We start from the raw sequence: 461,373 nt of genomic DNA, 5'->3' as shown, positions 1-461,373 counted from the left end.
GCTGGAGGAAATCATGGGCGGAAAAGACACGGTTCCCCGCTGCGAATGCGGCGGCATCATTAAGCCGGATGTCGTATTGTACGGAGAAAGTTTGGATAACGAGGTCATCGATGCGGCGGTGTCCGCCATCGCTGCGGCCGATCTGCTGCTGATTGGAGGAACGTCTTTGACGGTACAGCCCGCGGCTCACTTAGTCACGTATTTCCGCGGGGATAAAACGGTGCTCGTCAACGCCTCATCCACCGCTTACGACCAGCGGGCCGATCTGCTGATCACGGAACCGATCGGCGCCGTATTCGGCGAAGTGAGCAGACATCTTGGGTTACGTTAGCGGCAAGCCCCATCTTTTCATGGATGAGAGGATGGGGCGTTTTTGGGTTCGGCCTGAACCGGCCCTGTAACCGCCTTGCGGTATTCGCTTGGCGATTCGTGATGGAAGCGGCGGAACTGCCGGGAGAAATACAGCGGGTCGGTCAGCCCGACGGAGGCGGCGATCTGCTCGATCGACAGCTCCGGCCGCTCCCGCAGCAGCTGGCGGGATTTATCGATGCGCAGCTTCAGCAGATAGGTCACGGGGGTCAAGCCGGTCGCTTTTTTGAAAATGCGCGATAAATACGCCCGGTTGTAGCCGAGGGAGGAGCACATCTGCTCGATCGATACCGGGTGCGCATATTGGCTGGTCATATAGTGAATCATTTGTTTGACGATGCGCTGGACCCCGGATTCGCCGGATGGGAGCGGCGATTCCTTCGCGAGCGCCTCCTGGGCCTCGGCCATCAAGAGATGCAGCAGGCCAAGCGAAAGCAAGTGCGAGCTTGGTTTTTTCGCTTGGAAAGCCTGCAGCACGTTTTGCAAAATCCCGGGAATTTTGCTGTCCGCGCCGTGGCGGAACACCGGAAGCTCGGGCGTCAGGCCGGCCCGGCGGACCAACTCCGCGGCTTTGGCTCCGGTAAAGGCGATCCAGCGGTAGCGCCATGGCTCGGACAGATCGGAGCCGTAGCTGACGAGCTGCTCCGGATGAATCAGGAAGCAGTCTCCTTTGCTTAAGCCGAAGGCGGCGAATTCCGTGCGGAAGTTTCCTTTGCCGCTCTCGACAAAGTGCAGCAGAAAATAATCGTATACTTTGGGGCCCAGCCGGTGATCGGCGCGGGTTTGGCTTTCGCCTGCAAACAGGACGTGCAGATCGCCGGATTCATAAATATCGGGATTGGCTGCCGCGCTGTAGGTTTCTTGGATTTTTTGCATTATATCGACTTCTCCTTCTAATACCTGTCCCCATTTTAACCGGAAAAGTCACATTTATCTATATAGAACTCGCAAAGATGCATTATCAAAGCGGAGCGTTTTCATTATACTGGGAACAAGAGGTACAGATTCTTTGACGATGGGGTGTACGTTGATGAGAAAACAGGAAATGGAACAATTGTTTATATCCAAATACGGCGAAAGCACGGAAATGCTGCGAATTTTCAACGCGCCGGGACGCGTCAACCTGATCGGCGAGCATATCGACTACAACGGAGGATACGTATTTCCCGCGGCGCTCGAGTTCGGCACCACGCTGGCGCTGCGCAAACGCGCCGACCGCAAAATGTCATTTGCTTCCATGAATTTGCCTTATACGGCGGAGCTTGATTTGGATGAGCTCGGCAAGGAGAAATCGGGCGAATGGATCGATTACCCGGTTGGCATTATCCTGGAATTGGAAAAACTCGGCACCCGGCTTAGCGGCGGTTATGATCTGCTGTTCCAAGGCGAAATCCCAAACGGTTCGGGCCTGTCCTCCTCCGCTTCGCTCGAAGTGGTAACGGCCTACGCGCTGCTCAGTGCGGAAGGAAAAGAAACCGATACAGTGGAAATCGCCCGCTTATCCCAACGGGTCGAAAACGGTTATGTCGGCGTCAACAGCGGGATTATGGATCAGTTTGCGGTGGCGAACGGGGCGAAGGACCACGCAATCCTGCTGATGTGCGATACACTGGAATATAAACTCGTTCCGTTCCGGACGGGGGCATACAAGCTTGTAATCAGCAATACGAAAAAACGGCGCGGGCTGGTCGATTCAAAATACAACGAGCGGCGTTCGCAGTGCGACGCGGCGTTGGAGATTTTGCGGAAGCGCGAGCCCGGCCTGGAGTACCTGGCGCATCTGAAGCCGGAGCAACTTACCGCATGGCGGGGGGATTTTCAGGATGAGGTGCTGTTCAACCGGGCCAAACACGTTGTGGAAGAAAACGCGCGCGTGCTGAAATCGGCCCATGCGCTGGCTGCAAACGATCTGAAAGCCTTCGGCGAACTGATGAACGCTTCGCACGATTCACTGCGCGATCTGTATGAAGTCAGCTGTCTGGAGCTGGATGTGATGGTGGAGGAAGCGCGCAAAATCGAGGGGACGCTGGGCTCGCGGATGACCGGTGCCGGTTTCGGCGGCTGCACCGTATCCCTTGTGCATGAGGACGCGGTGGAACGGTTCCTGGCCGAGGTCGGCAAAGCTTATCGGGAGCGGACCGGCATCGAAGGCGAGTTCTACGTTTGCGGTGTAGGCGATGGTGTGCATGAAATGAAAGGGGAGAACTAATCATGGCGATTTTGGTTACGGGCGGAGCGGGTTATATCGGCTCGCATACGGTGGCGGCGCTACTGGATCAGGACAAGGAGGTTGTCGTCATCGACAATCTGCAGACCGGACACCGGGGAGCTTTGCTGGGCGGCAAGCTGTACGAAGGGGATTTGCGGGACAAGGAGCTGCTGAAAAAGCTGTTCTCCGAAAACGACATCGAGGCGGTCATTCATTTTGCCGCGAACTCCCTGGTCGGGGAAAGCATGAAGGATCCGGTCAAATATTTCGACAACAACGTTTACGGCACGCTGTGCCTGCTAGATGCGATGAATCAGGCGAACGTGCGCAAAATCGTCTTTTCTTCCACGGCGGCGACCTACGGCGAACCGGAAAAAGTGCCGATCGAAGAAAGCGACAAAACCCAGCCGACCAACGTGTACGGCGAAACGAAACTGACGATGGAGCGGATGATGGCCTGGTTCGACCAAGTGCTCGGGATCAAATACGTTTCGCTGCGGTACTTTAACGCGGCCGGGGCCCACGAAAGCGGGAAAATCGGCGAAGACCACCGCCCGGAAAGCCATCTGATCCCGCTCATTATTCAGGCGGCTTTGGGGCAGCGCCCGTCGATCCAAGTGTTCGGGGACGATTACAATACGCCGGACGGCACCTGCGTCCGCGACTATATCCATGTCGGCGATTTGGCGGACGCCCATCTGCGGGCGGTCGACCACCTGCTGCGCGGCGGGGAGAGCGAGGTGTTCAACCTCGGCAATGGACAGGGTTTTTCGGTCAAAGAAGTGATCGAAACGGTAAAAAGCGTGACCGGCCGCGATTTTCCGGTCGTTATCAGCCCGCGCCGCGCCGGCGACCCGGCGGTGTTGATCGCCTCATCCGACAAGGCGCGCAGCGTGCTTGGCTGGCAGCCTTCAAGGGGCAAGCTGGAGGACATCATCGAGAGCGCCTGGGCATGGCACAGCAATCACCCGGACGGCTATAACGACAACTAAGGGGTGAGTTAGGCGATGGGAGTTGAAGAGAAAAACCGTCTGGACGCTTTGCACGCGATCGAACGGCTGGTCCATTACGCGCTGGAGCAAGGCATGATCGATTGGTGGGACGTGGATTACTCGCGCAACCGCCTGCTGGAGCTGTTTTCTTTTGACGAGCCGTTTGCCGGTGCGGTGGCGGAAGAGCCTTTGCCCGGGCCGCAGGAGCCGCTGGAAATTTTGATCGATTACGGCTTTGCCATCGGGCTGATCCCGGAAAATGCCGCGACATACCGCGACCTGCTGGACGCCAGGATTATGGGCCTCTTGATGCCGCGCCCTTCCGAAGCGATCGCCGCCTTTCGCAAAACGGAAAGCGAACAGGGGATCATCGCTGCGACGAACGCGTTTTACAAGCTGTCGGTGGACAGCAACTACATCCGGATGGACCGGGTGCGGCAAAATATTTATTGGACCCAGTCTACGCCTTACGGCGAGATGGAGATTACGATCAATCTGTCCAAGCCGGAAAAAAATCCGCAAGAGATCGCCATGGCCAAGCTGCTGCCGCCACCCGTGTATCCGAAATGCCAGCTTTGCCGCGAGAACGTCGGCTATGCGGGAAGGCTCAACCACCCAGCCCGGCAAAATCTGCGCGTCATTCCGCTGGAATTGAACGGGGAGCCGTGGTTTTTCCAGTATTCGCCATACGTGTACTATAACGAGCACTGCATCGTGTTCCATCACGACCATGTGCCGATGAAGCTGACCCGGGATACGTTTAAACGGCTGCTCGATTTTACGGCGCTGTTCCCGCACTACTTCATCGGTTCCAACGCGGACTTGCCGATCGTCGGCGGCTCGATTTTGACCCATGACCATTTTCAGGGGGGCCGCCATGCGTTCCCGCTGGAAAAAGCGCCGATCGAAGCGGCTTTCGCCCATCCGGGGTTTTCCGGCGTAACGGCCGGCATGGTGAAATGGCCGATGTCGGTGCTGCGCCTGAAAGGCCGCGACCCCGGCGTGCTGCTGGAGGCGATGGACGATCTGTACGAGAAGTGGAAAGCCTACAGCGATCCTAATGCCGAGATCTGCGCGTTTACCGAACAGGACGGGCAAAGCGTACCGCACAATACGGTGACTCCGATCGTGCGGCGCAGTGCGGACGGCGGCTTCGAAGCCGATATCGTGCTGCGGAACAACCGGACGAACGAGCGGCATCCGGAAGGTATTTTCCATCCGCACCGGGAAATGCACCATATCAAAAAAGAAAACATCGGTTTGATCGAGGTCATGGGCCTGGCGATTTTGCCGGGACGGCTGAAGGAAGAGCTGACGGAGATCGCCGGCATCCTGTGCGGGGACAAGGCGTTGTATGATCAGACGGTAACCGACCCGAACGCCCCTCTGGCCGTCCATGCCGGCTGGGTGAAGGAACTGGTTGACCGCGCCGGAACCTCGCTGGCCCGAGAAGCGGCCGATGCGCTGCTGCGGGACGAGGTCGGGCGCAAGTTCGCGCAAATTTTGGAGCACGCCGGCGTGTTTAAGACGACGGAAGCCGGGCGTGAGGCCTTTGAACGCTTCGTCTACTCGGCGGGTTACCGGAAGCAGTAGCATAAGGTTTATTTAGAGATGTATCAGGGGGCTGTCCCGGGCAAGCATGTGGCTTCGGGACAGCTCCCATTTTTATGGTTGAGCCCCTCGGCGAAATCGGCTCTTTGCTAGCCGGCTACTGGAACGATCGACCGTCGGCTTTCAAAATAGCGGCATAAATTCCCTCTATTTCTCTCAAATGGACGGATATCGCCGGAATAACGACATTTTTTGCCCTTATTTTTCACTGTGGGTTTCTCAGGCAGCCTGGCCTTTCCCGAGCAGGCCCGGTCCCTCAATGTGACGGCTTCCCGCGGTGCCTCCTTCGTGGCGTCATTCCCAAGACAGCTTAACCACGGATCCTCTTTTCATTGTTTTCTTTTTCCGGTTGGAAGTATAATAAGGTCGTAATTTCTACATAAAACAGGTTGGAGGGAGCTTGGCATGGACAATTTTGTGTTTCGTAATCCGACGAAGCTGATTTTCGGCAAAAACCAGCTGGAAGCTTTAAAAACCGAGGTTCCGGCTTACGGCAAAAAAGTGCTGCTGGTGTATGGCGGCGGGAGCATCAAGCGCATCGGCCTATATGATAAAGTGATGGCGATTTTGGGGGAAATCGGCGCCGAAGTGACGGAGCTGGCCGGCGTGGAGCCGAATCCCCGGCTGTCCACGGTTCACCGTGGGGTCGAGCTGTGCAAAACGAAGGGCATCGAGCTGGTGCTTGCCGTCGGCGGAGGCAGCGTGCTGGACTGCTCCAAGGCGATTGCGGTGGGCGCCAAATATGACGGAGACATGTGGGATATCGTAGATCGCAAGGCCTCGGCGACGGCGGCGCTTCCGCTCGGAACGGTGCTGACGATGGCCGCCACCGGCTCCGAAATGAACGGCGGCTCGGTCATTACGAACGAAGCGACGCAGGAAAAACAAGGATGGGGCAGCCCGCTCGCCTATCCCGCTTTTTCGATCCTCGATCCGCAAAATACGTTTTCGGTGCCTTTGGATCAGACGGTCTACGGGATGGTCGACATGATGTCGCACGTGCTGGAGCATTATTTCCACCAAGCGACCAACACCCTGCTGCAGGACGGCTTTTGCGAGGCGCTGCTGCGCACCGTGATCGAAACGGCGCCCCAACTGATCGCCGATCTCGAAAGCTACGAACATCGGGAAACGATTTTGCTTTGCGGTACGATGGCGCTGAACGGCGTGCTGAATATGGGCTATGCGGGCGACTGGGCGACCCACAATATCGAACACGCCGTGTCGGCCGTATACGATATTCCGCATGGCGGGGGGCTCGCCATCCTGTTCCCCAACTGGATGAAATACAACCTGAAGCATGACCTATCCCGCTTTAAACGCCTGGCCGTAAATGTGTTCAACGTAAATCCGGAGGGCAAAAGCGACGAGGCCGTAGCGCTGGAGGGCATCGAGGTGCTTCGTTCGTTCTGGAATTCAATCGGCGCGCCAAGCCGGCTGGCGGATTACGGCATCGACGGCAGCAAACTTGAGGTCATGGCCGACAAGGCGGTCAAATTCGGTCCGTTCGGCCGGTTCGCATTGCTCAATAAGCAGGACGTGGTGGAAATTTACCGGATGTCGTTGTAAACATATGATAGGGGCCGTTCCGTTTTTTGGGGACCGGCTCCTTTTGTTTTCAGGGCGAAGGATTGCCGGAAAGACGCGCTCCGGCCGCCTTTGGGCTTTTTTTGTTGAAACAAATTCCCTAAAATAACGTATGAAATATATAGATTTACATATTTGTTTATCGAAAGGAGGGACGGCATGGAAACGCTGTTTTGGTCCTGTTTTATCGGTGGAGCGCTGTTTGCGCTCGTCAGCGCGCTGATCGGAGACTTGATCGGAAGTTGGATAGACGGGATTTTCGACGCGGTGTCCGCCGATTTCCTCAAACCGGTCGTTACGGCTTCGGCGGTAACCAGTTTTGGCGGGGCCGGGATTTTATTGAATCGTTATACCGGACTCAGCAGCGCCAACGTGATCTTGCTTGCGCTCGTCATCGCTTTGGCACTGGCCGCCGCAGTTTACTTCGCTTACGTTAAGCCGGCGGAAAACAGCGAAAATTCCACCGGTTATTCGACCGCGGAACTGCCCGGTAAAGTGGGCGAGGTGACCGTGCCGATTCCTTCGGAAGGTTTCGGCGAAGTGATGGTAACGCTGGTGGCCGGCAACACGATTCATATCGCCTCCAGCTTTGATCATCGGGAAATTCCCGCCGGAACGCGCGTCGTCGTCGTGGATACGAAGGACGGAACCGTTCAAGTATCCGAGTTGTATGAAAACCAATCTTTAAGAGGGAGCTGATGTGATTGTTTGAAACCATTCCTGACATTATCCTGATTCCCGTTGTTGTGATCGCGGTCATCATCGTGCTGGGCCTGGCTTTTTGGGCCAGATACAAAACCGTAAGCCCGGATGAAGCGATGATCGTGACCGGTTCTTTTCTCGGCAACCGGAACATTTCCGATGACCAGTCCGGCCGCAAAATTAAAATCGTCCGCGGCGGCGGGGCGTTTATCTGGCCGATTTTTCAGAAAGCGGAGTATTTATCGTTATTGTCCCATAAACTTGACGTAATGACGCCTGAAGTGTATACCGAACAGGGCGTGCCGGTTTCGGCGGACGGCGTGGCGATCATCAAAGTAGGCAGCTCGATCGAAGACGTGGCTACCGCGGCCGAACAGTTTATGGGCAAGCCGATCGAATCGCTGAAAGGCGAAGCCCAGGAAGTGCTTGAGGGGCATCTGCGCTCAATTTTGGGCTCGATGACCGTCGAGGAAGTGTACCGCAACCGCGATAAATTTGCCCAAGAGGTGCAAGGCGTGGCGGCGCGCGACCTCAAAAAGATGGGGCTGCAGATCGTCTCGTTTACGATCAAGGACGTCCGCGACAAGCATGGCTACTTGGAGGCGCTGGGGAAACCGCGGATCGCGGCGGTTAAACGGGACGCCGACATCGCCGAAGCGGAAGCGCTGCGGGACGCGCGGATTCAAAAGGCGATGGCCGAAGAGTCCGGACAGAAAGCCGAGCTGCTGCGGGACACGAATATCGCTGAAGCGGAGAAGGAAAAAGAGCTGAAAATCGCTTCCTTCAAAAAAGAGCAAGATACCGCCAAGGCCGACGCCGACCAGGCTTATTTTATCCAGGAGGCCCGGGCCAAGCAGATCGCGGTCGAGGAGCAGATGAAGGTCGAGCTCGTGCGCAAGGAACGGGAAATCGACCTGCAGGATAAAGAAATCAACGTACGTCAGAAGCAGTATGATGCCGAAGTGAAGAAAAAAGCCGATGCCGACCGTTACGCGGTCGAACAGGCGGCGGAAGCCGAGAAGGCGCGGAAGATGCGGGAAGCCGACGCGCTGCAGTACTCCATCGAAACCCAGGCGAAAGCTTCGGCCGAACAGAAACGGCTGGAAGGTTTGGCCATCGCCGAAGCCGAGCGGGCCAAAGGGACCGCGGAAGCCGAGATTATCCGCCTGCGCGGGCTGGCGGAGGCCGAGGCAAAGGAAAAGCTGGCCGAAGCTTTCTCGAAGTTCGGAGAAGCCGCGGTTTTGGATATCGTTGTCAAAATGCTTCCTGACTTGGCCGGCCAGATCGCAAGTCCATTGTCCTCCATCGATAAATTGACGGTGGTCGACACGGGCAAAGGAGAAGGGGCGGCCCGCGTCAGCAATTACGTCACCGAACTGATGGCGACGGCTCCGGATATGCTGAAAAGCGTGTCGGGCATCGAACTCGATCGCTTGATTCAGGGATTGACGAAAGGCAAAGTGGCTGCGTCCGCGCAGCCGGCGGAGGCGGCGCCCGCAGCGGCCGCGCGAACCGGCGAGGCTGGCCGGGAGGCGGTTGTACTGGAAAGCGCGGCTTCGCGGGAAGATAAAGAGTAACAGACTCTTCTTTTCAATTATTCCGCAAACGGCTGACAAGGGCTCGGCCAATCGTTTATAATGGGCGTACATGTTTTCGGAGAAAAGACAAGAAGAGGTGCAATCTGTGAACAGTCTACGCATAGCCAAAGTGTTGAATAACAACGTCATTATCGCCAACCATCCGGATCGTGGCGAAGTCGTTGTGATCGGCAAAGGCATCGGATTTAACCGCAAATCGGGCGAGTCCATTCCTCTTGAGGCGGTAGAGAAACTGTTCATTCTTACGAATCAGCAGGAACAGGAACAATACAAACAGCTCATTCCCCAGGTGGACGAACAACTGATTGAGCTCATTGGCGAAATCATCATGTATATTTCCAGCAAAACGCAAGCGACATTGAATGAGCACATCCATATTGCGCTCACGGACCACTTGGCGTTTGCCATTAAGCGGGCGGAGCAGGATCTCGCCTTCCACAATCCGTTTCTGTTTGAAACGAAGGAGCTTTATCCGCTGGAATTCGAGTTGGCCGAATACGCCATCGATTTGATCCGCCGGAAAATGGGCGTCGATCTCGGCCAGGATGAAACCGGATTCGTGGCGCTTCACATCAACAGCGCCTTGACGAACCGCCACATCAGCGAGGTGCGGGGGCATGCCCAACTGATCGCCGACTTGGTCGGCATTATTGAGGATGAGCTGCATTTTTCCATCTTGCGGCACTCGCTCGACTATTCGCGGCTGCTGACGCACCTGCGGTTTGCCATCGAACGGGTCCGCCGCGGCGAGCGGGTGGCCGAGGTCGATAAGCTGGAAAGCTTGCTTAAGCGCGAGTATCCGATCCTGTATTCGCTGGCTTGGAAATTGACCAAAGTGATGGAAAAACGCCTGAAAATGCCGGTTTATCAGGCGGAAGTCTCCTATTTGACAATGCATTTGCACCGCATCGTACCGCCCGAAATAAATTAGACCTCTTGCGTAAGCAAAATAGGTCTGCTATAATTTCAAATGCATTAACAACAATATCAAATCACAATGTGTAACTGATTCGATCAGGCATGAGTTGATAAAAGGTTTTTGAGTGTATCGTTGGATTACGGGGTACTATATCCCTAACGAAACGATAACCGAAAGTCTTTTTTAACTCATGCTTTTTTGTTGTTATGATCAATTTAATATTTCAGGAGGGTGCATTATGTTCAAGCGTTTCTTTGGTGTTTTGCAGCGGGTCGGGAAAGCGCTTATGCTGCCCGTCGCGCTGCTCCCTGCTGCAGGACTGCTCCTGGGGATCGGCAATATGCTGGTCAGCCCGGACTTTCTTGAACGGGTTCCAGCCTTGGACAACCATACGATTCATGCGATAGCGACCGTTATGATGAACGCCGGACAGATCGTGTTCACGAATCTGGCCTTGCTCTTCGCCGTCGGCGTTGCCGTTGGTCTGGCCGGAGGCGAGGGTGTCGCCGGCTTGGCCGCGATTATCGGCTATCTCGTGATGAACGTAACGATGGGTACGGTCATTGGCGTAACGCCATCGATGATCGGAACCAACGCGGCCTACGCCGATGTGCTGGGCATTCCGACACTAGCCACCGGCGTGTTTGGCGGGATTATCGTCGGGATATTGGCCGCCGCCATGTATAACCGCTTCTTTAAGATCGAACTGCCGTCTTATCTCGGATTTTTCGCCGGAAAACGGTTTGTTCCGATCATGACGGCGGCCACCTCGGTGCTGCTTGGTTTGCTGATGGTCGTCATCTGGCCCCCGATTCAATCGGGTCTAAACGCCGCGTCCCACTTTATGCTGGATCAGAACCGGACGTTATCCGCGTTTGTGTTCGGGATTATCGAACGCGCATTGATTCCGTTTGGTCTGCACCACATCTTCTATTCGCCGTTCTGGTTCGAATTCGGGGAATACACCAATGCGGCGGGCCAACTGGTGCGCGGCGACCAGAACATCTTTATGGCCCAGCTTCGCGATGGCGTGCCGTTTACGGCCGGTACGTTCATGACCGGCAAATTCCCGTTCATGATGTTCGGCTTGCCGGCGGCGGCGCTCGCCATTTATCACGAGGCCAGACCCGAGCATAAGAAATATGTGGCGGGGATTATGGGCTCGGCGGCGTTGACCTCGTTTCTGACGGGGATTACCGAACCGCTCGAATTCTCGTTCCTGTTCGTAGCTCCGGTCCTGTTCGCAGTGCACTGTGTTTTTGCCGGTTTGTCGTTTATGACGATGCATCTTTTGGGCGTAAAAGTTGGGATGACTTTCTCCGGCGGTTTGATTGACTACCTCATTTTTGGGGTTATTCCAAACCGCACGCCTTGGTGGTACGTCATCATCGTCGGCTTGATTTTGGCTGTGATCTATTATTTCGGATTCCGGTTCGTCATCCGCAAGTTCAACCTCAGGACGCCGGGACGGGAAGACCCGGCTGATGATAATGAAGATGCGGAAGCCAGCCGGGGAAAAGTTACGCAGGATGAGCTGCCGCACAATATTTTGTCCGCCCTGGGCGGACAGGAAAACATCGTCCACCTGGACGCTTGCATCACGCGGCTGCGGGTTGAAGTCAAGGATAAAGCGAACGTAAGCAAGGACCGGATGAAAAATCTGGGGGCTTCCGGTGTCCTGGAGGTCGGCAACAATATCCAGGCGATCTTCGGCACGCGCTCCGATACGATCAAGACGCAAATTGCCGATATTATGAGCGGCAAGGCGCCGAGAGCCGCCGAGAAGACGGAGGCGGACAAACCCGCCGAAGCAGAGCAGCAGGCGGCCCAGGACGGCGACGCTATCATCTACGAGGATATCGTGATGCCGGTCAACGGCGAACTGATGGATATTTCCAATGTGCCGGACCCGGTGTTCGCGGAAAAAATGACGGGCGACGGCTTTGCGGTTTTGCCGCATGACGGCGTCATCGCTTCTCCGGTCTACGGCAAGGTGTTTAACGTATTTCCGAGCAAGCATGCCGTCGGGATCATGTCGGACGGCGGCAAGGAAGTGCTGGTGCACATCGGGGTGAACACCGTGAAGCTGAAAGGACAAGGCTTCAACGTGCTCGTGAGCGAAGGCGACCTGGTTTCGGCCGGACAGCCGATTATGGAGGTCGACTTGGATTACGTGAAAGAGCACGCGCCTTCGATTATTTCGCCGATCGTGTTCTCCAACCTGCCGGAAGGGGCAGCGGTCAAGCTGAACAAAACCGGTAAGCTGGCGAAAGGCGAACCTGGTATCGTCACAATCAAATAAGAACCGCCAAACGCTTTGGCGTCACGGGCGCCAGTAAAAAATTTGGAATTGTAACCTCGTTCCCTTAAAATAAAAGGGAGCGTTGATATACATTTATACTACATTGATGAGAAAGCGAGAGGATTTTATTATGGAAAGAACCTTTAGAATTACGGATGAAGACGGTATTCATGCACGCCCTGCTACGGCATTGGTAAATACGGCTAACAAGTTTAAAGGAGCTGAATCCTTTGCCGAAGCGAAGGGTAAAAAAGTGACTCTGAAATCGATTCTCGGGGTGCTGTCCCTGGGACTGGAGCAAGGGGACACCATTACGTTGTCCGTAGAAGGAGAACAGGCTGCAGAAGCTCTTCAAGCGCTCACCGACGTCATGGTTAACGAGGGGTTAGGAGAAGTAAATGCTTAAGATCGACGGCATCGCCGCTTCGGCGGGCGTGGCCATCGCCGAGGTATTCAAACTGGAGCATCCCGATTTTACGGTAAAACGCCGGGATGCTTCCGATCCTGCCGCCGAACTGGCGCGGCTGGACGATGCATTGGCCAAATCGCAGCAGGAGCTTGAAGCGATCAAAGAGCGCACGCTTCAAGAGCTTGGCGAGAAGAAAGCGGAAATTTTCGAATCCCACCTGCTGATTCTAAACGATCCCGAGCTGCTGGATCCGGTGCGGGACAAAATTTCCAGCGAAAAAGTGAATGCGGAATACGCGCTGAACGAAACGGCGAACCAGTTTATCGCTATGTTTGAGAACATGAAAAGCGCGTACCTGCAAGAACGCGCCGCCGACATGCGGGACGTCACCAAACGGGTGCTAACCCATTTGCTGGGCCTCACCTATGTCAATCCGGCGGAGATCGACCGGGAAGTAATCGTTGTTGCCGAGGATTTGACACCGTCGGATACCGCTCAGCTTAACCGGAAATACGTCAAAGGCTTTACGACGAATATCGGCGGCAGAACGTCGCACTCCGCGATTATGGCCCGCTCGCTGGAAATTCCGGCCGTTGTCGGAACCAAAGAGGTGCTGGGCAAAGTAAACAACGGCGATCTGGTGATCGTTGACGGTTTGGACGGCCTGGTTATTATCAATCCGTCCGACGATGTGGTGCAGGAATACACGCAAAAACGCGACGACCACCTCAAACAAATCGAGGAGTGGAAGAAGCTGCGCGGAGTAGCGACCACGTCGAAGGACGGCGTGCACGTCGAATTGGCGGCCAACATCGGCACGCCAAACGATGTTGCCGGGGTGCTCGACAACGGCGGCGAAGGCGTAGGCTTGTACCGCACCGAGTTTTTGTACATGGGCCGCACCGAACTGCCGTCGGAGGAAGTTCAGTTTAATGCATACAAAACGGTGCTGGAGAAAATGGAGGGCAAGCCGGTTGTCGTCAGAACGCTAGACATCGGCGGCGACAAGGAGCTGCCTTACCTGAATCTGCCGAAGGAGATGAACCCGTTCCTCGGCTTCCGCGCCATTCGCCTTTGTCTGGAGCAAAAAGACCTGTTCCGCACGCAGCTGCGCGCCCTGCTTCGGGCAAGCGTTTACGGCTCGCTGCGGATCATGTTCCCGATGATCGCCACGCTGGACGAGTTCCGCGCCGCCAAAGCGGTGCTGCTGGAAGAGCAGGAGAAGCTGGTGGCCGAAGGCGTCCAGGTCGCAAGCGATATTCAGCTCGGCATTATGGTGGAGATTCCTTCGACCGCTGTTCTGGCCGATCAGTTCGCCAAAGAAGTGGATTTCTTCAGCATCGGCACCAACGATCTCATTCAGTATACGATGGCGGCCGACCGCATGAACGAACGCGTCTCTTATTTGTATCAACCGTATAACCCGGCGATTTTGCGCCTGGTGAAAATGGTGATCGACGCCGCGCACAAGGAAGGCAAATGGGCCGGCATGTGCGGCGAGATGGCCGGCGATAAAGTGGCGATTCCGCTGCTGCTCGGCCTCGGTCTGGATGAGTTCAGCATGAGCGCGACCTCGATTTTGCCGGCACGCTCACAGATTTCCAAGCTTTCCAAAGCGGAGATGGAAACCTTGGCAGCCAAAGCGCTGCAAATGCGGACCGCGGAGGAAGTCGTGGAATTGGTGCGCAGCATCGGCGAGTAAGAAGTTCTATCTATTCTTTTCCAACTAGTTTTGCGGGTTTCTCTGTTAAGCCGGCGCCTTTAGAGGCGCCGGTTTTTTCTAGGTGAATTTATGTACTGGCGTTCCCATTGGATATTTTCCAGTTAGCTTTAAAAATGGCGCGTTCTATTTAGTATTCGTGCCTTGGTGTCTTGGTGTCCCTGCATGCTGCTTTGCACGATTATCCCTTTCATTCAGTGGACAGGTGTTAGGGGGTAGGACAAGGATCAATGGGGAAAAAATGAGGCGGTTCAGGTGAGATGTTCGTTTGATAAGAGAACGAATGTTTGGTAAAATGAAGTAAAACGAACGCTCGTTCGTATATTCTGCATTCTGGATTCGGAGGGCGAGCGGATATTCAAATCATTCAGCAGCCGTTATTACAGCGAGCAGGCCTACATGGAGGCGCTGATCGCGATGAAGTGGCCAAGCGGCTTCGTCTGCCCGTGGTACGCTTACACCCGATGCAGATGCCTGACCTCCCGGCATATCCCCTTATTCGAGTGCGGAAGGTGCAAGCATCAAACGTCGGCTTTGGTCGGTACGATTTTTGAAGGAACGCATTTGCCCCTGCTCAAGTGGTTCCAGGCGCTGGAGTTGCACAAAATACGCTATGCCATCGGCGAGTTCGATGCCCAGGAGCTACTCTGCGGAGAGGTGAAGGTGAACAGCGATGTATATGGGCGTAATCCGTCCCGGTATCAGTTTTCCCATCCGTATGCCTCGGCGGTCGTAGCCGGCTGCACGGTAACAGAGTCGGGCGATCCCGGAGCAGGTCAAAATCCGCCTGGTGCCGCATAAGCGGGGAGGCGAAAAAAGAGCAAACTGTCACGATCTAACCGCGTTCATCAACGGGCATGTGGATGTCCGTACAACGGCGGTAGAGTCGTTCCCCCTAGCCTTTCGGCTGTATGCGCCCTTGCGGAAAGTGGTGAGAGAGGCGTGGGAATCGCTGAAGAGTACATATATAGCCTTGGGACTGAAGCATCTGCAGGCGTACCTGAACGAGTACACCGGACACCGGCGGTTGCCTGTCCGGAGTGGAAGAAACGATGTGGCAGAAGTTGTTGCGTATGGGTGTGGCGATGCCGGTGCTCACCTACAGCCGCCTGATCGTGCGCCGACCGAATCAGCCCCTTGCGGCTGCAGCCTGATCGAAGTGCTTGAACGGTGCCGGCATTGATGCAGACGGATTCAGGTTGCAGCAATAACCTGTCTAATGATCTCGAACATGACTGCTACTTACAAATATATCTTTTTCTCCTGAATTTACCTTCTGCTCTGCTTCCCTGATCAAACGGGATAATCGTGCAAAGCGTCCGGACAGCAGATATTGATCTGCCGACCAACCGATCGGCCCCCCTGCCCTGTACGCTTTCAACGCCCTTCCAGCTTTTCTTGCCACGACCGGTTGCCGGCTAGACTTTCTAATCAGAACGATCACACTACCTAAACTTGCGAAAAGCTGAAAATGTTGCCGAATTAACCGCGGCAAGGTTTATTTTTGGACGAATTTGGGATAAAGTGAGGTAAAACTTACTTTTATGTCGTGTTTAGGAGCAAACTATGGAAAACAGCCGCATGACGATCGGAATCATTGACATCGGATCCAACTCCATCCGTCTGGCTATTTATGAAGCGACGCCGCAAGGGGAGTACCGGTTAGTTCAGGAAATTAAAGAGTCCGCCCGCCTCAGCGAAAAGATGAACGCGGGGGGAGCAATGGAGCGGAAGGACGTCCTTTCGATCGTACCGATTCTGGAGCAATTCAGGGAAATTTGCGCAGTGTATGGCTGCCGGCAAATCCGCGTCGCCGCGACGGCGGCGATCCGGAACGCGGCCAATGCGCGGGAAATTGCCGAATTGCTTAAGGAGCGTACCGGTCTTGAGATCGAAATCCTCACCGGGGAGCAGGAAGCCTATTTCGGCTTTCTCGGCGTCGCCGGAGCCATGGCGGAGGAGGACGGTTTTATCATTGACATTGGGGGCGGCAGCACGGAGATCACCTTGTTTCGCGCCCGCAAACTGCTGCATAGCTTCTCGCTCCCTTTAGGGGCGGTGAATGCCCAGGTCAGGTTCGGGAACGGAAAAGAACCGTGGACGGCCGAAAACACGGCCAGTCTGGCGGCCGAGATTGAACGGATGCTGTCGGGGCATCCCTGGGTGTCCGCTCACCCGGGGTTGCCGTTAATCGGCCTGGGCGGCACGATCCGCACGCTCGGCAAGCTGGACCAGCGCCGGCGCAAATATCCGCTGCGGCTTGCCCACTATTACAGGCTGGCCCCGGAAAGTATCCGCCATTATGCCGAGACGCTGCCGTTCATGCCGCTCGAAAAACGCAAGCGCCTTGACGGGTTGGCCAAAGCGCGGACCGATATTATCGCTCCCGGGCTGATTATTCTGCAGGCCATTTTCGCGCGTATCGGGGCGGACTGCTGCCTGGTCAGCGGATCGGGCCTGCGGGAAGGCCTGCTGCAGGATGCGCTGGGCCTCAAGGCTCCCGCCGCCTCCGAAGTGTTGGCGCGGCAGGCCCAGGGCTTGCTCGCTTTTCATATCCAGGCTCCGCACGCTCATTTTCAGCAGGTCAGCCGGTACGCCATCCGGCTGCATGATCTCCTGCTGGGAGCCACCGTCGGCGAACCGAAAACCCGGCAGCTTGCGGCTGCGGCTGCGATGCTGTACAAAATCGGCGGCACCGTACGTTATCACCAGTACGACAAGCATACGTTATACTGGCTGACGCAAGCCCCGCTTGGCGCTTTAACCCACCGCGAGGCCGTAATATGCGGGTACGTGGCGGATTATCCGGCCAATCACGGAAAAAAAATGAACCTGGGGATTTACAGGGAACTGCTCACGGAGGAGGACGAAACGCTGATTCAGAAGCTGGGCGCCATTGTGGAGACGGCCGTCGCCCTGGATGCCAGCGAAACGCAATGCGTCGAACTGCTCAAGGCCGAAGCTGCCGACGGCGCGCTGCTGTTGACGCTAAAAAGCCGCAGTCAAGCTTACCTGGAAATCAGGCAGCTCGAAGCTGCGGCAAAAAACTTCAAAAAAGCGTGGGACCTCAGATTGGAGTGGGAGGTTCGCCCTTCTTCCACACGCTGATGTCAAGCGCGTCAAATTGGCTGCGGCAGACGGGCTGGCTGCCGGAGACCGGCTCGTATTTGCCGCTTGGCACAAGCCGCTTCGCTTTGACGTTATCGGAGAGCGACAGCATTAAAATCTGCACGAGCGCCTCCCGGGTCTCCGGTTTTGTCACGGGACACATCAGCTCCAGCCGGCGCGTCAGGTTGCGCGTCATCCAATCCGCGCTGGACAGCCAGACCTCCGGCTCTCCTCCATTTTCAAAATAATAAATACGCGAATGCTCCAAAAAACGGTCGACGATGCTGCGCACCGTAATTCGTTCGCTTAGGCCTTCCACACCGGGGCGCAGGCAGCAGACGCCGCGGACGATCAAATCGATGTACACCCCGGCCTGGGAAGCGGCGTACAGTTCGTCGATCATCTCCTGGTTGGACAGCGAATTCATTTTGGCGATGATTTTGGCCGGCCTTCCGGCCGCGGCGTGTTCGGCTTCCCGGCGAATCAGCGCAAACAGTTTGTCCTTCATCCCCGTCGGCGCCAGCGTAAATGCCTGCCACTCGCCGGCGTCCGAGTATCCGGTGATCAGGTTAAACAATTGCGAGGCGTCCTCGCCGATCGCGGAATCCGTCGTAAACAAGCCGATATCGGTATACAGGCGCGCGGTGATGTCGTTGTAATTCCCCGTTCCCACATGCACGTACCGTCTTAAATCACGGCCTTCCTGCCGGACGACGAGCAAAATTTTGGCATGGGTTTTGAGACCCACCAAGCCGTACACGACGTGGCATCCCGCTTTCTCCAGCGTGCGGGCCCAGGCGATATTGCGCTCTTCGTCGAACCTCGCCTTGAGCTCTACGACGACGGTAACCTGCTTCCCCGATTCCGCGGCCCGGGCGAGCGCCCGGATGAGCGGCGAATTGCCGCTGACCCGGTACAACGTCATCTTGATCGCCATCACGGCCGGGTCCTCCGAAGCCTGGCTGATGAAATCCGTCACGGCGTCGAAGCTTTCGTAAGGATGGTAGACCAGCACGTCCCCTTGCTTAAGCACTTCGAAAAAATCGTCATCGGCTTCGAATTCCCGGGGGTACACCGGATCGATCTGCGGGTAGCGGAGCTTCGGATACCCTTTGACCACGCCCGGCAGCTTGCCGAGAAAGCTTAAATCAAGCGGCCCGTCGATCTCAAATACGGCGTCCGTAATTTCGAATTCCTCCTTCAGCACCTCCAGTGCGTAAGGATGGATGCCCTTTTGGATCTCCAGCCGCACGGGCGCCCCCCACCGGCGTTTCCGCAGCTCTTTTTCAATCTCCTCGAGCAAATCCTCGGCCCCTTCTTCGTCAAACGCCAGATCGGCGTTTCGGGTTACCCTGAACTCGTGTACGGCGAGCGATACATAACCGCTGAACAGCGTTTGAATATGATGGCGGATCAGCTCTTCGATCAGAATGAAAGACTGCTTTTTGCTGTTGGAATGATGCGGCAGCGGAATGATGCGGGACAGGTTCGAAGGAATTTGCACGATCGCGAAATAAGGCTCCTTCTCCTCCTCGCCGTCCGGTTTCCGCGCCTCTTTTTCCCGCTCCAGCACGACGGACAAATACACAAAACCCGTATGAACCAGCGGAAACGGTCTGCTCTGGTCGACAGCCATCGGCGTCAGCACCGGAAAAATAATATCGTGATAATACGTTTCCATCGATTTGCGCTGCGTCGAAGTCAGCTCATCGTATTTCAGGAACACGATGTTCTCTTTGGCGAGCTGTCTCGACAGGTCCCGGAATGTCCGGTACTGCTCGCCGACCATCGCCGAGATTCGCGAAATCAGGCGTTGGTATAATCCATCAGGCGTATAGCCGGTAAAATCTTTTTTGGTGTAACCCGCGCGGATCTGATCCTGGATTCCGGCCACGCGCACGCTCATGAACTCGTCCAAATTGCTCGACACGATTGAGAGAAACTTGGCTTTTTCCAGCAAAGGCGTCTCCGGATCTTTCGCTTCCTTCAGCACGCGGCGGTTGAATTCCACCCAGCTTAAATCCCGGTTTAAATATCTTGAACCTTGGTTTTTCGTTTCTGCAAGCGCCATCTCTACCATGACCTCCATTGGCCGAAAAGCTGTCTTATAGTTTTTGTTTTTGGGCTAATGCTTTATTCTTTTATTTTACAATGCCGATATGCCGGCGAAATACCTCCTTTTGTAAAATCTATGTAAAAAATATAACTCCATGTAAAATCGCCCTTCCGAAAAATGATCCGCTGCTTGTACATTTCCGAGAAAAAAGGAGTAAAATGGAATTACGACGTCTTTTGACGCCTGCCATGAAGTTTATATATTTCAAGGAGGTAGTTTCAAGATGAATGCAAACCATCACGCTTATCATTTGAATGCGGCGCCACGAACGGAGTTCAACCGTTCGTCGCTGCGCCGGCTGAGACAAAACGGCCGCGTGCCCGCGGTGATCTACGGGGCGGAAACCGAAAATCTGGCGGTTCATGTGGATGTGAAGGAGCTGCTGCAGGTCGTTCGCACCGGAAGATCGGAGTTTTTCGACTTGGAGGTGGAAGGAGGACCGGTTTTACCGGCGCTGATTAAGGATATTCAGCAGCAGAACGGGAAAATCGTCCATGTCGATTTTCAGCAGGTGACCAAAAACAAGCCGATCCGCGTAAAAATGCCGGTGCACTTGGTTGGTACGGCGAAAGGCACAAAGGTTGGCGGGGTTCTGCAAATCCAAGAAACGGAGCTGGAAGTGGAAGGGCTGCCGGATATTTTGCCGGCCAGCCTGGACATAGATATTTCATCCCTGGATGCGGGCGGTAAATTGCTGGCCGGAGACGTACGGCTTCCGGACGGCGTTGTTTTGCATTCGCAAGCGGACGAGCTGCTGGCTTCGATCGTCCTGCCGCGTGCTGCGGACGCGGATGCGGCCCGGAATGCCGGCGAGGAACCGGCCGAGGGCGCCGGCGAATAACGGATCGAATAAACAGCCGGCAACATCGTAGGCCTGGAGTCCAGACAGCTATCAGGCGGGCCGTTCCCTGCGCGATCACGTGGGGAGCGGCCCGTTTTTCAAAAAAATACCAGAAATTATAAAATTTCCAGCGGGTAGAGGATTATGCACAGGAAGAGAGGGGAGGAGAAGAGGATTCTGATGGCTAAGGGACACCAGAGCTGTTATCCGCGGAAAAACGAAGGTTTGAAAATGTAACGGACACAGATGACCTTATTTACCTCAAATCGGCCCGGATAAACTGGTTTTGAGTCAAATAGAGTCATGTGTGTCCGTTAGCCTGGGAAATACCCGGGAAATGGGCGAATAAGGTCGCTGGTGTCCCTTAGAGTCCCGCGCATCAAGGTATGGGATTGCGCAGGCAAAGACCTCGCTTGCGGCGATGTTCGTCTTAGGGGTGTCCAAGCTTGACGAAACCCGCTTTTGTAACTAGAATGGTTGCAGGATAACCGGAATTTAATAGAATTTTATATCAGAAAGAAGGGTTCGAATGCCGCCGAAAACGAAAACCAACGCTTTGGCCCAGCGCAAAGCCGAGCAGCTTAAGCAGCAGCAAAAACAAAAAACGAGAAGATTGATCTGGTTCAGCACGGTGGGAGTCCTGCTCGTGCTGATCATCGCCGTCCTGGCGATCCAGCCGAAAGCAAAGGCGACGTCGTTTGATTACGCGAATCTTCCTGTGTTAGGGAATGCCGAAGCGCCGGTGAAAATCGTAGAGTTTGGCGACTTCCAGTGTCCGGCTTGCAAAAACGTAAATCAACTGATCAAGCCGGAACTGGTTAAGGATTATATAGATCAAGGCAAAGTCGCCTTTTATTTCATGAATCTGCCGTTTATCGGGACGGATTCGACGACGGCCGCCCTGGCGGCGCAGGCGGTATATCATCAAAACAGCGACGCTTACTGGACTTATTTCGATGCGATTTATGAGCGCCAAGGCGATGAAAATGCCGGATGGGCTTCGGCGGAGTTTTTCGTCGAATTGGCCAAAGAGCTGAAGCTGCCGATCGATTACGACCAGTTGCAGAAGGACATTGCGGAAGCAACCTATCAAAACGAAGTCGAGGCGCAATACGCCAAAGGGAACAAGCTTGGCGTCGACAGCACGCCGACGTTTTTCATTAACGGGTTGGAGTATGCGGGCAACGTTGGCGATTACGCTGCTCTGAAAAAATATATCGATCAGGAACTCCAAAGCAAATAACGAACGGGGAGGAACGGGCGTGCGGGCTTTTCTAAGGGATTACGGCATTTATCTCGCTTGGCTGGTCGCGCTGGTCGCTACGGCGGGCAGCTTGTATCTCAGCGAGGTGCTGCACTATGAACCGTGCCGGCTCTGCTGGTTCCAGCGGATATTCATGTATCCGCAGGTCATTTTGCTGGGCATCGCGGCCTACCGGAACGACCGGAGCATTATTCCGTACGTGCTGCCGCTCAGCATTATCGGCGGGGCGATTTCGCTTTATCACTACGGAGAGCAAAAAATACCGGGTCTGGCGCGGCTGCTTCCTTGCAAAGTGGGGGTTCCCTGCAACGTGGATTATTTGGGCAGCGGCTGGTTTGGTTTTATTACCATTCCGTTTATGGCGCTGGTCGCTTTTGTTCTGATCGTCTTGTGCCTGCTGGCGGCGCGCCGTAAGGCCGAGGCGGTGGAGACGGAAGAACTTGGCGGCTTGTCGTGACGCAACCTTTTGGCCGGGAAGGGCGTTTAAGGTTGCGGAGGTGTTGTTTTTGAACAAACATACGAAAATGATCGGGATCGTAACCGTGAGTTTGCTGGCAATCTCGCTTGCCGCCTGCAGCGGCAAACCGGCAAACCCGGGGAACCCGGGCAACGAAGGCAACGGTAGCGCAGGCAATCAGGTTCAAGAAAACAACGGCAGCCAGACCACTCCCGAACAGGCGTCAGAAACCAAACAAGCCGTAGGGACTTTCGTTGGCCTCATCGACAATCATTCGGTGGAAATCAAGCTGAATGGAGTGCCGACCGCTTTTCAAATGGATGAAACTTTGTCCGCAGCCGCTCAGGAAATCGCTGAGGGCACGGCTGTGGAGTTTGAATACGTGGAGAAGGCCATAGAGGGCGATCCTTCGGTGAAGCAGTTGGTCCTTACGAAGCTTTTAGCGGCCGGGGATGCCGCCGCTGGCACCAAACAGGACGCGGCGGTAGCCGATTTGCCATCCGCCAAAACGATCGAGGTTGAACTGGAGGGCATGAAGGAAGAGCGTACGGCCCAACTTGCTCAAGGCAACGGTTACGCTTTGTATACGTTTGACGGGTTTTCGTTTGACGCTAAAGCGAATCGGCTGATGATGAACTACGATAACGAGTACCACGTGGACATCGTCAAGCTTCCGGCAGGATACAACGTGGACGATTTGGCGGAGGAAGCTAAAGCGGAGTTGTCCAAAACGGGCCAGGTGGAAGAGCGCTCGGGCGATGAAATTTACGAATCGATGCGTGATGCTTCCTTGTTCCTGATTGCCAGCGGAGATAAACTGACCCGGGAGTACATTGTGAAGGATATCGGCGGCCAGGGATACGCGTTTAAGATCAACATGCCGCATGGCGAAGCTTCGGAAGGCTTCGGTCCATTGGCGTACGCTTCCCTGAATTCGATCGTGGCAACGGCCGATTGAACCGCAAAAGGAACCGTGTCCTTCCATTATCAGGTTTAAGCCGGCAGGACGGCGGCGGCTGGACCCGAGGATAACTGAAACCCCTATCCCTCTTGACTTGAGGGATAGGGGTTTTTTGCTGTTTTACCCGAGCAGCTTTAAACAATCGTGTTGCCGACATTGGTGTCCGTGTCTTTATTGAGGAACATGTTGCCTTTGATCAGCAAGTTGTTTAGAACCTTGGTTCGTTTCGCCTTTTCGGTTACGATCGAGTTGGATATAGATTTACCGGTATTGGAATAAATCGTGTTTTGAGCGATGATCGCATCTTCGGCGTCATCAGTTAATGAAATGCCGTACCCGGTGTTATCCGTTCTTTTGAAAGTGATGCGGTTGCCGACAATCTCGGCGCGTTGTCCCCCTTTGATTTGAATCGCCGAAGCGCCCGCGGTGTCCGAAATATCGTTATCGGCGATTTTAACGGTTTTGCCGGCGCTGCACTCTCCGTAAATGGCGACGGATCGGGAGCCGAGTATATAATTCCCTTTGAGCGTAACGTCGCTGTTTTTGTCGAAGCTGATCGCGTAATTATTGGTTTGTTTTCCTGTGTAGCTGGCGCAGTCGATATAATTGTCTTCCGCAAAAACCGATGTCCCCTTTGTCCCCCAGTTTTTGATGGATATGCCGCCATTGCACTGGCCAAACGAATTGCCCCGCAGCACGACATTGGTGGACTTGTCCAGTTCGAGGCCGAAGCGTTCCGAATGGAGGGCCTTGTTGTTCAGGAATTGCACGTCATTGCAGTTGTCGACCTTGTATGGCAAGCCCTTGCCGCGATGCACGACATTGTCCGCGATCAGCACGTTTTCCGCTTCCCATGCGCCGACGCCCGTTCCTTCGCCGAGATGAGAAACCGCATTTCCCGTCACGACCACGTCTTTGCCGCGGGCGTCGATGCCGCTGCTGAAGCCTTTGATGGTGTTCCCGGTAATCGCCACGTTGTTGCCGTCTAATCCGTTCGATACCTTTTCCCCTTTAATGGCGGTATTGGCTTTGTCCGTCCGCACCAGTACATTGTTGGAAATAATCGTATCCGTACCGCAGCCGTAGGAAAGCGTATTGTCCGAATGGTTCCCATCAATCACGACCTCGTAACCGCTGAAATTGAGCACGGACGATTCGGCGTTCCCGCGGAACACATTGCCGCGGATGACCACTTTGCGCGGCTCCTCGTAGTCGATATCGTCTTCGCCGTATCCTTCAATGTCGATCCCGGCTTTCGGGGTCGTTCCCTTTACGGTCCCCGCGTTGGTAATTTCGTTGTTCTCGACGAAGACACCTTCGCCGGCCGTGATCGAAATGTTATTCCGGCGCGCCCCGTCCAGCGAACAATTACGGATGGATACTAGTCTTGGGCAGTCATAGTTGGGGTCTACACCCAAAAGCCCCACCGAGCCGAGAAAGATGCAGTCGCCGATGCATTTGCGGATTTTCATATTTTCGATCGTAATATTCTTACCGCCGTGGACGTAAATCCCGAAGCCCCATTCATACGTCGATTTCGGGAGTTTGCTGAAATCGTGCTGGTCCAGATCCCCGGTGATGATCCCGCCAGAAATCGTGACATTTTGCACTTTGCGCAGATAGATACACGAGTAACCTCTCTCCGCGTTTGGCTGAATCTTCAGTTCCGCCTCGTGATCCAGAGTAAGCTTCATATGGGATGGCACCACGATGCCGCCGCCTTTCTCCGGGGCGGGATAACCGGTCCCGACGGCTTGAATCAAGTACGTCCCTTTCGGAATAAACGCTTCGTTATACCCGGCGCTTTTCGCGTGGGCGATTGCCTTGTTTAATCCTTCCGTCGTTTTCACCGCTTCGGTGCCATCGGTTTTGATGCCCCACTGCGCCGGATCGATGACGTAGCAGGTGGTCGTTAAGGCCGAAGCCTGTACGGTTTTGTTTTCGAATTCGTTGTTCATCATGATTCCTCCTTGACTTTTGCCTTTTTGATTTTTGGCTTGTTTACCTTATGGCCGTTTAAGTATTCCGGCAAGTTTCATCTCCTTCGCGCAAAGACTTTAAGTAACCGGGTGGTGTTTTTCAATCGGGATCCAAAGGAGCCGGTTCCCTATAGTTCCCGCACTACCAATGTAGCAGAACCGAGGAGCGGCGAACGGACAAGAAGCGGACAAGGAGGGGACAAAGAGCGGACAAAGAGCGGACAGGTAACGGACGGGAGAAGGGGAAGGGAAGATGGAAGGGACAAGGGAAAAGGGGAGCGAAATCTGCAAAACCTGCAAAACCTGCGGTTCATTTCGTCCCACCTAGAAATCGGCGCTTGACAGCCGGCTAATGGAACGACGAACCGTCGGCCTGCAAAATAGCGGAACTTTTTGTACTTATTATCCGGAGCTAGGCATGTTCATCTCCATTAGCGGCATTTTATGTTCTTATTTTCCTATGAAAGGCCCTGAACGCGGACATTTCCTTGCGACGGGGGAAAATAGCGACATAAATTACCTCTATTTCTCTTAAACGGATGGATACCGCCGAAATAACGACATTTTTTGTCCTTATGTTCCGGGAGCCCGCCGTCTCCCGCTCCGCTATACTCGCGTTATTTTAGGACACCTACGACGTGTACTGTTTGCGGAACTGGCGCGGTGAGCAGCCGTTTTTGAGCGCAAAGCGGTTGGAGAAATACGGCGTGCTGCCAAATCCGACATAAGCGGCGATCACCGAGATCGGCCATTCGGTTTTCAGCAGCAGCAGCTTGGCCTGCTCCAGGCGGTAATGCAGCAGATAATCATTGGGCGTCATCCCGTATACCTGCTTCATGCAGCGCGTAATGTAGTTGTAGTGGTAGTGCAGCGCCTCGGACATCTGCTCGCTGCTGATTTCCGCGCGGTAATTGTTTTTGATGAACGCTTCGGCTTTTTCCGCCACGGTGACGACCGGGGAAACGTACGACTCCAGCTGCCGGAGGTCCATCGTACGGAGCAGCTCCCCGAACAGCTGCTGCCCGGCCCAAAAAGCGCTCGACTGGCGTTCCCCCGAATGATGCAGCAGTTGGCGGAACAGGCGGTACGTCTGCTCGGGGTACGGCATCGTCCACATTTTCGGCAGCTGAATGGAATAAGGCGAGGCCAGGAACCGCCGGTAGTGCTCCTCCGCGCCGGGGTACGGGAAATCCGGTTCCTCCGCGGGAATCTGCTGCCAGGAACTGACCATGTAAAAATGCAGCCAATAAAAAGCCGCAGGTTCCTCGCACGGCCCCGCCGCATAGTGATACTGGTCGGGGAGCAGCAGCAGCGATTGGCCCGCCGTCAAGCTCCACCGCTGCCCGGCTTCGCCGATATGCAGCGTGCCGCTCTCCATGACGAGCAGGTCGAAAATGCCGAGATTCCTGCGGCTTGGATGCTCCTCCCCGGGCTTGTAAACGGTATACCCGCATTCGAGAAAATAGGGCAGAGGAGGAGCGGCGATTTGCACGATTTCCGCTGCTTTCAGCATGGAACGATCCCTCCGGGATTAGTGTGAAATATTATAACTTTTAAGTTGCTGACATCCATATTATGAACCAAATCTATGAGATAGAATAGGGTTGGTTAGTATGATATTTCAAAAAAAGAGGAGGATTCCCTGGCATGTTCCAAACAGACAAAACGATGCGTTCCGACAGAGTGCCGTTAAACCGGGTACGGATCCGGGATGATTTTTGGAGCTACTATATTGGGCTTGTGCGCGACGTGGTTGTCCCCTATCAATGGGAGGCGCTGAACGACCGGGTGGAGAATGCCGAACCGAGCGGCGCCGTCCGAAATTTCCGGATTGCGGCCGGGCTTGAGCAAGGGGATTTCTACGGCATGGTGTTTCAGGACAGCGATTTGGCGAAATGGCTGGAGGCCGTATCTTACTTATTGGAAGCGGATGCAAATCCGGAGCTGGAGGAAATCGCCGACGGCTTGATCGGCATTATTGCCAAGGCCCAGCAGGATGACGGGTATTTGAATACGTATTTTACGGTGAAGGAACCGGACAAACGCTGGACCAACCTGACGGAATGCCACGAGCTCTACTGCGCGGGGCATATGATCGAGGCGGGGGTGGCTTATTACCGGGCCACGGGAAAAAGAAAGCTGCTCGATGTCGTCTGCAAGTTTGCGGATTACATCGACACCGTGTTCGGAAGCGAGCCGGGGCAATTGCCCGGCTACGACGGCCACCAGGAAATCGAGCTGGCGCTCGTCAAGCTGTACGAAGTGACGGACAATGAGCGCTATTTGCGCCTGAGCAAGTATTTTTTGGATCAACGCGGGCAAAAACCGGACTTTTTTGAAGCGGAGCTGCAAAAACGGGGCGGCAAAACGCATTGGCCGGGAGCCGGCAAGCATGTGGATTTGGCCTACCACCAGGCGCATCTGCCGGTGCGGGAGCAGGAGACCGCGATTGGGCATGCGGTACGGCTCTTGTACATGCTTACCGGGATGGCCGATGTGGCGGCGCTAACGGGAGACGAGTCGCTGCTCGCGGCGTGCCGCAAGCTGTGGGACAACATCGCCGGCAAGCAGATGTACATCACCGGCGGGGTTGGCTCGATGCCCCAGGGCGAGGCGTTCTCCTTCGACTATGATTTGCCGAACGATACGGTGTATGCCGAGACATGCGCTTCGATCGGGCTCATTTTCTTTGCCCAGCGGATGCTGCGGCTCGCCCCCGAATCGAAATACGCCGACGTCATGGAGCGGGCGCTTTACAATACGGTTGTCGGCGGCATGGCGCGGGACGGCAAACATTTTTTTTACGTCAATCCGCTTGAGGTGAATCCGAGAGCCTGCCATGGCGCCAACCACAAATACGACCATATCAAAACGGTGCGTCAGGAATGGTTCGGCTGCGCCTGCTGCCCGCCCAACGTCGCCCGGCTGCTCGCTTCGCTCGGGGAATACATTTATACGGTGCAGGGGGATACGGTGTATACCCACCTCTACATCGGCGGGGAAGCCGAACTGCAAGTTGGTGGAAGCAGGGTGAAGCTGGTGCAGACGGCCGATTACCCGTGGGACGGCCTGGTGCGCTTTACGGTCCACCCGCAGGAGGGCGGAGAGTTTGCGCTGGCGCTGCGGCTGCCGGATTGGTGTCCGGAAGCGAGCCTCTCCGTCTGCGGCGAAACGGTTCCGCTGGACGGCCGCACGGTCAAGGACGGGTACGCCCGGGTGCTGCGGCGCTGGCAGGAAGGGGACGTCGTAGAGCTGCGGCTTGCTATGCCGGCGACGCGCGTATACAGTCATCCGCTGGTTCGCGCAAACGCCGGAAAGGTTGCGCTGCAGCGGGGACCGCTCGTGTACTGCCTCGAGCAGGCGGATAACGGAGCGAACCTGCACGGGCTGGTGCTGCCGAAAACGGCGGAGCTTTCCGCCCGGCGGGAAGAGGAACTGCTCGGCGGCGTCGTCACGATCGAGGCCGAGGCTGAGCGCCAGGACGAAGGGGCGTGGGCCGGCGGTTTGTACAGTCCGCAGGCGCCTTCGGCCACCCGGCCGGCGACGCTTAAATTTATCCCGTATTATGCTTGGGCAAACCGCGGGGAAGGCGAAATGACCGTATGGGTGCGGGAGCAGTGACGATTCCCGCATAAACATCCATAGATTCGTTACGAGTAATTGGCGATATGCACATCATCAATCCGCGGATTCGGTACGCAGGCCGTATCCGCGGATTTTGGCGTTTGGCGCGTATTGCGTTTGTTACACAATGTTCAGGAGGCGAATTCGCAAGTATGCGAGCAGGACGGCCCAATGATTGATTTTTTTGCTTTTTTGTCAGGTCATCGGCAGCTACGGGGAAAGTCGTCTGTGACGAGTGCCTATACGCCCGCATATGATACCAGAAGAGATGATCATCTTTTGGTAAAGGAGCGAGCGGTCCTTGAGAAAAAGCAAAGCCATGAAATCCGGCAGGGCGAGAAAATCCTCACTCTACTATGTGGATAATCCGGATATGAACGAGTTGATGTTGTTGGAAGAAAGGAAGGGAGTACGGCCGGAGGAGCCATCAAAGGAGATCCAGATTCATCAGAACGCCTCTTCGCTATTGTCCGCCCCCGGAGAGGAAGAACTGGAACCCCCTTCACCCGAAAAGGAGGCGATAGAAGCCCCTCTATACGTTGAGGAGGAGCTAGTGGCTCCCCCACCCGGGAAGGAGACGATAGCGGCTTCTCCGCCCGTAAAGGAGACGATGGCGGCTCCTCCGCCCGCGAAGGAAACGATGGCGGCCCCTCCACCCAGGAAGGAAACGCCGGAATACCCTACCGGCGAGCGTGTGCTGCAGGTACAAAACACGCAGATAGAAAGAAACGTACTGAAACAGGAACTGGGAATTATTTACACGGACGATATTATGGATGCGGCGGTGACCGGGGAAAAAATCGCGCCCCATACGATCGACGCTTCGCGGATTATGCGCGGCAGCATCGGTACCGCATGGATTGCCGATTATGCCGTGGACACCATCAAATTGGCCGATGGAGCCGTCACTTCGAGCAAGCTTGCCCCCTTGTCCGTAACCGGCAGTCATCTGGTGGACAGCGCGATCGAGGGCAGAGCGATCAAGGATCGCTCCGTCGGCGGGGAAAAGCTGGCGGACGGCAGCATCACCTCGGATAAATTGGCCGACCGGGTCATCGCCGGCGAGAAGCTGGCAGACGGTTCCATCGAAAGCCGGCATTTAAGCGAATGGATCGTCACGACCAATTTGATTCAGAACCAGTCGGTGACGAGCGAAAAAATCCGCAGCGGGGCGATCGAATCGGTCAACCTGGCGAACGGTGCGGTGGATACCTCCAAATTGGGCGATGAATCGGTCACGACGTCCAAGCTGCGCGACGGCGCTGTGACAAGCGCCAAGCTGCGGGATGGCTCGGTGGAAAGCCGGCATCTGGCGAAAAATTCCATTACCGCCAGCCACCTCGCTCCCGGACTGATCGGCGGCGAGATGCTGGCTCCCTCCAGCGTCGGTACCAAGCAGTTGCGGGAGGGAAGCGTCGGCACTGGCCATATCTGCGACCAGGCGGTCGAATCCCGCCATATTCGCTCGGGAACTATCGGAACCGTCCATTTGCAACCCGGCAGCGTCGGAGCGGAGCAGCTTGCGGACGGTTCGATTAAAGGCCGGCATTTGGCCGATAAATCGATACTGTCCACCAAATTGTCCGATCAATCCATCGGTACCGCGCAAATCGTCGAACAGGCCGTCACGTCGTCCAAAATCGCCGATCAGAGCATTTTGCCGGGAAAAATCGCCGACGAGGCCGTGCAGTCCCGCCATCTGGCCAAATCCGCTGTCCATTCGCCGCAGCTTGCGCCATCTTCCGTTACCGGGATGCATCTGGCGCCTGCCTCGGTCCAAGGGGAGCATGTGATGCCGGAAGCGATCCAGGAATGGCATCTGGCGGATGGGGCCGTCACGGGAGAAAAGCTGGCTTTCGGTGAAATTGCCGGGCATCACCTGACGGAGGGCGCGGTGGGGTCGGCTCACCTTCAGCCCGGCAGCGTCACCGCCGACAAGCTCACGGAGGGCAGCGTGACCAGCCGCAGCCTGGCTCCGGGCGCGGTAACGGGATACGCGATCGGCCCTCGCCAGGTGTCGTCGGAGCATTTGACCCCGGGCGCGATTCAAAACATTCATCTGGCCAAACAGAGCATTGACGGCAGCCTGCTGCAGAACGGTGCTATCCGGGAGGAGCATCTGGGGGCCGGATCGATCTTTTCTCCGCATTTGCAGGATCATGCGGTCACGTCCCTGAAGCTGTCGCCGGAAAGCGTCACGACCGACAAGCTGGGCGATCTGGCGGTAACCACCGCCAAAATGGCCGACGGCAGCGTAACGGCGGCCAAGATCGCTCCGCAGGCTATCCAGCCCCGGCATCTGGCTCCGGGCATCGTGCAGTCGGAGAACCTGGCCGCGGGTGCCGTTTTGCCCTTGCATCTGGCGGACGACGCTATCTCCTCGGCGCATTTGCAAATGCATGCCGTTGACGAGGGTCATCTTGCTTCCGGAGCCGTTTCGCCGCGGGTGCTGCAGGACGGCGCCGTTTCGGCCGGAAAACTGGCCGCCGAAGCGGTCCAGGCGCGGCATCTTGCGGAGGACAGCGTAGAGGGCCGGCATATCGGCGAGGCGGTGGTTGCATCCCGCCATCTCGCGCCCGAGACGATCGACTTCTGGCATCTGTCGGCCGAACTGCAGCGAAGCGGGCTGCTTCCGGAAGATGGCGTCGACGGGGAGGATATTCAGCCGTTGTCGATCGAGCGGTCGCATCTTCAGTCCGGAGCGGTGGATGCCGATGTGCTGGCCGGTGAAGCGGTCGGTTCCGAGCATCTGCAAAGAGGGGCGGTACAAAGCGGCCACATCGCTGATGAGGCCGTTCAGAGCGACCACCTGGCTCCGGAGGCGGTGCACGCGGAGCACCTGGCGGAGGAGAGCGTAGAAGGCCGGCACATCGGTGAGGCGGCGATCGGATCGCGCCATCTTGCGACCGAAGCGATCGACTTCTGGCATTTGTCGGCCGAATTGCAGCAAAGCGGGCTGCTTCCGGAAGACGGGATCGATGGGAAGGACATAAAGCCCTTGTCGATAGGCCGATCGCATCTTCAGTCCGGAGCGGTGGATGCCGATGTGCTGGCCGGGGAGTCGGTCGGCGGCGAGCATTTACAGCGGGGCGTCGTGCAAAGCGGGCATATCGCCGACGAGGCCGTGCGGAGCGCTCATCTGGCCCCTGAGGCCATACGGTCGCTCCATCTGGCGGAAGCCAGCGTAGAGGGGCGGCATATCGAAGAAGCGGCGATAGAATCCCGGCATATCGGACCTGAGTCGATCGATGCCCGGCATTTGTCGGCCGAATTGCACAGAAACGGGATGTTGCCGGCAGACGGGATCGGCGGGAAGGACATTCACGCGTTGTCGATAGACCGGTCACATCTTCAGTCCGGAGCTGTAGACGGCGACGTGCTGGCGGAAGAATCGGTCGGCGGCGAGCATCTTCGGCGGGGCGCGGTGCAAAGCGGACATATTGCCTCCGAGGCCGTACAGAGCGATCATTTGGCTTCTGAGGCCGTACGTGCGCAGCATCTGGCGGAGGCTAGCGTAGAGGGGCGGCATATCGGAGAAGCGGCGATCGGATCGCGTCATCTCGCGCCCGAAGCGGTTGGGGGTTCGCACCTGTCGGCCGAATTGCGTAAAAGCGGGCTGCTTCCGGAAGACAGGATCGATGGGAAGGATATAAAACCCTCGTCGATAAGCCGGGCACATCTTCGGTCCAGAGCCGTGGATGCCAACGTGCTGGCCGAGGAGTCGGTCGGTGCCGAGCATCTGCAGCGGAGCGCGGTGCAAAGCAGGAATCTCGCCGCGGAGTCGGTGCAGAGCGCCCATCTGGCCCCTGAGATCGTAAGGTCGCTGCATCTGGCGAAGGAGAGCGTAGAGGGGCGGCATATCGAGGAAGCGGCGATCGCATCCCGCCACATCGCCGCAGAGTCGGTGCAGAGCGCCCACCTGGCCCCTGAGATCGTAAGGTCGCTGCATCTGGCGAAGGAAAGCGTAGAGGGGCGGCATATCGAAGAAGCGGCGATCGCATCCCGCCACATCGCCGCGGAGTCGGTGCAGAGCGCTCATCTGGCCGCTGAGGCCGTGCGGTCGCAGCATCTGGCGGAGGCTAGCATAGAGGGGCGGCATATCGAAGAAGCGGCGATCGCATCCCGCCACATCGCTGCGGAGTCGGTGCGGAGCGTCCATCTGGCCGCTGAGACCGTACAGGCGCAGCATTTGGCGGAGGCTAGCATAGAGGGACGGCATATCGGAGAAGCGGCGGTCGAATCGCGTCATCTCGCGCCCGAAGCGATCGAGAGTGCGCATCTGTCGGCCGAACTGCGCGGAAGCGGGCTGCTGCCGGAAGCAGGGATCGACGGCGAGGATATTCACCCTTTGTCGATAGGCCGGGCACAGCTTAAGTCCGGAGCCGTGGACGGCGAGGTGCTGGCCGCAGAGTCGGTCGGCGGCGAGCATCTGCAGCGGGGAGCGGTGCAAAGCGGGCACATCGCCGCGGAGTCGGTACGGAGCGCTCATCTGGCCGCTGAGGCCGTGCGGTCGCAGCATCTGGCGGAGGCTAGCATAAAGGGACGGCATATCGAGGAAGCGGCGATCGCATCGCGTCATCTCGCGCCCGAAGCGATCGAGAGTGCGCACCTGTCGGCCGAACTGCAGCGAAACGGGCTGCTGCCGGAAGCAGGGATCGACGGTGAGGATATTCATCCGTTGTCGATAGGCCGGGTACAGCTTAAATCCGGAGCCGTGGACGGCGAGGTACTGGCCGCGGAGTCGGTCGGCGGCGAGCATCTGCAGCGGGGAGCGGTGCAAAGCGGGCACATCGCCGCGGAGTCGGTAGGGAGCGCCCATCTGGCCGCTGAGGCCGTACAGGCGGAGCATCTGGCGAAAGAAAGCGTAGAAGGGCGGCATATCGGAGAAGCGGTGATCGCATCGCGCCACATCGCCGCCGAGTCGGTGGGGAGCGTCCATCTGGCCGCTGAGACCGTACAGGCGCAGCATCTGGCGAAGCAGAGCGTAGAGGGGCGGCATATCGGGGAAGCGGCGATCGCATCGCGTCATCTCGCGCCCGAAGCGATCGAGGGTGCGCACCTGTCGGCCGAATTGCGCAGAAGCGGGCTGCTGCCGGAAGCAGGGATCGACGGTAAGGATATTCATCCGTTGTCGATAGGCCGGGCGCAGCTTAGGTCAGCAGCCGTGGACGGCGAGGTGTTGGCCGAGGGAGCGGTTAGCGGCGAGCATCTGCAGCGGGGAGCGGTGCAAAGCGGGCATCTTGCCGCGGAGTCGGTGGGGAGTACCCATCTCGCTCCTGATGCCGTACAGGCGGAGCATCTGGCGAAAGAGAGCGTAAAAGGGCGGCATATCGGAGAAGCGGCGATTGAGTCCCGCCACATTGCCGCCGAGTCGATCAATGCCTGGCATTTGTCGGCCGAATTGCAGCGAAACGGGCTGCTGCCGGAAGCAGGGATCGACGGTAAGGATATTCATCCGTTGTCGATAGGCCGGGCACAGCTTAAGTCCGGAGCCGTGGACGGCGAGGTGTTGGCCGAGGGAGCGGTTAGCGGCGAGCATCTGCAGCGGGGAGCGGTGCAAAGCGGGCATCTCGCCGCGGAGTCGGTGGGGAGCGCCCATCTGGCCGCTGAGGCCGTACAGGGGCAGCATCTGGCGAAAGAGAGCGTAGAAGGCCGGCATATTGAGGAAGCGGCGATCGCATCCCGCCACATCGCCGCGGAGTCGGTGCAGAGCGCCCATCTGGCCGCTGAGGCCGTACAGGGGCAGCATCTGGCGAAGCAGAGCGTAAAGGGGCGGCATATCGAGGAAGCGGCGATCGCATCGCGCCACATCGCCGCGGAGTCGGTGGGGAGCGCCCATCTGGCCGCTGAGGCCATACAGGCGCAGCATCTGGCGGAGCAGAGCGTAGAGGGGCGGCATATCGGGGAAGCGGCGATCGGATCGCGCCATCTCGCGCCCGAAGCGATCGAGAGTGCGCACCTGTCGGCCGAATTGCAGCGAAACGGGCTGCTGCCGGCAGACGGTATCGGAGGAGAAGATATTCATCCGTTGTCGATAAGCCGGGCGCATCTTCAGTCCGGAGCTGTGGACGGCGAGGTGCTGGCCGCGGAGTCGGTCAGCGGCGGGCATCTGCAGCGGGGAGCGGTGCAAAGGGGGCATCTCGCCGCGGAGTCGGTGGGGAGCGTCCATCTGGCCGCTGAGGCCGTACAGGCGGAGCATCTGGCGAAAGAAAGCGTAGAAGGGCGGCATATCGAGGAAGCGGCGATCGCATCCCGCCACATTGCCGCTGAGTCGATCGACGTCTGGCATTTGTCGGCCGAATTGCAACGAAGCGGGCTGCTGCCGGAAGCAGGGATCGACGGCGAGGATATTCACCCGTTGTCGATAGGCCGGGCGCATCTTCAGCCCGGAGCTGTGGACGGCGAGGTGCTGGCCGCTGAGTCGGTCGGCGGCGAGCATCTGCAGCGGGGAGCGGTGCAAGGCGGGCATCTTGCCGCGGAGTCGGTGGGGAGCGCCCATCTGGCCGCTGAGGCCGTACAGGGGCAGCATCTGGCGAAAGAGAGCGTAGAAGGTCGGCATATTGAAGAAGCGGCGATCGCATCCCGCCACATCGCCGCGGAGTCGGTGCAGAGCGCCCATCTGGCCGCTGAGGCCGTACAGGCGCAGCATCTGGCGGAGGCTAACGTAGAAGGGCGGCATATCGAGGAAGCGGCGATCACATCCCGCCACATTGCCGCCGAGTCGATCGATGCCTGGCATTTGTCGGCCGAATTGCAGCGAAATGGGCTGCTGCCGGCAGACGGTATCGGAGAAGAGGATATTCACCCGTTGTCGATAAGCCGGGCGCATCTTCAGTCCGGAGCCGTGGACGGCGAGGTGCTGGCCGAGGAGTCGGTCGGCGGCGAGCATCTGCAGCGGGGAGCGGTGCAAGGCGGGCATCTTGCCGCCGAGTCGGTGCAGAGCGCTCATTTGGCCCCTGATTCCGTCCGGGCGCAGCATCTGGCGAAAGAGAGCGTAGAAGGCCGGCATATTGAGGAAGCGGCGATCGCATCCCGCCATATCGGCCCCGAATCGATCGATGCCTGGCATTTGTCGGCCGAATTGCAGCGAAACGGGCTGCTGCCGGCAGACGGTATCGGAGAAGAGGATATTCACCCGTTGTCGATAAGCCGGGCGCATCTTCAATCCGGAGCCGTGGACGGCGAGGTGCTGGCCGAGGAGTCGGTCGGCGGCGAGCATCTGCAGCGGGGAGCGGTGCAAAGCGGGCATCTCGCCGCGGAGTCGGTGGAGAGCGCTCATTTGGCCCCTGAGTCCGTCCGGGCGCAGCATCTGGCGAAGGAGAGCGTAGAAGGGCGGCATATTGAGGAAGCGGCGATTACATCCCGTCACATCGGCCCCGAATCGATTGATGTCCGGCATCTGTCGGCCGAACTGCAGCAAAATGGACTGCTGCCGGAAAACGGGATCGGCGGTGAGGACATTCAGCCATTGTCGATAGATCGGGTGCACCTTCAGGCCGGTGTTGTGGATGCCGATATTCTGGCCGAGGAGTCAGTCGGCAGCGAACATCTGCAGCGGGGAGCGGTGCAAAGCGGGCATATTGCAAACGCGGCAATCGGCAGCGCACAGCTTGCAGATGAAGCGGTTGCCTCGCGCCACCTGAAAATCGGCGCGGTTGGAGCTGAGCACCTTGCCTTTACTCCGGTTCAGACGCTGCTGGACCAGCCGGCCAAACAGCAGTTTGGGATGTCGGCGTTTTTGTTGCAGCGCGATGAGGCCGAAACGCAAGTGATGGTTGAATTTGAAGAGCCGTTTGCCAATCCCAACTTTGTTATCGTCGCGATGACGAACCATTCGGCTTTTTACGCCACGTTAAGCGAACAAACTCAGGAATCGGCCGTCATCACGATTTCCAGGCTGAAGGAAAGCCATATCCACTATGGTTTCGTCATGTGGATTGCCATCGGTAACACGCATTAGCGACTAGAGACGGCAAGGTTGAAACAGGGCCGCCGAGTTATTCGGCGGCTTTTGCCGTGTCTGCCGGGCGGGGATTCATCCCTGCCGGTGCCCGGAACTGCGTCGAATTACCCAAGGGATGGCCGTGATTCCGGCTCGGAAACCGCTGCGTATTTCGCCGGTCCATCGGGCTTGCTCACGGCTCAAACCGGCCGTTTTTTTAGTATTTACACAATCTGCTCAGGCGTGTTAGTATGAAACCAACTAAAAAATAGCAAAGACTAGAAGGGCAAACTTGCCGAAAGACAAGGACGCAAAGCCACGGGCCTAAAGTACCAGCAACAGCTACGGCAGCCGGGTTTCTATAGTTAGATAGGCGTCCTCTCTTTCTTCGGGTTCTCTTTCTTCGCTAGAAGGTTCATGAAGAAGGAGTTTTTTTATGCCTGAAATTTGTCGAAAAAACATCAATAGTGTCGAATTATGTAAAACGGGGAGATAGTTTATGGCAGAACGAGAGAATAGCGATCCGTTATTAGAAGTCTATCTTCACGAAAATTCGCAGCTGCTCGAGCAGTTGGAACAGATCATCCTGGAATGCGAAGAGCTTAACGCTTTTCCGTCCGCCGCCATCCACGACATTTTCCGCATTATGCACACGATCAAAGGCTCCTCCACGATGATGAATTTCGATAACATCGCGGCTTTGTCGCACATCATGGAAGATTTGTTTGCGTTTATCCGCGAACATCAGCCCCGCTTGGCCGATTGCACGGCATTGTCCGAGCTGGTGCTGCAGGGGGGCGATTTCATTAAGCTTGAGCTGTATAAGATCAGGCAGGGCGATTCCCCCGACGGGGACGCATCTTCGCTCAAAAGCAGCATTACCGGATATTTGGAAGAACTAAAAGCCGCACAGCATGCCGGGCCGGCCGTTTCCCCTCTTGAAGGCCCCGAGACCGGCAAACGTCAGGACGGTGAGGATTCCGCCCCCGGCGCTCATTTAAAAGCCGTTCTTTATTTCGATGACGATTACAACATGGAAAATGTTCGGGCATATCAAGTCGTTCACAGCCTGCAGGAAATGACCGAGCATTTCGCCTACTGGCCCGAGGACATTGCCGAAAATCCGGAAACTGCCTCGCTCATAAGAGAGCAGGGCTTCCAAATTCTGTTCCGGAACGGCGAATCCGCGGACACGGTAGCTTCTTACCTGTCGCAGGCGCCATCCTTAAAGCATTTGGAAATGATCGATTTGCCGGAACAAAGCCGGGCCGAGCCAGAGGCTGAGACAGCCGCCGCGGCTGAGACGCTTCGGCCGATACCTGAAGCGGAAGCACGAACAGGAGAGCCTGCGGCGGCACGTTCTCCAGGGCACGCAGCAGCGCTTTCTACGGCCCCTGCCCCAGCCGCCCCTTCCGAGCCGGGCGCCGCCGGACCCTACCCGGTGCCGGGAGCGGCCGCCCGCACTCCGCAGCCGCCGGAGGCCAAAACGCAGGATAACGCCAGAGCTAGTGCCTCGCAGCACTCCAGCTTCATCAGCGTGAATTTGGCCAAGCTCGACGAGTTGATGGACTTGGTCGGCGAACTCGTCATCGCCGAATCGATGGTCACGCAAAACCCGGAATTGGCCGGACTGGAGCTTGAACAGTTTGAGAAGGCCGCCCGGCATTTACGGAAGATCACCGGCGAAATCCAGGACAAGGTCATGTCGATCCGCATGGTGCCGCTGGTTAATACGTTTCAAAAGATGAACCGCATCGTACGGGATATGTGCAGAAAACAGGATAAGTCGGTCCGGCTGGAACTGCTTGGCGAGGATACGGAAGTGGACAAAAACATCATCGAGCATATTTCCGATCCGATCATGCACCTTGTGCGGAACGCGATCGACCACGGCATCGAGACACCGGAGGAACGCCTGGCGGCGGGCAAGGAGGAATCCGCGACGCTGACCCTTGAAGCGAAAAACGTCGGGAGCGAGGTGTTCATCATCGTACGCGACGATGGCCGGGGGCTGAACAAAGCGAAAATTTTGCAGCGCGCCCGCGAGCGGCAAATGCTGTTCAAGGACGAGTCGGAGATGAGCGACCGCGAGATTTACAATTTGATCTTTCACCCCGGCTTCTCCACGAAAGAGGTCATTACCGAATACAGCGGGCGCGGGGTCGGCATGGATGTCGTGATGCGCAATATCGAAAGCGTCGGCGGCAATGTGTCGGTGGACAGCTCGGCGGGCGAAGGAACGACGATTACGATCCGCATTCCGCTGACGCTGGCGATTATCGACGGCATGAACGTGAAGGTGGGAAAGGCGAGATATACGATCCCGACGACGGCGATCAAGGAATCGTTCCGCGCCGCCCCCGGCAGCGTGGTCACCGATCCCGACGGCAACGAAATGGTTATGGTGCGCGGACAGTGCTACGGCGTACTGCGCCTTTACGAACGGTATAAGGTCAAGACCGGGATTACCGCGATGGAAGACGGGATTTTGATCATGGTGGAACAGGACGGGACCCCGTTTTGCATTTTTGCCGACGAATTGATCGGGCAGCAGCAGGTTGTGGTCAAGAGCTTGCCGGCGTATATCCGCAAAATCCGGAACATCGGGGGTTTGGCCGGCTGCACGATGCTCGGGGACGGAAGCATCAGCCTGATCCTCGATGTCGGGGGACTCGTCAAGGCATCGGCATCATAGGACAACCAAGCAAAGGAGAAGGAGACATGGCGAATCAAGAGTCAAGCTTGCCGCTGGAGCAGGACGACGACACGCAGAAAGGGAAGTTTCTCACGTTTATGATCGGGAGCGACGTTTACGGCATCGAAATCAAATACGTCACCGAAATCATCGGCATCCAGGCGATCACCGAGGTGCCGGAGCTGCCGGAGCATATCCGCGGCATCATCAATTTGCGGGGCAAAATCATTCCGGTCATGGACGTGAGGCTGCGCTTTAAAAAGCCGTTCCGGGAGTATAACGACCGGACCTGTATCATCGTCGTGGATATGAAGGACATTTCGATCGGGCTGATCGTCGATAGCGTCGCCGAGGTCGTAACGATTGCGGAAGAGGATATCGTTCCTCCGCCGGAAATCAAAAGCGGCAACCAGCAAGGTTTTATCAAAGGGGTGGGAAAAGTAGGCGGCGAAGTCAAGCTGCTGCTGGACGGCGACAAGCTAATTCATCATGATGAAGCCGAAAATTTAAGTCAACTGTAAGCGAATACCACAACGGGGGTTATGGAAAATGATGAAGCTAACGATCAAAGCAAGATTAATCCTGTCCTTTAGCTTTTTGGTACTTTCTCTTGTCGGCCTTGGCATCTATTCGATCAACTCGGTCAACAAGGTCAATTTGCAGTCCACGATCATCAGCGAAAATTGGCTGCCGGCGATGGATTCGGCCCATTCCATGAACACGCGCACGTCCGATTACCGGGTCACCGAATTGCGGATCGTCCTTGCGGCCGGCAATCCCCAAGAATTGAAGGAGTTGAAAGACCGTTTAGGCACCGAAGGGGGAGAGCTGCAAGAGCTGATTACCGGTTATGAGCAGAAACTCCAAAACGACGAGGACACCCGGCTGTTCAACACCTTCAAACAGGATTGGGCCGGTTATTTGCAGGCCAGCAATCAAATTATCGGATTGATGGATCAAAATAAAGCGGATGAAGCGATGGAAATTTTGCGCGGGGAATCCAAAACATTATTCGATCAGGCTTCGAACTCTTTGCTCGAATTGGTTAAGTATGATCAGAATCATTCGCAGCTGGCGAGCGATGCCGGCGATAAAACGTACGCCAGCACGATCACCATCCTGACCACGCTTATTATCGTCATCACGCTGATCGCCATCGGCCTGGCTTTCCTGATCGTCCTCGGCATCACGAAGCCGATCCGCAAGCTGTCCGAGGCGGCCGATGAGCTGGCGCTGGGCAATGTAAACATCAACGTGGAGACGAAGAGCAAGGACGAGATCGGTCAATTGATGTTGTCGTTTGCCCGCATGATCGCCAGCATCCGCGAGCAGGCCCAGGCGGTGGAGATGGTGGCGAGCGGGGATCTGACCGTGCAGGTGAAGGTAAGGTCGGAAAACGATCTGATGGGTAAAAAAATCCAGGAAATGATCGAACGCAACAACGAGATATTGACCAGCATCAATACGGCCGCGGACCAGGTGGCTTCCGGCTCGAAGCAGGTGTCCGATTCCAGCATCGCGCTGTCGCAAGGGGCCACCGAGCAAGCCAGCTCCGTCGAGGAACTGACCGCCTCGCTGGAAGAGATCTCCTCGCAGACGAAGCTGAACGCGCAAAACGCGAACGAAGCGAACAAGCTCGCGGCCGATTCGAAAAACAGCGCGCTGCAGGGCAACGAGCAGATGAAGGATATGCTGACGGCGATGCGCGAAATCAACGACGCTTCGAGCAACATTTCGAAGATCATCAAAGTCATCGACGAAATTGCTTTCCAGACGAACATTTTGGCGCTCAACGCCGCCGTGGAAGCCGCCCGGGCCGGCCAGCACGGCAAAGGCTTCGCCGTCGTGGCGGAGGAGGTCCGCAACCTTGCGGCCCGCTCGGCGAACGCGGCCAAGGAAACGACGGATATGATCGAAGGGTCGATCGACAAAGTGCAGGAAGGCACGAGAATCGCCGACCAAACGGCCGCAGCGCTGCAATCGATCGTGGGCGACATCGAAAAAGTGGCCAACCTGGTTGGCGATATCGCGATGGCCTCGACGGAGCAGGCGGCCGCGATCACGCAAATCAACCAAGGCATCTCGCAGGTGTCCCAAGTTATCCAAACCAACTCGGCGACCTCGGAAGAAAGCGCCGCCGCCAGCGAGGAGCTGTCCAGCCAGGCGGCTCTCTTGAAGCAGCAGGTTGCGCAGTTTAAGCTGAAGCGCAGCGGATACGGAGGTTTTGCGGGATACAGCGGCGGACTTGAGGAATTGAATTCCGACGTGCTGCGCGTCCTGGAGAACATGAATCATAAAGAGCGGAACCACGAGCCTTCCGGCGCTTCCGCGGCGCCCAAAATTCTCCTCAGCGACTCGGAATTCGGAAAATATTGAGGTATGATCCGCATTACGAACCAGGAGTTTCGGCAACTGTCGGATTACATCCAGCTCCATTACGGGATTCACCTCAAGGAAGAGAAGCAGGCGCTGGTGATGGGCAGGCTGAACAACGTATTGATGAGCAAAAACTTCACCAGCTTTAAGGACTATTTTGAATACATCATCTCCGACCGGACCGGAGAAGCGGTCATGACGCTGGTGGACAAAATCACAACGAACCACACGTTTTTTATGCGGGAAAACGATCATTTTCAGTTTTTTCGCGACAAGGTGCTCCCTTACCTGGAAGCCGCGGTAAAAGACAAGGACCTCCGCGTTTGGAGCGCGGGGTGTTCCTCGGGGGAGGAACCCTATACGCTGGCGATGCTGATGGATGAATATTTTGCCCGGAACAAGCCGCTTTGGGATTCGCAGGTGCTGGCCACCGATATTTCCCGGCAAATTTTGGACAAAGCGCAGAGGGGCGTATACGCCAATGAAGACATCGCCGTTCTTCCTCCCGCCTGGCGGATGAAATATTTCACCGGGGTGGATCAAATGTACAGCGTCGTGTCCGATAAATTAAAAAAAGAGGTTATTTTCCGCAAATTTAATTTGATGGAGCCGGCGTTTCCGTTTAAGCGGAGGTTTCACGTCATTTTTTGCCGGAACGTCATGATTTATTTCGACGCGCCTACCAAGCAGGCTTTGGTGGACAAGTTTTACAGGCATTTGGAGCCGGGCGGCTATTTGTTCATCGGCCATTCCGAATCGCTGCAGCGGGAAACGACGCCGTTCAAATACGTGATGCCCGCGGTTTATCGAAAAGAATAAGATTTGTGAAAATGAGGAGATCGTATGGGAGTATCCAGGAAATTGCGCGTGCTGATCGTTGATGACTCCATGATGTACCGGGAAGTGCTCTCCCTGGGTCTTTCATCGGATCCGAATATTGAGATTGTCGGAAAAGCGATTGATCCGTTCGACGCCCGCGACCAAATCGTCAGCCTGCGCCCGGACGTGATGATCTGCGACGTGGAAATGCCGAAGATGAACGGGATTGAATTCATTCGCCGCCTGCTTCCGCAATACGCTTTGCCTGTCATCGTGGTGAGCACGATCAGCGACGCCGTGTTTGAGGCGATGAACGCCGGGGCCGTCGATTTTGTCGGCAAGCCGGATCCAAGGTCGCCCAAAGGCGTGGAGCTGTTTATCCGGGAATTGATCGAAAAGGTGAAGATCGCCGCCGTTACGAATGTTGTGCGGCCCGGGTTCCGAACTGCGGGAACCGGTGCCACCATCCCGGAGCAGCCGTTTATCGCCGACCGCATCGTAGCCATCGGCGCTTCAACCGGGGGGACGGAGGCCATTTCGCATATTTTGAAACAGCTGCCTTCGTCGTTTCCGGGCATGGTGATCGTACAGCATATCCCGCCGCTGTTTTCCAAAATGTTTGCCGACCGCTTGAATCTCAGCACGAAATTTACGGTCAAGGAAGCGGAATCGGGGGACGTCGTGGAGCCGGGAAAAGTGCTGATCGCACCCGGAGACCGGCATATGCGCCTCCGCAAAGTGGGCGGACGGTTCAAGGTCGAGTGTTTTGAAGGCGACAAGGTCAACGGTCATTGTCCGTCGATTGACGTGCTGTTCGAATCGGCGGCCAAGGAATGCGGCTCGCGGGCGGTTGGCGTGATCCTGACCGGCATGGGATACGACGGCGCCAAAGGGCTGCTGTCCATGCGCCGCAAGGGCGCCCGCACGCTGGGGCAGGATGAGCCGTCATCCGTCGTGTACGGCATGCCCAAAGTCGCTTATGAGCTGGGGGCGGTCGATAAGCAAGTTTCGCTGGAACGGATGGCGCGGGCGTTATGTTCGGCGGTGATTGAGGATTAAGGCAGGCAGAGAGTTCCTCCCGGGTGGACGGGAGGGCTCTTTTTTTTGCTCCATGCCGGTTTGCCCGATCCCGTAGTATAATGGATGTATCATTTGGGGGAGGAATTTGGAAGTGACTTTAATTAAGCAGCTCAAGAACCAGGATGAATTCGTCGGCTTTTATCTGCTCAAGGAGCTGGAAGTGAAGCAGACGAACGCGAATCCGCCTAAGGACTATTTGGACATCGTATTATGCGACGCAACCGGGGAGATGCCGGCGAAATTTTGGGACGCTTCGCAGACGGACAAAGAGACGTTTTTTCCGATGGGGCTCGTAAAGGTGCGCGGGGTTGTGCAAACCTACCGGGAAAAGCTGCAGGTCAAAATCATGCAGCTCCGGCCGGCCAAAGCGGAGGATGGCGTGGCGCTCACGGATTTTATCCGCTCCGCGCCGATTTCACCGGACGATTTGATCTATACGATTCAGGCGGTTATCGCGGACATCGATGATGACGAAATTCGCGAGATCGTTCGATATTGCGTCGGCAAGGTGAAGGAGAAGTTGTCCCATTATCCAGCGGCGAAAACTCATCATCACGCTTATTTCGGCGGGCTGGCGTACCATATGGTGCGGATGCTGGAAATCGGCGATTTCCTGTGCCGGCAGCGGCCGTTCCTGAACCGCGATCTGCTGAAGGCGGGCATTATACTCCACGACATCGCCAAGCCGGAGGAAATGGTCGCCCAGCTCGGCATCGTGTCCGAATACAGCGTGCAGGGCAAGCTGGTCGGGCATATCGCGATGGCCTCGAGCTGGATCACCGAGGCGGCGCTCCGCGTTGGCGTTGATCCCGATTCGCCGAAGGTGCTGGGGCTGCAGCATTTGGTGCTGTCGCACCACAACCTGGGCGAATGGGGGAGCCCGGTGCAGCCGCAAATGGCCGAAGCCGTCGCACTGCACCATATCGATGCGCTGGACGCCAAGCTGCAGATGGTGGAGGACGCGCTGAATACGACGCCGGAGACCGAGGATTGGACGCCGTTCATCCGCGGTTTGGAGAACAAGGCGATCTATCGTTTAAAGTGGTGAGTAATCCTGCGGCCCGGCTATTCCACGTCAAAATCGAAATAAGTCGAGGGATAAGGTTCGTTTTTTAACGTGTAATGCCACCATTCCTTGCTGTACGATTTAAAACCTTGCTTGACCATCGCGGTTTTCAGGATGTAGCGGTGTTTGCGCTGCTCTTTGGTCAGCCCTTTGGCTCCGTGGGCGGAAATCGGCCCCAGGAAATCGACCCGGCTGCCCATATCGACCTCTTCTCCGGTCCGTTTGTACACCATGGTGAGATCGACCGTGCTGCCGCGGGAATGGCCGGATTTGGAGGAGAGATAGCCGAGCTTGAACAGGTTTTTCTTGTCGACGTCCGGGTAAAATTTCTCTTTCATCAGCGTGTCCTTCGGTTTTTTGGACCAGGCGGCAAAGTGGTCGACCGCTTTTTGCGGGCGGTAGGCGTCGATGATTTTGAGCCGGTAGCCTTGCTTCTCCAGATCGTCATTGACTTTCTTTAAAGCGCGGGCCGCTCGTAAAGTCGTTATGGCAAAAGGGCCGTTATAGCCGTCGATCCGTTCGCCGATAAAGTTGTCCCCGGTATAATAACGGATGTCGTAAACGGCATCCGGGATCACTTCATCGAGATATACGAACCCTTTGCCTTTGGGCAGCTGATTCAGCTTTTCGACAGATTCGCCCGGCGATGCGTCTGGCGATGCGTCCGGGGAAGGTCCGCTTTGCGGTGAACCGGGGGCGGCCGTTTCTTTTTCCGCTTGCGCGGCTACGGCGGCCTTGTCCGGGCTTGCTGCGGTTTTGCCGGTCCCGGCGGTATTCCAGTTGACGAACAGCAGCAGCGCGGACAGGCCAAACAGGAGAGCTCGCCGCCAGTTGCGCCGGGTGGACCGGGACGTTCGGGCCCGGGATTGAGCCGGAACGGATGTATCGAGGCGGGCGGGCCTGCGATTACGGGATAACATATTGTAGTGCTCCTTTCCTTTCTTACATAATCTTAAGGTAATACTACCCCAAGGAGAGAGCTTTTTGAAGCTAACCGTCAAGTCCGACTGGCTTTTGCAATTATTCGTCCCACTCATTTAAAATAGCGGAACTTTATGGTCTTATTTTCCGGAATTGAGCATGTTCAACCATAGTAGCGGAATTTTATGGCCTTATTTTTCAATGAACGGTACAAAATGCGTCCAACTCCCTGCGATTTGAGAAAATAGCGACATAAATTTCCATTATTTCTCTCAACACGGGGGGATCGCCGAAATAACGCCATTTTTTTCCCTTATGTTTCAGCTTGAATTTTTCAGCAGCCCGAGTCTTGAACAACTAGCGGCGGTTAACATAATGACATAATTAGCCGGAAGGCTTCTCCTCAAACCGCAAGGCTTCCCGGAACAGCCGGTTCAAATCGATGGAAAGACAGGGGAGCAGCGGCGAAGTGATCGTTCCCTGATCGTCATACGTGGCGGCGAGCGTGTATGCTCCGTCGGTAAGCACAAATTGATCGACCGTGGCGTACAGCGGGTCAACGATCCAGTATTCTTTGACGCCAAACCGCTCGTACAGCGTTTTTTTGACGACTTTATCCTTGGAACCGGTACTGGGAGAGAGGATCTCAATCAGCAGGTCGGGAGCGCCTTTGACAAAACCGTCGCGGATAATATGCAGGTTCTCGTGTCGGATGAAAATAAGGTCAGGCTGGACGATGTTCTCCTCGTCAAGATGGACGTCCATCGGCCCGACGATCGTGATCCCCTGGGAATGGCAGGTTTCCCTGATCGATGCATTTAATTCCGTCACTACAATTTGGTGGGATATTTTGGGTGAGGACAGAAAATCGTAACGTACGCCTCCGATAATTTCGAATCGCTCTTCGATCCAATAGCTGCCTGGAGTTTCTTTGACGAAGGTGCGCGGTTTGTCCTGCTTCTTTTCGCTCATGCTAGACCTCCTTAGGGCGTATTTACTTCTATTTTAATCCATGCGGATAAGGGCGTACAGCCTACCTGAAGTGAGGCGCGGGATGTGAGACTTTGATCACTACCGCGAAAGAAAGTTCTATTATATTCTCGTAGGAGGGATTGTCTTGGCAAAGATCAGAATCGGGAAAATCAGCTTTTGGCATGTGCACGCTTGGGATTATACCAAGGAGGCGCTCGCTCATCCGGATACGGAAATTACGGCAGTGTGGGACGAAAATCCGGAAAGAGGCCGGTCGGAAGCGGAAAAGCTGGGCGTTCCTTTTTATGCTTCGCTGGAGGAACTGCTGGACAGCGGGATCGACGCGGTGATCGCCGATGCGCCGACCCGGATGCATCGGGATGTGATGGTCAAGTCCGCCCGGGCGGGTAAGCATATTTTTACGGAAAAGGTGCTGGCGCCTACCTTGCGGGAAGCAAGGGAAATCATGGATGAAGTCCGGCAAAACAACGTGAAGCTGACGGTTTCTTTGCCGCGGCTCAATGACGGATATACGCTGGCGATCTTGCAGGCCCTGAAGGAGGGACTGCTGGGGCGCGTGACGCAGGTGCGTGTGCGCCTATCCCATAACGGGGCGATTGCCGGCTGGCTGCCGGAGCATTTTTACAGCCTGGAGGATTGCTGCGGCGGGGCGCTGATCGACCTCGGCTGCCATCCGATGTATTTGGCGCGGCTTTTTTTGGGCGAATTCCCGGTGGTGGTGTCGGCTCGCTTCGGCGCTTTGACCGGAAAGCCGGTGGAGGATAACGCCGCGGTGCTGCTTGGCACCGGATCGGGAGCGGTCGGCATCGTGGAAACCGGCTTCGTCAACAGCTTCTCGCCGTTTACGATCGAGGTGCACGGCACTGACGGCAGCTTGCTGTACGGCACGCCGGAGGAGAAGTTGCTTGTGCGGACGCGCGCCAAGGGGGAGGAATACGCGGCAAAATGGCATGAACTGCCGGTTCATGGCAGCCTCCCAAGCGCGTTTAAGCAATGGGTCGGCCATATCCAAAACGGTACGGAGGCCGAGGAGAACATCCGGGCCGCCGTCGAACTGACCGTTTTGATGGAGGCCTCGTACCGCTCCGCCCGCGAAGGCGGCGCGGTTCGCCCCGAATCGCTTTAGCGCCGGAGCGCCGGAACTGCTGCCGCCGGATGACGGCGGAAAGCCATGCGGGCCGTTCCTCAGCAACCACTGAGGCGCGGTCTGCTTCCATGTTCGGTCCGCTTGCGTGTTCATGGTTTTGGCGGTTGTACCCCCAAAAAAAGAGGCCAATTCAAAACTCCTTAAAAATGCCATTAATGCAAAATGCGGTAAATTGGTTAAAGATGAGATGAATGGGAATTTTTTTGAAAGGGGTTATCGCGTGTGAATGGTTCTTCTCTGGAAATGGACAAGGAGGCTGTTTTGGTGGAGATGAAACGGTTGAAGCAGAAAGCGGACCGGCTGCTCGCGACGTCGATCAGGCTGGGTCAGCCCGGGCTGGCCGTGGAAGCGGAGCAGTTGTACCAGGAAATCGACAAGCTGTCGGAATATTCGGGATAAATCGGATAATCTCATATTCATATAATGTTAAATAACATATATAAAAATATGTTATTTTTTTTGAAGCAAATATATTGGCAGGCCCTCGGATTCGCCACTTGCCTCGTCCTGGTGCTGTTCACCCTGCTGCTTCTGCTCTTCACCGTGCGTCAGGCCAGACATCGCCATAAGGAGACGATATCGTCGAAGATTTGATATACAGTAAAGTTGTGATTGGATATATCCAATAGAATTGGAAATTGGGTGGTAAATACGGCCGCCTGATTGGATATTTCCAATAGAAGAGTCTCGGTAGGGGGCAAAACGGGCAATTTTAGCAGAATCTATTGGATATTTTCCAATGAGAGTGCAAATTTACGTACAAAGTCCGTTAATCTATTGGATTTTTTCCAATCACAGCTACCCACCTCCGCCTAATTCCAGGATAGGGAGAGGGCTCGGGGGAGTACCGTATAGAAGAATTTCCCGCCAGAGGCAGGTTTTCGAGCCGATACTATTGCCTGCCGGAAATTTAACGGTTGTAGCAGCGGCTATTTTACGAAAAAAGACCTTTTTTACATTCTAATGGTTGTGAGCGACGTGATTTGCCTGAATTTAAGCAAAATTAGCTGGGTTCAAGCGAAATAAGCGCCAGGGCAACCGTTAGAATCGTTTTGTGCAACGCCCACACGATGGATGCCCGAGGCCCCCGGCCTCGGGCATTTTTAGTGCGCGGCATCCAAATTGTCCAGGTCATTTCCTTTCCTGTGCTACTTCCGTAAGTCCGGTCAAATGCAGCTTCAATTCCGGCAGGGAAGGGGAGGGCTTGAGCGCTTTGGCGACAAGTCGGGCGATGTGGCGGGCCCCGGTGTCGGAAAAATGGGTGTCGTCCCGAATACCGTCCGGATAGTTGGGATGGGCCCCTTCGGGCAGATGCATGAACAGATGCCGGGACCCGTCCTCGCCGAGCGCCCGGTACAACTGCTGGGATGCCGCGAAAATATCGAGCAGCGGCGTTCCGGTTTCCGCGGCGACCTGCCTCATCGCTTCGGGATACCCCTCCACGGCTTCGGGATCCGGGCTTCCATCCGCGAGAAACCGGCGGCGGCTGACCGAAGTCAGCAGCACCGGCGTCCCGCCGCGCTGTCTGGCGCTGGCGATATACCGCTTTAGATTGCCAGGGTACGCTTCTTCCGGATCGGCGTAACGGGAGGGATCCTCCTGTTTGCCGTCATTGTGCCCGAACTGGATGAACAAGTAATCCCCCGGCCGGAAATCCCGTTCAATGTCGGCAAGCCGGCCTTCGTCCAGAAACGATTTGCTGCTGCGCCCGTTAATGGCGCGGTTGTCGACCTGGACAGACGAATCGAAATAATCCTGCAGGTATTCGCCCCAGCCGGTCATTGGCTTTTCGGCGGCGCCTTTTAGCGCAGCTGTGGAATCTCCGGCGATATATACGGTGATCTTCATTTTCCCATTCCTCCTGTGGGTCCGATTTACAACGTAACTCCGGTTTTGAAAATCGCCAGCTCGCGCACTTCGTTTTGCTCGTTCCGCGTTTTTTGGCCGCTGGCCACCGCGATCACATAGGCGATGAACTCCTCGAGCACTTCTTCCATCGGTTTCTCCAGCAGCGGGCCGGCGTTAAAGTCCATCCAATGCCCTTTGCGGGCAAACAGCTCGTTGTTCGTCGCCACCTTCACCGTCGGGACAAAGCTGCCGAACGGCGTTCCCCGCCCGGTCGTGAACAAGACGAGCTGACAATCCGCGGCCGCAAGTGCCGAGCTTGCGACCAAATCGTTGCCCGGCGCCTGGAGCAGACTGAGGCCTTTTTTGCGCAGCTTCTCGCCGTACTGCAGCACGTCGACGACCGGAGCGGTTCCCGCCTTTTGCGTGCAGCCGAGCGATTTGTCCTCCAGGGTGCTGATGCCGCCGGCTTTGTTGCCGGGGGACGGATTTTCGTACACCGGCTCGCCGTGAGACAGAAAATACTGTTTGAAGTCATTGATCAGGGTGACGATTTGCGCAAAAACATCCTTGTTTGCGGCGCGAGCCATCAACATTTTTTCCGCGCCGAACATTTCCGGCACTTCGGTCAGCACCGTCGAGCCGCCCTGGGAGATAAGAAAATCGGAAAACGCCCCCAGCAGCGGGTTGGCCGTAATCCCGGAAAATCCGTCGGATCCGCCGCATTTCAGGCCCACGTTCAGCTCGCTGACCGGCACCGGTTCACGCCGGTCGTGCTTGGCTGCTTCATACAGCTCTTCGAGCAGTGCCACACCGGCTTCCGCTTCATCTTCCACCTCCTGGGCGACGAGGAATTTGACCCGGCTTTCGTCAATATCGCCAAGCAGACTGCGGAACTCGGCGACCACGTTGTTTTCGCAGCCGAGGCCGAACACGAGCACGCCGCCGGCGTTGGGATGACCTACGGCGTCCAACAAAATGCTGCGGGTCATCCGATGGTCGTCGCCGAGCTGCGAGCAGCCGTACGGGTGCTTCAGCACGGTCACGTTATCGAAAGGGCCGAGGTCCGGATGCAGCGCCTTGAATTCGGCGATGATCTGCTCGGCGATGCCGTTGACGCAGCCGACCGTCGGTACGATATATAAATCATTGCGGATGCCGACTTTGCCGTTTCGGCGGCGATAGCCGTCAAAGGTCAGATTGCGTTTGGGATAAGTGACCGGATGGAGATCGGGATGGTATTCGTACGTTTCTTCCCCGGCCAGACCGGTTTTTACATTGTGGGTATGCACCCAATCGCCTTGCGCGATATCCGCCGCCGCGCGGCCGATCGGATAACCGTATTTGGTGACGGCGGAGCCGGCCGCCATATCGGCAAGCGCGATTTTATGGCCCTGCGGGATCGCTTCCCGGGCCTTGATGGACAAAGCATCAAACGAGATTTCTTCCCCGGCCTCAATCGGGCGCAGAGCCACTGCCACCGTGTCGCGGGGGTTCATTTTCATCAGTCGTTGCATGTGATTTCTCCTCCTAAACGCTGCCGCAGGGCGGCGCGGCAACCAATTTCGTCAAGCTGCCTTAAATCGTCCTTCAGGGCTTCGGTAAGCTGCGGGATGTCCGACAGGTCCAATCCCCATAGGACTTCGCTCTTCAAGATGATCCGGATAAACAAGTTCGGATCCGAGGTTTTCCAGGCCTCGTCAAAAACGTCCAGCACTTCCGGGCTGTCCTTCCGCTCCAGGCGGTCTCCCCGATAACCAAGCAGCAGGGCGGCGAAGGAGAGGGTAATGAGCCTCGGCAGCTTCCGGGTTTCCTGCACATGACGCAGCAGGACGGGCAGCAGACGGGTTGTAAATTTGGAAATGCTGTTCAAATAAATCGCTCCTAGTTCATGCCGGACAAACGGGTTCATAAACCGTTCCCGCACGGTCCCGGCATAAGCTTGCAGTTCCGGTTTGGGCAAATGGAGCCTCGGCAGCAGCTCGTCATCCATCAACTGCCGCACGAACACGGAAAAATCCGCGTCCTTCATGAGCTCTTCCACCGATTGCAGCCCGGCGAGCAGCCCCAGGGAAGCCATCGCCGTGTGCGGGCCGTTCAGCAGATGGACTTTTTGTTCGCGGTAAAGCTTCAGATCCTCGGTAAAAACAACATTTAATCCCGCCTGGACGAGCGGCAGGCGCTTGGGCAGCCAGGGCGGGCCTTCGATTACCCAAAGCAGGTACGGTTCGGAGGCCACCATCAACCGGTCTTGATAGCCCAATTCACGCTCCAGTTCGCTCGCTTGCTCCCGCGGATAACCGGTGACGATCCGGTCGACCAGGGTGCAGCAAAACGTATTTTCCCGGTCCAGCCAGGCCGTAAAAGGTTCGCCGAGCCCCCAATCCGCGGCGTAGCGGAGCACGATTTCCCGCAGTCTTTCGCCGTTGCGGTCGATCAGCTCGCAGGGGAGGATGACAAAGCCTTTTTTCCCGAGCCGAAAACGCCGGTAGAGCAGGGCCGTCAGCTTGCCGGGAAAGCTGCTGGGGGGGCGGTCGTTCAGGGTGTCGGCAGGATTGTAAGCGATTCCGGATTCGGTCGTATTGGACGTGATGAATTCCAGGTTATCGTCTTCGGCCAAAGCCAAAAATCCTTCATAGTCGCTGTAAGGGCTGATCAGGCGGCTGGCGCTCGTGATGATCTCGCGTTCCCGCACCGTTTTTTGTCCGGCGATGCCGTTGATCACGACCGTATAAAGGCAGTCCTGCTTTTCGAAATCCTCGCTCACCGGGCTGTTCCGGGGTTTGACCATCACCACGCTGCCTTGAAACAGCCCTTGCTTATTCATCTGCTGCAGCTGCCACGGGACAAAAGCGCGCATAAAGTTGCCTTCCCCGAATTGAATCACACGCTCGGGATAGGAAGGCAAATCCGGGTACATGGTTCTGGAAAGCAATCGCGTCATCCGTCATCGCTCCTTTGCTGAATCGTATAGATTTGATGCACACGTTAACAATTTTGCGTGAAAATCGAGAATCGGCTGTGCCGGAAATCTAACGGTTGTAGTAGCCGCTATTTTCCGAAAAAAGGCCTTTTCTAAATCCTAACGGTTGTGAGCAACGTTATTTGCCTTATTCCAGGTAAAAAGAGCCGGTTTTAAGTGAAATAAGCGCGGCGGCAACCGTTAAAATTTGAAACCAGCGTTTTAGGAACCAATAGCGGTTGTGGCAACCGTTAGAGTAGTTTGTAGCCTTACTTTTGCAGATTTTCGCCCTTAAGCCCTTAAACCTTCGCCACCGTACCGCGCACCATTAACGATGTGGGAACGAGCAGCTGCTCCGGCTGGGCGTCCGGCTCCTGCATTAGTTCGATCAGTTTGCGCATGCCGAGTTCGCTAATGCCGGCAATCGGCCTGCGGACCGTCGTCAGCGCCGGGTTGGTGTATTTGGCAAACAGGATGTCGTCGAAGCCGATGAGCGAAACCTGGTCCGGTATGGCTACCCGCCCTTCGAAGCAGGCGTTCATCGCGCCGATCGCCATATCGTCATTGGAGCAGAACACCAGCGACGGCGGCTCGGGCAAGGAAAGCAGCCGGGCCATCATGACGTGCCCGCTTTCGATGCTGTAATCCCCGAGGGCGATATACTCGGGAGAGATCGCAACGCCATGGGCCAGCAGGCTGTCGAGAAAACCTTGCCGGCGCTCCGCCGACGATTTGAAGCCGGGTTTGCCTTCGATGATCGCCAGCCTGCGGTGGCCTTGCGCCAGGGCGTAATCGATCGCTTCCCGCACCCCGTCGCGGTCGCCTGCCGCCACATTGGGAATGCTGCGGTCCTCCAGCAGCCGGTTCAATACGATTAGCGGAATGCCCATGCTTTTGACGTGATAAATGAAGGCATTGTCGGCGTCGCTTTGGCTCATGACGAGAATGCCGTCAAACCGGTGCGGGGAAATGCCGTCCAGGTGGCGGATGCTGTCGATCCCGTGCACCGTCAAGCTGTAGTTTTCGTCCAGCACGGCGTTGATGCCTTTGATGGCGTCGACGAGAAAGCTGGACGAAGTCCCTTGGTCGATGCTGGAAAAAAACAGTCCGATCGTATACGATTTTTTCATGACCAGGCTTTTGGCGTTGAAATTCGGAACGTAGTTCATCTCCGCGGCGATTTTTTCGATTTTGTCGCGCGTTTCCTTCTTGATCAGCGTACTTCCGTTCAGCGCCCGGGATACGGTGGTGTGCGATACGCCGGCGACGCGTGCGATGTCTTTGATCGTGACCATACTACCTCTTCTTCGTCAATTAAATTTTTCACGTTTTCATTCTAAATCCACATTTCTTTTAAAGTCAAGTAAAATATCATTTTGCACACGTGAAAAATAAATTGCCTCAAAAATAATGTAAGCGCTATAATAAAAATGATCACTTGAGAGAAGGAGCGCCGGCCCATGCATAAAGGAAGTTTGTTTTATAAAATATTCATCCCGATTCTCGTGCTCGGCATTGGTCTTGTGGTCAGCTTTGCCAGTTACATCTATATCAGTACGGTCAATTCCGTGAATGAACGGATCGCCGGCGGCAAGCAAAACTTTATTTTACAGACGAAAAACAATTTGGAGCAGCAGATCCGGTCGATCGAATATGCGTTTGATACGTACAGCACAACGACATCGTTTAGTGAAATCGTCAAAAATCCGATCACGGAGCAGGACTTCATCGCGTACCGGAACGTGAATAGCCAGCTTAACTATATCGCCACCTTGGGGATGGAGCGAACGGAATACGCGCTGATCAGCCTGGAGCAGAACTGGCGGATTTCGAACGGCAGGCTGGCCAAACTGAGCGAAGAAGAGAGAAACGAGCTTATCGCAACCTATGTGCAAGATAAAAACCAAAGCCTGTTCTGGATCAAAACGGATACGGGGATTCGGTTCGTCAACACTTTGCCGGTGTCCTCCAAGAGCAAACAAGCGATCGCCATGTCGGATATCTCGCTGGAGACGCTGAACCAGACGATTCAATCCGGTGACGGCAGCGGCGTTTATATTTTGAATAAGCAGGGCGAACTCATGTATACCAGCCATCCGGAGGCCCCCGGGCTTACTTCCGCGCAATTGAAGGAGGTTATCACCCGGATTGACGAAGATCGTGAGCCAACGGGAGTGCTGTCCCTGCAAAAGGCCGGCGATCCTACTTCCCCGCCAAAAATCATTTATGCCGTATCGGATTATAACAACTGGATCTATCTGACTTTGCTGGATCAACAGGAAGTCGCCGGCGCCTTGAAGCTGACCAGGTTCGGGATCATCACGATGGGGACGGTCCTGACGTTGTTGATCGTCATAGTGGCTTATATCCTGGCCGTTTATTTTACCAGGCCGATCCGGCAAATCAAACGCAGTCTGTCGCTTGACGATCAAACCGGCTTCAAAGATGAAATCAAAACGATTATTCATTCCATCGATACGATCATAACCGAAAAGGAAAGTTTAGAAAACCTGATGGAAGCGGAAAAACCGCAGCTGGAAACACAGCTCGTCATGAATCTGTTCCGGGGCCGCGTCTCCGCGGACGAACTGGACGTAAAGCTGCCCAGGCTGGGATATCGGCTGATGGAAGGCCGCCTTTACGTAACGATGCTGATCCAATTGGACAATTTGGGCGAACGTGAAGCTTCGGACAAAGATGTGTTGCTGCTGGCGGTCAATAAATTGGTGGAAGAGCAAATTCCGCCGGAGCAGCGGATGCTGCCGATTATTTTGAACGATAAGACCCAAGCGACGATCCTGATGTTTACGGGCAAAACCGAACAGGAGATCCGCAAACCGCTGTTTGAACAAGCGACGGCCTTGATGAAAATGGCCCGGGAATATTTGAAGGTGTCCATCAGCATCGGCATCAGCAACCCGTACGGCAGTTTGCCGGGCAGTAAGGAAGCCTGTGAAATGGGCAAACAGGCGCTGCATCACCGGCTTAATTTGGGCAAGGAGTCGATTATCTTTTATGAGGATATTTCGCAGGGCGTCTCGGGCCCGGTGCTGCTTCATTATCCGGCGGAGCTGGAATCCCAGCTCTTCGATGCGATTCGTCTCGGCGATGAGGAACAGGTTAGCCGCAGTTTGTACTTGCTGCTCGCAGAGATGATGAAAAAGAACAAACATTCCATGAATTTCGAGGTGGCCTTGGTCCGGTTCGTGAACAATCTGATTGAGCTGGAGCAGCTGCTCGGCATCGAGGTTCTGCTAAAGCAGGACAATTACGCTCTGTATCATGTGCTGCTGGATACGCGAAATCCCGAAGAAATCGAACGGATGCTGGTGGACGAAATTATTTTTCCGATGGTAAGAAGCATGAAGGATAAGACGAACAAGCAATTCCGCAGCCTGTCCGAAGAAATCGCCGTCATTGTCAGGGCCGAATATGATCAGGAGTTAACGCTTGAGCAAATCGCTGACCGGCTGCATTATAATCCGAACTATTTAAGCAATATTTTTAAAAAGGAACATGGCACAACGTTTAGCGAATATCTGATGAACTACAGGCTGGAAATGGCCAAAAAGTGGCTGGTCGAAACCGACATGACCGTCAGGGAGATCGCGGAGCGGCTCCAGTACCATAAACCGCAAAACTTTATCCGCTCATTCCGCAAAAAAGAGCATGTCACCCCTGGAGAGTACCGCAAGGCGAGGCAAGCGGTTTGAAGGATATAAAAAGGAGCTTTTCCATGGGCGGAAAAGCTCCTTTTTGTAATGATCAATCTAGAAATCGGCGCTTGCAGACCGCCTACCGGAACGATCGACCGTTCCGGTAGGCGGCCTGCAAGATAGCGACATTTTATGTACTTATTATCAGGAATCTGGCTTGTTCATCCCCATTAGCGGTATTTTATGTACTTATTTTCCTATGAGTGGTCCAAAACGCGGGCATTTCCTTGCGATGAGGGAAAATAGCGACATAAATTGTCTCTATTTCTCTCAAATGATGGATATCGCCAGAATAACGACATTATATGTCCTTATTTGTATTTTTTGGTGCTGCTGATTAAGAAAGAAGGGGAAGGGTGCTCGCCGTAGAACCAAAGAAGGATGGGTATGGGGTTCCACCCCATACCCATCCTTCTCATCCTTCCAAAGTAGAAATCATAGCCATCCATGAACGCCGTCAGGCAGTTTTTTAGTCACTTTGCTGGGAAGTGTTAGCCCTTGACCGAGCCGAGCAAGGCCCCTTTCACGAAGTGGCGCTGCACGAAAGGATAGGCGATCAGCATCGGCAGGGTGGCGACGACGATCACGCCCATCTTGATCGCTTGGGCCGGCGGGACGATATCGACGACACTGTTGTCTCCCTGCATGCCGCTGGACACGATAACGATCTGGCGCAGCAGCACCTGAATCGGCCATTTCAGGGAGTCGTTGAGATACAAAATCGCGTTCATGTACGTATTCCAATACGCCACCCCGTAGAAGAGCGAGATGGTTGCAACCGAGGGCAGCGACAGGGGCAGCATGATTTTGAAGAAAACACCGAAATCGGTGCAGCCGTCGATTTTGGCCGATTCCTCCAGGCTGTCCGGCAACGCTTGGAAAAAGTTGCGCATGATGATCAAGTTAAACGCATTGATGGCGGTCGGAATGATCATGGACCAGTAGGAATCAATCAGATGTACGCTTTTTACGACGAGAAATGTGGGAATCATCCCGCCGCTAAACAGCATGGAGAAAACGACGATAAAATTGATGGAGCTTCTGCCAAACAGATATTTGCGGGATAATCCGTAGGCCATCAAGGCGGTAAGGGCCATGCTCACGAGCGTTCCGACCAAAGTGACTCCGATGGATACGCCCAATCCTCTGAAGATCGTTGGCGTTGAAAAAATGTACTTATAAGCGTCCAGGGAAAACGTGGTCGGAAACAAGATGAATTTCTTTTCAATAATTTCCTGGGTTGAAGCAAAAGAGCTGGCGATGACATTGACAAAAGGCAAGAGACAAGCCAGAGCAATGAAGGCTAACAAAGCACTGTTGACTATCGTAAAGATACGATCGCCGATAGACTGTTTTTTGCGTAAAGTTTGTGCCACTTAAGTTTCCTCCTCTTCGTCTGTTTAACATTTTCACCTTACCAGCGAAAGGAGGATTACGTATATAATCCCCAATTGAGGTCTTGTTCGGACTGTGAAAAAGGGGGCAAAAAAGCATATGCTCACCAGCTTAGCTCGTAATCAGCAAATGAGGCTAAATCGCGGAAAAGGCCCGTCCCCAGCCGATTTTGAAACCGCTGTCATCTGGTGATTATATACGGAACGCCGCTCATCCATTACGCTTAAGGACGTAAAAAGGATAGTTCCGAGCCCATGCTTCCGAGTTGAGTTTTGTCGAAGTCTACTCAGGAAGTAATGCTCACAAAACTAGGCCTATGCTTCCGAAGCGAGTTTTGCTCGAAGCTCATTCAGGAAGTAACGCTCACAAAACTTTTAGGAGGTTGCTCTAGTGAAAGCATCAAGTGTCGCACCGATGGATGGGGGGATGGAGCCCGGACTTAAGCGAAACTCTTCCCCGATTCTCAAAGGCTTAAATCGCAACAAACTTTTGTATCTGATGATTTTCCCCGGGCTTGTCTATTTCCTTATATTTAAGTACTTGCCGATGGGGGGGCTGGTGATTGCCTTTCAAGATTATCAGCCTTTCCTGGGGATTGCCGGAAGCCCTTGGGTGGGGCTTAAGCATTTCATCCGTTTGTTTACGGAGCCTACGTTTATTATGCTGCTGAGGAATACGCTCATCCTGTTTGCCATGAACATCGTATTTTTCTTTCCGCTGCCGATCATTGTGGCGCTGATGCTGAACGAGGTGCGGAACAGATGGTTTAAAAACGCGGTGCAATCGATCATGTATCTTCCTCATTTCATGTCATGGGTCATCATCGTGTCCATCACGTATGTGTTACTGAATGTGGACGGCGGGGTAATCAATGAATTTCTGGCCGCGCTGGGCTTTAACAAGATCAGCTTTTTGACTTCTCCGGAATGGCTGCGGACCGTGTATATCCTGCAGATCATTTGGAAGGAGCTCGGATGGTCGACGATCATTTATTTGGCCGCCATCACGGTCGTGGATACGCAACTATATGAAGCGGCTGAAATGGACGGCGCCGGGCGCTGGAGAAAAACGTGGCATATCACTTTGCCGGCGATCCGTCCCGTGATCATTACGCTGTTGATTCTAAAAATCGGCAGCACGTTGGATCTCGGCTTTGAACACATGTATTTGATGCTTAATTCCCTGAACCGCGAGGTAGCGGAAATTTTCGACACCTATATCTATACCGCCGGTTTGAAGAACGGACAACTAAGCTTTAGTACAACGGTCGGGTTGTTCAAAGGTGTGGTCGGTTTGATTTTGGTGATGCTCTCCAACAAGCTGGCCAAAAAATTCGGGGAAGATGGAGTGTACTAATAAGTGCAATCTATAAATTTATGAAAAGAGAGGGGCATAAAAATGAAATTGAAAATGAAGCAATTGGCAGTTTTAGGGTTCGCCATCATCCTCTTGTTGTCCGCCTGCGGCAACGGGAAAAGCGCAACCACCGGCGCGGGCGAAGGAGGCGGAAGTGCTGGAGGTGAAGAGCCGGCTAACATCACCTGGATGAATATCTTGCATACGGCTACTACGCCTACGGGCGATATTCAGAAGCTCATCGAGGAAAAGACGAATACGAAAATCAAGTTTTCCTGGGTTCCCGACGCGAGCAAGGAGGAGCGGATCAATACCGCGCTTGCGTCCGACTCGCTGGCCGACATCGTTTCCCTGACCATACTTGAGAACGCATCCGTACGCAACGCGCTTAAATCGGGGATGTTCTGGGAGGTCGAGCCTTACCTGAATGAATTCCCGAATCTGGCGGCGATTTCCGAGGAACAGCGGCGGGCCGCTTCAATCGCCGGCAAGCTGTACGGGGTTCCTTTTCTCAAGGACGTGGCCCGCAATGGCGTGGTGATCCGCAAGGATTGGCTGGATAAGCTGGGCCTGGAAGTACCTAAAACAACCGATGAATTAATGGCTGTAGCTAAAGCTTTCACCGAGCAGGATCCGGACGGCAACGGGAAAAAAGACACGTACGGATTTATCGACCGCAGCGATTTGATTTACGGAGCATTTAAGACGCTGAGCTCTTATTTTGGCGCCCCCAACAACTGGGAAGTCAGCGAAGACGGTAAATTTACACCGGAGTTTGAAACCGAGGGATACATCAAAACGATGGATTATATGAAAGAATTGTATGAAAAAGGCTATATTAACCAGGATTTTGCCGTTACGGCCAAGAAGGATCAACAGGAGGGCTTTAACCAAGGGAAGGCAGGGATTTATGTCGGCGCCTTGTTTGACGGCAAGAACCTGCTGAATGGTGCAAAGGGAATTCAGGACGATATGGAGATTGCCCTTGTCAACGACATTACTTTCACCGGCAACGAAAGCGACCGGGCGATCTGGGCGGGGAACGGCGGAATTGGCGGGCTGCTGGCCTTCCCCAAATCCGAAGTCAAGGATGAAGCGGAATTGAAGCGTGTTCTGAAATTCGTGAACGATCTGATGGATGAAGAGATCTTCACCTTGATGACCTATGGCATTGAAGGCGTTCATTATTCCATTGACGCGAATAAAGCCGTAACGATTACGGATCAGGAAAAGTGGGAGCAGGAAGTCCAACCGTTCTCCTCTTCCCGTCCCAAGGAGCCCGGTTATAAAATTCACGATGCCGATCCGCTGAAGGTCGAAGCCGCCGCACTGATTTTGGAAAATGAGCAATACGCGGTCTACAATCCGGCTTATTCGCTGGAATCGGAAACCTTTACGACCATGGGGTCGGAGCTGCAAAAGATTATTACGGACGCCACCTATAAATACATTTTCGGCTCCCTCGACTTAAACGGGTTCAAGGCGGAGGTTGAGAAATGGAAGCAATCCGGGGGCAGCAAAATTATCAGCGAGTATGAAGCCGCATATAAATAAGCTTTCGACGGGAGGATGCAATGATCGATGAATCAGATGAAATGGGCTGTAAAAACCGCGTTATCCGTGATGGAGCGGACGCCGAAATTGTACGAGAAGGGGTATAACGGCAAATGGTCCTACGATTACGGCGTGGTGCTAAAGGGCTTTGCGCTTGTTTGGAAACGGACGGGGGAGCGCAAGTATTTTCAGTATATCCGCGATCATATGGATTATTTTATTGGGGAAGACGGAAGCGTGCGGGGATACCGCAAGGATGAATACAATATTGACCACCTGAATAACGGCAAGCTGCTGTTTTTGCTGCACCGGGAAACCGGTTTGGAGAAGTACCGGCAAGCGGCCGCCCTGCTGCGATCGCAGCTGGCCGCGCATCCGCGCACATCGGAGGGGGCATTTTGGCACAAGCAGATTTACCCTTATCAAATTTGGCTCGATGGCCTTTATATGGGGGCGCCGTTCTATTTAGAGTATTTGCTCACTTTCGAAGATGGAAACGGCCTGGACGATGTGACGAAGCAGTTTATTTTGTGCGAAAAGCATACGAAGGACGCCGATACGGGGCTGCTCTATCATGCCTGGGATGAAAAAAAAGTTCAACCCTGGTGCGATCCCGCCACCGGTTTGTCCCCGAATTTCTGGGGCCGGTCCCTGGGCTGGTACGTCATGGCCTTGGCGGATGTGCTGGAGCTGCTGCCGCAAGGGCATCGCGATTACTCCGAGCTTGTCCGGATATTCGCCGAGGTGCTGACGGCTTTGCGGAATTACCAGGACGAGGCAAGCGGCGTTTGGTATCAGGTCGTGAATATGGGCGGACGTAAAGGCAACTATTTGGAAGCGTCGGCTTCCAGCATGATCGTGTTTGCCATCGCTAAAGGAATCCGCCTTGGGGTGCTGAATGCTGACGGTTGGCGGAAAACGTTGGATAAGGCTTACCGGGGGCTGATTAACGAATTTGTGCTGGAAACGAAAGAAGGCTGGGTCAATCTGAACAAAAACTGCCAGGTGGCCGGGCTGGGCGGAGAGGATCGCCGGGACGGCACCTATGCTTATTACATCAGCGAGCCGATCATTACAAACGATCTAAAGGGAGTTGGGGCGTTTCTGCAGGCCTGCGCCGAGGTGGAATGGCTCGAGGATATGAAAGGGGCCCCTTGAACAGGAGGAAAAAGGATGCAAGTGTACAACATTGCCGATTTAGGCGCGATCGGTGATGGTATAACGCCCACGACCGCAGCGATTTAAGCCGCCATCGAAGCCGCGAGCGCGGCGGCTGCTCAATTGCCTGGGGGGTTATCGCATCCGCGAGGGCAACAAATCAAGCGAAATCGTGATTCAGGAATATGATCACCGCCTGGGCGAACTGGTCGGCGAGCCCAATGTCCCTTCGCCGCGATCTTCCGAAGGCAGCCGGTGAAACTCGCGTTTGTACAGCCGCGTGAAATAAACCGGCTCCAGGCCGACGTAGGACGCGGCTTGGCTGACGGTTAGCTCGGGGTGATCCTGCAGCAGCAGGCGCGCGGTTCTGAGCCGGATTTGCTGCAAATACTGCAGCGGCGTCAGGCCGATCGACTGGCGGAACAGGCGGGTCAGTTGTTTTTGCGAATAGCCGACATGCTCCGCCAGCCGGGCGATGGTGATCGGCCGGTTCATATGGTCGTGAAGGAAGCGGACGGCCACGTCAACGACCGATTCCCGGTAGGAAGCGGGCGGCAGGGCGTGCTGCGGTGATTCGGGAGACGGTTTGCCGGGCGTCCCGGCGGCGGCGGTATCCTTGACGATCGCCAGCAGCAGGGACAACAGCAAATCCGTCGTTTGCCACGGATCGTTATCCGCGCCGGAGCGCTCCCAGATTTCCCGGAGCGGACCGGTAAACAGGGACACGTCCGACAACTGCAGTTTTTTTGGAGCATGATGGAATCCCCACCGGCTTAGCAGGTCTCCGAAATTCTCCACCAGCGTAACGTACCCGACGTACCAAGGTTGTTCTCCATACGGCATATACTCATGCGCGCAGCCAGCGGGGATGTACAAGAGTTGCCCTGCGCTGAGTGTGTCCCATTTGTCCTTATCTAACTGTAGCTGGCGAAACCGCCCCGAGCCGGAGAGCGTAAGAAACAGCTGATGGGCGGAAAAACCTTTCATTCGCGTGATCGGCGGCTGAATTTCTGTGCCCGCGGTATAAACGGATAGCGGCAGAAACTCGCGCAGGGAATGGGTCAAATTGCTTCTGAGCGGGAGCAGTTCCATGGGGCGTCACCTCTTTTTGTCCATTTTGTACGGTGTTTTGTCCGATTTGTCGCTTCCGCCCGATTATAGCTCACATCTATAATGAGAGCAAACCTGTTAGGAGAGTGAAGCCATGATCGAGTTGGAAAAATATTGGGAAACGTTGTCCACCCTGCACGTAAATCGCCTGCCGGCGAGAGCTTCCTTTATTCCGTACGCGGGAGCCGAAGCGGCCAGGGCGGGAAGACGCGGGCGTTCGCCTTTTTACCAGACCTTGAACGGCGCCTGGAAGTTCCGTTATCACCGCAGCTTGCGTGAAATCGATGACCGTTTTTTTGAACAAGACACGGATCCCGCCGCTTGGGACGACCTGATCGTGCCTTCCTGCTGGCAGACGAACGGGTACGACCAGCTTCATTATACGAACGTCAACTATCCGATTCCTTATGACCCGCCCTTCGTGCCGGACGACAATCCCGCGGGCGTTTATGTAAGGGATTTCAATTTGCCGTCTGATTGGATGAAACGGGAAACCTATATCGTGTTCGAAGGGGTGAACGCCTGCTTCTATTTATGGGTGAACGGCCGGTTTGCCGGCTACAGCCAAGGCAGCCGCGTTCCGGCTGAGTTTGATCTTTCCCCGTATGTGCAGGCCGGCCGCAACCGCATCGCGGTTCTGGTTCTGAAATGGTGCGACGGCACTTACCTGGAGGATCAGGACGTTTGGCGTTTTTCCGGCATTTACCGTGATGTATATTTGCTGTCCCGGGACAAGGCGCATGTGCGCGACGTGTTCAACAAACCGCTGTTATCGGATGATCTGGCCACGGGCAAGCTGCGTTCGGAAATCGACACAACCGGCTGCATCACGGTTAAAGCCGAACTGTGCGACCCGGACGGGAACCTTGTTGGGGAACAAAAGGCTGAGATTGACGGCCAGGGCGCCATCGAGCTGGACGTGCCGCAGCCGCAGCTGTGGAACGCCGAGCAGCCCAGGGCTTATGAGCTTTTGCTGTATGCGGGAGCGGAGGTGCTGCGGTTCCGGGTTGGTTTTAAAAAGGTAGAGATCGCGGGCGGCGTCTTCCAAATCAACGGCCGGGCCGTCAAGCTCAAAGGCGTTAACCGCCACGATTCGCATCCGGCGCTCGGGCAGACCGTTCCGCTGAACCACATGATCCGGGACCTGAAGCTGATGAAGCGGCACAACATCAATACGATCCGCACCTCGCATTATCCGAACGATCCGAGATTCCTCGAGCTTTGCGACGAGTACGGGTTTTACGTGATCGACGAGGCGGATTTGGAATGCCATGGGGTGACGCAGACCGGGAAAATCGAGGAGGGTTCTTTTCATAAATTAACGGTGGACTCGGCCTGGAAAGAAGCTTTTGTCGAGCGGGCGGTGCGGATGGTTGAACGGGACAAAAACCACGCCTCGGTCATCATCTGGTCGATGGGCAATGAATCCGGCTACGGCCCGAACCATATCGCGATGGCGGAATGGACCAAGGCGCGAGATGCGTCGAGACCGGTCCACTATGAGGGAGCGGCCGCTCGGTATCATGGCGATCCCAATACGGAAAACCTCGACATGGACAGCCGGATGTATGCGCCGGTGCCGGAAATCGAAGCATACGCCAAGGACGAAAACAACACGAAGCCGCTGTTCCTGTGCGAATACAGCCATGCGATGGGGAACGGCCCGGGCGATTTGCAGGATTACTGGAACGTTATTTATGCCTATCCGAAGCTGATGGGCGGCTGTGTATGGGAGTGGTGCGACCACGGGATCGCGGCCAGAACGCCGGACGGTGAAAGTTATTTTGCATACGGCGGCGACTTCGGCGATAAGCCGAACGACGGCAACTTCTGCATCGACGGCCTCGTGTCACCGGATCGTAAGCCGCACACCGGGCTGTTGGAATTAAAGCAGGTGATCGCGCCGGTGCTGATCGAAGCGGAGGATGCCGAGCAAGGCCGGTTCCGGGTGCTGAACCGCTACGATTTTCTGGACCTGTCGCACCTGGCGGTGAGCTGGAAGCTGGAGCGGGGCGGCGAAACGCTGCAGCAGGGCCGGACGGCTCCGCTTTCGGCGCAACCCGGGGAAACGCAGCCGCTGACGATTCCTTTCTTGCTTCCGCAGGAGCTTCATCCGGGGCCGTTTGTGCTGACCTGCTCGGTGCGGCAGCAGCAGGATAACCGCTGGGCGGAAGAGGGCTACGAGATCGCCTTCTATCAATTCGAGTTTTCGGGAGCGAAGGCGGCCGCGCTGGAGGTTCAACCGCCGCTAGGCGAGCATTACGCCGAGTTTATGGGCGCCAGGGAGCACGACGGCCTGCTGACGGTGACTGGCTTCGATTTCGAGCATGTTTTTGATTTGCGGACCGGGGCAGTCAACCGTATATCGAAGCATGGCGTTTCGCTGCTGCAGCAACCTGCCCGGTTCAACATCTGGCGGGCGCCGATGGACAACGACATGTACATTCGTAAAGCCTGGGAGGCGGCGGGACTGGACCGCGCCGGCATGAAGGTGTACGGCAGCCGGTGGCAACAACGCTCGGACGCGGCGGTCGAGGTGAGCATCGATTTTTCGCTGGGCGGATATACGTTTAGTCCGTTCCTGCGCGGGCAGGCGGTATGGACGTTTGTGCCGACCGGTGAAGTGAAGCTGGCCGTGCACGTCGAGGTTCGCGAGGATCTTCCGTTTTTGCCGCGGTTTGGCCTGGAGCTGACGATGCCGAAAGGGACCGAGGAGATCGAGTATTACGGCTACGGTCCGCATGAAAGCTATGTCGATAAGCGGGCCAGCGTCCGCAAAGGCAAATACCTGCTTACCGTGGACGACATGTTTGAATCTTACATTATGCCGCAGGAAAACGGCTCCCGCTACGGGACGGAATGGGCGATCGCTTCCAGCGAACTGGGCATGGGGCTGGAATTCCGCTCGCCGCAGCCGTTCTCCTTCCAGGCCCTGCATTACACGCCGGAGGACCTGACCGGGGCCCGGCATATCTACGAGCTCACGAGACGTGACGAAACGATCGTGTCGATCGACTACAAAATGAGCGGGGCAGGCTCGGGCTCATGCGGACCACAGCTTGCTGAGGCATACCAGTTCAAGGAGAAATCGTTTGATTTCGAGCTGACGGTGGCGCCGGTGTTTAAGGGGGATTGATATAATCGAAAATTTCTAGGTGTTTATTTAAAGGGAAGCTCCTGGTTATAATTACGGGGCTCCCTTTTTTGTCTATTAAAATATAGGCTGATTAATTGATATTTTTTATTTACACGCCTCTATTCAAGGATGATAATGATAAAAAAGGGATAATCAGGATTGAGGGTAAGTCAAGTTTATCAGTATGATAATAATGAGAATTTGTCCAATGTATCTCATAAAAGCAATCTACTAAATAATCCTGATTTTGAAACTTTCGATAGTAATGGAAATGTAGCGAATGGCTGGAATATGTACATAGGGCAGGGAATTAACGAGACATACGAGATGCTGGCTATTTCAGCGGTTGAAGAGAAAAGAGCTCAACAAATGACCGCTACGGGATTGCCTGTGGAAGATGGAATGAACATATGGCAGAACTATTATACTCAGGGGGGGCGGTACATATAGTGTAAAAGGAATGCTTAAGCTGGCAAACATGCGGAATGCAAAGTTATCGATCATATTTTATTTTTATGATGCGACTAACCAAGTTGTAGGCGTTCAAATCTGCTGTCTTTGTTTTTGTATTTATCTTAATTGGAACATTGTTTCAGTCTTGAGGGGGAGAGTAGAGCTTGTTTAAAGTATAAAATCTATTTTTATTACTATTAGGCTCAATGATATTTCTTTCACCTAGTCCGGCATTCGCAGAAAATAGTGAATCTAAAGATGTCCAACAATTTGTGGCGGATACAGGGAGAAAAGGTAACGGATGGGATATGGAAGGCCACCATCTTGTTAAGCAAGCACCATAATGAAACAGGTACATATAACACACATGTTTACGTAGATGGAAAATTTTATGGGGGAGTAGTTCCGATAATAAAACCGTCATCGGCAGTGGTAACAGCCCCTTCTAGTGTAAACCTTAGTGAAGGCTCGTATGAAGTAACTATAGACGGGGTTAATAGCGAAGTGGCTCAAGTACTTTTTCCGACTTGGACTGAAGCAAATGGTCAAGATGATCTGGAACAGCCATGGATTCAGGGAACAAAAGTCAATGAACATAAATGGAAGATAATAATTCCGTTCAGTAAGCATGGGAATGAATCAGGAAAATATATCACGCACATTTATGCAAAGGATAACTATGGAAATGTGACTATCATTGGAGCGAACTTAACGGATGTAATATCCTAGAACTTTTTTTAATTGTTCGCTAAAAATAACTAATTTAGGCTTAAATTATATTTTTAAACAAAGATAGATTGTAAAGTATTAACTATGTTCAAAGGAGATTTTTTAGATGAAAAAATGGATCTCATTATTATTATCCATTGTTTTGGTAGTAGATCTTGTATTTTTGAATGGGGGATATGTGTCTGCAGAAGAATCCGCCGCTTTGCCGGATTCGGTAGAATCCGACATTTCTACGGTCACCTCCAGCGTCTACGATGAACTATTGGACAAGCTCTCCGATTCGCTTGATCCCGACGAGATTATCACCATCTCCACCGTAGTGGACCGCTTTGGTGTAGATCGCTCTTGGGTCGCGTCTGAACTGGTGAAAGGCTACAAACTGAGCGATATTTTTCAAGCGTTGTTGTTCCAAGAGGAAGGGGGAGAATATCAAGCCTACCTCGACCGGTTGTATCCTAACATGAAACCTGATCCGCTCACGGCTTTCAATCAACAAAGCGCCACAGATGCGGTCTACCGGGTTACGGTAACAGAAAGTGTCTACCCGGAGACAGTGACGGAGGATACCTATGGTTTTTTTAAAACCTTGGCTGCGACGTCCAAATACGATGAACTTGCCCTGCAGCGGGCGCCGCTAAAAATTGACCAAGCTCCTTACAGTGTAGGTTCCGTCAACGATAGCATTTCCACCGTAGACGGTTCGCTTAGTATCCGGAGTACCGATTTGTTTATCAAGGGAGCCAATGGACTTGATTTTGCCCTGACCCGGATGTATGACAGTTCTTTAAGCAAAGACCGGATTTATGTAAGCAGCCGGGATAAAAATATCACCGGGGTTCCCACGGAAGAGAAACGTTTTGGACTGGGTAAAGGCTGGATCTGGGACATCCCTTACATGAAAACGGAATCGGGAATCCAGTATGTCTATATCCCGGGAATCGGCACCTACGCCTTGGATGGGGCTAAACTCGAAGGCTACCCTTGGCGCAGCCCGCAGGTAGGGAGAGTCGGCGAAAAAACCGCAGAAAAACTGGATGATCTATTTGGCGTGTCGGATGCGGCTTATCAATTGGTGGACTATACAGGAGGTACGAGTTGTTACTTTGACTCACGCGGCTATCCGCTCCTGATCACGAACCGATATGGCAATTATATTGAGTTTTCCTGGAACAGCGACGGATTAAGAAGGGTTATTACCTATCCCGGAGCAGGACAATTAGGCAATTTTATTAGTTTGAGTTATTCTTCTGGCAAAATCACAGCCACGTCTTACGATTCCAATACCGGTGAACAACAAACCGTACAATATATCAAAGGCACGGTAGAAGCCAATAACCGGAACCAGGAAATTTTGAAACAGGTGATTGATCCAGCAGGAAGAGTAACGACGTATAATTATAATATTTTGTCCGGTACATTGTTTAACCTGATCCGTGGTTATGAAAACTACCAAGGGAGCAATCGGCGACTCAACTGGGGATGGAACGACTGGGTGCTGCTTACATCAATAGAACACCCCACAAAAGCGATCACCCAGTATTCGCTGGATGATGTCGTGTTGCGCCGGATGGGGCAATATGCTGCGGAGGAAGAGCCGCGTTATGGAAGTCGCATCGTCTCTTACAGTACGCAAACGGAAACGATATCCAAGGCCATGACGATTAGCTATACAGGAGACGTTGGGGAAACGTACGGAAAAAATTTTACGTTTTCGGTGGCCGTCAATGACGGACTAACTGAAACGGCCTATAGCTATAAAAAGGTCTTTATTGGAAACCGAGTGCCGGACATCCTGTATTTGAATACCGTGGATTCCAGATCCTTGGACGGTACCTTGCGGAATGTAACCAGCTATACGTACGATGAAGCGAATCGCCGGGCCGTTCCAATCGCCACGTCCCAACGAAGTTACACAGGTTCCAGCGGTTCCTCCGCAATCACGACAAGGACACAATATGACGAATGGGGACTGGTGACCGCGGCGACAGATCCATTTGGGGTCACGAGCACGTACACGTATACTTTAAAACCGGCGAATACCGTTCAACAGTGGGTTCCCGAAATGGTCAATGTGCCGGTCAGCGCGAGCAACACTTTAACGACGAATCATACTTACGATCCGAATACGGCCACCTTGACCCAAAGCGCCGTAGTGGATTCAAGCGGCAAGCTGTGGGGGCAGACCAATTATGGGTACGATACCTTTGGAAATCCGACCTCCATCCGGTTAAGAGGGGATCAGGCGGATACCGTCCTAACGCAGGAGTTTGGCTACCGCTCGATACTGCCGTCGAGTCAAACGGTGACGGTCACGGATGCGTCCGGGACCGCCGTGCCAATTACAGTACGGGCCGACTATAACCAGCGAGGAGATATTACCCGTTACGTGGATGGGAACGGCAATGGGACCACAAGCCAATACGATGGTGTAGGCCGGATTATTCAGGAAACGTATGCGGATGGAAGCAGCATCAGAGCAGCGTATGACGATGCCTACAATAAAATTACGGTCACCCAGCCGAATGGCAGCCAGATCACATATGAATACGACCCATTTGGCAGACTGGTCAAGGAAACGGACGCCCGGGGAAGCAGTACTTATCTTTACGATGAATTTGACCGGATGATCGCCAAAACGGATGCCGAAGGTCAGACCACCCGTTATACGTACGATGCCTATGGCCGAGCACTGACCGAAAATGACGGAACCAGTACGACAACGTACATCTATAATGATGCGGCCCGGTCTAAAACGACGATTGACGGGGAAGGCAACCAAATCCGTGAAACTTACGATATCGCAGGCCGGGCGATTAGAACGGAGGAAATAAGATCTTCCGGCAGTGTGGTTTTGTCGAGCAACGAGTATAACAACTATGGGCATCTATTGTCTACAACGGATGCGAACGGGAACAAGACAACGTATACGTACGACGCCTTGTCCCAATTAATCGCGGTGACCGATGCGGAAGGAAAAACAACCAGCTACAGCTATAATATGGCCGGGGATATGTTCAAGCTGACGTACGCCGACGGGAAATCCCTGACCAAGAGCTATGATGAAATCGGGCGTTTGTTAAAACGGACCGATCCGCTGGGACAGGTAGAAACGTACAGCTATGACAATAACGGTAATGTCATCCGGCATATCGACCGGAAAGGCCAAACGCATACGTATCAGTACAACAATCGCGATCTTTTGATCCAAGATCAGGCAAGCGACGAGACGATTACCTATACGTACGACAGCATGGGGAACCGGCTGACGATGACCGATGGAACGGGGGCAAGCGTGTATGCATATGCACCAACCGGAGAGCTTACGAGCCTAACGTACCCGGATGGCGCGAGTCTAACGATGGATTATGACCGGCGCGGAGCACGGACAAGTCAAACCTTTACCCTGGGCAGTTACCAACTGTCTTCCAAAACAACGTATCAAGGAGCGTCCGCGCTGCCGCAGCAATTGCAGGTACTTAACAGCGGTGGAACAGAAATCTCGACCGTAGCCTATACGTACCGAAAGAACAACAGCTTGGCCCAAACGACAACTGCCACGGGGCTCACGAAAACCTATACTTATACAGGACTCAATTTAACGGGGCTTCAAACGACCCAAAATGGGGCAACGCTTAAGCAATATACGTATGGTTATGACAACAACCGGAACATCACAAGCCAAAATGATAACGGCACCGGCTACACTTACGGCTACGATGCGCTGAACCGAATTAAGACGTCCAGCCAGTTCAATGAACTGTACGCTTACGACCAAAGAGATAACCGGAGCAGCCTAACGACCGATCGTACACCGGAAATCCCGACTACGGCATCGTACCAATACGATGCCAAGAACCGGCTAAAGGGCGCTACGGTAGACGGAATGAGCATTACTTACAGCTACAACGGTGATGACCTGATGGTGGGCCGTACGAAGGATGGCCAGACGATCAAGTATTATTATGATGATCGTGGACTCCTTGTAGCGGAAGGAACGGTAAACTCCAGAACGGTAGCCATTACTTACGGCTATGTGTTTGATGCGACTGGAAAACTGGTGAGCCGCCAGGGCGCAAATGAATCGGGCCTGCAATATTATGTAACCAATGGTCATGGTGATGTCACCGAGCTTCGGGATGCTTCAGGCAACTTGCTGAACAGTTACAGTTACGATATCTGGGGCAATCCGTTAACGGTACAGGAAACCGTACCGAACGCGCTACGGTATGCAGGTGAATACTGGGATGCGGATACGAAATTGCAATATCTGCGTGCTCGGTGGTATGATCCGGCGACGGCAAGGTTTATTGGGGAGGATACGTATGAGGGAAGCTTAATTAATCCAATGAGCTTAAACTTGTATACGTATGTGGAAAATAATCCATTAATATATGCTGATCCCACGGGAAATTGGTGTACAGCCACAGTAAATGGAAAATATTATTCCCACCCTGGGAAATGTAGCGGCAGTGGCAGCGGACAATACTATATTCCGGACGATAACGCAACGAATTTTGGACGGACTATTATTGATGCAGGAAAAGCAAAAGGTAAGTGGTATCCTGAAGGAGCCGTTTATATTAAAGGAGACCCGACAGGGATATCGGATGCTTTTATTGGTTGTGCTTATGATAGCCAGTGTTTAGGATTTGTGGGTGGAGCGGTATCGGAAGTTCCTGCAGCTTATAATGGAGTGAAAACCGGGGTTTCAAACGGTGTTAAGTTGGTAAAAGGGTTGATTGGAAGTAAAAAGGACAAGGGTAATGTAAATCTCTTAACAAGATATTCAAACTTTAACGACTTAGCAAAAAACACTAATCCAAAGGACTTGATTAGAAATTTAGAAAACCAAGGATGGAATAAGGTAGTTGAGCCAGGGGGGAGAAAAAGTGGTCCTGCTACAATATTTACAGACCCGAGTACGGGGAATAAAATACGTATACACGCAAATCCTGGAGAAGGAACCCCATATTTTAGGGTGCAAAATAAAGGAGGAAACTATTTAGACCAAAGTGGGAATTTTCCTTCTAACGCTTCTAGGCAGGAATTAAGAGAACTGACACATTTTTATTTTGGAAAGTAGGTGACTGAACTGATAATTGCAAATAATATAGAAGAAATTGAAAGAGAGTTTGATTTTACCGACAGTATAATAATAGATGTTAAGTGGATTAATAATCTAACAGATTTATTAATAGGTATTGATTACTATTGGGATATTCAAGATGCGAAGAGTCAAACAAGAGAATTAGCCTTGATATTTAAAGATTGTTTGAAAGCCGATTTTTGTATTAACAATAATTTATTATTAATGCCAAAAGAAGAGATTAATTTTGACAGCTGGAACACAATAGTATTATTCAAAAGAGTTCCCAATAATCAAGGCCTGCATCAAATAAACATAAATACGTTTGACTACTCTATTCCATGGGCAAAAATATTTTGTAAAGAAGTAATTCTTGAGCAGAGATAATTTACATAACCTTGATTGGTTACTCGCCTTTCAAGGTTTGTTTTTTGGCGGGGTTACCTAGTGCCGAGTAAAACTGAATAACCTATTAATTGTATTATTTAGGTGAAGACGGAAATATAAACTCAATATGTATTTTGCGTCACGGCATACCATTATCGCAATAAGGGGAGTGAGAGATATAAGAGTAGGTTAACAGCTGAGCGTACACCGGAAATCCCGACTACCGTGTCGTACTAATACGACGCTAGAAACCGGCTAAAGAGCACTACGGCAGACAGAACGAGTATCACCTACTGCTACAACGGCAATGGCCTGATGGTAGGCCGCAAAGGGAAGAAAGATGACCAGATATTATTATGATGATCGTGGACTCCTTGTAGCGGAAGGAACAGTAAACTCTGGAACGGTAGGCATTACTTACGGCTATGTGTTTGATGCGACTGGAAAACTGGTGGGCCGCCAGGGCGCAAATGAATCGGGCCTGCAATATTATGTAACCAATGGTCATGGGGATGTGACAGAGCTTCAGGCAACTTGCTGAACAGTTACAGTTACGATATCTGGGGCAATCCGTTGACGGTACAGGGAACCGTACCGAACGTACTGCGATATGCAGGAGAATACTGGGATGCAGATACGAAATTGCAATATCTGCGTGCCCGGTGCTATGATCCAGCGACAGCAAGGTTTATTGGGGAGAATACGTATGAGGGAAGCTTAATTAATCCCCATTGAGCTTAAACTTGTATACGTATGTGGAAAATAATCCATTAATTTATGCCGATCCTACGGGAAATTGGTGTACAGCAACAGTTAATGGAAAATATTATTCCCACCCTGGGAAATGTAGCGGCAGTGGCAGCGGACAATACTATATTCCGGACGATAACGCAACGAATTTTGGACGGACTATTATTGATGCAGGGAAAGCCAAAGGTAAGTGGTATCCCGAAGGGGCCGTATATATTAAAGGAGACCCGACAGGGATATCGGATGCTTTTATCGGATGTGCTTACGATACCAGTGTTTAGGTTTTGTGGGTTGAGCGATATCAGAAGTTGCTGCAGCTTAATTAAGTAAAAACCGGGGTTTCAAACAGTGTTAAGTTGGTAAAAGGGTTGGTTGGCGGTAATAAGAGGAAGAGTAAAGTTAAGTTTTCTACAAATAACTTACCGAAAGATCCACAGGAATTGGTTAAAAATGGATGGAGAGATATAACCCCCGAGGGGATGGCTAAAAATACAAGATCTAGAGAGTACATCGACCCTGAAACTGGAATGAGGGTTAGGTTTGACCCTGGAAGACCAGGTACAAATGGCTTTGAAGGAAAAGATCATTACCACATATATAATCCAAATCGTACCACAAAAGCAGATTATTACCTTGATGTTAATGGTAATTCTGTTGGAAAAGGTTCAAAAGCATCTCATATTGTCCCATAGGAGGGATTGAAATTAAACTAGAAGAGTTTATTGAAACGTACGATTTACATGATAGCATTATTGAAAATATCGAGTACGTTCCAAATGAGAAAAAACTGTATGTTTTCCTTGAACTGTGTCAATGGAAACAATCTTTTTATGATGAATCAAAACCAGAAATGAAGGTTGGGATGTTAACTTTCACTGGGGTAAAGTCTTTTCAAATCGAACCAGTTGCATTCACGATAGAAAGTAATGAAATTCTTGATGCAAAAGTATCACCCGCCACAGAAGATATTGAGATTATTCTTACTGGTATCGACGACGTGGGATTAATTAAGATTTGCGCAGAGGAAGTTAATTGGGACGATACTATTGATTAAATACTGGGCGGTTTTCGACCTGGAAGTACAGACGGTCGCCCAACACTTGAGATTAGATATTCTAACGGAAGGGGTATAGAGATTAGATATGGAGAATAGAGCCATTGATATGCAAGAAGAATGGATTCGGTTGGAACAAGGTGTAATTCCAGAAGGGCAATTTATAGTTACAAACCTTATCCAAAATTCGGATGGAACAAAAGTAGTTTTAGATGATGAAAAGAACGTTGTCGAAATAACTTTTGATGGAATACCATCGTTAATAAGAATCTCTACAGAGGGTATTAGAATGAGAACTTGGAGTGAAGTCCAATTAAAGTATCAGAACAAGTTTTTCTTTCAAAATTGGTTTTTCTATCAGGTTCAAAATTCTAAATTATCGAAATGGGCTAAAGAAGAAAGCTGTAATTTTTATGAAGAGAAGCAATTAAATCATTATTGTATCGTTACAAGCGAAGAAGTAGTTGACATTTTAGCAGCATTTAAACCAATAGTTAAAGTATCAAAAATATAATATGCTATTATGGTTTGCGGAGACTTATTGGTAATAAATGCTAATTTTATCAAGAATAATGTGTTTGTATAACCTTGGTTGGCTTCGGCTTTTCAAGGTTTTTTCTTAGGTGGTGGCTACTGAGAGCTGAGTAAACAAATTATCCAACCAATTTGGAGTTTGTCTTACTCAAAATGGGGCAACGCTTAAGCAATATTCGTATGGTTATGACAACAACCGGAACATCACAGGCCAAAATGATAACGGCACGGGCTACACTTACAGCTACGATGCGCTGAACCGAATTAAGACGTCCAGCCAGTTCAATGAACTGTACGCTTACGACCAAAGAGATAACCGGAGCAGTTTAACCACCGACCAGACACCGGAAATTCCGACTACGGCAAGATCCGTTCAGCGACAATAGGAGCAAAAAGAAATAAACCAGTTTAACTGGTAAGTGAAAGTGACAAATTACACTGAGCCTGAACAGATTTGTGGTCAGGCTAGCGTCTTTAGGCGCAGTTTGGCACCAAGGGGTTATACCCCAAGAGCAAACCACCCGTTATACGGGTGGTTCTGATTAGTGGCTTTAGCTAGTTGAGCACGCGGATCGTGCGAAACAAAAAACCACCTGATCACGAACGTTATAATAGAGTTGTTCAAGCTACTATTAATAATGAAAGGAAAAGGTGGATTAATGGCTAATCGAAGTGAAATGTCACATACGAAGTGGATGTGCAAATATCATATCGTATTTACCCCAAAGTTTAGACGAAAAGCAATCTATAATCAATACAAAGAGAATATAAGGGATATTCTCAAGCAAATGTGTAATTACAAAGGCGTCGAGATAATTGAGGGGCGCTTCATACCAGATGGGCCTGTCCTATGCTGTACTTGTGATTATGCCCATTTTAAGCTCTGCGAAAGTTGAGTTAATAAGAATGACCCTCTAAGAAAAAAAGTTTTATTTACACCCACTATATCCAAAGATGATAATGAAAGAAAAGGGATAATCAGGATTTTGTCAAATGTAATGGGCAATAAGTGATAGCTGACGGTAATACGGCCGGAGAAGGGTATGCAAAGGGATTGAGTTTGGAGCCTGCTCGGAATTAAAAAATTTTTTATAGCGAGGAACATTTAGATATGAATAAACAAAAATTGATAGTTTTATGTTCCGTTGTTGCATTTCTTTCCCAGTTTCTATTTAATGGATTGTCTTTTGCTGAAAGTAATAATATAGATAAGCAAGGCAAATACTTTGACGGAACAAGTCAAATCAGTTTGGATAATCTGCCCATTAATGCAACTGCAGGTGCTAAGACAACTGTGGAGTTTTGGATGTATTGGGACGGAGGTAATTACGAAATGCCTTTTAGCTGGAGCTCCTGGTATGATCTTTATTTAGCAGATGGGTATTTTGGGTTCAATACATTTGAAGGCAATATGATAGGAACCCCAGCGGAAGGGTTAAAACAGAAATGGGTGCATGTAGCTGCGATTTTTTATAATGGAGTTCCTGATCCGACGAATAATGAGCTGTATATAAACGGAGTCAAACAAGATCTGCATGCACTAGGTCCAAAGCCGGGGTCCAGAACCGTCTTTCCTTCAGCATTTATATCAGGCTTTGCTGATGAAGGTTATAAGTTCAAGGGGAAGATTGCAAATTTACGCATATGGAACAAAACTTTAAATGCTAAAGAGATTAAGGAAAACATGCAAAAAACACTGCTTCTTGGTAAACAGGACGGATTAGTAGGGACATGGGAACTCATAGATGAGCCTCAAATTTTTAAAAACTTTGATGGATCAGATCAAATCAGTTTAAACAACTTACCGATCAATACATCTGCAGGTGCTAAGACAACCGTAGAATTTTGGATGTACTGGGATGGAGGTAACTACGAAATGCCTTTTAGCTGGGGCTCCTGGTATGATCTTTATTTAGCAGATGGGTATTTTGGGTTCAATACATATGAAGGAAATATGATAGGAACTCCAGCGGAAGGGTTAAAACAGAAATGGGTGCATGTAGCTGCGATTTTTTATAATGGAGTACCTGGTCCGACGCATAATGAGCTATACATAAACGGGGTCAAGCAAGATCTGCATGCACTGGGCCCAACACCGGGAGCCAGGAGCGTCTTTCCTTCAGCATTTATATCAGGTTTTGCCGATGAAGGTTATAAATTCAAGGGGAAGATTGCAAATTTACGCATATGGAACAAAGCTTTAAATGCTAAAGAAATTAAGGAAAACATGCAAAAAACACTGGTTGTTGGTGAACAGGACGAATTAGTAGGAGCATGGGAACTCATAGAGGAACCTCAAATTTTTAAAAAATTTAACGGTTCAAACCAAATCAGTTTAAATAATTTGCTCATTAATTCTGCTGCAGGAGCCAAAACAACGGTGGATTTCTGGATGTACTGGGAAGGAGGCAACTACGAGATGCCTTTTAGTTGGAACTCCTGGTATGATCTATATTTAGCGGATGGGTATTTTGGTTTCAATACATATGAAGGTAATATGATAGGAGCTCCAGCGGAAGAGTTGAAACAGAAATGGGTGCATGTAGCTGCGGTTTTTTATAATGGGGTACCGGATTCAATAAATAATGAGTTGTATATAAACGGCGTTAAACAAAAACTTTATGCCTCAGGCCCAGCACCAGGAGCAAGGAGTGTTTTTTCCTCAGCGAATATATCGGGCTTTGCCGATGAAGGCTATAAATTCAAGGGTAAGATTGCACATCTCCGGATTTGGAATAAAGCACTTTCGGAGGACGAGGTCCGGAGCTATATGTATCAGCCAATGTCTGTAAATCATGCAAGTGATTTAGTTGGTGTTTGGCATATTAACGATGATCCCTCAGGAAGTATTGAATATATTTACGATGCTTCAGGACGTATTAAATCTATTAAACTACCATCCGGCCAAGAGTATCAGTATAGATATGATGCCAATGGAAATTTGATTGATATTGTCGGGTTATAAAATTACAACTGAATTACTCAGTTCGATACAAAATGGTTTCTTTTCACTGTAAATGAAATGATGAGCCCTGACAACATATTGTTAGGGCTCTAAATTTTGTATGCTAAGAGAACTGAAAAGATCCCCTCTTCTTATTCAGGATTCACAATTATTTCCGCAAACCGCCTGTCTACGATTGCAAGTAATTTTTTATTTCCTCATTTAAAACAAAATTCCCTTGCTCATCCCTCAAAAACGGCAAGACTTTAATGACGGCGCTCAGGTTTAATTCGCCATAGATATGCGGATAAACTTGCCCATAGTTGCCGGTGTCTTCCCATTTTATCGGTGCTTCGACTTTGTCCGTGTCAATGCACAAGAGGAGTAATGGTTCATGAATATCCTTGAAATTTGGAGCGACCCGCCAAAAAGTTTCAATCGAAGAACAGTGGATAAATCCGTCACGCTCAATAGATTGTTTTCCGTAATATAAACGATCCTTGACCTCTTCCCATGTAGTTTGTTTCAAACAATGCAGTATGACCATTTTACGCTCCCCTTTTATGAAATTTCATAGACCTGCAATATCAGCAAGCTCATGCAACAGCTGTTCTTCCAAATGCGCAAGCTCGAATAATTTTTGATGGACTTTTTTTCGCTGACTCGGTTTGTTTCCGGAGCTCAAGCACTTGATCATCCATTGATGGATGAAAAGCCATTGTTCCGCAGCCTCCTGATATCTAACGGATATTTCCTGAAGTGCAGGCAGGCTTAATTCTTCAGAAACAGCCTCTAGAAAAATGCTGTATCTTGCCCGGCTTATGGGGATTTTCATGGAGCGCATGAACATATATTCGGGAGACTCTGAAATAATCATATCGGTTTCCAGGTACGCGTCGGCATACGCTCTGATATGCTCTCCAACAAGGGAGGGCTGTACATGTTCTTCAGTGCTTGTCAGGGTTGTCCGCAGTATGTTGGACCTGTCGATGGGGAGGAGCGCCTCATCGCAAAGCGTAAAAAGTCCATAAAAGTGGCTGGATTGCTCGAAATAGTCAAAATCCAGGGATTCTATCGGCCTTCCGTAGTAGGCGTCCATTAAATAGATCTTGTTGCCGGAGCGATCCAGCCCGATAGCCAGGCAGGCGTGACTGGTATGCAATCTTTTGTAGGCCTTGCACCAAGGGCAAGAGTAGGAATCGAATCCGAGCAATACGGGCATGCCGGAGGCCAGCCTTGTTTCCAGCAGGTTCAGCATGAAGGTTCTGTCCATAGCCGGATCATCACGCTCCACAAAGCGGAGGTTGATCCCGTGATAAGCAGCCAGGTATTCCATGCTGGTTTGGGGAATGGATACACATTCAATCAATGGCTGACCGGGAAGCCGCTGCTTCGTAAACGATAACTCCCAGGCATTCCCATACATATACTTGCAGTCTCTTCCAAGCCATAAAGCTACGGAGAAAATAACATCGTCGATGCAATTGTGAATACTCGGATGAGGTGTGCTTTTAACGGGCTGAATGTCGAGCACTATAAATCATCCCCTCTAGAATCGAATGATAGTGATATTGCTGCCAATGGCGGTAGCTGGCCGGAGTCATTCCGCTGTACTCGCGGAATAAACGGTAGAAATACTTCATATCGCCGATTCCAACCTCCAGGGCAATATTCTGGATGCGCATATCCGTAAAGGCAAGGAAAACGCAACTGTACTTCATGCGGATTTCCTGAAGCATCTGGATGAAGGATTTCCCGGTTTTGTATTTGAACAGGCGTTGAAAATGACGGGAGCTGATGGAGATATATCGGCTGATTTCCTGAAGCGAAATACGCTGGTTGAAATGGTTAAGCATGAACAGAATGACATCGTGAAAAGGGTCATTTTCCATCTGAGGCTCCTCATGAAACGGAACCTGCATATGCGGGTCAATGCTGGAAAAAAGCTGGCACAATAAGGAATACATCGCCGGCAGGCTGGTGGAGGTCTGGTTGGAATAAGTTTTTTGCAGGTTGTTGAACAAATCGGTAAGCTCCATAGCTTTATCCTTATACCCGGACCAGCTTGTCTGCTTACGGAAGAACGCTAATCGGGCAAGGTCTGCTTCGGAGAGGGACCCGGTTAATTCCGGGGGAATATCGAAAACTTCACGCTTGAGCAATACATTCAGAATGCGAAGGGGCCGTGAGCCTGTAAAGTCAAGCGGCTGGAAGACATGAGTTACACCGGGGGGAATGACAAACAAATCTCCCGGTTCTACCCGAATTTTATCCTGGGCAATATAGTGGATACCCTCTCCCTCATAAACGTACGCCACAACCATAAAATCATACTGATGGCATACGGAAGTCAGTGTTTCCTCCGATAAGAGCATTTGCAGCGGCGAATTGCGGTCGAATAGATAGTCTGCGGTTAATACTGGAAACCCCCCCATGGACAAACCTCGCTTTCTATTCTTTTGTTACATAATATTACAAATATATAAATTACTCTCTAGTATAACTAAATAGTTTGGCGTATTCAACCATATATTGGAAAGTTAAATTTTGCTATATTCAAGTTAAAAACCACAAAGAAATGAGGGCAAATACGATGCAGAAAAAAATAATAGCCATTATTGCCGAAGTCAAGGAAGACCCTGAACTCATCTGCTCTCTTAACGGCTCATCCGATCTGATGCTTGATGCTGCGCTGGATTCTTTGCAAATCATAAATTTTATTCTGCGGGTTGAAGATGAGTTTAATGTGGAGATTGATTTTGACACCTTTGAACAGGAGCATCTGAAATCCGTAGAAACCTTCTCCAACTATATTGCGGAATTAGTCAGAGTACAGGTATGAGCAGCTCCGTTCATTGCGGCAGCTTCGAAGCGGAGCGCTATTGGCGGGAGGAAGAGTTGGCTGCGTTGCCGGCCTTGCCCGATGCCGGGGCCATGTCGGTCATTTCAGCGCTGGATGAAATGCTGTTTGTGTTTTGCCGCAGCGGGGATATATTGCTGACCCGCCATGGCATGAACCGGGCCCAGTACGATTATTTGCATTCCCTGGGTTATGCGTTCAAAGTCAATTTGGAACCGCTTACGACGAACAGCGGGGAAGGGTCTGAGGCGCAGGAAGGAATGAATGTTTTTCAATTATTGGAAGGTTTAACGCTGGAAGACCCGGCTGGCGCACTCATCCCCGAAGGGGCTGCGCTTGAGCCTTTCGCTGTTTTGCCCGGGGCGACAAGGATGGTTCAGCGCTACCGTTTATTGCCCGATCTTCCGGATGAACAAACGGTTCGGAGGGTAAATACCAAAGTCTATTCCATCGCCATGCGGGACAGGCTGTCCTTGCCCAATGTGGGAATTGTAGTCCGCAGCAGTGAGGATTTGCTGGAAAAGGGACTGGAATTGCTGGGAAATGGGCCGTTCCTGATTAAGGATGACTATGGGGTATCCGGCAAGGGAAACCAGACGGTAGATTCGGAGAGCATCTTGCGCAGATTGGCCAAATACCTGGAATCCGGCAGAAACAAAGCCAAGAAAATACGTTTTGTACTGGAGCCTTTGCTGGATCGGGAAACGGATTTCTCCTGCCAGTTTTGCATTGATCAGGCCGGTACGGTTACGATTCTCTCCGTGCAGCAGCTTATCAATAACGGTTTTGCCTTCGGCGAATCCCAATCTCCTTACGCCGCTTTACTTGAAAGGCTGAATCGGGAGCGCTATTTTGAACTGATGCACAGGATTGGAAATGAGCTTTACGCAGACGGCTATTTTGGACATGTATGCGTTGACTCGATGTTGCTGCGCGATGGAACTCTGGCACCTTTGGTAGAGATCAATGCCAGAAAGTCCATGAGTCTGATTAAGTACGGGTTTGATTGCTATCTTGGTGAGGCGGACATTCGAACCTGTCTGATTCAGGCGGCGCTTCTCGCCCGGGAGGATGCCTGTTATCCGGCTCTGCTGGAGCAAATGGAGCAGGCTGGCATTTTGTTTGCCAAGGAAACCGGGGAGGGTGTGCTGCCGTTAACTTCGGGAGCTCTGAACCCGCCAGGTATGGCCCGTTCCTCCGGGCCCCGCAAAGGCAAGCTGTATGCGGCTCTTGCCTATCATGACGAAGGCCACAAAAAGCAGTTATTGGATAAGTTGGGTCCGGCTCTGCAAAGCACCGGGTTTACCATGCTCCGTTGATGAACGGCCGCAGGAAGCAGTATGGGTTATACAATAAAAGAAAAGGAAGCGAGCAAATGAACAATACCGTGACAATACTATGCTCCGGCTTTGGACTAGGCTTCTATGTTCCCGGATTGCTGATTGAGCGGAAGCTTCATGCCCTTGGGATCAAAGCGGAAACGGAGGTCTTCGAAAGCCTGATGGCCGATGACAAGCGGAGGATGACGGACAATAGCCGTAAAGCGTATCAGCAAAACTTTTCCGTAGCGCTGGGCTCGCAAAAAATACCGGGAGACATTCGCAACAGTCTTGATCTGGCGGAGGTGCAAAGTTTATTTGAGCGTTGGCGGAGTGAAGGCCGGCAGCATTTCATCGCTCTGTCCGGACACTGGGTTCACATCCTTGACTTGTTTCGGGAAGCTGCGGACTACCCGGTGTATGCCGACTTGCTGTATGTGGATTCCGATCTGTCTCCTTCCTGGAAAAACCTTCGCAAACTGAATCCCGGATATGCGGAGCCATATCGGGAGGTGAGCATGTACGACCGCGAGAACAAGAATGTGCTGTGGCGATTGGATGTGGAGGGGCTGATGCCGCTGCCTTATACGGCAAGAAACGGCCGGCTTGTGGTCCATGGCGGTGGCTGGGGCATTGGAACCTTCCGTCAGAAGATTGATGAGATGGAGGCTGCGGGGTACGAGCTGGATATTTCCGCTTACAGCGTGGACGAGATTGGCGAGGATACGGGCGGGAGGCGCTATTACATGATAGACCCGGAGTGGCGCACCTGGCTCCGCGACAGCGGCGGGACACATACGTTTCCCCGGTTCGGCAGGGTAAGCCGGAGCGAACAGCACTTTCAGGCCTGTGCGGAATATGGTCAGGGGCTGTACGGCATCATCCGGCAGTCGGCCGCGATTATCAGCAAGCCGGGGGGAGGAACTTTGCTGGATTCCCTCTCTTCGGCTACTCCGCTTGTGCTGCTGGAGCCTTTTGGCCCTCATGAGAAGATCAACAGTGACATCTGGGAATCTCTTGGTTTCGGTATTCGTTATGACCGATGGCGGGATTCGGGCTTCGCGGCGGAACCTTTGCAGCAGTTGGCCCGCAATTTAATGCAGGCCAGAGAGCGTTATCCCGACTATATCGCCAGCTATGCGGAACGGCTGTACGCCATGGAAGGAAGAGAATGAAGCAGGGCGAGGGCAAACGGAAGGAGGGTAAAGCATGCAACCTAACAGCAAGGTGGCTTTGAATGACAAATCGTTCGAGGCGTTAAAACGGACGATTAAAAACGTAGTTATCCCCCACAGAAGGCGGAAGCTGAATCCGGGGTTCAAGACAGCCATGCCGGAAATTATGTCCTTGAAGCTGACCAACCGCTGCAATCTTCGCTGCAAGCACTGTTATCAATGGAATGAATCCGGCTATCACCATGATATGGACCAGGCGGAGCAAAATCTGGATATGAGCCTGGACATGATCCGCGGGCTGCTGGAAGAGACGAATGAAGCGGAATCCCGTTTGTATTTGTGGGGAGGGGAGCCGCTTTTTCACAGAAATTTTAGTGAGATTCTGGATTTATTGAAGGAGCATCCCCGGGACACTACGATTTGCACCAATGCGTATTTGATCCAGCAGTATGAGCAGGGGATTTGCCAAATATCAGATCATCTGGAGCTGCTGATTCCGATTGAGGGTTTCGCCGAGGAGCATGATTTGCTGCGGGGAATAGGATCATTTCAAAAGGTAATGAACAGTGTGGACCGCCTGCTTGAACTGCGGGAGCAGGGACTTTTTCGCGGCAGAATTTCGGTACACAACGTGATCAATGATCATATGATTGGAAGGCTGTACGAACTGGTGGAATTTCTCGAACAAAAGGGCGTAGATTTGGTGCTTCTCTGCTTTCCATGGTACATCTCCAACGAGACGAGTCTGGATATGGATCGGTTTTACAACGAACATTTTCAGTGGCTTGGGGAACTGGATCCGCATCATCGCAGCAGCTGGCATGCTTTCAAATATCATCTTCAGCCCGAAAAAGTAGAGGCTCTAATGGCGGACTTGGGGCGAATCAATGGCCGAACTTGGCACAATACACGAATTCGTTACCAGCCAGGGCTTGATTTCGATGAAATCGAGGCTTTCGTGTCCGGTAAGCCAATGGCGCCCCGCAGTTCGTCTCAATGTCTGGCGCTAAGTACTAGAGTGGATGTTTCACCCAATGGCAATGTGAGCGCATGCAAGTTTTTCTCAGAGTTGTCGATCGGCAATGTGCAGCAGCAATCGTTGACGGAAATATGGAATTCCGAGCGTTACGATCGGCTGCGGTGCATTTTGGATAAAAATTTGTCCCCGGCTTGCTCCAAATGCAATGTATTATACCTGAATACTTCGTCATCGCTGGTACACCTATGAAGACCGAAGGCAGTAAGCTTCCCTGCCGGCTGGGCATACTGGGCGCTTCGGCTATAGCCGGGCCCGCCTTGCTTGATCCTGCGCGGGATGTTCCGTCCGTCACCGTACACGCCATTGCCAACCGTACGTTGTCGAAAGCCGAGAGGCTGGCGGAAACGTACCGTATTCCGAGAATCGCAACCCATTTGGATGAGCTGCTGGACATGGAGGAACTGGACGCGGTCTATATCGCCCTAAGCAATGAGCTTCATGCCGAATGGGCTATCAAAGCGCTGGACGCGGGCAAGCATGTCCTGGTCGAGAAGCCCATTGCCCTCAATCCGGATGAAGCGGACCGGCTAAGACAAGCCAAGCTTCGCAATCCGGCGACGAGGCTTGTGGAAGGTCTGATGGTGGCGCATCACCCTTGGCAGGAGGCCTTGAAATCTATCGTGGAATCCGGACAATACGGGCAGCTTCACCATATTCGCACCCGGATTTCCATACCTGCCAGGGACAGGCACTCAGGAAATTACCGCAGCGTCAAGCATCGGGGTGGAGGGGTTTTTGCCGATCTGGGCTGCTATTGGCTGCAGTTTGTGCAGAGGCTGGTCGGGCTTGATTGTACGGACATCTCCGCCCAGTCCGATTTTGACGGCCCGGATGGGTGCGATTGGACCTTTCAGGCGGAGCTGGGTTATGGCAGCAAACTGAAGGCGGAATGCCTTGTCTCTTATGACTTGCCTTACCGGGCTTCGCACACCCTTTATTTTGATCAGACCGTATTGCTGGTTCCGGATTTTCTGCGGGCCATTAAAGGGTTTTTCAAACTGAAAATTCGCCATGACCTGCCCCATGACCGCGGCACCGTTGTGGAATTTGAACCGATGTATTATTATGTGAACCAACTTCAGGCTTTTACGGAGGTCATAGGCGGCGTGCGTGCGGAGGAATATGAAAAAGCGTTGGAACGGGTGGAGCTTCAATCTACGATTCTGGCGGCGGCTGAACAGCGCAGCGGCTGCCGGTGAGGAAGCAGAGCCGTGAATCAAAAAGCCTGCATTCTGCGGTACAGCCGTACAGGATGCGGGCTTTATTTGTTTAAAGAGGCTAACGGTCCTGCAGGGGAGGAGCCTGGTTCACCCAGTTCCGCTCGTTGTTCTCGACGTAGATACCCAAAGCCTGCTCGAAGGATAGCCCAGGATTATAATAAACCAGCATCATCGTTGCGAATCGCGCACATTTCTCCGCGCTTGGCTGCTGCAGAAGCTCTGTGGCCAGCTTCCGGAAATTCTTCGGCTTTTGCGGAGCAGCTTCAACAGCTTCCATGAGGGACTTATGCCCGGAAAACAGAAGGCGATTAACAGCGAGAATGATGCGGCTGCCGAATAATACCAGATTGCTTACGGCATGGGCCATCAGATAGGGATCATCCTTCTTGCCGGCTTCCTTGGCGAAATAAAAGGCGTGCAAATATAGCTGGGCGGAAAAGTCCCGCAGATTGTTCTCGCGGTTCTCCTCGGGATAAACGGGAATTCGGGACAACAGCTCATCTAATCCGGTAATGGTGGAGTACACCGCTTTGGAACCGATAAACGAATGCCTTGTCGGTTCGCTGCCTTCCTTGGCGGCAAGCTCCAGAAAGGGCAGGGAAATGACCTTCACATCCACATAACCTCCTTCATATACGCTGACGGAATGATCCGCAAATGATAAATGATGGTCCCTGCGCCTTATCTCATAAGCCTCATCCTCCATCAGCAGATAAACATCCACATCAGAGGTTTCCTTGGCCGTTCCGTGAGCAATCGATCCGCCGATCATAATGGCCAGGCAAGAGGAATCGGACTTCCACTTTTCTATAAAATTGTCCAGCGTCTGTTTATGATGATAGAACATTCGCATCGGATGCATCCTGCGTGTCCCCTTTTTATAATGAAATATATGGAAAAATAGTTTGATTCAAGGTATCATCTTTATATTCTTCCATCAACTATGAAAATACCCTTCTGCTAAATATTACAAAAAAGGGGCAATATTAAAATGTTTAAGAGAATCTTTACTCTGTTTATGCTGTGTATCCTATTTACCGGGTGTACTGCAAAAGAAGAGGAGCAAGCCAATGTTACCTTAAAAGTTCTTGCTTGGAATGAAACCATCTTTAATCAGCAATATGGTAATTTTTTTCTGGCGACGCATCCGAATTATACTTTGGAGGTCATTTCAATCATTGAAAATATGGAACCGATGACCAATATTACGCAATCCATTGAGGATCTTCTTGTTAAGGAAAACCCGGACGTCATATCCATTCCTATGGAATCCTATGTGGTGTTAAAAGATAAAGGGAAGCTGTCCTCACTAACAAAACCGCTTCAAGGCGCAAACTTTGACCTAACCGGTTTTTCCCCGGCAATCATCGATTTTTTACGGGATGAACAAGGGGAATTGTACGGGCTGACGCCGGTCTTTACCGGACAAGCGCTTTATTATAATAAAAGTCTTTTTGATCAATACGGGATTGCATACCCTCATGATTTCATGACTTGGGAAGAGATGTTCAAGTTGGCTGGGCAATTTCCTGCGGTTAGCGAAAATCATGAGCCTCAATACGGGCTTTATCATAGAGACTCGGCCAATCCTTTTATGATGGCGTTGAAAATCGGAGAATCCAGCGGTTTGTCTTTTAATAATAGCGAGCATATTACCTTAAACACGGAATCCTGGAATCAAATTTTCGAAAATGTCACGGATTGTTTTAAAGCCAAGGTTTGTTACGACCCTAACCAGGTTCCGAGCAGCGACTCTATGAAAATGAAGGATATTAAAGATATGGAACCTATATCGTATCCTTTTTTACGCGGAAATATAGCCATGGCTTTGGACGAATCAAACTTATATAGAACATTGATGAGTAAAAGCGAACCGACGTCAAAACCGCTGGCATGGGAATGGGGAATGGTGACTCTTCCGGTCAGCGCGGACAACCCTCATATGGGGAATGGCGTTTATATGAACGATATTTTTGCAGTTCCCCTGGAGGCTGAAGAAACTGGAGGGGCATTGGAATTCATTCAATATATTTGCGGTGAAAGTTACGCGAAGTTATTGCCGCAAATCGATATGACCGTCCTGCCGACAAGGCCTAATCTGGACGCGATGGATGAACCGTTGAAAACCTTTTACAAACTTGAACAGGTTAATGTTACGCTCACTAATCAATTACGCAAGTTTCCCGCTTCTTTTTTGCCCAAAATAGACGAAATCTCGCAGAAGCATATGGAAAAAATCATGTCGGATCAGAGTGCGGTTCGGGAATCGCTTCAATCGATGGAAGAGGAGCTTGAACAGGCGCTTAGGCAATCGGACAACTGAGTGATCGGCGCTTGACCGGGGGACAAGTTCGATAGCGTAAAAAAGCGCTAAAAAAATCTAATGGTTGTGAGCGACGCTATTTGGGCAAAAACGAGCGGATACAAAATGTAACGGTCGCCAGCGAGCTTATTTCCTTTTTTTTTTGGCGGTAATGGGGCGGTTTCGCCTAAATAAGCGCGGGTGGCAACCGTTAGCGTAGAAAAAGTTCCGTATAGCTTGATCATTCGAGATTAACACGTTAGTCAAGCACCGATTTTTTTGGTTAAGCCCCATCTCGAACTTAAATTTTTTAAGTAAAAGTGTTGCATTACAAACGGCTTTGTTTATTTTTTTAACCACGAATGGTAAATAAATTAAATATTTATTGAAATAGTAGGAATATATTTTCATTTTTTATGAGTGAACTATAATTAACTTAAAAAGTGCTGATGAACCAAATTCATTTACTCTGGAATTATACGTCCAAACCCAGAATGGGTGCATACCGAATTTTTTCTGCCGCCCTAAAGTTAAACGAGGTAAACTTATGACAAATTTAAATACAGCTCCATCACGAAAGGCTAAGGAGCAGGGGCCGGCGAGTCAATCTCCTGCTTTCCAATTGCTGCAACGGCCCTTTTCTTATCTTCGTTTTTTAATCGGGATGTTTATTTCACGAGTGGGAGATTCGTTATTTACTTTTGCAATTCCATGGATCTGCTACAAATTAACTCAATCCAGCATCGTAATGGGCTCTATGTATGCGGTGAGTGTTCTCCCCATTGTTCTGTTTGGCCCGGTTGTAGGCAGTATGGTTGACCGCTGGGAACGAAAAAAGTTGATGATCCTTACCGATATTTTAGAGCGTTGCTTGTCGCTTTGATTCCGGTCTTACATTTTATGGGTCTACTGCAGATTTGGCATCTGTATGCCATTTCATTTGTACTCACGATACTCTCACTGATGTTTGATGTATCGATTGTAGCAATTATTCCATCTTTGGCTCCAAAGCAGTTGACCCGTGCCAATGCTTCTTACCAGTTCATCAATCAAATTGCGGAGTTGACGGGTCCTTTGCTGGCTGGGGTGCTGATCGTGTCCATTGGCGGGTTTAATGTTCTTTGGCTCGACGCCATTTCATTCTCGGGCACATTTATTGTTCTTATGCTGATGCCAAGCTTTAGTAAGCCCGAGTCATTGACAAGTGTTGCGCAAATTTTTAAAGATATCAAAGACGGGTTTTGGTGGCTGATTCGTTCCAGAATAAATTTATCATTTTCTTTACAAGCGATGATCGGAAATTTTGGGTTCAGTGCAGCATTCGGTGTGCTGATGTTCTATTTGCTCAACACACTTCAGTTGAACACGCAGCAAAGCAGCATGAACTATACGTTGCTAGGATTAGGAGGGATTATCGGCAGTTTATTGGCCGTGCCGTTGGAGAAACGATTTCGCCGGGGGGCGTTAATCCCGGCTCTTCTGGGCATAGGAACATTGGGCTTTGTTTTTGCTTCTATCAGCCAATTCTGGCTGACGCCCGGTATAGCTTTTTTAGCGGTAACCGTGTGTAATGTCGCCTGGAATACGATCGTCACATCAGTCCGTCAAGAAACGATTCCTTCCGAAATGCTTGGCCGCGTGCTGGGATTTTCCCGGGTGCTGACCCGTCTGGCGATGCCTTTAGGTGCAATGATGGGAGCCGCGCTCGCGGAATGGACGGATCCACAAGTGGTATTCGCTGTTGCAGCTGGAGCAAAAGCTCTGGAAGTCGTTATAGCCCTTGTCACACCGATTCGAAAGCTTTAGTTTAAGGAGTTAGGAGGAGCAGTGAATGGATGAAATCGACCTGCAGATTTTGCGAATTTTAAAAGCTAATAGCCGTACTACCAGTTCCGACATCAGCAAAATGATTCATTTGTCCGTTCCTTCCATTGCGGAAAGAATCCGGAAATTGGAGAAAAACGGAGTCATCGATCAATTTACCGTCAAGCTGAACCGGCGGGCGATGGGGCAGCATTGTATCGTGTATATTTTCGTGCAGTTGGACGGTTCGGCGGAAACCCACAAATTTCGCGAAGCCATCGTTCAATCGGAACATGTGCTGGAATGCCATCACACCTCCGGAGAATACGATTATTTGCTAAAAGTGGCGCTTGCGGAAATTTCCGAACTTGAGGGGTTTATCATGCACACTTTAAAAGCTAACCACAATATCGTCAGATCCAACACCGTCTTTATTCTCTCCACATTGAAAGAAGAGTAGGGGGAGTAGGCGGTATGGCTTGGGAATGGTTGTTCAAAGGCGTATTATTGGGTCTTGCGATTGCTGCGCCGCTTGGTCCGATCGGCATCTACTGCATTCAAAAAACCTTGTCGTCGGGATTTAAAAGCGGACTGTTTAGCGGTCTGGGGGCGGCAACGGCAGATGCCGTTTACGGCAGCGTCGCCGGGCTTGGCCTATCCTCCTTCATCAGTTATTTGATGGGGTATAAAGCCCTTTTTCAAGGTTTAGGCGGATTGTTTATTTGTTACCTCGGCATCAAATTTTTTATTAACACTCCACAAGTCCATCTCCAAAAACAACCGGTGCCAAAAAGCACGTTAAACTCCTATACCGTAACCTTTCTTCTCACCTTGTCCAATCCGATGACGATCGTTTCTTTTCTGGGGATTTTCAGTGTTTCCGGTATTGTTTCTTCATCGGCCAGCGGCAAGGGGATTCCTTTATTGATCTGCGGTATTTTCCTGGGATCAGTGCTTTGGTGGCTTTTGCTGGTGAGTGCGGTAAGTTTCTTCCATGCCAAGATTCTAAATGCCCCCAGGTTGTCCATATTCAATAAACTGTCAGGCCTAGTTATGCTAGGGTTTGGTGTCAGCGCGCTCATACAATTAATTGTAGGGTCATAAAAACCTAATGAGCTTGACGAACCGCATCAACAGCGTTATAGTATGTAAATGCTCTAATATTTTAGTTCTAAATTAATTAGTTATTAAATAGTTTTGAACTACCTCTAGAACGAAGGGAGGAGGAATGCATGGTCAAAAAAGAAGAACTGTTTGAAGTGACCTCGATGTTCCGCACCCTGCTCAAATCGATTTCACAGGAGTGGAACAAGCGCGGCAGGGAATACAACCTAAGTTTTCCGCAATACAAAATGCTCTATATTTTGGATATGTCGGGAACGCAAAAAGTGTCGCAGCTCGCAGAATGCCTCGGAATCACGCCGGCGGCCATCACGGGCATTACCGACAAGCTGCTTACGGAAGGTTACGTCAAACGCGAACGCGCGGAAAATGACCGCAGGGTCGTTAATATTTCGATTACTGAACTGGGCAAAGATATCATCCGGCAAGTGAACGAAAACCAAAAGGAGATGATTGACGGGATGTTCAATCAGCTCCGAGAGGAAGATTTGCAGCATTTACGGCGGATATTCGGCCTATTGCTGGCGAGTTTAGAGCAGACCAAAAATTAATGGAGATGAAACAGACAACAATGGAACACCTTTCTTTAAAGCGGAAAATCACGATTATGATCGCCATTATGGCGGCGATGTTCTTCGCCGCGATTAACCAGACGATCGTAAGCACGGCGATGCCGCGGATTATTTCGATTCTTGACGGCATGGATTATTATACCTGGACGATCAATATTTACTTGTTAACCTCAACGATCGCCACCGTTCTGGTCGGCAAGCTGTCCGATATTTACGGGCGGAAGCCTTTTTTGCTGATCGGGATATTATTTTTTATGGCCGGGGCTTTCATGACCGGGACTTCATCCAATGTGTTTCAGTTTATCGCTTACCGGGGGATTCAGGGGATCGGCGCCGGGATTATTCAATCAACGGCCTTTACGGCCGTGGGCGACTTGTTCCCGCCGCGTGAACGCGGCAAATGGATGGGCCTGATGACTGCAGTGTTCGGGTTCTCCAGTGTGCTGGGGCCGACGCTCGGCGGATATTTGGTCGATCATATGGATTGGCACTGGCTGTTCTGGATTTTCCTCCCGCTCGGCATCGTGGCTTTCTTCATGATCCTTACTTTGTTTCCAAAAATGGAACGCGGCAAGTCGCAGGCAATCGACTACCTCGGTTCGCTGTTCATGACGACGACGCTTGTGCCGCTGTTACTCACATTCTCATGGGGGGGCACGGAATATGCCTGGAATTCGGCGCCGATTATCGGCTTGATCGCGGCCACGGTGATTTCCGCCATCATTTTTATATTCGTTGAATCCAAGGTGAAAAATCCGATCTTGCCGCTTCGCTTATTCAAAAACAGCATCGTCACCATCTCAAATATTATCGGCTTCCTGATGAACTTCGGGATGATGGGCGCGTTGGTCTATCTGTCCTTTTTCGTGCAAGGCGTACTTGGCATTTCGCCGACCTATGCCGGTTACGTGACGATGCCGATGTCGATCGTGATGGTCGTATCCAGCGCGATTACCGGGCAGTTGATTGCTAGAAAAGGAAAATACAAATCTTTTGCCTTGCTCGGGGTGCCGATCATGATTGCCGGCATGGCCATTATGATCTTTATGAACAACGTGCCGCTGGCCGTGCTGAGCATGATCGTGTTCGGCTTCGGGCTTGGCCTGGGGATGCCGGTGTTCTCGCTCGCTGCGCAAAACGCGGTGCCGCATCAGGAGCTCGGGGTCGTCACCGCTTCGACCCAGCTGTTCCGTAACCTCGGGGGAACGATCGGGATCGCGGTCATGGGGATGGTGATGTCCAACAACCTGACGAAAAATTTGCAGGCGGAGATGCATTCCGCTTCCGCTCCGGATTTGAGCCAGGTGGATCCGAAAATGTCCGAGCAGATTTTGGCCTTTGCCAATCCGCAGACCTTGATGAACAAGCCGCTGCTGGAGCAGACGCAGGCCGGCCTGCCCGCCGATGTGCAGCCGCTGTTCGCGCAGATGATTCAAGGAATCCGCGATGCGCTCGGAACGACGTTGTCCACGGTGTTTTTGACCGGGACGCTCGTACTCGTGGCAGCTTTTATTCTGGTGTTTTTCCTGAAGGAGCTTCCGCTGCGGTCCACGAACCAGGCACCAAGCCCATCGGCCGCTGCGAGCGGAGGGCCGGAAGGCGCGGTTCAAACCGCCGCCCCCAATCAAGCGTAAATAGTTTTTCATACGGAAGAGGGTCACGTCTTTTAGGCGTGGCTCTTTTTTTATAAAATTTCCGGCACGGTAGAGGGCGATGCGCAGGTAGAGAGGGGAGGAGAAGAGGGGGACCTCGGGGCTAAGGGACACCAGAGCCGTTATTTTCGAAAAAACGGGAGTTTGCAAAATGTAACGGACACAGAAGACCTTATTTACCTCAAATCGTCCTAGATGAACGGGTTTTGAGCGAAATAGGGTCGCTGGTGTCCGTTAGGCTGGGAAATACCCGGGAAATAGGCGGATAAGGTCGCTGGTGTCCCTTAGAGCGGCGTCCAAAGTTTGGGAAGAGCCTCTAATCGCTCCAAAGTAGAAGTCAGAGCCACTAAAGGACGCCGTCAGGCGTTTTTCTTAATTGGATTGACCGATCAGCTGCAAAAGTGCACTCTATCCACCACATATTTCTATTTTAGAGCGATTGAAATGCAAATGTACATTTGATTTAGGGTTATCCGATAAAAAAGGGTGTTCTGACCGGAAATGAACTGCACTTCTGCAGTTGAACCGCCTGCTTCGAGGAATTTCGACGAAAATTGCATGCACATTTGCATTTTGTGAGGTTTCATTCTCCTAGATATTTTTTCTTAATTTTATTTTGTCAAGAAATTGTCTAGTTCTACAGAATTTATGTATACTTGATGTAACATATATCATATACATACCTGAGGAGAATAATATGAACGTTGTCCTAATCGATGATGAGAACCTGGCTTTGAACTACTTGGAGCATCATTTGGAAAGCATGTACGGGATTCATGTCGTTGGCAAGTTTATCAGCCCGGTTGTGGGCAAGGAATTTATTCTTCGAACGGACATCGATGTCGTGTTTTTGGATATTCATTTGCCCGAAATCAGCGGAATTGAACTAGCGGAACAACTGCTGCAGTTTAAGCCTCGGCTCAATATCGTTTTCGTGACGGCTTATGATCATTATGCCATTAAAGCCTTTGAATTGAATGCGCTTGACTATATCATGAAACCGCTGCGAAAAGAACGTCTGACGATCACCCTGGAACGCATCCGGGATCGCCTGGAAAGAGTACCGTCGGCAGCGGACATGGCCAAAGAAGAGCTGCGCGTATGCATGTTCCAGCAGTTGCAAATGACATCGAAGAATCATCCGCATGCACCGATCCGCTGGCGAACGTCCCGGGCTCAGGAATTGTTCCTTTATTTGCTGCAGCATCGCGGCCAGCTTGTGCGAAAGTCGGCCCTGATCGAATTTCTCTGGCCGGAATACGAACCTGGCAAGGCCTTTTCCCAATTATATACGGCGATTTACCATATTCGGAAAACCCTTGAGTCCTTTGGTCCTTATTTTCATATTTCGAATGCAACGGACGGGTACGTGTTGAATCTGGAGCATGTGCGGTTGGACGTGGAGGAATGGGAACGTTTCATCCTTGTGGGGTATCCGGTGGGCGAAGCAACGATCGGCGAATACGAGGAGGTCATGGAGCTGTACCAGGGGGATTACTTGCAGAATTACGAGTACTGGTGGGCGGAAAGCGAACGATTCCGATTAAAAACGCTATGGCTCCGCGCCTCCTTTCAAATGGCCGAGTGGTACGATTCCAGCGGACATCGGGAGAAAGCGATCGAAAAATATCTCGAAATTTGCAATCGGTATCCTTTGGCGGAGGAAGCGCATTTTGCGCTGATGAAAATTTACGGGTCGTTGGACAATCACCTTTCCGTCCATCGTCAGTACCGTTTGCTGACCGCGATTCTGACGGAGGAATTAAACGAGCGGCCAAGTCCATACATAACCGAGTGGTACCAGCAGTGGGCCGACGAAAACCAAAAGGCTCTCCCCGGACAGCTTTAAGCTGGGGGAGAGCCTTTTGGCTTACATCGGAATGCAAAAGCGGACGGTCGTTCCTTGACCGGGGGCGCTTTCGATTTCCAAACGGCGGCCGTACAGCTGCGCGAGGCGCCGGTCGGTGTTGCGGATGCCGACCCCCGTGTCGCGGCGTTCCGGCGGATCAAGGATCTGGCGGACTTGTTCTGCGCTCATGCCAAGGCCGTCATCGCTGACGGATACCTCATATTCGCCGGCCAAACGCTTGATGCGAATAACCAGCTTGCCGCCCCGGGATCGCTTAAGGATGCCGTGATTCACGGCGTTTTCCACCAGCGTTTGGATGGCCAGCGGCGGCAGGAAAAAGTGCAGTTCCGAATCCAGCTCCCACTGTACCTGAAGCCGTTCGCCAAATCGTTCCTTCTCGATAAACAAATACGAGCGGACCAGGGAAAGCTCGCGGTAGACCGGAACCTCCCAATCGCAATTGTGGAAATCGAAGCTCGTCCGCAAATAGTTGCTGAACTCCTCCAGCAGCGCCTGCATTTTTGACAGATCCATAGTTGCCAGCGCGGCGATGGAATTGATCGTATTGTACAGGAAATGCGGTCTAATCTGGGCTTGCAGCCAAGCCGCTTCCATCCGCAGCCGCTCTTCAATTGACAGCTTTAACTGGGTTAATGCCCGGACCCGGGACCGGAGTTCCCAAGAATCCACCGGTTTGGTGACGTAATCGTTGGCGCCCGACTGAAAGCCGGTAAAAATATCCTCCGGACGATTTCGCGCCGTCAGAATCAGGATCGGAAGCTCGGAAATCGAAAACCGCTTGCGAATTGCCTGCGTAAATTCGTATCCCGACATGCCGGGCATCATCACATCCGAGATAATGAGATCGAATCGCGCGTTGTCGAGCAGGGGCAGCGCTTCGTCGGCGCTCACAGCGGTGGTGATCTCATATTGGACAGGACCGAGAATGTCCGCGAGAATTTTCAGGTTTAACCGGTCGTCGTCCACGATGAGCAATCTCGGTTTGCTGCCCGCTTCCGGCGGATGTCCCACAGCTTGGGCCATATGGCCCGCCGCATCCCGTATGCCGGCTTCGTCGGCAAGCGTCGCCGCAGTTTCGGCATAGGAAGGGAAGGCACCATGGGCGAAAATCGGTTGCTCAGCAACTTCGGCTTCTTCCCCGGCAGCGGGGAGCGTAAAGGTGAATTCCGATCCTTGGCCGAGTGTGGACTGCACCGTGATCGTCCCGCCGTGAAGCTCTACCAGCTGCTTGCAGATGCTGAGGCCCAGTCCGAACCCCCCGCCGGCTCTCGCAGCGGTTGTATCTCCCTGTTCATAGGGCAAAAAGATCCGCTGCCGGGTTTCCTCGTCCATGCCGGTCCCCGTATCCCTGATGTGAATATAAGCCGTGCCGTCCACGACTTCCGCATCCAGGGAAATTTTCCCGCGGTCCGTAAACTTAATCGCATTGTGCAGCAAATTGAACAAAACTTGAATGAGCCGGGTTTCGTCCGCTTTTACGGCGGGAAACCCGTCCGGGATATTCACTTCAAGCTCGATCGGTTTGCCGTTTAACATGAATCTGAGCATTTCAAAAATACCGCCGATAACGGATTGGACGCGAACCGGTTTGATTTGCAGCCGGACGGTGTTTTGTTTCAGCCGCCCTATGTCCACCAGATCGTCCAGCAGAAGCGACATGCGCCTGGCGACGGACAACTGAATCTCCAGCTTTTGGCGATGCTCCTTGCTCGTATGGTGAACCGGATCGTCCAAGACGCTTTGCGTGATATTCATAATCCCGTGCAGCGGATTTCGCAGTTCATGCGACGTATTGACGAGAAAGTCGTCTTTTTGCTGGTTGGCGAGCTGCAGCTTGTCGGCCAGCCGCTTCGTTTGCGCCGTCGCCTTGAAAAACCGCCTGAACCAGAAGGCCGCAAAGGCCAGCACAGTGAAGATCAGATCGAACGGATAAAACGTCAATTCAATGGAAAGTTTGGCCGCAACAACGATCCAAACGATATTGTTCCCAAGGATGGCGCAGGCCAGCAGCAGGAAGAAGACATCCTTCTGCTTTCGGGCGGCGGCTTGCAGAATGTACCCTGCGATCGAGACCGACAGCAGCAAAATGGGCGCCAAAAAGATTTTTTTCGACGGTATGACGTATTGCAATGGCGCGATCAGCACGAACAGGGCATAGCCGGAAGCGAAATAGGCGAACCAGCGCACCATTTTCAGCTGGCCGTATTCGGGAAACATGTTTTTGATGAATGGCGGGATGAAGGAAACGACCCCAACGTAAGACAATAACACGATTTTCACGTCGGCTGCATACGGCATGGACGGTAATAATATGAACAGAATCTTGTCGTCAACGCCCAAAACGCTGATCACCGCGCATACGATAACCGCCGAAAAATACAACAGACCTTTATTGGCGGATCCCAAAAAATACAGCATCAAGGCATACAGGCCGTGTACCAGAAAAACGATACTAAGCAAGCCTTGCAGTGCGATGGAAAGCACAGTTCGCTGATTGATCGCCTCCAGCGTACCGAACCGGATCGATTTGGTAATTCCGCCTTCTCCGATATGGTTCGCGGCTTGAATCACGATTTCATAGGTATCGCTGCCTTTAGGGAGGCTTACGGTGTAGGGACGAGGCCCCGGCTTGTACGTTTCGCTGTGTTCGGAAGGGGTTCCCTTGCCGCCGGTGGGTTGGCCGTTGACGTAAACGGCGGAGGCCCGCGTTATTTCGGCGATGCGCAATGCAAGCGTTTGGGAGGCTGGTTTGTCCAGAAAAATTCGCAGCCGGTATGTTCCGTAAGTATAGCTTCCTGGATGATCGTCCGGAAAATATTTATCCCAAGCGGCGGGCACCGGAACAACGACTTTCCCGGGCTTAGCGGACGAGGGGGGCTCCGGGGCCGGCTCCGAATCCGGTGCGGATTTCAGCCGCTGATTCGGATAAAATTCCCACTCCCCGTTCAGGGTGATCGAATGGTCTGGCGGAAGCTCCCATCCCCGCAAATCAAGAATGCCGTTTTCGGCGGCGACCGGCTGCTCGATCGTATGATGAAAGCTAAGCCAGACAAGCCGGATTCCGTTGATCGCGGCTAGAAATAGCAAAATGAGTATAATTTGTTTTTTGTACGTTCTCATAATCTATGAAGATTCGACATTTGCGGCGGAATTCCTTTTGTCCTGATTGATGGCAAGCGTTTAACCGGTGGCGTTATATTGGATAGTTTTTAAATTTATTGCGCATTTCCGTCTGTTTATACAAGCAAAATCGGATGATGTCGGAACGGAAAGAATCTTTGATTTCGACAAACCTCAGGGCGATCCGGTATTTTTGATCGGAATGTTTGACGCAGCTGATAATTTTACCGGTGAACGGAATATGCTTTTGGTAGATACTCGTTTTTAAATAAATGGACCCTTGAACTTCTTCTTCCGGTTCCAACGGATCCGGACAAAGAAACGAAAGACCGCCTCCGCTGATGTCGAGGGTGGTCAAAACAAGCTGCTTATCCTCGCCGGCGGCGTGATCAACCGGTTTCGTCCGCAGCTTTAATTCGATTTCCAGAGCAACGCGGTAAAAATGCCGATTCTGCGCTTTTTTTCGCTCGATTCGCAGGTTTTTCAGGTATGCGAAACCATCGCCATCGCCGATGTTCATTGCGGTCCCTCCTCTGTAGTCTGTGTCAACTGGAAGCAGTAGACTATACTATAGTAGACCATACAAAACTCTACAATTTCTAAAACCGGTCCGGCGCGCGTGAATAGGGACATTTTTTCTGATAAAATATTTTGTGCATTCAAGCACATTTATAATTAAAGGATGTTATGTTTATGAACCATACGAAAGTGGCGGTTATCGGCAGTCTGAATATGGATATCGTCGTGGAGACGCCGCGTCATCCGCAGGTGGGAGAGACGCTGCTTGGCGACCGGGTCCGGTTTATTCCCGGAGGCAAAGGGGCCAACCAAGCGGTTGCGGCGGCGCGTCTCGGGGCGAAAGCCCTGATGATCGGGGCCGTGGGGGACGATGCTTTTGGCCAGGAGCTGCTAAGCGCTCTTGAGCGGGATGGCGTCGATGTAACCGGCGTAAAACGCCTGAGCGGGACGGCGACGGGCATCGCTTCGATTTACGTCAGCGAGGGTGACAACAGCATCGTGGCGGTTCCCGGGGCGAACGGACAGGTTCAGCCGGAGGACATCGACCGCAATGCGGAGAAGCTGGAGCAGGCGGATATCGTGCTGTTGCAACTGGAGACCCCGGTCGAAACTGCGCTCTATGCCGCCCGGAAAGCCAAGGAACTCGGCAAAACGGTGGTGCTGAACCCCGCCCCGGCGCAGCCGCTGCCGGAGGAGCTGTTCCGCTGCGCCGACTTCGTGACGCCAAACCGGACCGAGCTAAGCGGCTATACCGGCATCGCGGCCGATGGAAACACGCTCGGGGCGGCTATGCGGCGCTTGCAGGAGCTGGGCGCCGCCAACGTCGTTACGACGCTGGGGGCCGGCGGGTCGGCTTATTTGGACGAAAACGGCGAGGTGCGCCTCGCTATGGGCCATCCGGTGCCGGTGGTCGATACGACGGGGGCGGGCGATTGCTTTAACGCCGCGCTGGCCGTTTCGATCGCGCAGGGACGGAGCCTGCGGGAAGCGGTCGAATACGCGGCGCTGGCTTCCGCGCTGGCCGTCACGAAGTTTGGCGCCCAGGCGGGGATGCCGACGGAGGAAGAGGTCCGTTTGTTTGCGGCTGAACGGGCCTAAAACGAAACCGGGGCTTGAGCTTGACAAACTATTCGGAGTACGTGGGGCCGGCAAACGGACCGAACCCTGTCCGTTAAAGAATAAAACGCCGGCTTTTTCGGCAAATAAGGGCGCTCCTGTCCCTTAGCAAGCCCAGGATAAGTCCCACCGTTCCCATGGCCGTCTGCGAAAAAAATCTAGCGGTTGTGAGCGACGCTATTTGGGTAAAAACGAGCGGATACAAAATGTAACGGTTGCCAGCGAGCCTATTTCCCGTTTTTTCGGCAATAATGGGGCGGTTTGGCCTAAATAAGCACGATTACAACCGTTAAAAAAGAAACCATGGCTTTTTCGTTCGAATAAGCGCGATGGCAACCGTTAGCGTAGAAAATGTGGAAAGGATGCGAATATCGGATGGATTCTGTGATGGAAAGCCGGATTGTTGTGAAGCGTGTTTATGAAGCGTCTGCTCCTGGGGATGGGTACCGTATTTTAGTGGACAGGCTGTGGCCGCGCGGAGTTTCGAAAGAACAGGCCGCGATTGACGAATGGATGAAAGCTATCGCGCCCAGCCCCGAGCTTCGCAAATGGTTTAATCATCAGCCGGAGCGCTTTGCGGCTTTCAGCGAAAGTTATGTCCGCGAATTGGAGACGGATCCGGAGCGGGCCGTACTTGCGGCCCGCATCCGCGAGATGGCGGAGAAGCAACGTGTGGCGCTCGTTTATGCCGCCAAGGATTCGGTCTGCAATCATGCGGTTGTGCTGCAGCGCTGGTTAACCAGCTAAGCTAGTAGACGATTCTGGAAATAACGTTAGCATGATGGCAAGTGAAGACTTGAGAAAACGGCAAAATCGTCTATCGAAGATCTCGGGTGACAACATAAAGGAAAAAAAGGGCGCTATTTCAGCGATATCCCCCATGTTGCGTGCAATAGAGGAATTTTATGGCGCTATGTTCACGATTTAGTGGCGAAAGACCGCCTTAGCCACAAGACTAATATAGAACAAAGTGATCCATCGCCCCTGTCCGCAGATAAGCCATATTATTTCCGGATCATTCTACTAGTTATTAAGCGAGTGATCGTTATTCGACTTTCTCGATGATTGGCATGACGCTTTGGCCCTCTATCACGAGAAAGATGTCCCCTTCATAAGGAAAGACGATGACTTCCGGATTGGATACGCTGGCGTTAGTCGCCTGATCGCTGATTTGTTTCCATTTTTGGCCGTTGGCCAGCTCGTAAATTTTGCCCTGCTGGAATCCGGTGAACTCGCCTTTCAGGCTGGTTTCGGCATAATTGGGATCTTGTTTGATCGAATCGGCGATATTGTTTTTGTTGGGCAATGAGAAGGGCGCTTCGGTCTGCTTATTGATCGTCTCGTACGGTACTTTGATGTCCACGAAACCTTCCGAATAAGGCGCGACCTCGTAAGGCTGGAACCGGTACACGATGCCTTTGTCATAGAAATAAAAACTATTGTCCATGTCCAAAGTGAACGAATAGGCGCTGTCCGGAAATACGTTTTCCCCTGCGGCCGATTTTTTGGCCAGTTCGTTCGCGAGCGCGATCTCAAGATTGTCCTTCTGATAATCCTTGGTGAGGATATCCTTCAGCTTGATCTGTTTCCCGGTCTGCACGTCAAAATTGTAGGAAACCGAAGCGAGCATCCCGTGTGCTCCGCCCGCGTAGTAGTAATCGCTGTACACGATGGACAGGCGGTTGTTTTTGTTGTATTTCGTGCTGGGCGTGGTTTTGAACGAACCGTTTTTGGACTGCTTTTTGGCGGAGCTGTTGGAAACGGCGGCGTTTACGGCGTGCAGCTTGAGAATTTTATTGATTTGCTGCGTGACGGTTTTACTGGCCCCGGAGATTTGTACGTACTGCTGGCCTTTATAGGACAAAGCCTTGGTCGTAATCGCGGACGCTTTGTTATCCGCCTTGACATACTGGGGCTGCGCGGCCAAAAGGATGAACAACGCCAAAGAACATAGAACAGCCAACGTTTTTTTCATGAAAATTCCCTCTCTCTAGTTGAATAGTTATGTCTCAAATACACTTATCGGTTATATGGCCGTCTTTGTGAAGGACGGTTTTATTGCTTTGGGCTGCACGCCTGTACAAATGCTTTAAAAAGCCGGAAGCTGCTGTCGTCGATCTGATAGTTGAATTCCGGATGCCACTGTACGGCCAAGACGAATCTCTTTTCCGGCATGACGACGGCCTCGATCAGTCCGTCCTCCGCGACCGCAGCGGCCACTAACTGACTGGACAATTTTTTGATCCCCTGATGATGATAGCTGTTGACCTTTAAGGACTCCGCCTTCACGATCTCATACAGCGGGTTTCCTTGTTCAATGTAGACGTTGTGGACGGGGATTGTGTATGGCGGGGTTTGCTTATGTTCGATCCGCACGGCGCTTGTTCGCTGGGTTGGAAGATCCTGGTACAGCGTCCCGCCGAGCAAAGCGTTGAACAATTGCAGGCCGCGGCAAATGCCGAAAGCGGGCTTATCCTGCTCGATCGCGTGGTTAAACAGCAGCTTTTCCATGACGTCCCTTTCCTCGCACCTTGCCCCGCAAACCGGATCGACCGGCTCCCCGTAAATTTGGGGGTTAATATCGTGCCCGCCCGTAAACAAAAACCCGTCAAACGTATCGGCAATACTCAAAATAGCATCCGGGTCCGTCGTTAATGGAAGCATGACCGGAATCCCGCCGGCCGCCTCAATGCCTTTCATATAACCGGGCAGCATCCAGTAGCTTTCTTTCTCCTTGTCGTACAGAGGCAAAACCCCGATTAGCGTTTTTTTCATATAAATGTCCTCCCCACCCCTATAAGGGTCGAATCTATGAATTTAGTAGATATTATACATGATCAGGATTGATTACTCCTTGCAAATAGGCAGGACAAACTTCTTCTGGCGTGGGGAGTGAAGCCGCATAAAAGACATTGGCAACGTCTAGTTCAAATTAAAGATCATTGGCTTTCGTTAATTCAAAGCTCGGGTATCCCATCCTTTGGAAAACCACATCCAACACGAAAATCAGGCTATTATTACTACCATCCGTGTCCCCAAATTCCAAAACAACGTCCGTTCATTATCGATGATTTAAATGAATTATATCAAAGAACTGTGGCTAAAAAATAGAAAGCCCATTCGCTGACAACTACTAGACACTAAATCGTAGTACAATACTACTAGAAAAATTGTTCAACAAAAGAGCTACCCATAATCAATCTATCCCATTACCTGCAAATCTTTGAAATTGAAAAAAACACTGAACGATGCAAAAGGGTATACGAAACGATGGAGCCGCCATGGAAAGCAGAAATGGATCGTTTGGCCGTGGAGTTGCTGAGCGAGGATTGCAAGGTAGCTACTTACAGTCAAACGCTAAATATTACTTACTACGATTCGCTGAACCCCAAATAATGTCCCTCGCGTACGGAAGGGGAAGTTTGGACGCTATTGGAAGAGGCGTATTTAGGCGGCGAAGGATGATTGGAAGTTTGCCAACAAAGCTCTTGGAGAGATGCTAAATACAGGGATGGATCTTGCTGGCGGGCAGCGATCAACGGGTGGTGGATAACGTGTTTATCGTGACTTCGATTAGGGATGAGGATCTCGATTTTTTTAAGCCGGATTTTCACAGGAGATACAATATGGGAGCTATCGGGTTAACTCAAGGTGGAGACCGAAGCGCTTTAATGGAGTGGGTGGATCATATTTTGTCCATAGGAGGGGAAGTGGATTGATTGCTGAAATTCACAATAAAATTTCACATACTGGAAGCAATTTGTCCGATCGGCTGGAAGACCAACTGACCGGGGACTTTTTTGGGGCGATTCGTTATCTGCCTTTTCAACAGGGGCTGAAACATGTACTTGCTGCTGTTCGGTTTGAAGATGATGTACAGGCTCCTGATTCAAGTTGGCGTAAGCTTCTTGATTCCATTCAAGATTTTGACTATACACTCCATTTCTGGCCGCGACATGCAGAGGGGGAAATCGATCTCATCATAGATCATCCCGAAGTAGTGATTGGGATTGAAGTCAAATATTATAGCGGAATTTCGTCGGATGATGAAGATTTGAAGGAGGTTTCTCCTGAAGCGAGCAGACATCAGTTAGCCCGATATGCCAAAATGCTCGAGGACATTCGAAACGGACGCCCGGCCTACCTTGTCTTCTTGGCTCCTTTTGGTGTTTTGTTGCCCGTGGAAGCCGATATAAAGAGTCGGGCGATTATTCCTTTGGGCATCCATTTGGGCTTTTTGGCGTGGCAGAACGTATTGGAGCAAATACAAACGGTCGATACCGCTTCTTGTGACAGGGGACAGCAAATGATCATTCGGGATTTAACAGATTTGTTAAAGAAAAAGGGATTTGAGCGGTTCCGCGGGTTTTTAACCGGAGAAGTTCGACAATTAACTACTCTTGAACAGGTTTATACCTTTAAAGCCAAGGCACATGAATACCAAAATATGATCTGGCCTACAAAAACGGCCATTAAGGAGGAACATTGTGTCTTCAACAAATGAATATGGCGGGAATATTAGTCTTGCGGTAAAAGTGATCCGGGAAACGTACAAAAATGTGAGCCTGCTCTTGGGCGAAATGGACATGGTTGGACGGGAGCAAGGGTTCGTCTCCCTTAACTCCAAATTTTTGCGTTGGAAATCGGACAGTTACGAGGATGGCTGGCTGCTCAGTAACTTTATTAAATTATATCAGTTGGAAGGCGAATCCGCCGGCAACGATCAAGTTCCAGATTTAAAGGATGGGCCGGTATTCGTGGTGGAGATTGATTTGGAGGGAGAAGAGGAGTATCCGCAAATCACTTTGTCGCGTTTTCATTACGACTTGTCCAAATGGGAACGTATGCCCGCCATTTCGGATCACTGGTTGTTTCACGATCCTTACCGTTTAGAAAATCATTTTATCACTGAAGAAAATAAAGGGCTGTGGAAAAGCAAGACAAGAGACAAGTCCGTAAATCGGTATTGGGGCCTTCAGCAGGCAGTTGGAAAGGTAATCCCCCTTGTTGGCGTATGCGACGCAGCATCCATCAAAGGACAAATTTTTGAATCCCTATTAAAGTTGCCGCAATTGTAATAGAAAGGAGGTTTCCATTTGTTTTTATAACTTATTAAATTATTAATAACGAGGTGTGAAATGGAGCTATTATATATCTATTTAAACAACTACAGAGGTGTATTTAAGGAACAGCAGTTTAATTTCAGTAGTGAGCTGCGTTTTAAATATAACAAGGCCTCAAGGGAATTACGGGTTGAGAGGAATGATCAGTATCTCCCTCAATTCTTTCAAATCGGTAATGAACGCGATCCTGAGCATGGTAAAATCGTGAACGTTACGGGTATAATCGGTAAAAATGGAGCTGGCAAAACAACCATTCTGGAATACATAAAGGAGAACTTTGTAGATGAAGTAGAAAGGCGTTTAGACAAAGCAATCATCATCATGCGAAATGAGAAAGGGAGAGGGATAATTTTTGTTCATTCCGACCTAAGGATTGAAAAAGGTAACTTTTATAACTTCGATTTTGAAGAACCCTATTATTATGATGAATATGCAGATAAAATGCTGCAGTTGTTTACTTCTATCATAAGCGACACAACTGTTGTGTTCTATTCGAACATCTTCGACGCCAGACAAGAATTTGAATGGGATGGAATGCGCAATATTTCCACGAATTACTTAGTGAAACAATATAAAAGTGGCATAAAAGAAAAGGATCAAGATTTTTCGATTAGCGAAACTGAATTGTATCGATTGGAGGAAATCCGAAAACAACTTCATTTTATTTATAGCACTCGAAATGAATTGCAAGATTTACCTTTCAAACTACCAGATCATGTGATTGTAACTATGCGGTCCACTCGATTCGATATTCAGGCTGTAGATTCGAAAAATAAAAGGAAAAAAGACAATTCTAATTTTAATTACATCATAAGACATTTAGTGAATTCGCATCCAGAACAAAATTGGACCGATAAAGTAAAAAAACACTTTTGGGTCTCACTTTTAGATACATTCTTTCAGGAACTTCAAGAAATGAACTTAGAGTTAGTGTTAGATGAAACTGTGTTAAACTATGCATTTAACGAAGAGGATAGTCTTTATAAAAAACTAACACTTGTTCTCCAGACCATGATACAGGGTATTAAAAATAATAAGTACAGTTACGATTCACTTTGGCATTGGTTTGATTGCATCAAGCAATTACTTGATTTTTTCGAAGTACATATAACTAAAGATACTGTCAGCCCTGTAGATTACTCGTTTGTTATTCCGCTTAATGGATCAGAAAATGAATCCGAATCTCCTTTAAAAAAACTACTAGATTTACATGCGGAAGTGGCACGCTTTACCCCTTTCCTCGATTTTAACTGGGGGGATTTAAGCTCTGGGGAAAAAGCATTTTTAAGTTGCTACGCAAGATTTTATGCCTTAGCTGACAATCAACAGATCGCTAGCAATATGCATCTAGAGAGAAATGTGCTAATTCTTATTGATGAAGGCGAATTGTATCTACACCCGGAATGGCAAAAGAGTTTTTTATACAATTTGATTCGATATTTACCGTCCATCTATACCAATAGGAATATACAAATCATACTTACTTCCAATTCGCCTATCATTGCTTCAGATTTGCCTAAGGCTAACCTTATTTTTATAGATAAAGGAGAAAGCGGATGCCGGGTCATTGATGGGCTGCAGGAAACCAAACAAACCTTTGCCGCTAATATTCATACATTATTTGCCGATGCCTTTTTTATAAGGACCGGGCTTATTGGTGAATTTGCGAATCAAGTTTTGTTATCGCTTATCAACACCATAAACGAAACCCCGTCCCCGGAATTGATTGAACGACGGGTTGAGCTTGAATCTCTAATTGGGCAAATCGGGGAACCTATACTGCGAACGAAAATCTCTAGTATGCTGAAAAATAAAATTCAAGATTACGTGGACAATACTCAAGTCAACAGGCAACTTGTTGAAATGATCAGAAAGATGCAAATCGAGATTGAAGAGTTGAAAAGAGGGAGAGGCAATGATTTTAATTAATGCGGATAATCAAGTCAAAATGGCTGAAGTTGAGAGGGAACATCTAAAATATTTTAAAACAAAGATTATTCGCAAGTTAAGCTTCAAAATTGGAATCAAGCACGGTCGAAACAAACCCTTTTATACATATCTTCGAGATTATATTGACGATATTCTAATCGGTAAACCACAGAGATTAGATCAAATAGCTAAGGAAATTAAAGGTTCGTATGGAGTCGCGTTCGAAGATAAATCCTCGAGAAAAACCGTACTATACAGGGAATTACTTCAAATATTTAATTATAATACTTTTGTTACTAGCTATCCGCCGGCAAAATGGGGAGCCTACCAACTTGTTTCCAAGTTGAATGTAAAGGTTTGTCCCTATTGCAATCGCCAATATACGTTTATGGTAATCAGCGACGACCCGGCCTACAAAGGGAAAACGCGAGCTCGGCTTGATCATTTCTATGATAAAGCGACGTATCCCTATCTTGCTACATCCTTATACAATCTGATTCCCTGTTGCAGTATTTGCAACTCCGATCTCAAAGGAACCGAAGATTTTACAATAGACACGCATTTAAATCCATACGTAGATGAGTTCGGTCAATATTTCAAATTCGGAATCGATATGGTTGACAAAAGTAAATTAGAACCAGGTGTTACCTCTCGGATTGATTATTTGTTTGGGAAAGGCGAAGAATTTGAAATCGTCATACGGGACAAATGCACGGATCCTGTGTTGAGGCAGAAAGTAGAAAATAACCTTCAGGTATTTAAAATCAAGGAGTTATATAATCACCACAAAGATCATGTGCTCGATTTGATTAGAAAAAAGGTCGTCTACACTGAATCACAAATTGATGAGTTGTACAGTCTGTACAGCGGTCGGCTCTTTTCCAGCCGTGAAGATGTGATCCAAATGATTACATCGAACTACGTTGGACATGAAAATCTGGATAAAAAGGTGTTAGCCAAAATTACACAGGACATTTGCGAAGAGTTGGAACTGTATATTTTGTAATTTTTAACTTAGGAATGGTGTTTAAATGAAAAGTTACATGGCACTTCAAACCATCTGCATCATAGTGATCATTTTAACGGTTTGTATCATTGTCACCGGATGCTCCGGCTCGAGGGAGACGAAGGAAAAGCGGGTGAAAAAAGAGCTGGCCCAAATAGCTCAAATTTACGTCATGGAAAAATACGGGATGAACGACGCGAAAGTGGTGGAAGTGAAGCTGTCCTATGCTGGGCTAAACGGGCCGATTCCCGTTTTTAAGCGTGAAGTTCCCAAAAGCGGAGCGGTTACTTTGGAGTCTAATGGTACCTCTTTTCGAGTGTTGGCCGGACCCACATGGAATCGGTACAGCGATGAGTTTAAAAATGTACTTTCGGATAATTATCAAACCGAACGGATCAAAGCCGATATTAAAGAGCAGCTGATTGACAAATTTAAAGTAACTGATGAGTATTACGTCCAAAAGTACAGCATCTCCAGCGAACTTGACCACGGAGGTATCGATTATTTTACGCTGGAGCAAAAATATGACGGCGATTTGGAGACTTTTTTGAAGGGCGGCAATTTCGGCTTGGAACTGGAGGTTTTCTTCAAAGGCGGCAAGGCGAATCAGGATCAACCCCGAAAGCGATATGGAACCGTTGAAAGTGAAAGAAAACCATTTTGAATATGTTGATGTCGGAGAGGGGATTAGCCTGGCCTCTATGTTGCAAAATGTGGAGTTTCAAACTTCCGAAGATGTCGTTTTTTCCGTTCGTCCGCTGACGGAAGACGATCCCTTTGCCGGGGCCGACTATGGTGCTTTGGCTCCAGACAGAGAAGAGCAATATGACTACAAGCTGCTGAGCAGTAATGTTTACCGCGTGAATTACCCCAAGCAAGAATACAATGGCCTTGAAGTAGACTGGGATGATCCGATTGCCGTAAAAATAAACCGAAGCCAAGTGCCCGAATCGGCCGATCAACTTTTTCTGGTTTACAATGTTATATCCGATGAAAACCCCGGGAAATTAATCATCGACTTAGATGATCCGTACTTCCTTACTAGCGGTGATTCTTTGATTGCCCCTGCGGAGACGGACAGCGATTTTATGATCGTTTACCGGACACAGAAAATCAGTATAAGGTAGGTGGCGTTTCGTGAAGATATACCTAAAGAAAGGCGCAGACCATGAAATTGCGAATCATAATTTTTATGCCGCTTATGACGGATTTAAACAAATGGGCTTTGAATTATGCTATTTTCAGGATGTAAATGAATTGTCCGATCATCAAAAAGAAGATATTGTTGTTAGTTATGTCGCTGACGTTAGATCGATGCTTCGCAAATATGATATTGCCGTGCCTGAGATCGATTATCCTGAAGAATTGGCAGCGTATCTGGGAAGGAAAGTATGGAAATCAAAACTGAGTGTGGTCGCCAATAATCCCGAGAATTGGAACGTGTTTATTAAGCCGGTTGAGGATAAGAAGTTTACAGGCGTTGTGGTTCGAAGTACGAAAGAACTTATGGGAATCGGGACGTACGGTGAAGATCCTGAAATCTTATGTTCCGAAGTGGTCAAATTCGCAGCGGAGTGGAGATGCTTCGTGAGGTATGGACAGATCTTGGATGTTCGCAGGTACAGAGGAGACTGGAGACTGCATTTTGATCATCAAATCGTTCAAAACATAGTTGCACAATTCAAGTCTGCTCCAAAAGGCTACGCGGTAGATATCGGCTTGACGGATAAAGGGGAAACTTTATTAATCGAAGTTAATGATGGGTATGCACTTGGGCATTATGGTTTATTTTCTATAGACTATGCGAAGTTATTGTCTGCAAGATGGGCCGAATTAACGAATACAGATGATGAATGTAATTTCTAGAAAGAATGGAAAAGGTGAATTCTTTTCTCTCCCGTACAGGCACGGTTGGGCCTCTGCCCACATACAATGAAATGACCCAAAATGAAGCAGGTTTATTTTCATTGCCATGTGATTCAGCAGGAGGTGTCATCTATGCCAGGATTGTTTACCGCCATAGCACTGTTCATCAAACAGTTGACGCTGCTCGTCTCTTATGTGAAAAACAACGCGTTTCCCCAGCCGCTCACGGAGGAGGAAGAAACGAAGCATCTTCAGCGGATGGCTGAAGGGGACGCGGTCTCCCGCAACATTTTGATTGAGCATAATTTACGGCTCGTGGCGCATATCGTGAAGAAGTTCGACAACACCGGCGAGGATCTGGAGGATTTGATCTCGATCGGCACGATCGGGCTGATCAAAGCGATCGAAAGCTTCCGTCTGGGAAAAGGCACAAAATTGGCAACGTTTGCGGCACGGTGTATCGAAAACGAGATTCTCATGCATTTGAGATCGCTGAAAAAAACGCGCAAGGACGTATCTTTGCATGATCCGATCGGGACGGATAAGGAAGGCAATGAAATTACCCTGATCGATATTTTGGGGACGGAAGCGGATGACGTGGTGGATCGGGTACAGCTCAAAATGGAAAAGAGCAAAATATACCGGAACCTCGATATATTGGACGCGCGGGAGCAGGAAGTGATCAAAGGGCGGTTCGGGCTGGAACATGGGGGAGAAGAACGGACCCAGCGCGAAATCGCTAAGGAACTGGGGATCAGCCGGAGTTATGTATCGCGGATTGAGAAAAGAGCGCTCATGAAGCTTTATCATGAGTTTTATAAGCAGAAGAAGTGAGGGCCACTATAGAATAACACCGCCCCAACTAAAGCCGGTTACCAGGTTCATCCTGAGTAACCGGTTTTACTATTTTAAAGGGTGGATTTCGGAACGGTTTTGTCACTCCTGATCGAGCCAAAACAACAATTACTTAAATCGATTGGCTGGCGGTAAGTTTCTTGGAAAACAAGAATATTAGTTTCTGTTTAAACGTAGAAAATGTGACAAATTTAAGTAGTTTCTATAAAAGAGAGTTATTTCCAAAAATTAATTACAAAATATGATACTAAGGTTAGTGATTATCTAATTAATCCTATTTCAAAACTTTCAACCATCAGTCCTAATTATTGCTCGAAATTTTTATGGCAGGCATATTATTATGGAGAGGGAATAGATATAACTGACCTGAATTTCGACGACACCTATAATACCTATATTTTACCGATTCAGTTTACTAATAGTTCATCATTCGTGCATTATTTAACCTTTGAAGTCGAATATTTCTAAATAATTAACGCTGCTTTAATGCTGAAATGGAACATAGATCATAAGATCTATATAAAAAATATTCAAGAAAAGGAAAACATACAGTACAATGACTAGGAAGAAAAAAGTTCTGATTATTATTGCTGCAATTGTTATTTTGGCTGTATCGATTTTCTTTATCCGTGACAATTTGAAACTCAGAGCATTGGAAGGAAGTCTGGAAGATTACCTGATTAATGAAAAAGGCTATGCGAAGTCTGATATTATTAGCATTAAAGCTCGGCATAGCAAAATGCCCGAATACCCTGTTTATGTAAGATTCAAGAATGAACCGGATGTTGTCTATCTTTTTACGGATTTAGGTAAGTCGGAATGGAAACAACTCGATAAACTTAAAGGTAAATAAAGTAGTAATACATTGTAGGAAAATATGAATGTGCATCTTACAATGAAAGCCGGTTCCCAGGTTCATCCTGAGTAACCGGCTTTCATTTTTTAGAGATATTCGCAATTAAACTTTGAAAACTCAGCCATAGAGCCTTCCCCATACGCATATAAACCGATGAGTACGCCCGTAAATCCCCCCGCAACTTCAGAGGAAAGGTATCTGGTTTGTGCCGTGCCTAAGAGGATGTCCTTGCCGTTTGCGCGAATGAGGAAACTATAACGCTCATGACTTGCCCGTATCATCAGAGTAGCATGGTCGTCGTTTCCTAGGTCTACTTCATATTCAATGGATTTAATATCACCGATATTCAGGCGCTCGATCACTTTATACCCGTGCTCATCTTTACGTACAGCCAAATCATAATGATGATGTTCATCCATATAAAGTGTGATGCCGGCTTCTCCACTTGTAAGCTGTACATCGCAAGAGATTGCCGCGTTGAAGTCCCTTTGGCGAATGCCGATAAAAGTTGGGGATGCCGGAACATCCAGTGTCACTTCGGTTCCTTTAAGCGTTGCCTTATCGAATTCTAATTGATAGTTCTCTGCAACAGGATGACGGAGATAACACCAGTCCAGATTCCACTCCGTGTTCTCGAATGTAAAGATCTTTTTCTCCTGCTGGATGACATCACTTGGGATCCGGTCGGTTTCAAAACTCGTAAGGGTGGTGCCGTTATGTCCTGCCGTAAACCAGCCATCCTCGTCAAAAGTAACCGGCGTAAGGAAAACTTCACGTCCTAGATGATGGTAGGTAAGCCATTGGCCGATTTGCCGGAAGCCCAGATGGAGCATCCACCAATTTCCGTCGTTATCTTGAATCAGATCGCCATGGCCAACCCCCTGCAGCTCATAACCGCCCAGATTGCGATTGGTCAGCACGGGATTGTGCGGATAAGCCTCGAACGGACCGGAGATGGAGTCTCCCCGTGCATAAGTGACCATATGTCCATATTCAGTTCCGCCTTCAGCCGCCATGAGGTAATACCGGCCATTGATTTTATACATATGCGGGCTTTCCAAATATCGCCCGCCTGTTCCTCGCCAAATCGAACGGCTTGGCGACAGCTTGCCGCCTGTTTCAATGTCAATTTCACACTGAACAATCCCGCCGATCCCGTTATCGTCTTTCCCGTTGCTCATAAAGAAGGCCTTTCCGTCTTCAAAATACAAATCGGGATCGATTCCCCCCTGATCCACATAGATCGGTTCGGACCATTCACCGTAAATATCGTCAGTCCAAACATAAAAATTCTGACGAGTGGTGTCGTTGGTCGTGGTCATGTAGAATCTCCCGTTGTTGTACCGGATCGTGGGAGCGAAAACGCCGCCGGAACTGCCCACTTTGCCGAGCTGAATCTGACTCTCTCGGGTTAGGCAAAAACCAATTTGCTTCCAGTTAATCAGGTCTTTACTCTCAAAAATCGGAACGCCGGGGAAGTACTGAAAGGTACTGCATACCAGATAATAGGTATCTTTTACTTTGCATACGCTGGGGTCGGGATAAAATCCTTTGATGACCGGGTTATTGTATTTCATATCTCCACCTCTTTCATAAATTCACATATATATAAATCTAATGTGATTGGCAGCTAAGGAAATTAAACACCACAGCTTAAGTTCTTGCAATGGATTAAGCTTGAAGGTTCATGTTAAATCTTTTAAATTAATATATATGTGAATTTAATAGATTCGATTAGGAGATTATGATGATCATTAAAGCAAATGGGGAAACGAAATTTATGCCGTTATACGAAGCGTTGGCCAGTGAAGTCCGATGGAAAATGATGAGTCTCCTTGCCGATCGCGAGATGAATGTGAAGGATATTGCGGATCGGTTGGAACTTAGCCCCTCGATCGTTACCATGCATATCCGAAAACTCGAACGAGCCGGGCTCATCGGAAGCCGCAGGGTACGGCTGAACGGGGGGACGCACAAAATGTGTTTCCTCAAGCAAAAAACCGTCGAGATTGAGCTGCCGTCTGCCGGTCACACTGCAAAGGTCAGAGAGCAGAGTATTTCCGTCGGTCATTACACCGCTTTTGAAGTTCATCCCACATGCGGGCTTGGTACGCGCGAGAAAGAAATCGGAGTTTGGGACGATCCGCGCTATTTTCTCGATCCCGAGCGGGTTCAGGCCGCCATTCTGTGGTTTGGGCGGGGTTATGTGGAATACAAAATGCCTAACTTTTTGCTGGCCGATCAAACCGCGGACGCCATCGAAATCTCCATGGAGATCGCTTCGGAAGCTCCAGGTTTAAGAGATTATTGGCCTTCGGATATTGAGTTCATATTTAACGGGATCTCCCTTGGCACATGGACAAGTCCGGCTGACTTCGGAAGAGCTGCACGGGGTAAATTTACACCCGAATGGTGGCATCGGAATGTGAATCAATACGGGTTATTGAAGACGATCCGCATTGATGCGTCGGGTACATTTATGGATGATGAACGGATGTCGGAGGTGACCCTCGCGGATATCAGGCTGCGGGAGCCGTTCTGGACGCTTCGTTTCGCGGTGGATGAGCAGGCTGTTAACGTAGGGGGATTGACGTTGTATGGTTCCGGATTCGGCAATCACGATCAAGACATTGTCATCCGTGCGTATCTTAACGGCCCCAATAATTGCAAGTATGCAGTTGGCACACCAAGGTAAAAGTCAGGGCCAGATAGTAACGCCGATAGACGTTTTTCTTGCGATCAACACTCGCTGTCCGGACGCTTTGCACGATTATTCCGTTTGATCAGGTAGCAGAGAAATATTCTCCGACGGTATGGTATCAACCCCTACCCCTGAATGAGAGGGATAATCGTGCAAAGGCAGCATGCGGGGAACCCTATAGGGGGTTACACGGTAAAAGACCTCGCCAGTGGCGGGATTTTTCTTATTGCTGTATTTTCAAAAAAACGATAGAGACGCACCCCGTGCGGCGGCACAGTGGCTCGCAGCACGCCTGCCGTAAGCTCGGCCGGCGCTCCGCTCCATAGCTCGGTGCCTGCGGCGGTACCTGTCAGACCGATCTGTTGAAGGGCCAGGTCCAGCGGTAGCGGGCTCTCGCCGATGTTGAATACGGCAGCGTAGCGGGAGCCTTCGGCGTCTTCGGCCGTCCAGACGATGAGATCTCCTTGGCGTAACGCTTCCTTGGCTCCGCGGCTCTCCCGGTGCATGCGCAGCACCTCGCGGTTGGTAAGCAGCGACAGTGTCCAGTCGTCACAGTCCCGCAATTCGCCGCCAAAGATGAGCGGCGAGCGGAAGATGCTCCAGAGCGACATCATCGTTAGCTGCTCGTCGCGCGTGAACCGGGTCCAGCGGTCCGAACCCCCGCCATCCACCGAGCGAATGCCGATGTGGCCGAGCGGCAGCATGTCGCAGTCCGGCCAGGAACCTGCCTGCGGTATGCCCTGCCAAACCCGGCAACGGTCGAACATATCCAGCAGGAGCGGCCACTGGTCCCAGAAGTCATCCGTGACTCGCCACATGTTGGCATGCTCGGCGAAGAACGCAGAGTATGCCACCGGAGCGGGGCCGGGAGATAGGCTTAGCACCATGGGCCGGCCGCAGCGTTCAATCGCTTTGGAGATCAGAGTGATCTCCGGCTGATGGGTGTCATACAGCTTGGAAGCTGCTATGTCGTCCACCTTCACCAGGTCGACTCCCCACTGGGCGTATAGTTCAAAGAGAGAATCGTAATAGGCCTGTGCCCCTTCCTTCGAGGCATCCACGCCGTACATATCCGTATTCCATGGACAGATCGAGTTCGTATGCGCGATATCGCGTGCCGTCGCGGACGTACCCAGGATTGGAGCGGCGGCGTGAACAGCCTGCCGTGGAATGCCGCGCATGATATGAATGCCGAATTGCAGTCCAAGGCTGTGTACATAATCGGCTAACGGCTTGAAGCCTTGGCCGCCCGCCGCGGAGGGAAAACGGTTTTCAGCAGGCATGAGCCGGGAATAGTCATCCATCACGAGCGGAACAAACGGCCTGTATTGGGAGGAATTCGCATAGGGCTCGTACCATTGAATATCGACGGTAATGTAGCTCCAGCCGAATGCTTTGAGATGCTTCGCCATGTATTCCGCGTTGCCCCGAATCTCGTCTTCCGTTACGGCCGCGCCGTAGCAGTCCCAACTGTTCCAGCCAAGCGGCGGAGTAGGCGCTGCAAGCTTATGATCCATTTGTTAATCTCCTTTACTGATTAATTATTGCTCTTGACATGTTCATCATAATAAAGGAGATTAGCAATATCTATAGTAATTTTGAAAGCCGATAGTACAATATTGCGGTCAATCGAAGAACAGCTTGCGATAAGCAAGGCTTTCACCCCCGCTGCGGAATTCTCCCGGGGTAAGCCCGGTCAAGCCGCGAAACGCTTTAATGAAATAACTTCCGCTGGAGTAGCCGATCCGCTCGGCAATGGCCTCAATGTTAAGGCCGGTTCCCCGCAGCAGTTCCATCGCTTTCTCGGTGCGGACGCGGGTCAAGTAAGCGCCGGGCGTCAAGCCCGTGCTGGCCGAAAACCGGCGGATCAAGTGGTATTTGGACAGGGAGACATACTCGGAAAGCTGATCGATGCTGATCATCCGTGAATAATTGTGCTCTATAAATTCAGCTGCGCGCCTCACGTTCTCCGGCCAATTCTCCCTATCCCGCAGCGTTGTGACCTGCAGTCTGGCCAGTTCGGTCACAAACTGATAGACGCAAGACGACGCGATCAGGGGATCGTTGATTCTGCCCGCTGCCGCATCGGCCACAATCATTCGCAATAACCGGACTGGCGCACAGTCTGCCGGCAGATGCGGAACCTCCCCCGCTTCACGCAGGAACTTACGCCAATGGGGTAATATCAGATCAGGCCGGAACAGCAGGAACAGAAAATCCCAAGGCTCTTTAGATTCCGGGGGATAATAATAGCGATGGGGTCCCGGAATTTCCGCGAGAAAAGCCTGCCCGGCGGTGACGCGGTGAGTCCGGTTCCCCGACTCATATACGCCTTCGCCGGAGAGGGTGTATTGGAACAGCAGGAGGGGCCCATCGGTCCGCTCCAGTCCGTCCCAGCGATAAGAAGCAGTGGTGATGGAATCACAGCCCGCCGCAAATAATCTGCATAACTGGAGCTCCTTATCTTCCGCGAACCGAAAACCGTAGGTGCCTTTGGGGATGTCCATAAATGTCCTCCTTAGAGTGAAAGCTCCATAGTGGTTGGAACGATGAGTTTTTGAATCCTGTTACATTCTTCCTAACAAATCCCGTTGAACTTAGTATAATAGACTATGAAAAAATTTCGAGATGGGGGCGGCAAAAATGAGGATCGTTAACTTGAACCCGAATCCCGGCAGCGGGGCCAGACTGGTCGGTTATTTGCACGATATCGAAAAAGAAAGCATGGGCAACCGCTTGGAGCGGCCCTGCGTGGTGATCTGCCCCGGCGGCGGCTTTGAAATGCTCTCCCCGCGGGAAGCGGACCCGCCGGCTGCGGCTTTTTTTGCCAAAGGATATCATGTGTTTACGTTGTATTATTCCATTCGCGAGGATGCGAGCGAACTGCGGCCCGTCATGGACATATCGCTGGCAATCGGGAAAATCAGGGAAAACGCCGCGGAGTGGGGTATCATTCCCAACAAGATCGCCGTTTGCGGTTTTTCGGCAGGCGGGTATGTAGCGGCTTCGTCGGGGACCTTATGGGACCATTCCAAGCTGCAGGAGGCCACCGGCGGCAAAGGCGAACAAGGCCGGCCGGATGCGATGGTGCTGTGTTACCCGGTTATTACGGCAGGTGAGTTTGCGCACCGGGGGTCCATTGAACGTCTGGGTCCCGGATGGAATGAGGCGGAAAGAGAAGCGGCTTTTTCGCTGGAAAAACAGGTAACCGCTTCGACGCCGCCGGCCTTCTTGTGGCATACAGTGGAGGACGCTGCCGTGCCGGTGGAAAATTCCATGCTGTTCGCTTCAGCGCTGCGGCGAGCCGGCGTACCGTTCGAATGCCATCTCTACCAGAACGGCAGACACGGCATGTCGATGTGCAGCACGGAGGTAGGCGATCCCGACGATCATCTCGCCACCTGGTTTCCGCTCTGCCTGGAGTGGCTGGGCCGGCAGTTTGCATTTGAATATTGAGCGGTTATAATTCCCGCAGGTTGCCATGTGTAAAAGCATGGCAGCCTTTTTTTATTTCGGGACAAGGTATGATGTGGAATTTCTGTATCCCTCTTAATAGCAAATAATAGAAAATTAGAGCAAGATTGTGATAATGCTATAAATATATAAAGGAGTGTCTTTCTATGAAAAAAGAAAAAAGACAACGATTAATTAAGCAATTGGTGAGCGAATATGAAATAGAAACCCAAGAGAAATTAGTAGAATTGTTGGCAGAACAAGATGTGATGGTAACGCAAGCTACAATTTCACGGGATATCCGTGAGCTGAATTTAATCAAAATAGCTTCTCCGAAAGGATTTATGATATATCATGTTTCTTCAGAAATGCCTTTGCAAACGGATTTGAAGTTAAAGAGGAAGTTGCAAGAAGTTGTTGTAAGGATTGATTATGTTGATCAATTAACGATTATTAAAACGTTGCCTGGCAATGCACATGTTATCGGTGTTTTATTGGATGATCTAAATTGGAAAGAAATGGCGGGTTGTATATGCGGGAATGATACCTGTCTTGTCATTTCCCGGACCCGATCGGAGCGAAAGATTTTAGAAGAAAGATTTAATTTGATTTTTAGATAAAATGAGCTGGTAGATTGTTAAGTGAGAATACGAGATTACTTGAAAAGAGCGTAGGCTGCCTGAAACGGGCATTCCTTCGCTCTTTTACTTGTTATTCATCATATATGCGCAGTATAAAATAGGTTTCGCAAAAAAAATGGAAAAATCTTTTATAAAAATACAGATTTTTATGATTTTAAAAATAAAATTGTGCAATATTTCACGACAAATATGCTGGCGTTTTCACGAGGCGGAAAGCATGGACCCTTTATGATGTCTTTGTAAACATCAAAGCATACAAAGGAGGTACATCAAATGGAGCATCCCATGCATGTTGCTTCGGAAATTGGGGAATTACAAACGGTTTTATTAAAACGCCCTGGACAGGAATTGGAAAACTTAACGCCGGATTATTTACAGCCATTATTATTTGACGATATCCCCTATTTGCCGGTGATTCAAAAAGAACATGATTATTTTGCCCAAACATTACGCAATCGGGGAATTGAAGTTCTTTATTTGGAAAAACTCGCGGCTGAGGCATTGGCGGATAAGAAATTGAGAGAAGAATTTGTTGATCGTGTTTTAGAGGAAGCGAGGGCTGAAGGAGATATTTCACAGCAAATTTTAAAAGAATATTTACTTTCCTTCGCCAATGAAGATTTAGTTCAAAAAATAATGAGCGGGGTACGGAAAAACGAAATTGAAACCAGCAAGAAAATACAACTCTATGAATTTATCGAGGATCATTCCCCATTTTATTTGGTTCCCATGCCGAATTTGTATTTTACCCGTGATCCCGCAGCGGTCATTGGCGATGGATTAACGATTAATAAAATGAGAGAAACCGCACGCAGACGTGAATCACTGTTTATGGAGTACATTATCAATCATCACCCGAGATTTGCCGGTCATCATGTGCCGGTTTGGCTGGATCGCAACTATCAATTTCCCATCGAAGGCGGCGATGAGCTTATTTTAAATGAAGAAACGATTGCCATTGGCGTGTCTGCCCGCACTTCAGCTAAAGCCATCGAACGTTTAGCCCTAAATCTATTTAGCCGCCAAGAAAAGTTCAAGCGAGTGCTAGCCATAGAAATTCCAAAATGCCGCGCATTTATGCATTTGGACACCGTATTTACGATGGTTGATTATGATAAATTTACCATTCATCCGGCGATCCAGGGACCGCAAGGTAATATGAACATTTATGTTTTGGAGCAAGGTCCGGATGAAGAAACGCTTAATATTACCCGCCACACTTCTTTAATGGAATCGCTAAAAGAGGTATTGGGCTTAAAGGATTTGGTTCTCATTCCTTGCGGAGGAGGAGATGAAATCGCCTCGGCTCGCGAACAATGGAATGACGGATCCAATACATTGGCCATTGCGCCGGGAGTAGTTGTTACGTATGACCGCAACTATGTATCAAACGCCTTATTGCGTGAACACGGCATCGAGGTCATTGAAATATTGAGCTCGGAATTATCCCGTGGCCGTGGGGGCCCGCGTTGCATGAGCATGCCAATCGTTCGCAAAGATATTTAAATTACGGAGAAAGCAGGGATAAATATGGGAAAAATGAGTTCAAGCTTAAAAGGCAGAAGTTTTCTGGCGGAGATCGATTTTACGGAAGAGGAATTGTTGTATCTTCTGGATTTGGCGGGGGATTTAAAAGAGAAGAAGAAAAACGGCATTCCCCATCGTTATTTGGAAGGAAAAAATATAGCTCTTTTATTTGAAAAAACTTCTACTCGCACCCGGTGTGCCTTTACAGTAGCTTGTACGGATTTAGGCGCACATCCCGAGTATTTGGGTAAAGGTGATATCCAGCTCGGCAAAAAAGAATCCGTAGAAGACACGGCGAAAGTGTTAGGCCGGATGTTTGACGGCATCGAGTTCCGCGGCTTTGCCCATAAAACAGTGGAATCAATAGCTCAGCACTCGGGTGTACCGGTATGGAACGGTCTAACGGATCTATGGCATCCCACCCAAACGCTCGCTGATTTGTTAACCATCCGGGAACATTTAGGGTACTTGCGGAATGTGAAGCTCGTTTATGTTGGCGATGGCCGGAACAATGTGGCCAATAGCTTATTGGTCGGCGGTTCAATCGTTGGCATGGAAGTTCGGATTTGTGCGCCAAAATCATTATGGCCGGCACAAGAAGTCGTTTATTTGGCCAAAAAATTTAGCGACCGGGTCATGGTAACCAGCAGCATTGAAGAGGCCGCTTTCGGCGCGGATGTAATCTACACGGATGTTTGGGTATCGATGGGGGAAGAAGATAAATTTGCCGAACGTATTGAACTGCTTTCCCCTTATCAAGTAAATAGGAAAATGATTAAAGAAACGGGGAATAGTGATGTGATTTTCTTGCATTGTTTGCCTGCCTTTCATGATCTGGAAACCGCGTATGGCAAAGAAATTTACGAAAAACATGGATTGAGAGAAATGGAAGTCACCGATGAGGTGTTCCGCAGCAAGCATTCCAAAGTATTCGATCAAGCGGAAAATAGAATGCATACCATTAAAGCGGTTTTAGCGGCTACTTTGGGAAGTGAGCGCAATGGGTGAAGATAAGAAATTAGGATTATTTACACTAACGGCTCTAGTTGTCGGTTCGATGATCGGCGGCGGAGCGTTTAACCTGGCAAGCGATATGGCCAAAGAAGCCGGCGCCGGAGCGATTATTATCGGGTGGATTATCACAGGAATCGGTATGATTGCGCTTGGATTATCCTTTCAGAATTTAACTAATAAAAGACCGGATTTGGATGGCGGTATTTTTAGCTACGCCAAAGCTGGATTTGGAAACTTTATGGGATTTAACAGCGCATGGGGGTATTGGGTAGCCGCTTGGCTTGGCAATGTAGCTTACGCGACCTTATTATTTAGTGCGTTGGGGTATTTTTTTCCCATTTTTGATGGGGGGCAAAATATAGCCTCGATTATTGGGGCGAGCATATTGCTCTGGTGTGTTCACCTGCTGATTTTACGAGGCGTACAATCGGCAGCGCTTATCAACTTAGTAACTACAATCGCGAAATTAGTACCTGTGTTTGTGTTTATTGTTGTGGGAATCTTTGCTTTTCGAATCGATATATTCATAGACGGATTTTGGGGACAAGGCGGTACTTTTGCTTGGGGGGCGGTAGGCAGCCAAGTTAAAAGCACAATGCTTGTAACTCTCTGGGTATTTACTGGTGTTGAAGGGGCTGTTGTCTTATCCGGCCGCGCCAAAAATAAACGTGATGTCGGGAAAGCGACCGTCATTGGATTGATAGGCACACTTATTATTTACGTGTTGATTACATTATTATCTCTCGGGCTGATGCAGCAAGCGGATATTGCCCAGTTAAAAAATCCGGCTATGGCCTATTTATTTGAAAGTGTTGTTGGAAAATGGGGCGCTGCATTTATTAACCTGGGTTTGGTTGTTTCCGCCTCAGGCGCTTGGCTAGGGTGGACTTTGCTTGCATCTGAAATTCCCTATTTAGCCGCTAAAGATGGTGTATTTCCAAAATGGTTTGCAAAAGAGAATAAAAATAAAGCTCCTGTAAACTCATTATGGATTACCAATGGTTTAATTCAACTGTTTTTATTAACTTTCATGATTTCGGATCAAGCGTATAATTTTGCGTTTTCTCTAGCATCTTCAGCTATTTTAATTCCTTATGCGTTTTCGGCGTTCTATCAATTGAAGTATAGCTTGCGATCCAAAGAAAAAGACCGAACCATCAATATAATCATTGGTATAGTCGCAAGTATTTATGGAATTTGGTTGGTTTATGCGGCTGGGCTGGATTACTTGTTATTGGCCATGACCTTATATGCACCTGGCATTTTCATCTATTATAAGCTGCAAAAGCAAAATCATCCCAAGCGGATCTTTACTCGGGCGGAACTGATCTTATCCGTTGCTATTGCTGCTTTGGCAGTATTCACCATCTATGAATTAGTTACGGGGAACATTACGATTTGAAGTTTTTGGAAATGAAAAACTATTGGAGGGTTGAAATATGACACGAAGAAAAATTGTAGTGGCACTAGGCGGAAATGCGATACAATCCGGTAATGCTACGGCAAAGGCACAGCAAGAAGCATTGGAAAAAACGGCGGAACAACTTGTGAAAATTATAGAAAATGATGTGGATGTCGTATTTGTCCATGGGAACGGCCCGCAAGTGGGGAATATTTTATTGCAGCAAAAGGCGGCCGAATCGGAAAAAACGCCCGCCATGCCGTTGGATACTTGCGGTGCGATGAGCCAAGGCATGATCGGCTATTGGATGGGAAATGCGATTGCGAAAGTATTGAGAAAACAAAATATAAATAAAGACGTGGTAACCATCGTAACCCGAGTGGTCGTTGATGAAAAAGACGAAGCCTTTAATAACCCCACAAAACCAATCGGGCCTTTTTATACAGAGGACGAAGCAAGAGCGTTAATGAAGGAAACCAAAGTAGTATTTAAAGAAGACGCAGGAAGAGGATGGAGACGGGTTGTACCGTCACCAACGCCTGTAAGCATTCTTGAATATAAAGTGATCGATTCTTTGGTAAAGGCCGGGAATATCGTCATTGCTGTTGGCGGCGGCGGAATTCCGGTCATTCATGCTAAAGAAGGAGTAACGGGGACCGAAGCGGTGATTGATAAAGACTTCGCCGCTCAGAAATTAGCTGAATTAGTAGAGGCCGATACGCTTGTCATTTTAACGGCAGTGGATTTTGTGTATGTGAATTTCAATAAGCCAAATCAAAAAAGGTTAGAGTCTGTAAGCGTTGATGAATTAGAAGGATATGTAAAGGAACAACATTTTGCGGCGGGAAGTATGCTTCCCAAAATTGAAGCTGCCATCAATTTTGTGAATGCAAATTCAGAACGAAAAGCTATTATTACCTCTCTAGACAAAGTCAATGAAGCATTGGAAGGAAAAACGGGTACGGTTATTTCTAAACAAAAGGGACCTGTGCATGCATAAATAAGATTTTTAAATACTACTTTTAATCAAAATGGTCGAATTTGGGCTCATATTTACTCCCGAATTCGGCCTGCTTGTTTCATTGATGATTTCCGGTTTATGATAAAATTCTAATTAATTCCATTATACAACAAGAGAGGTGTATTTATGAATAAAAGGAATGTGGTTGAAAATTTAAAACAGTTTGACTTATTTGCTGATTTAACAGAAAAAAAATTACAAAGCATAACGGAGTTTGTCTATTGGCGAACTTATAAGAAGGGTCAATTTTTATTTTTGGAAGGGGATTCAAGGGAACGAATCTACCTTATGTTGGATGGCTTTGTAAAGTTAGAGCGGGTCAATCAAAGCGGAAATTTACTCTATGAGGATTATGTAAAACGATTTTCAATTTTTCCTTACGGCGGTATGTTTACGGATAAAAGATATACTTACTCGGCGGAAGCTTTGACAGATGTAGATGTGTATTATATTCCTGCGGCGATTTTTGAAGATATGTTGAAGGCCAATCAAAAGCAATTAATATTTGTTGTTCAGCAGTTTTCTTTGATCTTAAAACTTCATGAACATCGTGTTCAATATATTACAACACCCAATGCACAGGATCGGGTAATTCAGTCACTTAATTATTTAAGACAGGATTTAGGGGAACAAAACGGTGAAGAGATTGTCATTTCGTGTCCACTGACAACCATCGAAATCTCCAAAATATCCGGAACGTCACGAGAAACGGTTAGCTGCGTGTTAAATCAGTTAAAGAAAGATCATATTATCACCGTATCAGGTAAAAAAATTATAATACATGACCCCGCTTATTTCGAGAAAATCTCGATATGAACGAATAGCGGATTTCGGCTGTCGTATTTTATTCGGGGCGGGAAGATGTTTGTGAAAAATGTTTATTGCACGACAACGGTTTGTTCCTTGGCGTTTATAGGACTGGGCTTCCGGTTTATCGAGCGGAAACTAGTTTATTGCCTCCGGCCGATAGACGCTGCCATACTGACTGTTTTTAGTGCGGCAGGCCATGGCGGAGATGGACATCCATTATGATGAAGAGATGCACATGCTGTGGAACGTGGAGGATGGCGGGGGCAAGCGGCACTCCACCCGCGGCAGCGCCCATTATGCTGTTGGCCTGCTGATCAGGAACGGCGCAGGAGACCTGGAAAGAGCCTGTGCGGTTTTGAACAAAGTGCTGGAGATGCAGCTTGACCGTCCGGATGAAATTTACCACGGCACTTTCAAAACCTCGCCGGAAGCGGCGGAGCCTCCAGCTGGCAGCTTTCCGTGGAAAAGCTTCGGCCCGGGCTTTGCGTATTACATGGCCCGCACGCTGGAGGCGATTTCCGCTAAGCTGGCGGATGAGCTTGGCGCCGGGAACGGGCAGTGGAGGCGGGTGGAGGAGGTTTTTGCGAACGCCGCCCGTCAGGTGCTTCCTACGGTTTGGCAAACCTATGATCCGAACTGGCGAGAGTTTATTGCCAGCGCCTTTGCGGCCATTCTGGAGCATTTCGAGCAGCAGCTTCCAGGGGAACTGGTCATCCGCATGGATGAAGCGATGAAAAAGGCCGTCGCCGGCTCCATCGACCGCCGGCTGTCGGACGTGGTTCCGATGAACACGAATATCGAGCTGATGCATCTTTTTATCGTCCATTATTACGGCTGTCGCTACGGCAATGAGGCCTGGATCCGGCATGCCGACCGGGAAGCCGCGAGATTCCTGGAAGCCTTTGCGGAATTCGGCACGCTTGCGGAATTCAACTCTACGACTTATTACGGAGTTGATCTCACCGTGCTCGGGATGATCCGGAAATATGCCCGGACGGAGAAGTTCAAAGCGATGGGGCGTACAGTGGAGCAAGGACTTTGGGAAAACATTGCGTTGTTTTACAACCCTCATCTTGAAAATATGGCTGGCCCCTTTGCCCGGGCTTACGAGATGGAGATGACCGCTCACAGCTCGCTGGGCGTGTTTCTCTATTTGGCGTTTGGCGAGAGTTTCAAGCATTTGGCGGGCGTCAATTGCGAGACAGGCCATGACCCGATGATTGCGCTCGTCGGCGCTGACGTGCCGGAACATGTGAAGCCGATGCTGCTGGCCCACAAGGAGGATCGCCTGGTTACCAGGCGGTTCCGCGAGCTGTGTGAACGGGATCAGCCGGGAGAGAACCGGTTCGTGTGCACAGCGACAGCTTGGATTGAGCGGAATCTCATGATCGGCGCACTAACGGGAAGCCGGAATACCAACGGCCAGCTGCATCCGGCGACGATACATTGGCGGAACGACTCAGGCGGTCGCTATTATTTGCGGTTAATCCGCAGGGAACCGGAAGGCGGCTGGAATACGCATTTGCGCGGCTATTATGTGGATGCGGAAGCGTCGCGGGGCAAGTTGACCGCAGCCGTAACGCTTGCCACCGGCAAAGCGCTCGATGTCTGCTTCGAGGTGTGCGGGCCGGGGGTATCCGCCGCGGGAATTACGCCTGCAAAATGGGTGTTCCCGGGGCTGTCGATCCGCGTCGAGGCGAACGCTCCGGAGCCGCTCGTCCGGGAACGGGACGGCTGCGTGGAGATCGTTTATCCTTATCGCCCGGGATTTACGGGCAAGCATATGGACCTCAAGCTTGAACTGCAGTCCGGAGATTGATCGCCAGCGCATGCCGCTCATGCCGACGCCAGGTGAGGGGGGTGTCTAAAGGGTTCGTGTCTTGGTGTCCCTGCCTGCAGCCTGCCTTTGCACGATTATACCTTTCGTTCAGGGAGCAGTGGGGCTAGAGCAAGGGGTGCAAAAAAAGAGATAAGAAAAAGAGAGGGAAAAAATGAGGCGGTTCAGGTGAGATTTTCGACTTGATAAAGGAACGTACGTTTGGTATAATGAAATATATGGAATTTATGTTCGTATATTCTTAATTCGGGGGCGAGCAAACATGGAGATCAATGCGGGAACGGAACTTCAACCATTCACCAGCCGTTACCACAGCGAGCAGGACTGCATGGAGGCGCTGATCGCGATGAAGTGGCCAAGCGGCTTCGTCTGCCCGCGCTGCGCTCACACCCGGTGCAGCCGTCTGACTTCCCGGCATATCCCTTTGTTCGAGTGCGGAAAGTGCAAGCATCAAACATCGCCTTTGGTCGGCACGATTTTTGAAGGAACGCGTCTGCCCTTGCTCAAGTGGTTCGAGGCCCTGGATTTGTTCCTGCTCCCGGGCGGCATCTCGGCGCTGCGGCTGCGCCAGGTGATCCGGGTCACCTACAAAACCGCCTGGTTGATGCTGCACAAAATACGCCATGCCGCCCTAGAGTTCGATGCCCGGGAGCTGCTCTCTGGAGACGTGAAGGTGAATAGCGATCAGTATGGGCGTAATCCGTCCCGCTTTCAGCTTACGCATCCGTATGCCTCGGCGGTCGTAGCCGGCTGCACGGTAACAGAGTCGGGCGAGCCGGAGCAGGTCAAAATCCGCCTGGTGCCGCATAAGCGGGGAGGCGAAAAAAGAGCAAACTGTCACGATCTAACCGCGTTCATCAACGGGCATGTGGATGTCCGCACATCGGCGGTAGAGTCGTTCCCCCTCCCCTTTCGGCTGTATGCGCCCTTGCGGAAAGTGGTGAGAGAGGCGTGGGAATCGCTGAAGAGTACATATATAGCCTTGGGACTGAAGCATCTGCAGGCGTACCTGAACGAGTACACCATACGCCGTTCGCTGCGCCTGCCCGGAGCGGAAGAAACGATGCGGCAAAAGTTGCTGCGCATGTGTGTGGAGATTCCTGCGATCCCTTACCGCCGGCTAATCGCGCGCCAACCGAACCAGCCCCTTGCGGCTGCAGCCTGATCGAAACGCTGGAACGGTGGGGGGAGTTTGATGTGGATCAACTTGATGGGTGGGGGTGAGCATGAACAGTGCGGGCGTTGCTGCAGACGGAAGAGTTCAGGCTACAGCAAAATCACGGTCTTTTCATTTCCCTCGCGTCTTGTCCTTGATCTCCTGTCCGGTCTGTTTCACCTCCTCTAAACCTGATTTCTTCTCCTAAACCCGTTTAAATTATCTCGAACCTATCTGCTTCTCCACCAAATATTTTTTCTCTTGAGCTTGTCTTTCTCTCTGTAACCTGATTAAACGGGATAATCGTGCAAAGTCTTCGGACAGCGAGTGTTGATCTGCCGCCCACCCCACTTCCCTATCCTCAAGCTTTCAACGCCCCTCTGTGTTTCTTGCCACGATCGGTTTTCGCCGCAGGCTATCCTTTGTCCAAAAGAAAGCTGAATGGCCGCAAGCTGTTTATGACGATCGTGGTCATTACGATGTTCTTTAGCGGCGGCATCATCCGGAATATATTTAGGTTTGCAACCTGAACCTGTTGGACACGATCTGGGCGCTTGTGCTTCCGGGACTTATCAATCCTTTTTATTTAATTATTTTGATTACCTTCTTTAACAATATTCCGGAGAGCCTGGAGGAATCCGCGGAAATTGACGGCAGCAGCCATTTTCGGACTTTGCTCAGCATAATCCTGCCGCTGTCGCTGCCGGTTATCGCGACGCTTAGTTTGTTCTATGCGGTAGGCCGGTGGAACGGATTTCAGGATACGCTCATGTACATTAACAGCCCGGAGCTTTATCCGCTGCAACTCAAGCTGTACCAGCTCATCCAGAACAATATGACTTCCGATCTTCTGGAGGCGGAAGGCGCCGGTGCCGTCTCCAGGCTTGTTCCGGAAGGCTTGAAGTCGGCGAGCGTCATGTTCGCAACGGTACCGATTCTGCTCGTTTACCCGTGGCTGCAGCGTTACTTCGTAAGCGGCGTGATGCTTGGCGCGGTAAAAGGCTGACATGGTCAAATAGATGAGCTGGACGACGGCTAAAGAAAGTGTGGGGAAACATGTGGAGAGTTATGAAAAAATCGTGTTAGCGAACGATGATTTCGTACAAGATGCGATGGAGCGTCAAGTGCTTGACACAGCCAGCCGATTCTAAGGAGGCGTGACCGATCCGGCGAACGGCATTGCCTGGCCAAGCCACGGCGGAACGCCGAAGGAAATGACCATATGGACATCTGCTCTCATTAACGAAGATTCCCGATTTTATCATCGTGAAGAACTGCTGCATCGTTTGGAGCTGGCGGCGGAATTCATGCTGCGGTCGCAGCATGCCGATGGTTCGATTTCGCCGCCGTGGACAAATCTGCATTCGCCGCTTTCTGGAACGAACTATTCCCGTCTTGCTGACGGGAGGATGCCATACCCCGAATCGCCGGTGGGTCATCGCTTCGGCTCTCGGGTTTATGTATAAGCTGACAGGGCGAGCGGAGCTGAAGGAGCGGGAGCGATGGCTTGCGGAAGGCATCGACTGCACGGAGGACGGGAAGTGGACGGAACGCAGCAACGGCATTTACAACGCGGTTAGCGACCTCGTGCTGTATTATGCGGCGGAGCTGTTGGACCGCCCCGAGCTGCTGGAGCCGGTTCGTCGGAACTTGCGGATGATGGCGTACCTGATCCATCCCGGCGGGGACGTGGTTACGGATTATTCCGGGCGCCAGGATTTCGGCCGCAAATCCGATTTGAGCGGTTATTTTCTGATCCTGAAGCTGATGGAGGAGCACGATCGCGATCCGCTGTTTGCGGCGATGGCCGGTCTCGCCGGTGAGGCGCTGGCGCAACCCGGCATGCTGCCGAACAACGCGCTGATCGGCTATCTGCGTTACCCGGAGCTGCGGCGGCGCCAGGTGGAGCCTGGCCCCTTGCCGGACCGGTACAAAATGATCATTAACGGGAGTTTTCCGCGCGAGCGCTATTTGCAGGCAATGGAGGCGGCCGGACATGGCGGCCGAATTTATCACAGCCGTCTGCATCCCGATTTTGGCGCTCCGGTCGCCCGCCAGCGGGAAGGAAAAACGAGTGTGACCGTCATGGCCGAAGCGAATTCGTTTTTCGCCCTGTGGCATGGTGAGGTCCGGCTGCTTGGCGTGCAGATCGGCACTTCCTTTGGGCCCGGGTTCGTCAAATTTCAGACGCTGGAGCGTCGGGGGCAAGGTTATCGTTTGCGGGCCGAGGAGTTAAAGGTTACTATGGCCCCGTACCGGCCCGGAATTTGCCTGCCACGGTGAGGGAAGCGGTGAGTCCCTGGTATTTGCTGCCGCATCAGCTTCGGGAAGTCACCCATGAGCAGAAACATGAGGTGGAGATCGAGTTTGCGGAAACCGGGCAAGGCTGGAGCCTCCGCCTCTGCTGCCACCTGCCGGAGGTGCTGATGACGCAGGTTTCCTTCATCTTCGGTAGCAATAGGGCATTATCCGGGCCGGGGCTTGCACAGGCGGACGAAGGAACGTTCTTTTGGCAGGACGGACCCGTCCGGTATAGATCGGGAAGCGATTGGATCGAACTGGAGGGCGGCGGCCATGAGCACCGAGCGAAAGAACTCAACAACCTAAGTTATCCGGCCCATTGCCGGACTTTGCTGGTCAACCTGCTGACACCGTATGACCGTACGTTTCAATTGCGGCTGTCTCCCGCCCAGGAATAATCGCTTGTTGGTAAGCGCGGCTTGCAGGTTTGCAGCTTGTTAGCGGGTTTCAAAAGCAAAAGTGCATTTGATTTGGGGCTATTCGATAAAAAAGAGCTTTTTGGCCGGAAATGAACTGCACTTTCGCATTTGAACCACCCGTTTCGAGGAATTTCGACGAAAATCGCATGCACTTTTGCATTTCGTGGATTTCGTGGGATACGGACTCGCCTGAACCGGCCACGCCCGAATATGGCTCCACATGAATATGGCTCCGCACGAATATGCCCGCCCGAATTGGCGCTCTAATCACATGCTCTTCAAACTTCAACCGCTTGACGGCCGGTATCCGCCGCCCGCTCAAGGCTGTGCGCACGTTTCGGTTTTTGCTCCCAGTCCTTCTGCTCCAAGTCCTGATGTTCCCGCCGCAGCTTAAGCATAAACGCACTTCCCGCGTCCGTACTGCTGTCCAGCAGCAGGTCGCCGCCTTGGGCGCGGGCAAGCAGCCGGCTGTAGGTTAAGCCGAGCCCCAGCCCGCGTACTTTCCGCTTCTTGGCTTGCCCGCGGTAGAACTGTTCGAAGATATGCGGCTGTTCCTCCGCCGGTATGCCGCCGCCGTTGTCGCGGACGAGGATATCCAAGTATCTGTCGTACGGGATCAGCCGGACCTCGACGCGGAGCGGGCGTTCGTCCGCCGCTTGCAGGGCGTTGTTCAGCAGATTCACCACGATTTGCTGAATCCGCAGGGCATCCCCGAGGGCGACAAGCTCCTCCCCGCCGGGTTCGATCGTCACAGAGACCTGCTCTTCCTCATGGAACAAACCCCATTGATAAACGATTTCTTCAATAAGCAGCTTCACATTAATAGGGCTGCTCTTCACTTCCAGGCTGCCGGAGGAGAGGGCGTTGTAGTTGAGCAGGTCGGCGACCATCCATTCCAACCGTTCCGATTCCTTCAAGGCGATATCCAAAAATTCCTCGGCTTCCTCCCGGTTTACCACCCCTTCGCGCACCGCCAGAAGCAGGCCTTTGATGGAGGTGACCGGGGTTTTCAACTCATGGGTTACGCCGGCGAGCTGCAGAGCCCGCCACGCTTCCAACTGCTTAAGGCGAACGGCCATGTCTTTAAAGGAACCGATCAGCTCCTGGATTTCGCGTTCCGGCGTGGCGATATCCAGGTTGACGTCGTAAGAGCCGGCGGCGATCTGCCTGGCGCTCAGGGCCACCCGGCGAATTGGGCGCGACAGCTTGCGGGATAAAGCGTAAAGCGTGATCCACCCGCACAAAATGAGCGTCAGCAGCAGCAGAACGACCAAAATGATCTCGTTCGGACTATAGGTCAGCGAGCGCTCGGATTGAAGCAAGGCGACCTGTCCCTTTTTTTCGCCCCCGCTCATGATCGGAGTCGTCACCGCCATAAACCGGCTGTCGCGCGACTCGGCCAGATCGTCCGTCAGCTTGTACTTTAGATCTTTATCGCTGATTTTCGGCTTGGAGAACACGAGTTTCCCCTGATCATCGGTAATAATCAGACAAAGCTCGTCTTTGTCCAGATTAAAATAAACAAACCGGCTTTTCAGCAAATGCTCAAAATCGGGAGGAATGGCAATTTCCCCGCTTGGGGAGGTGACCCGTTCCGAAATTTCCTGACCGAGCAGCCCGGTCGTTTTCAGCCGGCTATCCCTCGCCGTTTCCCGGATCCAATACACCGCGGCCACGGTGATAATGGCGAGACCCAGGCACAAGATGGCAAAATACCGCAGGGTCCAGTAAGACAGGATCGAGATTTGCTTAGGTTTAGGTTTTATTCTTTGACCCATAATTGATACCCCATTCCCCGCAGTGTGCGGATTTCTCCGTCTTTCTCCGACCAGTGCGACAGCGCCTGGCGCAGCCGCTTAATCGACAGATCGACCGCCCGGTCGCTCCCGTCGTAATCCATCCCCCAAACTTGCTCGATCAACTGTTCACGGGTAAAAGTCCGGTTGGGCCGCTCCGCCAGGAAAAGCAGCAAAGCCAACTCGCGGGGATTTAACGCGACCTCGGCCCCGTTGACCAGAACCTGCTTGGCGGCCAAATCGATGTGCAGGTTGCCGTAAATTCTTGTACTGCGGTGGTCATTCCAATGGGGCGGCCTGCGCAGCACGGCGTTGATCCGGGCGATGACCTCCTCCGGGACAAAAGGTTTGACCATGTAATCGTCGGCCCCTCCGTTCAAACCGTTGAGCCGGTCCGATATTCCGTCCCTCGCTGTCAGCATAATGACGGGGCAGGCGCTCTTTTTTCGGATCGCGGTCAGCAGGTCCATTCCGTCCGAATCGGGCAGCATGAGATCCAGCAGAATCAAGTCCGGGGGCTTGCGGTCGAATTGCTCCATCGCTTCCGCGCCGGTGGCCGCTCTGACGGGGAGGTGGCCCGCTTTTTTTACGTATGCGGCGAGCACGCGCGAAATAGCTTCCTCGTCTTCGATAATTAATATAGTCTTCACGGAAATCTCCTTTTTCTCCAAATCTCGTTGTTTACATCAATACCACATGCTGAATCCAGCCGCAAGCTTTTCCAAACAGAACTATGTAGAACCAATCTAAGGAAGAATAATCGTTTGACATCATCCCGACACATTCAAATGGTAGTTTATGTGATAAATAGGGATTAGGAGGTTTTCTGAAAAATGAATAAAAAAACGAGAAACTGGATCATGGCTGGAGCTGCTGCAGTGATATTGATAGGAGTAGGCGGTTATATGTTTATGGACAGTTACCTGGGGAACAAGGTGGAAATCGTGGAAGCCATTCCGGCAAGCGGGGCTGTGGCCGATGCTTCGTCAAACGGTGAAAAACCGGCCGTAACCGCCGACCAGTTGAACGGGGAATGGAAGATGACCGATGCTTCCAAGGTTTATTTTTCCGTGACGACTTCGCGCGAAACCGTAAACTTTGAAAATGCCGCGGTCAGCGGAACTTGGACGATCCAGTTGGACCAGCCCGAAAACATGAAGGCCGAAGGGGCCTTGGAGATGAGCGAAGTCAGCTCCGGGAACGGCCAGCGTGACGAACATATTAAAAACGCGGACTTTTTTGATGTGCCGCAGTATCCCCAGGCTACATTTACAGCCGCCTCTTTTGAAGGGCTGCCCGCCGAATGGGAGGAAGGGACAGTTTACGACTTTAAGATGGCCGGAACGATGAATGTCAAAGGGATCGACAAAGAGGCTACGTTCGATGGACAAGCGCTTTACCAGGACAACCAGGTGAGACTGTCCGGAACAACGACCGTAACCTTCGCCGATTTCGGCCTGCAAAATCCGCACAACGTTGTCCTGGAAACGGAAAACGATATTTCGGTCCGGTTGGAATTGGTGCTTGAGAAATAGATTCCACGCCAAACAAACATATTTGGCCGGCGAGGCGAATAGGATCAATTGATTAAGGAAAATGATGCCGTACTTTCGGCAGAGGAGTGATTGATCCTTATGGAGAACCGTTTTCCTGGTGAACCTCGTTCCGGTGGCGTGGCTATTCCAGAGCCCATTCGTCCGGACGGCAGCGGGGCGACGGACCCGGGTCCCCGGGACATAATGCGGGACTTGGAAAATCCGGATATGCTGGTTCCTCCGGTCACGGACCAGGGGTTGATTCCTAATTTAAAATTTTCGTTTTCCGACACGCACATGCAATTGAATCACGGAGGCTGGTCGCGGGAAATCACGATACGCGAGCTTCCCGTCGCGACAACGCTGGCTGGCGTGAACATGAGGCTGACGCCGGGCGGGGTGCGGGAGCTTCACTGGCACCAACAGGCGGAATGGTCGTTTATGATCGATGGCAAAGCCCGGATCACGGCCGTGGATCAAAACGGGAGAAATTTTATCGCCGATATTGGCGTGGGGGACCTCTGGTATTTTCCGCCCGGCATCCCCCATTCGATTCAAGGGTTGGAAGAGGGATGCGAATTTCTGCTCGTGTTTGACGACGGACATTTCTCCGACATGAATACGCTGTCGATTTCGGATTGGTTTGCGCATACGCCCAAAGAAGTGCTGGCCGCCAATTTCGGGGTTCCCCGCAAAGCGTTCGATCATATCCCGAAAGAGCAGGTATATATTTATCAGGATCGTGTCCCCGGTCCGCTGGAAAGCCAGAAGATTACTTCACCGTACGGCGAAGTTCCGGTCAGCTTCAAGCACCGCATGTTGGCGCAAAAGCCGATAAAGACCCCGGGCGGAAGCGTCCGCATCGCCGATTCTTCCAACTTCCCCATATCGAAAACGGTTGCTGCCGCCCTGGTTGAAATCGAACCCGGAGGCATGCGCGAGCTGCATTGGCACCCGAATAATGACGAGTGGCAATATTATTTGTCGGGCCAAGGCCGGATGACCGTTTTTGCCGGACACGGAGCGGCGCGCACGTTTAACGTCCGGGCGGGGGATGTAGGTTATGTACCGTTTGCCTTCGGGCATTACATCCAAAATACGGGCGACAAAAGCATCTGGTTTTTGGAAATCTTCAAAAGCGACCGGTTTGCGGACATCTCCTTGAATCAGTGGATGGCTTTAACCCCCAGGGAACTGGTGCAGAGCAACCTGCACGCCGGCCCATTGCTGATGGACTCGCTGCGGAAGGAAAAGTGGCCGGTGGTGAAATATTAGCGATTCCGCTCGTATTTCAATACTTCTTCCACATCGGCCATCTGGACCACCAGTTGCTGGGTGTCTTCCACATTTCCGTGCCTGTGGGCAATTTGGGAGAGAAGGATGCCGATGATTTTGACCGACGCATGTTCCGGACTATCCAGCGTTTCCCCATCCGCCCACGGCATCTTAGGAAGCACCAGATCCTCCAGCAGGACGGACACGCCGGGAAGATCGCCAAAATCCTCGGGTTCGAACGGTACAAACGGACCGGAAACAGGTATGTATATGGTTTGTGTCCAATCGAGCTCCCCGGGCCGGGCCCGGATCACAAGCTGCAGAGGACGGGGGGCGTCATCGTAAAAATCGCAAAAAGCCGCGATCCGCATCCGTTACATTCCTCCATTTCCTTTAATTTGACGCTCCAGTTGGGAAAGCACCCGTTGGGTTTCGCTCGACCATCCTGGGGCCGTTTGCTTTTGCCGCCGATTCGCCGCCTGGGCCGCCGCGATTAGGCTGCCGTGCAGCACCCGCCGCTGGATTTGATCCAGCCGCTGCTCGGCCAGCGTAAGCGGGACCTGAAACTGTTCGGCGATATAGGGAATCGCTTCACCGCGATGGTCAGGCACGGGCAGCCTGGCGAACATGTAAAACGGCACGGCGGCGTAGAGCACGAATTGCTCGGCTTCGCTTTCCTGGGCGTTTTTGAACAACGCGGTCATGCGCCGCTGATCCCCGGCATGCCGGAGCACGTGGCACAACTCATGGAAAAAAATAACCCGGGCTTCCGCCGCATCCTTGTATTTGTTCAGAAAAATCACTTTCTCTTCGTTATCGGAAAAGGATGGGTACGACCCATAAACCAGCTCCACGCCAAAAGCTTCGGCCACCCGCTCAATGTCGAGATCCGCCGGGCTCTTAATCCCATGGTTCAGGCATTTCGTATTAATCCACTGCTCCAGAAGGGTCTCATGATAATAGGCGTATAACATCCAAAAACCACCTCAAATAAGAATGTATGTTCGGTTTGGAGCCCAAAATAAGGGCCCCGCAATCAGGGCCGTAACGTGCATTATGTAAAAACCGGATGTTGATCGGCATTCCTTTCGGCGTTCCTCTTGATTACTTCTGTTCATCTCCATCTCCGCCCAGCAGTTTCTTTTTCTGCTCACGGTATGCTTTTAAGGCAGCTTCCATCATGGCGATTTCATCGGCCGTATACGCTTCGGGACCGCCAAAAAAAGACATATTGGTCCCTTTCTCCCCGGAAGGGGACGGGTCCTGCGTACGGCCCAGCAAATAGTCGGCGTTCGTATCCAGGGCGTCAACAATCTTCCGCAGTGATTCCGGATCGGGCTTACGGTCGTTCGTTTCGTATCTGGACAGCTGCGCGACCGACATTTCCGCTTTGGCAGCCAGGTCTTTTTGCGTAAGGTTATTTTGTTCTCTTAAGATTTTGATCCGCTCGCCTAGCGTTTGCATACATACTCCTCTTTCGCCGTTTAATCCAGTATATCACAAATTGACAAAATGGTAAATAAGAAAAGATGTTTTTGGATGGGATGACGAATTGGCAAAATTAACCGCCCCCTGCGCTTTAACTTTAATGTGAATTCCGTCCCCCTTTTACCTTGTCCGATAGCAATTATAAGAGGAATTGGGTAAATCAGTTAAAGCAGCTTATTTTGGGAGGTATACCTAAAGTAACATTTTTTGCTATATGTTCGTCTATATAATAAATGGAAAAATTAAGGTGATCACAAAATTACCGAAGTGGCAATTTAATATATTGACATTACCAAAATGGTAATCTATAATTAGGATACAACTTACCAAATTGGTAAAATTGAGGAGGGAAAATAGATGAGAAGGAGGTATGCGAAACGGCAGCGGACAAGCAGAGGTTGTTTAGAGTTACCAAAATGGCAATGATTTAGAACCCGTTTTTATAGATCCGAGAACCGCGGCATTCATTTTAGCATAATGGACAGGAGGGCTTCTAATGGGAAGAAGACGGATTCATGTATATACTACATTTTTTAGTTCGGTGCCGGTCGATGAGGCAGCCACCCGGTTGGCGGTGGAAAAACGGCTGGAGGAAGTGAGGCAGTTCCGGCAAATCGGAATGATCCGGCAGGAGGCGATGATTACGCCCGGATACGAACCCCGGTATCATGGCGCTACCTATCAGGTCAGCAAACCAACCGAGCACCTGGCGATCCGGAATGCCGACAAGGAAGCGGAGCTGATTCGAAAATCGGAACTGCTCGACATGGCGATGGAGAAACTGTCGGCGGATCAGCGGGAAGTGATCGAGCGCAGCTATCTCAGCCCGGAAGGGGAATATGATTTTATCAGCTGCGGGGAAATGGGCATCAGCGACCGGACCTACCGGCGGATCAAAGCCAGCGCCATCCGCATATTAGCGGCGGCGATGAGGCTGGAGGTCTATGAGGAGCAGGAAGAGGCGAAAAAAACGAAACACGAGGTCGGCTGATGCCGGCCTTTTTTTAACCTTATAGAAATTATAAAATTTTGGGCATGGTAGAGGGCGATGCGCAGGTGGAGAGGGGAGGAGAAGATGGACGTGGGGGCTAAGGGACACCAGAGCCGTTATTTTCGAAAAAACGGAGGTTTGCAAAATGTAACGGACACAGATGACGTTATTTACCTCAAATTGCCCTGGATGAACGGGTTTAGAGCGAAATAGGGTCGCCTGTGTCCGTTAGGCTGGGAAATACCCGGGAAATCGGCGGATAAGGTCGCTGGTGTCCGTTAGAGCAGCGTCCAAAGTTTAGGAAAAGTTTAGGAAGAGCCTCCAATTGCTCCAAAGTAGAAGTCAGAGCCATTAAAGGACGCCGTCAGGCGTTCTTTCTTATTTTTCAGATGAGAGGGAGCACGTTGCCTGAGTTTTTTTGTGGGAGGCGCAAATAGCGGCAAAAAAGGGTGCAGCCTAGAAATTGATGCATGACAGCCGGCTGCCGGACCAGCCAGCGTTGGCTGATTGCGGGCCGGCCGTAGCTGGGGCTGTTGGCTGACCGTCGGCTCGACGTGGGCTGGCCGTTGGCTCACCGCCGGCCTTCAAAAATAGCGGCACTTTATGTGCTTATATTCCGGAACCTAGCAGGTTCATCTCCATTAGCGACATTTTATGTACTTATTTTCCAAAGAATAGTCCGGAACATGGGCATTTTCTTGCGAGGAGGGAAAATAGCGGCATAAATTTCCCCTATTTCTCTCAAATGGATGGATGTGGCTGGAATAAGGACATTTTTTGCACTTATTTTTTACGCCTGAGTTTTATGCCGGAGTTTCTCAGGCAGCGTGGTTTTTGCAGAAATTTTTCCCGGTACTATACCTTTCCTATGCGCTTTTCACACACTTGTCCGTTAGCTGTCCGGTGAATGTCCGCCGCTTGTCCGTTGCTTGTCCGTTGCTTGTCCGTTCGCTTGGGTTTATCCGTGATAAATTGGTAGTGTGGAAATCAGGGACACCTGATCCCGACTATAAAATTTTGCGAAAGCCGCTGAGTCATCAGCGGTTTTTGTTTTGGAAGGAAGGATGCGTGTGCGGAAAAAGAGCAATAGCCCGCCGATAAAGGCTTCGGCGCAGGTCTGGGCTCAGCCGGAACGCTGCCGGGACTGCATTTGGGGACGTTTTGAAGGAACCAGACAGTTTTGCAGCCTTCCGCGCTGCGTGATCAATGAGATTCACCTGGAAAGGAGGTGAGCATCATTGCTAGAGATGCAGTAAGCGTAATTCGCGGCAAACTGCTGGAATCCGTGCCGGAGTTGAAGGAAATATACGATTCGCCTCCTCCGGCCCAAGCGGGAAGCACGCTGCCTTTTGCGGTTGTGCGGCCGGGCGGCGGGGACAGTGCGGGCAGCCCTTGGAAAGGGCTCAGGCTTTTAAATGAAATCGATCTCTATGTATCCGCGGCTGTCCCGGAGGAAGTGGATCGACTGGGCGAACTCGTCATCAATGCGCTCGACAAGCAGCTGTTGCAGGCGGAAAGTGGAGAGCTTTGGGCTGGTTTGTATATGGGGATGCCGAGCTCAGGGGACGTCATTGACGAAACACGTGGAGCGGTGAAGCGTGGGGTGCAGATCGCGCTGCTGTCGCCGCAGCCTGTCGCGCAGCCGGTGCAGATTACCGGCGATTCGTGGCTTACGGCGTTAGCCGACTGGACGAAGCAGACGCTTGGCCCGGAATGGTCGGCGTTCTGCGGCGCTTGGCCGCCTGACCATGCAACGCCCGCAGTGCTGTGGCAAATGATCGGCATGGACGTGCGGACGCTTGGTCCGTCATCCTATGAGATCGAAAAGCGGATGACCGCGTTTTTCCGGGCGGAGGATGCCGACCGGGAGCACGCGGGCATGTTGAAGTTGCTTGAGGCGTTGGGCGCTGCGGTGAAAATCCCGCTGGACCGCGCGGAACGGACGTTTCTACGCATCGGCGAGCCAAGGGGGAGCGTGCCGGCGGCCGGCTCGGGAACCGGGGCGGCAACGGGGACGACGGCGGCGGTGGGGCCGCTGACCGTTTCGCTGATCCGGCGTACCGCCAAACCGGCGGAGGAAGCGCCGCTCATGCAATACGTCCATTATCAATCCAATATGAGGTGAGGCAATTGGCAGGGAAAAAAGGAACGACGGCCACGAAGGCAGTACAAACGAAGGCAGCACAGATGAAGGCAGCTCAGGAAGCAGCCGCTGCGAAAGTCGTAGAAGCTGGAGCTACAGTTAACAGTTATCCGCTTCATGAACTGATGGCGGCGTCCGAAACGCTGCTGGGGGTCAAGCCGGAGGTGCTGGCCGGAGCTGTGGCTGGAGCCGGAGCCGGAACCGGAACTGGCAAAGAGATGATGCAAGTAGAGATGCAAGTGGATGAAGCCAAGCGGCTCGTCAAACAATTTTTGGGGAAGAAGGTGCTGTAAAAATGGCAGGAGGAACATGGAGTTTAACGGATCAGCCGGTTTTGCCGGGACTGTATATGAATTTTGTGAGCGCGGCGGGGACCGCGATTGGGTCGGGAGCGCGCGGCGTTGTCGTTGCTCCGGTTAAAGCCCACTGGGGGCCGGTGGAACAATTCGCGGAGGTAGCGAATGAAGCGGCGATCCGGGAGCTGTTCGGGGAGGATGAATCCGATGGGGCGACCGCGTTGACGACGCTGTACCTCGCTCTGTTGGGCGGACCAAAGAAGCTGCTCGCCTACCGGATCGCCGACAGCACGTCGGCGGAGGCGTCGCTGACGCTGAACAATGCGGAAGGTACCGCTTCGCTTTTGCTCAAGGCCAAGTACCCGGGCAAACGCGGCAACAGCTTCAAAGTTACGGTTCAACCGAGCCTGTCTGTTTCCGGCAGCAAGGAATTGAAGCTGTATGAAGGTTCGACGCTGCTGCGGACGTTTGCGCTGGGCAGCGGATCGGCCGAGCTTGCGGCGGACGCGATCAACGCGGACACGGCCAACCTCTGGATTACGGCGGAGGTGGCTGGCGAAGGCACGCTGGCCGATGTGTCCGGCGCGGCTTTGACCGGCGGAGAAAGCGGCATTTCCGGGGTCACGAACGCCAATTATGTGGCGACCATCGCCGCTTTTGAAACGCAGGATTTCCACGTGCTGACGCTTGACGGTGTTTCCGACCCGGCACTCCGCACAAGCATCGTAGCTTGGGTGAAACGCGTCCGTGAAGAGGGCAAAGGCGTCCTCGCGGTGCTGGGCGGCTCGGCGGCCGACGATACCGGAGCCGACGCGGTGAGCAAAGCGATCGCGCGCAGCGCCGTCATTGATTATGAGGGCATCGTCAACGTCGGCACCGGTGCGGTTCTGAACGGCAAAGAATACAGTTCCGCGCAGATCGCCGCTTGGGTTGCCGGGCTGATCGCCGGTCAGTCGCTCAAGGAATCGACGACGTATGCGGCTTCGCCTTTCGACGATGTTACGCGGCGCTGGACCCGCTCCGAACAAGAGCAGGCGGTGCAGGGCGGCGTTTTCCTGCTCGTCCATGACGGCCGCAGGGTGAAGGTGCTGCGCGGCGTGAACAGCTTGATTTCTCCACGCCAAGGCCAGAACAGAGGCTGGAAAAAAATCCGCAAAATCCGCGTCATCGACCAGATCAACGCCGATTTGCAGCGCACCGCCGAGGACTATTACATCGGCAAGGTGAACAACACCGAGGAAGGCCGGCTGGCCCTGATCGGCGCCGGGAAGCAGTATTTGCAGACGTTGGCCGCGGAGAGCGTCATTGAGGCGACGGGTTTTGACGTCACGCTTGATCCGCGTTTTTACGGCAGCGCGCCGCAGTTTGTCCCTGAGGACGATCAGGTTTTCCTGGCGTGGAAAGCGGACGACACCGATGTGATGGAACAAATTTTCGGCACGTTTTACGTGCAATAATTTTTGAGGGGAGAGCTTATCTATGGCACAATTTCTTGATCCCGGCCGCGTTATTATGGGTACGTACGGGCAAATTTTTATCGAAGGCCAATGGCAGTCGAATTTGAATCACCTGGAGGCGAACGTTGAGGCGGAGAAAAAGGAGCTGAATCTCGTCGGCACCGACTATACCGTTTACAAACTGGGGCGCAAAAAGGGAACCGGCACGATGAGCGGCTACAAAGTGACGTCCGATATGATCGCGCGGGGATTCCAGAAGTTTTCGATCATCCATAAGCTGGACGACCCGGAAGCTTACGGCTTCGAGCGGGTTCAGCTGAACAACTGCATGGTGGACAAAATCCAACTGGCCAACTGGACGGCCGGCGAAGAAGTCACCGAGGAAACGCCGTTTACGTTCGAATCATACGAGCTGCTGGACCCGATCGTGGGGTCTTAATTTGGGTTAATAGACCAGTTACGAAAAAGAAGGAGGAACCATTTTGAGTCAGGACGGGCTGTTGAATGAGCAGGAAATTTTGGACGGTCTTTTTGAGACGGCGGCGAATTTGCCGGAGGAGACCGTTTTTATCGGACGGCTGGGTTTGCGCGTGACTTTGCGGGGACTGACATCCAGCAAGGTGGACGCGATCCGGGAGCGGTGCACGATCCGCAAGACGACGAAAGGCCAGGTCACGGAAAAAATCGACAGCGAGCTGTTTAACGCCGCGTTGATCAAGGAAGCGACCGCCTCGCTCGAGGTGGTTAAGAAGGGCGAGGACAGCCGGGAAACGCAAAGCTTGAAGCTGAGCGGCTGGGGCGACGACCGCCTGATCAGCCGGCTGAAGCTGTCCGGCGGGGAAGAAGCGGTGCGCCGCCTGCTGCTGGCCGGGGAACTGGACGCCGTTGGCGATAAAGTGCTGGAGATTTCCGGCTTTGGGGTCGACATCGATGACCTAAAAAACTGATCGGCTCCGGCGGCACGACGACGCTGCTGTTCCATTTGTGGACACGGCATCATCTGCGCCCCGGGGAATACTGGTCGCTCCCCAAAGGAGAGCGTCTGCTGCTTAGAGCGTTTGCGGAGCGGGAGCTGGAGATGCAGTGAGCGTCTCCCGGCTCCCGGTTTTCCCGCTTCCGGGCAGGCAGGCGAAGTACGGAGAAAGGAGGTAACGAATGGCCGACAAAGAGATCTACGAGCTCGATATCGAGATCGATAACCGCGACATCGACAAAACGCAAAAAAAGCTGCGCTCCTTGGATAAGCTGCTGCAGCAAACCCAACGCCGCGCCGGGCTTTTGGGCAAAACGCGAATCAAACCCGCCGTCAAGCTGGACGACCGCTTCTCCTCGGCCGCCCGTAAAATCGGCGACACGCTGACGCGGCTGCACCGCACCACGGTCAAACCGACCGTCCAGCTCGACGACCGCGCGTCCAAATCGGCGGTGAAGCTTTACGCCACGCTTGCGGCGCTCAGCGCCCCCCGCTGGCGCGTTTCAGTCGCCGGAGTCGACTGGGAGACCGCGGTCGGGGATTCTTTTACGAAATGGATAAGCTCCGACGGCAAAAGCACGATGCAGCGCATCTCCGCGTCGATCGCCAGCGCGCTTGGCGGTGGATTGAAGAATGTTATGATGCAGGCGCTGGGGTTGGGGGATGCGGTAAAGGCGAGCGGGGCAGGCAATCCTGCGACATCAGGCAATACCACAAACCGGATAGGCGAGAAGTTGGGTAAGGCAAGCCCGGCAGAGGGAAACAAGGCGTCGGAAAACGACAAGAAAAGTGAAGGGATTTTGAAAGGAGCCGTAGATTTTGTTAAAAGCATCGGCGAGGATACGGCTAAGGACTACGCCAAGGATGGCTTAAAAGGGCTGATCGATAAAATCATCGGCAAAAAGGACGACTCCAAAAAAGAAAAATGTACCTGCATATGTATTTGTAAATGCGGCAATGGCGGAAGAAATTCCGGTGGAAGAAACTCCGGCGGGAGAAGGGGGACCAATGCCCAGGGAAACACAGGAAGAAGGGTGAGAGGCAATAATCAGAACAGTTCAGGCTCAAGAACGGACTTTGGGAGAAGAACGGGAAGAGTCGGCGGTTCAGCCGGCAGAAGAGCTTTGGGGAGAGGTTCTATAGGACAAATGGGATTGGGCCTGCTAATGAATACGGGTATCGATCTACTCACCGAAAAAGGTCCCGGACTACTGGAAGGCGCCAAGAACCTGGCTGGAAAAGGAATCTCTTCCATAAAGAAAGGGGCCTCCCGGGTGGGAGAAAGCGGCTCAAAGATCATTAATACGAGTAAAAATTGGATCGCTGAAAATGGCCCGAAGCTCATGGATAAGGGGAAAAGCTTGATCGGCGGTAAGGTGCCCAAATTAATGGATGTAGGAAAGAGCTTAATTAGCGGAAATGGACTATCATCGCTCATGAAGGGTGCAGGCTGGCTTGGAAAAGGGGCGAAGTTCATCGGCAAAAATTTGCCCGGTCCTCTCGGGCTTGTGGGAGATGCGGCCGCGATAGCATCTGCGGATTCGAAGAAAGATCGTTTTAAAGCGACGGGTTCGGCTGTCTTATCGGCGGCAGGGGGCGTCGTCGGAGGAATGATCGGTTCCGTCATTCCTGGGGCAGGTACGGTTATCGGCGCAACCCTGGGATCGATCGCCGGTGATTTTTTGGGGAACAAAGTCGGAGGATTTTTGCACGATACATTTTTCTCCAAGAAAAATAAAGCTTCGTCAAGTGCGAGCAAAGCGATGAACACTCCGGCAGCTTCCTTATCACAAAGCGCTTCAAATCAGGCGATGTCTCCGCAAGCTGCTTCAATTCCTGATACTAACGGGCTTAGAACCTACAGACGTTTCGGAAATGGGCGGAATGAAGGGGTGCAAAAACAAAACTCCACGCCGTTTCAAATCAACGTCTCCCTATCCCAAGGCGCTCTCAACCTCACCGTCAACAAAGACGAGATCAATTATGACGAACTTGCTAAGGCGGCGGGCTTGAGAATCGCCAATGAGGTCAGGTTCGCCATGCAAAATCTGAAGTAAGGGGGCGATGAGGAAGATGGAAATCCATTTGATTGACGGAGCGGGCAATGACTTTTATTTTCCGGTGAATCCGGACGAAATTTCGATTTCCCGCGGGAAGGCGCTGGAGACGGTCAATATTTTGTCGCTGGGGGAATACGATTTCCCGGCTGGTGAGAAGGTGAAAGAGATCGCCTTCTCTTCTTTTTTTCCGGCGGTCTATGATCCGGGATACTGCAATTATGAAAATCTCCCCGACCCGCAGGAGGCGATGAATCAGCTGACCACGATGATGAACAGCAAATCGCCAGTGCGGCTGATTATTTCCGGAACGGCGGTGAATGTGCTGGTTATGATTGCTGCGCATAACAGCAGCTTTAAAGGCGGGGAACCGGGGGACGTATACTTTGACCTGACCGCCCGCACCTGGCGGGAGATGAAGGTCCATACGGCTGCTTCGGCTGGGGCTTCGGCTAAAAAATCGACCCGTCCGGATACGAAAAAGCCGGCGAAAACCTACGTCGTCAAATCCGGCGACACGCTGACCAAAATCGCTAAACTGGAGCTTGGCGACAGCTCGAAGTGGCAGCAGATTTACAAAGCGAATCAGAAAACGATCGGCAAGGACCCGAACAAAATCAAGCCCGGTCAAAAGCTGGTGATGCCGCAGTGAGTTACGAAGTGGTGCTGCAGAACAAATATTATTTGCGCGAACTGGTGGAAGGGATCACGCTGAAGGATTCGCTGGACCAGATTTCTTACCAGGGGACGATACAGCTGAAAATTCCGGCGTCTTTTCCCGGCATTGAACCGGGGCAGGAAATCCGCATCAGTGGAGTACCGTTTAGCGGGGATGGCGGCGCTTCAGGCGCTGGCGGTAAAAGCATGGTGTACTTGCTCCACCCCGGCGTCGTCTGGGAATGCACAAGCTCGATCAAGCAGACGAAACACATGACGGTGACGGTTTACGACCGGACGATATATTTGGCCAAATCGGAGGATGAGTGCCTTTTTCCGGCCGGAGGAACGGCCAGCCAACGCCTGCGAAAATACGCTGCGGACTGGAACATCAAGCTCGATTCGGTGCCCGACACGAAAACGAAACTGAAAAAAGCCGTCTACCGGCCGCAGACGCTCTACAGCATGATCATGTCCGATCTAAAAGAGACGGTTAAGGCTGGGGGCAATATGTACATTCCGCGGATGACGCCTGCCGGGCTCACGTTTTTTCAAATCGGCAGCAACAAAACGGTCTGGGTGCTGGAGCAGTTGGAGGAAGCGACGCAAAACCGCACACTGGAAGGCTCGGTCACAAGGGTGAAGGTTATCGGGACCGAGGATCAGAAGGAAAATGCGCCATCCAAGGTGCTGGCCGTAGCGAACGGGGAGACCGCCAAATACGGTGTACTGCAGCGGATTGTTCAGGACGAAAACGTCAAAACCGCCAGCGCAGCCAAAAAATTCGCCGAATCCATGCTGATGGGTCTGGGACAGACCTTTAGCGTCACCTGTGTGGATTTGAACACGGTTCGCGCCGGAGATAAGGTGAATTTTAACGGATTGAATCTGATCGTGACGTCGGTGTCCCATGAGCTAGGCGAGCCTGGTCATATGACGCTGGAGCTGGCGACGGAGGCCGACGTGAAAAGGAGGTATTTTCTTGACAACTGATCCATATGCGGCATTGGCTGTTTCGCTGCGGGAAAATGCCGTTAGAAAAACGGCGGAAGCTTTGGCGGGCGTTTCGGCCGAGTTGGGAACCATTACGGGATCGGGACTGAAGCTGGATAGCTTCAAACATGAAATCCAGGATTATTTGGTTGCGGAATTTCCGGGGACGTTGAAACTGCCTGATGTTAAGTTGACAGGTACCGTTGACGGATTGAAGGACAGCAGGGATGGCGCCGTGTCGGGACAGGGGAACTTTTCGTTCGAGCCTTCGGAAACCGAAAAAGCGCTGCTCACGTTGCGGTACCAGCCGGGCGACCGGGTGCTGGCGCTGCCGATTAATGGCGGGAATGATGCGATCGTCATTTGCAGGGTGGTGAGCGGGAATGGCTAATCTTTTTCCGGAAGCGGTGGTGGATTTGTGGTCCTCTGCCGAGGGGGAAACGCTGGAAACGACGAATGATGAGGTGGCTTTTGGGCGAAGCTGGCGGTTTGATTTCGACGCCGGGGAATTCGTGATGACGCCCACGCGAAAAATCGCCCGGGCCGACGACACCGCCGCTTGGGTGGTGTGGTGTGAAAAAGCAATCCGCACGCCGCGCTACCGGCATCTGATTTATTCGCGGTCGTACGGTCAAGAATTCGAAGAACTGATCGGCAAAGGCTACAGCCGCGCCGTCCAGGAAAGCGAGATCGAGCGGATCGCGACGGAGACGCTGATGGTGGATCCCCGTACTTTAAGCGTGGGGGATTTTGCTTTTTCGTGGCAGGACGATGGATGCCGGTTTAGCTGCCGGGTGAAAAATGTCCGGGAGGAAGAGATTATCGCGGAAGGGAGTGTGACATGATGGCGGAACTGCCGCTTTATTTGCAGGATCAAACGGAAGAACAAATTATGGAGCGGATGCTGGCTCGGGTGCCTTCGGATATCGATAAATCCGAGGGTTCTTTTATTTGGGACGCCGAAGCCCCGGCGGCTTTTATGCTGGCGGAGGCGGCGGTGTGGGCCCGGCAGGTGCTGGAGCGCGGGTTCGCAAGCACGACGTACGGGGAGTACCTCGATTTACGGGCCGCGGAGCATGGGGTGACCCGGCGGCCGGCCGTGGCGGCGGCGGGCGTGGTCAGGTTTACCGGGACGCCCGGGAGGACGGTTCCGGCGGGAACGATCGTGGCGACGCCGGCCGACGAGGTTACGGCGGAAGCGTCGATCGAATACGAGACGACGATGGCGGTAACCCTGGATGATAACGGTGGGGGAAGTGCCACGATTCGGGCTGTTGTTGCCGGGCAAGCGGGCAACGTGCCGGCGGGCGTGATCGAGATTATCGCAACTCCGGTGAGCGGCGTCACGGCGGTGACAAACCCGGAAGAGACCCGGGGCGGCGCCGATACCGAGTCGGATGAGCTGCTGTTGGAACGTTTTTATTCCCAGGTGCGAAACCAGGGGACGAGTGGCAACAAAGCGCAGTATATGAAATGGGCCGGAGAGGTGCCCGGCGTTGGCGGGGTGCAGGTGGAGCCGTTGTGGAAGGGGCCCGGAACGGTGGGGATTTATTTGCTGGACACGGAAAAGCGTGCAGCCAACGGGGAAATCGTCGCGGCGGCGCAGGCCTACATTGATCCGACTCAGGATGGACAGGGAGAAGGCATGGCGCCGGCAGGCCCGATCGTCACGGTGATGGCGGCCGATGAAGTGCCGATCGACATCCGGGTGAAGTTGACGTTAGCGAGCGGGGCGACGCTGAACGAGGTGCGAAAGCGTATCGAGGATGGTGTGCGCGCTTACTTGAAGCAGTTGGCCTTTGCCGATCCGTTGGTGCGGTTTACCCGGATTGCGGCGATTCTGCTCGACATTCCGCCGATCATCGACTACGCCGAGTTGACGGTGAACGGGAACGCGGATACCAATTTGGAGATTTACCCGGGGCAGGTCGCGGTGCTGGGGACGGTGGAAGTGTATGAGTGAGCATATGCTAACGGACATGAGGAGCATGGGCGAACCTTTGCTGGCGGATAAGAGTGGAGCTTTGCCGAGAAGTGCGGGCGAGCCATGGCCGGCAAGTATAAGTAAACCTTTGCGTACGAGCCCGCGGGGGCGCGAAATGTTTTCCTATCTGCCGAGTTATTACGAAAACTCCCGGGTCATGCAGGTGGATATGAATGCCAAAGGCGTTGAACTGGATCGGCTATTCGAGGCGTTGGACGAAACGCTGGAGCAGTTTTTTGTGCGGACGGCCACCTGGGGCCTTGAGCGCTGGGAGAGCGAGCTCGGCATCGAGACCGATCCTAGTAAGCCGCTCGACCAGCGACGCGCCGTCGTCGAGTCCAAGCTGCGGGGCAGCGGGAAGTTTTCGGGGCGGTTAGTGAAGAATGTGGCGGAGGCGTATGATCGCGGCGCGGTGGATGTGATTTTTCAGCCAGACAAGTGGAGCTTTACGGTTAAATTCCTTGACACGATCGGCGTCCCTCAGAATCTCAACGATCTGAAGGCAGTGATTGAGGAAATCAAACCTGCCCATATGGTCGTGGACTATCGCTTTAGGTACCTGACCATCGCTGAAGTTGAGGCCATGACCATCGCTCAGATAGAATCCACCACACAAGACAAATTTTTAGGAGGGGGAGCATAGTGGCAAATCCTATAACGCCAAATCTTGGACTGAACAAAATTGACCGAACATCGCCGGAAACCACCTATTTCGATCTGGAAAAATACGTAGATCAAAACGCGGATAAAGTAGACGCTTTTGCTGGCAATGTAGGGGAGAGCCTTAACGAGTTCAAAGAACGTTTTGATACCGCAGATACTAAGCCGGTAACGTTGCAGCCAGGGTTGCAGGTAGTCAACTCGCCAAAGGATGCGCGATTTCGGCTTGGGGAGGTGCGGGGGCGGACGCTGATAAATTTGTTGGGGAATGCGGGAAGTTGTGACTCACTCCAATCGTGGCCCAATACGGGACGTCTCTCTCTCGATACAGCTAATAATGTAGAAGGGATAGCCAGTATTAAAGCGACTATAGGAGATACGGACCAATATGTCGATATGTACCGTGAGTTTCCATACGATCCGGATAAAATGTACGTTGCGGTTGGGGAATTAAAGGTCCCGAGCGGAGTAGAAGCAAGGATACGAATGATTGAGCTGAATAACCCTTCGTCTGAAATATCTTCAGAGCAAATAACATCAACAGGGAGTAACTTCAAAACTGTTTTTATTCGAATTCCGAAAAATGCCTTCTCAGGATCGAAAATCGTGTATTTCGGAGCTGTATTTGTTGGCAATCCGGGAACGGGCGGAAATGCTGATGCATTAAGGATATTTGAAATTTCTTCAGACGAATACGCGGTATTGGATGGAATGAAGGCGGAACAAGTTGCTGAAAAATATCCTTTTGTCTCTTCCGGTATTCATGGTGTAGACGGTCCTTATGCTATTGGGTATGGGGAAAATCTGCTGCCGCCTTTTTATGAGTATTCAGCAAGCGGTGCGTCTTTAAGAATTATTGATCCATACGAATCTGAAATAACCTTAGCAACAGCTTACAATTCCTATTATGTGGATATCCCTGCTATTCCTAGCACCACTTACACAATGAGCTGCGAATCCATTTCCGGGAATAATGGCGAAGGTTTTGTTAATGCGGCGGAGTACGAAGGGGATACGGAGTTATTAATTAGCAACACGGTCACCAGAGGAAATGAGACAATAACGTTTACTACGAGTTTAAAAACAAATAAACTACGTATTTTTATATCCGCTAATGTAGCTGGAACGTACAGATTTAAAAAACCAATTCTCGTTATTGGTTCCGGGCCCAAACCATTCAAGCCGCAACAAAAATCTATGCTCGCTTTTCAAACTGAATTACATGCAAATTCCGTAGGCGGTTGGGAAGCTGATGTATTGTTTGAAAAAGAAGGGCAATATTTTAAACTGGCGAAGTGGAAAAAGGTTGTGTTGGATGGATCATTGAGTTGGAACGTTGATACAGGGCACGTTACTTCCAGCTATAAGCCTGTTTTTGTTCGCGACGGGACAATCTCGGCTGTAGACTACATCACCTATGTAACCAAATACACCGGCGCACTTCTAATAAATAGAACAACCGCCTCTTATACTGGATCTGATCAAAGCTTAATGTATCTAAACGGTATCCATGTCTCCATTGCTAATACAGACAGTGGATGGGGGCCGGACTATTTTCCGTCTCAAGACGAGATTAAGGCGTATTTTATGGGCTGGAAGATGTATACTTGGGGCGCATCTGATCAACTTTACAACGGAACAGGGAAAAAAGGTTGGGGGAAAATATATTGTGGTATTGGAGCGCCTGATGGAAACGGGATGATAATGGGAAGCGGAGTGGACACTTTGCCGACGGAATCGAATGATCAAGGATATACACCCTACCAACTCCTTTATCGCCTTGCCAAAGAAACCGTCGAGCCCGTTGTATCCGAAGGCGCTTTACTGCTATCCGAAGGCGACAACATGGTTGAAGTTGGTACGGGGATTGTGCTGCGGGAGCTGGCGAAGCCTATGTACTATTCACCCAACGGAAACTACTATATTAACAATACCGCAGTAAGTGGAAGTCTATTGAAGAACAGGGTGTCTCTCACATTGCGGGTTTACCGTAACGACCGGGCTGATAATTTTGCAAAGATCGAAAATGATACTAACGCATACGGCAAACAGCACATCAGATTTTTGTCATCAGACTTCGACCCAACCGCCGCCTATTCAGTCACATACATCAAGAAAGATAAATCACCGATCCAGCCGATTACTGGCATGCTGGCCGCAAACGAAAAGGCGCAGTTCAGCGACCTGACGGCAGGCGTGGCCGAAGCGTTGCAGCGTGTCTCCGTGGTCGAGCAGAAGAAAGCGGAGGAGGATGCTCCTGGGTGGATTGCGCCGACACTACTTAATGGGTGGGTAGCATACGACGCAACCACATATCCAACGGCTGAATTTACAAAGGACTCTCAAGGTTATGTACATTTACGGGGGATGATTACAGGCGGTTCGATTGTTGCTGGGACCGTTATTTTTAGATTACCTATCGGATACAGGCCTAAAAAATACGTTATGCTGGATGCAGCTTGTTCTGATGGGGATGGAGTTTACCCAGCTTTAGTGAATGTTTCCCCTGGTGGCGTTGTTTCACTAAATCGTATTTGGTATAACGGGTTTCTCTCTCTATTCCTACCGCCATTTTTAGTCGAGCAATAAGGAGGCGTTCACATGAAAGTAGTACCTAAAATTAGTCTTGATGGCCTTTACTTAGAGGATACAATCACGGACGATACCTTTTCCGGTATCGTCCCTTTTTATGCCGATGTGCCAGCGCCGGGGGAATTACCATTTGAAGTTGTTGCCAGTGAAAATGAGCACCCGGTGGAGGAAACGCGGCCGCAGCCCGCCGGGTATATTATCGGAGTGCCTATTCCGCCGGGCCTGTATTTGCCACGCTTTGATCTGGCGTCGTGGCTGGCGCACCAGGATGCGGTTACCATTGCGCAAGAGGCGTACCAAAAAGCCTATGCCGAATGGTCCGCCTTGCCGGAAGACAAGCGTGGGGAGATTCCGACTTATACACCGCCGGAGCAGCCGAAGCAGCTTTGGACCGAGGGTCTGGCCCGAGAACAAATCGAAGCCATGGATCCACCGCAAGAACCAACCGAACTGGAGCGCTTGCAAGCAATAAACACGGAACTAAAACTTGCGATCGCCGAACTGGCCGAAGCAAGCGAAGCCGACAAGACGAAAATACAACTCGCCCTCACGGAGTTGGCTGAAATGATTGCCGCCGGAAGAGGAGGTGAAAAGGTTGGCTAAAATTTACTATGATTTGATCAAAAAAGAACTCAAATCGATCGATGATGTGCCGTTGCACTGGAAAGAGCAAGTACAAAAGTTATTGGAAGCTGACGCCAATTAAGGCGTCTTTGATGATCCCCTGGAACTTCCGGGGGATTATTATTTTCTACTTTAAAGATTGAAAAGAAGGTGAATTTATGGATATAACAGCAATCACGGCGATTACGTCCGTTCTGGCCGCGCTGAGCGGTATTGCTTTAGGGTGGGCGGGGCGCGCAAAGGCGATGCGGCAGGAAGCGGAAGAGGCCGCGGAGCTGGAGGCGGTGCAGCGCGCCGACGTCGAATACATCAAGCGCGGCGTGGACGACATGAAAATCGAACAAAAGCTGCAGGGGCAGCGGTTCGAGGCATTTTCCGAGCGGCTGACGCGCGTCGAGGAATCGACCAAGCAAGCGCACAAGCGGATCGACCGGTTGGAAGAATAGATTGTATCATGGAGGTGATAGTTTTGGACGCTAGTAAATATAATATAGAGCGCCGTTACATTGCAAAACGAGCAAACGTAAGACCCGGCACGAGGCTGAAGACAGGAACGCCGGAGTTTTTTGTGGCACACGACACAGGTAATCCGGGGGCTACGGCGGACAACCACTACAGCTATTTTAACTCGCAAACCGACCGCTCGGCCTCGGCCCACGTTTTTATTGACGATACGAAAATTTTAGAAATCATTCCGACCGGCACCGGATCCGATCCAGCGGAAAAGGCTTGGCATGTGCGGTATGATGTGACCACCGACAACGACACTTTTGGCTACGACGCCAACGACGCCGCGCTGGGCATTGAACTGTGTTACGGCGGGAAAATCAACTTTACCGAAGCGTACAACAGATACGTTTGGTATTTGGCTTTTTGCTGCGACAAGTGGAACAAAAATCCTTACACCTTTATTCCCACCCACAAACAGCTGGATCCGGCGCGGAGGAGCGATTGTGAGCAGGCTTTGGCCACCGGCAGCAAAACTTTAATAAATTTGCTGGATGACGTATCCGCTGAAATAAAGTCCACCAGATCCGCAGGTTCGAATCCAAACACCAACGCTAACGGAAGTTTCACTCCATTGCCGGCCTACATTGCACAAGCGCTGATCGACAACTACGTATCCCCGGCATGGTTTGCGTCCCAACGGAAAAACGATGAAGTCGGCAAAACCCATTTTCATAACCTGGCGAACAATCTGCGTTTAGCTGCCGGAATCCCGCTTGCAAACGATGCGGCCGCAAAACCGCTCACCCGGCTTCCCAAAAGCAACGCCCAGGAAATCATTTTCCGCTGGCTCTCCCCCGCATGGTTTAAAGCGAAAGCCGAAGGAAACGACCCGCGGGCTCAGCATTTTCACAATTTGGCGAATTACCTGCGGCGGGCGGCGGGGATTCCCGAGGAATAGGAAAGGAGACGATAAGAATGCAAAATGAAATTTTGACCAATGTCCTAGCCTTTGCTTCGGTCTTATCTGTATTTGTTTTAGCTGTCGTACAGCTCGTCAAAACAACGATAAACCTGCCGAAAAATTGGGTGCCGTTCATCGGTGTGATCATCGGCGTGTTGATCGGTGCGGCGGCGTATCCTTTTACCGACTTGGACCTGGTATTGCGATTGTGGGCAGGCGGCTTGGCCGGCTTATCGGCAACCGGGTTGTTTGAGCTTGGCAATAACCGTCCGGGAACGACGAAGGACAAGTAACCGCTTTGTAAGAACGGTTGGCTGTAGTTAACGGTTCCAGGAAATAGGCCGTCACCTACCTCTGGGGTGGCCTATTTCTTTTTATATTTTATAAGGGGGTTACATATGGATGATACATTAGGTGTATACATGTCTCAATACGGTGTAGTATCAAATGGACAAGATCAATCTGCAAATATTGAACTAGCACTTGCTTCAGGTAATACTAAATTTATTTTTCCAAAAGGGCCCATTAGAGTTGATAGAAAAATACAAATAAACAATCGGGCTGTGGAGTTTATTGGCCATAGAAATGGAAGAAAAGAAGAAAATGCTACAATACTTGAGTTTTATGGAGAAGGTGAGTTTATTTGTCTGGGCGATGAGACTACTCCCAGCTTCTCTGGTCAGCAAGGATTCACTCTTAGACAGATTTCCTTAATCTATAAGGGATCAAACAGAGGCTCTCTAAGGAATCCCTTCGCTGTGAATGCTTATAATGGATGGTATGGAGTTGGCACATATGGAATAAGAGATTGGAGAGGGGGAGGAATAAATCTGGTTGATACTCAAATTGAGCACTTTGAGTATGGAATATGGGGTACTCAGAGTGATATAAATAGATTCAACAATCTCCAACTTTTTTATAATAAGTGTGCAATTTATCTGGAAGAAAAAAGTGATCAATTTCTAGGCGATGGGCTATATACTTTTGGTAACGATAATACAATTACAATGGTTAATTGTACGGGAGGAAGAATCTTAAATTGTCAATTTGTTAAGGAAGGTTCTGCAACTACTTATCCAATAGAGTTAAATGGATGCTTTTCGATGTTACTCGATGGAAACTGGTATGAATCAACAGGGAACTATGGAGCAACAATTCCTGCATATATTAGACTAGGCGCAAATTCAGAATGTAGAAATATCGTAATTCGTTCAAGCACTTTAGCTATTGGTGCAAAAATCAACGAAACAGTACCACAACTGAACTATTTTGTAGATGTTGTAAAAGGCAAGTCAACAGTGATTGACGAGGTAGGTGGTTACCTAAGTAATTTAAAAAAATTAGTTAGCTTTTCAGGCGGATCTTCAATTCAAGATGTATATGTTAAGCTAGCTAATACCGTTCCTTATTCTGATGGAAAGTATCATGACCAGAATGGTACGGGAAGAGCCTCTATTATAGTTGAGCAGTATAATGAGAACGGCAAAACCGTAATGGGATTAACTAGAACGAAAACTCAGGTTGGGTCAACTCAACATATAACAGACGGTATATGGACAAGGGTAAAATTAGATGTGATCTCCTTTGATGAACTTGGAGAATTTGATAGTGTCAATTATCAATGGGTTGCAAAACATACCGGATATTACAGAATTACTTCGTTGCAGATGACTGGCGTTCAACAAGTTGGAAATAGACTTCAACTAGCATTATTTTTAAATACGAACAATCCAACGGGAGGGACACCTTGGGCTTTTCTTGATGATCGAACGAGTCCTATTTCAGGGGGAGGATCAGTATCTGGTTCAATAGAAGTGAAGGTTAATGCAGGATTTAAAATTGATTTAAGAATGTTATCTACTTACGAAACAACTTTGTTAAGTGGAAGTACTAATTATTTAATTATAACTCGTATTTAAAAGAGTTATCGGCGAAGTATGCTTTATTTGTAAAAAAATGATTAAATCATGTTTTCTAATATTGTCAATACGTTTTTTACTATGTTAGAATGAAATCAAATGAAACTGCATAAAATAAAGAGTGAAGATGCGCACATCTTCACTCTGGCAACAGCCGCTTTGAAGAGCAGTCAGCTGTAGTCAATGGTAAAGAAATAGACCATCTCCTAGCACGGGCGGTCTATTTCTTTTTGTTTTGGTTTAACGTAGCAACTATCGTAATGACCAAACCGATCAGCGCTATTAAAAACGCTCCGAATTGAATCATTAAAGACAGTACGTCCTTAACCTCCACAGGCATCACCTCCCTTCAAGGGAGACTAGCCGACCACCCATCTCAGCCATTCTGTTGTTAGGGGTATTATACCACAAATTGGAAAGCTACAGAGAGAGGATAATAGAAAACAATGGCAATATTAGCAATCTCTCAAATTGATAATATCTTGTATGCTCGTTCAACTCTTCTCCCCCGGTAAGTCATCAGGAAAATGGCTTAGCATGTTGGCAAGTTCATTTTTGCCCGTTAAAATTTCTGCCATCAGCCCTGCTCCAAGTCGAAATCCGTAGGTGAAAGTTGAAGTCAACTCCATATCATGAATCTGAGCGTACAAATCCAGTAGAGCCTCAAGCTCCTTAAATTCCTCTTCGGAATGCCGTTTTTTCCAGTCCGTCATCGTTTCGGATACATCTGTGTTTACCTGACGATACTGCGGATCCTCGGGAACTATCTTTTCAGCCGGACATAAAATGCCGTTGTAAAGCTGCTCTATAAGACTGTTCATTTCTCCCCATCCTTTCAGAACATGATTTCAAGACAATACCTCTTTTTGGATTTATTATCCCGTTGTCTACAACAACAATCCACGGAGTATACTCTACAAAATGATATTTTTTAATGTTTTGATTCATTTAAGTAAATATCAATCTTTCTATAAGAGTCTTATAAAGAAACCGCTACTTTAAAGCGGTTTTTCTATTTTTATTTGAGGACCAGTCCGTATGGGATGGTCAAATATCAAGGAGGATTAACATTTGATTTAATAAAAACGGCACTAAGCCGAGATCAGTGCTTGACGATATAAATTATGACTCAAGCTCTATTGATTCGAGATGCCGGACTGAGGACTGAGGTGGCTGTCTATATATAGCATTCGTGTCTTGGTTTCCCTGCAGGCTGCTTTGCACGATTATCCCTTTCGTTCAGAGGGCAGGGATTGGGGGCTAGGATGTGAAGGATTAATAAGGAAAAATATCTGCTTCTTACAAACCTATCTTTTTTCCTGAATTTATCTTCTTCTCTGCTTCTATGATTAAACGGGATAATCGTGCAAAGCGTCCGGACAGCGGATGTTGATCTGCCGACCAACCCACTGGCCTCCCTGTCCTCACGCTCTCAACGCCCTTCCGGCTTTTCTTGCCACGACCGGTTGCCGGCTTGATGTCAAGAACTGATTATTAGGTTGAGTCATAAAAACATTATTTCCCTGTTGAATAAAGAACGTATGTTTTCATATACTACAAACAAACGTTCTTATTTGGAGATGGTACTGGTGAAAAAATACATCGGCCGGACCGTTGAGATCATTTACATGGACCGCTTGGGAAAAATCACCCAGCGAAAGATCGAGGTTCATGACGTCCGTGAAGGTCTGGTGCGGGCAACTTGCCTTGCTTCCGGCGAACCCCGGGCTTTTCGGCTGGATCGGATTTTGGCCTGTGTCCCGGTTGAACACCGGGGCCATGATGCTTCTTAACCTGGGGGAGGAGTCCTGGCCTTCCGGTGTTTTTCAACCGTTCATACTGCATAGCATGCTTCAGGCGGAAACGTTATCATGGAAATACAAAATAAGTTGGTTGGAGGTGTAGACGTTGAAGTGGGAGGAAGTTCGTAGGCTGTACCCAAACCGTTTTGTTAAACTCCGTATCTTGGAGGGGCGCATCGAAAATCAAGTGCGATATGTTGACGATATGGCAATCATTCAGGCTTTTGACGATAATGTAGAAGCCACACGAGAGTTAGTTCGAGCAAAAGACGACATTCTCGTCTACCATACGGGTAAAGAGAAAATTGAAGTCCCCATCAAACAGTTGTTCGGACTAAGGGGTTAATTATGATAAACATCGTGTCTAAAAACGGCCTTTTGTTCACGTCAGTAGAGAATTTATTTCGAGGACGGTCGAAGCAATCGAAATCGCAACCTAGATTAGTAAATTATCCTCATAAATGTGTCCGGGGCAGCTCCACGCTGCTCCGGACTTTTTGTTCATTTATATAGGTGGAATGGATTATTTGTGGGATATTATCCCAACTGAGGAATTGTGAGGCCAGCGGTGGGTTGATAGAATGTATTGAAGTGTCTTTTCCATAAAATATCTAAATGTCCACGGAATGAATAGGACTAACTATGTGCTGTCGAATGATGAGTGGTTTTACCTATGCTTGCTTTCCGGAGCCACTACCTTGTTCGGTTTGGAAAATGTGCTGGATGGCCTTGATTTGCAGGAGGCCCGCCAACGATGGGAGAAGGTGTCCGGCCGGCTGAAAAGTAAACATATTTTGACGGAGGAAGATGAGGATCAACTATACATAGAGCGTAATTATGCTGCGATTGCGAAAATTTTGTCGTTCCCGGACCAGGTGTTTGCCTTCTTGGTGGAAAAAAACGGGGAAGTCTCCATGGAATTTATCCATTGCCGGGCGGGGATGTTCACGCGCTTAGCTGGGGAAGGGACTTGCGAGGTCCAGTTTTGTACCGGGCGGGAAGAAGCGATTGCTATGCTTCGGGAGCAGTTTTTGCTTAGCGATTGTGAGCAGGAGATATCTTACCGTCTACCCGCGACGGAGGCCAATTATGCTCTGGCGCTTGCAGGTGCGGGAGAACAAGGAGCAGCAACGGCTCTTTTGCAAAAGCTCGGGATAGATGCCCAAACCTCGTCAGACTTGGCGGAAGCCTTTGGACCCCAGTCCGATTGCCGGGTCATTGCAGGTTACCATTTGGCTTCCGGAGAGGAGGCCGAATCGTTGTTTACCTGCGCTCGAACAGAAAAAGGAACCTGGATGCTGGGGATGATGCCGGAGCGGGATCAGGTCCTTTTGTTTCGGCGCAAACCGCTTTCCGCCCTTGAACAACTTTTTGCGTTTCCAAGCATGTTGGCGAAAGGAGGGGAACGTCTTGGAACTGAAGGTCGATCCGGCCCGCATTAACGGGCTCGCAGACGAAGTACGCCGGTTGGAGCAACAGTTCGGGGATCAAGTCACAGTTACGCTAAAAAGAGTGTCGGAGGTAATCCGCAAAACAAGCTCGGCTTATTCCGAGTCGGGAGTCCGCTTAGCAGTATCTGAAGTGGAGCGGCTTATGGAACGGATTAGGCAGCTGTCCCGGGAGATTGGCGATGAATTGCGCACGAAAGAGAAAACGCTGCGTTGGGCGGCGGACGAGTATACTCGCCAGGAGCAGGAGTCCTCTTTGAAGGCGAAGCAGTTAAAACTTCCGGTTACCTTAAACAAATTTGCCGCACTCCCAACGATTTCAGGGAATAAAACGACCGTCCTACCTTTTCCGTTTTCGGCGTTTTCCTTGTTCTCCCGGGCGGCGGTTTATCTCCCTATCACGGTGGAGCCGCTTACGAAAGAACTGACCCTGGACCCGGAGCATAAGAGCGATGAAGTGCTAAAACTGCAGGAAAGATTGCACGAGATGGGATATGAGCTGGAAGCGAACGGTTATTTTGACTCGGCCACGCTAGAAGCAATTAATCGGTATAAGGAAAAATACGAACTGGACAATGCTGGCGATCGGCAAGGAATCGTGGATGAAAATGTGTGGCGGACCTTGTTCGGGACGCTGAGCGGGCTGCTGACGAAACAAATGCATGGTCAGACCTACTCCGAGCCGGTGAAAATGGCGCAGCTGCGGTTGCAAGAGCTGGGGTTTGAGGTCGAGGCGAACGGCTATTTTGATGAAGCTACCGTACGCGCGTTGAAAGGGTTCAGGGAGGTTTACGAGAAGGATCAAGACGGGCTCGAGGGTGTAATCGGGCCGGCAACCTGGCAGGCGCTGTTTAACATGCCGAAAGTGGAACCGGTTGAGGAATCCAAGAGCGAACCGCAATACTATATCACGTCGGTAGATCCGCGAAGCTATTCGATGGACGATGTGCTAAACCGCGATAATCCGGAAGTTCAGGAGCGGCTAAAGCAGACCTATTGGGCAGATTTGACCAAGGAAGAACAAGACAGGATATATAACGAGCTGAAAGAGCTTGAGAAAAAAGAAGAAAACGAGATGCGGCAAAAGCGAAGCGGCATCGGTAATCCGTTTGTTGCTAACCTGATGGTCGGCGGATCGAATGCTGTGGTGAACACAATCAACACGGCCTCGGCAGGATTGCCGGAGCTGCTTGCCGAATGGATTATGGGACCGGAACCGGAAGGTTACGTAAATCCGTTGGACGATCCGTACGGCAAAGGAGTCGGTGAAGCTGCCGGAAATGTAGTCGGGTTCTTGTTGCCCTTTAAATATTTGAAGGCTGTGAAAACCCCGGCGGTTCTCTCTAAGCTATCGCCGACGGTGGTCAGATCCATGACGGCGGGAGCGATTTTTGGCACGGCCACCGAAGCATCTGACGCGGTAACCGACTTCAAGAATGACGGTGAACAAAACCTCACAGACCGCGCCCAAAATATCGCGCTCGATACCGCTTTGGCCGGAGCCGGGGACGTGACCTTCACCTATGCATTTAAGCTTATCTCCAACGCGCTCAAGAGCACAGCGGGACAAAAGCTGACCGGGTGGTTGAAGCGATCGGAAGTGGATGAGGTGCCGGCAACAAAGAATGTAGAGGTGTCAGGCAAGGGTGCGATTGTCGGTGTAGATGAACAAGCAGTTAAAAATGCACTTGAAAAAGGAAGTGAAAAAACCTGGAAAGAGTTTTTGGCTGCAAACCCTGGGAAAAGTGTAGAAGATGCCTCAAAATCATACATCAAATTAATAGAAGAACAGTCCCCATGGCCTGAGGGATTCGATATAAAAGCTAACATGACTACACTTAAACCGGGGGATACATTCCAAATGGCTCTAGATAGTACACAACCCTTAACATCACCAGGTAATTTTGCTACGTTTGATGATATACTCAATACTGAATTTGTTAGAAGCAATTTAGCAGTTAAGTCTGATTGGAAAGCCGATTGTAGTAAAGTTGTTACTTATAGGGTTAAAGAAGGCGTAGAATTGCCTGTAGTTAATGGCCCAGTTGGCCCACAAGTAGACTTAAGTATCGATAAATACTTACCGGGCGGAAGTAATCAAATACAGATGTTACTTGATAGGAGCATTAATAAAATGGATTACCTAGAGATTGTTTCAGTACGCCAGATAAATTAATTTTTTATGAGGTGAAAACTTTGGATGTAGAAAACTTTAAATGGGATAGCGAGAATCAAAATGTAAGTTGGTCATTTAACGGAAAATCTATTATTAAAACCTTTCATAATGCTTATTTTGCTTCTATAAATAATCAGAGACAATATGTAATTGTCGAGGCTGGCCAAAATTATTCCCAGGATCAAATTTATTACCTTTCTTTCGATGGCTCAACTTTATTTACAATGGATAAAAGTAATGGAAAAATTAGCTGGCAATTAAAAGACCAACACGTTGAATTAAATTGCAAAGTTATTCTTCATGCGCAGATATACTTTGAACAGAATTTAGTTATTATTCTATCTTCAGAAAAACAAAACGAAAAAGTACTTAAAGGTTTTGCGCTAGATGGTACACTACTTTTTGTTAATCAACCGCCACAAGGTTTTGATTTTAATTATTTGTCAATTTCTAACAATCAACCCTCTGTCGTCTGTGATGGGGACAAGGCCCACACTGATTCTTACAACAGGAACCGTTGGCATTTTATTATTAATAACCAAACTGGGGAAATGACACGAGGAAATTTAGCGCATTGATTTTGAAAAGTCTTTTTGGAGGTTAGAGACAACAACAGCGCTCGAGCATCCGGTAGGCACAAACCCAAAGCGCATCATCACTCTAACGGTTGTGAGCGCCGCTATTTTGGCAAAATCAAGGAAGAATAAATCGTAACGGTTGTAAGAGAGCTTATTTAGCATTTTTTTAGGCTTCAGGAGCATTTTTACGCTAATTAAGCCCCACTACAACCGTTAGAAATCGAACCGCCCGTTTTTTCGCCAAATAAGCGCGTCCGCAACCGTTAGAAATCGCCGTTAGCGCGGACATTTACTATGACCCCTTTAGTATCCAAACATCCAGGCTTACTCCCCTTCGGAATAAGCCTTTTCATTTGCCGCCACGCGAGTTTCATCCGCCCTCACATAAACCCACCCGAGCCTATTCTCCCAAGCCTTTATACCCAATTCCTGGGATGTATCAAGTAGGAAGGGTATATATTTTTAACCTTGGATTTATAGTAAAATTAATCCAAACTGCCGTAATTTTATTTCCTGAATTTTCCTAAGGTTAAGGTTGGTGCATAGGGTGACTGTGCTTCGCATATCAAGAATTGTGGAAAAAACAAAAGTCGAAGGGCCCGGGTTGCGTTATGCGGTATGGGTGCAGGGGTGTCCGATACGCTGCGCGGGATGTTTTAATCCGCATACGTGGGAGATGGACGGCGGGGAAATCCGCGACATCGACGAGATCGTTTCAGATATACAGGCTGTCCGAAATACCTCACCTGAACTGGAAGGTGTAACTTTCCTGGGGGGCGAGCCGTTTAGTCAGGCGTACGAGCTAAGCGTCTTGGCCAAGGAGGTCAAGGAGATGAAGCTATCGGTCGTCACTTTTTCGGGTTATGAATATGACACCATCCGCAAATCCGGCCATCATGGTTGGCAGCAATTGCTGAAGGAAACCGACCTGCTGATCGATGGTCCATATATCCAAAGCCAGCATGATTTAAGCCGCCCGTGGACCGGTTCGCGAAACCAGCAGTACCGTTTTCTCACGGATCGATATAAAGAACTGGAGGCCCGTTTGCCTGCCATCGCGAATAAAATAGAAATACAACTGCACGCCGACGGCACCATCACTGCGAACGGAATGGCTCAATTGGCGGATTTGGAGCTTTTGCTGGGACTGGGTTATGAACGTAAGGAGGATAAAAAATGAGTCTGGAAATTGTGCTGATTCCCGTCGCGATTGCATTAACCAAGGAAATTGCCGAAGGGATCTCCCGCAAACTGGAAAACAAGGAGAACAACCTGCTGATCCTGGAAACGCGCATGAAGGATGAAGCTTTGCTGAAGCAAGCGCTCGAGGAGTGGGATTGTTCGTTCCGTACCGCTGAGGGGGTAGAGGCCGTGGAGTTTGCTTCATCCGTCACAAACGAAGTTATTTTTACGGTCAATGAAGCGGGCTGCTACACGCTGATTCTGCCTGAAACGGCGGACCAGGCCGCTTACGAAGAGTGGATTGCCAACGTTGAGCAATCTTATACCCGTCACCTTCAGCAAAAGGTCTATCAGAATCTGGTGGAGAAGGCGAGAAGCCAGGGTTTGATCCTGGAACAGGAGGAGCGGCTTAGGGATCGTTCGATCCAACTGACGTACATATTGAATAGATAAGGAGATAGGCATGTTTAGAACGTATACCGAGCGCGGGAAAGCCTGGGAAATCACCAACAGCTGGTGGATTCTTCTGACTTTGGTTCCTTTTGCGATGACAAGTTTTATCGCTTTTTTGTACATAGGACTCCGGGTAAAGCTTTGGCGTTGGCAAATCTGGGGAATTGTTTATTTGGCAGCCATGATTACCGCTTTTTCCACCACAGCTATTGGGATTGGCGCGGCCATCGCGCTGTCCGTGTGGGTTGCGAGCATTATACATGCTTTTAACGTAAGGCCGGTTTTTCTGATTCAAATGGATGTGTATAAGGCTAATGAGAATGTAAGGAGCCAGCAAAAAGTCACCCAATTGAGACAAGAGGCGGAAGCGAAGTTCCAAGCGGCGGGGAGTGCGACCCAGTTTAAGCCTCCGGCTCCCAGACAGAAGGCGGAGGCGGAGCAGCCGGAGCGTACGGGGAACGAGGAACAAGATGCCGAACATCGCGAAAAGACGGATGGGCCCGCAGCAGAAGCGCCCGCAACCAACTTAAACCAAACCGGCAACGGACGCCGGATCGATTACTGATGAGATGGGGATGAAGAAATGACAGCGGCGAACCCAACCAATAAAACTAAAAAACATCTGGCCAATTTGTTCCGGGCGAGATTTCCGTACCTTTACATTCAGACCTGGGAGGAGAACCGGATTTTATCCTTGATTCGCGATGTTGCCCAGGACGCCGAACTTATCAAAACGCCGCGGGAAGTGATGCTGTGGCGGATAACGACCGGCATGATCGATGGGAAAGGCCAGGCGAAGGGAGATACAAAATCTCCCCTTAAGGCGCTGGAATTTATCGAAAAATACGATAAGCCGTGCATTTTTGTGCTGCAGGATTTTCATGTGTTTTTTGGCGGCGAGTGGCGGGCACCGGATTATCAGATTATCCGCAAGCTAAGGGATATGCTGACCAATATCAAGCAGAGCGAGCATCCGATCAACGTTATTTTTACATCCCCGTTTCTGACGCTTCCGGATGATTTGCAAAAGGACGTCACGATCGTCGATTTTGAGCTGCCTTCTTTTGAAGAGATCAAGGCTGTGCTTGAGGAAATGATTCAAATTAATGAGCAGAGCGGGCGGATTCAGATCGATCTGGATGACGAGGGCAAGGAGCGGTTAGCCAAGGCAGCGCTCGGCTTGACGCTTTCGGAGGCGGAAAACGCCTTTGCGCGCGCCATGGTCGAGGACGGAAAGCTGGATATTCATGATGTCGAAGTCGTCCTGCAAGAAAAAGAACAAATCATCAAGAAAACCGAGATTTTGGAGTTCGTGCGCAGCGATCTGAAAATGGCGGATGTCGGCGGGCTGGAAAATTTGAAGCGCTGGCTGTCCAAACGCAACAAATCCTGGCTGGATTCGGCCCGTAAATACGGATTGCCGGCTCCCAAAGGGGTACTGATTACCGGCGTCCCGGGCTGCGGCAAAAGCTTGATTAGCAAATCGATCAGCTCGATGTGGCAGCTGCCTTTGCTGCGTCTGGACATGGGCAAAATATTCAGGGGCATCGTCGGAAGCAGCGAAGAGAATATGCGCAAAGCGATCAAAACGGCGGAGGCGATCTCCCCTTCGATTCTGTGGATCGATGAAATCGAGAAGGGCTTCAGCGGTTACTCCGGGGGCGCCGACAGCGGCACCTCGGCCCGGGTGTTCGGGCAGTTTCTGACCTGGATGCAGGAGAAAACAAGCCCCGTGTTCGTGATCGCGACGGCGAACAACATTTCCGCGCTGCCCGCCGAACTGATGCGCAAAGGAAGGTTCGATGAAATTTTCTTTGTGGACCTGCCGACCAAGCGGGAAAGAAAAGATATTTTGAAGGTCCATATTTCGAAGCGGTTAACGGACCCGGACGTTTCCGGCGAGTTTGAGCTTACGGAAGAAATCCTGGAGTATTTGTGCTCCAGATGCGAAGGTTTCGTGGGTGCGGAGATCGAGCAGTTGGTGATCGATGCTTTGTTTGAGGCCTATGCGGAAAATTCGGCGGTTCGCCTGGAGTTTTTTGAACGGGCCATCGCCAACACCGTGCCGCTTTCAGTGACGCTTGCCGAACATATCCGCGGCATACGGGATTGGGCGAACGTTCGGGCGGTAGCGGCAACTCCCCGGGAGGACCGGGAAGAGTACGCGAATGAAGGCCTCGCCAACCCTTACGGGGGAATTCTGGCGGGCACGGGCGAGTTTGATGATGTCCGTTTTAAACGCGGCGGAAGAACGGTCGATTTTTAAGGAGGGCATCATGATGATGGAAAAAATACAAATCCGGATATGTCCCGATGGCCGGATCGAAGCGGAAACGCTGGGCATCAAAGGGGAGAAATGTAAGGATGTGATCGGGCTGCTTGAAGGGTTGCTGGATGCTGAAGTGGTAGAGACCAATTTAAAGCCGGAGTTTTATGAAACGGCTGGGTTAAAGTTACGCGAAACGTTAAGGCGGGAGGAATAAGCGGTGTATTCAACGAGTGAAATCCGTTCGGCCGCGAGAAGAACGGCGCAAGGAGAAGCGGACTTGAGAAAGACCGAGAAACAGCTTGGCTCCCATGTACAGGAGACGTCTTCCTGGTGGAAAGGAAAGGCCGGGACTGCGTTCAAGGATGATTATACAGGAAAAACCAGGAATGAAATCAACCGGCTGTGTTCGGAGATCCGCGATATAGAGTCGGGACTTGAACGGCTGGCCCGGGAAGTCCAGATCGCCGATGACCGGCGCAGGGCTGAAGCGGCAAGAAAGGCACAGGAGCTAGAGCGAGAGAAGCAAAAGAAAGCCAAGAGATAATCCGAGATACGGAGTGCGATTGAATGATACTGAATGAACAACAATACCTATGGTTATGTGAATTGACGGGCACCGGGCTGCTGACTTCGCAGCACACCGGCAGTGTGAAGGAAATCGCTCGCAGCCTGCAGCCCTCCCTTGCGGATCGGGGGCTGGGGGATTTGGCCGAGGCTATTCTGGAGTCCGCGCATTTAGCGGATTTGGAGCTGGCCTTCCAGGGCGGCGAACGCGGCGCCGAGTGGGTTCTTTTTACGGATCAAGCGCATCGTCAAGGCGTAATCACCGTTTCGGACCCTAAGGTGTCCGAAGATGATGATACATATTCGTTCCCGTTGGATGGAGTGGTCCATAAACTTCGGGAAGTGCTGGTCCCCGGGATAAAGCATGTGTTTACCGGTCTGGGGCAAAGAGGCTGGCATGCCGCTTTGCTCGCGGAAGCGCTGGAGGCGGAAGCCGTCGTTTTTGGCGCCCCGGCCATGGAAGAACTTCCGGGGAAGTCCGTCAACTTTGTGGGAGAAGATGATCCGGTAGGGGACCATACCAGGAAGGTTGTTTTTGTGAAGCAGGCCGAGGACCTTGGCGAAGAGGACGAAGCCTTTTTGTATAGAAAGCTGGTCTTTGAAGAAAGCGGGAAAGCGGTTGTATCGGGACAAAGTGAATTTTCCCGGTTTGTGAGCTGGTTTTATAATACAGCCGGGACCGTGGAACCCGAGGTATGGAAAATCTTTTTTCCCGGATCGGAAGAAGAGGAAGCTATGCTGCTGGCGGATCTTGGGGTTTACTCCGTTTTCATGAAGGTCGGTGAACTGAATAAAGAGAAGCTTCTACACGCCATTGACGCAACAGTGCGATATGCCGCCGGACAATTGGAAGCGGGCCGCGATCAGTTGGCAGCCGAACTGGATAAACTGCCTGATGACAACTATGAAACCTTAGTTTCGGAGAAGGCGGAAAAATATGCGATGAAGGCAACGGATTTCGTGATGCGTATCTTTGAAAGCGTCCAGACGGTGCTGATGGGAGTCACTCTGTTTACGCTGGAACAGGAAACGTTCGATATGGATACCCCGATTGACAGTTTCCGAACGCAGATTTATGACTTGCTGGATCAGGAATTGGAGCGGGTGAAGGCTTGCCTCGACCAAGCAATCGCCCGCCGGCTGGAAGATTCCTTCCAGATTCCCGATTTCGGCTTTGAATGGTAAGGGGGAAAACGGATGAGTCAACGGGCGGTACGAATTTTGCTGGTTGTGTTGGCAGGAATGATCATTACTTTAGGAGTGAGCGGATGTATGGGTAAGAAGCAGGAACAGCAAGCCGGGGAAAACAAACCAAACCCGGAAGTCATTAAAGAACGGGTTCTGACTCATTTGCAGGAGAAATATGGGGAAGAGTTCGTGGCGGTGTCCTTTAGCGGCAGTGGTTGGGCTTACCCTTATAACCAAATGTATTTGTATCCAAAGAATGGTTCGGAATCAAATCGTTTTGAAGCTCGCATTGTGATTAATAAAGATGGTACCTACGATATTAGCGACGGGTATTTTGGGGTTTTAATCGCTCCCGAATACGCGAAAATGGTTTCCGGATTCGTGGGAGGAATTTATAAAGATTTTAAGTTTTCCGTCGATTTTGGGGAAGGTGTGTTTCCGGACCGTTTGAACAAGAACACGAAACTGGAAGAAATTTATAACGAAAACGAATATTTCAATGCGGATATTACGGTTTTTGTAAAGGAAGAATCGGCCAAGGGAATTGATACTACTGATAGTTTAAGTAAGGTTGCTGCGAAAATGATAGAAAAGAAATTGGTCGGGAATGTATCCATTTATATAGTTAAGGATGAAAAGTTTGATTCTATAACGATGGAAGCCTTGAATGCGGTAAACGAGGATGAATACTTCATTGGAGATAGCAACACTGTTATGATCGGCAACGATTTGAAGATTTTGGATTTGGAGTAGGAAGGAGGCGGAACAATGGGGGAACTAAGTGAAAGTCAGTTAATACTTTTGGATAATTTAATATATCTTGATGGTGTGGCAAACAGAAACGGTAAAACCGTTAAAGTGATTGTAAATGATCTTTTGAAGGGCGGGCTGGACAAAAACCGCACCGTAAAAGACGGTATTGTCAGCTACCCCGGTCAAATGTCCAGAGAAGAATGGATTACTGTATTACAAGCCATTAAAAAAGATCCCCAATTAATGAATTTAAAAGTTAAACATGGCGAAGTCGGGAACGTATATGACAAAAGTGGCAATCTTATCACTGATGGGCATGGGAAACCGTTGGAAGTTGGCGCCCGGATGGCTACTTTTGTCGAGACGGGGACAGATGAGGCTGGTAAACCGATAGTAAAGGAAGCTACTGTTGTTTTCCGCGGTACTTCCGGGGATCTCGAATGGCATGACAACGGTACAGGCGGATATTTAACCGATACCGAGATGCAGCAGCGCGCTTTGGCATATATTGAGAAATTGCCCTATAGCAACATTACGGTTACCGGCCACTCCAAGGGAGGCAACAAGGCTCAGTATGTCGGGATTCTTTCCGATAAGGTGGATCGGGTTGTTTCCTTGGACGGACAGGGATTTTCCAAAGAGTTTGTTGAAAAATACAAGGATCTGATCGAAGCGAATAGTCATAAAATCACATCCGTTTCCGCGGAAAATGACTACGTAAATTGCCTGCTGATTCCGGTGGCGGGAAAAATCATCTACATCGATACCGAATATCAAAAAGATTTTCTCAGAAATCATAGTCCAGGCATCGTGTTGGATGAAAACGGGCAGCTGCGGGAGGTCACTAACCAAGGGGCGATTCCTCAGCTCGTAAACGACTTAACGATTTATTTAAACGCCCATATGGAAGAGCCGGATCGAAGTTATGCGATGGACGGATTGTTGGCTTTGATGGAAAGCGGGGAAGAGGGGTTTCAAAAAGAGAGCCAATCCCAAACCGATCAAAGCATCAAAATTGTGCTGCCGTATGTAGGGGATTACCTGCTAGAGAAAGCTGCCCAGGGAGGCAAAGATTTTGGGGGCCTTTTGGCAAGCGCTTTGGGTGCCGCAGTCATGCCTCGGGAATATCTGGATGATTTTTTGCGTTATTTGAAAATCAATGCCGACAATTTCGGCTACATGTTTCAACTAGGGAAAGAAGTCGGAACGATCATTAAAGACATTGTCCTGGAGAAATTATCGGGTTTCTTGTCCGATTTGGCGGATAAAATTTCGGATAAAGCCAAAGCGATCGGGGATGCCATCGCCAGCTTCGCCGGCAAAATCAAAGACGGTTGGGACGCTATGGTCCGCGGTATCGAAAATTTTTTCGCGGATGTCAAACATGCCGGTGAAGCCGCAATGCAGGCAGTGAACCGGTTTATGGACAAGCTCGTTCAGGGGGTTCAGAATTTCTGCAACTGGATTGCCGAGGGAACCAGAAAGGCGATCGAAGCTGCCAAAAATGCCTGGAACAGTTCCGTGGATAAGGTGAAAAGCTGGTTTGGGGACGTGAAAGAGAGCATTTCCAATAAAGTGGGTGCCCTGAAAAACGGGATAAAACATGTAGTCGAACTAACCCGGGAGGGCTTCCGTAAATTTATTGACGCGTCGGTAACCAAAGCGAAGGAGATCGGGAATTGGCTCGTTACCAAGCTGGATCAGGCCCGGAACACGGCGATCGAGATCGGGGCCAAAGTCAGCGCGGCCTTTACGGCGATGGCGGATAAACTGAAGGCAGGTTGGGAAAGCGTGAAGACCGGCATGAAAAATTTGGCCGGGAACATTAAAGAGACCGCTGTCCGGGTTGCCGAGGCGATGGCGCGTTTTGCCCAAACGTTGAGCCGGGCGGTTAAAAGCTTCTGCGATAAAATTGTCGCAGCCTATAAACGGATGATGGAAGGCCTGAAACAGGGCTGGGATAACCTCGTCGGCAATATCTCTACGCTTTTCAGCAAAGCGACAAATTTGATCCGGCAGGAAGTCGATGAATTTAAAGACAACGTGAAGTCGGCGGTAAGCATGACCAGGGGCAAAGTGAAGGATTTCGGTAAACAGGCCGTTAAGGGAATCAAGGGATTTACGGGCAAAGTCGTGAAGGGAATGTCCAAAATCTCCGGCGGGCTGCTAATGGTCAGCGTAAACCGGCTTACCGACCTGCAGAGCAAATTTAAACGAATGGACGATGATTTTGTTTCCACAACCAGCCGAATTGTGAACGATGCGGAGCGGATCGCGTCGAACGTCTCGCGCGCCTATAGCGAGTCTAACGTGCAGAGTCAAATTCGCCAGCTGCAAAGGGCGATCGACGATGTCCGGAACCGCCGCAATCAAGTCGCTGCCGAAATGCAGCGGAAAATCCGTTCCCTCTCGATGGCGCGGGATCAATACGTGAAGATCGAACGAATGTTGAAGAGTAATATCGGGAATCTGACGTAATCCAAGGCAACTTGCAAGAATAGCTTAGCATCCTGGGAAACCAAGGAGGGCTAAGCTTTTTTTGTCTCTATGAATATATAAAAATATAACTAAAATCATTGACAAAATATAGTACATAAGGCAAATTATAATCGTAGAATTGCCTGCATTTTACATAATAAAAAATAACTAGATAGCTTACCAGGCGATTATACGAGATTTTGACGAACAGGGAGGGGATAGCGGATTCATCAAGGTATCACTTTACGTTCCCAAATGAGAAGGAGGAATACTATGACAAAAAAATGGCTTCAGCGCAGCACCGTTTTGTTCATCGCTTTTCTTTTATCTTTCACTATGAATGCCTCTTCTATGAACGTCTCCGCAGCGGAGGATTTTACTCAGGGCGTTGACGTATCTGGCAACAACGTGACTTTATGGTTCAAGTCAAAGGTCGATACGACATGGGTGGATGTCCATTATACGGTGAATTCGGGCGTTCAGCAAAATCTCAGAATGACTTACAACGCCGGAGCCGGAAGATATGAGCAATTTATCGATTCGGCCGCCGGAGCCGTGATTGAATATTTCTTCACTTATAATAACGGCACTCCAGCTTATGACACGACGACCTTCACCTATCGAGGTACAGGACAAACGGACCCAACGGACCCAACGGAACCAACGAAGCCAACAGAGCCAACAGGCGGCTCAATTTACTCGATCCCGGCTTCTTCGATTCCCAATCCTACCGGAGGCGGGGTTAGCCTCAAAGTCATGAACGGCACGGGCGGGGCCTATGCCGACAATCAAATTTACTGGGGAGTTATCGGCAAAAATCCGGCCAACGGCCAATGGAGTTATTTGAATCTGTCCGGTCAACTCGTGCCCATTTCAACCGCTTTAAACGATGCTCCCGGTCATTTAACGAAAAATGGCGCCAACTATGCCAACATCTATCACAAGGTCAGCGACACTTCCTGGGTTAATCTTCCCAAGATCACTTCAGGCAGATTGTTCCTTAGCGTAGGTTCTCCTTTGTATATTAAAACCTTTGACGACGGTTTCGCCGGTCCGGATCTCAACAATCCTACCGATCCCAACCTCGATGTCTATTTCGACTTTGCCGAATTTACGGTCGATGATGCCGGATATCACGGGAACACAACAAGGGTTGATCAGTTCGGCTTCCCGATTCAGCACCGCTTGGTCAACAAAGCGGGAAACTACGACCGGACCGTAGGCGAATTCGAATCGGAAACCCGTTCCGGCCTGTTTGCAAAATACCAGAAAGAGGTGCCTACCGAGTTCAAATCGCTGGGAACCTTGCAGGCGCCCTATCGCATAGTCAGTCCCATGATCGGGCCGTTTAAGTCCGGGGGAGCCTATGAAAACTATTTTGCCGGCTATTCCAGCATCTCCACCCGCGACATCCTGCTCGGCATCGGCGGCGCCAGCGATCCTCAGGTTTGCGCGGCGCTCAACCGGCACGTATTTACGTCTTCCAATTGGAATGATGTCAGCCAATACTATAAGGCCGCGCCGGCCAACTATTATGCAAAATTTTGGCATGATCACAGCATCGACGGCCTGGCCTACGGTTTCGCCTATGATGACGTAAACGGACAAGCCGCTTACCTGGAAGTCGGTGATCCCAAAGGTGTGATCGTTAGAGTAGGCTGGTAGATTGCTGCCTATTTCAATTTAGTAGATTGTTAAGAAGAAAGGATTGAATATATGAGGAATCATAAAAAGAAATTCTCTTTTTTAGTCGTATTGGCATTATTGATTTCACTTTTCACACCACTAGGATTAAACGCACAGGTCTCCCAAGCGGCAGCCGATCAAGCTGCGACCGTAGCCGATACCGGCCGGGTTTTGCTGGCCAGCGCCTATCCGGAATGGGATAGCAGCAAAGTCTATCTCGGCGGAGACATCGTCTCCTATAACGGGCAAGAATACAAGGCCAAATGGTGGACTCAAGGAGAAGCTCCCGGTACATCGGAGGTCTGGGAACTAAACGCACCATCGGACGGCACCCATCCGGCATGGAACAGCGGAACGGCTTATGTTGCCGGTAATATCGTTTCTTACAACGGCCAACTGTACAAAGCCAAATGGTGGACTCAAGGGGAAACCCCCGGCGCTGCGGACGTTTGGGAGCTGATTTCGGGCAATCCCGATCCTACCGACCCAACGGATCCAACCGATCCAACCGATCCAACCGATCCTACCGACCCAACCGACCCAACCGACCCGACGGATCCGCCCCTTTCAGGCGGCTTCAAAGTAGTGGGATATTACCCAAGTTGGGAACCCGGCAAGATCAACACGATTCAATATCATAACCTGACGCATATCAATTATGCGTTCGCCATTCCGACCAGTGAAGGCGGGCTTCTGCCGCTGGAGAATGCCAGTGCCGCCAGCCAAATTATCCAGACGGCTCATGCCAACGATGTGAAGGTCCTGCTTGCGATAGGCGGCTGGTCTTACAATGGAACCCCGCTGGAGAACACCTTCATGGCGGCGACCAGTACGCCGGAGAAGATTAAAAAGTTCGGCGACGCTATCATCACAATGGCTAAGCAATACGGGTTTGATGGCGTGGATATGGACTGGGAGCACCCGAGAACGGACGGTTCGAGCAAGCAGCAGTATGAAGATTTGATGGTGTACTTGAGCAAGGAGCTTAAAAAGCAAAACATGCTCCTGACCTCCGCCGTCCTTAGCGGTGTGACTCCGGAAGGCGTGATTTATTGGGATGCGGCGGCTCACACTGACAAGGTCATCAATGCAGTGGACTGGTTTAATGTGATGGCTTATGACGGAGGCGACGGGAACAGGCATTCCACCTATGATTTTGCCGTGCTTAGCGGAAAGTATTGGAAGGAAACGAGAAAAATGCCCGCGGAAAAAGTCGTTTTGGGCGTTCCTTTCTACGGCAGACCTTCCTGGGCTTCCTATGCCGCTATTTTGCAAGCCAACCCCAATGCCTATAACACCGACGTTTCTATGATCAACGGTATGGAAGCTTACTATAATGGTGTTCCGACCATTAAGAAAAAGACCCAATTTGCGCTGGAGCAGCTTGGAGGCATCATGGCCTGGGAGCTGACCCAGGATACCACCGATTCCAGCAAAAGCTTGCTGCAGGCCATCGGTGATACCGTAAGAGCCTCTAATAAATAGTCATAAAAAGCGCGAGCAGCAAGGGAACTAATCCCCTGCTGCTCGCGTGCTTTTCACTGTACGGAACCCTTATTTGATCACCAAATGGAACCCGTTCTGAATGTAATACAGATCAGGATAGGCGATATTGCGGGTAATTAGGTTATTGAATGTGGCGGAACCGTTGTTCGTGTAGGCAAAGATCGCCGCTCCCGGATGCGGTCCCGAGAAGCGCGAGGTCGTTACCCCGTCCAGGCCGGTGCCGTCGATCGTGATGTTGTTGAACACGATGTTTTGGAAGCCGCCGCCGTATCCGAGCTGGATGGCGTCGCGTTGGCTGTTGATGATATCGATGTTGTTGAACGTGACGTTCCGGATGGCGTCGGTCGAAGCTTCCAGATCGATGGCGCCGCGTTCCCCGTTATATAGGTCTTTGCTGGTGCCGCTGTTGATGATCGTGGTATCCGAGAACTCAATGCCGGTGTTGTTTTGGAAATGATAACCCGGGAACACGGTGTTCATACGGATGCCGGAGCCGCCGACAGCGTCGATGATCAGGTTGTGGGTGGCCTTGTGTCCGCTGCCGCCAAAAATGCCGATGCCGCCGGCGCGCCAGTTGTTTTCGATCGTGTTGTACGAGAACGTATTGTTCACGCCGGCGGGAGCGCCGTTTACGTTACTCGTCCAGATCGCCAGCGCGTCGTCGCCGTTATTGCGCAGGTTGCTGTTGCGTACGGTCGAATGGCTGGTACCCTGGGCGAAATTGACCCCGTCGGCAAGGTTGTTGCGGATGCGGCTGTTTTCGATGACCAACCCCGTTGCGATCATGGCCGGCGTATGGGCGTAGTCCCCGACCCAGAACCCGCATTCAAAATGCTCCACCCACACGTTGTGGATCTTCGAGTTCGTGCCGAAATTGTCCATGAAACCTTTATAAACGGCCTCCTGGTTGTACCGCGACCGCAAATTCGAGTTCATGTATACATTACTGAAGTCAAGCTGACCTGAAATGCGGAGCGAGATCCCGCCGGACGCCCGGTTGGGATTGGTGAACTGCAAATTCGTATGCCAGATCCCCGCGCCCATGACCTTGAGATCATCGATCATTTTGCTCGCCGAACCGATTTCCCACATACCTCCAAGATGGAAGGTGCCCTCCGGAATATACAGGGTTTTGCCTTCCGCCACCGCGGCATTCACGGCTGCTTTAAAAGCGGTAAGGTCATCTTGACCATCGTCCGCGACAGCGCCGTAATCGGTGACGGAAACCGCATTGGCCGGACGAGCGATAGGATCGGGTACCCGCTCAATTTCAATGAAATCTACACCGTATTCGATGTTGTCGTTGCCCTTCTGAATGCGGATAGTGTCGCCGGGTTCAAGGGGCGTGTCCAGCTTCCAGTGCACTTCATCAAAACGGAAAAGCGGGCGTCCCGCGCCGGGCGTATCTCCGGGCTGATCGCCCGAGAAGTATTGCCAGTTATAGTACGAGGTCAACGGTACGGCCTTCACCTTGGCGCCGTTGACGTAAACGTCAATTGAGCCGTTTTGTCCCATCCCGTCGGAGGAATCGGGCATCGTGAAGCGTATCGTTACGCCGTCTCCGCCTTGCCCCGGTTTAACCTTCCATTCCAAATAGGAGCCGCTTGAAGGCAGGGCGACGTATTTTTGACCGGAGGCCTCGGATGCGGTCAGCGCCTGATCGAAGTTCGGCGCGCTCATCAGTACAGCACCGCCGCCGCGGGCAGCCTCGTCGGTGTCATAGCGGAAATACGGCATGCTTGCCCCGCGCTGAGCGTACACGGCCAGGTTGGCCGAACTGGTGTTGTTTTCCCGTTTCGCCGCAGCTTCATTCTTGTCCGGGGCCACGGTGATTTGCACCGTGTAGTTTCCGTCCGCTGCCGTCCACGTTCCCGGAATCGCGATATCGGCGTCCGCACCTGCCGCCAATGCGCCTTGATAAGCTCCGGTTAGCGTTTGCAGCGTAGTGCCGGCGGTATTTTTAAGCGTCAGCGTGACTTCATGAGCGCCGCCGGCCGTTGCAATCGAGCCTTGGTTTTTCAGGTTTACATGAAAAGATACCGCGTTCCCCGCAACCGGGGTGCTCGGCGTCCAGGAGACCGTTCCGACCAAGTCGGAGCTGGCTATGGGCGCGATGACAAGCGGCGTTGGATTCGTAAATTCGTTGTTCGTCTCATCCAGCTCAATCACTGAATTACGCTCGTCGGCCTTGGCGCTGACCGAGTAAGAAGCGGCGGTTTTCGCGCCGGCATTTAGCGATACCGCCGCCACAGCGCCGGCGTTCAGCGCTTCGACAGGGGAAGTGCCGGCCAGTGTTCCGTTCAGGTAGAAGCCGACATCCGTCGCCGGGGAGGGGGCTGTGCCGATATTTTTCACGGTTGCGGTTAAAGTGACGGCATCCGTTTCCCCCGGGTTTTTCGGCGTCCAGGATAAATCGGTCACGGTTAAGTCCGGGTTGGCCGCCGGGACACCGAAAACCTGGAACTCGGCCACTTGCCCGCCGGGTGCGCCAGAGTTCGAAGTAAACTTGAGCTGCACGCTGCTCGCCGTCCCGCTGACGGGAATCGTTACGGTGTTTTGCGTAGCCGGGTTAAAGGTGTACTTTGCCTCGGAAACCAGGCTCGTAAAGGTCGAGGAGCCTTGCTCGCGGCCCAGCACCTGGATCGTTTGCGTGCGCGTTCCCCATTCGCTTGACGGATTCAGTTTGATCACTATCGAGGAAAGGTTGGCGTTGGCTCCCAAGTCTACGGTTAATGTGCTTGGATGGCCGTTTCCTTCCCAATACGTGTTGATGTTGTCATCATTGGCATTGGCGGCCACATAATTAAAGGTGGCAGAGGAGGCCTCAATCGGTTTGCCGGCCGCCAGATTCGTCCCGTCGCCTGGCTCTTCACCAGGATCGGTACCGGGATCGGGATCGCCGCCCCCGTTCTCGCTCCCGTATACCTCCACTTCGGAAAATTGCGCCGCCGGCCAGCCGGTATTGGCCGTCACATGGATTCGAACGTAACGGGTGGTCACGGCTGCGAAATCAATCTCTACCGTATTGCCGGCCGCCGGATCAAACGTATACTTGGCGGAATCGACGATAGACGAGAAGCTTGCGCCGTCATCGCTTCCCTGAACCGATAACGTCTGCGTGCGCTGCTCCCAGCCCGCCGGCAGCTTCAAAACAACCCGGTCGATGCTCGTTTTGCTGCCCAGATCGGTTTGAATCCATTGCGGGAACGCATTGTTCGTACTCTCCCAATAGGTGTTCTGATTATTATCGAAAGCATTTGCAGCAACATAAACGTCGTTATGTCCGCTTGCCGCATTGGCTTTTCCCAGTGCCAGATTCGCCCCTTCGGCGGCCTGAACCGCAGATGAACCGAGCGGGAGCAGAACAGCCCCTACCAACAATGCCATGATGCTTAACCACACCCAATATTTTTTCATCAGTACCCTCCCAATTTTTTCAGAAGTTCAACAATTTCAGACTAATAAAACTTACGATATATTCACTCCTTTACTATAATTTATAAAATAATAGAACTTAATGTAAGTTATCATAAACGCCAATTCTTCTAAAAGGAAGTAGTTTCTCTACGGAAATGATGTGTAATTTTACGAAAAAACGGTAATTTTTACTGACTAAATGCTCTCGACATTTTTTTGCAAAAGAACTCTTGACTATCTAGTCTATCGGACTTATTCTAAAACTAGATTGGTAGATTTATGAAAGTTAAATATTTTAGTGATTGATAAAGGCAAATCCATCGAAAGGTGGAGACGCAAAACTATAGGGGTTAAGGCGGCATGTCCGCTATACCAGCCAGTTACCGATCAAGAGGCCAGCGTTTCTTTAACGTTGCACGGCGGACCTTCTTATTTCGGTAAGAAGGTCTTTTTTGTTGGCTTGGACTTCATTTTCATATTGATAAAGGCAAATCCATCGAAAGATGGGGACGCAAAGCTATAGGGGCTACCACGGGAATCCGTAACGCCAGCCAGTTGCCGATATGGAAGCCAAACGTAAATACGCGGTATTTCGTTTCTTCCTGACTCGGTTGAATACGCATCGTATTCGGTGCGCTTCGGGAGGAACACGGGATGAAACGAATCGTTTATTTGGCGTTTGCACTTATTTTTACTATGAATCTAGCGGCAATTCCGGCTTATGCGGAAGATAATCAAAGTTTGGTTGCTGATATTGTCGTGTTGCCTAAGGGGGACTACAACAAGAGCGACGCAGGCAAAATGGTAAGCCGACTCTCCGAAATCCCGGCTTCTCTTCTGGAGGGCTTGAAGGACAACGGCGTCAAAATCAAGCTGGTCAACGGCAAAATTACGGATGAACCGGAATTTGCCCAGTACAAGGGCGTTACTCCGAGAGGCTGGGAAAAGACTGGGCTGACCTGGGACGATGTGCCGGGCGTCAGCATGAACGTGGTTATCGTACGAATCGGGTACAGCAACAAGGGGAAGGGCCACAACGGACAAAATCTGGAGCTTCATGAAACGTTCCATGCGATTGACCGGATTGTACTGAATAACATTAGCTCTTCGCTTGAATTTACGGAAATTTGGCAAAAAGAAGCTAACAATGATTACAGCGGTGACGGTTATCTCTCGGCGTATTCGAACGAATATTTTGCGGAGACGTCAACCTTGTATTTTTACAGTGAAGAAACAAAGAAGAAGCTGAAAGAGGACATGCCTTTGACCTACGAATTTTTGGACAAGCTGTACGCAAACGCCAATTAAACGTAAAAAAACAGCTCCCCTCCGGTTGGCTTAACCGGAAGGGAGCGTGCTTTGTTTTTATTAAGGATAGACGCGGCTAGGTTTTACTTCTTCCCAAACCTCGACTCCGGATTCATTTCTGGAGTATTCATGATGATTGGTGGCTTCAAGAATATCGTAGTAATACCACATGCTAGTGATATTGTCCGGCCACTGCTTCGTATCCTTATGAATTCCGTCCTTATCGACTTTTCTGTTCAGTACGCTGTTGATGAATTTCGCGGCTTCAGCCCGGGTAATGTATTGATCCGGTTTGAAGGTTCCGTCCGCGTAGCCTTTGATCCAGCCTTTGTTGGCTGCGGAGGCGATATATTTTTCCGCCCAGTGTCCCGTGATGTCCGTGAACATATCGTTTGGCCGTTCGTCCAGCTTGTCAAAGCGGGAAGCGATCGCCGCAAACTCGGCTCTGGTAATATATTGCCCCGGTTTAAAGGTGCCGTCCGGATATCCTGTAATAATTCCGGCATTCTCCATCGTGGAAATGTGCTTATTGGACCAGCGCGTATTTCCGACGTCGGAGAAGGAATAACCGGTTTTCAGGTAGGCGGAGCGGCTTTCATCATCCAGCAACCGGTAGAAGATCGCCGCGACTTCCTCACGGGTAATATTGTTCAGCGGCTTAACCGTGCCGTCCGGATACCCGTTAATGTAGTCGTAATGATTTTCCGTTTCAAGCGTTGGCGGAACGGCAGGCAGCGGCGGCAACGGAGGAAGCGGCTCTTGTTCGCCCGATGGTTCAGGAACTGAGCTTACCGGAACCCGAACGCTTTTTCCGCCCGAGCTGGACGAATTTTTAGTGTAGTAGAAAATATACTCTTGGCCTTCCTGATCACTAAACGTGTAGGAATCGGTTGCTTTTACCGGAGTGTAGCCGGATACCGATACGGCCGCCAGTGTTTTCGTCTCTCCTGGTTTGCCGGAAACTGTGGTCGGGTTTGCCAGTTGACGATTCGTGCCGTTTTCCAAATACTTGACGGTTAATTGACGATCCACCGCTGCGTTTTTCGTGTAATAGAAGACGAATCGCTGCTCCGGATCATCGCCAAACTTGTAATTATGGCTTGTTACTTCAGGAGTGTATCCAGCAACGGTTTTCGCGGTGAGCGAAACTTCCGATCCCGTTCTGCCGGTGATTACCGTCCGGTCGGCAAGTTCGGTACCCGTATCTTTATCAAGATAGAATACCGAAAGCTGTACCAGATCCTCAGGATCTCCTTTGCTGTAATAGATGGTAAATTCCTGTTCCGGATCTAGTGTAATTTCAAAACGGTATTCGGCTTGTTCCGGATAATATACCGCGTCGGTAGCCGAAATCGGTTCAGGATACAAGACCAAAGCTGTTCCGGCAATGCCTTTGGAAGTTGTAGGGGCGATAAGCTCTTCATTGGTCTCCCGATCCACATGGTGGATCGTTACATTGCGTTCCTGACCGGTATCACCTTGGGTATACTCAAACACGAATTGCTGCACTTGATCTTCCGTGAAGGTATACGGTACTTCATAAACGTGCGGTTTATAAACCGCCCCCGTAACGGTGTCCGTATAATCTTCGGCTGTCAGGGTAATTTTTTCGCCTACTTTGCCCGAACGTTCGGTCGGATTCAGCAGGTCTTTGCCCGTCTGCTGATCCACGTATCTGACAGTCAAGGTTCTGCTGTCATCCGGTTCGTTGGCGGTGTAGTAGAAGACGTAAGGCGGATTTTCAAGGCCAAGCTTGTAGCTGAAGCTCGACTCAACCGGGGTGTAGCCCGGGATGTCAATGGCTTTCAGCTCAACCGTTTCACCGGTCGCGCCTTTAACCGTGGACGGTTTGGCGAGTTCTTTTTCAGTGCCTTGTTCCAAGTACCGCACTTCCACACTTTGCTCATCGCCTGTGTAGTAGAAGATATACTCGTTGTTGCCCTCGGCTTTAATCGTGTACTCATACGACTCGTTTTCCGGGGTGTAGCCCGGAACTTCAGCTGCTTTGAGAGTTACGGTTTCGCCGGTCACACCCGGAACACTTTGAGGTGGAAGCAGCTCTTTCCCCGTGTTCTTATCCACGAATTTCACCGAAACGGTTTGTTCGCTTGGTGTGTAGTAGAAGATGTGCGGAGCATTTTCCAGGCTAAGCTCATAGTTGTAAGTTGACTCCACCGGGGTGTAGCCCGGGATGTCAAGAGCTTTGAGCTCGAGTGTTTGCCCAGTCACGCCTTCAACCTTAGTTGGGTCAGCGAGTTTCTTGTTCGTGCCTTGCTCGAGATACTGCACTTCTACGCTCTTCTTATCAGCGGTGTAGTAGAAGGTGTACTCATTGTTACCCTCGGCTTTAATCGTGTACTCGGCAGTTTTGTTTACCGGAGTGTAGCCCGGAACTTCAGCTGCTTTGAGAGTTACGGTTTCGCCGGTCACACCCGGAACACTTTGAGGCGGAAGCAGTTCTTTCCCCGTGTTCTTATCCACGAATTTCACCGAAACGGTTTGTTCGCTTGGTGTGTAGTAGAAGATGTGCGGAGCATTTTCCACGCCAAGCTCATAGTTGTAAGTTGACTCCACCGGGGTGTAGCCCGGGATGTCAAGAGCTTTGAGCTCGAGCGTTTGCCCGGTCACGCCTTCAACCGTAGTTGGGTCAGCGAGTTTCTTGTTCGTGCCTTGCTCGAGATACTGCACTTCTACGCTCTTCTTATCAGCGGTGTAGTAGAAGGTGTACTCATTGTTACCCTCGGCTTTAATCGTGTACTCGGCAGTTTTGTTTACCGGAGTGTAGCCCGGAACTTCAGCTGCTTTGAGAGTTACGGTTTCGCCGGTCACACCCGGAACACTTTGAGGCGGAAGCAGTTCTTTCCCCGTGTTCTTATCCACGAATTTCACCGAAACGGTTTGTTCGCTTGGTGTGTAGTAGAAGATGTGCGGAGCATTTTCCACGCCAAGCTCATAGTTGTAAGTTGACTCCACCGGGGTGTAGCCCGGGATGTCAAGAGCTTTGAGCTCGAGCGTTTGCCCGGTCACGCCTTCAACCGTAGTTGGGTCAGCGAGTTTCTTGTTCGTGCCTTGCTCGAGATACTGCACTTCTACGCTCTTCTTATCAGCGGTGTAGTAGAAGGTGTACTCATTGTTACCCTCGGCTTTAATCGTGTACTCGGCAGTTTTGTTTACCGGAGTGTAGCCCGGAACTTCAGCTGCTTTGAGAGTTACGGTTTCGCCGGTCACACCCGGAACACTTTGAGGCGGAAGCAGTTCTTTCCCCGTGTTCTTATCCACGAATTTCACCGAAACGGTTTGTTCGCTTGGTGTGTAGTAGAAGATGTGCGGAGCATTTTCCACGCCAAGCTCATAGTTGTAAGTTGACTCCACCGGGGTGTAGCCCGGGATGTCAAGAGCTTTGAGCTCGAGCGTTTGCCCGGTCACGCCTTCAACCGTAGTTGGGTCAGCCAGTTTCTTTTCCGTGCCTTGCTCGAGATACTGAACCTCTACGCTTTGCTTATTAGCCGTGTAGTAGAAGATGTACTCGTTGCCTTCAGGCTGAATCGTGTACTCGTAAGACTCGTTTACCGGGGTGTAGCCCGGAACATCGGCAGCCGTCAGAGTCACTTTTTGTCCAGCAGCACCTTTTACCGTGGTCGACTGAGCGAGTTCTTTTTCAGTTCCCTGCTCCAAATAATGAACGGTGACTGTCCGTTCAACCGCTTCCTCATATCCAAACCAAACCGTTGGTGTTGGATTGGTGGCGGTGAGCCGGATGCTTGCAGGATTTTCCCCTACTTTCAATTGATACCCGGCAATGTTTTTGGCTGTTACGGAATATTCCGCAGCCCCGATCGGCAAAGCCTCATTCCCGTTTTGATCCTTGTAATACTCGCTATAAAGCAATTCCGCGAATTCCGGCCCTTCCACTTCAACGCCTTCGGCATTGACGGGCTTGCCGTGCGCATTGACTTTATAGCCCTTCATGAGGATGGAACCGTTGCCGATGCTTACTTTCGGCACCTCAAAATCCTTCGAAACTTTCTCGTTGTTAACATTCGTATATTCGATTGTCGTTTTGCCGTTCGTAGGATAGAGGGTGTCAGAAACGGGGTTTTTGGATTGGTCCAAGACCACTTTGTAAGTCAGTGTAGCAGGTTCACCTTCGGCGATATTGCCGATGTCCCAAGTAAATGTCTCGGTTGCGGCGTTCCAAGTTACCGTACCTTGCGATACGGAATAATCCTGAGGACCGACTTGTGCGCCTTGCTTCTTGAGATTGAACATATCTCCCATCGGATCAACGACTTTGGCATTTTGAGCCGCATAGGAAATTTTTCCAGCCATTTCGCGGAAAATTGTGTTCAAATCATCGCTGTTGGCAGGGAAGTAACCTTCGCTTTGAACATCTTTCAAGACGTTCATCGCGTTGCTGTTGTTCGAGACTTCCAAGCCTACCGAAAAAATCTTGAGTCCTGCATCTTTGGCGATTTTTGCTTCGGAAATGGTACCGATGCCGTTATCTCTAACGGAAAAATTATTAATGTTATATCTTGAAGATCGCGATAATTCATAATCTCCGCCACTTCCAAGCCTATTCCCATAATTAAATTTCGTGATCGCAAATTTATAATTGCTGTTAGTCCAATCGAAACTCGTAGCCTCTGTTCCTTTGAAGCTGAAGGTCGGCTCGCCGTCGCTTAATACAACGATGAACTTATTTTGCGCCGAACTGCTGCTCAAAAGCTCGCGGGCATTTTTCACCCCTGCCTGAATATTGGTGCCGCCGTTGGCATTAATGCCGTCAATGGCGTTCTTCAACGCTTCCTTCTGCGCCGGTCCCTTAAAATCGGAAACCAGCGTGGCGGATTCGTTAAAGGATACTACCGCAATCCTGGTGGACGATTCGGTTAACAGCAAATTATCCACGAATTTCTTCGCGGCCGTTTTTGCGTTGGCCATTTTTTTATTGGTTTCCCAAGGCCAATTTGTATTCACCATACTCCCCGACTTATCGATGACCAGCACCACGTCTGAGCTAGTCTGGACGTTTTTTCCCTCAGCCTTGAGCGTGATTTCCCATTCGCCCGGGTTCCCCGTAGGTTGGGCGGTTTTGCTCAATTGAATGGCTCCGGGATTCGGCCAGACGGGATCCCCCGAACTTGCGCCGAAGACGGAGATGGGGCTCGCAAAAAGCGAAAACATGCAAATCCAAGATAATATAATTTTTAACCCGCGTTTCATTGGTTCCTCCTCATTTTTTCATAGAATTCCTCCCTTTCAGGCACTAAGATCTACCCTCCCTTGCTGCTTGGGTATTTTATATATCTCACGGAAAAAATCCGTTGAGAACGAGGGGAAAATAAAAAGGCTGCATAAACAATTACATTCATTGTTATGCAGCCGGACGGTCATTAATTCTTCACAAATTGTTAGACTCCAAGGCTTTGCGACCTAATCTTTCGATTAGTGTGCCAAATATTCGATTATGGTTAAAAAGGCCTAGCGATTAGTTAGATATTACCAAACAGATATTAAACAATTTCAATATATTTCAAAAAAAAGCACTTGTCAACAATGAAATTGATAAAAAAATCACAGCAAAGATGATACAAGCCTCCAAAAAACGGAAAATACTCGCAAGCAAGGGGCATCTTATATTTGACCATGAGAGTACCGAACAACAATAAGGATGAAATAAACATTATAACGTTATATTTACTATGCAATATTTCCGTGTTATGCTAAACACAGTTTAAACATTATAACGTTTATCCAAAAGAGGCGATCAAAGTGAAGGAAAGATTCGTTCTCCGCCATCTCAAACGGGTGACCGGAGAAGAGATCGACATCGTGATCGAGGACGGGAAAATCTCCGCGATTACCGCAGCCGGCCAGGCTCATGGAGACATAGGATGGAGCGGACAGGAGCTTGCGGGCGCGCCGGCAACATCGGAGGTGTCCAGTCTACCCGGGCGTGTGGACGCCACCGACGAAACGGGAATGGCCAGCGCTTCCCCCGTCTACGTATCCAGCGGCTGGATCGACATGCATGTCCACGCTTTTCCGGAATTCGATCCGTACGGCGACGAAATCGATGAGATCGGCGTCAAGCGGGGCGTCACGACGATCGTGGACGCCGGCAGCTGCGGCGCGGACCGGATCGGTGATCTCGTGGCCGGCGGGAAGCAGGCCGACACCAACCTGCTGGCGTTTTTGAACATTTCGCGGATCGGGCTGAAACGCATCGATGAATTGTCGAAATTGGCTTGGATTGACCGGGAAAAAGTAAAGCAGTCGATTGCCGCATACGGCGATTCCATCGTCGGTCTCAAGGCGCGGATTAGCCATAGCGTGGTTCGCGAAAGCGGGGTGGAGCCGCTGCGCATCGCGCGGGAGCTTTCGCGGGAGACGGGGCTGCCGCTGATGGTGCACATCGGTTCCGCGCCGCCCGATATCCGGGAGGTAATCCCGCTGCTGCAGCGAAAAGATATCATTACCCATTACCTCAACGGCAAAGCCAACAACCTGTTTGATGCCGCGGGCGAACCGCTTCAGGTGCTCCGTGACGCCATCAGCCGGGGCGTTCACCTCGATGTCGGCCATGGCACGGCCAGCTTTTCCTTCCGGGTGGCCGAGGCGGCCAAACGGCACGGCATCGGCCCGGATACGATCAGCACCGACATCTACCGGGGCAACCGGCTGAACGGCCCGGTGTACAGCATGGCGAATGTGCTGAGCAAGTTCCTATATCTCGGTTACCCGCTTGAAGAAGCCATCGCCGCAGTCACCACCCGAGCGGCGCAGTGGCTGGGCAGGGAGGAGCTTGGCCGCATCAGGGTCGGCGATCCCGCTAATTTGACGCTTTTCACTGTAGAGGATAAACCAATCACGCTTGTTGATTCAGAAGGAGAGCAGCGCGTCTCGGACCGCCGCATCGAAGCCAAAGGAGTGATTACCCATGGAAAATTCATTAAATGCGAAGTACGGGCTTAAACGCGTCATTAACGCCAGCGGGCGGATGAGCATTCTGGGCGTATCCGCACCGAGCGACACCGTCATGGAGGCGATGAAGCGGGGCGGCCAAAGTTATGTGGAAATCGCCGACTTGGTCGACAAGGCAGGCGATCATATCGCAAACCTTATCGGTTCCGAGGCGGCGGTCATCGTAAATTCGGCCTCGAGCGGCATCGCCCTGTCGGTTGCGGCGATCGTGACCCGGGGCGACCGGCGCCGCAGCCTGCGTCTGCACCAGGAAGAAATTCCGCAAAATGAAATCATCATTTTGAAAGGCCATAACGTGCAGTACGGCGCGCCGGTGGAAACGATGGTTTATCTCGGCGGCGGTAAGCTGGTGGAAGTCGGCTACGCCAACGAAGGCCGGGCGGAGCATATCGAAGACGCGATCGGCGACAAGACGGCGGCGATTTTGTACGTCAAATCTCACCACGCCGTGCAGAAGAACATGATCTCCGTCGAGGAGGCGTGGGAGGTGGCCCGGCGCAACAACGTGCCGATGATCGTAGACGCGGCGGCGGAAGAGGATCTGCAAAAGTACGTGAAATATTCCGATTTGGCGATTTACAGCGGTTCCAAGGCGATCGAGGGGCCCACTTCGGGGATCGTTGCCGGGAAGCGTACTTGCGTCGAATGGGTGAAGGTGCAGCTGCACGGGATCGGACGAAGCATGAAGGTGGGCAAGGAAACATCCTTTGGCTTGCTTCAGGCGCTGGACGAATACGCCGTCAAAAAGGATAACAGCGAGCAGGAAAAAGCGGCCTTGCAGGCGCTGCTGCCGCTCGGCAGCATCCCCGGGGTCCGTGTGACCATCGTGCAGGACGAAGCCGGCCGGGCGATTTACCGGGCTCGGGTACAAATCGATCCGCAGCAGGCGGGTATCACCGCCAAGGAAATGGCCGAGCGGCTGCAAAACGGCGAGATCGCCATCTATACCAGGGACTACGGGGTAAGACAGGGGTATTTCGATATTGATCCGCGTCCGCTATTGGGCGACGATATCCTTGTGATTGCCGCAAAAATACGCGAATTGGCAGGAGGACGTTAACATGTCGCAGATTGCAAAAAGATTTTACAAACAACGTGTTGCCCTTAATGTGCTGGCAAAAGATATCGCCAATGCCAAAGAGGTTTTCGAAGCGGCGGAAGGCAACGTGCTGGTCGGAGTGCTGTCCAAGGACTATGCCACGGTAGAGGAAGCCGTGACGGCGATGAAGCAGTACGGCCGGGAAATCGACGACGCGGTGTCGATCGGCCTCGGCGCCGGCGATAACCGCCAGGCGGCGGTCGTCGCGGAGATCGCCAAGCATTATCCCGGCAGCCACATCAACCAGGTGTTTCCGGCCGTCGGAGCCACGCGGGCCAATCTTGGGGCGCAGGACAGCTGGATCAACAGCCTGGTGTCGCCGACGGGCCAGGCCGGGTACGTGAATATTTCCACCGGCCCGGTCAGCGCCGCGCAGCAGGAGCTTGCGGTCGTTCCGGTTAAGGCGGCGATCGCGCTGGTGCGCGACATGGGCGGCCACGCGCTGAAATATTTTCCGATGCAGGGGCTCAGCCGCGAAGACGAGCTGCGCGCCGTAGCAAAGGCCTGCGCCGAAGCGGATTTTGCCCTCGAGCCGACCGGCGGCATCGACGTGGACAACTTCGAAGCTGTTTTACGGATCGCCCTGGAAGCTGGAGTTCCGCAGGTGATTCCGCATGTGTATTCCTCGATTATCGACAAGGCGACTGGCAAAACCAGAGTCGAGGACGTGCTGCTGCTAACCAAAATCATGAAAAAACTGGCGGATCAATATGCCTAAGCGCATTGCGGCGTTCGGCGAGGTTATGATGCGCCTGCAGGTGCCGGGGTATGAGACGCTGCAGCAGGGAGATACGCTGAAATACTCTTTTTCCGGCACAGGCGTCAACGTCGTTTCCGCTTTAACCCGCTACGGGCATACGGGATGGTTGATCACCCGCTTGCCGGACAATCCGCTGGGCACCGCCGCCACCGTCTACCTGCGTAAGCTCGGCATCGATACCGCCCGCATCGTTCGCGGCGGCAAATACATCGGCATATACTTTTTGGAAAATGGCTTTGGCGCCCGGCCCAGCCGCGTTACTTACACGAACCGTCTGGAGAGCAGCTTTAACACCGCACCGGAAGGGACTTACGATTTTGCGGAAGTCGCGGCCGGCATTGATGGGGTTCATTTCTGCGGAATTACGCTGGCGATGAATGACGGCGTACGCGCGCAGATGAAATCACTCGCCGAAGCGGTCAAACGGCGGGGTGGCCAGGTGATTTTCGACTGCAACTACCGCCCCTCCCTCTGGGGAGAAGGCGGCTATGCCAAAGCCAAACCGCATTACGAGGAGATGCTGCGGCTGGCCGATATCGTGATGATGAACGAAAAAGACGCCATGCTCACCCTCGGCATGAGCACAACGAAGCGGGAACGGGAAGAGCAGCTCGCGGAGCTGATTCCGGGCGTGGCGGCAGAGTATGGCATTTCCTTGATCGCCGGAACGCACCGCTCCATCCACGGAGACAATTCTCATTCACTGCGCGGGTTTATATATAAGGACGGGCGGCTGGTCTTTTCCGAGCGGCTGACGTTTTCCGTTTATGATAGAATAGGGGCAGGAGACGCTTTCGCCAGCGGGATCATCCATGGCGAGCTGGAGGGCTTCGCCCCGGAGCAAACCGTCCGGTTTGCGGCCGCGGCGGGGATGCTGGCGCATACCGTGCCGGGCGACACCCCGATGGCGACGGAGGCGGAAATCCTCCGGGCGATGAAGCAAGCTTCCCCCGGCGATGTGGAAAGGTAGGGAACAGGGCCGTGAGTTTGTCCCGTAAAGATAGACCGCTATACTTGCAAATTAAAAACATCATTAAGGATCGGATCCTCCATGGCGTTTACCCGCTGGGGACGAACATCCCCTCCGAACCGCAGCTTGAGCAGGAATTTGCCGTAAGCAAGATCACCGTCCGCGGAGCGATCCAGGAGCTTGTTCAGGAAGGTTTTTTGGAAAAGGGCAGCGGCAAAGGCACCCGGGTGATCCGCAACAAAGCGGCCTCCAAATGGTCCAAATGGAAGCATTTCACGGAGATTTTGGTGGAGGATGGCCACCGTATCCAAAAAGAGTGGCTGAGCGCCGAAACCGTCCGCAACACAACGGAGTCGGAGCTTTACGGGCTGTTTGGGGAACGCTGCACCAAGCTGGAGCGGGTTTATTTTCTCGACGGCAAGCCTTATATTTATTACGTGCATTACGTGGCGCCGACGCGAAAAGAGTTGGAGCTGGCGGATTTGCGGGGTCACTCGTTCTACGAACTGCTGGAAGAGCAGGGCATTGTCCTGGATAAGCTTCGGGACGAGTTTGCGGTATCCGTTCCGCCGTCCGAAGCAAGGGAGTTTTTGCGCCTGGCCGAAGGGCTGCCCGTCCTGAAACGTTCGCGTTATTCGCGGGATGCCCAGGGCAAAGTGGCCGAATTCAGTATCGGGTACTACAATACGGAATTGCAAAATTACGTCGTCGATTACGATGCGTAACTGTAGCGTTCATTCGATTGAATAAAGGCTGTCCCGGCAGGCGGTTAAGGCCGCTTCGGGAGAGCCTTTTTTAAGATTACAATTTATAACTCTACTTTTGGTGCGGCCGGCTCTATAGCGTTCGTGTCTTGGTATCCCCTGCATGCTGCTTTGCACGATTATCCCTTTTGTTCAGGGGCAAGGGTCGGGGGCTCTTTCTAATAAACCTGTCTAATAATCTCGAACCTGTCTTCTTCACCCAAACATATCTTCTTCTCTTGAATAGATCTTCTTCTCTGCTTCCTGATCAAATGGGATAATCGTGCAAAGCGCCCGGATAGCGGATGTTGATCCGGCCAACCCACCGAAATAATTCGGACGTTTTCGAAAGTTTATGGGATATTTCCTCCGAAAAGCCGGGGCTATAATAGCAGTAGGGCATATATAAAGGGCTTACATGAGGAGGAACACAGATGAAGATTACGAGGCATCCGGACAATCCGATCGTGGTACCGGGAGGTTTTGAATGGAGAAAAGTAACCGTATTCAACCCGGCGGTGATTATCGATAACGGCAAATTTTATATGATCGAGCGGACGGCGGGATCGCTGACCCCGTGCAAAAACTTTCTGGGGCTGTTGGAAAGCGAAGACGGTGTGCATTTCACCCATGTGAAGGACGAGCCAATCGTCACGCCGGACATGCTCGGATTCCCTTACGGCAGCGTCCAGGACCCGCGGATCGTCAAAATCGACGATACGTTTTATATGAACTACGCGCTGCGTCCGTGCGCGATGAGCTACTATCCGACCGGCCGGGGCGTGCCGGAGCGCTCGATTCCCGAATATCCGGACGGCTGGGGCGAGCAGGAGGGGCATTGGCTGACGCGCTCGTCGATCCTCGCCTCCAAAAACCTGATCGACTGGGAGTTTGTGTCCGACACGACGCCGCTGGACATTAACGACCGCGACAACATTTTGTTCCCGGAGAAAATAAACGGCAAGTTCGTGCTGCTGCGCCGGCCGGAGGAATATGTGGGCGAAGCCTACGGCACAGAAAAAGCGGCGATGTGGATCACCTATTCGGATGATCTGATCCATTGGGAGGAGCCGAAGTTGCTGGCGAAGGCGGAAAACCCGGCCTGGGAATCGCGCAAAATCGGCGGATCGACACCTCCGGTACGCACCGATCGCGGCTGGCTGGTGTTGTACCATGGGGTGGACGACGAGGTCGTGTACCGGGTCGGCGCGATGCTGCTTGATCTGGATAATCCGGAAAAAATCATCGCCCGCACAAAAAACTTCATCATGGAGCCGGAAACGTATTACGAAAAATTCGGCTACCAGATTCCGAACGTCATTTTCCCGACGGGGAACGTGGTGAAGGACGGCCTGCTCTACATCTACTACGGGGTGACCGACACGGCGATCGCGCTGGCCACAGTACCGGTAGAGGAACTGGTCGACTACATCCTGAACGAACCTCAAGCTTGAAGCTTGTTCCATGGAATGACCGCGTCAGAGCGGTTATTCTCAGAAGGGATTTGCAAACGCTTACTGAGGCATCGTAAAAATGAAATAAGAATGTTAGATTATATAACATATTTTTCTGTGACTAAAACCTGAACCGTCAAAATCACCTAAATATTTTGGATATAATCAAACATTTGTGGGATATAGTCGAATATCCGCTCCTTTTATAATAGGTAATATAACGGATGAAGATAAGAAACGGATCATCATTTGTTATGTTTCGGAATTAATTTTAAAATAACATGAGAAGAGGGTTGATTATGGGCAAAACACAGAGAGGCAAAAAAGTGGTACTGCTCGGTTTGGTTGCGGTGCTGTCCCTGTTTGCGGCGGCTTGCGGCAACGAAAATGCGGCCGGAGGCGGCAGCGGCAACGCCGGCGCGTCAGGCGGGACGGAAACGATTACTTTGAACATGATGCATCCGTGGACGTCCCCGAACGTGGACAACGAAGTGTACAAGGCGCGGATCGCCGAATTCGAAAAAGAGCATCCGAACATTGTGATCAAGCAGGACGGCGTGCCGTCGGCCCAATATAAAACAAAGCTGCGTACCTTGGCGGCGGCCAACAATTTGGCGGACATCAACGTCGTATGGCCTGGCGCGGATCTGGCCCCGCTCGTCGCCGGCAATCTGCTGGAGCCGATCAACGGGATGATGGATAACTGGGGTTCGATCCTGCCGGAGAGCGCGCTTGCCGGATTCAACGTGGACGGACAGCAATATGCGATTCCGACCAAACAAAACTTCGTGGACATCATTTACTACAACAAAGAGATGTTCGCGCAAGTAGGTTATGATCAATTTCCGGAAACCTACGATAAATTCACCGATGCGGTGAAAAAGCTGAAAGCGGCGGGGATCACCCCGATTTCGCTTGGCAACAAGGAGCAATGGCCGCTGCAATCGTCTTACATTTCGATCATCGGCGACCGCTTTACGGGCAGCGATTTCCTGCCGGCGGTACTGGCGGGAAAAGCGAAGTTTACCGATCCGGAGTTCGTCAAAGCGTTATCGGTCATCGACGAGCTGACAAAGCTGGGCGCCTTCAATACGGACGCCAACAACATGGACTCCGTGCAAGCCCAGGATTATTTCATCCAAGGCAAAGCGGCCATGCATGTTTCCTCCGCGACCGTTGACGGCAGAGTGCGGATCAACAACGAAGAGGGAGACAAGTTCGGCATCGCCTTGTTCCCGAGCGTAGAAGGCGGCAAAGGCGATCCGAAGAAAAGCGCCGGCGTTGTGCAATACGGGATCGCCATTAAGAGCGGGCTCGATGAGAAAAAGAAGCAGGCTGCCGAAGAGTTCATGAAATTTTTTGTAAATGAAGACCTTTACAAAGAGTTGATCCGCAACGGTGTTGTCGTGCCGGCGAAAGTGGAGATTCCGGACGATGCCAGCCCTTATTTGAAAGAAATGCTGGCGTTGACCGGGAACGGGACGGCTCCGGTATTCGACAGCGTCATTCCTACGCAGGTGGTGGACGTCCTGCAAAACGGGCTGCAGGCGCTGACGGTGGGCCGGGGCACGCCGGAGGAGCTGGCTAAGGAAGTTCAGGAAGCCATGGATAACATGAACTGATTTAAAAATCAGCCTTGAGGAGAAAACCCGATTACCGGGTTTTCTTCATTCATAGGCCGTAAAAGCAAGGCATGAGCCTAATCTCGACATAAAGGAGGGACCTGAAGATGCAAACTTTGCGAGGAACGAAGCTGGCGATATTTCTCGGCTTGCTTCCGGCGCTGATCATCTATGTGGGCATTGCCATCGTTCCGATCGGGCTGTCTCTGTATTATTCATTGATGGATTGGAACGGCATCGGCGGGATGAAATTTATCGGTCTCAAAAATTTCGCGCACATTTTAAGCGATGACACGTTTTGGCTGTCGGTCAAAAACAACGTTATCATCATGGTGACCGGCCTGATCGGGCAAATTCCGCTGGGGCTGCTGCTTGCGCTCCTGCTCAACCGCGGCCTGAAAGGTTCCGGCTTCTTCCGCACCGTCGGCTTTATGCCGGTCGTCATTTCCTCCGTAATGGTGTCCCTGATTTGGGGCATGATCTACAACACGGAGTACGGCATGCTGAACAATCTGCTCGGCTTTCTCGGCCTGGACGGCTGGAGGCAGAACTGGCTCGGCGATAACCGCTGGTCCATGCTGGCGATCAGCATCGCCTACATCTGGCAAAACTGCGGGCTTTATATGGTCATTTTCCTGGCAGCGCTGCAAAACATTCCCGACGAGGTCAACGAGGCCGCCGAGCTGGATGGAGCAACCGGATTTAAGCGCACCTGGCGCATAACGATTCCGATGATCCGCAGCACGATCATGGTGGGAGTCGTTTACAGCATCAGCAATTCCTTCCGCGTTTTTGACCTGATTCAGATTTTGACTGGCGGCGGTCCCGCTCATCAGACGGAGGTCATGACGATCCATATGTACAACAGCGCCTTTATGAACATGCGTTACGGTTACGGCAGCGCCGTGTCGATCCTGATCTTGCTGTTCAGCCTGATCGTCATCAGCTTGGTTAACCGTTTGGGCCGAGAGAAAGATGCTTAAGGAGGGAGGGATTTGCCATGCGTAAAAAGTCCTTAGGGTTTCGATTATTTGCGTACACTTTTTTGAGCCTATTCGCTATTATGAATATAGTCCCGCTTTTTTGGATGGTGGTGAACTCCTTCAAAAAGGAGCAGGAATATGCGGCCAGCCCGTTTTCGCTGCCGGAAGGCCTGCAGTTCTCCAACTATACGGAAGCGTGGAAGGTCGCGCATATGGACGTTTATTTTTTGAACAGCATCATCGTCACGTTTGCTTCCTTGCTTGTGACCGTATTTTTCGGGGCATTGGCTTCCTATTTTCTGTCGCGGTTTGAATTCAAGCTGCGCGGCTTGACCTACGGATTGTTCCTGCTGGGCATGCTCGTGCCGATTCACGCGACGCTGATTCCGATTTTTCTGATTATGCAGAAACTGCATTTTCTCGATACGTATTTATCGCTTATTTTGCCGTACACGGCGTTCCACCTTTCTTTGACGATCATTATTCTGGAGGGCTTCATGCGGGGTTTTCCCAAAGATTTGGAGGAATCGGGCGTTATGGACGGCGCGGGGATTTTCCGGATCTTCTGGTCGATTATTCTCCCGATCACCAGACCGGCGCTCGCTACCGTTATTATTCTCAACTTCATTTATAATTGGAATGAATATTTGTTCGCGCTCGTGCTGATCAGCTCGGCCGAACTGAAAACGCTGCCGCTTGGCCTGGCCAACTTCGTCGGCATCGAAACGGCAAGCTTCACGTTGCAAATGGCCGCGTTGACGATGGCTTTGATCCCGATCATTATCTTTTACCTGCTGCTGCAGAAACAGCTGGTCACCGGCATGACGGCGGGCGCGGTCAAAGGGTAGGCGATAGGGACAGGCGAGCGGAAGGCCGCCCGCGCCAGGCAAGAACTGGCGGTAAAGCTGCCTGCGCAAGACAAGAACTGGCGTGACGAACGGCCAACGCACATGACAATGAAGCTAACGGACACCAGAGACGTTAATCGGCCGAAAACAGGGGGTTGAAAATTGTAACGGACACAGGCGCCGTTATGCCCTCAAAACGGCTCAAATGATCTCCATCGGAGCCAAATAAGGTCTTCCGTGTCCGTTAAATCGGGAAATACCCGGGAAATGGGCAAATAAGGTCATTACAGTCCGTTACAGCGCTTATCGGCCAAACATACGACCCCACGGAGGCGACAGCATGATGACAAGCTACAGAAAGGTTCTCGGCAACTTTGGCTTAAAACGGAAAGCGCTGGTCATCTTTTTGCTCTTTGTCATTTTGCCGACCTTCGGCGTTGGTGTGGTTGTGCAATACCAATTTAACAAAGTGTTGAGGAACGAATTCATCAATTCGACGAAACGAAATTTAGACAATGTCGTGGGCCAGCTCGGCGAGCAAACGAAAATGGTCGAGGACATCGCCAATTATTTGATATTGAGTCCGGACATGAGGAACTTTCTAAGGACCTCCCCACCGCTTAGCAGTGAACAGCAGGCGAACCTGAAACGCAACATCGAGGATTTTCTGACGTTCCAGCTGATGTCGAAAGCCTATATCCGGTCGATCGAGATTTCCGGGTTTAACGGCAGCTTTATCGAAATGGGCGAACCGTTCAGCGGCGACGAACAAAGGTGGGAGCAGGCCGCCAAAGCGCGGAAAGGCGCGATCACCTGGACCCAAGGTTACACGCTGCACAGCGATTGGAACGGAGAAGTCCGCGTGCTGTCGATGTTTCGCGTTCTCAATTCCTACAGCCAGATTACGAAACCGCTCGGCCGGTTGATCATCCGTATGGATGAAGCGAGTATCGTCGGTTTGCTGGAAAAAGGAATCTTCAAGGACGGGGCGGGCAGCGTTTTTATCGTTGGTGCCGACGGGCAGGTCATTTTGGGATCGCAGGATCATATGCCAAGCGGCTTCAAGCCGGATGCTTTGCTTTTGGACAAGCTGGCTTCCGGCCGGGGCGATCTGACCTACGAGGTGGAAGGCAAACGTTATTTGACGATTTACAACCGCATGGAGAACACGGACTGGCAAGTGATCGCGATGATCCCGGAAGACAAGGTTGCCGAGGAGTTCCGCGGGATCAAGCTGACCATGCTGGTGATTTTGACGGCGATCCTCCTGCTCGGGTTAACGGCTTTGATCGGTTTTCACTATACGATTATCCGTCCGATTTTGCGCCTGAAAAAAGAAACCAACAAAGTCACGACGGAGATTTCAACGCGCGGGTGCCGGTCGGTTCCAATGATGAAATTTCCGAATTGAACCGCAAATTCAACGAGATGGTGCAAACGATCCAGCAACTGATCGAGCACAAATACAAGCTGGAACTGAGGGAGCGGGAGTCGGAGCTGAAGCTGATGCAGAACCAGATGGACCCGCATTTTTTATACAATACCCTGGATATGATCCGCTGGACGGCACGTTTGGAAAAAGCGGCCAAGTCGAGCCAATTGATCGAAATGCTGTCGAAATTTTTCCGTTCCAGCGTGAATAATGGGAGTTATCAAACGACGCTGCGCAAGGAGCTGGAGTTTGCCCAGTCCTATTTGTATCTGCAGCAGCGCCGGCTTGGCGACAAGTTGAAATATTCCCTTTATGTGGAGGCGGGGCTTGAGGAAGCCGCCACCCTTAAAGCGACGATTCAACCGCTGGTGGAGAATTTCCTTAAACACGGATTGGACCGCAGCAAGCCGGTAAGTGAAGTGCGTGTACGCTGCTATGCCCGCGAAGGCGAAATCTGGGTGGACGTCATCGATAACGGCAAAGGGATGGCCCCCGGCAGGGAAGAAGAGATCCGGGCGGCCCTGGAGCATTCGCCAAGGAGCGGCAACCGGGAGGGCGCCATGCACAACATACACGAGAGATTGTCGATCTATTTTGGGCAGGATTATGGTTTGCAAATCGTTAAAACTTCGGGCAAAGGGACGTGGGTACGGCTCCGTTTTCCCCATACCCAAGGCCAAGAATTAGGGGGTGAGCACTGTGATTCGTAATCCTTATTCGAGCATGGCGTCCGGCGGAGCGGATAAGCGCATAAAAATGCTGATTGTGGATGATGAGTCGGTGATCTGCGAAGGGCTTCACTATACGATCGACTGGGAGGAGCTTGGCGTGGAGGTCGTGGGAGAGGCCTATGACGGGCAAGAAGCGCTGCGTTTGGTCGCGGAACAAAATGTCGACCTGCTGCTCACGGATATCCGCATGGACGGCATGGATGGACTGGAGTTGGCCGCCCGGCTGCGGCAGGACCATCCCGAGGTACAGGTGGTCATGATCAGCGGTTATGAGGACTTTGGCTATGCGCGCCAGGCGATCCGGCTTGGGGTCAATGATTATTTGCTGAAGCCGGTCGATATCGAGGAATTGACGGATGTGGTCAAAAAAATCGTCCAAGGCATCCGCGTGCGCCAAAACGAGAGCAGCGGCCAGGAAATCAAGCTTTGGCTGTTGGGCATGGCCCGTCATGGGACCGCATACGGAAAAGAGGCGCCGCCTTCGCTGCAGGGTGTCCAGTTCCGCATTTTGGCCACCCAACTGGCCGATTTCCACGAACGGTTCGCCAATATGGAGCAGGAGCGTTATGAAACGGTCCAGGAAGCCTGGCTTCGTGGGCTTCACGGCCATTTGGAGGACGCTTCCTTCCGAGCGGTTTCTGTCTTTGACCACGATAATTTGCTGATCACGCTGCTGCTGTCGGAGACACGGGTCAAGCCGAAAATTTGGGACGATTTGCTGGCCTCGGCCATACCGCCGCTGGCGCCTTTCGAGGACGGACGCATTTACTGCGGCGCTTCCCGGATTTACGAAAACCTGGCCGATACCGCCGACCGCTGCGCTGAAGCCGCCCGGATGATGGCCTACCATGTCCTGGAGGGCCGCCAGGTTCTGCTGGCCGGAGATGACGAAGAGCTGGCGGCCGGCCGGAAGCTGCCGGACTTCAATATCGCGGGTACGGTGCAGCGCCTCGTCTCCGCATTGTTCAAACAAGACCAGAGGGAAGTCAAAACGCTGGTGGAAGAGATGTTCCGCTTTTTCCGCGAATCGCGGTTTTTGCTTGCGGAAATCGTGAAAACGTACGAGGAATTGTTCGCGCTGCTGCGCCAGCGCCTGCGCAAAAGCGGCATGACCGGGTTGGACTTTGGCCAACAAGGCCAGCCGGATCTGAACATTTACAACTCCTATGCCGGGCTCGAAGCGATCGTTCTGAAGGATCTGGAGGAGCTGCAGCGGCTGATCGATAAGAACGGGATCGACAAGTCCTACTGGATTATCGAAAAGGCGAAAAAATTCATCATCGAGCAGCACCGCACCGACCTCAAAGCTTCCGAAGTCGCCTCCTGGCTGAAAATCACGCCGAGCTATTTCAGTTATATTTTCAAGCAAAGCACGGGAAAAGGCTTCACCGAATACATGAACGAAATGCGGATCGAACATGCCAAAGACCTGCTCGCGACGACGCATGACAAGGTGTTTGAGATCGCCGACAAGGTCGGCTACAAGGAATATAAATATTTCGTGTCCGTGTTCAAATCGTATACGGGCATGACGCCGAAGGAATATCGCGGGCTCAGCGTCAGCAAAGATGCGGCTGCGGACCCAAATGAATAGAGGCCGATAGAACGGGGGAAACGGGATGGAAAAATACAAGCAGTCTGCGGCACCGGTGGAGGAGCGGGTAGAGGATTTGCTCGCCCGGATGACGCTGCGGGAAAAAGTAGGGCAGCTCAATCAGCGGATGTACGGCTGGGATGCCTACGTCCGGCAGGAAGATGAAATTGCGCTCACCGGGGCGTTTAAAGAAGAGGTGGCCCGCGGCGGGGGAATGGGGGCGCTGTACGGCTTGTTCCGCAGCGATCCCTGGTCGGGCGTAAACTACGAAAACGGCATCACCGCGGCGGAAAGTGCCAAAGCGGCGAACATGGTCCAGCGGTACGTGCTGGAGAATACCCGGCTCGGCATCCCCGTGCTGTTGACGGAAGAATGCCCGCACGGCCACCAGGCGCTGGACGGGACGCTGCTGCCGGTCAATCTCGGCGCCGGCGCGACCTGGAATCCGGCGCTGATGGAGCGGGCGTACGCCCATGTGGCGGCGGAAATCCGCAGCCGCGGCGCTCATGTCGGCCTGGTCTCGGCGCTGGATATTTTGCAGGAGCCCCGGTGGGGGCGCTCCGAGGAATGCTTCAGCGAAGACCCTTGCTTGGCCGCCAGGTTTGCCGAGGCCGCAGTCCGCGGGATGCAGGGCGACGACCCGGCGAAGCTGGACGAGCCGGACAAGCTTGCGGTCGTGCTGAAGCATTTATGCGCGCAGGGAGCGGCGCAGGGCGGCCGCAACGCCGGTCCGGCGGCGATCGGGCCGCGGGAGCTGCGGGAGATCCATCTCCCGGCAGCCCGGGCGGGGGCGCTGGCCGGAGCCGCCGGCTTCATGGCGGCGTACAACGAGATCGACGGCGTGCCCTGTCATGCCAACCGGGAGCTACTGACCGGTATTCTCCGCGACGAGTGGGGATTTGACGGCATCGTGATGGCCGACGGCTGCGCGGTCGACCGGCTGCTGGCGCTGACGGGCAGCCACGAATCCGCGGCTGCGCTGGCGTTGACGTCCGGCGTCGACCTCAGCCTGTGGGATACGGCTTTTTCGACGCTGGAGGAAGCGGTCTTGCAGGGGCTGGTGCAGGAAGCCGACATCGACCGGGCGGCCGCGCGCGTGCTGCGGTTGAAATTCCGGCTGGGGCTGTTTGACCGGCCGTATGTTCCGGAACTGCGGCCGGCGAGTGTTGTCGGCAGCCCGGAATTTCAGGAGGCGAACCTGCAGGTCGCCCGCGAAGCGGCTGTACTGCTCAAAAACGCCGCCGGTTTGCTGCCGCTGGCGCCGGGCGTGAAGCGGATCGCGGTGATCGGGCCAAACGCCGACCGGCTGTACAACCAGCTCGGCGATTACACGAGCGTACAGCGCGAAGGCACCGGTATTACGGTGCTGCAGGGCATCCGCTCGTGCGCCCCGCAAGGCGTGGAGATCGTTCACGCCTTGGGCTGCGGCATCCGCGACCGGAGTGCGGCGGGGATCGCGGAGGCAGTGGCGGCCGCGCAAGGCGCGGACGTCGCGGTGCTCGTGCTGGGCGGCAGCAGCGCCCGGCAGTTCGGCGGCGACTTCGACAGCAACGGCGCGGCCATCGTCTCGGAGGGCAGTCCGTCCGAGATGGACTGCGGCGAAGGCGTCGACCTCGCGGACCTGTCGCTTGGCGGCGTGCAGCGGGAGCTGGCCGAGGCCGTCGCCGCCACCGGTACGCCTGTCGTCGCCGTCGTGATCCAGGGCCGGCCGCATGCGCTGACCGGGATCGTCGACCTGTGCGGCGCCGTCCTGTGCGCTTGGTATCCCGGCACGCAAGGCGGCCGGGCGGTCGCGGAAATCCTGTTCGGGAAGGTGAACCCAAGCGGCCGGCTGCCGGTTTCACTGCCGCGTTCCTCGGCCCAACTTCCCGTTTATTACAATCAGAAGGACCCCGGCCGGCCCCGCGTCTACGTCGATATGCCTTCTACGCCACTGTACCCGTTTGGTTACGGGTTAAGCTATACGACTTTTGCCTATGCGAATCTGTCGTTGTCGCGGGACGCCGTCTCGGCGGGCGAGTTGGAGAGCGGGGAGAAGGTAACGGTGCGCGTGGAGGTGGAGAATACGGGGGCCTGCAGCGGAGCGGAAACGGTCCAGCTGTATATCCGGGCCCGCGAATCGGGCATTACCCGGCGGATCGCCGAGCTGAAGGGGTTCCGCAAAATCGAGCTGAACCCGGGAGAACGCCGGACGGTCGAATTCGCCCTTGGCCGCGAAGAACTGGGCGTCTGGAACCGCGAGCTGCGCTTTGCGGCCGAGCCGTGCCGGATTGCCGTTCAAGTCGGCGGCAACAGCCGCGATACGATCTCTGCGGAGCTGGCCGTGACGGGTTGAGTCGAGTGAACAGGCGAATGAATGGACGAATGAACGTCTTCCGCCAGAGTGCGAGAAAAAGCGCGAGGACAGGAGTACTTAACTTCTGTCGGCTCGCGCTTTTTTGCTAGCACCTGCGCGGATAGAGGGGACCAAATGCAAAAATACATTTGATTTTTCCGCTAACCCCCATTTTCGAGCAAGTGAAATGCAAAAGTACATTTGATTTACAGCCATTCGATAAAAAAGTCTCTTTTGACCGGATATGAACTGCACTTTTGCATTTGAACCACCCGTTTCGAGGAATCTCGACAAAAACCGCCTGCACTTTTGCATTTCATAGAAGTTCGCACACTCCTCTCGTTTCTTTTTCACGCCAATACTACATGCCGAACCAAAGAGAGTAACCCTTCTGCGGTTTATCGGGCGCCCTCACTTGATGGTTTATCAGGCGGCCCTACTTGATGGTTTAGCGGACAAGTCTGTGTCTGCGGTTAAGCGGCCGGCCCCTCGATGGTCTGGCGGACTAGTTCGTTTCTATGGTTCAGAGGGCGGAGCCTCTCATAGTTTACTGGCCGGGACTGTGATCACCGATTGAACGCCGGAACCTTGTTGTCGCTTAACGCTCAAACACTCGAACACCTGCTGCGCTCAACGTACGGACCCCAGCTGTCGCTTAACGCTCTGATCGGCCTGACGGCATTTCGCACGGGATCGCCTGCGGCTTTACCGCGCACCCGCTGCTCAAGGCTCGGTACGCCCGTCCCGTTGTTGCTTTGCCGCGTCCCGGTAGGCGCTGGGCGACTGGCCGGTCACTTTTTTGAACAGCATGGAAAAATACTTGTCATTCCCGTACCCGACGCGGGAAGCGATTTCATGGACTGGCGCGTCACTATCGGACAGCAGGCGTTTGGCCTCTTCAATGCGGCGGGTGATCAGGTAGTTGACGGGCGAATCGCCCAGTTCCTTTTTGAACAGGTGGGATAAATAATGCTGGCTGACGTACAGCGTGTCGGCGATTTCTTTTAACGTAATGCTGCGGGTGTAATTTTTATCGATAAACTGCTTGGTTCGGACCGTGATTTCGTTTTTGTCCTTGAACGGGTCAAACGGATGTTTGACGTCGACGATCCGGTATAGGAGCGTAATGAGCGACATCAACAGGTTGTTGCTGAGCGTTTCGTAGCCCAGCACCTGCGAATCGCATTCCTGCAGCATTTCGGACAGGCAGCTTTCCACTTTGTAGGCGTATTTTTCGCACGGAATGACCGGTTCCACATATGCGGGAAGCAGCTGCCCCTGCGGAACGCCGTCGATATGCACGTTGCTTACGCCGCAGTAAATCAATTTGAACGGTTCCGGACTCAGCGAGCGCTCTTCGTGCGGGACGCCGGCATTGTATACGGCCACGTCCCCGGGGCGAACCTCGTACGTTTTGCCCGCGATCCGGAATTCTCCGGCGCCTTCGACAATATAAATAATTTCGCAAAAATCGTGGATCTGCGGCGGGGCGTAAAAACGGCGCTCATCGACGACTTGGCCGGCGAACAGCAGCTCGGGCGTTTTTTTGAAACGGAAACGGTCGCTTTTGCTCTGCGGAATTTCGATTTTCGGCACGCTAGGGTTCCTCCCCACGATCGGATGGTATCCCTATTATATCCCAAGTTGGAAAGGTTGGAAGGGGGGGCGGTTCTAGATTTTCGCGGCCTGCCTGGCCTGGCGTCCAGATTGGAAATCTCCAATGGAATCAGAAATGAAGTGAGGATACAGCAGTTTGATTGGATATTTCCAATAAGGGATGGAGTAACTCCGACGGGCTGAGAAGATCACTAGTGTACGGTACGCGAAATTCACGCCTGCGCAGGCTGCATATTTTCGACGGATAACCTAAATTGGAATCCATGCCGGGGCGGGTGGAGCAGGTTTGCGGGAGAGGTTCACTTTTTTGCGGTTTTGTGCTGCGAATAGGGCAATATAGTAGGTTCTCGAAGCTGGTTAACTCATTTTAAAATGGGACCATATTCCAAGGCCAAGGAGGCAGGACAGGTATGGTTGAAAACGATTACAGATGGAGAAACGGATTTCCGAAAATCGGCATTCGCCCGACGATCGACGGCAGACGGAGAGGGGTCCGCGAATCGCTGGAGGAGCAGACGATGAATCTGGCCAAGGCGGTTGCGCGCCTGCTCAGCGCTGAGCTGCGTTATCCGAACGGGCAGCCGGTGGAATGCGTCATTGCCGACACCTGCATCGGCGGGGTAGCGGAAGCGGCGGCCGCGGCGAAAAAATTCAAGCAAGCCGAAGTCGGCCTGTCGATCACGGTGACGCCTTGCTGGTGTTACGGCACGGAAACGATGGATACCGACCCGATGATTCCGAAAGCGGTGTGGGGCTTTAACGGAACGGGGCGGCCGGGGGCGGTTTATTTGGCGGCGGTGTTGTCCGCGCACGCGCAAAAAGGGCTGCCGGCGTTCGGCATCTATGGGGAAGACGTGCAGGATGAAGGCGATGACCGGATTCCGGCCGACGTGCAGGAGAAACTGCTGCGTTTTGCCCGCGGCGGCCTGGCGGCGGCGATGATGCGGGATCAGGCCTATTTGTCGATGGGATCGGTATCGATGGGGATCGCCGGGTCGATGGTGAACGACGCTTTTTTCCAGGAATATCTGGGCATGCGGAACGAATACGTTGACATGAGCGAATTTACGCGCCGGATCGAAGAGGAGATTTACGATCCCGAGGAATACAAGCGGGCGCTGGACTGGGTGAAAAAGAACTGTCAGGAAGGGCCGGACAACAACCCGGCGCACCTGCAAACGTCCCGGGAGCGCAAGGATCGGGAATGGGAAACAGTCGTAAAAATGACGCTGATCGCACGCGATCTGATGATCGGCAATCCGCGCCTTGCCGAGCTGGGCTTTGAGGAGGAAGCGCAGGGCCATCATGCGATCGCCTCCGGGTTTCAGGGGCAGCGTCAGTGGACGGATCATTTTCCGAACGGCGATTTTATGGAGACGCTGTTAAATTCCTCCTTCGATTGGAGCGGAACAAGATCGCCGTTCATCGTGGCGACGGAGAACGACAGCTTAAATGGCGTCGGCATGCTGTTCGGGTACCTGCTGACCAATACGGCGCAAATTTTTGCCGATGTGCGCACGTACTGGAGCCCTTCCTCCGTGGAGCGGGTGACCGGCTATAAGCTGGAGGGCCGCGCGGCGGTTGGCATTTTGCACCTGATCAATTCCGGTTCGGCAGCGCTGGACGGCACCGGCGAACAGACGAAGGACGGCGCGCCCGCGATCAAGCCGTATTGGGAAATCAGCGAAGAAGAGGCCCAGCGCATGCTGAAAGCAACGGAGTGGCGTCCGGCTTCGGTGGAATATTTTCGCGGCGGCGGCTTCTCGACCGATTATTTGACCCGCGGCGGCATGCCGATGACGATGGCGCGGCTCAATTTGGTGAAGGGGCTTGGTCCGGTGCTGCAAATTGCCGAAGGTTATTCGGTCGATCTGCCAGAGCACGTACACGATACGCTGGACCAGCGGACCGACCCGACCTGGCCGTCGACCTGGTTCGCCCCGATCCTGACCGGCGGCGGCGCGTTTACGAGCGTTTACGACGTCATGGACCATTGGGGCGCCAATCACGGCGTGATCAGCTACGGGCACATCGGCGCTGACTTGATCACACTGGCGTCGATCCTGCGCATCCCGGTCAGCATGCACAACGTGCCAAAGGAGAAAATCTTCCGCCCGCGCGCCTGGGGCCTGTTCGGCACCGAAGACGCGGAAAGCGCCGACTTCCGCGCCTGCACGGCGTTCGGACCGCTGTATAAGTAGAAACCGCTGCGGACGTCCTTTATGGGCGGGATGGGCCAATAATGTATTCTTACAGAGGACAAAATGCAAATTTGTCTTTTCAAAAGAGGACATGAGGTATATAGGGAGCGGCAAGGTGAAAATATCCATATTTGGTGATCAGGGGCAGACTTGTTTCTATATATAGTAGACAGACTGGTTTAAGGATATTACTTTTCTTACTTCAAAGTGTCCACCTTTTGAAAGACATTTTCGCCGAAAGTCCGCATCTAGTGGACGAAATCCCGCTTGTCGAAAAGCCAGTCAGCTAACCGCCAACAATCAAAATCAATATATTAAGCCCAAAAGGAGAATTGCAAAAATGGATCAGGATAATGCCAGAGGCATACGGCAGGAACTTTGCAAATACGCCCGAAAAATCGTGGACAACGGGCTGGTCGTGGGGCCGGGCGGGAACATCAGCGCCCGGGCGGGCGATAAGATGTATTTGTCGCCGAGCGGTTTTGCCCTTGAGGAGATCGGGCCGGAGCAGTGGATCGAAGTGGACATTCCGACGGGACAGGTGACGGATATTGGGCTGCGCCCGTCATCGGAAGTGCTGATGCATTTGTACGGATACCGGCAAAAGCCCGATATCGGCGCCATGGTCCACACCCATCCGCCGAATTGCATCGCTTTTACGCTGATCGAGCGGGAGCTGCCGATCATGTTTCCGGATCAGGCCGCGCTGGTCGGGCGGACGGCGTATATTCCGTACCTGATTCCGACGACCGATCTGCTTGCGGACGCCGTGGCGGCCAAAGTCAACGAGGCGAGCTCGATTTTGCTGGGCAACCATGGGCTCGTGACAACCGGCCGGAATCTTCGGGAGGCGTATTATCGGACTCAGGTTGTCGAGGAGAGCGCGAAGATTTATTTAAGCGCCCGGGCGGCGGGAACGCCGGTGCCGCTGACCGCTCAGGAGGTGGCGGATATCGCCGCGCTGGAGAGTGAGGATTACCGGATTCAGCTGCTCCAAAAAATGAAATAACGGAAGGTGCGTTAAGCATGTCCATGTCTACGAACGTGAGCGAACGGCGACTTCCATGTCCTTGCGTTTTGGCGTTTGATTTGGGAGCGGGCAGCGGCCGCGCCATTATTGGCGAGATTGTGGATGAGGGAGCACAAGGCCAATGCAAGCTCAAAATTACGGAAGTCCACCGTTTTCCGAACGTTCCGGTCCAAATCGGCAGCCATTTGCATTGGGATACGCCGATGCTGCTGCAGGAAATCAAAAACGGGATCCGCAAAGCTTTTCAGGCCGGTTTCCAACCGGCAAGCTGCGGCATCGACACCTGGGGCGTCGATTTCGGACTCCTTGACCATAACGGCGAGCTGCTGGGCATCCCGTACCATTACCGGGATCGGCAGACCGAAGGACTGGTGGAAGAAGTATCCGCCTTGGCCGGTTCGGAGCGGCTGTTTCGCGAGAGCGGGCTGCAGTTTATGCCCTTTAATACGATATATCAACTTTACGCGATGAAAAAAGCCGGTTCCCCCAAGCTGGACTTCGCCGAAACTCTGCTGCTGACACCCGATTTGCTGAACTATTTTCTCACCGGAAAACGGTCCTGCGAATTTTCAATGGCGACTACCACCGGGCTGTACGACCCGGGGCGGGGGGCGTGGAACCGGCAGCTGATGGAGGAACTCGGCCTGCCTGACCGCATATTTCCGGAACCGGTGCCGCCGGGGACGGTGATCGGCGAATTGACGGCCGAGGTTTGCGCGGAGCTGGGCGCGCCGCCGATCAAAGTGGTCGCCGTCGCTTCGCATGATACGGAATCAGCCGCAGCGGCCGTACCGGCGGCGTCTTCGTCCTTCGCTTATCTGGTCAGCGGCACGTGGTCGCTGCTTGGCACGCAAATGCCCGGGCCCTTGCTCACGCAAGCGGTGTTTGAGCAGCAATTTTCCAATGAAGGCGGCGTGGACGTAAGCTTCCATTTGCTGAAAAACATCATGGGGCTGTGGATTTTGCAGGAGTGCAAGCGCAAATGGGAGCAGGGCGGCGACAGCTTCACGTTTGCCGAGCTAGTCAGGCTGGCGGAGGAGGCCGAGCCGCTGCGTTCCTTGATCGATCCGGACGACTTGCGCTTTATGAATCCGGCGGATATGCCGGGGGAAATCCACAGCTACTGCCGGGAGACTGGCCAGCCGGAGCCGGATTCGGCCGGCGGCACGGTTCGCTGCATCCTGGAAAGCCTGGCGCTGCGCTACCGGCAGGTGCTGGAGCAGGCCGAGGCGCTGACCGGCTCGCGTTTTGCCGGCCTGCACATGGTGGGCGGCGGCGTTCAGAACGAGCTGCTGTGTCGCTTTACGGCCGACGCCATCGGACGCCCGGTCTGGGCCGGACCGGTGGAGGCTAGCGCGATCGGCAATCTGCTCGTCCAGTTCAGAGCCGCCGGCCAGATCAAAGATATGCGGGAGGGGCTGGAACTGGTGAAGTCGTCGTTCCCGCTGCAAACTTTTGAGCCGGACAGCCCGGAGCGCCGGGCGGAATGGACGGCAGCCTATGAGCGGTATCTGCGGCTTGCTGTTTCTCCGATCGGCGGCCGTTCCCGTTCCGGCAGCTAGGTGGGCGGATCGTTTACTTACTATAAGAAATTGGGGAGGCCGGTGTATGTTAAAAGGAATTTCCGGCTTGATCACGCCGGATTTGATCAAAATTTTGATGGAGATGGGGCATTCGGACGAAATCGTCATCGCCGACGGCAATTTTCCGGCGGCCAGCCATGCCCTGCGTTTGGTGCGCTGCGACGGGCACGGAATCCCCGAACTGCTGGAGGCGATTCTGCCGCTGTTTCCCCTCGATGTTTATGTCGACCGGCCCGTGTCCTTGATGGCGGTGACGCCGGGGGACGCGGTGGAAACGCCGATTTGGGTCAAATACCGGGAAATCGTGAGCCGGTACCATCCGGTGGACGACAGCGATCCTTTTGAGGAGGTGGAGCGGTTCGCTTTTTACGACAGGGCCAAACAGGCCTATGCCATCGTATCCACCGGGGAAAAAGCGCTGTATGCCAATGTGATTTTAAAGAAGGGCGTCGTCATTCAGGCGCCTTAGAGGCTGTTCTAGCCAGATAGCTGATTCCTGCGGTCTGGGTTCAACGCAACGTTCTGATTGGAATTATCCAATAGAATTGGAAAATCGCTGGTAAATACAACTGCTTGATTGGATTTTTCCAATAGATTAGGCAGGCGGGGGGAGAAACGGGCGCTTTGAGCGAAATCTATTGGATATTTTCCAATTAGAGCTCAAAATTACGCCTGATTTTCGTCAATCTATTGGATATTTTCCAATGAGGCGGTGGGGCAGGCGGACTTTGTCACAGTTATCAACGGGCTACTTCGAAAATCTTCCGTTTAAGGAACGGAGGATTTTTTTTATTTTTTCTTGAAAGCGCTATATCCAAAACGAAACAAATGGTTTAAAATTAAAACAAACAAAAATAAAGAAAAAAACAAATATTCAAAAATGGAGGTAAAACAAAAACATGGTTCAGAACTTATGGGATTCATCCAAAGCAGCAGCATTAACTCCCGGGCTTGATGAACTGGTGTACCGCTCTAACCTGCTGGGCGCGGACCGCCGGGTATGCAATTGGGGCGGAGGCAATACGTCGAGCAAAACGATCGAAAAAGATTTTCGCGGCCGTGACGTCGAGGTAATGTGGGTGAAAGGCAGCGGATCGGACCTGGCGACGATGAAGGCGGGGAACTTTACCGGCCTGCGCATGGACGATATTCGTCCGCTGTTCGAGCGGGAGGAGATGTCCGATGAGGAGATGGTCGCTTACTTGGCGAACTGCATGATCGATGCCAAACATCCGCGCGCGTCGATCGAGACGCTGCTGCACGCTTTTTTGCCGTTTAAGCATGTGGACCACACCCACCCGGACGCGATCATCAGCTTGTGCTGCGCCGATAACGGCAAAGAGATTGCCCGGGAAATTTACGGCGGCCGTTTCGTCTGGGTACCTTATATCCGGCCGGGCTTCACATTGTCCAAGATGATTGCCGAAGGCGTGTTGGCCAATCCCGAAGCAGAGCTGGTGCTGATGGAGAAGCACGGGCTCGTAACCTGGGGCGATACGCCGGAAGCCTGCTACGCCAAAACGATCGCGATCATCAATGAAGCGGAGCGCTACATCGGAGCGAAGATCCAGGCGCAAGCCGCGGAAGGCCGCGTGTTCGGCGGGCGGCAAGCCGAGCCGCTTCCGGCGGAGCAGCGCAAACAGATCGCGGCGGCGGTGATGCCGCTGGTTAGAGGGCTGGCGAGCAGCGACAAGCCGGTGATCGTTACGTTCGACGACGAAGCCGACGTGCTGGAGTTCGCCGGCAGCCAGGATGCCGCGCAGCTGTCGCAAATCGGCGCCGCCTGCCCGGATCACCTGGTGCATACCAAGGTGGTGCCGCTGTTTGTCGACTGGACGCCGAACGCGGATGACATCGACGGGCTGAAGAACAAATTAAAGGACGGCATCGCCGCGTATAAAGAGCAGTATCAGGCTTATTTCGAGCGCAACAAGCAGGCGGACGACGTCATGTTTGACGCCGCCCCCCGCGTGATCCTGATCCCCGGCCTCGGGATGCTGAACACCGGCAAAAGCTGGAGCAACTCCAAGCTAAGCGGTGCTTTGTACCACCGGGCGGTCGCGGTGATGAAAGGGGCGACCGCGCTGGGCCGATTCGTTTCGCTTAGCGAAAACGAGTCTTATAACGTAGAGTACTGGCCGCTGGAGCTGTACAAATTGTCGCTTGCGCCCGCGGAAGCGGAGTTCTCCCGCAAGATCGCTTTTATTACCGGGGGAGCGGGCGGCATCGGCAGCGAAACGGCGCGGCGTTTGGTCCTTGAGGGGGCGCATGTTGTGCTCGCGGACCTCAACCTGGAAGGCGCGCAAAAAGTGGCCGCCGAAATCAACGCCAAATACGGGGAAAACCGGGCGCTGGCGGTCAAAATGGACGTGACGCAGGAAGAGCAGGTGGCGGCCGCCTATGCTGAAACGGCGCTTGCTTACGGCGGCGTCGACATCATCGTCAACAACGCCGGACTCGCCACCTCCAGCCCGTTCACGGAAACATCGCTGAAGGAATGGAATTTGAATATTTCCGTGCTTGGTACGGGGTATTTTCTCGTGGCGCGCGAAGCGTTCAAGTTGATGAAGGAGCAAAATACCGGCGGCAGCATGGTGTTCATCGGCTCGAAAAACTCGGTATATGCGGGGAAAAACGTCACCGCCTACAGCTCCGCCAAAGCGCTGGAAGCCCATTTGGCCCGCTGCATTGCGGCCGAGGGCGGGGAAATCGGCATCCGCGTCAACACGATTTTGCCGGATGCGATTTTGCAGGGCTCGGCGATCTGGAACTCGGGTTGGCGCAATGAGCGGGCCGCCGCTTACGGCATCGAGCCGGATCAACTGGAGGAGTACTACCGCAAGCGGACGACGCTGCTCGTCAACATTTATCCGCGCGACATCGCCGAGGGCGTCGCTTTCTTCGCTTCGTCCAAAGCGGCGAAAACGACCGGCTGCATGCTGACGATCGACGGCGGGGTACCAGCGGCTTTCGTTCGCTAATTTGTTCGCTAATATGAAGACCAGAAAAGACAGGGCAGGAGGATACAGATGTTAGCTGCGGAGAGATATGAAAAAATCGTCCGCCTCGTCAACGAACGCGGCAGCATACGCGTGTCGGAGCTGAGCGAGCTGTGCCAGGTGACCGAGGAGACGATCCGGCGGGATCTGGACCGGCTGGAAAACGCGGGGCGACTGCTCCGCTCCCACGGCGGCGCGGTTAGCGTGCGTGACCATCAGCCGGAAACGCCTTACTTCGAACGCGAGGTCATGCAGGCGGAGGAGAAAAAAAGGATCGCCCGCGAAGCGGTGAAACGGATTCAGCCCCGGGACCGGATTTTGCTCGATGCGAGCACGACGGCCTGGTATATGGCGGCCGATTTGCCGGATATGCCGCTGACTGTGCTGACCAATTCGCTAAAGGTCGCCGCCGAGCTCGGGAACAAGGAGCAGATCGAGGTCATTTCCACGGGCGGGCAGATGGCGCGGCGTTCGATGTCCTGGGTGGGGCCGCTCGCCGAGCGTTCGCTGGACGCGTATCACGTCGACAAACTGTTTTTGTCATGCAAAGGATTCCATCTAGAGCGCGGAATCAGCGAGTCGAACGAGCTGCAGGCCATGGTCAAGCGGAAAATGATCGATATCGCGGACGAGGTCGTGCTGTTGGCCGATGCCAGCAAATTCGGGCAGCAGTCTTTTGCCCATGTGGCTCCGACCGAGCGGCTGCATACGATCATTACCGATTACCGGCCGGATAAAGCGGTTTTGGGTGAGCTTGGCCAGCGGTCAATCGAGCTGATCTCGGTTTGAGCGGATGACCGGATTGAGCGGATGACCGGATTGACCGGAGCATCCGTTGCTGCCGCGAACAACGGTTAGCAAGAAAACGCATGGGAGGTGCCTAAGATGGACATGCAAACGGACGATGAAGTGCGTGCGGAAACAGGGGGGATCGCAACGAGTTCAGCGGTGAAGACAGATCCGGCCGCCGCCCCGGACATCAAGGTGTCGATGTTTATCACCTGCATCAGCGACGCGGTTTACCCGCGCATCGGCGAGGCGATGGCCCGGCTGCTCGCAAGGCTTGGCGTCAAGCTGGAGTTCCCGGAGAAGCAGACGTGCTGCGGACAACCGGCGTTCAACAGCGGGTACTGGGACGAGGCGCGGAAGTCGGCGGCCACGCTGCTGGAGGCTTTTCAGGACAGTGACTTTGTCATTGCGCCTTCGGGGTCGTGCATCGGGATGATCCACCACTATCCCAAGCTGTTCGAACACGATCCCGTCCGGCTGGAGCTGGCGCGGGAGCTGCAAAGCAAATCGTACGAGTTTACGCAGTTTCTCGTGCAGGTCCTGGGTGTCACCGACCTGGGCGCTGTGTTTCCGCATAAAGTGACGTACCATCCTTCCTGTCACGGCAGCCGGCTGCTGGGCATCAAGGACGAACCGATGGCGCTGCTGCAAAACGTCAGGGAACTGGACCTGGTTCCGCTTCCGTTCGCCGAGGATTGCTGCGGCTTCGGCGGGACGTTTGCGGTGAAGATGGCCGGCATCTCCGGGGCGATGGTGACGGAAAAAGCCGACCACGTGTTGGAGACGGAGGCGGAGGTGCTGACCGGGCTGGACATGGCCTGCCTGATGAACATCGCCGGCAATTTGCGTTACCGCAAGCAGCCGGTGCGCGTCATGCATTTGGCCGAACTGCTGTACGAGGGGGTGCGCGAAACATGAGCCAGGGAAGTACAACAGCGTCCCAAACCCAAACTCAAGCCCAAACTCAAGCCCAAACCCGTCCTGCCACGGTCAAAAAACGCGCGGAGCTAGCGCTGAACAACGATTTTTTGCGCAAAGCGGTGCGTTTTACGACGGAACGGCTGCGGAACGGGAAAAAGAAAGCGTCCGAGGATCACGGCCATTGGGAGGAATGGCGGGAGCGCGGGCGGCAGATCCGCCTGCATACGATCGCGTATCTCGACTACTATTTGAACCGGTTTGCCGAGCAGGCCCGGGCCAACGGCGCACACATCCATTTTGCCGCGACCGGCGAGGAAGCGGTCCGCATCGCCCTGGAGATCGCCGAACGCAAGCACGCCGGCTCCGTGGTCAAATCGAAGTCGATGGTGAGCGAGGAACTGCACATTAACAAAGCGCTGGAAAACATAGGCGTGGAGACGGTGGAAACCGACTTGGGCGAATACATCATCCAGCTCGCCGGGGAGGCCCCGTCGCATATCATTATCCCGGCGATCCACAAAAATCGCTACCAGATCGCCGAACTGCTGTCGCGCGAGGCGGGGGAGGAGCTGCCGCCCGAAACGGCCGTGCTGGCCGGTTTTGTCCGGCGGAAGCTGCGCGCCAAATTTCTGGAAGCGGACATCGGCATGACCGGCTGCAATTTCGCCATCGCTGAGACGGGATCGATCGTGCTGTTCGAAAACGAGGGCAACGCCCGCATGGTGTCGACCGTGCCGAAAACGCAGATCACGTTTATGGGCATGGAACGGATCATCCCGTCCTGGACCGATCTCGAAGTGATGGCGACGCTGCTGCCGCGTTCGGCGACTGGGCAAAAGCTGACCGTCTACATGTCCGGCATTACCGGCCCGCGGCGAACCGGCGATGGCGACGGCCCGGAAGAGATGCACATCATCATCCTCGACAACGGGCGCTCCGAGCAGCTCGGCGATCCGGAGTTCCAGGAGCTGCTGAACTGCATCCGCTGCGGCGCTTGCTTGAACGCCTGCCCGGTGTACCGCCACATCGGCGGTCACGCTTACGGCGGCACGTACAGCGGCCCGATCGGGGCGGTGCTGACGCCGGCGCTCAACCGCAATGTGGCCGAATGGGACGACATCGCTTCGGCCTCCAGCCTGTGCGGAGCTTGTTACGAAGCTTGCCCGGTCAAAATCCCGCTGCATGACATGCTTGTTTACCTGCGCAGACGAAAGGTCGAGCGTGGCTATGGAAACAAGCTGGAGAACGCCGGGATGAAAGGCTTCGCCGCCGTGATGGCGAGCTCCAAGCGGTTTCATCAGGCGCTGAAGCTCGGGCGCGTAGCGCAAAAGCTCGTCGTGCGCGGCGGCGAAATTCCGGCGCGGATCGGCCCGCTGACGGGCTGGAACAGCTACCGCGTCGCTCCGAGCCTAGCGCGGCAGCCGTTCCGCGAGCGCTGGGGCGGGCTGGAGCGCGAGCTGAACGCGGCGGCCCAAGCGGCGCAGCCGGCGGCGAGCCGGAACGCGCATGAGCGGCTCCAAGACGCGCTGAAGCAAAGGCTGGCCGGCGGGCAGCAGCCTTCAGGCCGGCAACCGGCCGGCCAGGCATCCGCGCAGAAAGAAGGTCATACGTATGATGGATAAGGAATATGGCCGTTGGCTCAAGGAGATGGAAGCGGATTCGCGCGCCAAGCAGCAGCAGTTTATGGACCGGATCGCGGAGCGCTTGAAGCGGCCGAGGCTGCAGGAGGCTCCGCCGCGGGCCTTTAGGGGAGCGCCGGATTATTGGCGGGAGTTCGCATGGAGTCCGGAGGAGCGGGTTAACCGGTTTGCGGAAAACTTCACGAGCGCCGGGGGGCATGTGGTGCGGCTGGCGGATATGGACGCGGCCAAGGCGTTTATGCTCGGCAAAGCGGAGGAAATGAAGGCGCGGTATATTTTGCGCCAAAACGATCCCGCGCTGGCGGAGCTTGGGTTGGAAGCAGCGCTCACCGCTTCCGGCGCCCGGCTGTCGGTGTGGAACACCGCTGCCGAAGAGCCGTGGATCGCCCGCGCGGCGGAGGCTGATTTCGGCATCGTGATGGCCGATTACGCCGTGGCTTACACCGGCTCCCTGGTCGTCAAATCGTCCCCGGATCAAGGCCGCTCGGTCAGCCTGCTGCCGACGGCGCTGATCGCCGTCGTCCCTGTCGACCGCATGAAGACGCGGCTCGGCGAGGTGCTGGACGAATTTGACGAAGCGGGACGCTCCGCCCTGCCGGCCGGCATTCATTTCATTTCCGGGCCAAGCCGCTCCGCGGACATCGAAAACGACCTGACGATCGGCGTGCACGGCCCTGGCGTTGTGTTTGCCCTGCTGGTCGGTTAGTACAGCACCTCGATATTTTTGTCCCGCAGCAGCTTCAGCCAAGCCTCAGAAGGGCGGCGATCGGTGATCAAATAATCGATCTGCTCCCAATCGGCCAGCTTGACGAAGGCGGTTTTATCGAATTTGGTGTGGTCGGCGAGCAGGATCACTTTGCCGGCATGGCGCAGCATATGCTTCTTGAGCTCGCATTCCGGCTCGTTGGAATCGGAGACGCCCTTTTCCGGCGACATGCCTTTGCAGCTGATGATAGCGGTGTCGGCGTTGTATTTTTGCACCGTCTGTTCGGCGGTTGGCCCGACCAGCGACAGCGAGCGGCCGCGCAGCGAACCGCCGGTCGAGATGACCTGCAGCCCGGAGCCGGCGAATTCCTGCAGCACGCTGACGGAATTGGTGATGACGGTGACGTTGTTTTTCGGCGGCAAGGTTTTCAAAAATTCAAAACAGGTCGAGCTCGGGTCAACCATCAGCGTATCGCCGTCATGGACCAGGTCCATCGCTTTCAGGGCGATTTGCCGCTTGACCTCCACGTTCAGCGTATTGCGGGTCGTATACGGAAGATCCTCGTTCGTGTGCAGGACCAGCATGGCGCCGCCATAGGTGCGGTTGACGATCCCCTCCTTCTCCAGCTTTTCGAGATCGCGGCGGATCGTTTCTTCCGTCACCTCGAACATCCGGCTTAATTCCGACACCAGCACACGTTTGTCCTGATGCAGCAGGTCGATGATTTTTTGCTTTCGTTCAGCCGCCAGCATGGCGTTCACCTCGGGATTCGTTCTTTTTGCAAGGCCCCAATTGGCCTAGGCTTCCATTTCATCATAGCGGTAATCCTTAACCTTATCAATGTCATAAATCAGACAAAAACAAAAATAAAACAACATAAACAATCTTTATTTCGTTGACAACACAGAAAAACGGGCGTAGGATGAAAATGAACATTTCAAAGCGAGGAGCGCTGAAGGGATGAATCATCATATCGCTGTCGATATCGGCGCCTCCAGCGGGAGGCTTGTGGCGGGAGAACTGCAGGACGGTTTGATGACGCTGCGGGAAATCCACCGGTTCGACAACGGCTTTGCGGAGAAAAACGGACATTTTTACTGGGATATCGATCATCTGTTCCGGGAAATTTTGCGGGGGCTGACGGAGGCTAAACGGCTCGGCATTGAAAAATGCACGCTTGGCATTGACACCTGGGCGGTGGACTATGCGCTTCTGGACAGCCAAGGCGAACGGATCGGGGACGTGTTCTCTTACCGCGATCCCCGTACGAATGAGGCGGTGGACGAGGTCCACCGGCAAATGCCGTTTGCCAAGATCTACGCCAAAACCGGAATTCAACACCTCTCTTTTAATACGCTGTATCAATTGTACGCTCATGACCTCCGCGAGCTGGCGGCCGCCGGGCAGATCCTGCTTGTTCCGGACTATTTGTATTATTTGCTGTCGGGGCGGCGGATACATGAAACGACAAACGCTTCGACGACGGCCATGCTGAACCTGCAAACCCGGGATTACGATCCGGAATTGCTGGCCCTGCTCGGGTTGCCGCGGGCGAAGTTTCCCGCTTTGACCGAACCGGGAACGCCGCTTGGCCCGCTGAAGCCGGAGTTGATGCAGGCTTACGATCTTCCCGAATGCGAGCTGATTTGCGCCGCAACGCACGATACGGCTTCCGCCGTGCTTGGCGTACCGGCCCGCGGAGAATCCTGGGGATATCTCAGCAGCGGAACGTGGTCGCTGATCGGTGTCGAGCGGGATGCGCCGCTGGCCACGCGGGAGGCGATGGAGCGGAACTATACGAACGAATGGGGCGCTTACGGGACGTACCGCTTTTTGAAGAACATCATGGGCATGTGGCTGATCCAGGAGGTCCGCAAGGATTACGGAAAACAGTACAGCTTTGCCGAACTCGTCACGCTGGCCGAGGAAGTTCCGCCTTTCCGTTCGCTGATTTCCTGCAACGACGACCGCTTCCTCAACCCCCGGCAGATGACGGAGGAAATCCGGCGCTACTGCGCGGAGACCGGGCAGCCCGTTCCGGATACGCCGGGCGAGGTGGCGAGATGCATTTTTGACAGCCTGGCCTTATCTTATGATTTTTACATTAAAGAATTGGAACGTTTGACCGGGAAAAAAATCAACACCCTGCATATCGTCGGCGGCGGGGCCAACAATGGGCTGTTATGCCAGCTGACGGCGGACGTGCTGGGGATCGCGGTGGAAGCGGGGCCGGCGGAGTCGACCGCTTTGGGCAATCTGGCCGTGCAGCTGGTGAGCTGCGGCGTTATCCGGAATATCGGCGAGGCCAGGGAAATCATCCGGCGCTCTTTTCCGGTTCGCAGTTATGCCCCGCAGCCGGTCGATGCCGGAACGATCGCTGAGGCGCGCAGCCGGTTCGCGGCGCTTACGGCGCCGACGGTCCATCCACAATGAAAAAAAGAGGAGGAGAAAACGATGGAGCAAAGCATAACAAACAGCTATAACGAAGCCAAAAAGCTGTACGAACAACACGGGATTGACGTCGAAGGCGCGCTTAAGCGGCTTGCCCAAATCAAAGTGTCCGTGCATTGCTGGCAGGGGGACGATGTCCGGGGATTTTTGCACAAAGACAAAGAACTGAGCGGCGGCATCGCGGTCACCGGCAGCTATCCCGGCCGGGCGCGGACGCCGGATGAGCTGCGAAAAGACTTGGAGCAGGCGTTCGCCTTGATTCCGGGAAAACATAAGGTGAACCTGCACGCCATTTACGCCGACACGAACGAAGTCGTAGATTTGGATGCCTTGGAGCCGCGGCATTTTACCGGTTGGGTCGACTGGGCGAAGGAGCAGGGACTGGGCCTCGATTTCAACCCGACCTGTTTTTCGCATGATAAAGCGAAAGACGGGTTTACGCTCAGTCATCCCGACCCGGAAATCCGCCGGTTTTGGATCGACCACTGCAAAGCTTCGCGCAAAATCGCCGAATCGTTTGGCAAGACGCTTGGCCAGCCGTGCGTGACGAATGTTTGGATTCCTGACGGTTTCAAGGATACGCCGGTCGACCGCCTGTCGCCGCGGGTGCGGCTGAAGGAAGCGCTCGACGAGGTTTTCGCCGAGGAGATCAGCGAAGAACATAACATCGACGCTGTCGAAAGCAAGCTGTTTGGCATCGGTTCGGAAAGCTACGTGGTTGGATCGCATGAGTTTTATATGGGCTATGCGCTGACGAGAGGCAAAGCGGTATGCTTCGATTCCGGCCATTTCCATCCGACCGAAACGATTTCGAATAAGCTGTCTTCCTGGCTGCTGTTCGGCGATCAATTGCTGCTGCACGTCAGCCGTCCGGTCCGCTGGGACAGCGACCATGTGGTCACGATGGACGACGAGCTGCTGGATATCGCCCGGGAGCTTGTTCGCGGCAATCTGCTGGACCGCACGCATATCGGGCTCGATTTCTTCGACGGCAGCATCAACCATATCGCGGCTTGGGTGATCGGCACCCGGAACACGCTTAAAGCGCTGCTGCGGGCGATGCTGGAGCCGGTCGGCCGGTTGAAGGAGCTGGAGCTTGCGGGCGATTACACGTCCCGGCTGGCGCTGGTTGAAGAATTCAAATCGTATCCGTACGGGGCGATCTGGGATTATTTCTGCGCTGCGCAGGGCGTTCCGGTGAGAGAAGCGTGGCTGGCGGACGTGAAAAAATACGAAGAGAACGTCCTGGCGGTTCGCGGGTAAGATTGCGTTAACGCACTTTCAAAATATATATAAGGAGAGGAACCTGCTGTGAATACGATAACGGAGATGGAGAAAAGCCGGAGTTCGCGGGACTTGGAAATTCCTTTTGTCCGGGAAATGGCGGAGATTACGTATCACATGTGGCGGCTGGGCTGGGACGAACGCAACGGCGGCAACATTAGTTATTTGCTGGACGAAGCAGAGGTGCTTAAATATCTTGGCGCCGGGCAAGAGGAGAAGACGAGAAGCATTCCGCTTTCTTTTCCGGTGAAGGAGCTGGCGGGCAAATATTTTATCGTGACGGGGTCGGGCAAATATTTCCGGAACGTGATCTCCGATCCGGAAGCGAACCTGGGCGTCGTGCGGGTTGCCGCAGACGGGGAGCGGATCTCCGTGCTGTGGGGACTGCGCGACGATGCGGTTCCGACCAGCGAGTTGGCCTCGCATTTCATGAGCCACATCGAACGGTTGAAGGCCGATCCCGAACACCGGATCGTCATGCACTGCCATGCCACTAACGCGCTGGCGATGACGTTCATTCATGACCTGGACGAGAAAAAGCTGACGAAAACGCTGTGGGAAATGTGTACGGAATGCCTGGTCGTTTTTCCGGACGCCGTCGGCATTGTGCCGTGGATGGTTCCAGGCAGCCCGGAAATCGGGCGGGCCACCGCCGCCAAAATGCGCGACCATCGCGTCGTGATTTGGCCGCAGCACGGGATTTTCGGCACCGGCCGCACGATGGACGAAACGTTTGGGCTAATCGAGACGGTGGAGAAGGCGGCGCAGATTTATATGCTGGTCGTGCACCATCCGATCAAGCAAAGAATCACCGACGCGCAGCTGCTCGATTTGGCTAAAGCGTTTGGGGTTACGCCGGCCGCAGGGATATTGGAATAAAGGATACGTACCGAAAAAAACGGGCTCCGATTTGGGGGTCCGTTTTTTTAAACATATCAGAAAGTATAAAATTCCGAGGGAGGAGAATCAGGGGGCTAAGGGACACCAGAGCCGTTATTTGCGAAAAAACGGGAGTTTGCAAAATGTAACGGACACAGATGCCGTTATTTACCTCAAATCGGCCTGGATGAACGGGTTTAGAGCGAAATAGGGCCATTGGTGTCCGTTAGGCTGGGAAATACCCGGGAAATAGGCAGATAAGGTCGCTGGTGTCCGTTAGAGTAACGTCCAAAGTAGAAGTCAGAGCCATTAAAGGACGCCGTTAGGTGTTTTTCTTATTATACACGGCGCTTTTTAGCGAAAAACGCTATTGCCTTTTTGAACGGACGACTTTAAAATAAAAGTATCAAAATTTGTACGTACAACATTTTATCTCAAGTTTTTTGTATTCTGATGTATGTACAAGTTGGCGATGGAAGGAACAATACTTTTAGGAGGCGTTTTATATTATGATGCATTTGAAACCGCATTCTTTTTGGTTTGTGACAGGCAGCCAGCATTTGTACGGACCGGAGACGCTGGAAGAGGTTGCCGGGCACTCCCGGATCATCGCGGAGCAGTTCGGCAAAGATCCGGTGTTTGGGTTTCCGGTGGTGTTTAAACCGATTGTTAAAACCTCTGATGAAATATACAAATTGATTTTGGAGGCGAACGGCGATGAGTCGTGCGCGGGGATCATTACCTGGATGCATACGTTCTCCCCAGCCAAAATGTGGATCGCGGGACTGTCTCAGCTGCAGAAGCCGCTGCTTCATTTCCACACGCAATTTAACCGCGATATTCCGTGGGAAACGATCGATATGGACTTCATGAACCTGAATCAATCGGCGCACGGCGACCGCGAATACGGTCACATCGGCGCCCGCTTGGGGATCGCCCGCAAAATCGTCGTCGGCCACTGGGAGGACGCGGAGGTGCGCGCCAGCATCGCCGGCTGGATGCGGACGGCCGCGGCATACGCCGAAAGCCGCCAGCTGAAGGTGGCCCGGTTCGGCGACAATATGCGCGAGGTGGCCGTGACCGAAGGCGACAAGGTCGAAGCGCAAATCAAGTTCGGCTGGTCGGTGAACGGCTACGGCGTCGGCGATTTGGTGCAGGTGCTGAATGAGGTGAGCGACGCCGAAGTGAAGGCCCTGCTGGAAGAATACGCGGAAACGTACACGATCACGCAAGCCGGTTTAAGCGAAGGACCGGTCCGCGATTCGATCGCCTATCAGGCAAAACTGGAAATCGCCATGAAGCGTTTCCTTGAGGCCGGCGGGTTTGGCGCGTTTACGACAACGTTTGAAGACCTGCACGGGCTGAAGCAGCTTCCGGGCCTGGCGGTGCAGCGCCTGATGGAAGCCGGTTACGGCTTCGGCGGCGAAGGCGACTGGAAAACCTCGGCCCTGACGCGCGTGCTGAAGGTGCTGGCGAACAACAAAAGCACGTCCTTTATGGAGGACTACACGTATCATTTCGAGCCGGGCAACAACATGATCCTGGGCGCGCACATGCTTGAGGTATGCCCGACGGTCGCGGCGACGAAGCCGGCGATCGAAGTGCATCCGCTGGGCATCGGCGGCAAGGCGGATCCGGCGCGGATCGTGTTCGACGGCCAGGACGGACCGGCGGTGAACGCTTCGCTGGTTGACCTGGGACACCGGTTCCGGCTGCTCGTCAACGTCGTGGACGGCGTGAAGGTCGACAAGCCGATGCCGAAACTGCCGGTGGCCCGCGTGTTGTGGAAGCCGCAGCCGTCGCTGCGCGAATCAGCGGAAGCGTGGATCTTGGCCGGCGGGGCGCATCATACCGTTCTGTCCTATGCCATCACGGCGGAAAATCTGGCGGACTGGGCGGAAATGGCCGGCATCGAAGCGGTGTTCATCGACAAAGACACCTCCGTGCAGCGCTTCAAAAACGAGCTGCGCTGGAGCGACGCCGCATACCGCTTGCGTTAATCGCAGCCGAGTCGGACCAGCGGGTGGATATTGCTTGCGTAATCGCAGCCGATTCACGGCCCCGGCAGTTGCATTGGTTTCGTATCTTGCTTAACCTATGCGTTCACCCGGCATGTGATACAATAGCGGGTATATAGGTAATTGTGAGGGTGGACGAGAAATGAACGATAAAAGAATTCCAAAATATTTGCAATTGAAACGTGAACTGCTGTCGTGGCTGGAGTCCGGAAAACTGCAGCCCGGCAACCAATTTCCATCGGAAAATGAAATTGCCGAGCAGTTTAGCTTAAGCCGTCAGACCGTGCGGCAAACGTTCGGGGAGCTGGAGAAAGACGGCTGGCTGGAGCGGATTCAGGGCAAGGGGACATTTGCCCGTAATCCCGAGCGCCGGGAAGGCGAAGCCGTCAAAACGATCGGTATCATTACGACGTACATTTCCGATTATATTTTCCCCCATATTGTCAGGGGGGCGGAAGCGGAGCTGCGCAGCCGGGGGTACCGCCTGCTGCTGTCGAGCACGGACAACACGAAAGAGAAGGAAATGGACAGTCTGCAGCTGATGACGAGCCAGCCGCTTAGCGGCCTGATTATCGAGCCGACGAAAAGCGCGGAGGGAAATCCGAATCTGGGGTATTTTTTGGACCTGCAGGAAAAGGGAATTCCGTATTTGATGATCAACGAAAAATACCGTGAGCTGGAATGCCCCTGCCTGAAGGTGGACGACGAGGCGGGGGGCCGCAAGGCGGCGCGTTATCTGCTGGAGAAAGGGCACCGGCAGGTCGCCGGATTTTTCAAAAGGGACGACCTGCAGGGCGTTAACCGTTTGAAGGGCTTTTTGTCGGCGCATCGGGAATACGGAATTTCCGTCTCGCCGCAGCACGTTGTGACTTATACGACGGAGCAGAAGGCCGACTTTACGTATATGCGGACCATCGAGCTGTTGCAAGGGCCGCCCGAGCAGCGGCCGACCGCTTTCGTCTGCTACAACGACGAACTCGCGGTCATCCTGATGGACGCCGCCGCAGCCTGCGGTTTGCGGGTTCCGGAGGATCTTTCCGTCATCGGGTTCGACGACTCCAGCCTGGCGGCCGCCTCGGGAACGAAGCTGACGACGCTGACGCATCCGAAAACCGTCATGGGCGAGCTGGCGGCGAGGCAACTGATCGGCATGATCGAACAGGGCGATAGATATGAGGATACGGTGTTTGAACCGGAGCTGATCGTGCGGGATTCCGTGCGAAAGCTAAGCGGCATTTAGAGCGGGAAACCCGCGCGGTAGCTAAGCGGCAATTAGAGTGGGAAACCTAACGCGGCAGCTGAACGCTAATTCGAGCGGGAATCCCCCCGCTGCGGCGGGAGTATTTTTGGGAACGTGAAACTTTGGGTTAACTTGAAATGGATTCGGAAGGGAGCTGGACGAACGATGCTGGAAGCGTTAAAACAGCAGGTGCTGGAAGCGAATCTGGACCTGCCGAAACACGGGCTTGTTACTTTTACCTGGGGGAACGTCAGCGGAATCGACCGGGAAAGCGGTTTGTTTGTCATTAAACCAAGCGGTGTCCCCTATGAGGAATTGAAGGCGGAGCATATGGTCGTGGTCGACCTGGAAGGGAATGTGGTGGAGGGCGATTTGCGCCCCTCCTCCGATACGCCGACGCATATGGTGCTTTACCGTTCGTTCCCGGATATCGGAGGCGTCGTGCACACGCACTCGCCGTGGGGCACAAGCTGGGCGCAGGCCGGGCGGGCGCTGCCGGCGTACGGGACGACGCACGCGGATTATTTTTACGGAGAAATTCCCGTGACGCGGCCGATGACCAAAGCGGAGATCGATGGGGCTTACGAACTGGAGACCGGCAATGTGATTGTAGAGCGGTTTAAGGGGTTGGACCCCAATCAGGTGCCTGGTGTACTGGTGCATTCGCATGCTCCGTTCGTGTGGGGCAAGGACGCCCACAACGCCGTGCATAACGCGGTGGTGCTGGAAGAGGTGGCGAAAATCGCCGCCCGTATGCTGCAGATTAACCCGGACACGCCGCCGATGGACCAGACGCTGCTCGACCGCCATTTCCTGCGCAAGCACGGGGCGAACGCGTACTATGGGCAGAAGTAATTAAAGCAAGTTGTGCGAAGGTCAAAGCAAATGAAGCGAACGTCATGGGAAAAAGCAAGTTTTGCCGCGAGCGGGCGTTCGCTATTTTTTTGGGGAGGGTATGAACATGGGCAAAAAATACACGATTGGCGTCGACTACGGGACCCAGTCCGGACGCGCCGTGCTGGTCGATCTGTCGAACGGCCATGAGGTTGCCGATCACGTTACGCCTTATCCGCATCATGTGATCGATGAGCATCTTCCCGGGTCCGGGATCAGGCTGGAACATGACTGGGCGCTGCAGCATCCCGGCGATTACCTGGAAGTGCTGCGGCGTTCCGTACCGGCGGTGCTGAAGGAGTCGGGGATCGACCCGGCCGACGTGATCGGGATCGGGATCGATTTTACCGCCTGCACGATGCTGCCGGTCGATACCAAGGGGCAGCCGCTCAGCTTCGACCCGGAGCTGACGGATAATCCGCACAGTTGGGTAAAGCTGTGGAAGCATCATGCCGCCCAGCCGGAAGCCGATAAAATCAACGAGATCGCCGCCGCGCGGGGGGAAGCTTTTTTGCCAAGGTACGGCGGGAAAATCTCGTCCGAGTGGATGATTGCGAAGGTATGGCAAATTCTCGACGAAGCGCCGGAAATCTATGAAAAAGCCGACATGTTCCTGGAGGCGACGGATTGGGTCATTGCGCAAATGACCGGCACCATCGTGCGCAACAGCTGCACGGCCGGCTATAAGGCGATCTGGCACAAGCAGGACGGCTATCCGGGCAAGGAGTATTTCAAAGCGCTTGATCCGCGTCTGGAAAATCTGACGGACACGAAGCTGCGCGGCGAAGTGATTCCGCTCGGTACGAGCGCGGGCGGGCTGCTGCCGGAGATGGCGGAGATGATGGGCCTTGCGCCAGGCATCGCCGTCGCGGTCGGCAACGTCGATGCGCATGCGGCCGTACCGGCCGTCGGCGTTGTAACGCCGGGGAAATTGGTGATGGCGATGGGCACGTCGATCTGCCATATGCTGCTGGGCACCGAGGAGAAGCAGGTGGAAGGCATGTGCGGCGTCGTCGAGGACGGCATCATTCCGGGGTATTACGGTTATGAAGCAGGGCAATCGGCGGTAGGCGATATTTTTGAATGGTACGTCGAGGAAGCGCTTCCGGCATACGTCAAAGAAGCGGCCGACAAAGAAGGTCTGAACGTGCATCAATGGCTGGAGCGGGAAGCGGCCGCTTACAAGCCGGGGCAAACCGGTCTGCTGGCGCTCGACTGGTGGAACGGCAACCGGTCCGTGCTCGTCGATACCGATTTGACCGGGATGATTCTCGGCATGACGCTGCTGACCAAGCCGCCGGAAATTTACCGGGCGCTGTTGGAGGCGACTGCCTTTGGCACCCGCAAGATCGTTGACGCGTTCCATGAGAACGGCGTTAGCGTCGACGCGCTGTATGCCTGCGGCGGCCTGCCGCAAAAAAACCGCCTGCTGATGCAAATTTACGCGGACGTGACGAACCGCGAAATTTTCGTGGCCGATTCCAAGCAGACGCCGGCGCTGGGCGCGGCGATGTTTGCGGCTGTGGCGGCCGGCGCGGCGGCGGGAGGCTACGACACGATCCTCGACGCGGCCGACAAAATGGCCCGGGTCAAAGAGGAAACGTTCAAGCCGAATCCGGAGCATGTCAAAGTGTACGACCGCTTGTATCAGGAATACAGCAAGCTGCACGACTACTTCGGGCGCGGCGAAAACGACGTTATGAAGCGGCTGAAGCGGATTAAGAAATCGGCGGAGTAAGTGATATCGTCGGATGACAGGTTTCCGCGTCCTGCCACCATGTTTTGACCTGACACCATGTTCCGATTGGAATTACTCCAATAGAATTGGAGATTAATTGGTAAATACAGCGGCTTGATTGGATATTTTCCAATAGATTGGCTCGGAAGGGTGCAAAATGGGCAATCTGAGCGAAATCTATTGGAAGTTTTCCAATGAGCGGGTGAAATGGCGTTCGAATTCCGACAATCTATTGGATTTTTCCAATGAGAGGTGGAGGGCGTCAGGTTGCGGAGAAATGTTTCATAGGATTACCGGCGTATGGTATGCGATAATATTGGTGGGCGATGTGTTCGTGCGAGTAGAAGGCAGGTTTATGTGAAAAGGCAGGTTTATGTGAATAGGAGGGAGAGGGACCATGCTGGAGATGGATGGTTGGCAATTACAGCATTTGGAGCGGATTGAGCTGGAGCGGGGAGTGCTGCGGGAGGTCGCGCCTTTTTTGCGGGAGCGGGAATATCACCGCTCCATTTTGGTGGCGGACGAGAACACGTACAAAGCGGCGGGCGAAAGGCTGGCCCGCGATCTTGAGGGCGCCGGACTCGCCGCCAAGCTATGCTTGATCCAGCCGAACGACGTGGGCGACGTCGTGGCTGAAGAAGCGTCGCTTGTCCAATTGCTGCTGGAGGTCAGTCCGGAGGAGACGGATGCGCTGATCGCCGTCGGGTCGGGCACGATCCACGACATCGTCCGCTTTGCCGCCCATAAAAGCGGCAAGCCGTTTGTTTCCGTCCCGACCGCGCCTTCCGTGGACGGCTTCACCTCCGCCGGCGCGCCGCTCATCATCCGCGGCGTCAAGAAGACGGTCCCGGCCGTGCCGCCGGTCGCCATTTTTGCCGACCTCGATATCCTGATGTCGGCGCCTCAGCGCCTGGTCGCCGCCGGCTTCGGCGACATGCTGGGCAAATACACCTCCCTGTTCGACTGGAAGTTCTCCAGCCTGACGGCGGGGGAACCGTATGACGAACAGGCGGCCCTGATTACCGAACGGGCGCTGCGTTCGTGCGTGGAGCATGCCGGGGAGATCGGCGCCCGCTCGGAGGAGGGCATCCGCGCCCTGATGACGGCGCTGATCGAGTCTGGCATCGCCATGCTGCTGTTCGGGCAGTCGCACCCGGCCTCGGGCGCGGAGCACCATCTCTCCCATTATTGGGAGATGGAATTTTTGCGCCGGGGCGAGCGGGCGGTGCTGCACGGCGCGAAAGTGGGCGCGGCCTGCGCCGAGATCGCCCGCGTTTACCATGACGCGGCCGGGCGGGGGATCTGCCCGGGCGCCGAGCCGGAGGCGCTCCGGCAGCATGGCGCGCAGGTCCGCGAATGGCTGCGGGACCTGCCGTCCGAGGCGCAGCTTCGCGATTTGCTTCGCCAGGCGGGCGGACCGGCGAGCCGAACGGAACTGGGCATCGACGATGAATTATTCGCGCGCAGCCTGCGTGAAGCCCATCGGGTCCGGGACCGGCATACTTTGCTGCGGGCGCTTAACGAAGCGGGCGAGTGATGTCGGGCGACGCATGATAAAGGGGCCTCGGCGGGATACCGGTGAGGAAACTCCGAGGATGTTAAGCCGATTTGAACAAAAAACGAGCTGATGGCGGCATAAACCGCGAATCGGCTCGTTTTTTTAGCATTTGCTTGTTTTTCATGAAGGGATTTTTTCCTCTTCTCCTTCTCCGATGTTCAGCATGGCCATGAGGGCGCGCAGGGCGCTGGTGGGATGCGAGTTTTTCCGTACGACCAGTTCGGTTTTCATTTGCCGGAAAGATTCCGGGACCTGGTGGACGATAAGATTGCCGGCGCTCGCTTCTTTTTCGACGACAATCCGTGGCAGCAACGAGATACCGAGCCCTGCGCCTACGCCTCCGATGATGGCTTCAAGCGTTCCGAACTCCATCGTGTACGGGCGGGTTATGTCGCGGGTGTGCTGCCAATTCTCCAACAGCTCCCGGTACGCGCAGCCCCTGCTGTACACAAGATTCGGCTTGGCGAGCGCCTCGTCGACGTCTGTAATGTCCGGCGGGGAGATCAGTACGACCTCCTCCTCAAAGACGGGATGGGCCTCCAGGTCGGGGTGGCTGCAGTGGCTGCTGATGAAGGCGACGTCCAAGTCGTATTGCAGCATCTTTTCCATCAAACGCTCCGACAACTCGGTGATCAGCGAAATTTCCACTTTCGGATACCGCTTGTAATATTGGCTCAGCAGCTTGGGCAGGCGCACGGCCGCCGTCGTCTGCGAAGCGCCGATCAGGAGCGGGCCGCCCGGTTCGCCGGAAGAGGTGAGAGCCGCGGCGGCTTCATCCAGCAAGCCGATGATTTTGTCGGCGTAGTCCAAGAGCATTTTGCCGCCGGAAGACAGCGTCATTCCCCGGTTATGGCGATGAAACAGCGCGGTTCCGAGTTCGGACTCCAGCTGGCGAATGCGTGAGGTCACATTGGATTGTACGTAACCAAGCCGCAGCGCTGCTTTCGTAATGGAGCCCTCCCTGGCCACCGCCTGAAAGATGCGTAAATCCGCACTCTCCACGGTTGATCTCCTCCGTTTCTTTTTGGTATCAAAAAAAATGATATCTGATATCTGTATCAATCATTATACATAATTGCGGACCTCCGGTACAATACAAACATGATTCATGAAAAGGAGGCTGCGGCATGAAAATGAACGGATTCAAATATACCGGTCTGCTCCTGTTGACCACGTTTTTGATGGGGGTAGCTTTTCCGGTCGGCAAGCTTGGGTTAAATTATGCCCCGCCTTTTTTATTGATAGGGATGCGGTTCATTTTGGCTGGAGGTTTACTGGCGCTGTTGGCGATGAAGAAACGGCAGCCCCGCGGGTTGAAGCAATGGCTGCAGGTGGCTGCGCTAGGTCTGTTTCAGTCTGCGGGCGTGATGGGCTGTGCCTATTACAGCATGCGTTGGATTACTTCGGGGGAGTCGGCGATCATCACCAGCACAAGCCCATTGATGCTGCTCGTAATCGGGGCGGTCATGAACCGCGGCGCTTACCGCATTTGGCAATGGTTTGGGGTTGCCATCGGGTTTGCCGGTGTGATGCTGACGTTTGGACTGCATATGAAAATCGAACCCGGGACCTTTGTTTCTTTTGCGGGAGCCGTCTGCTTCACTGTTGCCACGCTTATCATCAACCGCATCGGCCCGTCATTTGATTTGAAGGTCCTCGCCGCCTATCAGATGATGGCCGGAGGGATTACTGTGCTTATTTTAAGCGGACTGACGGAGCAGCCTTTTTTCTCCGTTACCTTGACGTCGATGCTAGTGCTGCTCTGGCTGGTGGTTATGTGCTCGATCGTGCAATTTTCGGTCTGGTTTTATTTGCTTCAAAACAGCGATCCGGCCAAGACGAGCGCATTCCTGTTTTTGGTGCCGCTGTTCGGCGTGCTCACGAGCTGGCTCTTGCTGGGCGAGCAGGTGACCTGGTATGTATATGCGGGCGGAGCGTTGATCTGTGCCGGTATTTTTATGGTGAATTGGCAGGGGAAGAAGGGGAACGGCGGCGTCAAAGAAAGGGAGGCCGGAAAGAGCGACACGGCCGAGACGAAGAGGCGAGGGAGCCGCGCCATAACGGATATGTAAAGAAGGAGGAACTGATATATGAGCTTTTATAACAAAGTAGTCTTAGTCACCGGCGGAGGCACGGGAATTGGCCGGGCCACCAGCCTGCTGCTGGGCGAAAAAGGAGCGGTCGTCGCCGTTAATTACTCGCGGTCCGCGGTGGAGGCGGAAGAGACCGTGCGGGAAATCAAACAAGCGGGGGGCCGGGCGCTTGCCATCCGGGCGGATGTATCGCGGGACGATGAGGTCCGGGATATGGTGCAGCAGGTGGTACGCCAATTCGGCACGATCGATTATCTCGTCAACAACGCCAGCATCACCCGGTATATCGCGATGAAGGATCTGGAAGCCGTGACCGAGGAGATATGGGACGAGCTGCTTGGGGTGAACGTCAAGGGGATGTTCAATTGCGCGCGCGCCGCGGCCCCCTATTTGAGAGAGGGGAAACAAGGGGCGATCGTCAACGTCGGAAGCGTCGCGGGAACGACGGGAAAAGGCTCGTCCCTCCCTTATGCCGTGTCGAAGGCGGCCGTACACGGGTTGACCAAATCGCTGGCGCACGTTTTGGCGCCGGAGATTCGCGTATGCGGCATCGCTCCCGGAGCGGTTGCGACGAGATGGTGGGAAGGCAAAGAAGAACAGATGCGGTCGCTCATCACCCATCTGCCGCTGGAGCGCATTTCCCCGCCGGAAGAGATCGCCCAGCTCATTTGCGCCCTTCTGGAGCAGCCTTCGCTTACCGGGCAGATCATTACGGTAGATAATGGGCAGACGATGTAGCCTAGCAGCATGGAGCAAACTTTGAAACTCTGGCTGCTAACGGACCTGAGCGGCCTTATTTGCTCGAAAAGACGGAGTTTCATTTTCTAACGGACCTGCTTGCGAGACTACCCTCATAGAAATAGCGGAACTTTATGGTCTTATTTTCTGGAACCCGGTATGTTCATCCCCATTAGCGGAATTTTTTGTCCTTATTTTCCAATGAAAGGTGCGCAAAGTGGCCAGCTCTCTACGATTCGAGGAAATAGCGACATAAATTTCCCCTATTTCTCTCCCAATGGGTGATCCCGCCGAAATAGCGGAATTTTATACCCTTATTTCTTGACTTGAGTTTAGCCCAAAGCGAAAGTCTGCCTGAAGCTCAATAATCGAGCTTTTCAGGCAGACTTTTTGTCATGCGGTCGTTTCGGCTATCATCCTCAGCTACCGTCTCCAGCTATCGTCTCCAGCTATCGTCTCCAGCTATCGTCTCCAGCTATCGTCTTCAGCTATCGTTTTCGCACTATTGTTTTGCCCGCTCTTGTTTACCCGCTAACGGCCGGCCGCGTCGCTTATGAGACGGCCAAGGCGGCGCGCCTGGTGGACCTGGATATCGAGCTCGTGTCCTGCCTACCGCTTGCCTCACTCCTCATGCACATTATACAGCACGCGGGCCAGCAGGTCCTGGCTGTAGTTGCCGAAGTTTTTGCCGTAGATCGTCAGGCCCCGCTTGTTGACGGCTTTGTCGGTGACGGCGATACGCAGCGTCAGCTCGGATTTGTAGTCAAGTCCGATTTCACCCAGCGTGACGTCCGAAATCCGGCAGCCGTCGATAAAGCTGCCTTCATGGTTGATGCGGATCAGCTTGAGCATGCCGTACTGGTTCAAATGCGGCGGCCACCAGTCCGGATTGAAGGTTCCGCGGGCGTCCCCAAAATCCCCTGGACTCGTCCAGAAGCCAAGCTCCACGCCGTTCAGATAAAAATAGATGTCCGACGGATAATTGTCGTTAAAACCCGGAGCTTCCGAGCCAAGCTCCAGCGAAAATTGGATCTCGCGGAACGTCTGATTTGGTTTGAGATAGTTCGGGATCCGGTATTCCAGGTAACCTTCGGACAGCCAGATGATCTCCGAATCGATCCGCTGCGGATCAGCGAAATAACGAGGATCGTCAAAATCGCCGATGATGCTGTCTTTGGTGGCCAGCCCGCAGGTAGGGAGAACCTGATAATTGCTGTAGTGCCCGACCTGAATTTCCACTTCGTATAAATTGTCCACTTCTTTGCTCCGCAGATCCACCATCAACTTATCCTTATTCAAATAGCAAATTTTCTGGATGCCGTGTTTGCCGACGGAGGTGTTGATTTCGATCAGTCCGCTCTCTTCCAGCTTTTTGATATGCATCGTGATCGCGCCGTTGCTGAGGCCCAACTTGGTGGCCAGGTCGTTTAAATTCAACGCCTGATTTTTGGCGAGCAATTCGAGGATTTGAATTCTGATCTCCGAACTTAACGCTTTAAAAATATCAATCCCGCTCATCAAATCCTTAATGTAGATCATCGTCATAGACCTTCTTCCGCTAGAAATAATAGAGTTCTATTTTTGTTTATTTTAGATAATTATAAACTAATGATACTGTTTAATAAATAGTTAAATAAAAAAATGTAAATCCAACTTCAAAATTAGTTAAAATTTGCAGGAAATACACGCTTAAATTTACTAAATTATAAAATGAAATACTCGGTAAAGCACAGGTTGAATGTTCGTTTTGCCGAAAAAACTACAGTTTATCAGCTTGTTTTAAATTGATTTCACAAAAACATAAAAAGATTTAGAAAAATATATTTACAACGATATTCTCATGTGCTATTTTATACCTGTAAGCGGATTCATTCAAGTTATTTCAAATCAGTTTATAAAATTATAAAACGGAAGGTGATACCATTGTCGTCAACCGCACCAAGAGCAAGCATGGTCGTAGACAAAGCTTTCAAGATTGCCGAAGTTGATAAACGCATATACGGCTCATTTATCGAGCATTTGGGCAGGGCGGTATACGGGGGGATTTACGAGCCTGCGCACGCTACGGCGGACAGTTTAGGCTTCCGCAGCGACGTAAAGCAGTTGATTCAGGAGCTAAACGTACCTATTATCCGCTATCCGGGCGGAAACTTCGTTTCCGGCTATAGCTGGGAGGACGGAGTCGGCCCCGTGGAAGCTCGCCCCAAGCGGCTGGAGCTGGCCTGGAGAACGGTGGAGCCAAACGCGGTAGGAACTAACGAGTTTGCGGCTTGGGCGAAGGAAATCGGCTCGGAGGTGATGATGGCCGTAAACCTGGGCACCCGCGGCGTAGACGCGGCCAGAAACCTGATCGAATACTGCAACCATCCCGGCGGCAGCTACTGGAGCGATTTACGCCGGAGCCACGGCTACGAACAGCCGCATCGCATCAAAACCTGGTGCCTGGGCAACGAGATGGACGGACCGTGGCAAATCGGGCAGAAGACGCCTCAGGAATACGGCCGGATCGCTTATGAGACGGCCAAGGCGATGCGCCTGGTGGACCCGGACATCGAGCTCGTATCCTGCGGAAGCTCCAGTTCCTCAATGCCGACGTTCCCGGAATGGGAAGCGATTACGCTCGATCACACCTACGAGGTAGCCGACTACATATCCTTGCATCAATATTACGGCAACCGGGACAACGACACGGCCAATTATTTGGCCAGATCAATGGATATGGACCATTTCATCCGCACGGTGATCGCGACATGCGACTACATCAAAGCGAAAAAACGCAGCAAAAAAACGATGAACCTCAGCTTTGATGAATGGAACGTCTGGTACCACTCCAATCAGGCGGACGCGCAAATCGCGCCGTGGAGCATCGCTCCGCCGCAGCTCGAGGACATCTACAACTTCGAGGACGCGCTGCTCGTCGGCAGCATGCTGATTACGTTCCTGCGCCACGCCGACCGGGTCAAAATGGCCTGCATGGCTCAACTGGTCAACGTCATCGCCCCGATTATGACCGAAAACGGCGGCCGAGCCTGGAAGCAGACGATTTTTTATCCATATATGCATGTGTCCAAATACGGACGCGGCACGTCGCTGCTGCCGATCGTCGACTCGCCGGTTTATGACGCGCAGGATTTCACCGATGTTCCTTACCTGGACAGCGCCGTCGTTTACAACGAAGCGGAAGAGGAACTCACGATTTTTGCCGTCAATCGCCATCTTCAGGAAGCGCTGGAGCTTACCTGCGATATTCGCGGTTTTGAGGGATACCGCTTGACCCAGCATCTTGTGCTGGGACATGAGGATTTGAAGGCCGTCAATACGGCGGACCGGGAGAACGTAAAACCTCATACCGGGGGAAATGCAGTGTGCCGGGACGGTATGGTCAGCGCCCGTCTTGCCAAAGCGTCTTGGAACGTCATACGCCTAAGCAAACAAGCAACTGAATAGTATAAAGCGTGTAGAAATTCAAATTCCAGGGAGGGTCAAGTATGAAAAAAGGAATAGCCATGCTTCTGATTTTAACGATGGCCACGTTTTTATGGGGCTGCAGCAAGTCCTCGTCGACGGCCGGAGGGGAAACCTCCGTGCTCGAAGGCGGGGCCGGCGAAACCGCGACGGAGCTGTCCTATTGGACGTTTGTGGAACTGCACGGACAGCATTTCGAGAAGATGCTGGAGAAGTGGAACGCCGAAAATCCGGACCGGCAAATCAAATTGAATGTTACGGTCATGCCTTATGACGATATGCACAATAAATTGTCTATTGCGGTGCAAACGGGCGTAGGCGCTCCGGACATCGCCGATATCGAGCTGGGGAAATTCCCGGACTTTTTGGCGGGTGAACCGCAGCTGGAGCCGTTGAACGACGTTATCGATCCTTACCGGGATACGATCGTCAAATCGCGGATCGAACTTTATAGCAAAGACGGGGTTAACTACGGCATTCCTACCCATGTTGGCGCATCCGTGGCTTTCTATAATACGGAGATCCTGGAAGAGGCGGGCGTGGACTACAAGCAAATCAAGACCTGGGACGATTTCAAGGAAGCCGGAATTAAAGTGTATGAAAAAACCGGCAAATACATGGGCACCGCCGATACGAGCGCAACCTGGCAGACCTCCCAGTTGTTGGCGCAGCAAGGCAGCGACTTTACGGATGACGCGGGCACCCCGAAGGTCAACTCCGAGGAAATGGTCAAAGCCTTGACGATTTTGAAAGATCTGCAGGACAACAACGTTATCGCCACGATCGCCGGCGGACAGCCGGATACGGAGGAAGCTTACGGCGAGTTTAATGCCGGAAACTATGCGACCGCTTTCATGCCGCTGTGGCAGATGTCGCGGTACACGAACTATATGAAGGATCTTACCGGCAAAATCGCGATTGCGCCAATCCCGGTGATCGAGGAAGGCATGCCGAGATCGGTGGGCGGCGGCGGAACGGGGACCGTGGTGACCAAGACGGCGAAGGATGTGCAGCTCGCCAAGGACTTCCTTGCCTTCGCCAAACTGTCTCTGGACGCAAACAAAGAGATTTGGAATACGCTCGGGTTTGACCCGGTCAATATGGACGTATGGGACATGAAAGACGTAACGCACAATCCGGAAAACCAGTTCGTGAAATATTTCATCAACAACCCGTTTGACGTGCTGAATGAGATTAAAGACGAAATCCAACTGATCAAATCGACTTCGGCTTCACCGACGATCAACAACGTGCTGTGCACGGTCGCGCTGAACGAAATTTTCGAAGACGGCAAAGACATCAAGCAGGCGCTGGACGATGCCCAGGCGCAAATCGAACAGGAACTCAAATAGAATGAAAAAGCTGCGGAGCTGCTCTTTCCACGAAGAGTAGCTCCATTTAAAAAGGAGTAGAGTGATGATAAAAAAATTCCTATACTCGCAAAAAGTTGCTCCTTACGTTTTTGTGTTGCCGTTTGTGCTGGTGTTTCTTATGTTTTGGGTGTATCCACTGGCGAACTCGGTCGGGATGAGCTTCCAAAAAGTCACCTTGGGACAGGAACCGGCCTGGATCGGTTTTGACAACTACGGCAAATTGATGGGCGACGGCGTGTTTCTTAAAGCGGTGATAAACAGCGCCGTCTATATGGTGCTGACCTTGGTGATCCTCATTCCGTTTCCGATGCTGTTTGCGGTGATGATCAACACCAAATTCATGTGGGGAAGGGAATTTTTCAAGTCCTCGTTTTTCTTTCCCGCATTGACTTCCGTCGTCGTGGCCGGGACGATCTTCCGGCTGATGTTCGGCGAAATGGAAGGCTCGCTCATCAACAGCTTTTTGGGCTGGTTCGGCATGGATCCGGTCAAGTTTCTGAAGGGGCAGACGACCGGGATGATCGCTTTGGTGGCGCTGGCGACGTGGCGGTGGACGGGGGTTAATATGCTTTATTTTTTATCCGGACTTAAAAGCATTCCCGAAGAATACTACGAAGCCGCGTCGATCGACGGAGCCTCGCGTTTCCAGCGCTTTACGAAAATCACCATGCCGCTGCTGAAGCCCACGACCATTTACGTGCTGACGATCAGCATTTACGCGGGGCTGGCGATGTTTATCGAGAGCATGATGTTATGGAACGGCAACAATTCTCCGAAAAATATCGGGCTCACGATCGTCGGTTACTTGTACCGGCAGGGCATCGAGAAGAACAATCTCGGATACGCGGCGGCGGTTGGCATCGTGCTGCTCATCATTACGATGGCGATTAATTTAACCCAGCTGGCCTTCACCGGCATGTTCAAAAAGGAGGAGGAAGCATGAAAAAAGAACTGCCGCTAAAGATCGTCCTTTTTGTTTTTTTTGCCGTGTTGTGCGTGCTGATCCTCATTCCGTTTTACGCGGTGACGCTCGCCTCCTTCAAGCCGGGGGAAGACTTGATTCGTTACGGGCTGAACCTGAGGCTTGATTTGTCCGCCATGAGCTTCGACAACTTCATTTATTTGTTTACCGGGGATCATTCTTATTTTCTGTGGTTTTTCAATTCGCTGTTGCTGACGGTTGTGCAGGTCGTCTTAACGCTGCTGGTCAGCGCAACGGTCGCTTACGGCTTTTCGGCTTATGAATTTAAAGGAAAAAACACGCTGTTTGTTTGCGTCCTCCTCATCATGATGGTCCCGTTTGAAATTTTGCTGCTGCCGCTGTATACGCTGACCTACAACATCGGGCTGATGAACTCGTATTCGGCGATTATTTTGCCGGGCATCGCCAGCGCGGCGACGATTTTCTTCTTCCGCCAATATTTGCGCGGAATTCCGAAGGAGATCATCGCGGCCGGCCGGGTGGACGGAGCGAGCGAATACGGCATTTACGTCCGGTTGATCCTTCCGGTCATGAAGCCTTCTTTTGCGGCGATGGCGATTTTGAACGGGATGAACAGCTGGAACAACTTCCTGTGGCCGTTTATGGTGCTGAGCAACGCCGATAAATACACGCTGCCGATCGGGCTCAAAACACTGCTGACGCCTTACGGCAACAACTACGATCTGCTGATCGTCGGCTCCTTTTTTTCCATCATTCCGATCTTTATTTTGTTCGTCGCGTTTCAAAAGTACTTTATCGACGGGATGACCGCGGGCGCAGTGAAAGGTTGACCGGGTAAAAGAGAATTGGGGAACTGGGGAGCTATATTAAAGTTAGGGCGAGGCTCTGGGCATAAGCAAGCTATAAAAACTCGGGTGAAAAATAAGACCATAATATTCCGTTATTTCCGAACACATATATAAAGGAGAGAGAACCGATGGACAAAAATAGAGAATTTGTGAATCCGATCGTGGAGCAGCGGGCCGACCCGTGGGTATACAAGCATAGCGACGGATATTATTACTTTACCGCTTCGGTCCCCGAATACGACCGGATCGAAATCCGCAGATCGGCGACCATTCAGGGATTGGGGGAGGCTGAAGCGGTCGTGGCCTGGCGCAAATACGACTCCGGCCCGCTGAGCGCCAACATCTGGGCGCCGGAGATTCATTATATCGACGGTAAGTGGTACATCTACTTTGCCGCCGCCCGTACGACGGAGACGAAGGAAGGTCTGTTCGACCACCGGATGTATGCGCTTGAAAATGAATCGGCCAACCCCCTGGAAGGCCGGTGGGAAGAAAAGGGGCAGGTCCGCACTCGCTGGGAAACGTTCTGCCTGGACGCAACGACGTTTGAGCACCGTGGGGTGCTGTATTATGTCTGGGCGCAGAAGGACCCGGACATTGAGGGCAACTCCAATCTGTACATTTCAAAAATGAGCAACCCGTGGACCCTGACCGGGGAACAGGTGATGATTGCGACGCCGGAGCTTCCGTGGGAAACGATCGGCTTTAAAGTGAACGAAGGTCCGGCGGTATTAAAGCGGAACGGGCGTATTTTTATCGCGTATTCGGCCAGTGCTACCGATCATCATTATTGCATGGGGCTGCTGTCGGCCAGCGAGGAAGCCGATCCGCTCGATGCGGCGGCCTGGACGAAATCGCCGGTTCCCGTATTCTGTACGAACGAGGAGACGGGGCAATACGGGCCGGGGCATAACAGCTTTACCGTCTCCGAAGACGGCCGGGACGTTCTGATCTATCACGCGCGTAATTACAAGGAAATCGCCGGCGATCCGCTGTACGATCCGAACCGCCACACCCGGGCCCAGTATTTCGCCTGGAATCCCGACGGAACCCCGGATTTCGGCATTCCCGTGCCAGACGGAGTTCGCTCTTGAGGCGAGATATGACGGAATAGACCCGGAGAAAAAGGCAACCAACCGCTGCCGGATGGCCGCAGGGAGGCTGCTTTTTTTATACTATGGAGGGAACAGGAGGCTAAAGGACACTAGAGCCGTTATTTGCGGAAAAACGGAGGTTTGCAAAATGTAACGGACACAGATGACCTTATTTAGCTCAAATCGGCCCGGGTGAACTGGTTTAGAGTGAAATAGCGTCAACTGGGTCCGTTAGGCCGGGAAATACCCGGGAAATGGATGAATAAGGTCGCTGGAGTCCGTTAGAGCCCCATACCCATCCCTCCAGCACATCCAACGTATGGGTTTGCACGACAAAGGACCTCGCCAACGCGAGGTTTTTTTTATGGTTTGCGCCGCCGGGGGATCAAAATAGTGCTATAACGGAGCAGGATAATGTTTGTTCCTCTTTTTGCGAATAACTTATAATTATTGTAAACGTTTCATCAGACCATTCGCTGGAAGGTTGGTGTATGCGAAACATTTTCCGGCTGGAGGAATGCAGCATGATTAAAGTGCTAATTGTTGACGACGAGCCGAAGCTGCGCGAGGGGCTTCGTACATTTATCGACTGGAATGCGCTCGGGTACGATGTGGTTGACACGGCCGCAAACGGAAACGAGGCGCTGGATAAATATAGGCGGCATCATCCCGGCTTGGTTGTGGCCGATATCCGAATGCCCGGGATGGACGGTTTGCAGCTGATTGAAAAGCTGCGGAGCGAGGATCCGCAGCTTCATATTTTGATCCTCAGCGGTTACGCGGACTTCAGCTATGCCAAACAAGCGATGACCCAGCGGGTGGACGGTTATTTGCTGAAGCCGGTTGACGAGGATGAGCTTGAGGAATACTTGGCGAAAATCAAAAAGGCGGTCGACGAAGAGACCGCATCCGAGGAATGGAAGCACGTTACGGCAGAGTGGACCCGCGAATCGCTGATCCAGTCCGTTTTGGCGGGGGCGGATGAGCAGCAGACGGTGCCGATCTGCGAACGGGCCGGAGAAGTGGGAATTACGGGCAAGGTTTATCAGGTTTTGCTGTTGGCCGTACATGCCGAAGACGATGCCGATCTGGGCGCGGGGGAGTTGCTGAGAAAAAAACTGGGCCACATGTTTGAGGATACCGGGCGGGGCTGGGTGTTCGGCATTCAGGCCAAGCTTGGCGTGCTGTTAAAAGATCCGCTGCTCGCTGTAGAATACGAAAGCGTATACAGAGAGATCCGCGAAGAGCTAAACGGCACCGGAGCCGAGTTTACCGCGGCGCTCGGGAACAAGGTCGGCTGTCTGCCGGACATCCGCAGTTCCTACCTTGAGGCGTGCGAACTCATTAAGCGGCATTTCTTTTTGGATCAGGGTGCCATACTTTCTCCGGAAGCGTTGCGGAGCGGGGCGCCATCGGAATTGCCGGACGCCTCGATCGAAGAGATCGGCGAGCAGCTGTATTATGCCTTGGATATCGGGAACCAGGAGGCAATACAATCGCTCGTTCGTAAAGCCGGGCAGACTCTTGCCGCCGGCGGGTGTCCGGAGAAGGAAATCAAACGCCGGTTTGTGGAAGTGCTGACATTGATTCTCGGCAAGGCCTTAAAGCAGTCTTCCGCGTTGCAGGACCGCAGCAAAGAGTTTTCCGATTTTTTATCGGAGATTCACAAAATGCGCACGATTGAGGGACTGTACGAGAAAACGGAATTCCTGCTGCAGCAAATTATGCACCAGCTCGGGGAAGGCGGTAAACACCGCGAAGTGAAGATCATGCTGGACCTGATTCACCGCAATTTCAACGAAAATTTGAAGCTGGAGACGTTATCGGGAATTTTCAATTATAACAGCGCTTACTTGGGCAAGCTGTTCAAAAACGCCACCGGCGAATACTTTAATACTTACCTGGACAAAGTGCGGATCGAAAAGGCCAAGGCGTATTTGGAGGAAGGGCTGAAAGTGTACCAGGTAGCCGAAAAGGTCGGTTATACGAACGTCGATTACTTCCACAGCAAGTTTAGAAAATACGTTGGAACTTCCCCGTCCGCTTACCGCAAAACAGCGAGCAATGCCTGAGGAAAGATGCGTGAAATTAGATAAAGCGCCTGGAAACAAAGCAGCGAATGTTGGTCGCCTGGACGAACAGCGCTGCTTTTTTTGCGGCCGGATGAAGAAAAGCGGAATATTTTTGCAACATAACTTGTACGTACAATTAAAAGAATTTATTGCATTTTTAGAGGGAATTTAATCGTTTTAGACTTTTTATTTTAAATAAACTTATAATAAATACGGCGAAAATCCACGAAAATCTCATTTTTTAAGCAAATCAATAGGTACGTACATAAAATAAAAAACACAAAGTAATTGTTGACATGTACGGACAACGATATTAGTATTTTAAGCATAACGCATGAAAATATTGGATGAGGAAGGAGGCTGGTCCCAGAATGATAAATTTGTAAGGGATTACAACCAGGGCAGTGAATTCCCGATCCGGGAAAACAAAGTTGGAGGGGAAAACGTTGAGAAAAAAGTGGACGGTTACATGTATTCTTGTTTTTTTGGTAAGCGCTTTATTGACAGCCTGCGGCAGTGGTGCAGATAAAAACACGATCAGCTTTTGGACGCCGCTGACCGGGGATGATGGGGCCTATATGGATCAGCTTGTCAAAGATTACAACGCCACCAATCCGGAATTAAAAGTCAAACATATCGTGACGGCGGACATGTATACGAAGATTTCCACCGTGCTGAATACGGGGAAAGGCGTGCCGGACTTGGCCATTATCCACGCCGACCGCGTGCCCGGCTACGTAAAGCAGGGCGTGCTGGAACCGATGACGGCCGTCCTGGCGTCGCAGCCTGAAATCAAAGAAGAAAATTATTTGCCGCAGGCATGGGCGACCGGCAATATCGGCGGAACGCAATATACGGTGCCGCTGGATATTCATGGCAACGCCATGTATTACAACAAGGATCTGCTGAAGAAATATAACGTGGAATCGTTCCTGGACGATAACGTGGTTACGATCGATGAAATGCTGTCGCTTCAAGGAAAGCTGGATGAAGGCGATTACGCCGTAAACGACGCTTTGCTCGGCTGGGTGATTTTGGCGCAGGTGCAAAACCTCGGCGGGGACATTCAGCAGGACGGAAAACCGGCCGTGAATACGGAAGTGATGAAGCAGGCGTTCGAAAACGTCAAAAAAATCGCCGACGCGGGGTTGATGACGCCGTTTGGTGAAGACGGTTACCTGATGTTTCAATCCGGGAACGTGCTTTTTTCCACGGACGGAACCTGGAGCTCGACGGCGCATGCCGCGGTGGAGGGCCTGAACTTCGGCGTGACCAACATCTACTCCCCAACGGCCGAGAAATTCACGAACCGGGCATCTTCCCACCTGTTTGCCATGCTCAAAAACGACGAACGCAGCGATGAAAAAGAAGCGGGAATCGGCGCGTTCCTGGAATTCATTCGCCAAAACTCGATGGAATGGGCGAAAGCCGGCCAAATCGTAGCCAGCAAGCAGGTGTTTGAAGATCCCGAATATCAAAACTACATCCAATCCTTCTTCACGTCGAACGAGGAAGAGATTAAGTCCCTTTACATTTACACCTATGAATACTATCCGTACGTGGCCGAGGCGGTAGACACATATGCGGCCGATATCGTGCGCGGCAACGTCGGCATCGGCGAAACGCTGCAAACGATGCAGAAATACGTGGAAGACAAAATTGCGGAAAGCGGCAAAGCAGCGGAGTAAACGCCTATGAAAAACAAACTTGCGCCCGTATTTTTTGTAGGACCGCACTTCATTTTGTTTGCCGTTTTTGTTTTCGTGCCGACGATCTACGGAATTTATGCTTCGTTTACGCAGTGGAATCTAATGAACGATCCGGTGTGGGTCGGGCTGCAAAACTATAAGACGATTCTGTTTGACGGCGACTCGACGTTTTACAACCAATTTCGGAACGGGCTGAAAAACACGTTTATTTTCGTTGGACTCAGCGTTCCGATTTTGATCGTGCTTCCCTTGCTGATCGCCGTCGCGCTGGAGCATAAAAAGGTGAAGCTGAAGGGTGTTATCCAGTCCATTCTGTATGTCCCCGGCCTGATCTCGATTTCGGCCGCGGCGCTGATCTGGCTGCTCATCTTCAACAAACAGCTGGGGATCGCGGGCAACGTGTTCGGCTCGGACGTCGTGTGGGCGGCCAACCAGCCGTATGCCTGGATCATCATCATCGTCATTACGGTATGGGGCGGCGTCGGCGGGAACATGATCATTTACCGGGCTTCCATTAACGGCGTCGCCAAAGATTTGTACGAAGCTGCCGAGATAGACGGGGCGGGAGCGGTCCGCAAATTTTTCAGCATCACCTTGCCGTCGATCCGCTTTCCGGTCATTTATACGTTTGTCATGACGACGGCCGGCGCCTTTAACGTTTTCGGCCAGCCGCTGATGATGACGGACGGGGGGCCGCGGCAAAGCACGCACGTCTTGATGATGTATATCCGCCAGCTCGCCTTCGGCACCGGGGAATCGATCGCCGGGATGGCATCCGCGATGGCGGTGTTGCTGGGCCTCGTTATTTTAGTCATATCCGCGCTGCAGTATTACGTGATGAACCGGAATGCTTCCTAAATCCGGGACGCCATGACAAGGTTCGAAAAATAAGAACAGGGGGTGTCAACTCGCATGAAGAACCGCGCGGCGAGCGAACTAAGCCGGCTTATCGCTTATCTGTTTTTGATCGCGCTGTGCGTCGTTTGGGTCGTTCCGGTGATCTTCGGCATCACCACATCGTTCCGTTCCCAATCGGAGGTCGTGTCCGCCGGATTCAGGCTGCTGCCTGTAGAGTGGATTTTGGATAACTATGTGACGATTCTGGAAAATACCTCGACGGCGCCCATTTTGCGTTGGCTGAGCAATTCTTTGTATATTGCGGCGTTCCATACCTTTTTGGTGATCGTCGTCATTTCGCTGACGGGGTACGGGTATTCCCGCATGAGCTTCAAAGGAAGAGACACGTTGTTTTTTACGCTGCTGGGCATCTCTTTTTTTCCGGCCGTCGTGAATCTGATTCCTTCCTACAAAATCATCGACGCGTTTGGCTGGGTCAACACGTCATGGGCGATGATCGTTCCGGGGCTGGCGGGCATGGGCAATATTTTTTTGGTGCGGCAGTTTATGAAAGGGATTCCCCATGAGCTGGACGAATCCGCCCGCGTGGACGGGGCCGGCGATTTCCGGATTTATTTTTCCGTGATTTTGCCTTTGATCAAACCGGTGCTGATCGTGTGCGGCTTATTTTCGTTTGTCGGGTCCTGGAACGATTTTCTCTGGCCGGTCATCGTGTACACCGATGTAGTGAAAATGCCGGTGACGGCGGGGCTGCTGCTGCTGCAGGACATTTACGGCAATTACCGGATGATCGGGCAGCTCATGGGTTCGGCGATTCTGGCGATCATTCCGACGTTCCTGCTGTTTGTGTTCGCGCAAAAATATTTTTTGCAATCGATCAATCTGAATTCGGGGATTAAGGGTTAAGGTTCAGCCATTCCATTGCAGGGAGGAGTTTTCATGAGAATGAGAGGGTTTGGCAGGTTCGCGGCGATGGTTCTGATCCTCGTGATGCTGGTGCCGGCCGCGGCTTCCGCCGACAATCTGGCGGCGAAGAAGCCGGGGAAATCCCCGGCGTTTACGAACGTATCGGTGCACGATCCTTCGATCATTAAGGACGGTGAGACGTATTACGTGTTCGGTTCGCATATCGAAGCGGCCAAATCCGCCGATTTGCTGAATTGGGCGGCGTTCACGAACGGCTACCAAACGCCGGGCAATGCGCTGTATGGGGATTTATCGGAAAATTTGGCCGGTTCGTTCACCTGGGCCGGGGAAAACGACGCGGACAGCAAAGGCGGCTTTGCCGTCTGGGCGCCGGGTCTTATCTGGAACGAGCATTTCGTCAATGAGGACGGCACGCGCGGGGCGTACATGATGTATTACAGCGCGTCCTCCACCTATATACGTTCGGCGATCGGCTTGGCGGTGTCGAAAAATATCGAAGGGCCCTATAAGTACGCGGATACCGTCGTGTACTCCGGGTTTACGAGGGACGAAGCGTATGATGCGGACAGCAAGGTGAACAAAAAGTGGACGAATACGAATATTGAGCGGCTGATTGAGAGCGGAGTTCTTTCGGGCGTGAACGCGGGTTGGTTCAATAGCGACGGCTCCTACAACAACACGTTGTATCCGAACGCGATCGATGCCGCGCCGTTTTTTGACGGGGAGGGGAAGTTGTGGATGGCTTACGGCTCTTGGTCGGGTGGAATCTTCCTGCTGGAGCTAGATCCGGCGACGGGCCGGCCGATTTTTCCCGGGAAGGATGGGACGACGGCGGACGGCAGGCTGGTTGACCGCTATTTCGGCACGAAAATCGCCGGCGGGTATACGAAGTCCGGGGAAGGTCCGTACATCGTTTATGATCGGGGGACCGGCTACTATTATTTGAACGTATCGTACGGCTGGCTTGGCGCAAGCGGCGGATATAACATCAGGCAGTTCCGCACGGCGAGCCCGGACGGCCCGTATGTGGACGCGGCGGGGCAAAATGCGGTACTGCCGCCGAATACGGAAAACTCCGCTTATGGCATCAAAATGCTGGGCAACTTCCTGTTCCAGCGGGAAATCGGGGACAGCGGCACGGGCATCGGCTACGGTTATGCGTCTCCGGGGCATAATTCGGTGCTGTATGATGAGCAGACCGGCAAGTATTTTCTCGTGTTCCATACGCGTTTTCCGCAACAAGGAGAGCTGCACGAGGTTCGAGTCCATCAGATGTTCCTCAACCGGGACGGGTGGTTTGTCGTCGCTCCGGAACGTTATGCCGGGGAAAACCTGCAAACGGTGAAGGCGTCCCAGGTGGCCGGCGATTATAAATTCGTGAACCACGGGCTGGCCTATTCCGGGGATATCGTTAAATCAGTCCATATCCGCCTGAACAAGGACAACACGATTAGCGGCGACGTGACGGGGAAATGGCGGCTGTCCGGCAAGTACGAGGCGACTCTTACGCTGGGGGACGAGGTTTATCGCGGCGTGTTCGTCCGCGGCTGGGACGCCGATTTGGGCGGCGAAACGTTGACCTTTACAGCCGTTTCAAGCAAAGGAGAGTCTGTTTGGGGGATTCAGCAGCCGGACATGTCGGACCGGCAGGTCGTGAAAGCGGTGGTTGAAGCACTGGATTTGGGGGATACGAGCAAGGTGATGGCCAATTTGAACCTTCCTGCGCGAGGGACCCACGGCGCTGCGATCGCCTGGAAATCTTCGAACCCTGGCGTTGTTTCCGATACCGGGGTGATTTATCCGCCGGAGGTTGGAGAGATTGGTGCGGCGGCAACGCTGACGGCGACGATTAAGAAAGGGAAAGCTTCCGCCACCAAAACGTTCACGGTTGTCGTGGCTCCGATCGATCCGGAGTACGGTTTGCAGGCGCGGTTTTCTTTTGAGGGCGATTTAAGCGATTCCTATGGCCGGTTTGGTGAAGGGGTCGTGACCGGCGATCGGATTGACCGTACAGGCGGTACGATGGCTTATGCGGACGGTGTTGGCGGCAAGGCGGCGGTGTTTGACGGAAGTTCCGGGAACAAGCTGCCAAGCGGACTGATTGCCGGAAACCGTTATTCGGTTTCGTTCTGGGTTTATCCGCAGCAGTATACGCAGTTTACGACAACGTTTTTCGGCGCCAGCTCTGCGTCAAGCTGGATCAGTCTGGTGCCGGAAGCGTGGGACAACAACACGATGCTGTGGTCGGGCGAAGCCTGGTACGACGGGGCGACCGGCGTTAAGCTCCCGTTGAACGAGTGGCACCATGTCGCCTTCACGGCCGATGAGGGAGCGGTGAAGGTCTACATCGACGGGGATCAAAAGTTTGCCGGCAGCGGATTCCCGGACGTGTTTACGACGGAGGACGGCACGTTCAGCCTGGGCGTAAACTGGTGGGACCCGCCGTTCAAAGGCATGCTGGATGAGCTCCGTATCTATGACATCCCGGTTACGGAGGCTGTGATTCACAAGCTTGCCGAAGAAAAAGGATGATAGAAAGCCCAGGTGGGGCGTGGCAACGGCCGTTTTCCGAGTGCGGAAAGCGGTCGTTTTGGTGTGTGCGCCCGGCATGGGCGATAACTTGGCGGTGAAAGTCCGCTACAGGCTTGGCAGTAGGAACTGTTAGCCAAAGGCAAGGGTGTCTGCCGTGAGGTAGAATCTGAAGGAAGCCGGAGGCAAACCCTCGGTCTGACGAACAGAAATCACATAAAAGGCATGGTGGGACGGACGAGCTTGCACACCAAAGCAAAGTCCAATACTGCCCGAATCCTATCATGTAAATGTGGCAGATAGATGAGGGGAAGGTTATCGCTCTTACCCGGGGAGGTCTCACAGACGTCGAGTAGAAAAAAAAAAATCCGAAAGACGGAGTAAAGCTTGTTGTGAGAAGTCAGCAGAGGCCATACTACCGAATTTTTTTTTTCGGGAAGGGCCGAACAATCGTAAATCTCGAGTACATACAGGAAGGAGAGTCGGTGTGATGAAAGCAGAATACCGAAAGGGCTGCCGGCAAAGGGATAGTGTGGAACACGAAGAGTATGCAGGAGCGCAGAGCATTGGCACTCGGGAGAGTAGAGAAAGAGACGGTGCAAAGGACTTGCTGGAAAGGATCCTGGGCAGGGACAACCTGAACAAAGCCTACAAGCAAGTCAAAAGCAACCACGGGGCGCCGGGAATCGACGGCATGACCGTGGAGGAGGCATTACCGTGGCTGCGAGAAAACAGAAACGAGCTACTGCAAAGCATCCGGGAAGGAAGATACAAGCCAAGCCCGGTACGGCGCAAGGAAATCCCCAAACCAGATGGAAGCGGAGTGCGAAAACTCGGTATTCCCACCGTGGTGGACCGAGTGATTCAGCAAGCCATCGCCCAGCAGTTGCAACCGCTATTTGAGCGGCTCTTCTCGGAGGGAAGCTACGGCTACCGCCCCAGAAGAAGCGCCCAGCAGGCCATCCAGCAAGTGAAAGCTTATGCAGAGCAGGGCTACAGCCATGCCGTAGAAATCGACCTCTCGAAGTATTTCGACACGCTGAACCATGAGTTGCTCATGAGCCTGTTGCGCAAGCAAGTCCAGGACAAGCGCGTAACCGACCTGATTAAGAAATATCTGAAAAGCGGGGTTATGGAGAACGGGGTTCATTGCAAAACAGAGGAAGGTTCTCCGCAGGGCGGCCCCTTATCCCCCTTGCTGGCGAACATCTATCTGAACGAATTCGATCAGGAGATGAGAAGCCGAGGCGTCATCGTCATCCGCTATGCGGATGACATCGTGGTGCTAGCCAAGAGCAAGCGAGCAGCAACGCGGCTTCTGGAATCATGCCGGAAATATCTTGAGAACAAACTAAGACTCCAGATGAACGCTCGGAAAAGCAAGGTGGTCAGTGCAGTTGCCCGGAAGCATTTCAAATTCCTAGGCTTTGCATTGGGGAAGAACGGAAGCGGCGTATTTATTCGAGTCCACCCGCAATCCCTTGCCAAAGCAAAGAAGAAGCTGAAAGAACTGACGAGCCGAAGTCAAGGAAGAAATGTCAGGCAGGTTATGGAGAAGGTAAAAGTCTACATTCGTGGATGGATCGGTTATTACTATGTAGCCGACATGAAACGAATCTTGCAAAGCTGGAATGAATGGCTGCGAAGGCGGGTACGCATGTACATCTGGAAGCAGTGGAAGAAGCCGAAAACGAAGGTGCAGAACCTGCGGAAGCTGGGAGTGCCGGAATGGCAGGCCTACCCATGGGGAAACACTCGGCTGGGTTATTGGCGCATTGCCGGAAGCGCGGTATTACAACGCTCTGTTACAAACGAAAAGCTCGCACGGGCAGGGTATTATGACTTCCCTGCCCAGTACGAGCGCCTTCGTCAATTGCACTTAAACGGTTGAACCGCCGTATACCGAACGGTACGTACGGTGGTGTGGAAGGTCGGCTACTCAACTAATGGGTAGCCTCCTATCCGATTGGGGTGGCCTGGTGATTCCTAACGTTTTTGAGGTATTTCTCTGATGGTTGGCCAAGATGCCTTAATCCGTATAAGGGACCTGCGAAAATAAACACTGCAAGATTAGGAAGTAACTGCAGCCACTCAAGTTGTAACAAGTAACCCAATATATATATATATTAACATCCCGATTCCCCAATAATACGTTAAGAACCTGATGAACCTTATCCCTTTCCTGCCTAGGATAAACCCGTAAACGCCCCAAAGAATGACATAAATAACGGATCGCAGGACGGATTCACGCTCGCAGACTTACTTTACCGTGTATTACTTGTTAGTTTAACGTTATTAGAAAAATGCTTTCATCGACAGAAGGCTTATGGTTTATACTCATAAATATACTCTACAACGCCGTCGCATCTCATTCCAGTAATCTCGCTCACATTAACCCAAACGCCCTAGGTCTTCATTGAGATCCCTGTCGTTAAGGATACTGTTAACCGATTCTTCGATCCTAAGATCCGAGATGGAAAAGAACGCAGCATCCTTTAATTTGATATCGGTGGCTGTCTATAGCGTTCGTGTCTTGGTATCCCTGCATGCTGCTTTGCACGATTATTCCTTTTGTTCAGGGGATAAGGGTAGGGGCTAATCACGGTCCTTTCATTTTTTTCGGTGTCTTGCCCCATTCCTCCCGTCAGGTCTGCTTCACTTCTCCTAAACCTCCTTCTCAACAAACCTCTTTCTCACAAACCTGTCTAACGATCTCGAACATGTCTGCTCCTTCCAAGATCTATTTTCTTTTTCTGAATTTAACTTGCTCTCTGCTTCCGGATCAAACGGGATAATCGTGCAAAGCGTCCGGACAGCGGATATTGACCTCAGAGATCAACTTGTCCGTCGACAAGGCCATTATTTCGTTTTGGAAACGCCCGTACAATCCCCGTAACAACGATTTTTAGTTTGCGTTTCATATCATTTCTCCTCTCCTTAAGCAGATAATCTAGATTTTTACATGAAAACATGACTAATTATCGTTGTATAAAGCGCTTTCGGAGCATTGTATGATGGGGGGGATGAAACGAAAGCGGTTTTGGAACGCGTGATTTGTGCAGCGCTTACAAACCGGAAAATCAAAATGGGATGGGGTCGTGACATGAGTTATCCTTATCAAAACCCGGATCTTCCGCTGATGGAACGGGTCGACGATTTGATATCGCGTTTTACCCTCGCAGAGAAAATCGAGCTGATGTGCCAATATCAGACGAATATTCCACGTCTTGGGGTGAACAAATACAAGCATGGCACGGAGGGCGCGCATGGCGTGGCCTGGCTTGGCGAAGCGACAGTGTTCCCGCAAAATACGGGGCTGGCCTGTACCTGGAACCCCGAACTGCTGCAAAAAATCGGCTCCGTCATCGGGGACGAGGCGCGGGTCTATTACCAGCGCGACCCGGCCATTAACGGGCTGACGATTTGGGCGCCGACGGTCGATATGGAGCGGGACCCGCGCTGGGGGCGCACTGAAGAGGCTTACGGGGAGGATCCGCATTTAACGGGAGCCCTGACGACGGGGCTCGTCAAAGGCCTGCAGGGGGATCATCCTTTTTATTACAAAGCCGTAGCTACCTTAAAACATTTCTATGGCAACAACAATGAGGCGGATCGCGGAAGCGCATCGGTCAGCATTGATCCGCGAAACAAGCGGGAATATTACTTGAAGGCGTTTGAGCCGGCTTTCCGCGACGGGCGCGCAGGTTCGATGATGACGGCGTACAACGGCATCAACGGGACGCCTTGCAACTTCAACCATGAGGTGAAAACCATCGTCAAAGGCGAATGGGGCATGGACGGCTTTGTCGTCGGCGATGCCGGGGACGTGCTCGGTACCGTGATGGACCACCATTACGTGGACTCTTACGCCGAAGCGGTCGCCGGCTCGATTAAGGCCGGCATCGACAGCATTACGGACGATCAGCCGATCTCGCAGCAGGCGCTGCGTGACGCTTTGGAGCAGGGACTGCTGACGGAGGCCGATTTGGACAGCGCGCTGCGCAACACGTTCCGCGTCCGGTTCCGGCTTGGCGAATTCGATCCCGAGGACCGGAATCCGTACGGCCATGTGCCGGAATCGAAGCTGTGCGCGCCGGAGCATGCCGCGCTGGCGCTGGAAGCGGCCCGCGAATCGGTCGTGCTGCTGAAAAACGACAGCCTGCTGCCCCTGGGCAAGGACGCGGCTTCAGTGGCGGTGATCGGCCCGCTGGCGGACGAGGCGTTCACCGACTGGTACAGCGGTACGCCGCCGTACCGCGTAACTCCGCTGCAGGGCGTGACGGAGAAAATGAACGGCCGTCCGGTGCAATTTACAACGGGCCTGGATCGAATCCGCCTGCGTTCGGCGGCGACCGGCAAATACGTCGCCATCGCCGCTGGCGAATCGGGCGGAGCTGCGCTGGTTGCGGACTGCGAAAACGCGGAACAGGCCGAAGTGTTTGAGCGGAACGATTGGGGCTGGGGGCAGATTACGCTGCGGGCTTTAAGCAGCGGGAAATTCGTCACCGAAAGCGAATCGGGCCGGCTTGAGGCGATGGCGGACGAAGCGCGCGGCTGGTTCGTGAAGGAAGCGTTTGGGTTCGAAACGCAGGAAGACGGCTCCGTGCGGATGAAATCTTGGGAGGGCAAACCGGTGTCGGTTGGCGTCCAAGGATATATGAACATTGACACGGACCGTGAAGAGGCAACTGGTGGAGACGGGGAAGAAGCCACAAAGGTTGACGCAAATGCAATAGTTGACGCAGGAGCTGTAGTAAGCGCGGGAACCAACACCTCCAACGAAAAAGCCGTTGCCTACGCAGCAGACGGATTTATCGTAGAAGTGGTGCAAAGCGGTGTACAGCTAGCCGTCGAAGCGGCGAAGAACGCGGACACGGCAATCGTGTTTGTCGGCAACAGCCCGTTTATCAATGGGAAAGAGACGACCGACCGGCCGGACATTACGCTGCCGCCAGCCCAGCAGGCACTGATTCAAGCCGTTAAAGCGGCCAATCCGCGAATGGTTGTCGCCATCGTCGGCGGGTATCCGTTTGCGGTGAACTGGGAGCAGGAGCATGTCCCGTCGATCATGTTTACGTCCCATGCGGGGCAAGAGCTGGGGCACGCCTTAGCCGACGTGCTGTTCGGCGACTACAACCCGGCGGGCCGGCTGAACATGACCTGGTACAAGTCGGTTGATCAGCTTCCGGATATTATGGATTACGACATTATTAAAGGGAAGCGGACCTACCAATATTTTGACGGGGAAGTGCTGTATCCTTTTGGGCATGGGCTGAGCTACACGACATTCGAATACGGAGGATTGTCCTTGAGCCGGGCGGAAATAGGGAAAGATGACACCGTCGCCGTATCGGTGAACATCCGGAATGCCGGAAAGCTGGACGGAGACGAGGTTGTTCAATTGTACGTGCGGGCCGAAGCCTCCCGCGTCCCTCGGCCGCTGAAGACGCTTAAAGGTTTCAAGCGGATTCATTTGGCGGCAGGCGAGTCCAAGACGGTCACGCTGGAATTGAAAGCTTCCGAGCTCGCTTTTTGGGACGTAACCCGCGAACGGTATTGCGTGGAAACTGGCTACTATACGATTATGGTCGGACCGTCCTCAGGCCATATCGCGGCTGCCGCAACCCTTCGGGTTGAAGGTGAGACGGTTCCGCCGCGCTCGCTCCGCGAGCCTGTCAAAGCGGTGAATTACGACGATTACGACGGGGTTTTCATCGACGAATGCCGCGAGGGCGGCGAGAGCATCCGTACCACTCAGTACAGCGGTTGCGGTTGGATCGCTTTCCGTGACGTGGAGTTCGGCGCAGGGGCGTCGGAGTTCGAAGCGAGAGTTTCAGGGCATCTCAAGGGCGGGGAGATCGTCATCACGCTCGACTTGCCGGATGGAGAAGCCGCCGGAACGTGCCGGGTGCTGCCGACCGGCGGCCGCCAGGCCTGGACGACGGTAACCGCGCAGGTAACAGGGGCATCAGGCCGCCGCAGTGTATACCTTCACCTCAAAGGCGAAGTGCAAATCAGCCGGTTCCGTATCAGCTAAAAAGGCGGGTTCAAAGATGGGGAATTGGCAACTATGGGAATGAAACGGTGAAACACTACCCTGACTAAGTCTCTTTCATAAAAATAGCGGAAAATTATGGTCTTATTTTCCGAGATTGAGCATGTTCATCACCATTAGCGGAATTTTATGGCCTTATTCTCCAATGAGCGGTGTGAAATGCGGCTAACTCCCAGCGGGGTGAGAAAATAGCGACATAAATGTCCCCTATTTGACTCAGAGTAGGGGGGAGCGCCGAAATAGCGGTATTTTTTGCCCTTATGTTTTCACGGAATGGGCGGCCCGCAAAGCGGCGCTTGCCGGATGGCACCGGGGGAACCGCCCCCGGTCGCCCGCCGGCGCAAGCGCCACATTAGGGCGCGGGACGCCCCGCGCATGGCGTCACAGCTGGCCCTGCCTCAAGCGCAACATGCCACTGCTGCAAGTGGGGCACACCGCGTCTTGTACCGGAGGCACCCGCCGCCTCGCGTCATAGGTGCTAGCGTATCGCTCCAGCCGGTTGCCGGTTGCAGGCGCCACTAGTGTGAGCGAGGCCGCTCGCGGCCGCGCCTAGCGCCACTGCCGCGAGCGGGCCCGCACCACCGCGCCCCGCCGCCCTAGGCGGCCGCGCCTAGCGTCACAGCGCAACCCCGCCGCCGCCCAGCGCACCGCACCCGCCCGGTGCACCGCCCACGCCCTAAGCCTCGACCGGCCCCTGCAGCTTTTTGCGGAATTCCGAAGGCGAGCAGTTCATCGCCTTGCGGAACACCCGGATGAAGTAGCTGATGTTGTCGTAGCCGACCTCGAGCGCGATGTCGGATATTTTCCGCTCCGGCTCGCGCAGCAGCTCGGCAGCCTGGCGGATGCGGTACGAGTTGATGTAATCGATCGGCGTCTGCCGGGTCATCGACTTGAAGAAGCGGCAAAACTGCCCTTCGCTCATCGGAATCAGCGCGGCCAGCTCCGCGAGGCGGATCGGATGGCCGTAGTTTTGCTGAATGTGCAAAATGACCGTTTTCAGCCGCTCGATTTTGGACGATTCGCTGCGGCTGCTGGCTATGCGGCTGACGGCCCGTCCTTCGGCGGCGATTTCGGCCAGCATCAGATACAGATGGCCTTTCACCGCGCCTTCGTAGCCGGTCGTTTCGTTGCTGCAGCTTCGCATCATCGCGAGGATGTGCTCGAGCAGCGAAATTTCACAAGGCTGCTCCCGCCGGATATGGCGGGGGAACGTCGCTTTCCGTTCCTGCAGGGGAAGGATGAGATTTTCCTGAACTGCGTCATAATGGGCGCTGGCCAGCAGCTGCGTATCGAACACCAGGGAGAAAAAAGTGCAGCCCTGATCCCCGTGTGCATGCGCGGCGTGAATGTCGCCCCCGTCGATAAACACCGCTTCCCCGGCGCGGACCGGAAAATAATCGGTGTCGACCTGGAACAGCGTTTCCCCTTCAAGGCAATAAAAAAACTCGGCTTCCTCATGCCAATGGCAGTCGATGACATGCTCGCCCGGCCCGAAGCGGTACCAGTAGGTGCCAAATGGCAGGCTCTGCGTGCCGTGGCTTTTGTTCTCGTGCAAAGCGCGGCGGAGCGCTTGGTCCATCTATGATCACCTCATCAATATAGTGTTATAATAACGTCGAATTATGTTAGTTTATTGTGTTGCGTATCAGTATAATGCAAGTATAGAACGTTTTTCACCGTAAAACAATGCGATATGAGGAAGGACGGTATTGAAAAATGAAATTTACCGATGGCAACTGGATGATTCGCGATGGAATTACCTTATCTCCTGCAGTACAAGCTTACGATTTTCAAGTCCAAAACAACACGCTGATCGCTTCCGCTTCAACGACGCCGCTGCGCGGCCGGGGCGACATGATCAATACAACGCTGCTTACGATGCAATTCCATTCCCCGCTTCCCGGCGTGATCGGTGTCAAGCTGATCCATTTTGCCGGCGTAGTGGACCATGGTCCTCACTTCGAGCTCAACGAAGGCGGAGCCCATGTGGAAATTACTGAAAACGAGCAATATGCCGAACTAAAAAGCGGCAGCCTGAGCGTCCGCATCAACAAAGGCCCGCAATGGTCGGTCGATTTCTACCGTGGTGACGAGCGAATTACCGGCAGCCGCTTTAAGTCGATGGCTCATGCAACGGAGTCAAATGGCAATACGTATATGCGCGAGGAACTGGATCTGCGTGTCGGAGAATGGGTATACGGCCTCGGCGAACGCTTTACGTCATTCCTAAAAAACGGCCAGGTTGTTGATATCTGGAACAAGGACGGCGGCACCAGCTCCGAGCAGGCGTACAAGAACATTCCTTTTTACGTCACCAATAAGGGGTATGGCGTACTCGTGAACGATCCGGGGGCGGTTTCGTTTGAAGTCGCTTCGGAAAAAGTGAAAAAAGTGCAGTTCAGCGTTCCCGGGGAATCGCTGGAATATTTCGTGATCGATGGTCCCGAGCCGAAAGACGTGCTGAACAAATACACCGATCTGACCGGCAAACCATCGCTTCCGCCAGCCTGGTCCTTTGGCCTCTGGCTGACCACCTCGTTTACGACCAATTACGATGAAGCGACGGTAAACTCCTTCGTGGACGGCATGGCGGAGCGCGATCTTCCGCTGCATGTCTTCCATTTCGACTGCTTCTGGATGCGGGAGTTCCACTGGACGGACTTCAAGTGGGATGAGCGCGTTTTCCCGGATCCGGTCGGCATGCTGAAACGCCTGAAGGAAAAAGGGTTGAAAATTTGCGTTTGGATCAACCCGTACATCGGCCAGCGCTCCCGCCTGTTTGAGGAAGGCAAGAAAAACGGCTATTTGGTGAAAAAAGCAAACGGCGACGTATGGCAGTGGAACCTGTGGCAGCCGGGCATGGCGCTTGTGGACTTCACGAACCCAGCCGCTTGCGAATGGTTTGCCGGCTACTTGCGCGAACTGGTCGACATGGGCGTCGATTCTTTCAAGACCGACTTCGGCGAGCGGATTCCGACGGATGTCGTTTATTACGATGGCGCAGATCCGGTGAAAATGCACAACTACTATACGTACCTGTACAATAAAGTCGTATTTGAAGTGTTGGAAGAAAAATTGGGCAAAAACGAAGCCGCCCTGTTCGCCCGTTCCGCAACGGTCGGCGGCCAGAAGTTCCCGGTTCACTGGGGCGGCGATTGCTACGCCGATTATGAATCGATGGCGGAAAGCCTGCGCGGCGGCCTGTCGCTCGGACTCGCCGGCTTCGGCTTCTGGAGCCATGACATCGGCGGATTCGAAAACACGGCGCCGGCCCACGTATTTAAACGCTGGCTCGCCTTCGGCCTCCTGTCCAGCCACAGCCGCCTGCATGGCAGCAGCTCGTACCGGGTGCCTTGGGCATACGACGACGAAGCCGTCGACGTCACCCGCTTTTTCACGAAGCTGAAATGCCGCTTGATGCCTTATATGTTCGATACGGCGGTGCAAGCGACAGAGCAGGGCGTGCCGACGATGCGGGCGATGTTCCTGGAATTCCCGGACGATCCCGCCTGCGATACGCTGGACCGTCAGTATATGCTGGGCGACTCGCTGCTTGTGGCCCCGGTATTCAGTGAAAAAGGCGCTGTCACGTATTATTTGCCGGAAGGCAAATGGACGCATCTGCTGACCGGAGAAACGGTGGAAGGCGGCAAATGGCGCAAGGAAAAGCACGATTTCTTCAGCCTGCCGCTGTTCGTCCGCCCGAACTCGATCCTGGCCACCGGCGCAAACGACACGCGTCCCGATTACGATTATGCCGACGGCGTAGAGCTCGGCCTGTATCAGCTGGCCGACGGCGCCGCGGTATCCCGCACGGTGCGCAATGCCAAAGGGGCCGCGGAGCTGAACGTGACGGCATCCCGCAATGGCAACGTTGTAACGCTGAGCGCCGAAGGCGCCGGCAAACCGTTCCGCGCCGCACTGCACGGCATGGGCGAAATCGCCTCCGTACAAGGCGGAACGCTCGCTGCGAACGGAACCATTGAAGTGGCCGCGCTCACCGGCAAGGCGGAGCTGCAAATCACCTTGAAATAATGCTCCATTGTCTATCGCGGCGCCGGAGCACGAGGGTGTACAATTAAACACGGACAGACGGACCGTACGAACGGCCGCCTGGAAATATCCCCTTTTCCCCTTGGCAAGAGGGGATATTTTCCTTTTAAGGAGGTTATTCATTCCTGTGATAGGTAAAATCGTGCAGTTCACGAACAATTTGAAGCTTAAGCATAAGCTGCTGATCTCCTATATCGTTGTCGTGATGATTCCCGTGTTGATTGTCGGCGCTGTCGTCACCTCATACTTCCGCAATCAGGCGATGGACCGGGCGATCGCCCAGACCACCAACAACGTCGAAAGAGTGAAATCGCGCGCGGCGTCGATGCTTCGTGTGCCCAGCGACATCTCGGATATTTTTGTGCTGGATAAAAAACTCGAAGCCCTCGTCACTACCCGCTATCCGTCGGTGCTTGAGCTGACCAAAGCTTACCTGAACTATAACGATTTTCGTAGCTACGTCAGGCAGTACCGGGAAATTTCGGGGATTCGGTTCTATTTCGACAATCCCACATTAATCAACAACCTCGAGTTTATACCGGTCGATGAGCAGACCGCGTCGGCGAACTGGTACCGGCGGGCGGTTTCCGAAAAAAGGATCGGCTGGTTTTATATTAACGACAAAGAGGATGAGGAGCTTCCCGTCCGCAAATTAAGCCTCGTCCGCCAGATTTCGTTTGAAGGCACGCGGAAAAGCGGAGTGCTTATGGTTGTTCTGAATCAGGACGAACTGAACCGGATGCTGCGGCAGGAGCCTTTTGAAACGTTTATCGCCGATGAGCAGGGGTATGTTGTGGCTGCGAAAAACCCGTCATTGGTTGGCACGACGCTGGAATCGCTCGATTTCGGCACCGATTTGCGGGACCTGCAAAAAGGGACCTTCAAGGCGGATGTCGGGGGCGCGCCTTCCTACCTGGTGGTGGATACCTTGCTTCCCGATTCCAGCATGAACGGGCTGAAGATCGTTTCCGTGTTTGCGACGGAGTCGATCGTCAAGAGCGCCAATACGGTCAGCCTTTTTGGAATGGGGATCATTTTACTCGTCCTGCTTATCGCTTTCGTGTTCGTTTATATCGTTTCTTTTTTGACCACGAGCCGGATGCTGCGGTTAAGCCGCCACTTAAACCGGCTGGCGCTCGGGGACCTGACCGTAGTATCCCCTATTGACGGGAACGACGAAATCGGGCAGCTGTCGCGCCAATTCAACTACATGGTCGGCAGCATCAATCAGCTGATGCATCAGGTGGTGGAAAAAACGGAGCAAAACAACGCTTTGGAGCTGGCGCAGCGGGAAATCAAGCTGAAAATGATGGCCAGCCAGATCAACCCGCATTTTCTGTTCAATGCGCTGGAATCGATCCGGATGAACGCGCATCTGAAAGGGGATAAAGAGATTGCCAACGTCGTGCGCCTGCTCGGGAAAATGATGCGGAAAAGCCTTGAAGTCGGCCGGGAATACACGCCTCTCAAAGAGGAACTGGAGATGGTGCGCTCCTACCTGGAGGTCCAGAAATTCCGCTACGAGGACCGCCTGAAGTACGAGCTGCGGATCGATCCGGCGGCGGAGGACATCCGAGTGCCGCCGCTCATCATTCAGCCGCTGGTGGAAAATGCCGTCGTTCACGGCGTAGAGGGCAAGGAGGACGGCGTTAACGTGGAGGTCAGGGTGGAAGTGAAAGAAGCGCTGGTGCATGTGACCGTCAAAGACAACGGAATAGGGATGACGCCGGAGCGTCTGGAGGAAGTGAAGCGTTCCATTTCCGCCGCCGAGGAATCGCAGCGGACGCGGATCGGCCTGCGCAACGTCCATCAAAGATTGGTGTTGTCCTATGGGGAGGAGCACGGTCTTCAAATAGCCAGCACGCCTGGCTCCGGAACGGAAATCACCTTTACAATTCCGGAATATGTCTAATTTTTATATGGTTTTGTTTGAAATCTGTCGGGTATTTCCGTTTTCTCCCTTCGCTTATGATTGAACTATAGAAATGAAGGGGGGACTCGAACCTGTGGAAACGCCGTCATCAAAGCCCGGAACTAATGTAAGCGTTGCCCCAAAGCCGCAAAAGAAGCGGAAAAAAGGTACCTGGCAGACTTTAGCGCAGCAAAAGTATTTATACTTGATGTCCATGCCGTTTGTCATATGGTTGTTCGTATTTAACTATGTTCCGATTTGGGGCTGGACGATGGCTTTTCAGAATTATAAGCCGGCCAAATCTTTTACCGACCAGAAATGGGTGGGGTTCGATAATTTCGTGGAGTTGTTCCAGGACGAGAGGTTTTATCTCGTGCTAAGAAACACGCTGGCCATGAGCGTTATGGGGCTGATTGCAAATTTTATTTTTCCGATCGCTTTTGCGGTGCTGCTTAATGAACTGCGGGGCAAATTTTTCAAGCGTACGGTACAGACGGTTTCCTATTTGCCGCACTTCGTATCCTGGGTCGTTGTAGCCGGGATCATCACGAAAATGCTTTCCAACGACGGCGGGATCGTCAACGAGCTGCTGATGGCGCTTCATATTACCAACGAGCCGATTCAGTTCATGTCGCAAGGGAAATGGTTTTGGGGGATTGTAACCGCTTCCGATGTATGGAAGGAAACCGGCTGGAACGCCATCATCTATTTGGCGGCGATTACGGGGATCGACAAAGAGCTTTATGAAGCCGCACGTGTCGACGGGGCCGGCCGTTTCCGGCAAATCTGGAACATCACCCTGCCGGGGATTCGGACAACGATTGCGGTGCTGCTGATTATGTCGATCGGCCATTTGATCGGCATCGGCTTCGAGAAGCAGTTCCAGCTCAGCAATACGCTGGTTACCGATTATTCCGAAGTTTTGGATATGTATGCTCTGAAGTACGGCATTAATATCAGCCGTTTCTCGTACGGTACGGCGATCAGCATGTTCACTTCGGTTGTAGGCATCATCCTGCTGCTCGCAGCCAATGGCATTATGAAGAAAACGACGAAAGAAAGCATTATGTAGGGGGAGGGAACATAAATGGCAAGCAGAAGCAAAGCGTTTAACCTCACCAGAGGCGAAAAAGCGTTTAATGTTTTCAACTTTATTCTAATGTCGGTCATTTTGATCATCACGTTGTACCCTTTCCTGAACGTGCTGGCGATATCGCTTAACGATTCGACGGATACGGTCCGGGGCGGCATCTATATCTGGCCGCGCGAATTCACCTGGAAAAACTACGAAACGATTTTCGGTTATACCAGCCTGATTCAGGGCTTCAAAAATACGATCCTCCGGACGGTGCTGGGCACCGTGCTTGGGCTGATCAGCTCTTCGATGCTGGCCTTTACGCTCAGCCGGCCCGATTTCAAATCGCGCAAATTCGTATCCACGTTCCTGGCCCTGACGATGTACTTCACGGGCGGCCTGGTGCCGACGTACATGCTGATGCGTCACCTCGAACTGATCGGGACGTTTTGGATTTATATTCTGCCCACTTTGGTCAGCGCCTTTAACGTATTCGTGATCCGCTCGTTTATCGACGGACTGCCGTATGCGCTGCAGGAATCGGCGAAGCTCGACGGGGCCAACGATTTCACGATTTACTACAAAGTGATCCTGCCGCTGTGCAAGCCTGTTTTGGCGACGATCGCTTTGTTCCTGGCGGTGGGCCAGTGGAATTCCTGGTTTGATACGTATTTGTACAACGGCAGCAAACCGCATTTGACGACACTGCAATACGAATTGATGAAAATATTGCAAAGCACCAACCAAGGCGCGAACATGGCCAATGCCAACGATTTGGCCAACCAGATGGCACAGGTGTCGCCGGAATCGATCAAAATGGCGATCACCATCGTCGTTACCGTTCCGATTCTGGTCGTTTATCCGTTCCTGCAGCGCTATTTTGTCGACGGGATGACGCTGGGAGCGGTTAAAGCCTAAGATGATTGGCCCTTAGCCGGTAGACACAGGTCTATATAAGTTGAACTAAAGAAATCCCGAAAGTTAGGCAAGATCAACTTATATAGCCTGTTATACAATACATTTTTTTGAATAAGAATACGGGGGGAAAGAAGACATGAAATGGAAAAGCCCTAAAACTTTCGCGGCGATTTTGCTGGCCAGCACCTTGCTGGTCGGAGGCTGCGGCAACAACGGCGCGTCCGGCGGGTCCGGGGCAAAAGGTGAAGCGGGCGATGCTACGAGCCCTGTCACCTTTACATTTTTCGGCGCTGACGCCAGCCCGAACTGGAACAATATGCAGGATGAAGTGGGGAAAGTCATAACCGAAAAAACCGGCGTAACGCTCGAAGCCGAATTCGACGTGGGCAGCGGCGGCGGCGACAACAAAGTCGCCTTGATGGCGGCGAGCGGCGATGTGCCTGATCTGATTTTTGCCAAAGGGAATTTGTCCAAACTGGTGGATGCCGGCTATATCGTGGATATGACCGATCTGATTGAGGAGCACGCGCCAAACATTAAGAAGATATTCAGCGAAAATATGAACCGCCTGAAATACAGCAATGAAGACCCGGCGATTTATTCGCTCCCGACCAACGTTGGTGTGGACCAGCAATATTTTGATGCCGGCGGCGGGTTTGAAATTCAACAACGCGTCCTGAAAGAGCTCGGATATCCGAAGGTAAACACAGTGCAAGACTTTGAAAACGTCCTCAAGCAATATGTGGAAAAACATCCAACCACGGACGGACAGCCGACGATTCCGCTAACGTTGAACGCCGACGATTGGAGAATCATGATCACCGTTACGAACCCGGCGTTTATCGCTACGGGCGCTCCGGATGATGGAGAATACTACGTGGACCCGCAGACGTACGAAGCGAAGCTGCACTATAAACGTCCGGAAGAAAAGGAATATTTCCGTTGGCTGAACCACATGTACAATGAGGGTCTGCTCGATAAAGACACGTTTGTGCAAAAAGACGACCAATACAAGGCGAAAATCGCCAGCGGCCGCGTGCTTGGCCTGATCGATCAGGAATGGGGTTACATGGATGCCGAAAACGCGCTGAAAACGGCCGGCAAAGACGAATACACATACGCGCATTTCCCGGTCACGTTAAGCGAAGAGTATAAGGACCATTCCTTCCAATCCGCCGGCGTTGATGGTTACGGCATCAGCATTACGACCGCATGCAAAGATCCGGTGCGGGCGATTAAATTCATCGACTGGCTTTCTTCCGATGAAGGCCAGGTCCTGGTAAACTGGGGGATTGAAGGCAAACACTACACGGTCGATGAGAATGGCAAACGCGTCATTCCGGCCGAGGTTGTAGACCGAAAAGTAAACGATACGACGAATTTCACCAAAGAGACCGGTCTTGGCAATCCGGACGGCTTGTACAAAATTTTTGGCGCCCGCTACGGAGACGGTGTTAAAGATCCTTCCGGCAATTATTATACGACCAACTTCCCGGAACAAATTGTAGAGAACTACTCCGAAGCCGAGAAGGAAACGTTGAAAGCTTACAACGCTACCACCTGGAAGGATCTGTTTCCGCAGGAAGACGAGTTCCCGGATAAAGAATGGGGCGCGCTGTACAACATGCCGGTTCCGACCGATGGGGACTATCAGGTTATTTTCGAGAAAACAAAGGATATTGTCCGCAAGCGGATTCCGGAAGCCATTTTGGCTAAGGAAGCGGACTTCGATAAGGTGTACGATACTTTCCTCGCCGAACTGGACAAAGCCGGAGCCGCGAAAATGGAAGCCGAATATACTGAACTCGTTAAGAAGAGAGTCGCGTTGTTCACCGGCAAAGAATTGTAATAAGACAGAACGAAAAGGCCCGTATCTTCATCGGGCCTTTTCTGCGGATTTATCGTAAAATCTAGGAGTGTACAAAAAATCGGGAGAAGGTGGCCAAACTGGTACGTTCAGCAGAAGCCGGATGGAAATTATGGTACAAACAGCCCGCATCGCGTTGGGAGGAAGCGCTTCCCATAGGCAACGGGCGAATCGGCGGAATGATCTACGGCGGGGTCTGGCAGGAGCTTATCGCTTTAAATGAAGATACGCTCTGGTCGGGTTTTCCGCGCGATACGCAAAACTATGATGCGCTGCGGCATTTGAAAAAGGCCCGGGAACTGATATTTTCCGGGAAATATAAAGAGGCTGAGCAGTTGGTTGAAGCCAAAATGGTCGGCACAGGGACCGAAGCGTACCAGCCGCTGGGCCATTTAAATCTGGAGCTGTTGGAAGATGTTCCGGAGATTTCGGATTATCGGCGGGATTTGGATTTGGACGCGGGTGTGGCGACCGTTTCTTACCGGCTTGGCGGGACGGCCTATACTCGCGAGGTGCTGGTCAGTGCGGTGGATCAGGTGCTTGCGGTACATATCAGCGCTGAAGGGGAGGGGACAATCGACCTTTCCGTGTCCCTCGATTCTCCGCAGGTGTTTCGTTCGGAAGCGCTTCCGGGACAAGCGGGAATCATCATGAGAGGGCATTGCCCCAGCCATATTGCCGACAATTACCGCGGCGACCACCCGCAATCCGTATTGTATGAAGAGGGATTGGGGTTATCCTTTGAAGCGCATGTGCAAGCGCTGACGGAAGGCGGGACCGTCGGGGCGGACGAGTCCGGCCGATTGATCGTCCGCGGAGCGCGGAAGGCAACGTTTTTGCTGGCCGCGGCTACCGACTTTGCCGGTTATCAAGCGATGCCGGGAACGGGGATGGCTGAAGGCGAACTTGGCGAAAAATGCAGCGCTGTTCTGAAGGAAGCGGCTTCGCTTGGCTATGAGCGGCTGCGGGAAAGACATACCGCGGATCACCGCGGATTGTTCCGCCGCGTCGAGCTGCGGCTTGGGGGCGGGGAGCCTTCGGAGCTGCCTGCCGGCGAACGGTTTGAGGGCACGGAGCCTGCGGAGTTTCCTGTCTCTGAACGGCCTGGGAGCACGGAGCCTTCGCAGTTGCCCACCGACGAGCGGCTCGAAGCTTACCGCGGCGGAGCGCAGGATCTAGAGCTGGAAGCGTTGTATTTTCAGTACGGCCGCTATTTGCTGATGGCCAGCTCCAGGCCGGGAACGGAACCGGCCAATTTGCAAGGTATCTGGAATCCGCATATTCAGCCGCCCTGGAACAGCGGGTATACGACCAATATCAACGCACAGATGAATTATTGGCCGGCGGAGGTGGCCAATTTAAGCGAATGCCATGAACCGCTGTTCCGGCTGATCCGGGACCTGAGCGACACGGGGGCGAGAACCGCGCGGATTCATTACGGCTGCCGGGGATGGACGGCTCACCACAACGTCGACCTGTGGCGTCAATCGACGCCGACGGACGGCCAGGCCAATTGGGCGTTTTGGCCGATGGGCGGCGTATGGCTGTGCCGCCATCTTTGGGAGCATTACGAATTTACGAGGGATGATGAGTTCCTGCGGGAGACCGCCTATCCGCTGCTGAAGGGGGCGACGGAGTTTTGTCAGGACTGGCTTGTTGTCGGCCCGGACGGACTGCTGACTACGGCGCCGTCGACCTCGCCGGAAAATCAGTTTTTGACGCCGGAGGGCGAGAAGTGCAGCGTATCCGCAGGAACGACGATGGATTTGACGCTGATTCGCGAGCTGTTTGCGCATACGATTCGGGTGGCGGAAATTTTGGGCGTGGATGAGGAGTGGCGCCGCGAGCTGGCGGAAATGGCGGAACGGATGGCGGGGCCGCAAATCGGCCCGGACGGCAGGCTGCAGGAGTGGAGCGAAAACTTCAGCGAAGCGGAGCCGGGACACCGCCACGTATCGCATTTGTACGGGCTTTATCCCGGCGATTCGATTACGGTGCGGGATACGCCGGAGCTGGCGGAAGCCGTGCGGAAATCGCTGGCATCCCGCATCCAAAACGGGGGCGGCCATACCGGCTGGAGCTGCGCTTGGCTGATCAATTTGTACGCTCGTTTGGGGGACGGAGAAACGGCGCACCGGTTCGTGGAAACGCTGTTGTCCCGTTCGACGTATCCGAACCTGTTTGACGACCATCCGCCGTTCCAGATCGACGGCAATTTCGGCGGGGCGGCGGGGATCGCCGAGATGCTGCTGCAAAGCCATATGGACGGCATCGATTTGCTTCCCGCGCTGCCGAAAGCCTGGGCGTCCGGGCAGGTCCATGGCTTGCGGGCGCGCGGCGGATTTACCGTCGATATGGCCTGGGAGGGCGGCGGCCTCTCATCGGCCTGCATCACGTCTGCCGGCGGCGGATGGTGCACGGTGCGCGGCCTGAACGGACGGCGCGTTCATCTGCCGGACGGAAGCACCGCTGGAGATGGGGAACGCTTTTGGACGGAGCCTCACGCGGTTTATTGGATTAAATAAAGGGATGCAGGGTTCGCACCTCTTGAAGGCAAATCCGCGTTGCTATTGACGGTAGAATCGCAAATGCACAGCAGAAATGAAATTGCTCCTTAAATAACGTTGAACGCTGGTGACGACAGATTTCTGCGCATGAGGCTAACGCTCTAACGGACCTGGATGACCTTATTTGCCTGAAAAGACGTAGAATTCACTTCTAACGGACAGGAGAGCCGTTATTTGCTCTAAAGAGGCTTGAAATATGCGCATAAGTGCCAAATAAGGTCTGTGGTGTCCGTTACATTTCGAAAACTGTTGATTTTGCCGAAATAACGTCGCTGGTGTCCGTTAAGGATTCTCTTTATGGCCAAAGTAGCCTACTAGCTAGCATGAACCGAACAGTTGCAAATCTACAGTTGTTTGGAAAAATCGGGGCATCGTGCGGGGAATACCTGCATTTTTTGCAGTATTGCGCCTGCCGGAAATCTAACGGTTGTAGCAGCGGCTATTTTACGGAAAATGACCTTTTCTAGATTCTAACGGTTGTGAGCGCTGTTATTTGCCCTAGTCGAGGTGAAAATAGCCCGGTTTTAGTGAAATAAGCTCTACGGCAACCGTTAGAGTTTGAAATTGGCGTTTTTGGAGCAAATAGCGGCTGTGGCAACCGTTAGAGTTTGTTTTTTGGTCAAAAACGATATGTTGCCGCATCGCTGGCTGCCGGAACTGCTTGGGCATCGTGCCGGGCCGAAATGGCGATCGGCGGAACTTGGTGTGTGTACGCCCGGCCAAGCTTTATGGCGATCGGCGTTACTTGGGGCGTTTACGCCGGGGCCGCGCTTAAGGCAACCACCAGCTACACCTAAGGCACCACCAGCTACACCTAAGGCACCACCAGCTACACCTAATGCAACTCCGGCCACAACCGAAGCAACCACCTGCTGCACCTAAGTCAACTTCAGCCACTACCGATGCGACCATCGGCTACATCTAAGGCAACCACCGGCCACACCTAATGCAGCCGCCGGAACTGTTGCGGCGTCATGCTGGTATGCTTGCGGAACGTGGCGACGAAATGGCTGGCGTCGCGGAACCCGGTTTTGCCGGCGATGGCGGCCACGGTAACTCCCGGTTCGCCGGCCAAATGCTCTTTCGCTTTATGGATGCGCATTTGGGTGAGATAAGCGTACGGGGATACGCCAAGTGTATGCTGAAACAACTTGCTTAAATGGCGCCCCGACATGCCGATGACATCGGCCAGCTGATCCAGGCCGATGTCGGGGTTGCCGTACTCCTGCTCCATCCAATGGAGCAGCGGGGCCAGCTTCTCCATATTGCGGGAGACGGACATGTTGCTGGCTTGCCCGAATTTGCTGAGCATGCCCAAAAAACGGTAGGTGCCGGCCGACGTCTCCAGGCCGAACAGGTCGGTGCCGCTGCCGACCTTGTTCAGCATTTCGCCGAGCAGCGGGACCAAAGGGGCCTCCGGGTCCCAGCGGAACAAGGCGGAGTCGCGAATGCCGAAGGCCGACAGAATCGCCGCGGCGGCCGCGCCGCCGAAGGTTAGATAATACGTTGCCCAGCCGGCGCCCCGCTTCGCCTCATAGGCATGGGGCATCCCGGGAGGCAGCAAAACGCCGCAACCGGACGGCAACACTACGCTTTCGCTGCCGTAGGTAACCAGGCCTTCGCCTTCCTCGGTTTGCAGCCAATGATAATAGGGATATCCGTTCGGGCGGGTGATTTTTTCCTGACTCGGATTGTAACCGATGCTCTCCACAAGAAGCGGAAGATCGGGGTTGGCGGCGGGAGAAAAAACAAAACGGGTAAACGCGCGTGCGCTCATATTTTTCCCTCCTGGGATGAGTTCCACATTATTATATATCAAAACAATAATATTATATATAAAGCGGATAAGAAACTTTCTACAATGGAGATATAATTATATTACTCTCTAAAAGGATGTGTGCGCAGTGATCAATGAAAAACTGCCGAAAATATGGTACGGCGGCGATTATAATCCGGAGCAGTGGGGGCCTGAAATTTGGCAAGAGGACGAGCGGATGTTCAAGCTGGCCGGCATCGACGTGGCTACCGTAAACGTGTTCTCCTGGGCGATGCTGCAGCAGGATGAAGATACTTACGATTTCAGCTTCCTCGACGAAACGATCGACCGTTTATATAAAAGCGGTGTGCACGTGTGCCTGGCGACAAGCACGGGCGCTCATCCCGCCTGGATGGCCCAGAAATACCCGGACGTGCTGCGCGTCGATGTGCAGGGGCGGAAACGCCGGTTCGGCGGCCGCCACAATTCGTGCCCGAACTCGCCGGCTTACCGCAAGTATTCGGAGAAGCTCGCAGGTCTCTTGGCCGAGCGGTACAAGGATCACCCGGGCCTTTTGATTTGGCACGTATCCAACGAATACGGCGGATATTGCTACTGCGACAACTGCGCCGCGGCGTTCCGCACTTGGCTCAAGGAGCGTTACGGCACGCTGGATGAAGTAAACCGCGCCTGGAATACCCGCTTCTGGGGCCATACGTTTTACGATTGGGAAGATATCGTCGTTCCGAACGAGCTGAGTGAAGAATGGAACGGAAACCGCACCAATTTCCAAGGGATTTCCCTGGACTATCGCCGCTTCCAGTCCCAGTCGCTGCTCGACTGCTACAAGCTGGAATACGAGGCCATCAAAAAGCATACGCCGAACATACCGGTAACAACGAATCTGATGGGCTTTTATCCGGAGCTCGATTACTTCGAGTGGGCCAAATACATGGATATCGTGTCCTGGGACAACTATCCTTCCCTCGATACGCCGGTCAGCCATACGGCGATGACGCACGACTTGATGCGCGGGCTGAAAAGCGGAGCGCCGTTTATGCTGATGGAGCAGACGCCGAGCCAGCAAAACTGGCAGCCGTACAACTCGCTCAAACGCCCGGGCGTGATGCGGTTGTGGAGCTACCAGGCGGTCGCCCATGGCGCCGATACAGTGTTGTTCTTCCAGCTGCGCCGGTCGATCGGGGCATGCGAGAAGTACCACGGCGCCGTGATCGAGCACGTCGGCCACGAGCATACCCGGGTGTTCCGCGAAGTTGCCGAGCTTGGCCGGGAGCTGCAGCAGCTGGGCGACACGCTGCTCGATGCCCGAACGGAAGCCAAGGTGGCGATTCTGTATGATTGGGAAAACCGGTGGGCGACGGAGCTCTCCAGCGGTCCGACCATTGCGTTGAATTACGTCAAAGAGGTTCATAAATATTACGATGCGCTCTTCGGGATGCATGTGGAATGCGACATGGTGTCGGTGGAAGAGGATCTGGGCAAATACGAGATCGTGATTGCTCCGGTCATGTATATGGTGAAGCCGGGTTTTGCGAAAAAAGCGGAGGAATTCACCCGGAACGGCGGAACGTTCGTTACGACGTTTTTCAGCGGCATCGTGGACGAAAACGACCTTGTGACGACGGGCGGCTATCCGGGAGAACTTCGTCAATTGCTGGGCATTTGGGCGGAAGAGATCGACGCGTTGTTCCCGGACCAGAAAAACCAGATCGTCATGAAGCAGCCTTGGGGCGAATTAAAGGACCAATACGAATGCGGCTTGCTCTGTGACCTCATTCATGCGGAAGGCGCCGAAGTGCTGGCGGAATACGGCTCGGATTTCTATAAAGGCATGCCGGTGCTGACGGTGAACCGCTTCGGAAACGGCCGGGCGTATTATGTCGCCAGCAGTCCGGAGGCTTCATTTCTTCAAGGGCTCCTCAAAAATCTGTGCGAGGAAAAAGGAATCGAGCCTTTGCTCGAAGCTCCCGCAGGTGTTGAGACGGCGCGCCGGGTGAAAGATGGCAAAGCTTATCTGTTCCTGCTTAACCACAACGCGGAAGACGTTCAAGTGGACATCGGCGCTGATGTCAAAAAGGAACTGCTCAGCGGGGACACGCTGACCGGAACCGTGACCGTGCCCGGCCGCGGCGTGCTTATCCTCGAAGGGAATTAATAGTATCACGTTCATCAAGCACCCTGCAGACGGTTTCGTGTGCGGGGTGTTTTTGCATAAGGAGGCAACGGGTATGGAAAGCGCAATCAAGCGGCAGGTGTCCGCCGAGGAGCTCACGGCCTTGGTGGAGCGGGCGTTTCAAGGACAGAGACGATTAGAGAGTTATGAGGAATTAAAGGACGGCTGGTTTAACTCCGCCTACGCCTTGACCCTGGATAACGGGATAAAGACGGTGCTGAAGCTTGCTCCCATTTCCGAGGAGGGGATGCTGCGGTATGAGCGGAATGTAATGACCGCGGAGGTGGAGGTGCTTCGTCTGCTGGACGCGGCGGAAGGCATCCCGGTGCCCCGGATTCTGTACGAGGAGCACGGCGTAGAGGGGAGCGAGTGGTTCCTGATGGAGTTCGTTCCGGGCGATCCTTACAACAAGGTGAAGGAGCAGCTGGGGCCGGAGGAACGGCGGGACATTGAAGCCGAAATAGGGCGGATAAACCGGCGAATTAACGAATTTCAAGGAAAAAGCTTCGGGTATTACGCACGGGAAGTTAGCCAGGGGGATAGCTGGCCGGCCGTCTTTACGGACATGATCGGCGGCGTTTTGGCCGATGCCGCGGATCAAGCCGTTCCCCTCCCGATGGATGCGGAGGAGATATTCGCCCTGCTTCGGGAGCGGCAGGCCAGCCTGGCGGAGGTCACGGTTCCGCGGCTGGTCCATTGGGACTTGTGGGATGGGAACGTATTCGTCAAAGACCGGCGCCTTATCGCCATCATCGACTGCGAAAGAGCCCTGTGGGGCGATCCGCTGATGGAATACTACTTCCGCTCGTTTGTGGAAAACGGGGCGTTCCTTGAAGGCTACGGCAAGCAGGTTTTTACGGGTGCGGAGCGCGAGCGGATGGCATTGTACGACCTGTATATCGCGTTGATTTTTCACATCGAATGCAGGTTCCGCCAGTACACCGACACGAATCATATCCGCTGGGCGGAGGAGCATTTAACCCGTACCTGGAGCGGATTTAAATAGGGATGTTTAATGTTGGCCCGCATTTTGGCCGATTACCCGGATGAAGCATATTTTAGCGAGATGAGGGAAGCGCAGGGCCGATGGCATGAATAACGCATGAGCATAACGCATGAGCATAACTCATAAAGGCATAAGTATGACGCACGAGCATATGCATGACCGTTCATAACAACGGGGGCCGCTTCATGCTGTAACGGTGGGAGCAACAAAAGCGCGGGCTGCAGGGAGATTCTCCCCGGCAACCCGCGTTTTTTTTAGGAATAAGATGTAAGTTTCAGCGTTGGCATAACCAACTGCAAAAGTGCATTTGATTTTCCGTAATTCCTCAATTCGAGGCAAGTGGGATGCAAAAGTGCAGTTGTTTTGTGCCTATTTCGGCAAAAAGTGGCTATTGGCCGCAAATGAACTGCACTTTTACATTTGAACCACACGTTTCGAGGAACCTCGACAAAAACCGCCTGCACTTTTGCATTTCGCATAATTCCTGCCGAGGAACCGGTGAACCTGCGCATTCTGCATCTACGGAATATATATCATATAGAATATGCATAACATAGATGCAACGAATGCAACAACACGCAATGTTACCTCTTCTTAATACTGCATCAGCAGGCTGACATTTTGCCAACCGGCGCCAACGGTCCAGAAGACGAGGTAGTCGCCGCGCCGCACTTTGCCGGCTTGCACGGCCTCATGAAGAGCCAGCAAGGGGCTGGTCGAAGCGGTGTATCCGAATCTGTCGCCGATGTAGACGACTTTGTCCTGATCGATCCCCAGACTTTCGGAAACCCGTTTAATATTGCCGATCGTAAACTGGGAGAACAGGAAGCCGCCGATTTGCTCCTTGTTCAGATTGTTGCGCTCCAGCAAAATGCGGATGGAATTCACCGCGGATTCCGCGCAGACCGAATCATCGAACGGCGTAAACTGCACCTGCGCGTCTTTGGCCGTAAACTCCTCGCGGTACAAATTCGACAAACCGTGAGCGGGGAACAGGGAGTTGTCGATCACTGACGTATCGGTTTGATAGACGGAATCGATCAGCCCGCGGGTTCCTTCCGCCTGCTCCAAAATGACGGCAACCGCCGATTCGGCAAAGTTGGAATAATAGACGGGCTGCTCCGGGCTGTGAACCGACAAATAATCCGCCCCCACGACAAGCGCCCGCTCCACCCGGGGATTGGCCGTCATATACCGGCAGGCCTGCTCGATCGCCACGAGCATGCCCGCGCAGTTGGCGTTGATATCAAAACAGGCTGTAGAGAGGTCGCCGCCCAGCGTATGGTGCAGCTTCAGCGCATTGCTGGGGAGCAGATACTCCGGTGTTTGCGATGTAAAAATAATCAGGTCTACATCCTTGGCCTCAAGACCGCTCTTTTTCAGCACCAGCTTCGAGGCTTCCGCCGCCATCGTCAGCGTATTTTCTTCCGGGTTGTCGATAATAAAACGCTTGTTACGCCCGAGCGCGGTTACGAGACCGGTCACATCCGTCCCTTTTTCCGCAAAATAGTTGATGTAGTATTCGTTGTCCACTTCATTTGCCGGATGGTAAATGGCAATCTCGCGAATTTGCACACCTCTCATAGCCATCTCTCCTTACACTTCGATGATTTCGTAGCTGTCCAACTTAACGGTCCGGGCCACGCGCGAAAGCTGCATTTTCAAAATCGGATTTTTCGCGATACGCAGCGTCACTTTTTTGAAGCCGTCTTTTTTGTAAAGCCCAAAGCAGCCTTCCAGAAGCGGCAGCGAATCGGGAGCGGAGACGTTCAGCTTGGTGCAGTCGATGTCGATCTCATACTCCGGAACGGAAATGCTGGAAATCGCTTTGCTGTAAGCCTCGATGGACGCTTGTCCGTCTTCGGGCGAAAAGGTTCCTTCTACTTCGGCGTGAAATACTTTAGCGGATTGGTCGATTTTAATATTAAAGCTTCCCATGGATGTGGTTCCTCCTGTAATCGATAGATTGTAAAAAGATTTACTTTTTCAGCGCCTTCAGACGATCAAGAATCGGCGCCGGCTCGCTGCCGTCGGTATTCACCTCGATGAGGCAGGGGCCCGCCATTTCCCGGACGAATCCCGGGATTTCGTCCATATCCTCCAGCCGGTCCACGGACATCGTCCGGATTCCGGCCGTCCGCATCATGTCGGCGATGGAAATCCGCTCCTGCTTATAGTCCGGCATCGTGCGGTTGTACAGAAATTTTTGCCCGCGTTCGACATAGGAAAGCATGGCGTTATTGATGATGATGTAGGTGATAGGCAGCTTGTACTCCTTGGCCGTAAGCACTTCGGAACCGTTCATGAAAAATGAACCGTCTCCGGCGATCACGGTGACCGGACGGCTTGGATCGGCCAGATACAGCCCCGGCCCGCCGGCCATCGCCGAGCCCATCGCTCCATAGTTCAAATTGATTTCAAAGTCCCCGCCCGCGGGAACATCCAAATACTTCAGCACGAAGTTGGTGAATTCCCCGATATCGCACACATAACGCGTATCCCGCGGCAGCACCTTGGGCAGCTTCTCCAGGAACAGCCGCAGCGACAATCCCGTATGGTTGAGTTCATAAGGTTCGTTAAGCGGCAGCGGCTTCTTGAAAGCCCCTGGCACTGGCTGAACATGCTGGAGAAGATAGGGAACCGCGTCCTTAAGATCGGCGATTACCGCCGCATCGGTTTTGAAGACCTTCCCAAGCTCTTTGCCGTCGCGGTCGATATGAATCACTTTGCGTCCGGCCACCAGCGCTTCGTTGAAGTTGCAGGTAGAGGCTTCGCCAAGGCTGGTTCCCAAGATGAGCAGGCACGAAGCCGGCGAAGCATTGACGTGTTCAAACGCCGCGTCGGTGCTGGAAAATCCGTAGTTCCCCAGGTTAAGGGGAAAGTCCGCGGGAATGATTCCTTTCGCCGACGGCGTCGTAATGATCGGCCACTGCAGCCGCTCGCTAAGGCGCATAATCTCCCCGGCAGCGGCGCGCCCGCCGCGTCCGACCATAATGAGCCCGCGCTCCGCTTCGTTCAGCAGGGCGGCCGCCCGGTCCAGCTCCGCCGGATCGAACGGAATTTGCTGAAGCAGCGCGGGATTCGGGGCAGCGGGAAGATTAGGGGGTGCATCCATCCGTTGTACATCGATAGGCACGGAAATATGTACTGGCCCGAAAGGAGGTGTAAGGGCGATCCTTACCGCCTTGTCCAGCTCGGCCATGACTTCCGCTTCGTTCATGACCGTGTTGCTGTATTTGGTGATCGGTCTGACGATATCCTGGGCATCCATCTCCTGGATGGCTCCCTTGCCGATCTGCCACCGGTTCACGTAGCCGGTAATCACGAGCAGCGGAGCTTTGGCCCGCATGGCGTCGGCGATCCCGTTCATCATGTTCGCTACGCCTACCGCCCCGGCGCCGGCGCAAACGGCCAACTTCCCGGAGGTGCTGGCATACCTCGCCGCCATATAAGACGCTCCGGCTTCGTTTTTCGTAATGATCGGCTTCATATCGACATCGATCAACGCATCGTAAATCGGACCGATGATTCCTGCCGGAATCCCAAAAATACAATCCACTCCGGTTTCCTTCAAATACTTGAGTATGGCTTCGGCTATGTTCATATTCCGGATGTCTCCTTATCCTAAAGTTGAAACGCATCTCTGTATTCGTTCACCAGTGCTTCCGCACGTTCGATCTCCTTCGCGGAGAAAAAGTGCAGCTTGCCTATCGAGGCGACAACGACAATGCCCTGTACCGCTCCGTCCTGCATGACGGGGATAACCATGATGCTGTCGATCCCGAACAGGAAAAACTCATCGGCCGACCGGGAATCGTTTTTGACGTCCTGGACCACTGCCGCCGTTTCGGGATGGACCATCAGTTCGCGAAGCAGGCGGTCATGTTCGATATAGACCGGATTTTGCGCATGTACGCTTTTCCATCGCTCTACGCCAAGGTGATCCGTTTTCGTTTTTAACACCGGATTCAAGCGGCCTTCCCTGATTTCGTGATAGGCGATATCGGCCACGCCGGTCAGGCGCTCCAGCGCTTCAAACAGCAAAGCTAAACGCTCCATGCCCATCCTCCTCGCTCGCTAGATTGAGTATCTGTTTAATAGGGACTTCAGTTTTTCCGCTTCCGTCTCAAGCTGCTTGGAAGATTCGAGCGTTTCTTCCATGGCGGTCAACTGTTCTTCCGAGCAAGCCATGATCTCTTTGGTCCCGGCCAGATTGACCTCGGTAATCTCGAGCGTCTGTCTTACGGAGTCCATGATTTGTTCCGTGCTTGCGCTGATCTGCTGCGTAACCGCGGAAACTTCCTGAACCCGGGTGGACACCTGCTCGGCCAAATGCACGATTTGCTGGAATGAATCGCCGGCAGAGGTAACGAGGGCGCTTCCGGTCTCGACCTCGGTCATGACCCGTTTCATCGCCTCGATCGATTGATCGGAGCCTGTTCGGATATGGCCGGCCATCTGGGCGATATCCTTGGCCGATGCCGCCGATTGCTCGGCAAGCTTGCGGATTTCGCCGGCGACCACCGCGAACCCGTTGCCGTATTCGCCCGCTCTTGCGGCCTCGATAGCCGCGTTGAGCGCCAGCAAATTGATTTGGCTGGAGATTTCCGAGATCAGCAGAGTGACTTTGTCGATTTCTTCCGTCCGTTCGCCGAGTTGGTTTACGGTTTGCGACGAAGCGACCGTGGTTTCGTAAATTTTGCTCATTTGGTCAACCAGGCGGTCGATGCCCTCATTCCCCGCATTGGCCTGGGCCGCAGCCTCAGTCGCTTCCTCCGCCACCCCTTGCGATGATAGGGCGATGTGCTCCATGCCTTTTCCGACTTCTTCAAGCATCAAATGGTTGTTCCGCGCGCTCTCGACGAGTTGCTCGCTTCCTTCGGAAATCATTTTGATCGATTCCGTGACCCCTACCACGAGGTCATTGCAAAACTCCATATTGCCCGTTAAATCCCGCGACGTATCGGCTACCTTGGCCGACATGTCCTGCATATGCCCGGCCGCTTCCCTTAATTGGGCGCCGATAAGCTTCAGGTGGCCGGCCAGCTCGCCGAACTCGTCCGTCACCTGCACGTCGCCGTCAAAGGCTAAATCGCCTTCAGCCATGGCTTTGGTCCGCTCGGCCATTTTTTGGACCGATTTGTCGAGCAGGCGGGCAATCAGCACGGCTTCCCCAGCGCCGATCAAGGCAAACAGGACGACCATCAGCGCGGCGCCCCAGCCGGTCATCAGTCCAAGCAGATAGAAGATCAGAACGAGCACGATCGCCAGTACCGCAAGCGGCCCGGCAACCAGCAACAACAATTTGCGGGCTAAGCCTTTACCGAAATGTGATAATTTCAAGTTACTTACTCCTTTGCTGTCACTCTAATTCCCTTAGCAGTTGCCGTTTTTCGTGTTTCGCCGTTTTAACTTTTTAGAAGCAGGTCCCCTCCCTCCTTGTGCCCGATTCTCCGCCGCGACGATGCAGCCTGACCCAAAGCCTCAATTGAAACCAAAAAAAGACTTTCGCGAAGAAAGTCCGGCGGCCAACAAGCCCGAGATTCGGCATAAGGTTGGCATCCCGGCGGTCATGATTCCGTTAAGAATTTTAGACCCGTGGCTTTGCGTCCCTGCCTTTCGGCCAGGTTTGCGATTTACATCCTATTCCTTGTATTTGTTTGTGAATGATGGGAGAGTGAAGTCGCGGCGCTCCCACAAATAGGAACATACTACTTATATCGGTGGAGGGGATGTGATATTTCATAAAATTTTCGGTAAATTCAAAAAATTTTCAATAATAGGGGACTTTAAGGGGATGACTTTGGTTCTAGAAAAAGAAGGAAAAACATGGAGTCAATAGGATGTAAGTACTATATATCCCATTTTTGGATTTATGGTATTGATGGCTGACCTACCGTATACGAATGGGGCAACCTCTGGCGTAGAACCATCGCAACCCCGTAAGCGGCTAACGGACCTGAGCGGCCTTATTTGCCCTAAAAAGCGGAGTTTCAACTTCTAACGGACTGGGGAGCACTTATTTGCGGGAAAACGACTAAAAACATGCCATTATATGCTCAATAAGGTCTCTGGTGTCCGTTAGATTTTAAAAGCCCGCGATTTCGCCGGAATAACGGCGCTCCGGTCCGTTAGAGTGAGACAGGGAAGCTTCAACCGCCGATCTACGCGAAAAGTAGCTGCCAGCTGCTATGCGCAAACGGAAGCCAAACAGGCTGGCAAGATGTACGGGAAGCTCACCCGCCGTTCAGTCAGCTCTGCTCCAGGATGGTGGCCAGCGTAGTGCGGTCAAGTCCTTTGACCAGCCGGATCAGCAGTTCCTTGGCGGCCGCGTAGTCGTCGGTATGGATGATGGACGACGAGGTGTGGATGTACCGCGAGCAGATGCCGATCACGCCCGAAGGCACGCCGATGCCGCTCAAATGTACCGGGCCGGCGTCGGTTCCGCCCGTGGACACAAAATATTGGTATTTGATGCGGTGCGTATCCGCCGTGTCCCGGATATATTCCACCAGCCCCCGATGCGTCAGCATCGTCGGGTCGAACACCCGCAGCAGCGCCCCTTCGCCCAGCTTGCCGAAGGCGCGTTTGTCGCCGGTCATATCGTTCGCCGCGCTGGCGTCCAGCGCAAAAAAGATGTCCGGCTGAATCAGATTGGCCGCCGTGCGGGCTCCCCGCGTGCCCAATTCCTCCTGCACGTTCGCTCCGCAGTAGAGAACGTTCGGCAGTTTTTCCTGGTGTAAAGCTTCCAACAGCTGGATCGCCAGACCGACGCCATACCGGTTATCCCAGGCTTTGGCCATGATTTTTTTCGGGTTGACGAGCGGTGTAAACTCGCAAATCGGCAAAATCTGCTGCCCGATCTGCACGCCGGCCGCTTCCGCTTCCTCGCGGCTGTCGGCGCCGATATCGAGGTACATCGATTTCAACTCGACCGGCTTGCCGCGCTGCGCTTCATCCAGCAGGTGGGGAGGCGTTGATCCGACCACGCCGACGATGTTCCCCTTCGGCGTAATGATCTGCAGGCGCTGCGCCAATACCGCCTGGCTCCACCAGCCCCCGAGCGGCTGAAAAGACACCATCCCGTTATCGCTGATGCCGGTGGTCATAAAGCCTACCTCGTCAAAATGACCGGCGACCATGACCCGCGGCCCCTGCTCATCGCCGCGCAGTACTCCAAACAAACTGCCGAGCCGGTCCTGCACGAACTCCTCTGTATAAAGGGACATTTTGTCCTTAACGAAAGCGCGCAGCTCCCGCTCAAACCCGGGGGCCGCCGGAAATTCGGTCAGCTGTTTAAACAGCTGCTGCGTTTTTTCATTCATTTTGCTTCTCTCCTTTTTTTCCTGCAAATGGCAAATCCATACGCTCCTTACTTAGTATGAACTACCTGATTCCGATTGTCCATGAGCCTGGAAAGGCCTGTTCTTTAACGCCGGACCAAGCACCAAATCCATAGCGGTGCATATACTGCAGCAAGCAAGGGGCCAAATAAGGGAGGCACAAGTATGGAACTCCGCTCCATGGATTGGCTGTTGATCTGTCTTCTCTTTATCCTGTTGGTCATCATTCTTCTGCTTCTTTAAAAACAAATAGGACGCCTTGGACGCCAGTTCCGTTGACTACGCTAATCATTTTCACCCAATGCCCGGTGTCCCGAACCCGCCTAAGCGATCTTTGGCGGGTTTTGTTTTTTTGCCGATGCCAGCTATGGATGATTTACCAAACATAACAAGCCGGGCACTGACAAATAATGAATATACCGTGCTTATAAGGCATGAGCAGAAAAAGGAGGGATACCGTTTGCCAACAAAAAGTAAACCGGGCGCCCGGGTGAAGCTGAACCATCTGCTGCTGACGGAAGAGGAGTACAAGCAGGTTGCCGATGAGCATAAGCCGAAGCCGAACATTTGGGGCAATTGCCTTAAAGCTTTTCTGGTCGGCGGTTTCATTTGTCTAGTCGGACAAGGTATCCAGCAGTTGTTCATGACATTTGCCGGGATGACTTCCAGGGAAGCGAGCAGCCCGACCGTCGCCGTGCTGATTTTGATTTCCGTCATTCTCACCTCGCTTGGGGTGTACGATAAAATCGCGCAATGGGCCGGGGCAGGCACCGCCGTCCCCGTCACGGGCTTCGCCAATTCGATGTGCTCCTCCGCCATCGAATCCCGGGCGGAAGGGCTGGTGCTTGGCGTAGGGGCCAATATGTTCAAGCTGGCGGGATCGGTGGTCGTGTTTGGCGTGGTGGCCGCATTTGTCGTAGGGGTGATTTATGCGATTTTCGGTTTGGAGGGAGGCCACTGATGCTTATCGGCGCACAAACATGGGAGTTCCGATCCAAACCGGCCATCGTCGGGGCGGCCACGGTCGTCGGTCCTGAGGAAGGGGACGGACCATTAGGCGGTACCTTTGATTTTGTATACGACAATCTGGAAATCGACGAGAAGACGTGGGAGAAGGCCGAACGCAAGCTGCTCGAGCATGCTTCCGCCCTTGCTCTGGTCAACGCGGGAATCGCCCGGGAAGAGCTGTCCTGCTTTGTCGGCGGCGATTTGATGAACCAGATCATTTCCGCCACGTTCGCGGCCAGGGCCATCGCCGCTCCGTATCTCGGCGTCTTCGGCGCCTGCTCCACTTCCATGGAGAGTTTGGCGCTGGCCGCGTTGATTGCGGATAGCGGAGCCGGACGATACGTGATGGCCGGCACGGCGAGCCATAATTGCACGGTGGAGAAGCAGTTCCGTTATCCGACGGAATACGGCTCACAGAAGCCGGCGACGGCCCAGTATACGATAACCGGGTCGGGGTGCGCCGTCGTGTCCTCTGAGGGAAAGGGACCGCGGATCACGCATGCGACGATCGGCCGCATCCAGGACCTCGGCGTAAAGGACCCGTTCAACATGGGGGCGGCGATGGCGCCCGCGGCCGCGGATACGCTCGTTTCCCATTTTCGCGACACCGGGCGGGGACCGGAGGATTACGACTTGATCGTCACTGGGGACCTTGCGTCGGTCGGACATGCTATTGTCCAAGATATTTTGGCCAAAGACGGCGTCCAGATGAACAAAACGGAATTTAACGATTGCGGGCTGATGATCTACGACCGCGATAAACAGCCTTTCGTCATGGCGGGAGGCAGCGGCTGCGGGTGTTCCGCCGTGGTCACTTACGGTTCGCTTTTGCAAAAATTAAAAAACAAGGAGTTAAGCCGCGTACTGGTCGTTGCCACCGGAGCGCTTTTGTCCCCGCTGTCCTATCAGCAGGGGGAGAGCATTCCTTGCATTGCCCATGCGGTCGCTCTGGAAAAGGAGGAAAACGAATCATGATTTATGTTTGGGCGTTTGTGGTCGGAGGGCTGATCTGCGTTGTCGGACAGCTGATGTTCGACGTACTTAAATTGACACCGGCGCATACGATGAGCACGCTGGTCGTTGTGGGGGCGATCATGGATGGGTTAGGCTGGTACGATCCGCTTGTCAAATTCGCCGGGGCGGGGGCTTCCGTGCCGATCACCAGCTTCGGGAACTCCCTGGTTCACGGGGCGCTGACCGAACTTCAGCACGATGGCTGGATCGGGGTCATTACCGGCATATTCGAAGTGACCAGCGCAGGGATTTCTTCAGCGATCATCTTCTCCTTCCTGGCGGCGTTGGTCGTCCGGCCAAAAGGTTAGGAAATAAATAGCAACCCGGCTTTTGCGGGCAGGCGAGTGTACTCTCAATCTATCTTCATGTAAAATAGGTAGATATATACAGGTTCTATTTGGGAGGGAAAAACACGTGCCCGTACAAGAGCAATCGATACGAACTTTAACCGCCGTAAAAAACAATTTGGAATCGTGCATTTTAGGAAAATCTTTTGAAATCCATCTCCTGCTCTCCGCGCTGCTTGCCGGCGGACATGTATTAATCGAGGATGTCCCGGGTACGGGGAAAACGCAGCTGATCAAAGCCCTGGCCAAGTCCATGCGCGGCGATTACCGGCGGATTCAATGCAATCCCGACATTTTGCCCAGTGATATCACGGGCGTATCGGTGTTTCATCCCCATGAGGAACGCTTCGTATTCCGGCCCGGGCCGGTCATGACCAATATTTTGCTGGCCGACGAAATCAACCGCGCGACCACAAAAACGCAGTCCGCGCTGCTGGAAGTGATGGAGGAGCGCAGTGTGACCGCCGACGGCCTCACCTATGAGCTGCCTCGGCCTTTCATGCTGTGCGCAACCCAGAATCCGATCGATTTCGAAGGGACTTATATGCTTCCGGAGGCTCAATTGGACCGGTTTATGCTGAAGATCGGGCTCGGTTACCCTGATGCGGACACCGAAAAAACGATGCTCCGCTCCCACAGCCAGGGGCAGCCGGTCGATCAGCTGCAGCCGGTGACGACGATGGATGAAATCGCGGCCATTCAGCACGAAATCCGCGATGTTTACATCAGCGAAGCGCTGACCGATTACCTGCTGGAAATCGTCCGCCGCACGCGCGAGCACCAGGATGTGCTGCTCGGAGCTTCGCCGCGCGCCTCACTGGCCTTCGTGCTGGCCGCCAAAGCGTACGCTTTTTTGCAGCAGCGGGATTTCGTGCTGCCGGATGACATCAAGACGCTGGCGCCGTACGTGCTCGGGCACCGGATTTTGCTCCGTCCGGAATCCCGGTTGGGACAAATCCATGCCGCCCAGGTTCTGGAGCAAATCATACGGCAGGTTCAGGTGCCGGTTTCCGTAGGACGATAACTATGCGGGCGATTCTTGAAGGAGTTAAAGCGGGGCTTGCCGCCCGGAAATTTTGGGGAGTGGCCGCCGTATGGCTGATCTGCCTCCTGTACCTTTTGTTTCAGGGCGGCAAGACTTCGTTCATGTTGTTGATGATGGTAACGGTGCTGGCCGCTTATTGGGCGCTCGGGGGGCTTGGCGGCGTCAAGCGGATCCGGGGTGCGAGGAATTTAGCGCTCGAAGAACGCGGCGGGGTGCTGCAAGCGGGCGGGCAGGTGCTCGTCAGGCTTCAACTGCAGCTTCCGGCGTTTATGCCGCTGCCGTACCTCGTCATCCGCGAGACCCTGAAGCGGCACAACGGCGATACCTGGGCGTTTGAGGACAGCGTGGTCCCGTATTTTCGCGGACGCGCGGAACTGGTGTACAAGACGCCTCCGCTTGAACGGGGCAAATACGTCTTTGCCGGCACGACCTGCAGTGCCCAGGATATTTTCGGATTGATGGAGCATACGGGAACGGTCCAGTACGGCGGGGAGTTCCGCATTTTGCCGCGCACCGTGTTCATTCCGCATTGGGAGCTGTACAGCCGCAATTCGCGTCTGGCCGGGCCGGAGACGGCCATCTCCCTTTCGCGGCGGGAAACGACGCAGATTAATGGGGTTCGCGATTACGTATACGGCGACCGAATCTCACGGATTCACTGGAACGCTACGGCCAAAACCGGGGCGTGGAAGTCCAAGGAGTTCGAACATGAGTCGCTGCCGAAGACGATTTTGCTGCTCGACGCCCATATGGCCAGCTATGCGAGCGCAGCCCAGTTCGAGCTGGCCGTGTCGACGGCCGCTTCTTTGCTGGAGTATGGGGCAAGGGCGCGGATCATTATGGGAATGGGCACGATGGGAAAAGCGTTCCGTCTGTTTGCCCCCGCCGAAGGTTATCTCGAACGTCAACAGATGATCCATCATCTCGTGGACATCGACGCGGACGGCTACGGCAACCCTCTCGACAAGCTGGATTCGCATAAAGAATGGTTTCCGCCGGGAGCGTTTTTTATTCTCATCAGCCCGCTGGCCGATGACAAAGCGCTGGGCATGCTGCGTTGGGCCAAAACGCGGCAAATGGTGCCGTATCATATCCAAATCGGCCGGGAGAACTCCGCGTTCGCCCATCCGCGGGCGAATCGGAGCCAGCCATCCGCTTGGCAGCAGACGCTTCACGAGCGGGGACTGCGGGGCGTTCATATCGCTTCCCTGGGCGAGTTGCCCGCAGCCGTGGGAGGTGTGAGGTTATGATGACGACGGCGCCGCACTGGAAATGGTTTTCGTACCGGCTGCTCGTCATGCTCTGGCTGACAGTCATCGCCATGCAGTGGATCGAATTCACAGAGCCGATATGGTTTTCGGTCACGACCACGCTGGTCACGGTCACTGTCATTACCATAGCGCTTATCGAAGTGCTGCTGCCGATTAAGGCGGCCTGGAAATGGACGGTCAAAATCGCACTTGTTCTCGCCGGATGGCGGATCGTCTTGACCGGCTACGGCGTTTACGTCCCTTACGGGCCGTTGTTTCCCGATCAGATCCGCGGCATGGCGCTTTCGTTCGTTCCGTATATCTGGTTTTCGCTGGCGGCTTGGGCGCTGCTGGAGTTGGCCGTTCGGCTGGTCGTCGGCCGCAAACGCATCCTGCTGTTTCTGGCCGCACATCTATTGGCTTTCACGATTTTGGACTCTTTTACTTCCTATTATCTATGGTCCAATGTCGCTTGGCTCGTTTTTGCCGGACTTGGCTGGCTGGCCAGCTGGCATTTTTACGAGTACCGGCTGAAATATCCGCAAGGATGGCAGCGGCTCCGGCGGCAGCCGATCAAGGTCGCTATAAACATCGCCCTCGTATTTGCTTGCGTCCTGCTGATCGGCATCAGCATGCCGGCGGTTTCGCCGACGCTGACCGATCCCTACACGGCCTGGATCAAGCGAAGCGGCGGAGCGGGGGGCGATGCCGGAACAACGCTTTCGGGCGTTGTAGAAACCACTGGAACGATCGTGTCCCAGGAGGAAATCATGTCCGGATACAGCCGGGATGACAAGGACTTGGGCGACGGCTTCGAATTCAGCTATACGCCGGTCATGTCGGTATCCACGCCCGTCAGGTCTTATTGGCGCGGGGAAACCCGCCGGATCTACTCGGGGAAAGGCTGGGCCGATCTTGAGGATGAACCGAGGCAAACCGAGCGGTATAGGGGGGCGCCCTCCGATGGGCCGCTTGCTGCGGATCGTCCCGGTAAGATCGAGACGAGACAGGTTGAACAAATCATTACGATGAACACTGACCAGGAATATCCGGTGCTGTTCGGAGGCTATGCGATGGAGAGTGTCGAGCTGCTGGACGACCGGCAGCAGTCTGCCGATATGCGCTGGGCCCGGCGGGAAGGCGAACTGTTCTGGAACGGGTACCGCGATCCCGGCGACCTGCCGGATTACCCGCGAAAATACAAGGTTGTGGCGAATATTCCGCTCATTCCGCTGCAGGAGCTGAAGCAGGCCGATTATGACTCACTGTATCCGGAGCCCCTGGACGAGGAGTACTTGCAGCTTCCGGACAGCCTGCCGCAGCGGGTGAAGGATCTGGCGCAGGAGGTCACGGCGGAAGGAGCCACGCCGTATGAGAAAATGGAGCTGCTGCAGGCTTATTTGCGGCAAAACTTCGAATATACAAACAAGCCGGATTTGTCCCGGCGGGAAAGCGGCGACTTCGTTGACGGCTTTTTGTTCGAAATCAAGCAGGGCTACTGCGATTATTATTCGACGGCGATGGCGATCATGGCCCGGTCGCTGGGGGTTCCGGCCAGATGGGTGAAAGGCTATGCGCCGGGAACCCAGCCGAGCGAGGAAATGATGATGCGAAACCCGGGGATTAGCGGAGATTACACGGTGAGCAACGCCGACGCCCACTCTTGGACTGAGCTGTACTTTGGCGACTACGGCTGGGTTCCGTTTGAGGCGACGCCCGGCTTTGACGCGCCGATTTTGCTGGCCGAGGAGGACAGCGTGGAGACGCTGGCGCCGGAGCCCGCCCAAGAGACGGAAACCGCAGCCATAGAAGAAAGCTTCCTGGATAAGATCGACCCTGCCGTGCTTCGCCGCGTATCTTTGAGCGCGCTGGCCGTGCTGCTGGCTTGGGGGCTGTATCAGGTGCGGAACGAGCTTTACTTTGCATGGCTTCGGCTGCGCCTGGGCCGGCCGTTAACGCCCGGCGAGAAGACGGTGTTCGAGACGCTGCGGGTGGTCAAAAGGCTGCGGGTCAGAGGACTGACGCGCGGCGACCAGGAAACGCTGCGGGAAACGTTCGCCCGCTGGAAGCGGGAGAAGCCGCATTTGTCCGGCGCGCTCGACCCGCTGCTGGCCAGCTTCGAAAAAGCGAACTACAGCTCCGCCTCCGTCTCGGAGGAAGAGTGGCAAGCGGTCCGTCGTCTCACCCGCGATCTGCTCAAGCGGATGAGCAGACGCGGCGGTCCGAACCGCGAGCTGCCTTTGCAGCCTTAAGCTGGTGAATCAACGCTAAATTTGCGTTCCCCCGCGCCTCCCGCGCGAGGGGGCGTTTTCTTTTAAATTGAGAGTTCAAAAAGTCAGGTTTTCAGCACCGAAGCGTATGCTTTCGAAGTGCGTTTTTTCAAAACGCTTTAGGTCGGATGAAGCTAGGGACGTCAGAGCGGAGCGTACGTTTTGGGTACGTGAGTAACTGAAATGTTTCCGCAGGAAACATGCTTCGGAAGCATATGCTTAGGCCCGGCTGAATTCAAGATTCGATGTCGATTAATCCCCATAGTTCACACTTCGTGATCAAAAGATGACTTTTTGAACTACCTCTCAAAATGTAGGCATTGGGCGGCAGATTATGGTATAGTTTGTCGTATGGAAACTGAGGTGAACATAATTGTTTGAGATATTCATACCGAAAAAACGCGTCGACAGCGTGTTCGAAATCGACCTTGATGAGCTGTACGCCAAGGGCTACCGGGGCATCATCACCGATTTGGACAACACCTTGGTCGGGGCGAAGGCGCCGCTTGCCACGCCCGAGTTGATCGAATGGTTCGGGAAGGTGAAAAAATGCGGGTTTAAACTGGTCATTGTGTCGAACAATAATTTGGACAGGGTGTCGGTGTTTGCGACCCCTTTAAATATCGAGTTTGTGCATGCGGCCAAAAAACCGTCCGCTGCGGCGTTCCGCCGGGCGATGGAAATGATGGAGCTGACGCCGCAGGAAACGGTGGTGGTTGGCGACCAGATGATGACCGACGTGTTCGGCGGCAACCGCCTGGACCTGTTCACCATTCTGGTGCTGCCGATCTCCGTGCAGGACGAAGGGCTGGGAACGCGCATCAACCGGCTGTTGGAGCGTTTCGTCAAACGGCGGCTGGGCAAGGTTGGATTATGGCTGGAGGAGGAAAAAAAACGATGACGGAGGTACGGGGAACAGCAAACGGACTTCGCTGCAGCGGGTGCGGCATCACGCTGCAAAGCGAGGCGCAGGATAAGCCGGGATATGTCCCGAGCGGAGCGCTCGCCAAAGAGCCGGTGATTTGCCAACGCTGTTTTCGCATCAAAAATTACAACGAATCGTCTTCGGTGACGGTGGAGCAGGATGAATTCCTGCGGCTGCTGGCGCAAATCGGCAGCAAAAAAGCGCTTGTCATCCATATCGTGGATCTGTTCGATTTTCAGGGCAGCGTCATCTCCGGGCTGCAGCGGTTTATCGGCAACAATCCGGTGCTGCTCGCCGTGAACAAGATCGATCTGCTGCCGAAGGTGACGAACTGGAACAAGGTGCGGAACTGGGTGCAAAAGGAAGCGAAGGATATGGGGCTGAAGGTGGAGGACGTCGTGCTGTGCAGCGCCAAGCAAAACAGCGGTTTTGACCGCCTGCTGGAGGCGGTGGCGGCCCACCGCGGCGATCGCGACGTATACGTGGTCGGGGCGACCAATGTCGGCAAGTCGTCGCTCATCAACCGGCTGATCCGCGATTACAGCGATTTGGAGCAGGAGCTCACCGTTTCGCGTTATCCGGGCACGACGCTCGATATGGTTCATATACCGCTTGATGACGGCCGAGAGATCATCGATACGCCGGGCATCGTGTATCCTTCGCGGTACAGCGAAATGGTCGCCCCTGGAGATCTGGGCGTCATTTTGCCGGAGAAGCCGCTGAAGCCGGCGGTGTATCAGCTGAATGAAGGGCAGACGTTGTTTTTCGGCGGATTCGGACGTTTTGATTTCGTGCAAGGGGATCGGCAATCGTTCACCTGCTTCGTCAGCGGGCGCGTGCCGATTCACCGGACGAAGCTGGCGCGGGCGGATGAGCTGTTCGCGGAGCATGCGGGCGAGATGCTGGCGCCGCCAAGCCGGGAAAACTTAGACAAGCTCCCAGCGTGGACGCGGCACGAGTTCCGGGTTGACAAAGGGAGCAGCAGCGATCTGTTCATTTCCGGCCTGGGCTGGATTAAAATCAACAGCGACGCCGGGGCCGTCGTGGCCGTCCATGTTCCGAAAGGAATCAAGGTGCTGGTGCGGCGTTCTTTAATTTGATTTTGAGGGTGGCCTAGGGGGAAGAAATATGAACGATCAAGAAAAAGACAAGCTGCCGCTGCTGCTCGGGGTGATCGGCGATCCGATCATCCATTCCAAATCGCCGGCCATGCACGAAGCGGCGATGAAGGCTTGCGGACTTGCCGGGTCTTACCTGCCGTTTCATGTCAAAAGCGAGCGGCTGGAGGAGGCCTTGCAAGGGATCGGGGCGCTTGGTTTTCGCGGCATCAACGTCACCGTCCCGCATAAATTGGAAGTAATGAAATATTTGGACCGGATCGACGAAGGGGCGCGTTATATCGGCGCCGTCAACACGGTGGTCAATGACGGCGGTACGCTGACGGGGTACAATACCGACGGCATCGGGTATATCCGTTCCTTGAAAGAGGAAGCGGTGCCCGATCTGACCGGCAAAACCGTGGTCGTGTTGGGCGCTGGCGGCGCTGCCCGCGGCATTATTTACGCGCTGCTGCTGGAACGTCCTGCGCATGTCATTGTGGCCAACCGGTCGGCGGACAAAGCGAACGAGCTGGCCGCGGAATGGGCCGATCTCGGCCGCCTAAGCGGCTGCGGCATGGGGGAAGCGGCGGAATATCTGCAAGCGGCGGATATTGTGATCAATACGACATCGGTAGGGATGTACCCGCATGTGCAGGATACCCCGATCGATCCCGATCTCCTTCCGGAAGGGATCGTCGTCAGCGATCTGATTTACAATCCGCTGAAAACGGAGCTGCTGCGGAGAGCCGAACTAAAAGGCTGCACGATCCACAGCGGACTCGGGATGTTTATTTACCAGGGCGCGTACGCGTTTGAACGTTGGACCGGCCTGCCGGCTCCGGTCGGGGCGATGCGCGCGGCGGTCATGGCCAGTATGGGGATTGCACATTTGAATGTTAAGGAGTCTTGAATATACAATGCTAACAGGAAAACAAAAACGTTATTTGCGCAGTTTGGCGCACGGGCTGCAGCCGATTTTTCAGGTCGGCAAAGGCGGAACGAACGAGCATATGGTCCGCCAGATCGCGGAGGCGCTGGAACGGCGCGAACTGATCAAAATTTCCGTGCTGAACAACAATCTGGACGATCCCAAGGAAATTGCCGAAGAGCTGGCCGAGGGGGCCGGAGCGGAACTGGTGCAGCTCATCGGCCGCACGATCGTCCTGTACAAGGAATCGCGCGAATATAAACAAATCGAGCTTCCTTAGGGTTGCCCGGGGGGAAACGAACATGAAAAAAGTCGGGATTATGGGCGGAGCGTTTGATCCGATCCACCTCGGCCATTTGCTTGCGGCGGAATCCGCCAGAGAACAGCATCTTCTTGAAGAGGTGTGGTTTATGCCCTCGCATATTCCGCCGCACAAACACCGGGCCGGAGTCAGCGGCAAGCAGCGGCTGGAGATGGTCGAGGCGGCCATAGGGGGCCATCCCGCCTTCAAGCCGCTCGGCATTGAGCTCAAGCGGGGCGGCGTCTCCTATACGGTGGATACGATCCGGGAAATCCGGGAACAACATCCCGATCTGGACTTGTATTTTATTATCGGCGCGGATATGGTGAATTACCTGCCCAAATGGGAAGGGATCGAGGATTTGACCGGAATGATCACGTTCATCGGGCTGCAGCGGCCGGGCAGTTTTCTGGAGCTGGATGCGCTGCCTCCGTTTATCCAGGAGGCGGTGCGGCTGGCGGAAATGCCGCTGGTCGACATCTCTTCCAGCCTGATCCGCAGCCGCTTGGCGCAGGGGCGTTCGGTAAGGTATATGGTGCCGGATTCCGTGCATGATTATATGACAAGGAGCGGATTGTATGGGATACAGTCGTGACGAGCTCATTGCGGCGGTTTCGTCGGAGATGCCGGCAAAACGCTGGAAGCATGTCGAGGGCGTGATGGAAACCGCCGTTATCCTCGCGGGGCGTTTCGGGGCCGACCCGGTCAAAGCGGACCTGGCGGCCTTGCTGCATGATTTGGCCAAGTTTTGGCCGATTGACAAGCAGGAAGCGATCATCCGTGACAACGGCCTCAACGCCGAGCTGCTGGAGCATGACAAGCAATTGCTGCACGCCGAGGTGGGCGCGTTTATCGCCCGCAAGGATTACGGCGTGGAGGATCGGGAGGTGCTTGACGCGATCCGCTACCACACCTCCGGCCGGGTCGGCATGACGCTGCTGGACAAAATCGTTTGCCTGGCCGATTATATGGAGCCGGGGCGTGAGTTTCCGGGCGTGGAGAAGATTCGCGAGTTGGCCGAGACCAATCTGGAAGACGCGCTGATCGCCGGCTTCGATTCGACCATTTCTTTTTTGCTGGAGAAGGGTAAACCGATTTTTCCGCTGACGCTGCTGGCGCGCAACGATTTGATCAATCAAAGAGCAAAAACCAAGGAGGCTGAATGAATGGCGGTAACATCAAATGAATTGTTAAACCTGGCGGTTCAGGCTGCTGACGATAAAAAAGCGATGAACATCGTGGCCCTTGATTTAAAAGGCATTTCCCTGATTGCCGATTATTTCGTTATTTGCCACGGCAACTCGGATACGCAGGTGCAGGCGATCGCCACCGAGGTGCGGAAACGGGCCCAGGAGGCCGGAGCGCAAATCCGCGGCATCGAGGGCATGGATTCCGCCCGCTGGGTGCTGATGGACCTGGGCGATGTCGTCGTGCATGTATTCCATCGCGATGAGCGCGAATATTACAACATCGAACGGCTCTGGTCGGACGCCAAAGTTGTGGAGACGGTATGAGTCTCGTCGCGGGCACTATCGTTGCTTTGCCGATCGACCGGGAGGTTTCGCCTTACGGCTATTTTCTCAGTGCGGGCGGGCAGGACGTTCTGCTGCATTATTCCGAGCTGACCCGGCAGGTGAAGCCGGGCGAAACGGTGGATGTGTTTTTGTTTTACGATACGGAGGACCGGCTGGCGGCGACGATGAAAAAACCGCTGCTTACGCTCGGCGAACTCGCTTTGCTGGAGGTGGCGGACGTGCATCCCCGGCTGGGTTGTTTTCTCGAGATGGGGCTGGGGCGGCAGCTGCTGCTTCCGATCCGCGAGCTGCCTGAGCTTAAGGAGCTGCATCCGCAGGTGGGCGACCATGTTTATGTGATCATGGAGCATGACAAGCAGGGGCGGCTAAAGGCCAAGCTCGCCGGGGAACAGGAGCTGGCTCCGCATACGTTTCACGCCCCGCAGTCGTGGAAAAACACTTGGGTAGACGCGCTTGTGTACAAGCCGCTGCAAATGGGCACGTTCGTAATCGTGCAGGGCGGCGTGCTCGGCTTCGGCGCGATCGGCATGATCCACGCCTCGGAGCGAGGCCGCTTGCTGCGGCTAGGCGAGAGCGTCCACGTGCGGGTCGCCCATGTCCGCGAGGACGGGCGCGTCAATCTGTCGATGGCCCCGCGCAAGGAAATCGGCATGGGCGAGGACGCCGAGCGCATCTTGGCGTATTTGCGCAGCCGGCCTGGCGGAGGCATGCCGTATTCGGACACGACGCCGCCCGACCTGATCAAGCAGCGCTTCGGCATCAGCAAAGCGGCGTTTAAGCGGGCGCTCGGCAAGCTGATGAAAGAAGGCAAGGTCGTGCAAAAGGAGAGCTGGACATACTTGACGCAGCCTGAAGCCGGGGAAGGAAATGCCGCGGAATAGGCTAAATCTCAGAAAGGCGCGGTGACGAAATGGCTTCGTATCGAAAATTTGCCTACGTATATGACGAACTGATGGAGGATATGCCGTATCCGGACTGGATCCGCTTTGCCCGCACCGCCTGGGAGCGGCACGGGATGCCGAAGTCAGTCGTCGATCTCGGCTGCGGCACGGGCAGCATCACGATTCCGCTCGTGAATTCCGGCTTCGAGGTGACGGGCATCGATTTATCCGCCGACATGCTGGCGGTGGCCCGGCGCAAAATGGAAGGCACGCCCCAGGGCGTCCGCCTGTTCCGGGAAGGCAGCGTGCGCTGGGTGCAGCAGGATATGACGGAATGGGCCATGCCGGAGCCGGTCGATTCGGTGATTTCTTTTTGCGATTGCCTCAATTATTTGCTGGAGGAGGACGATATCGTCCGCACCTTCCGCCGTACATACGAGGGATTGAAACCCGGCGGGACGTTCCTGTTCGACGTGCATCACCCGAATACTTTGATCCGGTACGAGGAGGAGCAGCCGTTTGTTTGGGACGAACCGCGGGTGGGGTATATTTGGACGTGCGCGCGCGACCCGTTCCGGAATGAGATCGAACACCATTTGACGATCTTTGCCCGCGAAGAGGAAAACGGGCCGGGCTTGTACCGCCGTTTTGAAGAGACGCATACTCAGCGCGCCTACGATCCGGCGTGGATGAAAAGCGAACTGCTGAAATGCGGCTTCCGCGAAGTGAACTGCTACGCCGACTTCGAGTGGGTCGAAGCGGGGGATGACGCTGCCCGGTTGTTTTATGTGGCCGTGAAATAGCGCATGGCCGCTACAATGAGGAGAGCGAGGACCGAACGATAACGATGAAAAAACAAATGACCGTGTTATTTCAAGGGGATTCCATCACCGACGGCAATCGGGACCGCGGAACCGACCTCAATCATATTTTGGGACATGGCTACGCCTACATCATCGCCGCCAAACTGGGGAACGAATACGCTCATCTCCAGCCTTCTTTTGTCAACCGGGGAATCAGCGGAAACAGGGTATCCGATTTGTACGCAAGATGGAACGAGGATGCGATCAGCCTGAAGCCTGACGTCATCAGCCTGCTCATCGGCGTCAACGACGCCTGGTTCACCGTGAACGATCAGCCGGGCGGGTTTACGGATAGGTTTGAACGCGCTTACCGCCATCTGTTGCAGGAGACGAAAGAGGTTTTGCCGGACGCTAAACTTGTTCTCTGCGAGCCTTTCATCTTGAAAACGAGCGCAACGGCAGAGAAGTGGGAGTTGTGGTGGGAGATCATTTCCCGCTACCAGCAAACCGTGCTCCGTTTGGCGGAAGAGTTCGGCGCCGTGCATGTTCCGCTGCAGGATGCCTTTGATCGGGCCGCGCAAAAGGTTGATGCGGAATACTGGCTATGGGACGGCATGCACCCGACCGCGGCCGGCCACGATTTGCTTGCGAACCGCTGGCTTGGGGCCGCGGAAAGCGGTGGGGTGTGGGAGTAACTCCGGCGGTGCTAAGTGTAAAGTATTACGAAGACGCTGGATTTTACCACACAGCTATTCTAACGGTTGCCACAAGCGCTATTTGTTCCAAGAACGTTGATTTTAAATTGTAACGGTTGCCATGGCGCTTATTTCACTTAAATCCGGCTAATTTTGCTTAGATTCAGGTAAATAACGGCTCTCACAACCGTTAGAATTGAGAAAAGGCCTTTTTTTGTAAAATAGCAGATGCTACAACCGTTAGATTTCCGGCGGACGATAGTTTCAATTCGAAAGCAGGCTACTTCTAAATTAGAGAGCGAAACAGCCCCTGCGCTTCCCGGTGAGCGCAGGGGCTGTTTTTGCGTGTAGCTGTAGAGATCTATTACTTGGATGCTTTATATATGTCCAAATACTCTTTGACCCTCGCCGGATCGGCGGCGAGCTCGTTGCCGGTTTTGACCAGCGGGCTGACGGTGGAGACGGCTTTGAGCTTGTTGTTATTGTAGAAGGCGAGAATTTCGTCCTGGTTGATGGAATAAAGCACCGCTTTGCGCAGATCCTCGCTTTTGGCTACGTCCCGCCCCGCCGTATTGAAGAGCAAGTAGCTTAGCCGTTGCTTTCGATCGTTTGCAATTTCAGTTTGCTGTCGCCCTTAACGATATCGTATTTCGTTTCCGGCACTCCGTAATAGAGGTGGATTTCGCTGTTGCGCAGCGCGGAAAGCGCGCTGTCCGTATCGGCGATGAAGCGCACCTTCACCGTGGAAATTTTAGGCTCGTCTTTGGAGCCTTTGCGATAACCGGGATTTTTGTAAAAGATTGCTTCATAATCATTTTTGGATGACAAAATATAAGGGCCGCTGGCATACAAGGTGTTGTTGTACTGGCTGCCTTCCGTGACCGTGTTTTGGTCGCCGTACGGGAGACGCTTGGCGTGGTCGGCGAGTCGGGGAGCGGCAAATGGACGACCGGACGCGCTATCCTGCGTCTGCATCAGCCGACGGCCGGGAATGTGTATTACCAGGGGATTCCGGTAAACCGGTTGTCATCTGCAGAAATGAAAACGATGCGCCGTTATAGGCAAATGATTTTTCAGGACCCTTATGCCTCGCTCAGTCCCCGGCTGAAAGTAGAAGGTATCATCGGCGAGGCCCTCGATGTTCACCGGCTGGCGGGCAGCCGGGCTGAGCGGAAGAAAAGGGTGGAGGAGCTGCTGGATATGGTCGGGCTTGACCCCGCTTTTGCCCGGCGTTATCCGCATGAGTTCTCCGGGGGACATCGGCAAAGAATCGGCATTGCCCGCGCCCTGGCGGCGGAACCCAAGTTTATCGTTTGCGATGAGCCGCTTTCCGCGCTTGACGTATCTATTCAAGCCCAGGTGGTCAAGCTGCTGGAGGAGCTTCAGCAGCGGTTAGGCCTGACTTATTTATTTATCGCTCATGATCTTTCGATGGTCAATGGTAGAGGGCGATGCTCAGGTAGAGAGGGGAGGGGAAAAGGGACCTGGAGGCTAAGGGACACCAGAGCCGTTATTTGCGAAAAAACGGGAGTTTGCAAAATGTAACGGACACAGATGACGTTATTTACCTCAAATTGCCCTGGATGAACGGGTTTAGAGCGAAATAGGGTCGCCTGTGTCCGTTAGGCTGGGAAATACCCGGGAAATGGGTGGATAAGGTCGCTGGTGTCCGTTAGAGCGGCGTCCAAAGTTTAGGAAAAGTAGAAGTCAGAGCCACTAATGGGCTGTCAGACGTTTTTCTTAACTCCACTGGCATAAAAAATTGCTCATGCGGATACATTGCGGCATGAGCAATTTTTAATCCAGTCTGTTAGCGTGACTTTCAGTGCTCCTGAATTAAAGCTCTGACTTCTTCTGCGGAAAGTTTGGTCATGTCTGCAATAGTCGAAACGTCGAAGCCACGGGCAAGGAGCCGCCAGGCTGTTTGCCGTTTCTCTTGAAGGATACCTTCAGCCAAACCCTCGGCTCGGGATGCTTCATCACGCAAGAATTTCAGCCGAGCTTCGTACTATTCGTGTCTGAGCGTCCTGACTGAGAAATTCCAATGTTGTCATTGCTTTTTTCAGCATCGGTTTGTTCACCGTCAACACCTCCCATTGCTTAGGTTCCACGCCTCTTAAAAATAACAACCAATTGACCGCGGCGAATCTTTTTCGACTCATAAAGTCACGTCCTCAGAAAATATGCAAACAAATGATATTATCGGCTTAGTTGTTTCCTTTTCCGCTCCTGAACATCTCTTTCAACACTCGGTTGGCCATGTACAGCGTGTCTGCGATTTTTTGCAAGGTTGCAAACTGAACATTTTGTTCATCACGCTCTAAACGCCCGATGAACGAGCCGTATGTATCCAAGGCCTCGGCCAATTGCTCCTGGGTAAGGCCTTTTAATTTGATCATGTGAATTATTGACAAAAAATAACATTTATATTAAATTAGGAAATAGAAATTGACCATTGATCAAAAAGCATTAAATCTATAATTTATATTTATTTCCAGTTTGCATGATTCTAATAGAGGTGGTTTGAATGCGTCAGACAACCACGATTTTAGCTGAATTGAAAGACTTTATGAAACGGGAAAACCTGAATATTAACCAATTGGGGAAGCTCACGGGGCTGAATTCAGGATCGTTGAGTTCGATTATAAACGGAAAGAAGGTGATGAGTGTTGAGCAATTGGATCGCCTGACAGCTTCATTTGGACGATCCGAAGGTGATTTGTACGAGCAGTACCTTCAGGACTACTTAATCCCTAGTCCCCCAAACTGGCGCAGAATCAGACCTTTTTTTTACCGCTGTGAGGAACTGAATAAGCTGGACTGTATACGGAAGACTGTTGATTTATTATTGGATAATCTTCTGTATTCTTCTGTGCTGTTCGAAGCCGCGGAGGATTTTTTTAAAAGCAGCAAGTATGCGGCAGCCGCCATCCTGTATGAAGGTATAGCGGAGAGCGAGCAAAAGCAGCATTCAGAACGTTTGGCCGTATGCCAGTATCGTTTGTTTACGATAAGACAAGGAACCGACCAAGAGCTGAATTATCAGGCAGCCATTCAATTCGAGCCTTATGTGGAGCGCCTGGATGAAATGGACCAGTTAGATGCGTTAAAGGATTTGGTTAATGCTTATCGTGCCTTGAACCGCTGGGATAAAGTAGAGAAAATGATCCAAATGATGGAGCATAAAGCCAAGATTTTTTACTTCTCGGAACGTCAGAGAGTAGATTCACTAAAGAAAACGAAAAGACCTTTGTTTTTTTATTTGGCTTATTCTTATCTTCTTCGTGGAAATATTTGTGATCTACGTAGAGATTATGAGCAAGCATTACGGTATATTCAGCTTTATGCGGATTTAAGTTGGGTAAAGGAGACTGACCAGGAAACGCAGCATTGGAAGAATCTTTTCCAAGAATGGTCTCATGCGAACTATTTATTGACCAAGATATCCTCTGGGGATACAAGTGTGCTCTCAGAGTATGTGGCCTATATTGAACCTAAAAAAGATGAAATTGTTCTATCTTTACTGAATATTATGGAAGCCGCCAATCGATTTAGTATTGATGTTGATGATATACTGCAACGATTTGAAGTGGAGATTAGATCTATAACTAAAAAAATAGAAGCACTTGGGGTCTACACTCAACAGATGATCATGGATAATATTTCCCGACTTCTAAATGAATTAGCCGATTACTACTTACATAAGGGCAAATACTTGGACGGGTTTAAATATCTAATTGATAGTTTGGAAATATGTTCAAAAATAAATAATAAGGCATGTATAATCAAGTGTGTGGGATTATTTGAAGTTTTCAGAGATTATGCTACTTCCGAAACTAATTCGACCTACAAAATTTTGATTAACGAGGTGTACGAAGATGAAAAGAAAATGGGCGTCACTCCTCTTGTTAAGTAGTCTTTTAATAATGCTGACTAGTCCCGTTCAAGTCATGTCATATGAGGCCAGCCCCGCAATTTCTCTTTACGGACACCACGGAGGCGGTTAATCTATACATTCGAAACTGTTTTTTTGCATAGACCAGTTCATACGAGCTGGTCTTTTTATCATAATTAATTTTCGTACTTTTTATTATCGATCCACCTAAATATAGACATAATACCCTAAAGTATACTAAAAGGGAAAAAATGCGTCGAGAAAAATGTACATAATTATATTTTCAATAAAGAGAGGGGAGGTTAATTTGAGACATGCAGCCACGATTCTTACGGAAATAAACGAATATATGCAGAAGCATGAGCTGAATCTTACGCGTTTCGCAAAGGAAGCTGGGATAAACACTGGAACGGTGAGTGCTATTTTAAATGGCAATCGTCCGCTGGCCGTCGAACAATTGGAACGGTTAACTAAGGCGATGGGGCATCCAAGAGGTCATTTCTACGAAAAATACATTAGAGAGTATTTGTATGAAACCAATCCCGACTGGCGTAGAGTAGGGCCTTTAATCCGTCATTGCGCTGAGTTGGATAAACTGGATAGTATCCGTGAAATCGTCGGGTTGCTGTTGGATTATTTATTTTACGCTCCGTTATTGTTTGATCTGGCTGAAGAATTTTATGAAGAGGGTAAGTATGCAGCAGCGGAGATTTTATATGAAAATGTGGCGATGAGCGAGCGGAATCAGCATTCGGAGCGGTTGGCCATGTGCCAGTACCGGTTGTTTTTGATAAGACAAGGAACTGACCAAGAGCTAAATTATCAGGCGGCTATTCAATTCGAGCCATTTGTGGAACGGCTGGATGAAATGGACCAGTTAGATGCGTTAAGGGATTTGGCTAGTGCTTATCGGGCCTTACGCCGATGGGATAAGGTAGAAAAGATAATTCAAATGTTGGAGCTTAAAGCCAAGATTTGCTATTTCTCGGAACGGCACCAGCGGGCAGGAGCATTAAGAAAAACGAGTAGGCCGTTGTTTTATTATTTAGCCTATACTTATCTCCTTCGCTCAAATGTTTGTGAGTTACGAGGAGACTATGAGCAAGCACTACGATTTAATCAGCTTTATATAGATTTAAGTTGGGTGAAGGAGAACGACAAGGAAACGCAACATTGGAAAAATCAGTTTCAAGAATGGGGTCATGTGAATACTCTATTGATCAGACTATCGTCTGGGGATGTTAGCGTACTTCCAGATTATGTGGCTAATATCGAACCTAGAAAAGATGAGATAGTTCTCTCACTATTAAATATCATGGAAGCCGCCAACCGGTATGATTTTAAAGTTGATGACGTACTCCAGTGCTTTGAAGAGGAAATTAAATCTATAGCAACACAACCAAAAGCTCTTGGAGTGTATTCTCAACAGATGATTTCAGATCGTGTTTCCCGACTTCTAATTGAGTTAGCAGCTTATTATCTGCGCAAAGGCAAATACTCGGAAGGCTTCAAATATCTAATAGATAGTTTGGAGAAATACTGCAGTTTAAATATAAACACCAGGTCGTCGCTAATCAAATACGTGGAACTATTTGAGCGTTATAAAAGCTTTGCTTCTCCTCAAGTCGCTGCGGCCTATCAAGATTTGATCGATACTCTGAAATAACATTGTTTGGGGAAAACAACATTACTTTCCATCCCGATCGGTGATATAGTTTACGTATAAAAATGAAACGAAAAAGTGAAGCACACTTGCTGGCGCCTAAGGGGCGCTGTGGCGGTGTGCTTTTTTTGTTGCGAAATTTCTATATTATGGGGGGAGGAAGGGATTAAACATGAGTACTTATGAACTAGCGGTGAAAGAAGAGAAGGCGAAATGGCCGGAAGGCAGGTCGTTTACCCCGCACGACGAAGCGTTTAAGAAGCTGCTACAAACCTTTTTTGCGGAGTTTATCGAACTGTTCTTTCCTGAGTTCGACAAACTGCTCGATCATCGTCATACCCGTTTTCTAATGCAGGAACTGCTTGTGGATATCGTTGGCGGGGAGAAGCGGACGCTGGATCTGCTGCTGGAGACGAGATACTTGGAGCTGGATGCGTACATACTGATTCACATCGAACCGCAGTCCTACCGGGAGAACGACTTCCATGAGCGGATGTTCATCTATTTCAGCCGTTTGTTTGAGCGGCATCGGAAGGAGTATAAACTGATTATTCCCATCGCCGTTTTTACAGCGGACGAAGCCAAGGAGGAGATAAATACGCTGGAGATGGGCACGCCGCAGCAGTCAATTTTGCGGTTTGAATTTATGAAGGTGGAGCTGCGGAAGCAACCCTGGCGGCAATTTATCGATTCCGGCAATCCGGTGGCTGCTGCACTGCTGGCGAAAATGGGCTATACTAAGGGAGAAGAGCGAGAAATACGCCTGGCGTATTTACGGATGATTTTACGGCTACAAGGTAAGTTGGATGATGCGCGAATGGCCTTGATCATGTCGGTGGCGGATCAGTATTTCAATGCCGATCCCGAGCAAGACAAACGGTTGTTGGAAGAGTTGAAAGAACAATACCCGGAGGAAGGTGGGTCCCTTATGAAACTGATGCCTGTGTGGAGTCGTTTGGGGTACGAGGAAGGCTTGAAGGAAGGTTTGGAAGAAGGCTTGGAGAAAGGGATTGAGCAAGGAATTGAGAAAGGCAGAGAACAAGGCATAGCAGTGGGCATGGAAAAGGGAATCGAGAAAACTGCCCTCAATATGCTTTGCGAGGGAATGGAGATATCGCTGGTGGCCAAAGTTACGGGGCTGTCTGAAGAGCAGGTGGTGAAGCTGAAGAAAACAAGCACCATAAAATGAACTAAACTACTCCGCCCAACACAGCATAATCCTCAATTCGGTTTGGAGTTGTTCCATTTAGAATGGAACAACTCCAAACCGCCTTTGCCTCATGAGAAAAATTTAAATAGTTATTATGCCCATTATTCAGTATAATTTTGTATGAATGCTTACGAAGAATGAACCCTTCAGGAGAGGATTAACGATCTAATGAATGTAGCAGTAAATAAACCAGCAAAAACAAACCGGCGCTCCAAATCGTCTCCGCCGCCCGTCCGTATTTTTTCGCTTGGGGGCATCGGCGAGATCGGCAAAAACATGTACGGCATCGAATACAGAGATGAAATCGTCCTGATTGACGCCGGCCTCAAATTTCCAGATTCCCGGCTGTCGGGAATCGACTGTATTATTCCGGATATTCGTTATTTGATTGATAACAAACATAAAATGAAAGGGCTTTTTTTGACGCATGGTCACGAAGACCATATCGGGGCCATTCCGTTTGTGCTTCGCCAGCTGCAGATTCCGATTTACGGCGGGCCGCTGACGATCGGTCTGGTCAAGGCGAAATTGGAAGAATACCGGCTGCAGGGGCAGGCGGAGCTGCATGTTTTCCATGAGGATGACCGCTTTAAGTTTAACCATCTGGCCGTGCATTTTTTCCGGACGACGCACAGCATTCCCGATGCGTTTGGCATCGTAGTAGATACGCCTTACGGCTCCGTTGTACATACGGGGGACTTTAAATTCGATTTCACACCGGAGGACCGTCCGGCCGATCTGTTCAAAATGGCCAGCGTCGGCGGAGAAGGCGTGCTGGCGCTGCTGGCTGACAGCACCAACAGCGAAAAGGAAGGGTTCACTCCTTCCGAACGCCGCGTCGGCGACGCGATTCTGGATTCGTTCCGCGGCTGCAAGGGGCGGATCTTGTTCGCCACGTTTGCGTCCAACGTCCATCGGCTTCAGCAGGTCGTGGAGGCGGCGGCGCTCTGCAACCGGAAGATTGTCGTCATCGGCCGCAGTATGGAGAAGGTATTTGCCATCGGACAGGAGCTGGGGTACATTCGCGTACCGGAAGGCATGCTGGTTGACGTCAAGCATATCGACCGTTTTGAGGACCGGCAGATTTTGATCGTATGCACGGGCAGCCAGGGCGAGCCCAATGCCGCCTTAAGCCGGATCGCCTCGGGCGCTCATCGCCATGTGCAGGTTTATCCCGGGGACACGGTCATTTATTCTTCGTCCCCAATCCCGGGCAATGCGCCAAACATCAATCGGAGCATCGACGCGCTGCTGCGGGCCGGGGCGCACGTCATTTACGGCTCGATTTTTGACATCCATACATCAGGTCACGGCAACCGCGAAGATTTGAAGCTGATGCTCAGCTTTATCCGGCCGAAATATTTTATTCCGATTCACGGCGAATACCGCATGCTGCTGAACCATCGTAACCTGGCGCTGCAGACAGGTATTGCGGAGGACCGCGTATTTATCCTGAACATCGGCGACACGCTGTCGGTGTACCGCAACCGGGCCAAACGGGGCAAAACGATCCCGTCCGGCGAAGTGTTCATCAGCAACGGGGAAATGCGCACCTTCGAAGACGAGCTGCTGGTCGAGCGGATGGAATTGGCCCAGGAAGGCATCGTGATCGTGGTCATGACGGTGGACCGGAACACGCGGCAGATTTTGGCGGGACCTGACATCGTGACGCGCGGTTTCGTTTATATGCAGGATGCCAGACCGCTGTTACGGCGGGCGGAGGCACAGCTGAAGCGGAGCCTGAACCGGATGCGCGACAAGGAATATGACCGCAAAGCCTGGCTGCGGGCGACCCAGCAGGTGATGCGGAGGTATTTTATGAAAGAGGTTGGCCGAACGCCGCATATTATGCCTTCCATTTTAGAGGTGTAAAATCCAGGCCGACAGGAGCTTCCCGAATCAGGGAGGTTCTTTTTTTTAATGGACCCCCTGATTCATAGTTTCGTATAATGTGTAAAAATAGGGGTGGGAGGCGAGAGGGGATGACGAATATATCCACGTTACGTTCGGTAATCAGCAGCCAGTTGGAAATGAAGGGTTATTCGCTAAACAGCTTTTCCCATCGCTCGGGAATCAATCGCGGCACACTCAGCGCAATTTTAAACGGCAATCCTCCCAAACCGATCTCGATCGGCCAGTTGGATTCCATTACTGAAGCCCTTGATCAGCCTCCCGGGAAATACTATTCGCTTTATATCGAAGAATGTATCAATACGGATCATCCGAACCGGCGGCGGTTGAAGGCGTTTTTGCTGCGGTGCGCGGAAATCGGGGAGCTCGCAAGGATTGAGGAAATTTTGTCGCGTTTAACGGAGGACTTGTCCTATCTCCCGATGATTTTTGCGACCGGCGAAGAGCTCTACGCGAGCGGTAATCATGAAGCGGCGATTCTTTTTTACTTTAGCGTCTGCGAAAATGAGAAATATCAGCATGCCGAGCGGCTGGCGATCAGCCAATATCGGCTGTTCCGCTTATCCATCGGTGACGATGCGGAAAAAAATATGCGGGCCGCCACCTGGTTCGAACCGTACCGCAACCGTCTGCCCGAGGATATTCAGCTTGACGGGCTGCTGCATTTGGCCAATGTGTATTATACGCTGCAGCGCTGGAAGTACGTCGAAGTTTTTGCCGATGAACTGCGGACTCTGGCTACGAGCATCTATGAGTGCAACCCAAAAAAACGGCGTTTTTTCGAAGGATTCAGAGCGGAGCGCGAACTGGTCGTGTACTACGGCCAAAGTTATTTGCTTAAAGGTTCGGCCTTGGAGCACCAGGGCAAATATAGCGAAGCGCTGAAATGCGTGGACGGCTATGCGGATCTAAGCTGGTTCGAGGGCTTAAACGAAACCGGCCGGGAAGAGGTGGCGAAGTTTAAAATCTGGGCCGAAGCAAACAGGTACAATTTGGAGGTACTGAACGGCAATGATGCGGTTCTCCCGGAATACGTGGCGTTCCTCAAGAAACATCCGCATGAAATTCTCCCCAGCTTGCGGATCATCGCCGAAGCGGCGAATATGAACAACTTTTCGATAGACGATGTCTTAAAAGAGTTTCCCGTTAATACGAATTTTTATAACTGGTCCGGTAATTACTATGTTCCGATGGTCAACAAGGATCGTTATCTCGATTTGATTTATCAACTGGCGATTTACCATTTTCGCCGCAAAGAGATCGCCGCCGGGCTGGAGAAGTTGTTATATGCCCTCAGCTATGCGATTTCCCTCAACAATAAGGAGCATTTCTTCAAGATGGTTCCTTGGTTTGAGCAGCATAGGGGACAGGCTTCGGCTCAGCAGCTGAAAGAGTATGAAACATTGATGAGAGAGGTATTAAAAGATGCGGAAATGGGTTCTGGCCTTCGTGCTGGTCATTAGTTTAGGCGCCGGCATCGTAGGGCTCGCGCCTCCATCCGGCGGAACCACGGCTTGGGAGAACGGGGTTGGGGGGTAATTTCCCCTTAGAAACATAACTGGTTATTGAATATGTTAAAGGCGATCCATCTGAGGTTAAAAGCCCTGGCATGGTTCGGCTTTTTTTATTGGATTTTAAGCTGATAGTGGAACTATGGGAGGGCGATGCGCAGGAAGAGAGGGAAGGAGAAGAGGAATTTGGGGGCTAAGGGACACCAGAGCCGTTATTTTCGGAAAAACAGAGGTTTGCAAAATGTAACGGACACAGATGCCCTTATTTTCCTCGAATCGGCCTGGATGAACTGGTTTAGAGCGAAATAGGGTCGCCTGTGTCCGTTAGGCTGGGAAATACCCGGGAAATGGGCGGATAAGGTCGCTAGTGTCCGTTAGAGCAGTGTCCAAAGTAGAAGTCAGAGCCATTAAAGGACGCTGTCAGGCTTTTTTCTTATTGCCTCGATAACTACTATGCGAAACGGAACGGAGTTAAGGTGAGCTTTGATCCGAATTTTCATAAAAAACTGACGGGCAAAGCGAAAATCAATCAAGCCGGAGTCCGTCAATTGCTTCAGATGATGCGATAGCGTTGAACCGGTAACCGATCCAAGTCTTTCGCCGACCGCGGTGAAGCATAAATAATCCTCTTTCGCGAGCAATAAAGCGATTTTTTGAAAACGGTTTATTGACAAGTCGAATATTGTCGTTTATACTGGGGGCATACCTGCAGGGTAAGATATTTTTTTAAAGCATTACTGAAACGTTTCAGTGTTGTTGAGACTATTTTTTTTGAACATTTACTGTAACGTTTCAGTAAGCGCAAGCACATGAGAAAAAAAGTTACCGGGGTGACGCAAAAATGAGTAACAAAGAGGCCGCAACAAGCATTATCAAGCTAGTGGGGGGAAAGAACAATATTTCCAGCTTGATTCATTGCGCCACAAGGCTGCGCTTTGAACTAAACGACAGCTCTCTTGCCGATCGGGACGCGCTTAAAGCGCTGCCGGCGGTGCTCGGGGTAGTGGATTCGCAAGGGCAAACGATGGTGATTATCGGCCCGCAAGTGAATGAAATGTATGCCGAGATTATGCGGCAGTTAGAGACCGGCCCAGACGGACAAGCGCTGGACAGCGGTCCCGCCAACCCGGGGGATAACGCTCCAACCACCGCCAAAGCCCCTAAAAAATCGTGGTTCGATAAGCTGCTCTCCACGATTTCGGCGATTTTTACGCCGTACATTCCCATTCTGGCGACCTCCGGGATTATTAAAGGTCTGATCGATATTTTGGCGCAGTCCGGGATTCTCCCTAACACAAGCAATACTTATTTGATTCTGGCCGGTGCGGGCAATGCCTTGATTTATTTCTTTCCGATCCTGCTGGCGTTTACGGCCGCGCAAAAGTTTGGGGCCAGCCCTTATATTGGCGCAGTGATCGGCGCGGCTTTGATGGAGCCGAACATTACGGGGATTACGACAACGGGCAATGTGATCGACTTTTTGGGGATTCATTTTACCGCGATGAATTTTTCCAGCACCGTCATCCCGATCATTTTGGCGATTTGGGCCTACTCTTATCTGGACAAGCTGCTTAAAAGATTTTTGCCCAAAGCGCTCCAGTTCATCTTTGTGCCGCTCCTGTCCGTGCTGATCATGGTTCCTTTGACTTTGATGGTGTTCGGGCCGGTCGGCGGATTTTTGGCTAATCTTGTCGCTGACGGATACGAGTTTTTCCTTAATTCCAATGTCATTATCTTTAATGCGATCTTCGGGGCTTTGTTTGTCTATGTCATTATGCTGGGCATACACTGGGTTGTCCTGCCGCTGCAGTTATCGTACCTGGCGGAACATGGCATGGAATACAGCCTCGGATCGGGCGGAATGGGCAACTATGCGCTGCTCGGAGTCTGCCTTGCCGTGATGGTGATTTCCAGAAGCAAGGAAGAACGAACAATCGCCAGTTCCTCCGCGTTCGTCAATTTTCTGTCGGGCGTTACCGAACCAGGCTTGTACGGGGTGGTGATGAAGAACAAAAAATATTTCATCTCCTTGACGCTAGGGGGGTTGGCCGGAGGCATTATCTGCGGCGTGACCAAAACCTACATTACGAACTTTGCCTTTACCGGCTTGTTCGGATTGCCGGCATTCCTGTCGTCCCCGACCGCGCTGACTTATTTTATCGCCGTGGGCGTTACGCTGATCGTATCGTTTTTTACGACGGTTCTGTTAAGCAAGCAAAATATCCGGTTCAAAAAGCCGCAGGCATAAACGGGAGACGCCAACGTCGGGCAGCCGAAGCCGCAGATCGCGCAGACGTTTAAAACTACTCTACTAACGTAAGGGTTCAAAAAAACCTTTATAATAAATTAAAAACGGATGAATAGGCGCGAGGTGCAAATAGAAATGGCTACGATCAAGGATATTGCAAAACTGCTGGATATTTCGGTTTCGGCTGTCTCCATGGCTTTGAACGACAGTCACGAAATCGGTGAGAAAACCAAAATCAAAGTGAGAGAAGCGGCAAAACAGTTGAACTATGTCAGAAACGGTTCGGCGATCGATCTGCAGCGCAAAAAAACCAATGTGGTTCTGCTCATAACCGATAATCCGACCCGCCCGTATTTTACGGATTCCTTAACCGTCGTGCAAAATGAGCTGATGATGAAAAATATCGATTTGGTTATTATTACGGCAAACGACAAGCACAGAGGTACGGCGGAGCGGTTTATTTCCGAAAATAGAGCGGATGCCGTGATCTGTATGTCCAAGTTTATTTCCGACGAATTTGTCAATTTGTATGCCAACAAGAGCATGCCGATTTTTGTCATGGGCAGAGCGCCGGAGTTGATTGCGAACGAGTATGCGGTCAATGTCGCCCTTGATTATGAACGCGTCGGAGAGGATATTACGGAATATCTGATTGCGAAAGGGCACCGTAAAATCGCCTTCGTCAAAGGCAGCAAAACCTCGGTCGGGACGAGTTACCGGTATAAAGGCTACTTGCGGACTTTAAAAAGATTTCAGCTTACGCTCGACAAGGAGCTCATTTTTGAGGCGCGCGGCAGCGATTACGACCATGGATACGGCATTACGGAAAAAATCATCGGTAAAATCGCTTCCGGGCAGGTCGAGGCGATTTTTTACGCCACTGACGATCTGGCGGTCGGCGGTTTGCAAAAGCTGCTGGAAAACGGAATTGCCGTGCCTGAGGATGTATCGATCGTAGGTTACAACAATTATCCGATTTCCAGAATGGTTACGCCCCCGATCACGACGGTGGACCTGCATCAGCAGAAGATTATGCGGAGAGTGGCCAAATCTCTGATCGCGATGGTGGAAGGAAGCAAGACGAAAACTGACGTGGTGAAAAAACTGCAAAAAGACGCTATTTTCCAATCGGAAATTATCGAAAGAGGTTCCGTTAAAAATAGAGAGTAAGGAGAGAAACCGTATGTCAACTCGGAAGTTGCCGGACGCCTTCTTGTGGGGAGGAGCCGTATCGGCCAATCAATGCGAAGGGGCGTGGAACATTGGGGGAAAAGGGGTAAGCACCGCCGATGTCGCCGCCGCCGGTAAGCATGGCCAAAGCCGATTGTATACCGAAGGCATTCTGAATGACGTTTATTATCCGAATCATCAGGCGATTGATTTCTATCACCGCTATCAGGAGGATATCGCTTTGTTCGCCGAGATGGGGTTTAAATGCTTCAGAACGAGCATTCACTGGACGAGAATCTTCCCCCAAGGCGATGAAACGGAGCCGAATGAGGAAGGGTTGGCTTTTTATGACCGGGTGTTTGACGAGTGTCGTAAATACGGAATCGAACCGGTCGTCACGATTTCCCATTATGAGACCCCGCTGTACTTGGTCGAGAAATACGGTTCCTGGACGAACCGGAAGATGATCGATTTTTACGTCAAGCTATGTGAAACCTTGTTCCGGAGATACCGCACGAAAGTAAAATATTGGATGACCTTTAATGAAATCAATGTCATTACTTTGAATCCGCTGATTGCCGCGGGTATCCGCGCCGAGCAATACGACCGCCCGGAGCAAGCGGTGTATCAAGCGGCGCATTACCAATTGGTGGCCAGCGCGAAAGCCGTGGAATTGGGGCGCCGGATCAATCCGGATTTCAAAATCGGCATGATGATGCTGTACCCGCTGTCCTACGCGGAAACCTGTTCCCCGGAAGACAACCTGGAAAATATGCACAATATGGATCTTCATTATTACTTCTCCGATGTTCAGGTCAGGGGCTACTATTCTCCCAAAGCCTATAAATTTTTGCAACGGAAGCAAATCGTGCTTGATGTAACGCCGGAGGACAAACGGGATTTGATGGCCGGAACCGTCGATTATGTCGGCATCAGCTATTATATGTCCCTTGTCACGAGCGCTAGCCCCGAACGGAAAATTCAAGTGAAAGGCAACATGCTGGACGGCATTGCCAACCCTTATCTGGAGAAAAGCGACTGGGATTGGCAGATCGACGGCTTAGGCTTGCGAATCGCTTTAAACAACCTGTATGACCGCTATCAGCTGCCGATTTTTGTGGTGGAAAACGGCCTTGGCGCCGTGGACGACAAACGGGAAGGCGAGATGATCCAGGACGATTACCGGATCGATTACTTAAAAAAACATATCGCTCATATGAAAGACGCGGTTTTGCTGGACGGGATAGACGTGATGGGTTATACCGTCTGGGGCTGCATCGACCTCGTCAGCGCTTCCACCGGGGAAATGAAAAAACGCTACGGCCTGATCTACGTGGATCGGGATGATCAAGGCCGGGGAACTTTGAACCGCGAACGGAAGAAGTCTTTTTACTGGTATAAAAATGTCATTTTGTCAAACGGCGAGATGTTGGATGAGTCCCGATAAATAGCAGACAGAGGAGTGGTACGGATGAAATTTCCCAACCTATTCAAGCCGATCCGCATTAAAAACGTAGTGTTCCACAACCGGATTATCGCCACCCCAGCGGGGCCTTACCATGACAAAGCGATCGGCGGCGCCGGCGTGATCATTACGGGCAGCGTCAATGTCAGCCGCAAAAGAGCGAGCTATTCCCGGCCGGACGAGCCCTACGCCTTTGATAAATACCAGATGGAAGCGACGCGAAACCGCGTCATTGTCGCCCATCAGGCCGGGGCAAAAGCTTCCCTTGAGCTGATCCATTCGGGCCAATACGCGCGCGTGGACGATTACGCGATCGGCCCGGTCGATCTCGTCAGGGCGGACGGCACGATCGTAAAAGCGATGGACGAGCAAATGATGGACGAGGTGGCGAACGACTGGGCGGAAACCGCGAAAAGGGCCAAGGAAACCGGCTTCGATCTGGTCATGCTGCATTTTGCCCACGGCTGGCTGCCCGCCGAATTTCTCTCTCCGCTGTTTAATAAACGCACGGACGAATACGGCGGTTCTTTTGAAAACCGGATCAAGTTCCCGAAAATGATCATCGACCGGGTGCGCGAAGCGGTAGGCCCCGATTTTATTGTGGACATGCGGATCAGCGCTTCCGAAATCGTCGATGGTTCGATCGAATTCAAGGACGTGCTGGAATTTATTAAAATCGTCGAAGACAAACTCGATATGGTGCATATTTCGGCGGGCCTGGACATCAACTACGAAGGCAATGTGCACATGGCCCCGACGATTTTTAAAGAGCATATGCCCAACGTGGAATGGGCCGCCGAAGTAAAGCGGAACGTTAAGATTCCCGTGGCCGTCGTCGGCGCGATTATGAGCCCGGCCGAAGCCGAATCGATCATCGCCGAGGGCAAGGCCGATTTCGTGGCCCTGGGACGCCCGCTGATCGCCGATCCGTTCTGGCCGCAGAAAGCCAAGGAAGGACGAGATGAAGATATCGTCCCCTGCCTGCGCTGCCAATACTGCTACCATATTTCCACGGAGCGGAAAAATGTCGGCTGCTCGGTCAATCCGCGCTATACCCGTTACGATCTTGTTCCTTTGGAGCTGCCGAAAGCGAAGCAGCGCAAGAAAGTCGTTATTATCGGCGGTGGCCCGGCCGGCATGAAAGCCGCTTTGGTGGCGGACGAGCGGGGGCATGAGGTTATTTTGCTGGAAAAGCAGGATTCGCTTGGTGGGGCGCTGCGGTATGCCGAATACGAAGAGTTGAAAATCGATTTATACAATTACATGAAATATCTGATCACTCAAATCCATAAATCCGGCGTCAAGGTGCAGTTGGGGGTGGAGGCTACGCGGGAGCGGGTTAAAGAGCTGTCCCCGGACGCGATCATCATTGCCGTTGGCGCGGTGCCGTTTTCGCCTCCAATTAAAGGGGTGAACCAAAGCCATGTGCTCGGAGCGCTGGACGTATATACCCGGATGGATGAAGTAGGGCAGGAGGTCGTGCTGATCGGCGGCGGTTCGACCGGCTGCGAGCTCGGCATCGAGCTGGCGCGGCACGGCAAAAACGTGACGATCATGGAAGCGGGAGACTTGCTGGCGAAAAACGGCAATATTCTGTATCGCGTCGCTTTAAGACAAGCGATGGAAAAGCAAAAAACGCTGCATACGAAAATGAACGTCCGGATCGGGGAGATCACCCCGGATGGCGTGATTTACGAGGAGAATGGCGAGCGAAAACTTCATAAAGCCCAGACCGTTATTCTCTCGACGGGGATGCGGACCAATCCGCGGCTCATCGACTCCTTCTACAACATCGTCCCGGACACCTTCATCATCGGCGATGCCAACAAGCCGAGAAACGTGATGGATGCGACCAGGGAAGGTTATTTTATCGCCAAAAATCTTTAATCTAATATCGGAGGCAGAGTATGTTCGGTTGGAAAAAGAAAAAGGCTGCGGAGCAGGTTCTGGAAGTTCCGGCTCCGCTGCCAGGCAAGATTGTCCCCCTTGCAGAGGTGCCCGACGAAGCGTTTGCCGGCGGACTGATGGGGGAAGGCATTGCGATTCAACCTGTGGAAGGGAAGGTGACCGCTCCGTTTGCCGGCAAGGTGGTTCATGTGATGGAAAAAAGCAAACACGCCGTCATGCTTGAACACGAATCCGGAACGCAAATTTTGATTCATGTCGGAATGAATACCGTCTCCCTGAAAGGAGAAGGCTTTACGGCCCACGTAAACTCCGGCGATTCCGTTGCAAAAGGGCAACTGTTGCTGGAATTCGATATCCCCGCGATCGAGCAGGCAGGCTACACGGTGATTACGCCAGTGATTGTCCCGATCGGGCAGGAGCATGTCAAGCGGGTTGAGGTTGCGGAAGTCCAGGGGGATGAACAGCAGGGCGTGATACGGATTTATTATTAGAGTTTTGCTCCATGGGCGGCTGTTTCCTTGACTTTAGTCAGGGGACAGCCGTTCTTCCATGTGATTTGCCCGAAACGAGTAGCGGTAAAAAATGGTCTTATTTTCAGCAAAACTGCGGTTTGACAGCCGGCTGCCGGAACGACCAACCGTCGGCCTTCAAAATAGCGGAACTTTATGTGCTTATTATCCAGAGCCAGGCAGGTTCATCCCCATTAGCGGAATTTTTTGCCCTTATTTACCTATAAATGGTCCAGAACGCGGGCATTTCTTTGCGATTCGAGAAAATAGGGCCATAAATTTCCTTTATTTCTCTCAAATGGACGGATATCGCCAGAATAACGCCATTTTTTGCCCTTATGCTTTTCGTCACATGCTTGCCTGCTTGTAATGGTAATGGTATTCCGGTGCGAACGTTGCAAATATTGAGTGTTTTGATGATCGTACATCATTATTTTTATATATCCATCATGAAAGCGTTGACATGTTGGAGGGGTGTTGCTATGATGTAATCATTAAAGAAGCTATAAAAAATAAAAGATTGGCAGAGGATGGAGTATGGAACTGGAAAGACGATTGACGCTCAAGGAGTTGGCCAAGCAAATCGGGGTCTCGCCGGCGACGCTGGACCGCGTGCTGAACAACCGGGGAAACGTGAAACGGCAGACTTACGAGAAGGTGATGGGGAAGATCAAAGAGCTGAATTACATGCCCAACCGTTCGGCGAGCTTTTTGTCGCGGAAAAACGAATACGCTATGGCAATTGTTTTCCCGGAACTGCCGGAGTACTTTTGGAAGCAGGTGGAGAAGGGAATCAACATCGCTACCCAGGAGTTTCGCGATTTCGGTCTGCATGTCTCCGTGATCCGTTCCGACAAATACGACCTGGAGCCGCAGAAGAAAACCGTGCAGCAGTTGATCGATTCCGGCAAATACGACGCGATTGCGATCTCGCCCAACGATCCGCAGGAAATGGCCGACATTATCGACCATGGCGTCGATCAGGGCGTGGCGATCTGCACGTTCAACAGCGACTCTCCGCTCAGCAATAGGCTGTTTTACGTCGGCTGCGATTACCGCATTGCCGGCCGTCTGGCCGCGGATGCCTTGTGCAAATTCGTCGCAAACAAAACCAAAGTGGGGCTCGTCATGTCCTACACCAATTTTCAGATGCAGCAAAAGGTGACGGGATTCCGCGAGGTGGTGGCCGAATACGAGCATATCGACATGGTTGGCCCGCTCAAGCTGAGCCAGAAGGATTACGAGTCGCCCGAAGTGTTCGCCGATTATTTCCGGGAAGTGGACGGCGTTTACGTATCCAGCGCGAAGCTGGATGTCGTGGGTAAGCATCTGGAGGACATGGAGTTGGACAACCCTCCGATTCTGATCGGTCATGACATGACGGAGGAGACGTACCAGTTGATGAAAAAGGGGATCGTCACCGCGACGATCTGCCAGGATCCTGTGAATCAGGGGTACCTGACCGTAAAGTCGATGTTTGATTACCTCGTTTCCGGCTACAAAGGAGGCGTGAAGGAGAACATCACGAAGCTGGAGCTGGTCACAAAGGAAAATGCGCGTTATTACGTATAGTCAGAAGGCTGCAGTAAACGCGCTTTTTTTAAATTAAAATGATGTACGTACATCATTTTTGTGATGGAAAATATATGAATGTGGCATAACTGCCTCCGTTTTTAGCAGAGTTTTGAGCAGAAAAGCGGCAGTGCGTGCAAATACAAACAAAGTCAGACTAAGGGGGATTTGGACATGTTGAAAAATGTAAGGGCTCTCATGGCAGCGATGGTCGCGTTGGTGGTATTGCTCACGGCTTGCGCGCCGAATACGGAGTCTAGCGGCTCCAACTCGGCGGCAAACGCCGGAGGAACAGGCGGAGGTGGGAACAAGGTCGTCATTAAATGGTGGGATTCGATGACCAGCGACGCGACCCAAGGGGCGCTGCAAAAAATCATCGCCGATTATGAGGCGGCGCATCCCGACGTGAAGATCGAGCGCACCTATGTTTCGTTTGCGGACATCAAAAACAAGCTGCTGCTCGGTTCGGTCGGCAACGACATGCCCGATATCGTCTGGCTGGACAATCCGGACCATCAAGCGTTTGCGGCTGCGGGCATTCTGGCCGATTTGACGGACCAGATCAAAGAGTGGGGCCAGGCGGACAAATATTTTGCAGGCCCATGGTCCTCGACGATGTACGAAGGCAAAAATTACGGCGTGCCGATCGGCAGCAACAATCTGGCGCTTTACTACAACAAGGACCTGCTGGCAGCCAAAGGCCTGACGCCGCCGAAAACCTGGGATGAACTGAAAGAAGCGGCCAAACAGCTGACGACAAAGGATGTCTACGGGTTTGCCATGACCGCGGTGAAAACCGAAGAAGGCACGTTCCAGTTCCTGCCGCTGATGTACCAATCCGGGACGGATATCGACAATTTTGACAGCCCGGGAACGATTGAAGCGGCAACGCTCTTGAAATATATGGCCGACAACGGCTACATGTCCAAAGAAGTGATCAACCAGAAGCAGTCCGATACGGTCGTACAGTTCTCCACGGGAAAAGTCGCAATGATGATTAACGGCACCTGGCAAATTCCGCTTTTGCGAAAAGAAGGCAAAGTGAACTGGGGCGTCGTCGAGCTGCCGGTGAACAAACAAGGCGGCACGATCCTCGGCGGGGAAAACTGGGCGATCACGAACGCGTCCAAACACAAAGATATCGCTTTTGACATCATCAAATTCGCCAATGAGCCGGAACGTTTGAAAGCGTTTGATCAGGCGGCGGGCCGTCTGCCGAGCCGTTCCGATCTGCTGCAGGATCCGTTCTGGCAGAACGATCCGGAGTTGAAGGTGTTCGCCGACGCTATGGAAGTGGCCAAAGCGAGAGCCTACGGTCCGGAATATCCGAAAATTTCCGAGGCAATTCAAATTATGCTGCAAGAAGTCATTACGGGCAGCAAGCCGCCGGAGCAGGCCGTGAAGGAAGCCGCCGGCAAAATCGAGCCATACGTGAAAAAATAGTCAAATAGGGGGAGATGTCATGTCCCGGAAAACAACGGTTTCTGGCGGGGAAATCTCCCGTGGAGCGAAATGGTTTTCCTCATGGAACAACTACTTGTTCGTCGTACCTGCCTTGGTGTTCATGGTTGTTTTTATCGGTTTTCCGCTTTTTTACAACCTGATGCTGAGCTTTCAGAACGTTAATGTGTACAATTTAAGCGGACAGCACGATTTCATCGGGTTGTCCAATTACATCAAGTCGCTGAAAGATCCGGTGTTTTATGCCGCATTGCAAAATTCCGCCGTATTTACCGTGCTGAGCATCTTTTTTCAATTTACGATCGGGTTTGCGTTGGCGCTCTTTTTCAATTTAAAGTTTCCGGGGCGCAACCTGTTCCGTTCCTTGATGCTGCTCGCCTGGATGCTTCCGGTGGTCATCAGCGGCACCGTGTTTCAATGGATGCTGTCCGGCGACTATGGGGTTGTTAACTATTTTCTGCAGGCGCTTGGGATCATCGATCAGCCGGTGAACTGGCTCAGCGAGAGCAACACGGCTTTGCTCGGAACGGTCGTAGCCAACATCTGGATCGGGATTCCGTTCAATATGATCATTTTGCTGTCGGGGCTGCAGGGCTTGCCCGAGCATCTGTACGAAGCCGCCAAGCTGGACGGGGCAAACCGGCTGGTACAGTTCCGCCATATCACCCTGCCGCTGATGCGCCCGACGATTCTCGTCCTGCTGATTCTCGGCATCATCAACACGTTTAAGGTGTTCGACCTTATCTTTATCATGACTGCCGGCGGTCCGATCACGGCTTCGACCGTGCTGCCGATCTACGCGTACCAGTTGTCCTTCACGACGCTGGAATTCAGCCAAGGCGCTTCGGTGTCCATGATCATGTTCCTGATTCTGATCGTGATCTCGATCGTTTACTTAAGAATGTCCAGCAAGGAGGAGGTCCGCTAATGACGAACGCGAAATGGAAATCCACGGGCGCGACCTTCATCGGCATTCTGATCATGATCGTATTCCTGTTTCCGGTGTATTGGATGGTGAAAACATCGGTCACACCGGTCACGGAGCTGTATCACAACCCGCCGCATCTCTGGCCGGTCGGTGCTACCTTGGAGTCGTATATTAACAACTTTGTGCGCAACCAGGACATGATTGGCTATATCGGCAACAGCCTGATTATCGCCACCGGGACGATGGTGATGTCGTTGCTGCTGTCGATTCCGGCGGCGTACGCCTTGGCTCGCCTCCCGGTCAAAGGCAAGGCGCTGATGATGATTTCGGTGCTGTCGATCCAGATGCTGCCTGGCATCATGATGGCGATGCCGCTGTATATCATGTTCTCGAAGGTGCACTTGAACGATAATTTCGCCGGGTTGATTTTCGCCGATCTGATCCATTCGCTTCCGTTTGCCATCATCACGCTGCGGCCGTTTTTCCTGGCGCTGCCCAGCGGGTTGGAGGAGGCGGCGATGATCGACGGCTGCAACAAGTTCACCTCGTTTACGAAAATCATCCTGCCGCTGGTGAAGCCTGGCCTGATGACGGTTGCCGCGTTCTGCTTCCTGTTTGGCTGGGGCGACTTCATCTTCGCTTTGACGCTAACGTCGAGCAATACGGTTCGTCCGCTGACACTGGGCCTGTACCGATTCATCGGCCAATACGGCACGGAGTGGAACAACCTGATGGCGGTTGCTACTTTGGCGGCGCTGCCGATCATCGTCATTTTCGTCTCCATGCAAAAATACGTGGTCGGCGGGATAACGGCGGGTTCCATGAAGGATTAGTTTTTTTAATACCATATAGTAAGGGTGGAGGAAACAGAGATGAAATTTACGGATGGGTACTGGCATGTCCGGCCGGGGGTAACGCTTAATTATCCGGTGGAGGTGCGCAACGTCAAAGCTTCGCGGGAGCAATTATCGGTGTTTGCTTCCTGCAAAAAAATCGTCACCCGCGGGGACACGCTGAATACGGCGATTTTGACCGTCAACTACACATCTCCGATGAAGGACGTAATCGCGGTGGAACTGGTTCACCATAAAGGCCGGGAAGCGAAAGGGCCCGAGTTCGAGAAACGGGTTGACGGCGGACTTGCGGTCCTTATCGAAAACGGCGAGGACATCGCCAGACTGACCAGCGGAAAGCTGAGCGTGGAGGTTCATAAAAAGGAAGGCTGGAGCACGCATTTTCTGTACGGCGGCAAACGGCTCACCGGCAGCGGCTATAAAAGCCCGGGGCATATGAAAATGCCGGATCAAAGCACCTATATCCGTGAGCAATTGGATCTCGGGGTAGGCGAGTACATCTACGGCCTTGGCGAGCGCTTTACTCCTTTCGTAAAAAATGGGCAAGTCGTCGACCTGTGGAATGAAGACGGCGGCACCTGCAGTGAGCAGGCTTACAAAAACGTTCCTTTTTACCTGTCCAGTTACGGCTATGGCGTGTTTGTCGATCATCCGGAGCGCGTCTCCTACGAGGTCGCTTCCGAGGTGGTATCCAAGGTGCAGTTCAGCGTGCCCGGCGAATCGCTCAAATATTATATCATCGGCGGGGAAAACCTGAAGGAAGTGCTGGACAACTACACCAAACTGACGGGAAAACCGGCGCTGCCTCCGGCCTGGACGTTTGGGCTGTGGCTGACCACCTCGTTCACCACCAGCTATGACGAGGGGACGGTGACAAGCTTTATCGACGGCATGATCGAGCGGAACATCCCTTTGCACGTATTCCATTTCGACTGCTTTTGGATGAAGGAATTCCAATGGTGCGATTTTGAATGGGACAAAGACGTGTTTCCCGATCCGGAAGGCATGCTGAAGCGCCTCAAAAGCAAAGGCCTGCACATCTGCGTCTGGATCAATTCCTATATCGCCCAGCAGTCCTACTTGTTCGACGAAGGCAAGGAGGGCGGCTATCTCGTAAAAACGAAAGACGGCGACGTGTGGCAGTGGGACCGCTGGCAGGGCGGCATGGGACTGGTCGATTTCACCAATCCGGCGGCTGTCCGCTGGTACAAGGATAAGCTGAAGGCACTGCTTGAGATGGGCGTCGACTGCTTCAAAACCGACTTCGGCGAGCGGATTCCGACGGATGTTGTGTATTACGACGGATCGGATCCGGTCAAAATGCACAATTACTACACGCATCTGTACAATAAGGCGGTGTTTGAGGTTTTGGAGGAGGTGCGGGGCAAAAACGAAGCGGCGGTGTTTGCCCGTTCGGCCACGGCCGGCGGTCAGCAGTTCCCGGTGCATTGGGGCGGCGATTGCTCGGCGACGTACGTCTCGATGGCGGAAACCCTGCGCGGCGGGTTGTCGCTCGGCATGTCCGGCTTCAGCTTTTGGAGCCACGACATCGGCGGCTTCGAGAACACAGCTACGCCGGACCTGTACAAGCGCTGGACCGCCTTCGGGCTGCTGTCGTCGCACAGCCGGCTGCACGGCAGCCAGTCTTACCGGGTGCCGTGGCTGTTCGACGAGGAGGCGTGCGACGTGCTCCTCCACTTTACGCAGTTGAAAGACACGCTGATGCCGTATATTTACGGCGTCTCTGTTGAAGCGACGAAAACGGGCGTACCGGTCATGCGCGCGATGGTGCTGGAGTTCACGGGCGACCCGGCCTGCGAAACGCTGGACCGCCAGTACATGCTGGGCGATTCCCTCCTGGTCGCTCCGATCTTCAACAGCGAAGGGATTGCCAAGTATTACTTGCCGGAAGGGCGCTGGACGAATTACCTGAGCGGCGAGGTTGTGGAGGGCCGACGCTGGGTGGAGGAGCGGCATGATTATTTCAGCTTGCCGCTGCTGGTTCGTCCCGGCAGCCTGATCGCGGTCGGCGCGAACCGGGAGCGTCCAGATTACGACTACGCGGACGGCATCACGCTGCAGCTGTTTGAGCTGGAGGACGGCCGCGAGGCGGCGGCCCGGGTGTACAGCCCGCAAGGCGAGCTGGAGCTCGAGGTGCGTGTGCAGCGGCAGGGCGAAGTTCTGAAGGTGAGCCGGGTGCGCGAGACGGCGGGCAAGCCTTGGGAGCTGGTGCTGCGCGGCATCTCGGCCGTAACCTCGGTGGAAGGCGGCACGGCGGCTGCCGGCGAGCAGGGCGTGCGGATTGTCCCGCAGGCGGGAAGCGGTGAAATAAGCATAACCTTGGCTTAAGCTGCAAACAGGGGGTTGTATGGGGGGGCGCCGTTTCTTTTTTGGATCAATTGGTAATTGGCATTGAGAGGATATCGTTATTCTGATAAAATATAGATATATTAACTTGCAGGAGGAGAATTCCCCATGCCTACGATCCGACCCAGCTCCGATTTAAGAAATAAATACAACGAGATATCCGAGTTTTGCCGCAATTATGATGAACCTGTATTCATTACAAAAAATGGCCAGGGTGATTTGGCCGTAATGAGTATCGAAACATATGAGAAACTAACTGGCAAGTTAGAGCTTTACAAGCTTCTTGAGGAAGGAGTGGCAGCGGCTGAGGATAACAAGGTAAAACCGTTTCGTGACGTACTGAACGATGTTCGGAAGGGACTTTCGCAGTGAATTCCTTCCCCCCTAAGAATCCTTTACGGAAAAAGGAACTGGAGCAGCTTGTTATAAGCCCGGATTCTTTGGCCCGGTCTCACAGCTTCAGCAGCAAATCGATGTCCCTGATGACAAGAGTGCTGCGGATTTGCACGAGCAAAAATCCGAAGGGTCGTCCGCCATCGCTTCCAGCAGCGATCGGGCGACCCGTTTTTTTGTATTTGTTTCCTTAGATATCCACCTTCACGCTCCCTCACCTCAAGCACCCGCATATACCAACTCCACCACCAGATGCTCGTCATAGTTGCCGAAGCCTTTGCCAAACAGTGTAACCCCTCCCTGGTGCAGGGCATCCTCCTCCACGGAGATCCTGAGCGTCCATTGCTTGCGCCGAATATCGGCGTCGTTCAGCGTAACGCCGGATAACTTAACGCCATCCATATAAGTCCCCTCATCCGTGACGCGCAATTGCTTCAACAGCCCGTACTGGTTCGTATATTGCGGCCACCAGTCGGGCGTGAATTTCCCCCGCTGATCGCCGTAATCGCCCGGGCTGGTCCAGGTTCCCAGCTTGACCTCATTCAGGGCAAACGTAATGTCGGACGGATAGTTGTTATTCACGCCGGGCGCTTCCGAGGCGATTTCCATCATGATCAAGAGCTCGCGGGGCCGCTGGCTCGACAGCAGAAAATTCGGGCATTTGTATTCGATATAACCTTTGCCGAACCACAGGATGGCGGCATGAATCCGTTCCTGGTCCCAGAAGTAGCGGGGATCGTCAAAGCTCCCGATGATATGGCTTATTGTGGCCAGGCCGCAGGTAGGCTCGATATGGAAATCGGAGTAATGCCCGATCGGAATTTCGGTCCGGTGGCTTTGGCGGGGCGCGGCTTGTTCGGCCGGAAAAAGAATTTCAAGCGAAGTGGCCGCCAGGGAGCAGATTTTTTGCAGTCCGCTTTTGCCCGGGGCCATTTGCGTGGCGATCAAGCCCGCTTCGCTAAGCTTGCGCACATGCATGGTCATGATGGCGCTGGACAATCCGGCGGCGCCGGCCAGTTCCTTGACGTTCATCGGCTGCTCGGCCAATAAACGCAAAATATGCAGCCGTACGGGGCTGGCTAACGCTTCGTACACGGGCAAAGATTTTTCCGTAAGATCGAGTTTCATCATGTTCCGCCTTTATCCTTTGATTAATAAATATATTACTTAAAAGTCGGATTATTTACAAGAATCAAAATGAAATGGGCGATTTTTTCGGAATACGATTGACGTTGCTTGTGATATGTGACTATAATGAGTTTGTAATATATAAATTAATTAATAATAATATTAATTAAGGAGTGAAACGACCGATGACGCTGAAGGGTGTGCTTAACGCCGATTTGGGGCAAGGAACGATCAACCGAAATATTTACGGCCATTTTTCCGAACATTTGGGCAGATGCATTTATGAAGGGATTTGGGTCGGGGAGGACTCGCCGATTCCAAATACGAACGGGATACGCAGCGACGTTGTGGAAGCGCTTAAAAACATTAAAATCCCGGTGCTGCGCTGGCCGGGGGGCTGTTTTGCCGACGAATATCATTGGAAGGACGGGATCGGCCCGCGCGCAGGCAGAAAGCGGATGGTCAACACTCACTGGGGCGGGGTTGTGGAAAACAACCATTTCGGTACCCATGAATTCATGGAGCTGTGCCGCCAGTTGGAATGCGAGCCTTATATCAACGGCAATGTGGGCAGCGGAACCGTTCAGGAGATGTCGGAATGGGTGGAGTACCTCACATTTGGCGGCGAGTCCCCGATGTCGCAGCAGCGCGCGCAGAATGGGCGGGAAGAGCCGTGGAAAGTGACCTATTTCGGGGTCGGCAACGAAAACTGGGGCTGTGGCGGAAACATGCGTCCGGAATATTATGCCGACGTATACCGGCGTTATCAGACATACGTGCGCAACTATGGCGGCAACAAAATTCACCGGATTGCCTGCGGACCGAATTCGGACGATTACAACTGGACGGAGGTCCTGATGCGCGAAGCGGCCCGGTTCATGGATTCGCTTACGTTGCACTACTACACGGTCCCTGGAGAATGGCAGAATAAAGGTCCGGCTACGGGGTTTGCGGAGCGCGAATGGTTCACGACGCTGCGGAAAGCGCTGCACATGGACGAGTTGATCACCCGCCACAGCGTCATTATGGATAAATACGATCCGGAGCGGCGGATCGGGCTGATCGTGGACGAATGGGGCACCTGGTACGACGTGGAGCCGGGCACGAACCCCGGGTTTTTGTATCAGCAGAGTACGATCCGCGATGCATTGGTGGCCGGGCTTACGCTGAACATCTTCCATAAACATCATAAACGCGTACGTATGGCCAACATTGCCCAAACCGTGAACGTACTCCAGGCGGTGATCCTGACCGAAGGGGAAAAAATGCTCCTGACGCCGACGTACCACGTCTTCGACATGTACAAGGTGCATCAGGATGCCGAATTCCTGGACCTGACGCTGGATGCCGGAAGCTTCAACTTCGATGGGGAGGAACTCCCCGCGGTGTCGGCTACGGCTTCAAGGGACAGTGAAGGCAAAATCCACATCAGCTTGTGTAATCTAAGCCACCTTGCGCCAACCGAAGTCGCTCTGGATATTCGCGGAGTGGCCGGGCAAAAGCTGTCCGTCACCGGGACGACGCTGACCGGCGATAAGATCGACGCGCACAATACCTTCGCCGTGCCGGACAATGTCAAACCGCAGCCGTTTTCCGGGTTTGCGCTGCAGGACGGCCGACTCGCGGCCACGCTGCCGCCGATGTCGGTCACCACGCTGGAACTGACGGCGGGAAGCTAAGGAGCGCCCAAGATGGCTGGAGAAACAGCGGAATGCAAAGGCTGCCGGGAGGAATACAAGGTGACCGAGGCGCAGATCGCCCGGATTTTGGCTTCGCCGATGTTCGCTGCGGAGCACTGCGTGCCCGAGGAGATTTATGAGGAGCGCCTTCAGGCCTGCAGCGCCTGCCCCAAACTCGAAAACAGCACGACCTGCCGGGTTTGCGGCTGCATCGTTCCGGTCGTCGCCAAGCTGAAAGAACGCGCTTGCCCCATGCCGGGAGGCGGCAGGTGGCCGGCGTAAGCGGACACAAGAAAGTAAAAGAGCTTATGCCAGCGCTGGCATAAGCTCTTTTACTTATGATCATTCGATTAATCTACCAGGCTTGAAGGCCAGTTGCCGTACCAAGCATATCCTGTTCTTCTCTCTTGTTCAATATCGCTGAGTTTGTACTTCACTACGCCATCACGCCCTACAAAGATAGGCTTGTTCGTACCGATCTCGTAAAAGCGGGCCCAGATCGGGGTAGTTACACTGGGGTCGTCCACAACGATCACATCATCGCCTGTCTTTACTATGCGGATTCCGGTAATTTTAACGGCTCTAAACCAATTTTCCGCAGCTTGAATCGAAGCCTTAATTTGCGTGGTGGCCGGTCTGGTTTTTAAGAATTTTACAATACCGACACTTTCACTGGCGGTAAGAGAAGGAACTTCATATGCTCTTGCCCCTGCCGGTTTTAGCGTGGCGGAGTCATGCTGTTGTCCCCAAACGGTCAGCTTTCCGTTAACTGTAACCTGAGTCTTTAACAAACAGTCCACGCCTTTCGCAACGGCAGATTTGCTGCGATTAGCCAAAGAGCTGTCTACGAAGGAAAAGTCGCCTTTCTTGTTTGCAACTTCGTCAAGCAGAATCATGACATTGACCATAGCATTGTCATTGTAGGTAATGTGTTTATGATAACCCGAGCTTTGGTAAATCTGCGGCCATCCGCCGTTGGCGTATTGCATGTTTAATAAGAAATTGATTCCTTTGATAGCTGCGGCGGAATATTTGCTGTCTTTGGTTTTGGTATATTCAGCCGCGAGTCTTCTTATTTCCGTATACGTGGCCTTGTTGTCAATCGTGGACTTTGCCCACTCCCCGCTGGTTGCTTTGTAATCCTTTTTCCAGCCGCCATCCGCCTGCTGGTTTTTCAGAATGTCCGAGATGCTCGCGGTAGTCCCGCTGCCATCGGCGGCGAATACGGTTGCGGAAGGCAGCGACAATCCGCCGAAAATCGTCAAAACAAGTGCTAAGGCCAATACCAAGGATACGTTACTTGCTTTTGTTTTTAACATAACACATCTCCTTTAATATTAAAGTTTGGCAGATTTGGTGAGCATCCCTCCCTTTAACTCTATGTTATGTATGCGTTTACATTATGTGACTCTATTATAATAAACGAAGAATAATATGTCTATAATTGATTTATTTGTAAATCGTTTACTTCTCCAACGCGAGCAACCTGGTTTTCATCTCCAGTCCGCCGCGGTAGCCGGTGAGCGAGCCGTTTTTGCCGATGACCCGGTGGCAGGGCACGGTCACGAGCAGCGGGTTGGATCCGATCGCCGCGCCGACGGCACGTACGGAGGACGGTTTGCCGATGGATTCGGCGATATCCGAATAGGAGCAGGTTTGTCCAAACGGAATGTCGCAAAGAGCTTGCCAGACGGTGAGCTGAAACGGGGTTCCCTGCAAGTCGGTGGGAACGGTAAAGCTATGGCGCTTGCCTTGAAAATACTCGATGAGCTCGGCGGCATAGGGCGTAAGCTTCCGGTCGTCACGAACGAGCGGGCTGCCGGGGAAGCGGCGGGAAGCCCAATCGGTCAATTCGTCAAAAGGACGATTAGGAGAACCGACATACGCCAACCCTTTCTCCGTCGCGCAGATGTATAAGTTCCAATCTTGTTCGGTAAGCTGCGACCAGAATAAGGTTTGCGCTTGGGTTGTTTTCATCATAATAAGCACCTCCAAAAGTGATAGATAGCTGTGGTTTCCACCGGTCAACGCTTTTGCGAACTTCTATATTCGGCAGGCGTGAGCCCGGTTGCTTTTTTAAACAAAGTGATGAAATAAGCCGGGCTGCCGACGCCGACATCCAGGGCGATGTCCGCAACGCTTCGCCGCGAATGGGTCAGCGCCATTTTCGCCTGATTGATTCTGCACTGCTGAATGTATTCTCCGGGGCTCATCCGTTTGACGCGTTTAAAAGTACGCTGCAAATGGAAGGGACTGCCGTGGCACATGTCGGCCAGCGTTTCCAGCGTCAGCTTTTCCTGGTAATGCGCGTCAATGTAATTGGCGATCTGCTCCACCCATTCCGTATCGGGCAGCGGCCGGCCATCCGGCTTGCAGCGCTTGCACGGACGAAATCCGGCGGCTTTGGCCTGTTCGGCATCCGCGAATATTCGCACGTTTTCCCGCTTCGGCGGTTTCGATTTGCACGATGGCCGGCAAAAGATCCCCGTGCTGCTCACCGCGTAAAAAAACCGTCCGTCATACGCGGCATCGTTACGGATAATCGCCTGCCACCGCTCCTCGCTGACGTTGGGATGCTTCCCGTTTGTCATAAGATCACCTCCAGATTCAGTATACCTTTGCCTCCCGAACCAAGCCATGCTTTTCGAATAGAAAAGCAAGATAACGAAATGATAGGATCGCGAATCGTGTTAAAACTATAAGTGTAGATGCGTACGAATAGAAGCGGACGCCAAAGTAAGGGGGTTACTTTTATCAGCCAGATATATTCAGGGAAGCCGGACGCTGTTTGGGAAGATCACGGGGATAGATTGAGGCTGCTTGTTCCCAAGGAATTCAGTTTTGCCGAAAACATGAAATACTTGTCGCGGTCGTCCAATGAGTGTTTGTTGCGCACCAGTGATCAGCTGCTGTACAAAGCCATTCCGCTTAAATCCGGCGAAATTTCCGTCGTGGAGATCAGCGCGGACGGGAGCGATGCCCTTATGGTCCGGTTCCTGGGCGGCACGGCTCCTTCCCGGAAACAGAATCGCGAAGCGGTGGTCTGCTATGTCAGGGATTGGTTCGATTTGGATACGGATTTGCGGCCGTTTTATGAGTTGGCGAAAGGGGATGCGCTGCTCCGGGAAGCGGTGAATTCATTCTACGGATTGCGCAATATCGGAATTCCCGATTTGTTTGAAGCCATGGCCTGGGGGATTATCGGCCAGCAGATCAACCTGGCGTTTGCCTATACGTTAAAACGCCGCCTTGTGGAGCGCTTCGGGCGGTCTGTAGATTGTGAGGGAGAACGGTACCTTGTATTTCCTTCCGCCCGGGATATCGCCGATTTGACCGTTCAGGATTTGGAAGAAGTCCGCATGACCCGGAAAAAATCCGAATACCTGCTTGATACGGCCCGGCTGATCGCCTCGGGCGAATTGACGAAGGAAGGGCTGCAGGCGGCGGGCGGGATCATGGAAGCGGAGAAACAGCTCGTCAGCATCCGCGGCATCGGGCCGTGGACGGCCAATTACGTGCTGATGCGCTGCCTGCGGATGCCGGACGCGTTCCCGGTTGACGATGTCGGTTTGCATAACGCGGTCAAGCATGTGCTTGGAATGGACCGGAAGCCGGCCAAAAAGGAGCTTTTGGCCTGGGCGGAAGGCTGGAAGAAGTGGGAGTCGTATGCGACCTTCTATTTGTGGAGAGTGTTGTATTAGCACGAACGGCAAAAAAGGGGCTAAACCTAGAAATCGGTGTTTGACAGCCGGCTGCTGGAGCGAACCAAGCGTCGACCTTCAAAATAGCGGAACTTTATGCTCTTATTATCAGGAGCCAGGCATGTTCATCCCCATTAGCGGCATTTTATGTACTTATTTTCCTGTGAATGGTCCAGAGCAAGGGCATTTCTTTGTGATTCGAGAAAATAGCGACATAAATTTCCTTTATTTCTCTTTGAATGCGGGATATCGCTGGAATAACGACATTTTTTGCCCTTATGTTTTTCGCTGGAGCTCTTCATGATTGTTTGGCTGGCCCGAAAGGCCCCATCCCTGTTCCATCTTCATACTGGAAGTATAGGTTTGAACATCAAAGAACCGCCGGAGCAAATTTCTCCGGCGGTTCTTCTTACCTGCTGATTTTCCGATGCTTTACGTAAATCATCATTTGAATTGATTTTCGACAAATATTTTACCTTTAAGATGGAGTTGATGATGCAGGAAAACAAACATTTTGTGGGATATGATGGAAATCCTTCATAACGAAAAAGCGGGTGCATCTATGATTCGGTATGTATGGTTTGATCTTGGCTATACCCTGGTTAAGACCAATCGAGAAGAAGTTTATCTAAGGACGCTGGAGCGATTTGATTGTGTCAAACCTCTGGATGAAATCACAATCGCTTATCATCTGGCGGACAAGCTGTTTATGAGGGAGTTCCGGGGCGTGCTGGGAAAGGACAGCAAATCGTACATGCCCTGGTATATCGGTGTGTTGAATTACTACCTGGGTTTGGCCCTGCCCATCGAAGAAGTGACGCGTGTGCACCGGACCCTAGTGCAAGAAGCAGCAGGCTGGAGCGCATTCGATTTTAGCAAACCGACCCTGCGGCATTTAAGGGAGCAAGGGTACAAGGTGGGACTGATTTCGAATTGGGACCGGACCGCCCGGGAGGTGCTTAGGAAAACCCAGCTAGACGAGGAGCTGGACGAAATCGTGATTTCCTCGGAGGTCGGTGCGGAGAAGCCGGACCCGGCCATATTCGCATTCGCCTTGAACAAAGCCGGCGTCACCGCGCAGGAGTCCTTATATGTCGGCGACAATTATTATGACGATTGTTTGGGTTCGCACCGGATCGGTATGGACTGCCTGTTAATCAATCCTTACGGCAAACGGGGGATTGAGGAGCTCAGCTACGAGCGGGTGATTTCAGGGATCGACGAGGTCCCCGCTTATCTGGGACACCCCCGGCAGCCGGATCGGCTGCCCCAGCAAACCATCGGGAGAGAATAGACTATGCCGACGATTGAAGAACGAATCCGGGAACAATTCGAAGCCTTAAGCCCCGGACAAAAAAGAGTGGCGCACTATGTTGAGAGCCATCTTCGCGAAGCCGCGCTGCAATCGGCGCAAAGAATCGCCGAGAAATCCGGCGTCAGCGAAGCGACGGTGCACCGGTTGGCCCAAGCCTTATCCTATTCCAGCTTCTCCGACATGCATCAGGATTTGCAGCGAATGGTCATTCAGGATCAGCGGGCTGTGCATAATTTCATCCAGTCCACAAGCCGTCAGGAGGAGTCGTGGCTGGAGAAGCATTTTGCCCAGGAGGTGCAAAATATCCGGCAAACGATGCTGCAGGTGGACAAGGCGCAAATTCACGAGGCCGCCAGCCTGCTGTTGCATGCCGACCGCATCTGGGTAGCCGGATGGAGAATGGGCTTGTCGGTAACTGCGTTTTTCAGTTTTGTCATGAAATACATGCTCGGTAACTGTGAGTTGATTCCCCAAGGAAGTGTTGCGGAATACGCGTCCTACATAAAGCCGGGCGATGTCGTGTTCGCCTGCGGATTTCCGCGATATTGCTCCAAGACGCTGAAGCTGTCCAAACTGGCCAAGGAACAAGAAGCCAAGGTGATTGCGCTGACCGACTCCGGCCTGTCTCCCTTCGCTAAACTGGCCGACCTGACGCTGCTGGCGGAATGCAAATCCACCGGCTTCCTCGATTCCTATACCGCGTCCCTGTCGGTGGCGAACGCCATCATCAATGAGATTTCCTATTTGGAGAAGGGCGGGGTGGGGCGCAATCTTGAGCGGATGGAACTGATGTTTAAAGAGTTCCAGGACAGCTTTGAATGGATGCACAAAACGAAATAAGCTTATGCAAATCACTCAAAGGAGAGGGGTTAAACGTCAATGAAATGGAACAAAAGCATTGCGGCAGGTTTGTCCACTTTGGCCTTGTTGGCTGTGATCGTTTCCGGATGCGGCGGCGGAGGTGCCCAGCCGGCGGGAACGGCGGACGGCTCGGCGGCGGAGCCGCAAACGCAGACTGCGGCGGAGACCGGGACGGAGAAAGTTAAGGCTGGCGGAACCGTGAGAGTGGCGATGGCTACGGAACCGGACAACCTGGACCCGTATTTGTCGGCGGCCACGGATACGAGCTCGATGATGGACAATGTGTTCGACGGCTTGTTCGAAGCTGGTGAGAACGGCGAGCTGATCCCGGCCATCGCCGAGTCCTACCAGGTGTCGGAAGACGGTTTGACGTATACTTTTAAGCTGAAGCAAGGCGTAACGTTCCACGACGGCTCCGCGCTGACCTCGGAGGACGTCTACTATTCATATGCCAAACTCGCCGGGCTGAACGGGCAAGAGCCGCTGTCCTCGAAATTTTCCGGCATTGCAAGCATCGAGACGCCCGATGACAATACCGTCGTCGTCAAGCTGAAGGAGCGGGACGCCGCCTTCCTCGCCGCCAACATCGCCGCGATCGTTCCGAAAGACTACGGGAAGCAAAGCGAGCAGCCGGTCGGGGCGGGCCCCTTCAAGTTCGCGGAATACCAGCCGGGACAACAGCTGGTGCTGGAGAAAAACGAAAATTTTTACGACAAGGAGCACGCGCCCAAGCTGGACCGCATTGAATTTAAAATTATGCCGGACGCCAATGCGTCCGTGCTGGCCCTGCAGTCAGGCGATATCGACATGGTTCCCGGCGTCAGCGCGCAAGGCGTGCTGCAGTTGGGCGATGGATACACGATCGTATCCGGCCCGCAAAATATGGTTCAACTAATGGCATTGAACAATTCAGTCAAGCCGCTGGACGACGTCAAGGTGCGCCAGGCCATCAACTATGCGATCGATAAAGACGTCATCATTCAGACGGCAGCGGACGGCAACGGCACCAAATTAGGCTCGAACATGAGCCCGGCCATGAAGCTGTACTACCAGGAAGGGCTGGAAAATCGTTATACGCCGGACGCCGAGAAAGCGAAGCAGCTATTGAAGGAAGCGGGCTACGAGAACGGATTCGACCTGACGATCACAGTTCCTTCCAACTATCAATTCCATGTCGACACGGCGCAGGTGATCAGCGAGCAGCTTAAAAATGTCGGGATTCGCGTTGCCATCAAACAAATCGAATGGAGCAGCTGGCTTGAGGACGTCTACAATAACGCGAAATACGAAGCGACGATTATCGGCCTGACGGGCAAGCTGGACCCGCATGAGGTGTTGGGCAGATACGAAACGACTTATGCGAAAAATTTCTATAAATTCAGCAACAGCGAATTTGACAATCTCGTAGGTCAGGCCCGCACGGAGCTGGACGAGACCAAACGGGCCGGCCTGTACAAGCAGGCGCAGACCATTTTGACCGAGCAAGCTGTCGCCGTATTCATCATGGACCCGAGCCGGAACGCGGCGATGAAGAAGAACCTGCACGGCTTTAAAATGTACCCTGTGCAAAAATACGATTTTGCCGCCATGTACTACACGGAAGATTAATTAGGGGAAATGCGCCTTGAGATTTTATATCCGCAAGCTGTTTACGCTGGCCGCCACAGTTTTGCTCGTTTCGGTGATTACCTTTCTTGTGTTCCAGGTGTTGCCGGGGGACCCCGCGCAAATTATTTTGGGGGTGGACGCCGACCCGCATCAACTCACTTCGCTCCGGCAAACGATGGGGCTTGACCGGCCAGCGGGAGAGCGGTATCTGACCTGGATCCAAAGCGCCGCTTCCGGCGACCTCGGCGAGTCGTTGCGCTACCAGCGGCCGGTCGCGGACATTTTGGCGGAGCGCTTGCCGGTGACGGTTTCGCTCGCGCTGTTTTCCCTGGGGCTGACTTTGGCGATCGGTCTCCCGCTGGGGATATTTATCGCCAGACAGGATGGCAAGTGGCCGGCGGTATGGCTGTCGGCCCTGACCCAGCTCGGCGTGGCCGTACCGTCCTTTTGGCTGGCTTTTATTCTGATTCTGGTATTCTCCGTAACTTTCCGGCTGTTTCCGACCTACGGCTACGTGCCCTGGAGCGAGGATCCGGCCGGCGCGGTCCGCTCCCTGTTTCTGCCGTCCCTGGCCCTGGCGATTCCCGGGATCGCCGTCGTGATCCGCTATTTACGCAATACGCTGTTGGATCAAACCCGCATGGACTACGTGCGGACGGCCAGAAGCAAAGGGCTGCGCGAAAAAGCGATCATGTACCGCCACATCCTGCGCAACGCCTTGATTCCGGTCGTCACGATCATCGGCTTGCTTATAGCCGACACCCTGGGAGGCAGCATCGTGGTGGAAAACGTGTTTGCCCTCCCTGGCCTCGGGAATCTGCTGATCACTTCGATCGGCACCCGGGATTTGCCGCTGGTGCAGACGCTTGTGCTGTATATCGCCATTTTGGTGGTCGGCATCAATTTTATCGTCGATCTGCTCTACAAAGCGATCGACCCCCGCATTCGACTGAAAAGGTGAGAGGGCGATGAAGCTGAAACGATGGCTCCAAAGCAAACCGCTTGTGATCGGCGGAGTACTGGTCATTTTGCTGCTGCTGTTCATGCTGACGGGCGTGTTTTATACCCCGTATGAACCAAATGAGATGAATACCGCCATGCGGCTCGCGCCCCCGCAGCCGGCTTACTTGTGGGGAACCGACAATTTCGGACGGGATATTTTTAGCCGGATCATGGAGGGGACGCAAACGGCTTTCCTGATCGGCTTCACTTCCGTTTCCATCGGGCTTGCGTTCGGGCTGGTCATCGGCGCCACAGCCGGTTACTTCGGCGGCTTTGTGGATGAAGCGATCATGCGCCTCATCGACGCGACGCAGGCTTTTCCGGGAATTCTGCTGGCGATTATGCTCGTCTCCGTGTTCGGTCCGGGCCTGAACAATACGATCTTGGCCCTCGGGCTGATGAGCGTTCCTTCATTTTCGCGGATTGCCCGCAGCGGCTTTATCCAATATAAGGAGTTTGAATTTGTCAAAGCGTCGGTGGCCAAAGGGGCGGGCCCCTTGCGGATCATGGTCCGGCACATTTTGCCGAACATGGTATCGCCGCTGATTGTTGCGGCGTCGTTAGGATTTTCCGGCTCGGTGTTGGCCGAAGCCGGGCTGAGCTACCTCGGGCTTGGCGTGCAGCCGCCCGATCCGAGCTGGGGCAGGATGCTGAGCGAAGCCCAGCCGTTTATCATCAACGCCCCCTGGTATGTTTTAATCACCGGCGCGGTCATTACGACGATGGTGCTTGGCTTCAATCTGCTGGGGGACGGTATTCGGGATGTATACGACAAGAAAGGGTAGCGAGGCCTCGGTGCTGAAAACCTACCTTTTTGAAGACTCATTTAAAGGGAGGAGAGCGAATGGAAGCGGCATTGTTGGAACTGCGGGACCTACAGGTGGATTTTTCCGCCGGCAAAACCAGCTATCCGGCGCTTCAGAACATTTCTTTCCATTTGCGGGAACGGGAGGTGCTGGGGATTGTCGGGGAATCCGGCTGCGGCAAAAGCCTGACCTCTTTATCCGTCATGGGGCTGTTGCCCAAGGGAGCCGCGGTTTCCGGCGGGGACATTCTCCTTGGCGGGAAGAGCCTTCGCGAATTAAGCGAGGAGGATTGGTGCCGGATTAGGGGAAAGCAGGCGGCGATGATTTTCCAGGACCCGATGACGGCCTTGAATCCGCTCGTTCCGGTCGGCCGGCAAATTGCCGAGACGGCGCTGACCCATTTGCCCGTTTCCCGCAAAGAGGCGGGCCGGCTTGCCCTCGAAATGATGGAACGGGTCGGGTTGCCCCGTGCGGAACGGCTATTTCGCGAATACCCACACCAGTTGTCCGGAGGAATGCGGCAGCGGGTCATGATCGCAACAGCGCTGATTTGCCGGCCGCAGCTGTTGATCGCCGACGAGCCGACAACCGCGCTGGACGTCACCATCCAGGCGCAAATATTGGATTTGCTGCGGAGCATGAAGGCGGAAACCGGCGCGGCGATGATTTTTATCTCCCATGATTTGGGCGTGATTCGCGAAATGAGCGACCGGGTCATCGTGATGTATGCCGGCTATGTCGTGGAGGAGGCCCCGGTGCAGGAGCTATTGGAACGCCCGCAGCATCCTTACACAGCCGGTCTGCTTCACTCCATTCCCGATATTGGACACAAAGGCAAGCCGCTGTATACGATTCCGGGACGTGTGCCTTCCCTGGCCGAACGGCAGGGCGGCTGCCCGTTCGCGGGCCGCTGTCCCCACACCGAGCGCGTTTGCGAGACCCTCGTGCCGCAGCTTGAACGGCGCGCGGACAACCATCTGGTGCGCTGCCATCTGCCTGCGGCGGGGATGGGGGTGGACCGATGAGCACGGCTTTGATCGAGGTGGAAGGGCTGGTCAAAAATTATCCCGTACCGCGCCAAGGGCTGTGGGAACGCCAGCAGTATGTCAAGGCGGTGGACGGCGTATCGTTTCAGATTGGCGAAGGCGAAACCTTCGGCTTGGTCGGGGAAAGCGGCTGCGGCAAATCGACGACCGGCCAGATGCTGGTACGGCTGCTGGAGCGTACGCAAGGAAGCATCCGTTATCGCGGAAGCGAAATTACGGGGCTGGACCGGCGGGCGATGAGATCGCTGCGCCGGGAATTGCAAATCGTATTTCAGGATCCGTACGCTTCTTTGAATCCGAAGAAGCCCATCGGTTGGATTTTGGAGGAGCCGCTTATCATTCACCGTATCGGGGACAGACGGGAACGCCGGAAAATCGTTACCGATACGCTGGAGCAGGTCGGTTTGGACAACAGCTACCTCAAGCGTTACCCGCATGAATTAAGCGGCGGCCAAAGACAGCGTGTCGGGATCGCTTCAGCGCTTGTGCTGAACCCCAAATTCATCGTCATCGATGAAGCGGTGTCCGCCCTCGACGTCTCGATCCAATCGCAAATCCTCAACCTGCTCAAAGAGCTGCAGCAAAGGCACGGTCTAACGTATCTGTTCATTTCCCACGATTTGAACGTCGTCCAGTATATGAGCGACCGGGTTGGCGTGATGTATTTGGGGAAAATGGTGGAGATCATCGATGTTCGGGAAGCGAAAAGGGAGCCGCTGCATCCGTATACCCAAGCGCTTTTTTCGGCCATTCCCCAGGTCACAGCCCACGATCGGGAGCGGATTCTGCTCCGGAGAGACCTGCCGAACCCCGTCAGTCCGCCGCAGGGCTGCGCGTTTCACCCCCGGTGCCCCTACGCGACGGACAAATGCAGGCAGACGGCGCCGGAGTTGCAGCGGCACGAGTCGGGCAACCGGGTGAGCTGCCATTTATATGAAGGAGGGAAATAACGGATGAATATCGGAGTAATTTCGGATCTGCACGTGGATCTAAATGGCCTGCCCGAAGACGGGCCGATTGAAGCAGCGCTGCTGGAAATCGTTAAGGAACGCCGGCTGGATCATCTGATTATCGCCGGGGACATCTCCAACGATGTGCGCCTTAGCTTGAAGGTGCTCCACTGGCTGCGCGAGGCGAGCGGCATCCCGGTGCTGTTCGTTCCCGGAAACCATGATTACTGGAGCAAGGAAAACGGGATCAAGGATACGTGGGAGATTTACAGATTATTTCAAACGTTTGACGGATGCTTGAGCGAGCGCGCCTTTGCGCTAAATGACGATTGGGTCGTGATCGGCAATTCGGGGTGGTACGATTATACGCTGGGGGAACTCAAGTACGGTTTTGCCGACTTCGAGCGGATGAAGACCCCGGACCGGACTTGGCAGGACAGTCTGTATGTCGATTGGGGAAGAAGCAACCGCGACATTCACCGCTATTTTTACAAAACGCTGGAACGGGAGCTTGCGGAACATCCGGGCAAACGGATCATCATGGTCACGCATATGCTGGGACATCCCTTTTTCAAGGTGCCGATGCCGCATCCGCAGTGGGAATATTTCAACGCCTTCCTGGGCAGCGCGGAATATGCGGATTTGTACGCTAAATACGGCGTGCGTTACGCCGTGATGGGACATGTCCATTACCGCAAAAAACATATCGAGCGGGAGACAGAGATGATCTGCGCTTGCCTGGGGTACCGGAGAGAATGGAAGCAGGCAGCCGCCGTGGAAGAAATCCGGAGCTGCCTGCAGGTGATTGAGGTTTAAGAGGTTGTTCAAAAAGTCGTCTTCCCATGACGAAGTAGTTCAGGGAGCGATCGGGCGTCGAATCTTGAATTCAGCCGGGCCTTCCAAGCGGATGCTTCCGAAGCATGTTTCCTTCGGAAACATTTGACTCACGTAGATCTGTCTACGCTCCGCTACTCAGTCCCTAGCTTCATTCAACCTTCTCGGTCCTGAAAATCCGACTTTTTGACCTCGCACTTTAAAATTATCTGGCCATCCAGCCGCCGTCCACGCACAAAATGTGCCCGTTCAGATAATCCGAAGCGGTGGAGGCCAGGAACACGGCCGGGCCTTTTACATCGTCCGGCGTGCCCCAGCGGCCGGCGGGAATGCGGTCCGTAATCGAGGACTTGCGGTTCTCGTCGGCGCGGATCGGCGCCGTGTTGTCCGTGGCCATGTAGCCGGGAGCGATCCCGTTCACCTGAACGCCGCTCTCCGCCCATTCGTTGGCGAACGCTTTGGTGAGTCCGGCGACGCCATGCTTGCTGGCCGTGTAGCCGGGAACGTTGATCCCGCCTTGATAGGAGAGCATGGAGCAGATGTTGATGATTTTGCCGCTGCCTCTTTCGGTCATATGCCGGCCGGCGATTTGCGACAGCAGGAACACCGTATTCAGGTTGATGTTAATGACGTCGAACCAGTCTTTTTCGCTGTGGTCTTTGGCCGGCGCACGGCGGATAATCCCGGCATTGTTGACGAGAATGTCGATATGTCCGGTGAGCCCCAGCGCTTCGTCAAACGTCTCCTGCAGCTTGCTGTGATCGCTCAAATCAACGATAATTTCCGCGCCTTTTCTGCCGAACGCTTTGATTTGTTCGACCGTTTCCGCGCTGGTGCTTAGCGAAGCGCTGACGACGTCGGCTCCCGCTTCGGCCAGCCCTGCGGCGATTCCCTGGCCGAGACCGCTGGCCGCGCCCGTAACTAAAGCTGTTTTCCCTGTTAAATCGAACCATTTCATGGATAATGCACTCCTTATCATTTCAATTTTCCGTATTAAAACTCGATAATGACTCCGGTATGTTCGTACCTGTGCGCCGTGTCGGCGCTAAGTCCGCCGTCGGTAATAATTCGCGACAGCTCGCTTAGCGAGGCAAACGTGCGCAGCGCCGTTTGTCCGAATTTTTGGTGGTTCATGACGGCGATTGTCTCGCGGGCCGTTTCGATCATGGCGCGCTTGAGGCCGATCAGGTCGCCGGTATAAATCGACAGCCCGTGTTCGGGATGGATGCCTGTCGCCGAGATGAACGCTTTTTGAATATTCAACTGCTTAACGTAAGCCGCCGCCTCCGGACCGGCCAACATGTTGCGAACCCGGTAACCGCCCGGAACAACGAGCCGGATTTGGTCTTTGACGGCCAGTTCGCCGATAATATACACATCGTTTGTAATGACGGTCAGCGGGCGGTTGTCGAGCCGGCGGGCGATTTCCAGCGTCGTGCTGCCTCCGTCCAGCGCAATAATGTCGTCCGCTTCGATATGAAGCAGCGCTTTGCGCGCGATCTCGGCTTTCTCTTCCGCATGCTTGGCCAAAGGTTCCCGGGACGGCAAAATCCCGAATTGGTCCCCTTGGGCCAGCACCGCCCCGCCGTGCACACGGACCAGCAAGCCCTGCTCCTCCAGCTTGGCGAGATCTTCACGGATTGTCTTGCCGGTAACCCCCAAAGTTTCGCTTAATTCCGCTACCGTAACCTCTTTGTTGGTTAACAGAATCTCCATGATTTTCTCGTACCGCCGTATCTGACTCATCGTATAACTTCACTCTTCCGTTAGTTTTGCTTGTTAAAATAAGAGTTCATCAAAAGATGACTTTTTGAACAACCTCTACTTATTTTAAATCTTTCATTGCTACGGCGTCCATATCCCCGTACGCTTTGTTGTCGCCGGCCATGCCCCAGATAAATGTATAATTGCTCGTGCCGACGCCGCTGTGGATCGACCAGCTCGGCGAAATGACGGCCTGTTCGTTACGCATCACGATATGGCGGGTTTCATCAGGCGCGCCCATCAGATGAACGACCACGGCGTCCTCCGGCAGATCAAAATACATATAAGCTTCCATGCGCCGCGGATGGACGTGAGCCGGCATCGTGTTCCACATGTTGCCCGTCTTGAGCTGGGTCATCCCCATAACGAGTTGGGAGCTTTGAAGGCCGTTTTCGTGGATCAGGCGGTGGATCGTCCGTTCGTTGGAATTTTCGATCGATCCGAGCGCGGCCGATTCCGCCTCGGCCAAAGTCGTTTTGGCGGTAGGGAACTCCTTGTGGGCCGGAGCGGAGTTCAAATAGAACTTCGCCGGTTTCGCCGCGTCCTTGCTTTTAAAAATAACTTCCCGCGATCCTTTCCCCACGTACAGGCAATCTTTGGTGCCTAGCTCGTATTCGGTGCCGTCCACCACGATTGACCCCGGCCCGCCGACGTTGATGGCGCCGAGCTCGCGCCGCTCCAGGAAATAAGCCACGCCCAGCTCTTTAAGATCGGTTTCCAGCTTCACCTCGCCATTTACCGGCGCGGCGCCGCCAACGATCAGGCGATCCTCATGCGTGAGCACCAGTTCGAGCTTATCCGGCGTAAACAGCTGCGGAATCAAAAACTCCTGGCGCAGCCGGGCCGTATCAAACTGTTTCACTTCATTCGGATGAGAGGCATAACGACGTTCCATTTTTCTACCGTCTCCTTTTTTTTCGTTTGTTTGGGTGTATAATGTTCACATAGGTTCATATTAATCCTATTTGGGTTCATTTGGCAAGCGTTATCTTCGTGAATCCGTATGCGATGGAAGGAGCGGTTATGAATCCCTATCAAAAAAGAATGAAAGAAATCGCCGGAAAAGCGGCCTGCAGAGCGTGGAATCAGCCTTTGCTGAACAGCGGGCTTTGGTTCCATGGCGATGTGCGGGATAACTTTTATTACGCATCCTATTTGTTTGCCGCCGTGGCGGATGCCGGGGAGAAACCACCGTTTGACCGCGATGAGGGAAGACGTTTGGCCGAAGCGTACTGCTGCGCGTCCTTCGGCTGCAGGATACGAACCCGGACAGCCCGCTGTACGGCCATTGGCCGCTGGGCCTTGATCCGGTGCCCGAACAGGCAGGAAAGGGAATCAGCTGTATTTTTTTCATTCTGGCGAAGGGTATAATATGGAGGGCGGCGACCCGCGCCATCAGAGCGAATGGACCAGCGTACTGTATCGCAAAAACGTCGTCATGGCGCTGTACCCGCTGCCGGAGGACGTGCCGGATCTAGTGATCGGCGTGCTTCCGGAAGGAGAATGGACGTTTGCGGCGAATGCTATATTTGGCAGGACGGGTACAACCTGGTCGTATGCCGGGGGCGCCGGATCGGCGCTGTTATCGAAGCGATGGGCCTTGAGGATGCCGAGCGGCTGGGCATTGCCGAATTGAAGGCTTTTTCCTCAGCTATGTCTGTCCGCGCGCCCCGATTCACAGCGACGGCTGGGGAGATGAGCGTAGAGTAAACCGTCAGCTTGAACGGCGACAGACTTTCCTTGCGCGCATCAGGTCCCGGCGATCCGGGAGAACCGAAATTGAACGGCCAACGTTTGACGTGGAATTATGATTCGTTTTAGATTACATTTAATTTAGAGAAACAATAGAAAAGAGGAATTTCCATGAAAAAGCTGCAGCTCGTACAAAAAATCGTCGAAGAGGGCGTTGTTGCCGTTTTGCGCGGCGAGACGCCGGAGGAAGTCGTGTTAATGGCCGAACAGGCGATTGCCGGCGGCATTAAAGTGATCGAAGTAACGATGACGATCCCGTTTGCGCTGGAGGCGATCGAGAAGCTGGCCCGCAAATACTCCTGGGATGCGAAAGAAGCGTCGAACTATGCGATTATCGGCGTCGGCACGGTGCTCGATCCCGAGACGGCGCGGGCGGCTATATTGAGCGGCGCCCAATTTGTCGTTGGGCCTTCGCTGAACCGCGATACGGTGCTGCTCTGCAACAGATATCGTATTCCTGTCATGCCCGGCTGCATGACAATCAAGGAAATCCAGGAGGCGCTGGAGCTGGGAGCGGACATCGTCAAGCTGTTCCCGGGCAACCTGTATAATCCAGCGATGATCAAGGCGATCAAGGGACCGTTGCCGCAGGCCAACATCATGCCTACCGGCGGCGTATCGCTGGACAATTTGGGCGAATGGATCAAAGCTGGCGCGGTGGCCGTCGGTATCGGCTCCGATTTGACGAACGAAGCGGTGAAGCAGCGCAATTTCTCGCTGATCGCCAAAAAGGCGGCGGCTTACAAGGAAGAATATTTGAAGGCCAAGGGATTGAAGTGATTTTTGCGGAAAATATAATACCAGCTGTGGGCAGCCGTACGAATGGACAACTAGCCGCACAATAGGCGAAAGATTGTTTCGTACGGCTGCGTTAATCTATCCGGTGACATTCTACCTGCGACAGTTCCGGCGGGGACGAGCTGCAGGCTATTATAGTCTTGGGTTTGCAGACGGGTAACAGGTAGCAGGTAACAGGTAGCAGGTGGGGCAGGTAACGGGGATTCCACGGCGTGACACAACGTTCTGATTGGATATAATCCAATAGAATTGGAAATTGAGAGGTAAATACAGCAGCTTGATTGGACTATTTCCAATAGATGAGACTCGGCAGACGCAAAATGGGCGGTTTGAGCGAATTCTATTGGAAATTTTCCAATGTGGGGGCAAAACTTAGACCGTTGTTCGGCAATCTATTGGAATTTTTCCAATGAGAGGTGGAGAACGACCTTGGTGCGGGAGCTCTGACGTTATTACACACGACATTTCTTGTGGCGGTGAACTACGAGCCGATAAGTCGGGGCGGGTGGCAGATTTTCAATATCTGATGGCGCTTCGAGGCATCGATAACTATTTGGGAGGAATGCGGCATGGATTTGGGACTGAAAGGGAAGCGGGCGATCATCACGGGCGGCAGCAAAGGCATCGGTTTGGCTACGGCCCTGACGCTTGCCGGTGAAGGGGCGCAGGTGGCGATCGTGGCCCGCGGGCTTGAGGCGCTAAAGGAAGCGGAAGCCAAGCTAAAGGAACAAACGAGACTCAAGCCGCTTATCCTGCAGGCGGACGTCTCCTCGGAATCCGAAGCGAGCCGCGCGGTGGAGCAGGCGGCGGAGCAGTTTGGCGGCATCGACATTCTGGTGAATAACGCCGGCACTTCGGCTACGCAGCCCTTCGAACAGGTTGACCTGGAAGCGTGGGGCGCCGACCTCGACCTTAAGCTGTTCGGGGCGGTAAACTTCGCCCGGGCGGCCATCCCCCATATGCGAAAGAACGGAAGCGGCGCGATCCTCAACGTCACCGCGATCAGCGGCAAAGCGCCCGGCGCCTCTTCGCTGCCCACCTCGGTCAGCCGGGCGGCCGGGCTCGCCTTAACGAAGGCGATGAGCAAGGACTTGGCACGCGATAACATCCGCGTGAACGCCGTTTGCATCGGCCTCATCCGCAGCGACCAAATCGAGCGGAAATGGAAGGCGACGGCTCCGGAGCTTACCTGGGAGCAATTCGCCGCCGATCCCCGCTTTGGCATCCCGCTTGGCCGCATCGGCCAAACCGAGGAAGCGGCAAAGGTCATCGCCTTTTTGGTCTCGGACGCGGCGTCGTATGTAACCGGGGCGGCGGTGAATATCGACGGAGGTTCCGCGGCGGTGCTGTAGCGCGGACGGCACGGCAACGCAGGTAAATGCGGTCATGAAACTTATCTATAGCGGTCCTGTCCGGAAAAGGCGGGGCCGCTTTTACCGTTGAAAAATAAACTTTGCGAACCGCAATGCGGGGATTCGCTTCATCCCTTCCGTTCCCAAAGCGCTGCCCACCGTGCCAAGCAATGCGCTCGCGGTAGCCAGCTTAATCAGGTAGTAAAGTCCGGTCCCGGCAATTAAATCCAGGATGATAAAATTCCGGATCGTAGACGCCTTGATCGTTACAAATATAAAGGGACGATGTTTCGTTTCGGCCATGTGATATTTCCACCTTTTCCGTAGTGTAAGAAACAGTATTCGCTGTTTTTCATATATATTGATTGTTTGGTTTGTACCATGCGTGTAATTTGGAAGTCCCGTGCGGATAAAACCGCTTGGCGGCCTTTTTGTGCATGCCGGGCTACAAAGAACTTAAAAAAATGCACATGGAGCTTAAAAAATGGCAGTAAGCGGAGAAAACCTGCATGTTAAAGTTAAGTGACAAAGCTGTATAATGGAAAACACGTAATCGTTCCAGTTCGTTTGAGCTCGGTGTTATACCCTTGTGATGGGAGGAATGCGGCTTGAGGATCAGGGTCTTATTGGCGGACGACGAGCCGGTAATATTGCGCGGGCTAAAAAAACTGATAGATTGGGAAGAATTGGGGTTTTCGATGATCGGAGAGGCCAATGACGGCAACGAACTGAGACAATTGCTGCGCGAATGCCGCCCGGATCTGATCATCAGCGATATCAGCATGCCGGGATGCAGCGGCATCGACATTATCCGCGAGATTCATGAACAATCCCTTCAGGTAAAAGTCGTTTTCATTAGCGCATACCAGGAGTTTGCCTATGCCCGGCAGGCGATTCAATACGGCGCTGTAGACTATTTGGTCAAGCCGGTGAACAAAGCACATTTGGAAAGCGTCGTCGGCAAGGCGGCGGCGCTGATCCGTGAGGAATACGAAGGCGAGCGGGCCAGAGAAATGCTGACCCATTACAAACGGAAGCATCGTACCGTGACGATCGAAGAGTTGCTGGACGGCTTGATGGACGGGGACAAGCGGGCGGCTGCCGAATTGACCCGCATGGGCGCGGTGGCGCTGAGCCGGCATACGAGCGTCTGTATGCTGGAGCCGGATGAAACGATGGGAAGCGCCTCCCGCTGGGAAGAACGGGAACGAAAGCTTGTCCATTTCGCGCTGCACAACATTATCAAAGAAACGATCGAGCCCGGCGGCAACTGCTTGATGTTCCATAAAGACGGAAGGTTCGGGATCTTGATCCAGCATGAACACGCGGACGAGCCGCGTAAGTTGGCGGATGACCTGCACGGGAAGATCAACGCTTTCCTCAAATTGCCGGTTTCCCTTGGAATAGGCCGGCCGGTATGCGGCATCGAGACGGCCTCCGATTCCTACCGGGCCGCTTTGAAAGCGCTTAACTACAAATATTTCACCGGTCTTAACCGGGTGATCGAGACGGATGAAACCGCGGCGGATCACTCGGAAGAGTTATGCAGCATCGCGGAGCTGGAGGAGAACATAGCCAAGGCGCTTATGTCGCAGAACAGGGAGGAACTGCATGCGGCGACGAACCGGCTTCTTGTGGCGACCCGGCGGCGGGCGGCGGGCGGTAAGCAACTGGCGGTGATGAGCGTGTACAACGCGATCCTGCTGCTGGATCAGCATATGGCAAGCATCGGCATCCAGCTGGGCGCATCGGGCCAAGATCCCAACGCGTTGTTGGCGAGATTGTCGGGGCATGTGGCTTATGAAGGCGTGAAGAAGGAGTTTGCGGCGATCGTGGAGCATGCCTGCGAACAGATCGTTCATAAGCTGGCGAACAAGGAAATCGCCGAGCTGCGCCGGGTCAAAGCGTATATGGAAGAGCATTACGCCGAGAACATCACGCTGGAGTCCATGGCAGCTATGATTTATATGAACCCATACTATTTCAGCAGCTTTTTCAAAAAGCATACCGGGAAAAACTTCAAGCAGTATTTGACGGAGGAACGGATGAAGCATGCACTCCGCCTGCTTTTGGAAACCGACCTGATGATTTATGAAATCGCCGAGCGCGTCGGCTACAACAACGCCCGCCATTTCAGCGACATGTTCAAAAAGATGTACGGCAAGCTGCCGCAGGAATACCGGCAATCCGCCAGCGTGGAATAGGAGAGGGGCATATGCGCTTACGCAGCAAAAAATTCACCAGTATCTTCGTTAAATTTGCCGGGGCCTTCATTTTGGTAGGGCTGGTTCCGCTGTTTACGCTGAGCCTTTTTTCGGTGAACACGTTTACGAGGTATGTAGAGCGGTATACCACCGGAAATTTGCAGCAGATGGTCATGTACATGAGCTACAACCTAAACGCCGCGTTTAACCAATACAACGAAGTGTCGAAGCTGATGTATACCGGCAATTACGAAGGTTTTATCGAAAGCTCCAGGCAAAACCAGACCAATAATGTCAATGAACTGGAGCAAATCAACAATATTCCGATCAATTCGTTTCTGAAGACGGTGCTGTACAGCGACAATTACATCAGCAGCGTGTATTTTGTCCGGGAGCGGGACGGGAAACTGTATTATCAGGAACGAGAAAACAGGGCGATCGACGTGGAGCTGCTGCCCTATAAGGAATGGCTTGGACAAATGCGCCCCACTCCTTCGAAAGTCGCGATCTTCCCTACGCATGCCGACAATTATTACCCTGCATCAGGCCGCAAAGTGTTTACCATCGGCCGCAGCCTGATCGACATTTCCGGCAAAGTGACGGTTGAGCCGAAGATCGTCGGCATGTTGTTTATTGACGTGGACGCCGCGATTTTCGATCAGTTTTTCAAGGAGCTTCATCTGCGGGAGCAAGACGAACTGTATTTACTGGACGGGGAAGGCAACGTCTATTTCAACAATCGCGAGGAGGAGGTCCTTTTGCCCGAGGAGCAAGATGGGCCCGAGCCGGATCAAGGGATGATGGTGATATCGGAGCCAATCCCGTTTCTGAACGGCAGCCTTACCGCGCGGATTCATCGCGCTTCGCTGTTTCAGCAGCTGCTGTCGGTGCGAATGACCGTGTTTATCGCCATCGGCTTGAGTGCCGCCTCGCTTGTCGTGATGGGCGCCTGGTTCTCGCGGCGTTTGTCCGCGCCGATCCTTAAGCTGATGAAGCAAATGGCTAGAGTCGAATCGGGAAACCTCGATACGCAGGTGGAGGTACGCAGCAATGACGAGCTTGGCAGGCTCAGCCACAGCTTTAACCGGATGGTCGACCGTTTGAAGGCGTACATCGACGAAGCTTACGTGGCTCAGATCAAACAGAAGCAGACGGAATTAAACGCACTGAAAAGCCAAATCCGGCCGCATTTTTTGTACAACACCCTTGAGGTGATCCGGATGAGCGCGGTGGACAAAGACGACCATGAAGTGGCCGATATGATTCTCTCCCTGTCCAATCAGCTGAAATACGTCATCGATTACGGCGAGGAGAAGGTCAGCATCCGCAGTGAACTGGACAATATCAAAGACTATTTTTACATTATTTCGGTCCGCTACGATCAGCGGTTTGAGTTCAACTGTCATGTGGCTCCGGAAGTGGATTTGAATTGGCACATCTTAAAGCTCTCCCTGCAGCCGATCGTCGAGAACGCGATTCAACATGGGTTAAAGCAGCAGGGGAGAGGCACGGTCGGGCTAACCGTCGAAAGACGCGAGCGGTCTATTGTCATCACGGTTTACGATGACGGAGCCGGGATGAGTTCCGATACGCTGAAACGCTTGAACCGCGTGCTGAACGATCCCGAAGCTCCCGGCAAAAACATCGGGCTCAAAAACGTGCACGAACGGATCAAATCGGTATTCGGCGAAGCCTATGGAATCGTCATCAACAGCCGGGAGCATATCGGCACCTCGATTGTGCTTACTTTTCCCACTGTGGAGGAGACGGCGGCAGAACGGACGGGAACGTAAACATTCCGTTCGTTTTTTTGTGCTTGCGGCTGCCCTCGGCCTTCTTAAAAACAACGCATGCCGAGCTTAAAAAAGTTCATTCAGCCCGAGAAAGGCAAATGTTATGCTTGAACCAAGGAAACGTTTTCAAAGCGGTGATGCGCACATCGTTCATCCGTTTCCGGTTCGCAGGATATAAGGGAGGTTACCTGAAAGATGGCTAAAAAAAGAGGCTCAAAACTTTCCGCCCTGGTCTTGGCGGCGTTCATGGTGCTGAGCGCATGCGGCGGAGGCAACTCCGGCGGAAATACGGCGGCAACGCCTTCAACCAGCAGCAATGGAAACGATGCCGGGGGAGATGCTCCAAAAGAGGTCAGCTTTACGATCGGCTACGCTTCCGGCGATCCAGCCACGAAAAAAGCGATTGCCGATACGGTCCAGCGGTTTATGGAGGCGAATCCGCATATCAAAATCAAAGATATCAGCGAAACGACGTCCGCCGCTTATCTGGACTGGCTGAAAACGAAGGATGCGGTCGGCGAGTTCCCGGACCTGGTGGAAATGCGGGATACGGAAGTGTTTGCCGATGCGGGCAAAATCGTAGAACTGCCGTCCGATTTGCTGGAGTTGTTCAACGACCCGCCAAAGGTCGACGGCAAGGTATGGAACGCGCCGATGCAGGTGAACTCGCCGCAGGGGATTATTTACAGCAAGAAAGCATATGAGCAGGCCGGCATCACCGAGCTGCCGAAAACGTACGACGAATTCATCGAAATTCAGGAGAAGCTGAAAGCCAGCGGCATTTCGCCGATTGTGGTCGGCGGCAAAGATATTTTTCATATGGGCTTTTGGGTCAACAAGTTTCTGATCGACCAGGTGTACGCGAACGATCCGGATTGGAACTCAAAACGCACGGCCCAAGAGGTGAGCTTCACCGATGCGAACGTCGTGCAAGCGATGACGGACTATAAAGAACTGTTCCAAAACTACGTCGATAAAGGCTGGCTGAGCACGGGCGACAATCAGACGGCATCCTTCCTGGTGAGCGGAAAAGCGGCACAGTTGTACTCCGGAACGTGGATGTTCACTCAAATCGCCGAAGCCGACCCCAATTTCGAATTTGGCTTCTACGCGCTCCCTGACCGCGAAGGCAACGTGAACGTGATCGGTCTGTCATCCCCGGCCGGCTGGTCCATTTCCACGGAAGCGTCCAAAGACGCGGACAAGGTGGAAGCGATCAAACAGTTTATCCGCTTCTTCTTTGAGCCGGAAAACTATTCGCTCTATCTGGCCAGCATCAATGCGATTCCTTCGACCAAAGAGCAGGTCACTTATGAATCCAGCGAGCAGATGCAGGTGGTGCTCGGTCTGATGGCCGATCCGAATGTTAGGAAATCGCTGGCGATCAACAACTGGTGGGGCGAAAACCAAATTCCCCCGCAGTTCCGCAACTGGTACTACAAGCTGCTTCAGGAACTGGTCGCAAAGGATGGGGACGTCCTGGAATACATGAAGCAGGCGGACACGGAATACGACAACGAAGTCAAAGCCAACGCGATGTAAGGCAGCCCGGCAAAACCGCAGGAACCTCCTTCGGGGAGGTTCCTCTTTAATCTCAAGCGTTCCGAAGGAGGGAGACAACCATGGCTGCACCTGCCGTTAATTCAGGAAAAACGTATGCTGCTGCCAAAAAGAAGAAAAAATGGCAGCCTTATGCGCTGTTCTTCATTTTGCCATCCTTTATTTTGTATACATTGTTTGTGATCGTTCCGACGATAGGCAGCGTCTACTATAGCTTCACGTCATGGGACGGCATTAGCGCCGACGTACGGTTTATCGGACTGGCCAACTTCGTGGAAATTTGGAATAGTCCGCGCGTCCACAACGCGCTCCAAAACACGTTGATTTTAACGATTAGCCTTGTCGTTCTCGAGAACTTATTTGCCATCCTGCTTGCGATGCTGGTCGACAAAGTGCGCTGGCTGAGCAAAATATTCCGCAGCATCTTTTATTTCCCCACACTGCTTAGCGGCATCGTGATGGGGTTCGTTTGGGCGATGATGCTGAATTACAACTTCGGCGTCGTCAACCAATTGCTGGCCAAGATCGGCCTCGGGGCTTTCACGGTTGATTGGCTTGGAGATCCACGCTACGCTATGCTGGCGATTCTTTTATCCACGGTCTGGAAAGGCGCCGGCTACTATATGATCATATACCTCGCCGGACTTCAGGGTATTCCCCAGGAAATGAACGAAGCGGCCAGCATCGACGGCGCAAACGGCTGGCAGCAGTTCCGGCATATCACGTTTCCGCTGCTGGCCGGATCGGTGACCGTATGCATGGTCTTGTCGATGATCAGCGCGCTGAAAATCTTCGATCAGATCGCGGTTATGACGGACGGCGGTCCCGGCTTTGAAACCGAAACGTTAACCTACCTGATCTATAAGGTCGGATTCGGCGAGCTGCGCCAAGGGTTCGGGACGGCGCTGGCCATGGTGTTGTTTTTCATTATTTTGATCATTACCGTGTTTCAAGTGAAGATCCTCCAAAAAAGGGAGGTTGAAATGTAATGTCGCTGCAAACACGTAAGCTCGTGATAGATGTTTTGATATTAATGGTGACGGTCATCGCGGCGGTATTTTTCTTCTTCCCGATCTTCTTCAACATCATGTCCGCCTTCAAGAGCAATGCGGAAATCATGAAAGACGCGGTTGCTCTTCCGGCATCGTTGTACTTGGAAAGCTTCAAATACCTGCTGACGGAGACGAACTACCCGCAGGCGATCGTAAACAGTTTGATTTTAACGGTCGTATCGATCGTGTTCCAGGTGTTGTTCATCCCGATGGCCGGGTACGCCATTCAGCGGCGGAACGCGAAATGGACGAAATTCGTCTTTTTGTATTTTCTCGCCGGGATGATGATTCCGTTCCAGGCCTACATGATCCCCCTGTTCAAAGAGCTCAAATTGCTGGGGATTTACGGCAGCTTGGCGGGGCCGATCATGATATACATCGCCGGTTCGGTCGGCTTCGGCAGCCTGCTGTATTCCAGCTTCGTTAAAGGTATCCCGGTAGAGATCGAGGAAGCGGCGGAAATCGACGGCTGCTCCCGGGTGCGGATTTTCTGGAACATCGTGTTCCCGCTGCTCGGCCCCGTGACAGCCAGCATGGTCGTGCTGAACGGGCTAGGGATCTGGAACGACTTCCTGATGCCGATGCTCGTCCTGCCGTCCGGTGAACCAAAGACGATGGTCGTGGAAATTTACCGCTATATCGGCGAGTTCTCCTCCCGCTGGGATATGATTTTTGCCGGTACAACGATGTCGGTTGTCCCCGTGCTGCTCGCCTTTATCTTCCTGCAAAAATATTTCGTCAAAGGGATTGCGGCGGGAGCGACGAAAGGCTGAGGAAGTCACTTTGAAAAGACAGCAAAGACGGCTCAGTCGAACTCGGCGCGGTCGTCTTTTGCTATATTCGGAAATTAGTACAATTGACATTACATAGATATCTATGCAGTTTGCTAATAATAATCGAAAATATTGCTGCTGCGGGAGGTATTACTCATGAAACACTTGATCGTTTACGCTCATCCTAGCCAAGAAAGCTTCAACCACGCCATCCTGGAGACTACGGCAGGTGCGCTGAAAAACAAAGGACATGAGGTTGTCGTACGTGATTTGTATGCGCTCGGCTTCCAGCCTGTTCTTAAACCTGAAGATACGGAAGCTATGAAAGCCGGACAAACTCCAGCGGATATTAAAACGGAACAGGAATATATCGCTCAGGCGGACGTTATTACGTTTATTTATCCGATTTGGTGGACGGGATTGCCTGCGATTATCAAAGGATACGTCGATCGGGTATTTGCATACGGCTTTGCTTACGCTTATGGCGCTGAAGGCATAGATAAGCTGCTGAAAGGCAAAAAAGGGCTGATCATCAACACTCACGGTACGCCTAAGGAAATTTACGATCAAACCGGCATGAGCGAAGCGCTGAAACTCACTTCGACAACGGGCATTTTTGACTTTACAGGCATTGAATCCGTTGAACATCTGCTGTTTGGCAATGTTCCAAGCGTTGGTGAAGAGGCCCTCAAGGGACATTTGAAAGAGGTTGAAGAAACAATTAATTCTTTATTTTAAAGAAAGTTCTTGAAACCTGGTTAGGTAACGGACAGGGAAGGCCGATGGGGTGGCGTCAGATCAACACTCGCTGTCCGGACGCTTAGCACGATTATCCCGTTTGATCAGGTGGCAGAGAAACAGACAAGTTTGGAAGAAGAAAATATTTGGTGGAGAAGTTGATCGATTCGAGATAATGAAACTGTCTTAGAAGAAGGAAGCAGGTTTAGGGGAGGGGATACAGAATGGACAAGAGATCAAGACAGGAGGTCAAGGACAAAACGCGAGGGAAACGAAAAGACCGTGATTTTGCTGTAACCTGATCCCTCCCGTCTGCAGCAACGCCCGCACTGTTCATGCTAACCCCTACCCATTAAATTGATCTGCATCAAGTAACCCCTACCGTTCAAGCGTCACGATCAGGCCGCAGCCGCAAGGGGCTGATTCGGTTGGCGTGCGATCAGCCGGCGGTAAGGGATTGCCGGAATCGCCACACACATGCACAGTAACTTCTGCCGCATCGTTTCTTCCGCTCCGGGCAGTTCTCCTTGCAGGCGCAGCCGCCGGCGTCCGGTGTATTCGTTCAGATACGCCTGCAGATGCTTCAGTCCCAAGGCTCCATACGTACTCTTCAGCGATTCCCACGCCTCTCTCACCACTCTCCGCAAGGGCATATACAGCCGAAAGGCTTGAGGGAACAACTGCACCACCGATGTACGGACATCCACATGCCCGTTGATGAACGCGGTTAGATCGTGACGGTTTGCCCTTTTTTCGTTTCCCCGCTTATGCGGCACCAGGCGGATTTTGACCTGCTCCGGCTCGCCCGACTCCGTGACCGTGCAGCCGGCTACGACCGCCGAGGCATACGGATGCGAAAGCTGACACCGGGACGGATTGCGCCCATACTGATCGCTGTTCACCTTCACGTCTCCGCAGAGCAGCTCCCGGGCATCGAATTCTAGGGCGGCATGGCGTATTTTGTGCAGCATCAACCAGGCGGTTTTGTAGGTGACCTGGATCACCTTGCTCAGCCGCATCGCCGAGATGCCGCCCGGGAGCAGGAATAAATCCAGGGCCTCGAACCACTTGAGCAGGGGCACCTTGGTTCCTTCAAAAATCGTGCCGACCAAAGCCGACGTTTGATGCTTGCACTTTCCGCACTCGAATAAGGGGATATGCCGCGAGGTCAGACGGCTGCACCGGGTGTGAGCGCAGCGCGGGCAGACAAAGCCGTTTGGCCACTTCATCTCGATTAGCGCCTCCATGCAATCCTGCTCGCTGTGGTAACGGCTACTGAATGGTTGAAGGTCTGTTCCCGCATTGGCTTCCATATCCGCTCACCTCCCGAATCAAGAATTTACGAACGTAAATTCCATTTATTTCATTATACCAAACATACGTTTGCTTATCAAGCCGAAAATCTCACCTGAACCGCCTCATTTTTTCTGATCCCTTTTTTCTTTATCCCTTACCCTAGCCCTCAACCCCCTTAATGAAAGGGATAATCGTGTAAAGGCAGCAGGCAGGGATACCAGGACACGAACCCTAAGGACAGTCACCTCAGCTACTTACCTCAGTCCAAGTAGGAAGAATAAGATTGCCTGCCGGGAAGATAAGCGGGAAAGCTCTAAAATCACCGCATCTTTAGCTTAAAAAACTTCATTTTATTCACAAAACTGCAGTGTTACGCTTTCGATAAGCGGAAATTCGGATACCGTGCTGAAAGCAATTACACGATGAAAGGCAGGAACCTCCTTTGTTAAACGATACACAGCAGCAATGGTTGAATGACATTATCGCCAAATTGACGGACAAAATGGACGCAGTCAGCGAACGTTCCCGGAACAAAATTCCTTATACGACGGTGAACGGTGTGCATGACGACCGGGCCACAAGCAATCCAACGGGATATAATTCGGACGGAATCAACTGGTGGACCAACGGTTTCTGGGCAGGCATGTTATGGCTGATGCACCATGAAACCGGCCACGAAAAATACAAGGAATTTGCGCAAATTTCCGAAGCGAAGCTGGATCGGTGCTTTGAGGAATTTTACGGCCTGCATCACGATGTCGGGTTTATGTGGCTGCCTACGAGCGTCGCGAATTACCGGGTGACAGGGAATCCAGAATCCCGGAAGCGGGCGCTGCATGCCGCGAACCTGCTGGCAGGGCGGTTCAATTTGGCGGGAGGTTTCATTCGCGCCTGGAACGATCTGGAGGAAGGGGATACGCGAGGCTGGGCGATTATCGACTGCATGCTCAACATTCCGCTGCTGTACTGGGCCACGGAAGAAACGGGCGACCCGCGCTTCAAGCAAATCGCGATGAAGCATGCGGATACGTCGATGTCAGCGTTTGTCCGCCCCGACGGCTCCGTCAACCACATCGTCGAATTCGATCCATTTAACGGCGGCGTGGTCCGTACGCATGGCGGACAGGGCTACGGAGAAGGCTCCTCTTGGACGCGCGGACAGACCTGGGCCTTGTACGGATTTATGATGAGCTATATTCATACCGGGAAAGACGAGTACTTACAGACGGCCAAGCGGGTTGCGCATTATTTTATGGCGAACATTCCGGAGGACGGCATTATCCCGGTAGATTTCCGGCAGCCGGAAGAGCCGCGGCTTACGGACGATACGGCTGCGGCCATCGCGGCCTGCGGGCTTATCGAGATCGCCAAAGCCGTCGGCGGACATGAAAGCCGGTCGTTTACAGCGGCGGCGCTGAAGCTGCTGAGAACATTGGACGAATCGCGAATCGATTGGTCGCCGGATACCGATCAATTCCTGCTCTATGGCACAGGGGCCTATTATGCCAAGACGCATCATCACGCCATTATTTACGGCGATTATTATTTTATGGAGGCGTTATTTAAGCTGAAAGGCAACGATCTTTATTTGTGGTAATCGGAGGACGTCTTCTCGGCTGCGGCGGGCTGGGCGAAGGACAGCATCGAGGAGCGCCTGGAGGCAGGCGTCGTTACGGGCAGAAGCGGCACGGAGCTTGCGCCGAAGTCGCATATTACTAGAGCCGAAGTTGCTGCGATTGTGCAGCGTCTGCTGCAGAAATCGGATCTGATTTAATGAAAAAAGGGTGGTCCCGATCATGGGATCACCCTTTTTTGTGGCAAACGCCGCTCAGTCCAAATGAAACGGCTCCAGGTCCGACGGGAGCGGGGCCGGGGGCGCGCACGTGCTTTGCATTTCGTAATAGCGGCCCGAGTCCGAGGAATCGTGGAAGCCCCACATCGCTTCCAGCACGTGGTACGCGAGCTCGCCGCTGGCGCGGTGCGGGCGGCCGCGGAGCAGGGCGGCGGCCATATCGGCCGGGCCGATGCCGCGGCTGTTCTCGGCGTAGCCCGGCAGCAGCGGCGCCTCGGTCCACTCCGTTTCGCCGAGCCTGCGGTATTTCACCGGGCCGCCGAACGTGTTGGGATCCGGCACCAGCAGCGTGCCTTCGGTGCCGTGAATTTCAATCGGCGGGAGCGTGCTGCCGCCGAACACATCAAAGCTGGTGATCAGCGTGGCGATCGCACCCTCCGCGAATTCCAGCGTGCCGGCGACATGCGTCGGCACTTCCACGGGGACCCGTTGGCCGCGTTTCTTTTCGCTCGTGATCGTACGTTCCGCCAGCGCTTTGCCGGTGATCCCGGCGATGCGCCGAATCGGACCCAATAGCTGAATTAATGCCGTCAAATAATAGGGGCCCATGTCGAACATGGGGCCGCCGCCCTTGGCATAATAAAATTCCGGGTCCGGATGCCAATGCTCGTGGCCGCGGCTCATCATAAACGCCGTGGCCGACACGGGCCGGCCGATCACGCCGTCCCGGATCAGCTTCAGCGCTGTCTGAATGCCGGCCCCGAAAAACGTCTCCGGCGCGCTCCCGACCAGCAGCCCGCGGCGGCGGGCCGCCTCCAGGATGGCCCGCCCTTCCTCGCGGGTGACGGCGAGCGGCTTCTCGACGTAAACATGTTTGCCGGCCTCCAGCGCTTTCAAGCACACCTCGGCGTGGGCGGCCGGGATCGTCAAATTGATGACGATCGAGATGTCCGGATCGCCCAGCAGTTCCTCAACCGTGCAAACCCGGGGAATGCCGTACCGCTCGGCCTGTTCCCGCGCCCGGGACAGATCCAGGTCCGCGCAGGCCGCAAGCTCGAGCTCCGCGAATTTGCGGCAGTTTTCCATGTAAATGCCGCTGATTTTTCCGCAGCCGATGATGCCAACCTTTATTTTTTCCATTACTGGCTGTCCCCCATCCCGGTGTAGGCTCCAGCCCCGGCTGCGCTCAATGCTCCGGCGGCTTGAAGTTCCAAGGCCCGCCGCTTTCCTTCGGCGGCCCACAGCAGCCCGCGCGTCATCAGTTCCTTCACCGGAGGAAGTTCGACGACGTCGGCGTGATGGCCCAGTGAATTATAATACACCCGGCCCACGCCCCATCGTTTCGTCCATACGACCGGCATATCGACGGATTTGTTGAGGCGATGCGGTCCGTCGACCACCGGGAAACGGGTGGTGGCTAGCACTTCGACGGCCGGGTCAACGTGGAGATAATACTGCTCCGTATCCACGAAGAAATCCTCGATTCCCTCGGTCAAAGGGCTTGATCCGGGTCTGATTTCGACCTTGTAATGAACCCCGTCGTTCCCCGGATGAGCGACCCATTGGCCGCCGGTCATGAACTGCCAGTCCACGTTGTTGCGGAATGAGTCGCACATGCCGCCGTGGCATCCGGCCAGGCCGGTGCCGTTTTGCACAGCGGCTGATACGTTAGCGGCCTGCTCTTTGGAGATCTCCCCCATCGTCCAGACCGGCACGATCAGGTCGAGGCCAAGCAGCTTTTCGGCGTCCGCATAGGCTTCCAGCGTGCCGGATACCTCCACGTCAAAGCGGTTCTCCCGCAAAATGCCGGCAAAAATGTCCGCAATCTGCTCCGGTTCGTGTCCATCCCAGCCGCCCCAAACGATTAATGCTTTTTTCACGGTAATTCCTTCTTCCTTGTAAATGTGTTTACATCTCCGAAATTTCCACCCAGCGCCGTTCATCCACCGAACGTTCCACCGCTTCCAGCACCGCCTGGCACTTGACGCCGTCGCGGAAGTTCGGCTCCGGCTGTCTGCCTTCGCGGATCGCGCTTGTTAGCTCCAGCATTTCGTGCGTAAACGTATGCTCGAAGCCAAGCGTATGCCCCGGCGGCCACCAAGCCTCGGAGTACGCATGCGCCGGATCGGTCGCAAGCACGCGCCGAAAGCCCTGGACATCCTCGTCGTCCGAGGTGAAGTACACCTCCAGCTCGTTCATCCGTTCGAAGTCGAATTTCACGCTGCCCAGGCTCCCGTTGATTTCGAACGCGTTCGTTGAGCGGTGTCCCGCGGCGAACCGCGTCGCTTCGAAGCTGCCCAGCGCCCCGTTTTCAAACCGGGCCAGAAACAGCGTTGCGTCGTCCACGGTAACCGGTCCCTTCGGCGCGTCTTTACTGCTTTTGGCGCTGAGGCCGGTCATGTTTTCCGCCAACGGGCGCTCCTTGATGAACGTTTCGCTCATGCCGATGACTTCCCGGATATCGCCGGCCAGGTAATGGGCCAGATCGATCAAATGCGCGCCGAGGTCGCCGTGCGAACCGGAACCGGCCACGTCCTTCTGCAGCCGCCAGACGAGCGGGAATTCCGGATCGAGAATCCAGTCCTGCAGGAACCAGGCCCGGAAATGATAGATTTGCCCGAGCCGGCCGCTTTCCACCAGCTTTTTGGCCAGCTTCACCGCGGGGGAAAACCGGTAGTTAAAACCGACCATATGGGTGACGCCGGCTGCTTCCGCCGCCGCCAGCATCTCCCTGGCGTCTTGTAATGAAAGCGCTAACGGCTTTTCGCAAAAAATGTGCTTCCCGGCCTTCGCCGCGGCCAAAGCGATTTCCTTATGGGTGTCGCTCGGGGCATTGATGTCGATCAGGTCGATATCGTCCCGGGCCACAACTTCCTTCCACTCGGTGGCCACTTCCGGCCAGCCGAGCCGGTCCGCGGCCTCGCGCGCAGCCTCGCCGTTCCGCCCGCACAGCACAGCCATCTCCGGCTGCAAGGCGCCGGGGAAAAACATCGGCAGGGCCCGGTAAGCATTGCTGTGGGCTTTGCCCATAAACTTGTAACCTATCATTCCGATCCGCAGCTGTTTCATTGAATCCCTCCAAATCGATTGAAGAACAAAATTTTGTCTTCATGCATTCATTATAAGTTGGTAGAAACCTTCAGCGCTCGCCAGTTTATGCGGAATCATAGTCAAAAATTGCGTTTTGAATCTTTTAAGTTTGTTTTGCTTTACGTTTCTATGATATTCGCGGAAACTGCTAGATATACCAATCTCTGAAAAAATTACTATATAAGTTGGGCTCATCAAGGCGCGGAATTTCGCAAGGTAGAGGGGATGTATCCCCTTAGCTCCTTGAAGACGCGGTTGAACGTCCGAATACTGGTGAAGCCGCATTCCAGCGCGATTTCCATAATGCTCAGATCGCTTGTCAGCAGCTTTTGCTCGGCGGTGAGCACCCGGATCGAATTGAGATAGGTTTTGAAATTCATGCCGATGGCGCTTTTGAACGTTCTGCTGAAATGCGACGGCTCCATATGAAACTGCTGCGACATGAGGCTGACGTTTAATTCCTCTTGATAGTGCTCTTCGATGTAGGAGAGGATCTGCTGGATTCTGGCCCGCCGCGATTCCAGCTTCTCCTTGGCGCCGGTGTCCATTCGCCGCGTCTCCAAATGCCGGAGCAGCGTCCCGCAAACCTCCAGCACGCCGGCTTTCATCAACATTTGATATCCTGGCCGGGCATCGGCCCGTTCCTGGAAAATCCGGTCCAGACACGGCTTGATCGGCTGAAACCGCGGATCCTTGTCCGAAATGAACGGGGAGGCGAACCGGAAATCCTGCGGCCAGCCTTTGACCGGACCGATCCACTCCGGCTTAAAGAGCAAAATCAGCACCTGCGAAGGCTGGTCCCGGCTGTCGAAGTAATGGATGTCGCTGCTGCTGCAGATGACGATATCGCCTTGTTTTACCTGGCGCTTTTCCTCGTTGACGCCGATCAGCAGGCTCCCCGATTCCACGTAGATAATTTCGATTTCCGCATGGAAATGGGGATAAAACGAAATGTTTTGGCTGCGGAAAATATTCATCGGAAGTTCGGGATCGAGCTTCCAGTTTTGATAAAAAGATTTCACGATTTGGCTCACTCCGCGCGGATTTGGTGTACTGCCTATCCTTAATGTACTGCATTTTTGCCGGAGAATCAGCCTTTTTTAAATAAAACGGAGGTGGGAATAGGAAGCAAGCAAGGATCATAGGATAGTGAGGACAAGACAAAAAATGGAAGTTTCTGGAGGGTGTATGTTTGAGCGATGGGTCAAAATATTTCAGATTGCCGCAACTTATATCGGCACGGTCGTCGGCGCCGGATTCGCTTCAGGCCAATCGATCATGCAGTTTTTTACCGTTTACGGACCCGTGGGGGCTGTGGGGATAACCATTACTACATTTCTGTTTATGTGGCTCGGAACGAAAATGATGGTGGTGGCTCACCGGATCAAGGCGTTCTCCTATCAGGAATTTAACGAGCATCTCTTCGGGCCGGTTCTCGGCAAGCTCGCGAATGCGCTGACTTTACTGATTCTGCTTGGCGTAACCGCCGTGATGTTGTCCGGCACGGGCTCCATTTTTGAGGAGCAGCTGCACTTGCCTTATCAGATCGGAATTGTGCTGAGCATCGTGCTGGCCTATTGGGTGATGACCAAAGAGATGAACGGGATCGTGGTGGTCAATGCGCTGGTCGTGCCGATGATGCTGCTGTTCACCTGCCTGATTGCGATTAACGTTGTCGAGCCGGGCGGCATCATGCGGATCACGGAGTGGCAGCGCCAGCAGCTGCGGGATTACGGGTGGGCGCTGAGCGCGTTTGTTTATGTGGCGTTGAACTTTGCCTTTGCGCAGGCGGTAATGGTGCCCCTAGGCAGCGAGGTCAAGGAGGAAAGCACGCTGAAGTGGGGAGGCTTCTGGGGCGGAATCGGTCTTGGCGCGATGCTGCTGACGTACCATTTTGCCATCAATGCCCGCATGCCGGAAATCATGGAGCTGGAAATCCCGATGGCCGAAATCGTGCGCGGTTTGGGGGCCCTCCCGTATGTGCTGTTCCTGCTGGTCATTTACGGAGAGATTTTCACCACCTTGATCGGCAACGTGTTCGGCATGACCCGGCAAATCCAAAGTCTGTTTTCGCTGCCGAAAAACGCCGTTATTCTGGCGGTGCTGCTGGCCTGCTTTCTGATCAGCCAGATCGGTTTTGCTTCCTTGCTGACTTATCTGTATCCGCTGTTCGGTTATATCGGCATGCTGCTGCTCGCCCTGCTGGCGTTCAGGCGTCTGCCGCAGGCCGACGGCCCGCCGGTTGACCCGCCCGCCGAACATTTCGGCCTAACCGGCGGACCTAGCATCCCGTTTTCCGCCGCGCCCGCGTACGAGCAGCGAACCCGCGACCAGCAGCGGGAGGGCCGCCTGGAAAACGACGTCCACTTTGAGGCTGAGGCCAAGCCCGATCTCCAGGTGCAAAAACAGGGTCATTTTGATCAGCAAGCCCAGATACAACAAAATCGTGACAAAGATATCAAGCCTTTCGACAAAGATGAAATGCGATAAGGTCCGAATAGGTCTTGACTGTAAATGCTCCCGGAATTATATTTGTTGTAATTTAACTAACAAAAAACGCTAACAAATCCATCCCCCTTTACTGCTAAAGGGGTGTTTGCGTTTCTGTGATTTTACGTCAAAAAGGAGGTTTTGCATGTTGGTGTTTCTCGTCAGGGCCTTGAATGACATGCAGCTGCGGAAAAAATTGTCGCTTATCTTCATCGCGGTATCGATGATCCCGCTGTTGATCAGCGGGGTGTTCCTCACCGCCAAGCTGCGCGCAGTGATGATCAGGGAGGCCTTCGAGCAGGCGGAAAGCAATGTGGACCGCGTCAAAAAAAGAACCGAGGAAGTCATCAAGGTACCCCTGGACATTTCCTACCAGCTCTCCAACGACAGCCGCATGAAGCTGGTGGCCGGACGGAATTACGGCAGTTATACCGAGGTCATCCAATCTTTTAGGCAGTACACGGATATTCGCGATTTTCTGCGGCTTTATAAAGAAGTGAAGGGTATCCGGCTGTATACGCCCAATCCGACGATCCTGAACAACTGGGAGTTCATGCAGCCGGACGCCGCGACGGAGCAATCCGCCTGGTACAAGAACGCCCTTGACCAAAAGGGACTGGCCGGCTGGAGCTACATTGAGGACGAGCGCGATCAGACCCGCTACCTTAGCCTAACGCGGAAAATTACGCTGGATAACCGGAAGCAGGAATGCGTTCTGGTCGTTAACGTGAATTCCTCGCTGCTGAATTCCATTCTCGCGCAGGAGTCGTTTTCGACCATGATTGTCGATGACGACAATAATATCGTGGCCGCGAACCGCCCCGGTATGTACGGCAAAAACCTGTCCGACGTGCATGTCGACCGCAATGTGCTTACGCAAGCGGCGGGCAGCTTCGACGCCTGGCTGGAGGGGCAGCCTTCGAAAGTCGTCATCGCCAGCCTGGTTCCGCAGAGCAGCTGGAACGGCCTGAGAATCATTTCGGTGTTTTCGGAAGCGGAAATCGTCAAGGACACGAACCGGGTGATTGTACAGGCGACGATCGTCATTGCCGCCAGCATGCTGGCCGCCATTCTGCTGGTTTATGCCTCCGCCTCGCTGATCACAGGCCGGCTGCTGCGGCTCAGCAAACAGATGTCCAAGGTGGGCACCGGTTCATGGAATACGTATCTCGACATCGACGGCAAGGACGAAATCGGCCAGTTGTCCCGGCAATTCAACGCGCTCGTCGTAAGGCTCGGCCAACTGATGTCGGAAGTGCAGGAAACCCACCGCCAGAAACGGCGGCTTGAACAAAAGCAAAATGAAATCAAGTTTAAAATGCTGGCCAGTCAAATCAATCCGCATTTTCTGTTCAATACGCTGGAATCGATTCGGATGGAAGCCCATCTCCGCGGCGAGGAGGATATTTCCCAGGCCGTCTGGCAGCTAAGCCATATGATCCGCAGCAGTCTGGAGATCGGCAACGAACAGATCCCTTTAAAGGAAGAGCTGGATATGGCCGTATGTTATTTGGAGCTCCAGAAATTCCGTTATGAGGAGAAGCTGATTTATGAACTGGATATTGAGCCGGGGGCCGAAGGCGCCAAACTCCCGCCTTTGGTCATCCAGCCACTGGTTGAAAACTCGATCATTCACGGATTGGAGAACAAGGAGGAAGGGGCGACATTGATCCGCATTCATGCCAGCGCCGCCAAAGATAAGGTAATGGTGGAGATTCGGGATGACGGCGCGGGAATGGAGCCGGAGCGGCTGTCCCGGATTGACCGGGAGCTAAACGAGCCGCAGGAAACGGATGGCGCGAGCCGGATCGGACTGCGCAACGTTCATGACCGGCTTAAGCTGTCTTATGGGGAAGCGTATGGCCTGCATATCGAAAGCAAGCGGGGAGAAGGTACCAGAGTTTCATTTTACATACCGGGAGGGACCAAGGATGTATCAAGTAATGATTGTGGATGATGAGCCGAAGCTGCGGTCGGGTTTAAAAACGCTGATTCCGTGGGAGAGCTTGGGTTATGAAGTGACGGCCACGGCGGCAAGCGGAATTGAAGCACTCCGTTTATTCCAGGGGAATGTCCCCGATCTGCTGATCGTCGACATTCGCATGCCCGGCATGGACGGGCTGCATTTGATTCAGGAAATACACTTCTTGGGTTTATCGCCGCATTTCCTGATTTTAAGCGGGTATGCCGATTTCGAATATGCGCGCAAAGCGCTGGAATTCGGGGCGGACGGCTATTTGCTGAAGCCGGTCAACAAGGAGGAATTAACCGCCAAGCTGCGGCAATTAAATCATAAACTGGCGCAGGAACAGCGGGAGGATTGGATCAAAAGCGGCGTGCTGACGAAGGAATGGCTGGTTTACTCCCTGCTGACCGGACAGATCCGGGAAGACGAGGAAAAGGTACGGGAAATGGCCGGACAAACCGGGATGCTATGGCCCCGGTATGAAATCGTGCTTGTGCGGCTGGGCGTTGCCGAGCGGGAACAGGCGGAAGCCCTCCTGCATTTCCGGGCTAAGCTGGCTTCCGCCTTTACGGCCGGCGGCCGGGGCATCGTGTTCGGGATCGCTCCTTATACCGTGCTTTTGGTTAATGGGCCGCTGCGGGGCGACTCCGGCCGCAAGCGGCTTTACCGCGAGCTGCGGATGCTGGCGGGCGAGGCGGATGCGCCGGTGGACGCCGCGGCCGGGGGAGCCGTGCACGAGCTTCAGCGCATCGGGGAATCGTACAAGGCGGCCGAAACGCTCCTGGGGCGGAGCTTTTTTTACGAGCCCGGAAACATGTTAGGTCCGGATTCGCGCCGGGATTTTGCCGAAATCCCGCGGAACGGGCCTTACGAAGAACGGCTGGATGAAGGGGAGCTGGCGTTCCGGCTGTTTTACTTCGTGGATGTCGGCAATGCCGGGGCTTTGGAGCCGCTGCTGGAGGCCGCCTTGCGGCAGTGGGTGGCCGAGGGAAGCGGAGAGGCGGAGATTAAGCAGAGGTTGTTTCAGGCGGCAAACGAGGTGATCCGCAAAGTTCCTCCGGAACTGCGGGCCAAACCCGAAGATGTGCTTGCGCCGGCCGCGTTTTTGAGCGGGATTTACGAGCAAAGGCATATTCGCGGGCTGTTCGACTACGTATTGCGGTTTCTCGAAAAGCTTGCCCTTTCCGCGGACTCCCCCGGCCAGGATCAGGACATCAAAAGGCTGCTCGACTTTATCCACCGCCATTATCACGAAAATCTCCGGCTGGAGATGCTGGCCGGCCTGTTTAATTACAGCAGCGCTTATCTGGGGCAGCTGTTCAAGAAGAAGACCGGAGAGTATTTCAACGCTTATCTGGATCAAGTGAGGATTCAAAAAGCGAAGGAGCTGCTGGCCCGGGGCATGAAGGTGTATGAGGCCGCGGAACGGGTCGGATACGCCAATGTGAACTATTTTTACGAGAAATTTAAAAAGCTGGAGGGACGTTCTCCTTCCGAATTCCGGCACCCACCGGATGGGTGAAAACGCTGAAACTTTCGGAAAGCCGTCTAAATTAGCGGGTGAAATCCCCGAAATTTCCTGTATGTCCCAGGGCGGTTCGGATGAAATACAATAAACGCGAGGAGGGAGGGGAAGAAAAATGAAAACGGTAACAGCCGAGCCGCGGACCGGCGGCAGCTTGGGCCGGAAGCCGCAAAGGTGGAAGGTGTTCAAGAGCCAGAAGTATTTGTACCTGATGTCGTTTCCGTTTGTGATCTGGGTGTTCGTGTTTCAATATTTGCCTCTCTGGGGCTGGACGATGGCCTTCCAAAACTACAAGCCGGGCAAAAGCTTCTGGCAGCAAAAGTGGGTGGGGCTGGAGCATTTCGAGGCGCTGTTCCGGGACGGACATTTTTATCTTGTGTTAAGAAATACGCTGGCGATGAGCCTGATGGGCCTGGTCGCGGGGTTCGTGTTTCCGGTCTTGTTCGCCCTGCTGCTCAACGAAGTCCGGGTTCAGGCGATGAAGCGGTTCGTGCAGACGGTCTCCTATTTGCCGCATTTTGTGTCCTGGGTTGTGGCCGCCGGCATCGTGAGCAAAATGCTGTCCACCGACGGCGGGGTCGTCAACGCGATTTTGGTCCAGTTGGGCCTGATCGACCAGCCGGTTCAGTTTATGGCCAAGGGGGAGATGTTTTGGGGGATCGTGACGGCCGCCGATGTGTGGAAAGAGACAGGCTGGAACGCGATCATCTATTTGGCGGCGATCGCCGGCATCGGGCCGGAGCTGTACGAAGCGGCCCGGGTGGACGGAGCCAGCCGGCTGAAGCAGATGTGGCATATCACGCTGCCGGGCATCCGGCCGACGATCGTTGTGCTGCTCATTATGTCGATCGGGCATCTGATCGGAATCGGGTTCGAGAAGCAGTTCCTGCTCGGCAACCATATGGTCAGCGACTATTCGGAGGTGCTCGATTTGTACGCCCTTAACTACGGGTTGTCGATGGGCCGTTATTCGTTTGGTACGGCGATCAACATCTTCAACTCGGTGATCAGCCTGCTGCTGTTGTTCATTGCCAACGGAACGTTCAAAAAATTTACGAACGAGAGCATTATGTAAAACGGAAAGGGGGAGTTGAACGTGGAAACGGCCAAAACCTCGGCGCCCATCAGGGGCAAAGCGGGCAAACGGGCTTCCAGGCCGCTTTCGGACTGGATTTTTGACGGCGTGGTGTATTTGCTGATTTCCCTGATTACGGTGGCTACGCTGTATCCGTTTTTGAACGTGCTGGCGATCTCGTTTAACGATTCGGTGGATACGGTGCGCGGCGGCATTACCATCTATCCGCGCGAGTTCACGCTGGAAAACTACAAGCAGATATTCAGCTACGGCGGTTTGGTGACCGGGTTTAAAATCTCCGTCCTGCGGACCGTCGTTGGAACCGCCGCCGGCCTGGTCAGCGGCTCCATGGTCGCCTATACGCTGGCCCGGAGCGATTTTCAGGGAAGAAAGTTCGTATCCACGTACCTCGCGATCACGATGTACGTTTCCGGCGGCTTGATTCCGGGGTTCATCTTGATCCGCAATCTGGATTTGATCAACACGTTCGCTGTGTATATCCTTCCGGGGCTTGTAAGCGCATTCAATATTTTCGTCATTCGCTCGTTTATCGACGGCATTCCGTATGCGCTGCAGGAATCGGCCAAGCTGGACGGGGCCAACGATTTTACGATTTACTGGCGCGTCATCCTGCCGCTGTGCAAGCCGGCGCTCGCCACCGTCGCGTTGTTCCTGGCGGTCGGCCAGTGGAATTCCTGGTTTGATACGTATTTGTACAACGGTTCGAACGATGCTTTGACGACGCTGCAGTATGAACTGATGAAAGTGCTGCAGAGCACGACGACGAACGTGAACAACATTCGCGGGGAGAACATGTCGCAGTTGATGGCGCAAATCTCGCCGGATTCCATCAAAATGGCGATCACGATCATCGCGACGGTGCCGATCCTGGTCGTTTATCCTTTCCTGCAAAAATATTTCGTTAAAGGGATGACCCTGGGGGCCGTGAAAAGCTGATATTGAGCACAAAAAAAGGAGTGATATCGCATGTTGAAGGCAAAAAAGACCAAGGTGGCGGCGCTGCTGCTGGGATGTTTCCTGCTGCTGGGCCAGCTTGCCGGCTGCGGCGGGGGAACTGCGGGAACGTCCGGGAGCGGGACAAACGGGGCGGATCAGAGCGGCGGGCAGAGTTCAAACCGTTCCGGACCGGTCACCTTGACCTATTTTTCCGAAGATCCGAGCAGCAACTGGAATAATATGCAGGACCGGGTCGGCAAGGTGCTTACGGAAAAAACCGGAGTGGTTCTCGATGCCGAGTTTGCGGTCGGCGATCCCGTGCAGAAGGTCTCGATCATGGCGGCTACCGGGGACGTGCCCGATCTGATCGCCGCCAAATCGGACCTCGGCAAGCTGATCGATGTCGGCGCCGTGCTTGATTTAACGGAGTTGATCGACCAGCACGCCCCGAATATCAAAAAGATGCTGGGCGACAAAATCGTCCGCATCAAATACAGCCTGGACGATCCGGCTATTTACGCGATCCCGACGTGGTCTGCGGTGGATGAACGGAAGTTCAAGGCGGAAGGCGGGTTCGAATTGCAGCATCGCGTCGTCAAGGAAGCGGGGTATCCGGAAATCCGCACGGTCGAGGACTACGAGAAGGTGATCAAGGACTATTTGGCCAAATACCCGACGGACGAAAACGGCAACAAAAATATCGGCCTTACGCTTAACGCCGACGATTGGCACATGTACCAGGTGACGAATTCGGGTTTCATGACGACCGGCGCGCCGGATGACGGGGAATATTACGTGAACCAGGAAACGTTTGACGTCACCTATCATTTCCGCCGCCCGGAGGAACGGGAATATTTCCGCTGGCTCAACCATATGAACGATATCGGGCTGCTGGACCCGGAGAGCTTTGTGCAAAAAACGGACCAGTTCAGAGCGAAGGTCGCCTCGGGGCGCGTGCTTGGACTGATCGATCCCGCCTGGGATTTCGGCGAATCCCAGCAGGCGCTGAAAGCGGCCGGCAAATACGACCAAACTTACGGGCATTACCCGGTTACACTGACCAAGGAATATAAAGACACGAGCTTCTGGCCGGCCGGTTTTGACGGCGGATACGGCATCGCGATCTCCAGCAAATGCAAAGACCCGGTGGCCGCGATTAAGTTTCTCGACTTCCTGGCATCCGAGGAAGGCCAAATTCTGAACAACTGGGGCATCGAAGGCACCGATTACGTGGTGCAGGACGGCAAACGCATTGTTCCAGCGGAAATCCAGCAAAAGATGGAGAGCCAAGGCAACGCCTACACGAAAGAATCGGGCATCGGCTTATACTGGAACCTGATGGTGCATTACGGGGACGGGATCAAGGATTCGAGCGGCAATTATTTTACGAAATCAAATTCCGAACTGCTGACGGCTACCTACAGCGAACCGGAAAAAGAGGCGCTCGCCGCTTACGGCATCGAGCACTGGCGCGATCTGTTCCCGAAGGAGGAGGAGTTCCCGGAAAGAAAGGCCGGCGCCGTTTACAACATCGCTTTGCCCAGCGACAGCACGGCCGCGATTCTCGGGACCAAAATGCGGGACATCACCTGGAAGCGCATCCCGGAAGCGATTATGGCCGACCCGAGCAGGTTCGACCAAATCTGGGACGACTACATGGCCGAGCTGGAAAAAGCGGGGGTCCGCGAGATGGAAGAGGCTTATGGACAATTCGTCAAAGACCGTGTGAAGCTGTGGAGTGGAGAATGATCATAGATGCCCGTACGTTCGCGTGCGGGTTATATTTATTTGGCCGTTATACTTATTGTTCAGAATTTGTAGAGGTCGGTGTGGTATGATGAGATGATACTTTGTTATTGGAGATCACATCTCAGAAAGTCGGGGCAGCAAAATGATGATGGAAGGCAGCTACAACTATTATATTGTCGCGCTATCGGCAGCCATCGCGATATTGGCATCGTACTCTGCGTTAAGCATTGCCGCCAAAATTTCGTTCGCTGACGGAAAAATGAGGTTGTTCTGGCTGCTCGGCGGCTCGCTTGTCATGGGAAGCGGCGTCTGGTCCATGCATTTTGTGGGAATGCTGGCGTTTCATCTGCATGTTCCCATGAAATACGATCCGTGGCTCACCTTACTGTCGATGGGAGCCAGCGTAACCTCGTCATTTATCGCGTTTTATATCACCATGCCTAACGACGTCAAGCGCTACCCTATTGCCATCGGCGGCCTTATAATGGGGGCCGGGATCGTGGCGATGCATTACATCGGAATGGAAGCGATGATCATGCCGGTGAAGCTGTCGTACGATAAAACGCTGTGGGCGTTGTCGGTGGTCATCGCGATAGCCGCATCCTACGCGGCGCTGCTTTTGTTTTTACGATTTCGCAGCCAGAAAGCGTTCAGTTGGCCGAAATGGCTGTCCGCGATCGTGATGGGCTTTGCGATTTGCGGGATGCATTATACGGGAATGAGAGCGGCGCAGTTTCACGTTGCCGGAGATATAAATATAACTCACGATTCTTCCATGGATATCTACTTGCTGTTTGCCGTCACCGTGACGATATTCATCATTCTGCTGGTGTCCTGGGGAGCGATGTTTTTTGACCGTCACGTCCTTGAAAAAATGGCCTACATGGATGCCATCACGGGACTTCCCAACCGCAACGAGATGAACCGGTTTTTTGACAAATATACGGGTAAGGAGACCTTGGCGGTCCTGTTTATCGATTTGGACCAGTTCAAAGCGATTAACGATACATTGGGCCACAATGTCGGCGATTTGCTCGTACAGGAAGTGGGACATCGCCTGCAGCAGTTTGTTCGCCCGGACCGGCAGGCTTTTCGGATCGGGGGCGACGAATTTCTGTTCATCGTAAGAGGGTGTGAGCGGGAGCAAGCCGAACAACTGGCGGGGGAAATTTTAAAGAGCATCAAGAAAGTGGTCCGGGTGGAGGGGAACGAGCTGTACGTCACGGGGAGCATCGGCATCAGCGTTGGTTCGATCCGGGAGTCCGACCGCTCCGTCCTGCTCAAGACCGCCGATACGGCAATGTACAAGGCCAAAGGCTTGGGCAAAAACCAGTACTCGGTTTACACCGACGAAATGGGCGTTAAAGAGGTCCGCAAAATGGAGTTGGAAAAAGATTTGCAGCTTGCGCTGGAGCAGCGCCAGTTCTATATCGAATACCAGCCGAAATGGAATGTGAAAATGCATCGGATGGCGGGGTTTGAGGCTTTGCTCCGCTGGCAGCACCCCCGTTTGGGGACCGTTACGCCGACGGAATTCATTCCGCTTGCCGAAGAAACGGGGCTGATCGTTCCGATCACCCGCTGGACCATGGAGGAAGCCTGCCGCCAATGCAAGGTTTGGCAGAGTCAGGGAATCGGCCAGCCGGTTTCCGTGAATTTGTCCGGGCGCCTGTTTCATACCGATAGCTTGATCGATATGGTGCAAAGCGCGCTAGCGGAGGCGGCTCTCGCTCCGGACATGCTGGAGCTGGAAATCACGGAATCCATGGTGCTTTACGACATCAACGAAATCGTCCGGCAACTGGAAGCGGTGCGGCAGTTGGGAGTGCGGGTGTCCATGGACGACTTCGGCACAGGATATTCGTCGATCGGGCTGCTCGACCGGATTCCGATCGACGCGCTCAAGCTGGACCGTCTGTTTATCGGTGACCTGGAGTCCCCCAGCAAGCGTGCTATCATTAAAGCGATCGTCTTGATGGCGGAGAAGCTGCGGCTGGATGTGGTCGCCGAAGGCGTGGAAGACAAAGAGCACATCGATTTTTTGACGCAATTGGGCTGTCACGTCATGCAAGGTTTTTTCTACGGCAAGCCGATGAAAAACGAGGAAATCGCCGATTGGATAAGGTCGGCGGGAGCTGGGGGCGCCTTGCAGGCAGCGAAAGAATCCGGTACGGGTGCAGCAATCGAGTAGTTGGTTAGCAGAGTGGGCTTGTTGCCGAGTTGCTTGTTGCGAGTTGCTTGTTGACTAATAGAGCCGCTTTGTGGGTTTGCCGTTGAATCGGTGAGTTGCCGAGTTGCTTGCTGGCCTAGTCGGGGGAGTCGCGAGTTGTCATCTGGCCTCGGCGACGGGTGGCCGATCGCGTGCGGCTAACGGACCTGAGTGCCCTTATTTGCCCGAAATGGAGCGAAATCCGGCGTTAATTGCTAAATAAGCACTAGCGTTGCATCAAATCTGATCTGACAAGATACATTTACTAGCCACACAAATTTTCTAACGGATGCCACAAGCACTATTTGTTCCAAAAACGTTGATTTCAAACTCTAACGGTTGCCATGACCCTTATTTCACTTAAATCCGGCTATTTTTGCTTAGATTCAGGCAAATAACAACGCTCACAACCGTTAGAATTTAGAAAAGGTCTTTTTTCGGAAAATAGCCGCTGTTACAACCGTTAGATTTCCGGTCAGCTTTTACGGGAAATCTTGAGCAAAAGTTTATGCAACGCTAGTGCTAAATAAGGTCTCTGGTGTCGTTACGTTCTGAAAGCGCTTGATTTCGGCGAAAAAAGGCGCTGTGGTCTGTTGGAACTGGCCTCCACCAGTTGAATTCCGTTTTTTCGGCATAATCAACCAAGTCTATGTTACTATTAAATAGGAAAAATTATCCGGGAGGTAGAATTCATGAGAAAGCGTATTGTTGTCTTGAGTATGGCGATCATGATGGTTGCGGCAAGCGCTGCCCCTGCCGATGCGCATCCGGGCCGTACCGATGCCAATGGAGGCCATACGTGCCGGACCAACTGCGAGAAGTGGGGGCTGGAGTACGGGGAGTACCATTATCATAATGGCGGAGGTTCAAGCTCCAAGTCCGGCGGCAGTAAATCCAGCAGCAGTAAATCCGGGTCGAGTACAAAAAGCAGTTCTACTTCGAAGAAACAGTCGGCGAACAAGAAAACGAGCAGCAAGCCTGCCGCTCCCGCCTATCAAACGACAAATTTGACGTTGAAAGTAAACGGCGAGCAGGTGTCATTGGAGCATTCTCCCATCATGATTCAAAATACGAACCTCGTTCCACTGCGCGAATTGGCGAAAAGTTTGGGGGCGTCAACGACCTGGGATCCCGATTCCCAAACGATCGGCGTCTCCAAAGACGACAATAAGATCACACTAACGATCGGAAGTACAACGGTGTTCTATAATGGCGTTCAAGAAACGATCGGCGCCGCCCCGAAGATCATCGAAGGTGTTACGTATGTCCCGGCGCAAGCCGTTGCCAAAGGATTAAAAGCAAACTTAAGCTACGATAAGGAGTCGGAGGTTTTGGACATAACACTGTGAGGCGTAGGCCTCAAGCAAATTAAATGTTATTGTTATTGCGATTTACAGGCACAAATGCTGCGATATACGGGTACAAATTCCGTCAGCGGCGTTTGTGCTTTTTGTTTGCCCTTTTTGGGAAGGGAGCGATTGACAAGGGCATCCATATCAATATAAAGTAAACTTAGAGTTTACTTTATTGCATACATGTGCAAACTGTAGGAGGGAGCCTATTGGGGACTCAGGAACGAAGACAGAAGGAACAGGAAATCCGCCGAAACGACATCATCGAAGCGGCGGAGAAGGTTTTTTTCGAAAAAGGGTACTATTCGGCCACCATGGATGATGTAGCCAAGGCGGCGGAATTCAGTAAAAGAACGGTATACATCTACTTCACCGGCAAGGAACAAATTTATTTTGAAATCATGATCCGGGGTTACAGACGGCTGATCGGCATGCTGCAGGAGGATTTGAACAACGGGGATTTTGCGGACGCGATTGAAGCGATCAGGCGGATGGGCTGGACGATGTACCGGTTCAACCGTACGTTTCCGGACTATTTTAAGGCGATTATGGAATATGAAACCGGTGAACGCGATTTTCAAAAAGGAATCCCGGATGCGTCCCAGGAAGAGTGTTATGCGCTCGGCGAAGAGATCATGGGAACCTTAATAGGCTTGCTGAAAAAAGGAATAGCGGAGGGTTCCGTCCGCGCGGATCTTGATCCGGTCAAAACGGCGTTGGTTTCATGGGCCTGTATTATCGGCGTTTTTAACACCGCAAGCAAGAAGGAAAAATATATGCAGAGCTATTACGGCGCAACGGCGGAGGAATTGGTTTCGGAATCGATTGCGCTGATTATTTCGTCCATTCAGTCCGGGCGGGAAAGAAAGGTCCAATGAGCCGGCAAAGGGGGAGAAGAGCCTTGTTGATAGCAATAGCGGGGATCGCAGGTTTAGGTCTGGCAGCCTTTGCGGGACTGCTGCTGGTTAGCGGAGCGTATAAGCCCGCCGAATATTTGGAGCCTTGGCAAAAAAATACGGCGCAGCAGTTTGACGACCCGCGTGTCCGCCTTGCCGCCCATGGTTTGCTGGCGGCCAGCGGACATAACATGCAGCCGTGGAAGATCAAGCTTGACGACAGCGATCCGCTGGCTTTTTATCTGTACGCCGATAGTAAGCGTCTGTCCGAACAAGCGGACCCGCTTTCAAGGCAAATGATGGTCAGCCAGGGCACGTTTTTGGAGTATGTGCGGGTGGCCGGACGGCAGTTGGGTTACGTAACATCCGTCACTTTGTTCCCGCATGGCGGATATGACGAAGGAAACCTGCGGGCAAGCATGGACGCCAAACCGGCGGCAAGGATCGAGCTGGAACAAACGGTCCCTCAAAGCGAGCCGTTATATGACTTCCTGTTCTTGCCGGATACAAACAGACTGGCGTATCAGCCGGGCAAGCTTACCCTGGAAGAGGTCAAAGCGCTCGAGCGCTTGAGCGTCGAGGACGGCATCACCTTCAAGGTGTACCAGGACGAGGAAGATGTGCGCAAGCTGGGAAGCTACGCGCTCAGAGCCGCCGCGGCCGAAGCGAGCGTAAGCCGCGTGATGGAGGAGGCCGGTGCGATTTTCCGCGCCAATGAACGCGAGAAAAACAGTGACCGGTACGGCTTTTCCGTGGAGGGGCAGGGAACGTCCGGCATCATGCGGCATGTTGTACAGGCGTTGGTTACCTTGTTCCCGTCGATGAACGCCGGGCAAGCCGCGGCCGATCGGTATGTGCAGACCGCCGAAGAGTCGGTCTCCGGCACCTCCGCTTACGTGATGATCCTTTCGAGCGGCAACAGCCGCACGAGTCAAATCGAAAGCGGCATCGCGTACAGTCAATTGATCCTGGAAGCGCACCGTTTGGGGCTGGCGATGCAGCCGCTCAGCCAGGCGCTGGAAGAGTATGCCGAGATGAAGGAGCTGTACGATGGCATCCACCGTGAATATGCTACCGGCGGAGAGACCATTCAGATGCTCGTCCGCATCGGCCGCCCTACGCGGGAGGTTCCGCAAACGATGCGCCGCGATGTCCGGGAGTTGATCGTGGAAAACTAGTGAAATGATCCGGAAATTCTCAGCATGCAGGTAGCCCCTCATAAAAATAGCGGAACTTTATGGTCCTATTTTCCGGAAGGGAGCATGTTCATCACCAATAGAGGATTTTTATAGTCTTATTCTCCAATGCATGGTGTAAAAAGCAATCACCACCCTGCGGTTTGAGAAAATAGCGCCATAAATATCCTCTATTTCTCTCAGAATGGGTGATCTCGCTGAAATAGCGCCATTTTTTCCCCTTATGTTCTCGCTAGAGTTTTTAACAGCCTAGCTTGGCCGTTTTTCCATAACCTCCACCTCTACTCTGCAAGAGATGCCCAACACTCCCCCATACTTACATTATTTTGATACCGTCTACTAGTCCGATTCGTAAACCCCCTCCGGAAGTCGGCCCGAGTAGATTAAGCATCTGTTTAGCACGCTATGAAGGGTCTGCGCATCGTAAACTTTAGCGTCATGATTGTGCCGGATCACTTTGCCGACCCAATCTACGGCTGTTTCATAAGACTCGGCGTGATACACCGGGACATGAAAATGGCCCAGCTGCATATGCAGCGTATACTCTTCTTCCGTTGGCGTAATGCCGATCATGCGCAACTGCCGATATTGCACCTTTTTTAAACTCTGCTCTTGGATGGACCGGTGTTGTCTTGATACTTGTCCTTCATGGGACCTGTAATAAAGAACGCAATAGGGCAAATTCGCCAACCGGGTGACTTGGCCAAGCCGTTCCCACAACTCATAATCCTCGGCGTGTTTATATTGTTCGTCATAACGAAAGCCGTGATTTTGCAGCACGCTTGTACGCATCATCACGGTAGGGTGGCAAAGGCATGGGTGAAACAGCTGCCAGCAGCGGATTCCATCATGGGTGACCGGTTTGGGGATAAGCTCGCGGTTATGCAGCCATTTCATCAGCCCTCCCAAAACCCCAACATCGGGGTGGGTGTCGAGATATGCGACCTGGCGCTCCAATCGCTTTGGAAGAGAGAGATCATCGGCGTCCATTCTGGCGATATACTCCCCGCCGGCCATTTCAATGCCCTGATTGAGGGAATAAATTAGCCCCCTATTTGTCTTGTGACTTATGAGACGAATCCTAGGGTCCTTCAACTGCTGCAGTTTCGCTAAGGTGTCATCCTGTGATCCGTCGTCAATGATGATAAATTCAAAATCTTTCAATGTTTGATCCAAAATACTCTGTGCGGATCTAAGAATATAGCGCGACGAATTGTAAGTTGGGAGAAGCACAGTAACTTTAGGCACCGCCATCCCTTCCTTTTTTGTGAGGTGATTTTCTAAGCCATCCTATGTTGTCTTTGATGTGCATGAAACGGACAGCTACCGGACAGAAAAAATAAGTTTAGCGGATGGGTGAGGAGGCGGAAGTAGATAGATTAAAAAGTCAGGCGCTGAAAACGACTCGTTCCAATGTAGTTCGTAAAGGGATTCAGAAGATCTATGACAAGTTCCGAAAATAAAGCGTTAAAGGTGCATGTATGTCTATGTATTGGCCTAACGAATATTTTTTGTTTCATAAAATCTCTTCCATTTAAAATTAATTTTTCTATAATATTACATATTATTATAAATATGTATAATAATGTTTGGACAAGATTCCTGGGAATTTTCTACTATTGAGTTGTAAGTTAATACAGTAGGGAGGAATAACTTGTGGCGGTGAAATGGGTAAGAAAGGCTATTATATCACTATTATTGGTGTTGTGTGCTTCATTTTTAATGACATCACTTGTACAGGCGAAAGACGATCCTGTCGGACTTCTGAATGGAAAGACAATAAAAACGGGATCAAGAATCGATAACATTTTGGGATCTACCACGTTAGTTACAGACGATAATGAGTCCACATATTTTAATCTGGTTCATGAACGCAGTGACGCTTCCGTAAAAGATATGCTCATTTATCAATTTGCCAGCCCCACAGTAATCAGTGCATACAAAATGCAAATACTTAATTATAATAACGGGCCCATATATATGCTGTTTTATAACAGCAACGGCACTATAATCGGGAGTTTTTCCAAGCAGGTGATTAAAGGAGATAGCAATATCTACAATTTTCCGAAAGCTTTTACGAATGTATCAAAGGTTATGGTTTATCAGGCCAGCACAATTACGTACCAAGTGGCGGAGTTGAATTTTTATAATACCGTTCCGGATGCGCCTCTTAATCTCGAAGCCACAGCCGGGGATAGCAATGCAACCTTGTCCTGGGAAACGGTTGAAGGTGCGGACAGCTACACCATATACTACGGTATGGAATCAGGAAAATATACAAGCTCAGTAAGTGTAACATCAGTTGTTTATGGAGACTACACGATCCCCGGGCTGACGAACGGCGCAACCTATTACTTCGTTGTGTCCGCAATGGAGGATGGGTTGGAGTCCGGTTATTCCAATGAGGTAGCGGCAACACCGGCAGCGGCTCTTGCCGATCCAACTCTCTATGTGACTATTGATGACGAAAAGGTGGTCGTTGGTCAAGAGTTTGTAGCAAACATTTCCTTGAAAAACGTGGAGAATATATATGCTGAGGACTTCACTATTAACTATGATACCGGCCTTTTTGAATTCGTAGGATACGAGGAAGTAACGGGTTACAAGGTTTATAATGATCCCGTAGATAAAAACGGTAGCATCCGCTTTATCATCGCCAGCCAAGGGAAAGACTATGGCATTAATGAAGATACGGTCATTGTAAAACTTAAATTTAGGGCAATAGCAACAGGCACGGGCGATGTAGATGCCCTGAAAGGAAGAATTGCGGACATAGAGCGGGAATTTGACTTGGACGAAGAAAACTGTTTGCTCGACACCGTAACCGTTGAGGAAGCACCTTTAGTGGACGTTAACAAATCTGGGGAATACACGCTCGTTGACCTTGCAATCGATGGATATTATTACGGGAAAGCAGCGGCAGATACGGACACCGTATTGCACAATGCTGATCAGATCATAGATGGTTATGTCAATGACGGTGACCTCGTTTATATCGTTTCTCAAATGCTGGCTAATCCAAATTATTCGCCTAACTTGTAATACCCGGTCTTTTGCAGATAACCTTGATTGACTTCATGTGTGATACGTAAAGGACTCTAGAAGGTATACGACGGACTCCAAAAAATTAAAGGAAGCGGCGCGCGTCCAGCTAATGAACCACGCCGCTTCCTGGTGTATCCACTACCCGACTATCTCTCAAACAAGAACATCCCAATCTTTAAAAACCGGCTGCAACCCGTTTTGATACAGCATCTCACGGATTTCCGGCACGCTGCGCCCGTCCGAGATTTCAAATTGCGGCGTTCCTCCGGCATCGGTGTGACCCCCGACCGCCGTGGACACGCCCGCCGATATCTTGGTCACCCCGAGATGCACCAATTTATCGCGTAATGGAACGGGTTCTCTGCTGGACAAGGTGATGCCGGCCCGGGGCAAAAAGAGGCGATAAGCGGCAATAATCTGCACCAGCGCCCTGTCCGTCACCTCCGCTGCCGGATGAAAGTCTCCCAGAAAAGGGCGGAATCTCGGGATTGACAAGCTGATTTCGCAGTCGGGGTACTTCTGCTGAAGATAATTGGCATGCAGCGCCGTAATAAACGCCTCCTGCCGCCAATCATATAAACCGAGCAATGCGCCGATATTTACGGAACGAAATCCCGCTGCACAGCCGCGCTCCGGCGCGTCAAGGCGGTTTTTAAAATTACGTTTGGGGCCTTTAATATGCAGCTTCCCGTACGTTTCCCGGTGATACACTTCCTGAAAGACGGTCAAACTGTCAACGCCCGCTTCGGCCAGCTCCCGGTATTCGGCGAGGGACATGGGATTTACTTCAATGCCGATCGAAGCAAAATACCCGCGCAAAACCTTAACGCAATCCTTAATATAGCCGGCCGGAGAGTCTTTGCGCGATTCGCCCGTCAACAGCAAAATATGGCGGGTGCCGGTAGAGGCGATCGCGGCCGCTTCCCGCTCGACTTCTTGCATATTCAATTTCCTGCGCGGAAAATCGTAGATAGAGCTGAAGCTGCAATATTCGCAGTGATTCACGCAGAAATCGGACACATACATCGGGGTGAACAGCTGTATGGTATGACCGAACTGGCTCCGGGTCACTTGCCGGGCCATCTGGGCCATTTCTTCCAGATGTTTCCCGGCCGCCGGGGACAGCAAAACGAGCAAATCTTCTTCATTTATTTTCCGCTTTGCCAGCACCCGCCTAATATCCGCATCGGAATATTGCGGCCAGCGCTCCTGAAAGGGAAACTGTTCCAACGACAATAGCTTGTTATAAAAACTCATTCGTCCGCTCCTATTCGTCCAGGAATCCGGTTAATGGGGAGGAGGCAACGGCTTCTTGCTGCATCGGGCCCAATCCCGCCAAATAGGCCTGTCTGCCCGCCGCCACCGCACCGCGAAACGCTTCCGCCATACCAAGCGGATCGCGTGCGGTGGCAATAGCCGTGTTCAGTAGAACGGCGGCGGCTCCCATTTCCATCGCTTCCGCGGCTTCCGAAGGCCGGCCGATTCCGGCGTCCACGATGACAGGCAGCCCCGCTTCTTCGATCATCATGCCGATCAGCTCTTTGGTGCGAAGGCCCCTGTTGCTGCCGATGGGCGACCCGAGCGGCATGACCGCCACAGCGCCCGCGTCCCTTAGCCGGAAGGAAGCCGTCAGATCCGGGTTCATATAAGGAAACACCGCGAATCCTTCGGCGGCCAGCACTTCCGTGGCTCTGATCGTCTCCATATTGTCCGGAAGCAGATATCTCTGATCATTAATCACCTCTAATTTGATCCAATGGCCCATATCCGCCGCCCGGGGGTGTTCGGCAGAAGCGTCATATGCGGGGGAATATGGTGAAGAAGATTTTCCTCCTCCCAGTCCGGGTTAACCCGCCTTAACGCTACGGTAATCACTTCCGCTCCCGACCTTGCGATCACTTCGGGAATCAGCGCGTTCCGGTTATATTTGCCGGTGCCGATAAATAATCGGCTGGACAACGTCTTGCCGCCAATGTGAAATACATCTTCCATGCTTATCAGCCTCCCCCTACAAAATGTACAAGTTCAATGCGATCCCCCTCGGACAGCCGGGTACTGGGGTACGCCTCTTTTCGGACAACCGTCCCATTCAGCTCAACCAAAATTCTTTCCCTATTCCACGGGCTGTCAGTTAATAAATCATCCACCGTAACGCAATCTTCTCTCAGCATGGTGTCCCTACCATTTAGATGTACCTGCAACGTCTTCACCTCCTCTCAAGCCACGCGGCATGGATGGCGTCGCGATATGCTTGGGCCTCCGCCGCCGGGTCCGCGGAAGAGTAGAGGCCGGACAGAACAGCAATCCCTTGTGCGCCGCTAAGGATGACATCCCCCGCGTTATCCGGCCGTATTCCTCCGATGGCAATGACCGGAACAGGGCAGCGAGCGCAGGCCTCCGCCAGCATGTTAAGCCCGCGCCCGGGAAGGCCGGGTTTGCTGGACGAATCATAGACATGGCCAAAAAGACAGTAATCCGCTCCTTCGCTCGCGGCCAGGGCCGCTTCTTCGGCGGAATGAACGGAACATCCCATTCGCATTCCTTGGGCAAGAGAGCGTGCGGAAGCCGCCGGAAGACTGTGGCCCGCCAGTTGAATATTTGCCGCGCCCGCGGCCAGCGCAACGTCCAGCCGGTCGTTGATGACGATTTTTTCCAGCGGCACCCCCGCTTGGCACATCAGCTTTACCATCTCAAACTGCTTTTTGGCCGAAAGCTGTTTATCGCGTAAATGAATGTAATCGACATAAGGAAGAACAGCCGCCGACACCCTCAGCATTTCATGGATACGGATTCCAGCGGTCGATATAAAATGAAGTTCAGGCGCAGCATAGGATGGGAAACGGTTCATCAGGCGGATATCACTCCTAGTAGACGATTCTGGAAATAACGTTAGCATGATGCGAGTGAAGACTTGAGAAAACGGCAAAATTAGTCTATTGAAAATCTCGGGTGACAGCATAAAGGAAAAAAGGGCGCTATTTCAGCCGATATCCCCATGTTGCGTGCAATAGGGGAATTTTATGGAGCTATTTTCACGATTTAGTGGCGAAAGGCCGCCTTTCGACGTGTTCATCGAAAAATAAGACCCAAAAATTCCCCTATGGTGGTGAACAGGGTCAAATTCGGAAAATAAGACCCTAAAGTTCCTCTATTTAAAAAAACCGCCCTCCTGAAGGAGGGCGGCTAAGAACAATAACGGAAAAATAAGCCATGACAGGCATAAATCCGTTCTTAACTCTCCACTTCCCTACGCAGGTATTAACCAGTTCAGGTTCAAAGGGTCCGAATTTACATTCGTCTCAGCCTTGTGGCACCCCTAGTGTCGATCCATATGCAATTTACTATATTTCACAATATACATGATTATCCACAAAATAACAATCATTCATTGTGAAACAAACATTCATTGTGAAACAAAATCATTTCTTGCTGCCAATCAACAGAACATCCGCTTCAAAATCGTGCATTTCAATCATAGTGGTGTTCTCCCGGACGGTAACCTGAGGGACCGCGAAACGCCGGTGTTCCAGGTCAATAAGCGTAAATTCGTAATCGCTGAGGTCCGCATCCAGTTTCAGTACGGTGTTGACCGGCACATAAACGGCCACCTTGCTGAAGTCGGCGGTGGCGGCCGCGCGAATCTCCTCCGTGTTCTTCAGGATAATGTTCCAAGGGCGTAAATCGGTCAGGCCGTATAGCTCAAACAGCCGTTTGGCAAACCCGTAATCCCAGGCGCCTTCAAATTTGAGCGCGGACCGCCAATCGTAAGGGCTGTCGAAACCTTCGCCGGTCACGCCGAAGCGCTGGCCTTTCTGATGCCAGCTCCAAATCCCGTGCGCCCCGTAAGTCACTCCCGCTCCGGCCCCGGAAAGAAGGCTTTGCCAGGCCGCTTTGCGGACATCGGCCCGGGTAAAGCGGCCATAAACCCGCCGGCTGTAGCCCATCTGCTCATAACACGGTTCGGAATTGATCGCCGGCCGGGTATCAGGCTTATTGTAAAACTCCAGCGCCAGCGTATACGCCGTAGCTTGAAATTGCGAGTTATGGCCGGACTGGAACATATAGAAATCGAGATCGGGACTTACGGAGAATTCATCGGGCAGCATCGCCAGCCTGCCTTGGATATGCAGGGTGGTCAAACACTGCGGACTATGCTGTTTCACGGTCCGCAGCGCAGTTAAGTAATATTGCTTGGCGCGTTCGGAAGGAAAATCGGTATCGCCGCTGACCACATAGATCGGGTGATATTTGGAAAACCGGTTGGCCGCATAACGGACGTAGGGCTCCACTGCTTCCAGGGGCATTTTTTTCTCTTCACGAAGCTTGGAAGCCCAGGTGTCCGGAATATAATTGCACCATAACAGGACAAGCGCGGGGACAAAACCTTTTTCTACGGCCACTTGCACCATCGTTTCCGCCCTGTCGAAATAGGACTCGTTTAATTCAAAAAAGTTATAACTTCCGTCCGCATCGCTGGCGAAAGGCTCAAACTTTAGCTCGCTGCCGCTGGCATCCCATTGCCGCAGCAAATTAATCTGCAGTACATTAAAGCCCTGCTGTTTGCGGTAATCCAGATAGTAGGCCCATTCCTCCAGGGTGATATTGGTAAATGCGCTCCAGACGGTATCGGCCAAATAGAAAAACGGTGCTTCTCCATTAACGAAATAACGTTTGTTTTCGGATATTCCAAGTTTGATCATAGGGTTTCACTCCAGCTATCGTAATGGCGAAAAACGGCGGATGATTAAAGTCGCCCGCCGTTTTTCGTTTTATAATCCTATTATGGGGTAACCGGACTTACCGAGGCCACGTCGGCACCCTCATTCTTTTCCTCAGCTTCGCGTTCTTTATTCAGGAGCTGTTTGTCCAGCGCCCGGAAGAACGGATAGTAGATCAGCATGCAAATCGGAATCAGCACCAGCTGCGCCGCGGCCAATTTCCAGCTGCCCTCAATAAAACCAAGCGCAACAATCGGTGTGCCAAACGGCGGATAAATTCCGATTGGCGCCGGCAGCAAGCCGATCGTGGTGGCCACATATCCAAGCACCGCGCACACAAGAGGAGCTGCGACAAACGGAATGGCCAGTATCGGATTCAATACGACCGGTATCCCGAAGATCAGCGGTTCGTGAATCGAGAAGAAGGTGCCCGGAAGGCCAAGCTTACCGATGGTGCGCAGCTGTTTGCTTTTGGCCATAAACACCAGCAGCAGGGCAAACCCAAGCATCGGCGCGTAGTTGCAGAAGATGGACCAGAAAGCCACGCCGATAATGTTCGGCAGCGGAGCCCCGGCTTGAAACGCCTCCAGGTTGGCCAAATCCAGGCTCATCCAAATCGGTTTTACGATCGCCAGGATAACGATGGCCCCATGGATACCGAACATCCACAACGCCTGCATAATCAGCACCGCGGCGATCAAAGCCCCCAGCGATCCGCCGAGTCCTTCCAGCGGCACCTGCAGATACGTGTAGATAAAGTCATGGACCGTGCCGAAGGAAGTTTGCATGAACACGCCGGCCACAATGACGAATAATAGAGCCACCAGAATGGCGGGAATCAGTCCGGAAAAGGTTTTAACCACGGTTGGCGGAACGCTGTCGGGCATTTTGATCGTCCAATTGCGGTCGACAATCCAGATGTACAGGCGCGAGGCGAGCAGGCCGACGATCATGGCGACGAATAAACCCTGCGCCCCCAGCCATTGCATCGGCAGCGCCCGTACCGTATCAAAAGTCTGAACGGGGGTAACGATTAAAAACGAAAGCAAGGCGGTAGCCGCGGGAAGCAGCGGGTCCTTGTCGAAAGCTTGAGCCAGTCTGTAAGCGATGAAGAACACCGCGTACACTGCGATAATCCCGGTCGTCATCGTTGAGGCCAGGCCGATAATGCCCTTCACCGGCGCGATGAAGTTCTGATAGGGCTCCCACGCCAGCGCGGAGAAAAGCGTGGCGAAGGCGCCGATGATCAAGAAGGGAAGGGTGGACATCAGCCCGTTGGAAATGGCGCTCATATAACGGTTTTGCTGAATTTTCCCGGCCGCTCTTTGCAATTTGTGCGAGAACTTTGGTTGATTGTTCATTATTTTCAACTCCTGCTCCAGGCTTCATAGTGAGATGCTAGAGAACGCTTCCATTTGTATGGATTAAGCGCTGAAACTTAAAGGGCCAATGCGTCGGCAAGTACTTTTTCTCCGTTCATCATCCCGTAGTCCATCGTATTAATAACGCTCACTTTGATGCCTTGAGGTTCATATTTTGCTTTGAAGTCGCCTTCCAGGTAACCGACCTGCGGCCCGATCAATAGCACGTCCGTCTTATCCGCGTACTCTTTAAAAGAACTTTCGGAAGTAGCTCTGATTTCAACTTCAAGTTTTTGCGCCTCCGCGGACTTCTTCATTTTCTGCACAAGCATACTGGTCGACATTCCTGCCGCACAAACCAACGTAATTTGTTTCATTGTTTGTCCTCCTCTTACAGGTGATTTAGTCTGTTGTAAAGCTCCACGATATGTTCGGCCAAATCCCGCGTCGTGATCGCCGACATTAGATGATCCTGGGCATGCACCATCAGCAGTGTAACTTCATGGGCGGTTCCGCCTGCTTCCGACTGGATTAAACGGGTTTGCGCCCTATGCGCTTTAACCAGTTCGTCTTTGCCTTCTTGAAGACAGGCTTGAGCTCGCTCAGTTTGCCCTTTTTGGGCGAGAAGGATGGCTTCCATCGCCTTGCTTTTGGCGACACCTGAATTTGTAATGATCTCCATTATGATTTCTTGATACTCATCCACTGCTATCACCTCGTATATAATCTCTCTGTCTCTTGCAAACTTAGTGTATACGATTTCATTACACTTCTGTATGCATTCCTTTTCCGCTGCTAGCGGAAATCGGCTGCTCTAATCAGAATGCGGGCAAATTCATCATAGGTTTCGCAGCCTAACATCTGCTGGACGATTTCCGCATGATCCACGATCCTCATCAGGTGGTCGTACATGGTGGTCGGAGGTTCCTCGCCGTTCTTGTCTATGCTGAGCAAGCAGACGAACTGCACGGGTTTGCCGGCCCAGTCAATGGGCTGCCCCAGCGTGCAAACCGCCCAAACGGTACCGTCGCTTTGCGGGATGAGCGGATGGGGGATCGCCACTAAATTTCCATAAGCGGTGGGCGCGGCATGTTCACGTTCCAGGACAAGTCCAATGAAACCCTCGGCGGAACGGATCAAGCCGGCGGCATGCATACGCTTGCCAAGAAAAGAGATAACCTCTTCCTTGCTTGTAAAACTTTGTTTCAGAAAAACAAGGTCTTCGCGAATATAACGAAGCGGGTGCTCTCCTTTGCCGCTGAGCAGAGCTTCGATCTTATCCATATCGCCTGTGCCGAGCAAGGTTTGCACCACGACGACCGGAACGGGCAGAGTCTGGGGAATCGGCACGGTGCTGACGACAAAATCGATTTCTTGCAGCGGAATCTGCGAAAGCTTATAGTACGGGGTCGTTTCCGCCACTTCAAGCCGAGCCCCAAACGTGCTTTGCAGCTTATATTGAAGCAGGCGCGCACTGCCGACTCCGGAAGTGCAGACAACGAGGCAGCGTTTGGGCCGGGAAGTCATTCGCTGCCGTTCTATGGCGGCTCCGACATGAATCGCTAAATACCCCATTTCCGCTTCCGGAATCGAAATATTCAGTTTGCTTTCAATCAGCTTGGCGGCAATGACTCCGGCTTGAAAGGCCAGCGGATAATTGGCTTTCACATGGTCCAGCAGCGGATTGCGAATGTTCATCCCGTACTTCACCCGATTTAGCGCCGGCTTCAGATGAAGGCAAATGCCCATTAACAGCTCGGAATCATGGCTGATGTTTAAATTCAAGTCCCTGTCGATCTCGGCAAGAATGCTTTTGCCAAGCTCGTATATTCGCGCGTCCAGCAGTTTTTCCGGCGTCATGCTTTCGGTTCGCTGATCTTTGACCCCCGCGAGCCATTTATTTCCTGACAGATGCAAGGAGATATAAGCGACCTCGGCTTCCGGAAAAACCATACCCAGTTCTTCCCCGATCAGTACCGCGATTTGCTCCGCGGCTTTAAATTCCTCGCTGCCGCGAATATCCGCGATTTCCGCCGAAGGCATGGCTACCTGATTGCCGTCGCGGATTCGTTTGCAGGCGATCGCCATATGAATGACCAGATTGTTGAAGGCCACGTCGGAAAGGTTTACGCCAAACTTTTGAATCTGTTCCAGAATGATTCCGCGAATCAGGGTCATCTCTCCGGGCGCGAGTATGCGCGGCGCGTTCTCCAAACGGCCGATTTGCTCGTCGCTTGAACGATTGATGATAAATTCGGACATGCAGAAGCGCAACCGCATTTCATCGCCTTTGAGCCTGATGCCGTAATTGGGGCGCGTCTCTATTGTAATTCCGTAAGCTTGCAGGATTCGCTTTACCTCTTTGAAATCGTTATTCAAGGTAGACCTGCTGACATAAAGCTCATCGGCCAAATCCTCTAATTTTAAAAAATTATCCGCAATCAGGAGCCGTCTGATCACATACAATTGACGGTATTCGGGAGAGGCGGGATCATTGGGTTCATTTACGATGAACAGCTGCTGCAGCAGATCGCGAAAAGCACGGTCATCCGTGATTTTGAGCGCATATCCCCTTGACCGTACAGGTTCAATGGTCGCCCCGTGCTTGTTCAGGAAATCATCCAGCTCCCGAATGTCGCTGCGAATCGTTCGTGAAGTGACTTGAATCAATTTGGCAAGATACTCGCTTTTGACAGGAGCGTCGGAAACGAGCAAATGCTGGAGAATGGAAACCATACGTGCATTCATTTCAAGAGGCAGCTCCTTTCTTGCGGAATTTTGCTCCATGTGATTTTAACATTGCCCTGAGGGGCGTGATTCTATAATCGCTGAGAGTCAATGATTGTATTAAGTGTTAATTTAGTTGATAATTTACAAAGTTTATATAAATATAAGCAGTGATGACACGTTGATTCGATATTACTATGCCATTCGGCAAAAGAGCAAGATGTAATTATTAAAAAAAGCTTCCATAGCCCTAATTAAGTTTAGTGTTTTGTTTAGTTCAAGGCAGATAATTATAACATAAACAATACACGAACGAAAGTTCCCGTTTTTAAAATTGCTGCTGAGTAAAAAATGTGGACTTTCCATGCGATTTATAGTTGAAGCATTATAAGACATTCTATATAATACGGGTCGAGTTTAACTAGGGGTTGATTTGATTGAAATGGATCATCGGATTGCGCAATGTGAAGACGGGGATTGCCATTTTCATCTGTTTAATTGTGTCAACGCTCCTGCATCTGGAGTATCCTTTTTACGCGGCGATCGCCACCATTATTTCGATGGAAAATTCGGTGACCAATTCGTTTAAGGCGGGCAAACATCGGACGATGGGCACGTTTATCGGCGCGATTGTGGGCGCCAGCTTCGCTTTTCTCGAACCGCGAAACGCCTTTTATTGCGCTATCGGGGTCATGGTCGTGATCTACATTTGCAACCTGCTGAAATGGAACAAGTCGGTTTCAATCGCGTGCATCGTTTTTCTGGCCATTATGCTTAATCTAAAACCGGGCGAAAATCCGCTGTCTTACGGGTTTCACCGGATTACGGACACGCTGATCGGGATCGCCGTTGCGGTTATCGTCAATTACGTCGTGTTTCCGCCCAGGCATGAAGTCAGCCTGCACAAGGCGCGCAAAGCGCTGGCCAAGCGGATGGCCGAAATGTTCGAGCAGATGGCCGAGCAAGGAGAAGAACCTGATTTAAAGGGCCTTCGTTCCCAGCTTAGCAGCCTGGAGAATTATTATCAGCTGTGCAAATACGAGTTCCATCTAAAAAAAGATCTGGGCGGCACGATGGACCAGATCGGCGAGGAGATCGAATCGTACCGGCATATTTATGAGCATTTTATTATTTTGCGGCGGCTTATTGACGAGCATCGCTTGAAGCTGTCGGAGGCGGATGGCGGCGATGAATCCGAGGCGGTAGGGCGAACCCGTACCGGGCAGGCGGACACCGGAATGGAAGCCGAAGCGGCGCCGGCAATCGTCTACGATTATCACGTGAAATGGATCTATGACGAAATGCAGAAGCTCGGACTTCCCGTCCCGCTTAAAGAGCGGATTCGGTGGGCGGGAGGTCTTGCGAAAGTTGAGAACGGGGCCCGATTGTCCTAGGGCAGTCCGGGCACGACGATGCTGCAGTCGCTCCGGTTCGCAAGGCAGCCAGTCACAAGCCAGCGGTCGGGCGTATCCTGCACCCCGCGAATGTCTGCGGCGAACGGTTCCGCGGGAAAAAACTCCGAATACAGCGTCACCGACTGGCCGTCGGCAGCGGTGCTCAAATCGGGGAGCGTTATCTGTTCCCCCTGTGTTGATCGGAAGCGGTAATGCTCCGTCCGCTCAGCCGAAGCGCTATCAATCCGCTTGTTGAAATCGATGCGCACGGCCTCCCTTTCGAGCCGGCTCGCCTTCACCGCCCGCGGCGGCTCCTCATACATCCACCCGCCGATGGAATATTCGTAGGCGGTCCAGGAGGCGTAGCCGAGCGATTCCGCCGTTTCGGCGAACCGCCGCGTCCATGCCGCGCTTCGCCGCATTTGGCGCAGCGAGCCGATATCGGTCTGCAGCGCGAGCGGCAGCTCCGGATACAGGCGGCGCAGCGGTTCGGCGAACGGGTGGTAACGCCGGGCATAATCGGCCGGAAGACGCTGGCGCATCCAGTCGGGCCAGTGGGTCTGCAGCACGTGCAGGTCCGGTCTAACGGCCGCGATCATCTCCCCGGCGTCGATGCCCTGCAGCTCGCGGACGGCGCCGACCGGGTCCCGGCCCGCATCGACGGCAATGGACCAAGTCGCGATGCGCAGCTCCGGCCGCGCTTCACGGATGCCCCCGGGGCCGTTCACGAGCCGGGCGAGAAACCGGTTGACCGCGTGAACGCGGAATTCGACCCACGCGAGGTAACGCGCCCGGTCTTTTTTGTAATAGGCCGGGGAGGTGCGGTGCACGAATTCCGGCGGAAGCATTCCGCTGTAGGAGCGGAATGCGGTTATAGCCAGCGGGCCGACATCCCCGTACGTTCCGGTGGCCAGACCGTCCCACTCCGGAAAATACGCCTCGGCAACTTCCAGCCCGTCGAACGGGTGCTTTTCTACGAGACGGACCAAGGTGCGCCGTTTCCAATCCAGGTACCCCTCGCTGTGAGGGGAGAGGCGGGTGTAGCCGTCCTTGGGCGGCTTCAGCAGCTCCATGCGCCAGCGCTCCCAGCCGGCCGGCAAATGGTCGGTGACGTATGTGCCGTTCCCCAGCGTCATCGCCCAGACGAACAAGCCGTGGCGCTTCAGCGCTTCCACCAGCCTCCCGTCCACCCGGTCCTCCCGCGTAACGAAATACCGGATAGAACGGTATCCGGCCTGCTTTAGCTCCCGCGCCACGCTGTCCGCCGAGCGGTCCCGGTAATAGGCAAATGCCGGGTCAATTTGAATGGAGGGTCCAAGCCAAGCTTCTTTCCGCATTCTTTCTTCACCGTCCCTTACAGGCTAGGGCCACACGCCTCTCAAGCCTGATTCATCGTTTGTTTTCATGGTAATGGGGTTGGAGCTTAGGTGCAACTTTTTACAAAGGTACATTTTTCCTATTCAGGGAAAATTAAAATAAGCCGATAAAATTTATATATCCGCAATACTTTGAACCGCAAGAGCCCGGTGTGGAGTTGATATGGAATGACTAAGGATGTTTTGTTGGAACTATCAAAAACGTTGAATACAGAATGTGAAAAAGGAATTTGGATAGAAGCAAAGTTTTTTATGACATGGCAAGAGAATATTGAAGATTCCTCAGTTATGTATAATGCTGAAGAAGGTCAATATAAAATTGTGATTAAGCTAAAAGAGTTTAGCTTACAAGAAGCAAAAACAATTTTTGCTTCTTTAGTGAAATTTATTGAATATAAATCGACTTTCTATGTAAGGGAAGATAAAGAAGATTCCTTTGAATATTACCTGTTATCTTCAATGGATAGCAAACAGGGAGAGTCTGTAAAATAGTTTGTGTAAACTCCAAAACCTATTAAAATGGAACTAATAGAAAGGTTGGGAGAATACATGGGACTTTGGACGAAACAACAGTTGCGCGACTTCATTAAAGAGAATAATCTGGTAACGGCACAGGATGCTCAAAACGCATTAAAGAACCTGTTTGCAGAAACAATCCAGGAGATGCTCGAAGCGGAGATGGAAACACATCTGGGCTATGCCAAGCACGACATCACGGCGAAAGCGACGTCAAACAGCCGTAATGGCAAAAGCAAGAAAACTGTCGTCAGTGAGTATGGTGAGCAAGAAATAATCGTACCCCGTGATCGCTTGGGCGAGTTTGAACCGCTTGTGGTGAAGAAGCATCAGTCCAATGTCACAGGCATTGAGGAACAGATCATTGCGCTTTACGCGAAGGGCGTCAGCACGCGTGAAATTCAAGATCATCTACAGCAGTTGTATGGCATCGAAGTCTCCCCGACACTGATCTCGAACGTGACGAACAAGGTTATCCCTATGGTTAAGGAATGGCAAAATCGGCCGCTACAGAGCGTATATGCCGTTGTTTTTCTCGACGCCATTCATTTCAAAGTGAAGCAAGACGGAGCTATTGTCAACAAGGCGGCTTACATGGTCATCGGCATCGATCTGGACGGGAATAAAGACGTCCTAGGCATGTGGATTGGCGAAAACGAGTCGGCCAAGTTCTGGCTCAATGTCTTGAACGAGTTAAAAAACCGCGGCGTACAAGACATTCTCATTACGTGTGTCGATAATCTAACCGGTTTCTCGCAAGCGATAAGCGCTTGTTATCCCGCTACAGAGATTCAGAAGTGCATCATCCATCAAATCCGTAATTCAACGCGCTACGTGTCCTACAAGGACTTGAAGAAGGTGACGGCCGATCTGAAGCCGATCTACAAAGCAGCAACCGAAGAAGCGGCGCTTGTGGAGCTAGATCGCTTTGAGGAGGAGTGGGGCAAAAAGTATCCACTGATCGTCCGTTCTTGGCGCAACAACTGGAGCGAGCTCGCTACATTCTTCAAGTACCCGCCGGAAATTCGCAAGTTGATCTACACCACGAACATGATCGAGAGTTATCACCGTCAACTGCGCAAAGTGACGAAAGGCAAAAGCATCTTTCCGAGCGACGAGGCTCTCCTTAAAATGCTGTATTTATCCACAATGGACGTTGTACGGAAATGGACGGGCCGTGTTCAGAACTGGGGACAAATGCTGCTACAGTTTTCGGTTTTCTTCCCTGATCGCGTGGGTCAGCACTTGAGGTAGGGGGGCGGAGTCCCCCTCTAAGCATCACCCTCTACATTCGTTTACACAAAATTCTTGACAGACCCAACAGGGATTCTTCTTTCATGTTATTTTTCACTAAGTCTAAGATCTTGAGGATATGATCCCCAAGGTCTTTTTTAGGCCCAAACTGGAAATCGGTGCTCGACACAGCTGGCTACTGGAACGACGAACCGTCGTCTAAACCCAGGCCGTCAAAATAGCGACACTTTATGTACTTATTATTCGGAGCCAGACACGTTCATCCCCATTAGCGGCATTTTTTGTCCTTATTTTCCTGTGAATGATCCAGAACGAGGGTATTTCCCTGCGACCGGGGAAAATAACGACATGAATTACCTCTATTTCTTCCAAAGTGTCTGATTTCTCCGGAATAACGCCCTTTTTTGCCCTTATGTTTTGCGCTGGAGTGAGTTTCTCAGGCTGCCTCGTTTTTATAGGTTTTTCTTTTCGCGGTTAAATTCCGCATTCTGTGCCCCCAATACGCTTTTAAAATAATTGCGGTTATACAGCATGCTCGGATGCGAAGGATTGTAATGCAAGGCCAGCTCGTTATGATAGTTTCCTTTGCGGTAGTCTCCCTTCCGGTCGTAACAAAGCGCCAGCTGCAGATGAGGCATCCAGGTCGAAACCGCCGTGTTTCTAAGTCCCATGGATTCGGCGGACTCCGGCAAATAAATCGCCTGTTTATACCAGTAAATGGCCTGATCGTAACGTTGTTTGGCAAAAAGATGCAGCCCCATCCGGTAGCAAAATTCCGCTTGCGGCTTATCATACTGCAGCGTTCTGCAGAGAGAACGAAACGCCCGTTCTTCGTTCCCGAGACGCTCGTAACAGTCGGCCAGCTTCAAGCAGGCCTGGTAGTTGTCGTGGGCCCAACCCTGACCCGTATGCAAAAACTGCTCGTAGTGGCGGCACGCTTCACCATAAAAGCCATGATCCCGCAATTCGTTGGCGTAATAATAAAGATCCCGCGGGGAAAATACGGCACCTTCGCTGGCCAATTTGCGGTAAATCCGCAGGTTGCGGTCGGTGTGGGGTTTGGTTTTTCCATGGGTGATGCACACGCCGCTGCAGTAAAACGTTCCCCAAACCGCCAAATATTCATGAACGTGTCCGATCCACTCGAAACCGCAGTCCCTCCGGACGAGGCGGTTGCGCCGCAGCGTGAACACGACTTGGCCTTCGTTGTCGAAAGCCAGGTTGTAGGGCATGGTCACCGTATTAAACTGGGGAGAGAGCGTCGTTTTCAATTGTTTAAACCGTTTCCGGTCTTCTTCCAGAATCAGATCATCCGCATCCAGCCATAAAATGTACTCCTGCGTAGCTTTGCTGAAGGAGTAGTTCCGGGCGGCGGAAAAATTGTCGGTCCAAACGAAATCATAAACCGCTGCGCCCGCATCTTTGGCTATTTCTTTCGTGCGGTCAACGGATCCCGTATCGACGATGACGATTTCGTCGGCAATTCCTTGCACCGACGCCAGACAATTCGGTAAGTTATGTTCTTCATCGCGAACAATCATGCACAAGCTGATCGTGATCATAATGGCCTCCTGTCGGTAGTAAACCTGTATCGCATAACGAAGCTGTTCTTTTTGGAGCAAAACGGCAAAAACCCGCCTTTAAAAGGGGGTTCTTGCCCTTTTCTCGCTGATCGTAGAATCCGTTCATCTTAGCCGGCGGTCGAGCATCGTTAGATGCGAGCAGCGTTCGGCTAATCTGCCTTGCGATGCTCAGACTATCGTTGATCGCTGATCGAAGCCAAACTGTTGTTTTCCGAGAGCGCCGTCGTAGGATCATAAGGAGCGCCCGCCGGCGTTCCGGCAAGCAGCGCGATGTCCACCGCATTTTCGGGAATTCCCCACGAGTTGCCGGAAAATACGAATATCGCGCGATCCACAACGAACCCGCGGGTATTGTAGACCGTGTTGTTTACGATGTGCCCCGTTGAATTCGGGTTCAAGTAAGCGGGCTGCCTGAGCGAATAAAAAATATTGTTCTGAACGAGTAAATTTTGAACATTGGATTGCGTGACGAATCCGCGGTTCACCACCCAGTCCGTTGACGGCCCCGCCTGCGGCGGCCCGAAGATTACGTTGTTGACCAGCTTGTGATTGATGCCGGCAAGCTGGATGAATTCCACGGGATACGGCACGTCGCTGGTGATCGTCAGTCCGTCGACGGTAATGCCGCTGGCCCCGATCAAAAACGGAATGACCGCCGCCTGCAGCACGATCATAGTATTCGGGTACCCTTTCAGCGTAATGCCGGTTTTGTTGAGCGCAATCTGCGTGGTCAGCGGATAGGTTCCGCCAAGCACATGCACGGTTCCGGTCGGCAGCACGGCAGCCACGCCTTGCTGAATCGTACCGAACGGGTTGCCTTGTGTTCCGTTTCCTCCCGTCGCTCCGGCCAGGACGTAAACTTCGAACGGATTCGGCTCAACGGAACCCGTCGGCCCGGTCGGTCCTGTGGCCCCAGTCTCGCCTGTAGCACCGGTCGGCCCGGTTGGCCCCGCAGGCCCGGTGGCCCCCGTCGCGCCAGTTGCTCCCGTCGCTCCGCCGGCCGGGCCGGTTTCCCCTGTTGCACCAGTTGCGCCGGTCGCCCCAGTGGCGCCAGTGGCCCCCGTCGCACCGGTTGCTCCGGTTCCGCCCGTTGCGCCAGTAGCACCGGTTTCTCCCGTAGCCCCCGTCGCGCCGGTCGTACCGGTAGCCCCCGTGAGACCCGTCGCCCCAGTGGCCCCTGTTGCTCCCGTCGGACCTGCGGGACCTGCGGGACCTGTTGGACCAGTAGCCCCAGTTGGACCCCATGGTCCACCGCTGACGGCCAAAACCGCGACATCGTCAACCAAAATATCAGCCGTCCCCGCCTGGGGAAGATTGTTGATCAGCAAAAAAGCCTGGGTGGTCCCGAAGGGAGCCGGACCTGTCGTCTGATAAATTTCCAGCCAAGTTTCGTTTTCTCCAGCGGGAATTCGGTCCGCCGGAACGGTCACGAATAGGCTGGTTCCCAAGTTGTTAAAGAAACTATCGAAATAGGTCAGCTGAACCGTTACCGTGGCGGCCGGCAGATTTTGAACTTTGGCGAGGGATAGCAACACCTCATACGATTCCCCGGCGACCGCAGGTACGAATTGGGAGATGAAAGAGGTGGTTGTTCCTCCTTGCAACCTGGCCGAATAGGTTCCGGAATGCGAAAACATGCCGGTGATGCTCGCGTTGGAAGTCACCCAGGGAGTTAAGGTGCCGGTTTCAAATCCGCCGTTTCCCACAATATTTAGAATGGGCATCGTGTGCCTCCTTTCGATGATAGGTTTTGGAGACTATCATATGGCAGCTTCTTTGAAAGGATATGTCTGCGCTCTTCCGAGCGGAACGACACCAACCCTGTGGTTGAAAAATGTGCAGAATGTTATGGGTAATTTGATGCATTATATGAAAAACAACTATAAAATACCAATTAATATGTTAATATATAGGAGAAACTACTAATTATTTTATTTAGGGAGGAGTGTTAATTATGAAAAGGCTTTTATGTTGTTTGTTAATGGTTTTATTATCATTGAGTGCAACAGGTTATGGGACTGCAAGCGATTTATTCGGCGCTGTCAAAATGGCAAATGCAGCAGGGGCAGAAAGTGATGCAACTACAGAAAGCACAGAAAGCGAAGTTTTTGCAAGCGATTACAAGGCGAGAGACGCTTTTTATTCTTTATCCGATTCTTCTGTAAATCGCGCGACCTCCGAGCATTTTCAGATTATTTGGGGCAACAGGGATACAACCGGAACCGTAAATCGGCAATTTGCCGAGGGCAATTTGGCAAATCTGGAAACTATTCGTTCATTTTACATTGATCAGATTGGCTTAGGGGATATCGGAAGTTCTCAAAATCCATGGATAACCGGAAAATATAAAACAAACATTTATATTGCGGAAACTGGGCTGGATAAAATTTCTAATGATTGGGCTTATATGTCTGTTGACCAAGATTCGTTTGGCTTCATTGTCATGATGCCGGGAGCCATGCGCGTGGATCCGCCAAGCTGGGTGGTGCCTCATGAATTGGCGCACGTCTTTGTTTTCCACAACGGAGGGGTTGTCCCTTATGCGTGGAATGAAGCGATTGCCAACTTCCTGCGCAATGAATATTTAGGCAGTGATTATTATAGTTATGGCGGCAGGGTGTACGGCCCAACCTCTGACTTTTTCGCCCCCTATGTCCTGAACTCGGAATCCCATTTCCCGCACGTCAAGAATTGGTACGATGCTTGGCCTATTTTCCTGTACATTAACGAAAATCCGGACAACCTCGGCGGACTTGGCCATCAAACATTGCTAAATTTATTAACTTACGGTCAAGAGGACTCTACCTATTTTGCATCCATGGAAAAGGTAACAGGCGTTTCTATTAAAGAAATCCTGGGCGGAATGGCGAGAAGAATGGTAACGATGGACTTTAAGAGTCAGGAATATTATTTGGATTATTTGGATGATCTTTTGAGAACCCGCGGCAATTATGAAAAGATTTATACGACCTTGGAAAAACAAAGCGATGGCTGGATGACTGTGCCTGCCAGCAAAGCTCCGCAACAGACGGGCTATAACATTGTTCCTTTGAATATCGATTTAAGCAAAACTTCCGTCACGGTTGATTTCCAAGGTACGAGCACAGCGAGAGGCGCCGATTGGAGAGCCAGCATTGTTACCGTAACGCATGCGGGAGATACCAGATATTCTACGATGTGGAATAACGGTCAAAACACCGTCCGTCTGCAAGGCGATGAAAAAGCGGTTTATTTAGTAGTTTCCGCAACTCCTGACAATATTCAATATCTTGATATTAATCAGGATGGCATTACGTACCCTTATAAAGTAAAGGTGACAACGAATTAATGTGCAAGTGATCTATTTGCATCAAATAAGATGAATTGAAGCCCATACTCCATTTATAGCCGATTTTGCATGGAAAATTCATGTTATAATCGGCTTTTTACAATTTTATGAAAAAACATACCTAATTAATTATTATTAAGGAATTGGTGGGATGCAGCTTGGCAATTTTATTTTATTTTTGATGAGCTTGCTGCTGAATGCTTAGTTAGACTATACTTAAATTAGAGGTGATGGTCATGGAAAAAAGATTTCCGCATGAGGACTTGGATGATGTAGCTCGCCGTTTGACAAACGGACATTATGTCGTTCCCTCTGTCCCAGGTGACGACCCGGAACGTGATAGGATCATCAGTGAAGCAATTGCCAAGATGAAGGCCGAACGAGCGACAAAGACTCGCCTTAGTATATCATACCTTTAAAAAGCTGATTTCGTTTTAAAAGCCGACGTGCAGTGAATTTTCTGCACGTCGGCTTTTTTTGTATAGTCCTCCCTGCCCAGAGATGAGCTTAGACACCCCGTTTTTATTGGAACAGAATTTCATCCCATCGATGCTTGTCGCGGTGAACCGGGCGTTGGCAAAATTCAAGAGTGACGGTAACGAGTGAAGTCGCATAGGTCAAAAGCCGTTTTATTATAGTATAAGCTTTCCGCCGATTTAAAGCTGAAAAGGTATCCACAAAAAATTTACAACTCCATAATAACTTTCAAGCGGATATTTGATATCATGGCGGTGGAGTGTGATCGAATGGCTAAAATTTTGATCGTCGATGATGAGAGGGCAATCAACGACTTGATTGCTCTAAATTTGAAAATGGTAGGGCATGAATACATCCAATTATACAGCGGAGAGCAAATTTCAGAGGTTTTAAATGAGACTCGTGTCGATTTGGTCATTCTGGATGTGATGTTGCCGGGGCTTGATGGATTTGAACTTATCGATCGGTTTGTGAAACGCGGGATTCCGGTGATCTTCCTGACGGCGCGAAATGCCGTTTCCGATAAAGTCCACGGCTTGGAGAGCGGGGCGGAGGATTATATCGTCAAACCGTTCGAAGCGGTGGAGCTGATCGCCCGAATCAATGTGGTGCTGCGCAGAAACCAGAAAAACGCCACCGAATTCAGTCTGGACGGAACGACGGTGGATTTGGAGAAGCATATCGTTACTGTGAACGGACAGGCCGTGGAAATGACCAATAAAGAATTTCAACTGCTCGATTTTCTCATTCAAAACAAAAATATCGCGCTCTCCCGTGAAAAAATCATTGAGCAGACCTGGGGCTTCGATTTCTATGGCGAATCGAGAACCGTTGACGTGCATATTCAGAGACTGCGAAAGAAACTGAACTGGGAGCACCGGATCAAAACGGTGTACAAATACGGCTATAGGCTAGAGGTGTAAAGGTGAAATTTTGGCAGAAAACGTATTTGTGTGTGCTACTGGTGTTTTTAATTGCTTTTGATCTTGGAGCCTATGCGCTGCTGCAAAAAAGCTACCAATTAAACGAGCAGATGGATATGTCCAGAGGTGTAAGCGAATATGAGAGCATCGAGCAAACGTTAAGCTACATCCTGCGCGCTTTCGCCTACAGTACCGGCAGTATGAGCTACGAGGCTGTGATTTCCGGAATCGCCGAAAATTACTATGAAGAGGGCATCCTGACCGAGGTATATGATGGGGAGCGGTTGGTCTTTTCCAATGCCTATCAGTTTGCGGGCGAGCGGGAAGAGCTGCAGCTGCAGGGAGGGCAACGGGAAACCGTATACCGGAAGCTTGACGGAAAGCTGTGGATCTTCGTAGGCGGCAGCATGGAGTTTAATGGGCTTAAGCTGGTCATATCAAGAAGCTCCGCTTATCTGCAGGATTATTATAATACCTTGCTCAACTATTTCATTGCCTTGAGTGTAATCATTTCCTTGGTCTTATCCGCAGTGCTTATCTTGCTGTTATTCAGGTTAACCGCTCCGGTCAGAAACCTGAACAAAGGCGTAGGAGACATTGCGGCCGGAGCCTATCATCAAAGGGTCAAGGTCAGCGGAAGCGACGAAATCGCGGAATTGGCCCAGGATTTCAACAAAATGGTGGACGCGGTAGCCGCGAATATTGAAACGATCCAAAAAGCGAACGAAGAAAAAGAAAACTTCATCAATAATCTAACCCATGAGCTGAAGACGCCGATAACGGCGATCAAAGGGTACAGCGCGTTTTTAAATCATGCCAATAGTACCGAGGAAGACCGCAGAATGGCGGTCGATTATATTCATGAGCATGTGGCCCGGCTGGATCTGCTGTCCGGAAAATTAATGGAGCTGCTGTATTTGAAGAACGAAGAGATTACTTTACAGCCAGTAGAGATTGCACCCTTGTTTGTTTATGTGGAACAGATGGAACGGCATTATTTGGAGGCCAAACAGATTACATTGGTGAAGGAGTGCAGAGCAGAGCGGATATATGGAGATCCCACCCTGCTGCAGACGCTGTTCATGAATCTGGTGGAAAACAGCATAAAGGCTTCCCCTGCCGGAGGTAAAATCCACCTGAAAAGCAGCTTCCGGGACCAGGATGTAGTGATTGAGGTGATCGATTACGGAAAGGGCATACCTGACAAGGACATCGAAAAAATTACCGAAGCCTTTTATGTCGTAGACAAATCCCGTTCCAAGGAGCTGGGAGGGATCGGGCTGGGGCTGTCCATCTGCAGTCAAATTGCCCGGCTCCATCATGCGCGGCTGCATTTTGAAACCAAAGAACATGAGTATACGAAGGTGTCCGTTCTTTTTACAACCTTGTTACAACTCGAACACTAGTCTATAATACGCTCCCCTCATAATGGCCTTGTAGCTACGATATTCCAATCATTTTATGACGGAGGTATGAAAAAATGAAAAAAAAGCTTTACTCCACAGCACTTACGGTAGGAGCAGCAGTTACTTTAATCGCGGGGAACGCCGGATTGTCAACTTATGCTTTTGCAAATGACACGGCTCCGAATGTAAAGGTAACCGGTCAACATCAACAAGCGAATGCATCAGGCATTACGGTCCCTGCCGTCAAAGCTCCAGGCTTCTCGGTCACCCCGGAGAAAACAAGCAAGGACATGAGCGAAGACAAAGCGGTGGATATTGCAAAAAAAGCGCTTGAGGAGAAATTCGATGTGTCTTTGGACGGCATGAAGGCTTTCCCGATTTTCTGCACCAGAGAGGATATGGAAGGAACGTTTTATTTTGTATCTTTCGCGGATGTTCAAGTTGTAGATGCTCAGCGAGCTGTAGCGGCTAAAAGCGGTGAAATGTTACCCAGTGAGACCGTCGAAATCTCTGTCGCGGGTAAGAACGACAATGTGGATGTCTATATTGCATTTTTGAACTCCAAAACCGGCGAAGTTGTTTCCGCTGAAAAAAATCCGACAGCGGCATTGGATAAAACGGCGCCGACAGCACCAGTTGATCCGGCCAACTAATACGGTCTTGCTGGAGCACCTGCCTTCTTATGAAGGCGGGTGCTTTTTTAACATATCAGAAAGTATAAAATTCTGAGGGAGGAGAAGAGGAATCAGGGGGCTAAGGGACACCAGAGCCGTTATTTGCGAAAAAACGGGAGTTTGCAAAATGTAACGGACACAGATGACGTTATTTACCTCAAATCGGCCTGGATGAACGGGTTTAGAGGGAAATAGGGTCGCCTGTGTCCGTTAGGCTGGGAAATACCCGGGAAATAGGCGGATAAGGTCGCTGGTGTCCCTTAGAGTAACGTCCGAAGTAGAAGTCAGAGCCATTGAAGGACGCCGTTAGGCGTTTTTCTTAGTTTTTCTACTTTAATGATTTTCCCCGTGAAGAAATGGTATCATTATGTTGGTTGATAGTGATTGATCTCCTGCTAATCCCGGCAAAACGATACTAACCAGTGAAGTCAGCAACATTGCGAAGATAACTAATTTCTTCATCCTTCATTCCTCCTCTGATCATTTTTATATAGTGGTTGTTCTGGGTTGCTGACGCAAAATCCCTTAATGTTTCATAATAAAAAACGGCCTTTTTAAAAAAACGACTGTTATCCGTTTCAAAGGATAATTGCAGCATATATAAGCAGATATCGATTGCACGTTTATATTCCGATGCATTTACAAAATACACTATTAACTCATTATATAGCCTATAAAGGTAAGTAATATCAATGATCTCGTGATTGATAGGTTTATTTAGCTGCTCAATTTGTTTAGTAAATAAGCTTATCTCCTTATCCACTTTAAATTTATGCATATTTGCGGCTCTTAAAATACTTGTTAAGCCGGGGATTAGCTCACCCTCATTTTCTTTAAGAAATTCCACATAGCTGTCAAGGATGTTGATATTTCCGGATAGTAACTCAACCTCGTATCGATTGGGTAAAGCTATAAACTTAAAGAACTCGACTTCATCTTTACCCTCATGATCTTGAGGATTAAGCCAACTTAAATCAGAGTATTGTTCAATGCATTGTTTAGATTCATCATATCTTCTCAATTCTTTTAACGCTGACCCTTTAATTAGTAAGCTATAACCGTAGTAGTAAATATAGGATTTCGTTGGTTTATAGCTTTCCAGTGTGATGTTCTTTGCACGTTTAAATAAATCATCGGAAAGCTGTATCAGCTTATCCCATAGTTCCAACGAATAACTCATTTTTAACATTTTAATAATGGTGTCAAGATCGAGGTAGTTAGTATCGATGTTGTCGTTAGCATATAACCCTGCTATAAATTCCATCCGTTTTCAACTCCCTATATCTGCCATTTATAATATAGTTTACGGAGGTTCTACCTATTAGTCAATATTGAATTATTGGTTCAATGCAAGAGATCAATAAATATGAACAAAATAAGAACTGCTTGAGCCTAATTTCTATCGTCGTTGCTGTTCTTCATTAATTACCTTAAGATAGAATTTAAAAAAGGAGCTCTGAGAATGGCAAGAACAAAAGCATTCGATACGAATGAAGTACTGCATAAAGCCATGAGCGTCTTTGGAAGCCGGGGCTACGAAGGCACTTCGCTGCCGGATTTGATAACCGGGCTGGGCATTGCCCGTCAGAGTATATATGACACATACGGCACGAAACGCGAATTATTCCTGACGACTGTAAAATACTATATGGATCAAAAAAAACGTGACCTACAGAAACTTTTGAATGAGCCGGGGAACGCTATCGATAAAGTGAAGTTGGCTTACACTATGATGATCCGGGTTCTAGCCGACCCGGAGTTGTGCCGGGAGTGCTTTATCATCAGCAGTGCTATTGAGCGGGCGCCTCACGATGAGGAGTTGGCCGCCTATCTACAGGCGAATACCAAAGAGGTGGAGCAGTCCTTTTATACGCTGCTGGAGCGAGCGGTTGAACAAGGCGAAATAAGTCCGGAATTGAATATTGAAGACTTGTCCCGGTTTCTGGCGCATGAACGATATGCCCTGGTATATGCGGCGAAGCTGGGAATGGATGAACCGGAACTAATCAGCATTATGCACATTGCACTGTCCGTTTTGAAGCGAAGTGAAGGTAAAATCGAATAAAGCAGTACAAAGAAAAGGGCTATCCCTTGTGTCATCTGTAATGACCGGTGAAGGATATCCCTTTTGTATGTTTCTTATAAATAAAGATTGGCTGGATACAGGTTCTAATTATGAGGCCGATTGAAACCAGGTTTTATTCTCCCGGATGAAATTCTCCAGTGAACGCGGTTCACGTCCTGTTACGCGCAGTACAGTGTCCGTTGCCTGATCTTCGGACCCTTCCACACGAATCCGGAGTTCCAACTTCGCAAGAAAATCGGCATAAGACGCAGGGACTCCTGCAGAGGTAAGGGTCTGCGCCAACTGTTCTTCATTAATCGAGCGATGCTTGACAGCAAGGCCGGTAAGCCTGTTAATCGTTGCGGCGACTTCATCATAGCTAAGCGATTGAGGTCCGGTAATGATATGCTCCGCGTTATGAGGTATCTTGTCAGTTAACGCATGAAAGGCTACTGCGGAAATATCTTCTGCATCCACGAATCCGACTTTGCCGTCGCCGGCAGCAGTTATGATTTCTCCCTGCTGACGTATCGTATGCCCATGCATTGCTTCGGTAAAATTCTGCATGAAATAAGAGGGGCGAAGTACGGCCCATTCAGGTGCATGCTCCTTCAGGTACTGATGCACCAGTCCAAATACCGGCCCATGCTCGGGTACCGATGCGCTGGACAGCAGAACGAATCTGCGAATGGAAGCGCCGAGTGCTTTGCGAATGAAGGGGATCATGACTTTTTCCGGATGCATATCCGGCGGCGCAACAAGATAAACTGCGCTGATGCCCTGCAAGGCCACCTCGTGGTTGGTATCATCATACCAGTCGAAATACACATGGTCCGCCTGTGCATGATCCATTTGGGATGCGTTGCGTCCGGCAGTTCGAATGAAATAACCTTGGCTTATTAACAGCTGCGCGATGCGGGAGGATGTTTTCCCTTGTCCCCCGCTAAGAAGAATGCGGTTTGATGATTCGGAATTCATGAAAACAGCTCCTTTATTCATTTTTTGGAGGTATCAATACTAACGGATTACAGTAATCTAAGGTATGTACTTACTATATCATTTTCGGACTGATCAGTCAAATATATTTAGACTAATTGGTCTGGAATGTGCACAAAACTAATTGACGTGCTCTGATTGAGTGAAAAAACGCAAAAAAGGCAATCTTCCGGGCCGCCAGCGGCCTGAAGATTGCCCTTTATTGCTAAAATTTAAGAATTCCGGTCGTATGCAGCAGTACCAGGAACACGAGAACCGGAGCGATATACCGCACCATGAACAGCCATACCCGGAACCAGCCCGCTTTGAGCCCGGCGGCTTCCGCAGCGTTTTTCCAGAAATATCCTACGAAGACTGTAGTAATAAGGCCGCCGATCGGCAGCAGAATATTCGATGTGATGAAATCGAGCCAGTCAAAGAACGTTTTACCGCCCATATCCGTGAATGCCGGTATGATTCCAAAGGACAAGACGGAAGGAAGTCCGACCAGCAGCACTAATATGCTGATGATTACTACCGACTTCACACGCCCCCAGCCCCAACGGTCCATGACGTAGGATACGGGTACTTCAAGCAGTGAAACCGAGGAAGTTAATGCGGCTATCGCCAGCAACACGAAGAATAGCCCGCCAAAGAATGCGCCCAGCGGCATCGCCGAGAATGCGGCAGGAAGCGCGATGAAAACAAGGGACGGACCCGCATCGGGCTGAATGCCGAATGAAGCGGTTGTAGGGAAAATAATCAGCCCCGCAATAAACGCATAGATCAAGTCTCCGGTTCCGATCGCGAGAGTGGCCGTACCTAGAGATTGACGCTTGTCCACGTAAGCTCCGTAGGTAAGCAGAATACCCATCCCGAGCGACAGCGAGAAGAAGGCATGTCCGAGCGCTACCAATGCCGCTTCCGGGCTTAATTTCGAGAAATCGGGCTGGAGAAAAAAGGATACGCCAGCTCCGGCTCCGGGCAAGGTTACGGCACGGATCATCAATACGATCAGGAGAATGATCAGGCCGGGAATCAGCACTTTGTTGAATTTTTCGATACCTCCGGATATCCCTTTACCCACAACCAACCCGGTGATCAGGATAGCCGCCGCCTGCCAAATGATCGGCATGTAGCCTTGGGAAAACGAGCTGAATTGTCCACTATAGTCGGAATTGCTGTATAGCGCTCCGCTGAAGGACTGCACGGCATAATGGAGTGTCCAGCCGGCAACGATGACGTAAAAGGTCAGGATAAGAAAAGGCGCGATCACCTGCAGCAAACCGAGTTGACCAAAGATTTTGGCCCCGCCGGCTTTTACGAAGGACGTAGATGCACTGCCTCTGCCTGCTCTTCCGATAGCCAGTTCGGCCAAAAGCAAAGGCAAGCCGATCAGGACCAAACAGACGATGAACAGCAGAAAGAATGCGGCGCCTCCGTTTTCGCCCGTAATATACGGAAATTTCCACATATTGCCCAGACCCACGGAACTTCCGATGGCGGCCAATATAAAACCAGTTGAGGAAAAACGGTCGTTTCTTCCCTGCACTGGGTTATTTTGTGATGGTTTCATAGTGCTCCCCCAATTTTATTTTTATAAATATCTTTTTATTATATTTCAAATTTCATAGAAAAGGGATATGAAATTTTTCACAAGTAGGATTGTTTCTTCGCACATTTAAATGATGCAATCCAGCGGATAATTGGAAATTTATTATGAACATTATCTTGGGTGATAAATGTCACTATTTTTGTGCAATTTAAATTGTAAATGAATTGAAGTAAGGGGTGTGTTCATGAGTTATATCGACCAAGGGGCGGGCTCCTTGATTATCGGTATCGACGTTGGCTCAACCACAGTCAAAGCAACAGTGGTGGATACGAACAGCAAAGAAATCCTTTGGTCGGACTATCAACGCCATCATACGAAGCAGGCGGAGAAGGTGATGGAGCTCTTGGTCGCTATCGGCAACGAGTTTCCGGACGTCAAGAAAGAGAACGTTCGCGTTTTCGCGACAGGTTCCGGCAGCGGGCCTATCGCTCCGCATATCGGAGCGAAATTCGTGCAGGAAGTCAACGCGCTCACCATGGCGGTGGAGCGGTTGCATCCCGATGTCGGGAGCGTCATCGAGCTTGGCGGCCAGGATGCGAAGATCATCATATTTAAGGAAAACGAGGAGACGGGAAACAAGCAGGCGATCACGTCCATGAACGACAAATGCGCGTCCGGCACCGGCGCCACGATCGATAAATGCATGATCAAGGTGGGGATGCCTATGGAAGAGGTGGGCAAGCTGCATTTTGACGCTTCGAAATTGCATCATGTAGCCGCAAAATGCGGGGTATTCGCCGAAACGGATATCGTCAATCTGGTAAAGAGCGGCATTCCTTCTGGGGAAATCATGTGCTCGCTGGCGGATGCGATCGTGATGCAGAATCTGTCGGTGCTTACCCGCGGCAATACGTTACGCCACCGCGTACTTCTCCTGGGAGGGCCGAATACTTACCTGCCTTTCCTGCAGGAATGTTGGAGGCAGCGGATACCCCAGACCTGGCGGGAACGGGGATACGATTATCCGAAGGATGTGCCGATTGAGGACCTGATTTTTGTGCCGGACAATTCACAGTATTACGCCGCTTACGGAGCCGTGCTGTACGGCCTTCACGAACCGGCGGACGTCGGGGTGTATCAGGGACTGGAAGGGCTGAAGGAATTTATCGCCCACGGGCGTAAAGCCAAGCTCGGCGAGAAAGCGGGTCCTCCCTTGGTGGAGACCGATGAGGAACTGGAGCAATTCCGCCGGAATTACAGCATTCCCCGGTTTGAGCCGGCCGTGTTCGTTCCGGGACAGCAAGTGCGAGCGGTGATTGGCCTGGACGGCGGGTCCACTTCGTCCAAAGCCGTTCTGGTAGATGAACGCGGCCGCATCCTGCTGAAAGAATACCAGCTTTCCAAGGGGAACCCGCTGGAAGACACAAAGGAAATGCTGCTGCGCATCCATAGCAAGGTCCGGGAACAGGGGGCCGAGCTGGAGATTATTGGCTTCGGCGCTACGGGATACGCCGCGGATGTTCTCGAAAAAACGTTGAAGGCGGACGTCAACATCGTCGAAACCGTAGCCCATATGATGAGCGCCGTTCACCAATTCGGAGATATCGACGTCATCTGCGACATCGGGGGACAGGATATCAAGGTGCTCTTTTTGAAAAACAGAGACATCCGAAACTTTAAGCTGTCCAATCAATGTTCGGCCGGAAACGGGATGCTGCTGCAGGCGATGGCCGACCAGTTCGGCATTCCGGTTCAGAGTTACGCGGATACGGCTTTTAACGCCGATCTCAGCCCCAAGTTTTCTTACGGCTGCGCGGTGTTTCTCGACGCGGATCGTGTGAATTTCCAGAAAGAGGGATATTCCAAAGAGGAATTGCTGGCCGGACTCGCCCTCGTCCTGCCGAAAAACATATGGCAATACGTCGTGCAGATTCCGCGGATGGCCGAACTTGGCCGCAAATTCGTGTTACAGGGAGGCACTCAGTATAATCTGGCCGCGGTCAAGGCCCAGGTCGATTATATTAAGCAACGGGTCCCTGATGCGGAAATTTACGTTCATCCGCATCCGGGAGAAGCGGGCGCCATCGGAGCGGCAATGGAGACGCTGCGCGTGGTCAAGCGGCGGGGATATTCCACCTTTTTGGGCCTGGATTCCGCGATCCATCTGCGCTATACCAGCCGCAACGACGAATCGACCCGCTGCAATTTCTGCCCCAACCACTGCAGCCGCACCTTTATCGACTCCGAGACGCCGGACGGCCAAACCGCCCGTTACATATCCGGCTTCTCCTGCGAAAAGGGAACGGTGGAGGATCAGGAAGCGGTCGTCAAATTGACCAAAGAGCGCCAGGAGCTGAAAAAGCATTACCCTAATCTCGTCGAATACGAGGCGCGCCGGATGTTTCAGCATTTTTACGATCCGGAGCCATTGCCCCAAGCGCAGCCGAAGGCGGAGGACGCCCGGCACAAACACGGCCTCCTGGGACTGTTGGGTAAGCGCGCCGAGCCCGGCGGGCGCCGGTTTGCGCGTTCTTCCGCCGAGGCGATGGAGCGGCGTGCCCGAATCCGGATCGGGATTCCCCGCGTGCTGAACATTTGGTCGACGGCGCCTTTTTGGCGGACGTATTTCGAGACGCTGGGCATCGGCGGAAAAAACATCGTGTTCAGCGACCATACGAGCGAGGAAATGTGGCAGGAAGGCGGTAAATACGGTTCGATCGACCCGTGTTATCCGTCGAAGGTGGCCCAGGCCCACGTGCACAACCTGCTGTTTAAGCACCATGAGCAAAAAGCGCTGGATTACGTCTTTTTTCCGTGCATCACTCATATCCCGACGCATCTGAACAACGTAATGGATTCGACCAGCTGTCCGATTGTAGCCGGCGCTCCCAACGTGATCAAAGCTGCCTTTACCAAGGAAGTGGATTTCTTTGCCGCGCGCGGAATCGCCTATCTCGATCCGGCGGTGACGTTCATCGAACGGAATCTAATGAAAAGGCAGCTATATGAGGCGTTTGCCGAACATCTGCAGATCACCGAGGACGAAAGCGATTTTGCCGTGGAGCAGGCTTGGAAAGCGCTGGAGCTGTTCGACGCGGAGATGCAGGAGAAGGGGCGCCAGATCCTGGAGCAGGTCGAACGGGAAAACCGTCTGGCCATTCTGATGATCGGGCGGCCTTACCATTCCGATCCCGGCCTGAATCACGGCGTGCTCGAAGAGTTCCAGGTGCTCGGCTATCCTATTCTGTCGATGCGCTCCATTCCCAAAGACGAAGCCTGGCTGCGCCGCTTTTTCGCAAGCGATCTAACGAGCGGGCGGGTCCAATATGCGCTTGAAGTCAGCGATGTGTGGCCGGAAAATTTCAGTTCCAACAGCGTGCAAAAAGTATGGGCGGCCAAATTTGCTGCGCGTCATCCGAACGTGGCGGTGCTGGACTTGTCCAGCTTCAAATGCGGCCATGACGCGCCGACCTACGGGTTGATCGATTCGATCATCAGCGCCGCCGGCACCCCATACTCCGCGCTGCATGAGATCGATGCCAACAAGCCGGGGGGCTCGATCAAGATCCGGGTCAAAACGTACGCCCACAGCCTGGGGCTTCATGAGGAGCGCCTTGAGGACCTGGCCCGCAAAAAAGCCGAGCTGCAGCAGCGTCTGGAGCAAAAACGCGCGGAACTTCTGGGGGTGAAGCAGGATAAGCAGGCTGGAGCGATATAAATTCACAAGGAGTGGTTCGACCATGGCTGTTGCCAAAAGAAAAATTAAACCCTCCGCACCGTCCTCTATCGAGGACATTCTGGCGGAGTATCAAAAAGAGCAGGAAAAATTGCTGGGCCTGGATCAAGAGGCTAAACAGCATTGGTTTGACCCCGTACCGCGCCAGTTTTTGGCCAAAGACAAAGCCGCCACGACGATTCTGTTCGGAGGGCTGACAATGGCCCAGGATTATTTGACGGAGGGGGCGTTGAAAGGGCTCGGGTACCGGATAAGGCATATGGAATGTCCGGACAACGAGTCGCTGCGCTACGGCAAGGAATTCGGCAACCGCGGGCAATGCAACCCGACGTATTTCACGGTTGGCAATTTGATTAAGTACCTATGCTACCTTCGCGATGTGGAAGGCAAATCCAAGGAAGAGATCGTTGGCAATTACTTGTTCGTGAGCAGCGGATCCTGCGGTCCTTGCCGCTTCGGCACCTATGTGACGGAGTACCGGAAGGCCTTGCGGGACGCGGGGTTCGACGGTTTTCGCGTGCTGTTGTTCCAACAGACGGACGGCCTGAAGCAGGCGACCGGCGGCGAATCGGCGCTGAAGCTGGATGTCTCGTTTTTTATCGGTTTTCTGAAAGCCATTTTGCTGGGAGACATTCTGAATGCGCTGGCTTACCGGATTCGTCCCTATGAGGTAGAAGAAGGCGCGACGGACGCCGCGTTGGAACGCTGCAAACGGCTATTGTATGAAGCCTTAAGCGAGCGGAAACGGCTGGTTCCGGCTTTGCTCCGCTGCCGCAAAGAACTGCGTGCCGTGCGCGTGGACCGTACCCGGGTCAAGCCGAAGGTGAGCATTATCGGCGAGTTTTGGGCGATGACGACCGAGGGTGACGGGAACTATCAACTGCAGCGCTTTTTGGAAAGCGAGGGGGCTGAGGTGGAGGTACAGTCGATGACAGCCTGGATTTTATTCCTCATCTGGGCTGCGCGCTACGATACGCTCAAACGAATCTCCCTGCGCGAAGCCGACGGCGGGAAGCATGGCCTGAAAGGGAAAAAGCCGCACTCGCGGCTGCGCATGTTATGGCTCGCGGATCGCGCCGTTCGCGTCCTGTTTCAAACCTATGCTAAATCGATCGGCCTTCGGGGCTACCACCTTCCCGACATGGAGGAGATCGCCCGCGCCGCCCATGAACACTACAATAACCAGGTGCGCGGCGGAGAGGGGCATATGGAGGTCGGCAAGCTGATTTTGAACGTTGTGAAGCGGAAAGTAAACATGACCATTTCGGTCAAGCCTTTCGGCTGCATGCCTTCTTCAGGCGTTTCCGACGGGGTGCAATCGCTGATCACCGAAAGATACCCCGACGCGATCTTTCTGCCGATCGAAACGACGGGGGACGGAGCGATCAATGTATACAGCCGCATACAGATGATGCTGTTTAAAGCGAAGCAGGTGGCCCAGAGGGAATTCGAAGCGGCCTTGGAGCAAAAAAAGCTGACGGCCGACGGGCTCCAGCATAAGAAGTACTTTTCAAAATTCGCCGATCCGCTGCGGGCAAACCGACACGTCGTCGCTTGTACGGCAGCGAATGGGGTATACGGCTTGGCGAGATTCACAGCGGGGATTGAACTCCGAAGAAACCAGCAGAACGTTCAGAGGATATAAGGATTGGATCGCGAATTTTTCCAGAAGAAAGAGCAGTAGCCATGCTTGTAAAGACAACATGGCTACTGCTTCTTTATTATTGAAATTGTTTGTAGTTTGTTGAAGAATTTCCTTTAGGCTTGGCAGTAAAAAAGACCTCGTTATATAGAAAACACTTTCTGAATTTTTTCAACACCCGACAGTCATACTGCTGATTTATAAATAACCGAAGGTAATCGTCCTCATTTCGGATATAATTTCCGTCGTCAAATCGGGTCATAAACCAATTATTGAATTTGCTTTTCTGACATAAATAAGGTTCAATGACAGCCACATTCCCTTCAGGCTTCAAAACCCTACGGAACTCATGTAAATAGTGGCTGATAAGCTCGTTTGGTATATGATGAAGAACTGCAACAATCAATATGAGATCAACCGTTTGATCCGGTATTTGGATACGTTTCCCGTCGAATGCCATAAATGTATAGTTCGGAAACAACCGCTTAGCAAATTCGATTCTCTTCGAATTGACATCGATGCCATAATACTTATCGACAGGACTCATGCAGCAATTTGCCCCGGTGCCGCAGCCAAAATCAAGAACCATTTTATTATCCATAGCGAAATGGCTTTTTATATGGTCGTGAATATATCTTTCGGTAAACCATCGCGGGCGAACAACAGAGTGGTACAATCGCGGAGCCAGATACATGGAGTTGATCTCATCCTCCTGTTGGGGTTTTTCGGGATTTCCAACAAAATTATGTCCTAATAAAGTTGAATTATGCAAAATGAATAATACATAAGGACTTGTGATACCCTTTACTTTGGAGGTGAGACTAAATCATTGATTTGGATTATTTTAGCTCTTTTATTATTGGTTTTCCAAATTGCCGCAGTGGTAATTTTTGAATATTCGCGCCCATATAAAGCGGTCACCTGGGTTGTCATCTTGTTCTTATTTCCGTTGTTCGGTTATTTGCTTTATTTTTTTATAGGAAAAGAATATATCCTCAAACGCCCAATAAATCCGGCAGATCACATCAGGCTGGAGCAAGTTAGAGAACATTTATCAGAGCGTTGCGAACGTCAGCGGATCGAAGGGGGAGTAAACCCTGCAGCTTTGCCTAATGACAGGATACATTCGATACTGGAACACGCGGCATCCTTCCCTGTTGCCGTCGGCAATGAAACGACTGTGTACGCGGCAGGGGAAGAAGCCTTTGAAGATATGCTGCAGGCCATCTCCTTGGCCAGGCACCATATTCATATCGAATTTTATATTATCCGTGACGATGAGCTCGGCTTTCGCTTTCAACAATTGTTGATCCAAAAGGCCAAAGAAGGAGTTAAAGTAAAGCTGATGTATGATGGGATCGGCTCTCATAAGTTGAGAAAGTCTTTTGTGAATCGATTACACGAGGCCGGTGTAGAAACTGGATGCTTTTCACCTCCGTTAATCTCTTTTTTTACTAGAAGTCTCAATTATCGAAACCATCGGAAAATTGTCGTCGTGGACGGCAGAATCGGGTATTTTGGCGGTTTAAACATAGGGGATGAATATTTAGGGAAAGATCCGAAAATCGGCTACTGGAGGGACACTCATTTCCGTATCGAAGGTAATGCGGTTTGGTGGATTCAATATACGTTTCTGACCGATTGGTATTTCGTGAAAGGTATATTACTGGCCGACCCAGAATACTATCCGCTTCAAGAAAGTAAGGGGAAAGAATGGGTTCAAATCGTAAAAAGCGGTCCGGATAAACCGATACTCAACCTCTTTTTCTCCTGCTTCGTTTCCGCTAAGAGAAGGATTTATATTGAATCGCCCTATTTCGTGCTGGAGCCCGGGGTCATCTTGGCATTGAAAACAGCTGCTATCAGTGGAGTTGACGTTAAGGTCATATTGCCTGCTGTTCCAGATTCAAAAGTCGTTTACTTGGCTTCTTTGTCCTATATCCAGGAATTGCTGCAAACCGGGGCACGCTTTTTTTTATATGAGAAAGGGTTCATTCATTCGAAAGTGGTCATTGCCGATGATCTGGCGTGCTCCGGATCAGCCAATATGGATAATCGCAGCTTTTGTGGACAATTCGAATTGAATGCGATCTTTTATGACGGGAAGACCGTTAACCAGTTAGTTCGTGATTTCTGTAGGGATCTAAGTGCAAGCAAGGAAATTGAATTATCCCAATATGAAAAACGTCCGCAGCTCCAAAAGTACAAAGAAGCATTCGCTCGTCTATTTTCGCCTTTGTTTTAAGGTTATTAGCAGCTTTCGCAAGATATTATTGCAGTTCCTCATTCAAGCCAAGAAAAGCGGTAAGTGGTATGTATGAAGATGTAGATGAAAAATATCAGTTTACGAACATAATGTATCGATATCTTGATACATCCAGAACTCGATGTTACAATGAAAGTACTAAGGAGCCGTGCTGTGACACGGACTCCCCGAGCAATAGCCGCTTTTAAGGGCGGTAGCTTGATTTGGATTGATTTAGAATTAGACCGAAACCTTTCCCGAGGGCGGTCTATTTCTTTGTGCTTTGATTAATCGCTACGACGATGGCAACAACCAGCGTCAGTAGCGCAATGATAAGCGCACCAAAACTGATCATGATCGTCAAAGCGTCTCTAATCTCCACAGGCTTCACCTCCCTTCCGGAAGATGCGCCGACCGCCCTTGCAAGCCTTTCTATTGCTTGTCTAATTATAACATGTTTTGTAGTACGGAAGTAGCAGAAATGCTGCTTCTTTTTTCTTGATATATAAGGAGAGAAAACATGAGTTTAGAATCGTTTATCTTAGATAATGGATACGGTATCCAAATTGCTTTGGGTATTATTTCAGGCATACTTACTCATTGCTTTTGCAGAAATAATTTTTATACTTGACGAATGGCAAATTTAAGCCACAAAAAGACCACTCCTTGGAGATTTAATAATCCGTAACGGAGTAGTCATGTAATTTAAAACAGTTTTAACGTTGACCGCTTTTTGGATTCTATCGGGAAGAAGTGGTGAAATCAATGACCATGCGGCCCTGGATTTTGCCTTCCTCCATCTCCTCAAAGATATGGTTGATGTCCTCGATCGGACGCTTGCTGACGATCGGTACGACTTTTCCTTCTGCAGCGAAGCGGAAAGCCTCCTTCAGGTCCTCGCGGGTTCCGACCAGGGAACCGATGACCTGAATGCCGTCCAGGACGAGACGCGGAATGTCCAGGTCCATCTTGTCCGTCGGAAGGCCTACGGCTACGACTCGCGCGCCCGCCTTGACCACGTCAATCGCCTGGTTGAACGGCTTCTTGGCCACGGCGGTAACGACAGTGGCGTCTAGGCCGGTTCCGTTGGTCAGCTCCTTGGCTTTGTCGGCAGGATTTCCCTTCAGGCTGTTCACGGCATAATCCGCACCGACACTCAGCGCCAGCTCCAGCTTCTCGTCGCTGATATCGAAAGCCACTACTTTGGCGTTGAACACGTGCTTCGCGTATTGTACAGCGAGATTGCCCAAGCCGCCGATGCCGAAGATGCCGATCCACTGTCCGGGTTGGATGCCGCTGACCTTAACCGCCTTGTAGGTCGTCACCCCGGCGCACGTGACGCTGGTCGCGGCGGCCGGGTCGAGCTGCTCCGGCACTTTGACCGCGTAATCCGCCCTGACGATGCATTGCTCCGCCATCGCGCCGTCTACGGTATATCCCGCATTTTTGACCTCGCGGCACAGCGTTTCCCGGCCCGTCAGGCAATATTCGCAGCGTCCGCAGCTCTCGAATAGCCATGCGATGCTGACCCGGTCCCCAACGCGCAGGCTCGTGACCCCTTCGCCCAGTTCAATGACTTTACCGATGCCTTCGTGTCCCAGCACCCGGCCCGTTACGTCGCCGAAGTCCGCGTTTTTAACATGCAAATCGGTGTGGCATACCCCGCAATATTCCATTTGGACCAAAGCCTCGCCGTGCTTTAGGGGACGAAGCTGCTTGTCCTCGATGCGGACGTTTTGATCCTTCGTGACAACTGCTGCTTTCATGATCATAGAAATCTCCTTTGGCTGATATCGTTGGAATCACTGCTTCATACAGAGACTACCCGATATCATTCGAATTCCGCTTTGGAAATATACCTTGAGCATGTTGTGGTCCCTTCGTTTAAGAGTCTATTCTAAAAAAACAAATGCAGTATGGTCAGGGACTCATTGATAAGGAAGTGTTCGAACGATGGTTAAAGGGGGCATAAGGTGATTTAGTGTGATAAAAGGAACCAATTCGGCATCATATTAGATGGCGATCAAATTAGCAGGGGATTTTCATAAATAAAAATAAAAACCCTTGATACACAAGGGTTTTTTCAATCGAGACGACAGGATTTGAACCTGCGACCTCTTGCTCCCGAAGCAAGCGCTCTACCAAGCTGAGCCACGTCTCGTTAGTGGAGTCATAACAATATGTAATTTTACTCGTTTTATTATAATTTGTAAAGAGAGTTTAAAAATTTTTTTCACGATCGGTTTATTCATTATATTTTTATTGGCTTTACGCATTATTTTTTTATGGACCCCGTACACCGTAAATGTGTTAACGTTACTATATTTTCGCGGGTTACGGCCTTTTTTACTGTTTTTAAATCTGTATTTACCGCCAATATTTTTTTGTGAAAACGTTTGACATAAAAACGGATACATTTATAATAAAGATTGAGCTCACACATTTTATTCATTCCAAAAAACGAAGACTGGGGGAAACAAAATGAAGAAATGGATGTCACTTTCCATCGCCTTGGCATTAATTATGACAGTGTTGTCAGCTTGCGGAGGCGGGGGCAAAAGCAGCAATGCAGGTGCAACGGAGAATGGGGCGTCAGGCAAGACGGTTGATATTACCGTTTTGGTCGGCAAGGAAGAAATCGCCAAGCCGTTTGAATCGATGGTAAGCGATTACAACAAATCCCAGGACAAAGTAAAGGTATCCATTATACCTCTGTCGGGGGCGAACGGTTATGAAAGAATGACCACGCTGTATGCGTCGAACAACGCTCCTACCGTAATGAGCATCGGGCAAGAGTTGGAGCTGATGCAGGACAAGCTGCTTGATTTGTCCGATCAGGAGTGGGTCAAGAACGCCTCGCCGGGCACGCTGGATTACGCTACATACGATGACAAGGTTCTGGGTATGCCCATGTCCGTGGAAGCCTTCGGCTTTATTTACAATAAGGCTGTTTTGGATAAAGTGACGGGCGGCAGCTTCGATCCGTCAAGCGTTAAAACCATTAATGACTTGAAAGCACTCTTTGAAAAAATCGAGGCGGCCGGCATTACACCGATTACCGTAACTCCGCTCGATTGGTCGTTAGGGGCTCATTTTTCCAACATTCTGTTTACTGATCAGTCGTCGGACCGCGAAGCGCGCCACAAATTCCTTGCGGATATGAAGAGCGGGAACGTTGATCTTGCCAACAACGCGGTGTTTAACGGCTGGATGGATACCTTCGATTTGATGAAACAGTACAACAAGGCCAAGGATGCTCCGCTTTCCGCGCAATACGATGAAGCGCCGTTGCAGTTGGCCGATGGGGAAGCGGCGTTGTGGTTTATGGGCAACTGGGCTTACCCGCAGCTTAAAGAAGCGGATCCGGATGGAGAATACGGTTTCCTGCCGGTCCCTGTAAGCAACAACGCCGATGATTACGGCAACAGCCAAATTTCGGCCAGCGTCTCGTTGTATTGGAGTATCGACAAAGAACAGTCCACCCCGGAAGAACAGGCTGCCGCCAAAGACTTCTTGAACTGGATGGTCAGCAGCGAGGAAGGCCAGGATTACTATGTCAATCAATTCAGCGCCATCCCTGCGTTCAACAACTTTAAAATTATTCCGGAAGACAGCTTGTCGCAGTCGCTATTGTTTTACATGGACAAGCAGCAAACGCTGGAATGGATGAATCTGTATTTCCCGCCGGACGGTTATCCGACCATGGGAGCAACGCTGCAGAAATATTTGACCGGCAACATCGATCGCGCGGGCGTTGCCAAGGAATTTGAGGAATACTGGAAAAAGACCAAATAAGGTAACGTTTTCATATTTTTTTCTGACTAGAAAAAATGATCCGAGGGATAAGCCGTTTGGCTTATCCCCCGCTTGTTATAAAGAGAGCTGGAAATAGAGTGGGAGGGCTACCATGAACGATCGGAAAGAACAGAGACAACAGTGGTGGAAGGAAAGCATCGCGTACCAGATTTACCCGCGCAGCTTCCAAGACTCGAACGGCGATGGGATCGGGGATTTGCGGGGCATTATCGAACGCCTCGATTATCTGCAATACCTTGGCATCGATTTGCTGTGGCTTTCCCCGGTATACGATTCGCCAAACGACGATAACGGATACGATATCCGTGATTATCACGGGATTTTGGACGAATACGGAACGATGGAAGATATGGACGAGCTGATTGCGGAAGCCGGGAAGCGGGGCATTCGGCTGGTGATGGACCTGGTCGCCAACCATACGTCGGACGAGCATGCCTGGTTTATCGAATCGCGTTCCGCAAAGGACAGTCCCAAGCGGGATTGGTATATTTGGCGGCCGGGTAAGGACGGCAAGGAGCCGACCAACTGGGAATGCGGATTTGGCGGATCGGCCTGGGAGTATGACGAGCAAAGCGGCGAATATTTTCTGCACTGCTTCTCTCCCAAACAGCCGGATTTAAATTGGGAGAATCCCGAAGTGAGACGGGAACTCTACGCGATGATCGACTGGTGGATGGATAAAGGGATTGCCGGGTTCCGCGTCGACGCGATTACATACATTAAGAAAAATCCCCAATTTCCCCAGCTTGAAGCCGAACCCGGGCGGAATTTTGCCCCCATTGAAAAAGTCAGCTTGAATCAGGAGGGCATCCTCGATTTTCTGCGCGAGATGAAGCAGGAAGCTCTGGAGCCAAGAGGGGCGATTACGGTCGCCGAAGCTCCGGGAGTACCGCTTGAACAAATCGGCGATTTTGTGGATGAGACGGACGGCGTGTTTACGATGCTGTTCCAATTTAATCATGTGGATTTGGACATCAAACCTGGCGGCAAAGCGGAGTTCATCGATTGGGACATGAAAAAATTCAAGGATGCCCTGTCGTTATGGCAGCAGGAATCCAACCGCCATGGCTGGATGGGATTGTTCCTGGAAAACCACGACCATGTCCGCTCGGTATCCAAATTCGGCAACGATGGGACATATCGCGCCTTGTCCGCCAAAATGCTTGCGGCGTTTTATTTTTTGATGCGGGGAACGCCGTTCATTTATCAAGGGCAAGAGATCGGCATGACCAACTGTCCTTTTGACGACATTCATGGATACCGCGACATCGGCAGCCTCAACCTGTTCCGGGATGAGACAGCCAAAGGGCGGCCGGCGGAGGAGATTTTGGACTACCTCGGCAAACGGAGCCGCGATCACGGGCGGACCCCGATGCAGTGGAACGGCGAGCGGGAAGCCGGCTTTACCTCCGGAACGCCTTGGATCAAATTGAATCCCAATTATAGAGAGATCAATGTCGAGGAGAATATGAAAAACGAGGATTCGGTGCTGCAGTTCTATCGCCGTCTCATTGCGCTGCGGCGGGAGCACCGGAGTTTGGTTTACGGATACTATGACGACCTTTGCAAGGAATCCAAGGAGGTCGGGGCCTACCAGCGCACCTATAACGGCGAACGTTGGATCGTTTTGTGCAATTTTACCGGGCAGTCCGTCTCCCTGCAGCAGCTCGAGGAAATTCCGCTGGACGGCGAACGGGTCCTGTCCAATTACGAAAACCGGGACGAAAATGCATTAAGACCGTATGAGGCGGTGGTTTTCAGATGGCGGAGGAAATGATGGAGCAGTCGATAGAACGGATTCTCACGCAATTGACGTTGGAGGAAAAAGCAAGCCTTTGCTCGGGCCAGGATTTTTGGCGCTTGAAGGAAATAGACCGGCTGGGGATTCCCTCGATCCGGATGGCGGACGGGCCCCATGGCCTGCGCAAGGAAGCGGATAATGCGGATTATTTGGCCGCGGGACAGAGCCTGCCGGCCACCTGTTTTCCTTCCGCCGCCGGGCTGGCCTGCACCTGGAACCGGACCTTGATCCGGCAAATGGGGGAAGCGCTCGGCAAGGAATGCCAGGCCGAGGGCGTATCGGTATTGCTCGGGCCGGGCGCCAACATTAAGCGCAGTCCGCTTTGCGGGAGAAACTTCGAATATTTCTCGGAAGACCCTTATTTGTCCTCGGAGATGGCGGCCAGTCATATCGAAGGGGTACAGAGTCAGGGGGTCGGAACCTCGCTCAAGCATTTTGCGCTGAATAACCAGGAGTACCGCAAGATGACGGTGGACGCCGTTGCCGATGACCGGACGCTGCGGGAAATTTATCTGGCCAGCTTTGAAGGTGCGGTGAAAAAGGCCCGCCCGTGGACGGTGATGACTGCCTACAACCGGGTGAACGGAGAATACTGCGCCGAGAACAAGCGGCTTCTGACCGATATTTTGCGGAAGGAATGGGGATATGAGGGCGCTGTGATCTCCGACTGGGGCGCGGTAAACGAGCGGGTAGCCGGCCTGCTGGCCGGGCTCGATCTGGAAATGCCGTATAATCTCGGAGAAGGCGACGTCAAAATCGTTCAAGCCGTGCAAAGCGGGGAACTCCCTGAAGAGCAGCTGGACAGAGCGGTCAAAGTGCTGCTGGAACTGGCCTTTAAGGGCCATGCGGCAAAACGGAAGCAAGCTTCGTTTGATGCCGCCGGGCATCATGACCTGGCCAGAAAAGTGGCCGCCGAAAGCATGGTGCTGCTCAGAAACGAGCAAGGAACCCTGCCGCTCTCCAAGGAAGCGAGCATCGCCGTCATCGGCGGCTTCGCGCAGCGGCCGAGATTTCAAGGCGGCGGCAGTTCGCACATCGTGCCGACCAGGCTGGATATCGCTTATGACGAAATCAGACGCAAAGTAAAAGATATGGCACAGGTCGTTTATGCACAGGGATACCATCCGGACGATGACGAGGTGGATGCCGCTTTGCTGGCGGAAGCCGCGGAAGCCGCCGCCAAGGCAGAAGTTGCCGTTATTTTTGCCGGCTTGCCGGATCGGTACGAAACGGAAGGATATGACCGCAGCCATCTGCGTTTGCCGGACAATCATATTCGCCTGATCGAAGAGGTGGCCAAAGTCCAAAGCAATCTGGTCGTGGTGTTGAGCAACGGCTCACCGGTGGAAATGCCCTGGATCGGCCAAACCCGGGCCGTGCTGGAGGCTTATTTGGGCGGTCAGGCGGCCGGAGGGGCGGTGGCCGACCTGCTGTTCGGCGATGTCAATCCGAGCGGCAAGCTGGCCGAAACTTTTCCGGCGGCGCTTGAGCATAACCCTTCCTACCTGTTTTTCCCGGGGGAAAAGGACCGCGCCGAATACAAGGAAGGGGTGTTCGTCGGTTACCGCTACTATGACGCTAAAGCGCTCGAACCGCTGTTTCCGTTCGGACACGGCCTGAGCTATACCCGGTTTGAATACTCCGGTTTGACGCTCAGCAGCTCCAGAATCCGGGGAAATGAGACATTGACGGTCAGCGTGCGGATCAAAAACGCCGGAGAGGTGCCGGGCAAGGAAATCGTGCAGTTGTACGTAAGCGACCGGGAAACGTCCGTGGCCCGTCCGCCGAAGGAGCTTAAAGGCTTCGAAAAGGTCGAGCTTCAGCCCGGTGAAGAGAAGACGGTAATTTTTGAGCTGAACAAAAGAGCGTTTGCCTATTACGATGTGGAGCTGGGCGACTGGCATGTGGAGAGCGGCTTCTTCGATATTATGATCGGACGTTCGTCCCGGGATATCGCCGCGGCCGAAGCGGTTTATGTGGAGAGTGCCGCCAAGATAAGACCTTCGTTTACACGCAACTCGACTTTGGGCGATCTGTTGACGAAAGCCGATCCGGACCAGCTGACACTGGCGCTTATCGAGCAATTCAAGCTGAATAGCGGGATATTTCCGGAGGACAAACCGGCTGATATCGCCGCGGCCGATCTTCATTTCCTGCCGCTGCGCGCGCTTGTCACGCTAAGCAAGGGCGGCCTTCGGGAAAAAGACATGGAAGCTTTGCTGAGCCGGGTAAACAAGAGTTGATCCGGCGTAATCCGGCGGCGGGGCCATTCGTTCCTGTGCCCTGGTTTAGCCGAAGACTGCCGTTGACTTTGGGGAGACGGATTGGATATAATAATCTATAATCAATTTTAAAGCTGGATATTGCAAAGCAGTGATGAGGAATCAGTATTTTCGGACAGACCATTCAGAGAGCCGGCGGAAGGTGCAAGCCGGTTGGCTGCGGAATGAACTCGCCTCGGAGTGCGGTGCAATTGCGGTATCGGCGGATACGCTGACAGCTTCCTTGCCGGCCGCATGAACATCGCCGTTTCGCCCGCGTTAAGGGTCCAAAGTGAGCCGAGGACAAAGCATGTCCTACGCTAACTAGGGTGGTACCACGGGAATTTCCTCCCGTCCCTAGCGATGATACGCTACGGGGCGGGAGTTTTTTGGTTTAAAGGCAGTTCAAAAAGCCATCTTTTCAAAACCTGACTTTTTGAACCCTCACTAAAATGTTAGTTGTTCAAGGAGGATTTTCGATTATGGCGGATAATAACACGCCTCATGCCGTTTACCGGGCTCGGGACATCGAACCGAAATGGCAGGCTTACTGGGATGAGCATCACACGTTCAAAACACGGGAAGAGGCTGGCAAACCGAAGTTTTACGCGCTCGACATGTTCCCTTATCCTTCGGGAGCGGGCCTTCATGTAGGCCACCCGGAAGGTTATACGGCGACGGATATCGTCTCCCGATATAAACGGATGCGCGGCTACAACGTACTCCACCCGATGGGCTGGGACGCTTTCGGCCTGCCGGCCGAGCAGCACGCGCTCGATACGGGCGAGCATCCCCGCGACATTACGGTCAAGAACATCAACAATTTCCGGCGCCAAATCAAATCGCTGGGCTTCTCCTACGACTGGGACCGCGAGATCAGCACGACCGATCCGGAGTATTACAAATGGACGCAGTGGATTTTTATCCAGCTTTATAAGAAAGGTCTCGCTTACGTGGCCGAGGTGCCGGTCAACTGGTGCCCTGCGCTGGGCACGGTGCTGGCGAACGAAGAGGTGATCGACGGCAAAAGCGAACGCGGCGGCCATCCGGTCATCCGCAAGCCGATGCGCCAGTGGGTGCTGAAAATCACCGAATATGCGGAACGGCTGCTGGAAGACCTGGAAGAGCTCGACTGGTCGGAAAGCATCAAGGATATGCAGCGGAACTGGATCGGCAAATCCGAGGGGGCCGAAGTCGTTTTTGCGATCGATGGCCATGACGCGGCGCTGACTGTGTTCACGACGCGCCCGGACACCTTGTTCGGGGCCAGCTACGCGGTGCTTGCACCGGAGCATGAACTGGTCAAAACGATCACGACGGAAGCCGAACGCGAAGCTGTGCAGGCCTATCAAGACCAAGCCGCGCGCAAAAGCGACCTGGAGCGGACCGATCTGGCGAAGGAAAAAACCGGCGTATTCACCGGTGCCTACGCGGTCAATCCGGTGAACGGCGCCAAGCTGCCGATCTGGATCGCCGATTACGTGCTCGCCGGCTACGGCACCGGGGCCATCATGGCCGTGCCGGGGCATGACGAGCGAGACTATGAGTTCGCCAAACAATTCGATCTGCCGATCATTGAAGTGGTCGAAGGCGGAGACTTGGCGAAAGAAGCGTACGCGGGCGACGGTCCGCACGTCAATTCCGGTTTCCTGAACGGACTGGGCAACGCGGAAGCGATCAAGAAAATGATTTCCTGGCTTGAGGAAAGCGGCAAAGGGCACGGCAAAGTTACGTACCGCCTGCGCGACTGGCTGTTCAGCCGTCAGCGTTATTGGGGCGAGCCGATCCCGATCCTCCATCTCGCGGACGGAACGATGAAGCCGGTGCCGGAAGATCAACTGCCGCTGGTATTGCCGGACGTCGACGCCATCAAGCCGTCGGGCACCGGGGAATCGCCGCTCGCGAACGTCACGGAATGGGTCAATACGACCGATCCGGAGACCGGCCTGCCGGCGCGCCGCGAGACGAACACGATGCCGCAGTGGGCGGGAAGCTGCTGGTATTATCTGCGGTACATCGATCCGCATAACGACAAGGAGCTGTGCTCCAAAGAGAAGCAGCAGGAGTGGATGCCGGTCGACCTGTACATCGGCGGCGCCGAGCATGCCGTGCTTCACCTGCTGTACGCCCGCTTTTGGCACAAGGTGCTGTACGATCTCGGCGTGGTGACCACGAAGGAGCCGTTCCACAAGCTCGTGAACCAAGGGATGATTCTGGGCACCAACAACGAGAAAATGAGTAAATCCCGCGGCAACGTCATCAATCCGGACGAAATCGTGGGCGAGTACGGCGCGGATACGCTTCGCGTGTACGAGATGTTCATGGGTCCGCTGGAAGCGACCAAACCGTGGAACATGAACGGCGTGGAAGGCATTCACCGCTTTCTGTCGCGGGTGTGGCGCCTCTTCGTCGCCGAAGACGGCAGCCTGAATCCGAAAATCACCGCGGACGGCGGCAGCGACGACTTCAAACGCACCTGGCACAAAACGATCAAAAAAGTAACCGAGGATTTGGATAACCTGCGCTTTAATACGGCGATCAGCCAACTGATGATTTTCGTAAACGATGCTTATAAAACGGATACCGTACCGAAAGCCGCGGCCGAAAACTTCGCGCAGCTGCTGTCCCCGCTGGCGCCTCATTTGGCGGAAGAGCTGTGGGAGCGTCTTGGGCATACCGAAACGATCACGTACCAGCCATGGCCTTCCCATGACGAGGCTTGGACGGTCGAAGCGGAAGTGGAAATCGTCGTGCAGGTGAACGGCAAAATCGTGGACCGTACGAAAATTTCCAAAGACCTGGACCAGGAGGGCATGCAGGAACACAGCTTAAGCCTGCCGAACGTGCAGCAGGCTGTTGCTGGCAAGACGATCCGTAAAGTGATCGCAGTTCCGGGCAAATTGGTCAACATTGTCGTCGGCTAAAAGACTGCGGCTGTTGCTGCTTTGACGGCGACCGATTACGAGCCACCCGGCTTAAGGCAGGGTAGCGGCCCCCGAACCTTCCGGCGGATCCGCCTTGGATAGGGGGCTGCCGGCCGCCTGTTGCGGGGATGAAGAAGTCTCTTCTCCTTCGTCATCGGCTGCCGTTTCGCCGCCAGGTGATGACGGATTAAACAGCGCGTGCAGTTTGCCGAGGTCTTCATCATACTTGCGGTGCGTCGCTTCGATCAGCTCGGCGAACACGCCGCGAAGACCGGCTTCCAGCGCGGCCAGCCCCTCGGCGGTAACGCCGCCGGGGACGGCGACGCGCTCGATAAGCTCCTCCGTGGTTAATCCGCCTTCAGTCAATAGCTTGCCCGTTCCGAGCAGCATTTCGGAGCCGAGCGTGATCGCATTCGCCCGCGTTAGGCCGGTCTGCTCTCCGGCGGCTTCCGCCCACAGCTGCAGCATGTAGGCGATGAAAGCGGGGCCGCAGCTGGAGATGTCGGAAGCGATGCGGGTTTCGGTTTCTTTTAGCGTAAACGGCGTGCTGACGGAAGACATCAGCTGCTCCAGCAGGAGACGGTCCTCGGGCCGGATCCGCTTTCCGTACATGCAGAGCGAAGCTCCGCTATGCACGGAGTGCGTAATGCTGGGAATGATTTTGGCGATTTTGGCCGGGAGGGCCTGTTCCAAAGTTTCGATTTGCACCGGACTCGTAATCGATACGACGATCTGTTTGTCATCGAGCACATCCCTGATTTCCGCGATAACCTCGGGGTAATCCAGGGGTTTGATGCACAGGAAAATGATTTTGCTGTCCCGTGCGGCTTCCGCGTTGCTTCCGTATATTTTTAGTCCGGGATAACGTTGGGCCAGCCGTTTTGTTTTGAGGGGAGAACGGTTGCTGGCACAGATGTGATGCGGGAGCAGCGCACCGGAACGCGAGAAAGCTTCAATCAGCAAGCTTCCCATGGATCCGGTTCCGATGAAGGCGACTTTCATCCGGGGTTCCCCTTTCCGTGCGTGACGCACTTTTCGTTGCCATCATGGATCATAGCTTCACAGCGAACTCAATTTTCACGTTAGAAACGAACGGCCATTTGCCCCCGGTTATTGCCGGCGGACCAATCGTTTCTACTTCACCTGTATAAATATGTATGCATCTTGATTGGATCTTCATGACCTTACCGGGCAGATTCTTTTAAGATTGGGGTGGCACGGCATGAGAAAAGAGTATGTGCTGACAGCGGTCGTATCCGCCGTTATTGGCGCCGGCCTGATGCTGCTTGCGGTGGGCGGAAGCAAACCGGCCGGGATTGAAGGCTGGGTTCCGTTAAACGCCGAGGTGGCTTCGGCGCTGCAGGCCGAGGAGGCGTCTGCCGGAGCTGAGGGCGGGGCGGCAAGCAGCGCTGCCAAGGCAGGGGACGCCGGCAAGGCGGATCAGAGCGGAGCGGCGCAAGGCACGGGAACAGCCGGCGGGGGTGCAGCAGGTGGCGGCACGGATGGAACGGCTGCGGGCGGGACGGCGGCAAATACCGCTGCGGCGTCGGGCCCGGCAGCGAGTTCAGCATCGGGTTCGGCCGCCGGTGCGGCCTCCGAACAGGCAGGCGAACTGACTGCCGGCAACCCGGCTGACGGCAATCCGGCAACAGGCAATGCCACTGCCGGTAACCCGCCGAATATGGGCGAACAGGCAGCCGGAACAGCCGCCGCTTCTACGGCCGGCAGCCCGGCTTCATCCGCTGCACCGCAGCAGCAGGTGGACACCAGCCTGATCAGCATCAATCAGGCGGGGCTTACCGAGCTCCAGGACATTCCCGGCATCGGCGAGAAAAAAGCGCAGGCCATCATCGACTACCGCACCGCGCACGGCCCCTTCGCTTCCTTAAGCGATTTGACGAAGGTGAAAGGGATCGGGGACAAAATGCTGGGAAAAATGAAGCCATATATCAGACTGTAAGAACAGGAGAGCCAAAGGGATGAATCCGGATCAACGCAAAGATTGGGATACGTATTTCATGGATATCGCATATATGGTGTCAACGCGGTCGCGCTGCAGCCGCCGGCATGTCGGAGCCGTTCTCGTCCAGGGCAAAAAGCTGCTCGGGACGGCCTATAACGGAGCTCCTTCGGGCGTTCCCGATTGCTCGGAAGCCGGCTGCATGATCGCGGAGGAATACGAAGTCGTCATCGAAAACGGAGAAGAAAAAATGGTGAAAAAGCAACGCTGCGTACGCACGATTCACGCCGAGCAAAACCTGCTGTTGTTCACCGACCGCATCGACCGGGAAGGTTCCAGCGTCTACGTTACGGACGAGCCTTGCTGGACCTGCGCCAACATGCTGGCCAACAGCGGCATTACGGAAATCGTGTTTCACCGGCCTTATCCCAAAGATTCCGGCAAGGTGACGGCCATGATGAAGCAAAAAGGCATCCGATTCCGCCGTTTGGAATCGTACCAGCCGCCGCCGGAAACGGTTGCCGGTGTGGAGGAATAACCGGCAGCAGGCCGAACAAATATACTATGATTTGTACGGATATATGCGCGTGATTTATAAGGATAGACGTGATGATTGGATATATACGATGATTTATAAGGAAATACGCAACGATTTAAGGATATACGCGACGATTTATAAGGATATACCCAGCGATTTACATGGATGCAGGAAGCACCTCATCCGCCCAAGGGCGGGTGGGGTGCTTTTTTTCTTAACATTATAGAATTTATAACTTTTCGGGGTGGATGAGGGCGATGCGCAGGTAGAGAGGGGAGGAGAAGAGGAATCAGGGGGCTAAGGGACACCAGAGCCGTTATTTTCAAAAAACGGGGGTTTGCAAAATGTAACGGACACAGAAGACCTTATTTACCTCAAATCGGCCTGGATGAACGGGTTTAGAGCGAAATAGGGTCGCCTGTGTCCGTTAGGCTGGGAAATACCCGGGAAATGGGCGGATAAGGTCGCTGGTGTCCGTTAGAGCAACCAAAGTAGAAGTCAGAGCCACTAAAGGACGCCGACAGGCGTTTTTCTTAAAAACTCTTTTATTCCCTGTATCGGAGTATAGATCAGAGCCTGACCGCAGGCCGGGAAGGGGGCTTGTTGGAGGCGGGAGCTCTTAAACGATGGCGAAGATTTAAGTCAGTGGCCGCCATCTGAAAGGAAGGAGGACTTAGAATGTTCCGCAGACCTTTAACCGCTATTGTTTGCTGCTGGATAGCCGGCAGCGGTTTGACCATACTGCTCGGCGGCGGCCGGTTTTGGCTGCTGTGGGCCGGAATTACGCTGGTTTGTCCGGCGCTGTTGGTGATGGGACGTTGGCCTTGGCGAAGGCTGGCGGTGCTGTGGCTGGCATTTTCTTTAGGAGCGGCCTACTGGCAGTACAACGAAGCCAGAAATACGAGCCAGATTGAACATGCTTTGACCGGTGGGAAAGAGTCGGTTGTCGGCCTAACCGCCGAGCTGTCCGGCGAACGGAAGTCTGACGGATTAACCGCCGAGCTGTCCGGCGAACGGGAGTCTGACGGATTAACCGCCGAGTTGTCCGGCGAACGGGAGACATCTGACGGACTAACCGACCTGTCCGCCGATCAGGACCTCCTTGACGAGCTCGCCGTGCGGATGGAAGGCACGATCGTTTCGCCGGTGGACATCGATGGCGACCGGGCCGACTTTACGCTGCGGCTCCTCCGGATCGCCCGTTCCGGCGAAGGCGCCTTGAAGGAAGCGCTGGAGGAAGGGGACATCCCTGGCGGTGAGAAGGTGGCGGTACAGCTGCGTTTGGAGGCGGAGGAGGAGCTGAGTACGGCCGCCTCCTGGCGGCGTGGGCAGCACATTGCTTTGGAAGGCACTCTTGAGCGGCCGGAGCCGGCCCGCAACTTTGAGGGCTTCGACTACCGCCGCTATTTGCATAACCAGCGCATCCATTGGCTGGTCAAGGTGTCCGGTGCATCCGCGTTAAACGTGCTCCCCGGCAAATGGAGTGCTGCCGCACTGTTCGGGGAGATCGACGCCTTTCGCGCTTATTTGGGCGCGCGGATCGAACGCTTGTTTCCGGGCTGGCAGGCCGGTTACATGAAGGGCTTGCTGATCGGGCTTCAGGATGAGCTGGAACCGGAGAAATACGCGGAGTTCACCCAGCTTGGCATGACGCATATTTTGGCGATTTCGGGCAGTCATGTGGCGATCAATGTGGGGATCGTTTTTTGGCTGCTGCGTTTATGCCGGGTCAGCCGGGAGACTGCGCTGATCGTCGTGTTGTTTTTTGTCCCAGCCTATGTGCTGATCACCGGATTTTCGCCGTCCGTGATCCGCTCCGGGATCATGACGATGCTCGGCATCTATTTGCTGAGGCGGGGGAAGCTCAAGGACAGCATCAATGTGCTGTCGGCCGCGGCGCTTATGATGCTGCTTTGGGACCCCTATTTTTTGCTGAACGTCAGCTTCCAGCTTTCGTTTGCGGTCACCGCCGGGCTGATCGTTTTTGTCCCGCTGATCTCACCTTATTTCGGCTGGCTTGCGCCCAAAATCCGGGGGACCGTAGCCATTACGCTGGCCGCGGAAATCGTTTCGTTTCTTTTAACGATCTACTATTTTAACCAGTTTTCCCTGCTGTCGCTGGCGGCAAATTTGCTGATTGTCCCCGTCATCGGTGCGCTGGCGCTGCCTTTGGGGATGGCGGCGCTTCTGCTCAGCTTTTTCGCATACCGGCTTGGTGTCTGGGCGGCTGTTCCGGTACGGCTGGTGAACTCGGCGACGTTTTGGGCCACAGGCTGGCTCGGTGAACGAAGCGGCTTCATGACCTACTGGAAATCCCCTTCCTTACTGTGGATCGCCGGATATTACCTGGCCGTGTTTTTGCTTTTTTATTGGAGCTCACGGCGGGAAAAGCAGAATTTATCGGCGGCCGGAGCCGGAGTCATGGATGATGAAACGGTGCCGCTTTCGCCAGTTCCGGCTGGATTGACTTCCTCGAGCACAGAGATACGGCTAAACCGGCATGGTCGCAGCCAACAGGGGGGCGGCTGGGATCAGCACCGGTGGAATGCCGGCGGCTGGGGCAGGCTCAAGGGGGAATCCGTTACGTCATTTGCCTTAAAGGTATGGCGATGGGCCGCCATACGGCGCAGGGGAGTTTTACGCATTGCAATAACGGGTAGCCTTGCGCTGCTGATCGTAACCGGGTACCGGCCGGCATATGCCAAGGGCGTCGGACACATCGAATTTATCGATGTGGGACAAGGGGATTGCGCGCTCATTACGGCGCCGTCAGGCGTTCACATTCTCGTGGACGGCGGCGGCACCGTTTCGTTCCGCAAAGCATCCGATAGCTGGAGGAACAGGAGGGAACCGTTTGAAGTCGGAGCGAAGACGGTCGTTCCGCTGCTAAAAAAACGGGGCGTCCACCGCCTGGACGCCATCATTTTAACCCATGGCGATCAGGATCACATCGGCGGATTGCAGGCTGTGATCGAGGAATTTTCAGTGGAAGCGCTGGTAATTAACGGAAGCCTGGCCGAATCCGCCACCATGAAGAAGTTGATGGAAACCGCTCTGTCCCGGGACATCCCGGTCTATTCGGCGGCTCGCGGCATGACTTTAAAGCCGGACGCCGAAACGAAGCTTGACATTTTATATCCTCAAGCCGTAGCCGCTAAAGCAGAAGCGATTCCGTTCGAAGAGAACCAAAATCACCGGTCAATTGTGTTCCTGCTGCAGATGAACGGAGCCCGGTTTTTATTCACCGGCGATATGGACGAAGCGGCGGAGCAGGAAGTGCTGGAGATGGTCGGGACGGAAGACGGACAGCCCGTTGAGGTGATGAAGGTGGCTCATCACGGCAGCAAAACGTCGACCTCGGCCGAGTGGCTGGCGTACTGGCGGCCGGAGGCCGTCCTGATCTCTGCCGGCGCGTCCAACAGTTACGGGCATCCGCATCCGACGGTCATGGAGCGGCTTGAAGCGCAGGGCACCCGCATTTTCCGCACCGACCGGATGGGCGGAGTGCAGCTGAAGGTGCGGGAAGGCCGGATTCAGATTCGTTATAAGCTTGCGCAATAATGATTCTCCGGGATTTCGTCAGGCCGCGTGGAAGCATGGATGACGGGTCCTGTTTTTTTTGGTATTCTTAGGTGAGATTAATGGGATATGCAGGGTTCACGGACTTTTTTATTCCAAATAAATATTTTTCTAAAATAGTAACAACATTGCAACATTTTGTCGGACGCTAGCGTCTGAGTAGTTGCAAGGAAGGGGGAGCCTTTGTGGTGGAGCAAGGTCTCATCAGAGCCGCTCAAGAGGGCGATCGCGACGCTCTAATCACCCTATTGCGAGAGATTGAACAGCATGTGTACCGGACAGCCTATTATATATTAAATAACGAGCAGGATGCGCACGACGCCGCTCAAGAGGCGCTGATCCGCATTTATACCAAAATTGATTCATATGAGGAGAAAGCTCAATTTAAAACTTGGGTGCAGCGAATCGTGACGAACATCTGCATTGACAAATTTCGAAGGAACAAACCGACGGTTTCGATCGAAGAGCATGAAATGGTGTTTCAGGGCAACGACAGCGTTGAGCGGGAGGTGATGTCCGGCTATTTGGCCGAGGATATCCGCACCGCGATCGAGCAGCTCCCGGAGCATCACAGGTCGGTGGTTGTACTGAGATATTTGCAGGACTTTTCCTATAACGAAATTGCCGATAGTCTGAACCTGCCCCTGAACACCGTTAAATCCTATCTGTTTAGGGCCAGGCAGCAGCTGCAGCATTTACTTCGAGATTATCAGAAAGGTGGTGTATCAGGATGAATTGCCAGGAGGCGGTGGAATGGATGAATCGTTATCTCGATCGGGATTTGAACGAAGAGGAAACTTCTCTTTTGTTTGAACATATTCATCATTGCCAGGATTGCGCCGAGCAGTTTGAATGGCTGAACAAGCTGTCCGCGCAGCTCGAGGATCTGCCGAAGGTCGTCCCGAATTACAGCCTGGTTGATGCGATTCTTCCGCAATTGGACGCGATCGATCAGGCCCGCCGGGAAGGCAGCGTATCCGAAATGGACGCCCTGCCGATGATGACCGAAAGCTCCCCTGCGCTGAGCCGCAGCGGCAAGCAGGAACGCGAGCAAGGCCCAGCTTCGCGCCGCGCCCGCATTTATCGGTACGGGTCGCTTAGCGTGGCGGCGGCGTTGATTTTGGGCGTGTTTATTTATCAGTATGAGCCGCGAACGGTTCCCAGCGCCGAAATCGCCTTGAAGAGCGCAAGCGATCAATCGCAAAGCGCGGACGATGCGGGGGCGGCGGACGAACCGGAGGATATCGCCCGGCTGTTCATAAGCAAGGATGGGGCAGATGCGGGCTCGGCCGGCGGTCAAAGCGGGTCAAGCGATCCGGCGCAGACGGCTCCGCCTGAAGAAGAACATAAGTCCTCCGCAAACAGTGGCGAAACCGGGAGTCATCCCGAGAAAGGGACAGCGGACGCTCCGGATTCCGGCGATCCTGCCAAGGGGAAGGAAACCCCGGAGGAAGAAGCGCTGGCTGACGCGACCGGCGCTCTGGCAAGCAATGGCGGAGGAGGACCGGCTCAGAACGGGGCGGATAATACCGAAGCGTCGGGCGACCGGCCCGGAACCTCCGGTGCTGCGAACGGTGATGCCGGAAAGACCCTGCAACCGGGGGTTGTGCAGCAGGGTATCGTCAATGAAGCGGATCCGAATCAATCGATGATGGGGTTTGCCGCCACGCCTAAAGCCCCGACTACCTGGGCTTCTCCGGACGGAGCTTACGAGGCTGAGGTGAAGGACGGACATCTGTATATTTACAAAAAAGAGTCCGATCAGAAAAAAACGCTTGTTTCCGATCATACGCTGGGTGGAGAATGGGTTCAGGGCGAATGGTCGCAGGACAGCAAAACTTTTACCTATGAGACTGCAAAAGATGGAACCGTGACAAGCCATTCGGTCGAGGCGGCATCCAAGGCGGATACTTCCGCGAACGGGGCTTCCACGGACGCTACCTCCACGAACGGAGCTTCTACGAACGGAGCCTCTACAAATGGAGCCTCCACAAATGGCAGCTCAACTGATCAGCCGTAAGCGCTCAATCAGACAAAGAAACTCACAAAATTGGGCGGGGCAAGTGCATTAAGGCAGTCACCTTTTTGGGAGATATGGAATAGGTTATAAATATAGAGACAAAGGATTGGAACCCTGATCGTCGTATGACCGCAGGCGGGAAAGTTTCTAGAGCTTTTCTGCCCGCGTTTATATAGATGTTCTGGGACAGAGGGACCTTTCGCCGCGAGGCAGAGGTCTCTCTGTTTGCTTTTGGCGCCGGACTTGGACTATTGGCCGATTTCGAAGTATCATAAGGAATAGGCAATGCGTTTGCGGAAGGAGAGGCCGAATTGGACGCAAAAACAGCGGTAAAGGATATCAAACAGGGGCGCATCTCCCCGTTATATTTATGCTATGGCACGGAGAAATATCAAATGCAGGAGTTTGTCGGGCTGCTGCAGGACAAGCTGGTCGACCGGGACCAGAAGGACTTCGCCATGGCGGTGTTCGATCTGGCGGAGACGCCGATTGAAGCGGTGGTGGAGGAGGCCGAGACGCTGCCTTTTCTCGTCGAGCGCAAGCTGATCGTCGTCCGCGACGCCGGGTTGTTTACGGCGGGCAAAGAGGGCGGCAAAATCGAGCACAAGCTGGAGGCGCTGCAGGCGTATATCAGCAATCCGGCGGAGCATAGCGTGATCGTGTTTGTCGTATACGCTGAGAAGCTGGACGAACGTAAAAAGATCGTGAAGGCGATGAAGGCTTCCGGAACGGCCTTGTCGTTTATGCCGCTGGGCGGGGCCGAACTCGTGCAGTGGGTCGTTCACGAGGTGGAGAAGCGCGGCTGCCGGATCGGCAAGGAAGCCGCGGAGGCGCTGATCGCGGCCGGCGGCGTGCACATGGCCGCGCTGGTGGCGGAGGCGGACAAGCTGTGCCTGTACGCCGGAGCCGGGGGCACGATCGACACGGCCGCCGTTGAGCAGCTTGTCGCCCGCAGCACGGAGCAGAACGTGTTTGTGATGGTCGAGCATATCGCCGCGCTGCGGCTGGAGAAGGCGCTTGGCATTTTCTACGAGCTGCTTAAGCAGCGTGAAGAACCGATCAAGATCGCGGCGCTGATCGCCCGCCAGTTCCGGATTATGATGCAGGTGAAGGATCTGGGCCGGCAAAGCTACTCGCAGCAGCAAATCGCCTCGCAGCTCGGCCTGCACCCTTACGTCGTCAAGCTGGCCGGCGAGCAGGCGCGGAAGTTCGAAGCCGGGCGGCTGCGGGAAATCATCTCCGATCTCGCCGAACTGGATTACCGGATGAAAAGCGGCGGCGTTGACAAAGTGCTTGGTTTGGAGCTGTTTTTGCTTAAATTGGGGGCATGACCTGCACGTACACGCCGCTTCCGGCCGGAGCTGGCAGAACGATCCGGAAATAACGTGTAAGGCGAATCCTAACGGACTCCAGCGCCGCTATTTCGATGAAATCAACGGTTTCAAAATGTACTAAAATGCACGAATCCGGCCTTTTTCGAGCTAATAGCGGCTCTCTAGTAGACGATTTTGGAAATAACGTTAGCATGATGCAAGTGAAGACTTGAGAAAACGGAAAAATTAGCCTATTGAAAATCTCGGGTGACAACTTAAAGGAAAAAAAGGGCGCTATTTCAGTGATCCCCCCCATGTAGCGTGAAATAGGGGAATTTTATGGCGCTATGTTCACGATTTAGTGGCGAAAGGCCGCCTTTCGACCTGTTCATTGAAAAATAAGACCCAAAAGTTCCCCTATCGTGATGAATAGGCTCACATTCGGAAAATAAGACCCTAAAGTTCCGCTATTTTATGGGGACGGACGATACTGAGCACGAGACTAATATAGAACAAAGCGATCCATGGCCCCTGTCCGCAGATAAGCCATATTATTTCCGGATCATTCTACTAGTCCCTTAGAAATGAAAACGGCGCCTTTTCAGGCCAATAAGGGCGTCCAGGTCCGTTAGCCTCCAAGCGGGGCGCCGGCAGCAAGAACAACCCGAACCCCCGAAAAGGGAGGGCCCGAAAGGAAAGGAACCAAAAAAAACCTGAACGAAAATCGTTCAGGTTTTTTTGCGCTTAGTTGTTAAATGCTCTTATAAATAACGGCGCTTACGCTTGTTGGGACGTAAGGGCGTTCAATTTTTTAGCCAAGCGGGATTTCTTGCGGGCTGCTGCGTTTTTGTGGATCAGGCCTTTCGTTACGGCTTTGTCCAATTTTTTGGTAGCAGCGGCTAAAGCAGTTTTGGCTGCTTCGACTTCGTTAGTCGCCAGAGCGCTGTCGGCAGCTTTCACGGCCGTACGCAGGGCGGATTTTTGCGAAGCGTTGAGCGCGCGGCGCTTTTCGTTTGTTTTCACACGTTTGATTGCGGATTTAATGTTAGGCATTGCATTCACCTCCTGTAAAGCATATATCATCCCAGATGATTCACAACTTAAAACATTTTATCACGCAGCCCCGTAAAAAGCAATAAATTCATGGGTGCAAGGATCGATGAGCGGATGAATAATCGCTTTGCCTCTCCCGCACAATAAAGGCAACTAGAGGAAATGGAGGTCTTATGGGATGGATTTGGATTTACGGGAATATTCCGTGCGTACCGATCTGGCCGTTGAAGCGAAGGAGATGGCCGAAACGGCTCACGGCGGGCCGGTGCAAGGCCTAAGCGAGGACGTAACCGAGGAGGACGGCATTAAAATCACCCGGCTTGACGTGACCAATGAAGCTGCCTCGCGGCAAATCGGAAAGGTCAAAGGCCACTATATTACGATCGAGGTTCCGGGGCTTCGCAATCAGGATACCGAACTGCAGGAGAAGGTTTCCGCCGCTTTTGCCAAAGAATTCACCGCCTTTTTAAATAAAATCGGCATCGGCAGCAACGCCAAGACGCTGGTCGTCGGGCTCGGGAACTGGAATGTGACGCCTGACGCCCTGGGCCCTTTAGTCGTGGAAAACGTGCTGGTGACCCGCCATTACTTTGAGCTCGCGCCGGATCAGGTGGCCCCGGGGTACCGTCAGGTCAGCGCCGTTGCCCCCGGGGTGCTGGGGGTTACCGGCATCGAATCGAGCGAAGTGGTGCAGGGCATCGTGGACCGGACCCGGCCCGATCTGATCATCGCGATCGACGCGCTGGCTTCCCGTTCGCTCGAGCGGGTGAACACAACGATTCAAATCGCCGATATCGGCATCCACCCCGGATCCGGCATCGGCAATAAAAGAAGGGGGCTGACGAAGGAGATTCTCGGCATCCCGTGCATCGCGATCGGCGTACCCACGGTTTGCTACGCTTCCACGATCGTGAACAATGTCTTCGATTTGATGAAGTCGCATTTCAATCAGGAAGCCGGTGAAGGGAAGCAGTCGCAAACGAAGCAGATCATGGGTTTGCTTACCGAGCTCAGCGAAAACGAAAGATTGGGACTCGTCAAAGAGGTGCTGGACCCGCTCGGCCATGACCTCATCGTCACGCCAAAGGAGATCGACGAATTTATCGAGGATGTCGCGAACGTGATCGCAAGCGGGCTCAACATCTCCCTGCACGAAGCCGTTACGCCGGAAAACGTAGCGTCCTATACTCATTGATTCCGAGCAGCCGCCCCCCAAACTCAAAAACTGAACACGGTTTTTACAAACCGGTGAACAAGATCCGCTAGCCAAATCTAGCGGATTTCTTTTTTTTTGGGAGAATTTGAGGTTCTACCCTAGCAAATAGGTTCATAGATTTGGGATATGAAGTTTGAAAGCGGCTGGAGGAGGACATGCGAAAATGAAATTTAGAGCATTGAACATTGCGAAACTAAGACGGAACCTGCTTTATGTGCTGGCGATGGGGAGGACCTTTTTGCTGATGACGGTGATGTCGGTCGTATTTTTTATTCTGCTTGGGGTATTCGGGATTGCCGAGAAACAGCTCAACACCTCGCCGGTTTCTTCGATGAAGGGGCTTGCGGCTTCCCTGTCCAGCGGTTTCTTTATGGAGATGGTCGGGATGGAGCTTCCGCATGCGGCCCCATCCGACGAAACGCCCGCGATTTCGGGAAGACACATGACGAATTTCGTGTTCCAACTGTTGACCGACGTGAACCCGTCCGATCCGAAAAGCCTGGTTGCCCGCGAGGTGCCGGGACTTGGCGCGGACAGCCCGATTTTGCTGCGGACCGGATCGGGCAACGGGCTGGCGCAGGCGCCTGAAGATTACCGGCCCGGAACAGGGGCGCAAGGGAGCGCCCCGGATCATCAGGAGCCGGACGAGGAAGGCCAGGGAGGGACGAACCCAAGCGGAGACGCCGGGGAAGGCGCGCCGGGGAATGGCGGTGCTCCCGATGCTCAGGATCCGGGGAAGGAGGACGCGGAGGAGCCTTCGGTCAAACCCGGCAACAAAAACATCGTCATGATCTACCACTCCCACCCGCAGGAATCGTATAATCCGGTCCTGGGGTCGAACGTCGACAACCCGAGCTCCGCGGAAAAGATGAAAAACGTCAGCCTGGTCGGCGATTTCCTGGCCAGGGAGCTTGAGCGGAAGGGCGTGGCAACGCTGCATTCGTACGAAAATTATGCGGCCAAAGTAAGCAATTACAACTACAACTATTCATATAAATATTCGCGGGAGACGGTCAAAACGGCGATGGCCGAAAACGGGCAGCTCCAGTATTTTATCGACATTCACCGCGATTCGCAGCGTCACGACAAAACGACGACGACGATCGGCGGACAGTCCTACGCACAGGTGTATTTTATCATCGGACACGGCAACGAAAATTGGCGTAAAAACGAAGCCTTTGCCAGCTCCATCCACGAGCGCATGGAGAAGTCGTATCCCGGCATCTCGCGCGGCATTTGGGGCAAAACGTCTTCGCAGGGCAACGGGGAATACAACCAGTCCCTGTCGCCGAACAGCGTGCTGATCGAAATCGGCGGGATCGACAACACCCGGGAGGAGCTCGATCGGACCGCCAAAGTGCTCGCCGGCATCCTTGCCGACCTGTATTGGGAAGGCCAAGAGGCGGAAAAAGCCGGCTCCTTGACGAAAGGCGGCGGGAAGCAAGAAGCGGGCAAAACGGCGCAGACAAGCAAGAAGTCATAGAGTTATGAGAACTTGAAAGGGAATAAAGGCTCAGATTCGGGAGGGCAGCTTGATTATGGCCAAAACGATGCGAAAAACATTACTTTACGGCATTCTGCTAGCGGCGGGCGTGACGTTGGGGATGCAACTGGCGGATAGCGGGACCGCAACCGTATACGGTCCGGGTTATTCCGGCGGCGAAGCCGGCGCAAACGGTGCAAACGGTGCAAACGGCCAGCTTCCCCAGGCTTACGGGGGCGGGGTACCGGGCTACGCTTCCTCGGCTTGGCCAGCGAACCCGGCTTCGGGCTGGTCCGGCTGGCAGGGAGGGAGCGCGGCTACCGGCGCAGGTTACGGCTATGGGAATTATAACTACAATTACTACGGCGCAAACGGCGGGTATGGAACGGGAACCGGAAGCAATGGCGCGCCTGGCTCCACTTCGGTGAACGGAGGTCAGACCGGCCCATCCGGAGGAAATTCCGCCATGCAGACGCCTGCGGATCTGCTGCTGCCGCCGCAAACGCCGCCGACCGTGGACCGCTTCGCCGACAAAGCGGCGCATTTGCTGCAGCAGGCATCCCAAAAGAGCATCCATTGGGTCGCCTCTTTATTCGACCAGACGGAATGACGGGTTACGGTCTCCGGGAAGTTTACGGATTTACGGTTTATAACAGGAGCGAGCTTTGTTATACTATTGTTAGATTGTTATTTGAACCGTTAGTAAGACTATTCCGGAGGTAGGAATCCGCTTGAAAAAAGTTACGATGCAGCAAATTGCCGATCATTTGGGCGTCTCGAAGTTCGTCGTCTCCAAGGCCTTGTCCGGTAAAGGCGGAGTCAGCGAGACTACCAAGGAGCGGGTCATTCAGGCCGCTTCCAGGCTTGGCTATTTTAATCAAAAGAACGGGTACGTTAAAACAAACGTATCTCCAGGGCCGCAGCTTTCCGCGTCCCCCGGCAAACAATCGGTGCTGGTGCTGATGCCCAATATCCGGTTTCAAAACAAGGATTCGCTTTATTGGGGGAAATTGCTGGAGGGGATATCCCGGGAGCTTGAGCAGCAGGGACTCGGGATGATTATCATTTCGGAGCCGCGGGGGGAGAACTTCATGAGTATCCTGAACCCGGAGGGCATTCTGGGCATGGTGGGCGTCGGTCAGATCGCGACCTCCCTGCTGCTCGAGGCGCACCGAAGCGGACTGCCGATGGTGCTCGTCGACCATGAAGATCCGCTGATTCCGTGCGATACGGTTTTTGCCAACAACCTGGACGGCATGGCGAGGCTGACCAACCACTTGATCGGTTTGGGACACCGCGAGCTGCATTTCGCGGGAAGCTCCGCGTTTTCGAGAAGCTTCCGCGACCGGTGGATCGGCTTTCGGAGCGCCTTGGAAGAGAACGGCCTGACCCCGCAAGGGGCTGACGATCCGATGCTGAAGCTGGAAGGAGTGGAGACCGGCGCGTTCCGTGACGATGTGGCCGCCTGGATTCAGCGCCGGAAAAAAGCGCGCTCCCTTCCGACGGCGCTGGTGTGCGCAAACGACGCGATCGCCGTGAACGTGTGCTCCGTCTTGGACGAGCTGGGTTTATCGGTCCCGGGAGATATCACCGTTACCGGGTTCGACAACATCGATGACGCGGCGCAAAACGTCCCGTCGATCACGACCATCAACGTGCCGAAGGAGGATCTCGGCCAGCGGGCGGTGAAGAAGCTGATGGACCGGATAGCCTATCCGGGCGCGCCGCAGGAGAAAATCATGATTTCGGTGGAGAGCGTGTACCGCAATTCCTCCTCCGAGCCGCAGCGGGCAGCCGGAACCGCGCGGAAATAACCCGCTTACCTCTATTCCGGCAGAGGTTACCGTTTGCGCATCAGAAGACCGTCGGGGACGAAATTCCTCCGGCGGTCTTGCATCTTACTTTATCTTTTTCAGGCCAGCCAAAAACCGCTCGTTGCGCTCGATCAGGCTGAGTCTTTGCTGAACGCAAGCGTAGGAACGAAGCGGGTCCTCCGGTGTGTTCAGCACATAGTCGAGCAGCCGGTCCTTGGTTGAGGTGGCGACATGGATGCGCGTGTCGGAGGAGGCGTAATAAATGAACACGTCCCCGTTATCGCGGGCGATGACGCCGTTGCAGAACACGACGTTCGAGACGTCGCCGACGCGTTCTTCGCCTTCCGGCGCGATCAGATGGCCGCCGGGACGAAACGTTACGCGCTGCGGCTCCTTAAGGTCCGACAGGAAGGCGTACAGCACGTACCGCAGCCCGGCCGCCGTACCTCGCACACCGTGAGCGACGTGCAGCCAGCCTTTTTCCGTTTTGATCGGAGCCGGACCTTGGCCGTTCTTGACCTCTTTAATCGTATGGTATTTCCGGTCGTCAACGATGATTTCCTCTTCGATCACCGCGTTTTCGATCGAATCGGACAACCCCCAGCCGATGCCTCCGCCGGAGCCCGCATCGATAAAGCCGTCCTGCGGCCGGGTGTAGAACGCGTATTTGCCGTTCACGAATTCCGGGTGCAGCACGACGTTGCGCTGCTGCGGAGATTTCGTCTTCAGGTCGGCCAGGCGCTCCCAGGCGGCGAGATCCTTGGTGCGGGCGATGCCGCATTGGGCCACGGCGCTTGACAGGTCGCCGCGCGGGGCGTCCGGATCTTTCCGCTCCGTGCAGAACAGACCGTAAATCCAGCCGTCTTCGTGGCGCACGAGCCGCATGTCGTACACGTTCACGTCCGGATCTTCGGTTTCCGGCATCACGATCGGATGATCCCGGAAGCGGAAGCCGTCCACGCCGTTATCGCTTTCCGCCACCGCGAAAAACGATTTGCGGTCCACACCTTCGACCCGGGCCACGAGATAAAATTTGCCGTTCAGCTCAATCGCCCCGGGGTTGAATACGCCGTTTACGCCAAGACGCTCCATGAAATACGGGTTCGTGTCCGGATTAAAGTCGTATTTCCAGATCAGCGGGGCGTGTTCCGCGGTCAAAATCGGATAGCGGTAGCGATCGTAAATCCCGTTGCCATAAGGGAGCTTTTCGTTGCGGCGGTTGATCAGTTGCTCGTAACGCTCCGTCAGTTGCTGCTTTCTTTCCTCAAACAAACTCATTCTTTTTTCCTCCTATAAAATCAAACTTATAAGTTCTATCGCTGCAAACGCTCCAGCATTTCCAGACAAGCCCGGCTGTTGTGGTACGGGCATTTCCAAGGGCTGACCTTCGGCTCTCCCGGCAGGGGAAGGCCGCCCTGATCCACGCCCCAGAACCATTCGCCGCGCTCCCGGTCGATCAGGTACGTTTGGATGAATTTCCAGGAGTTTGCCGAGGCGGTCCGGTACCGCTCGTCGCCGGTCAACTGATAGGCGTTATAGAAGCCGACCATCGCTTCCGCCTGAGGCCACCAATCCTTGTTCGTATCGGTCAGGCCGCTTGGGTCAGCCTCGTTCCAAATGCCCCCGTCTTTGTCTACGCCTTCGTTATAAACCGCTTCCGCCATGGCCGCGGCCGTTTCCTTCACACGCTGCAGCAGGGCGGAGTCGCCAACCACCTCGGCGGCTTCGACGAGCAGCCAGCTGCCTTCGATATCATGCCCGTAGGAGATATGGCGGCTTTTGACCTGCCAAGCCTCATCGAAAAACAGCCAAAAATGGGCGCCATGCGGATCGATGATATGATCCAGCGTCACTTCGATCAACTCGGATAGACTGTGCTGCAGCTCGGGGGATTTCCATACCCGGTACAGGTTGGTGTACGCTTCCAGCACGTGCAGATGGGTGTTCATCGATTTCTTTTCGTTGAGGTCCTTGTTGCTGAGGCTGAAGTCGCCGGTTTGCTTCCAGTCGCGGGACAAAGCTTCAATATACCCTTTATGGACGGGGTCATAGCTGTGTTTCTCCAACAGGCGGTAGATGTCCGCCGCCAAGTCCAGAGCTTCCTTGTTAGAGGTTGCGCGGTAATATTCGGCTAGGGCATAAATGACGAACGCTTGACCGTAAACCTGCTTTTTATCCTGGGCAGGGCGCCCCTCGTAGTCAACCATCCAGTACAAGCCGCCATACACGCGGTCCAGGAAATGCTCCACCAGATAATCGCAGGCGCGCTGCGCCATCTCCAGATATTTTGCGGTAGGAAAGAGACGGTAGGCGGAAGCGAAAGTCCACAAGATCCGGGCGTTGAGCACCAGTCCTTTGTCGGCTTGTTTCTCGGTTTTCATTTGCTGATCGATGAAGCCGATAAACCCGCCATGCTTGGCATCAATCGTATGATCGAGCCAAAATGGCAAAATGTTGTCCTGCAGCTCCAACTGCAGTTGTTCCATCCAATGGTGTGTATCCATGGGGAATGAGCCTCCTTATCGCCCAAATAAATTCAGTTTGTCGGCGTATGCCTCGGCGACGACGGCTGCGGCCTGTTTGCCGTAAATGCAGTAGCCGTCATCGGCTGCGGCTTGCTTGGGGGCGTAAAGCTGCGCCGGCCAATCCCACAGCATGAAGCCGCGCACCCAGTCGCGTTCTCCGCATTTTTGCAGCATCGTATGGTAATAATCGGCCTGCTCGGCTTCGTTGACGTCGCCGATAAGCGTCCAGTCGTTCGGAATTTTCGCCGCACCGGTTCGGCTTGGACAGCCGGCCTCCATAAAGAAAAAAGGTTTTTCGTACTTTTGTACAACGCTTTCAATCCGCTCCAACTGCCGTTCCCAATCGTCGATCGGGTAGTAGCCGCTGGAGCTGATAATGTCGAGGGCATCCCACCAAGCGACGTTATCCTCCTGGTATTTGTCACAATTGTAAGTGACCAACCCCTTAAACACTTTTCTTACTTCGGCAATCAGTTCCCGCCATTCGCGCTCACGCCGGTCGGTCTGGACCATCTCGCAGCCGATGCAGAACATCTCACAGTCCGTTTCCTCGGCGATTTCCGCAAAATGCACAATATAGGCGCGATAAGAGGCAAACCAGTCGGACCATTTGGGTTCGCACGGAACATCTTTGTCAAAAAAGTTGATATGCGCCCGCCAAGTGCCGTCCGCACAATTCACGATCGGTTTCAGGCATACCTTCAAGCCAAGCGACTTGGCTTTGCCGATCGCCCACCTGACTTCCTCATCGGTTACTGTTGGTTCCTTCCAGTAAGGAATTTCCGTCGAGAAAGCCGTTGCTTGCAGCGCGGAAAAAGCGATCGCCGTCCAGTTGACTCCAGTCGATTTCACCATGGTTTCCATGGAACGGTCCGCGGCTTCATTGCCCCAGGTGCCTCTAACGCCCATAAACCCCCAGGTCATCCCGGCCACATAAGGCGCTAACGAATTCATAGAAGAGCTCACCTCATCAGTTTGAATTTCCGAATTTTTGTTATAGTTTGTTATATAAAATTAGATAACAAATGATGATTATGTCATTACTATATATCTAGATATAAGGAGAATTCAACAATTTAATTTTGTGGTTTGTTAGCGGGGGTACACTGTCAAACGCAAAAAAACCGCCGGTGATGGCGGTTCTTAATGCAGTCAGGCAGCTATAGATTGATTTTTTTAACCGAATCCCGATAAATGATTTTCCCGTGCACCAGCAGGCGGCCGATGTGGCGGTTCGGGTTGGCCACTTTATCCATAATCGTTTTGACGGATGTGCGGGCCATCTGCTCGATGTCAACTTCCACCGTCGTCAGCTGCGGATTAGCTAATGTAGCGTACACGTCATTATCGAACCCGACCACGGAGCAGTCGTCCGGCACGCGGTAACCCATGGCGTTCAAGCGCTCGCACAGATTGTAAGCGACCTGATCGCAGTTGCAGACGAAGGCGGTAGGCATTTTTTCCGGAAACTCGATATCGATATATCTACCGTGCTCGTCGCGGTCGTTCAGCAGCAGCCGGTTTTCAAAAACCATGCCGTGCTCGAGCAGCGACTTGTAGTAGCCGAGATAACGGTCCTGGATGCTGCTGGTGGAATAAATGTTGCCCACGTAGGCGATATCGCGGTGTCCGCACTGAATCAAATAATTGGTGATTTCATAGGCGCCGTAAAAATTATCCGTAACGATCGAATCGATCGCGGCGTGCTCGTCGTAAAAATCGAGAAACAGCTTGGGCAGCTCCATATTTTGCACCGTTTCGATATACTTTTTGCTGACTTGGCCCAATACGATAATGCCATCTACTTTATTTTCGCTGTATACCCGCGGGAAGTTCAGCTCTTCTTCGTCTTCGCTGCTTAAAATATTCAATATGCCAAAATAGCCGTAGTGATCGAGCTGAATGGCGATTTGCTGATAGACCCGCAGGTAAAACGATTCTTGCAGCCCCGTAAACCGCTGCGGAATCATGACCCCTATATTGTAGGAAAGCCCTTCTTTAATCGATTTGGCCGCAGAGTTAAAGCGGTAGCCCATCTCGCCGGCCACCTTTTTGATTTTCAGCTTCAGGCTGTCGCTGACGCCTTCCTTATCGTTCAACGCCTTGGATACCGTCACGCTGCTGACTCCCAATTTGCTGGCGATATCTTTCATCGTTACGCTGCTTTTCATGAATTCACAATTCACCATCCTGTTCATCGTATCCAAAAGGAATCAGCCGATTATCTAACTCCCAGTATACATTTATCGTTCAGAAATATAAAGATAAGCTAGAAAACAAAAATAAATTAAGTTAATAATTACTTTATTTATTGCTTAAATCATAAACTAAAATAAATTTTATTATTGACCAGTAAGCGCGTTCATTATAGAATCTGAGATAGTTTATCGATAACTTAATTTTATAAAACTGAAAGGGGTTAAAAAAGTGAAAAAAAGTAAAGTTTTTATCGGACTCATGGCGTTGCTTCTTGTACTTACTATGCTGGCCGGCTGCGGAGGCAACAATAACGCGGCCGGGAACGATAAAGGCGGCGGAGCCGGGACGGGAAACGCCGGGACGCAACAACAAGCGGGGGATGAAATCTCCGGAGAAATTACCGTAATCACGCAAAGAACGGATATCGTGGACACGGTGTTCAAAGATTATGCCGCACAGTTCAATCAAAAATATCCGAACGTAAAAGTGAACTTCCAAGCGCTGTCCGATTATGAAGGGCAAATCACGGTCCGGATGAACTCCGACGATTACGGTGACGTTTTGCTGCTGCCGACGAGCATTCCGCTGGCGGACACGCCGGAGTTCTTTGAACCGCTCGGCACGCTGGAAGAACTCCGCAAGCAGTATATCGGTCTGGAAGAAAGAACGGTCGACGGCCAAGTCTACGGGATTCCGATCGCCGTCAATTTCTCCGGCGTTCTGTACAACAAAAAAGTGCTCAATGAAGCTGGCGTAACGGAAACGCCAAAAACGCCGGAGCAATTTTTGGCCGCTTTGCAGAAGATCAAAGACAAAGGCGACGCGATTCCGCTGTACACCAACTATGCGGACAGCTGGCCGTTGACGCAATGGGAAGCCGTACTGACCACGGTTGCCGGCGATGTCAACTATGTCAACATCAAACAGCCGAACACGGACGATAACTTCGTGCCCGGCCAGCCGCACTACGAGCTTTATAAAGTGATGTACGACGCGGCAAAACAAGGTTTGATCGAAGACGATCCAACGACCACGAACTGGGAAGCTTCCAAAGCCGATATGGCGGGCGGTAAAATCGGCGCCATGGTGCTTGGCTCCTGGGCGATCGGACAGGTTCAGGGCCTTGCCGAAAACAAAGACGATATCGCTTACATGCCGTTCCCGACCAATGCCGGCGAGGTAATCATGCCGCTGGCTGACGACTACACCCTCGGAATTAGTAAACACAGCAAAAACAAAGCGGCAGCCAGAGCATGGATCGACTGGTTCATCAACGAATCCGGATATCCGACGGAACAAGCCGGAGGCATGAGCCCGGTGGTGGGCGCCCCGCTTCCCGACACGCTGAAGCAATTCGAAGGCACGGACGTGAAATTCGAGCTTCAAACCCCGGCGCAGCCGGGACAAGAAGGTTTGGTGGACAAGATCGACAAGGATGCGGAAATCGGACTGTGGCAGCCTGAATTCAAAAAACGTATCGTTGAAGCCGCGATCGGCAACCTCGACGAATCCTACGACGATATTATGAAGGATCTGAACGACGCCTGGGTGAAATCCCGCGTGAAATTCGTCCAATAAACAACGTTCAGAACAAGGTGTTTTGCAGGATTTTTGGAGGTGTGAGAGGTGTTCAAAAACCTAAGCTACAAAACGCAGCGAAAAGTGATTATTTTTGCCTTCTCGCTGGTTCCGGTCGTGTTATTGTTCACTTTTGCCTATTTGCCGGTATTTAACATGTTCAAGTACAGTTTCACCGACTGGAACGGCTACAGCAAGCATTATGACTACGTTGGATTTGAAAACTACAAGACGATTTTTACCGATTCCAAATATTTTTCCGTGTTTAAAGTCAGCTTGTATTATTTCGGGGCCACCTTCGTCCAGATGGCGCTCGCTCTGTATTTCGCCACGATCTTAAGCTTTAAGGTCCGGTTCAAAAACTTCTTTAAAGGGGTGCTGTTTTTTCCTTATCTCTTAAACGGGGTGGCGATCGGGTTTATCTTTCTGTTCTTCTTCCGTCCCGACGGAACGCTGGACACCCTGATGCAAACGGTCGGGCTCGGCGCCTACACGCAGGGCTGGCTGAAAAACCCGAATATCATCAACATTTCGCTGGCGGGGGCATCCCTGTGGAGGTATATGGGCTTTAACTTCATTATTTTCCTCGGGGCGATTTCCTCGATCGGATCCGATATCTATGAAGCGGCCGAAATCGACGGCGCCAACCGCTGGCACCAATTCCGTCACATTATTTTGCCGAGTATTATGAAAATCCTGCAGCTCAATCTGATTTTGGCCATCAGCGGCGCGATCAGCGCGTTTGATATTCCATACATTATGACCGGCGGCTCCAACGGCAGCAACACGTTCGTCATCCAGACGGTCACCACCGCGTTTAAATATAACAAGCTGGGCCTCGCCTCCGCGATGGCGGTTGTCCTGTTGTTTATCGTCATCATCGTGACGCTGCTGCAGCGCTTGTTGATCAAGGAGGAGAAGTAAGCCATGTACAGACTGAAATATGGCGCCGCCACGTTCATTAAATACGTAAGCTTGCTGCTCGGCGCCTTCGCCGCCCTCGTTCCGATCGTCGTCGTGCTGTTTGCTTCATTTAAGACGAACAAGGAATACGGTGCTGCCAGCCCCCTGACTCCTCCGGAAAACTGGCTGAACTTCGCGAACTATTCCAAGGCGTTTATTAACGGGAAAATGCTGCTTGGATTCGGAAATACGGTCATCATCGTCGTCATTTCGGTTATCGGCGCCACGCTGATCGGCTCGATGATCGCTTATGTGCTGAACCGTTTTAATTTCCGCGGCAACAAGCTGTTGATGGGGGCATTTTTGCTGGCTACTCTGATTCCGAGCGTAACGACGCAAGTCGCGACCTTCCGGATCATCAACTTCCTGCATTTGGTGGATACCCGGTTTGCGCCGATTTTGCTGTATCTAGGCACCGACATTATCGCCGTTTACATTTTCATGCAGTTTTTGGACTCGATCTCCGAGTCGCTGGACGAATCGGCCATGCTGGACGGAGCGTCGTATTTCACGATTTACTGGAAAATCATTTTGCCCTTGCTGGCGCCGGCCATCGTCACGGTCATTATCGTCAAAGGCGTCAACATTTACAACGATTTTTACACGCCGTTCCTGTATATGCCGAGCGAGGATCTGCAGGTGATTTCAACCGCGTTGTTCAAGTTTAAAGGACCTTACGGCTCACAGTGGGAGGTCATCTGCGCGGGGATCATGATCACGATCGTGCCGATTCTGGTCGCGTTTATCACCCTGCAAAAATACATTTACAACGGCTTTGCGCAAGGCTCGGTCAAATAATTCGAACTTAAAAATATTGAATGGAAGGGGCAACCTTATGAACACAGTAAAAATCATTGGAGAGAATCTGCCGAACATCCCATGGCAAAATAAACCCGAAGGCGCGGTAGGACCGGTATGGAGACACAGCGGCAACCCCGTTGTCCCGAGAAATCCGGCCAAAGGCATCGCCCGCATTTTCAACAGTGCCGTCGCTTGGTACGAAGGCCGTTTTGTTGGTGTATTCCGCGCCGAAACGATCAACGGCCGCCCGCATCTGCATGTGGGCTGGAGCGAGGACGGCTACGACTGGAAGATCGACGAGAAGCGCATTCCTTTTGTCGATGAGACCGGCGAGCCGTTTCAGCCGAACTATGCTTATGATCCGCGGCTGGTGAAGGTGGAGAATACCTACTATATAATTTGGTGTACGGATTTTTACGGCGCATCGATCGGCGTAGCCCAAACCCAGGATTTCAAAACGTTCGTGCGTCTGGAAAATCCGTTTCTGCCGTTCAACCGTAATGGCGTGTTGTTCCCGAGAAAAATCGGCGGCAACTTTGTCATGCTGTCCCGCCCCAGCGACAGCGGCCATACGCCTTTTGGCGACGTATTCCTGAGCGAAAGTCCGGATTTCGTCTATTGGGGCAAACACCGCCATGTGTTGACCAAAGGCGGCCAAGGCTGGTGGCAATCGGTGAAAATCGGCGGCGGTCCGGCTCCGATCGAAACGTCCGAAGGCTGGCTGATGTTCTACCACGGTGTCACCGGTACGTGCAACGGTCTTGTATACAGCATGGGGGCGGTCATTCTCGACAGTGAGGAGCCGTCCCGCGTGAAATACCGCTCCAGCACTTACGTGCTGACGCCGGAAGAATGGTATGAAGAGCGCGGATTTGTGCCGAACGTCGTATTCCCTTGCGCAGCGTTGACTGATGCCGCAAGCGGCAAAATCGCGATTTATTACGGGGCCGCCGACACCTATGTGGGTTTGGCCTATACGACCGTGCAGGAGATCGTCGACTACGTGAAAACGACGCATGAAGATGTTGGCGATGACGCGGAAATCGGTAGAATGTAACTATAGGCGGGGAGATTGTTATCGTGGCCAATGATAGAATCGAAGATTTGCTGAAATACCAGGGGAGCAGCCCGAAACCAAAGGATTTTGATGACTATTGGGAACGGGCGCTGATGGAGCTGGATGCTCAGCCGTTGGATTATGAATTGGAAGCCGCCGATTTCCGGACGCCGCTGGCGGAGTGCTATCATCTTTATTTTATCGGGGTCGGCGGAGCACGGGTGCACGCCAAATACGTCAAACCGCGAGCGCTCCAGCGTAAAGGGCCGGGGCTTGCACTTTTCCACGGCTACCACACCGGGAGCGGGGACTGGTTCGACAAAGCTGCGTACGCCGCCCACGGCATCACCGTGATCGCGCTGGACTGCCGGGGGCAGGGCGGGTTGTCCGAAGACAATCTGACCGTGAAAGGGACGACGCTGAAAGGCCATATTATCCGCGGTGTCGGTGAAGAAACCCCGGATAAGCTGTACTATCGCAATGTTTTTCTCGATTTGGTTCAGACAGTCCGGATCTTGATGTCGATGGAGCAGGTCGATCCCGGCCGGATCGGCGTGCATGGGTGTTCCCAGGGCGGAGCGCTTACGGTAGCCTGCGCTGCGCTGGAGCCGCGGGTGAAGCTGGCGATCCCGGTTTACCCGTTCCTGACCGACTATAAGAAAGCCTGGGAAATGGAAGTCAATACCTCGGCCTATGAAGAACTCGCGTATTATTTCCGGTTTATGGACCCGCTGCATCGGACGCAGGAGGCCTTTTTCAACAAGCTGGGGTATATCGACATTCAAAATCTGGCCGACCGCATCCGGGCGAAGGTTATTTTCGTCACGGGTTTGGCCGATTCGATTTGTCCGCCGTACACGCAGTTTGCCGCGTATAACAAAATCGTTTCCGAGAAAGAGCTTGTCGTTTATCACGAATACGGCCATGAATATTTGCCTTATTTAAGCGACCGTGTCCTGCAGGAGATGCTGAGGTTATAGATAAACATGGAGACTGTGCGACAGTACCGATTGATGCTTGACCCCGCAACTGATATAATAAATTGATTGTACTTCAACGATCTGTGGTGGGGGTAAGGATGACTGATATTAGAGCAAGACAACAAAAAATTCGGAATTTCTGTATCATTGCACATATAGACCATGGCAAATCGACGCTGGCCGACCGGATTCTGGAGTATACCGGGGCGCTTTCCTCCCGGGAAATGCAGGAGCAGGTGCTCGACCAGATGGATCTGGAGCGGGAACGCGGGATTACGATTAAGCTGCAGGCGGTGCGGTTGGCTTACCGCGCGGACGACGGGGAGGAATATTTGCTGAACCTGATCGACACGCCGGGACACGTCGACTTCACTTACGAGGTTTCCCGCAGCTTGGCAGCCTGCGAAGGCGCTTTGCTCGTCGTGGACGCCGCCCAGGGGATCGAGGCCCAAACGCTGGCCAACGTCTACCTGGCGTTGGACAACAACCTGGAAATTTTGCCGGTTATCAACAAAATCGATTTGCCCAGTGCCGATCCTGACCGGGTGAAGCAGGAGATCGAGGACGTCATCGGGCTCGACGCCAGCGAGGCCGTGCTGGCTTCGGCCAAAGCGGGGATCGGGATCAAGGAAATCCTGGAGCAGGTCGTGCAGAAGGTGCCGGCGCCGTCGGGCGATCCGGACCGGCCGCTTAAAGCGCTCATTTTCGATTCGCATTACGATCCGTACAAAGGCGTTATCGTGTATGTGCGCGTCATCGACGGCCATATTAAAGCCGGCTCGAAAATCAAAATGATGGCGACGGACAAAACGTTCGAGGTGATCGAGGTTGGCGCGTTCAAGCCGCGGATGACGATCGTGGACGAACTGAACGTCGGCGATGTCGGCTTTATCGTGGCCGGCATCAAGACGGTCGGCGACACCCGGGTCGGGGATACGGTGACGGACGCGAAAAATCCGACCCCCGAAGCGCTGCCGGGCTACCGCAAAATCAACCCGATGGTCTTCTGCGGTCTGTATCCGATCGAAACGTCGGATTACAACGATCTGCGCGAAGCCCTGGAGAAGCTGCAGCTCAACGACGCTTCACTCAGCTTCGAGCCGGAAACGTCCAGCGCGCTCGGCTTCGGGTTCCGCTGTGGCTTCCTCGGCCTGCTGCACATGGACGTCATCCAGGAGCGGATCGAACGGGAATTCAACATTCCGCTGATCACGACCGCGCCAAGCGTTATTTACAAAGTGACGCTGACGAACGGCGAGACGATTTCGATCGACAACCCGTCCAACTATCCGGAAGTCGGTAAAATCGACCACGTGGAGGAGCCTTTCGTCAAGGCGGCGATCATCGTGCCGAACGATTATGTCGGAACGGTGATGGAGCTGTGTCAAAACAAACGCGGCGAGTTTGTAAATATGGAGTATTTGGATACGACGCGCGTAACGATTACGTACCAAATCCCGCTGTCGGAGATCGTTTACGACTTTTTCGACCAGTTGAAATCGGGCACGAAAGGATACGCTTCGTTCGATTACGAGCTGTCGGGTTATCGCCAGTCCAACCTGGTGAAGATGGACATTTTGCTCAACGGCGAGCAGGTGGACGCGTTGTCCTTCATCGTGCACCGCGACCGCGCTTATCATCGCGGCCGGATCATTTGCGAGAAGCTGCGCGAGCTGATTCCGCGCCAAATGTTCGAGGTGCCGATTCAGGCCTCGGTCGGGACGAAGATCATCGCGCGCGAGACGGTCAAGGCGATGCGCAAAAACGTCCTCGCCAAGTGTTACGGCGGCGACATTTCACGGAAGCGCAAGCTGCTGGAAAAGCAGAAGGAAGGCAAAAAGCGCATGAAGCAGGTCGGCAGCGTCGAGGTGCCGCAGGAAGCGTTTATGGCCGTGCTGAAGATCGACGACAATTAAGCGAAGAAGGGCAAGCGATAATATGCCTGTTATGCCTGGGTACCGCTGGCAAGCTAATGAGCTTGCGAGCGCCGCGGTGACAAGGCAAGTTAAAAGCGATTGAACATGGTGAAAGAGGAAAGCCGCGGGGCTTTCCTCTTTCAAATAAGAGCTGGGAGGCGGGCTTGTTAGCGGTAATTTATGTCGCTATTTTGCTAAACGGGGGTCCTTCGGTAAAATAGCGGAATTTTATGCCCTTATTTTTGCGCGCAACAAGTTTTTTGATCGAAAATAGCCGAAGTTGCCAAAAATAACGCCACATTTTTCCTCTATTGCTGATGAATCTGTAGAACCGCCGTAAATAGCGCCCTTTTTTACCGCTAGTGCCCATTGCGAGAGCGTGATGTTACCATGACGTTGTCACAGACGCTGCCACGAGCGCTGCTGCAACGCACATAGGCGGAACGATTTTCGGTTTTGAATTTTTCTACTATATAATATGAAATAATTAAAAGTTTAGGAGGCATGACCATGGACCAACAGACGAAGCGGCAGGGACCGGGAATGCCGGACCTTGAGCAGACGGCGGGCAGCGTTATGTCCAGCGGTCAGCCGGCGGCGGTAAGCGCCGCGTCTAACAATGAAAAAAAGCGGGCGCCGCAGGCCGTTTATATACACATTCCGTTTTGCACCAATAAATGCTTTTATTGCGACTTTAACTCCTACGTGCTGAAGGATCAGCCGGTGATGGACTATCTGAAGGCGCTGGACCGCGAGATGGAGCTGACCGTAAGCCAAACGCCGCCCGGCGAGATCCGGACGATTTTTGTCGGCGGCGGAACGCCGACCGTGCTGAATCCGCAGGAGATGGAGTTTTTCCTGGCTTCGGTGCGGAAGCATTTCCCGCGTTGGGCGAGCGACATCGAGTTTACGATGGAAGCCAATCCCGGAACGACCGACCGCGAAAAACTGGCCGTCATGAAGGCAGGCGGGGTCAACCGGGTAAGCTTCGGCGTCCAGGCCTTCCAGAACGAGCTGCTGAGCGGGATCGGCCGGATTCACAACACCGACGACGTGTACCGCAGCTTGGAGAACGCCCGCGCCGCCGGCCTTGACAATCTGTCGATCGACCTGATGTTCGGATTGCCGAACCAGACGGTGGAAATGCTGGACTACAGCGTTACCCGCGCGCTTGAGCTGGGGCTGCCCCATTACTCGATCTACAGCCTTAAAGTGGAAGAGAACACGCTGTTCCATACGCTGTATCAGAGAAACCAGTTGCCCCTGCCGAGCGAAGAAGACGAACTGAAAATGTATCTGCTGCTGATGGAGCGGATGGCCAAGGCGGGACGCAAACAGTACGAAATCAGTAATTTCGCCAAGCCGGGCTACGAAAGCCGCCACAACATCACTTATTGGCGCAATGAGGACTATTACGGTTTGGGCGCGGGAGCGCACGGATACGTATCAAGGCAGCGGCACGTCAACATTAAAGGCGTGAATCCTTATGTCGAGGCGGCCGGCCAAGGGCTGCCCCGGCTCGAACAGTTCGCCGTGTCCCGCGAGGAAGCGATGGAAGATTTCGTGATGGTCGGGTTGCGCATGCTGAACGGCATCCGCAAGGAGGACTTCCGCTCCCAGTTTGGCGCGGACAGCGAATTGGAAGAGATTTTTGCCGGACCGCTGCAAAAGATGCTGTCGGCCGGACTCCTGGAGCAGCACGAGGATCAAGGCGGCTATCGCCTTAGTCAACAAGGCGTATTGTTCGGCAATGAAGTGTTTGCCGAGTTTATTGGCGTATTAACGATTTAACAGCCGGATATATTCAATCATAGAACAGAGAAAACAGGCAGCTGCCCAGCTTGATTATGAAGCGAGGCGGCTGCCCTTTTTTTGGGCTCATGTATATCCTTTAGGGCCGACAAGAAATGGCTTGAAGTTTTATACCTTATCATGTATATTTATTCATATTACATGACTTGGGAGATCGAGGGGGAAAAGCTATGCAAGCCGTTGCCGTATGCAGACAGGCGAAACTTGAGGACGTCGAACCTCTATTTATAATGATTGATGAATATGCCAAAAGAGGGATTATGCTGCCGCGTTCCCGCGCAGTGCTCGAACGTCAGATCAATGATTTCGTTGTCGCGGAAGTGGATGGCCGTGTCGTTGGCTGCGGCTCGCTGTGCAAGCTCGGCGAGGAGCTTGTGGAAATCCGTTCGCTCGGCATCGCCGAAGGGTACAAAGGGCGCGGCCTCGGCTCCATGCTGGTGGAGAAGCTGGTCGAACAAGCGCGGAAGCTGGCGATCCCTAAAGTGATGGCGTTGACCTACGAGGTTTCATTTTTTGTGAAAAACGGTTTTACGGTTGTAAATAAAGAAATTTTCCCGGAAAAAGTTTGGACGGACTGCGTGAATTGCGCGAAGCAGCACTGCTGCGACGAAATAGCTGTGCTTAAGATACTGGACTGACTTGACAATCGTCAGGTCGGTTTGGTATTTTTGTATTAGCGATTAGCACTCTAAGCTAACGAGTGCTAACGAACGATAAATAGTTGGATCAGGAGGGATTGCCATGTTAACGGAACGCCAAAGAATGATATTGACTGCGATTGTGGATGACTATATTCGATCGGCGGAGCCGGTGGGATCCCGGAGTATTTCCAAACGTGGAGATGTCGGGTACAGCCCGGCGACGATCCGCAACGAGATGGCGGATTTGGAGGAGCTCGGATTTTTGGAGCAGCCGCACACGTCGGCGGGACGCATACCTTCCATTAAAGGCTACCGTTACTATGTGGATCACCTGACTCCGCTTAATTTGATTACGCCGGAAGAGCTTAAAACCCTCAAGGCGTTTTTCGCCGAGAAGCTGAATGCGGCGGAACAGGTCATTCAGCATGCCGGCACGATTCTATCCCATATGACCAATTACACTTCCATCCTGCTGGGGCCGGAAGTTTTTCATACGTCTTTGCGCCATTTCGGGTTGCTGTCGCTGAACGAGAACACGGCGGTGGCGATCCTGGTTACGAATACGGGACAAGTGGAGAACAAAACCGTGTCCATTCCGGCCGGCGTATCGGTTTCGGAGATGGAAAGAGTGGTCAATCTGCTTAACGTTAAGCTTGCGGGATTGCCGATCTACAAATTGAAGACCGCCCTTTATAACGAAATCGGCCAGGAAATGCAGCGGCATATCGAGCATTTTGAAGAGCTGATGAAGGTGCTTGATCAAGTGCTGGGCAGCGGTTCGGACGGGCAGCGCCTGTTCCTGAGCGGAGCTACCAACATGCTGACGCAGCCGGAATTCCGCGATGTGGACAAAGTGAAGAGCATCCTGGATCTGCTGGAGGAGACGCCGACGTTGACGAAAATGATGTCTTCGGCCTCCCTCGGCTCGGGCATTCAAGTGAGGATCGGCACGGAAAACGCCCATGAAGCTTTCGCCAACTGCAGCCTGATCACCGCAACGTATCAAATTGAAGGGGAAACGGTTGGGACGATCGGCATTCTTGGGCCAACCCGGATGGAATATGGTCGGGTGATTCGAATTTTGGACATTTTATCGAAGGACTTGAGCAAATTTTTGTCCCGGCTGCATTAACATGCATGAACTATGGCCCTAACTGCATGTTAAGGAGGTGAACATCTTGAAGGAATCACAGCCAATTCAAGACAACATCAATCACAGTGTAGAGGAAGAACAAGAGATGAACGATAACGTTAAAGATGAGCAAAACCTGGAAACGGAAGCAGGCAGGCAGGACGAAACGCTTCAGCAGGAACAGGTAAACGAAAACGAAGCCGCAGGTTCCGCTGCGGAAGGCGGCTCCGATATGAGCCCCGAACTGGCAAAATTGCAGGCGGAGAACGAAGAATACCAACAGCGGCTGCTTCGCACCCAAGCCGATTTTGATAATTTCCGGCGCCGGACGTTGAAGGAAAAAGAAGAGCTTGGAAAATACGCTTCCGCCAAGCTGATTACCGAACTGCTGCCCGTGATCGATAACTTCGAAAGAGCGATCAGCTCCGCGGGCGAAAGTGCGGATAACAGCTCGTATTCCAAGGGCGTGGAGATGATTTTCCGCCAGCTCGAAGGTGTGCTGAAAGCGGAAGGACTCACCGCGATGGAAGCTGAGGGCACGCCGTTTAACCCCGAATTCCATCAGGCGATCATGCAGGTGGAATCCGAGGAACACGAGGAAGGCATCGTCGTCGAGGTCGTGCAAAAGGGATATTTGTTGAAGGACAAAGTGCTGCGCCCGGCGATGGTCAAAGTCAGCGGCTGAAACACATGCTGAAAACACATAGCAAAACATGCACCTATTTAAGGAGGACATAAGCAAATGAGCAAAGTTATCGGTATTGACCTTGGAACGACCAACTCCTGCGTTGCGGTCATGGAAGGCGGCGAAGCCGTCGTCATTCCGAACCCGGAAGGCGGACGTACGACTCCTTCCGTTGTCGGTTTTAAGAAAGACGGCGAACGGATCGTCGGGGAAACGGCAAAACGCCAGGCGATTACAAACCCGGATCGCACGATCATCTCCATCAAAAGACATATGGGGACGAACCATAAGGAAGCCATCGACGGCAAAGAATTTACGCCGCAGGAGATTTCGGCGATCATTTTGCAGAAGCTGAAATCCGATGCCGAAGCTTATCTGGGCCAACCCGTAACCCAGGCGGTTATTACGGTTCCGGCTTATTTTAACGACAGCCAGCGTCAAGCGACGAAGGATGCCGGGAAAATCGCCGGCCTGGAAGTGCTGCGGATCGTCAACGAGCCGACGGCGGCGGCGCTTGCCTATGGCCTGGAGAAAGCCGAGGATCAAACGATCCTGGTTTACGACTTGGGCGGCGGTACGTTCGACGTATCGATTCTGGAGCTTGGCGATGGCTTCTTCGAAGTTAAAGCGACGAGCGGGGACAACCACCTCGGCGGCGACGACTTCGACCAAAAGGTCATCGACTATCTGGTGGAAGAGTTCAAAAAGGATCAAGGCATCGACCTGAGCAAGGACAAAGCGGCCGTTCAACGTTTGAAAGACGCCGCCGAAAAAGCGAAAAAAGAATTGTCCGGCGTGCTGACGACAACGATCTCGCTGCCGTTCATCACGGTCGTTGACGGCGTGCCGCAGCACTTGGAAGTGAACTTGACCCGCGCCAAATTCGAAGAATTGACGGCGGATCTCGTAGAGCGTACGCTTGGACCGACTCGCCGCGCGCTCAGCGATGCCGGCATGACTCCGGCCGATATCGATAAAATCGTCCTGGTCGGCGGCTCCACGCGGATTCCGGCCGTTCAGGAAGCGATCAAGAAGCTGACCGGCAAAGAGCCGCACAAGGGCGTCAACCCGGACGAAGTTGTTGCCCTGGGCGCGGCTGTGCAAGCGGGCGTGCTGACCGGCGACGTCAAGGACGTCGTATTGCTCGACGTAACTCCGCTTTCGCTTGGCATCGAAACGGCCGGCGGCGTGTTTACGAAAATGATCGAACGCAACACGACGATCCCGACGAGCAAATCGCAGGTTTTCTCCACCTACGCGGACAATCAGCCTAGCGTGGAAATCCACGTGCTGCAAGGGGAACGCGAGATGGCCGCGGGCAACAAAACGCTTGGCCGCTTCATTCTCGGCGACATTCCGCTCGCGCCTCGCGGCGTGCCGCAAATCGAAGTTACCTTCGATATCGACGCCAACGGGATTGTCAACGTATCGGCGACCGATAAAGGCACCGGCAAGAGCCAAAAAATCACGATTACATCTTCGAGCGGCTTGAACGACGAGGAAATCGATCGTATGATGAAAGACGCGGAACTTCACGCCGAAGAAGACAAAAAACGCAAAGAACTGGTCGAAGCGAAAAACAACGCCGATCAGCTCATTTACAGCGTCGACAAAACGCTGAAGGAACTGGGCGATAAAGTGGACGCCGCCGAAACGGAAAAAGCGAACGCGGCGAAGGAAGAGCTCAAGAAAGCGCTCGAAAGCGACAATCTGGAGCAAATCCAATCCGCTTCGGAAAAACTGACCGAGATCGTACAGCAGCTCTCCGTCAAGCTTTATGAACAGGCTCAGCAGGCTGCTGGCGCAGCCGGCGCCGCAGAAGGAGCCGAAGGCGCTGCGGCCGGCGGCGGAAGCCGCGACAATGTCGTGGATGCCGACTATGAAGTTGTTGACGAAGACAAGAAGTAAAGCTTAAGATATCACGGACCGGCAAAGCATTGAATACAATTGGGTGAACTGGGAAGGTCAAAGAGCGGGCGGCTTCCGCACTTTGACTTTCCTTTTGCCGGATTAAGGGAACGGTGCTGACGCGGCTGGTTCGAGAGAGTCAAGACGGGGGTGGAAGGATGGCAGAAAAACGCGATTATTATGAAGTGTTGGGCGTCGGGAAAACCGCCAGCGAAGAGGAGATCAAAAAAGCTTATCGCAAGCTGGCCCGTCAATATCACCCGGACGTGAACAAAGCGGCGGATGCGGAAGCGAAGTTTAAAGAAGTGAAGGAAGCCTATGACGTCCTCAGTGATCAGGGCAAACGCTCCCGCTACGACCAATTCGGACATGTGGATCCGAACCAGGGCATGGGCGGCGGATTTTCCGGTACGGATTTTGGCGGATTTGGCGATATTTTCGATATGTTCTTTGGCGGTGGCGGCGGCAGACGCGACCCGAACGCGCCGCAGCGGGGGAACGATTTGCAATATACGATGACGATCGAGTTCGAGGAAGCGGCCTTCGGGAAAGAAACCGATATTTCGATCCCGCGTACCGAAAACTGCGATACGTGCTCCGGCACCGGCGCAAAACCGGGAACCAAACCGACGGTTTGCTCCGTCTGCCACGGAACCGGGCAGCAGGAGGTCGTGCAGAACACGCCTTTCGGCCGCATGGTCAACCGGCGTTCCTGCTCGGCCTGCGGCGGCCGGGGGCAGATCATCAAGGAGAAATGTCCAACCTGCTCCGGCAGCGGCAAGGTCAAGAAGCAGCGTAAAATCCACGTCCGGATTCCGGCGGGGGTTGACGACGGCGCCCAACTGCGGATGACGGGCGAAGGGGAAGGCGGACTTCGCGGAGGCCCTCCCGGCGATTTGTATATCGTGATCCGCGTGAAAGCTCATGAGTACTTCGAGCGGGAAGGCGACGACGTTTATTTGGAAGTGCCGATTACGTTTGCGCAGGCCGCGCTTGGCGACGAGATCGAAATTCCGACGCTGTCGGAAAAGGTGAAGCTGAAGATTCCGGCCGGCACGCAGACTGGCACGTATTTCCGCCTGAAAGGCAAAGGGATTCCGCGACTGCGCGGCGTCGGCCAGGGCGATCAGCACGTCAAAGTGGTTTTGATGACGCCCCGAAAGCTGAGCGAAGAGCAGAAAGAATTGCTGCGCCAATTCGCTTCGCTGGAAGGCGAAGCTACGCATGAAAATGAACAAACGTTTTTTGACCGCATGAAACGGGCGTTTCGCGGCGAATAATAAGGAAAAACACGCGCGGGCGGAGGGAGTTCTGCAAGAAAGGACTCCTTTACGCCCGCGCGTTTTTGTTTGGGTCCTGCCGATTTCAGGTTCCCCCATCCGGAGTACTTAACCTCATAGCCATTTTTCCGGCCCCTCGGTAGAATAAGTTTATGGACATGCTTACCGACGGGAGGAAGCAACATGATGAGAAGAACAAAATTCCGTCTGCAAACAACCGGCACCCGGTTTATTTTGAACTTTCCGTTTGCGCCAAAGGAGGCGGCCATATGATCCGGGTCTTGATCGTGGAAGAAGATCCGATGGTGGCGAAGTTCAACCAAAGTTACCTGGAACTGGTGGAAGGTTTCCGCTGCGTGGGTACGGCGGAGTCGGCCGAAACGGCCAAACGGCTGGTGGAACGGGTCAAACCGCAGCTGATTTTGCTTGAGTTGTACATGCGCCGGCAGAACGGCTTCGCTTTGCTTAACTATATCCGCAGCCGCGCCCAAAATATCGATGTCATTATCATTTCGGCCGCCAGGGATCCGGCAAGCATTATAAAAACACGGCGGTACGGCGCAGTTGACTATCTGATCAAACCGTTTCATTTCTCGCGGTTCAAAACATCGCTGGAATTGTACCGCGATTCGTACCATGCGATGAATTCGTGTCGGGTGATGAGCCAAAACGATGTTGACCGTTTGATCTGGCGCGGCGATCGTCAGGCCGCATTCCGTCCTCTCCCCAAAGGGCTGACCTCGGGGACTCTGCAGATGGTCTGGGAGGCGATTGCCCGGCAGGACAGCTCGGGGTTCTCGACGAATGAGCTGTCCCGGGCTGTCGGAATCTCCCGCGTTTCCGTGCGCAAATACCTTGATTTTCTGGCGGGCATCGGCGCGCTCGAAACGGAGATCAATTACGGAACCGGGGGCAGGCCGCTCGATAAGTTCTGGACTGTGCCGGAAAAATCCAGCATGGTTTCCCTGTATTTTTAAAAAGACGGCGTGCTTACATTACTTACTTATCGGTTTCTGTACTTACATAAGCTGGCCGAACTCAGATTTTCCTCTTACAATTACATTTGTGAAATATTGCACAATGTTTCTTGAATGAAAGGCTTGCAACCAGAAAAGGAGAGGGAATTCGAGATGAAAAGCACAAAGACAGTTTGGGCGCCGAAAATGCTGGCCATAGTCTTGGCGGCAATGTTGATTTTGCCGGGCTGCGGCGGAAAAAGCGGAGACTCCGCGGACATTGTCGTCATCGGTGCCGGTGGAGCCGGAATGACGGCGGCCATCGAAGCGCAAAGTTTGGGGGCCAAGGTGATATTGCTGGAGAAAATGCCGATGGTCGGCGGGAATACGGTTCGCGCGGAAGGCGGCTTAAACGCGGCAGGTACCGAATACCAGAAGGCTCAAGGGATCGAAGACAGCCCGGAACTTCATTTTGAAGACACGATGAAAGGGGGCAAAAATCTCAATAATCCCGATTTGGTCAAAGTGCTGACGGAAAATGCCAAAGATTCGGTGGAATTTCTGAAAGAGAACGGTGCGGAGTTGTCGGAAGTCGGAAAGGCCGGCGGAGCCAGCGTTCCGCGCATCCATAGACCTGAAGGCGGCGAAGCGGCGGGGAACTTTATCGTTGTGGCTCTGAAAAAGAAACTGGAGGAATTGCAAATCGATGTCCGGCTGCAGCACGAAGTGACGGAAATCTTGACGGACAAGGATGGTAAGGTGAGCGGTGTCAAAGGGACGGACAAGGACGGCAAAACCTTTTCTATCGACGCCAAGGCGGTTATTTTAACCACGGGCGGCTTCGGGGCCAATTTGGACATGGTTGTTAAATACAAACCCGAACTGCAGGGATTCACGACGACCAATGCGCCGGGAGCGCAAGGCAGCGGCATCGGGCTTGCCCAGGCGCTTGGAGCGAAGCTGGTGGACATGGAACAGATTCAAATCCACCCGACAACGATTCCTGGTGAAGGCGTGCTGATCACCGAGGGGGTGCGCGGCGACGGAGCGATTTTGGTCAATCAGGAAGGGGCGAGGTTTACGAACGAATTGCTGACGCGGGACGTCGTATCCCAAAATATCTTGGCGCAAAAAGACGGTATCGCTTACTTGATTTTTAATGACGAGTTGCGTCAAAATTTGGGCGCAACCGAGACGTATTTTGAAATGGGCTTGGTTGAGGAAGGGCAAACAGTTGCGGAACTGGCGTCCAAAATCGGTGTCGATGCCGCTGCGCTGGAACAAAGCGTAAAACGATACGCCGACATGAAAAACAAAGGTGCTGACGAAGATTTCCAGCGGGACGACATGCGGCTTGACTTTACGAAAGGGAACTATTACGCCATCAAGGTGACGCCGGGAATCCACCACACGATGGGCGGCGTGGCGATCAACACCCAGACTGAGGTGCTGAACGAATCGGGTGCCGTGATTCCCAATCTGTACGCGGCAGGCGAAGTTACCGGGGGCGTTCATGGCGCCAACCGCCTCGGCGGCAACGCGCTGGCCGACATCGTAACGTTCGGGCGCATCGCCGCCCAGGAAGCCGTCAAAGCTTTGAACTAATCGCGGGCGCTGAACCTGATATCAATTAAGGAGATCAAAAGGAGATCAAATTCAATATGTCCAAAAAAGCAAAGATAGGAATTTTTACGGTTGTACTTGGCGCGTCCCTGGCCTTGGCGGGTTGTTCCGGCGCAGGCGGAAACTATGTGGACGGTACTTATGAAGGCAGCGCCCAAGGGGCAAAAAGCGAAGTGAAAGTGGCCGTTGAAATTAAGGGGAAGAAAATCGCCAACATCGAAATTGTCGAACACGGAGAAACGCAGAGCATCATCGACGCGGCGGTGGAGACGACCATTCCGGAAATCATCGAAAAGCAAACCACTGAGGGAGTCGATGTTGTCTCCGGCGCGTCCAAATCCAGCGCAGCGGTCATTGAAGCGGTAGCTGAAGCGCTCGAAGGGGCCCAAAAATAACAAAGGCGGCTTCCCAAAGAAAAGAACCTGGTTCATGATTGATGGCCAGGTTCTTTATTTTGCCGTTTAAGCAGTCTACAGGTCCTTCCGAATAATCGCGATGATTTCTTCGTGCAGTTCGAGCGTAATGTCTTCCCGAAACGTGCGCATTCCGTATTCCCGATAAACGTATTGGATGATCGATTCCATGATATTGGATTCGACCAGGTAACGGCTGCGGCCGTTAACCCACACCTCCGCGGTATAACCGGTATCCTCGTCCCAGCTTAATTCCACCTGAACGTCGGTGGGACGGACTCTTGTCCTGTCCGCGGTGTGGAGACAAATCGCGTTGATGATTTCATCCATACCGAGAACCATGATTTAGTATCTTCCTCCACGCGGGTGATCTTGACGCGGCTGGCGCTTGAAACGCCGGTACAAAGCCACGGCGGCGGCGATGATCACGTAAATGGCGAGCAGATTAACGGCAAGTCCAAGCAAGTTGCCGAAGAAGCCCATATTGCCAAACAAACCGCCGAACAATAAACCGGCCAGTCCGCCGACCATCAGGCCGCGCATAAAGCCGCCGCCGCTAAAAAAGCCTCGCCCCGTCGTGGAGCCCACCGTTCCGTTGGTCGTTTTGCTGCCGGTCGCTCCATCGGTCCGCTGGTAATCGCCGGTAGCCGGCTTGTTAGGCGACGGGTTGTAGGTTCTTGGACCGGACTTGAAGCCGCCTCGCTTGGCATCGGCCAAATCGGGGGTCGTGAAGGCGAAAAATAAAGTGAAGGCCATCGCAATCAACATCAATTTTTTCATCATCGTAAGCAAAAATACCTCCTATGCAGATAAGTATGTTCTGTTCTCTAGCAAGTAATACGAACGAGCGCCGCCGGCGTTTCAATTTTAAAATATTTTTTTGATAGCGGTATTACCTTGGGCAATCATTGCATAAAGCCATGGCCAAATTTGCATCCTACTTATCATGAACTGCAGCGGTGCAGCTTCATTTTCAAGCTGAAACGAAAGGCAGGGATTCGTATGGGCGAAAAAAATATTTTGGCGTATTTCAAAAGTCCGGAGCAGGCGGAAGGCGCAGCGCGCAAGCTGAGCGCTTTGCGGGTCGTCGACATGTCGATCGACCGCTTCAGCCGTTACCCGGGAGAGGGGTATGATCCCGGAAATTCGGTAACCGGGAGCATTTCGAGCTTGGCGGCCATCACGCAGGACGCCGCGATCACGAACCGTTCCGCGGGTATATTGGCGGCGGCGGATCCGGCTGCCAGCGGGCTCAGCCACGGCGGCCAGGGCGGGCCGACCGGGCACGATATTGTGCTGACCGCCGTGGTCGACGATTCGGTGCATCATCAGGCGCTCCGCATCGTGGAGGAAGCGGGCGGTCTGATCTAGCGATTAATCGCAAGCGTTGCAGTTCGGAATATTCGTGAAGGGAGCTGTGAAGGGATGAGTCAAAGCGAGCAGGATCGCCGGACGAAACGAACGACGGCCAAATCGCGGCTTAAGATCGGGCATAACGAGGACGTGGAATTTTCCGAAGAGCTGGCCGATCAGGAGGATTGGGAGGCGCTGGAGCGCAGTGAACGAGCCGATGCGCGCCAGCAAGGACAATACCGGCTGTAGGCTCAAACGGCTATGGAACAGGGCGGAGGAACCCGCAAAACGGTTCGCTCCGCCCTGTTTTGTCTCCATCTGTATTCTATAGTACAATAAATCTTATGCATGAGAGTCAAGGAGGAAAACTTGCGATGATTTGGAAAGAAATTACTATACATACGACGGAAGAAGCCGTGGAAATGATCTCGAATTTTCTGCATGAAGCCGGGGCCGGGGGCGTTACGATCGAGGAGCACGCCGACAACGATAAGCCGCGCGATACCTCGTTGGGCCAGTGGTTTGAAATTCCGCCCAACGACATTCCCGAGGGCGAAGCCAAAATCAGCGGTTATTTTCCGGAGGGACTGGATATCGAAGCGATCATCTCCGAGGTAAAGGAGCGGATCGAAGAGCTTAGAGGTTATGATATCGACCCGGGCCAAGCCGAAATTTCGGTCAGAGATGTGAGCGAAGATGACTGGGCCAACAACTGGAAGCAGTATTTCAAGCCGCTGAAGGTATCCGATAAATTAACGATCAAACCGACCTGGGAGGATTATGCGCCCCAGTCGCCAGAGGAAAAACTTATCGAGCTTGATCCCGGCATGGCATTTGGCACGGGAACACATCCGACGACATCCTTGTGTTTGCGCACGCTGGAGGGAGTTATCCGCGAAGGGGACGAAGTAATCGACGTCGGAACCGGTTCGGGCATTTTGGCGATCGGCGCTTGCCGTTTGGGCGCTTCCCGGGTGCTGGCGCTTGATCTTGATCCGGTGGCTGTGTCCAGCGCAAGCGAAAATACGAAGCTGAACGGGCTGGAGGACAAGATCCAGGTCGTGGAAAGCGATTTGCTGTCGGTGCTGAAAGGCGGCGGAAGCGGCAAACTGCAAGTGTCGCTGCCGGTCCGGGTCGTCGTGGCCAACATTTTGGCGGAGATCATTTTGCTGTTTATCGATGACGTGTTCCAGGCTCTGCAGCCGGGAGGATATTATATCGCTTCGGGGATCTATAAAAATAAAGAACAAGCCGTAGAGGAAGCGCTGCTTGCCGCGGGGTTTGAGATCGAGCAAACGGCCCGGGAAGAGGATTGGGTTGCTTTCGTGGCGAGAAAGAGGTAGCTTGCATGGATTTTTTAAACCAAATATTACGCGTCCCTTTGGACCAACTTCCGTTTTATTTGATCACGCTGGTGATCGCCTTTACGTTACATGAGTTTTCGCACGCTTATTTCGCCAACAAATTCGGTGATCCGACGGCCAAGCTGCTTGGCCGCGTAACGCTGAATCCGGCGGTCCATTTCGATTTTTTGGGGATCATTCTGCTGCTGATCGCCGGCTTCGGCTGGGCGAGGCCGGTTCCGGTCAACCGGGACAATTTCAGCAAGCCCCGCCTGATGGGAGTGGTCGTCTCGGCGGCCGGACCGCTCAGCAATTTGCTGCTCGGCGTACTGGGCACCTTGGTGTACGTGATGCTGGCGAAGTTTGGCGTGTTGGATTCGATTACGAACGAGCGGCTTTTTCAAGCGATTATGATTTTTTTCAATCTGTTCAGCGGCATGAACTTTTTCTTATTTTTATTCAACTTGATCCCACTGCCTCCGCTGGACGGATACCGTATCCTGGAGGATATTGTCCCGCGCCGCGTGCTCGGCAAATTGCAGCAGTTTGAGCAATGGTCCGTCCTTATCTTTTTGATCATCCTGGTTGTTCCCGGTCTGCGGGCGTATACGATCGAACCCCTGTATCAGGCGGCCTATTCAATGTACTTCCAACTCGCCCAATTTTTCATGATGTTGTTCGGGGCTTGAGGCGGGAGAAAGACTGGAACAAACATATTAAAAGTTGTATGATGTAATTTAGTGATTTTAGAGGTAGTTCAAAAAGTCAGCTTTTGATCACGAAGCAGAACTTTGGAGCATATTCGGCATCGAATCTTGAATTCAGCCGGGCCTAAGCATATGCTTCCGAAGCATGTTTCCTACGGAAACATTTCAGGTGCTCACGTACCCTTACGAGCATTTGCTTCCGAAGCCGTTTTCTCCGAAAACGTTTAGCTCCGCTCCTGACGTCCCTAGCTTCATCCGACCTAAAGCGTTTTGAAAAAACGCACATCGTAAGCATACGCTTCGGTGCTGAAAACCTGACTTTTTGAACTTGCATATTTAGGGCGAGGATGATGAGCATGCAGCGTTATTTTGTGGAGCCGCCGCAGTTCGGCGAACGGGAAGTGGCGATTGTCGGGGAGGATGCACGCCATATCGGCAAGGTGATGCGCTCCAAACCGGGTGACAAACTAATCGTTAGCGATGGAATATCCCGTGAAGTCCTCGCGGAAATAACGACAATTGAGCCGCAGCAGGTGACTGCGGCTATTATAGAGACGCTGGCCGCGTCCGGAGAGCCGTGGCTGCAAGTGACGGTGGCCCAGAGCTTGCCGAAAGGCGACAAAATGGAAACCGTAATCCAGAAGTGCACGGAGATTGGAGCTTCCGTTTTCCTTCCTTTTTTGTCCGCGCGTACCGTCGTGCAGTACGATCAGAAGAAGGAAGAGAAACGCCTCGGCCGCTGGCGGAAAATTGCCAAAGAAGCGGCTGAGCAGGCGCACCGCAGCAAAATTCCGGCGGTGGAGATGCCGGTGAAATGGGACGGGTTGTTGTCCGCTTTGTCTTCCTACGATCTGGTGTGCTTATGTTATGAACAAGAGCACGGCCAGCAGCTGCGGGACGTATTGAAGCCTTTTGCTAAGCGGCTTAATCCCGAACAGACTTACAAGATCGCCGTTGTGGTTGGACCCGAGGGCGGTTTTGCCGAAGAAGAAGTGCGGGAAGCCGAAGCCAAAGGGGCGGTTGCCGTCGGTTTGGGGCGCCGTATTTTGCGGACCGAAACGGCCGCCATGGCCGCTTTGACCTGCATCATGTATGAATCCGGAGAAATGGGGGGAATATGAACGATGCCATCTGTCGCATTTTACACCTTGGGCTGTAAAGTCAACTTTTATGATACCGAAGCCATTTGGCAGCTGTTTAAAAACGAGGGCTACGAGCAGGTCGATTTCGAACAACAGACCGCCGATGTCTATTTAATTAATACATGTACCGTGACGAATACGGGGGACAAAAAAAGCCGGCAGATCATCCGGCGCGCCGTCCGCCGCAATCCGGACGCCATCGTGGCCGTGACGGGCTGTTACGCGCAAACGTCCCCGGCGGAAATTTTGGATATCCCTGGCGTCGATCTGGTCATCGGCACGCAGGACCGGGACAAAATTATCCCTTACGTGAAGCAAATCCAGGAGCAGCGCAAGCCGATCAACGCCGTCCGCAACATTATGAAAACCCGCGAATTCGAAGAGCTGGACGTTCCGAATTTTGCCGACCATACCCGCGCTTTCTTGAAAATTCAAGAAGGCTGCAACAATTTCTGCACTTTCTGCATTATCCCTTGGTCGCGTGGTCTGTCGCGCAGCCGTGATCCGCAAAGCGTGGTTCAACAGGCGCGCCAACTGGTCGCTGCGGGCTACAAGGAAATCGTGTTGACCGGTATCCATACCGGCGGGTATGGCGACGATCTCGAAAACTACCGCCTGTCGGATTTGCTGTGGGATTTGGATAAAGTGGAAGGCCTCGGCCGGATCCGCATCAGCTCGATCGAAGCGAGCCAAATCGACGAGCGTATGCTGGAAGTGTTGAAGGGTTCTTCCAAAATGTGCCGGCACTTCCATATTCCCCTGCAGGCCGGCAGCAACGAAGTGCTTAAACGTATGAGAAGAAAGTATACAATCGAGGAATACGAGCATAAAATCAGAATGATCCGTGAATTTATGCCGGAGGTTGCTATTACGACGGACGTCATCGTTGGCTTCCCCGGTGAAACCGATGAGCTGTTCCGCGAAGGTTTTGAAGCGATCAAGCGGATCGGCTTTTCGGAAATCCATGTGTTCCCGTATTCCAAACGGACCGGGACGCCGGCCGCGCGGATGGAGGACCAGGTGGATGAAGAGGTCAAACATGCCCGCGTGCATGAACTGATCGACTTGTCGGAACAGATGCAGCTGGCCTATGCCGAGAAATTCGTCGGCCAGGTGCTTGAGGTCATTCCGGAAAAAGACGAGAAAGGAACGTCCGGAGACGGTTTCGCGACCGGCTTCAGCGACAACTATTTGCAGATTCGTTTCCCGGGCACCCCGGACTTGACCGGCAAAATGTGCCGCGTCAAACTCACCAAGGCCGACATCAATACAAACGAAGGCCAGTTGGTGCGCGTCCTGGACGAATCCGCGCAAGCCTTGGCTTAAATAGGTTTTTGCCCACCAGGGCGTTAAGCAAGGATTTCAACCCTCCAGGGTTGAAATCCTTGTTGTCGCATTAGGGCAAAAGCAAGGTAGCGAGCAATGGTTTTCAAAGGTAACCCGGGAGCGCAAAAAGCATAAGACGCGCCCCGAAGGGGGGGGAAAGCGTTCCAAGCACAAAGTAGAGCGAATCCCGCAGGGAGAGCGGCTAAGGAGCGCCAGAGTTCCTCTCACGTTATTTGCGGTTTCAGCAGGTAACCCAGGAGAGCAAAAAGTAAGACGTACCCCGAAGGGGAGAAAAGCGTTCAAAGCACGAAGTCAAGGCGCATTCCCGAAGGGAACAGCCGAGCAGGAGCGCCTCAGTCCCTCCTACGTTAGTCCAGTTTGCGGGTATCCAAAGGGCAGCAGGCCCTTGGGGCCCTCCCTTACGGTAAGGGAGGGTTTGGGAGGGTTGAGGCCCCATAAGAAGGAGGTACAGCCAGAATGGCATTCAAAGAAATCTCTGCAGGAGGGGTTGTCTATCGCAAGGATGGCGGCCGGATGCAAATTCAGTTGATTACCGATCGGTACGGCAAAATATCGTTTGCCAAAGGAAAAAGAGAGCCTGGCGAGACCGTCGAGCAGACGGCGCTTCGTGAAATTTTGGAGGAGACGGGCATCGTTGGCCGGATTATAAAGCTGATTGATATCATTGCTTATACCTATATGCATCCCAAGTATGGGAGTGTGGATAAGGAAGTCCACTATTACCTGGTGGAATGCGAAGGCGGCAAGCTTCGCCCGCAGCTGGAGGAAATCCGCAGCGTTGCCTGGTACGATCCGCAGGAAGCGTGGAAGCTTCAGCAGAAATCGGGATACGATAATAACGATTTTATTTTGGAAAAAGCGCTTAGAATGCTTGGTTTACAGCCTTAACTTCAAGCCAAAGAAACCCGGCACCGGCGCCGCCCCTTGTTTTAAATCGGCTTTGCGGGCGGCAGAGCCTGCGCGGCGTCCGAACCGGAATGATCCAGCCGGGACCAAACGGGCAAATAGCAAAACGGGAGCGCAAGCAAGGAGCTGACCACGTTAAAAATCGTTTGCGTATGCGCGATTTGCCCGGAAAGATCCGAGGACAGCCAGTTTACGGCAGCTTCAAGCCACGGTGTCAGCGGAAGAAACAGCGCAGCGCCCAGCACATTGAGTATAACATGCGACCAGGCGACGAATTGCCCGGGACGCGTTCCCCCGATGGCGGCGATCAGCGCGGTCACGCAGGTCCCGACATTGGAGCCGATGACCATGGCGATCCCGAGCTCAACCGGAAGGGCGCCGCTTCCGACCAGCCCCATCGTCATGGCGACGACCGCCGCGCTGCTGTGAATGATCGCCGTCAGCACCGCTCCGGCGACAGCTCCCCACAGAAGGCTGCCGGTGGCATGCTCGAGCAGCCAGTCGATGGCGCCGCGCGCTTCCAGCGCCGGACCGATCGACTGCATCATGCGGATCGCGATCATCACCAGGCTGAACCCGGCCGCAGCCAAGGCGCTAAACTGCAAGGGAAGAAGCAAAGGAAACTTCCGTTTTACATAGGCGGGCAGCATTTCATCCCCGAGGACGGCTCCGGCCCACAGCAGCAAAGAAACGATCAGCATCGGCACGCCAAGCTTGGCGATATTTAAAGCGATCAGCTCCGTGGTGATGCAGGTCCCGATATTACCGCCTAGGATAACGCCGAGCGTCCGGGCATAAGAGAGCAGGCCGGCGTTCACGAGACCGATCGTCATGACGGTAATCGCCGTACTGCTCTGCAAAATGGCGGTGATAAACGTGCTGGACAGCATTCCCGTCCAGGGCGTACGCGTCGTCGTATGCAGAAACCGCATCAGCTTCGGGCCGGCCCAGGCGTGCAGGGCCGCCTCCATGATTTTCATGCCGAACAAGAATAGGGCCAGTCCAAACGTGACCGGAAAAATAATCTCTTGAAACATGCTGCCAAGGCCCCCTTTTTTGAACAACCTTTTTAAGTGTACAAGTTACATATATGATGGCGGGACAACTTCCATGCTTGATGCATTGACGGGGTATGTCGTATACACCTCAGGACGAGGATGAAACAATACAATCTTATTTAGGAGTGAAATAAACAAGTGACCAAAGTCATTTTAGAGCGAAGCCGCAAAAAGCGGCTGGAAAAAGGGCATCCGTGGATTTACCGCAATGAAATTGCATCCGTAGAGGGCGATCCGGCCCCGGGAAGCCTGGTGGACATCGTCGACCACCGGCACAGATATTTGGCGACAGGGTATTACAACCCGGCTTCGCAAATTACGGTCCGGGCGGTTTCGTATCAGCCGCTGGCCGAAATGGACAAGGACTTCTTCGTCAAACGGATTACGGACTGCCTGCGGCACCGCGAGCGGTTCGTGAACGAAGAATCGTACCGGCTTGTCTACGGCGAAGCCGATTTTTTGCCGGGCCTGATCGTGGACAAGTTCGGCGATATCCTTGTCGTTCAACTGCTGACCTTGGGGATGGACCGCTGCCGGGAAAATATCGTAGCGGCGCTGGCGGAAGTGCTCCGGCCGGCCGGCATATATGAGCGGAGCGACGTATCCGTACGCGAGATGGAGGGCCTCATGCAGGTAAAGGGGCCGGTTTACGGCAATCCGCCGCGCCATGTGATCGTAACGGAAAACGGGCTCAAGATCGAGGTTGATATCGAGCAAGGGCAAAAGACGGGGTATTTTTTCGATCAGCGCGAAAACCGGGCCTCGATCAAGCCTTTGATGACAGGCTGGGGCGGACGCAGCGGGATTGCGCTGCAGGAGCTCCCGGCGGAGGATGGCGGCGTCCGGCTTGCTCCCGTGAACCGCAACGGCAAAGAGGTGACCTTTCCATATTGGGATGGAGCCACGGTGCTGGAATGCTTTTCGCATACGGGCAGCTTCACGCTGCATGCCTGCAAATACGGCGCCAAAAAAGTGACCTGCCTCGATATTTCCGAGCACGCGATCGCAAGCGCGAAGCGGAACGTGGAGCTCAACGGATTTGCAGACCGCGTGGAATTTGTCGTCGCCGACGCGTTTGACTATCTCCGCGGCCAAGTAAAGGGAGTGGAAGAACGCGCCCGCAGGGCTGCGCCGGACGGTAAGGTGGATACATCCCTGCCGCTTCCTGCCGGAGGCGGACGGACCTGGGATGTGGTCATTCTCGATCCGCCGGCGTTCGCCAAAACAAAAAGCGCGGTCAAAGGCGCATGCCGCGGTTACAAGGACATCAATCTGCACGGGATGAAGCTGGTTAACGAAGGCGGATATTTGGTGACCGCCAGCTGCTCCTACCATATGCGCCCCGACCTGTTCCTGGAGACGATTCTGGAAGCGGCGGAGGATGCGGGCAAAGTGCTGCGGCTGGTCGAATGGCGGGCGGCGGGAAAAGACCATCCGCAAATCCTCGGCGTGGATGAGGGGCACTATCTGAAATTTGCGATCTTTGAGGTGCGCAGCAAAACGTTTTGATTCGGCATCGTAAAACCGGAAATTCACACGCCATTTCTCCAAACTTGGGGGAATGGCGTTTTTTTAAAATATTATAGAATTTATAAAATTTCGGGTCTGGTAGAGAGCGATGCGCAGGTGGAGAGGGGAGGAGAAGAGGAATCTGGGGGCTAAGGGACACCAGAGCCGTTATTTGAGGAAAAACGGAGGCTTGCAAAATGTAACGGACACAGATGATCTTATTTACCTCAAATCGGCCTGGATGAACGGGTTTAGAGCGAAATAGGGGCGTGTAGGTCCGTTAGGCTGGGAAATACCCGGGAAATGGGCGGATAAGGTCACTGGTGTCCCTTAAAGCAGCATCCGAGGTTTAGAAAAAGCCGAAGTCCTCGGTGCTTTCTTATGAATAAAGGGTTTCGGAGTAGAACCGAAGAGGGAATAGGTATGAATCAAGCACTGTGGCAGCATTTCCGGTTAAGTAACTGTACATTTTGCAACTATTCCATTCAATAATGGAAAATCCGTGTAATCATTAGTTCAACTGATCCAGTGCGAATGTTTGATCGCATCTATGCTATACTGTTGGTTGAACGAATCGTCCGTGGTAGTAGGAGGGGATCTCATGTCTTTACAATTTATCATCGGCCGTTCCGGAAGCGGGAAGAGCAGCCTGATTCTCGAACGGGTCATCACCCGGCTGCGGGAAAATCCCGCGGGTCCGCCGCTTATCATACTCGCACCGGAGCAGGGAACGTTCCAGATCGAGCAGAGAATCGTGAACGCGCCGGGCCTCAAGGGGACCGTCCGCACCCAAGTGCTCGGCTTCCGCCGTTTAGCGCTGCGCATTATGCAGGAGACGGGCGGAGCGGCGCTTGTGCCGATTAACGACGAGGGCAAAAAAATGCTGCTCTACAAAATCCTGCGCCGGCGCCGCGAGGAGCTGAAGCTGTTCGGCCGCGGCGGAGACCAGCTTGGCTTGATCGACCGGATCGCCGCGCTTTATACGGAAATGAAGAAATATAACGTGGAGTTCTCCGCTTTGGGGGAGCATCATCAATTTTTGCAGTCTGCCGCCGGGGAATCTCCGCTGCTCGTGGATAAAATACATGATCTCGGCTTGTTGTTCGCCGAGTTTAACGCCGAACTGGCCAAGCTCTATGTTGATAATGAAGATCATGTGGTCAAGCTGGCGGAAGGAGCGGCCGACTCGGCGTATTTGCGCGGGGCGGAAATCTGGATCGACGGATTTCATACGTTTACCCCCCAGGAATATACGGCGATCGGCGCCCTTCTGAAGGCCGCGTCGAACGTCACCGTGGCGCTGGCGCTTGACCAGCCTTACGATGACGGCGTCCTGCCGCATGAATTAAACCTGTTTTATGCGCCGGCGGTCGCCTACACCAAGCTGCGCCGCCTAGCCGAAGAAGCCGGCGTTGAAACGGGGCGGACGGAGCTCCTGGACCAGCGCCCTTATCCGCGATTCCGCGAAAGCGAAACGCTGTCTTATCTGGAATCGGCATATGAGCGCCGCAGTCCGTGGCCCGGCACGACAGCGCCAAAGGATCTCGGGCACGCGCTGTCCCTTCGCCGGGCCGGCAGCCGCCGCGCCGAGGTGGAGGGAGCGGCCCGTGAAATGGTGCGGCTGGCGCGCGAGCAAGGCGTGCGCTGGCGGGATATGGCTCTATTGGTGAGGAATTTGGATGACTACGACCATATGATCGCCCCGATTATGGAGGAGTACGGCATTCCTTATTTTATGGACCGGAAAAATAGCATGCTGCACCATCCCCTGATCGAATTTATCCGCGCGGCGCTCGATGTCGTGATCGGTTACTGGAAATATGAAGATGTATTCCGCTGCGTCAAAAGCGATTTTTTGCTGCCGCCGGGCGGCAGCCTGACGCGCGAGCATATGGACGTGCTGGAAAATTACGTGCTCGCCAGCGGAATCCAGGGCTACCGTTGGTATGACGGGCGGCCTTGGAAAGCCGCGCCAAGCCTGTCGCTGGAACAAGGCGAAGATACGGGGGCGGCGTCAGCCAAAGGGGAAACGGCGCTCCGGATGCTGGAGCAATGCCGGACTGCCGTGGCCGGACCGCTTACGGCGTTCGAGAAACGGGTGAAAAAAGCGAAGACGGCGGCGGAGATGTGTGCGGCCGTTTACCAGCTGCTCGAGGATACGGAAGCGGCGCGGCATTTGGATATGCTGGCGCACCGGATGCTGCGCGAAGGCCAGCCCCAGCGGGCCATGGAGCACCGGCAGCTTTGGGGAGCGGTGCTGGACCTGCTGGATCAGATCGTCGAAATGATGGGCGGCGAAGCACTGGAGCTGGAGCTGTTTGCCGGGGTTTTGGAAACCGGGCTTAAGGATCTCAAGCTGTCGCTTGTGCCTCCGTCCCTGGATCAGGTGCTGATCGGCAGCACGGACCGGACGCGTTCGGGGGCGGTTAAGCATTTATTCCTGGCCGGCGTTAATGAAGGGATTATGCCGGCAGCATTGCAGGAAGAAGGCGTCTTCAGCGAACAGGAGCGCCTCAGGCTGGCGGAAATCGGCCTTGAGCTCGCGCCCGGGCTGACCCGCCAACTGCTTGATGAGCGGTTTTTGGTCTATGGCGCTTTGACTTTGGCCAGCCGGTCGCTGTGGATCAGTTATGCGGCGGCGGACGAAGATGGAGGGTCGCTGCTGCCTTCCGAAGTAATCCGTCATGTGCGGCGGATTTTCCCGGATTTGCGGGAACAGTTTATTGGACAGGCACCTCCAGCCGTTGCCGAAGCCGGGATCGGCCAGGATGAAGCCCAACTGCAGTACGTGTCGCGGCCCGCGCCGGCGTTGTCCGCGCTGATCGGGCAGCTGCGTCTGTGGAAATCGGGGGAAGCCGTTTCGCCGGTGTGGTGGAGCGTGCTGGAGTGGTACAGAAGCAAGCAGGAATGGGAAGAAAAAACCGCCCGCCTGCTTGACTCGCTCGATTACCGCAATCGGGTGCGCGGACTCACTCCAGGGACGAGCCGCAAGCTGTACGGTAAACGGCTGCGGACAAGCGTGTCGCGGATGGAGAAGTTTTCGGCCTGTCCTTTCGCCCATTTCGCTTCCCACGGGCTGAAGCTGAAGGAACGCCAGCTGTACCGCCTGAAAGCGCCGGATATCGGCCAGCTGTTCCACGCCGCGCTGAGCGCGATGGCCATGACGTTCAAGGCGCAGAACCGGAGCTGGGGCTCCCTGTCGCCGGAGGAGTGCCTGCGCGAAGCGGATGCGGCCGTGGATCAGCTGGCGCCGAAGCTGCAGGGCGAGATTTTGCTCAGCTCGAAGCGGTACGGCTACATATCCCGCAAGCTGAAAACGATCGTGGGCCGGGCGTCGCTGATTCTGGGCGAGCAGGCGCGGCGGGGCAGCTTTGAGCCGGTGGGGCTGGAGCTCGATTTTGGGCCGGGCCGGCCGCTGCCTCCGCTGACGTTTGAACTGCCGAACGGCTGCGTGATGGAAATCGTCGGCCGCATCGACCGGGTCGATATGGCCGAAGGGGATGGAGGCCTGCTGCTGCGGGTCATCGACTACAAATCGAGCCA

371 protein-coding genes, 1 tRNA gene, 7 pseudogenes, 6 riboswitches and 1 other annotated feature (2 of these 386 running past the window's edge) are annotated in these 461,373 nt (G+C 52.9%); of the genes and pseudogenes, 291 read left to right on the top strand and 88 right to left on the bottom strand.

The genetic code is table 11. From position 1 onward, the window contains the following. Positions 1-331, top strand: the final stretch of a protein-coding gene (locus EHV15_RS32015) for an NAD-dependent protein deacylase (protein ID WP_128634823.1). 422 nt of this gene lie to the left of the window's left edge; 331 of the gene's 753 nt are visible here — the last part of the coding sequence; its start codon lies beyond the left edge, outside the window; it ends in the stop codon at positions 329-331. Positions 332-348: 17 nt separating this feature from the next. On the opposite strand, the gene EHV15_RS32010 is transcribed toward EHV15_RS32015, so the two are convergent. Beyond that, the gene (locus tag EHV15_RS32010) at positions 349-1,245 is read right to left on the bottom strand and encodes an AraC family transcriptional regulator (RefSeq protein WP_128634822.1); all 897 of its coding nucleotides are present in this window, start codon (positions 1,243-1,245) and stop codon (positions 349-351) included. A 154-nt stretch (positions 1,246-1,399) separates the two neighbouring features. Between EHV15_RS32010 and EHV15_RS32005 the strand changes: the two genes are divergently transcribed. From EHV15_RS32005 to EHV15_RS31950, 13 genes are all read left to right on the top strand, one after another. Next, the gene (locus EHV15_RS32005) at positions 1,400-2,578 is read left to right on the top strand and encodes a galactokinase (protein WP_128634821.1); all 1,179 of its coding nucleotides are present in this window, start codon (positions 1,400-1,402) and stop codon (positions 2,576-2,578) included. Positions 2,579-2,580: 2 nt separating this feature from the next. Further along, on the top strand, positions 2,581-3,570 hold the full coding sequence (gene galE, locus EHV15_RS32000) for a UDP-glucose 4-epimerase GalE (protein ID WP_128634820.1): 990 nt from the start codon (positions 2,581-2,583) through the stop codon (positions 3,568-3,570). Positions 3,571-3,585: 15 nt separating this feature from the next. Then, on the top strand, positions 3,586-5,163 hold the full coding sequence (locus EHV15_RS31995; RefSeq protein WP_128634819.1) for a UDP-glucose--hexose-1-phosphate uridylyltransferase: 1,578 nt from the start codon (positions 3,586-3,588) through the stop codon (positions 5,161-5,163). A gap of 423 nt (positions 5,164-5,586) precedes the next feature. After that, a complete protein-coding gene (locus tag EHV15_RS31990; protein ID WP_128634818.1) occupies positions 5,587-6,750 on the top strand; it encodes an iron-containing alcohol dehydrogenase in 1,164 nt (387 codons plus the stop codon). Positions 6,751-6,927: 177 nt separating this feature from the next. After that, the gene (locus EHV15_RS31985) at positions 6,928-7,467 is read left to right on the top strand and encodes an NfeD family membrane protein (RefSeq protein WP_128634817.1); all 540 of its coding nucleotides are present in this window, start codon (positions 6,928-6,930) and stop codon (positions 7,465-7,467) included. Positions 7,468-7,484: 17 nt separating this feature from the next. Then, complete coding sequence (locus EHV15_RS31980; protein WP_246062020.1) at positions 7,485-9,047, top strand: flotillin lipid rafts scaffold protein FloT; 1,563 nt, start codon at positions 7,485-7,487, stop codon at positions 9,045-9,047. Positions 9,048-9,153: 106 nt separating this feature from the next. Next, a complete protein-coding gene (glcT, locus tag EHV15_RS31975; protein WP_128634815.1) occupies positions 9,154-9,999 on the top strand; it encodes a glucose PTS transporter transcription antiterminator GlcT in 846 nt (281 codons plus the stop codon). 226 nt (positions 10,000-10,225) lie between these two features. After that, positions 10,226-12,289 carry a glucose-specific PTS transporter subunit IIBC gene (ptsG, locus tag EHV15_RS31970; protein ID WP_128634814.1) on the top strand — a complete coding sequence of 688 codons (2,064 nt, stop codon included), beginning with the start codon at positions 10,226-10,228 and terminating at the stop codon, positions 12,287-12,289. Positions 12,290-12,419: 130 nt separating this feature from the next. Beyond that, positions 12,420-12,695 (top strand): HPr family phosphocarrier protein, encoded by a 276-nt coding sequence (locus tag EHV15_RS31965; protein WP_036620725.1) that lies wholly within the window; start codon positions 12,420-12,422, stop codon positions 12,693-12,695. Continuing rightward, positions 12,688-14,400 (top strand): phosphoenolpyruvate--protein phosphotransferase, encoded by a 1,713-nt coding sequence (ptsP, locus tag EHV15_RS31960; protein ID WP_128634813.1) that lies wholly within the window; start codon positions 12,688-12,690, stop codon positions 14,398-14,400. The genes EHV15_RS31965 and ptsP overlap by 8 nt, the downstream gene beginning before the upstream one ends. A 417-nt stretch (positions 14,401-14,817) precedes the next feature. Continuing rightward, positions 14,818-15,219, top strand: a complete 402-nt coding sequence (locus tag EHV15_RS37715; protein WP_246061852.1) for a hypothetical protein — start codon at positions 14,818-14,820, stop codon at positions 15,217-15,219. Continuing rightward, on the top strand, positions 15,209-15,601 hold the full coding sequence (locus EHV15_RS37710) for a hypothetical protein (protein ID WP_246061851.1): 393 nt from the start codon (positions 15,209-15,211) through the stop codon (positions 15,599-15,601). Before EHV15_RS37715 ends, EHV15_RS37710 begins: the two co-directional genes overlap by 11 nt. 383 nt (positions 15,602-15,984) lie before the next feature. Continuing rightward, complete coding sequence (locus tag EHV15_RS31950) at positions 15,985-17,526, top strand: Ppx/GppA phosphatase family protein (protein ID WP_128634812.1); 1,542 nt, start codon at positions 15,985-15,987, stop codon at positions 17,524-17,526. Here EHV15_RS31950 and ppk1 read toward each other — a convergent pair. Further along, on the bottom strand, positions 17,486-19,597 hold the full coding sequence (ppk1, locus tag EHV15_RS31945) for a polyphosphate kinase 1 (RefSeq protein ID WP_128634811.1): 2,112 nt from the start codon (positions 19,595-19,597) through the stop codon (positions 17,486-17,488). The genes EHV15_RS31950 and ppk1 overlap by 41 nt on opposite strands. Positions 19,598-19,865: 268 nt before the next feature. On the opposite strand from ppk1, the gene EHV15_RS31940 reads away from it, so the two are divergent. The 4 genes from EHV15_RS31940 (at position 19,866) to EHV15_RS31925 (ending at position 23,162) form a co-directional block, all read left to right on the top strand. Further along, positions 19,866-20,483, top strand: a complete 618-nt coding sequence (locus EHV15_RS31940) for a 50S ribosomal protein L25 (protein ID WP_128634810.1) — start codon at positions 19,866-19,868, stop codon at positions 20,481-20,483. A gap of 529 nt (positions 20,484-21,012) precedes the next feature. After that, positions 21,013-21,726, top strand: a complete 714-nt coding sequence (locus tag EHV15_RS31935) for a DsbA family protein (protein WP_128634809.1) — start codon at positions 21,013-21,015, stop codon at positions 21,724-21,726. A 19-nt stretch (positions 21,727-21,745) separates the two neighbouring features. Beyond that, positions 21,746-22,204, top strand: coding sequence for a disulfide oxidoreductase (locus EHV15_RS31930; protein ID WP_128634808.1), 459 nt, complete (start codon positions 21,746-21,748; stop codon positions 22,202-22,204). Between the two features lie 49 nt (positions 22,205-22,253). Then, positions 22,254-23,162, top strand: coding sequence for a hypothetical protein (locus EHV15_RS31925; RefSeq protein WP_128634807.1), 909 nt, complete (start codon positions 22,254-22,256; stop codon positions 23,160-23,162). A 137-nt stretch (positions 23,163-23,299) separates the two neighbouring features. On the opposite strand, the gene EHV15_RS31920 is transcribed toward EHV15_RS31925, so the two are convergent. Beyond that, positions 23,300-25,126: a right-handed parallel beta-helix repeat-containing protein gene (locus EHV15_RS31920; RefSeq protein WP_128634806.1), complete on the bottom strand. Its 1,827-nt coding sequence runs from the start codon at positions 25,124-25,126 to the stop codon at positions 23,300-23,302. A 649-nt stretch (positions 25,127-25,775) separates the two neighbouring features. Continuing rightward, positions 25,776-26,657, bottom strand: coding sequence for an AraC family transcriptional regulator (locus tag EHV15_RS31910; protein ID WP_128634804.1), 882 nt, complete (start codon positions 26,655-26,657; stop codon positions 25,776-25,778). A gap of 134 nt (positions 26,658-26,791) precedes the next feature. On the opposite strand from EHV15_RS31910, the gene EHV15_RS31905 reads away from it, so the two are divergent. The 8 genes from EHV15_RS31905 to EHV15_RS31870 all read left to right on the top strand — a co-directional run bounded on the left by EHV15_RS31905 (position 26,792) and on the right by EHV15_RS31870 (position 44,728). After that, positions 26,792-28,765 carry a glycoside hydrolase family 127 protein gene (locus EHV15_RS31905; RefSeq protein WP_128634803.1) on the top strand — a complete coding sequence of 658 codons (1,974 nt, stop codon included), beginning with the start codon at positions 26,792-26,794 and terminating at the stop codon, positions 28,763-28,765. Between the two features lie 304 nt (positions 28,766-29,069). Then, positions 29,070-36,728 (top strand): WIAG-tail domain, encoded by a 7,659-nt coding sequence (locus EHV15_RS31900; protein WP_128634802.1) that lies wholly within the window; start codon positions 29,070-29,072, stop codon positions 36,726-36,728. A 257-nt stretch (positions 36,729-36,985) separates the two neighbouring features. After that, positions 36,986-37,074: riboswitch (cyclic di-GMP riboswitch) on the top strand. 135 nt (positions 37,075-37,209) lie between these two features. After that, positions 37,210-39,405 carry a chemotaxis protein CheA gene (locus EHV15_RS31895; protein WP_128634801.1) on the top strand — a complete coding sequence of 732 codons (2,196 nt, stop codon included), beginning with the start codon at positions 37,210-37,212 and terminating at the stop codon, positions 39,403-39,405. Positions 39,406-39,431: 26 nt separating this feature from the next. Continuing rightward, positions 39,432-39,926, top strand: coding sequence for a chemotaxis protein CheW (locus EHV15_RS31890; RefSeq protein WP_128634800.1), 495 nt, complete (start codon positions 39,432-39,434; stop codon positions 39,924-39,926). Positions 39,927-39,954: 28 nt separating this feature from the next. Then, complete coding sequence (locus EHV15_RS31885) at positions 39,955-41,781, top strand: methyl-accepting chemotaxis protein (RefSeq protein WP_218571256.1); 1,827 nt, start codon at positions 39,955-39,957, stop codon at positions 41,779-41,781. Between the two features lie 3 nt (positions 41,782-41,784). Further along, positions 41,785-42,600, top strand: coding sequence for a CheR family methyltransferase (locus EHV15_RS31880; RefSeq protein ID WP_128634799.1), 816 nt, complete (start codon positions 41,785-41,787; stop codon positions 42,598-42,600). Positions 42,601-42,624: 24 nt separating this feature from the next. After that, positions 42,625-43,659, top strand: a complete 1,035-nt coding sequence (locus EHV15_RS31875) for a protein-glutamate methylesterase/protein-glutamine glutaminase (protein ID WP_128634798.1) — start codon at positions 42,625-42,627, stop codon at positions 43,657-43,659. Between the two features lie 112 nt (positions 43,660-43,771). After that, positions 43,772-44,728, top strand: coding sequence for a 3'-5' exoribonuclease YhaM family protein (locus EHV15_RS31870; protein WP_128634797.1), 957 nt, complete (start codon positions 43,772-43,774; stop codon positions 44,726-44,728). 17 nt (positions 44,729-44,745) lie between these two features. Here the strand turns inward: EHV15_RS31870 and EHV15_RS31865 are convergent, their stop codons facing one another. Next, entirely contained in the window at positions 44,746-45,666 is a 921-nt protein-coding gene (locus tag EHV15_RS31865; RefSeq protein WP_178076008.1) for a M15 family metallopeptidase, read from the bottom strand. A gap of 385 nt (positions 45,667-46,051) precedes the next feature. Continuing rightward, positions 46,052-46,639 (bottom strand): Uma2 family endonuclease, encoded by a 588-nt coding sequence (locus EHV15_RS31860; RefSeq protein ID WP_128634795.1) that lies wholly within the window; start codon positions 46,637-46,639, stop codon positions 46,052-46,054. Between the two features lie 145 nt (positions 46,640-46,784). Between EHV15_RS31860 and EHV15_RS31855 the strand changes: the two genes are divergently transcribed. Continuing rightward, positions 46,785-47,786, top strand: coding sequence for a Gfo/Idh/MocA family protein (locus EHV15_RS31855; RefSeq protein ID WP_246061850.1), 1,002 nt, complete (start codon positions 46,785-46,787; stop codon positions 47,784-47,786). A 243-nt stretch (positions 47,787-48,029) separates the two neighbouring features. Next, positions 48,030-48,206: a hypothetical protein gene (locus tag EHV15_RS36740; RefSeq protein ID WP_178076007.1), complete on the top strand. Its 177-nt coding sequence runs from the start codon at positions 48,030-48,032 to the stop codon at positions 48,204-48,206. Positions 48,207-48,938: 732 nt separating this feature from the next. Here EHV15_RS36740 and EHV15_RS31850 read toward each other — a convergent pair. The 4 genes from EHV15_RS31850 to EHV15_RS31835 all read right to left on the bottom strand — a co-directional run bounded on the left by EHV15_RS31850 (position 48,939) and on the right by EHV15_RS31835 (position 53,909). Next, positions 48,939-49,655 carry a rhamnogalacturonan acetylesterase gene (locus EHV15_RS31850; RefSeq protein WP_128634794.1) on the bottom strand — a complete coding sequence of 239 codons (717 nt, stop codon included), beginning with the start codon at positions 49,653-49,655 and terminating at the stop codon, positions 48,939-48,941. A 26-nt stretch (positions 49,656-49,681) separates the two neighbouring features. Then, on the bottom strand, positions 49,682-51,169 hold the full coding sequence (locus EHV15_RS31845) for a UxaA family hydrolase (protein ID WP_128634793.1): 1,488 nt from the start codon (positions 51,167-51,169) through the stop codon (positions 49,682-49,684). After that, positions 51,157-52,596 carry a tagaturonate reductase gene (locus tag EHV15_RS31840; protein WP_128634792.1) on the bottom strand — a complete coding sequence of 480 codons (1,440 nt, stop codon included), beginning with the start codon at positions 52,594-52,596 and terminating at the stop codon, positions 51,157-51,159. The genes EHV15_RS31845 and EHV15_RS31840 overlap by 13 nt, the downstream gene beginning before the upstream one ends. A gap of 317 nt (positions 52,597-52,913) precedes the next feature. Then, positions 52,914-53,909, bottom strand: coding sequence for a LacI family DNA-binding transcriptional regulator (locus EHV15_RS31835; RefSeq protein WP_128634791.1), 996 nt, complete (start codon positions 53,907-53,909; stop codon positions 52,914-52,916). 165 nt (positions 53,910-54,074) lie between these two features. Here EHV15_RS31835 and EHV15_RS31830 point away from each other — a divergent pair, with 165 nt between their 5' ends. Continuing rightward, positions 54,075-56,327, top strand: a complete 2,253-nt coding sequence (locus tag EHV15_RS31830; protein ID WP_128634790.1) for a helix-turn-helix domain-containing protein — start codon at positions 54,075-54,077, stop codon at positions 56,325-56,327. 494 nt (positions 56,328-56,821) lie between these two features. Here the strand turns inward: EHV15_RS31830 and EHV15_RS31825 are convergent, their stop codons facing one another. Next, a complete protein-coding gene (locus EHV15_RS31825) occupies positions 56,822-57,706 on the bottom strand; it encodes a carbohydrate ABC transporter permease (RefSeq protein WP_128634789.1) in 885 nt (294 codons plus the stop codon). A gap of 445 nt (positions 57,707-58,151) precedes the next feature. Between EHV15_RS31825 and EHV15_RS31820 the strand changes: the two genes are divergently transcribed. The 3 genes from EHV15_RS31820 to EHV15_RS31810 are packed head-to-tail and all read left to right on the top strand — an operon-like array spanning position 58,152 to position 61,793. Then, positions 58,152-59,081, top strand: coding sequence for an ABC transporter permease (locus EHV15_RS31820; RefSeq protein WP_281281733.1), 930 nt, complete (start codon positions 58,152-58,154; stop codon positions 59,079-59,081). 42 nt (positions 59,082-59,123) lie between these two features. Next, positions 59,124-60,635 (top strand): extracellular solute-binding protein, encoded by a 1,512-nt coding sequence (locus EHV15_RS31815; protein WP_128634788.1) that lies wholly within the window; start codon positions 59,124-59,126, stop codon positions 60,633-60,635. A gap of 27 nt (positions 60,636-60,662) precedes the next feature. Beyond that, a complete protein-coding gene (locus EHV15_RS31810; RefSeq protein ID WP_128634787.1) occupies positions 60,663-61,793 on the top strand; it encodes a glycoside hydrolase family 88/105 protein in 1,131 nt (376 codons plus the stop codon). Positions 61,794-61,982: 189 nt separating this feature from the next. Here the strand turns inward: EHV15_RS31810 and EHV15_RS31805 are convergent, their stop codons facing one another. Continuing rightward, positions 61,983-62,885, bottom strand: a complete 903-nt coding sequence (locus EHV15_RS31805; protein WP_128634786.1) for a helix-turn-helix domain-containing protein — start codon at positions 62,883-62,885, stop codon at positions 61,983-61,985. A gap of 112 nt (positions 62,886-62,997) precedes the next feature. Here EHV15_RS31805 and EHV15_RS31800 point away from each other — a divergent pair, with 112 nt between their 5' ends. The 12 genes and pseudogenes from EHV15_RS31800 to EHV15_RS31745 all read left to right on the top strand — a co-directional run bounded on the left by EHV15_RS31800 (position 62,998) and on the right by EHV15_RS31745 (position 77,997). Beyond that, the gene (locus tag EHV15_RS31800) at positions 62,998-66,039 is read left to right on the top strand and encodes a glycoside hydrolase family 2 TIM barrel-domain containing protein (protein WP_128634785.1); all 3,042 of its coding nucleotides are present in this window, start codon (positions 62,998-63,000) and stop codon (positions 66,037-66,039) included. A 159-nt stretch (positions 66,040-66,198) separates the two neighbouring features. Further along, positions 66,199-66,489 (top strand): hypothetical protein, encoded by a 291-nt coding sequence (locus tag EHV15_RS31795; protein WP_128634784.1) that lies wholly within the window; start codon positions 66,199-66,201, stop codon positions 66,487-66,489. A gap of 327 nt (positions 66,490-66,816) precedes the next feature. Next, entirely contained in the window at positions 66,817-67,221 is a 405-nt protein-coding gene (locus EHV15_RS31790; protein ID WP_178076006.1) for a GBS Bsp-like repeat-containing protein, read from the top strand. 106 nt (positions 67,222-67,327) lie between these two features. Beyond that, on the top strand, positions 67,328-72,304 hold the full coding sequence (locus EHV15_RS31785) for an RHS repeat-associated core domain-containing protein (RefSeq protein WP_128634782.1): 4,977 nt from the start codon (positions 67,328-67,330) through the stop codon (positions 72,302-72,304). Then, entirely contained in the window at positions 72,305-72,694 is a 390-nt protein-coding gene (locus EHV15_RS31780) for a hypothetical protein (protein WP_246061849.1), read from the top strand. A gap of 340 nt (positions 72,695-73,034) precedes the next feature. After that, the gene (locus tag EHV15_RS31775) at positions 73,035-73,235 is read left to right on the top strand and encodes a hypothetical protein (RefSeq protein WP_128634781.1); all 201 of its coding nucleotides are present in this window, start codon (positions 73,035-73,037) and stop codon (positions 73,233-73,235) included. Then, positions 73,229-73,429, top strand: coding sequence for an RHS repeat-associated core domain-containing protein (locus EHV15_RS31770; protein WP_178076005.1), 201 nt, complete (start codon positions 73,229-73,231; stop codon positions 73,427-73,429). The genes EHV15_RS31775 and EHV15_RS31770 overlap by 7 nt, the downstream gene beginning before the upstream one ends. 8 nt (positions 73,430-73,437) lie before the next feature. Next, positions 73,438-73,725, top strand: coding sequence for a hypothetical protein (locus EHV15_RS31765; RefSeq protein WP_128634780.1), 288 nt, complete (start codon positions 73,438-73,440; stop codon positions 73,723-73,725). 75 nt (positions 73,726-73,800) lie between these two features. Next, positions 73,801-74,136: a hypothetical protein gene (locus tag EHV15_RS31760; protein WP_246061848.1), complete on the top strand. Its 336-nt coding sequence runs from the start codon at positions 73,801-73,803 to the stop codon at positions 74,134-74,136. A 450-nt stretch (positions 74,137-74,586) separates the two neighbouring features. Beyond that, positions 74,587-75,012 (top strand): hypothetical protein, encoded by a 426-nt coding sequence (locus EHV15_RS31755; RefSeq protein ID WP_128634779.1) that lies wholly within the window; start codon positions 74,587-74,589, stop codon positions 75,010-75,012. 679 nt (positions 75,013-75,691) lie between these two features. Then, positions 75,692-75,871 (top strand): annotated as a pseudogene (locus EHV15_RS31750) (transposase); the annotation flags it as partial. A 272-nt stretch (positions 75,872-76,143) separates the two neighbouring features. Beyond that, positions 76,144-77,997 carry a LamG-like jellyroll fold domain-containing protein gene (locus EHV15_RS31745; protein ID WP_128634778.1) on the top strand — a complete coding sequence of 618 codons (1,854 nt, stop codon included), beginning with the start codon at positions 76,144-76,146 and terminating at the stop codon, positions 77,995-77,997. A 169-nt stretch (positions 77,998-78,166) separates the two neighbouring features. On the opposite strand, the gene EHV15_RS31740 is transcribed toward EHV15_RS31745, so the two are convergent. The 3 genes from EHV15_RS31740 to EHV15_RS31730 are packed head-to-tail and all read right to left on the bottom strand — an operon-like array spanning position 78,167 to position 80,411. Next, complete coding sequence (locus EHV15_RS31740) at positions 78,167-78,523, bottom strand: DUF952 domain-containing protein (protein ID WP_128634777.1); 357 nt, start codon at positions 78,521-78,523, stop codon at positions 78,167-78,169. 24 nt (positions 78,524-78,547) lie between these two features. Next, positions 78,548-79,510, bottom strand: coding sequence for a BtrH N-terminal domain-containing protein (locus tag EHV15_RS31735; protein ID WP_128634776.1), 963 nt, complete (start codon positions 79,508-79,510; stop codon positions 78,548-78,550). Beyond that, entirely contained in the window at positions 79,488-80,411 is a 924-nt protein-coding gene (locus tag EHV15_RS31730) for an AraC family transcriptional regulator (protein WP_128634775.1), read from the bottom strand. The genes EHV15_RS31735 and EHV15_RS31730 overlap by 23 nt, the downstream gene beginning before the upstream one ends. Positions 80,412-80,569: 158 nt before the next feature. On the opposite strand from EHV15_RS31730, the gene EHV15_RS31725 reads away from it, so the two are divergent. From EHV15_RS31725 to EHV15_RS31705, 5 genes are read left to right on the top strand one after another with little or no spacing between them, the layout of a single operon-like run. Continuing rightward, entirely contained in the window at positions 80,570-80,818 is a 249-nt protein-coding gene (locus EHV15_RS31725; RefSeq protein WP_128634774.1) for an acyl carrier protein, read from the top strand. After that, entirely contained in the window at positions 80,815-82,155 is a 1,341-nt protein-coding gene (locus EHV15_RS31720) for an ATP-grasp domain-containing protein (RefSeq protein WP_128634773.1), read from the top strand. Before EHV15_RS31725 ends, EHV15_RS31720 begins: the two co-directional genes overlap by 4 nt. A 56-nt stretch (positions 82,156-82,211) precedes the next feature. Continuing rightward, positions 82,212-83,330, top strand: coding sequence for a glycosyltransferase family protein (locus EHV15_RS31715; protein ID WP_128634772.1), 1,119 nt, complete (start codon positions 82,212-82,214; stop codon positions 83,328-83,330). Positions 83,331-83,364: 34 nt separating this feature from the next. Next, positions 83,365-84,558, top strand: a complete 1,194-nt coding sequence (locus EHV15_RS31710) for a radical SAM/SPASM domain-containing protein (protein WP_128634771.1) — start codon at positions 83,365-83,367, stop codon at positions 84,556-84,558. Then, positions 84,555-85,568 (top strand): Gfo/Idh/MocA family protein, encoded by a 1,014-nt coding sequence (locus EHV15_RS31705; protein ID WP_128634770.1) that lies wholly within the window; start codon positions 84,555-84,557, stop codon positions 85,566-85,568. Before EHV15_RS31710 ends, EHV15_RS31705 begins: the two co-directional genes overlap by 4 nt. Before the next feature lie 79 nt (positions 85,569-85,647). Here EHV15_RS31705 and EHV15_RS31700 read toward each other — a convergent pair whose 3' ends face one another. Then, the gene (locus EHV15_RS31700) at positions 85,648-86,451 is read right to left on the bottom strand and encodes a nucleotidyltransferase domain-containing protein (RefSeq protein ID WP_128634769.1); all 804 of its coding nucleotides are present in this window, start codon (positions 86,449-86,451) and stop codon (positions 85,648-85,650) included. 129 nt (positions 86,452-86,580) lie between these two features. On the opposite strand from EHV15_RS31700, the gene EHV15_RS31695 reads away from it, so the two are divergent. The 7 genes and pseudogenes from EHV15_RS31695 to EHV15_RS31665 all read left to right on the top strand — a co-directional run bounded on the left by EHV15_RS31695 (position 86,581) and on the right by EHV15_RS31665 (position 94,889). Further along, on the top strand, positions 86,581-87,912 hold the full coding sequence (locus EHV15_RS31695) for an ABC transporter substrate-binding protein (RefSeq protein ID WP_128634768.1): 1,332 nt from the start codon (positions 86,581-86,583) through the stop codon (positions 87,910-87,912). Positions 87,913-88,438: 526 nt separating this feature from the next. Further along, a pseudogene (locus EHV15_RS31690) lies at positions 88,439-89,697 on the top strand (MFS transporter). 25 nt (positions 89,698-89,722) lie between these two features. Beyond that, positions 89,723-90,154, top strand: coding sequence for an Lrp/AsnC family transcriptional regulator (locus tag EHV15_RS31685; RefSeq protein ID WP_128634767.1), 432 nt, complete (start codon positions 89,723-89,725; stop codon positions 90,152-90,154). Between the two features lie 14 nt (positions 90,155-90,168). After that, positions 90,169-90,798 (top strand): LysE family translocator, encoded by a 630-nt coding sequence (locus EHV15_RS31680; RefSeq protein ID WP_128634766.1) that lies wholly within the window; start codon positions 90,169-90,171, stop codon positions 90,796-90,798. Between the two features lie 128 nt (positions 90,799-90,926). Then, entirely contained in the window at positions 90,927-91,367 is a 441-nt protein-coding gene (locus tag EHV15_RS31675; RefSeq protein WP_128634765.1) for a MarR family winged helix-turn-helix transcriptional regulator, read from the top strand. 20 nt (positions 91,368-91,387) lie between these two features. Further along, positions 91,388-93,022, top strand: a complete 1,635-nt coding sequence (locus tag EHV15_RS31670; RefSeq protein WP_128635646.1) for an MDR family MFS transporter — start codon at positions 91,388-91,390, stop codon at positions 93,020-93,022. A gap of 715 nt (positions 93,023-93,737) precedes the next feature. Continuing rightward, positions 93,738-94,889: a response regulator gene (locus EHV15_RS31665; protein ID WP_128634764.1), complete on the top strand. Its 1,152-nt coding sequence runs from the start codon at positions 93,738-93,740 to the stop codon at positions 94,887-94,889. Positions 94,890-94,910: 21 nt separating this feature from the next. Here EHV15_RS31665 and EHV15_RS31660 read toward each other — a convergent pair whose 3' ends face one another. Next, positions 94,911-98,030 carry a hybrid sensor histidine kinase/response regulator gene (locus EHV15_RS31660; protein WP_128634763.1) on the bottom strand — a complete coding sequence of 1,040 codons (3,120 nt, stop codon included), beginning with the start codon at positions 98,028-98,030 and terminating at the stop codon, positions 94,911-94,913. 73 nt (positions 98,031-98,103) lie between these two features. Further along, positions 98,104-98,550, bottom strand: a complete 447-nt coding sequence (locus EHV15_RS31655; RefSeq protein ID WP_128634762.1) for a flagellar brake protein — start codon at positions 98,548-98,550, stop codon at positions 98,104-98,106. 173 nt (positions 98,551-98,723) lie between these two features. Between EHV15_RS31655 and rbsK the strand changes: the two genes are divergently transcribed. Together rbsK and EHV15_RS31645 are read left to right on the top strand one after the other, a co-directional pair. Then, the gene (gene rbsK / locus EHV15_RS31650) at positions 98,724-99,647 is read left to right on the top strand and encodes a ribokinase (RefSeq protein WP_128634761.1); all 924 of its coding nucleotides are present in this window, start codon (positions 98,724-98,726) and stop codon (positions 99,645-99,647) included. Between the two features lie 393 nt (positions 99,648-100,040). Continuing rightward, entirely contained in the window at positions 100,041-100,412 is a 372-nt protein-coding gene (locus tag EHV15_RS31645) for a DUF488 domain-containing protein (RefSeq protein WP_128634760.1), read from the top strand. Positions 100,413-100,710: 298 nt separating this feature from the next. Here EHV15_RS31645 and EHV15_RS31640 read toward each other — a convergent pair whose 3' ends face one another. Beyond that, entirely contained in the window at positions 100,711-101,640 is a 930-nt protein-coding gene (locus tag EHV15_RS31640) for a DUF3298 and DUF4163 domain-containing protein (protein WP_128634759.1), read from the bottom strand. An 80-nt stretch (positions 101,641-101,720) separates the two neighbouring features. Next, entirely contained in the window at positions 101,721-102,440 is a 720-nt protein-coding gene (locus EHV15_RS31635) for a gamma-glutamyl-gamma-aminobutyrate hydrolase family protein (protein ID WP_128634758.1), read from the bottom strand. A 495-nt stretch (positions 102,441-102,935) separates the two neighbouring features. Here EHV15_RS31635 and EHV15_RS37965 point away from each other — a divergent pair, with 495 nt between their 5' ends. From EHV15_RS37965 to EHV15_RS31590, 10 genes are all read left to right on the top strand, one after another. Then, the gene (locus EHV15_RS37965) at positions 102,936-103,061 is read left to right on the top strand and encodes a hypothetical protein (protein WP_281281696.1); all 126 of its coding nucleotides are present in this window, start codon (positions 102,936-102,938) and stop codon (positions 103,059-103,061) included. 319 nt (positions 103,062-103,380) lie between these two features. After that, entirely contained in the window at positions 103,381-104,169 is a 789-nt protein-coding gene (locus EHV15_RS36735) for an NERD domain-containing protein (protein ID WP_178076004.1), read from the top strand. Continuing rightward, complete coding sequence (locus tag EHV15_RS31625) at positions 104,153-104,743, top strand: hypothetical protein (RefSeq protein WP_128634757.1); 591 nt, start codon at positions 104,153-104,155, stop codon at positions 104,741-104,743. The genes EHV15_RS36735 and EHV15_RS31625 overlap by 17 nt, the downstream gene beginning before the upstream one ends. A 60-nt stretch (positions 104,744-104,803) precedes the next feature. After that, positions 104,804-106,717 carry an AAA family ATPase gene (locus EHV15_RS31620; protein ID WP_128634756.1) on the top strand — a complete coding sequence of 638 codons (1,914 nt, stop codon included), beginning with the start codon at positions 104,804-104,806 and terminating at the stop codon, positions 106,715-106,717. Further along, complete coding sequence (locus EHV15_RS31615; protein ID WP_128634755.1) at positions 106,704-107,723, top strand: hypothetical protein; 1,020 nt, start codon at positions 106,704-106,706, stop codon at positions 107,721-107,723. The genes EHV15_RS31620 and EHV15_RS31615 overlap by 14 nt, the downstream gene beginning before the upstream one ends. Positions 107,724-107,748: 25 nt before the next feature. After that, positions 107,749-108,387 carry a hypothetical protein gene (locus EHV15_RS31610; RefSeq protein WP_128634754.1) on the top strand — a complete coding sequence of 213 codons (639 nt, stop codon included), beginning with the start codon at positions 107,749-107,751 and terminating at the stop codon, positions 108,385-108,387. Continuing rightward, positions 108,368-108,850, top strand: coding sequence for a hypothetical protein (locus EHV15_RS31605; RefSeq protein WP_128634753.1), 483 nt, complete (start codon positions 108,368-108,370; stop codon positions 108,848-108,850). Before EHV15_RS31610 ends, EHV15_RS31605 begins: the two co-directional genes overlap by 20 nt. Positions 108,851-108,860: 10 nt before the next feature. Next, positions 108,861-109,589: an ATP-grasp domain-containing protein gene (locus EHV15_RS31600; protein ID WP_128634752.1), complete on the top strand. Its 729-nt coding sequence runs from the start codon at positions 108,861-108,863 to the stop codon at positions 109,587-109,589. 132 nt (positions 109,590-109,721) lie between these two features. Continuing rightward, complete coding sequence (sigK, locus tag EHV15_RS31595) at positions 109,722-110,423, top strand: RNA polymerase sporulation sigma factor SigK (protein ID WP_124332545.1); 702 nt, start codon at positions 109,722-109,724, stop codon at positions 110,421-110,423. Between the two features lie 577 nt (positions 110,424-111,000). Next, positions 111,001-111,297: a DUF3139 domain-containing protein gene (locus tag EHV15_RS31590; protein ID WP_128634751.1), complete on the top strand. Its 297-nt coding sequence runs from the start codon at positions 111,001-111,003 to the stop codon at positions 111,295-111,297. Between the two features lie 89 nt (positions 111,298-111,386). Here EHV15_RS31590 and EHV15_RS31585 read toward each other — a convergent pair whose 3' ends face one another. Next, positions 111,387-112,877: a glycoside hydrolase family 43 protein gene (locus EHV15_RS31585; RefSeq protein WP_128634750.1), complete on the bottom strand. Its 1,491-nt coding sequence runs from the start codon at positions 112,875-112,877 to the stop codon at positions 111,387-111,389. Positions 112,878-113,050: 173 nt separating this feature from the next. Here EHV15_RS31585 and EHV15_RS31580 point away from each other — a divergent pair, with 173 nt between their 5' ends. Next, the gene (locus tag EHV15_RS31580; RefSeq protein WP_178076090.1) at positions 113,051-113,995 is read left to right on the top strand and encodes an ArsR/SmtB family transcription factor; all 945 of its coding nucleotides are present in this window, start codon (positions 113,051-113,053) and stop codon (positions 113,993-113,995) included. Between the two features lie 191 nt (positions 113,996-114,186). On the opposite strand, the gene EHV15_RS31575 is transcribed toward EHV15_RS31580, so the two are convergent. Beyond that, entirely contained in the window at positions 114,187-115,518 is a 1,332-nt protein-coding gene (locus tag EHV15_RS31575) for a glycoside hydrolase family 27 protein (protein ID WP_128634749.1), read from the bottom strand. 108 nt (positions 115,519-115,626) lie between these two features. Continuing rightward, a complete protein-coding gene (locus tag EHV15_RS31570; RefSeq protein WP_128634748.1) occupies positions 115,627-116,508 on the bottom strand; it encodes an AraC family transcriptional regulator in 882 nt (293 codons plus the stop codon). Between the two features lie 136 nt (positions 116,509-116,644). On the opposite strand from EHV15_RS31570, the gene EHV15_RS31565 reads away from it, so the two are divergent. From EHV15_RS31565 to EHV15_RS38120, 13 genes and pseudogenes are all read left to right on the top strand, one after another. Beyond that, on the top strand, positions 116,645-117,457 hold the full coding sequence (locus EHV15_RS31565; RefSeq protein WP_178076003.1) for an alpha/beta hydrolase: 813 nt from the start codon (positions 116,645-116,647) through the stop codon (positions 117,455-117,457). 164 nt (positions 117,458-117,621) lie between these two features. Further along, positions 117,622-118,074: an arginine repressor gene (gene argR / locus EHV15_RS31560; protein ID WP_128634746.1), complete on the top strand. Its 453-nt coding sequence runs from the start codon at positions 117,622-117,624 to the stop codon at positions 118,072-118,074. Between the two features lie 294 nt (positions 118,075-118,368). Next, complete coding sequence (gene arcA, locus EHV15_RS31555; RefSeq protein WP_128634745.1) at positions 118,369-119,601, top strand: arginine deiminase; 1,233 nt, start codon at positions 118,369-118,371, stop codon at positions 119,599-119,601. Positions 119,602-119,625: 24 nt separating this feature from the next. Next, positions 119,626-120,630, top strand: a complete 1,005-nt coding sequence (gene argF, locus EHV15_RS31550) for an ornithine carbamoyltransferase (RefSeq protein WP_128634744.1) — start codon at positions 119,626-119,628, stop codon at positions 120,628-120,630. Then, the gene (gene arcD, locus EHV15_RS31545; protein ID WP_128634743.1) at positions 120,623-122,038 is read left to right on the top strand and encodes an arginine-ornithine antiporter; all 1,416 of its coding nucleotides are present in this window, start codon (positions 120,623-120,625) and stop codon (positions 122,036-122,038) included. The genes argF and arcD overlap by 8 nt, the downstream gene beginning before the upstream one ends. A gap of 37 nt (positions 122,039-122,075) precedes the next feature. Further along, entirely contained in the window at positions 122,076-123,038 is a 963-nt protein-coding gene (gene arcC / locus EHV15_RS31540; RefSeq protein WP_128634742.1) for a carbamate kinase, read from the top strand. A gap of 147 nt (positions 123,039-123,185) precedes the next feature. Continuing rightward, positions 123,186-123,875, top strand: coding sequence for a Crp/Fnr family transcriptional regulator (locus tag EHV15_RS31535; RefSeq protein ID WP_128634741.1), 690 nt, complete (start codon positions 123,186-123,188; stop codon positions 123,873-123,875). 199 nt (positions 123,876-124,074) lie between these two features. After that, positions 124,075-125,688 (top strand): hypothetical protein, encoded by a 1,614-nt coding sequence (locus tag EHV15_RS31530; protein ID WP_246061847.1) that lies wholly within the window; start codon positions 124,075-124,077, stop codon positions 125,686-125,688. A gap of 280 nt (positions 125,689-125,968) precedes the next feature. Next, a complete protein-coding gene (locus tag EHV15_RS31525; protein WP_128634739.1) occupies positions 125,969-126,871 on the top strand; it encodes a transposase in 903 nt (300 codons plus the stop codon). A gap of 401 nt (positions 126,872-127,272) precedes the next feature. Continuing rightward, positions 127,273-127,868: pseudogene (locus EHV15_RS31520) on the top strand (carbohydrate ABC transporter permease); the annotation flags it as partial. Between the two features lie 151 nt (positions 127,869-128,019). Further along, entirely contained in the window at positions 128,020-128,328 is a 309-nt protein-coding gene (locus EHV15_RS38130) for a hypothetical protein (RefSeq protein WP_342774077.1), read from the top strand. Further along, complete coding sequence (locus EHV15_RS38125) at positions 128,321-129,145, top strand: hypothetical protein (RefSeq protein ID WP_342774076.1); 825 nt, start codon at positions 128,321-128,323, stop codon at positions 129,143-129,145. Before EHV15_RS38130 ends, EHV15_RS38125 begins: the two co-directional genes overlap by 8 nt. An 8-nt stretch (positions 129,146-129,153) precedes the next feature. Further along, positions 129,154-129,561: a hypothetical protein gene (locus EHV15_RS38120; protein ID WP_342774075.1), complete on the top strand. Its 408-nt coding sequence runs from the start codon at positions 129,154-129,156 to the stop codon at positions 129,559-129,561. A gap of 299 nt (positions 129,562-129,860) precedes the next feature. Here the strand turns inward: EHV15_RS38120 and EHV15_RS31510 are convergent, their stop codons facing one another. Both EHV15_RS31510 and EHV15_RS31505 read right to left on the bottom strand, forming a co-directional pair. Next, positions 129,861-131,360 (bottom strand): HAMP domain-containing sensor histidine kinase, encoded by a 1,500-nt coding sequence (locus tag EHV15_RS31510; protein WP_128634738.1) that lies wholly within the window; start codon positions 131,358-131,360, stop codon positions 129,861-129,863. Beyond that, positions 131,345-132,028: a response regulator transcription factor gene (locus EHV15_RS31505; protein ID WP_128634737.1), complete on the bottom strand. Its 684-nt coding sequence runs from the start codon at positions 132,026-132,028 to the stop codon at positions 131,345-131,347. The genes EHV15_RS31510 and EHV15_RS31505 overlap by 16 nt, the downstream gene beginning before the upstream one ends. 183 nt (positions 132,029-132,211) lie before the next feature. On the opposite strand from EHV15_RS31505, the gene EHV15_RS31500 reads away from it, so the two are divergent. Together EHV15_RS31500 and EHV15_RS31495 are read left to right on the top strand one after the other, a co-directional pair. Next, a complete protein-coding gene (locus EHV15_RS31500; RefSeq protein WP_128634736.1) occupies positions 132,212-132,913 on the top strand; it encodes a YceI family protein in 702 nt (233 codons plus the stop codon). Between the two features lie 99 nt (positions 132,914-133,012). Continuing rightward, complete coding sequence (locus tag EHV15_RS31495) at positions 133,013-134,188, top strand: oxalate decarboxylase family bicupin (RefSeq protein ID WP_128634735.1); 1,176 nt, start codon at positions 133,013-133,015, stop codon at positions 134,186-134,188. Here EHV15_RS31495 and EHV15_RS31490 read toward each other — a convergent pair. The 3 genes from EHV15_RS31490 to EHV15_RS31480 form a co-directional block, all read right to left on the bottom strand. Continuing rightward, on the bottom strand, positions 134,185-134,559 hold the full coding sequence (locus EHV15_RS31490; RefSeq protein WP_128634734.1) for a hypothetical protein: 375 nt from the start codon (positions 134,557-134,559) through the stop codon (positions 134,185-134,187). The two genes, EHV15_RS31495 and EHV15_RS31490, sit on opposite strands and share 4 nt — an antisense overlap. A gap of 3 nt (positions 134,560-134,562) precedes the next feature. After that, the gene (locus tag EHV15_RS31485) at positions 134,563-135,162 is read right to left on the bottom strand and encodes an ImmA/IrrE family metallo-endopeptidase (RefSeq protein ID WP_128634733.1); all 600 of its coding nucleotides are present in this window, start codon (positions 135,160-135,162) and stop codon (positions 134,563-134,565) included. A gap of 130 nt (positions 135,163-135,292) precedes the next feature. Further along, on the bottom strand, positions 135,293-135,652 hold the full coding sequence (locus tag EHV15_RS31480) for a helix-turn-helix domain-containing protein (RefSeq protein WP_128634732.1): 360 nt from the start codon (positions 135,650-135,652) through the stop codon (positions 135,293-135,295). Positions 135,653-136,172: 520 nt separating this feature from the next. On the opposite strand from EHV15_RS31480, the gene EHV15_RS31475 reads away from it, so the two are divergent. The 20 genes from EHV15_RS31475 to EHV15_RS31385 all read left to right on the top strand — a co-directional run bounded on the left by EHV15_RS31475 (position 136,173) and on the right by EHV15_RS31385 (position 154,433). Next, entirely contained in the window at positions 136,173-136,667 is a 495-nt protein-coding gene (locus EHV15_RS31475; RefSeq protein WP_128634731.1) for an ArpU family phage packaging/lysis transcriptional regulator, read from the top strand. A gap of 1,228 nt (positions 136,668-137,895) precedes the next feature. Continuing rightward, a complete protein-coding gene (locus EHV15_RS37705) occupies positions 137,896-138,792 on the top strand; it encodes a hypothetical protein (RefSeq protein ID WP_246061846.1) in 897 nt (298 codons plus the stop codon). Between the two features lie 5 nt (positions 138,793-138,797). Next, a complete protein-coding gene (locus EHV15_RS31465) occupies positions 138,798-139,103 on the top strand; it encodes a YqzN/YkzM domain-containing protein (protein WP_128634730.1) in 306 nt (101 codons plus the stop codon). Positions 139,104-139,105: 2 nt separating this feature from the next. Further along, positions 139,106-140,563: a phage tail sheath family protein gene (locus EHV15_RS31460; protein WP_128634729.1), complete on the top strand. Its 1,458-nt coding sequence runs from the start codon at positions 139,106-139,108 to the stop codon at positions 140,561-140,563. 22 nt (positions 140,564-140,585) lie between these two features. Further along, complete coding sequence (locus EHV15_RS31455; RefSeq protein ID WP_128634728.1) at positions 140,586-141,002, top strand: phage tail tube protein; 417 nt, start codon at positions 140,586-140,588, stop codon at positions 141,000-141,002. Positions 141,003-141,045: 43 nt separating this feature from the next. After that, entirely contained in the window at positions 141,046-141,510 is a 465-nt protein-coding gene (locus EHV15_RS31450; protein ID WP_128634727.1) for a phage tail assembly chaperone, read from the top strand. A 208-nt stretch (positions 141,511-141,718) separates the two neighbouring features. Further along, positions 141,719-143,593, top strand: coding sequence for a tape measure protein (locus EHV15_RS31445; RefSeq protein ID WP_128634726.1), 1,875 nt, complete (start codon positions 141,719-141,721; stop codon positions 143,591-143,593). Positions 143,594-143,609: 16 nt separating this feature from the next. Further along, positions 143,610-144,245 carry a LysM peptidoglycan-binding domain-containing protein gene (locus EHV15_RS31440; protein ID WP_128634725.1) on the top strand — a complete coding sequence of 212 codons (636 nt, stop codon included), beginning with the start codon at positions 143,610-143,612 and terminating at the stop codon, positions 144,243-144,245. Beyond that, complete coding sequence (locus EHV15_RS31435; protein WP_128634724.1) at positions 144,242-145,243, top strand: XkdQ/YqbQ family protein; 1,002 nt, start codon at positions 144,242-144,244, stop codon at positions 145,241-145,243. Before EHV15_RS31440 ends, EHV15_RS31435 begins: the two co-directional genes overlap by 4 nt. Beyond that, positions 145,233-145,634 carry a hypothetical protein gene (locus EHV15_RS31430; protein ID WP_128634723.1) on the top strand — a complete coding sequence of 134 codons (402 nt, stop codon included), beginning with the start codon at positions 145,233-145,235 and terminating at the stop codon, positions 145,632-145,634. Before EHV15_RS31435 ends, EHV15_RS31430 begins: the two co-directional genes overlap by 11 nt. After that, entirely contained in the window at positions 145,627-146,088 is a 462-nt protein-coding gene (locus EHV15_RS31425) for a DUF2634 domain-containing protein (protein ID WP_128634722.1), read from the top strand. The genes EHV15_RS31430 and EHV15_RS31425 overlap by 8 nt, the downstream gene beginning before the upstream one ends. Beyond that, the gene (locus tag EHV15_RS31420) at positions 146,088-147,206 is read left to right on the top strand and encodes a baseplate J/gp47 family protein (RefSeq protein ID WP_128635643.1); all 1,119 of its coding nucleotides are present in this window, start codon (positions 146,088-146,090) and stop codon (positions 147,204-147,206) included. The genes EHV15_RS31425 and EHV15_RS31420 overlap by 1 nt, the downstream gene beginning before the upstream one ends. 136 nt (positions 147,207-147,342) lie before the next feature. After that, positions 147,343-147,870, top strand: a complete 528-nt coding sequence (locus EHV15_RS31415; RefSeq protein ID WP_246062014.1) for a YmfQ family protein — start codon at positions 147,343-147,345, stop codon at positions 147,868-147,870. Next, positions 147,870-150,476, top strand: a complete 2,607-nt coding sequence (locus tag EHV15_RS31410) for a hypothetical protein (RefSeq protein ID WP_128634720.1) — start codon at positions 147,870-147,872, stop codon at positions 150,474-150,476. The genes EHV15_RS31415 and EHV15_RS31410 overlap by 1 nt, the downstream gene beginning before the upstream one ends. A gap of 12 nt (positions 150,477-150,488) precedes the next feature. Continuing rightward, positions 150,489-151,082, top strand: a complete 594-nt coding sequence (locus tag EHV15_RS31405) for a hypothetical protein (protein ID WP_128634719.1) — start codon at positions 150,489-150,491, stop codon at positions 151,080-151,082. Then, positions 151,075-151,185, top strand: a complete 111-nt coding sequence (locus EHV15_RS37960; RefSeq protein ID WP_281281693.1) for a CD1375 family protein — start codon at positions 151,075-151,077, stop codon at positions 151,183-151,185. The genes EHV15_RS31405 and EHV15_RS37960 overlap by 8 nt, the downstream gene beginning before the upstream one ends. A gap of 76 nt (positions 151,186-151,261) precedes the next feature. After that, positions 151,262-151,549: a hypothetical protein gene (locus EHV15_RS31400; protein WP_128634718.1), complete on the top strand. Its 288-nt coding sequence runs from the start codon at positions 151,262-151,264 to the stop codon at positions 151,547-151,549. Between the two features lie 14 nt (positions 151,550-151,563). Next, positions 151,564-152,511, top strand: coding sequence for a peptidoglycan recognition protein family protein (locus tag EHV15_RS31395; RefSeq protein ID WP_246062012.1), 948 nt, complete (start codon positions 151,564-151,566; stop codon positions 152,509-152,511). Positions 152,512-152,528: 17 nt separating this feature from the next. Continuing rightward, on the top strand, positions 152,529-152,807 hold the full coding sequence (locus EHV15_RS31390) for a holin (protein WP_178076002.1): 279 nt from the start codon (positions 152,529-152,531) through the stop codon (positions 152,805-152,807). 105 nt (positions 152,808-152,912) lie between these two features. Then, complete coding sequence (locus tag EHV15_RS31385; protein ID WP_128634716.1) at positions 152,913-154,433, top strand: hypothetical protein; 1,521 nt, start codon at positions 152,913-152,915, stop codon at positions 154,431-154,433. 220 nt (positions 154,434-154,653) lie between these two features. Here the strand turns inward: EHV15_RS31385 and EHV15_RS37700 are convergent, their stop codons facing one another. Then, entirely contained in the window at positions 154,654-154,773 is a 120-nt protein-coding gene (locus EHV15_RS37700; RefSeq protein WP_342774074.1) for a putative holin-like toxin, read from the bottom strand. A gap of 154 nt (positions 154,774-154,927) precedes the next feature. Then, positions 154,928-155,254, bottom strand: a complete 327-nt coding sequence (locus tag EHV15_RS31380) for a DUF6809 family protein (RefSeq protein ID WP_128634715.1) — start codon at positions 155,252-155,254, stop codon at positions 154,928-154,930. A 765-nt stretch (positions 155,255-156,019) separates the two neighbouring features. On the opposite strand from EHV15_RS31380, the gene EHV15_RS31375 reads away from it, so the two are divergent. From EHV15_RS31375 to EHV15_RS31300, 16 genes are all read left to right on the top strand, one after another. Further along, complete coding sequence (locus EHV15_RS31375; RefSeq protein WP_128635641.1) at positions 156,020-156,226, top strand: hypothetical protein; 207 nt, start codon at positions 156,020-156,022, stop codon at positions 156,224-156,226. 115 nt (positions 156,227-156,341) lie between these two features. Then, positions 156,342-156,581: a hypothetical protein gene (locus EHV15_RS31370; RefSeq protein ID WP_036623350.1), complete on the top strand. Its 240-nt coding sequence runs from the start codon at positions 156,342-156,344 to the stop codon at positions 156,579-156,581. 352 nt (positions 156,582-156,933) lie between these two features. Further along, positions 156,934-157,677, top strand: a complete 744-nt coding sequence (locus tag EHV15_RS31365; protein WP_128634714.1) for a hypothetical protein — start codon at positions 156,934-156,936, stop codon at positions 157,675-157,677. Continuing rightward, a complete protein-coding gene (locus EHV15_RS31360) occupies positions 157,646-159,859 on the top strand; it encodes a peptidoglycan-binding domain-containing protein (RefSeq protein ID WP_128634713.1) in 2,214 nt (737 codons plus the stop codon). The genes EHV15_RS31365 and EHV15_RS31360 overlap by 32 nt, the downstream gene beginning before the upstream one ends. Before the next feature lie 20 nt (positions 159,860-159,879). Beyond that, positions 159,880-160,437: a hypothetical protein gene (locus EHV15_RS31355; protein WP_128634712.1), complete on the top strand. Its 558-nt coding sequence runs from the start codon at positions 159,880-159,882 to the stop codon at positions 160,435-160,437. Positions 160,438-160,975: 538 nt separating this feature from the next. Then, positions 160,976-161,617 carry a 4Fe-4S single cluster domain-containing protein gene (locus EHV15_RS31350; protein ID WP_342774073.1) on the top strand — a complete coding sequence of 214 codons (642 nt, stop codon included), beginning with the start codon at positions 160,976-160,978 and terminating at the stop codon, positions 161,615-161,617. Next, positions 161,614-162,072, top strand: a complete 459-nt coding sequence (locus tag EHV15_RS31345) for a DUF1257 domain-containing protein (RefSeq protein ID WP_128634710.1) — start codon at positions 161,614-161,616, stop codon at positions 162,070-162,072. The genes EHV15_RS31350 and EHV15_RS31345 overlap by 4 nt, the downstream gene beginning before the upstream one ends. A gap of 10 nt (positions 162,073-162,082) precedes the next feature. Then, positions 162,083-162,637: a hypothetical protein gene (locus EHV15_RS31340; protein WP_178076001.1), complete on the top strand. Its 555-nt coding sequence runs from the start codon at positions 162,083-162,085 to the stop codon at positions 162,635-162,637. A gap of 18 nt (positions 162,638-162,655) precedes the next feature. Beyond that, positions 162,656-164,338, top strand: coding sequence for an AAA family ATPase (locus EHV15_RS31335; RefSeq protein WP_128634709.1), 1,683 nt, complete (start codon positions 162,656-162,658; stop codon positions 164,336-164,338). Positions 164,339-164,348: 10 nt separating this feature from the next. Beyond that, positions 164,349-164,555: a DUF2997 domain-containing protein gene (locus EHV15_RS31330; protein WP_128634708.1), complete on the top strand. Its 207-nt coding sequence runs from the start codon at positions 164,349-164,351 to the stop codon at positions 164,553-164,555. Between the two features lie 3 nt (positions 164,556-164,558). After that, on the top strand, positions 164,559-164,885 hold the full coding sequence (locus EHV15_RS31325; RefSeq protein WP_128634707.1) for a WXG100 family type VII secretion target: 327 nt from the start codon (positions 164,559-164,561) through the stop codon (positions 164,883-164,885). A gap of 23 nt (positions 164,886-164,908) precedes the next feature. Then, positions 164,909-166,090: a hypothetical protein gene (locus EHV15_RS31320; protein WP_128634706.1), complete on the top strand. Its 1,182-nt coding sequence runs from the start codon at positions 164,909-164,911 to the stop codon at positions 166,088-166,090. Between the two features lie 12 nt (positions 166,091-166,102). Further along, entirely contained in the window at positions 166,103-166,846 is a 744-nt protein-coding gene (locus EHV15_RS31315; RefSeq protein ID WP_128634705.1) for a hypothetical protein, read from the top strand. A gap of 15 nt (positions 166,847-166,861) precedes the next feature. Further along, the gene (locus EHV15_RS31310; RefSeq protein WP_128634704.1) at positions 166,862-169,324 is read left to right on the top strand and encodes an Mbeg1-like protein; all 2,463 of its coding nucleotides are present in this window, start codon (positions 166,862-166,864) and stop codon (positions 169,322-169,324) included. Between the two features lie 273 nt (positions 169,325-169,597). Further along, positions 169,598-170,989, top strand: coding sequence for a glycoside hydrolase family 64 protein (locus tag EHV15_RS31305; RefSeq protein WP_128634703.1), 1,392 nt, complete (start codon positions 169,598-169,600; stop codon positions 170,987-170,989). A gap of 51 nt (positions 170,990-171,040) precedes the next feature. Next, on the top strand, positions 171,041-172,495 hold the full coding sequence (locus EHV15_RS31300; protein WP_128634702.1) for a glycosyl hydrolase family 18 protein: 1,455 nt from the start codon (positions 171,041-171,043) through the stop codon (positions 172,493-172,495). 69 nt (positions 172,496-172,564) lie between these two features. Here EHV15_RS31300 and EHV15_RS31295 read toward each other — a convergent pair whose 3' ends face one another. After that, positions 172,565-175,933 carry a discoidin domain-containing protein gene (locus tag EHV15_RS31295; protein WP_128634701.1) on the bottom strand — a complete coding sequence of 1,123 codons (3,369 nt, stop codon included), beginning with the start codon at positions 175,931-175,933 and terminating at the stop codon, positions 172,565-172,567. A 300-nt stretch (positions 175,934-176,233) separates the two neighbouring features. Next, positions 176,234-176,321: riboswitch (cyclic di-GMP riboswitch) on the top strand. An 88-nt stretch (positions 176,322-176,409) separates the two neighbouring features. After that, positions 176,410-176,496: riboswitch (cyclic di-GMP riboswitch) on the top strand. A gap of 91 nt (positions 176,497-176,587) precedes the next feature. On the opposite strand from EHV15_RS31295, the gene EHV15_RS31290 reads away from it, so the two are divergent. Further along, on the top strand, positions 176,588-177,241 hold the full coding sequence (locus EHV15_RS31290; RefSeq protein ID WP_128634700.1) for an anthrax toxin lethal factor-related metalloendopeptidase: 654 nt from the start codon (positions 176,588-176,590) through the stop codon (positions 177,239-177,241). A gap of 60 nt (positions 177,242-177,301) precedes the next feature. Here the strand turns inward: EHV15_RS31290 and EHV15_RS31285 are convergent, their stop codons facing one another. Then, entirely contained in the window at positions 177,302-182,467 is a 5,166-nt protein-coding gene (locus EHV15_RS31285; RefSeq protein ID WP_128634699.1) for a MucBP domain-containing protein, read from the bottom strand. A 151-nt stretch (positions 182,468-182,618) separates the two neighbouring features. Next, positions 182,619-182,709: riboswitch (cyclic di-GMP riboswitch) on the bottom strand. A gap of 307 nt (positions 182,710-183,016) precedes the next feature. On the opposite strand from EHV15_RS31285, the gene EHV15_RS31280 reads away from it, so the two are divergent. The 13 genes from EHV15_RS31280 (at position 183,017) to EHV15_RS31225 (ending at position 198,799) form a co-directional block, all read left to right on the top strand. Then, positions 183,017-184,219, top strand: coding sequence for an amidohydrolase/deacetylase family metallohydrolase (locus EHV15_RS31280; protein ID WP_246061843.1), 1,203 nt, complete (start codon positions 183,017-183,019; stop codon positions 184,217-184,219). Beyond that, positions 184,185-185,288: a DgaE family pyridoxal phosphate-dependent ammonia lyase gene (locus tag EHV15_RS31275; protein WP_128634698.1), complete on the top strand. Its 1,104-nt coding sequence runs from the start codon at positions 184,185-184,187 to the stop codon at positions 185,286-185,288. Before EHV15_RS31280 ends, EHV15_RS31275 begins: the two co-directional genes overlap by 35 nt. Before the next feature lies 1 nt (position 185,289). Next, a complete protein-coding gene (gene dagF / locus EHV15_RS31270; RefSeq protein ID WP_128634697.1) occupies positions 185,290-186,045 on the top strand; it encodes a 2-dehydro-3-deoxy-phosphogluconate aldolase in 756 nt (251 codons plus the stop codon). After that, positions 186,038-187,057, top strand: coding sequence for a sugar kinase (locus EHV15_RS31265; RefSeq protein ID WP_128634696.1), 1,020 nt, complete (start codon positions 186,038-186,040; stop codon positions 187,055-187,057). Before dagF ends, EHV15_RS31265 begins: the two co-directional genes overlap by 8 nt. A gap of 11 nt (positions 187,058-187,068) precedes the next feature. Further along, positions 187,069-187,782, top strand: a complete 714-nt coding sequence (locus EHV15_RS31260; protein WP_128634695.1) for a GntR family transcriptional regulator — start codon at positions 187,069-187,071, stop codon at positions 187,780-187,782. 452 nt (positions 187,783-188,234) lie between these two features. Further along, positions 188,235-189,254, top strand: coding sequence for a glycoside hydrolase family 130 protein (locus tag EHV15_RS31255; RefSeq protein ID WP_128634694.1), 1,020 nt, complete (start codon positions 188,235-188,237; stop codon positions 189,252-189,254). Between the two features lie 299 nt (positions 189,255-189,553). Continuing rightward, the gene (locus tag EHV15_RS31250) at positions 189,554-190,876 is read left to right on the top strand and encodes an extracellular solute-binding protein (RefSeq protein WP_178076000.1); all 1,323 of its coding nucleotides are present in this window, start codon (positions 189,554-189,556) and stop codon (positions 190,874-190,876) included. 107 nt (positions 190,877-190,983) lie between these two features. Continuing rightward, the gene (locus EHV15_RS31245) at positions 190,984-191,859 is read left to right on the top strand and encodes a carbohydrate ABC transporter permease (RefSeq protein ID WP_128634692.1); all 876 of its coding nucleotides are present in this window, start codon (positions 190,984-190,986) and stop codon (positions 191,857-191,859) included. Between the two features lie 17 nt (positions 191,860-191,876). After that, on the top strand, positions 191,877-192,707 hold the full coding sequence (locus EHV15_RS31240) for a carbohydrate ABC transporter permease (RefSeq protein ID WP_128634691.1): 831 nt from the start codon (positions 191,877-191,879) through the stop codon (positions 192,705-192,707). 340 nt (positions 192,708-193,047) lie between these two features. Continuing rightward, complete coding sequence (locus EHV15_RS37695; RefSeq protein WP_246061842.1) at positions 193,048-194,118, top strand: cache domain-containing protein; 1,071 nt, start codon at positions 193,048-193,050, stop codon at positions 194,116-194,118. Further along, positions 194,082-194,849 carry a sensor histidine kinase gene (locus tag EHV15_RS37690; RefSeq protein ID WP_246061841.1) on the top strand — a complete coding sequence of 256 codons (768 nt, stop codon included), beginning with the start codon at positions 194,082-194,084 and terminating at the stop codon, positions 194,847-194,849. Before EHV15_RS37695 ends, EHV15_RS37690 begins: the two co-directional genes overlap by 37 nt. Next, positions 194,839-196,464: a response regulator transcription factor gene (locus EHV15_RS31230; RefSeq protein ID WP_246061840.1), complete on the top strand. Its 1,626-nt coding sequence runs from the start codon at positions 194,839-194,841 to the stop codon at positions 196,462-196,464. The genes EHV15_RS37690 and EHV15_RS31230 overlap by 11 nt, the downstream gene beginning before the upstream one ends. Before the next feature lie 25 nt (positions 196,465-196,489). Then, on the top strand, positions 196,490-198,799 hold the full coding sequence (locus EHV15_RS31225) for a glycoside hydrolase family 3 C-terminal domain-containing protein (RefSeq protein WP_128634690.1): 2,310 nt from the start codon (positions 196,490-196,492) through the stop codon (positions 198,797-198,799). A gap of 723 nt (positions 198,800-199,522) precedes the next feature. Here the strand turns inward: EHV15_RS31225 and EHV15_RS31220 are convergent. After that, entirely contained in the window at positions 199,523-200,395 is an 873-nt protein-coding gene (locus tag EHV15_RS31220) for an AraC family transcriptional regulator (protein ID WP_128634689.1), read from the bottom strand. A 431-nt stretch (positions 200,396-200,826) separates the two neighbouring features. On the opposite strand from EHV15_RS31220, the gene EHV15_RS31215 reads away from it, so the two are divergent. From EHV15_RS31215 to EHV15_RS31175, 9 genes are all read left to right on the top strand, one after another. Next, the gene (locus EHV15_RS31215) at positions 200,827-202,617 is read left to right on the top strand and encodes an L-fucose isomerase (protein WP_128634688.1); all 1,791 of its coding nucleotides are present in this window, start codon (positions 200,827-200,829) and stop codon (positions 202,615-202,617) included. Between the two features lie 340 nt (positions 202,618-202,957). After that, positions 202,958-203,626, top strand: a complete 669-nt coding sequence (locus tag EHV15_RS31210) for a class II aldolase/adducin family protein (protein WP_128634687.1) — start codon at positions 202,958-202,960, stop codon at positions 203,624-203,626. A 17-nt stretch (positions 203,627-203,643) separates the two neighbouring features. Beyond that, a complete protein-coding gene (locus EHV15_RS31205; protein WP_246061839.1) occupies positions 203,644-205,209 on the top strand; it encodes a rhamnulokinase in 1,566 nt (521 codons plus the stop codon). Between the two features lie 46 nt (positions 205,210-205,255). Further along, positions 205,256-205,699 carry an L-fucose mutarotase gene (gene fucU, locus EHV15_RS31200; protein ID WP_128634686.1) on the top strand — a complete coding sequence of 148 codons (444 nt, stop codon included), beginning with the start codon at positions 205,256-205,258 and terminating at the stop codon, positions 205,697-205,699. A gap of 430 nt (positions 205,700-206,129) precedes the next feature. Continuing rightward, positions 206,130-208,211 (top strand): bifunctional aldolase/short-chain dehydrogenase, encoded by a 2,082-nt coding sequence (locus EHV15_RS31195; RefSeq protein WP_128634685.1) that lies wholly within the window; start codon positions 206,130-206,132, stop codon positions 208,209-208,211. A gap of 48 nt (positions 208,212-208,259) precedes the next feature. Further along, positions 208,260-209,018: a DeoR/GlpR family DNA-binding transcription regulator gene (locus EHV15_RS31190; protein WP_128634684.1), complete on the top strand. Its 759-nt coding sequence runs from the start codon at positions 208,260-208,262 to the stop codon at positions 209,016-209,018. 189 nt (positions 209,019-209,207) lie between these two features. Next, a complete protein-coding gene (locus EHV15_RS31185) occupies positions 209,208-209,936 on the top strand; it encodes a (Fe-S)-binding protein (protein WP_128635637.1) in 729 nt (242 codons plus the stop codon). After that, positions 209,933-211,561, top strand: coding sequence for a LutB/LldF family L-lactate oxidation iron-sulfur protein (locus tag EHV15_RS31180; RefSeq protein ID WP_128634683.1), 1,629 nt, complete (start codon positions 209,933-209,935; stop codon positions 211,559-211,561). The genes EHV15_RS31185 and EHV15_RS31180 overlap by 4 nt, the downstream gene beginning before the upstream one ends. Continuing rightward, positions 211,554-212,285 carry a LutC/YkgG family protein gene (locus tag EHV15_RS31175; RefSeq protein WP_128635636.1) on the top strand — a complete coding sequence of 244 codons (732 nt, stop codon included), beginning with the start codon at positions 211,554-211,556 and terminating at the stop codon, positions 212,283-212,285. The genes EHV15_RS31180 and EHV15_RS31175 overlap by 8 nt, the downstream gene beginning before the upstream one ends. On the opposite strand, the gene EHV15_RS31170 is transcribed toward EHV15_RS31175, so the two are convergent. Then, positions 212,282-213,037: a DeoR/GlpR family DNA-binding transcription regulator gene (locus EHV15_RS31170; RefSeq protein WP_128634682.1), complete on the bottom strand. Its 756-nt coding sequence runs from the start codon at positions 213,035-213,037 to the stop codon at positions 212,282-212,284. The genes EHV15_RS31175 and EHV15_RS31170 overlap by 4 nt on opposite strands. A 208-nt stretch (positions 213,038-213,245) precedes the next feature. Between EHV15_RS31170 and rhaB the strand changes: the two genes are divergently transcribed. The 8 genes from rhaB (at position 213,246) to EHV15_RS31130 (ending at position 224,326) form a co-directional block, all read left to right on the top strand. Further along, complete coding sequence (gene rhaB / locus EHV15_RS31165) at positions 213,246-214,718, top strand: rhamnulokinase (RefSeq protein ID WP_128634681.1); 1,473 nt, start codon at positions 213,246-213,248, stop codon at positions 214,716-214,718. Between the two features lie 21 nt (positions 214,719-214,739). Further along, on the top strand, positions 214,740-215,999 hold the full coding sequence (rhaA, locus tag EHV15_RS31160; protein WP_128634680.1) for an L-rhamnose isomerase: 1,260 nt from the start codon (positions 214,740-214,742) through the stop codon (positions 215,997-215,999). Positions 216,000-216,065: 66 nt separating this feature from the next. Further along, positions 216,066-216,899, top strand: a complete 834-nt coding sequence (gene rhaD / locus EHV15_RS31155) for a rhamnulose-1-phosphate aldolase (protein ID WP_425464495.1) — start codon at positions 216,066-216,068, stop codon at positions 216,897-216,899. A 509-nt stretch (positions 216,900-217,408) separates the two neighbouring features. Then, on the top strand, positions 217,409-218,899 hold the full coding sequence (gene araA, locus EHV15_RS31150) for an L-arabinose isomerase (protein WP_178075999.1): 1,491 nt from the start codon (positions 217,409-217,411) through the stop codon (positions 218,897-218,899). A gap of 160 nt (positions 218,900-219,059) precedes the next feature. Continuing rightward, positions 219,060-220,157, top strand: coding sequence for a GntR family transcriptional regulator (locus EHV15_RS31145; RefSeq protein ID WP_128634678.1), 1,098 nt, complete (start codon positions 219,060-219,062; stop codon positions 220,155-220,157). Positions 220,158-220,322: 165 nt separating this feature from the next. Next, on the top strand, positions 220,323-221,012 hold the full coding sequence (gene araD, locus EHV15_RS31140; RefSeq protein ID WP_128635634.1) for an L-ribulose-5-phosphate 4-epimerase: 690 nt from the start codon (positions 220,323-220,325) through the stop codon (positions 221,010-221,012). A gap of 106 nt (positions 221,013-221,118) precedes the next feature. After that, the gene (locus EHV15_RS31135; RefSeq protein WP_128634677.1) at positions 221,119-222,789 is read left to right on the top strand and encodes a ribulokinase; all 1,671 of its coding nucleotides are present in this window, start codon (positions 221,119-221,121) and stop codon (positions 222,787-222,789) included. Positions 222,790-223,186: 397 nt separating this feature from the next. Further along, positions 223,187-224,326 (top strand): sn-glycerol-1-phosphate dehydrogenase, encoded by a 1,140-nt coding sequence (locus EHV15_RS31130; RefSeq protein WP_128634676.1) that lies wholly within the window; start codon positions 223,187-223,189, stop codon positions 224,324-224,326. A 141-nt stretch (positions 224,327-224,467) separates the two neighbouring features. Here the strand turns inward: EHV15_RS31130 and EHV15_RS31125 are convergent, their stop codons facing one another. Next, positions 224,468-225,349: a LysR family transcriptional regulator gene (locus tag EHV15_RS31125; protein ID WP_128634675.1), complete on the bottom strand. Its 882-nt coding sequence runs from the start codon at positions 225,347-225,349 to the stop codon at positions 224,468-224,470. Between the two features lie 125 nt (positions 225,350-225,474). Here EHV15_RS31125 and EHV15_RS31120 point away from each other — a divergent pair, with 125 nt between their 5' ends. Then, positions 225,475-226,419: a DMT family transporter gene (locus EHV15_RS31120; RefSeq protein ID WP_246061838.1), complete on the top strand. Its 945-nt coding sequence runs from the start codon at positions 225,475-225,477 to the stop codon at positions 226,417-226,419. Positions 226,420-226,437: 18 nt separating this feature from the next. Further along, positions 226,438-227,178, top strand: coding sequence for an SDR family NAD(P)-dependent oxidoreductase (locus EHV15_RS31115; protein WP_128634674.1), 741 nt, complete (start codon positions 226,438-226,440; stop codon positions 227,176-227,178). A gap of 621 nt (positions 227,179-227,799) precedes the next feature. On the opposite strand, the gene EHV15_RS31110 is transcribed toward EHV15_RS31115, so the two are convergent. Further along, positions 227,800-228,717, bottom strand: a complete 918-nt coding sequence (locus EHV15_RS31110; protein WP_128634673.1) for an ArsR/SmtB family transcription factor — start codon at positions 228,715-228,717, stop codon at positions 227,800-227,802. 411 nt (positions 228,718-229,128) lie between these two features. Here EHV15_RS31110 and arfA point away from each other — a divergent pair, with 411 nt between their 5' ends. The 13 genes from arfA to EHV15_RS31045 all read left to right on the top strand — a co-directional run bounded on the left by arfA (position 229,129) and on the right by EHV15_RS31045 (position 249,033). Beyond that, a complete protein-coding gene (gene arfA / locus EHV15_RS31105) occupies positions 229,129-230,625 on the top strand; it encodes an arabinosylfuranosidase ArfA (protein ID WP_128635632.1) in 1,497 nt (498 codons plus the stop codon). A gap of 41 nt (positions 230,626-230,666) precedes the next feature. Beyond that, a complete protein-coding gene (locus EHV15_RS31100; protein WP_128634672.1) occupies positions 230,667-231,995 on the top strand; it encodes an ABC transporter substrate-binding protein in 1,329 nt (442 codons plus the stop codon). A gap of 64 nt (positions 231,996-232,059) precedes the next feature. Beyond that, the gene (locus EHV15_RS31095) at positions 232,060-232,959 is read left to right on the top strand and encodes a carbohydrate ABC transporter permease (protein ID WP_128634671.1); all 900 of its coding nucleotides are present in this window, start codon (positions 232,060-232,062) and stop codon (positions 232,957-232,959) included. Beyond that, complete coding sequence (locus tag EHV15_RS31090) at positions 232,956-233,789, top strand: carbohydrate ABC transporter permease (protein ID WP_128634670.1); 834 nt, start codon at positions 232,956-232,958, stop codon at positions 233,787-233,789. Before EHV15_RS31095 ends, EHV15_RS31090 begins: the two co-directional genes overlap by 4 nt. A 146-nt stretch (positions 233,790-233,935) precedes the next feature. After that, positions 233,936-234,901, top strand: coding sequence for a glycoside hydrolase family 43 protein (locus EHV15_RS31085; protein WP_128634669.1), 966 nt, complete (start codon positions 233,936-233,938; stop codon positions 234,899-234,901). Positions 234,902-235,425: 524 nt separating this feature from the next. Then, positions 235,426-236,973 carry a response regulator transcription factor gene (locus tag EHV15_RS31080; protein ID WP_128634668.1) on the top strand — a complete coding sequence of 516 codons (1,548 nt, stop codon included), beginning with the start codon at positions 235,426-235,428 and terminating at the stop codon, positions 236,971-236,973. A 10-nt stretch (positions 236,974-236,983) separates the two neighbouring features. Continuing rightward, on the top strand, positions 236,984-237,145 hold the full coding sequence (locus tag EHV15_RS36730) for a hypothetical protein (RefSeq protein WP_178075998.1): 162 nt from the start codon (positions 236,984-236,986) through the stop codon (positions 237,143-237,145). A 274-nt stretch (positions 237,146-237,419) separates the two neighbouring features. Next, entirely contained in the window at positions 237,420-238,661 is a 1,242-nt protein-coding gene (locus EHV15_RS31075; RefSeq protein WP_128634667.1) for an extracellular solute-binding protein, read from the top strand. Between the two features lie 6 nt (positions 238,662-238,667). Continuing rightward, on the top strand, positions 238,668-239,540 hold the full coding sequence (locus tag EHV15_RS31070; protein ID WP_128634666.1) for a carbohydrate ABC transporter permease: 873 nt from the start codon (positions 238,668-238,670) through the stop codon (positions 239,538-239,540). 54 nt (positions 239,541-239,594) lie between these two features. Beyond that, positions 239,595-240,446 carry a carbohydrate ABC transporter permease gene (locus EHV15_RS31065; protein WP_128634665.1) on the top strand — a complete coding sequence of 284 codons (852 nt, stop codon included), beginning with the start codon at positions 239,595-239,597 and terminating at the stop codon, positions 240,444-240,446. 33 nt (positions 240,447-240,479) lie between these two features. Then, positions 240,480-242,999, top strand: coding sequence for a LamG-like jellyroll fold domain-containing protein (locus tag EHV15_RS31060; RefSeq protein ID WP_128634664.1), 2,520 nt, complete (start codon positions 240,480-240,482; stop codon positions 242,997-242,999). A 487-nt stretch (positions 243,000-243,486) separates the two neighbouring features. Continuing rightward, on the top strand, positions 243,487-244,887 hold the full coding sequence (gene ltrA / locus EHV15_RS31050; RefSeq protein WP_128634663.1) for a group II intron reverse transcriptase/maturase: 1,401 nt from the start codon (positions 243,487-243,489) through the stop codon (positions 244,885-244,887). Positions 244,888-246,099: 1,212 nt separating this feature from the next. Then, positions 246,100-249,033 carry a glycoside hydrolase family 3 protein gene (locus tag EHV15_RS31045; protein ID WP_128634662.1) on the top strand — a complete coding sequence of 978 codons (2,934 nt, stop codon included), beginning with the start codon at positions 246,100-246,102 and terminating at the stop codon, positions 249,031-249,033. Between the two features lie 694 nt (positions 249,034-249,727). Here the strand turns inward: EHV15_RS31045 and EHV15_RS31040 are convergent. After that, positions 249,728-250,630 carry an AraC family transcriptional regulator gene (locus EHV15_RS31040; protein WP_128634661.1) on the bottom strand — a complete coding sequence of 301 codons (903 nt, stop codon included), beginning with the start codon at positions 250,628-250,630 and terminating at the stop codon, positions 249,728-249,730. A 137-nt stretch (positions 250,631-250,767) separates the two neighbouring features. On the opposite strand from EHV15_RS31040, the gene yicI (EHV15_RS31035) reads away from it, so the two are divergent. From yicI (EHV15_RS31035) to EHV15_RS31005, 7 genes are all read left to right on the top strand, one after another. After that, positions 250,768-253,086: an alpha-xylosidase gene (yicI, locus tag EHV15_RS31035; RefSeq protein ID WP_128634660.1), complete on the top strand. Its 2,319-nt coding sequence runs from the start codon at positions 250,768-250,770 to the stop codon at positions 253,084-253,086. A gap of 223 nt (positions 253,087-253,309) precedes the next feature. Further along, positions 253,310-255,016 carry a cache domain-containing sensor histidine kinase gene (locus tag EHV15_RS31030; protein WP_128635631.1) on the top strand — a complete coding sequence of 569 codons (1,707 nt, stop codon included), beginning with the start codon at positions 253,310-253,312 and terminating at the stop codon, positions 255,014-255,016. A gap of 73 nt (positions 255,017-255,089) precedes the next feature. Next, entirely contained in the window at positions 255,090-256,088 is a 999-nt protein-coding gene (locus tag EHV15_RS31025) for an ABC transporter permease (protein ID WP_128634659.1), read from the top strand. A 15-nt stretch (positions 256,089-256,103) separates the two neighbouring features. Continuing rightward, complete coding sequence (locus EHV15_RS31020) at positions 256,104-257,009, top strand: carbohydrate ABC transporter permease (protein WP_128634658.1); 906 nt, start codon at positions 256,104-256,106, stop codon at positions 257,007-257,009. A gap of 136 nt (positions 257,010-257,145) precedes the next feature. Further along, a complete protein-coding gene (locus EHV15_RS31015) occupies positions 257,146-258,858 on the top strand; it encodes an ABC transporter substrate-binding protein (RefSeq protein ID WP_128634657.1) in 1,713 nt (570 codons plus the stop codon). A gap of 89 nt (positions 258,859-258,947) precedes the next feature. Next, a complete protein-coding gene (locus tag EHV15_RS31010; RefSeq protein WP_246061835.1) occupies positions 258,948-261,401 on the top strand; it encodes a glycoside hydrolase family 95 protein in 2,454 nt (817 codons plus the stop codon). Positions 261,402-262,051: 650 nt separating this feature from the next. Next, a complete protein-coding gene (locus EHV15_RS31005; RefSeq protein ID WP_128634656.1) occupies positions 262,052-262,240 on the top strand; it encodes a hypothetical protein in 189 nt (62 codons plus the stop codon). A gap of 146 nt (positions 262,241-262,386) precedes the next feature. Here the strand turns inward: EHV15_RS31005 and EHV15_RS31000 are convergent, their stop codons facing one another. After that, a complete protein-coding gene (locus EHV15_RS31000) occupies positions 262,387-263,220 on the bottom strand; it encodes an AraC family transcriptional regulator (RefSeq protein ID WP_128634655.1) in 834 nt (277 codons plus the stop codon). Positions 263,221-263,347: 127 nt separating this feature from the next. Here EHV15_RS31000 and EHV15_RS30995 point away from each other — a divergent pair, with 127 nt between their 5' ends. Together EHV15_RS30995 and EHV15_RS30990 are read left to right on the top strand one after the other, a co-directional pair. Next, positions 263,348-265,375 carry a beta-galactosidase gene (locus EHV15_RS30995; protein WP_128634654.1) on the top strand — a complete coding sequence of 676 codons (2,028 nt, stop codon included), beginning with the start codon at positions 263,348-263,350 and terminating at the stop codon, positions 265,373-265,375. Between the two features lie 73 nt (positions 265,376-265,448). Then, complete coding sequence (locus tag EHV15_RS30990) at positions 265,449-266,399, top strand: phosphotransferase family protein (RefSeq protein WP_128634653.1); 951 nt, start codon at positions 265,449-265,451, stop codon at positions 266,397-266,399. Between the two features lie 594 nt (positions 266,400-266,993). Here EHV15_RS30990 and EHV15_RS30985 read toward each other — a convergent pair. From EHV15_RS30985 to EHV15_RS30960, 6 genes are all read right to left on the bottom strand, one after another. After that, positions 266,994-267,983 (bottom strand): ketoacyl-ACP synthase III, encoded by a 990-nt coding sequence (locus tag EHV15_RS30985; RefSeq protein ID WP_128634652.1) that lies wholly within the window; start codon positions 267,981-267,983, stop codon positions 266,994-266,996. 12 nt (positions 267,984-267,995) lie between these two features. Beyond that, a complete protein-coding gene (locus EHV15_RS30980; protein WP_128634651.1) occupies positions 267,996-268,337 on the bottom strand; it encodes a hypothetical protein in 342 nt (113 codons plus the stop codon). 40 nt (positions 268,338-268,377) lie between these two features. Continuing rightward, positions 268,378-270,003 carry a thiamine pyrophosphate-binding protein gene (locus EHV15_RS30975; protein ID WP_128634650.1) on the bottom strand — a complete coding sequence of 542 codons (1,626 nt, stop codon included), beginning with the start codon at positions 270,001-270,003 and terminating at the stop codon, positions 268,378-268,380. A 20-nt stretch (positions 270,004-270,023) separates the two neighbouring features. Beyond that, positions 270,024-270,458 carry a GAF domain-containing protein gene (locus EHV15_RS30970; RefSeq protein WP_128634649.1) on the bottom strand — a complete coding sequence of 145 codons (435 nt, stop codon included), beginning with the start codon at positions 270,456-270,458 and terminating at the stop codon, positions 270,024-270,026. An 18-nt stretch (positions 270,459-270,476) separates the two neighbouring features. Then, positions 270,477-271,742 (bottom strand): methyl-accepting chemotaxis protein, encoded by a 1,266-nt coding sequence (locus EHV15_RS30965; RefSeq protein WP_128634648.1) that lies wholly within the window; start codon positions 271,740-271,742, stop codon positions 270,477-270,479. A 211-nt stretch (positions 271,743-271,953) separates the two neighbouring features. Beyond that, positions 271,954-272,043, bottom strand: a riboswitch (cyclic di-GMP riboswitch). Between the two features lie 607 nt (positions 272,044-272,650). Continuing rightward, positions 272,651-273,724 (bottom strand): M42 family metallopeptidase, encoded by a 1,074-nt coding sequence (locus EHV15_RS30960; protein WP_128634647.1) that lies wholly within the window; start codon positions 273,722-273,724, stop codon positions 272,651-272,653. A gap of 478 nt (positions 273,725-274,202) precedes the next feature. Here EHV15_RS30960 and spoVAC point away from each other — a divergent pair, with 478 nt between their 5' ends. The 16 genes from spoVAC to EHV15_RS30880 all read left to right on the top strand — a co-directional run bounded on the left by spoVAC (position 274,203) and on the right by EHV15_RS30880 (position 287,844). Continuing rightward, a complete protein-coding gene (gene spoVAC, locus EHV15_RS30955; protein ID WP_246061834.1) occupies positions 274,203-274,703 on the top strand; it encodes a stage V sporulation protein AC in 501 nt (166 codons plus the stop codon). Beyond that, entirely contained in the window at positions 274,703-275,725 is a 1,023-nt protein-coding gene (spoVAD, locus tag EHV15_RS30950; RefSeq protein ID WP_128634645.1) for a stage V sporulation protein AD, read from the top strand. Before spoVAC ends, spoVAD begins: the two co-directional genes overlap by 1 nt. Next, positions 275,722-276,072: a stage V sporulation protein AE gene (gene spoVAE / locus EHV15_RS30945; protein ID WP_128634644.1), complete on the top strand. Its 351-nt coding sequence runs from the start codon at positions 275,722-275,724 to the stop codon at positions 276,070-276,072. The genes spoVAD and spoVAE overlap by 4 nt, the downstream gene beginning before the upstream one ends. 106 nt (positions 276,073-276,178) lie before the next feature. Further along, a complete protein-coding gene (locus EHV15_RS30940) occupies positions 276,179-277,135 on the top strand; it encodes an AAA family ATPase (protein ID WP_128634643.1) in 957 nt (318 codons plus the stop codon). A gap of 2 nt (positions 277,136-277,137) precedes the next feature. Further along, the gene (locus EHV15_RS30935) at positions 277,138-278,406 is read left to right on the top strand and encodes a DUF58 domain-containing protein (protein ID WP_128634642.1); all 1,269 of its coding nucleotides are present in this window, start codon (positions 277,138-277,140) and stop codon (positions 278,404-278,406) included. Then, on the top strand, positions 278,403-280,658 hold the full coding sequence (locus EHV15_RS30930; RefSeq protein ID WP_128634641.1) for a DUF4129 domain-containing transglutaminase family protein: 2,256 nt from the start codon (positions 278,403-278,405) through the stop codon (positions 280,656-280,658). Before EHV15_RS30935 ends, EHV15_RS30930 begins: the two co-directional genes overlap by 4 nt. Before the next feature lie 391 nt (positions 280,659-281,049). After that, positions 281,050-281,577, top strand: coding sequence for a YqeG family HAD IIIA-type phosphatase (locus tag EHV15_RS30925; protein ID WP_128634640.1), 528 nt, complete (start codon positions 281,050-281,052; stop codon positions 281,575-281,577). Then, complete coding sequence (yqeH, locus tag EHV15_RS30920; protein ID WP_128634639.1) at positions 281,574-282,701, top strand: ribosome biogenesis GTPase YqeH; 1,128 nt, start codon at positions 281,574-281,576, stop codon at positions 282,699-282,701. The genes EHV15_RS30925 and yqeH overlap by 4 nt, the downstream gene beginning before the upstream one ends. Positions 282,702-282,729: 28 nt before the next feature. After that, positions 282,730-283,611 (top strand): shikimate dehydrogenase, encoded by an 882-nt coding sequence (locus EHV15_RS30915; RefSeq protein WP_128634638.1) that lies wholly within the window; start codon positions 282,730-282,732, stop codon positions 283,609-283,611. A 7-nt stretch (positions 283,612-283,618) separates the two neighbouring features. Next, positions 283,619-283,909, top strand: coding sequence for a ribosome assembly RNA-binding protein YhbY (yhbY, locus tag EHV15_RS30910; protein WP_128634637.1), 291 nt, complete (start codon positions 283,619-283,621; stop codon positions 283,907-283,909). 22 nt (positions 283,910-283,931) lie between these two features. Continuing rightward, positions 283,932-284,525, top strand: coding sequence for a nicotinate-nucleotide adenylyltransferase (locus EHV15_RS30905; RefSeq protein ID WP_128634636.1), 594 nt, complete (start codon positions 283,932-283,934; stop codon positions 284,523-284,525). After that, positions 284,509-285,096: a bis(5'-nucleosyl)-tetraphosphatase (symmetrical) YqeK gene (gene yqeK / locus EHV15_RS30900; RefSeq protein ID WP_128634635.1), complete on the top strand. Its 588-nt coding sequence runs from the start codon at positions 284,509-284,511 to the stop codon at positions 285,094-285,096. The genes EHV15_RS30905 and yqeK overlap by 17 nt, the downstream gene beginning before the upstream one ends. Then, positions 285,097-285,444: a ribosome silencing factor gene (gene rsfS, locus EHV15_RS30895; RefSeq protein WP_036621073.1), complete on the top strand. Its 348-nt coding sequence runs from the start codon at positions 285,097-285,099 to the stop codon at positions 285,442-285,444. It abuts the gene before it with no gap. Further along, on the top strand, positions 285,441-286,346 hold the full coding sequence (locus EHV15_RS30890) for a CvfB family protein (RefSeq protein WP_128634634.1): 906 nt from the start codon (positions 285,441-285,443) through the stop codon (positions 286,344-286,346). The genes rsfS and EHV15_RS30890 overlap by 4 nt, the downstream gene beginning before the upstream one ends. 29 nt (positions 286,347-286,375) lie before the next feature. Beyond that, positions 286,376-287,149: a class I SAM-dependent DNA methyltransferase gene (locus tag EHV15_RS30885; protein WP_128634633.1), complete on the top strand. Its 774-nt coding sequence runs from the start codon at positions 286,376-286,378 to the stop codon at positions 287,147-287,149. A 44-nt stretch (positions 287,150-287,193) separates the two neighbouring features. Beyond that, complete coding sequence (locus tag EHV15_RS30880; RefSeq protein WP_128634632.1) at positions 287,194-287,844, top strand: SGNH/GDSL hydrolase family protein; 651 nt, start codon at positions 287,194-287,196, stop codon at positions 287,842-287,844. Between the two features lie 364 nt (positions 287,845-288,208). Here EHV15_RS30880 and EHV15_RS30875 read toward each other — a convergent pair. Beyond that, positions 288,209-288,765 (bottom strand): annotated as a pseudogene (locus EHV15_RS30875) (ABC transporter substrate-binding protein); the annotation flags it as partial. On the opposite strand from EHV15_RS30875, the pseudogene EHV15_RS30870 reads away from it, so the two are divergent. Further along, positions 288,748-289,281 (top strand): annotated as a pseudogene (locus EHV15_RS30870) (ATP-binding cassette domain-containing protein); the annotation flags it as partial. The pseudogenes EHV15_RS30875 and EHV15_RS30870 overlap by 18 nt on opposite strands. 770 nt (positions 289,282-290,051) lie before the next feature. Here the strand turns inward: EHV15_RS30870 and EHV15_RS30865 are convergent. Further along, positions 290,052-290,243, bottom strand: coding sequence for a helix-turn-helix domain-containing protein (locus EHV15_RS30865; protein ID WP_128634630.1), 192 nt, complete (start codon positions 290,241-290,243; stop codon positions 290,052-290,054). A gap of 128 nt (positions 290,244-290,371) precedes the next feature. Between EHV15_RS30865 and EHV15_RS30860 the strand changes: the two genes are divergently transcribed. The 16 genes from EHV15_RS30860 (at position 290,372) to EHV15_RS30780 (ending at position 312,888) form a co-directional block, all read left to right on the top strand. Beyond that, entirely contained in the window at positions 290,372-291,760 is a 1,389-nt protein-coding gene (locus EHV15_RS30860) for a helix-turn-helix domain-containing protein (RefSeq protein WP_128634629.1), read from the top strand. A 286-nt stretch (positions 291,761-292,046) separates the two neighbouring features. After that, entirely contained in the window at positions 292,047-293,405 is a 1,359-nt protein-coding gene (locus EHV15_RS30855) for a helix-turn-helix domain-containing protein (RefSeq protein ID WP_128634628.1), read from the top strand. A 169-nt stretch (positions 293,406-293,574) separates the two neighbouring features. After that, positions 293,575-294,591, top strand: coding sequence for an Rpn family recombination-promoting nuclease/putative transposase (locus EHV15_RS30850; RefSeq protein WP_128634627.1), 1,017 nt, complete (start codon positions 293,575-293,577; stop codon positions 294,589-294,591). Between the two features lie 189 nt (positions 294,592-294,780). Next, the gene (locus EHV15_RS30845) at positions 294,781-296,484 is read left to right on the top strand and encodes a ribonuclease J (RefSeq protein WP_128634626.1); all 1,704 of its coding nucleotides are present in this window, start codon (positions 294,781-294,783) and stop codon (positions 296,482-296,484) included. Positions 296,485-296,594: 110 nt separating this feature from the next. Continuing rightward, entirely contained in the window at positions 296,595-297,986 is a 1,392-nt protein-coding gene (locus tag EHV15_RS30840; RefSeq protein ID WP_128634625.1) for a helix-turn-helix domain-containing protein, read from the top strand. A gap of 889 nt (positions 297,987-298,875) precedes the next feature. Next, complete coding sequence (locus tag EHV15_RS30830; RefSeq protein WP_128634624.1) at positions 298,876-300,282, top strand: PTS transporter subunit EIIC; 1,407 nt, start codon at positions 298,876-298,878, stop codon at positions 300,280-300,282. Positions 300,283-300,417: 135 nt separating this feature from the next. Next, positions 300,418-301,452, top strand: a complete 1,035-nt coding sequence (locus tag EHV15_RS30825) for a LacI family DNA-binding transcriptional regulator (protein ID WP_128634623.1) — start codon at positions 300,418-300,420, stop codon at positions 301,450-301,452. Positions 301,453-301,465: 13 nt separating this feature from the next. Beyond that, entirely contained in the window at positions 301,466-302,899 is a 1,434-nt protein-coding gene (locus EHV15_RS30820; protein ID WP_128634622.1) for a 6-phospho-beta-glucosidase, read from the top strand. A gap of 24 nt (positions 302,900-302,923) precedes the next feature. Continuing rightward, positions 302,924-304,804 carry an oxidoreductase gene (locus tag EHV15_RS30815; RefSeq protein ID WP_128634621.1) on the top strand — a complete coding sequence of 627 codons (1,881 nt, stop codon included), beginning with the start codon at positions 302,924-302,926 and terminating at the stop codon, positions 304,802-304,804. A 20-nt stretch (positions 304,805-304,824) separates the two neighbouring features. After that, positions 304,825-305,316 (top strand): PTS sugar transporter subunit IIA, encoded by a 492-nt coding sequence (locus EHV15_RS30810; protein WP_128634620.1) that lies wholly within the window; start codon positions 304,825-304,827, stop codon positions 305,314-305,316. 555 nt (positions 305,317-305,871) lie between these two features. Continuing rightward, positions 305,872-306,906 (top strand): LacI family DNA-binding transcriptional regulator, encoded by a 1,035-nt coding sequence (locus EHV15_RS30805; protein WP_128634619.1) that lies wholly within the window; start codon positions 305,872-305,874, stop codon positions 306,904-306,906. A 174-nt stretch (positions 306,907-307,080) separates the two neighbouring features. Beyond that, positions 307,081-308,349, top strand: a complete 1,269-nt coding sequence (locus EHV15_RS30800) for a sugar ABC transporter substrate-binding protein (RefSeq protein ID WP_128634618.1) — start codon at positions 307,081-307,083, stop codon at positions 308,347-308,349. A gap of 19 nt (positions 308,350-308,368) precedes the next feature. Beyond that, on the top strand, positions 308,369-309,295 hold the full coding sequence (locus tag EHV15_RS30795; protein ID WP_128634617.1) for a carbohydrate ABC transporter permease: 927 nt from the start codon (positions 308,369-308,371) through the stop codon (positions 309,293-309,295). After that, positions 309,295-310,128 (top strand): carbohydrate ABC transporter permease, encoded by an 834-nt coding sequence (locus EHV15_RS30790; protein ID WP_128634616.1) that lies wholly within the window; start codon positions 309,295-309,297, stop codon positions 310,126-310,128. The genes EHV15_RS30795 and EHV15_RS30790 overlap by 1 nt, the downstream gene beginning before the upstream one ends. 39 nt (positions 310,129-310,167) lie before the next feature. Next, the gene (gene yicI / locus EHV15_RS30785; RefSeq protein WP_128634615.1) at positions 310,168-312,498 is read left to right on the top strand and encodes an alpha-xylosidase; all 2,331 of its coding nucleotides are present in this window, start codon (positions 310,168-310,170) and stop codon (positions 312,496-312,498) included. Between the two features lie 126 nt (positions 312,499-312,624). Beyond that, complete coding sequence (locus tag EHV15_RS30780; RefSeq protein ID WP_128634614.1) at positions 312,625-312,888, top strand: type II toxin-antitoxin system prevent-host-death family antitoxin; 264 nt, start codon at positions 312,625-312,627, stop codon at positions 312,886-312,888. 240 nt (positions 312,889-313,128) lie between these two features. Here the strand turns inward: EHV15_RS30780 and EHV15_RS30775 are convergent, their stop codons facing one another. Beyond that, positions 313,129-314,037 carry an ArsR/SmtB family transcription factor gene (locus tag EHV15_RS30775; RefSeq protein WP_128635628.1) on the bottom strand — a complete coding sequence of 303 codons (909 nt, stop codon included), beginning with the start codon at positions 314,035-314,037 and terminating at the stop codon, positions 313,129-313,131. Between the two features lie 185 nt (positions 314,038-314,222). Here EHV15_RS30775 and EHV15_RS30770 point away from each other — a divergent pair, with 185 nt between their 5' ends. Then, positions 314,223-315,716, top strand: coding sequence for an alpha-N-arabinofuranosidase (locus EHV15_RS30770; protein ID WP_128634613.1), 1,494 nt, complete (start codon positions 314,223-314,225; stop codon positions 315,714-315,716). A 12-nt stretch (positions 315,717-315,728) separates the two neighbouring features. Continuing rightward, positions 315,729-315,998, top strand: coding sequence for a DUF6171 family protein (locus EHV15_RS30765; protein WP_128634612.1), 270 nt, complete (start codon positions 315,729-315,731; stop codon positions 315,996-315,998). A gap of 68 nt (positions 315,999-316,066) precedes the next feature. Here the strand turns inward: EHV15_RS30765 and pelA are convergent, their stop codons facing one another. The 3 genes from pelA to EHV15_RS30750 all read right to left on the bottom strand — a co-directional run bounded on the left by pelA (position 316,067) and on the right by EHV15_RS30750 (position 318,307). After that, positions 316,067-317,035, bottom strand: coding sequence for a pectate lyase (pelA, locus tag EHV15_RS30760; RefSeq protein ID WP_128634611.1), 969 nt, complete (start codon positions 317,033-317,035; stop codon positions 316,067-316,069). Positions 317,036-317,180: 145 nt separating this feature from the next. After that, entirely contained in the window at positions 317,181-317,693 is a 513-nt protein-coding gene (locus EHV15_RS30755) for a methylated-DNA--[protein]-cysteine S-methyltransferase (RefSeq protein WP_128635627.1), read from the bottom strand. A gap of 47 nt (positions 317,694-317,740) precedes the next feature. Further along, a complete protein-coding gene (locus EHV15_RS30750; protein ID WP_128634610.1) occupies positions 317,741-318,307 on the bottom strand; it encodes a bifunctional transcriptional activator/DNA repair enzyme AdaA in 567 nt (188 codons plus the stop codon). Positions 318,308-318,526: 219 nt separating this feature from the next. On the opposite strand from EHV15_RS30750, the gene EHV15_RS30745 reads away from it, so the two are divergent. The 9 genes from EHV15_RS30745 to EHV15_RS30705 all read left to right on the top strand — a co-directional run bounded on the left by EHV15_RS30745 (position 318,527) and on the right by EHV15_RS30705 (position 327,821). Beyond that, the gene (locus EHV15_RS30745; protein WP_342774072.1) at positions 318,527-319,417 is read left to right on the top strand and encodes a DNA-3-methyladenine glycosylase family protein; all 891 of its coding nucleotides are present in this window, start codon (positions 318,527-318,529) and stop codon (positions 319,415-319,417) included. A 562-nt stretch (positions 319,418-319,979) separates the two neighbouring features. Continuing rightward, complete coding sequence (locus tag EHV15_RS30740; protein WP_128634608.1) at positions 319,980-320,711, top strand: HAD family hydrolase; 732 nt, start codon at positions 319,980-319,982, stop codon at positions 320,709-320,711. Between the two features lie 3 nt (positions 320,712-320,714). Further along, positions 320,715-321,572 carry a MurR/RpiR family transcriptional regulator gene (locus EHV15_RS30735; RefSeq protein ID WP_128634607.1) on the top strand — a complete coding sequence of 286 codons (858 nt, stop codon included), beginning with the start codon at positions 320,715-320,717 and terminating at the stop codon, positions 321,570-321,572. 39 nt (positions 321,573-321,611) lie between these two features. After that, positions 321,612-323,201 carry an ABC transporter substrate-binding protein gene (locus EHV15_RS30730; RefSeq protein WP_128634606.1) on the top strand — a complete coding sequence of 530 codons (1,590 nt, stop codon included), beginning with the start codon at positions 321,612-321,614 and terminating at the stop codon, positions 323,199-323,201. Positions 323,202-323,217: 16 nt separating this feature from the next. Further along, positions 323,218-324,162, top strand: a complete 945-nt coding sequence (locus EHV15_RS30725; protein ID WP_128634605.1) for an ABC transporter permease — start codon at positions 323,218-323,220, stop codon at positions 324,160-324,162. A 7-nt stretch (positions 324,163-324,169) separates the two neighbouring features. After that, positions 324,170-324,988 carry an ABC transporter permease gene (locus EHV15_RS30720; RefSeq protein WP_128634604.1) on the top strand — a complete coding sequence of 273 codons (819 nt, stop codon included), beginning with the start codon at positions 324,170-324,172 and terminating at the stop codon, positions 324,986-324,988. A 59-nt stretch (positions 324,989-325,047) separates the two neighbouring features. Continuing rightward, the gene (locus EHV15_RS30715; RefSeq protein WP_128634603.1) at positions 325,048-326,034 is read left to right on the top strand and encodes an ABC transporter ATP-binding protein; all 987 of its coding nucleotides are present in this window, start codon (positions 325,048-325,050) and stop codon (positions 326,032-326,034) included. Next, positions 326,031-327,005 (top strand): ABC transporter ATP-binding protein, encoded by a 975-nt coding sequence (locus EHV15_RS30710; RefSeq protein ID WP_128634602.1) that lies wholly within the window; start codon positions 326,031-326,033, stop codon positions 327,003-327,005. Before EHV15_RS30715 ends, EHV15_RS30710 begins: the two co-directional genes overlap by 4 nt. Positions 327,006-327,008: 3 nt before the next feature. Next, a complete protein-coding gene (locus EHV15_RS30705; RefSeq protein ID WP_128634601.1) occupies positions 327,009-327,821 on the top strand; it encodes a metallophosphoesterase in 813 nt (270 codons plus the stop codon). Between the two features lie 223 nt (positions 327,822-328,044). On the opposite strand, the gene kduD is transcribed toward EHV15_RS30705, so the two are convergent. The 3 genes from kduD to kduI form a co-directional block, all read right to left on the bottom strand. After that, positions 328,045-328,797, bottom strand: a complete 753-nt coding sequence (gene kduD, locus EHV15_RS30700) for a 2-dehydro-3-deoxy-D-gluconate 5-dehydrogenase KduD (protein ID WP_128634600.1) — start codon at positions 328,795-328,797, stop codon at positions 328,045-328,047. Between the two features lie 35 nt (positions 328,798-328,832). Further along, positions 328,833-329,585, bottom strand: coding sequence for a DeoR/GlpR family DNA-binding transcription regulator (locus EHV15_RS30695; protein WP_128634599.1), 753 nt, complete (start codon positions 329,583-329,585; stop codon positions 328,833-328,835). 79 nt (positions 329,586-329,664) lie between these two features. Further along, positions 329,665-330,498 (bottom strand): 5-dehydro-4-deoxy-D-glucuronate isomerase, encoded by an 834-nt coding sequence (gene kduI, locus EHV15_RS30690; RefSeq protein WP_128634598.1) that lies wholly within the window; start codon positions 330,496-330,498, stop codon positions 329,665-329,667. A 128-nt stretch (positions 330,499-330,626) separates the two neighbouring features. Here kduI and EHV15_RS30685 point away from each other — a divergent pair, with 128 nt between their 5' ends. From EHV15_RS30685 to EHV15_RS30670, 4 genes are all read left to right on the top strand, one after another. Further along, entirely contained in the window at positions 330,627-330,974 is a 348-nt protein-coding gene (locus EHV15_RS30685) for a hypothetical protein (RefSeq protein WP_128634597.1), read from the top strand. Position 330,975: 1 nt separating this feature from the next. Further along, positions 330,976-331,239: a hypothetical protein gene (locus EHV15_RS30680; protein ID WP_128634596.1), complete on the top strand. Its 264-nt coding sequence runs from the start codon at positions 330,976-330,978 to the stop codon at positions 331,237-331,239. 227 nt (positions 331,240-331,466) lie between these two features. Continuing rightward, positions 331,467-332,135, top strand: coding sequence for a bifunctional 2-keto-4-hydroxyglutarate aldolase/2-keto-3-deoxy-6-phosphogluconate aldolase (locus EHV15_RS30675; protein WP_128634595.1), 669 nt, complete (start codon positions 331,467-331,469; stop codon positions 332,133-332,135). A 587-nt stretch (positions 332,136-332,722) separates the two neighbouring features. Further along, positions 332,723-333,505 (top strand): SDR family NAD(P)-dependent oxidoreductase, encoded by a 783-nt coding sequence (locus EHV15_RS30670; RefSeq protein WP_128634594.1) that lies wholly within the window; start codon positions 332,723-332,725, stop codon positions 333,503-333,505. A gap of 81 nt (positions 333,506-333,586) precedes the next feature. Here the strand turns inward: EHV15_RS30670 and EHV15_RS30665 are convergent, their stop codons facing one another. Next, a complete protein-coding gene (locus EHV15_RS30665) occupies positions 333,587-333,808 on the bottom strand; it encodes a hypothetical protein (RefSeq protein WP_128634593.1) in 222 nt (73 codons plus the stop codon). Between the two features lie 305 nt (positions 333,809-334,113). On the opposite strand from EHV15_RS30665, the gene EHV15_RS30660 reads away from it, so the two are divergent. The 6 genes from EHV15_RS30660 to EHV15_RS30635 all read left to right on the top strand — a co-directional run bounded on the left by EHV15_RS30660 (position 334,114) and on the right by EHV15_RS30635 (position 341,625). Next, complete coding sequence (locus tag EHV15_RS30660) at positions 334,114-335,709, top strand: response regulator (RefSeq protein WP_128634592.1); 1,596 nt, start codon at positions 334,114-334,116, stop codon at positions 335,707-335,709. Positions 335,710-335,720: 11 nt separating this feature from the next. Beyond that, entirely contained in the window at positions 335,721-337,502 is a 1,782-nt protein-coding gene (locus tag EHV15_RS30655; RefSeq protein WP_128634591.1) for a cache domain-containing sensor histidine kinase, read from the top strand. A gap of 195 nt (positions 337,503-337,697) precedes the next feature. Then, positions 337,698-339,044 carry an ABC transporter substrate-binding protein gene (locus EHV15_RS30650; RefSeq protein ID WP_128634590.1) on the top strand — a complete coding sequence of 449 codons (1,347 nt, stop codon included), beginning with the start codon at positions 337,698-337,700 and terminating at the stop codon, positions 339,042-339,044. An 80-nt stretch (positions 339,045-339,124) separates the two neighbouring features. Beyond that, positions 339,125-340,051, top strand: coding sequence for a carbohydrate ABC transporter permease (locus tag EHV15_RS30645; protein ID WP_128634589.1), 927 nt, complete (start codon positions 339,125-339,127; stop codon positions 340,049-340,051). Further along, positions 340,051-340,887, top strand: coding sequence for a carbohydrate ABC transporter permease (locus EHV15_RS30640; protein ID WP_178075997.1), 837 nt, complete (start codon positions 340,051-340,053; stop codon positions 340,885-340,887). Before EHV15_RS30645 ends, EHV15_RS30640 begins: the two co-directional genes overlap by 1 nt. 156 nt (positions 340,888-341,043) lie before the next feature. Then, on the top strand, positions 341,044-341,625 hold the full coding sequence (locus tag EHV15_RS30635) for an NAD(P)H-dependent oxidoreductase (protein WP_128634588.1): 582 nt from the start codon (positions 341,044-341,046) through the stop codon (positions 341,623-341,625). 398 nt (positions 341,626-342,023) lie between these two features. Here EHV15_RS30635 and EHV15_RS30630 read toward each other — a convergent pair whose 3' ends face one another. Further along, positions 342,024-342,938, bottom strand: coding sequence for a transposase (locus tag EHV15_RS30630; protein WP_128634587.1), 915 nt, complete (start codon positions 342,936-342,938; stop codon positions 342,024-342,026). A 425-nt stretch (positions 342,939-343,363) separates the two neighbouring features. Between EHV15_RS30630 and EHV15_RS30625 the strand changes: the two genes are divergently transcribed. Then, the gene (locus EHV15_RS30625; RefSeq protein ID WP_246061832.1) at positions 343,364-344,518 is read left to right on the top strand and encodes an AGE family epimerase/isomerase; all 1,155 of its coding nucleotides are present in this window, start codon (positions 343,364-343,366) and stop codon (positions 344,516-344,518) included. 18 nt (positions 344,519-344,536) lie between these two features. Next, positions 344,537-344,695, top strand: a pseudogene (locus tag EHV15_RS38470) (S-layer homology domain-containing protein); the annotation flags it as partial. Between the two features lie 54 nt (positions 344,696-344,749). On the opposite strand, the gene EHV15_RS30615 reads toward EHV15_RS38470, so the two are convergent. The 4 genes from EHV15_RS30615 to EHV15_RS30600 all read right to left on the bottom strand — a co-directional run bounded on the left by EHV15_RS30615 (position 344,750) and on the right by EHV15_RS30600 (position 348,825). Next, positions 344,750-345,853 carry a Gfo/Idh/MocA family protein gene (locus tag EHV15_RS30615; protein WP_128634586.1) on the bottom strand — a complete coding sequence of 368 codons (1,104 nt, stop codon included), beginning with the start codon at positions 345,851-345,853 and terminating at the stop codon, positions 344,750-344,752. Further along, the gene (locus tag EHV15_RS30610) at positions 345,853-346,593 is read right to left on the bottom strand and encodes a ThuA domain-containing protein (protein ID WP_128634585.1); all 741 of its coding nucleotides are present in this window, start codon (positions 346,591-346,593) and stop codon (positions 345,853-345,855) included. Before EHV15_RS30610 ends, EHV15_RS30615 begins: the two co-directional genes overlap by 1 nt. Positions 346,594-346,621: 28 nt before the next feature. Next, positions 346,622-347,782: a Gfo/Idh/MocA family protein gene (locus EHV15_RS30605; RefSeq protein ID WP_128634584.1), complete on the bottom strand. Its 1,161-nt coding sequence runs from the start codon at positions 347,780-347,782 to the stop codon at positions 346,622-346,624. Positions 347,783-347,997: 215 nt separating this feature from the next. Beyond that, positions 347,998-348,825, bottom strand: coding sequence for an AraC family transcriptional regulator (locus tag EHV15_RS30600; protein ID WP_246061831.1), 828 nt, complete (start codon positions 348,823-348,825; stop codon positions 347,998-348,000). Between the two features lie 166 nt (positions 348,826-348,991). Here EHV15_RS30600 and EHV15_RS30595 point away from each other — a divergent pair, with 166 nt between their 5' ends. The 10 genes from EHV15_RS30595 (at position 348,992) to EHV15_RS30550 (ending at position 363,200) form a co-directional block, all read left to right on the top strand. Next, positions 348,992-350,293, top strand: coding sequence for a YkvI family membrane protein (locus tag EHV15_RS30595; RefSeq protein ID WP_246061830.1), 1,302 nt, complete (start codon positions 348,992-348,994; stop codon positions 350,291-350,293). Between the two features lie 151 nt (positions 350,294-350,444). Next, the gene (locus tag EHV15_RS30590) at positions 350,445-352,250 is read left to right on the top strand and encodes a cache domain-containing sensor histidine kinase (RefSeq protein ID WP_128635622.1); all 1,806 of its coding nucleotides are present in this window, start codon (positions 350,445-350,447) and stop codon (positions 352,248-352,250) included. Continuing rightward, positions 352,225-353,781, top strand: coding sequence for a response regulator transcription factor (locus EHV15_RS30585; RefSeq protein ID WP_178075996.1), 1,557 nt, complete (start codon positions 352,225-352,227; stop codon positions 353,779-353,781). The genes EHV15_RS30590 and EHV15_RS30585 overlap by 26 nt, the downstream gene beginning before the upstream one ends. A gap of 118 nt (positions 353,782-353,899) precedes the next feature. Next, the gene (locus EHV15_RS30580; RefSeq protein WP_128634582.1) at positions 353,900-354,859 is read left to right on the top strand and encodes an ABC transporter permease; all 960 of its coding nucleotides are present in this window, start codon (positions 353,900-353,902) and stop codon (positions 354,857-354,859) included. Positions 354,860-354,955: 96 nt separating this feature from the next. Next, on the top strand, positions 354,956-355,816 hold the full coding sequence (locus EHV15_RS30575; protein ID WP_425464494.1) for a carbohydrate ABC transporter permease: 861 nt from the start codon (positions 354,956-354,958) through the stop codon (positions 355,814-355,816). Between the two features lie 30 nt (positions 355,817-355,846). Beyond that, entirely contained in the window at positions 355,847-357,565 is a 1,719-nt protein-coding gene (locus EHV15_RS30570) for an ABC transporter substrate-binding protein (RefSeq protein WP_128634580.1), read from the top strand. Between the two features lie 148 nt (positions 357,566-357,713). After that, positions 357,714-359,756: a bifunctional diguanylate cyclase/phosphodiesterase gene (locus EHV15_RS30565; RefSeq protein WP_128635621.1), complete on the top strand. Its 2,043-nt coding sequence runs from the start codon at positions 357,714-357,716 to the stop codon at positions 359,754-359,756. Between the two features lie 710 nt (positions 359,757-360,466). After that, the gene (locus EHV15_RS30560) at positions 360,467-361,123 is read left to right on the top strand and encodes a copper amine oxidase N-terminal domain-containing protein (RefSeq protein ID WP_128634579.1); all 657 of its coding nucleotides are present in this window, start codon (positions 360,467-360,469) and stop codon (positions 361,121-361,123) included. Between the two features lie 212 nt (positions 361,124-361,335). Continuing rightward, positions 361,336-362,004, top strand: a complete 669-nt coding sequence (locus tag EHV15_RS30555) for a TetR/AcrR family transcriptional regulator (protein WP_128634578.1) — start codon at positions 361,336-361,338, stop codon at positions 362,002-362,004. A 23-nt stretch (positions 362,005-362,027) separates the two neighbouring features. Next, entirely contained in the window at positions 362,028-363,200 is a 1,173-nt protein-coding gene (locus tag EHV15_RS30550; protein WP_246061829.1) for an Acg family FMN-binding oxidoreductase, read from the top strand. 357 nt (positions 363,201-363,557) lie between these two features. On the opposite strand, the gene EHV15_RS30545 is transcribed toward EHV15_RS30550, so the two are convergent. After that, positions 363,558-364,466: a glycosyltransferase family 2 protein gene (locus EHV15_RS30545; RefSeq protein ID WP_178075995.1), complete on the bottom strand. Its 909-nt coding sequence runs from the start codon at positions 364,464-364,466 to the stop codon at positions 363,558-363,560. 408 nt (positions 364,467-364,874) lie between these two features. On the opposite strand from EHV15_RS30545, the gene EHV15_RS30540 reads away from it, so the two are divergent. Further along, the gene (locus EHV15_RS30540; protein WP_246061828.1) at positions 364,875-366,260 is read left to right on the top strand and encodes a cohesin domain-containing protein; all 1,386 of its coding nucleotides are present in this window, start codon (positions 364,875-364,877) and stop codon (positions 366,258-366,260) included. A gap of 156 nt (positions 366,261-366,416) precedes the next feature. On the opposite strand, the gene thiH is transcribed toward EHV15_RS30540, so the two are convergent. The 9 genes and pseudogenes from thiH to EHV15_RS30495 all read right to left on the bottom strand — a co-directional run bounded on the left by thiH (position 366,417) and on the right by EHV15_RS30495 (position 375,090). Beyond that, positions 366,417-367,520 carry a 2-iminoacetate synthase ThiH gene (thiH, locus tag EHV15_RS30535; protein WP_128634575.1) on the bottom strand — a complete coding sequence of 368 codons (1,104 nt, stop codon included), beginning with the start codon at positions 367,518-367,520 and terminating at the stop codon, positions 366,417-366,419. Between the two features lie 10 nt (positions 367,521-367,530). Then, positions 367,531-368,255: pseudogene (locus tag EHV15_RS30530) on the bottom strand (thiazole synthase). 5 nt (positions 368,256-368,260) lie between these two features. Then, positions 368,261-368,473, bottom strand: a complete 213-nt coding sequence (thiS, locus tag EHV15_RS30525; RefSeq protein WP_128634574.1) for a sulfur carrier protein ThiS — start codon at positions 368,471-368,473, stop codon at positions 368,261-368,263. After that, positions 368,470-369,111, bottom strand: coding sequence for a thiamine phosphate synthase (locus tag EHV15_RS30520; RefSeq protein ID WP_178075994.1), 642 nt, complete (start codon positions 369,109-369,111; stop codon positions 368,470-368,472). Before EHV15_RS30520 ends, thiS begins: the two co-directional genes overlap by 4 nt. A 379-nt stretch (positions 369,112-369,490) precedes the next feature. Then, positions 369,491-369,591: riboswitch (TPP riboswitch) on the bottom strand. 91 nt (positions 369,592-369,682) lie between these two features. Further along, on the bottom strand, positions 369,683-370,963 hold the full coding sequence (locus EHV15_RS30515) for a glycoside hydrolase family 140 protein (RefSeq protein WP_128634572.1): 1,281 nt from the start codon (positions 370,961-370,963) through the stop codon (positions 369,683-369,685). An 80-nt stretch (positions 370,964-371,043) separates the two neighbouring features. Continuing rightward, positions 371,044-372,342, bottom strand: coding sequence for a PTS sugar transporter subunit IIC (locus EHV15_RS30510; RefSeq protein ID WP_128634571.1), 1,299 nt, complete (start codon positions 372,340-372,342; stop codon positions 371,044-371,046). 77 nt (positions 372,343-372,419) lie between these two features. Continuing rightward, a complete protein-coding gene (locus EHV15_RS30505; protein WP_128634570.1) occupies positions 372,420-372,719 on the bottom strand; it encodes a PTS sugar transporter subunit IIB in 300 nt (99 codons plus the stop codon). 14 nt (positions 372,720-372,733) lie between these two features. Beyond that, positions 372,734-373,048, bottom strand: a complete 315-nt coding sequence (locus EHV15_RS30500) for a PTS lactose/cellobiose transporter subunit IIA (protein ID WP_128634569.1) — start codon at positions 373,046-373,048, stop codon at positions 372,734-372,736. Between the two features lie 89 nt (positions 373,049-373,137). Continuing rightward, positions 373,138-375,090 (bottom strand): BglG family transcription antiterminator, encoded by a 1,953-nt coding sequence (locus EHV15_RS30495; RefSeq protein ID WP_128634568.1) that lies wholly within the window; start codon positions 375,088-375,090, stop codon positions 373,138-373,140. Between the two features lie 416 nt (positions 375,091-375,506). Here EHV15_RS30495 and EHV15_RS30490 point away from each other — a divergent pair, with 416 nt between their 5' ends. Next, the gene (locus EHV15_RS30490; protein ID WP_128634567.1) at positions 375,507-376,463 is read left to right on the top strand and encodes an FUSC family protein; all 957 of its coding nucleotides are present in this window, start codon (positions 375,507-375,509) and stop codon (positions 376,461-376,463) included. Here the strand turns inward: EHV15_RS30490 and EHV15_RS30485 are convergent. After that, on the bottom strand, positions 376,460-377,800 hold the full coding sequence (locus EHV15_RS30485; protein ID WP_128634566.1) for an N-acyl-D-glucosamine 2-epimerase: 1,341 nt from the start codon (positions 377,798-377,800) through the stop codon (positions 376,460-376,462). The genes EHV15_RS30490 and EHV15_RS30485 overlap by 4 nt on opposite strands. 207 nt (positions 377,801-378,007) lie before the next feature. On the opposite strand from EHV15_RS30485, the gene EHV15_RS30480 reads away from it, so the two are divergent. Both EHV15_RS30480 and EHV15_RS30475 read left to right on the top strand, forming a co-directional pair. Continuing rightward, positions 378,008-378,331 carry a hypothetical protein gene (locus EHV15_RS30480; protein WP_128634565.1) on the top strand — a complete coding sequence of 108 codons (324 nt, stop codon included), beginning with the start codon at positions 378,008-378,010 and terminating at the stop codon, positions 378,329-378,331. 57 nt (positions 378,332-378,388) lie between these two features. Further along, the gene (locus EHV15_RS30475; protein WP_125081887.1) at positions 378,389-379,609 is read left to right on the top strand and encodes an IS256 family transposase; all 1,221 of its coding nucleotides are present in this window, start codon (positions 378,389-378,391) and stop codon (positions 379,607-379,609) included. Positions 379,610-380,061: 452 nt separating this feature from the next. On the opposite strand, the gene EHV15_RS30470 is transcribed toward EHV15_RS30475, so the two are convergent. Both EHV15_RS30470 and EHV15_RS30465 read right to left on the bottom strand, forming a co-directional pair. Then, entirely contained in the window at positions 380,062-381,171 is a 1,110-nt protein-coding gene (locus tag EHV15_RS30470) for a glycosyltransferase (RefSeq protein WP_128634564.1), read from the bottom strand. A gap of 194 nt (positions 381,172-381,365) precedes the next feature. Further along, positions 381,366-382,916, bottom strand: coding sequence for an NTTRR-F1 domain (locus tag EHV15_RS30465; RefSeq protein WP_128634563.1), 1,551 nt, complete (start codon positions 382,914-382,916; stop codon positions 381,366-381,368). A gap of 230 nt (positions 382,917-383,146) precedes the next feature. Between EHV15_RS30465 and EHV15_RS30460 the strand changes: the two genes are divergently transcribed. The 4 genes from EHV15_RS30460 (at position 383,147) to EHV15_RS30445 (ending at position 387,979) form a co-directional block, all read left to right on the top strand. Beyond that, positions 383,147-384,520: a DUF6055 domain-containing protein gene (locus EHV15_RS30460; protein ID WP_128634562.1), complete on the top strand. Its 1,374-nt coding sequence runs from the start codon at positions 383,147-383,149 to the stop codon at positions 384,518-384,520. Positions 384,521-385,266: 746 nt separating this feature from the next. Continuing rightward, positions 385,267-385,920 carry a response regulator transcription factor gene (locus EHV15_RS30455; RefSeq protein ID WP_128634561.1) on the top strand — a complete coding sequence of 218 codons (654 nt, stop codon included), beginning with the start codon at positions 385,267-385,269 and terminating at the stop codon, positions 385,918-385,920. Positions 385,921-385,922: 2 nt separating this feature from the next. After that, entirely contained in the window at positions 385,923-387,326 is a 1,404-nt protein-coding gene (locus EHV15_RS30450) for a sensor histidine kinase (protein ID WP_128634560.1), read from the top strand. 74 nt (positions 387,327-387,400) lie between these two features. After that, positions 387,401-387,979, top strand: a complete 579-nt coding sequence (locus tag EHV15_RS30445) for a hypothetical protein (protein WP_128634559.1) — start codon at positions 387,401-387,403, stop codon at positions 387,977-387,979. A gap of 436 nt (positions 387,980-388,415) precedes the next feature. On the opposite strand, the gene EHV15_RS30440 is transcribed toward EHV15_RS30445, so the two are convergent. Further along, positions 388,416-389,264 carry a hypothetical protein gene (locus tag EHV15_RS30440; protein ID WP_128634558.1) on the bottom strand — a complete coding sequence of 283 codons (849 nt, stop codon included), beginning with the start codon at positions 389,262-389,264 and terminating at the stop codon, positions 388,416-388,418. A 198-nt stretch (positions 389,265-389,462) separates the two neighbouring features. Between EHV15_RS30440 and EHV15_RS30435 the strand changes: the two genes are divergently transcribed. Beyond that, complete coding sequence (locus EHV15_RS30435) at positions 389,463-390,065, top strand: TetR/AcrR family transcriptional regulator (RefSeq protein ID WP_128634557.1); 603 nt, start codon at positions 389,463-389,465, stop codon at positions 390,063-390,065. Positions 390,066-390,173: 108 nt separating this feature from the next. Here the strand turns inward: EHV15_RS30435 and EHV15_RS30430 are convergent, their stop codons facing one another. Both EHV15_RS30430 and EHV15_RS30425 read right to left on the bottom strand, forming a co-directional pair. Beyond that, positions 390,174-391,043, bottom strand: coding sequence for an NmrA family NAD(P)-binding protein (locus tag EHV15_RS30430; protein ID WP_128634556.1), 870 nt, complete (start codon positions 391,041-391,043; stop codon positions 390,174-390,176). A gap of 223 nt (positions 391,044-391,266) precedes the next feature. Further along, the gene (locus EHV15_RS30425) at positions 391,267-392,616 is read right to left on the bottom strand and encodes a sodium-dependent transporter (RefSeq protein WP_128634555.1); all 1,350 of its coding nucleotides are present in this window, start codon (positions 392,614-392,616) and stop codon (positions 391,267-391,269) included. A 223-nt stretch (positions 392,617-392,839) separates the two neighbouring features. Between EHV15_RS30425 and EHV15_RS30420 the strand changes: the two genes are divergently transcribed. Further along, on the top strand, positions 392,840-396,313 hold the full coding sequence (locus EHV15_RS30420) for a BadF/BadG/BcrA/BcrD ATPase family protein (RefSeq protein ID WP_128634554.1): 3,474 nt from the start codon (positions 392,840-392,842) through the stop codon (positions 396,311-396,313). Between the two features lie 22 nt (positions 396,314-396,335). Then, complete coding sequence (locus tag EHV15_RS30415) at positions 396,336-397,976, top strand: 2-hydroxyglutaryl-CoA dehydratase (RefSeq protein ID WP_128634553.1); 1,641 nt, start codon at positions 396,336-396,338, stop codon at positions 397,974-397,976. 76 nt (positions 397,977-398,052) lie between these two features. Here the strand turns inward: EHV15_RS30415 and EHV15_RS30410 are convergent, their stop codons facing one another. After that, positions 398,053-398,667, bottom strand: coding sequence for a class I SAM-dependent methyltransferase (locus tag EHV15_RS30410; protein WP_128634552.1), 615 nt, complete (start codon positions 398,665-398,667; stop codon positions 398,053-398,055). 135 nt (positions 398,668-398,802) lie between these two features. Between EHV15_RS30410 and cls the strand changes: the two genes are divergently transcribed. Further along, on the top strand, positions 398,803-400,218 hold the full coding sequence (gene cls / locus EHV15_RS30405; protein WP_178075993.1) for a cardiolipin synthase: 1,416 nt from the start codon (positions 398,803-398,805) through the stop codon (positions 400,216-400,218). Between the two features lie 268 nt (positions 400,219-400,486). Here cls and EHV15_RS36725 read toward each other — a convergent pair whose 3' ends face one another. The 3 genes from EHV15_RS36725 to EHV15_RS30395 all read right to left on the bottom strand — a co-directional run bounded on the left by EHV15_RS36725 (position 400,487) and on the right by EHV15_RS30395 (position 402,379). Beyond that, complete coding sequence (locus tag EHV15_RS36725) at positions 400,487-400,600, bottom strand: putative holin-like toxin (protein WP_178075992.1); 114 nt, start codon at positions 400,598-400,600, stop codon at positions 400,487-400,489. 358 nt (positions 400,601-400,958) lie between these two features. Continuing rightward, the gene (gene adhP / locus EHV15_RS30400) at positions 400,959-401,984 is read right to left on the bottom strand and encodes an alcohol dehydrogenase AdhP (protein WP_128634550.1); all 1,026 of its coding nucleotides are present in this window, start codon (positions 401,982-401,984) and stop codon (positions 400,959-400,961) included. A gap of 321 nt (positions 401,985-402,305) precedes the next feature. Then, positions 402,306-402,379 (bottom strand) — tRNA-Pro (locus EHV15_RS30395). 320 nt (positions 402,380-402,699) lie between these two features. On the opposite strand from EHV15_RS30395, the gene EHV15_RS30390 reads away from it, so the two are divergent. The 4 genes from EHV15_RS30390 to leuS all read left to right on the top strand — a co-directional run bounded on the left by EHV15_RS30390 (position 402,700) and on the right by leuS (position 411,020). Beyond that, entirely contained in the window at positions 402,700-404,013 is a 1,314-nt protein-coding gene (locus tag EHV15_RS30390) for an ABC transporter substrate-binding protein (RefSeq protein ID WP_128634549.1), read from the top strand. A 112-nt stretch (positions 404,014-404,125) separates the two neighbouring features. After that, positions 404,126-405,811 (top strand): glycoside hydrolase family 13 protein, encoded by a 1,686-nt coding sequence (locus EHV15_RS30385; protein WP_128634548.1) that lies wholly within the window; start codon positions 404,126-404,128, stop codon positions 405,809-405,811. Then, positions 405,811-408,078 carry a glycoside hydrolase family 3 C-terminal domain-containing protein gene (locus EHV15_RS30380; RefSeq protein ID WP_128635619.1) on the top strand — a complete coding sequence of 756 codons (2,268 nt, stop codon included), beginning with the start codon at positions 405,811-405,813 and terminating at the stop codon, positions 408,076-408,078. Before EHV15_RS30385 ends, EHV15_RS30380 begins: the two co-directional genes overlap by 1 nt. 121 nt (positions 408,079-408,199) lie before the next feature. Beyond that, positions 408,200-408,458 (top strand) — a binding site (T-box leader). Between the two features lie 120 nt (positions 408,459-408,578). Then, complete coding sequence (gene leuS / locus EHV15_RS30375) at positions 408,579-411,020, top strand: leucine--tRNA ligase (protein ID WP_128634547.1); 2,442 nt, start codon at positions 408,579-408,581, stop codon at positions 411,018-411,020. Positions 411,021-411,071: 51 nt separating this feature from the next. Here leuS and comER read toward each other — a convergent pair whose 3' ends face one another. Beyond that, complete coding sequence (gene comER / locus EHV15_RS30370) at positions 411,072-412,022, bottom strand: late competence protein ComER (RefSeq protein ID WP_128634546.1); 951 nt, start codon at positions 412,020-412,022, stop codon at positions 411,072-411,074. A gap of 220 nt (positions 412,023-412,242) precedes the next feature. Between comER and EHV15_RS37675 the strand changes: the two genes are divergently transcribed. The 6 genes from EHV15_RS37675 to holA all read left to right on the top strand — a co-directional run bounded on the left by EHV15_RS37675 (position 412,243) and on the right by holA (position 420,448). Further along, positions 412,243-412,980 carry a ComEA family DNA-binding protein gene (locus EHV15_RS37675; protein WP_246061827.1) on the top strand — a complete coding sequence of 246 codons (738 nt, stop codon included), beginning with the start codon at positions 412,243-412,245 and terminating at the stop codon, positions 412,978-412,980. Positions 412,981-412,999: 19 nt separating this feature from the next. Continuing rightward, positions 413,000-413,518, top strand: coding sequence for a deoxycytidylate deaminase (locus tag EHV15_RS30360; RefSeq protein WP_128634545.1), 519 nt, complete (start codon positions 413,000-413,002; stop codon positions 413,516-413,518). 678 nt (positions 413,519-414,196) lie between these two features. After that, on the top strand, positions 414,197-417,079 hold the full coding sequence (locus EHV15_RS30355) for a ComEC/Rec2 family competence protein (protein WP_246061826.1): 2,883 nt from the start codon (positions 414,197-414,199) through the stop codon (positions 417,077-417,079). A gap of 203 nt (positions 417,080-417,282) precedes the next feature. After that, a complete protein-coding gene (locus EHV15_RS30350; protein WP_128634544.1) occupies positions 417,283-417,831 on the top strand; it encodes an RNA polymerase sigma factor in 549 nt (182 codons plus the stop codon). Next, complete coding sequence (locus EHV15_RS30345) at positions 417,828-419,117, top strand: anti-sigma factor family protein (protein WP_128634543.1); 1,290 nt, start codon at positions 417,828-417,830, stop codon at positions 419,115-419,117. Before EHV15_RS30350 ends, EHV15_RS30345 begins: the two co-directional genes overlap by 4 nt. A 311-nt stretch (positions 419,118-419,428) precedes the next feature. Further along, a complete protein-coding gene (gene holA / locus EHV15_RS30340) occupies positions 419,429-420,448 on the top strand; it encodes a DNA polymerase III subunit delta (RefSeq protein ID WP_128634542.1) in 1,020 nt (339 codons plus the stop codon). Positions 420,449-421,207: 759 nt separating this feature from the next. Here the strand turns inward: holA and rpsT are convergent. Then, positions 421,208-421,483 carry a 30S ribosomal protein S20 gene (gene rpsT, locus EHV15_RS30335; protein ID WP_128634541.1) on the bottom strand — a complete coding sequence of 92 codons (276 nt, stop codon included), beginning with the start codon at positions 421,481-421,483 and terminating at the stop codon, positions 421,208-421,210. A gap of 178 nt (positions 421,484-421,661) precedes the next feature. Between rpsT and gpr the strand changes: the two genes are divergently transcribed. The 4 genes from gpr to EHV15_RS30315 all read left to right on the top strand — a co-directional run bounded on the left by gpr (position 421,662) and on the right by EHV15_RS30315 (position 425,996). Further along, the gene (gene gpr, locus EHV15_RS30330; RefSeq protein WP_128634540.1) at positions 421,662-422,678 is read left to right on the top strand and encodes a GPR endopeptidase; all 1,017 of its coding nucleotides are present in this window, start codon (positions 421,662-421,664) and stop codon (positions 422,676-422,678) included. Positions 422,679-422,862: 184 nt separating this feature from the next. Further along, positions 422,863-424,182 carry a stage II sporulation protein P gene (locus EHV15_RS30325; protein ID WP_128634539.1) on the top strand — a complete coding sequence of 440 codons (1,320 nt, stop codon included), beginning with the start codon at positions 422,863-422,865 and terminating at the stop codon, positions 424,180-424,182. Positions 424,183-424,237: 55 nt separating this feature from the next. Then, positions 424,238-424,792, top strand: coding sequence for a hypothetical protein (locus EHV15_RS30320; RefSeq protein ID WP_128634538.1), 555 nt, complete (start codon positions 424,238-424,240; stop codon positions 424,790-424,792). 121 nt (positions 424,793-424,913) lie between these two features. Then, positions 424,914-425,996 carry a LacI family DNA-binding transcriptional regulator gene (locus tag EHV15_RS30315; protein ID WP_246061825.1) on the top strand — a complete coding sequence of 361 codons (1,083 nt, stop codon included), beginning with the start codon at positions 424,914-424,916 and terminating at the stop codon, positions 425,994-425,996. An 84-nt stretch (positions 425,997-426,080) separates the two neighbouring features. Here EHV15_RS30315 and EHV15_RS30310 read toward each other — a convergent pair whose 3' ends face one another. From EHV15_RS30310 to EHV15_RS30295, 4 genes are all read right to left on the bottom strand, one after another. Continuing rightward, complete coding sequence (locus EHV15_RS30310; protein ID WP_128634537.1) at positions 426,081-427,274, bottom strand: glycoside hydrolase family 130 protein; 1,194 nt, start codon at positions 427,272-427,274, stop codon at positions 426,081-426,083. A 35-nt stretch (positions 427,275-427,309) separates the two neighbouring features. Further along, positions 427,310-428,500, bottom strand: coding sequence for an AGE family epimerase/isomerase (locus EHV15_RS30305; protein ID WP_128634536.1), 1,191 nt, complete (start codon positions 428,498-428,500; stop codon positions 427,310-427,312). A 15-nt stretch (positions 428,501-428,515) separates the two neighbouring features. Then, positions 428,516-429,475, bottom strand: coding sequence for a glycoside hydrolase family 113 (locus tag EHV15_RS30300; RefSeq protein ID WP_128634535.1), 960 nt, complete (start codon positions 429,473-429,475; stop codon positions 428,516-428,518). Between the two features lie 206 nt (positions 429,476-429,681). Continuing rightward, a complete protein-coding gene (locus tag EHV15_RS30295; protein ID WP_128634534.1) occupies positions 429,682-430,692 on the bottom strand; it encodes a substrate-binding domain-containing protein in 1,011 nt (336 codons plus the stop codon). 256 nt (positions 430,693-430,948) lie between these two features. Between EHV15_RS30295 and EHV15_RS30290 the strand changes: the two genes are divergently transcribed. The 15 genes from EHV15_RS30290 (at position 430,949) to EHV15_RS30220 (ending at position 448,447) form a co-directional block, all read left to right on the top strand. Continuing rightward, complete coding sequence (locus EHV15_RS30290; protein ID WP_128634533.1) at positions 430,949-432,298, top strand: ABC transporter substrate-binding protein; 1,350 nt, start codon at positions 430,949-430,951, stop codon at positions 432,296-432,298. A gap of 48 nt (positions 432,299-432,346) precedes the next feature. After that, positions 432,347-433,222, top strand: coding sequence for a carbohydrate ABC transporter permease (locus tag EHV15_RS30285; RefSeq protein ID WP_128634532.1), 876 nt, complete (start codon positions 432,347-432,349; stop codon positions 433,220-433,222). 3 nt (positions 433,223-433,225) lie between these two features. Then, positions 433,226-434,059, top strand: coding sequence for a carbohydrate ABC transporter permease (locus tag EHV15_RS30280; protein WP_128634531.1), 834 nt, complete (start codon positions 433,226-433,228; stop codon positions 434,057-434,059). Positions 434,060-434,096: 37 nt separating this feature from the next. Continuing rightward, a complete protein-coding gene (locus EHV15_RS30275) occupies positions 434,097-435,119 on the top strand; it encodes a glycoside hydrolase family 130 protein (RefSeq protein WP_128634530.1) in 1,023 nt (340 codons plus the stop codon). A 23-nt stretch (positions 435,120-435,142) separates the two neighbouring features. Next, positions 435,143-436,099, top strand: coding sequence for an alpha/beta fold hydrolase (locus EHV15_RS30270; RefSeq protein ID WP_178075991.1), 957 nt, complete (start codon positions 435,143-435,145; stop codon positions 436,097-436,099). A gap of 98 nt (positions 436,100-436,197) precedes the next feature. Next, complete coding sequence (lepA, locus tag EHV15_RS30265) at positions 436,198-438,015, top strand: translation elongation factor 4 (RefSeq protein WP_128634528.1); 1,818 nt, start codon at positions 436,198-436,200, stop codon at positions 438,013-438,015. A 576-nt stretch (positions 438,016-438,591) separates the two neighbouring features. Continuing rightward, complete coding sequence (gene hemW / locus EHV15_RS30260; protein ID WP_128635615.1) at positions 438,592-439,806, top strand: radical SAM family heme chaperone HemW; 1,215 nt, start codon at positions 438,592-438,594, stop codon at positions 439,804-439,806. A 191-nt stretch (positions 439,807-439,997) separates the two neighbouring features. After that, on the top strand, positions 439,998-440,465 hold the full coding sequence (locus EHV15_RS30255) for an N-acetyltransferase (protein WP_128634527.1): 468 nt from the start codon (positions 439,998-440,000) through the stop codon (positions 440,463-440,465). A 103-nt stretch (positions 440,466-440,568) separates the two neighbouring features. After that, positions 440,569-441,600: a heat-inducible transcriptional repressor HrcA gene (gene hrcA, locus EHV15_RS30250; RefSeq protein ID WP_128634526.1), complete on the top strand. Its 1,032-nt coding sequence runs from the start codon at positions 440,569-440,571 to the stop codon at positions 441,598-441,600. Positions 441,601-441,706: 106 nt separating this feature from the next. Then, the gene (grpE, locus tag EHV15_RS30245; RefSeq protein WP_128635614.1) at positions 441,707-442,285 is read left to right on the top strand and encodes a nucleotide exchange factor GrpE; all 579 of its coding nucleotides are present in this window, start codon (positions 441,707-441,709) and stop codon (positions 442,283-442,285) included. Positions 442,286-442,342: 57 nt separating this feature from the next. Then, positions 442,343-444,193 (top strand): molecular chaperone DnaK, encoded by a 1,851-nt coding sequence (dnaK, locus tag EHV15_RS30240; protein ID WP_128634525.1) that lies wholly within the window; start codon positions 442,343-442,345, stop codon positions 444,191-444,193. A 158-nt stretch (positions 444,194-444,351) separates the two neighbouring features. Then, positions 444,352-445,473 (top strand): molecular chaperone DnaJ, encoded by a 1,122-nt coding sequence (gene dnaJ, locus EHV15_RS30235; RefSeq protein ID WP_128634524.1) that lies wholly within the window; start codon positions 444,352-444,354, stop codon positions 445,471-445,473. A 269-nt stretch (positions 445,474-445,742) separates the two neighbouring features. Next, positions 445,743-446,450, top strand: a complete 708-nt coding sequence (locus EHV15_RS30230) for a response regulator (protein WP_128634523.1) — start codon at positions 445,743-445,745, stop codon at positions 446,448-446,450. Positions 446,451-446,603: 153 nt separating this feature from the next. Beyond that, positions 446,604-448,034: a flavocytochrome c gene (locus EHV15_RS30225; RefSeq protein ID WP_128634522.1), complete on the top strand. Its 1,431-nt coding sequence runs from the start codon at positions 446,604-446,606 to the stop codon at positions 448,032-448,034. Between the two features lie 56 nt (positions 448,035-448,090). Beyond that, positions 448,091-448,447 (top strand): FMN-binding protein, encoded by a 357-nt coding sequence (locus tag EHV15_RS30220; protein ID WP_128634521.1) that lies wholly within the window; start codon positions 448,091-448,093, stop codon positions 448,445-448,447. Between the two features lie 75 nt (positions 448,448-448,522). On the opposite strand, the gene EHV15_RS30215 is transcribed toward EHV15_RS30220, so the two are convergent. Continuing rightward, a complete protein-coding gene (locus EHV15_RS30215) occupies positions 448,523-448,807 on the bottom strand; it encodes a DUF2653 family protein (RefSeq protein ID WP_128634520.1) in 285 nt (94 codons plus the stop codon). 3 nt (positions 448,808-448,810) lie between these two features. Beyond that, positions 448,811-449,248: a hypothetical protein gene (locus EHV15_RS30210; RefSeq protein WP_128634519.1), complete on the bottom strand. Its 438-nt coding sequence runs from the start codon at positions 449,246-449,248 to the stop codon at positions 448,811-448,813. A gap of 219 nt (positions 449,249-449,467) precedes the next feature. On the opposite strand from EHV15_RS30210, the gene EHV15_RS30205 reads away from it, so the two are divergent. From EHV15_RS30205 to EHV15_RS30175, 7 genes are all read left to right on the top strand, one after another. Then, the gene (locus tag EHV15_RS30205; RefSeq protein ID WP_128634518.1) at positions 449,468-449,836 is read left to right on the top strand and encodes a hypothetical protein; all 369 of its coding nucleotides are present in this window, start codon (positions 449,468-449,470) and stop codon (positions 449,834-449,836) included. A gap of 54 nt (positions 449,837-449,890) precedes the next feature. Further along, entirely contained in the window at positions 449,891-450,067 is a 177-nt protein-coding gene (locus EHV15_RS30200; RefSeq protein WP_128634517.1) for a YfhD family protein, read from the top strand. A 125-nt stretch (positions 450,068-450,192) separates the two neighbouring features. Beyond that, positions 450,193-451,161, top strand: a complete 969-nt coding sequence (prmA, locus tag EHV15_RS30195) for a 50S ribosomal protein L11 methyltransferase (RefSeq protein ID WP_128634516.1) — start codon at positions 450,193-450,195, stop codon at positions 451,159-451,161. Positions 451,162-451,166: 5 nt separating this feature from the next. Further along, the gene (locus tag EHV15_RS30190) at positions 451,167-451,850 is read left to right on the top strand and encodes a site-2 protease family protein (protein ID WP_128634515.1); all 684 of its coding nucleotides are present in this window, start codon (positions 451,167-451,169) and stop codon (positions 451,848-451,850) included. Between the two features lie 374 nt (positions 451,851-452,224). Further along, the gene (locus EHV15_RS30185; RefSeq protein WP_128634514.1) at positions 452,225-452,989 is read left to right on the top strand and encodes a 16S rRNA (uracil(1498)-N(3))-methyltransferase; all 765 of its coding nucleotides are present in this window, start codon (positions 452,225-452,227) and stop codon (positions 452,987-452,989) included. Positions 452,990-452,992: 3 nt separating this feature from the next. Continuing rightward, positions 452,993-454,336 (top strand): tRNA (N(6)-L-threonylcarbamoyladenosine(37)-C(2))-methylthiotransferase MtaB, encoded by a 1,344-nt coding sequence (gene mtaB / locus EHV15_RS30180; RefSeq protein WP_128634513.1) that lies wholly within the window; start codon positions 452,993-452,995, stop codon positions 454,334-454,336. A 477-nt stretch (positions 454,337-454,813) separates the two neighbouring features. Further along, positions 454,814-455,245 (top strand): NUDIX hydrolase, encoded by a 432-nt coding sequence (locus tag EHV15_RS30175; protein ID WP_128634512.1) that lies wholly within the window; start codon positions 454,814-454,816, stop codon positions 455,243-455,245. 41 nt (positions 455,246-455,286) lie between these two features. On the opposite strand, the gene EHV15_RS30170 is transcribed toward EHV15_RS30175, so the two are convergent. Then, the gene (locus tag EHV15_RS30170) at positions 455,287-456,300 is read right to left on the bottom strand and encodes a Na/Pi cotransporter family protein (RefSeq protein WP_128634511.1); all 1,014 of its coding nucleotides are present in this window, start codon (positions 456,298-456,300) and stop codon (positions 455,287-455,289) included. 159 nt (positions 456,301-456,459) lie between these two features. Between EHV15_RS30170 and EHV15_RS30165 the strand changes: the two genes are divergently transcribed. Next, positions 456,460-457,830: a class I SAM-dependent rRNA methyltransferase gene (locus tag EHV15_RS30165; RefSeq protein ID WP_128634510.1), complete on the top strand. Its 1,371-nt coding sequence runs from the start codon at positions 456,460-456,462 to the stop codon at positions 457,828-457,830. Positions 457,831-458,431: 601 nt separating this feature from the next. Next, positions 458,432-461,373: the 5' portion of a helicase-exonuclease AddAB subunit AddB gene (gene addB / locus EHV15_RS30160; RefSeq protein WP_128634509.1), read on the top strand. The gene runs 655 nt beyond the window's last position; 2,942 of the gene's 3,597 nt are visible here — the first part of the coding sequence; its start codon is at positions 458,432-458,434; the stop codon falls past the right edge of the window.

This window comes from Paenibacillus oralis, from assembly GCF_003863965.1.
Lineage (GTDB): Bacteria > Bacillota > Bacilli > Paenibacillales > Paenibacillaceae > Fontibacillus > Fontibacillus oralis.
Note: the sequence above shows the minus strand (reverse complement) of the source record. Positions and strands in the feature narration are given on the sequence as shown.

Bases quoted from the DNA above. Each gene is read 5' to 3' on its own strand.
- EHV15_RS32010 (WP_128634822.1), bottom strand. From the start codon at position 1,245: ATGCAAAAAATCCAAGAAACCTACAGCGCGGCAGCCAATCCCGATATT.
- EHV15_RS32005 (WP_128634821.1), top strand. From the start codon at position 1,400: ATGAGAAAACAGGAAATGGAACAATTGTTTATATCCAAATACGGCGAA.
- galE (WP_128634820.1), top strand. From the start codon at position 2,581: ATGGCGATTTTGGTTACGGGCGGAGCGGGTTATATCGGCTCGCATACG.
- EHV15_RS31995 (WP_128634819.1), top strand. From the start codon at position 3,586: ATGGGAGTTGAAGAGAAAAACCGTCTGGACGCTTTGCACGCGATCGAA.
- EHV15_RS31990 (WP_128634818.1), top strand. From the start codon at position 5,587: ATGGACAATTTTGTGTTTCGTAATCCGACGAAGCTGATTTTCGGCAAA.
- EHV15_RS31985 (WP_128634817.1), top strand. From the start codon at position 6,928: ATGGAAACGCTGTTTTGGTCCTGTTTTATCGGTGGAGCGCTGTTTGCG.
- ptsG (WP_128634814.1), top strand. From the start codon at position 10,226: ATGTTCAAGCGTTTCTTTGGTGTTTTGCAGCGGGTCGGGAAAGCGCTT.
- EHV15_RS31965 (WP_036620725.1), top strand. From the start codon at position 12,420: ATGGAAAGAACCTTTAGAATTACGGATGAAGACGGTATTCATGCACGC.
- ptsP (WP_128634813.1), top strand. From the start codon at position 12,688: ATGCTTAAGATCGACGGCATCGCCGCTTCGGCGGGCGTGGCCATCGCC.
- EHV15_RS37715 (WP_246061852.1), top strand. From the start codon at position 14,818: ATGGAGGCGCTGATCGCGATGAAGTGGCCAAGCGGCTTCGTCTGCCCG.
- EHV15_RS31950 (WP_128634812.1), top strand. From the start codon at position 15,985: ATGGAAAACAGCCGCATGACGATCGGAATCATTGACATCGGATCCAAC.
- ppk1 (WP_128634811.1), bottom strand. From the start codon at position 19,597: ATGGCGCTTGCAGAAACGAAAAACCAAGGTTCAAGATATTTAAACCGG.
- EHV15_RS31940 (WP_128634810.1), top strand. From the start codon at position 19,866: ATGAATGCAAACCATCACGCTTATCATTTGAATGCGGCGCCACGAACG.
- EHV15_RS31935 (WP_128634809.1), top strand. From the start codon at position 21,013: ATGCCGCCGAAAACGAAAACCAACGCTTTGGCCCAGCGCAAAGCCGAG.
- EHV15_RS31920 (WP_128634806.1), bottom strand. From the start codon at position 25,126: ATGATGAACAACGAATTCGAAAACAAAACCGTACAGGCTTCGGCCTTA.
- EHV15_RS31910 (WP_128634804.1), bottom strand. From the start codon at position 26,657: ATGCTGAAAGCAGCGGAAATCGTGCAAATCGCCGCTCCTCCTCTGCCC.
- EHV15_RS31905 (WP_128634803.1), top strand. From the start codon at position 26,792: ATGTTCCAAACAGACAAAACGATGCGTTCCGACAGAGTGCCGTTAAAC.
- EHV15_RS31895 (WP_128634801.1), top strand. From the start codon at position 37,210: ATGGCAGAACGAGAGAATAGCGATCCGTTATTAGAAGTCTATCTTCAC.
- EHV15_RS31890 (WP_128634800.1), top strand. From the start codon at position 39,432: ATGGCGAATCAAGAGTCAAGCTTGCCGCTGGAGCAGGACGACGACACG.
- EHV15_RS31885 (WP_218571256.1), top strand. From the start codon at position 39,955: ATGATGAAGCTAACGATCAAAGCAAGATTAATCCTGTCCTTTAGCTTT.
- EHV15_RS31880 (WP_128634799.1), top strand. From the start codon at position 41,785: ATGATCCGCATTACGAACCAGGAGTTTCGGCAACTGTCGGATTACATC.
- EHV15_RS31875 (WP_128634798.1), top strand. From the start codon at position 42,625: ATGGGAGTATCCAGGAAATTGCGCGTGCTGATCGTTGATGACTCCATG.
- EHV15_RS31865 (WP_178076008.1), bottom strand. From the start codon at position 45,666: ATGTTATCCCGTAATCGCAGGCCCGCCCGCCTCGATACATCCGTTCCG.
- EHV15_RS31860 (WP_128634795.1), bottom strand. From the start codon at position 46,639: ATGAGCGAAAAGAAGCAGGACAAACCGCGCACCTTCGTCAAAGAAACT.
- EHV15_RS31850 (WP_128634794.1), bottom strand. From the start codon at position 49,655: ATGAAGATCACCGTATATATCGCCGGAGATTCCACAGCTGCGCTAAAA.
- EHV15_RS31845 (WP_128634793.1), bottom strand. From the start codon at position 51,169: ATGCAACGACTGATGAAAATGAACCCCCGCGACACGGTGGCAGTGGCT.
- EHV15_RS31840 (WP_128634792.1), bottom strand. From the start codon at position 52,596: ATGACGCGATTGCTTTCCAGAACCATGTACCCGGATTTGCCTTCCTAT.
- EHV15_RS31835 (WP_128634791.1), bottom strand. From the start codon at position 53,909: ATGGTCACGATCAAAGACATCGCACGCGTCGCCGGCGTATCGCACACC.
- EHV15_RS31830 (WP_128634790.1), top strand. From the start codon at position 54,075: ATGCATAAAGGAAGTTTGTTTTATAAAATATTCATCCCGATTCTCGTG.
- EHV15_RS31820 (WP_281281733.1), top strand. From the start codon at position 58,152: ATGGAGCCCGGACTTAAGCGAAACTCTTCCCCGATTCTCAAAGGCTTA.
- EHV15_RS31815 (WP_128634788.1), top strand. From the start codon at position 59,124: ATGAAATTGAAAATGAAGCAATTGGCAGTTTTAGGGTTCGCCATCATC.
- EHV15_RS31810 (WP_128634787.1), top strand. From the start codon at position 60,663: ATGAATCAGATGAAATGGGCTGTAAAAACCGCGTTATCCGTGATGGAG.
- EHV15_RS31805 (WP_128634786.1), bottom strand. From the start codon at position 62,885: ATGGAACTGCTCCCGCTCAGAAGCAATTTGACCCATTCCCTGCGCGAG.
- EHV15_RS31800 (WP_128634785.1), top strand. From the start codon at position 62,998: ATGATCGAGTTGGAAAAATATTGGGAAACGTTGTCCACCCTGCACGTA.
- EHV15_RS31785 (WP_128634782.1), top strand. From the start codon at position 67,328: ATGAAAAAATGGATCTCATTATTATTATCCATTGTTTTGGTAGTAGAT.
- EHV15_RS31775 (WP_128634781.1), top strand. From the start codon at position 73,035: ATGACCAGATATTATTATGATGATCGTGGACTCCTTGTAGCGGAAGGA.
- EHV15_RS31755 (WP_128634779.1), top strand. From the start codon at position 74,587: ATGGAGAATAGAGCCATTGATATGCAAGAAGAATGGATTCGGTTGGAA.
- EHV15_RS31745 (WP_128634778.1), top strand. From the start codon at position 76,144: ATGAATAAACAAAAATTGATAGTTTTATGTTCCGTTGTTGCATTTCTT.
- EHV15_RS31740 (WP_128634777.1), bottom strand. From the start codon at position 78,523: ATGGTCATACTGCATTGTTTGAAACAAACTACATGGGAAGAGGTCAAG.
- EHV15_RS31730 (WP_128634775.1), bottom strand. From the start codon at position 80,411: ATGGGGGGGTTTCCAGTATTAACCGCAGACTATCTATTCGACCGCAAT.
- EHV15_RS31725 (WP_128634774.1), top strand. From the start codon at position 80,570: ATGCAGAAAAAAATAATAGCCATTATTGCCGAAGTCAAGGAAGACCCT.
- EHV15_RS31720 (WP_128634773.1), top strand. From the start codon at position 80,815: ATGAGCAGCTCCGTTCATTGCGGCAGCTTCGAAGCGGAGCGCTATTGG.
- EHV15_RS31715 (WP_128634772.1), top strand. From the start codon at position 82,212: ATGAACAATACCGTGACAATACTATGCTCCGGCTTTGGACTAGGCTTC.
- EHV15_RS31710 (WP_128634771.1), top strand. From the start codon at position 83,365: ATGCAACCTAACAGCAAGGTGGCTTTGAATGACAAATCGTTCGAGGCG.
- EHV15_RS31705 (WP_128634770.1), top strand. From the start codon at position 84,555: ATGAAGACCGAAGGCAGTAAGCTTCCCTGCCGGCTGGGCATACTGGGC.
- EHV15_RS31700 (WP_128634769.1), bottom strand. From the start codon at position 86,451: ATGCATCCGATGCGAATGTTCTATCATCATAAACAGACGCTGGACAAT.
- EHV15_RS31695 (WP_128634768.1), top strand. From the start codon at position 86,581: ATGTTTAAGAGAATCTTTACTCTGTTTATGCTGTGTATCCTATTTACC.
- EHV15_RS31685 (WP_128634767.1), top strand. From the start codon at position 89,723: ATGGATGAAATCGACCTGCAGATTTTGCGAATTTTAAAAGCTAATAGC.
- EHV15_RS31680 (WP_128634766.1), top strand. From the start codon at position 90,169: ATGGCTTGGGAATGGTTGTTCAAAGGCGTATTATTGGGTCTTGCGATT.
- EHV15_RS31675 (WP_128634765.1), top strand. From the start codon at position 90,927: ATGGTCAAAAAAGAAGAACTGTTTGAAGTGACCTCGATGTTCCGCACC.
- EHV15_RS31670 (WP_128635646.1), top strand. From the start codon at position 91,388: ATGGAACACCTTTCTTTAAAGCGGAAAATCACGATTATGATCGCCATT.
- EHV15_RS31665 (WP_128634764.1), top strand. From the start codon at position 93,738: ATGAACGTTGTCCTAATCGATGATGAGAACCTGGCTTTGAACTACTTG.
- EHV15_RS31660 (WP_128634763.1), bottom strand. From the start codon at position 98,030: ATGAGAACGTACAAAAAACAAATTATACTCATTTTGCTATTTCTAGCC.
- EHV15_RS31655 (WP_128634762.1), bottom strand. From the start codon at position 98,550: ATGAACATCGGCGATGGCGATGGTTTCGCATACCTGAAAAACCTGCGA.
- rbsK (WP_128634761.1), top strand. From the start codon at position 98,724: ATGAACCATACGAAAGTGGCGGTTATCGGCAGTCTGAATATGGATATC.
- EHV15_RS31645 (WP_128634760.1), top strand. From the start codon at position 100,041: ATGGATTCTGTGATGGAAAGCCGGATTGTTGTGAAGCGTGTTTATGAA.
- EHV15_RS31640 (WP_128634759.1), bottom strand. From the start codon at position 101,640: ATGAAAAAAACGTTGGCTGTTCTATGTTCTTTGGCGTTGTTCATCCTT.
- EHV15_RS31635 (WP_128634758.1), bottom strand. From the start codon at position 102,440: ATGAAAAAAACGCTAATCGGGGTTTTGCCTCTGTACGACAAGGAGAAA.
- EHV15_RS37965 (WP_281281696.1), top strand. From the start codon at position 102,936: ATGGAGCCGCCATGGAAAGCAGAAATGGATCGTTTGGCCGTGGAGTTG.
- EHV15_RS31620 (WP_128634756.1), top strand. From the start codon at position 104,804: ATGGAGCTATTATATATCTATTTAAACAACTACAGAGGTGTATTTAAG.
- EHV15_RS31615 (WP_128634755.1), top strand. From the start codon at position 106,704: ATGATTTTAATTAATGCGGATAATCAAGTCAAAATGGCTGAAGTTGAG.
- EHV15_RS31610 (WP_128634754.1), top strand. From the start codon at position 107,749: ATGAAAAGTTACATGGCACTTCAAACCATCTGCATCATAGTGATCATT.
- sigK (WP_124332545.1), top strand. From the start codon at position 109,722: ATGCCAGGATTGTTTACCGCCATAGCACTGTTCATCAAACAGTTGACG.
- EHV15_RS31590 (WP_128634751.1), top strand. From the start codon at position 111,001: ATGACTAGGAAGAAAAAAGTTCTGATTATTATTGCTGCAATTGTTATT.
- EHV15_RS31585 (WP_128634750.1), bottom strand. From the start codon at position 112,877: ATGAAATACAATAACCCGGTCATCAAAGGATTTTATCCCGACCCCAGC.
- EHV15_RS31575 (WP_128634749.1), bottom strand. From the start codon at position 115,518: ATGGATCATAAGCTTGCAGCGCCTACTCCGCCGCTTGGCTGGAACAGT.
- EHV15_RS31570 (WP_128634748.1), bottom strand. From the start codon at position 116,508: ATGGACATCCCCAAAGGCACCTACGGTTTTCGGTTCGCGGAAGATAAG.
- EHV15_RS31565 (WP_178076003.1), top strand. From the start codon at position 116,645: ATGAGGATCGTTAACTTGAACCCGAATCCCGGCAGCGGGGCCAGACTG.
- argR (WP_128634746.1), top strand. From the start codon at position 117,622: ATGAAAAAAGAAAAAAGACAACGATTAATTAAGCAATTGGTGAGCGAA.
- arcA (WP_128634745.1), top strand. From the start codon at position 118,369: ATGGAGCATCCCATGCATGTTGCTTCGGAAATTGGGGAATTACAAACG.
- argF (WP_128634744.1), top strand. From the start codon at position 119,626: ATGGGAAAAATGAGTTCAAGCTTAAAAGGCAGAAGTTTTCTGGCGGAG.
- arcD (WP_128634743.1), top strand. From the start codon at position 120,623: ATGGGTGAAGATAAGAAATTAGGATTATTTACACTAACGGCTCTAGTT.
- arcC (WP_128634742.1), top strand. From the start codon at position 122,076: ATGACACGAAGAAAAATTGTAGTGGCACTAGGCGGAAATGCGATACAA.
- EHV15_RS31535 (WP_128634741.1), top strand. From the start codon at position 123,186: ATGAATAAAAGGAATGTGGTTGAAAATTTAAAACAGTTTGACTTATTT.
- EHV15_RS31530 (WP_246061847.1), top strand. From the start codon at position 124,075: ATGGACATCCATTATGATGAAGAGATGCACATGCTGTGGAACGTGGAG.
- EHV15_RS31525 (WP_128634739.1), top strand. From the start codon at position 125,969: ATGGAGATCAATGCGGGAACGGAACTTCAACCATTCACCAGCCGTTAC.
- EHV15_RS38125 (WP_342774076.1), top strand. From the start codon at position 128,321: ATGTATAAGCTGACAGGGCGAGCGGAGCTGAAGGAGCGGGAGCGATGG.
- EHV15_RS31510 (WP_128634738.1), bottom strand. From the start codon at position 131,360: ATGGGTCAAAGAATAAAACCTAAACCTAAGCAAATCTCGATCCTGTCT.
- EHV15_RS31500 (WP_128634736.1), top strand. From the start codon at position 132,212: ATGAATAAAAAAACGAGAAACTGGATCATGGCTGGAGCTGCTGCAGTG.
- EHV15_RS31495 (WP_128634735.1), top strand. From the start codon at position 133,013: ATGGAGAACCGTTTTCCTGGTGAACCTCGTTCCGGTGGCGTGGCTATT.
- EHV15_RS31490 (WP_128634734.1), bottom strand. From the start codon at position 134,559: ATGCGGATCGCGGCTTTTTGCGATTTTTACGATGACGCCCCCCGTCCT.
- EHV15_RS31485 (WP_128634733.1), bottom strand. From the start codon at position 135,162: ATGTTATACGCCTATTATCATGAGACCCTTCTGGAGCAGTGGATTAAT.
- EHV15_RS31480 (WP_128634732.1), bottom strand. From the start codon at position 135,652: ATGCAAACGCTAGGCGAGCGGATCAAAATCTTAAGAGAACAAAATAAC.
- EHV15_RS31475 (WP_128634731.1), top strand. From the start codon at position 136,173: ATGGGAAGAAGACGGATTCATGTATATACTACATTTTTTAGTTCGGTG.
- EHV15_RS31460 (WP_128634729.1), top strand. From the start codon at position 139,106: ATGGCAGGAGGAACATGGAGTTTAACGGATCAGCCGGTTTTGCCGGGA.
- EHV15_RS31455 (WP_128634728.1), top strand. From the start codon at position 140,586: ATGGCACAATTTCTTGATCCCGGCCGCGTTATTATGGGTACGTACGGG.
- EHV15_RS31445 (WP_128634726.1), top strand. From the start codon at position 141,719: ATGGCCGACAAAGAGATCTACGAGCTCGATATCGAGATCGATAACCGC.
- EHV15_RS31440 (WP_128634725.1), top strand. From the start codon at position 143,610: ATGGAAATCCATTTGATTGACGGAGCGGGCAATGACTTTTATTTTCCG.
- EHV15_RS31425 (WP_128634722.1), top strand. From the start codon at position 145,627: ATGGCTAATCTTTTTCCGGAAGCGGTGGTGGATTTGTGGTCCTCTGCC.
- EHV15_RS31420 (WP_128635643.1), top strand. From the start codon at position 146,088: ATGGCGGAACTGCCGCTTTATTTGCAGGATCAAACGGAAGAACAAATT.
- EHV15_RS31415 (WP_246062014.1), top strand. From the start codon at position 147,343: ATGTTTTCCTATCTGCCGAGTTATTACGAAAACTCCCGGGTCATGCAG.
- EHV15_RS31405 (WP_128634719.1), top strand. From the start codon at position 150,489: ATGAAAGTAGTACCTAAAATTAGTCTTGATGGCCTTTACTTAGAGGAT.
- EHV15_RS31400 (WP_128634718.1), top strand. From the start codon at position 151,262: ATGGATATAACAGCAATCACGGCGATTACGTCCGTTCTGGCCGCGCTG.
- EHV15_RS31390 (WP_178076002.1), top strand. From the start codon at position 152,529: ATGCAAAATGAAATTTTGACCAATGTCCTAGCCTTTGCTTCGGTCTTA.
- EHV15_RS31385 (WP_128634716.1), top strand. From the start codon at position 152,913: ATGGATGATACATTAGGTGTATACATGTCTCAATACGGTGTAGTATCA.
- EHV15_RS37700 (WP_342774074.1), bottom strand. From the start codon at position 154,773: ATGCCTGTGGAGGTTAAGGACGTACTGTCTTTAATGATTCAATTCGGA.
- EHV15_RS31380 (WP_128634715.1), bottom strand. From the start codon at position 155,254: ATGAACAGTCTTATAGAGCAGCTTTACAACGGCATTTTATGTCCGGCT.
- EHV15_RS31345 (WP_128634710.1), top strand. From the start codon at position 161,614: ATGAGTCTGGAAATTGTGCTGATTCCCGTCGCGATTGCATTAACCAAG.
- EHV15_RS31340 (WP_178076001.1), top strand. From the start codon at position 162,083: ATGTTTAGAACGTATACCGAGCGCGGGAAAGCCTGGGAAATCACCAAC.
- EHV15_RS31335 (WP_128634709.1), top strand. From the start codon at position 162,656: ATGACAGCGGCGAACCCAACCAATAAAACTAAAAAACATCTGGCCAAT.
- EHV15_RS31330 (WP_128634708.1), top strand. From the start codon at position 164,349: ATGATGATGGAAAAAATACAAATCCGGATATGTCCCGATGGCCGGATC.
- EHV15_RS31320 (WP_128634706.1), top strand. From the start codon at position 164,909: ATGATACTGAATGAACAACAATACCTATGGTTATGTGAATTGACGGGC.
- EHV15_RS31315 (WP_128634705.1), top strand. From the start codon at position 166,103: ATGAGTCAACGGGCGGTACGAATTTTGCTGGTTGTGTTGGCAGGAATG.
- EHV15_RS31310 (WP_128634704.1), top strand. From the start codon at position 166,862: ATGGGGGAACTAAGTGAAAGTCAGTTAATACTTTTGGATAATTTAATA.
- EHV15_RS31305 (WP_128634703.1), top strand. From the start codon at position 169,598: ATGACAAAAAAATGGCTTCAGCGCAGCACCGTTTTGTTCATCGCTTTT.
- EHV15_RS31300 (WP_128634702.1), top strand. From the start codon at position 171,041: ATGAGGAATCATAAAAAGAAATTCTCTTTTTTAGTCGTATTGGCATTA.
- EHV15_RS31295 (WP_128634701.1), bottom strand. From the start codon at position 175,933: ATGAAAAAATATTGGGTGTGGTTAAGCATCATGGCATTGTTGGTAGGG.
- EHV15_RS31290 (WP_128634700.1), top strand. From the start codon at position 176,588: ATGAAACGAATCGTTTATTTGGCGTTTGCACTTATTTTTACTATGAAT.
- EHV15_RS31285 (WP_128634699.1), bottom strand. From the start codon at position 182,467: ATGAAACGCGGGTTAAAAATTATATTATCTTGGATTTGCATGTTTTCG.
- EHV15_RS31275 (WP_128634698.1), top strand. From the start codon at position 184,185: ATGGAAAATTCATTAAATGCGAAGTACGGGCTTAAACGCGTCATTAAC.
- dagF (WP_128634697.1), top strand. From the start codon at position 185,290: ATGTCGCAGATTGCAAAAAGATTTTACAAACAACGTGTTGCCCTTAAT.
- EHV15_RS31265 (WP_128634696.1), top strand. From the start codon at position 186,038: ATGCCTAAGCGCATTGCGGCGTTCGGCGAGGTTATGATGCGCCTGCAG.
- EHV15_RS31255 (WP_128634694.1), top strand. From the start codon at position 188,235: ATGAAGATTACGAGGCATCCGGACAATCCGATCGTGGTACCGGGAGGT.
- EHV15_RS31250 (WP_178076000.1), top strand. From the start codon at position 189,554: ATGGGCAAAACACAGAGAGGCAAAAAAGTGGTACTGCTCGGTTTGGTT.
- EHV15_RS31245 (WP_128634692.1), top strand. From the start codon at position 190,984: ATGCAAACTTTGCGAGGAACGAAGCTGGCGATATTTCTCGGCTTGCTT.
- EHV15_RS31240 (WP_128634691.1), top strand. From the start codon at position 191,877: ATGCGTAAAAAGTCCTTAGGGTTTCGATTATTTGCGTACACTTTTTTG.
- EHV15_RS37695 (WP_246061842.1), top strand. From the start codon at position 193,048: ATGATGACAAGCTACAGAAAGGTTCTCGGCAACTTTGGCTTAAAACGG.
- EHV15_RS31225 (WP_128634690.1), top strand. From the start codon at position 196,490: ATGGAAAAATACAAGCAGTCTGCGGCACCGGTGGAGGAGCGGGTAGAG.
- EHV15_RS31215 (WP_128634688.1), top strand. From the start codon at position 200,827: ATGGTTGAAAACGATTACAGATGGAGAAACGGATTTCCGAAAATCGGC.
- EHV15_RS31210 (WP_128634687.1), top strand. From the start codon at position 202,958: ATGGATCAGGATAATGCCAGAGGCATACGGCAGGAACTTTGCAAATAC.
- EHV15_RS31205 (WP_246061839.1), top strand. From the start codon at position 203,644: ATGTCCATGTCTACGAACGTGAGCGAACGGCGACTTCCATGTCCTTGC.
- fucU (WP_128634686.1), top strand. From the start codon at position 205,256: ATGTTAAAAGGAATTTCCGGCTTGATCACGCCGGATTTGATCAAAATT.
- EHV15_RS31195 (WP_128634685.1), top strand. From the start codon at position 206,130: ATGGTTCAGAACTTATGGGATTCATCCAAAGCAGCAGCATTAACTCCC.
- EHV15_RS31190 (WP_128634684.1), top strand. From the start codon at position 208,260: ATGTTAGCTGCGGAGAGATATGAAAAAATCGTCCGCCTCGTCAACGAA.
- EHV15_RS31180 (WP_128634683.1), top strand. From the start codon at position 209,933: ATGAGCCAGGGAAGTACAACAGCGTCCCAAACCCAAACTCAAGCCCAA.
- EHV15_RS31175 (WP_128635636.1), top strand. From the start codon at position 211,554: ATGGATAAGGAATATGGCCGTTGGCTCAAGGAGATGGAAGCGGATTCG.
- EHV15_RS31170 (WP_128634682.1), bottom strand. From the start codon at position 213,037: ATGCTGGCGGCTGAACGAAAGCAAAAAATCATCGACCTGCTGCATCAG.
- rhaB (WP_128634681.1), top strand. From the start codon at position 213,246: ATGAATCATCATATCGCTGTCGATATCGGCGCCTCCAGCGGGAGGCTT.
- rhaA (WP_128634680.1), top strand. From the start codon at position 214,740: ATGGAGCAAAGCATAACAAACAGCTATAACGAAGCCAAAAAGCTGTAC.
- rhaD (WP_425464495.1), top strand. From the start codon at position 216,066: ATGGAGAAAAGCCGGAGTTCGCGGGACTTGGAAATTCCTTTTGTCCGG.
- araA (WP_178075999.1), top strand. From the start codon at position 217,409: ATGATGCATTTGAAACCGCATTCTTTTTGGTTTGTGACAGGCAGCCAG.
- EHV15_RS31145 (WP_128634678.1), top strand. From the start codon at position 219,060: ATGAACGATAAAAGAATTCCAAAATATTTGCAATTGAAACGTGAACTG.
- araD (WP_128635634.1), top strand. From the start codon at position 220,323: ATGCTGGAAGCGTTAAAACAGCAGGTGCTGGAAGCGAATCTGGACCTG.
- EHV15_RS31135 (WP_128634677.1), top strand. From the start codon at position 221,119: ATGGGCAAAAAATACACGATTGGCGTCGACTACGGGACCCAGTCCGGA.
- EHV15_RS31130 (WP_128634676.1), top strand. From the start codon at position 223,187: ATGCTGGAGATGGATGGTTGGCAATTACAGCATTTGGAGCGGATTGAG.
- EHV15_RS31120 (WP_246061838.1), top strand. From the start codon at position 225,475: ATGAAAATGAACGGATTCAAATATACCGGTCTGCTCCTGTTGACCACG.
- EHV15_RS31115 (WP_128634674.1), top strand. From the start codon at position 226,438: ATGAGCTTTTATAACAAAGTAGTCTTAGTCACCGGCGGAGGCACGGGA.
- EHV15_RS31110 (WP_128634673.1), bottom strand. From the start codon at position 228,717: ATGATCTACATTAAGGATTTGATGAGCGGGATTGATATTTTTAAAGCG.
- arfA (WP_128635632.1), top strand. From the start codon at position 229,129: ATGGTCGTAGACAAAGCTTTCAAGATTGCCGAAGTTGATAAACGCATA.
- EHV15_RS31100 (WP_128634672.1), top strand. From the start codon at position 230,667: ATGAAAAAAGGAATAGCCATGCTTCTGATTTTAACGATGGCCACGTTT.
- EHV15_RS31095 (WP_128634671.1), top strand. From the start codon at position 232,060: ATGATAAAAAAATTCCTATACTCGCAAAAAGTTGCTCCTTACGTTTTT.
- EHV15_RS31090 (WP_128634670.1), top strand. From the start codon at position 232,956: ATGAAAAAAGAACTGCCGCTAAAGATCGTCCTTTTTGTTTTTTTTGCC.
- EHV15_RS31085 (WP_128634669.1), top strand. From the start codon at position 233,936: ATGGACAAAAATAGAGAATTTGTGAATCCGATCGTGGAGCAGCGGGCC.
- EHV15_RS31080 (WP_128634668.1), top strand. From the start codon at position 235,426: ATGATTAAAGTGCTAATTGTTGACGACGAGCCGAAGCTGCGCGAGGGG.
- EHV15_RS31070 (WP_128634666.1), top strand. From the start codon at position 238,668: ATGAAAAACAAACTTGCGCCCGTATTTTTTGTAGGACCGCACTTCATT.
- EHV15_RS31065 (WP_128634665.1), top strand. From the start codon at position 239,595: ATGAAGAACCGCGCGGCGAGCGAACTAAGCCGGCTTATCGCTTATCTG.
- EHV15_RS31060 (WP_128634664.1), top strand. From the start codon at position 240,480: ATGAGAATGAGAGGGTTTGGCAGGTTCGCGGCGATGGTTCTGATCCTC.
- ltrA (WP_128634663.1), top strand. From the start codon at position 243,487: ATGAAAGCAGAATACCGAAAGGGCTGCCGGCAAAGGGATAGTGTGGAA.
- EHV15_RS31045 (WP_128634662.1), top strand. From the start codon at position 246,100: ATGAGTTATCCTTATCAAAACCCGGATCTTCCGCTGATGGAACGGGTC.
- EHV15_RS31040 (WP_128634661.1), bottom strand. From the start codon at position 250,630: ATGGACCAAGCGCTCCGCCGCGCTTTGCACGAGAACAAAAGCCACGGC.
- yicI (WP_128634660.1), top strand. From the start codon at position 250,768: ATGAAATTTACCGATGGCAACTGGATGATTCGCGATGGAATTACCTTA.
- EHV15_RS31030 (WP_128635631.1), top strand. From the start codon at position 253,310: ATGATTCCCGTGTTGATTGTCGGCGCTGTCGTCACCTCATACTTCCGC.
- EHV15_RS31025 (WP_128634659.1), top strand. From the start codon at position 255,090: ATGAAGGGGGGACTCGAACCTGTGGAAACGCCGTCATCAAAGCCCGGA.
- EHV15_RS31020 (WP_128634658.1), top strand. From the start codon at position 256,104: ATGGCAAGCAGAAGCAAAGCGTTTAACCTCACCAGAGGCGAAAAAGCG.
- EHV15_RS31015 (WP_128634657.1), top strand. From the start codon at position 257,146: ATGAAATGGAAAAGCCCTAAAACTTTCGCGGCGATTTTGCTGGCCAGC.
- EHV15_RS31000 (WP_128634655.1), bottom strand. From the start codon at position 263,220: ATGAGCGCACGCGCGTTTACCCGTTTTGTTTTTTCTCCCGCCGCCAAC.
- EHV15_RS30990 (WP_128634653.1), top strand. From the start codon at position 265,449: ATGGAAAGCGCAATCAAGCGGCAGGTGTCCGCCGAGGAGCTCACGGCC.
- EHV15_RS30985 (WP_128634652.1), bottom strand. From the start codon at position 267,983: ATGAGAGGTGTGCAAATTCGCGAGATTGCCATTTACCATCCGGCAAAT.
- EHV15_RS30980 (WP_128634651.1), bottom strand. From the start codon at position 268,337: ATGGGAAGCTTTAATATTAAAATCGACCAATCCGCTAAAGTATTTCAC.
- EHV15_RS30975 (WP_128634650.1), bottom strand. From the start codon at position 270,003: ATGAACATAGCCGAAGCCATACTCAAGTATTTGAAGGAAACCGGAGTG.
- EHV15_RS30970 (WP_128634649.1), bottom strand. From the start codon at position 270,458: ATGGAGCGTTTAGCTTTGCTGTTTGAAGCGCTGGAGCGCCTGACCGGC.
- EHV15_RS30960 (WP_128634647.1), bottom strand. From the start codon at position 273,724: ATGAATGAAAAAACGCAGCAGCTGTTTAAACAGCTGACCGAATTTCCG.
- spoVAD (WP_128634645.1), top strand. From the start codon at position 274,703: ATGCTTATCGGCGCACAAACATGGGAGTTCCGATCCAAACCGGCCATC.
- spoVAE (WP_128634644.1), top strand. From the start codon at position 275,722: ATGATTTATGTTTGGGCGTTTGTGGTCGGAGGGCTGATCTGCGTTGTC.
- EHV15_RS30935 (WP_128634642.1), top strand. From the start codon at position 277,138: ATGCGGGCGATTCTTGAAGGAGTTAAAGCGGGGCTTGCCGCCCGGAAA.
- EHV15_RS30930 (WP_128634641.1), top strand. From the start codon at position 278,403: ATGATGACGACGGCGCCGCACTGGAAATGGTTTTCGTACCGGCTGCTC.
- yqeH (WP_128634639.1), top strand. From the start codon at position 281,574: ATGACGGAGGTACGGGGAACAGCAAACGGACTTCGCTGCAGCGGGTGC.
- EHV15_RS30915 (WP_128634638.1), top strand. From the start codon at position 282,730: ATGAACGATCAAGAAAAAGACAAGCTGCCGCTGCTGCTCGGGGTGATC.
- yhbY (WP_128634637.1), top strand. From the start codon at position 283,619: ATGCTAACAGGAAAACAAAAACGTTATTTGCGCAGTTTGGCGCACGGG.
- EHV15_RS30905 (WP_128634636.1), top strand. From the start codon at position 283,932: ATGAAAAAAGTCGGGATTATGGGCGGAGCGTTTGATCCGATCCACCTC.
- yqeK (WP_128634635.1), top strand. From the start codon at position 284,509: ATGGGATACAGTCGTGACGAGCTCATTGCGGCGGTTTCGTCGGAGATG.
- rsfS (WP_036621073.1), top strand. From the start codon at position 285,097: ATGGCGGTAACATCAAATGAATTGTTAAACCTGGCGGTTCAGGCTGCT.
- EHV15_RS30890 (WP_128634634.1), top strand. From the start codon at position 285,441: ATGAGTCTCGTCGCGGGCACTATCGTTGCTTTGCCGATCGACCGGGAG.
- EHV15_RS30885 (WP_128634633.1), top strand. From the start codon at position 286,376: ATGGCTTCGTATCGAAAATTTGCCTACGTATATGACGAACTGATGGAG.
- EHV15_RS30880 (WP_128634632.1), top strand. From the start codon at position 287,194: ATGAAAAAACAAATGACCGTGTTATTTCAAGGGGATTCCATCACCGAC.
- EHV15_RS30865 (WP_128634630.1), bottom strand. From the start codon at position 290,243: ATGATCAAATTAAAAGGCCTTACCCAGGAGCAATTGGCCGAGGCCTTG.
- EHV15_RS30860 (WP_128634629.1), top strand. From the start codon at position 290,372: ATGCGTCAGACAACCACGATTTTAGCTGAATTGAAAGACTTTATGAAA.
- EHV15_RS30850 (WP_128634627.1), top strand. From the start codon at position 293,575: ATGAGTACTTATGAACTAGCGGTGAAAGAAGAGAAGGCGAAATGGCCG.
- EHV15_RS30845 (WP_128634626.1), top strand. From the start codon at position 294,781: ATGAATGTAGCAGTAAATAAACCAGCAAAAACAAACCGGCGCTCCAAA.
- EHV15_RS30840 (WP_128634625.1), top strand. From the start codon at position 296,595: ATGACGAATATATCCACGTTACGTTCGGTAATCAGCAGCCAGTTGGAA.
- EHV15_RS30830 (WP_128634624.1), top strand. From the start codon at position 298,876: ATGAGTAACAAAGAGGCCGCAACAAGCATTATCAAGCTAGTGGGGGGA.
- EHV15_RS30825 (WP_128634623.1), top strand. From the start codon at position 300,418: ATGGCTACGATCAAGGATATTGCAAAACTGCTGGATATTTCGGTTTCG.
- EHV15_RS30820 (WP_128634622.1), top strand. From the start codon at position 301,466: ATGTCAACTCGGAAGTTGCCGGACGCCTTCTTGTGGGGAGGAGCCGTA.
- EHV15_RS30815 (WP_128634621.1), top strand. From the start codon at position 302,924: ATGAAATTTCCCAACCTATTCAAGCCGATCCGCATTAAAAACGTAGTG.
- EHV15_RS30810 (WP_128634620.1), top strand. From the start codon at position 304,825: ATGTTCGGTTGGAAAAAGAAAAAGGCTGCGGAGCAGGTTCTGGAAGTT.
- EHV15_RS30805 (WP_128634619.1), top strand. From the start codon at position 305,872: ATGGAACTGGAAAGACGATTGACGCTCAAGGAGTTGGCCAAGCAAATC.
- EHV15_RS30800 (WP_128634618.1), top strand. From the start codon at position 307,081: ATGTTGAAAAATGTAAGGGCTCTCATGGCAGCGATGGTCGCGTTGGTG.
- EHV15_RS30795 (WP_128634617.1), top strand. From the start codon at position 308,369: ATGTCCCGGAAAACAACGGTTTCTGGCGGGGAAATCTCCCGTGGAGCG.
- EHV15_RS30790 (WP_128634616.1), top strand. From the start codon at position 309,295: ATGACGAACGCGAAATGGAAATCCACGGGCGCGACCTTCATCGGCATT.
- yicI (WP_128634615.1), top strand. From the start codon at position 310,168: ATGAAATTTACGGATGGGTACTGGCATGTCCGGCCGGGGGTAACGCTT.
- EHV15_RS30780 (WP_128634614.1), top strand. From the start codon at position 312,625: ATGCCTACGATCCGACCCAGCTCCGATTTAAGAAATAAATACAACGAG.
- EHV15_RS30775 (WP_128635628.1), bottom strand. From the start codon at position 314,037: ATGAAACTCGATCTTACGGAAAAATCTTTGCCCGTGTACGAAGCGTTA.
- EHV15_RS30770 (WP_128634613.1), top strand. From the start codon at position 314,223: ATGACGCTGAAGGGTGTGCTTAACGCCGATTTGGGGCAAGGAACGATC.
- EHV15_RS30765 (WP_128634612.1), top strand. From the start codon at position 315,729: ATGGCTGGAGAAACAGCGGAATGCAAAGGCTGCCGGGAGGAATACAAG.
- pelA (WP_128634611.1), bottom strand. From the start codon at position 317,035: ATGTTAAAAACAAAAGCAAGTAACGTATCCTTGGTATTGGCCTTAGCA.
- EHV15_RS30755 (WP_128635627.1), bottom strand. From the start codon at position 317,693: ATGAAAACAACCCAAGCGCAAACCTTATTCTGGTCGCAGCTTACCGAA.
- EHV15_RS30750 (WP_128634610.1), bottom strand. From the start codon at position 318,307: ATGACAAACGGGAAGCATCCCAACGTCAGCGAGGAGCGGTGGCAGGCG.
- EHV15_RS30740 (WP_128634608.1), top strand. From the start codon at position 319,980: ATGATTCGGTATGTATGGTTTGATCTTGGCTATACCCTGGTTAAGACC.
- EHV15_RS30735 (WP_128634607.1), top strand. From the start codon at position 320,715: ATGCCGACGATTGAAGAACGAATCCGGGAACAATTCGAAGCCTTAAGC.
- EHV15_RS30730 (WP_128634606.1), top strand. From the start codon at position 321,612: ATGAAATGGAACAAAAGCATTGCGGCAGGTTTGTCCACTTTGGCCTTG.
- EHV15_RS30720 (WP_128634604.1), top strand. From the start codon at position 324,170: ATGAAGCTGAAACGATGGCTCCAAAGCAAACCGCTTGTGATCGGCGGA.
- EHV15_RS30715 (WP_128634603.1), top strand. From the start codon at position 325,048: ATGGAAGCGGCATTGTTGGAACTGCGGGACCTACAGGTGGATTTTTCC.
- EHV15_RS30710 (WP_128634602.1), top strand. From the start codon at position 326,031: ATGAGCACGGCTTTGATCGAGGTGGAAGGGCTGGTCAAAAATTATCCC.
- EHV15_RS30705 (WP_128634601.1), top strand. From the start codon at position 327,009: ATGAATATCGGAGTAATTTCGGATCTGCACGTGGATCTAAATGGCCTG.
- kduD (WP_128634600.1), bottom strand. From the start codon at position 328,797: ATGAAATGGTTCGATTTAACAGGGAAAACAGCTTTAGTTACGGGCGCG.
- EHV15_RS30695 (WP_128634599.1), bottom strand. From the start codon at position 329,585: ATGAGTCAGATACGGCGGTACGAGAAAATCATGGAGATTCTGTTAACC.
- kduI (WP_128634598.1), bottom strand. From the start codon at position 330,498: ATGGAACGTCGTTATGCCTCTCATCCGAATGAAGTGAAACAGTTTGAT.
- EHV15_RS30685 (WP_128634597.1), top strand. From the start codon at position 330,627: ATGAATCCCTATCAAAAAAGAATGAAAGAAATCGCCGGAAAAGCGGCC.
- EHV15_RS30680 (WP_128634596.1), top strand. From the start codon at position 330,976: ATGGAGGGCGGCGACCCGCGCCATCAGAGCGAATGGACCAGCGTACTG.
- EHV15_RS30675 (WP_128634595.1), top strand. From the start codon at position 331,467: ATGAAAAAGCTGCAGCTCGTACAAAAAATCGTCGAAGAGGGCGTTGTT.
- EHV15_RS30670 (WP_128634594.1), top strand. From the start codon at position 332,723: ATGGATTTGGGACTGAAAGGGAAGCGGGCGATCATCACGGGCGGCAGC.
- EHV15_RS30665 (WP_128634593.1), bottom strand. From the start codon at position 333,808: ATGGCCGAAACGAAACATCGTCCCTTTATATTTGTAACGATCAAGGCG.
- EHV15_RS30655 (WP_128634591.1), top strand. From the start codon at position 335,721: ATGCGCTTACGCAGCAAAAAATTCACCAGTATCTTCGTTAAATTTGCC.
- EHV15_RS30650 (WP_128634590.1), top strand. From the start codon at position 337,698: ATGGCTAAAAAAAGAGGCTCAAAACTTTCCGCCCTGGTCTTGGCGGCG.
- EHV15_RS30645 (WP_128634589.1), top strand. From the start codon at position 339,125: ATGGCTGCACCTGCCGTTAATTCAGGAAAAACGTATGCTGCTGCCAAA.
- EHV15_RS30640 (WP_178075997.1), top strand. From the start codon at position 340,051: ATGTCGCTGCAAACACGTAAGCTCGTGATAGATGTTTTGATATTAATG.
- EHV15_RS30635 (WP_128634588.1), top strand. From the start codon at position 341,044: ATGAAACACTTGATCGTTTACGCTCATCCTAGCCAAGAAAGCTTCAAC.
- EHV15_RS30630 (WP_128634587.1), bottom strand. From the start codon at position 342,938: ATGGAAGCCAATGCGGGAACAGACCTTCAACCATTCAGTAGCCGTTAC.
- EHV15_RS30615 (WP_128634586.1), bottom strand. From the start codon at position 345,853: ATGGAAAAAATAAAGGTTGGCATCATCGGCTGCGGAAAAATCAGCGGC.
- EHV15_RS30605 (WP_128634584.1), bottom strand. From the start codon at position 347,782: ATGAAACAGCTGCGGATCGGAATGATAGGTTACAAGTTTATGGGCAAA.
- EHV15_RS30595 (WP_246061830.1), top strand. From the start codon at position 348,992: ATGTTTGAGCGATGGGTCAAAATATTTCAGATTGCCGCAACTTATATC.
- EHV15_RS30585 (WP_178075996.1), top strand. From the start codon at position 352,225: ATGTATCAAGTAATGATTGTGGATGATGAGCCGAAGCTGCGGTCGGGT.
- EHV15_RS30580 (WP_128634582.1), top strand. From the start codon at position 353,900: ATGAAAACGGTAACAGCCGAGCCGCGGACCGGCGGCAGCTTGGGCCGG.
- EHV15_RS30570 (WP_128634580.1), top strand. From the start codon at position 355,847: ATGTTGAAGGCAAAAAAGACCAAGGTGGCGGCGCTGCTGCTGGGATGT.
- EHV15_RS30565 (WP_128635621.1), top strand. From the start codon at position 357,714: ATGGAAGGCAGCTACAACTATTATATTGTCGCGCTATCGGCAGCCATC.
- EHV15_RS30560 (WP_128634579.1), top strand. From the start codon at position 360,467: ATGAGAAAGCGTATTGTTGTCTTGAGTATGGCGATCATGATGGTTGCG.
- thiH (WP_128634575.1), bottom strand. From the start codon at position 367,520: ATGAGTTTTTATAACAAGCTATTGTCGTTGGAACAGTTTCCCTTTCAG.
- EHV15_RS30520 (WP_178075994.1), bottom strand. From the start codon at position 369,111: ATGAACCGTTTCCCATCCTATGCTGCGCCTGAACTTCATTTTATATCG.
- EHV15_RS30515 (WP_128634572.1), bottom strand. From the start codon at position 370,963: ATGATCAAACTTGGAATATCCGAAAACAAACGTTATTTCGTTAATGGA.
- EHV15_RS30510 (WP_128634571.1), bottom strand. From the start codon at position 372,342: ATGAACAATCAACCAAAGTTCTCGCACAAATTGCAAAGAGCGGCCGGG.
- EHV15_RS30505 (WP_128634570.1), bottom strand. From the start codon at position 372,719: ATGAAACAAATTACGTTGGTTTGTGCGGCAGGAATGTCGACCAGTATG.
- EHV15_RS30495 (WP_128634568.1), bottom strand. From the start codon at position 375,090: ATGAATGCACGTATGGTTTCCATTCTCCAGCATTTGCTCGTTTCCGAC.
- EHV15_RS30485 (WP_128634566.1), bottom strand. From the start codon at position 377,800: ATGCGGAAAGAAGCTTGGCTTGGACCCTCCATTCAAATTGACCCGGCA.
- EHV15_RS30480 (WP_128634565.1), top strand. From the start codon at position 378,008: ATGACTAAGGATGTTTTGTTGGAACTATCAAAAACGTTGAATACAGAA.
- EHV15_RS30475 (WP_125081887.1), top strand. From the start codon at position 378,389: ATGGGACTTTGGACGAAACAACAGTTGCGCGACTTCATTAAAGAGAAT.
- EHV15_RS30470 (WP_128634564.1), bottom strand. From the start codon at position 381,171: ATGATCACGATCAGCTTGTGCATGATTGTTCGCGATGAAGAACATAAC.
- EHV15_RS30465 (WP_128634563.1), bottom strand. From the start codon at position 382,916: ATGCCCATTCTAAATATTGTGGGAAACGGCGGATTTGAAACCGGCACC.
- EHV15_RS30460 (WP_128634562.1), top strand. From the start codon at position 383,147: ATGAAAAGGCTTTTATGTTGTTTGTTAATGGTTTTATTATCATTGAGT.
- EHV15_RS30455 (WP_128634561.1), top strand. From the start codon at position 385,267: ATGGCTAAAATTTTGATCGTCGATGATGAGAGGGCAATCAACGACTTG.
- EHV15_RS30445 (WP_128634559.1), top strand. From the start codon at position 387,401: ATGAAAAAAAAGCTTTACTCCACAGCACTTACGGTAGGAGCAGCAGTT.
- EHV15_RS30440 (WP_128634558.1), bottom strand. From the start codon at position 389,264: ATGGAATTTATAGCAGGGTTATATGCTAACGACAACATCGATACTAAC.
- EHV15_RS30435 (WP_128634557.1), top strand. From the start codon at position 389,463: ATGGCAAGAACAAAAGCATTCGATACGAATGAAGTACTGCATAAAGCC.
- EHV15_RS30430 (WP_128634556.1), bottom strand. From the start codon at position 391,043: ATGAATTCCGAATCATCAAACCGCATTCTTCTTAGCGGGGGACAAGGG.
- EHV15_RS30425 (WP_128634555.1), bottom strand. From the start codon at position 392,616: ATGAAACCATCACAAAATAACCCAGTGCAGGGAAGAAACGACCGTTTT.
- EHV15_RS30420 (WP_128634554.1), top strand. From the start codon at position 392,840: ATGAGTTATATCGACCAAGGGGCGGGCTCCTTGATTATCGGTATCGAC.
- EHV15_RS30415 (WP_128634553.1), top strand. From the start codon at position 396,336: ATGGCTGTTGCCAAAAGAAAAATTAAACCCTCCGCACCGTCCTCTATC.
- EHV15_RS30410 (WP_128634552.1), bottom strand. From the start codon at position 398,667: ATGTATCTGGCTCCGCGATTGTACCACTCTGTTGTTCGCCCGCGATGG.
- adhP (WP_128634550.1), bottom strand. From the start codon at position 401,984: ATGAAAGCAGCAGTTGTCACGAAGGATCAAAACGTCCGCATCGAGGAC.
- EHV15_RS30390 (WP_128634549.1), top strand. From the start codon at position 402,700: ATGAAGAAATGGATGTCACTTTCCATCGCCTTGGCATTAATTATGACA.
- EHV15_RS30385 (WP_128634548.1), top strand. From the start codon at position 404,126: ATGAACGATCGGAAAGAACAGAGACAACAGTGGTGGAAGGAAAGCATC.
- EHV15_RS30380 (WP_128635619.1), top strand. From the start codon at position 405,811: ATGGAGCAGTCGATAGAACGGATTCTCACGCAATTGACGTTGGAGGAA.
- leuS (WP_128634547.1), top strand. From the start codon at position 408,579: ATGGCGGATAATAACACGCCTCATGCCGTTTACCGGGCTCGGGACATC.
- comER (WP_128634546.1), bottom strand. From the start codon at position 412,022: ATGAAAGTCGCCTTCATCGGAACCGGATCCATGGGAAGCTTGCTGATT.
- EHV15_RS37675 (WP_246061827.1), top strand. From the start codon at position 412,243: ATGAGAAAAGAGTATGTGCTGACAGCGGTCGTATCCGCCGTTATTGGC.
- EHV15_RS30360 (WP_128634545.1), top strand. From the start codon at position 413,000: ATGAATCCGGATCAACGCAAAGATTGGGATACGTATTTCATGGATATC.
- EHV15_RS30355 (WP_246061826.1), top strand. From the start codon at position 414,197: ATGTTCCGCAGACCTTTAACCGCTATTGTTTGCTGCTGGATAGCCGGC.
- EHV15_RS30345 (WP_128634543.1), top strand. From the start codon at position 417,828: ATGAATTGCCAGGAGGCGGTGGAATGGATGAATCGTTATCTCGATCGG.
- rpsT (WP_128634541.1), bottom strand. From the start codon at position 421,483: ATGCCTAACATTAAATCCGCAATCAAACGTGTGAAAACAAACGAAAAG.
- gpr (WP_128634540.1), top strand. From the start codon at position 421,662: ATGGATTTGGATTTACGGGAATATTCCGTGCGTACCGATCTGGCCGTT.
- EHV15_RS30325 (WP_128634539.1), top strand. From the start codon at position 422,863: ATGAAATTTAGAGCATTGAACATTGCGAAACTAAGACGGAACCTGCTT.
- EHV15_RS30320 (WP_128634538.1), top strand. From the start codon at position 424,238: ATGGCCAAAACGATGCGAAAAACATTACTTTACGGCATTCTGCTAGCG.
- EHV15_RS30310 (WP_128634537.1), bottom strand. From the start codon at position 427,274: ATGAGTTTGTTTGAGGAAAGAAAGCAGCAACTGACGGAGCGTTACGAG.
- EHV15_RS30305 (WP_128634536.1), bottom strand. From the start codon at position 428,500: ATGGATACACACCATTGGATGGAACAACTGCAGTTGGAGCTGCAGGAC.
- EHV15_RS30300 (WP_128634535.1), bottom strand. From the start codon at position 429,475: ATGAATTCGTTAGCGCCTTATGTGGCCGGGATGACCTGGGGGTTTATG.
- EHV15_RS30295 (WP_128634534.1), bottom strand. From the start codon at position 430,692: ATGAAAAGCAGCGTAACGATGAAAGATATCGCCAGCAAATTGGGAGTC.
- EHV15_RS30280 (WP_128634531.1), top strand. From the start codon at position 433,226: ATGTACAGACTGAAATATGGCGCCGCCACGTTCATTAAATACGTAAGC.
- EHV15_RS30275 (WP_128634530.1), top strand. From the start codon at position 434,097: ATGAACACAGTAAAAATCATTGGAGAGAATCTGCCGAACATCCCATGG.
- lepA (WP_128634528.1), top strand. From the start codon at position 436,198: ATGACTGATATTAGAGCAAGACAACAAAAAATTCGGAATTTCTGTATC.
- hemW (WP_128635615.1), top strand. From the start codon at position 438,592: ATGTCCAGCGGTCAGCCGGCGGCGGTAAGCGCCGCGTCTAACAATGAA.
- EHV15_RS30255 (WP_128634527.1), top strand. From the start codon at position 439,998: ATGCAAGCCGTTGCCGTATGCAGACAGGCGAAACTTGAGGACGTCGAA.
- hrcA (WP_128634526.1), top strand. From the start codon at position 440,569: ATGTTAACGGAACGCCAAAGAATGATATTGACTGCGATTGTGGATGAC.
- grpE (WP_128635614.1), top strand. From the start codon at position 441,707: ATGAACGATAACGTTAAAGATGAGCAAAACCTGGAAACGGAAGCAGGC.
- dnaK (WP_128634525.1), top strand. From the start codon at position 442,343: ATGAGCAAAGTTATCGGTATTGACCTTGGAACGACCAACTCCTGCGTT.
- dnaJ (WP_128634524.1), top strand. From the start codon at position 444,352: ATGGCAGAAAAACGCGATTATTATGAAGTGTTGGGCGTCGGGAAAACC.
- EHV15_RS30230 (WP_128634523.1), top strand. From the start codon at position 445,743: ATGATCCGGGTCTTGATCGTGGAAGAAGATCCGATGGTGGCGAAGTTC.
- EHV15_RS30225 (WP_128634522.1), top strand. From the start codon at position 446,604: ATGAAAAGCACAAAGACAGTTTGGGCGCCGAAAATGCTGGCCATAGTC.
- EHV15_RS30220 (WP_128634521.1), top strand. From the start codon at position 448,091: ATGTCCAAAAAAGCAAAGATAGGAATTTTTACGGTTGTACTTGGCGCG.
- EHV15_RS30215 (WP_128634520.1), bottom strand. From the start codon at position 448,807: ATGGTTCTCGGTATGGATGAAATCATCAACGCGATTTGTCTCCACACC.
- EHV15_RS30210 (WP_128634519.1), bottom strand. From the start codon at position 449,248: ATGATGAAAAAATTGATGTTGATTGCGATGGCCTTCACTTTATTTTTC.
- EHV15_RS30205 (WP_128634518.1), top strand. From the start codon at position 449,468: ATGGGCGAAAAAAATATTTTGGCGTATTTCAAAAGTCCGGAGCAGGCG.
- EHV15_RS30200 (WP_128634517.1), top strand. From the start codon at position 449,891: ATGAGTCAAAGCGAGCAGGATCGCCGGACGAAACGAACGACGGCCAAA.
- prmA (WP_128634516.1), top strand. From the start codon at position 450,193: ATGATTTGGAAAGAAATTACTATACATACGACGGAAGAAGCCGTGGAA.
- EHV15_RS30190 (WP_128634515.1), top strand. From the start codon at position 451,167: ATGGATTTTTTAAACCAAATATTACGCGTCCCTTTGGACCAACTTCCG.
- EHV15_RS30185 (WP_128634514.1), top strand. From the start codon at position 452,225: ATGCAGCGTTATTTTGTGGAGCCGCCGCAGTTCGGCGAACGGGAAGTG.
- mtaB (WP_128634513.1), top strand. From the start codon at position 452,993: ATGCCATCTGTCGCATTTTACACCTTGGGCTGTAAAGTCAACTTTTAT.
- EHV15_RS30175 (WP_128634512.1), top strand. From the start codon at position 454,814: ATGGCATTCAAAGAAATCTCTGCAGGAGGGGTTGTCTATCGCAAGGAT.
- EHV15_RS30170 (WP_128634511.1), bottom strand. From the start codon at position 456,300: ATGTTTCAAGAGATTATTTTTCCGGTCACGTTTGGACTGGCCCTATTC.